Source organism: Hamadaea flava (assembly GCF_024172085.1).
GTDB classification, from domain to species: domain Bacteria; phylum Actinomycetota; class Actinomycetes; order Mycobacteriales; family Micromonosporaceae; genus Hamadaea; species Hamadaea flava.
Window position 1 is genome coordinate 5,311,738 of sequence record NZ_JAMZDZ010000001.1, and the last position, 458,543, is coordinate 5,770,280.

Sequence of the window (458,543 nt, forward strand, 5' to 3'; positions counted from 1 at the left end):
ACGACGGCGGGACGGGCAGCCGACCACCCAGCTGGCCTGCGCGCGGGCCGGGATCGCGACCCCGGAGATGGAGTTCGTCGCGCTCCGTGAGGGCGTCCCGGTCGAGTTGGTCCGCAGCGAGGTGGCGGCCGGACGTGCGGTGATCCCGGCCAACATCCACCACCCCGAACTGGAGCCGATGATCATCGGCTCGGCGTTCCTGGTGAAGGTCAACGCGAACATCGGCACGTCGGCGGTCACCTTCGACCTCGCCGAGGAGGTCGAGAAGATGCGCTGGGCCGCGAAATGGGGCGCGGACACGGTCATGGACCTCTCGACCGGGCCGCGCATCCACGAGACGCGGGAGGCGATCCTGCGCGAATCGCCGGTGCCGATCGGCACGGTCCCGATCTATCAGGCGCTGGAGAAGGTGAACGGCGATCCCACCCGGCTGAGCTGGGAGATCTTCCGGGAGACCGTGATCGAGCAGGCCGAACAGGGCGTCGACTACATGACCGTGCACGCCGGGGTGCTGCTGCGGCACGTGCCGCTGGCCGCCGACCGGGTGACCGGCATCGTGTCCCGAGGCGGCTCGCTCATGGCCGCCTGGTGCCTCGCCCACCACGAGGAGAACTTCCTGTACACGCACTTCGCGGAGCTGTGCGAGATCTTCGCGGCGTACGACATCACCTTCTCGCTCGGCGACGGACTCCGGCCGGGCAGCATCGCCGACGCCAACGACGCCGCGCAACTGGCCGAATTGAAGACCCTCGGCGAGTTGGCGCCGATCGCCTGGGCGCACGGCGTACAGGTGATGATCGAAGGGCCGGGGCACGTCCCGATGCACAAGATCAAGGAGAACGTCGAGCTGCAGCAGGAGTGGTGCCACGCCGCCCCGTTCTACACGCTCGGTCCACTCACGACGGACATCGCGCCGGCGTACGACCACATCACGAGCGCCATCGGCGCCGCCATGATCGCGATGTACGGCACGGCGATGCTCTGCTACGTCACCCCGAAGGAACACCTCGGGCTGCCCGACCGCGACGACGTCAAGGCGGGGGTGATCGCGTACAAGATCGCGGCGCACGCGGCCGACCTGGCCAAGGGCCATCCGGGCGCACAGGCCCGGGACGACGCGCTGTCCAAGGCCCGCTTCGAATTCCGGTGGGAGGACCAGTTCGAGCTGTCCCTCGACCCGGACACCGCGCGGGCGTACCACGACGAGGAACTCCCCGCGCCCGCCGCGAAGACCGCCCACTTCTGTTCCATGTGCGGGCCGAAGTTCTGCTCGATGCGAATCAGCGCCGACCTCCAAGCCGACCTGCGTGAGTACGCCCAGCAGGGCATGCAGGCCAAGTCGGCGGAGTTCGCGGCGTCCGGCGGGCGCGTCTACCTGCCCGTCGAGCCGGTCGTGCCCGTCGAGCCGGTCGTGCCCTAGGCGGTTTCAGGCTCCGGTCGCTCCGTCGACGCACTCGCGGAGGAGGTCGGCGTGGCCGTTGTGGCGGGCGTACTCCTCGATCATGTGCAGGTAGACCCAGCGCAGGTCGAAAGTCGTGCCCCGGCGATCGACGAAGGTCTCGTCGAGCGGCCGCCCGGTCACCGTCACCCGGGCCGCCTCGACCTCCTCCCGGAACGCCGCGAAATCGGCGGCGGGGTCCGAGTCGACCGATCCGTTGAAGTCGTAGTCGGGGTCTTCCTCTGTGCTGAACAGATCGCCGACGTCGGCCCCGTCGAACTGCCGCCGGAACCACCAGCGTTCGACTTCGGCCATGTGGCGTACCAGGCCGAGCAGGCTCAGCGTGGACGGCGGCACCGACTGCGCGCGCAGCTGATCGTCGGTGAGGCCGGCACATTTCATGATCAAAGTGTCGCGGTGGAAATCGAGCCAGGCGTCGAGCTGCGTACGCTCCTCGCCGTGCCGGGGTGCCTTCGTGCGGTTCACAAGGGGTGCGGTCACGTCGGAGACGCTACCGTCCGCCCGCCACCCGTTTTCGCCGTTGCGCTCGCCGCCGCCTCGCGCTGGGCCGCCCGTTCGGCGCTGCCACGTTTGGCGCTGGATCAGGGTTCTGCGTCGAATCTTGACCCAAGATTCGACGCAGAACCCTGATCCAGCTGGAAAGTTTGGGCGGGCGAGTGGTCAGCCGAGGGGGCGGGGGACGTAGCCGCCGCGTTCCTTGGCCGAACCCGACGTCGTCGCCGAGGGGGCCGGCTCGCGCGGCTCGCCCAGTGCGGAGACCCAGTTCTCGACGGCGTCGTTCGTCGGGCGGGGCTTCGTGGTGTGTTTCGCACTCGGCTTCGGCGTGGGCGCGGACGTCGTGCTCGGTGCGGACTTCGCGGTGGGCGAGGGCTTGCGCTCGCGGCGCGACAGCGGGTCGCTCTTGACGGTGAAGTCCGCGGAGCCGGCGGGGTCCGAGGGGTCCGAGGGGTCCAGCGCGGACGACGCGAACGCTCCGGCGGCCGACGTGTCGTCCTCCGCCTCCCGCCGCGGCGGCACCGCCACGATGACGGACGCGACGAGACCGGTGAGCACCGCGCTCAGCGCCGCGAACCAGGGCAGTTTCTGGAAGTCCGAGGAGCCCGGACCGGCGATGGCGTACGCCAGGGCCACAGTCGCCGGACCGGCCGCGCCGCTGAGGGCGACGGCGAGCCGGTGATGGCCACGCAGCCGGGCGGTCATCGCCACGATCACCCCGAGGACGGCCGCGATCGCGGGCAGCCCGAACAGCTGCGCGTCGTCCACCGTGGCGGGGGAGAGCCCGAGCCCGGCCAGTCCGCCGAGGCGCGGCGGCTCGTCAGCCGTCTTCCCCACCCCGCCGGCGATGAGACCCCACGTGATCAAGGCGTACGCCCCGGCGCTCCAGGCGAGCGCGCGAGCGCTGAGCATGCCGAACGCGAAGACGAGCCCGGCGGCCGCGCCGATGATCAGCGCCAGCCCGGCCTGCAACGCCGGATCCCCGTTGGGAATCTGCGCATGCCGCGCGGGGAAGAGAGCGAGGGCGGTGCCCGCCGCACCGCCGATTCCGGCCGCGGCGGCGGCGCTGACGCGTACGCCGAGCCCGTAGGTGCGGGCCCCGATGCCGGTCCCCACCGTCACGGCGATGACGGCGAACCAGGCGAGGAACACGGTCTGGGCGGTCCAGGCGTCGTTGTCGGCGTACGTGCCGTCCAGGCGCAACACGTCCAGAACGGTGGCGACACCGACCTGCCCAGCTCCCATGAGCGCCGCGAAAACGAACGCGGACGTAATCGCACGACCCCAGGTCTTCACGCGCCAGACGTTAGAGCCACCAGGCCGTTCACGCCAGTGGGGCGAGCAAATCATTCGACCGGCAGGCGATAGCCACGTTTGACGACGGTCTGGACGAAACCGGGTCCGCCCAACCCGGCGCGCAGCCGGGCGACGGCCATCTCGACGGCGTGCTCGTCCGCGCCCCGGGGGAGCGAGGGCAGCAGCGCCGCCCGAGACAGCACTCGGCCGGCCCGGGTCGCCAGCGCGCGCAGGACCGCCATCGGCGCGGGGGCGAGCGGTTTGAGCTGGCCGTCCACCACGGCGGCGTGTCCGCGCAGGGTCAGCTCGTGCCCGGCGACCTGCAGCGTGACCGCCCGTTTGGGCAGTTCGTCGCTGAGCGAGCGGACCAGCGCGCCGAGCCGGGCCCGAGTCGGCGTCACGACCGGAATGCCCAGTTCGGTCAGCGGGGCCGCGGTCACCGTGCCGACGCAGGCTGCGAGCACATCCGAGCGCATCGCCTCGACACAGTCCGCGCGCGCCGGTCCGGCCGCGTCGAGCAGGGCCTGCACGGCGGGCGCCGAGGTGAAGGTGACGGCGTCGATGAGCCGGTTGTGCACGAGGTCGACCAGGCGCTGCAACGGAGCCGGGTCGTGCGGCGGTGCCCAGCGGTAGACGGGCACCTCGATGACGTCGGCGCCGGCCGAGCGCAGCGCCGCGCAGAAGTCGGGTTGCTGGTCCCCGTGCAGCTGCACGGCGATGACCTCACCGTGCACGCCGCGTGCCAGCAGGTGAAAGAGCACCTCGTCGCAGCTCTCCGACTCCGGCGACCACTGGTCGAGGAGGCCGGCCGCCCGAGCCGCGCCCCGCGCCTTGGGTCCCCGGGCCACCAGGTACGCGTTGCCCAGCACCTGCCGGAGCGCGTCGCCCAGGCCCCAGCCCTCGGCCGCCTCCAGCCAGCCGCGCATGCCGATGCCGGTGTTGGCGACGACGATGTCTGGCGGAGCCGCCAGACATCGCCGGGTCGCCTCCCGCAGCTCGACGTCGTCGGGGAGCGGCACGATGCGGAGCGCGGGCGCGATGACCACCCGCGCTCCCCGCCGTTCGAGCAGCGCCGCCAGCTCGTCGCGCCGCCGGTCGGCGGTCACGCCGATGGTGAACCCGGCCAGCTCGCCCTGCGTCTGCGTACCGGCGGCGGCAACAGTCGTCATGCGATCACCGACCTGCGGCCGGCGTTCGCACGACTGAGCCTGTGCCGGCTGATGACCAGCCGCGAGCGGCCGGTCATGCGGGCACGCTCGCCGCGAGGGGCTCGCCGATCTCGACCACTCCATCGCGTACGCGGACCGCCCAGGCCCGGACCCGCATCGTGGGGTCGTCGAGGCAGTCCCCGGTACGCAGGTCGAAAGCCTGCTTGTGCATCGGTGAGGCGACCGTCGGGACGTCTCCCCGGGTGCCGACGATGCCCCGGGAGAGCACCGAAGCACCGCTGAACGGGTCGACGTTGTCCACGGCGTACACGTCGCCGGTGAAGGTCCGGAAGATCGCGACGGGCACGCCCTCGACGAGCGCGGCCACCCCGCGTTCGATCTCCAGGCGGCTGATCGAGCAGATCGGCGTCCAGACGGCGAGGTCGGCGAAGGCGGTGGTCATGACTTCCTCCCGGTGAGCGTGACAGGAACGGGGCGGGCGGGCACTCGTTGCCCGCGTTCGGTCTCGAAGCTGATCGAGGGATCGGGGGTCCCCGGCGCGTTGACGAACGAGACGAACCGGGCCAGGCGCTCAGGATCGTCCAAAGTGGCCTTCCACTCGTCGGCGTACGAGCCGACGTGGTGAGCCATCGCCGCGTCCAGTTCCGCGCAGAGGCCGAGGGTGTCGTGGATGATGACGTCCCGCAGGTGGTCGAGCCCGCCGTCGAGGCCCTCCAACCAGCTCGCCGTGCGCTGCAGGCGGTCGGCGGTCCGGATGTAGTACATGAGGAACCGGTCGACCGTGCGGATGAGGTCCTCGGTGGACAGGTCCGTGGCGAGCAGGTCGGCGTGCCGGGGCCGGAAGCCGCCGTTGCCGCCGACGTAGAGGTTCCAGCCGGTCTCGGTCGCGATGATCCCGAAGTCCTTGCTCCGGGCCTCGGCGCATTCCCGGGCACAGCCCGAGACAGCCGACTTGATCTTGTGCGGTGCTCGCAGGCCCCGATAGCGCAGCTCCAGATCCACCGCGAGGCCCACCGAGTCCTGTACGCCGTACCGGCACCAGGTGCTGCCGACGCACGACTTCACGGTGCGCAGCGCCTTGCCGTACGCGTGCCCGGACTCGAATCCCGCGTCGACCAGCCGGTGCCAGATCTGGGGCAGCTGCTCGACTCGGGCGCCGAACAGGTCGATCCGCTGCCCGCCGGTGATCTTCGTGTAGAGCCCGAAGTCCTTGGCGACCTCGCCGATGACGATGAGCTTCTCCGGGGTGATCTCGCCACCGGGGATGCGGGGCACCACCGAGTAGGTGCCGTCCTTCTGGATGTTCGCCAGGAAGTGGTCGTTGGTGTCCTGCAACGCCGCCTGCTCGCCGTCGAGCACGTAGCCGTTGGTCAGCGAGGCGAGGATCGAGGCCACGACCGGCTTGCAGATGTCGCAGCCCCGGCCCTGCCCGTGCGCGGTGATCAGCTCGGAGAACGTCCGGATGCCGCGTACGCGGGCGATGTCGTACAGCTCCTGGCGGCTGTGCGCGAAGTGTTCGCAGAGCGCCTTCGACTGGTGCACGCCGCACTCGCTGAGCAGGCTCTTCAGCATCGGTACGCACGAGCCGCAGGTGGTCCCGGCGCGGGTGCAGGACTTGAGTGCCGGCACGTCGGCCGCCCCGTCGCGGATGGCGTCGACGATGGCGTCCTTGGTGACGGCGTTGCACGAGCAGACCTGCGCCGTGCCCGGGAGCGACCCGGCTCCGGCCGTCCCGGCGGAGTCCCCGGCCAGCAGTGCGATCGGCGGGCCGGGCAGCGGACCGCCGAGGCTGGCCCGCAACGTCGGGTACGCCGACGCGTCCCCGACGAGGATGCCGCCGAGCAGGGTCTGAGCGTCGTCGGAGAGCAGGAGTTTGGCGTACACCCCGTTGGCGCCGTCGTGGAAGACGACGTCGAGCGGCCCGTCCGCCGCCCCGAACGAGGCGACGTCGACCCCGAGCAGCTTCAGCTTCGTCGAGGTGTCCGGCGTGGTCATGGCGGCGTCGCCGCCGACGATCCGGTCGGCCACCACCTCGGCCATCGCGTACCCGGGGGCGACGAGTCCGTAGGTGCGCCCGTCGGCGCCGTCGAGGCTCAGGGCGGCGCACTCGCCGACGGCGTACACGTCGGGGTCGGCGGTCGCGCAGCCCGCGTCCACGAGGAAGCCGCCGCGCGGTCCCAGTGCCAAGCCGGCCGTCTCGGCCAGCTCGTCCCGGGGCCGGATGCCGGCCGCGATCACCACGAGGTCGGCGTCGACGGATCCGCCGTCGCTGAAGGTCAGGCCGGTCACCGCGGCCTCGCCGAGCACGCTCGCGCAGGCTCGTCCGGTGTGGACGGTCAGGCCCAGGCCCTCGACGTGCCCCTTGAGGACGGCCCCGCCGCCGTCGTCCACCTGAAGCGGCATGAGCCGCGGGGCGAACTCGACGACGTGGGTGGTCAGCCCGAGTAGCCGCAACGCGTTGGCCGCCTCCAGACCGAGCAGGCCACCGCCGAGCACCGCGCCGACCTGACGGCCCTCGGCGTACGCCTGAAGCGCTTCGAGGTCGTCGAGCGTGCGATAGACGAAGACGCCCGGCAGGTCGGCCCCGGCGATCGGCGGCACGAACGGGCGGCTGCCGGTGGCGAGGACGAGCTTGTCGTAGGCGTACTCGCCGGCGGAGGTGGTGACCACCCGCCGGGTCCGGTCGATTCCCAGGACCGTCTCACCGAGCCGCAGCTCGACACCGTCCGGCAGGTCGCCGATGCCCAGCTCGGCCGCGCTGACCCCGTCGAAGAAGGCGGACAACCGCACCCGGTCGTACGCGGGCCGCAGCTCCTCGCCGAGGACGGTGATCTGCCACTCGCCGGTGGTGTCCCGGGCGGCAAGCGCCTCCACGAAACGCTGCCCGACCATTCCGTGGCCGACCACGACGACCTTCTTGGCAACGCTACTCATGCCTTGACACCCTCCTGCGCAGACAGCCAATCGGCGATGCCGCAGACCGCGTCGGTGCAGGTCCCGCAGCCGGTGGTGGCGCGCGTCCGGTCGGCGATCGCCGCGACGTCGCGGCAGCCGTCGCGCCACGCGCGCACGATGGATCCCTTGTTGACCGAGTTGCACTGGCAGACGGTCGCGGCGTCGGGCATCAGCGCGGGAGTGGGCGCAGCCTGGGCAGTGGCGGTGCTGCCCAGACTGCGCCCGAGAAGGAGCGCGCGGCGGTCACTGGGAACCGGCGCGCCCCGGTCGAACAGCTGGATGACCTGCCCGACGAGCGGGTTGTCGCCCAGTAGCACGGCGCCGGACACGCGGCCCTCGTGGATGCGCAGGCGGGCGTACGTGCCTCGGGCGGGGTCGGCGAAGCGCAGATCCTCGTGGTGCTCGCCGTCGAGGGTGCCCATCGAGGCGAGGTCGATGCCGTTCGCCTTGAGCCGCGTCACGATCGGCGCGGGCTGGTACGCCGCCAGCGGCTCCTCGCCGCTCAGCACCCGGGCGACCACGTTCGCCTGAGCCCACGCGGGTGCGACGAGCCCGCCGACCTGGCCGCGATGCTGGGCGCAGTCGCCGATGGCGGAGATCCGCCGGTCGCTGGTCCGGAGCCGGTCGTCCACCACGATGCCCCGTTCGACGGCCAGCCCGGCGTCCCGGGCGAGCGCCGTCTCCGGGCGTACGCCGCACGACAGGACCAGCAGGTCGGTGGTGAGTTCCCGGCCGTCGGACAGGGTGAGCGTGACGCTGTCCGGCCCGGTGGCCAGCCGCGCCCCCGACACTCCGGTGTGGACGGTGATGCCCAGCTCGGCCAGGGTGCCGGCCAGGATGGCGCTCGCGTCCGGGTCGATCTGACGTTCCATCAGATGCCCGACGGGGTGGACGACCTGCACGGCCAGGCCCCGCCCGGCCAATCCGCGGGCCGCCTCCAGGCCGAGCAGCCCACCGCCGAGCACGATGGCGGTACGCGCGCCCGCGCTGAAGTCGAGGATGCGGCGGCAGTCGTCCAGCGTCCGGAACACCGCGACGCGGTCGGGCAGCGCGTCCGGGTCGAGCCCCTCGACCGGCGGGATCCACGCGGTGGCCCCGGTGGCCAGCACGAGGTGCTCGTACTCCACGACGGTGCCATCGGCACAGGTCACCGTCCGCCGGTCCCGGTCGATCGAGACGACCGGCGCCCCCGTCCGGATGGACCCGCCGGAGTCGGGCAGCTCCACCCCGGTCTCGTCGACCTTCCCAGCAAGGAGGTTGGACAACAGGATCCGGTTGTACGCCCGATGCGGCTCGGCGCCGACGACGGTCGCCTTGACGCCACGCCGGGCCAGGTCGGCGGCGCATCGCGCGCCCGCCATCCCGTAGCCGACGATGACTACCTCGTTCACCTCGGTGCTCCTGTCCATGAGGAGACCGGCGCCATCGGCGGTCATTGGCTCGGCTCTGCTAGCTCGAGGCTGTGAGCCCGTCCGCCGTCCTCCCGGCTGTCGCCGGATCGAGCGGGGACTGGCTCGACCTTTACAGCGCACACCTTGAACTCGGGCATGCGGGAAATCGGGTCCAGGGCAGGCGACGTCAGCGAGTTGACGCGCTGCCGGCCGGCGAAGTGGAAGGGGGCGAAGACGGTGTCCGGTCGGATGCTCTCGGTCAGCCGCGCGGGGGCGGTCATCTCGCCGCGGCGGCTCGTCACGCGTACAAGTTGATCTTGAGAGATGTCGAGGCGGGCCGCGAGATCGGGATGGAGCTCGACGAACGCGGATCCGGCGACCCGCGCGAGCGGCTCGATCCGGCGCGTCTGCGCGCCGGACTGGTACTGGGCCAGCAGCCGGCCGGTGGTGAGGTAGAGGGGGTACTCGGCGTCGGGCTCCTCGACCGCGGGCCGGTGGTCGACCGCGATCAGCCGGGCCCGCCCGTCCGGGTGGGCGAACCGTTCCTCGAAGAGCCGCGGCGTGCCCGCCCGGTCCACAGACGGGCAGGGCCAGAACACGCCGTCCTCGGCGTCCACCCGCTCCCACGTGACGCCCGCGTAGTCGGCCAATCCGCCTGCGGAGGCACGCCGCAGCTCCTCGAAGACCGCGCGCGGATCGGAGTCGAACCGCGCACTCGTGGGAAGGCCGCCGTTTGCCCGAACGGCGTCCGTCCCGGGGCCGAGCCGGTGAGCCAGCTCGGCCAGCACCGCCAGATCCGTCCCTGTCCCTGGCGGTGGTTCGCGGAGGGCCTTGCGCCGCAGCACTCGGCCCTCGAGGTTGGTCATGGTGCCGTCCTCCTCGGCCCACTGGGCGGTGGGGAGGACGACGTCGGCGAGCTGTGCCGTCTCGCTCCTCACAAAGTCGCACACGACCAACAAATCCAGGTTTCGCAGACGTTTCTCTACGTGAACAGCATTCGGAGCGGAGACGACCGGATTCGAGCCGAACACGAGCAACGCCTTGACGTCCTCGCCGAGACTGTCGAGGAGTTCGTAGGCCGACCGGCCGGGGCCGGGCAGGTCAGCCGGGTCGACGCCCCAGACCGCGGCCACGTGTTCGCGCGCGGCGGGATCGTCGATCTTGCGGTAGCCAGGCAACTGGTCGGCCTTCTGCCCGTGCTCCCGGCCGCCCTGACCGTTGCCCTGCCCGGTCAGGCAGCCGTACCCGGAACCCGGGCGGCCCGGCAGGCCCAGCGCCAGCGCGAGATTGATGAAGGCGGACACCGTGTCCACGCCCTTGGCGTGCTGCTCCGCGCCGCGTGCGGTCAGGATGATCGCCGGGCCGTCGCTCAAGGCCCGCGCGGCTTGCTCCAGATCAGCGATGGGTACGCCGGTCAGCCGCTCGACTCGCGCCGGCCAGTACTCCGCGACCAGTTTGCGTACGTCGTCGAAGCCGGTCGTCCGGTCGTCGAGGTATTCGGAGTCGATCAGGCCCTCGGCGACGGCGATGTGGAGCAGGCCGTTGGCCAGCGCGAGATCGGTGCCCGGCGTCGGCTGGAGGTGCAAGGTGGCGTTCCGGGCGGTGGGGGTGGCCCGGGGGTCGATCACGATCTGCGTCGCGCCTGGCAGTTCGCGCTGCTCGGTGAGATAGCGAGCGAACGGGGGCATCGTCTCGGCGACGTTCGCGCCGACCAGCAGCAGCGTCTTGGCCTTGCCGACGTCGGCGAGCGGAAAGGGCAGGCCGCGGTCGATGCCGAAGGCGCGCATCCCGGCGGCGGCCGCGCTCGACATGCAGAAGCGCCCGTTGTAGTCGATGTTCTTGGTCCGCAGCGCGATCCGGGCGAACTTGCCCAGCGCGTACGCCTTCTCGTTGGTGAGCCCGCCACCGCCGAAGACCGCCACGGCGTCCCGCCCGTGGTCCCGCTGCACGTCGCGGATCTTGCCCACGATGAAGTCGTACGCCTCCGCCCAGGTCGCCGGCTCGCCGTGGATCAACGGCGTACGCAGCCGGTCTGGATGGTCGAGCAGTTCGGCGGCGGTCCAGCCCTTCTGGCAAAGCCCACCCCGGTTGGTGGGGAAATCGCGGGGAGCGACTTCGACCTTGCCCGAGGCGTCGGCCCGTAGGGTCATCCCGCATTGCAGAGCGCAGTACGGGCAGTGGGTGGCAACCGCCGAGGAGTGCTCGCGCGAGCCGCTGGAGGTGCGGTCAGCTGGGGGTGCCATGGAGACGAGCGTGAACGCAGGCGGTTTCGGCCCGACTTCTCATATGTTTCCGACCTGCAAAGTCGCGCTCATCTGTTCGGTGGGGGCGGTGTTGGCCGGTGGTATGACCGTGAGGACACAGATGGGGGTTTTGTCCATTGACACGACGTTCTAGCGTGATCGATAGTGACTGTCTGTGAGATCAGTTACACCTCACGTGAGCTGGGGTTTCACTCACGCGCGGAGTTCTGATTGGGGGATGACTATGGGTCATACCGGAGGTACCCTCACATGCATGACTGCGAAGGTGACTCTCTCGTTCTCGGATGACACGATCGCCGACGCGCGCCGCTATGCGGAACGCGACGGCATGTCCTTGTCGGCCTGGATGGACAAGGCCGCCAAGGAGAAGGCCCTACGCGAGCTCTTCGGTGCGCATGCCGACGTGCTCCGGAGAGCGGGCCTGGACAAACTGGAGAAGCAGGCGCTTGCGGACGAGGCCGACTATGAGACGGTCACAGACGCATTGCGCGGCGGACTGACCCAGAGCGGCGGTCGACGACCGCGCCGAAGCGGCGGAGGAAATGACAAGCGTGCTGCGTAGAGGTGAGATCTGGCGGATCGAGGGCGCTCGCGAGCGGCTCGGTCTCGTCATCAGCTCCGACGTCTACAACGGAACCGATGTGCCGATCGTGGTCGTCGCCGAGGTGGTGGACGAGGAGGAGCTGCGAGATTCGCCCTTGGCCGTGCCGATGGGCGAATTCGTGATCATGCCTGATCGCGTCTCGTCGCCGATGAAGAAGTGGTTCACCGACCTCGTCGAGGTCGCGGACACCGACACGATGCGGCGGGTCGGCCGAGCGCTCAAGATCATCCAAGACCTGTAGCCGGGGTCCACGGCTCAGGGGAGGAACAGGTCCGCGTCGCAGGTGGAGTCGTCGGCGTCGGTGCCGGCGTCGCACGACTCCGGCGCGTCGTAGCCGAGGGCCTCGGCGCAGGCCTCCGGACGCGGCTTCCGCAGCCCGGCCGCGACCTGCTCGAACGCCGCGCCCAGGACGGCGAACTGCTCCGGGGTCATCTTGTCCACGAAGATGTCGCGTACCTGGTTGACGTGGTCGACGGCGACCAGCTGGATCGTCTCCCAGCCGTGCTCGGTGAGCACCGCGAACTGGCCCCGGCGGTCGTCGGGACACGGCTGCCGCTCGATCAGGCCGGCCTTCTCCATCCGGGTGATCTGGTGCGACAGGCGGCTCTTCTCCAGCAGCGTGCGGACGGCGAGCTGGCTCATCCGGAGCCGGTGCTCGGGAGCCTCGGACAGCTGGACGAGGATCTCGTAGTCGGTGCCGGACAACCCGTGCTTCTGATGCCCTCGCTCGAGGTTGTGCATCAGCAGCCGGCTGCCCTCGAGGAACGCCCGCCAGGACCGCTGCTCGTCATCGGTGAGCCAGCGGGCTTCGGTCTTGATGTCGGCGGACATGCCAGTCACAGTACTCACTTCCCCTCTCGATCGAGTAGGTCGCGCATCACTTGGCGGCAAGCCGACAGCCGACCTCGCTGGTGCGACGCCGGCTGTGGTCCTGGAGCTGGTGAGGCGGTTCAGACCGTCGTCACGACCTCGTCGAAGTCCAGCCGCGGGTTGCGGTCGAACCAGGCGTTGTCGGCCGGCTTGCCGATGTTGACGACCGCCAGGACGCTGGCCCGGCCGTCGCCGAAGAACTCCTTGTTGAGCAGGTCGGCGTCGAACCCGCCCATCGGGCCGGCGGCCAGCCCGGCGGCGCGTACGCCCAGGATGAAGTAGCCGACCTGGAGCGCGCCGTTGAACCGGCCGGTCCGGATCCGGGCCTCTTCCTCGGCGAATCGGTCCTTCGCGTTGGGGGCGTGCGGGAAGGTCTTGTCGAGCTTCTCGTGGAAGTCGTGGGCCGCGGCGAGGATGGCGGTCAGCGGGGCGGCGGCGGTCTTGGCCTTGTTGCCCTCGGCCAGGGTGCCGACCAGGCGCTGCCGGGCCTCCGGCGTACGCACCAGCACCACGCGCAGCGGCTGCGAGTTCAGTGCGGTCGGGGCATACTTCACGAGGTCGTAGATCGCCTGGATCTGCTCGTCGCTCACCGGTTCGTCGGTGAAGGCGTTCGCGGTACGCGCCTCACGGAACAGCAGATTCTGCGCCGCCTGATCGAGAACGAGGCTCATTAGGTCTCCCAAACTGTCAGCCCTTATTACGTGAGACCCAAGTTAGATGAAGCTTCAACCAATGTGCAAGCACTAGTTGAGCGCATCACTCAAGATGCCCGTTGATCATGGAGTTTCCGGTCGCGACACACCGTCGAGACCGCGGTCAACTCCATGATCAACGGGCCGGGCAGGGAGTGAGCAGGGGGACGGCTAGACGGAGGCGTGGGCGAGGCTGGGGGCGACCGTGACCAGCACCCGGCGACGCAGGTAGCACCACCACGTTACGGCGAGGCAGACGGCGTACAGGACGGTGAACCAGGTGAACGCCGTGCCGATGCCGCCGGTCCCCGCGATGGAGTCGCTGATCGCCCGGGGCAGGTAGAAGCCGCCGAACGCGCCGACCGCCCCGGCGATGCCGAGGGTGGCCGCCGACTCCCGCTTGGCGGTCGCCGCGTCCGGCGACTTCGCCGCGAAGATCGCCGGGATCATCCGGTAGGTCGAGCCGTTGCCCGCGCCGGCCGCGGTGAACAGCACGCCGAACGAGGCCAGGAAGAGCGCCAGGTTCTTCGATCCGGCCGCCGTCACCACGCCGTACGAGCCGAGCCCCATGAGGACGAAGCAGGTGGCGGTGACCCGGGCGCCGCCGACCTTGTCCGACAGCCAGCCGCCGAACGGCCGGGCGATCGAGCCCACCAGCGGACCGGCGAAGGCCAGGGTGATCGTCGCCGCCCCCAGGTGCGCCACCGGGGCGTTCGGGAACTGGAGCTTCAGGACCAGCGGGAACGCCGCCGAGTAGCCCAGGAACGAGCCGAAGGTGCCGATGTAGAGGAACGACATGATCCAGGTGTGGGTCCGTTTGACCGTGGCGAACTGCGCCCGCAGCGGCGACCTCGCCACGGCGAGGTTGTTCATGAAGGCGTACGCGAAGATTCCGGCGGCCAGGATCAGCGGCAGCCACATGACGCCGCCGTAGACGAGCCCGAACGACAACGCGATCGGCACGACCAGCTGCATCACACTGATGCCGAGGTTGCCACCAGCGGCGTTCAGCCCCAGCGCGGCGCCCTTCTTCCGCTCGGGGAAGAAGAACGAGATGTTGGTCATCGACGACGCGAAGTTGCCGCCGCCCAGCCCGGCGGTCGCCGCGATGGTCAGCACCTCCCAGTACACCGGCCGGGCGGTCACCGCGTAGATCATCCCCGAGACCGGGATCAGCAGCAGCAGTGCGCTGATCATGGTCCAGGTACGCCCGCCGAACCGGGTCACCGCGAAGGTGTACGGGATCCGCATGATCGAGCCGATGAGGTTGGGCAGGGCGACCAGCCAGAACTTCTGGTTCACGGAGTACGCGAACAGCGCCGGTGGCAGGGCCACCACCACGACGCTCCAGAGCGTCCAGACCGAGAAGCCCAGGTGCTCGGCGAAGATCGAGAAGATCAGGTTGCGCCGGGCGACCCGGCGGCCGGTGGACTCCCAGAAGGCGGTGTCCTCGGGGTCCCAGTGCGAGATCACCCGCTGCTGCGGTGCAGCCGGTGCCGGTGTGGAGACTGTCGCGGTCATGGTCAGGAAAGTTACGAACGTGTGATTGCCGTGTTGTGCGCTGCGCGTACCCGGGGTGTGAAACCAGGCGCACCATCGCGCCAGGTACCCTGTGAGGCGAGCCATACGGCGGTAGCCGTTTTGACCCCGGCGTAAGCCAGCAGGTATCGTTGTGCGCTGTTGCGTGAAAAGGCGGCGCGGACCTGTCGGGTACGCTTGTCGTTCGTTGCCGACCATCTTGTCAAGTAGATGGCGCGGCCTGCATCGCAAGAGACATGTCCGACGACCAGACAAGGTAGACCTGTGCGTACGTACAGCCCGAAGCCGGGTGAGATCGAGCGTCAGTGGCACGTGATCGACGCTTCTGACGTCGTGCTGGGCCGGCTCGCCACCCACGCCGCCACGCTCCTGCGCGGCAAGCACAAGCCCACTTTCGCGCCGCACGTGGACACCGGTGACTTCGTGATCATCGTGAACGCGGGCAAGGTCGCGCTGACGGGCAACAAGCGCGCGACGAAGGTCGCCTACAGCCACTCGGGCTACCCGGGCGGTCTGAAGAAGGTCGGCTACGACGAGCTGCTGTCCAAGCGGCCGGAGAAGGCGATCGAACTCGCCGTCAAGGGCATGCTCCCGCACAACAAGCTGGGCCGCCAGCTGCTGGGCAAGCTCAAGGTCTACGCGGGCCCCGAGCACCCCCACGCCGCGCAGCAGCCGCAGCCGTTCGAGATCAAGCAGATCGCGCAGTGAGCGCGGGCGAAGGAATCACTATGACCGAGACTTCTGTGCCGACGCCGGCCGCGGTCGCCACGGCTGTCGACGCCGTCGCCCCGGTCGCCGTGAAGGCCCCCCGCGGGGACCGCCCCGTGCAGACCGTTGGCCGCCGCAAGGAGGCCATCGTCCGCGTACGCATCATGCCGGGCTCCGGCAAGATCACGTGCAACGGGCGTGACCTGGAGGCCTACTTCCCGAGCAAGGTTTCGCAGCAGACCGTGCGCGAGCCGCTCGTGGTGGCCGAGAAGGCCGAGGCTTTCGACATCATCGCCAACCTCCGTGGTGGCGGCATCACCGGTCAGGCCGGCGCGCTGCGTCTGGCCATCGCTCGCGCCCTGTGCGAGCTGGACCTCGAGGACCGCCCGGCGCTGAAGAAGGCCGGCTTCCTGACCCGCGACGCTCGCGTCAAGGAGAGCAAGAAGTACGGTCTCAAGAAGGCCCGCAAGGCGCCTCAGTACTCGAAGCGTTGATGCCGGCATTACTGCCAGCTTGAAGTTGGCCGGGGGGCACCGAGCCCCCCGGCCATTTTCGTCTGCCTGAGGATCTGCGAGGAGGACACATGGGTCGGCTCTTCGGCACGGACGGCGTCCGTGGCCTGGCCAACGGCGACCTCACCCCCGAATTGGCGATGTCGATCGCCGTGGCCGCCGCCCACACCCTGGCCGAAGCGGACCGCAGCCATCAGCCGGTGGCGGTCGTGGGCCGGGATCCCCGAGCGAGTGGCGAGATGCTGGAGGCCGCGGTGGTCGCCGGGCTGGCCAGTGCGGGCGCCACCGTCGTCCGGGCCGGCGTGCTGCCGACGCCCGCGGTGGCGTACCTGACGAGCGAGGTGCGTGCCGACTTCGGCGTGATGGTCTCGGCAAGCCACAACCCGATGCCGGACAACGGGATCAAGCTCTTCGCCGCCGGTGGGCACAAGCTGTCCGACGAGATCGAGGACGCCATCGAGGCCCGGATCGGTGAGGGCTGGCAGCGTCCCACCGGGGCGGGCGTCGGCCGCGTCCACGACCTGCTCGACGGGGCCGAGCACTACCTCAAGCACCTGCGTTCCGCCGTGCCGCACCAGCTCGACGGACTGACCGTCGTGGTCGACTGCGCGAACGGCGCGGCCAGCGACGTCGCGCCGGCGGCGTACCAGGAGGCCGGTGCGACCGTCATCCCGATCTTCTCCGAGCCCGACGGGGTCAACATCAACGACGAGTGCGGCGCCACTCACCTCGACGCGCTGCGGGAGGCCGTCCTCGCGCACGGGGCCGACCTCGGGCTGGCCCACGACGGCGACGCCGATCGCTGCCTCGCGGTCACCGCGACCGGCGAGGTCGTCGACGGCGACGAGATCATGGCGATCCTCGCGCTGGCCCTGAAGGAGTCCGGCACGCTCGCCGAGGACACCCTCGTCGTCACCGTGATGAGCAACCTCGGGCTCAAGATCGCCATGCGGGACGCCGGCATCAGCCTGGTCGAGACGAAGGTCGGCGACCGGTACCTGCTGGCAGAGCTGCGGGAGCACGGCTACTCGCTCGGCGGCGAGCAGAGCGGCCACATCGTCCTGCCCAGCCACGCGACCACCGGCGACGGCCTGCTCACCGGCCTGCTGCTGATGGCGCGCATGGCGCAGACCGGCAAGACCCTCGCCGACCTGGCCGCCGTCGTCACCAAGCTGCCGCAGCGCCTGATCAACGTGAAGGCCGACCGGTCCGTGGTGACTCACCCCACGGTGGTCGCGGCCGTGGACGCGGTCGCCGCGCGGCTCGGGGCCACCGGGCGCGTCCTGCTCCGTCCGTCCGGCACCGAGCCACTGGTACGCGTCATGGTGGAGGCGTCGACGCCCGAGCTGGCGTTGGAGACCGCGGAGGAGATCGCGTCGGCGGTTCGCTCCGCGGCCTGATCTGCCCGCTTCCGGCAAGGTCCGTCAAGGGCCGGATCTCTGATCCGGTCCTTTCGTTTTCCCTGCGCGTCGGGTTTTGCGCAGTTGTCATGCGCATAAGTATCCACATCGCGCATGGACTTTGAGCGAAACTCCGCTACGCTGCGAGTCATGTGTGGAATCGTGGGATACGCGGGCGCCCGACCGGCCCTGGAGATCGTCCTGGACGGACTGCGGCGGCTGGAGTACCGCGGCTACGACTCGGCCGGCGTCGCCATCCTGAGCGCGGCCGAGATCGCGGTGGCGAAGCGGGCCGGGAAGCTGGCCAACCTGGACCGCGTACTCGCCGAGGTGGAGGACGCCCGGATCGCCGCCGGGACGGTCGGCATCGGCCACACCCGCTGGGCGACCCACGGCGGCCCGACCGACCGCAACGCCCACCCGCACCTGTCGGCCGACGGCCGGGTCGCGGTCATCCACAACGGCATCATCGAAAACTTCGCCCTGCTGCGGGCCGAGCTGGAGGCGCAGGGGATCGAGTTCCAGTCCGAGACCGACACCGAATGCGTGGCGCACCTGCTCGCCTTCGAACTCGCCGTCGTGCCGGAGAAAGGCGCGGCCGCGCTGGCCGAGGCCATGCGCCGCGTCTGCCGTCGGTTGGAGGGGGCGTTCACCCTGCTCGCCGTCGACCGGGAGGCCCCGGACGCGGTCGTCGGCGCCCGGCGGAACTCACCGCTGGTGGTCGGGGTCGGCCAGGGCGAGAACTTCCTCGCGAGCGATGTGAGCGCGTTCATCGCGCACACCCGGGACGCCCTGGAACTCGGGCAGGACCAGGTGGTGCTGATCACGACCGAGGGCGTCGAGGTCACCGACTTCGAGGGCAAGCCTGCCGAGGCCCGTCCGTACCACGTGGACTGGGACGCGCGTGCCGCCGAGAAGGGCGGGCACGACTGGTTCATGGAGAAGGAGATCCTGGAGCAGCCGCAGGCGGTTCACGACACCCTGCTCGGCCGGCTCAGCGAGACGGGCAGCATCCTGCTCGACGAGGTACGCCTCACCGACCAGGACCTCCGGGACGTCGACAAGATCTTCGTGGTCGCCTGCGGGACGGCGTACCACGCCGGAATGGTCGCCAAATACGCGATCGAGCACTGGACGCGGATCCCCTGCGAGGTCGAGCTGGCCAGCGAGTTCCGCTACCGCGACCCGGTGCTCGACCGGTCGACCCTGGTCATCGCCATCTCGCAGTCCGGCGAGACGATGGACACGCTGATGGCGCTGCGCCACGCCAAGGAGCAGAAAGCGCGCGTACTGGCGATCTGCAACACCAACGGCTCGACCATCCCCCGGGAGTCCGACGCCGTCCTCTACACGCACGGCGGCCCGGAGATCGCCGTCGCCTCCACGAAGGCGTTCCTCACCCAGCTCGCCGCCTGCTACCTGGTCGGCCTCCACCTGGCCCAGGTCCGGGGGATCAAGTACGCCGACGAGGTCGCCTCGGTCGTCGAGCAGCTCCGGGCGATGCCGGAGGCGATCGCGACCGTCCTGGCCGACCTCGACGGGATGAGGACGCTGGCCCGCGACCTCAGTACGCGCAACACCGTCCTGTTCATCGGCCGCCACGTCGGTTATCCGGTGGCGTTGGAGGGCGCGCTGAAGCTCAAGGAGCTGGCCTACATGCACGCCGAGGGATTCGCCGCCGGTGAGCTGAAGCACGGCCCGATCGCGCTGATCGACGAGGGCACTCCGGTCGTCTGCGTCGTGCCGAGCCCGGCCGGGCGGGGCGTCCTGCACGACAAGATCGTCTCCAACATCCAGGAGGTGCGGGCGCGGGGCGCGCGGACCATCGTGATCGCCGAGGAGGGGGACGACGCCGTCGTGCCCTACGCCGACCACGTGATCCGCGTCCCGCGTACGCCGACGCTGCTGGCCCCGTTCGTGACGACGGTGCCGTTGCAGGTCCTCGCCTGCGAGATCGCGACCGCCCGGGGTCACGACGTCGACCAGCCGCGGAACCTGGCGAAGTCGGTGACGGTGGAGTGACCCGGTCAGGATTCCGGCGGCGGCGGTGAGCTGACCTCGGATTCCCGTCCCGCGGCGATCCGGCCGACGTTGTCCAGCGCCGGATTGCCGCGATCCCAGTACGCCAGGTGGGCCGAGATCGGGTTGGCGTTGTCGGCCGCCTCGAAGACGCGCCCGCCGAACCGGTCGTCCGCCGGGTTGTGCCCATGCCAGAGGTCCGGCATCGGATCACCCATGTAGCGCGGCCAGACCTGCTCCACCCAGAACTGCCGGATCGACGGCGCGGCCAGCCCGACGATGTCGTTGTCCGCGCTGGCCGCCCACACCATCGCCGGATCCACGTGCAGGTCGGCCGCATGCTCGACGCCGACGCCGGGTGCGCCGAGGAAGACCAGGTCGTCGGCGCGCAGGCCGAGGTCGCGTACGGTCTCGCCGACGACCAGCGCGCCGTAGGAGTGCCCCACGACGCTCTGCTCGCCGAGGTCGCCCTGGTGGGTCGCGGCCAGCCCGTCCTGGAAGTCGTGGAGGGCCGCGCGGGCGTCGTGGGCGGCGTCGGCCGAAGCCCCCTCGAACAGGGAGTTCGGCGTGTCATAGCCCAGCCACAGGATGGCCGCCGTCGACGCCGACGGGTCCGCTGTCGTCGCCGCCTCGGCCATCGCGGCCGTCCGATCGAGGGACGTGCCCAGCTGGCCGTCGAGGCGTACGCCCATGCCGGGCACGTAGGTCAGCACGTTCTTCGAACGGTCGGGGTCGCCGAGGGCCACGATTGCGCGGCCGTCGCCCGTCGTGTCCAACCCCAACAGGTACGCACCCGGGCGGGCGAGCCGGTCGGCGAGCGTGGCGAGCCCGGCGAGCGTCCGCTCGACCCGGTCGCGTTCCCGGGCGGCGTGCCGGTCGCCGGCCAGGCTCGCCAGCAGGGCGCTGAGCCGCTCCCGTTCCCGGCGCAGCACCTCCCGGTTCGCCCGGTCCCGGTCGGCCGCCGGTACGCCGTCCAACCCGCCGATCCGCTCCGGCGACTGAAGCAGCAGCAGCTCCCGTTGGGTCCTGCTGAGCCCGCGCCACCATTCGCGGACGGCCACGGGACCGGCGGGCGGGCACGGCGGGCTCATCGACGCGGTCAGCTGCGCCAACGCGGCCGCCGTACGCTCATCGGACTGCCGCGCGGCGTGCACCGCGAGCGCCGCTGCCTCCGGCGTACGCGCTGCCAGCAATGCCCGGCGAGCGGCGGCCACCCGGTCGGCGTGCTCCGCCAGCAGTCGCTCGGTTCGCTCGATCGGCACTCGGCAGGCGGCGGTCAGTTCCCGGAGATCCGCGACGGCCACGGTGGCCGCGTCGGCCGCCGTTCCGCGCCAGTCCTGCCGGAGCCCGGCCGCAGCCGTGTCGAACTCCGCGACCCGCTCCTCGACCTGCTGCGCCAGCCGCCGGAAGGCGGTCGCCCCGGCGTGCCAGGCCTCGACGTCGGCCGCGCAGAGTTGTGCGTACCCGATGATCATGAGTGATCCGCGGAGCGATAGTTGGCCGCGCAGGCCCGGACCGACTCACCGGTGTGGACGGTCCGTTCGCCGACCGCCCGCAGCACCCCGGCGAGCGTGTTCTCCCAGGTGGACAGCGCGGCCGCAGCCGACCACCCGGCTGGCGCCGTGACCGGCTGCGATCGTGTCAGCGCGGTTCCGGTGTCGGCGAGCCGGTCGGACCACTGGCCGAGCCGGTCGATGTGGACTTCGAACTCCATGGGTCACCTCCCTGAGTTAACTGCCGCCGATGCTGACCGGTGCCGGGAGCGGCCTCAAGCACCTGTGGACAACGGCCCGGGACCGATCGAAGTGGTCGTCCACAGGGCTTGTGCGGCCGGTAGGGTTTGCCCTGTGATCGTGTCGGTCGGCAATGACGTTGTGCTCGTCGAGCGCTTCCGCGCCGCACTCGAGCGCACCCCGCATCTCGCGCAGCGAGTGTTCACCGAGGCCGAGCGCATCACCCGGTCCGGCCACGAGCGGTCGGCGGAATCGCTCGCGGCCCGGTTCGCGGCGAAGGAAGCGGTCGCCAAGGCCCTCGGCGCGCCGCAGGGACTGCACTGGCACGACTGTGAGGTGGCCGTGGACGAGGCGGGCCGGCCCTGGCTGGTGGTCTCGGGCACGGTGGCGCAAGCCGCGGCCGGTCTCGGCATTCAGCGGTGGCATCTGTCGCTGTCGCACGACGGCGGCATCGCATCGGCGGTGGTCATCGCCGAACGAGACGCGTAGGGGCGGGCATGAGAGCGGCGTGGCGGGTGGCTGACGTGCGGGCGGCCGAGAAGGCCCTGATGGCGACGCTGCCCCCGGGCACCCTCATGGCGCGGGCCGCCGCCGGGCTGGCCCGGCGCTGCGCGATCACGCTGCGCTCGCGGGGCCGGCTCTACGGCTCGCGGGTCCTGTTGCTGGTCGGCACCGGCGACAACGGCGGCGACGCCTTGTACGCGGGCGCGACGCTCGCCGGTCAAGGAGTGGCGGTCTCGGCCTGGCTGACCGACGCCCGCCGGGCCCATGTCGGCGGGCTGCAGACGTTCCTCGCCGCCGGCGGCCGGGTCGTCACGGAGTGGCCGTCCGAGGTGGACCTCGTCGTCGACGGGATGCTCGGCATCGGCGCCACCGGCGCACTGCGCGGCGCGGCGCTCGACGCGGCGACCCGGCTCGCCGGCACGACCGCGCCGGTGATCGCGGTCGACGTCCCGTCCGGTGTCGCGGTGGACACCGGCGACCTGCCCGGTCCCGCCGTACGCGCGGACGTGACGGTCACCTTCGGCGTCCTCAAACCGGCGCTCGTCGTCGGACCGGCCGCCCCGCTCGCCGGGCAGGTGGAGCTGGTCGACCTCGGCCTGACCATGACCGCCGCCCCGGCGGTACGCCTGGCCGAGCAGGCGGACATCGAGAAGTGGTGGCCGCACCCTGACTCCGAGTCGGACAAATACAGCCGCGGCGTGGTCGGGCTGGCCACGGGGTCGGCGAGCTATCCGGGCGCGGCGCTGCTGTCCACCGCCGGAGCGCTCGCCGGGCCGACCGGCATGGTCCGGTACGCCGGCTCCGCCCACTCGATCGTGGCCACCCTGCACCCGTCGGTCGTCGTGGCGCCCCGCGTCTCGGACGCCGGCCGCGTCCAGGCCTGGGTCTGCGGCAGTGGGCTGTCCACCGACCAGCGGGCCCGCGAGGAACTGCGAGCGGTGCTCGCGGCTCCCCTCCCGGCGGTCCTCGACGCGGACGCGATCACGATGCTGGTCGACGGCACCCACGCGAACGAGCTGCGTGCCCGAACCGCGCCGACCGTGCTCACCCCGCACGACGGGGAGTTCAAGCGGCTGGCCGGCAGCGCGCCGGGGGAGGACCGGGTCGGCTCGGCACTCACCCTGGCCGCCTGGACGCGGTCGGTCGTGCTGCTCAAAGGCGACCGGACGATCGTCGCCAGCCCCGACGGCGAGTCCTGGGTCAACCCGACCGGCACCCCGTCCCTGGCGACGGCGGGCTCGGGCGACGTGCTCGGCGGACTGCTCGGATCACTGCTCGCCGCCGGTCTCACCCCCGTACGCGCTGCCGTCGCGGCCGCCTATCTGCACGGGCTCGCCGGGCGGGCGGCCGCCGAATCCGGCTCGGTGACCAGCGCAGACATCGCCACCGCCCTCCGCACGGTGGTGCCTCGCTGACCCCGGCAGGGTGCAGATCACGGTTGTGCATGCCATCCTGACCCAAGATCACGTGCGTATCCATGATCCGCAGGACTCGGAAGCGACCCGTACCAGCCGGTAGGGTGGAAGTATGTGGCAGGCGGAAGCGGTCGTCGATCTCGCGGCCATCCGGGCCAACGTCGAGCTGCTCAAGGCGAAGACGTCGGCCGAGGTGATGGCGGTCGTGAAGGCCGACGGCTACGGCCACGGCGCGGTGCACAGCGCGCGGGCCGCCCTCGCCGGCGGGGCCACCTGGCTGGGCGTACGCAGTCTGCCCGAGGCACTCGAACTCCGGGCGGCGGGGTTGACCGCGCCGATCCTGGCCTGGCTGCTGCCGCCGGGGACGCCACTGCGGGAGGGCGTACTGGCGGACGTGGATCTGAGCGTGTCCAGTGTCGGTCAGCTGGCTGAGCTGGCCGACGAGGTGCGCCGGATCGATCGGGTGGCCCGTGTCCACCTCAAGATCGACACGGGGCTCCATCGGAACGGCGCCCCACCTGACGTCTGGCCCAAGCTCGTCGAGGCCGCCGCGCAGGCGCAGGCGGACGGCGTACTGGAGATCGTCGGGGTGTGGAGCCATCTGGCCTGCGCCGATGAGCTGGGTGATCCGTCGATCGACCGGCAGCTCCAGGTCTTCCACGACGCGCTGGCGACCGCCGAACTCGCGGGCGTCGCGCCCCGGCTCCGGCACATCGCCAACTCGGCCGCCACGCTGACCCGCCCCGACACCCACTTCGACCTGGTCCGCCCGGGGGTCGCGGTCTACGGGCTGTCGCCCATCGCCGGCGAGACCTTCGGCCTGCGCCCCGCGATGACGGTCCGCGCGCCGATCGCGCTGGTCAAGCGGGTCCCGGCGGGCGAGGGCGTGTCGTACGGCCATACCTACGTCACGGCCCGCGAGACCACGCTCTGCCTCATTCCCATCGGGTACGCCGACGGCGTGCCCCGGCACGCGAGCAGTAGCGGGCCCGTATGGGTGAACGGACGGCGCTTCGAGATCGCCGGGCGGGTGTGCATGGACCAGTTCGTGCTGGACTGCGACGACGCCCTGGTCACCGCCGGGGACGAGGCGATCCTGTTCGGGCCGGGCGACGACGGCGAGCCGACGGCCGACGACTGGGCCGCCACCGTGGGCACGATCAACTACGAGATCGTGACCCGGTTCGGGCGGTCCGGCGTACCGCGTAGGTATCGGGGCTGACGATGGCGCGATGGGGCATCGTCGGAGCGTTGGCGGGGGTGGCGGCGGCCGGTGTGGCCGCTGGAGTGGCGGCGGAGCGTGCCTTGGTGGGCCGAACACGGAAGAACTCCGAAGACCCGTACGCCGATGAGCCGTTCGGTCCGCTGCCGTACGACGAGGCGATGACCGTGACGACGGCGGACGGGGTGGAACTGTACGTCGAGATCGTCGAGCCGGCCGACGGCGTGACGGTGGACCTCGGCGGCGACAGCGAGCCGGAGGCGACGCTGATCTTCGTCCACGGCTTCTGCCTGGACATGGGCACCTTCCACATGCAGCGCCGCTACCTCGATCCTGGCGACTATCGGATGGTCTTCTACGACCAGCCCGGACACGGCCGGTCCGGCCGCCTGGAGGACGGGGAGTACGAGCTGCCCGCCCTCGGCGAGGCGCTCCGCGACGTCATCCAGCAGACCACGCCGACCGGCCCCATTGTCCTCATCGGACATTCGATGGGCGGCATGACGATCATGGCCTGTGCCGAGCTGTTCCCGGAACTGTTCGCCGACCGGGTCGCCGGAGTCGCCCTCATCTCCACCAGCGGCGGCAAGTCCGAGAGCGGCAAGCTGGGCGGCATCCCGGAGATGATCGCCGGAGCCGGGCCGGTGCTCGGGGTGGTCTCGGGCGCGACCAGATACAGCGGGCGCATGATCGACCGCGCCCGCCATGCCTCCAGCGACCTCGCGTGGCTGCTCACCCGGCGGTACGGATTCGGCGCGAAGCGGCCCAGCCCGGCCCTTGTCTCCTATGTGGAGCAGATGAACTCCGGCACGCCGATGGACACGGTCACCCGCTACCTGCGTACGCTCTACAGCCACGCGCGCTACCCGGCGCTGGCCGCCATCCGGGACAAGCCGGTGCTGGTGATCTGTGGCGAGAAGGATCCGATCCTGCCGGTGACGCACTCGGAGGAGATCGTCCGGCACCTGCCCGACGCCGAGCTGGTCGTCGTGCCCGACTCGGGCCACGTCGTTCTGTTGGAGCACGCCGACGAGGTGAACGCGGCGTTGCAGGGCTTCCTCGATAAGGTGATCGGGTGAGTTCGGTGACATCGCCCATCAAGCTGCGGAAGGTTGAGGACACGCACGCGTACGGCGCGGAGTTGGCCCGCCTGCTGCACGCCGGCGACCTCGTGATCCTGACCGGCCCGCTCGGCGCGGGCAAGACCGCCCTGGCCCAAGGCATCGGTGCGGGACTGCGCGTCATCGGCGACGTGACCTCGCCGACCTTCGTCATCGCCCGGGTCCATCGCCCGGACGTGCACGCGGGCGGGACGGTGCCGATGGTCCACGTCGACGCGTACCGGCTGGGGATGGTCCGCGATCCGCGCGCCGAAGTGGACGACCTCGACCTCGACGCCGACATCGACGACTCGGTGACCCTCGTCGAGTGGGGCGAGGGCATGGTCGAGCAGCTGGCCGAGGCGTACCTCGAGGTGCGGATCACCCGGCACGACGACGACACCCGCGAGGTCGAGCTGATCGGCCACGACGGCGACTGGGCCGCTCGCCTCAGCTCCTAGCCCGTCCGCCCCATGGGCACCAGATCAGGGATATGCCTGCGATTTCGGCCGCCGGAAGCACGCGTAACCGTGATCCGCAGCAAACACCGTCAGCGGTCAGCGATCGACAGGTGTGAAGTCCCAGCTGTGCGCCGACCGGGCCACGAGGTCGCGCGGCGGGTCAGGCAGCGGCGTGGGCTCGCCCCGCCACCGGGACATGACGACGATCCGGCCGTCGGCCGAGGAGAAGATCTCGGTCGACACGTGCAACGGCTGGATCTCCAGTCCGGGTACGGCGATGTCGCACACCCAGCTGAGCAGTTCCGGGAAGTGGTGGGGGTACGCCCGGATCTCCCACATGCGCACGATCACGCCTGGCAACGTAGCAGTCATGCGACCACCAACGTGAGCGGCATTGCGGAATCGGCTGGAAGGTCGAGGCGGCTGGGCGCGATTCCCGAGGCCACGAGGTGTGAGCCGAGGGCGGCGACCATCGCGCCGTTGTCGGTGCACAACTTCGGCCGCGGTACGCGTACCGAGATCCCGTATGGGGCGGCCCGTTCTTCGGCGAGCACCCGAAGCCGCGAGTTGGCCGCGACGCCACCTCCGATGACCAGCGTCTCCACGCCGTTGGCCCGGCAGGCGTCGATCGCCTTGTTCGTCAGCACGTCGCAGACGGCCTCCTGGAACGAGGCCGCGACGTCGGCGACCGGCACCGGCTCGCCGGACTTCTCCCGGGCTTCGACCCAGCGGGCGACGGCCGTCTTGAGTCCGGAGAACGAGAAGTCGAAGCGGTGCGTCGCAAGGTCCTTCGCCGCCGTCAGGCCACGCGGGAAGGTGATCGACACGCCGTCGCCGTCGCGGGCGGCCTTGTCGATCCACGGTCCACCGGGGAACGGGAGCCCGAGCAGGCGGGCCACCTTGTCGAAGGCCTCACCGGCGGCGTCGTCGATGGTGGCGCCCAACGGGGTGACCCCGCGCGCCAGGTCGTTGACCATCAGCAGCGACGAGTGGCCGCCGGAGACGAGCAGGGCGATCGCGGGCTCCGGCAGCGGCCCGTGTTCCAGGGTGTCCACGGCGACGTGGGCGGCGAGGTGGTTCACGCCGTAGATCGGCTTCTCGGCGGCCAGCGCGTACCCCTTCGCGGCGGCGACGCCGACTAGGAGTGCTCCGGCCAGGCCCGGCCCGGCGGTCACCGCGATCGCGTCGACGTCGGCCAGGGTCACGCCGGCCTGGTCCAGCGCCCGTTCCATGGTGGGGATCATCGCCTCCAGGTGGGCGCGGCTGGCCACCTCGGGCACCACCCCGCCGAACCGCGCGTGTTCGTCCACACTGGACGCCAGCGCCTCGCCGAGCAGCGTATGCCCCCGGACGATGCCGACGCCGGTCTCGTCGCAGCTCGTCTCGATGCCCAGGACCAGCGGCTCTGACTTCACGGGGACCCCTCCAGGGCTGTCACGGTTCGATCCGGCGCATGACCCACGCGTCGGTGTTGCTCGGCTGGTAGTACCCCTTGCGGACGCCCACCGTCTCGAAACCGAAGTCGGTGTAGAGCGCCTGCGCGGGCTTGTTGTCGGCGGCGACCTCCAGCAGGGTCTGCTCCACCCCGGCTCGGCTCGCCACGTCGAGCAGCGCGGCGACCAAGGCCCGGCCGATCCCGCGACGCTGGGCGTCGCGACGGACGGCGACGTTGTTGATCCAAGCCTCGTCCGGTGGGCTCAACGCCAGCCCTGCATAGCCCAGGACCGCGCCGCCCTCGGTGGCGGCCAGGTAGAGGTGGCCGTTGGCAAGCTCGTTCCAGAACATGCCGGCCGTCCACGCCTCGGCTCCGAAGAGGTCCGCCTCGATCGGCAGCAGGTCGGCGATCTGCCACCAGCGCAGCCGCCCCAACACGAAAGTCACGACACCCTCTTGGGGGCTCCCGGCTCGACCGCGTCCGGACGGCGCAGGTAGAGCGGGGTAAGCCGCTCGGACGGCGCGTTCTCCCGGACGCGCGCGGCGGCGAGCCGGGCCAGCCACTCGGCCGAGGGATAGTCCGGCGCCTCCGGGCTGACGGCGAGGCCGAGCTGGTCGGCATACTTCCGGGCGCCTTCGCCGACGGCGTGGTCGGCGACCGTCTGGGCGACGTCGGCGGGCTTGGCGACGTGGGGACCGTCGATGCGCTCCCCGTCCGAGTACGCCGCCCAGTAGACCTCGCGCCGCCGGGCGTCCGTCGCGACCAGGGCGGTGCCGGAGGTCGTGGCACCCAGCCCGTCGAGGCTGCACACGGCGTACGTCGGGATGCCGAGCGCCTCGCCGATGGAGGCCGCCGTCATCAAACCCACCCGCAGCCCGGTGAACGGGCCGGGCCCGACGCCGGCCACGATCGCGGTCAGCTCCCGGGGCTTGACCCCGGACTCGGCGAGGGCGGCGTCGATCTGCGGGGCCAGGAGTTCGCCGTGCTTCTTGCCGTCGACTGTCACCCGTTCGGCTCGAATAACGACGTCCGTGGGCGTGACTTCGGCCACCGCGGCCGTGATGGCGGGGGTGGCGGTGTCGACAACGAGGACAAGCACGACGAACAGCCTATCCGGGCACCCGGTCCGAGGCGAAAACCGGTTGCCGCGCGGCGGGCCGATCTCGTAATGTCCGCGCTGTGCGCCGCCCCTTACGCAAACCCCTCCCCGAACCTGAACCCGGCCGTCCCGACAGCCGGTCGCCGGCGCACTACCTGTTCTGGCTCTGGCGCAAGCAGTGGCCGACGATGGCCGTCGGGATGTCGCTCGGCATCATCTGGATGGTCGCGATGGCCCTCGGCCCGGCCGCCATCGGCCGCGCCATCGACGCCCCGGACTTCGCCGGCCTACTGCGGTGGGCCGGCGTTTTCGTGCTGCTCAGCGCCATCACCGCGTGGGCGAACATCATGCGGCACCGGTTCGCGGTCTACAACTGGCTGCGGGCCGCGTACCGGACGATCCAGCTGACCGTCGACTCGGCCAACCGCCTCGGCGCCACGCTGCCCAAGCGCATCGCCACCGGTGAGGTCGTCAGCATCGGAAACTCCGACGTCAGCCACATCGGCGGCGCGCTCGACATCATGCTGCGGGGCTCGGGCGCGGTCGTCGCGATCGTGGTGGTCTCGATCATCCTGCTGACGACGTCGTTCCAGCTGGGGCTGGTCGTGCTGATCGGCGTACCGCTGATGATGTCGGCGGTCGCGCTGCTGATCCGGCCGCTGCACACGCGGCAGGCGGCGTACCGGGAGCAGCAGGGCAAGCTGATCAGCCGGGCCGGGGACATCGTCGCGGGCCTGCGGGTGCTGCGGGGCGTCGGCGGCGAGTCCGTGTTCGCCGCCGGCTATCGGGACCAGTCGCAGAAACTGCGGACCGAGGGCGTCCGGGTGGGCAAGGTCGACGCGCTGCTCGAAGCCGCGCAGGTGCTGCTGCCCGGTCTGTTCGTCGCGCTGGTCACCTGGCTCGGGGCCCGGTTCGCGCTCGCCGGCGACATCCAGGTGGGCCAGCTGTTCAGCTTCTACGGGTACGCCGCGTTCCTGCTGGTGCCGCTGCGGACGATCGTCGAACTGGTCGACAAGGTCACCCGGGGGCTCGTGGCCGCCCGGCGCATGGTCTACCTCCTGCAGATGCAGCCGGAGATCGAGGAGCCCAGGGCGCTCGACCGGGCCATGCCGCCGACGAGCGCCGTCGACCTCCACGATCCGGAATCGGGCGTCACGATCGAGGCCGGCCGGTTCGCCGCGATCGCCAGCGCCAAACCCGAGGACGCCGTCGTCGTCGTGGACCGCCTCGGCCGCTACGCCGACAGCTCGGTCACTGCTGACGGCGTACCACTGGAGGACATGGCCAAGCGCGCGATCCGCGAGGTCATCCTCGTGGGTGACAACGACGCGCGATTGTTCAGCGGTGAGTTGCGCGCGGAACTGGACCCGAAGGCCGGCGGCCCGCGGGCGGCGACGGACGACGAGATTCGCGCGGCGCTGACGGCGGCGAGCGCGACCGACATCGTCGACGCGCTGCCCACGGGCCTGGACAGCTTCGTGGCCGAGCGCGGCCGGGAGTTCTCCGGCGGTCAGCAGCAGCGTCTGCGGCTGGCCCGCGCGCTGCTCGCCGACCCGCCGATGCTGCTGCTGGTGGAGCCGACCAGCGCGGTCGACGCGCACACCGAGGCGCGCGTCGCCGCCCGGATCGGGCCCTATCGCGCCGGGCGTGGCCTGCGCTCGACGGTGGTCGCGAGCACCAGCCCGCTGGTCCTCGACCGCGCCGACAAGGTGATCTACCTCGAGGACGGCAAGGTCGTCGCCGAGGGTACGCATCGTGAGCTGCTGCGGACCGAACCGCGCTATCGGGCCGTCGTGACCCGGGGAGAGGACGCCTGATGAGCCGGGAGATCCTGCCGATCGCCACAGGGCCGGTCGTCCGGGCCTACGCGCTGCGCCTGTTGCGCGAGCACCGGTCGGCGTTGGGGCTGGTCGTGCTCTTGCATGCGCTGGCAGCCGTCGCCGGGTTGTTCGCGCCCGCGCTGCTCGGCTCGCTCATCGACACCGTCGCCGATCACGGCACGCGGGGACGGGTCGATCTGCTGGCCCTGGCCATCGTGCTGGCGGTGCTGGCGAACGCGGTGTTCATCCGGTTCGCCGTCTACGCCGCGGCCCGCTTCGGCGAACGCATGCTCGCCGACATCCGCGAGGAGTTCGTCGACGGGGTGCTCGGCGTACCGCTGTCGACTGTGGAGCGTGCCGGCACCGGCGACCTGATGACCCGGGCGTCTCGGGACGTCGGCTCGCTCAACCACAGCGTGCGCCGGGGCGTGCCGGAACTCTTCGTCGCCGTCGTGACCGCCGTCCTGTCCGCTGGGGCGCTCGTCCTCAACAACTGGAAACTCGCGCTGCCGTGCCTGCTCGGCGCGCCGATCCTGATCGTCATCGCGCGCTGGTACCTCGGCCGCGCCACACCCGGCTATCTGCGCGAGAACGCGGCCTACGCGGACGTCACCGACTCGCTCGCGGAAACAGTCGAGGGCGCGCGGACCAGCGAGGCGTTCGGCTTCGGGGGGCGGCGGCGGGCCGACATCGACGCCAAGATCTCCCAGTCGTACGCCGCTGAGCGGTTCACGCTGCGGTTGCGGACGATCCTGTTCCCGACGATCGACGCGGGCTTCTACATCTCGATCACGGCCACCCTGGTCCTCGGCGGCGCGTTCTACTTCCAGGGCTGGGTGTCCATCGGCGAACTCGCCGCCGCGGTGGCGTACGTGCAGCTGATGGTCCGGCCGATCGAGCACGCGCTCGAATGGCTGGACGAGATCCAGGTCGGCGGGGCGGCCCTGGCCCGTCTCGTCGGCGTCAGCCTCGCCGCCGGTGAGCCGTCCGCCACCGCGACGCAGCCCGTGGGCTCCGACCTGGTGGCGACCGGCGTCACCTACTCCTATATGGAGGGTCGCCCGGTGCTGCACGGCATCGACCTGACCCTGCGGCCGGGGGAGCGGTTGGCGATGGTCGGCCCGTCCGGCGCCGGGAAGTCGACGCTGGGCCGCCTGCTGGCCGGCATCCATCCGCCCACCGCCGGCTCGGTCACCGTCGGCGGAGCGCCGCTGGCCGACCTGCCCCTGCCGGTACGCCGAGGCGAGGTCGCCCTGGTCACCCAGGAGCACCACGTCTTCCTCGGTACGCTCCGCGACAACCTGTTGCTGGCGCGTCCGTCGGCGACCGACCCGGAGCTGTGGCGAGCCCTGTCCGCCGTGGACCTCGCCGGCTGGGTCGCCGAGCTGCCGGACGGACTGGAGACCGAGGTCGGGCAGGGCGCGTTCACGGTGCCCCCGGCCCAGGCTCAGCAGCTGGCGCTGGCCCGGCTGGTGCTGGCCGACCCGCACACCCTCGTCCTCGACGAGGCGACGTCGCTGATCGATCCGCGAGCGGCCCGGCACCTGGAACGGTCGCTGGCCGCTGTCCTCGACGGCCGGACCGTCGTGGCCATCGCGCACCGGCTGTTCTCCGCGCACGACGCCGACCGGGTGGCCGTCGTGGAGGACGGGCGGATCGCCGAACTCGGGTCGCACGACGAACTCGTGGCCGCCGACGGGTCGTACGCCGCCCTCTGGCGCTCCTGGCAGGCCTAACGCTCGCGCTCGTTTCGCGCTGGATCAGGGATCTGGGTCGAATCTTTCCTCAAGATTCGACCCAGATCCCTGATCTGTCTGCGTGCCGACTGATTGCAAAGAAGTGCTTGCAAAGAGTTCTTTGCAGAGTTATCTTTGCGGTATGACCGAGGAGAGCCGGATCCACCTGAGCGCTCAGACCCTCAAGGGCATCGCGCACCCGATCCGCGTACGCCTGCTGGGGCTGCTCCGCAGCGAGGGGCCGTCGACCGCTACGAAGCTGGCCGAGCGCATCGGGCAGTCGAGCGGCGTGACCAGCTACCACCTGCGACAGCTCGCGCAGTACGGCTTCGTCGAGGAGGCCGCCGACCTCGGCACCGGCCGGGAGCGGTGGTGGCAAGCCAGCCACCGGTCCACCACCCTCGACGCCCCCGCCGCGCGGGAGGCCCCGGTGGAGACCGAGATCTACATGCGGGCGGTCGCGACCACCAGCGCGGAGCGGGTCGATCGCTGGCTCGGCGAGGCGACCTCCATCCCGTCCGACTGGGACGACTCGATGGGTCTCAACGACTACGCGCTGCTGCTGACCCCCCAGGAGGCGGCGGAACTCCTCGCCAAGTTGAACGAGATCGTCCAGACCTACCGGGCCTACTACGAGCGGCCCGTTCCCGAGGGTGCCGAGCGCGTCGAAGTCCAGGTCAACGTCATGCCCTTCCTGAGTCGCACCTCAAACTCCAGCCCGGCCGCGCCTGCTGAGAAGACGGCCACCCCCACTGAGGAGAACTGACGATGAACCGTCGCGCACCCCTCGCCGGCCTGCTGCTCGCCAGCACCCTGTCGTTGCTCGGCAGCCGGATGTCCATGATCGCGCTGCCCTGGCTGGTGCTCGTCACCACCGGCAGCGCCGCCAAGACCGGCCTCGTCGGCGCGGCCGAACTGGTTCCCTACGTGCTGGCCTGCGCACTCGGCGGGCCGGTCATCGACAAGGTCGGCGGCCGCCGGATCTCCATCGTCGCCGACCTGCTCAGCGCCGTGGTGATCGGGGCGATCCCGCTGCTGCACCAGTCCGGCGGGCTCGGTCTGCCCCACCTGACGCTGCTCGTCGCGGTGGCCGGGCTGCTTCGCGGCTTCGGTGACACAGCCAAGCGGGGCGCGATGTTTCCGCAGGTCGTGGCGAAGTCCGGGGTCGAGATGACCCGGGCGGCCACGCTCGTCGACGGCACCAGCCGGGCCGCCGGGCTGATCGGTGGGATCCTCGCCGGGCCGCTGATCGTCTGGCTCGGCGACGCCGCCGACGTGCTGCTGCTCGACGCGGCCTCGTTCGGGCTGTGCGCGATCCTCGTCGGGCTGCTGGTACGCGTACCGGGGAAGGCAGACCGCGTGACCGAGCCCTATGGGGTGGCGTTGCGGGGTGGGCTGGCGTACCTGCGGGGAGACCGTCTCGTGCTGGGGCTGATCCTGATGCTGTTCGTGACGAACATGCTGGACCAGGGATTCAGCGCGGTGCTGGTGCCGCTGTGGGCACGGGACATCTTCGGTACGCCCATCGGCATCGGCCTGGTCGGCGGTTCATTCGGGCTGGGCGCGGTCCTCGGCAACATCGCGTTCGGCTTCCTGGCCCCGAAACTGCCCCGCTGGGCGCTGTTCGCCGGGGGTTTCCTCTTCGCCGGCGCGCCTCGCTTCTTCTTCCTGGCCTTCGGCGCGCCGGGCTGGTCGATCGTGGTCCTCGGCCTGCTCGACGGGCTCGCCATCGCCGCGGTCAACCCCATCCTCTCGGCCGTGATGTACGAGCGGGTGCCCGAACACCTGCAGGCTCGCGTACAGGGGCTGGGGTCGGCGGTCGGGTTCGCCGGGATGCCGCTCGGCGCCCTGCTGGCCGGCTGGCTCGGCGAGTACAGCGCCCAGCTCGCCCTGGTGATCTGCGGGACGGCGTACCTGGTCGCGACGCTCGCCCCGTTCATCGGGAAGTTCTGGCGGGAGATGGATCGGCGGCCCGCCCCGGCTGCCGCTTCCTCACCGGAACTCGTCACCGCATAGCGGGCTTGTCGATCTAGGCGAGAAATGGTTGCCCAGGCCGCCATTTCTCGCCTAGATCATTTCTGGCCCCGGTGGATGGGCTAGGCGGAGGCGATGGGTGCGACCGTCGCGCCGGTGAGGCGTACGAGGTCGTCGGGCGAGAGCTGCACCTGCAGGCCCCGCTTGCCGGCGCTGACGTACACGGTGGACCCGGCCAGGGCGGTCGCGTCGATCACGGTCGGCAGCCGCTTGCGCTGGCCGAGCGGGCTGATGCCACCCCGGACATATCCGGTCGCACGCTCAGCGACCGCACGGTCGGCCAGCGCGGCCCGCTTGCCGCCGGCGGCCGAGGCGAGCGCCTTGAGGTCCAGTTCGCCGGTGACCGGGACGACGGCCACCGTCAGCCCGCCGTCGACCTCGGTGACCAGCGTCTTGAAGACACGAGCCGGGTCCGCTCCGATCGCGTCGGCGACGAGCGCGCCATAGTTCGGCGCGTCGGGGGACACGTCGTACGGGTGCAACGTGTGCGCGATCTTCTGCTTGGCCAGCAGTGCGGTCGCCGGGGTCCCTTGGCTTGCCACCCCGCGAGTCTAAAGAAACGCCGCGAGTCTGAGGAAACCCCGCGACCGCCGAAAGGCGCGACGTCAGGCAACAGCGTGGGCGATCACCGCGACCGGCCGCCCGGCGACCTTGGTCAGCAGCAGGCTCGCCTCGGCGTCGCCGGACAGCCGCAGGTCGCGCCGTAGTTGTTCGACGTCGAGGGCGGATCCGCGTTTCAGGATCTCCAGCCGCCCGACGCCCCGGTCGCGTAGCGCCGCGCGCAGTCGCTTGAGCGAGAACGGCAGCACCTCGTCGACGGCGAAGCAGCGCCCGAACGGCGTCGGAAGACAGGCAGACGTCCACACGTACGCGATGTCGGGGTCGCCGAGGTTTCCGTCTACGGTCCGGGCGAACTCCGCCACGAGGTGGGAGCGCACGACCGCGCCGTCCGGGTCGTAGAGGTACGCGCCGACCGGGCCGACCGGTCCCGACAACGTGCCCGAGCCGGTCAGCTCGTGCACCGACCGATGCTTCAGGACCGACGCCCGTCGTGGTACGCGAGCCAGCGGTCCGAACCAGGCGGCGGCTTCCACGACGTCGCCGTCGACGCTGGTCAGCTCCAGTTCGCAGTCGTCGGGCAGCAGTTCGGCAGGAAAGCCGGGTGCCAGCTTCAGCACGGTGTGGGGGACTTGCGAGGGCAGCTGCGCGACCCAGTCCCAGGGCGGCGAGTAGTCCTCCGGACGGAAGACCCGGCGAGTTCGGCGTACGCCTGTGCCGGATTGCCGGCGAGCCGGGTCGCAGAAGGCCGCCCCGACGTCGTGCAGCGGCACATCGCGTACGTCGGCGCAGGTCACGACGGCGTCCAAGCCGAGCGCCGCCAGGTTGTGGGCGGCCAGGTCGGCGGTGACCGGGTCGGCGTCGACGGCGTGCACCGCGATTCCGGCTCGGGCCATCGCGATGGCGTCCGAGCCGATTCCGCAGCCGAGATCGGTCACCCGGCGTACGCCCGCCTGAGCGAGCCGCGCGGCGCGCCGGGTCGCGACGATCGGCCGGGTCGCCTGCTCCAGACCTGCTTGGGTGAAGAGCATGCGACTGGCGTCCGCGCCGAACTTGGCCACTGCTCGGGCCCGGAGGACGGCCTGGGTGAGCGCCGCGCCGGCGACCTCGGCGGCGTACCCATGGGAACGCAACGTGCTGATGGCGGCGAGCCGATCCGTGTCGATCAGCTTCTCCGCGTCGGCCAGGGCGGCGATCCCTTCGCGGGAGCGCAGCGCGGCGAGCTGTTCGGAGTCCACTCGGGGGATCGTACTGGCACTCTCCTTGACTGAGTGCTAGCCACGTCATAACCTTCGGTTTAGCACTCTCCTCCTGAGGGTGCTAAGAATGACAAGTGCCACCAGGGCACCAGCCAGCCACGGCGGCCCGGCACCCGCGACGACGGTGCCGCTGCGGAGGGTGGAGAGACAGCGATTACTGATACCCCAGGAGGGTATGCTCGTGACTACCGCGACGAAGGTTGCGATCAGGCCGCTCGAGGACCGCATCCTGGTCCAGGCGAACGAGGCTGAGACGACCACCGCGTCGGGGCTCGTTATCCCCGACACCGCCAAGGAGAAGCCGCAGGAGGGCACCGTCCTCGCCGTCGGCCCCGGCCGCTTCGACGACAAGGGCGCTCGGATCCCGGTCGACGTGCAGGTCGGCGACACCGTCGTCTACTCGAAGTACGGCGGCACCGAGATCAAGTACGCCGGCGAGGAGTACCTGGTGCTCTCCGCCCGCGACGTCCTCGCGGTCATCGAGAAGTGACCCGGCCGATGGCCCGGCGACCCTGCCTAACCAGGGGCGCCGGGCCATCGCGATGAAGGAGTGAGAATGGCGAAGATTCTGAGCTTCTCGGATGACGCCCGGCACCTGCTCGAGCACGGGGTCGACGCGCTCGCCGACGCGGTCAAGGTCACCCTCGGCCCGCGCGGACGCAACGTCGTGCTGGACAAGAAGTTCGGGGCTCCGACGATCACCAATGACGGCGTGACCATCGCCAAGGAGATCGAGCTGACCAACCCGTACGAGAACCTGGGTGCGGCACTGGTCAAGGAGGTCGCGACCAAGACGAACGACGTCGCCGGCGACGGCACGACGACCGCGACCGTCCTCGCCCAGGCCATGGTCCACGAGGGTCTGCGCAACGTCACCGCCGGGACGAACCCGTCGGGCCTCAAGCGGGGCATCGACATCGCGGCCGCGCGGGTGAGCGAGGAACTGCTCGGCAAGGCCGTGCAGGTGAACGACCGCCAGGAGATCGCCCAGGTAGCGACGATCTCGGCGCAGGACGCGACGATCGGCGATCTGATCGCCGAGGCGATGGAGCGGGTCGGCCGTGACGGTGTCATCACCGTCGAAGACGGCTCGACCATGCAGACCGAGCTTGAGGTCACCGAGGGTCTGCAATTCGACAAGGGCTTCATCTCGCCGCACTTCACGACTGATGCGGAGGCGGGCGAGGCGGTCCTGGAGGACGCCTACCTGCTGATCACCACGCAGAAGATCTCGGCCATCGAGGAACTCCTGCCGGTGCTCGAGAAGGTCGTGCAGGCCAACCGCCCGCTGCTGATCGTGGCCGAGGACGTCGACGGCCAGGCGCTGTCGACGCTCGTGGTCAACGCGATCCGCAAGACCGTCAAGGTCTGCGCGGTCAAGGCCCCGGCGTTCGGCGACCGCCGCAAGGCGATGCTGCAGGACCTGGCGATCCTCACCGGTGGCGAGCTGATCGCGCCCGAGCTGGGCTACAAGCTCGACGCGGTCGGCCTGGAGCAGCTCGGCCAGGCCCGGCGAATCGTCGTGGACAAGGACACGACCACGCTCGTCGACGGCAACGGGTCCGAGGGCGAGGTCAAGGGCCGGGTCGACCAGATCCGGGCCGAGATCGCGGCGTCCGACTCCGACTGGGACCGGGAGAAGCTGCAGGAGCGGCTGGCCAAGCTGGCCGGCGGCGTCGCGGTGATCAAGGTCGGCGCGGCCACCGAGGTCGAGCTGAAGGAGCGCAAGCACCGCATCGAGGACGCCATCTCGGCGACCCGCGCGGCGGTCGAGGAGGGCATCGTGCCCGGTGGCGGCGCCGCGCTGGCGCAGATCGCCACCGTGCTCGATGAGGGCATCGGCCTGACCGGCGACGAGGCCATCGGCGTCTCGATCGTGCGCAAGGCGCTGGACGAGCCGCTGCGCTGGATCGCCCAGAACGCCGGGCACGACGGCTACGTCGTCGTGCAGAAGGTCCGCGAGAGCGGCTGGGGCGAGGGCCTGGACGCGGCGAACGGTTCCTATGTGGACCTCGTCAAGTCCGGCATCGTCGACCCGGTGAAGGTGACCCGCAACGCGGTCGTCAACGCCGCCTCCATCGCGGGGCTGCTGCTGACCACCGAGTCGCTCGTGGTCGAGAAGCCTAAGGAGGCGGCCCCGGCCAACGGCCATGGGCACTCGCACGGGCACGGCCACCAGCACGGTCCGGGTTTCTGATCGGTTCGGTCCGAAGGGCGTCGCGGGATTCCGCGGCGCCCTTCGGCGTACCGGTTAAGGCATTTGTAAGAGACGGGGATCGGGGGTCGGAGTGAGAATGGGGGCATGACGAAGCTTCGGGCCGCCTTCGCCGGGGTGACGGCCGCCCTCGTCGCCGTCGGCCTGGCCGAACTGGTCGCCGTCTTCACCGGGCCGCGCAGCGCGCCGCTGGTCGCGGTGGACGGGTGGGTGATCGACCATGTCCCGGAGTGGCTCAAACAGTTCGCGATCAGCGTCTTCGGCACCAACGACAAGCTCGCCCTGCTGACCGGCACGGCCGTCGTACTCCTGCTCATCGCGGCGGGCATCGGCCTGCTGGCTCGCCGCTCGGTCGCCCTCGGCGTCACCGGAATCTCGCTTTTCGCGCTGGTCGGAGCGGTCGCTGCGCTCACTCGCGAGGGCGCGACGATCGCGTGGGTCCTGCCCTCGGTGGTCGGTGGCGCCGCCGCGGCGCTCACTCTCTATCTCCTGGTACGCACAGAGCAGCGGCCCGAGTCCGAGAGCAGCGATCGGCGTACCTTTCTGAAGCTGGCCGGGCTGACGGCGGCCGGTGCCGTGGTGGCGGGCCTGGCCGGGCGAGCCCTTGCGGATCGGCGCGGAGTGGCCGAAGCCCGTGCTCAGGTCGAGCTGCCCGCCCCGGCGGGTTCCCCGGCCCCCGCACCGTCCACATTGCCCGCCGATTATGCGACGAGCAACAAGGACTTCTACCGGATCGACACGTCGCTGATCGTGCCGCAGGTCGACCCGGACACCTGGAACCTGCGCATCCACGGCGCGGTCGACCACGAATTCACGATCACGTTCGCCGACCTGCTGGCGATGCCGATGATCGAGCGTTACGTGACCTTGGCCTGCGTATCCAACGAGGTCGGCGGCGACTTGATCGGCAACGCGCGGTGGCTCGGCGTACCCGTCAAGACCCTGTTGGAGCGGGCAGGCCCGCACGCGGGCGCGGACCAGGTGGTGCAGCGGGCCGTGGACGGGTGGACCTGTGGCACCCCGACGCAGGTGTTGCTCGACGGCCGGGACGCGATGCTGGCGGTGGGGATGAACGGCGAGCCGCTGCCGGTGGAGCACGGTTTCCCGGTACGCATGGTGGTGCCCGGCCTGTACGGCTACGTGAGCGCCTGCAAGTGGATCACCGAGCTGGAGGTGACCACGTTCGCCGAGTTCGACGCCTATTGGGTACGCCGTGGCTGGTCCGCGCAGGCGCCGATCAAGACGCAGTCGCGCATCGACACGCCGACCGGGTCGAAGCGCGCCGGTGAGCTGACGATCGCCGGTGTGGCCTGGGCGCAGCATCGCGGCATCGCCAAGGTCGAGGTGCAGATCAGCACCGCGGCTCAGGCCGGCCGGTGGCAGGAGGCCGAGCTGCTCGACACCGTCTCGATCGACACCTGGAAGCAGTGGCGACTGCCCTGGTCGGCGACGCCCGGTGAGTACACCTTGACTGTTCGTGCGACCGACGCGACCGGGCAGACGCAGACCGAGCAGCGCAGTTCCGTCGAGCCGGACGGCGCTACCGGCTGGCACTCCGTCCGCGTACGCGTGACGTGACGAGCCCGAGGGCGCAAGGCCCTCGGGCTGCCGAGAATGCTGCTGTTGCCGAGAATGAGATAGGGGTCAGTGGCGTTGAGCGGGGATGCCCCGCGCCAGCCTGGCTTCGAGCCGGGGGACGTCGACCTGGTGGCTGTGCCGGTCGGCGAGGTCCTTCCAGCCGATCATCTGTAGTCGGAGGCGTTCGGTCTCGGTGAAACCGCCCCAGACGCCGTAGGTCTCGTGAGTGACGAGCGCGTGGGCTGCGCATTCTGCGCGAACGGGACAATTACGGCACACCTGCTTCGCCGCGGACTCCCGGCGCCCCCGTGAGGAGCCCCGTTCGCCGTCCGGGTGGAAGAACTGCGCACTGTCTCGTCCCCGACAGGCACCCTCGTGTTGCCACTCCCAGATGTCCGCTATCGGACCTGGGAGCCTACGTACGTTGGTCATCGGTCACCTCCCGATGCTGGCCGCGTCGCGATTTTTCCGCACAGTGGTGCCATACCCATGGCTGGGCCGTGACATGCGAACCCACACGGGGGGCCGACGAAAGACGTTACTCCTCCTACACTCGTCTGTCAGGAGTCATCTGTCCCGGTCATCCTGGGTCGCCCGACCCGGCGGCGCGTGACAGAGTTTTCGACACTTTCCCCCGAAACCGCGTAATGATCAGTGTTTCTCGTGGTCTCCTCCATAGAGGAGAGGGGGATCACCGTGCAGACCGTCCTCGTATGCGTCCGCTCCGCCCAGGCGGCACAAGGCGTCGCCACCTGTGCCCAACGGCTCGGCGTCATGCCCGCCGTCCGTACCGCCGTGACCGCTCATGACGCGCTCACGCAGCTCACGACCGAGCCCGCCGAGATCATCCTGGTGGACACGGCACTCACCCGGCCGGACACGGTCGGCTTCACCCGTCGCGCGCTTCAGGTCTCGCCCCGCGCCACCCTGGTGCTCTTCGGCCTCGAAGACCCCCAGATCGCCCGGGCGGCGATAGAGGCCGGCGCGCGTGGACTCATCGGCGGAGCCGACGGCGACGTCGTCAGCGCGGCGGCCAAAGCCCTGCTGCTAGTCATCGTCCGGTACGCCACCGCACCGGCTGCCCGCCCACCCGATCCGGCGTGGGCCACCCGCCCCACCAACGGCGGGCCGGGCGTACCGGGCGGAACCATGCGCTGGCCGGCCAACGGCGCACCCGCCGCGGCGACGCGCAGCGTCGGCCTGCCGACCATGGTTCCCGCTCAGCGCTCCGACCTGCCGGACGACACGCGGCTCCCCTCACCGCTGCGCCCGACCCGCTCGACCACCCTCACCGAGCGGGAACTGCAGGTCTTACGCGGCATGGCTGACGGCCGCAGCAACGCCGAGATCGGCCGGGAGCTGTTCGTCTCGGAGGACACGGTCAAGACGCACGCCCGGCGGTTGTTCCGCAAGCTGGGCGCGCGGGACCGGGCTCATGCCGTGGCGGCCGGATTCCGGGCCGGCTTGGTCAACTAGCGCATAAGCACAGACACACGGGGACGGGCCAAGGCGTTACCCCTCACGCCTTGCCCTCAGCTCATCGCTCGCGCGCTGGATCAGGAGACCTCCTGACCCAGCGCGCTAGGCGCGTTGCGGGACGAAGGCGACAATCAGCCGTTCTCGGCGAGGTCGGCCACGGCGTCGCTGTAGCCGCGGGCGTACTCCCAGCTCACGTAGTGATCGGGGTCGGGATCGTACGCCGGCTCGTGGACACGCGGCCGGCCGGAGTCGAGCAGATGACGTAGATTGCCGCGCAGCAGGTCCCAGTCGAAGTAATGCGGTTCCTGGCAGTCCTGGCAGTCGATGACGAGCCCGCGAATGCCCCGCGGAGACAGCAGAACCTGGAAGACCTCGAGCTCGCCGAGGTCCTCCATGAGGTCTTCCCGCTCCTCCGGCGACAGTTCGTCGAACTCGTCACCGTCCGGGTCGCCGAGGTTGGCGGCCGGGTCGGCCGGATCGCCGTGGAAGGGATCGAGCGGCTCATCGTGCACACCTTCACCGTAATGCCATTCGACGGGTGATGTGGCATCGGCTGGGGCCGAGTCGCCCAGTCGATCTCCCCTATGGCGGCGGTCGATCATCACAGCCCACCGGGGTCCTGTGGAGCCGCACTGGCTGGCCCGCCCGCACGCCCCAGACAAGGCCAGCCCCAAGGGCTGGCTAGGATGGAGTATCGCTGCTTGAGGGGGTTTACGTGGAGCTGACCGGCGACGGCCCAATCGAGATTCCGCTGGGATTGACCTTCGACGACGTGCTGCTCGTGCCGGGCGAATCGGACCTTATTCCGAGCCAGGTCACGACCGTCACACAGATCACGAGAAACATCACCCTCCAGATCCCGCTGGTCTCCAGCGCGATGGACACGGTGACCGAGGCCCGGATGGCGATCGCGCTCGCGCGCCAGGGCGGCCTCGGCGTACTGCACCGCAATCTCTCGGTCGAGGAGCAGGCGGCCCAGGTCGACCTGGTGAAGCGCTCCGAGTCCGGCATGATCACCAACCCCGTCACGTGTTCGCCCGACGACACCATCCGGGACGTCGACACGCTCTGCAGCCGGTACCGGATCTCCGGCGTACCGGTAGTGGACGGCACGGGCGTGCTCGTCGGCATCGTGACCAACCGCGACATGCGTTGGGTCGCCGACAAGTCGGCCCGCGTCGTCGACGTCATGACGCGGATGCCGCTGGTCACCGCGCAGGTCGGCGTGTCCAAGGAGGAGGCGCAGCAGCTGTTGCGCCGCCACAAGGTGGAGAAGCTGCCGCTGGTCGACGAGTCCGGCCGGCTGCGGGGCCTCATCACGGTCAAGGACTTCGCCAAGAGCGAGCAGTACCCGTTGGCGACGAAGGACTCGGCGGGCCGCCTGCGGGTCGGCGCGGCGGTCGGCGTCGGCGAGGACGGCTACAAGCGGGCGAAGGCGCTGATCGAGGCCGGCGTCGACGTGCTCATGGTGGACACCGCGCACGGGCACAACCGCGCGGTTCCGGAGCTGGTCGCTCGGCTCAAGAAGGAGACCGACATCGACATCGTCGGCGGCAACGTCGCGACGTACGCCGGCGCCCGGGCGCTGGTCGAGGCGGGCGTCGACGCGGTCAAGGTCGGCGTCGGGCCGGGCGCGATCTGCACGACGCGAATCGTCGCCGGGGTGGGCGTACCGCAGATCACGGCGATCATGGAGGCCGCCCGGGCCGCTCGTCCGGCCGGCGTGCCCGTGATCGGCGACGGCGGCATCCAGTACTCGGGCGACATCGCGAAGGCGATCGTGGCCGGGGCCAGCACCGTCATGCTGGGCGGCCTGCTGGCCGGCTGCGAGGAGTCGCCGGGCGACCTCGTCTTCTCCAACGGCAAGCAGTTCAAGGCGTACCGGGGGATGGGGTCGCTGGGCGCGATGATGGCGCGGGGACCGGCGGCGCAGTCCTACTCCAAGGACCGCTACTTCCAGGCCGACGTTACCCAGACCGACAAGCTCATCCCCGAGGGCATCGAGGGCCAGGTGCCCTACCGCGGCCCGCTGGCGACCGTCGCCCACCAGCTCGTGGGCGGGCTGCGTCAGGCCATGTTCTACTGTGGCGCGGACAGCGTGGCCGAGCTGCAGAAGCGCGGTCAGCTGGTCCGGATCACCTCGGCGGGGCTCAAGGAGAGCCATCCGCACGACATCCAGATGACCGTCGAAGCCCCGAATTATCAATCCCGCTGAAGGGCCGCCAATGCGTGACACCGTCGAGATCGGACTGGGTAAGGCCGCGCAGCGCGGTTATCACCTCGACGACGTGGCCATCGTGCCGAGCCGCCGGACCCGGGACGTCGACGACGTCTCCACCGCCTGGCAGCTCGACGCGTACCGGTTCGAGATCCCGTGCGCGGCGCATCCGAGCGACGCGACGATGTCGCCCGACCGGGTGATCGAGCTGGGCCGCCTCGGCGGTCTCGGCATCCTCAACGTCGAGGGGCTCTGGACACGTTACGAGGACCCCTCGAAGCTGCTGGCCGACCTGCGGACGGTCGTCGAGGCGGAGGAGCCGGTCACCCCGCGGCTGCAGGAGATCTACGCCGAGCCGATCAAGCCGGAGCTGATCACCGAGCGCGTACGCGTGATGCGGGAAGCCGGGATCACCGTGGCGGTCCGGGTGTCGCCGCAGCACACCTTGGCGCTCGCCCCGGTGATCCTGGACGCCGGCGTCGACCTGCTGGTCATCCAGGGCACCGTCGTCTCGGCGGAGCATGTCTCCACTGTGGATGAGCCGCTGAACCTCAAGGAGTTCATCGCCGACCTCGATCTGCCCGTGATCGTCGGCGGCTGCACGAACTACCAGACCGCGCTGCACCTGATGCGTACCGGTGCGGCCGGGGTCATCGTCGGTCTCGGCGCGGACGACGACTCCACGAGCGACACCGTCCTCGGCATCCGCGTTCCGATGGCGACGGCGATCGCGGACGCGGCGGCGGCCCGCCGGGACTACCTCGACGAGACCGGTGGCCGCTACGTCCACCTGATCGCCGACGGCGACATCCACACGTCCGGCGACATCGCGCGGGCGCTGGCCTGCGGAGCGGACTCGGTCATGCTGGGCGCGCCGCTCGCCTTGGCCGAGGGCTCGCCGGCCGGCGGCCTGTGGTGGCACTCGTCGGCGAGCCACCCGAAGCTGCCCCGCAGCGCGGTCGGCTACTACGCCGAGCCGATGGGCAGCCTGGACCAGGTGCTCTACGGGCCGTCCGACGACCCGTACGGCCGGATGAACCTGTTCGGCGGGCTCAAGCGCGCGATGGCCAAGTGCGGCTACCGCGACGTCAAGGAGTTCCAGAAGGTCGGTCTGATGCTCGACCGCTGAGATAGCTTTGCTCGCATGCGGCGCAAGCTTCCCGGCGGACTGGTCGGTCCTCTCGCGGTTCTCCTCACGGTCGCCCTGGTCGGCTGCACGCCGACCGGGCGCGACCCGATCACCCTGCCGTCGATGCCGACTCCGGTCGCGCCGGAGTCGGTGACGCAGGGTGTCGGCTCGGCCGGCATCGGCGACCCGTACTTCCCGACCTACGGCAACGGCGGCTACGACGTCGAGACCTACGATCTCGCGATCAAGCTCGCCGCCGACGGCGGGATCGAGGGCGTCGCCACGCTCACCGCCAAGGCGACCGCCGCGCTTCAGCAGTTCAACCTCGACCTGCGCGGGCTTACCGTGTCCAGCGTGCAGGTAGGCGCGGACGCCGCGACCTTCCGGCGGGACGGCGACGAACTGATCGTCCAGCCCAAGGTCGCGCTCACGTCGGGGTCCGGCTTCACGGCGACCGTCCGGTACGCCGGCAAGCCGAGCGAGATCTCGTCGCTCACGTTGGGGCAGACCGGTTTCCGCCGGATCAACGGCGTCGAGTACATGGCGGGCGAGCCCGAGTCGGCGAGCACCTGGTTCCCGGTCAACGACCACCCGTCGGACAAGGCGAAGTACACGCTGGCCTTCACCGTCCCGGACGGCGAGGAGGTCATCAGCAACGGCACGCTGGCCAAGAAGGAGTCGGCCGGCGGCTGGACGACCTGGCGCTGGACGGTCGGCTCGCCGATGGCCTCCTACCTGACCACGTTCGCGGTCGGGGATCTGCGCACGGTGGAGAGCACGCACAACGGCAAGCCGGTCCGGATCGCGATCGCCAAGTCGATCACCGATCCCCAGGTCGAGGCGGCGGTGGCGAAGACGCCGGTGATCTGCGACTACTTCGAGCAATACTTCGGGGCGTACCCGTTCGAGGCGTACGGGGCGATCGTGGTCGACGACCCGGAGCTGGGCTTCTCCCTGGAGACCCAGACCCGGCCGATCTACCCGGCGTCCATGGTGGACAGAGGTGACACCGGCGGCGTGGTCGCCCACGAGCTGGCCCATCAGTGGTTCGGCGACAGCGTCTCGGTGAAGCAGTGGGCCGACATCTGGCTCAATGAGGGGTTCGCCACGTACGCCCAATGGATGTGGCAGGAGCACAGCGGCGGCCCGACGATCTCCGAGCAGTTCGAGCGCCAGTTCCGCAACGAGTCCAGCTCGATCTGGCGTACGCCGCCGGCCGAGCCGGGTGCGGCCAAGGTCTTCAGCAGCTCGGTCTACCAGCGGGGCGGCATGGCACTGCACGCGCTGCGGCTGAAGGTCGGCGACGAGAAGTTCTTCTCGATCCTGAAGACCTGGGCCGCCGAGAAGCAGTTCGGCAACGGGACGACGGCGGAGTTCCAGAAGGTCGCCGAGCGGATCAGCGGTCAGTCCTTGCAGGCGCTCTTCCAGGACTGGCTCTACGACACCGACCGGCCCGCCCACCCCTAGCCACGAACGTTACTCGGTGGTAATAATCCACCAATGAGGTTCGACGTCGTCGTCATCGGCTCCGGGTTCGGCGGGAGCGTGGCCGCGCTGCGCCTGGCCGAGAAGGGCTACAAGGTCGCGGTGTTGGAGGCGGGCCGCCGGTTCGCCGACGCGGACTTCGCCAAGACCAGCTGGCGGCTGCGGCGCTACCTGTGGGCGCCCGCGCTCGGCTGTTACGGCATCCAGCGGATCACGCTGCTGCGCCCGGCCAAGGGCCAGCCGGGCGCCGGGGTCATGGTGCTCTCCGGAGCCGGTGTCGGCGGCGGCAGCCTCGTGTACGCCAACACGCTGTACCGCCCGCTGCCCGACTTCTACGCCGACCCGCAGTGGCGGGGCATCTACGCCTGCTCGCCGAGGAGATCGGCGGGATACCCGGCGGCTCGGTGCCCGAGGCGTTCAACGTCCCGATGACCGCGCACATCCTGGGCGGGGCGGCGATCGGGGCCACCCGGGACGACGGCGTCGTCGACGCGTACCACCGGATCTTCGGCCACGACGGGCTGCACGTCGTCGACGGCGCCGCGGTGACCGCGAACCTGGGGGTGAATCCCTCGCTGACGATCACCGCGCAGGCCGAGCGGGCGTTCTCGTTCTGGCCGAACAAGGGCGAGATCGACCCCCGGCCGCCGCTGGGCGCGGCCTACGCCCGGATCGAGCCGGTCTTCCCAGCTGATCCGGCTGTCCCGGCCGGTGCTCCGGCCGCGTTGCGGGCAGTGTGACGTCGGCGTCCCGACAGCCGCCGCTGAGCAGGGGCGACCGGACCGCACGATAGGGTTGTCGCATGACGACGCCGCGCCCGGTCCTCGTGGTGGACTTCGGAGCCCAGTACGCCCAGCTGATCGCCCGCCGAGTCCGCGAGGCGAAGGTCTACTCCGAGATCGTCCCGCACTCGATGCCGGTGGCCGAGATGCTGGCCAAGGACCCGGCCGCGATCATCCTGTCGGGTGGGCCGTCGAGCGTCTACGAGCCCGGCGCGCCCCAGGTCGACGGGAAGCTCTTCGACGCCGGGGTGCCCGTCTTCGGCATCTGCTACGGCTTCCAGGCGATGGCCCAGGCGCTCGGCGGCACCGTGGCGCACACCGGCCGCCGGGAGTTCGGCGGTACGCCGCTCCGCGTCGCGGGTGAGAGCGCGCTGATGGTCGGGCTGCCGGCCGAGCAGAACGTCTGGATGAGCCACGGCGACTCCGTCTCCGAGGCGCCCCAGGGCTTCACCGTGACCGCCACCTCGGCGGGTGCGCCGGTGGCCGCGTTCGAGCACGTCGCCCAGGGCTTCGCTGGAGTGCAGTTCCACCCCGAGGTCGGGCACACGCCGCACGGTCAGAAGATGCTGGAGCGGTTCCTTTACGACATCGCCAGGATCGAGCCCACCTGGACCATGGGCAACATCATCGACGACCAGGTCGCGGCCATCCAGGCGCAGGTCGGCTCGGCCGAGGTGATCTGCGGGCTGTCCGGCGGCGTCGACTCGGCGGTGGCCGCCGCGCTCGTCCACAAGGCCGTCGGTGACCAGCTCACCTGCGTCTTCGTCGACCACGGACTGCTCCGGGCCGGCGAGGCCGAGCAGGTCGAGCGGGACTACGTCGCCGCGACCGGCATCAAGCTGAAGGTCGTCGACGCTTCGGAGCGTTTCCTGGCCGCGCTGGCCGGGGTCACCGACCCTGAGGAGAAGCGCAAGATCATCGGCCGGGAGTTCATCCGGGTCTTCGAGGCCGCCGCGCGCGAGATCGCGTCCGCCGGCGACGTCCAGTTCCTCGTGCAGGGCACGCTCTACCCGGACGTGGTCGAGTCCGGCGGCGGCACCGGCACCGCCAACATCAAGTCCCACCACAACGTCGGCGGGCTGCCGGACGACCTCCAGTTCAAGCTGGTCGAGCCGCTGCGCACGCTGTTCAAGGACGAGGTCCGCGCGCTCGGCGCCACCCTCGGCCTGCCCGAGGAGATGGTCTGGCGACACCCGTTCCCCGGCCCCGGCCTGGCCATCCGCATCATCGGCGCGGTCGACCGCGAGCGCCTCGACATCCTGCGCGCCGCCGACAAGATCGGTCGCGAGGAACTGACCGCGGCCGGGCTCGACCGCGACGTCTGGCAGTTCCCGGTGGTGTTGCTGGCCGACGTGCGGTCGGTGGGCGTACAGGGCGACGGGCGCACCTACGGCCACCCGGTGGTGCTCCGGCCGGTGTCCAGTGAGGACGCCATGACCGCCGACTGGTCCCGGCTGCCGTACGACGTCATCGCCAAGATCTCGACCCGGATCACGAACGAGGTCAGGGAAGTGAACCGAGTAGTCCTCGACGTGACGAGCAAGCCCCCAGGCACGATCGAGTGGGAGTGAGTTCTCGCGAGCCGGCGGCTACAGCTCCGCTGCCTTGAGGGCGTCCGCGGTGACTTCAGTCATGTCGTCTGGCCCCAGGGACTTCACCTTGTCGCGCTCCAGCCAGTAGGCGCCTGAGGTCGAGCCGCCCTTGTCGTGGACGGTCGGCGTGGTGGCCTGGTCGATGGTTACTCGGTAGAAGGCTCTTACGCCGTGCCAGTCGATGGGGAAGCCCTCGGGGCCGAGAGACGCCGGGTCGCGGTGGCTGGCCACGCCCAGGAGACCGCTGAGCCGACCGGCCTGCCCCGTCTCCTCCAGGAGTTCCCGGATGAGCGCGTGCGCCGGCTGCTCGCCGAAGTCCGTGCCGCCGCCGGGCAGGTGCCAGCGGCCCTCGCCGGGATAGCCCGGTGAGACGCGTGTCAGCAACACCCGGTCGAGCTGGTCGGTGGCGACCGCGTACGCCGCGAACCGCTGCGTACGGTGCAGTCCGTCGTGGCCTTCCTCGATGTGGAAGCTCGGGAAGTCGGGGACCTCGTCGGGTCGCAGGTCGACGTCGGCGGCGGGCAGGCCGAGGGCGTTTGCCGTGAACGGGCGCAGCGACAGGCTCCCCGCCTCGGCCAAGGAGACCCAGCGGACCAGATCGGTGGACTGGTCGCGCCGGTCACGGAGCGCGCCGCCGCGAACTCGGCCCGAATAGATGAGCCGATCCGTGTGAAGGGTGACCCCTCGATGAGGCAACGCCCGCAGGTCGGCGAGGACGTCGCGGAGGCCCGTCAGAGAGATCGACAGGCCCGTCTCGGCCGCCGTCTCGCGGATCGCCGTGTCGTTGGGGTGTTCGCCGTGGTCGACGGCGCCACCGGGGAGGGACCAGACGCCGGGCGTACCCGACCGGTCGGAGTTGCGGACCAGGAGGATCTCCTGCCGTCCGGGCTGGGCCGCGTCCTCGCGGCTCACCACGGCGTACGCGGCGATCCGGCGTACCGGGGAAAGCCGGTCACCGGCTCCGTCAAGGGAGAGCTCGACGTCGGTAGTCACAGAGAATCATTCTCCCGCCGAGCGAAGATCCTGACAAGATGTCCGATTCCACATGCTGAGCAGATTCGCAGCGTCCGATGGTTGGAAGCGTTTACCCTACCGCCACCTATGGCGGTCTCGGCGTGTCGCCCGCTGCCGCTACGGTGATGCGGTGGAGAAGCGTCGGAGAATCGGGGCATACGGGGTCGTACGCGACGGGCAGGGACAAGTCCTGCTCGTCTCCGGATCGTCGGCGCCCACCCCACGATGGCACCTTCCCGGCGGCGGCCTCGATCACGCCGAGGACCCCCGCGCGGCGGTGATCCGGGAGTTCCAGGAGGAGACCGGCTTCGACGTCGAGGTCGTCGGCGTACGCGACGTCTCGGCCGACCTGATCGAGTTTCCGCAGCTCGGCGTCCTCCAGCACCACGATCGCCTCGTCTTCGACGTGAAGATCGTCGGCGGGGCGTTGACGCCGGAGGAGGGGGAGCTGGCCGGCTGGATCGTCCCGGAGGACGTCGAGCTGGTTCCGTTCGCCGCCCGGGTCCTGCTCGGGGAGGACCTCGGCAACGAGATCAACCAGCGGAGCCGGCCGTTCGACGATCCGGCGGAACCGGCCAACCGTGTCCGCCGTTTCGCGGCGTACGGGCTGATCACCGACCCGGACGGGCGGGTGCTGCTCAGCCAGATCGCCCGCGGCTATCCCGGCGAAGGGCGCTGGCACCTGCCCGGCGGCGGCACCGACTTCGGCGAGCAGCCGACCGAAGCGGTCGTCCGAGAGGTCTTCGAGGAGACCGGGCAGCAAGCGGAGGTCGGCGAGTTGCTCGACGTCTCGTTCTTCCACAACCCGGCCGCGATGGGGCCGGAGGGCGTCCCGATGGACTGGTTCTCGGTCCGGTCGGTCTTCCGCGGTTCGGTGAGTTCGCCCACATCAGCGACGGTCACGGAGGAGGCCGGCGGGTCGACCGCGGCGTCCGGCTGGTTCGCCCCGGCCGAGGTCGCGGCGCTGACGATCACCGATCTCACCCGGCGGGCGATGCGTCGGCTGTGACGTCGGCGGCAGAGGGTGGTTGCCCGCCTCGGGTAGACTGATTGGCCGAAAGATACAAGCTGATCACGATTCTTAGTTGATCTACCTGCAGTTATGCCCCTTGGGACGCGAATCATCCTCGACATTCTGGCTGAACTCCCGGCTTGGACGCTCGATGGGTATCGCCAAGCCTGTCCGGATGTGCGATCGTGTAGCGCACAGCCGGGCGGCCGTCGAGGCGGCGGAGAGGAACCGTTCGGCGATGGAGGGACACGTGCCGAGAGCCATCTGGCGTCGGCGCCGTACGACGGACAGCCCGCGCCCGCAAGGGCGGCAATGGGCCGGCCGCCTGCGACAGGGCGGCAGTTTCGCCCGGCAGATGCTGCTGGTCCGGGTGGGTCGTCAACGCGGCGCGACACCGGTCATCGACGCCCCTGTGCCGAGCGCCCCGCGGCTGCCGGACCTCGACCCGAGGAGCCTGGCCCAGATCGAGGCGCTTGCCCCGGTCAGCCCCGCTCCGGTGGCGACCGTCGAGGCGTCCGTAACGCCCACCCCGCCCCCGCCGATCCCGCTGCTGCCCGGTGACCGCACCGTCAGCCGCCGGGTCAAGTTCGCGGTGGTCCAGGGCTGCACGCTCGCGAGCCTGCTGCTGGGCATGACGGCGATCATGCTGGCCGTGGCCGGAGCGGACCCGCGCCTCGGCGCGGCCTGCCTGCTGGCCTGCATCACCTTCGACGGCCTCGACGGCGCGCTCGCCCGCAAGTTCGGCGTCGCCAGCCCGTTCGGCGTCCAGATGGACTCGCTCGGCGACATGACGAGCTTCGGCATCGCCGCGCCCGTCGTCGTCTACGCCGCCCTGCGCGGCGAGGTGCCGACCGGCGTACTGATCGGCACGTGCGCGCTGGTCGCCGCGTGTGCCGCGATCCGACTCGCCCGATTCAACGTCTCGCCGAAGGACGGCCGGTTCTTCTGCGGCGTACCCACGACGATGGCGGCGGCCGTGCTCGCCCTCAGCGTCCTGCTCGGCCTGGGCCTGCCCGGTTCGGTGATGGTGGCCGGAGTCGCGCTCATCGCGATCGCGATGGTCTCCAGCTTCCCCTACGCCAAACTGGTCAAGGTCTTCCGGCTTCCGCCGTGGCTGCTCCTGCTGCCCATCTTCGGCGCGCTGCTCAACCCGCGGCTCACCTTCGGCCTGGTCGTGCTGGCCTACCTGCTGAGCGGGCCGCTGCTCTGGGCGTACCAGCGCAAGCACGCGCGAGCCTAGATCGACCGTAAGCGAACGGCGCGCCTGGACCCCAGGCGCGCCGTTCGTCTTTTGTTCTTAGAGCCAGCGGGCGATGACCGTCTCCGCACCGACCACCCGGTCTCCCGGGGCGACCAGGGCCTCCGCCGCCGACGCGGGCAGATAGACGTCGGTACGCGAGCCGAACCGGATGAGGCCGAAGCGCTCGCCCTTGGCCAGCAGCGCGCCGACCGGAGCCCGCTGCACGATGCGTCGGGCGATGAGCCCCGTACGCTGCGCGACCACGACCTTGCCGTGACCGAGCGCGTCCTCGAGCACCGTGTAGGCCGCGACGTTGTGCTCGGCCTCGGGCTTCATCGCGGCCGCGTAACCGCCGTCCTCGACGAAGTAGTCCACCACCTTGCCGGCCACCGGGGACCGGTTGACGTGCACGTCGAGCACCGAGAGGAAGACCGCGACGCGCAGGAACTCCTCGTCGGCGAACCGCTCGTCGTAGAGGCGCTCTACCGACAGCACCTTGCCGTCGCTGGCGGCGACGACAGCCGAGGGATCAGCCGGAATGTGCCGGTGCGGGTCGCGGAAGAACGCGGCCACCGGCGCGGCGGCGAGCGCCGGGAGCAGCCACGCCTTCGACTTCGGGCGGACCGTCCGGAGCACGGCGGCCAAGCCGAGCGCGATGCCGGCCGCGGCGACGCCGTTGGAGTCGATGTGCATCGTGCTGGTCACCGGCACGCTGGACGTCCGGTACGCCGGCGCCAGCCCGGCCGCCACGGTCGCGTCGGCCTCGGTGAAACGCAGCTTGTGCACGCGGACCGGCGGCGTGTTGAGCAGGACGAGGTCGGTGCCGACGCCGAACTGCGCGGAGCGGCGGTCCAGCTCGTCGGCCGCGCCACCGGCGACTCCGGGCACCGCGACGACGGCCACCACGAGGATGCCGCCCTCGGCGACCAGCTTGGTCAGGCTCTCGACGGTGAGCCGGGCGTCCTCGGCCGCGCCCACGACGGGCTCGGCGACGATGACGATCTCGGCCGGGGCGGCCTCGGTGGGCGTCACGACGACGGTGCAGGCCTCGGCGATCTCGGTGTCGAGCGACGCGATGTACGCCCGCAGCGCGGGCGCCTGGTCGCCGCCGACGATGGTCAGCTGGTCGTCGGGCTGGAGGGCGTCGAGCGCCTCACCGAGCACCAGCGAATCCGGGCCGGCCCCCACGATCAGGGCGGACTTCGGGCCGGGGTGGCGCTGCAGCTCGGCGGTGAGCGTGCGGGCGGCGCGCTCCCCGATGCGGACCTGGCCGAGGGGGCCGAGCGATGCCTGCGACATGAGTTGACTCCACCTTCGTCATCGGCGCGTACGGGGCTCAGCATATGCGGCGGGGCCGACACGCGCTCACGCCGCCGGGTCCGGCCGTGTTCGCATCGAGTTCATCTCGGGGCTATTCGGGGCTATTCAGAGCTCTTCAGGGGCATAGACGCGTGCAGGGCGCCGGAGAACCCCCTCCCGGCGCCCTGCGATCCCCCCTGGGATTCGCGGCTATCCCTGAATCGGCGGCTGGGTGTCGGCCCCGCCGTTCTCGGATTCCACCGCGGTCCGATCGCCGCGGAGCACCCCGCGGACGATCGAGCCGATGCCGAGCAGCCCGACGAGGATCAGGCCCCCGGCGACGAACCAGCCGGCCGGCGGCAGCTCGACGTCCACCGTCCGGTGCACCGTCCAGAGCCCGGCGATGAGGAGGAAGACCAGGCCGAAGATCAACGACAACAGGTCGAGCGGGTGCTTCTTCATCGGGACACCTCCGCGTCGCTCAGGCTCACGTCCAGCTCCAGGTGCAGCTTGCCGCCGCCCTCACCGTCGGCCCCGAGGTCGGTCACGGTGAAGTCGTTGATGCGTACGCCGTTGGCGTTGCGGTCGAAGATCGTCGCGCTGCCGAGGCGTACGTCGGTCACCGCGGTGACGTCGACGTTCTCGGGGAGCCGCACTTGGAGGTTGCCCGCCTGGATCTTGACGCGGACCGTGCGCTCCTGCCCGGTGAAGTCCAGATCCCGCAGGTCCAGGGTGGCGCTGCCGGCCCGGTGGTCGTAGTCGCCCTTCAGCGCGGCCAATGTCGGCGGTGCCCAGGTGATGTCGCCGCCGCCGTTGCGGTCGTCGGTCGGCCAGTCCTCCTTGTCGACCGAGGTGATGCTCAGGGCGAGCACCAGCCCGAGCCCGATGAAGATCCAGCCCCGCGCCCGGCCGAGCCAGGAGCCGAGGACGAGGCCGAGGCCCACGACGGCGAGCACGGCGGCCACGTACGCGGCGGCGCTGATGTCCACCACGTTCGCCACGTCGAGCAGGCCCATCACGCCGAGCACCACGAGGGCGAGGGAGAAGATCAGCGAACCGAGCCGGGAGTGCTCCTTCGGCGGCTTCGGCGGCTTGGGCGGCTTCACGGGAGCTGGGGCCGGCCCGGTCGCGAACGGCCCGTGCGGGGCGAACGCCGGTTGGTACCCCGGTCCGGCCGACGGAGGACCCGGCGACACGGGCGGGATCGGCTCGGTCACCGCGTTCGACGGGGCGTACGCGGGATAGCGCGCGGCGGTGGAACCAGCCGGCGGCGCAGCCGCGGGAGCGGCCGGAGCCTGCGGCGTGGGCGGCCGGCCCGAGCGATTGCGCTGCGAATACACCGCGAAGACGATCGCCGCCGCGATGAGCAGGAACCACAGGACGGGCCACGGCCGATCGTCGAGGGTGCCCAGGAAGATCAGCACGGTCACGGCCCCGGCGATCACCGTCAACGCCGAGGAGGTGCTGGATCGGCCGCGGCCGAGCACCGCCTCGACCGGCGACGCGGTGTCCCCGTCGGCGGGCGTGCCGAGCCACAGCACGATGTAGGCCAGGATGCCGAACCCGCCGAAGAAGGCGAGCACGATGAACAGGACTCGCCAGAGCACCGGATCGGTGTTGGTGGCCCGGGCCACCGCGCCGCTGACCCCGGCCAGATAACGGCCGGTACGCGGGCGGACGAGCCCGTAGCGGGCGGCGAACGCGCCCGACGGGGGAGGCTGGTAGCCGGGCGTCTCCGGGCCGGGTGTCCCGGGGCCGGGCGGCGGCGGAGGCGGCGGGGTGTTCGCGTCCGCGGCACCCGGCGGTGTCTCCGCACCGGGCGGCGGGGTGCTGGCGTCCGGAGCCTCCGGCGGAGGCGGATCGCTCTCCGTGGGCGGCTTCGGCGCTCGCTGGGCGTCGTCGAACTCGGTCATGTCACCATCCTGGGGCCGGACCAGCCCCAGAGACCTCCGGCGCCGACCCTGAGCCCACCCTGATAATCCAGCTCACAACAGAATCAGGGTCGCGTAGGGTCGTCGCCGCGCAGCAGGCATGTGACGATCGTGAGGTGACCACCACCACCGCGTACCCACCGCTGCGCCGCAGCCGCTCGGACCGCATGGTCGCCGGGGTGGCCGGCGGCATCGCCGAGCACGTCCGGGTGCCCGCGGCGGCCATCCGCGTGGCGTTCCTGGTGCTGCTCGCGGCGCACGGGCTCGGCGCGGTGCTCTACGCGGTCTACTGGGCGGTCATGCGCGACGAGGACAGCGATGTCCCAGTACGCCGCGAACCGGTCAAGATGGTCCCGTACGCGCTGCTCGGCTTCGGCATCCTCGTCGTGATGACGCTGCTCTTCGGCGGCGACGGGATCTCCCTGGCGGCCGGCTGGCTGCTGGCGCTCGTGGTGCTCGGCGGCGGCCTGATCTGGCACCAGGCCGAGCCCGGCCGGCTGACCAAGCTCACCGGCCTGCTCGGCGGCGACCGCCGCCCGGCCTTCGTGCTCAGCCTGCTCGGCGGCGGCCTGCTGGTGGCGGTCGGGATCATCGGCCTGGCCACCCTGTATTCCCCGGTCGAAGGGCCGAGCCTGTCCGTCGTCGGATTCGCCGTCGTGTTCGCCCTGATCGCGTTGACCGGCGTCGGAGTGGTCGCCGCGCCGACCTTGTGGCGGACGGCGACGGCGTTGCGAGCCGAGAAGGAAGGCCGCATCCGCGAGCAGGAGCGGGCGGAGCTGGCCGCGATGATCCACGACCAGGTGCTGCACACGCTGGCGCTGATCCAGCGCAACGCAGCCGACCAGGCCACCGTCACCCGGCTCGCCCGGGGCCAGGAGCGGTCGCTGCGGAACTGGCTCTACAAGCCGATGGGCTCGGCCGAGGAATACTTCGCGGCCGCGGTCGAGGAGGCGGCGGCCGAAGTGGAGGACACTTTCGCGATCGCCGTCGAGACCGTCGTGGTCGGCGATCGCATGGTGGACGATCGGATCCGGGCACTGGTCGCCGCGACGCGGGAGGCGCTGGTCAACGCGGCCCGGCACGCCAAGGTCGGCACCGTCTCGCTGTACGCCGAAGTGGAGCCGGACGAGATGAGCGTGTTCGTCCGCGACCGCGGCGTCGGATTCGACATGTCCACAATCGACGACAACCGGCACGGCGTGAGAGGCTCCATCGTCGGCCGGATGCAACGCCACGGCGGCCGGGCGGAGATCCGCAGCGAGCCGGGCGAGGGCACCGAGGTGCGCCTGCACCTGCCGATCGGCACCAGCAAGGAGACAGCCTGATGAGCGGCGACACCAGCCAGCCCGTACCGACCGAGTCCGAGCCGTCGCGGCTGCGGGTCTTCCTGGTCGACGACCACGCGATGTTCCGGGCGGGCGTACGCGCCGAACTCGGCGTCCACGTGGACGTCATCGGGGAGGCGGCCACCGTCCCCGAGGCGATCTCGGCCATCGCCGCCCACCAGCCGGACGTCGTGCTGCTCGACGTGCACATGCCCGAAGGCGGCGGGCGCGCCGTCCTGGAGGCCACCCGGCGGGCGTACCCGCAGGTGCGGTTCCTGGCGCTGAGCGTCTCCGACGCCGCCGAGGACGTCATCGGCCTGATCCGGGCCGGCGCCCGGGGCTACGTCACGAAGACCATCTCGCCGGAGGAGCTGGCCGCCGCGATCCGCCGGGTGGCCGACGGCGACGCCGTGTTCAGCCCGCGGCTGGCCGGCTTCGTCCTCGACGCCTTCGCCGCCCGCCCCGACGCCTCCCTGGCCGACCCCGAGCTGGACCAGCTCACCAACCGGGAACGGGAGGTGCTGCGCCTGCTGGCCCGGGGGTACGCGTACAAGGAGATCGCGAAGGAGCTGTACATCTCGATCAAGACGGTCGAGACGCACGTGAGCAACGTTCTCCGGAAGCTTCAGATGTCCAACCGGTACGAGCTGTCCCGGTGGGCCGCCGACCGGCGGCTGGTCTGATACCGGGGCGTTCGGGGACTACTCGGCGACGGCCGGTCCGCTGATCCCCAGCGGACCCCGGCCGGCGCGCAGGATCAGCAGGGCCAGCTGCGTACCGTCGGCGCCCAGCTCGTTGCGGAACCGGTCGAGGATCTCCCGCTCCCGGGAGAGCACCAGTCGCGTGCCGCCGGAGGCGACCCGGGTGGCCCCGACCCGTTGCGAGATCGCGGCGCGCTCCTGCCAGAGCGAGATCAGCGCGGCATCGATCTCGTCGATCCGCGCGCGAAGATCCATGATCTGTTCGGCGGCGCCTTCTTCGCGCGTACCGGTGCCGTTGAGGCCGTCGTTCGTGCCGGTCAGGGCCGTGGTGGTCATCGTGTTCTCCTTGGTGAGCGGTGTCCGGTCTCGGCCCAGGGGCATGCGAAAAGCCCCGGGCTCGTGGAGCCCGGGGCTTTCGTCGGTCGGTGTGCGCTCAGGCGCGACCTACGGCAGCGGGACTCCCGGAGCCGTAAAAATAAAATCGCACCTGCTGAAGCACGAGGACAACTATGCCACGGTGGCCGGGCCCGTCACCAGGCCCGACCACCATGTGAGAGTCAGGCCGCGCGGGTGATCCGGTCGGCCGCGCCCGGAGCCACCTGGCTGTGCGCCCCGAAGTACGCGACCAGGGCGTCGATGTCGAAGCCCGGGTGCACGATCTTGTCGGTGCCCACGTTCAGCCGGCTCGGGTTCTTGACCGTGCCGTCCGAGTTGTACGCGGTGAAGTCGCCGCCGCCGTCGAGGAAGCCGTTCATCGTCACCCGGAACGTGGCGGCCGGGTCGATCGCCACCCCGTTGAGGGCGAGGTTGGAGATCTTGCCGCCGAGCGCCGCGCTCGCCGAGTACGTGTAGGTGAAGCCGCTGCTCACCTGCAGGATCTTGGTCGAGCTCTGCCCCTCGAACCCGGTGAACTGCTGCTCCAGCGCCCAGCGGAGTTCGTCGCCGGTCATCGTCTTGGTGACCAGCGTGTTGTTGAACGGCTGTACGATGAAGCACTCGCCGTAGGTGATCTCACCGGCGGCCTCACCGCCGGTCGACGCCGAGTAGACCAGGTTGTCGCGGATGCCGCCCGGGTTCATCAGGGCGATCTGCGCGCCGGCCGACTGGGTGTACGCCAGCTGCGCGTCCGCGATCACGTCGCCGAGCGGGCTCTCCCCGCTGGCCACGGCGGTACGCGTGATGTCGGCGGTCACCTTGCCGACGACCCGGTTGGCGATCGGCTGGATCTTCGTGCGGTACTTGTCGGCGATCGTCTTGGCGGTCGCGTCCTTCAGCGCCTCGTTCCGCACCGGTACGCCGTTGGCGTCGATCTGCCACGAGCCGTCCGCGTTGCGTACGCCGTTCTCCACGATCACGTTGTGCGCCTCGACCGAGGTGAACTGCTCGGTCTTCTTGTCCAGCGTGAACGAGATGTCGGTGACGAGCTGGCCGTTGCTGCCCGCGCTGGTCACGGCGATCGGCGTACCGGCGGAGTTCGGCAGCGCGCAGGAGTAGTAGCGGTGGGTGTGCCCGGAGACCACGAGGCCGAACGCGGGGTCGAGACCCGCCACGATCGGGGTGATCGCCCCGGCGAACGCGGCGCAGCCGGAGATGTCCAGCGGCGCGGGCGCGTTCTGCTGGCCGCCTTCGTGGATGAGCAGGACGACCGCCTGTACGCCGGCCCGCTTCAACAGCGCCGCCTGCTTGTTGGCCGTCTCCACCTCGTTCTTGAACTCGATCGAGGAGATGCCGGCCGGGTCGACGATGCCCGCCGTGTTCTGGAGCGTCATGCCGACGAAGCCGACGCGTACGCCCTGGAAGTTCTTCACGGTGACCGACGGCAGCAGCGACTTGCCGGTGTCCTTGACGATCGCGTTGGCCGCGAGGTACTCGAAATCGGCCCCGGCGAACCCGTCGCCGTCGAGGCAGCCGTCGACCGGGTGGCAGCCGCCGTTCTGCATCCGCAGCAGCTCGTCGGTGCCCTCGTCGAACTCGTGGTTGCCGACCGAGGCGACGTCCAGCCCGAGGTTGTCCATCAGCTCGATGGTGGGCTCGTCGTGGAACCCGGCGCTGACCAGCGGGCTGGCGCCGATGAGGTCGCCGGCTGCGACGGTGAGCGAGCGCTCGCCGGAGGCCTCGGCCTCGGTACGCAGCTTCTTCACCCAGGTCGTCAGGAACTCCACGCCGCCCGCCGGGGTGCCGTTGATCAGGCCGCCGCTGCCGGTGGGCGCGTCGATCGCCCCGTGGAAGTCGTTGAACGACAGGAGGTTGCCGTGCGCCGTCCGGCCCGGCGGCACCTTCTTGTCGTAGGTGACCGAGACCGGGCTGAGCGGGGTCCAGCCGCTCGCGCCCGCCCGATCGGTACGCCCGGCGTCGGCCAGCGGCAACGCGAGCACCACCGCGAGCGCCAGCGCCGGAACGGCGGAGAGCCGGACCAGCGCGAACCGGCTGGGTCGGCGGGTTGAAGACATGAGGAGCCTCCGGAGTCGGGGGTTTGTCGCCTCATCTTCGCGGTTGTGCCACGCCGGGCACCAGAGCGCCTGATGTGAATTTCTGACAGCGCGCTGGGAATGGCTCCGGCGTGCGCCCTTTCGCCGATGTCGGTGGGCGGACATAGACTTCATCCCCGATGCACGCGCTATTCGACCTCCCAGCCCAGCCGCCCGCCGACGACGGTAAGTCGGGCGGCGGCTCCGTCGACCGACCCGCCGGCACATCCGCCGCCCAGCCGGACGACAGAGCCGCCCGGCCCGAGGAGAAGGCGCGGCGGCCGAAGCCGTCCGCCGAGGAGCTGCTCGCCGGGCTCAACCCGCCGCAGCGGGAGGCGGTCACCCATTCGGGGTCGCCGCTGCTGATCGTGGCCGGTGCGGGCTCGGGCAAGACCCGGGTGCTGACCCAGCGGATCGCGTACCTGCTGGCCGCGCGCGACGTGCATCCCGGGGAGATCCTGGCGATCACCTTCACCAACAAGGCCGCCGGCGAGCTGAAGGAACGAGTGGCGTCCGTCGTGGGCAGCCGTGCCCGGCTCATGTGGGTGAGCACGTTCCACTCCGCCTGCGTACGCATCCTGCGCGCTGAGCACGAGGCGGCCGGGCTCAAGAGCAGCTTCACCATCTACGACACCGACGACTCCCGCCGGCTGATGACGATGGTGGCCCGGGAGCTGGACCTCGACCCCAAGCGTTATCCGCCGCGGTCGCTGGTGACGCAGGTGAGCAACCTGAAGAACGAGCTGATCGATCCGGAGTCGTTCCAGCCCGCCGGTCCGCATGAGCGGGTCCTCGCCGAGGCGTACACGCTGTATCAGCGGCGGCTGGTCGAGGCGCAGGCGATGGACTTCGACGACCTCATCATGCGCACCGTCCGCTTGCTCCAGAGCAAGCCGGAGGTGACCGACAAGTACCGGCGGCGGTTCCGGCACGTCCTGGTCGACGAGTACCAGGACACCAACCACGCGCAGTACCAACTGGTCCGGGAGCTGGTGGGGGAGACCGGCGAACTCTGCGTCGTCGGCGACGCCGACCAGTCCATCTACGCCTTCCGCGGCGCGACCATCCGCAACATTCTGGAGTTCGAGCGCGACTATCCGCAGGCGCGCACGATCCTGCTGGAGCAGAACTACCGGTCCACGCAGACCATCCTGACCGCGGCCAACGCGGTGATCGACCGCAACTCGGGCCGCAAACCCAAGCGGTTGTGGTCCGACCAGGGTGAAGGCGAGAAGATCGTCGGCTACGTCGCCGACTCCGAACACGCCGAGGCCGACTGGGTGGCCCGGCAGATCGACGCGCTGACCGACAAGGACGAGGCCCGGCCGGGCGACGTCGCGGTGTTCTACCGGACCAACGCCCAGTCCCGGGTGTTCGAAGAGGTCTTCATCCGGTTCGGCCTGCCCTACAAGGTCGTCGGCGGCGTCCGGTTCTACGAGCGCAAAGAGGTCAAGGACGCGCTGGCGTACCTGCGTGCGGTGACCAATGAGGACGACACGGTCTCCGTGCGGCGGATCCTCAACACGCCGCGCCGGGGCATCGGCGACCGGGCCGAAGCGTGCGTCGAGGCCCTCGCCAACCGCGACCGCGTCTCGTTCGGCGCGGCCCTCCGGCGAGCCTCCGAAGCGCCCGGCATCTCCACCCGGGCGGCGAACTCGATCCGCGAGTTCGTCCAGCTCATGGACGACGCCCGCGAGAAGGCCCGGACCGCACCGCCGGAAGAGGTCCTCGAACTGGTGCTGACCGGTTCCGGCTACCTCACCGAGCTGGAGGGCAGCCTCGACCCGCAGGACGAGGGCCGAGTGGAGAACCTGCAGGAACTCGTCAGCGTCGCCCGGGAATACACCGAGCGCGCCGCCGACGCCGAGGAACCGGCCACTCTGGACGGATTCCTGGAGCAGGTCGCCCTGGTCGCCGACGCCGACCAGGTGCCGAGCGACGACCCCGAGCACCAAGGTGTCGTCACGCTGATGACCCTGCACACCGCGAAGGGCCTCGAATTCCCGGTGGTCTTCCTGACCGGCCTGGAAGACGGCGTCTTCCCCCACATGCGCAGCCTCAGCGAGGTCGCCGAACTGGAAGAGGAACGGCGGCTCGCGTACGTGGGGATCACGCGCGCCCGGCAGCGCCTGTTCCTGAGCCGGGCGGCGACGCGGTCGGCCTGGGGGCAGCCGCAGTACAACCCGCCGTCGCGGTTCCTGGAGGAGCTGCCGCCGGAGGTCACGCACTGGGAGCGTACCGAGAGTTCGGCCACCACGTGGGGCGGCGGTATCGGTTCAGGCTCGCGGGAGCGCGATCGTGATCGCAACTCCTCGTTCGTCGGCGGCACCGCGCGGGCGACACAGCTCGCCTCGAAGATGGGCATCGACCCGTCCCGCCTGGCGACGGCGAGCGATCTGGCCAAGGTGCCCTCGCTCGAGCCCGGCGACCGGGTCAACCACCAGCGCTACGGCATGGGCCGGGTGCTGGCCGTCGAAGGCCACGGCCCCCGCGCCCAGGTCCAGGTCGACTTCGGCGACCAGGTGATGTGGTTGGTGCTCCGCCACGCCTCGCTGGAGAAGATCTAGATCTGGCTCCCGGGTCCGCGGGGGATCAGACCGTCGCTCCCGCCGGGCACCGGCCGGTCCGCCGGCCAGGCCCGCGCGGCTCGGTCACGCCGTCGGCGGACCGGCCCGTCAGGCCTGTGCTTCCTGCTGCCAGGTCCGCTGATCACCGTCGGCCGCCGCCCGGCACGCGCCGAATCACCGTCGGCCGCCGCCGGGTCGCCGCCAAGATCGTCGGCGGCCGCCGTTCTTGGCGGTTTCCGGGTTCTTGATCGTCGGCTGCCGACGGGAAGCGCCGTAAAACGTCCATGATCGTCGGCAGCCGACGATCATGCGGCGGACTCGGCGGAGGCGGTGGGAGCGGATAGCGGTGGGAGCGGACAGCGGTGGGCTCGTCGGTCAGCCGACGAGGTGTTCGGCGCGTTCCACGACGTTGGCGAGGAGCATGGCCCGGGTCATCGGGCCGACCGCGCCCGGCATCGGGGCGAGCCAGCCGGCTACCTCCGCGACCCCGGGGGCGACGTCGCCGGTGTAGCGGCCTTTGCCGTCCGCGCCGACCACCCGGGTGATGCCGACGTCGACCACTGCCGCGCCCGGCCGGATCATGTCCGCGGTGAGCAGGCCGGGGTTGCCCGCGGCGATGATGACGATGTCGGCGCGCCGCGTATGCGCGACGAGGTCCTTCGTCCCGGTGTGGCACAGCGTCACGGTGGCGTTCTCGGTACGCCGGGTGAGCAGCAGCCCGAGGGGGCGACCCACGGTGGTGCCCCGGCCGACGACCACGACCTCGGCGCCGTTGAGCGGGACCTCGTAGCGGCGCAGCAGCTCGACGATGCCGCGCGGGGTGCAGGGGAGCGGGGCGGGGTAGCCGAGCACCAGCCGGCCGAGGTTGACCGGGTGCAGCCCGTCGGCGTCCTTGCCGGGGTCGATCAGTTCCAGGGCACGCTGCTCGGACAGGCCCTTCGGCAGCGGCAGCTGGACGATGTAGCCGTGGCAGGCCGGGTCGGCGTTCAGCTCGGTGATGGCCTGCTCGACCTGATCCTGAGTCGCGTCGGCGGGCAGGTCCTTTCGCAGGGACGCGATGCCGACCTCGGCGCAGTCACGGTGCTTGCCCGCCACGTACGCGTGGGAGCCGGGGTCGTCGCCGACCAGGACGGTGCCCAGTCCTGGGACGACGCCCTGCTCGCGTAGCACGGCGACCCGTGCCTTCAGCTCGTCTTTGATCGCCGCCGCCGTGGCCTTGCCGTCCAGGATGCTCGCCGTCACGCCGTTCATCGTGCCAGCACAAACGTTTCCTATCGCCCGGCGGGGGTAGCAGATGTGACAACCCAGCGTCACATTCACAGACCTGTGGATAACTGACCATGATCAAAGTCCCGCCGATGTTGCTATAGCGACAGCAACGGGGCGGTCATGTCTGTTAAAAGTCTCACTTCCTAGCCCCCTGACCTGCATCATTCCACTATCTGGACCACCATATGTCTACAAAACGGACACGCCTGGTTTGCGGAGTGTGACGGCCATCTTCAAGCCAGCGGGCCTGCAGATAAGGCATAATCCGGAAATATCCGCCCGTCCGGCAGGGCGGTGCTCTATATCAGAGCAAGGAGATGCTGCGCAAGTTCACAGCACTCGATCGTCACAGAAATGTGATTGATCGAGTTTGTGCGTGCGTCGAGCTTCGCCATACCTTTGCCGGACGTTGTCGCGGGTCACAGCCTGTGACGACGTAGGAGATGAGGAGGCTCAATGCAGGTTCGCAGGCTTGCTGCCTGGACTGCGATCCCGCTCAGCGCCGCACTGGCCCTCTCGGCCTGCGGTGGTGGCGGCGACAGCGGTAGCAGCTCCAGCGGCACCGTCAGGATCGGTATTGCCGAGCCGCAGTACCTGACCCCGGCGGACACCAACGAGACCAGTGGTTCGCAGGTCCTTGCCGCGCTCTATGCGCCGCTCGTGAACTACGACGCCGATAACAAGCCGGTCGAGGTTCAGGCCGATTCGATCACGTCGTCGGACAACAAGGTCTGGACGATCAAGATCAAGAGCGGCTGGACCTTCCACAACGGCGAGGCCGTCACGGCCGACAGCTACATCGACGCGTGGAACGCCGCCGCCTACAAGGGCGCGTCCCAGAACGCGTACTTCTTCTCGCAGATCGCGGGCTACAACGACGTCGCCCCGGCGGCCACGACGGCTACCCCGTCGCCGCAGCCGACCGCGCAGAAGCTGTCCGGGCTGAAGAAGGTCGACGACACGACCTTCACCGTGACGCTCTCCGCGCCGTTCAGCGACTTCAAGACGATGCTGGGCTACACGGCCTTCTACCCGCTGCCGAAGGCGGCCTTCAACTCCGACGGCACCGTGAAGTCGGACTTCAAGGACGCGCCGATCGGTGACGGACCGTTCAAGATGGACGGCACCTGGCAGCACGACCAGAAGATCTCGGTCACCAAGTACGACGACTACAAGGGTGAGCAGCCGAAGGTCACCGGCGTTCAGTTCACCATCTACCAGCAGCCCTCGGCCGAGTACGCCGACCTGCTGGCCGGGAACAACGACGTCATGCTGACGATCCCGACCGAGAACCTGTCGACCGCCGAGGGCGACCTGGGCGACCGCTACCTGCACAGCCCGGCTTCGAGCTTCCAGTTCCTGGCGTTCCCGACGTACGACAAGAACTTCTCGAACGTCAACGTCCGGAAGGCGATCTCCATGGCGATCGACCGCCAGGCGATCGTGGACCAGGTCTTCAAGGGTTCGCAGAAGGCGGCGTACTCCTTCGTCTCGCCGGTCGTCGGCGGGTACCGCGACAACACCTGTGGTGCGAACTGCGAGTTCAACGCGACCGAGGCCAAGAAGCTCTACACGGAGAACGGCGGCCCGTCGAAGCTCGAGATCTCCTACAACGCCGACGGCGGTCACAAGGACTGGGTCGACGCCACCTGCAACCAGCTGAAGAACAACCTGGGTGTGGAGTGCGTGGGCATCCCGACCGCCAAGTTCGCCGACCTGCTCAACAAGGTTGAGAAGAAGCAGGAAGTCGGCATGTTCCGGATGGGCTGGATCATGGACTACCCGTCCATGGAGAACTACCTCGGCCCGCTGTACAGCACCAACGGCTCGTCGAACTACTACGGCTACAGCAACTCCGAGTTCGACAAGCTCGTCCAGGAAGGCCGGGAGGCCAGCAGCTCGGACGCCGCCATCCAGAAGTGGCAGCAGGCCGAGGATCTCCTCGCCAAGGACATGCCGGTGCTCCCGCTCCGGTTCGGCCAGAACAACTACGGCATCTCGACCAAGGTCAAGAACGTCGAGATCGACCTCTTCAACCGGGTCGACCTGCTGAAGATCGAGTACACCGGCTGATTTCAGCCCAGTCTTGATCGGGGTGGCGTCGTCACTCTCCGCACAACGGAGGGGGCGGCGCCACCTCCCAGTGAGCCGGGCCTCAAGATCTTTCCGGGCCCGTGCGGGGGCAGTCCCGATTTGGGGGATTCGCCCCGAACCCTCCCACATCCGGAGAGACTTGACTCATGTTCCGCTACATTGTGCGCCGGCTGCTACAAGGCGTGCTCACCTTCTTCGGCGCCACGTTCATCGTGTACAGCCTGATGTTCGCCGGCGGTGGCGACCCCATCCAGGCGCTCGCTGGTGAGAAGCCGGTCACCGCGCAGCAGCGCGCGGCGCTGACCGAGCAGTTCCACCTCAACGAGAACTTCTTCACCCGCTATCTGTACTTCCTGAAGGACTTCTTCACGGGGAACCTGACGTCCTACACCGGCCGCAACGTGTTCGAGAACGTCGGCCAGGCGCTGTCGCTGACGGGCCGCATCGCCCTGATCGCGATCACCTTCACGATCGTCGTCGGCGTCACCCTCGGTATCGTGGCGGCGCTCCGCCGCGGCGGCATCTTCGACACCACCTCCCTGGTGCTCACCCTCGTCGTGATCGGCATCCCGAGCATCGTGCTGGCGCCGCTGGCCCAGTACCTGTTCGGCATCCAGTGGAAGATCTTCCCGGTCAACTACACCTTCGAGAAGCCGTTCACCTCGCTGATCCTGCCCGGCCTCGTGCTCGGCGCACTGTCGCTGGCGACGGCGATGCGGCTGACCCGCGCCTCGTTCTTCGACAACCTCCGCGCCGACTACGTCCGGACCGCCACCTCCAAGGGCCTCACCCGCTTCCGGGTGGTCGGCGTACACGTGCTGCGGAACTCCCTGATCCCGATCATCACCTTCCTCGGCGTCGAGCTGGGCAACCTGATGGGCGGCGCGATCATCACCGAGGGCGTCTTCAACATCCCCGGCATCGGCGGTCAGCTCTACAAGGCCATTCACCTGGACGACGGGCCGACCGTCATCACCTTCGTCAGCCTCCTGGTGGTCATCTACATCGTGGCCAACCTGGTCGTCGACCTGCTCTACGCCGTACTGGACCCGAGGATCCGCTATGAGTGACTTTGAGACCGAGACCGGCAGCGAGCTGAGCACCACCGATCGCAGGTCCCTGTTCCCCGCCGGCGCCGAGCAGCCGGCCGAGATCACCAAGGTCCGCAGCGCGGCCGCCGACGCGTGGCACGAGCTGCGCCGGAACGCCGTGTTCTGGGTCGGGACGGTGATCGCGCTGATCGTGCTGGTGATGGCCATCTGGCCGTCGCTGTTCACCAACGCGGACCCCAACTACTGCGTCGGCTCCCGCCAGATGCAGGGCCCGTCCGGCGCGGCCATCTTCGGCTACAACTTCCAGGGTTGCGACGTCTGGGCACACGCCGTCTACGGCGCCCGCAACTCGCTGCTCATCGGAGCCGGTGCGGCCATCCTGGCCGGTCTGCTGGCGATGGTCGTCGGCATGGTCGCCGGGTACTTCGGCGGCTGGATCGACGCGGCGGTCTCCCGCATCATCGACGTCGCCCTGGCGATCCCGCTGATCCTGGCCGCGATCGTGCTGATGAAGAACCTGCCGAACGACGACCAGAACCTCCGGCTCTTCGCCCTCATCGCCATCCTGGGCGTCTTCGGCTGGACCACCGCCGCCCGAGTCGTCCGCTCCTCGGTGATCAGCGCCAAGCAGCAGGACTACGTCGCCGCGGCGCGGATGCTGGGCGCGGGCAACGGCCGGATCATGTGGCGGCACATCATGCCGAACGTGCTGGCGCCGTTCCTGGTGATCATCACGATCGCGCTCGGGTCGTTCATCGCCGCCGAGGCGACGCTGTCCTTCCTGGGTGTCGGGCTCCAATCGCCCAGCATCTCGTGGGGTCTGGACATCTCCGACGCCCGCGTGCACATGCGTGAGGACGCCACGCCGCTGATCGTGCCGTCGGTGTTCCTGGCCCTGACCGTGCTGGCCTTCATCATGCTGGGCGACGCCATCCGCGAAGCCTTCGACCCGAAGATGCGGTGAGGCGAATGAGTGAGCACCTCCTCGAAGTAGACAACCTCTTCATCGAGTTCCACACGCGAGATGGCGTATCCAAGGTCATCAACGGCGTGTCCTACCACCTGAACCCGGGTGAGACGCTGGCCGTGCTCGGTGAGTCGGGCTCCGGCAAGTCGGTGACGGCCCAGGCCATCATGGGCATCCTCGACATGCCGCCGGGGAAGATCACCAAGGGTCGCATCCTCTACCGGGGCCGGGACCTGCTGACCATGTCCAAGGAGGAGCGCCGCAAGACTCGGGGCGAGGAGATCTCGATGGTCTTCCAGGACGCCCTGTCCTCGCTCAACCCGGTCTTCACCGTCGGCAGCCAGATCTCGGAGACCCTGCGCAAGCGCAAGGGCATGTCCAAGGCGGACGCGATGAACCGCGCCGTCGAGCTGATGGACCAGGTCAAGATCCCGGCGGCCAAGGCGCGGGTGAAGGACTACCCGCACCAGTTCTCCGGCGGCATGCGGCAGCGCGTGATGATCGCGATGTCGCTGGCGATGGACCCGAAGGTGCTCATCGCCGACGAGCCGACGACGGCGCTGGACGTCACCGTGCAGGCCCAGATCATGGACCTGCTGGCCGAGCTGCGCCGGGACCTCAACATGGCGATGATCCTGATCACCCACGACCTGGGTGTCGTCGCCGACGTGGCGGACCGCATCGCGGTCATGTACGCCGGCCGCATCGTCGAGCACGCGGACGTCCACGCGCTCTACAAGAACCCGGCCCACCCGTACACCAAGGGGCTGCTGGAATCGATCCCGCGGCTGGACGCCAAGGGCACCGAACTGGCCACCATCAAGGGCCTGCCGCCGAACCTGCTGCGCCCGCCGTCCGGCTGCGCGTTCCACCCGCGCTGCAAGTACGCGCAGGACATCTGCGTGACGAACACGCCGCCGCTGCTCGACCTCGGCGGAGGTCGGACCAGCGCCTGCCATTTCGCGAAGGAGCTGCTCGATGGCCGAATCTGAGACCATCCTCCAGGTCGAGAACCTGGTCAAGCACTTCCCGATCCGGCAGGGCATCCTCTTCAAGTCCAAGGTCGGCGAGGTCAAGGCGGTCGACGGGGTCTCCTTCGAGCTGAAGCGCGGGGAGACGCTGGGCATCGTCGGCGAGTCCGGCTGTGGCAAGTCGACGCTGGCCAAGCTGCTGATGCGGCTGGAGACGCCGACCGCCGGGCGGGCCAAGCTCAACGGCCGTGACATCTACAAGATGGGCGGCTCGGAGCTGCGCCGGCTGCGCCGCAACGTGCAGATGGTCATGCAGGACCCGTACACCTCGCTGAACCCCCGGATGACCGTCGGCGACATCATCGGCGAGCCGTACGAGATCCACCCGGAGGCCGCGCCCAAGGGCGACCGGCAGCGCCGGGTGCGGGAGCTGCTGGACCTGGTCGGGCTGAACCCGGAGCACATCAACCGCTACCCGCACCAGTTCTCCGGCGGCCAGCGTCAGCGCATCGGCATCGCCCGCGCGCTCGCGCTGCGACCCGAGGTCATCGTCTGCGACGAGCCCGTCTCGGCCCTCGACGTGTCGATCCAGGCCCAGGTCATCAACCTGCTGGAGAAGCTGCAGGACGAGTTCGGCCTGTCGTACATCTTCATCGCCCACGACCTGTCCGTGGTCCGTCACATCTCCGACCGGGTCGGCGTGATGTACCTCGGCAAGATCGTCGAGCTGGGCACTGAGGACGAGATCTACGCGCGGCCCACCCACCCGTACACCCAGGCCCTGCTCTCCGCCGTGCCGGTGCCCGACCCCGAGGCCCGCGCCCATCGCGAGGTCATCCGACTGGAGGGCGACGTGCCGTCGCCGGCCAATCCGCCGTCCGGGTGCCGGTTCCGCACGCGCTGCTGGAAGGCCCAGGAGAAGTGCGCCGTGGAGGAGCCGCTGCTCGTGCTCCGCCCGGCCGCGGACCCCCACCCGTCCGCCTGCCACTTCGCCGAACAGCGGCACGTGGTCGCTTAACTTCAGGTTGTACGCCGAAAGGGCCGCCCCGGTTTCGGGACGGCCCTTTCGCAGTTCACTCGACTATCAGTGCTCAGTGCCAGCTGAGCTGCTGCTTCTGGCACTAGTGCCAGCTGAGCTGCTGCTTCTGGCACTGAGACTGCGTCTCAATGCCAGAAGTGCCGGCTGCCGGTGAAGTACATCGTGATGCCGGCCTTCTGCGCGGCCTCGATGACCTGGTCGTCCCGGATCGACCCGCCGGGCTGGACGACGGCGGTCACCCCGGCCTCGATCAGGATCTCCAGCCCGTCCGGGAACGGGAAGTACGCGTCCGACGCGGCGACCGCGCCCGGCGTACGCTCGACGCCTTCCTCGCCCAGGGTGTTGGCCCGGGAGACGGCCAGCCGGGCGGAGTCCAGCCGGTTGACCTGGCCCATGCCGATGCCGACGGCCGCGCCGCCCTTGGCGATGAGGATCGCGTTGCTCTTGGCGAACTTGCAGGCGCCCCACGCGAACTCGAGGTCGTCGAGCTGCTCCGCGGTCGCCGGCTCGCCGGAGACCAGCCGCCAGTTGTCCACATAGTCGCCGTCGGCCTGCAACAGGTCCCGCGTCTGGGCCAGGAAGCCGCCGGAGATCTGCTTCAGCTCCACGCCCTGCGGCTGCCAGGCCGGGGCGACGAGCGTACGCAGATTCTTCTTCGCGGTGAGGACGGCGAGCGCGTCGTCGGTGTAGCCGGGGGCCACGATGACCTCGGTGAAGACCCCGTCCAGCTGGCGGGCCATCTCCTCGGTCACGACGGTGTTGGCCGCGATGACCCCGCCGTACGCCGAGACCGGGTCGCACGCGTGCGCCTTGCGATGCGCGTCGGCGACTGACTCCAGCGAGATGGCGATGCCGCACGGATTGTTGTGCTTGACGATCGCGACGCAGGCCACGCCCTCGTAGGTGTTGCACGCGGCCCAGGCGGCGTCGGCGTCCACGTAGTTGTTGTAGGACATCTCCTTGCCGCCGAGCTGCTGCGCCCGGGCCAGCCCGGCCGCGCCCCACGGGTCGATGTAGAGCGCCGCGGCCTGGTGCGGGTTCTCGCCGTACCGCAGGTTGGCCACGCGCCAGCCGGCGATGCCGCCGAACTCCGGCCAGCTGTTGGCACCCGGGGCGGTCGGCTCCAGCTCGACCAGGTTGGCCCCGGTCCACTGGGCGATCGCCAGGTCGTAGTCGGCGATCTCGGCGAACGCGCGGGCGGCCATGGCCCGCCGCTCGGTGAGCGAGAAGCCGCCGAGCTTCAGCGCGGCGTGGATGACCGTGTAGTCCTGCGGCGCGACGACGACCGCGACGCTGTTGTGGTTCTTCGCGGCCGCGCGGACCATCGCCGGCCCGCCGATGTCGATGTTCTCGACGCACTCCTCCAGCGACGCGCCGGAGGCCACCGTCTTCTGGAACGGGTAGAGGTTCGAGACCAGCAGGTCGAACGGCTCGATACCCAGCTTCTCCAGCTCGGCGACGTGCTCGGGGTTGGTGGTGTCGGCCAGCAGCCCGGCGTGGACGTTCGGGTGCAGGGTCTTGACCCGGCCGCCCAGCGCCTCCCCGAACCCGGTGAGGTCCTCGACCCGGTGGACCGGCGGACCCACGGTCTCCAGGAAGGCAGCGGTGGAACTGGTCGCGAAGATCTCCACGCCCGCCTGGCGCAGCGCCTTCACGAGGCCCTCCAGCCCCGACTTGTCCGTGACGCTGATCAGCGCCCGCTTGATCGGCTTACGCTCGGCGGCGGCCTCGATGGTCACCCGACTGTCACCTTTCGTCCAGAGATGGTCCAACCGTTGCGGGCCATGCGCCCGACGTACTCCACGAGCTGTGCCCGCTCGGCTTCCTTGATCCGCTCGGTGAGCGTCTCCTCGGTGTCGTCGTCGAGGACGGGCACCGCCACCTGCGCGATGATCTGCCCGGTGTCCACACCGTCGTCGACGACGAACAACGTGGCGCCGGAGACCTTCACGCCGTACGCCAGGGCGTCGCGCGGGCCGTGGATGCCCGGGAACGACGGCAGCAGCGCGTTGTGCGTGTTGATGTAACGGCCGCCGAACTCCGTGAGGAACGCCTTGCCGACGAGTTTCAGGAAGCCGGCACTGATCACCAGGTCCGGCTCGTACGCCCGGACGGACTGGGTGAGCGCCTGATCCCAGGCGACCCGGTCGGCATGATCGGCGACCTTGTGCACGAAGGCCGGTACGCCGGCCGTGGCGGCCCGATCGAGCCCGGCGATGCCGTCCCGGTCCGCTCCGACGGCCACGACCTCAGCCCCGTACGCCGGATCGGCGCACGCGTCGAGGAGCGCCTGGAGATTGGAGCCCGAACCGGAGATCAGCACCACGAGCCGACTGCGCTCCTGGCGGCTCGGCGCGAGCGCCTCCCCGGCGCGGGGGCTGCGAGTGGTCACCGGCAAACCCTATCCGGCCCGGTATCTGCGATTTCGCGGACCCAGGTCGATGAAGTGCCCTATGTTGGGCAAAACACCACAAAGTTAGCTAAGACCGCCAGGAGGAGGTTGCCGTGACCTCACCGGACACACCGGAGCCGGAGCGCACAACCGGTACCCCCGACACGCCCGACACTCCGACGGGTGCGGGCGCCCACGAGGCTTCGTGGGCCGTGCCGCCCGCCGCGCCCGAACCGGTCGCCGCGCCGGATCCAGTGGGGCAGTCGAGCACGCCGGACATCCCCCCGCCGCCTCCACCGGCACCGCAGACGACGCCGTCGGCCGGCGGTTACGGCCAGCCGCAGGGCGGTTACGGCCAGCCGCAGGGCGGCTATGGCCAGGGTCAGCCGCAGGGCGGCTACGCGACGCCCGGCCAGCCCACGTACGCCCCGCCGGCGTCTCCGCCCCCGGGCGATCCGAACTCGATGATGAACCGGATGGGCGGCCCGAACAACATCCTGGGCTGGCTCGCCCTGATCTTCGGCATCATCGGCACCGGCTGCTGTTGCTGCTGGTTCCTGGACGGCGCGCCGTTCCTGGGCGGCATCCCGGCCGTGGTCCTGGGCATCCTGCATCTGCAACGGGTCAAGCAGCACCGCGCCAGCATGAAATGGCTCGGCTGGGTGGGCATCGTGCTCGGTGTCATCGCGCTTCTCGGCGCGCTGTGCAATTTCACCACCCATTGGAATGACAACCTGCACGACCAGGTCGTCGACAACTACTGAGCGAGTGGCCAGGGGCGGCCGGGGATTCGTCCGATCTCCGGTCGCCCTGCCGTGTTTTCACAGCAGCCCCACAGATTTACTTGTCAAACAGGGGTCACAACTGTTGCAGGACATGATTACAATCCCGCGTGCCCCATTGATGGGGCTGACAAGCTAAGGAGAACCCCTTATGACCCAGCCCGTCGTTCCGCAGCCGGCTGCTCCGGCCGGTAAGGACAACACCACCCTCTTCGGTGTGCTCGGCATCGTCTTCGCGCTCTGCTGCGCGCCGATCGGTGTCATCTTCGGTGTGTTGTCGCACATCCAGGCGAACAAGAACGGCAAGCCGGCCACTCTCGCGATCGTGGCCTACGTGATCGCCGCGCTGAACCTCATCGCCGGCATCATCATCAACGTGAACCGCTGATCGCGTACCTGAGACAGCGGGCGGCCCTGGAGGTCGCCCGCTGTTCCTATTCCGCCGCGGTGCGTCGGCGGGCTTCGTAGAGCGGGCGCGTCCCGAGCGCACCGATGAGGCAGCCCAGGGCGGTCACCCCCGAGCCCATCAAGGCCACGCTGAGCGGCACCGGTCCGACCTGGCCGACCGCGGTGGTCAGTCGCCCGCTCGCGACGGCCGCGGCGAGCCCCAGCACCAGCCCGGCCACCGGACCGGCGAGGATCGAGCCGGTCAGCAGGTGCCCCCACCGCACCTCCGGAATGACCCCGTCGCGCGGGCGCAACCGCCGCCGGGTCAGCAGCCAGCCCGCCGCGATGCCGGCCAATAGCGGCAATCCCAGCACGGCGTTCGCCAGCCCGCCGAGGGCGCTCTCCGGCATCGCCGCGAACGCGGGCAGCGCCGGGAGGCGTACGTCGTCGAGACCGACGAAGGAGGCCCGCACCACGCCGGCCGGTCCGAAGGCGAACCCGGGTCCGAGCAGGTAGGCGGCCGCCCACACGGCCATGTTCGGGGCCAGCGCCAGGCTTACCAGGGTCACGCCGGCCTGCCCGGTCACATCCGTCCGATAGCCCGCGAGGATCGCGTTCGCGTCGCCGCCGTGCAGCGCCACCGCCACGCCGGTCACGCCCGCGCCCGCGCCGATCACCAGCAGCGCGGCCACGCCGCCGGTCCGCGTCGCGTCTCGAATCACCTTGGGTACGCGTCGAGCGACGACCGCGATGGCACCAGTGGCCCGCAGCGCACCGAGTGCGGCGAAGATCGCTCCACTGACGAGGCCGTGCAGGGCCGCGCGCAGGGGAGCGACCCCGATCGCCCCGGCGTCGACGAACCAGCCGGACAGTCCGGTGAGGACGGCGTACGCCACGCCGAGGAGCAGCCCGATCTGGCCGACCCGGCGCAGATCCCGGCTGCCGCGCGCGCCGAGCGCCCGAGTCGTGTGCACCCCGGCCCGGAAGAGCCGCCAGCACGCCAGCGCGCCGAGCGCCAGCGGCGCCAGGGTCAGCGTCCCGAGGTCGGTCCGAAGTGGCACACCGAGACTGAGCAGCCAGCCCGCCAGCCCCACCCGTACACTCGTCGCCGTGCTCACGGGCTGATTCGCGGCGAGCAGCGCACCGGCGGTCAGCAGGGTAACGGGCAGCACCGCCGTCAACGCCGCGAGCAGGGCGTTCACCACGGTTGCCGCCATCGCCCGAGGCCACGGCAACGGGCGTACGCGTCGCGTCGTCGCCATCGCCGCGCGACCGCGCGCGCTCTGCCGGGGAACCCGGATCTCGTCGGCATCGGACGGCCCGGCCGGCTGGTGGAGATCGAACGCGACGGTCTCCCGCAGCGACAGGTGCCTCGCCTCCGCCGCCGCCAGCGTCTCTTCGTCCGGGGTGCCTGCCATCAGCGCCAACCTAACCACAAGAGCAACTCGATAACCACAAAGTACTCACGCGTCCGCTGTGTCGGCTTTACGCTCTGCTCAAGGTCGATTACTGATCGCAACGAGGGAGAGCCTGGTGACTGGACCGTATGACGCGCCGCAGTCGGTGCCGCCACCCATGCCGGTACAGCCGGCCAGGCGGGACAATTCGACCCTCTTCGGGGTGCTGGGCATCATCGTCAGCATCTGCTGTGGCGGCGTGGCGGGCGGGATCATCGGCATCATCCTCGGCAAGCTCTCCCGCGATCAGGCCCGCAAAGTCGGCAAGTCCACGGGTCTCGGCACCACCGCCATGGTCATCGGCGCTGTGGTCACCGTGGCCGCGATCATCTACTGGATCGTCTATCTGGCGAGGAGGTAGGCAGGCATGACGGACCAGAACCCGACGCCCTCGCCCTACGAGCCCCCGAGCGGCTCCTCCGGCAGCGGCGGCGACACGGGCGCCACCCCGACCTCCGGCGCGGCCGGCGGTTACGAACCACCCAGCACCGGTAGCGGGTACGACCCGAACGCTGGTGGGGGAAATCAGGCGCCGACCACCGGCGGTGGATCGATCTACGAGAGTTCGGCCTACCAGCCACCCGGTACGCCGCCACCGCCGGGCGGATCGCCGTACGGGCAACCGCCGGGCGGGCAGCAGTACCCGCCGCCCTATCAGGCGCCGGTCACTCCGGTGGCCCCAGGGAAGAACAACACGATGCTCTTCGGCATCCTGGGCATCGTCCTCGGCGTGGTCTGCTGTGCCCCGCTGGGCATCCTGTTCGGCTGGCTCTCGATGAACGAGGCCAAGAAGACCAACAGCGACGCCACCCTGGGCAAGGTCGCCTTCTGGCTCGGCATCGCGCTCACCGCGGTCGCCGTGATCGGTGGTCTCATCGCGCTCTGCGCGGGCGTCTTCAGCAGCAACAACTCGAATTACTAGGCGAACGCGAGGAGCCCCTGGCGCCGGATGACGGCACCGGGGGCTCCTTCAGGCGTACCCGTTGAACTAACGACCCATGATCTCGCGCATCAGGCGGGCCGTCTCCGAGGGGGTCTTGCCGACCTTGACCCCGGCGGCCTCGAGGGCCGCCTTCTTCGCCTCGGCGGTGCCGGACGAGCCGGAGATGATCGCACCCGCGTGACCCATGGTCTTGCCGGGCGGCGCGGTGAAGCCGGCGATGTAGCCGACGACCGGCTTGGTCACGTTGGCCTTGATGAACTCGGCCGCGCGCTCTTCGGCGTCGCCGCCGATCTCGCCGATCATGACGATGGCCTCGGTCTCCGGGTCCTCCTGGAAGGCCGCGAGCGCGTCGATGTGCGTGGTCCCGATGACCGGGTCGCCGCCGATGCCGACGCAGGTGGAGAAGCCGATGTCGGCCAGCTCGAACATCATCTGGTAGGTCAGCGTGCCGGACTTGCTGACCAGGCCGATCCGGCCGGAGCCGGCGATGTCGGCCGGGATGATGCCCGCGTTGCTCGCGCCGGGCGACGCGATGCCGGGGCAGTTCGGGCCGATGATCCGGGTCTTGGCGCCCTTGGCCACGTTGTACGCCCAGAACGAGGCGCTGTCGTGGACCGGTACGCCCTCGGTGATGACGACGGCCAGCTCGATGCCGGCGTCGATCGCGTCGATGACCGCGGACTTGGTGAACGCCGGCGGCACGAAGATGACGGAGACGTCGGCGCCGGTCGCGGCCATGGCGTCGGCCACGGTCGCGAAGACCGGTACCTCGGTCCCGTCGAAGTCGACCGTCGTGCCCGCCTTGCGCGGGTTCACGCCGCCGACGATGTTCGTCCCGGCCTTCAGCATCCGGCGGGTGTGCTTCGACCCCTCGGAGCCGGTCATGCCCTGGACGATGACCTTGGAGTCCTTGGTGAGCCAGATGGCCATGTCATGCCCCCACTGCGGCGAGCTCAGCGGCGCGCTTGGCGGCGCCGTCCATGGTGTCGACCCGCTCTACCAGCGGGTTGTTCGCGCCGTCCAGAATCGCCCGGCCGGCCTCCGCGTTGTTGCCGTCCAGCCGGACGACCAGCGGCTTGGTGACGCTCTCGCCGCGCTCGCCGAGCAGGGCCAGCGCCTGCAGGATGCCGTTGGCGACCGCGTCACAGGCGGTGATGCCGCCGAAGACGTTCACGAAGACGCTCTTGACGGCCGGGTCGGACAGCACGATCTCCAGACCGTTCGCCATCACCTCGGCGCTCGCGCCGCCACCGATGTCGAGGAAGTTCGCGGGCTTGACGCCGCCGAACTCCTCACCGGCGTACGCGACCACGTCGAGGGTCGACATGACCAGACCCGCGCCGTTGCCGATGATGCCGACCTCGCCGTCGAGCTTGACGTAGTTGAGGTCCTTGGCCTTGGCGGCCTGCTCCAGCGGGTCGACCGCCGACTTGTCCTCCAGCGCCTCGTGATCGGGGTGGCGGAAGCCGGCGTTCTCGTCCATCGTCACCTTGGCGTCGAGGCAGAGCACCTTGCCCTCGGCCGTCTTGGCGAGCGGGTTGACCTCGACCAGCGTGGCGTCCTCGGCGACGAAGGTCTGCCACAGCTTCACGGCGATGTCGGCGACCTGGTCGGCCACCTCCGCCGGGAACTGCCCGGCGGTCACGATCTCGCGGGCGATCTCCGGCGTCACGCCGACGGTCGCGTCGATCGGGCGCTTGACGACCTTGTCCGGCGTCTCGTGCGCGACCTGCTCGATCTCCATGCCGCCGGCGACGCTGGCGATGCAGAGGAAGGTCCGGTTGGCCCGGTCGAGCAGGTAGGAGAAGTAGTACTCGTCGGCGATGTCGGCGGTCTCCGCCAGCATCACCTTGTGGACCGTGTGGCCCTTGATGTCCATGCCGAGGATGTCGTTCGCGCGGTCGAAGGCCTCGTCCGGCGTCGCCGCCAGCTTCACGCCACCGGCCTTGCCTCGGCCACCGACCTTCACCTGAGCCTTGACAACCACGCTCTTGCCAAGGCGCTCGGCGATCGTCCGGGCCTCTTCGGGGGTCGCCGCCACGCCGCCGCCGAGCACGGGCAACCCGTGCTTCTCGAAGACGTCGCGCCCCTGGTACTCGTACAGGTCCACGTAAGCGTCCCGTTCCGTCCGTCTGGGGAGCCCGTCGCCTGATGAGACGGGCCATCTTAAGCGGCAGCCTAGCTTCCGCCCCCCTCCCGAACGGCCGTTCGGGTACCCATATGTGCACGATCCCACAGCCGGGCGCATCGCCCCACGTCGACCGGCGTACGCCCAGCCGCCCGGCGGCGCAGCCGGGACGGAACATCCGCCGGATCTTTTTTCTCCGGCCGCGTAACCCGCCCGGTCAGACCTCGTTGAAGTGGATGTCGGAGCACTGAGGGGTGGCTCTGACAAGGTAAAACGGCCGATGCCCTGTCGGTCGAGGGGTGGCGGCGGGGCGTCGTGCATATGAGGAGCCGGACGTGTGAGGGGTGCGTCCGGCTCCTCCCTTTTCTGCTCTCCGCGCCTGGCCGAGCCGGAATCGGGAGTGACCCGCTCCGGGCGGTCAGCTCACAGTGGTGGGGACGTGGGCGCGGACCCAGTCGACGATGGACTGAGTGGTCGCGCCGGGGGTGAAGATCTTGGCGACGCCGAGCGACTCCAGCTCGGGGATGTCGGCGTCCGGGATGATGCCGCCGCCGAACACGACGATGTCCGTCGCCTGGCGTTCCTTCAGCAGTTCCACGACCCGGCGGAACAAGGTGAGGTGCGCGCCGGAGAGTACGGACAGGCCGATCGCGCCGGCGTCCTCCTGGATGGCGGTCTGCACGATCTGTTCCGGCGTCTGGTGCAGCCCGGTGTACACGACCTCCATGCCGGCGTCGCGCAGTGCCCGCGCCACCACCTTGGCTCCCCGGTCGTGCCCGTCGAGGCCCGGCTTGGCGACGACCACCCTGATGGGATCCGACATTTGCTTCCACCCTCTCGGCCTGCCCGCCGTCCATCGCGGGCCTTAACGAACGGTAACCTGCGGAAGCCTTGACTGGTAAGCCGGTCGGAAGCTACCGCAGGGTTCTCCAAATGCGACGGAGAGTAATCAACGATTTTCCTGCCTAATAGTGTCGGACTCGGACACTTCGTGTCGCACACTCGCACTGTCCGTATGTTGATCACGCATCGGAGCTTGTGTGAACCCCTAGGGGTTCGCTACGTTGTCCCGCAGTGCCTTTGACTGCGCTACCGATGCACAAGGTCAGGATCACCTGAAATTCACCGAGGTGGTCGGGTCCGGAGAACTCCACCGGGCCACATCGACGGAGGGTGTTTGCGTTGCAGTACCGGCCAGAGCCGCTACGAGAGCGCGATAAGTATCGAGGACGCCGTCGCGTCCCGACTCCTCCCCGCAGCCGATACGTCGGCGTAGTCACCACCGCCCTGGTCGGAGCCGGAATCGTCGCTCTGGGCGCCGGCGCCGCGATGCCCGACCAGAAGGCCGACGCAGGAGCACTCGACAACACCGGCAGCGCGGCCCTCGCGCAGGAGCGTAACGCCGCCGCCGATCAGACCAGCCGTAACGACCGCACCGGTGGTGCCGGGCTGGCCTCCACCACCGTCGCCGCGTCCGACGCCTGGCTGCTGCCGCTGCACGATTACGAGTTCACCTCCAACTTCGGCATGCGCTGGGGCCGCCCGCACAAGGGTGTCGACCTCGCAGCGCCGGAAGGCACGCCGTTCACCGCGGTGCACGACGGCACCGTGGTCATCGCCGAATGGCGCGGCGGATACGGGAACATGGTCATGATCGACCACGGAAACGGTCTGGCCACTGTGTACGGCCACTCCTCGCAGCTGCTGGTCAAGGCGGGCGACCACGTGAAGGCCGGTCAGGTCATCGCGCTCGTCGGCAACACCGGCCAGTCGACGGGACCGCACCTGCACCTGGAGATCCACGTCAACGGCGAAGCCGTCGAGCCGGTCGCCTGGTTCAAGCAGCACGGCGTCGATCTGAAGCTCGAGATGGAGAACATCTTCAGTTAGGCCTATCGACCACATTCGCCCACACCGTTTCGGTGTGGGCGTTTTTGCTGGTCCCCGGCTTGCCCAAGGCTGCCCGTCGAACGCCCAGATGTCCGATTCAACGTGATGATAGTCACATGCGTCACTGTGACTCAGGTCATGCCCCTGAATTGAAATAAATTCTGCGGGAATGGGCGGTTTCCCCGGATACCCGTTACCCCTAAGGGTCGCCACTAGGGCTCTGACCAGGCAATCTTGGGCCTCGTGTCAACGAGGACCGAGGGAGGCATTGGTGCCTGAGGATAATTCGAAGACCGTTCTGGACGCTGGGCGACGCCGGGTGGCGTACCTCGTCACCCGGGTTCGGGGCGGACTCGCCAGCAAGAGCCGCAAGGTCATTGTGGTCACGGCGCTTGCCGGCATCACCGGAGTGGGGCTCGCCGCGGCGAACCTCTCCACCACCCCCACAACCCCCACATCAGCTGACGCTTTGGACTCTTCCCGGAACGCCGCCGCGATGATCGCCGACCGGTCGGCGCGGGACGCCGCCGCTTCGGCATCGGCTTCTGCCTCGGCATCGGCCGACGCCGCGAAGAAGGCGGCGGACGCGAAGAAGGCCGCCGAAGCCGCCGCCGCGAAGAAGGCAGCGGAAGCCAAGAAGGCCGCCGCCTGGGTCAGCCCGCTTCCCGGAGCGCAGATCACCTCCTGCTACGGGCAGCGGTGGGGCGTACTGCACGCCGGGATCGACTTCGCCGCCGCCGAGAACACCCCAGAGCACGCGGTCGGCGCGGGCACCGTGGTCGCCGCGGGCTGGAACTACTCCGGCTACGGCATCTCGGTGCTGATCGACCACGGCAACGGGACCTACACCCACTACGCGCACATGAACAAGACCGCGGTGAAGGCCGGCCAGAAGGTCACCCCCGGCCAGGTCATCGGATACGAGGGCTCCACCGGCGACTCGACCGGTCCGCACCTGCACTTCGAGGTGTGGAAGGGCATGTGGGGCCAGATCAACCCCGCCTCGTGGCTGAAGTCGCATGGGATCGCGACCAGCTGCAGCTGACGTAACCCCCAAGGATCACCCCCCGATATCACCCCCGATATCGAAAGCCGCCGCCCACGCCGGAACCCCCTGGCGCCGGGCGGCGGCTTCGTATGCTGCGGTGGGCGTACCACTGAAGAACACACGAACCGGACCCGGACGGCCCTGGACCGGGCTGCGGGGCTATGGTGCGAGACGTCCGGCATCGCCGGTCGTGAACGTGAGGATGCGAGCCCGTGGGCCGCAGTTTTGGGAAGGTCTGAACAATGGGCAAGAAGGTCACCGTCGTCGGCGCCGGCTTCTACGGCTCGACGACCGCGCAGCGCCTGGCGGAGTACGACGTCTTCGAGACGGTGGTGCTCACCGACATCGTCGAGGGCAAGCCCGAGGGCCTCGCGCTGGACATGAACCAGTCCCGCCCGATCGAAGGCTTCGAGACCAAGATCGTCGGCGTCACGACCGGCCCGAACGGCGAGGGCTACGAGGCGATCGCCGACTCCGACATCGTCGTGATCACCGCCGGCCTGCCCCGCAAGCCCGGCATGAGCCGCATGGACCTCCTGGGCGTCAACGCCAAGATCGTCCGTGGCGTCGCCGAGCAGGTGGCCAAGCACGCCCCGAACGCCGTCGTCATCGTCGTCTCCAACCCGCTCGACGAGATGACCGCCCTCGCCCAGATCGCCACCCAGTTCCCGAAGAACCGGGTCATGGGCCAGGCCGGCATGCTCGACACCGCGCGCTTCACGAACTTCGTCGCCGAGACCCTCGACGTCCCGGTCAAGTCGGTCAAGACGCTGACCCTCGGTTCGCACGGCGACACCATGGTCCCGGTCCCGTCCCAGTGCACCGTCGACGGCAAGCCGCTCACCGACCTCCTGCCCGCGGACAAGATCGAGGAGCTGGTCGTGCGTACACGCAACGGCGGCGCCGAGGTTGTGGCGCTGCTCAAGACCGGCTCGGCGTACTACGCGCCGTCGGCGGCCGCGGCCCGCATGGCCAAGGCGGTCGCCGAGGACAGCGGCGCCGTGATGCCGGTCTGCGCCTGGGTCGACGGTGAGTACGGCATCAACGGGGTCTACCTGGGTGTCGAGGCGGCCATCGGCGCCGCCGGCATCAAGTCCGTCGTCGAGACCGCGCTGACGGACTCGGAGTTGGCCGGGCTCAAGGAGGCCGCCGAGGCCGTCCGGGCCAAGCAGGCGGACATCGTCAGCCTCTGACGTACCGTGGATGGGGGCGGGCTCTCCGCCCCCATCTGCTTGTCGGGGGTGGACGGTAGGGTGTCGGGCTATGGGACTTGACCTCGTTGAACTGCTGCCTGGTGAGTGGCGGGACGTCATGAAGCCACACCTCGATCTGGAGGCCGTGGGACGCCTGTCGTCCTTTGTGGAGTCTGAGTACGCCACCCAGACGGTGTATCCGCCCCTCGACGATCTGTTCGCGGCTTTCCGGCTGTGCGCGCCGGCGCAGACCCGGGTGCTGATTCTGGGGCAGGATCCCTATCACAAGCGGGGCCAGGCACATGGCCTCAGCTTCAGCGTCCGGCCGGGCGTCTCGGTTCCGCCGTCGCTGCGGAACGTTTACAAGGAGATCCAGGAAGACCTCGGCGTGACGCCGCCGTCGAACGGCGACCTGACCCCCTGGGCGCAGCAGGGCGTACTGCTGCTCAACGCGGTGCTGACCGTGCGGGAGGGCAAGCCCACCAGCCACGCCGACCACGGCTGGGAGTCCTTCACCGACGCCGCGATCAAGGCCGTCAACGAGTCGCCCTACCGGGTCGTCTACCTGCTCTGGGGCAGCTACGCCCGGAAGAAGGCGGCGCTGGTCCGCAACCCGAACCACGTGGTCGTCGAGGCGGGGCACCCCAGCCCGATGAATCCGCGTGGCTTCCTCGGCTCCCGCCCGTTCTCCCAGGCTAACGCCGCCCTCCAGGACGCCGGTCGGGGCGAGGTGAACTGGGGCGCCTGAGCGGGTTTCGGCCGATTTGGGGGTGTGATCCTGGCGGGGTTCCCGCCCCCGGTCGGCACCTCGGAGTCAATGGCAGTACGCTCGTACTGTTAATGCGACTTGCCAACACCTCCGAGGGGAGCGCCCGGCACCATGGCGAAGATCAAGGTGACCAACCCGGTCGTCGAGCTCGACGGCGACGAGATGACCCGGATCATCTGGAAGCAGATCCGAGAGCAGCTGATCCTGCCCTATCTCGACGTCGACCTGCACTACTACGACCTCAGCATCGAGCACCGTGACGCGACCGACGACCAGGTCACGATCGACGCGGCCAACGCCATCAAGCAGCACGGTGTCGGCGTCAAGTGCGCGACGATCACGCCCGACGAGGCGCGCGTCGAGGAGTTCGGCCTGAAGAAGATGTGGAAGTCGCCGAACGGCACGATCCGCAACATCCTCGGCGGCGTGATCTTCCGCGAGCCGATCATCATGAGCAACGTGCCGCGGCTCGTCCCGGGCTGGACCAAGCCGATCGTCGTCGGCCGTCACGCGCACGGCGACCAGTACAAGGCGACCGACTTCGTAGTCCCCGGCCCCGGCAAGGTGACCGTCACCTACACCCCGGCCGACGGCAGCCAGCCGATGGAGTTCGAGATCGCCGACTTCCCCGGCGGCGGCGTGGCCATGGGCATGTACAACTACGACGACTCGATCCGCGACTTCGCGCGCGCCTCGTTCAGCTACGGCCTGCTCCGGAACTACCCGGTCTACCTGTCGACGAAGAACACCATCCTCAAGGCGTACGACGGCCGGTTCAAGGACATCTTCGCCGAGGTCTTCGAGGCCGAGTTCAAGGCGGAGTTCGACGCCAAGGGCCTGACCTACGAGCACCGGTTGATCGACGACATGGTCGCCGCCGCGCTCAAGTGGGAAGGCGGCTACGTCTGGGCCTGCAAGAACTACGACGGTGACGTCCAGTCCGACATCGTCGCCCAGGGCTTCGGCTCGCTCGGCCTGATGACCTCCGTCCTGATGACGCCAGACGGGCGTACGGTCGAGGCCGAGGCGGCCCACGGCACCGTCACCCGGCACTACCGGCAGTGGCAGAAGGGCCAGAAGACCTCGACCAACCCGATCGCGTCGATCTTCGCCTGGACGCGGGGTCTGGCCCACCGGGGCAAGCTCGACGGCACCCCGGCGGTCACGGAGTTCGCCGACACGCTGGAGCAGGTCATCATCGACACCGTCGAAGGCGGCGCGATGACCAAGGACCTCGCCCTGCTGATCGCTCCGGACGCGCCGTGGCAGACCACCGAGGAGTTCATGAACACCCTCGACACGAACCTGGCCAAGCGACTCTCGGCCTGACCGCGTTACTCCGGTTTGGGTGATTCGTTACGAATAGTGAGGGCGGAGCCAGCCGCACTCACCCGAAGTGAATTCACCTGCTGTCCCTTCCCCGGGGCGGGCTCCGATGGGAGTCCGCCCCGTCCCTTATCCCGGGCGCGATCATGCTGTCGGGGAGTTGATCAGGGTCGCGGGGACACGACACGCCGGTTGATCACGACCGATAGTTCATGATCGCGCGGAGAGAACGGGGTCAGGTGAGGCGTTGGTCTTGGACGGTGAAGCCGGCTCCGGTCAGCGCGTCCCGGAGGGCGTCGGCCATCGCGAAGTCCCGGTTGGCCCGGGCCAGCTCGCGGGCGGCGCGTACGGAGGTCAGCAGGGCGGGGATCGCCTCGTGCGCGTCGGTCGCCAGCTGACCGAGCTGCAGGATCATGCCGCGCAGGAGGCTGCGGGCGTGCTCGTGGTCGGGGGAGACGTTGGTGTCGGCCGCCCAGTCGTCGATCGCGGTCTCCAGTTCGAGCGCGATGGCGACGCATTCCTGCACGTCTTGGGCGGCGAGTGCGGTGGCGAACCGGGCGTCGAGCGCGTCGGCGACTTCGCCGACGGAGGCGGCGCCGGGTTCGGCGAGCGGTCCCGTAGGCGACGCCGGGGCGGGGGGAGCGACAGCGGCCGCGGCCGTGGTGTCGGCGAGCGCCTCCAGCGGCAGCGTACTGCCGGTGGGGTAGACGCGGCTCTCCCCGCGTCGCCGCAAGGTCAGCCCGCCTTGGCCGACGACCTGCACCGATCCGGTCGGAAGGTCGACGAGGGCGGCGGTGTGCTCGTCGATGCCGACGATCACCGATTCCTCGGGCAGCCACTGCTCCATCCGGGCGAGCCGGCCTTCGCCGAGATAGCAGAACCGGGTGTCGTGGTGGCCGCCCTCGGCGTTGTCGTAGTGCGGGATGATCACCGCCGGTACGCCGGTCAGCTCGCGGAAGATGTCCAGCGCCGGAACCCAGTGCGGATCGAGCCCGGCCTTGTAGATCTCGTAGACCGGAATGGCGTGGGACCCGAGGGTCAGCGCTGCGGCACTGGCGAAGACGACGACCTTCGACTTCGTGATCAGACCCGGGATCGGCGTGTCCCGCCAGTGCGTCAACGCGTACGTGGGGGAGCCGGGACCGGCGAAGAGCCACTCGGCCTGCCGCATGGTGGTCAGCGCCCGTTCGGCCTCGACGGCCGGCAGGTCGCGGCGGCGCCAGGAGACGACGCCGATGTCCCGGCCGACGCTGGCCTTGAAGTACGCCACCGCCCGCGCGGAGATGTCGTCGGCGTTGGACTGGAAGCCGTAAGGAGTGTCGAGCAGGACGGCGGGAGCGTCGCCGACGCGGTCGAGGATCGCTCGATGCGGTTTGATCATGGTGGGCGTCGTCTCGCCCGATCCCATGAGGACGATCAACTCGGTCATCGGTTCACCCCGCCAGGCTCAGCAGATCGGCGGCCAGCTCCTTGGGCCGTTGGGCATGCAGGTCGTGGTCGCCGCCGGCGTACGCCTGGACCCGGGCGTCGGGCAGCGCGGTGGCGGCCCGGTCGACCCGGGCGCGCGTCCGCTCCGCCCGGACGGGGTCGTTGGGCAGTGCCGGGAGCAGCAGAGTCGGCGCCGTGATCCGGGGTAGCCAGTCCCAGACGGGGTGGTACCACATGTCCCGGACGATCTCCATGTGCCGGGGGATCGGCAACCGCCGCTCGACCGTCCCGTCCGGCAGCTCACGCAGGTTGTACGCCGTGGCCGAGACGGCGGCGTCGGACCAGTCGGGATGCGCCTTCCGCAGGTACGCCTCGAGATCGCCGGCCCGCATCCCGTCCACCGACGGCGGCCGCAGCGCCTGCTCGCAGTCGGCCCAGTCGGCGAACTCACCAGCCAGGTCGATCCAGCCGCCGTCGACCAATGCCACCGCCGACACCAGATCCGGATGCTCGGCGGCGAACCGCACGACGACGTTGCCGCCCCAGGACTGCCCGACGGCGATCACCGACTGCAGGTCGAGTGCGGCGCAGACCGCGGCGAGGTCGTTCGCGGCGGTCGCCGTGTCGAAGCCGCGGTCGGGCAGCGTCGAGTCGCCGTGCCCTCGCAGGTCCACGGCCCAGGTCGGGTGACCTGCTGCCACCAGGGCGGTCGCCGTCTCGTCCCACAGCTGCGCGTTGGAAGCCAGCCCATGGACCAGCAGGAATCCACGACCAGGCGCGCCTTCCCCGAAGTGGCGCACACTCAGGACGGCGTCGGGCAGCGTGACATGCAGCGGTCGCATGCCCCCGACACTAGCTGGGACCTACGACAAGGTCGCCTGCATTGCGGCACGGAGCGCAGCCGCGGCCTCCTCCGGCGGGATGTCGTTGACGAACGCGCCCATCGCCGACTCCGACCCGGCCAGGTACTTCAGCTTCCCCGGCCCGCGCCGGATGCTGAACAGCTGCAGGTGCAGATAGGCCAGCTCCCGGTCCTCGCGTACCGGTGCCTGATGCCAGGCCGCTATGTATGGCATGGCGCTGTGGAAGAGCGCGTCGAAACCGCGTACCAGTGAAAGCCACAGCGGGGCTGCGGCCTCGCGCTCCTCGTCGGACAGCGCGGCGAGGTCCGGGACCTGGCGGTGCGGCGCGAGATGGACCTCGAACGGCCAGCGCGCGAAGGCCGGCACGAAGGCGGTCCAGTGGTCGTTGCGCGCGAGCACGCGCGCACCGTCAGCGATCTCCGCGGCCAGGACGTCCGCGTAGAGGTTGCGGCCCGTGGCGGCGAGGTGGCGGCGCGCGGCCGCGAGATGCTGCCGGGTCCTCGGCGTCACATAGGGGTACGCATAAATCTGCCCGTGTGGATGGTGCATCGTGACACCGATCTCGACCCCGCGATTCTCGAAGCAGAAGACCTGCTCGACGCCCGGAACCTGGGACAGTTCGGCAGTACGCTGCGCCAGCGCCGCCAAGACGGTGCGCACCCGGCTCTCCGGCAGCTTGCCGAAGGACGACTCGTGGTCCGGCGTGAAGCAGACGACCTCACATCGGCCGACGCCGGGCCGGGTGCTCGGGTAGCCGTCGCTCAGGTCTGACCGCACTTCTGGCGGCTCGCCCGAGAGACTCCCCGGCTCGATCGCCGCGCTGGTGGAGAACGAGGGAAACCGGTTCTCGAAGACCGCGACGTCGTAGTCGTCGGCCGGGATCTCCGTGAAATAGTCGGGCTTCGACGGGCAGAGCGGGCACTCGCTGGTCGGGGGGAGCAGCGGGCGACCCTGGCGGCTGCTCGCGATCGCCACCCACTCCTCGGTCAACGGGTCGCGCCGCAGCTGGGTCGGCGCGGGGGGCGCGGCCAGATCCCGCTGGTCCACCGAGGCGCGTACGGCGTCGTCGGCCTCGTCGAAGTAGATCAGCTCCCGGCCGTCGGCCAAGCGGATCGAGGTGTGCTTCATCTTTTCCTTCACATGATCTCGGCGTGCGCTTCACATGGTCTCGGGGCGCGCTTCGCATGGTCTCGGCGTGCGCTTCATACGATCTCGCGTGCGCTTCACACGATCTCGGCGTGGGTGAGGGCTTCGCGAGCTTCGTCGGGCAGCTGATCATCGGTGACCAGCACGTGCGCCGCCGCGAGATCAGCGATCGTGGCGATGCCGACGACGTCCCACTTCGAGGAGTCGGCCACCACGACCGTCCGCCGGGCGGAGTCGATCAACGCCCGATCGGTCTCCGCCTCCAGCAGGTTCGGGGTGGTGAACCCGGCGCGGGCGCTCATCCCGTGTACGCCGAGGAACAACAGGTCGACGTGCAGGCTCCGGACCGCCGCGCTCGCGATCGGGCCCACCAACGCGTCCGACGGCGTACGCACACCGCCGGTCAGCACGACCGTCTGGTCCGGGCGGCCGGCGCGGTGGAAGAGATCGGCGACCGGGATCGAATTGGTCACCACCGTCAGGCCCTCGACCGCGGTCAACCGTTGGGCGAGCCGGGCGGTCGTCGTTCCGGCCGACAGCGCGATCGCCGTACCCGGCTGGACGAGCCCGGCGGCCTTCTCCGCGATCGCGTCCTTCTGCCGCTGATGCAGCTCGGCCTTGGCGGCGAACCCGGGCTCCTCGGTGGCCCCCGGCCGCAGCGCCGTCGCACCCCCATGCACCTTGAGGATCAGCCCACGATCGGACAACATCTCCAGGTCACGGCGAATCGTCATGTCCGACACGCCGAACCGGTCCACCAGGTCGGCCACGCGTACGCCCCCGGTCGAGCGGACCGCGTCGAGGATCGCGGACTGCCGCTGTGCCGCCAGCACTATCCCTTCACCCCGCTCCACACACTCGCACGTTTCCCAACACGTTCCAACATACACCCTCACGCGGCGGCACTGTCAGATGCAGATCACGGTTACGCGTGCTTCCGAGGCCCTCGGAAGCACGCGTAACCGTGATCTACAGGGAAAGCGAGCAGGGTTAGGGGCGGCGGAGGGCGGCGCCGGCCAGCAGGCGGACGGCGTACGGGGCGTCGTGCCGCAGGTAGCGTGAGGCGAGCCGCCGGGGTTCCTGGGCGAGCCGGTGCGCCCATTCCAGGCCGCTGCGCTGCATCCAGATCGGGGCGCGCTGCTGCTCGCCCGCGATGAAGTTGATCGCCGCGCCGCAGCCGAGGAACCAGGTCGACGGCAGGGCGTCGCGCAGGTCGGTGATCACCCGTTCCTGCCGGGGGAAGCCCAGGCCGACGAAGCAGACGTCCGGGCGTGCCGCGATGACGGCGTCCAGGACGGGGGCGTACTGGTCGGGGTCGGCGTCGAAGCCGAACGGTGGCGCGGCACAGCCCGCGATGATCAGGCCCGGGCAGGCGCCGGCGAGTTCGGCGGCCGCGCGGTGCGCTCCGTCGGCGCTGCGCCCGGCGACGCCCACGGCGGACGCCATGAGCAGCCAGTCGTCGCCCTCCTCCGGTTCGATCGCGGACGGCACCGGCGCGCCACCGAGGAGGTAGACCGATCCGGCGATGTCCCCGATCGCCTGCGAGACGGTCCAGATCAGGCTGGCGCCCGCGACCCGTTCGGGCAGCGGGTTTCCGGCGAGTTTGCTCGCCCACACCAGCGGCATGCCGTCGGCCACCACCAGGGTCGCATCGTCGAGGAAGCTGCGGACTTCGGCCGCGATGGGCCGGTCGCTGTCGGCGAGCCGCAGGATGTCCACGTTCGGGGTGACGATCCGGCCGCCTTCGCCCCGGCTCAGCGCCTCGACGACATGTGCGGCGACCTCTTCCTCGGTGATCGCGTCGAATTCCCGGCCGGCCAGTCTCACGCGCTCATTTCCCACGAAATTGGACAATAGCGGGTCAATCCCCGTGGATCAGTCGTTAACCGCAGTGACACACGAACCGACAAAACCGTGCAGGGGGTGCGCCGATGGCGCGGGTGATTTTCCTCGGCGGGCTGGGACGCAGCGGCACGACGCTGATCGAGCGCGTCCTCGGCGAGGTGCCGGGCATCTGCGCGGTCGGCGAGCTGGTCCATCTCTGGCAGCGCGACCTGCGTGACGACGAGAAATGCGCCTGCGGCAGCCACTTCTGGGGCTGCGACTTCTGGGAACGCGTCGGCATCGCGGCGTTCGGAGGCTGGCACCGGGTCGACGTGCATCGCGTACTCGCGCTGCGCGAGCTGGTCGAACGCACGCGCCACATCCCGCGCCTCGCGACTCGCGTGCCCGCCGGCTATGCCGATTTGGTACGCGAGTACGCCGACTACTACGTCCGCATCTACGAGGCAGCGGCCGCCGTCAGCGGAGCCGAGGTGATCGTGGATTCGTCGAAGCATTCCGCGCTCGCGCATGTGCTCCGCTATGCCACGCGGGTGGAACCAGCCCTCGATCTGCGGGTGCTGCATGTCGTGCGGGACGCGCGTGGGGTGGCGTACTCGTGGACGAAGAACGTGCTGCGGCCCGAGGCGGCCGCCGACGAGATGACCCGATACTCCCCGGCCCGCTCGGCTCTGCTGTGGACGGCGCACAACGCCGCGTTCTCGCTGCTCCGCCGCCGAGGCGTACGCGTACGCACCTTGCGCTACGAGGAGTTCCTCGCCGATCCGGAGGCCACCCTGCGACGGCTGGTCACGTTCGCCGGGCTCGACCCGTCGGCGGTGGACCTCGGCTGGCTGGAACGGGACCAGGTGACGCTGAGCGTGTCGCACAGCGCCGCGGGGAACCCGATGCGGTTCACCACCGGACTTGTTCCGCTGCAACGCGACGACGCCTGGCGTACGCACCTCGCGCCGAGACAGCGGGCCGTCGTGAACGCCGTCTGCGCGCCGATGCTGAAGGCGTACGGGTACGAGCTGGGGGTCAAGCGATGACGACCTGGCCCTCGGTGGACGTGGTGGTGCCGACCAGGGATCGGCCCGAACTGCTCACCCGTACGCTCAACGGCATTCTCGAGCAGGACTACGAAGGCCCGGTACGCATCCTCGTCGTCTACGACCAGGCCGAGCCCGACCCGTCCCGGGAATCCGCCGAGGACCGTCCGGTGACCGTGCTCTGCAATTCGCGTATTCCTGGATTGGCGGGAGCCCGGAACACCGGAATCCTGGCCTGTACCGCGGAGCTGGTTGCCTTTTGTGACGACGATGACGTGTGGGTGCCGAACAAGCTGCGGGACCAGGTGACGGCCCTGCGCCAGCACGCGGAGGCCGAGATGGTGACCTGCGCGATCGAGGTGCGGTACGCGGAGCGGCGCAGCATCCGACTGGCCGGGCGCGACCTGGTGACCGTCGACGACCTGGCGCGGTCGCGGATGGCGATGCTGCACTCCTCCGGCTTCCTGTTCCGGCGCGCGGCGCTCGTCGATCCCACCGGGCTGGGCCTGGTCGCGGAGGACGCGCCGGGCAGCCAGAACGAAGACTGGGACCTGCTGCTGCGGGCGGCGCGACGGCACCCGATCCTCCATGTCGACGAGCCACTCGTCCGGGTGCTCTGGGGCCGGAGTTCGTTCTACGCCTACGAGTACGCCACCAAGATCTCGTCGCTGCGCTGGATGATGGCCCGGCACCCCGAGATCAAAGGCTGCCCACCGGGCGCCGCCCGGGTCTACGGCCAGCTCGCCTGCTGGTCGGCGGCGGCGGGAAACCGGACCGACGCCTGGAAATGGACTCGGGAAACCGTACGCGCCAACTGGCGGGAACCGCGCGCCGCGATCGCGTTGGCGGCCCTTACCGGTGCCGTCCGCATCGAACGGGTCCTGAGCGCCCTCCACAAACACGGCCACGGCATCTGATTTTTTGGCTGCAGATCACGGTTGTGCATGCTTCCGGAGCCGTTGGAAGCATGCACAACCGTGATCTGCAGCTATCGGGGCTGGTCGGGGTTATCCACAGGGGGTGGTGGGGGAGGGCACGGCGGTGGCACCTTCGCGGGGTGCCTAGACGACCCACGATTCCGCCGGCGCTGCGCGGAGTGACGTTTCGCGGCAGCGCAGCGATGCGGGACGGCCTGCTGACGCGGGGTCAGCTCGCGAGTTCGGCCTGGCGACGGCTGTTCCGTGACGTCTACGTCCAGCGCTCGGTCGAGATCGACCATCGTGGACTCTGCGTCGCCGCTGTCGAGCACGTCCTGCCGTCTGCGGTCGTCACGGGTGCGTCGGCGGCCTATCTGCACGGCGTACGCCTGGTGGGGCCGGACGATCCCGTCGAACTGCTGACGCCGGCCCCGCACGGTCCCGTGCACGGCATCCGGCTGCATCACGGCCCACTCGATCCGGGAGATCTGGTCGAGGTCGACGGTCTTCGGGTGGCGAGCCCGACGCGTACGGTGTGGGACCTGGTTTGCCATCGCGACCTCGCGGACGCCGCGCGGTTCGTCGATCCGTTGTTGCGCCTCGGCCGGCTGACCGGCGACGACCTGGCCAAGTACGCGTGGGAGCACCGGGGCGAGCCGGGCTACCGGTTGATGGAGCAGATGGCAGAGCTAGCCGACGCCGGCTCGGAGTCACCCCAGGAATCGCGTACGTGCGTCGAACTCGTGCTCGCCGGAGTCCCGAAGCCGCGGACGCAGTACGTGATCCGGGACGGCGGACGGTTCGTGGCGCGGTCCGATCTGGCCTGGCCGGAATACCTGGTCGCGCTGGAGTACGACGGGTACGACTTTCATCATGACCGGTCGGATCTGTCACGTGACCGGGCGCGGCTCAACCGGCAGCTCATCGCCGGATGGCTGGTCATCCACGTCACCGGCGATCGGCTGCGACGAGATCTGCCGGGCGTGGTGGCGGAGGTGCTGGCCGCCCTCCGCTCCCGAGGCTGGCCCGGACCTCCTCGGCTGCCCTGACGGTCCCCCGGCGTTACGTGCAGACCACGCCTTCGGCGTTTACGTGCAGACCACGCCTTCGGCGATAGGTGCGGATCACGGTTGCGCATGCCTCCGGGGCCGTTGGAAGCATGCACAACCGTGATCCGCAGGAATCAAACGGAGGGGTCAGGGGAAGGCGGAGCGGAAGGTGGCGAACGCCGTCGCGTCGCCGGCCAGCCGGAACTGTCCTTTCTCCCCGTTGCCGTCCGGATCAGACTCGAAGTACGCCACTGCTTTGATCTGCGGCCAGCCCCGGACGAAGTCGCCGGCTTCCCGGATCCACCGCGTACGCACGGTGGGGCCCCACGTGCGGGCGACGCCGAACTCTCCGACGACGATGGGCTTGGGGTGCTGCGCCGCCCAGGTGAGGAACGGCGTGAGCAGGTCTTTCAGCGACGCGAACTTGCTCCCGGCGTACGCGTCGACGCAGACCCAGTCGACCGTGTCGTCGCCGGGGTAGTACGCGGCGGCTCGCCCGGCCGCGAAGCCTTCGGCGGTGGGGCACCACACCCAGGCGACGTTGCGTACGCCTTCTTCGGCGAACACGGCCCGGATGTGCCGCCACGCCGCGATGTAGTCTGCCGCGCTCCACATCGTGGCGGCCAGGTTCGGCCGGTCCATCTCCCAGCGGACGCGCAGCAGGACCGGGTCGCCGAAGCGGCGCAACTCCGCGGCCCGCGTACGCAGCTCCCGGTCGGTGTGGCCGAGGGTGATCGAGCGGGTGTCACCGGTGGCCCAGCTGAGCATGAGCGTGCTGCCCTTGCGGCCCAGCTGGCGGTCGCTGTAGGTGTCGAACGGCTCGTCGATCCGCCGGTACGTGTTGACGATCCGGAGGCGGCGGCCGAGCGACTCCTCGTATTGGCGTACCGCGGCGATCCGGCCGGCCTGGGTGAGCTGGGCCGGCCGGACCCACGCGCCGAGCCAGGCGCCGGTGGCGGGCGGAGTCACCGCGCCACCGGCGAACGGCCCGGGATGGGGCGCGACTTTGTCCAAGGCTGAGGGGGTCGGCGCCGGCTCGTCAGGCGGCGGTGAGCACGCCGTCAGAGCCAGCAGTCCGACCGCCACCACGGCGACGAAGCGCCTCACCAGCTCTCCGCGTCCGGGTCGCGCCGCGGCCGCTCGGACTCCTCGGCCGGCTCCGCTGCCGGCTCCACCGGGTGCGAGGACTCGGGCGAGACCGCGTGGGAAGGCTCGGGCGAGACCGCGTGGGAAGGCTCGGGCGAGACCGCGTGGGAGGACTCGGGCGAGCCCATCTGAGAGGGCTCGGGCGAGACCGCGTGGGAAGACTCGGGCGAGACCGCGTCTGACGACTCGGGCGAGACCAAGTGGGAGGACCCAGGCGAGCGCGGCTGCTCGGACGCGGACGGCGCGAGATCGCCGCTGGCCAGACTGCCCAAGGTCGGACGGGTACGCCGGGCGATGTAGAGGACGTTGACGGAGTACCGGCCGGCGAGGCCGACCCGGGTGGCCAGGTCGTCCACGAACTGGGCGATCGGGCGCAGCCAGCGGCGGCCGTACCAGCCCTGTGTGAACAGGGCGAAGCCGCGCTGCTCGACGATGGTGAAGCCGTGCCGGTCGAGGATCGTGGCCACGTCGTCGTGCGACAGCTCGGAGAACCAGGGCTTCGCACCGTGCCGGCGGTGCCGCAGGTGCCGCAGCGAGTGGGCGTTGCCGTGGTTCTCCACGACGAGGAGCCCGGCGTCGTAGTGCGGCAGGACCTGGGCCGCGAAGGCGATCGCCCGGTCGCGTACCACCTCGTCGACGTTGAGAAGCAGGCGGAACACCGTGACAAGGGCGGGAGCATCGGTCGGGACCGGGATCGGCACCGGGCCGGTCTCGTCGATCTGATGCATGACCGCGTACGCGCCGACCTCGTGCGCCTTGGTCAGCATGGCGGCGCTGGTGTCGTAGCCGTGCGCACCGCGCACCAGACCGTGCAGGATGCGGATGGCCCGGCCGGTGCCACAGGCGAAGTCGTGCTGAACCGGTCGCCGGTAGGGGAACGCCCGCCGGGCGAGGCCGCGCAGATACTCGCGCTGCCGCCGGTTGATCGCCGACCAGTAGCTGTCCGGGGCGTACACGATGTGCTCGTACTTCTCCACCGCCGCGGAGTCCTGGAAGATCTGGGTGTAATCGGTGCGCATGGTTCTCCTCGAGTGTTGTCAGACCCGCCGGCTCAATGGGGTCATAGGCAGGCGGCGGCGCAGCAGCACCACCCCCAGCAGGTACGCGACCGCCCCGGCTCCGATGGCCAGCCAAGGCGGGGACGCGTGCAGCGCGACCGGCACCGCGCCGAAGCTGACGGAGGTCAGCAGCACGGCGGCGAGGGTGTCGCCGCCGAAGGGGTGCAGCCGCATCGTGACCACGATCTGGGCGAGGGGCAGCAGGTTGTTCACGGCGACCGCGCAGGCCAGCCCGAGAGCGGCGCCGACGATCCCGAGCGCCGGGATGAGGAGAAGATCCACAGCGACCATCGCGATCAGGGCCGCGAGAACGTTGACGAGGTTCCAGACGGTTCGGCCGCCCATGGCGAGCACCATGTCGACCATCCCGCAGCCGGTGGCCAGCAGCATCACCAACGCCAGTACGCGTACCACCGGGGCGGCCTGCCGGTAGTGCGTGCCGAACAGGCCGAGGTAGTCCCCGGCGTACTGGAGGATCGTCAGGTGCAGCGGCCAGGAGGTGAGGATGAGCCAGCCGGTCGCGGTCTGATACAGCCGCCGCGCGGTGGGCAGGTCGCCGACCGCGAGTGCCTCGGCCAACCGGGGCTGCACCGCCTGCGAGATGGCGCCGTTGGCGAGCTGGCCGACGACGACGAACCGCCCCGCGACGGAGTACGCCGCCGCGGCGGCCAGCCCGGCGAGCGCGGCGACCAGCAGCACGTCGATGCGTTGCAGGGCGGTCTGGGCGACGTTGGCGAGAGCGCGGGGCGCGGTGAACCGCCAGAACCGCCACCCCATCCCGTCCGCTGCGGGTTTCCTGCGGATCAGGGATATCCAGGCGATCACGGCCGCTTTTGACATGCGTATCCGTGATCTGCTGCCCAATGGATTGGCCAGGCGCCAGAGGAGGTAGCCGGCGGCGACGCAGACCGGCAGGTACGGCCCGGCCCACGCGACGGCCCAGACGGCCACCGGTGCGCCGACGAGGAAGACCAGGCCCAGCAGGACCAGTTGCAACGCCGGCCGGGTGATCTTCTCCAGCAGCACGGTCGGGCGCATCTGCCGGTAGCCGCGGGTCGCGGCCAGCAATGCGTCGGCGAGCGCGGCGAGCGGCAGGAAGAACGCGAGCGCCCGCAGCGGTCCGGCGTACTCCGGGGTCAGCACGGGGGCCAGCCAGAAGGTGACCCCCGTGAGCACCAGTCCCGCGAGGAACACCGGTGGCAGGGCGACCCGCAGGCACGCCCCGATCAGCTCCGGTGTGGACAGTGCGCGCAGCCGGGCCGGCCAGTACACCAGCCCGGTCACCGTCCCCAGCCGGGCCACCCCACCCACCAGCGTGAACGCGGCCGTGGCCGCGAAGAACGAACCCGCCTGCTCGGCCCCCAGTCCGCGCGCGACCAGCCAGGTCACGCCGAGGCCCGCGACCCCGGCCAGGCCCGCGCCCAGCAGGTTCGCGACGCCGCCGCGCGCGGTCGAGGTCAGCGCGTCCCGGTGCGAACCAGCTCCGCGTTGCGAGGGCGCCTGGGTGCGAGTCGGGTTCTCCGTGGTCATGCTCGCCAGGCAGGCGTACGCCCAAGCCAGGCGGTCAGGGCCGCATCGTGTGGTGCGAAGTGCGCGCGGAGCTCCGCGTGGATCTCGTCGGGCAGTTCGGTCTCCCGGGGCCGAGCGTTGTGCTGCTCGAATTCGGGGAAGCCCAGGTGCGGCAGGCCGAGGAAGTTCTGCACTCGTTCGTAGACCGTCTTCGGGTCGGTGAAGAACTCTTCGGCCTCCTGGACGAGGATGCTGTCCCGGCCGAGCTGATGCGCCAACTGCTCCAGCGCGATGGCGTACTCGCCTCGGGCCCGGTACGCGTGGTGCTGATGGGCGAACGAGTACGCGAACGGGTCGGCGGTCAGCCGGGCCTGCTGGCCCCGCAGCCGGCTCGTTTCGAGGGAGAGCGCGCGGGCGAAGTCGGCCTCGAGCTCGAAGCCCCGTGCCACTTCATGTGCGTGTTGCGAGTGCGCCCGCTCGACCGGGTCGCGGACGAGCACGATCACGCGTACGCCAGGCAGGTCGCGCGCGATCCGGGCGGCCGCGTGCGGGTGGTAGAGGTAGTACGGGCTCGACTCGAAGGTCTGCCCCGGATAGCCGTGTTCGTCGAGCAGCCGCTCGGCCGCCCGGCGCAGCGGGAAGTGGGCGCGGTACCAGTCCGGCCCGCGGTGGTAGTTCGTGTCGAAGTAGTGCACTCCCTTGTGCAGCACCGCCTTGAGGATCAGCGGATGCTGCGAGAGCGCGCGGTAGAGCGACGTGGTTCCGCAGCGCTGCCCGCCGCAGATCAGGAACGAGGGCAGCATGCGGGAGCCGGCGGTGAGCCGGCCGAACGAGCGGGATCCGGCGTGGATGATGCGTTTGACGGGTTCGGGCACGGTGCTGGAGTTCACGTCAGCCTCCGGACGCGGTCGATGAGCACGGGAAGCAGCCAGGTTCCGAGGACGCCGAGGCGCGCACCCGCCTCGGCCTGGCGGTCGGCCAGATAACGGGCGGCGAGGTCCACGAGGTAGAGCAGCGCGGTGACCTCGCGCCCGTCGGGGATCACGTCGAATGGATCGAGCAGTGTGGACGCCTGGGCGACCACGTCGGCCACGCAGGCACGCGCGTCGGCGTCGGACTGGATGCGGCGTTGCAGCTCGTAGTGGAGGGCGTCGAAGCCCATCGGGACGCCCGGGGTGAACCGTTCCCAGTCCCACACCAGCACGTCGGACCCGTCGTCGCTGTCGACGCAGGCCATGTTCCAGGGCGCCCAGTCGCCGTGCCAGGCGCCGTAGGTCAGCGGTACGTCGCCGCTGCGGTCGATCAGGGTCCGTGCGGCGTCCAGCAGCGGCGCCCCGTCGGCGTGATCGGCCACCTGCACCAGGCGGTTGCGCAGGTCGGCCCAGTAAGGGCTGGTGGCCAGCCAGCCGCGGGTGGTCCCCACGGCACGGGCGACCTCCAGCATCGCGGTGGTCAGTCTTTCCGGCCCGAGTGGTACGCGATCCCGCCAGATCGGCAGCGCGGACTGCACCAGCACCTGGTGCCCGTGCCACTGCCCGGTGTGGAGGACCTGTGGAACGGAGACTTCCTTGAGGTCGATGTGGGACAACGCGGTCAGCGCCGCGGTCTCGGCCCGGACGAGCCGTCGGGTCAACGGGCCGGTCCCCAGCTTGGTGAAGCCGAAGGTACGCCCGGTCGGCGTGAGCAGTTGCAGGACCGGCTTCCGATTGGCCCGCGCCGGTCCGATGTGGATACTGATGCTGAGCGGCGCCTGCAGGTGCCGTTCCAGGTAGCTGTCGATGGAGTCGGCCCCGGGCGACGGTGCGTTGATGCGTACGCGGTCACGCAGGAGCGCCGGCCACGCCCCGGTGCGCAGCGCCGCCACGACGGCGTCCCGTTTGAGCTTGGCGAGCCGGGTCTGCGGCTCGGCGAATCGGCGTACGGCCGCGGCGGCGACCCGCCGGGACCCCATCGGGATCAACAGCTTCGGCCGCCGCGCGTGCGGCACGACGAGATACTCCGCGACTCGGTCCGGTCCGTCGCCGGTGAGCGAACAGGGCGCCGGATACAGCAGGTCGAGGACTTCGGCGAGGTACTGATGGCGTAGTTGGGCGTCGGCCGCGGTCAGCTGGGCCGGAGCGGTGGTCACCGGGCTCATGCGTCACCCCGATCAGAGTTCGTTTTCGGGAGGGTTGCGCGCCAGAGCAGCGCGTAGGCCAGGAAGGTGAAGGCCAGCGGGGTGACCAGCGAGTTGTACCAGAACATCGCGACGAAGGTCCCCACGATCGCGGCCTGGCCCGCGATCCCGATCGGCGTGCGGTCGCGGCGGAACCGCCACAGCCCGTAGCCGAAGAAGCCCAGGTATCCGACGGCACCGACGGCGCCATGAGCGAACAGCAGCTGCCACAGCTGCCCGTTGCCGCCGACGGTGAAGTTGCCGCAGCGTTCGCAGGCAGCACTCTCGCCGACCGTGATCGACTGCCGGCCGCCGAGCGTGTTGCGCGTCGACCCGAACCCGACCAGCGGGGACTGCCGGAACCCGTCCAGCGCCCGCTCAGTCAGATACATGCGTACGCCGTTGGACTTGCCGTTCTCCAGGCGTTTGGTGACGACGTCGCCCAGCGGCGTCACCGCCAGCACCCCGGCCAGCGCGGCGGCGGCGCCCGCCCCGGCCAGCAGCATGCCCGACCGGCCCGCCTGCGCCTGGCGTACCGCCACGTAGGCGAGCGTGACCCCGAGCCCGATCCACAGGCCCCGATTGAGCGAGTGGACGACCGGCACGGCCGCGACCACCAGCAGGGCGAGCGCCGCGGTCTTGACCCGCCGCGGGGCTGCCGTGCGGACCGCGACGGCGAACCAGACGACGAGCAGGCAGAAGTTGTTGCCCCAGGTGTTCGTGTAACCCCACGGCGCGGCCGGGCGGGGCTGGGGGTCGCCGACGAGGTCCATGATCTGCGCGGCGTAGGGGTGGACCAGCGACTTGATGAAGCCCTTGCCGCGCACACCCGGTGGGAGCAGCAGCTCGACCGGCGAGGTGAAGCTGAAGTGCCCGGCGAAGGTGCCGAGCAGTCCACCCGCGACGGTGACCACGAACAGCCAGGCCAGCAGTTTGACCAGGCGCGTCTGGGAGAGCGCGCCGGTCGGCAGGTTACCGGCGTAGATCAATAGGACGGTCAGCGAGACGTACTCGACCAGACGGAAGGCGACGCCGCTGACCCGCTCGGCCGCGCCCGCCTGGACCACGCCGTCCGGGTCGGCCCCGAGCACGGCCACGCCGACGATCACCGCGCCCAGGAAGAGCAGCCAGAAGGGAAAACCGGGCGGCAGCTTGACCGCCTCGCCGCGCCGGTGCTTCCGGACGAGTTGGACGACCATCGGGACGGCGAGGATCGGGAAGATCAGAACGCCGAGCCCGAGCGCCCACCACAGCGGATACAGGGCCAGCAGCGCCACCAACGGCCACGCGGACATGCTGGGCGCCTCGTCGCCGCCCCTGCCGCCCCTGTGCGCCGGATCAGGGTTCTCGGTCGAATCTTGACCCAAGATTCGACCTGGATCCCTGATCCAGTGCCCACGATCCGGGGCGACGACACTCACGCGGCGCCCTGCCCGGCGGCGGCGTCCAGCTCCGCCAGCTTCGTCTCGTCGATGCGCTCGAAGTGCTGGGTGTCCTCGACGAGAGCTGCGGACGGCGTCGGCCGGGGGGCCGGGGCGACCGCCGGCACCGAAGTGGGCACCTTGAGCCGGGGTACGACCACCGCTCCGAGCAGCACCGTCCCGACCCGCCGCAGCTGTTCGGCGGCGTCGAGGACCTGCGGGTAGCGCGTACGCCGGAGTTCGATCGCGACGATGGCCGCGTCGGCCACGCCGGCCAGGCTCTGCGCGTCCGCACTGGCCTCGGCCGACGGGGCCTCGATGATCAGGTAATCGCACTGCGTACGCAGGTGGGCGACGATGTCCCGCAGTGCCTGCGACTGCAACAGCCCGGCCGCGCTGGCGGTCGCGCCGGTGGCGAGCACCCGCAGATGAGGCGTACGCGGAGCGCGCTGCAACGCGGTGGACAGCGCGACCCGGCCGCAGATGACGTCGGACAACCCCGGGGTCGGCTGCACCCCGACCAGGCCGGCCAGTGGCGCGACGCCGACGAGCAGGTCCGGCAGGTGCGCGCCGACGAGCACGACTTCGCTGCCCGTACGCGCGAGCGCGGTCGCGAGGTTGGCCGCGACGAGGGTGGCCGACGGTCCCCGGCTGGCCCCGGTCACCACGACCGCCCGGCCGAGCGCGGTTTCGGCAGCCGGCTGCGTTCCGGACGGCTCGCGTAGGCGCTCACCGGCGGGGACGACGGCCGAGATCGCCGCGACGACCTCGTTCCGCAGCCGGTTGAAGATCCGGCCGCCGCTGCCGTACGGGGGGAAGACGTCGTCCAGCCGCGGCTTGGCGCGCCCGGTCACCTCGGCGAGCACCGGCACGTCGGCGCGACGCCAGACGTCACCCGCCCGGCGTACGCGCCGGTCGAGGCGATGCCGCAGGGCCGCGGCCAGCAACCCGAGCAACGCGCCGAGCACGGCGCCACCGGCCAGATTGATCTTCAGATCCGGCTTGCGCGGCCGGTTGGGCAGACCGGCGTCGCTGATGATCCGGCCCGCGCTCACCGCCGTCGTCGACAGCCCGTTGAGCTTGCCGTTCAGCTGGTTGATCTGGGCCTGGAGGGTGGCTCGCTGGCTGTCCAGGGTGGGCCGGTTCGGGGCGTCGCCGGACTGCTTGCCCAGCTTGACGATCACCTGGCCGAGCTGCGTCGACAGCTGCTTGAGCTTGGCGTTGAGCGCCTTGATCTGGCTGTCCAGGTCGTAGTGCGCGTTCGCGTCCCGGCTGCGCAGGTACGCCTCCGCGAACGCGTGCGAACCGGCCTGGGCCAGCTCCGGCGTACGCGCGGCGTACTTGATCTGCAGGACGGTGGTGTTCGGCGGAACCTCCACCGACACGCTGCGGGAGAGGTTCCGCGGGTCGACGTGCGTACGCAGCAGCTCGGCGGCGGTCGTGGCGACCTGGGTCGAGCGCACCAACTGCGCCTCGGTGTCGAGGTTGATCTCGCCCTTGGTCCGGCCACCGGCCGCGTTCGCGTCCCCACCCGACGGCTGGACCAGCACCGACGTGCTCGACACGTACTCGCGCGGCAGCGTACGGGTGACGGCGGCGGCGCCCGCCACCCCGACGGCGGTCAGGAGCAGGACGACCCACCAGTGCCGACGGACCAGCCCGAGGTAGTCGGAGAGGTCCATCGACCCGGGATGAGCGGCGTCCATGGGCGGCCTTTCGCGTACGGGGTCGACGGGGTCGGGGAGAAGGAGGAGAGGCCCCTGAGAGGTAAACGGCACGGGCGGGCTGACGTAACTCCGGAAAACAGGCTGTATGTCCGGATTTGCTGGGCGTGTCGCTGCACGATTTCCGCGATGGGTCCACTTTTCTGGACGTTTACCCCTTTAAGCCACCACAGGTCGCGAATAGGATCAATAGCAGCAATCAGTGCGTTTCTCTCGACTGGCGGAGGGGAGGCACCGCGATGGTCAGGTCCGGCCATGGCAGGCGGTCCGCGCGGGTGGCGCTGCTCGCCGCCGCCGCGGTGACAGCGGCGACGACGATCGGGCTGCTCGGCGGCCGGGTTTCGGACCGGCCCCGGATCGTGCCGGTCGCGGAGGACGTCGCGGTCCGGGACTTCGCGCCCGCCTCGCTCGACACCCCCGAATCGCCCGCACCGACCGCTGCGCCTGCCGAGAGCGTGGACCTCCTGGCGGCCGGCGGCTGGGCCGGCGGCGCAGCGGTCAGCTACCTCAAGTTCCGCGTCGACCTGCCGGCCGGCGCCCCGCCCGCGCACGCCGAACTCTGGCTCGCCCGGCACAGCGGCCGCCTGCCCGGAATCGTCGAACTCAGCGTCGTCCCGTGGGCGGACTGGCGGGCCGGCCAGGTCACTGCGGGGTCCGCGCCCCGGCTCGGCCAGGTGGTCGGCTCCGTGTTCCCCACGGGATTCGAGACTGCGGTCCACTTCGACGTCACGAGCGTCCTCCGCGACTCCGGCGAGTACGCGTTCGCGGTGACCGCGCCGACAAGCGACGCGATCGGCCTGTTCGACGCCCAGGAGAGCCGGGCTAAACGGCCGCCGACGCTGACCCTGCAATGGAACACGGGACCCCGTCCGTCGGCGAGCCCGCTCAACCGGCTGCCCGGCTCGATGATCGTCGCGCCGCCGAGCACCGCCCTGCGCTACCTGCAGCTCCCGGGCTGGCTGCCGGAGGAGGCCGCGCCCTACTGGGCTCCGTCCACCGACGACGGTGCGTACGCCACCGCGAGTGCGACCGAAGAGCCGTCGCCGCCCCCGCCGCCCTTGCCGACCCCGGGCGACCCGGTGGCTACTCCAGCGCCGTCTCCCTCGGATTCGGCCGCACCTTCGTCGGAACCGACGCCGTCGGGGATGCCGTCGCCGTCTGTCCTGCCGTCGCCGACGGACTCGCCCGCGCCCTTGCCGTCCAACTCTCCGTCAGCGTCGGATCGGCCCAGCCCGTCGGGCTTGGCTAGCGTGTCGGTGTCGCCGAGCGCATCGGTGGCACCCAGTCCGTCGCGGTCGCCGAGTGCGTCGGTCTCACCGAATGCGTCGGGGTCCCCGGGCGCGCCGGTCTCACCGTCGGTCTCACCGAGCGCTTCGGGCTTGCCGAGCGCGTCCGCGTCGCCGAGCGCGTCCGCTTCGCAGGGGCCGTCGCCGAGCCCGAGCAGCAGCGGGCCGTCCGAACCCGACTGCCGCCTCGGCGACCGGGGCGTACCCGAGTGCGGGGTGCTCTGGGGCGTCGCGCCGGGGGCGCACACCTCGGTCAACCGGGCCAGCGCGTTGCGTACCTTCGAGAATCTGACCCAACGGCCGCAGGCGGTCTATCACGCGTACCACCGTGGAGACCAGATGTTCCCCACCGCCGAGGAGATCGGCGTGGCCCGGGATCCGCGCAGCCCGCGGATGCTCATGCTGAACTGGAAGCCGCTGAATGCCACCTGGCGGGAGATCGCGAACGGCGACCCCTGGTCCGACGACTATCTGGACCGGCTCGCCGCGCACATCAAGGCGACCTTTCCCGAGCAGTTCTTCTTCACGATGCACCACGAACCCGAGGACGACGTACGCGCGAATCCGCTGCTCGGGATGACCGCGCGGGACTACGCCGCCGCGTTCCGGTACGTGGTGCAGCGGCTGCGGGCCGACGGCGTCACGAACCTGATCTCGGTGGTCTGCTTCATGGCGTACATCCCGTGGAACACCAAGTCGTGGTTCCCCGATCTCTACCCGGGTGACGACGTCGTCGACTGGGTCGCCTGGGACGCGTACGCCTACAGCGATCCCGGTTACGGCTACGGCGACTTCGCCGAGATGATGAACCGGCGGTCGAGCGGCCATCCGGACTGGCCCGGCTTCTACACCTGGGCCGCGAAGCGGTTCCCGAAGAAGCCGCTGATGGTCGCCGAATGGGGGCTCTGGTACTCCGCGTTCAACCGTGGTCACCAGGCCGACTTCTTCCGCAGCGTCGGGCGGCAGATCGACCTGTTCCCCCGGGTCAAGGCGCTGATCTACTTCGAGACGCCGAGCAACCAGGCCGGCCGGGACTCCCGGGTGCATGCCACCGCCGACGGGCTGGCCGCGTACCGGGATCTGGGGAAGCTGCCGGTGTTCCGGGTCGAGCCGCCGCCAGAAGTGCGGTCGGCGGACCAGCGGCCCAAGGCGCCGAGCCCACCCAGCCCGACCGCGGTCAAGCCTCCGGGAGGCTGATCCAGCTGCCGTTGACGAGGTAGTCGAGGACCTCGTCGACGGCGTCCTCGACCGAACCCTGGCTCGTGTCGATGGTCAGCTCCGCGTCGGTGGGCGCCTCGTAGGGGTCGTCGATGCCGGTCATCCCGCGGATCAAGCCCGCCCGCGCCTTGGCGTACAGGCCTTTGCGGTCGCGCTTCTCGCAGACTTCCAGCGGCGTGGCGACGTGGACGAGGATGAAGTCCGCTCCGGCGGTGCGGGCCATCGCACGGGCTACCGCGCGGGCTGCCGCGTACGGCGCGATCGGGCAGGCGATGGCCACGCCGCCGTGCCGGGCCACTTCGGCGGCGACGAACCCGATCCGCCGGATGTTCAGGTCCCGGTCCTCTTTGCCGAAGCCCAGGCCCTTGCTCAGCTCCCGGCGGACGACGTCGCCGTCGAGCATCGTGATGCTGCGTTCGCCCTCCTCCCGCAGCACCTCGGCCACCCCATGTGCCACCGTGGACTTGCCGGAGCCGGACAGGCCGGTGAAGAACAGGACGAGACCACGTTGGCGCCGCGGCGGCCGGGCCTTGGCCAGCTCGCGGGCGACGCCCGGCGGCGTGTGCCACTCCGGCAGCGTCTCGCCGTCGTCGAGCAGTTGCGCGATCTCGTCCGGAGTCAGCGGCAGCCGCGCGAACCGCGGGTTCACGTCGTTGGCGTCGCGCCACTGACCGTCCCGCGTGTCGTACGCGAGCGCGCGGGGGACCAGTACGCGAGGACCCCGGCCGGCGATGGTCTCGGCAGTGGACAGCAGATGCGTGACCCCGTACGCCTCGGCGACCCGAGCCCGCAGCGCGCCGTCGGCGAACTGGTCCTCCCGCCGATGCAGCGGGATCGCCACCACCAACGGGTCCGGCAGGCGCTCGGCCGCAGCGAGTACGCAGCGCAGCAGGGCGTGCTGCTCCAACCCGTCCGGCCCCGGCTCGGCCACCGGCACCAGCAGCACGATCTGCGCGCTGAGCTGTCGTGCGGTGTGCAGCAGCTGGGCCAGTTGGGGCCGGTGCAACGGGCGGTCGGCGTAGAAGCCGAGGACGCGGCTGGCTCCCGCTCGATCCGGCGCCTCGGTCTGGCCGGCGTGGAGATGATGGCGAGCCTCGGCGGCGGACAGCCGATAGCGGTGGAAGGGCAGCCCGCCGTCGCCGTACGCGCGTACCGCCCCGGAGAGGTAGCTGTGCCCCGGTTTCCGGGCGGGCCAGCGCTCGGCGATGTGCAACGCGCCGACCGGTGCGCCCTCGGGGTCGGTCAGCACGACCGCCTTCGCCTCGGGGCGTACCGCCACGTCCGGGATGAGCAGCGTGATCAGCGGCCACACCCCGTCGTTGGGCAGCCGCCCGTGCTGCTCCACCGCGGCGCAGTCGGCCCGGCTCATGAACCCGTCCAGCGGTGCGTACGCCCCGGCGAGCAGCATCTGGAGGTCGGCCAGCTCGACCGGTTCGGGCGTGTGGGCGGGCGCGCTGGCCAGATCCTCGTCGGTGAGGGCCCACTCGAACCGGTCCACGTCGCCTCCTGTTCGTGCTGACTGCACTTTGGCGTCTCGGGCGAGGCATCCCCTGGCTCGCGTCGAGATGACTAGTGTGCCAGCTCGACCGTGGCACTGCGATCGGGCTAGCCGGTGTTGCGAAGACCGGCGGCGATGCCGTTGACCGTGGTGAGCAGTGCCCGCTCCAGCGTCGGATCGGTGCTCGGCGCTCGGCCACCGCCGGGCGTGGCGGCCGACCTGGTCCCGGTGTCTCGATACTGCCGCAACAACGCAACCTGGAGGTGGTGCAACGGCTCCAGATAGGTGTCCCGCACCGCCAGCGTCCGCGCCAGCACCGGCTGCGCCTCCAGCACGTGCGCCTCGCCGGTGATCGCCAGGACCTCCTCGACGGTACGCGCGTACTCCGCCTCGATCTTGCCGAAGATCGGCTGGAGCCGCTCCGGAACAAGTGCGGCGACATAGTTCCGCGCGATCGTCAGGTCGGTCTTGGTCAGCATCATCTCCACATTGGAGAGGAAGGTCCGGAAGAAGTGCCAGCGGGAGTGCGCGTCGGTCAGGGTGTCGAACAGTCCTGCCTCGCGTGCGGCGCGCAGGCCGGTGCCGACGCCGTACCAGCCGGGGACGATCTGGCGTGACTGCGTCCAGCCGAACACCCAGGGGATAGCCCGCAGGCCACCGAGCCCGGCGCCCGAGTCCGGCCGCTTCGCGGGGCGGGAGCCGATGTTCAACGCGCCGAGCAGCTCGGTCGGCGTGGCCGCCCAGAAGTACTCGGGGAGCAGCGGATCCTCGACGAGATCCCGGTACGCCCCGAAGGCCGCGTCGGACACGGCGTCCATCGCCGCGTCCCAGCGAGCCAGGTCTTCCTGCGGCTGCCGGGGCGCGGTGTGCAGCAGCGTCGCCTGCAGCACGGCGGCCACGGTCAGCTCCAGGTTCTCCCGGGCCAGCGCGGGCAGCGTGTACTTGTCGGAGATGACCTCGCCCTGCTCGGTCACCTTGATCGCGCCGTCGAGCGTGCCGTAGGGCTGGGCCAGGATCGCCTCGTGGGTCGGGCCGCCGCCGCGGCCGACGGTGCCGCCGCGGCCGTGGAACAGCCGCAGGCGTACGCCGTGCCGGGCGGCGACGTCCCGCAGGTCGCGCTGTGCCCGGTGGATGCCCCACTGGCTGGTGGTGATCCCGGCCTCCTTGTTGGAGTCGGAGTAGCCGAGCATCACCTCCTGCACGTCGCCGCGAGCGCGCACGACGGCCCGGTACGCCGGCAGCCGCAGCAGCTCGTCGAGGAGCCGCCCGCCGGCGGACAGCTCGGCCGGGGTCTCCAGCAGCGGCACGAGCCCGATCCGGGCCTTGGCGTTGTGCGGGTCGATCAGACCGGCCTCGCGGGCCAGGACGGCGGCGGCGAGCACGTCGTCGACGCCCTGCGTCATCGAGATGATGTACGACTCGATGACCTCCGGCCCGAATCGCTCCTGCGCGTCCCGGATGGTGCTGAAGACGTCGAACGTCTTGCGCGACCGGTCGCTCAGCGGGGTGTCGGCGTGCGACAGCGGGCGGCGGCTGTCCAGCTCCCGAGCCAGCAGCTCGGTCCGCTCCGCGCGGGACAGCCCCGCGTAGTCGGTGACCTCGCCCACGCTGGCGTAGAGCTGGGCGAGCACGGCGTGATGAGCCTCGGCGTGCTCGCGTACGTCCATCGTGGCCAGTCGCAGCCCGAACGCGCTCACGCGGCGGATGATGCTGGCCAGGGTGCCCGTCGCGGTCAGCTGCCCGGCGTTGCGCGCCAGCGACGCCCGCAGCAGTTCCAGGTCGGCGATCAGCCCGGACGAGCCGAGGTAGTCGCGCCCGTGCACGTGCGGCGTGCCCTTGGCCAGACGCTGCCGGGTGTTGGCGAGCTTGGCCTTGATCGCGCGCGCCTTCAGGCGGTACGGCTCCTCGGCGTTGACCCGGCGGAACCGGGCGTCCACCTCCGGCAGTGCGTCCAGGTCCTGGGCGAGGCTGGCCGACAGGTCCAGCGACACCGTACGCAGCCGCCGGGACACGCTGATCTCGTTGATCAGCTCGTCCATCGCCTCCTCGGTGGCCTGGATGCCGTGCTCGTGCTGGATGATCAGCACGTCCCGGGTGACCGCCGGGGTCACGAACGGGTTGCCGTCGCGGTCGCCGCCGATCCAGGTCCCGAAGGTGAGCGGCTGCCCGTTCGGCGCGCTCTCCACCCCCAGCGACCGGAGCGTCTCGGCGAGGTCGTCGAGCACCTGCGGGGCGGCGTCGGCGTACAGGTCGCGCAGGTAGTAGACGGCGTTGCGCGCCTCGTCGGTCGGGTCGGGCCGGTCGAGCCGCAGTTCGTCGGTCTGCCACAGCAGATCCAGCAGCTCGGCCAGCCGTCGGTCGGTCTTGGCGGTGACGTCGCCGCCATAGAGCACCGCCTCGGCCGCCTCGTTGTCGAGCTGGTCGGCGATGCTGCGGAGCTTGGTCAGGATCGACCGCCGGGCCGCCTCGGTCGGATGCGCGGTGAAGACCGGGCGTACCGCCAGGCGACGGGCGGCGGCGGCGATCTCGGCGGTCGGCACCTTCCGCTCGGCGATCATGGCGCCGGCCCGGTCGAGCCACCCGCCGTGCTTGGCTCGCTCGCGGCGCAGCTCCCGAGCCCGGTGCACCTGCTCGGTGACGTTGGCGAGGTGGAAGTAGGTGGAGAAGGCACGGGCCAGCTTCGTCCCGGTCGCGACGTCGAGCGCGCCCAGCTTGGCGGCGGCCGCCTCGGGATCGGTGCGGACCAGGGCGCGGACCTCTTCGACGAGGTCGAGCAGCGCCTGGCCCTCCTGGCGGGTCAGAGTCTGGCCGAGCAGCGTGCCGAGCCGTCGGATGTCAGCGCGCAGCGCTGCGTCGTCCTCATCGATCGCATCGATCGGGTGTCGAGCTTCGCTCACCGCGGTTCCTTCCAGGGTGCTGCCGCGCTGGCGCGAGGAGATCGCTTGCCGTCCCCGCAGCGCGCGCCTGAGAAACGGACGCCGCTGTCCTGGCCCGCATGTTACCTGCCCGAGATGTGTCCGGGCGCTGTGACGCCGCTCTCGGGCCCGCCTGTCGGCCGGTGAATGTAGGCTGGTGACCGAGCGTCCACCCCCCACCCGATTCGGGCGGGGGGCTAGTCGGCGTGGCCGAAACACGGTGCCCGACCTGGGGCCGAAATCTAGGGGGAAATGTCGTGAGGCTGGTCGGTCTGCTGGAGGCGGCCCTCGCCGACCCCGCTCTCGCCCGCGCCGGTGAGCTGGCCCGGGGCGCCGAGGACGTCGACGTCACCGCGCCGTCGGCGCTGCGGCCCTTCCTGGCGGCCACCGCCGCCCGGAACAAGTCGGTCCTCGCCGTCACGGCGACCAGCCGCGAGGCCGACGATCTGGCCGAGGCGCTGTCCTCGTTCCTGTCGCCGGACCAGGTCGCGGCCTACCCGAGCTGGGAGACGCTCCCGCACGAACGTCTGTCGCCCCGGTCCGACACCGTCGGCCGCCGGCTCGCGGTGCTGCGCCGGCTGGCTCACCCGGAACTGGAAGGCCCGCTCCGCGTCGTCGTGGCACCGGTACGCAGCCTGCTCCAGCCGCAGTTGAAAGGACTCGGCGACCTCATGCCGGTGGAGTTGTCCCCGGGCACGAGCGCCGATCTGGAGGAGGTCGCGCACCGGCTCAGCGACCTGGCGTACGCCCGGGTCGACCTGGTGACCAAGCGGGGCGAGTTCGCCGTCCGCGGTGGCCTGCTCGACGTCTTCCCGCCGACCGAGGAGCACCCGCTTCGGGTGGAGTTCTGGGGCGACGACGTGGAGGAGATCCGCTCCTTCGCCGTGGCCGACCAGCGCACCATCGAACCGGTGGACCGGCTGGTCGCGGTGCCGTGCCGGGAGCTGCTGCTGACCCCGGAGGTCCGGGGCCGGGCCGAGGAGTTGCTGGCGGAGCATCCCGAGCTGGCCGAGATCCTGGAGAAGCTGGCCGAGGGCATCCCGGTCGAGGGGATGGAGTCGCTCGCCCCGGCCCTGGCCGGCGACCACAGCATGGAGCTGCTCGCCGACTGCCTGCCCAGCGAGACGGTCGTCCTGCTCTGCGATCCCGAACGCATCCGCACCCGCGCGCATGACCTTGTGCGTACAAGTGAGGAGTTCTTGCAGGCCGGCTGGGCCGCGGCCGCGAGTGGCGGGCGAGCCCCGATCGACGTGGACGCCGCCGCCTTCAAGACGCTGGCCGAGGTACGCGGAGCCGCGCTTTCCCGCGGTCAGTCGTGGTGGTCGATCGCGCCGTTCGGGCTGGACTCGGGCGAGCCGGCGGCGGTCGACCAGACGCCGTGGCTCGACGTTCCCGAGACGGTGTCGGTCAGCGACGACACGACGACGCTGCTCACCCTGGGCGGGCAGGCCGCGCCGCTGTATCACGGCGACACCGCGCGGCTGCTCGACGACCTGACCGGCTGGCTACGTGACGGCTGGAAGGTGGCGCTGGTCTTCGAGGGCCACGGACCGGCTCAGCGGGCCGCCGAGGTGCTGCGTGACGCGGGCGTCGGCGCGCACGTGTCGGACGCGGCCGGCCTCGCCGCGGGCGAGCTGCTCATCACCACAGGCCCGCTGACGAGCGGCCTGGTCGACGAGACCGCCCAGGTCGCGATCGTGACCGGGACCGACATCTCGGGCGGCCGGGGAGCGTCCACGAAGGACATGCGCAAGATGCCGTCCCGGCGGCGCAACACGATCGACCCGCTGGAGCTGCGCGCCGGCGACTTCGTGGTGCACGAGCAGCACGGCATCGGCCGCTACGTCGAGCTGGTGCAGCGGCAGGTCAACGGGGCCGAGCGGGAATACCTGGTCATCGAGTACGCCCCGGCCAAGCGCGGCCAGCCGGGCGATCGGCTGTTCGTCCCCACCGACGCCCTCGACCAACTGTCCCGGTATGTCGGCGGCGAGCAGCCGACCCTGCACAAGATGGGCGGTTCGGACTGGCAGAAGGCCAAGGCTCGCGCGCGCAAGGCGGTCCGGGAGATCGCGGCCCAGCTCATTCAGCTGTACGCGGCGCGGCAGGGCGCCAGGGGACACGCGTTCGGCCTGGACACCCCGTGGCAGCGGGAGCTGGAGGACGCGTTCCCCTACACCGAGACGCCGGACCAGCTCGCCGCGATCGAAGAGGTCAAGGGCGACATGGAGAAGGCCGTGCCGATGGACCGCCTGATCTGCGGCGACGTCGGCTACGGCAAGACCGAGATCGCCGTACGCGCGGCGTTCAAGGCGGTGCAGGACGGCAAGCAGGTCGCCATCCTCGTCCCCACGACGCTGCTCGCCCAGCAGCACTTCAACACCTTCTCCGAGCGGATGGCCCAGTTCCCGGTGCAGATCCGGCAGCTGTCGCGGTTCCAGACCCCGTCGGAGTCCACGCGCACCATCGAGATGGCGTCCGAAGGCAGCGCCGACATCGTCATCGGCACCCACCGGCTGCTTCAGCAGGCCACCCGGTTCAAGCAGCTCGGCCTCGTCGTGGTGGACGAGGAGCAGCGGTTCGGGGTGGAGCACAAGGAACACCTCAAGTCGCTGCGGACCAATGTGGACGTTCTGACCATGTCGGCCACCCCGATTCCGCGTACGCTCGAAATGGCGATCACCGGCATCCGGGAGATGTCCACCATCGCCACCCCTCCGGAGGAGCGCCATCCCGTCCTGACCTACGTCGGGGCGTACGACGACAAGCAGGTCGCCGCCGCCATCCACCGGGAGCTGCTCCGCGACGGCCAGGTGTTCTACCTGCACAACCGGGTCGAGTCGATCGACAAGGCGGCCCGGCGCCTCCGGGAACTCGTCCCCGAGGCCCGCGTCGTCACCGCGCACGGCCAGATGGGCGAGGAAGCCCTCGAGAAGGTGATGATCGGCTTCTGGGAGAAGGAGTACGACGTCCTCGTGGCCACCACGATCATCGAGTCCGGCATCGACATCCCCAACGCCAACACCCTGATCCTCGAACGGGCCGACCTGCTCGGGCTGGCCCAGTTGCACCAGATCCGGGGTCGTGTCGGCCGTGGCCGCGAGCGGGCGTACGCGTACTTCCTGTATCCGCCGGAGAAGCCGCTGACCGAACACGCCCACGAACGGCTGGCGACCATCGCGCAGCACACCGAACTCGGCGCGGGCATGTATGTCGCGATGAAGGACCTGGAGATCCGCGGCGCGGGCAACCTCCTCGGCGGCGAACAGTCCGGCCACATCGAAGGCGTCGGCTTCGACCTCTACGTCCGGATGGTCGGCGACGCCGTCAAGGCGTTCAAGGGCGACGTCGGCGGCGAGGAGGACGAGGAGGCGACCGAGGTCAAGGTCGATCTGCCGGTCGACGCCCACCTGCCGGTCGACTACATCGAGGTCGAACGGCTGCGCCTGGAGATGTACCGGAAGATCGCCAACGCCCGGTCCGGCGAGGAACTCGACGCGGTCGTCGACGAACTCACCGACCGCTACGGGGAGCCGCCGGCGCCGGTCGTCAACCTGATCGCGGTCGCCCGGTTCCGGGCGCTGGCCCGGGCGTACGGGCTCAGCGAGGTGTCGGTACAAGGCAAGCACCTGCGGTTCTCGCCGCTGGAGCTGCCCGACAGCAAGCAGCTCCGGCTCAAGCGGTACCACCCGGACGCCGTCTACAAGCCCGCCACGTCCCAGGTGTCCGTGCCGCGCCCGACCACTCGGCGGATCGGCGGGGAGCCTCTGCGCGACCAGGCCCTGCTGGAGTGGTGTGCGCAGGCGCTGTCCGACGTTCTGGGGCCGCCTGCGGTTTAGCCCCTGCGAGCCTTGATCAGGGTCATTTCCATGTCGCTATGGCACCGCGGAAATGACCCTGATCATGAAGTCAGCTGTCGGAGTGCCTCGCGAAGAGCGTCGACGGCGTCCTCGTCCCGCGACGACTGCGCCAGCGTCGCCAGCGCGCTCGCCAGCGACGTCGTCGCCCGGGGCGGATGCGCGGCCCGTTCGGCCGCCTTGACGGCGTTCCAGTTGGCGACGATCTCCTCGAGGTCGTCGGTCTCTCGGCCCGGCTCGAAGACGTGCGGGTTCCGGCGGATCATCTTCTCGACGAACTCGCCGGCCACGTCGTCGATGGTCCAACGCTCTTCGTCGGGGAGTTCCTCGGCCATCCGGGCGTGCAGCAGGACCTGCAGCAGGACGTCGCCGATCTCCCCGCGCAGCGCGTCGAGGTCGTCGGCCCGGATCGCGTCGTACGCCTCGTACGCCTCCTCCAGCAGGTAGCGGGCGAGGGTCTGATGGGTCTGCGAGCGTTTCCACGCGTCGTCGGCGTGCAGACGGTCCATGACGGCGACCGCGTCGAGGAGCCGGGCGCCGGGCGGATCCCAGGAGCCGTAGAGCAGCTCCATCTCGGCGAGTTCCGGATTGCTCGCCAGCTTGAGGCCGAGCTCCCGGGCCAGTCGCTGGTCGCCGTCGGGCCCGGCCAGCCAGACAACCGTGCCGCCGCCTTCCACGGAGGTGCCGCCGTCTTCCACGGAGGTGCCGCCGTCTTCCACGGAGGTGCCGCCGCCTTGCACGGAGGTGCCGCCGTCTTCCACGGAGGTGCCGCCGTCTTCCACGGAGGTGCCGGCGGCGGCCAGGAGCGCCGCGGCGGTCGGCGACGGCAGGATCGTGACGTCAGCCCCGTTCGCGCGCAGCGCGGTGGTCTGCGCGTTCTCGGCTCCGGCCAGCACCGGGTACGCGCGTACCAGGTCCCACGCCTGTGCGGTGAGCAGTCCAGCCGGCAGCCGAGGGGAGGTGACGAGCAGGACGATTCGCGCCGTCATCAGCTCTGGACGGCGCCGGTTCCACCAGCGGCGGTCTCGGACGGGGCCGGCGTGGGCGCGTCGACGACGCTGTCGTTGGCGGAGTCGCCGAGCTGCAGGACGACCGGCACGTTGCCGGGCGCGCCGACCGAGATGCTCAGCGCCCGGTAGCGGGGGCTGACGGAGATGTCCTGGTTGGCGGTGGCGTCGGCCCACATCCGGCGCAGCGCCAGCGTCTGCACGACCTCCTGGCTGCCGCTGAGCTCCGGCTTGACCTGCTCGAAGGTCACGTTCGGCTGGATCGCGCCGTACTTGATCGCGTCGTCGTAGAACCAGCGGAGGTCCTCGTCGGTCACCTTGACCCCGGCGTCGGGCGCGCCGTAGATGCAGCTGTGCATCTCCAGCCGCAGCCGGCCGATCTCGGTGGACTGGTCGAGCCCTTCGGTCGACAGCGCCTGAGCGCCCTGCTGCGTGTTCGGCGAGAAGCCGGCGTCGGCGGCGAACTGCTTGCAGGCGTTGGCGAGCACGAAGCTCAGCACGACGCCTTCTCGCGTGATCCGGCCCCCGGTGCTGTCGACCATGTCGGTCACCTGAGCCTCGGTGAGCCGGCTGTCGCCGACGTACGCCGCGGCGCTCGGCGCCGATCGGCAGCCGGCCAGGGCGAGCGCGGCCAGGGCGCCGGCCACGGCGGCAGTGGTCAGTCGGCGGTGTGTACGCACGGCGGCCTCCAGAAATCGACAGTCCGGCAGGCAGCTTACTCATGGTCGGGATCTCAGGGAGAGTTCGGGGACGCGGTGGATACCCAAGCGGCGTGTCGCACGGCAGAATTCCCTGAACGTTCGTGCCCCTTCTATCGAGACGAGTTGACCCAGTGACGATCTTGACGTTGCCGCCCACGGACTGGGCTCGCATCGCCATCTCCGGGCCGACCGAGGAGCAGCGCCCCGCCACGGTGCTGCTGGTCTACCGGTTGTGGCTGGTGGCGTTCATCCTCAAGATGCTGGGCTCCACCTGGGACATGTCGTGGCACTTCAAGTGGCTGCGCGACGACCTGGCCCCGCCGCATCTGCTCAACACCGTCGGCACGGTCCTCGCCGTCGCGCTCGTCATCTTCCAGGTGCGTACGGGAGTGGGGGTGGACAAGCGGGCGCGCAACCTGATCGTCCTGGGCACCGGCCTGTTCCTCATCGCCATCCCGATCGACATCGTGAACCACCGGGTCAACGGGCTCGACATCACCGCCTGGTCGCCGAGCCACGCGCTGCTCTACATCGGCACCGCCTTCATGATCCTCGGCGTGGCGCACGGCTTCGGGATCAGCACCGCGGAGGGCCGCGTACGCACGATCGGGCTGGGCCTGGCCTGGTTCTTCTTCCTGGAGAACGTGCTCTTCCCGAGCCAGCACCAGGAGTACGGCGTGCTGTCGCTGAAGGCGTACCTGGCCGGCAAGCCCTATGCGGAGCCGATCCTGCTGCAGTTCGCCGCCGACCAGATCAACCGTCCGGTCGACACGATCGCGATCACGAACTTCTCCCTGCCGGTCGGCTCGTGGGTCTACCCGGTCTGGCTCGTCGGGGCGGCGATGCTGGCCCTGGTCGCGGCGCGGATCTTCGTCGGCGCCTGCTGGACGGCGACCGTTCTCGCGGCGGCGTACGTCGCGTACCGGTGTGTCGTCTGGGGCATCCTCTACGGCACCGGCTTCCCGCCCTCGGCCGTCCCGTTCGCCCTGCTCGCCGGGGCGATCGCGGTCGACCTCGCGTTCCTGCTCGGCACGGTGAGCGGCGCTGAGCGTACGCTCCCCGGCCGGGTCGGCGTGGCCGTCCTTGGTGCGACGCTGACCGCGGCGGCCCTCGGTGCGGCTCTGTACCTCCAGGCTGAGCTGGTCGCCCCGCCTGTTCGGTACGCGGTCCTGCCGCTCGCCGCGCTCGCGCTCGCCGCCGGGTGGACCGCGTTGACGTTCCGCCGCACCCCCGCCGAAGCGGCCCCGCAGAGTTAGCCACCAGATCACGGTTACGCATGCCAAACCCGCCACGGCAGGCATGCGTAACCGTGATCTGCACCCGGGGGTGGGCGGCCGGTAGGGTCAGGGGATGGAGTTCGCGCCGCTCGCCGAGAAGATCGTCGACGCCGTCCTGGAGTCGGACCCCGTCGCCGCGAACTACGCGGGCGACCACCGGTTCGACCATCGTCTGCCCGACCTGAGCACCGAGGGCGTCGCCGCCGACGTGGCCATGCTGCGCGAGGCCGCGCACGCGTTGTCCCAGGTGGACGTGGACGAGCTGGATCCGGCCGAGCAGGTCGACCACGAGATCCTGTCGAGCATCGTCGACCGGCAGATCTTCGAGCGGTCCGATGTGCGCGAACACGAGTGGAACCCGCTCGTGCACAATCCGGGCGCGTTGCTGCACGCGCTGATGTCCCGTCCGTTCGCCCCGGTCGAGGAACGGCTGGAGTCGCTGGCCCTGCGGCTCGCCTTCGTCCCGGACGCGCTGGCCACCGCGCGTACCCTGCTCGACGGGTGCCCGCAGGTCCACTTGGAGACCGCGGTCGGCCAGTTCCAGGGCTCCGCCGAACTCATCCGCGACTCGTTGCCGCCGATGGTCGCGCAGGTCCCGGGCCTGGAGTCGGTGGTCGGCCCGGTCGCCGACCAGGCGGTCCGCGCGTTGGAGGAGTTCTCCGGCTGGCTCGGCCGGCAACGTCCGGCGCGCGATCCGCGCTTGGGCCGCAAACTCTTCGAGGCCCGCCTCTGGCACACCCTCGACACTCAGCTGTCCGCGGCCGAGGTCCTGGATCGCGCGGAGGCCAACCTCGAGCGGGTCACGGAGGAGATCCGCGAAGCGGCGTCCGGCGTCGCGGGGGGTCCCGCCTCCGACCAAGGGGTACGCGCAGCGTTGCGGTCGTTGTCCGAGCAGCGGCCGGCCAACGACACGGTCGTGGAGCTCGCCCGGGTGACGATGGACGAGACGACCGAGTTCGTCCGGGCGAACGAACTCGTCTCGCTGCTCGACGACCCGTGCGTCCTCGAGGAGATGCCCGAGTTCGCCCGCGGGGTGGCCGTGGCGTACTGCGACGCGCCGGGGCCGCTGGAGACGGCGGACGTGCCGACGTTCTACTGCATCGCGCCGACGCCCCGGGACTGGTCGCCGGAGCTGGTCGAGTCGTTCTACCGCGAGTACAACGACCACATGGTCCGGAACCTCACCGTGCACGAGGCGATGCCGGGCCATTATCTGCAGCTCGCGCACGCCCGCCGCTACCGGGGTTCGACCCGCGTACGCGCGCTGGGCTCCTCCGGCCCGTTCGTCGAGGGCTGGGCGGTGTACGCCGAGGAGATCATGGCCGATCACGGCTTCGGCGGCCTGCCCGTACGCCTGCAGCAGCTCAAGTTGCAGTTGCGGATGACGATCAACGCGATCCTGGACCAGCTCGTGCATTGCGAGGGGCTGGCCGAGGTGGACGCGATGGCGTTGATGACCGAGCGTGGGTTCCAGGAGGAGGGCGAGGCGGCCGGGAAGTGGCGGCGGGCGCTGTTGACCTCGACGCAGCTGTCGACCTACTTCGTGGGCTGGTCGGAGGTGTCGGCGATCGGCCGCGCCCGCCCGGCCGGCACGCCCGCCCGGCAGTGGCACGACGCCATGCTCGCCCACGGCTCGCCGTCGCCGCGCCACCTGCGTACGCTGCTCGGGCTGTGAGCCCGGCGGACGGGGCGGCGGGACTCAGAGGGCGGAGATCGACGGCTGGGGTTCGGTCGTGGCGAACGAGTCCTCGGCCGCGCTCGCGCTGTACTGGGTCATCGCGAACTCGATCGGCGTTCCGTCGACCGTGCCGATGAAGCTGCCGAGCACGTTGTCGGTGGTCACGCAGACCTCGAAGTCGTAGGTCTTGCCGTTCTTCTCGCCGCTCGCCTCGACGCAGCTGGCCGGGCGGCCGGCGATCGTGGTGTCGCGCTGCTGGATGTCGCTTCGCAGGTCGAGGGCGGCCGCCGTGAGCAGCGCGCTGACCTTCTGCGCCGACAGTAGGCCGTGCTTGAGCAGCTCAGTGGCATCGGCCTGCGGGGTGGCCGAAGCGGGGGCGGCGGTCATCGTGCAGACGGCCGGAGCGCCGGAGCACTTCGTGGTGGCCTGCGGGGTCAAGATCATCGATCCCCCCGTCCATTGGTACGCCGTTCGCCGGGGCTCCTTGGACTGCGTCACCGTCGCCATCGCCCCGCCGGCGAGCTGGTAGCGGGCGGTGTAATCGGCGGCAGGCGGCTGGTTGAGCCGGGCCGCGAGATCGTTGACCAGGTCGGTGCGGTCGATCGGCGGCGTACCGCCTCCGCAGCCGGTCATGGCCAGCAGACCGGCCACGATCGGGCCGGCCAGGATGAGCAGAGTGGTGTGCCGCCGTAACCGGCGCTCCCCGGGTCGCACGCTACTCACCCTTGCTCATGAGATCGATTCGCCGCAACGTGGATGTCCGATTCCCGAAACAATGCGGAGAATCTCCGTTCAGTCGGCGTACTCCTGGCCGAACGGCGTCCGGTCGGCGGGACCGCGATAGGCTGCGGGTGATTTCGCACCGCAGAGTCGCGGCGCCCAGAGCGGACATCACGAGGAGCAACACTGTGGCCACCATCGAGGGATTCGTCGCACGGGAGATTCTCGACTCGCGGGGCAACCCCACCGTCGAGGTGGAGATCGGCCTCGACGACGGCACCATCGAGCGCGCCGCCGTCCCGTCCGGCGCGTCAACCGGCGCCTTCGAGGCGCTGGAGCTGCGGGACGGTGACAAGGGCCGGTACAGCGGCAAGGGCGTGCAGAAGGCCGTCGCCAACATCACCGACAAGATCGTCGACGAGCTGATCGGCTACGAGGCGAGCGAGCAGCGCCTGATCGACGCCAAGATGCTGGAGCTGGACGGCACGCCGGACAAGGCCAACCTCGGCGCGAACGCGATGCTGGGCGTCTCGCTGGCCGTCGCCAAGGCCGCCGCCAAGAGCGCCGAGCTGTCGCTGTTCCGCTACGTCGGCGGTCCGAACGCGCACCTGCTGCCGGTGCCGATGATGAACATCCTCAACGGCGGGGCGCACGCGGACTCCAACGTGGACGTCCAGGAGTTCATGGTCGCCCCGATCGGCGCGCCGACCTTCGCCGAGGCGCTGCGCTCGGGCGCGGAGGTCTACCACGCGCTCAAGGCGGTTCTGAAGAAGAAGGGCCTGTCCACCGGCCTGGGTGACGAGGGCGGCTTCGCCCCCGACCTGCCCTCCAACGCCGCCGCCCTGGACCTGATCGCGGAGGCTGTCGCCGCCGCCGGGTACGCCCTGGGCAAGGACATCGTGCTGGCGATGGACGTCGCCGCGACCGAGTTCTACAAGGACGGCTCGTACGTCTTCGAGGGCGCTCCCAAGTCCACCGACGAGATGATCGCGTACTACGCGAAGCTGGCCGAGTCCTACCCGATCGTGTCGATCGAGGACCCGCTGGCCGAGGACGACTGGGCGGGCTGGTCGTCGATCACCGCGCAGCTCGGCTCGAAGCTGCAGATCGTCGGCGACGACCTGTTCGTCACCAACCCGCAGCGCATCGCCCGGGGCATCGCCGAGGGCGCGGCCAACGCCGTCCTGGTGAAGGTCAACCAGATCGGCACGCTGACCGAGACGCTCGACGCGGTCGAGCTGGCCCACCGCAACGGTTACCGCTGCATGATGAGCCACCGGTCCGGCGAGACCGAGGACACCACGATCGCCGACCTCGCCGTCGCGACCGGGTGCGGCCAGATCAAGACCGGCGCTCCGGCCCGGTCCGACCGGGTCGCCAAGTACAACCAGCTCCTGCGCATCGAGGAGGAGCTGGACGACGCCGCGCGCTACGCGGGCGCGGCCGCCTTCCCGCGGTACAAGGGCTGACTCGCTGACGCTCCCGGGAGCGCAGGAGACCGCCGGAGAAGAGATCGATCCGGCTAAGGTGAACGCATGACGCAGCGCCGGACGCCGAGTGGGCAAGGACCCGCACGGCGCTCCGGCGCGCGGATCACCCGAAGCGGCCGATCGGCGGCCCGGCCGGCCACCGCGCGCCGTACGGTCTCGGCCGGAGCGGCCGCGCGGACGACCGCCAAGGGCCAGCGCCGGTTGACCGGGCGCGCCGTGATCCTGCTCGTCGTGCTGGTCGCGCTGGCTTTGGCGTACGTGTATCCGCTGCGCGTGTATTTCGGCCAGCAGGACGAGATCTCGGCGCTCCAGGCGGATCAGGCGCGGCAGCGGGCCCACATCGCCGAGCTGGAGCAGACCCGGCAGAAATGGGACGACCCGGAATACGTCCGGATCCAGGCGCGGCGGCGGCTGTTCTACGTCCGCCCCGGTGAGGTGCCGCTGGTCCCGATCTGGGCGCCGGAGTGGGCCGCCCGCGAGGCCGGGGTGCAGCCCGAACCCGCCGAGAACTCGGATCGGCCCTGGTACGAGACTCTGTGGGGGAGTGTCGGCGCCGCCGGCTCGAAGACCGAATAGCGTCAAGGACCGAGCGGTGCCGCTTGTCACCGTGCCGCCGGCTCGAAGACCGAATAGCGTCAAGGACCGAGCGGTGCCGCTTGTCACCGTGCCGCCGGCTCGAAGACCGAATAGCGTCAAGGACCGAGCGGTGCCGCTTGTCACCGTGCCGCCGGCTCGGAACAGAAGTGATGGGGGAGTAAATGGACCGGGACCTCGTCCCGCTTCCGGTACGCACGCCGGCCACCGCAGAGGATCTCGACGTCGTCGGCCGTCAGCTCGGCCGCCCGCCCCGGGGGACGCGCGCCGTCGCGCATCGCTGCCCGTGCGGCAATCCTGATGTCGTGGAGACCACCCCGCGGTTGGACGACGGGACGCCGTTCCCCACGCTGTACTACCTGACCTGTCCCCGGGCGGTCGCGGCGTGCAGTCGGCTGGAGTCCGAGGGCCTGATGAAGGATCAGCAGGCGCGGCTGGCCATCGATCCCGAGCTGGCGTCGGCGTACCTGCGGGCGCACGAGGACTATCTCGCCAAGCGTGAGGCGATCATGCACGTCGACGAGATCGCGGGGGTCTCCGCGGGCGGCATGCCCAGCCGCGTGAAGTGCCTCCACGTGCAGCTCGGGCACGCGCTGGCCGCCGGGCCCGGGGTGAACCCCATGGGCGACGAGGTGATCGAGACGATCGAACCGTGGTGGAGCGGCGGCCCCTGTGTCTGAGGCGATCGTCCGGCGGGCCCGGACTGGTGACGTGCGCGGCATCCGCCGCCTCGTCGACGTCTACTCCCCGCAGCGGCGGCTGCTCAGCAAGGCGACGGTAACGCTCTACGAGGACGTCCAGGAGTTCTGGGTCGCCGAGCTGGACGGCGAGGTCGTCGGGTGCGGGGCGATCCACGTGATGTGGGAGGACCTGGCCGAGGTGCGCACCGTCGCGGTCGACCCGACCGCGCGCGGGCGCAAGATCGGCCACGCCATCGTCAGCGCCCTCCTGGATCAGGCCCGGGAGTTGGGCGTACGCCGGCTCTTCGCGCTGACCTTCGAGACGGACTTCTTCCGCTCGTTCGGCTTCGTCGAGATCGACGGCGCACCCGTTCCACCCGCCGTCTACGAGCAGCTGCTCCGGTCGTACGACGAAGGTGTGGCCGAATTCCTCGCGCTGGAACGGGTCAAGCCCAACACCCTCGGCAACACCCGCATGCTGTTGCACCTGGAGCCCCGATGACCAGGGTCGCCGCCATCGACTGCGGCACGAACTCGATTCGGCTGCTCATCGCCGACTTCGACGGCGACCGGGCGACCGACGTCAGCCGCCGGATGGAGATCGTCCGGCTCGGCCAAGGTGTGGACGCCACCGGACGGCTTGCTCCCGAGGCGATCGAACGGACCCGGGCGGCGCTCTCGGCGTACAAGTCGGAAATCGACGAGGCCGGTGTCACCGCGGTCCGCATGGTCGCGACCAGCGCGACCCGGGATGCGGCGAACGCCGCCGATTTTCACGACATGGTGCTGGCGACGCTGGGCAGCGAGCCGGAAGTGGTCAGCGGCGAGGAGGAGGCGCGGCTGTCCTTCGCGGGCGCCGTGCGTGGCCTGGACGCCGAGCCGCCGTTCCTGGTGGTGGACATCGGCGGGGGCTCGACCGAGTTCGTGCTGGGCGACAACGCCGGAGTGAGCAGCGCGATCAGCGTCGACATCGGCTGTGTCCGGATGACCGAGCGGCACCTGCACAGCGACCCGCCGGAGCTGGACGAGCTGGCAGCGGCGACCGCCGACATCGGCAAGGCCGTCGACCACGCGTTGACCGTCGTCCCCGGTACGCAGGCCCGCACGCTGGTCGGGCTGGCCGGGTCGGTGACCACGGTGACCGCGATCGCGCTGGGGCTGACCAGCTACCAGTCGGAGCGGATCCATCGGGCGCGGGTGAGCAAGGAGGAGGTCGCCCTGGTCACCGCGGGGCTGGCCGAGATGACTCACGACCAGCGGGCGGGTATCGGCGTGATGCATCCGGGCCGGGTCGACGTCATCGTGGCGGGGGCGTTGATCCTCCGGACGATCATGGAAAAGACCGGTTTGTCCACCGTGCTCGCCTCTGAACACGACATCCTCGACGGGATCGCGTTGTCGCTCCTCCGGTAGCCGGTAGGGTGAGCGATCATGAGCGCGCTCACCCCGCTGCGCCACGCCCCCTTCCGGTACCTGTTGCTCGGCCGCACTAGCAGCATGCTCGGCAACTCGGTCGCCCCGATGGCGTTGGCCTTCGCCGTCCTCGACCTCACCGGGTCGGTCCGCGACCTCGGTTTCGTGGTCGCCGCCCGATCCCTGACGAACGTCGTCTTCATCCTGTTCGGCGGCGTCCTCGCCGACCGCCTGCCCCGGCGGCTGGTCATGATCGGGTCGAACACGCTGGCCGCGCTGACCCAGGGCGTGGTCGCGATCCTGCTGTTCACCCATTCGGCGACGTTCGGGCTGCTGATGGCCCTCGCCGCGCTGAACGGACTGGTCGCGGCGTTCTCCTTCCCGGCGATGTCGGCGATCGCCGGTCAGGTCGTCCCGGACGAGATCCGCCAGCAGTCCAACGCCCTCATCCGGCTGTCGGTCAACGTCGTCGGCATCGGCGGCGCGGCCGTCGGCGGCCTGCTCGTCGCGGCGTTCGGCTCCGGCTGGAGCATCGCCATCGACGCGGCGTCCTTCGCCCTGGCCGGGGTGTTCTTCGCCTTCATCCGGGTGCCGTCGGTCCGGGCCGCCTCGACCGGAGAGCGGGCCTCCACACTGCACGAGTTGCGGGTCGGCTGGCGTGAGTTCGTCGCCCGGCCCTGGCTGTGGGCGGTGGTCGCCGGATTCTGCGTCCTCAACATGATGCTGTCCGCCGGACTGTCGGTGCTCGGCCCGTCCGTCGCCGACGAGCACTTCGGGCGTACGGCGTGGGGGCTCATCGTCGCGGCCGAACTCGCCGGGCTCGCCCTCGGCGGGCTGATCGCCCTGCGCCTCAAGGTACGCCGCTTCCTGCTGGTCGGCGTGATCGCGATGGCTCCCGTCGTCCCGGTGCTGCTGGGCCTCGGCCTCACCCCGTACGCCCCGCTGCTGATCGGGCTGAACCTGCTGGCCGGGATCGGCATCGAGATCTTCGGGGTCTCCTGGGAGACGAGCATGCAACGGCACGTCCCGGCCGACTTGCTGGCCCGGGTCTACTCGTGGGACATGCTCGGCTCGATCGTGGCCGTGCCGATCGGGCAGGCCGTCGCGGGACCGGTCGCCGCCGCGGTCGGCACGCCGGCCGCGTTGGTCGGCGCGGGGGTGCTGAGCCTGGTCGCCGTGCTCGGGATGGTGCTCGTTCCCGCCGTGCGCAACCTCGACAACACGCCCGCACCGGCTGCGGAACCGTTGGTGGAACCAGCTTCGGTGTGACGCCGTCTGCGCTCACAGCGAGTCGCCGCACGTGACACGCCGTCAGCGCCGTCGAGCGGCGGAATTCGGCACGTGAGGACCGTGACTTTTACATCTGACGCCTTCCCCTGGGTGGGTAGAGCGTGGTTGGCTACGCCCAACACGTCCTGACCCTGGGCGAACGGCCAACGACGTCTGACCGACAGGAGGACCCATCCGTGGGCGAAAAGGTGAGCTTCGGTTCGGGCAGCGAGGGCTACCTCGCGCTGCCGGACGCCGGTGACGGTCCGGCGGTTCTGGTCATCCAGGAGTGGTGGGGACTGGTCTCGCACATCACCGGGTTGGCCGATCGGTTCGCCGAGGCCGGTTTCGTCGCGCTCGCCCCGGACTTCTACCACGGTGAGAACACGACCGAACCGGATGAGGCTCGCCGGCTCCTGATGCAGTTGGCGTTGCCGCAGGCGGCGGCCGACATCGCCGGGGCGGCGGCGTACTTGCGGGAGCTGCCGCAGGTCACGGGCGGGGTCGGCGTGGTGGGTTTCTGCGCCGGGGGCAGCCTGGCGCTGTGGTCGGCGACGGTCGCTCCGGAGCAGATCGCCGCGGTGACGGCGTTCTACCCGGGTGGGTACACGGAGAAGCTCGCCCCCCGATGGTCGGCGTACGCCGACAAGCCGGTGCTGATCCATTGCGCGGCGGAGGACGGCACGTCGGCCGCGCCGCACATTCAGGCCGCGGTCAAGGGCATCGAGGAGGCGGGCGGCACCGCGACGGTGTACGACTACCCCGGCACCGACCACGCCTTCTTCAACGACGACCGGCCTGAGCACTACCATCGGGAGGCCGCGACCCTGTCGTGGGCACGAACGCTGGACTTCTTCCGCAGCACCCTGTAGGACTCCAGCAAGAGACTTGCGGCCCCCGATTCTCCTTCCCCGGGGGCCGCTTTACGTACCCGGCACCCGGGCGTTCCAGGTATGCCCGGCCTTACGTGCGGGGCGGGGCCGCTTTACGTGCGTTGGGGGCACGGCCGCAGCGCACAGACGGCTAGGCTGTGCCGGTGACCGCCGCCGACTTAGCCGTATTGGACGAGCAGGTCACCCACTGCCGAGCCTGTCCTCGGCTGGTCGAGTGGCGCGAGAAGGTGGCGCGGGAGAAACGCGCGGCGTTCCGGGACCAGACCTATTGGGGTCGTCCCGTGCCCGGCTTCGGCCCGAGCGACGCCCGCATCCTGATCTTGGGGCTCGCGCCGGCCGCACACGGGGCGAACCGTACGGGCCGCATGTTCACCGGCGACCGGAGCGGTGAGGTCCTCTACGCGGCGCTCTACCGCGCCGGACTGGCGACCAAGCCGGTCAGCCTGAGCGCCGACGACGATCTGCGGCTCGTCAAGACTCGGATCACCGCGCCGGTGAAGTGCGCCCCGCCCGCGAACAAGCCCGAGACCTCCGAACGCGACAACTGCGCGCACTGGCTCCACCGCGAGATTCGCGATCTGCCCGAACTCCGGGTCGTGGTGACGCTCGGCGCGTTCGGCTGGGCGGCGTGGTGGCAGGCGCAGGAACCGGTCTACGGCGTACGGCCCCCGTCGCCTCGGCCACGGTTCGGCCACGGCGCGGTCCATCGCACGCCCGGACAGCCGGTCGTCCTCGGTTGCTACCACGTGTCGCAACAGAACACCTTTACCGGACGTCTCACACCCGCCATGCTGGACGACGTGTTCCGGCAGGCTCGGTCGCTCGCCGGAGAGGAGTCGCGGGGGTGAACGTGCTGCGCCGCTTCTGGCCGCTGACGGCGGCGGTGGCCCTGCTGGTGATCGCGGGGTTCGCCGCGGCCACCGGCTCCCTGCCGTTGCGTCCGGCGCCGTTGCAGGGCGAGCCCGTCAACGAGCCGCCGCCTACCTGGGACCCGCATCTCGCCTCCCAGGAACCGCCGCGGACGCCCGGCACCGCCGCGCAGCGCATCGAGGTCTCCCCGGCGCTGATCCTCGCGGTCCAGGCCATCTGCCTGCTTCTGGTGGTCGCGATAGTCGTCCTGCTCGTGGTGCTCATGATCCGCGGGGTGGCTCAGCGCCGCGTCGGCTTCGACGCCCCAGGGGTACGCCCGACGCAGCGACAGACGACCGAGGAGTTGCTGGCCGCGGTGGACCAGGGACTCGTCGAGCTGGACGACGACGGGGATCCCCGGCGGGCGGTCATCGCCTGCTGGGTCCGCCTGGAACGGGCGGCCGAGGCGGCGGGCGTACCGCGCAAGCCGGGCGACACCTCGACGGACCTCGTGGTGCGGCTGCTCGACTCCCGGGCGATCAACCGGACGGTGCTCAACGACTTCGCCGCCGTCTACCGCGAGGCGCGCTACTCGCCGCACCCGGTGACGACGGCCACCCGTGACGACGCGCGGGCCGCGTTGCGGCTGCTGCGGGACGAGCTGGGAGCGGAGCGACCGGCATGAGCCAGTCCAGTATCGACGAACTTCTCGGCGGGGCGTACGAGGACGAGGAGCGCCAACAGCGATCCGGCCGGCCCGTGGCCGCGTACGCGAAGGCATTCGGGGCCGCGCTCGCGTTGACGTTCGTCGGCGTGGCCGCCCTGCGTACGGCCAAGCTCGCCGCGCCGGCGTGGTTCATCTTCCTCGTGAGCTGTGCTCTCGTTCTCGTCTACGTCGCCGTCCGCCAGGTACGCCCGCCGCTGCCGTCCCGCGGCGCCGGTCGCCGCCACCTGCCGGACAGCACCCCGGATGGGCTGCGCCACGCGGTGAAGCGGTGGGAGGCCCGGCTGGACTGGTGTCACGCCGACGCGAGTGCGTTCAACCGTAAGGTGATCCCGGCGCTCGGCGAGATCGTCGACGAACGACTGCGCCAGCGGCACGGCATCACGCGCGAGTCCGATCCGGCTCGCGCCCGGAACATCGTCGGCGAGCCACTGTGGACATTTCTGTCCGCCCCGGTACGCCGTCCGCCGGCCCCTCGGGAGCTGGCCAATCTGATCGCCTGGATGGAGCGGATATGACGAAGAACCTCACCCCGGTCGAGGTCGGCCGGGTCGCGGCGCAGGTGCTCGACCAGGTCGGCACCGTCGTGGTCGGCAAGCGCGCCGCCCTGGAGCTGGTCTTCGCGGGCATCCTCGCCGGTGGTCACGTGCTGCTGGAGGACCTGCCCGGACTGGGCAAGACGCTGACCGCGCGGATGTTCGCGCAGGCGCTCGGGCTCGACTTCCGGCGGCTGCAGTTCACTCCAGACCTGTTGCCCGCCGACGTGACCGGGTCGTTCCTCTACGACCAGCGCAGTCATGACTTCACCTTCCGGGCCGGGCCGATCTTCACGAATCTGCTGCTCGCCGACGAGATCAACCGGACGCCGCCGAAGACGCAGGCGGCGCTCCTCGAGGCGATGCAGGAGAAGCAGGTCTCGGTGGAGGGCGTGACCTATCGGCTGGAGGCGCCGTTCCACGTGCTCGCCACGGCCAACCCGATCGAGTACGAGGGCACCTACCCGCTGCCCGAGGCCCAGCTCGACCGGTTCCTGCTGCGGGTCAGCTTCGGCTACCCGGACGCCGCCGAGGAGTGGAGCGTGCTGCGCCGCCGGATGGCGCGCCAGCGTGAGGAGGCCGTCGTCGAGCCGGTGGTCGACGCGGCGACCCTGTTGCAGATGCAGGCCGCGCTGGAGACCGTCGAGGTCGAGGACTCCATCGGGCACTACATCGTCGCGCTGACCGCGGCGACCCGCTCGCACCCGTCGGTGCTGGTCGGCGCCTCGCCCCGAGGTTCGCTCGCGTTGATGCTGCTGGCGCGGGCGCGGGCGGCGATGGCCGGCCGTGACTACGTCATCCCGGAGGACGTCAAGGAGGTCGCCGTCCCGGCGCTGGCCCACCGGATCACGCTGCGGCCGGAGATGTGGCTGAAGCGGGTCGACCCCGGTTCGGTGGTCACCGACGTGCTCGCGTCGACGCCGGCCCCGGCGAGCGGAGCGCTGCCCGCGTACGGGCACGCCGGTGCGCCTGGTCCCCGGCCGAGCCCCGCCCGGCCGCAGGGCGAGGAGTGGGAGTACGCCGAGTCCGACGAGCCGGCCGAGCCCTACCGTCACCCGGCGCGAGGCTGACCTTGGCGCTACGACCGGCCGTTCCGCGTACGCCCCCGCCGGCGGCTCCCTCGGAGGAAGTGACCCAGGACTGGCACCCGACCCGGGCGCTCGGCCGTGCCCTGCTGCTCATCGGGTTGCTGCTGGTCGCGGCCGCCCTGTTCGGCCGGGTCGACCTGGTCGTCCTGGCGGTCCCGTTCGCCCTGAGCGTCGCCTGGGGGCTGTCCCGGCGGCCCACCTCCGTGCCCGGTCTACGCCTGGCGACCAGCGAGGAGTATGCGACCGAGGGCAGTTCGCTGACGACCACCCTCACGATGGCGAACCGCGACGTGGTGGCGTACGACATCGCGATCGCCCGGACCCAGCACTCGGCGTGGCTGGAGTTGACCGCGGAGGGTTCGGGCGCCAAGCCGGACCGGCCCGTGGTGGCGGCGCTGAACAGCAACGAGGCGGCGGCGGTGGTGCTGGCCGGGCCGGCGCGACGTTGGGGGCGGCACAGCATCGGCCCGGCGGCGGCGGTCGCGGCGGCCTGCGGAGGTCTGCTCGCCTGCCGCGCGGTCGTGACGGGTTCGCTCGGCTTCAAGGTGTTCCCGGTGACCGAGGCGTTCGCGGCCGACGACGCGATGCCACGGGCCGCCGGCCTGGTCGGGCAGCATCGGTCGCGACGGCCGGGCGAGGGCGGCGAACTGGCCGGCGTACGCGTCTTCGGGCCGGGCGACCGGCTGCGGCGCATCGACTGGCGGACCACACTGCGGACGCGGCAGTTGCACGTCGCGCGCACGTTGTCCGACCGGGACGCCGAGGTCGTCCTCGTGCTCGATCTGCTCGCCGAGGCCGGGGTCTCCGGTGGGGCGGGCGCCGGGGAGCCTCTTGGGCGAGCCGCCGGGAGCGCAGTCAGAAAATCCAGCGTGATGGATATCACCGTACGCGCGAGCGCCGCGATCGCGGAGCACTACCTGACGTTGGGCGACCGCGTCTCGATGATCGAGTACGGCGCCGGCGCGCGCCGGTTGCGTCCGGCGTCCGGTCGTCGGCAGTACATGATGGTGCTGGAGTGGCTCCTCGACGTCTCCCCCCGCCAGGTCGTACGCGTGCCGGGGGAGAGCCGGATGTCGACGGCGATCTCGCCGAACGCCCTGGTCGTGGTGATGACGCCGCTCCTCGACGCCCGGTCGGCCGACATGGTCGCCGGGTTGGCTCGAGCCGGCCGCTCGGTCGTCACGGTCGACACGCTGCCCCCCGGGCTGCATCCGGCGACGCCCGGACCGTGGACCCAGTCGGCGTACGGCATCTGGCGGCTCGAACGGGCCAACACCATCGGCCAGCTGCGGGAGCACGGCGTACCGGTGGTGGCGTGGGCCGGCACGGGCAGCCTCGACCTCGTGCTCCGGGACGTGGCCCGGATGGCCGGCCGAGCCCAGGGAGCACGCCGATGAACGGGTACTTCGAGCGCGTCCTGACCGCGGTGTCCCGAATCACCCCGGCGACGCTCCTGGTCCGGGGTGCGGTCTTCGTCTTCACCACGGCGTGCCTGGTCATGGCCATTCCGTCGTTCCTGTTCGGGCCGCGGCCGATCTTGGCCGCCGCCGTTTTGGCCCTGGTGGTCGCGCTGGCGCCGGGCAGCCGGATCGTCACGGTGGTGCTGCTGCTGGCCGCGGTCGGCTGGGGCGCGGCCTGGCTCGGGCGGCTGGCCGAGATCTCGCCGCTCGAACTGGTCGCCTTCGGCAGCCTGCTCTACCTGGCCCACTCGTCGGCCACGCTCGCCGCGCTCATCCCGTACGACGCGGTGGTCACGCCCGAGGTTCTCGTCCGGTGGTTCGTCCGGGCGCTCGCGATCGTCGCGGCATCGGCTGTGATCTCTCTCGCTCTGCTCGTCGGCATCTCGGCGCTCGCCGGGTTCAACGGGGCGGCGATCGCCTCGCTGCTCGGCCTCGCAGCCGCGGTCGCCCTGGTCACGGTGGGGGTCAGACTGGTACGCACACGCGGCTGACCTGCGTGTGCGTGGTCACAAGTTGCCTTGCTGAATCGGCATCGACACAAAGACGCGGGAAAATAGTTCTCGTGAAGCCTCAGCGCATCCTTGTGGTCGGTGCCGGACATGTCGGGCTCTACGCGGCCCTCCGCCTGTCTCGCAAGCTCAGTTCCCGCGAGGCTGAGGTGATCATCGTCGATCCCCAGCCACACATGACCTACCAGCCGTTCCTCCCCGAGGCGGCGGCCGGCAACATCTCCCCCCGGCACTCCGTCGTGCCCATCCGGCGGGAGCTGAAGAAGTGCAAGATCGTTGCCGGTGAGGTCACCAAGATCTCGCACGGCGCCAAGACGGCGACCGTGCAGCCCTACGTCGGCCCGGCGCTGGAGCTGGAGTACGACCACGTCATCGTGGCCCCCGGCAGCGTCTCGCGTACCCTGCCGATCCCCGGCCTGCGCGAGACCGGCGTCGGCTTCAAGACCATCGGCGAGGCCATCTGGCTGCGCAACCACGTTCTCGACCGGCTCGACGTCGGCGCCAGCACGAGCGACCCCGCCGTCCGCAGCCGGGCGCTGACCTTCGTCTTCGTCGGCGGCGGCTTCGCCGGCATCGAGGCGCTGGCCGAGATGGAGGACATGGTCCGCGACGCCATCAACCGGTACTACCCCGAGTTGTCCCCGGACGACGCCCGGTGGGTGCTGGTCGAGGCGGCCCGGCGCATCCTGCCCGAGGTCGGCCCGGAGATGGGCGCGTACACGGCGGAGCAGTTGACCAAGCGCGGCATCTCCGTCCGCCTGGACACCCGCCTGGAGTCGTGCGTCGACGGACTCGTGAAGCTGTCCGACGGCGACGAGTTCGTCACCGACACCCTGGTCTGGACGGCCGGCGTCAAGCCCAGCCCGATGCTGGAGGCGACCGACCTGCCCCGTAACCAGCGTGGCGCGGTCACCTGCCTGCCGACCCTCCAGGTCGTCGACGGCGACCGGATCATCGACGGGGCGTGGAGCGCGGGCGACTGCGCGGCTGTTCCCGACATCACCGGTACGCCGGACCAGAACGGGCAGCTTCCGTTCTGCTCGCCGAGCGCCCAGCACGCGGTACGCCAGGCCAAGCGCATGGCGGACAACATCCGGGCGTCGGTCCGGGGCAGCGGCCTCAAGCCGTACCGGCACAAGCACGTCGGCAGCGTGGCCAGCCTCGGCCTGCACAAGGGCGTCGCGCACGTCTACGGCGTGAAGCTCAAGGGCTGGCCGGCCTGGATGATGCACCGGACCTACCACATGAGCCGGATCCCCTCGGTCAACCGGAAGGTCCGCGTGATCGCCGACTGGACCCTGGCGCTCTTCCTCCGCCGGGAGGTCGTGCCGCTGGGCAGCCTGCACACGCCGCACCAGCCGTTCGACGAGGCCGCCGCGACGACCCCGCCGCGAGTCGCGACCGTGCCGGTTCCTCCCGTACGCGAAAAGGTCGGCGTCTAGCCAGCCGCTTCCGCGCTTCGGCGTGGGATGCGTTTGAGCGCTGGATCAGGGATGTGCGTCGTATCTTGGGCAAAGATTCGACATAGATCCCTGATCCAGCGCTTTTGTGTCGGTGGGGGCGGTCAGCGCTTGATGCGCCAGACGGTGGCGTCGGCGATCTGCTCACCCGGGCCGAGCAGCCGGTTCATGGTCATCAGCAGGGCTTCTTCGTGCGGGGTGGCGGTCAGCACGACACAGTCGGCCTTCCAGTACGCCAGATCGCGGCGAGCCAGCGCCCGATCGGTGTCGTTGACGTCCCGCGCCCGCCCGGTCTTGGCGACGTCCGCGATGAGCAGCGACGTCGGCCGCTTGAAGGTGCCGATCGAAGCCCGGCGGGACCGCCCGTACGGCCCGATGAAAAAGCCCTCGGGCATCCCGAAGGCCACGTTGGTGGCGACGGCGTACCGCATGGGCTCCGGCGCCGGTGGGGTGGCGATCGGCACCGGCACGATCACCCCGCCTTCCGGCGCGCACTCCCGCCAGTGGCCTTCGCTGTAGAAACGGGGAACGGCAGGGCGCTCCGTCGTAGGCAGCGTCATGGGCAGCAACGGCGCCAGCGAAGCCAGGACCAGCGCCGGTACGCCGTACCGCAGCATCGGGGTGGGCCGGGTGCGTACCTCCTCGATGAGGAGGACCAGCAGGATCGCGATGAGCGGGACGGCCGCGAGCGCGAACCGCATCGGCAGTGCGCCGTCCACGATCGGCAGGCCGTGGATGATCCGGTAGAGCCCGGGGATGCCGGTCTTCTCGCGGTCGATCACGATCTGCGGGCCGAGCGACAGCACGCACATGATCAGCGCCGCGACCGCGCAGGCGACCGCGATCGCCTGACGGCGCAGCCAGATGATCGCCACGACGGTCACGATCAGCAGCGGCCAGCCGAGGAACGTGTTCAGCTCGGTGTAGCCCGTGGACAACCGCAGGCTGTCCGGCGAACCCGCGATCGACAGCGGCGAGAAGGCCCCGAAGCTGGCCAGGTCGGCGTAGAAGTAGTCGGGGCTGAACGGGCCGTCCGGCACGCTCTGCCGCCCGGCGAACTGGGTCAGCAGCGGCCCGGCCAGCAACGCCGCGGCGACGCCGGTCGCGACGCCCAAGCCGGCCAGGAACCGCCCGATGTCGGCGCGAGCCGGTCGCCGCATCACCGCGTACACGATGGTGATGACCAGAAGCGTGAGCGCCGTGAGGAAGAGCGTCTCCTCGCCGATGAGGACCTGGAGGGTGACCAGGACCGCGAGGATGAGGCCGCTGACGACGGCGCGGTTGCGCACGCCCGCCTGCGCCGCGCGCCACATCCGCACGACCGCCCAGACCATCGCCGGCACCAGCCACTGGGCCGTGATGTGGAGGTGGGCGTTGGACTGCGAGATCATGCCCGGCGCGAACCCGCAGAGCGCCGCGCCGACCGCCGAGGCGAACCGACCGGCCCGCAACGTACGCGAGAAGAGCAGGTACCAGGCGATCGCCGTGCCGGCCAGGTTGATCGGGACCAGGAGGGCGAACGTGACGGGCGCGCCGAACAGCAGCGTGATCGGGGCGAGCACCGTCCCGAGCGCGATCACCGTCGTGTTGGCGAGTAGGTTCACGCCGTCCGGCGAGTTGAGCCGGTCGGTGACGAGACTGAAGTCGCCGGTCCAGATGTGCGTGTCGTACGCCAGGAACCACTCGTACAGCGCCTGGTCGGTCGGGTTCTGCCCGAGCGCGCGGCCGTGTGGGTCAGCGAGCAGATCGTGGACCAGCCAGAAGGCGAACCCAGCGAAGACCGCCATCACCACGACGTCACACAGCCACGACCGGCGGACCACCTTGATCAGGCGGTCGCGCAATCCCTCGGTGATGTCAGGAGCCGGAGCCTCCACCGAATCCCGGAGTGGCGTGCGGAGCGGAGCGGTGCGCGTCACGGTGCGACCCTACCGTGACTACGGGGATCCGGTAGTTCTGCGTTACGGTGATTGCGCTGCGCCCAGGTGGTGGAACGGCAGACACGGCTGGCTTAAACCCGGCTGCCGCAAGGCGTGCGGGTTCGAATCCCGCCCTGGGCACATGGAGACGGAAACTTTGGCCGGCCAGGCCGACCTGCTCGTCCGGCAGGTGACGCATTGGACCCCGGCCCGCTGGTCCGGCCGCGGCGACGCCGTGTACGCATTGGTGCAGCGACTGGCGGACGCGGCAGCCGCCGCCGAGGGTCAGCCGCGCCGGCCGGTGCCCCGCCTCGCCGACACCGTCCTCGCCGACCAGGTCCGTGTCATCGTCGCCGACCTGCTCGCCATTGCCCCCTCCGGCGCTGTCGCCGACGCGCTCGCCGCGGACATCCGCTCCACGCGCCTCGCCCTTTAGTGCTTTTTGGCAACAGATCAGGGATGTGCCTGGAATCTTGAGTCAAGATCGCATGCATATCCCTGATCTGCCGGTAAGGCCGTGCCCGGTGAAGCGGACCGGTCAGCTGAGGCGTTCGAGGATCATGGCCATGCCCTGTCCGCCGCCGACGCACATCGTCTCCAGGCCGAACTGCTTGTCGTGCCACTGAAGCGAGTTGATCAGCGTGTTGGTGATGCGGGCGCCGGTCATGCCGAACGGGTGGCCGACCGCGATCGCCCCGCCGTTGACGTTGACCTTGTCGAGGGGCAGCCCGAGTTCCCGGTAGGACGGGATGACCTGAGCCGCGAAGGCTTCGTTGATCTCGGCCAGGTCGATGTCGTCGATGGTCATCCCGGCCCGGGCGAGCGCCTGCCGGGTGGCGCCGACCGGCCCGATGCCCATGATCTCGGGGCTCATCGCCGTCACACCGGTGCTGACGATCCGGGCCAGCGGCGTGATGCCCAGTTCGCGGGCCTTGGTGTCGGACATGATCACGACAGCGGCCGCGCCGTCGTTCAGCGGGCAGCAGTTGCCGGCCGTGACCCGGCCGTCGGGCCGGAAGACCGGCTTCAGTCCGCTGACCGCCTCCAGCGTCACGCCCGGCCGGGGGCCGTCGTCGCCGCTCACGACGGTGCCGTCCGGCGTCGTCACCGGCGTGATCTCGCGCGCCCAGAAGCCGTCCGCGATCGCCTTCTCAGCCAGGTTCTGGCTGCGTACGCCGAATTCGTCCATCTCGGCGCGGGTGATGCCGTGCAGGTCGGCGAGGTTCTCCGCGGTCTGCCCCATGGCCATGTAGATGTCGGGCAGCTCGCCGTCTTCGCGGGGGTCGTGCCACGGCTCGGTGCCGCCCTGCGCCCGTTGGGCGGTGCGCTGCACGGCCGCGTCGAACTTCGGATTGCGCCACGAGCCGCCGACGAGCGCCTGTGCCTCGGGCGGCAGGCCGTCGGAGCTGCCCCGGGCGAAGCGGGAGACCATCTCGACGCCGGCGGAGACGAAGATGTCACCCTCGCCGGCCTTGATGGCGTGGAAGGCCATCCGGGTGGTCTGGAGCGACGAGGCGCAGTAGCGCGTGACCGTCGCGCCGGGCAGGAAGTCCATGCCGAGCAGGGTGGAGACCACCTTCGCCATCTGGTGGCCCTGCTCGCCGCCGGGCATGCCGCAGCCGAGGTAGAGGTCGTCGATGGAGCGCGGGTCCAGTTGGGGCACCTTGGCCAGCGCCGCCTGGATGATGGTCGTGGTGAGGTCGTCCGCACGCAGGTCGCGCAGCGAGCCCTTGACGGCCCGGCCGATGGGGGAGCGGGCGGTGGCGACGATGACGGCTTCAGTCATGGTTCCAACCCTACTGGCGAGTAACTAGCCTGCCAAGGTCAGGGGAGTGTCGGGCTGACCCCGGCCGCGTGCGCGACCGCCGGGAGCAGGGCGTACGCCCAGACCCGGTAGCCGTCGGCGGACGGGTGGTAGCGGTCTTCACAGAGCGTGGCCGGATCGGCTCGGAAGACGGGGCCGGTCTCGGCTCCGAGGTCCACGACCGCTCCGCCGGCGGCGTGCACCGCGCGTATCTGGGCGCGGGCGACCCGGCGACCCAGCCAGCCGACCACCTGCCGCAGCGGCGGGGCGATCGCGCGAGCGGCTCCCATGTCGGGGCACGTCCCGACGACCACTTCGACGCCCGCCTCGCGAAGCCGGCGTACGGCCGCGCCGAGGTGCGTCGCCGCCTCGCCCGGCGAGCGCAGTCCGATGACGTCGTTCGCGCCGACGAGGATGACCGCCACGTCCGGGCGCAGGCCCAGCAACGCCCGCGCGACCTGGGTGGCGAGATCCGACGAACGGGATCCCGAGACCCCGACGCTGGACAGCTCGACCCGGCGGCGCGGTTCGCCGCCGACCGGATTGGACAGCAGATCGGCGAGCTGACCGCCGACGGTGTCGGCGACCCGGTCGACGCCCACGCCGAGGGCGGCCGAGTCGCCCAGCATCACCAGGCGCAGGGGCGGGGCGACGTCGGCCCCGATGCTGGCCCGGACGTTGAGCCCCAGCGCGGGCTGGGCGTACGAGCGCCGGCGCGCCACGATCGCCTCGGCGGTCAGCAGCGCGGCGCCGCCGACGGTGCCGGCGACCAGGGCCACCACCGTCGCCTTCCCGACCCGCTTGAGCAGGCTCATGTCGGCTGTCCCTCCACTCCGTCGCCGCCGACCACCGCTCGATCCGGCGTCAGCCGGGAGGACGGTGGGTCGGCCCTATCAGTCCGGCCGGCCGCCAGATGCTCGGCGGCGGTGCCGCGATGGCCGTCGGCGCGGGCCGCCGCGTCCTCGCCGGGCAGCCGCAGCACCTCCCAGACTCGGTGGCGAAGCTGTGCCCATCGACCAGCCGGGCCGCGGTCCCGCCCGCCGACGGAGACCCCGCTGACCTCCGTACCGGGCAGGCGCACCGCCTCGGCAGCCGCCTCCGGCAGCGACCGTACCCCCTTACCGGCGGTCTGCGCAGCCGGGCGGGCGTCCCCACGATGCATGGCGGCGATGGCGGTGGGCAGCAGAGCGGCGCTGGCGATGGCGTACCCCTCGGCCGATGGGTGGAAGCGGTCGCTGCCGAACATGCGCTGTGGCTCGCGGGCGAACCGCGGCCCGAGCAGGTCGCCCAGCGACACCGTCCAGCCGCCCGCCTCGACGACCGCGACCGTCTGCGCCATCGCCATCTGACGGCTCCAATGCCGGGCCAGCCAGCGCAGCGGCGGCCGGATCGGCTGAACCGCGCCGAGATCGGGGCACGTCCCGACGACGACCTGGCAGCCCGCGGCCCGTAGTTCGCGTACGGCGTTGGCCAGGTAGCGAACGGCGGTGGCCCGGCTGCCGGCGTGCGTCACGTCGTTGGCGCCGATGAGGATGACCGCCAACTCGGCCCGCACCTCGAGGGCCGCCTCCACCTGCGGTCGCAACTGAGCCGAGGTCGCCCCCACGACGGCGAAGGTATGCGCGACGACCGGCCGGCTCAGCCGACGGGCCAGCCCGGTCGCGATCAGGGCAGTCGGGGTCTCCCGGGGACGGAATACGCCAAACCCGGCGGCCGAGGAGTCGCCGAGCACGACCATGGTCAATTCGGGCCCGTCGTGGCGCTGACCGTAGCGGCCGTCCGGCCGGGGCGGCGGCGCCTCCGCCAAGGGGATGATCCGCTTGGCTTGTTCCGCCTGGGCGTACATGACACCCGCCGCCACCAGACCCGCTGTGACGGCGAAACCGCCGCTGTACGCGACGGCCCGTCCGATGGTCTTGACGGCCTTCTTTCCTGCGGTGCTCATGGCGGACTCCGAGTAACGTGAGGCTCGTACCCTTCGGCGTGTGACTCAAGGTTAGCGAGATCAAATGGGACGGACCATCAGGCGTACCGCAGCCTTCACAGCCTTGTGGAAAGCGGTGACCGCGTCGCATCGCGGTGGACCTGGACTGGTCGACCGGGTGTTCAGCGTGCCCCGGCTGGCCTGGGCCTCGTTGCGCGGTCAGTATGACGGCTCCGGCCGGTTCCTGTTGATGGCATTGGCGACCTTGTACGTGGTCTCTCCCATCGATCTCGTGCCCGAGATCATCATGGGTCCGCTGGGACTGATCGACGACGGCATCGTCATCGCCTGGATCGCGGGGGCGTTCCTCTCGGAGACCGACCGGTTCCTGCAATGGGAGCGGCTGTTCCCGAAGGGTCGCCGCCGGGAGCGCCCGACGAGCGCCCGGCCCGGCGACTTCATCGACGGCCAGGTCGTCGACTGATCATCGCGAAATAAGATCATCACCGCGTAATAGGCTCTGGCCATGCGATATGTCGACAACGTTGTTGACCTGATCGGCGACACCCCGCTGGTCCGGCTGCACAGCGTGACCGAGGGTATTCCAGACGGCGGCCCACTCGTGCTCGCGAAGGTTGAGTACCTCAACCCCGGCGGCTCGGTGAAGGACCGCATCGCCACCCGGATGATCGATGCGGCCGAGCAGGAGGGCCTGCTCAAGCCGGGCGGCACCATCGTCGAGCCGACCAGTGGCAACACCGGTGTCGGGCTGGCCCTCGTGGCGCAGCGCCGCGGCTACCGCTGCGTGTTCGTCTGCCCCGACAAGGTCAGCGAGGACAAGCAGAACGTGCTCCGGGCGTACGGGGCCGAGGTCGTGGTCTGCCCGACCGCGGTCGCCCCGGAGGACCCACGCTCCTACTACTCGGTCTCCGACCGGCTCGTCCGTGAGATCCCCGGCGCTTGGAAGCCCGACCAGTACTCCAACCCCAACAATCCGCTGTCGCACTACGAGACGACCGGACCGGAGATCTGGGCCCAGACCGAGGGCCGCATCACGCACTTCGTGGCGGGCGTCGGCACCGGTGGCACCATCACCGGGGTGGGCCGCTACCTCAAGGAGGCCTCCGGCGGTCAGGTGAAGATCATCGGAGCCGACCCCGAGGGTTCGGTCTACTCCGGCGGCACCGGCCGGCCGTACCTCGTCGAGGGCGTCGGCGAAGACTTCTGGCCGACCACCTACGACAAGGGCATCTGCGACGAGATCATCGAGGTCACCGACCGCGAGTCGTTCGAGATGACCCGGCGGCTCGCCCGCGAGGAGGGCCTGCTCGTCGGCGGTTCCTGCGGCATGGCTGCGGTCGCGGCGATCAAGGTGGCGCGCTCGGCGCCGGCCGACGCGGTGATCGTGGTCCTGCTCCCGGACGGCGGCCGCGGCTACCTTTCCAAGCTCTTCAACGACGACTGGATGGCCCGCTACGGCTTCCTCGCGGCGGAGGGCCCGACCGTCGCCGACGTGCTCGCGGCCAAGGCCGGCGCGATGCCGTCGCTGGTCCACGTCCATCCGACCGAGACGGTACGCGACGCGATCGACATCATGCGCGAGTACGGGGTGTCGCAGTTGCCGGTGCTCAAGGCGGAGCCGCCGGTAGTGACCGGTGAGGTCGCGGGCTCGATCGCGGAACGCGACCTGCTGGACGCGCTGTTCGCCGGGCAGGCGCACCTGCACGACATGCTCGACAAGCACATGGCTCCGCCGCTGCCCATGGTCGGCGGTGGCCAGCAGGTCTCCGAGGCGGTCGCGTTGCTGGCCAAGGCGGACGCGGCGATGGTCCTCGTCGACGGCAAGCCGGCCGGCGTCCTGACCCGGCAGGACCTGCTCAACCATCTCGCCTAGGCGAACCGCGCTGCTGGCGGCTCGCCCGAGCGGCTTTCCGGCCCGTCACCGTTTGGAGCGACCCGCGTGCATCCTGCGCGCGGGTCGCACAGTTTGTCCGAGTGTGACGCTTGACCGAGGCGTTGACTTCCATGTCAGGAGCACACCGCTCCTCCTTGGGGGGGAAGTCGTGATCAGCGTCGCCGAACCTTCAAACCAGGCCACCACCGGTGCGTCCGAGATCCTCGATCCGCTGCTCTGGCAGGACGCGCAGGTCATGCTCGCTCGCCACGCGCCGCGAGACGGGATCGGCACGGACGACGACACCTGTGCCTGGTGCGGCCTCCAGTGGCCGTGCCCGCCGAGGCGCCTCGCCGAGCGCGCCGCGGCCGCATCGACGCGGACCTGGCAGCACGCCTGGACCGCTCGGCACGACCTCAACAGCCTCCGCGCGCTGCCCAGCGTGCGGGCGCAGTCGGGCGGCCGGAATTCCGGCAGCCTGCTCGGACTCGACGCCCCGCGCGTCGACGAGGTCGGGCGGGCCGGTGTCAACCGGGCCCTCTTCGACTAGCCGAACAACGGACGTCCATTCCCGCCGGACCCGTCCCCCGGCTATGGCGGGGTGACATGTCCGGTATAGCGGCGACGCGCCGTGCCCGCCAGCGCGCGCGTCCCGCGAACACCCGCCCGTCGCGGTAATCGGCTGCCTCCGCCGATGCGACGCCTCCGGCCAGGCGTCGCGGACCGCGGGACGGCGGGAAAGTTGGGCGGGAGTACGCGATCAACCGGTTCCCCCGCAGTCCGGTCGCGTTACTCCCGCCCAACACATGTCAGCTGTCAGCGCAGCTCAGCGCTTCTTCGCCGGTTTGGCGGGAGTCATCGCCCGGAGCCGATCGATCTGCCGCTCCTGGATGCCGATGGCCCGCTCGAAGAAGTCCAGCAGCAGCTTGAGGTCGTCCTCGGAGTAGCCGGCGATGCTGCGGGTCGAGTCCTCGATCAGCGGCAGCATGACCTGCCAGGCCTGGTCGGCGATCTCCGGCCGGGCCTGGACGACCACCTTCCGCCGGTCGCCTGGGTCGGGCGTACGCGAGATGTAGCCGCTCTTCTCCATCCGGTCGAGCATTGCCGTGACGCTGCCGGTGGTGAGCCCGAGTTCGGTGGCCAGCCGCCCTGGCGCAGTCGGACCCGCCTGCAGCAGCAGGTCGAGGCAGCGCAGGTCGGTCCGGTTCAGCCCGAGGAGCCGGGCGATCTCGTCGTCGCCCTGGTCGACCGCGCGCTGGAAGGCTCTGACCTGCTCGCCGAGGCGCTGCTCGAGATTATCTCGAGAATCACTTGACATTCGAGTATCTTGTCCTTCAAGCTATAGATGTCTTGATAGTCAAGATACCAGAACATCAAGGGAGTTGGCCATGAACACGACCGTCACCACCGAGCCCGTCCGCGTCGAGGCGTACGCCGACACCGTGAAGAAGCTGGGCGACTGGACCGACGCGAACCGCTTCGAGGTACGCGGTCGCAGTGGTTACGCGCTGCTGGACCTGCGGTCGCCGCGGATCACCGGCGATGTGGAGGTTCGGGTGCACGCCTCGCGGTCCACGATCAAGCTGCTGGTCCCCGAGGACGCCGTGATCGACCAGTGGGATCTGACGTTCCGAGGCCGGGGCACGGTGAAGGACTGGGAGCGCACCAAGGGCACCGGTGGCCGACGCGTCCGGATCGTCGGCGAGATCGAGAACGGCGAGGTGCGCATCGCCCGGGGCGGCGTCGCGATCCTGACCGCGATGTTCTCCCGCGAGTTCGTCGACGACTGCGTCCGTGCCCACCGCGACGGCGGCCGGCCGACCGTGCACGACCCGGCCGACACGCACGCCTGATCGTCCGAGACGTCAGCGGCCCCGCGAACGCGGGGCCGCTGCGGCAGAAGTTCTAGCGGCCGGAAGCGCGCAGCAAATCGCGCCAGGCGTCCGGCGCGTCGGTCGGCGACGACCATCCCGGGCTCGCCCATATCGGCCAGTCCCGGGTGTGCGCCCGCAGCCGTTCGCACAGCCCGTCCGGCGGCTTGAACGGCACACCCAGCCCCTGGCACACGTCGTGCGCATGCAGGATGAGTTCGAGCCCCGCCCGGGGCGGGAAGTCGGCCGGACCGCGTACCTCGACTTCTGGACGCCGCCAGATCACCGCTCGCGCACCGGCTTCCGCCGTGCGGACCACGCCGGCGAGAATGCGAGCCGAGGTCGCCAACGCTTCGATGAGGACGGCTGGAGCCGCGTCCGCCCCGGGAGTGCTGACCCCGTACGCCGGATAGCCGTCCAGCTTCCGCGAAGCGAGGAAGATCGCCGGGGCCAGCACGGTGTCCACGGTGTGGTCGGCCGTCCGGAGGCAACTCCAGGTGAGGCGGCCGGCCGGAGCCGACCAGTCCCGGTCGAGCCCGGTACGCCAGGCGGCGACCACGAGACCGGTCAGCTCTTCGACATCATCGATCGTGAATGCCACCCGACCAGTGTGGCCGGGTCAGCCGAGGGTCGCGACTCCGGTTTGGCAGGTCAACCCGTTCGGGCGGATGCCGCAGTAGCCGTCCGGGTTCTTGGCCAGGTACTGCTGGTGGTAGTGGTTGTGCCTAGGCCATAGAACGCTGGCACCGCTTGCGGGACCGGTGCAGGCAGGGTTAACCGCATTACTCTCCAACAGCTTGCTGCCAGCTACTGGCCACGTTCTGAATGTCTGCCACCAACTGTGTCCAGCCCTGAAGGCGCGAAATTGGTCCCCTTCGATCAATGCGTTCTAGTAACTGCCTGCGATGTTGATTAAACCGTTTTGTCATCGCTTCTCTGCGCCGACCGGTAACTTCGGCCGCTTTGAGGAGACATTCTTGCAGCTTTGCCTTCGGGTCTGCCATGGATTCGATTTCGTGGGACTTGGTAAGCGCAGATCGATTCGTCCCTTTGGATTTCCGGCGACCGTCCTAATTTCGAGCTCGTCGAGCAGTAGCCACGCCTCAGTCATTCGAATGGGAATCACCGGCACCACATATGAGGTCGGCTGGTCGCGTACGGCCCTCTCGATTTCGGCGCGCCTGACGGCGTAGCCCGCGTTATCCGCGTCGCGGTGGACTATAACGATGTCGATCGGGGCGTTCCCGAGTAACTGAATTCCGGCAGTAACACGAGAATTCACGTCTTTGCTGACTCCGCGCAACAAGCTGAAGTCGGGCTTGCTTAGGTGAACAGAAGCACCGAAATCGAGAAAGACAGCTTCGATGAGTTCCGCTAGAGGAAGATCGGAGGTCCCTTCAGAGACGAACAAGCCTGTGCGAGTCCGGTTAGTCACTTGACGAACTCCAGGGGCAGCATTAACTGCGTGTCCGGCGGGGCGACCAGGTACGCGATCACGTCCGCTTCAGTGAAGTAGGGTTCTCCACTCGCGGCCCGCCACGAACCCCTGAATGGAAGCAGGGAGAGTGCCCTAACAAAGCTGCCGTCAGGTGCTAATTGCGGTCTAACTTCCGCCAGAAGCAAATCATCGGTGCTGCACAACTGAACGACGCCAGGAGAATGTGTATTAACGATAATCTGGCGGAACGGATTCGTCTCGTCGGGTGCTTCGTCAGGCTCTACGGCTAGATCTTTCACAAGCTGTAGCATCGCTGGAAGATTGGCAGGATGAATTCCGTTCTCCGGTTCCTCCATACAAATCAGTCCGGTGAATGTCGGATCCTCAAGTAAAACGCACAGGGCCAGGAATCTCAGGGTGCCTTCAGACAATGCGCGAGCTGGCAAGCGTAGGTCACCCCTCTCCTCGAGGAAGAGAGTGAACACCTCTCGGACTTGGTCGAGCTCAACAGTTAATCCTTTGACGCCGACGCCCGACAGATCCGAAAGCCGACCGGCGACGCGAGCATAAGTGGCCTCGGGGCCGAGTTCGCCGGAGGCTTGTGTGCGATCATGGGCGATCCTATAAAGCGTCGCAGCGAGGTGTCTTCCATCAGGATTCAGCTGCCTCGGCGCCGTCAAGCCGTCGGGCGCGCGCAGAGCGGACGGTTCGAGCGCTAGGCGCCGCCAACTTTGCATTTCTCGTCGCGCAGCCAGAATTGTGGGATAGTCGTTGGTTGTCACGGTGCTCAAGACAGTTCGACCTGCGCGGGCGGCGGCGCGAGGCTGAGGTTTTCCAAAGCTGCCGCCATCACCATGAACGTTGATCACGGTTCCGCTTTCGCGGTACTCGGTCGAAAGAAAGGCCCCACCTCGACGCTCGCCTACAACGACGGCGGATCGGAAACGCTTCGCACTATGGGGGAACTTCAGAAACTTGGCGGCTTCTCCTCTGCGGATGTGCCGCAATTCCTCCGAAAGAAGACTGAGCCTGCCGACTGAACCTTCACCTGTTGGACGTTCGTAGCCGAGGGAGACTTCGTACCTAAGGAAGGTCGTAGTTGCTCGAGCTGGAGCGCCCAAGTCATCTTCGACCTCCCTCGGCACTACCATTTCCGCAGCAAGCCTGATCACTCGGTCGTGATCTCTGTAGCCATCCCAAAACAGGTCGCGTGGATCCCCGCCTCGCATACCTGAGGATCCTCGAACCCGCTGGGACGACTCGACGAGGGTGTCGGTTGCTAGGTATGAAAGAAACTCGATTACATCGAACACGTTCGACTTGCCCATACCGTTCGCACCAGCAATACAGGTGAATGGGCCGAAATCAACGCTAACGTCCAGGAGGTTCTTGAACCCCTGAACCTCCAGGCGTGTGAGCATGCTGAGAGCTTAGCTCCGGAGCCGCGAGGGTATGGTCCCGGAGCATCAGCCTTCTTCACTTGTGGCATTCAAGCTGTGGCAGGCCGAACGTGGCGCGCGTCCGTGCCCAACAGGCAGGGTGGCCAGCGCAACCGCCCGCTAGTTATTGATGCTGGTCACGCGTCGGTCTTGGCGACACCGATAGGACAGCTCATACCGTTCGGCCCGATGCCGCAGTATCCATCGGGATTCTTCGAAAGATATTGCTGGTGGTAGTCCTCGGCGAAGTAGTACTGGCCGAGCGGGGCGATCTCGGTCGTGATGTCGTCGAGGCCGGCCGCCTTGACCACCGGCGCGAACGTGTCACGCGAGGCCAGCGCCTCGTCGAGCTGCGCTGGAGTGGTGGCGTAGATCGCCGAGCGGTATTGCGTGCCGACGTCGTTGCCCTGGCGCATGCCCTGGGTCGGGTCGTGGTTCTCCCAGAAGACCTTGAGCAGCTGGGCATAGCTGATCCTGGCCGGGTCGAACACCACCTCAAGGACCTCGGTGTGCCCGGTGAACCCGGAACAGACCTCGTCATAGCTGGGGTTCGTGGTCAGCCCGCCGGCGTACCCGACGGATGTGGTGTAGACCCCGTCGAGCTTCCAGAACAGCCGCTCGGCGCCCCAGAAGCAGCCCATTCCGAAGACCGCCGTCTCCAGGCCGGCCGGGAAGGGGCCGGTCAACGGCGTACCAAGGACGAAATGGGACGAAGGCACCCGCATCGCCTCGGCGCGACCGGGCAGGGCCTGCTCGGGCGTGGGAAGGTCGAGCATCTTGCGGCGTAGGAACATGAATTACACCTCCGGTGGCATGAACGCCGGCCGGGTGAGAGAAAATCCCAGCATGTCTTACGGATTCGAGACGCTCGCCATCCACGCCGGTCAAGAGCCGGACGAGCGGACCGGTGCGGTGATCCCGCCGATCTTCCAGACCTCCACGTACGCCCAGGACGCGGTCGGAGCGCCGCGCTTGGGGTACGAGTACTCCCGCAGCGGCAACCCGACCCGGGACGCGCTCCAGGAGTGCCTGGCGGCGCTGGAAGGCGGACGCCACGGGCTGACCTTCGCCAGCGGCCTGGCCGCGGAGGACACCCTGCTCCGGTCGGCGCTACGGCCGGGTGATCACGTCGTGATCCCCGACGACGCGTACGGCGGCACCTATCGCTTGTTCGCCCGGGTCGCGCAGCCTTGGGGCGTACAGTTCACGCCCGCGCGGCTGACCGACGCGGACGCCGTGCGGGCGGCGGTGACCGCCCAGACGAAGATGATCTGGGTCGAGACCCCGACGAACCCGTTGCTGGGCGTCGCGGACATCGCCGAGATCGCCGAGATCGCCCGCGAGGTCGGTGCGATCCTGGTGGTGGACAACACCTTCGCCAGCCCGTATCTGCAGCAGCCGCTGGCGCTCGGCGCGGACGTCGTCGTCCATTCGACGACCAAGTACGTCGGCGGACACTCTGATGTGGTCGGTGGCGCGCTCGTCGTCAACGACGCCGAGCTGCATGAGAAGGCGAAGTTCCACCAGAACGCGATGGGCGCGGTGAACGGCCCGTTCGATGCGTGGCTGACCCTGCGCGGCGTGAAAACCCTCGCCGTACGCATGGAGCGCCACTGCGACAACGCGGAGCGCGTGGTCGAGTTCCTCAGTGGACACCCGGCGGTGACTCAGGTGCTCTACCCGGGGCTGCCCGAGCACGCGAACCACGACGTCGCAGCGAAGCAGATGCGCCGCTTCGGCGGCATGGTCAGCTTCCGCGTCGGCGACCTGGCGAAGGCCGAGCGGATCTGCAACAGCACCAAGGTCTTCACGCTCGCGGAGTCGCTCGGCGGCATCGAGTCGCTGATCGAGCACCCGGGCCGCATGACCCATGCCAGCGTCGCCGGGTCGGCTTTGGAGGTTCCGGCCGACCTCGTACGCCTTTCGGTCGGCATCGAGACCCTCGACGACCTGCTGGCCGATCTGGACAATGCGCTGAGTGCCTAGTGAGTCACTCCTCCCCGGTAGAGTGTGCGCCACGCACTGCTGGGGAGGAGTGGGTAGATGCCCGAGACGTGGGTCGGCGCGACCGCGAAACAGATCGCGCGCGCGGTGCGTCGCGGTGATGCCTCGGCGACGCAGGTCGTCGCAGATCACCTCGACTACATCCGGGCGAACGACGACCAGGTCCACGCCTTCCGTGCGCTGCGCGACTCGGAGGCCGCCTTCGAGGCGGCCGAGGTCGACGACCAGCCTGACCTGGGCCATCTGCCGCTTGCGGGCGTCCCGGTCGCGCTGAAGGAGAACACGCCCATCGCGGGCCTGCCGACCTGGCGTGGTTCGGCCGCGGCTCGGTCCGAGGTGGCCGACGCCGATCACGAGGTGGTCCGCCGTCTGCGCGGCGCCGGCGCCGTGATCGTCGGTGTGACCCGCATGCCGGAATTGGGACTCTGGGCGACCACCGACGACGACTCGGCAGTGACCCGGAACCCGTGGAACCTCGAGCGGACCCCGGGCGGTTCGTCCGGCGGTTCCGCGGCGGCGGTCGCGTCCGGGCTGGTCCCGATCGCGCACGGCAACGACGGGCTCGGCTCCATCCGGATTCCGGCGGCCTGCTGCGGACTCGTCGGGCTGAAGCCGGGCCGGGGCGTGGTGCCGGCGCAGCTGGGCCGGGAGGACTGGTTCGGCCTGGTCGAGCACGGCATCCTCGCCACCACGGTGGCGGACGCGGCGGTCGGTTTCTCCGTCCTGGCCGGGCGCACGCCGGGCAAGCTGGAGCATCCGCCGCGGCTGCGGGTCGCCGTCTCGCTGCGCTCGCCGGTCGCGGGCACGGCCGCCGACGCGGCCAACCGCGAAGCCGTCGCCACCGCCGCGAACCTGCTCGTCGAGGCGGGCCACGACACCGTCTCGGCCGATCCGGCGTACCCGGTGGGGTTGGGCCTGCGCGGCCTGGCGACCTGGTTCGCCGCGGCCTATCGGGACGCCGAGGACGCCGGGCTGCTGGACGCGAAGCTCCAGCCACGGTCGCGTCGCCATCTGCGGATGGGCCGCTGGGCCTGGAACCGGGGGATGATCCGCGAAGAGGACCGCGAAGGATTCCGGGAGAAGTCGATCGCCTTCTTCGGCGACGGGAACTACGACATCCTGCTGACCCCGGCGTTGGCGCGTACGCCGTTGCCGGCCCGGTCCTGGTCGTCCCGGGGTTGGCTGTCCAATGTCACGGCCTGCCTCCGCTTCGCCCCGTACGCCGCACCCTGGAACATCTCCGGGTTGCCCGCGTTGACCGTGCCGGTCGGCGTACGCCCCGACGGCCTGCCCGCCGCGGTCCAGCTCGTCGGCCCGCCCGGCAGTGAGCTGACCCTGCTGGCCATCGCCGGCCAGTTCGAACTGCTGCACGCGTGGCGCCGGCACGCCCCGGGGTTTCCGATCGCGGCCACCCCCGCACGGGCGCGGTAGGCGGTCAGAACGGCCGGATCACCATCAGCAGGGTGATCACGGCGAAGACCAGCAGCACGAGGAAGCCGGCTCCGGCGACGCGTCCGGTGATGGCGTCGAGGCGTTCCTTGAGGCGCAGGTCGTCGGTGGTCGCGGTCAGCGCCGAGACTTCCGGCTGGGTGTCGATGACGCCTTCGGAGACCATGCGGGCCGCCTTGTGCAGCGCCGGGACGGCGTAGAAGAACACGAGTCCGAGCGCCACCACGTACAGCGTCATGGAGATGATCACCCAAGGCGTGGCGAACTCGTACTTGCCGTCGCTTCCGAGGACCGTGAGTATGCCGAGCACGGCGGTGAGCACCGTGCCCGCACCGAAGGCCCGGGTCTGCGTGGCTGCCATGCGTACGCCGTCCGCGCTGCGCCGCTGGATCGCCCGGCGGCCGATGAAGGGGGCGGACATGAGCGGGCCGACCAGCATGACCGCACTGAGCACGTGCAACGCCTTCAGGAACGTCATCACATTCGCGATCATAGGCATACAAAACGCCTGATCAGCGCAAATAACCTTTCGAGCCGGGTGAGCTGGTTGAGCCGGTGGAGTACGCCACCGAGCGCGGTGCGACGATCAGGGCGTGACACCTCACCTCGTCAGCGTCGACGACATCCGGGCCGCTCAGGAGTTGCTGCGGGACATCGCCCGAGTCACCCCGATCGAGCCCTGCCGGCCGCTGTCGGCCAAGATCGGCGGCCAGGTCTGGCTCAAGTGCGAGAACCTCCAGCGGGCGGGCGCGTACAAGGTGCGGGGCGCGTACACCCGGATCGCGCGGCTGAGCGCCGAGGAGCGGGCCCGAGGCGTAGTCGCCGCGAGCGCGGGAAATCACGCCCAAGGGGTCGCGGTCGCCGCGACCGCGCTGGGTGTCGCCGCCACCGTCTTCATGCCCGTCGGCGCGCCACTGCCCAAGGTCGCCGCGACGAAGGGCTACGGCGCGTCCGTCCAGCTCGTCGGGGCGAATGTGGACGAGGCGCTGGTCGCGGCCCGGGAGTTCGCGGAGGCCACCGGCGCGATCTTCATCCACCCGTTCGACCATCCCGACGTCATCGCCGGACAGGGCACGGTCGGGCTGGAGATCTTGGCGCAGGTGCCGGACGTCAAGACGATCATCATGGGCATCGGCGGCGGCGGCCTGATCTCCGGCGTCGCGGTCGCGGTGAAGGCGTTGCGACCCGACGTGCAGATCATCGGCGTCCAGGCGGCCGGGGCCGCGGCGTTCCCGCCCTCGTTGCGCGCCGGGCACCCCGTCAAGCTCGACCAGCTCAACACGATCGCTGACGGCATCGCCGTCCTCCGGCCCGGCGACCTGACCTACCTGCACGTCAGCAAGCTCGTCGACGAGGTCGTGACGGTCACCGATGAGGAGATCTCGAGAGCGCTGCTCATGCTGCTCGAACGCGGCAAGCTCGTGGTCGAGCCAGCCGGGGGAGTCGGGGTCGCCGCGCTGCTCAGCGGGGTCGTCGAGGTCGAGACGCCGGCGGTCGCGGTCCTCTCCGGCGGCAACATCGACCCGTTGCTCATGCTCCGCGTCATCGAGCACGGCCTGTCGCTCGCGGGCCGGTTCCTGCGCTTCACCGTCCGCTGCGCCGACCGGCCGGGCCAGCTCGCGGAACTGCTCTCGCTCATCGCCCAGCACCGGGCCAACATCGTCGACGTGGCGCATCAGCGCCACGATCCGCAGCTCCGGCTCGGCGAGGTCGCCGTCGCGCTCTCGGTGGAGACGCGCGGGTCCGAACATTCGGATCGCCTGCTGTCCGCGCTCAGATCCAACGGGTACGCCGTATCGGCGTGACCTGAGCCCGGACAGGGCGAAGGCCGCCCCGGCGTACCGGAGCGGCCTTCGTCGTGGTGCGTCGGGGTCAGCGCCGCGCCAGCTTGGTCTTGCGAGCGTTCAGGGACTTCGCGAGGGCGGGAGCCTTCGCGCTGACCCCTTCCGGCGCCATGTAGTTGCCTTCGCAGGCCAGGATGCCGCACAGGTCGATGATGATTCGGGACGGCTTGAGGACCTTGATGTTGATCGTCGCGTTGTCCAGGTCGAGTGCCGTCTGAACGAAGTTCGAGATCGCCTGCGAGTTCGCCGGGGAGTTGAGGCTGCTGGTGCCGGGCCAGTTGCCGGAGTCCCAGACCGCGGTGTAGCTGGGAACGACGCTCTGCACGGTCAGGTTGAACTGGATGGCGCAGCCCATGAGGTCGCTGTTCTTGTCGAGCGCCCAGCTGAGGTCCACCACCATGTCGATTCCGGTGGCGAGGCCGCGCGGCTTGATCCGGCCCGAGCTGCCGTCGAGCGCGTAGGCCGAGCAGGCGAACCGGCCGTCGGCCGTAGCGGTGTCGACGATACGGATCGGCGTGAACACGTTGGTGAACGGGATGTAGCTGCTGTCGTAGACGCGGGCCTGCAGGCCGCCGCCGAAGGCGTAGTTCAGGTAGCCGCCCTCGTCGACGACCAGTGCGCCGTCGGGCGCGCCCGCCGGCGGGAACCCCTGCGGGGCCAGGGTCAGGGGCACGCCGGCGGCAAGAGTGTTGGCCATCTTCGTGTTGGCCAGCGTCAGCGTGGAGGACGCGTTGCTGCTGATCGACGTCGTGAGCGTGCCGGTGTTGTCGGTGCCCTGAACGATCGGCTGGCCGTCGGTCGCCGACGCCGGGCTGGCGGCCACGGCGGTCGCGACACCGGCCGCTCCGATGCCGGCCGCGACGGTGCCGGCGCGACGGAGCAGCTTGCGCCGGTCGACGGCGTTTTCTCCAGACATAAAGGGGGATCCTCCCGTGGAAGGCTCGCTTCGTACGCGAGCGGCAAGCCAGCCTGCCAGGAAGATCCCCTGAGCTTCAATGGGCCGAAGGGATGAGACGGATCATCCCTTGCCGGCGCTCAGCCTGCGAAGGGTTCGAATTTGACGATGCTCACGGTGATCGTCGCGCCACTGGGCGCCGTGTAGCTCACCGACTGACCGGTCTTAGCGCCCATGATCGCCGCGCCGAGGGCCGACTCGGGGCTGTAGACGGTCAGGTCGGTGGTGGCAGCGATCTCCCGCGAGCCGAGCAGGAAGGTCTCGGTGTCGTCGGCGTCGTCGTCGAACTGGATCGTCACCACCATGCCGGGGGAGACGGCGTCGGCCGTCGGCGCGTCGCCCACCCGGGCCGTCCGCAGCAGTTCCTGCAACTGCCGGATGCGTGCCTCCTGTTTGCCCTGCTCCTCACGGGCGGCGTGATATCCGCCGTTCTCCCGGAGGTCGCCCTCCTCGCGGCGGGCGTTGATCTCCGCCGCGACCGCGGGCCGGGCCGCGATCAGCTCGTCGAGCTCACCCTGCAGCCGGTCGAACGCTTCCTGGGACAACCAGGTGTTGGTCTCGGTCGATGGCACGGCGGACTCCTTGATTAGATCGGACAGAAGTTCAAACTTAACAGCGTACGCCCACTGCGGGTCAGCTGCTGGTTTCCGCGTCGTGGGGGTAGCAGCGCTCGACTTCGCCCGTCACCGGCCGCCCGTTAGTCGCCAAGTGGTACTCGACGACGGTCTGGCTCGGCTCGGCGCCGGCGGTCACGGCGACCGTCGCCCGGCCGACTTCGGCCCCGTCCTCGCCCCGGGCGCGCACGATGCACTCGGCCTGGCCGCCGTCGGGCAGCCGGACGACGAACTGCACGTCGACCGCGTTCTCGCCGGTGGTGAACCGGGTCACGTCGGCGCTGTAGTCCTGTTCGCCGTAGGCCCGGTACAGCCGGAACCCGACAAATGTCATGATCACCAGCAGCGCGACGACGCCGGCCGCCAGCACCGGCCGGGGTACGCGCCGCGGCGTCCGCTGCCGCCCGTAGCGGCCGGACGGGAATACTGGGTGGGTTGTCTGAGCTGTCACAGTGCGGGTCCTCGTGGCGCCAGGTCACCCGCGCCGAGGCCGGTGACCGCGTTGTCGGTGGTCGGAGTCAGAATGGCTGAGAACCATCATCGCACTGGACCGAGTGCTGAAACCGCAGAGGGAGATCTGGTGAGTGAGCAGCTTCGCCTGATGGCCGTGCACGCCCATCCCGACGACGAGTCGAGCAAGGGCGCCGCCACCATGGCCCGTTACGTCCGCGAGGGCGTCGACGTGCTGGTGGTCACGTGCACCGGCGGCGAGCGCGGCGACATTCTCAACCCGAAGCTGGCCGGAGACGCGGAGATCCTGGCCAACATGGCCGAGATCCGGCGGGCCGAGATGGCGCGGGCCCGCGAGATCCTGGGCGTACGCCAGGAGTGGCTGGGCTTCGTCGACTCGGGCTGGCTGGAGGACTACCGGCCGGAGAACGCCGACAAGCTGCCCGACGGCAGCTTCGGCCGCGAGGACGTGGCGACCGCAGCGCAGCCGCTGATCAAGCTGATGCGCGAGTTCCGCCCGCACGTCGTGATCACCTACGACGAGGAGGGCGGCTACCCGCACCCCGACCACATCCAGTGCCACCGGGTCAGCGTCGCCGCCTTCGACGTGGCCGGCGACGCGGAGGTGCACCCCGAGTTGGGCGCGCCTTGGCAGCCGCAGAAGCTCTACTACCACGTCAGCTTCACCCGTTCGCAGTTCACCGCGCTGCACGAGGCCTGCCTGGCGGCCGGCCTCGAGAGCCCGTACGCCGGGATGCTGGCCGACTGGCCGGCTGCCCGCGACAAGGGCGACCGGGTCACGACGCGAGTGGAATGCGGCGATTACTTCCCGATCCGGGACGACGCGCTGCGGGCGCACGCCACCCAGATCGATCCCGACGGCGGCTGGTTCCGGACGCCGCTGGCAATCCGCCGGCAGGGCTGGCCGACAGAGGACTACCAGCTCGCGAAGTCGCTGGTGGACAGTCCGACGCCGGAGACCGACCTGTTCGCGGGCGTCCGTAAGGAGGGGCTGGTCTGATGCTGGCCGAGTTCTTGTCCGACAACAATTTCGGGGACACCCGATCGGGCGGTCTGGCCGGGCCGATGGGCCTGCTTCTGATCGTCGTGCTCGGCATCGCGATCGTGCTGCTCATCCGCAATATGAGCAAGCGCATCAAGCGGCTCCCGGCCTCGTTCGACGGCGAGCCCGCCGAAGGATCTCCCGTTCAGGAGCTCCGGTACGAGAAGTCCTCCAGCTCTGCTGACCTGGTTGAGGAGGTCGAGCCGGGCCGGGACAATTCTCGATGATCCATGCGGTTTTTCAGCCGCGGACACTGTCGCCCGCCGAGATAACGCCGTAGCCTTCCCAGCGGGATTCGCGTCAGCGTGCCAATCAGCCGGAACCCACGAAGAGGGGGTGCGGTGTGCTGATGAACAGCGTGGTTCACCGCATTTCTGAGGGCTTTCGGTCCGCTATGGACTATTTGCGGGCCGCGCTGCGACGGGCGTACCTGGCCAGCGGCGCACCCGAACTGCCCCGGCGTGCCCGGACGTTCGCCGCCTTCGCGGTCGGTGTCGCGCTGGTCGTCTCGATCGGCGGAGTGGTCTTCTCCCCAGTGGACGACTGGGTGCGGTTCGCCATCGTGGTCGGCATGGTGGTGGTCAGCCACCTCGGTCGGCTGCGCGTTCGGATCTCCGGCTCCAACTTCGCCACCGCCTGGGGCGACGCCGCCTTCATCGTCGCGGTCTGGGTCGGGCCCGACGGCTGGCTGCCCGCCGCCATGGGCCTCGGCGTCCTGCTCGCCAATCTGTTGTTGCAGGCGTTCGCCGACGAGTGGAAGCCGTTCGTCGAGATCATCCGGCGCTCGGCCAGCCTGGCGATCGCGGCCGGTCCGGCGGCGCTGGTCGCGCATCTGCTGGTCCAGGGCGAATACAAGGAGATGGTCACCCCGGACGACGGCTTCGCCCTCGCCGCGACCGCGCTCGGCTATTCGCTGCTGACCGTCGTCATCACCTGCGTCTACACCTCGCTGCGCGACGGGCACAAGTTCAGCACGCTGATGCGGCGGGCGCTGAGCAGCATCTGGATGATGACCCTCGGCAACCTCGCGGTGGGCCTGGGGATCGTCGGCCTGCTCGGCGTGGACCTGCGCTGGCTCATCGCCCTCCCGCCGGTGCTGTGGCTGTTCCAGCAGGCGTACACGCATCGGCTGCTCGACTCGCAGGAGCGGCAGGGCTGGAACCGCTACGCCGACGCGATCCGGGCGCTGCGCCGCCACGGCGACATCGCGGGCATCGCCAACGCCGGAGCTCGCAGCGCGCTGAGTCTGTTCCGCGCCAACGAAGTCGTCGTCGAGCTGCTGAACTCGGACGGCCCCACAATGCGATACACCGCCGGCGGCGGTCCGTTGCGCCGCAACGCGGGCGTCATCGCGTCGGTGACCCGGCCGCTGGAGGTCGCGGGCGAACAGGTCGGCACGCTGACCCTGCATTTCGCCGGGACGGTCGGCCTTCGCAGCCGGGATCGGGCCGCGCTCGCGGCGTACGCGGACGCGCTCGGCGTCGCCTTGCACGACTCGGCGACGCACGCCGCGCTCCGGCACGCCACCGAACGCGCGGTCGACGAGGCCGTCCGTGACCCGCTGACCAAGCTCTTCAACCGGGAAGCGCTGCTGCGCCGCGGCGACGAGACGCTGCGTGGTCTCGACCGGTCGGCCGCGGTCGCCCTGCTGATGCTGGACGTCGACAACTTCAAGGAAATCAACAACACCCTGGGCCACGTCGCCGGTGACCAGTTGCTGCAGATCGCGGCCGGTCGGCTCAGCGATCTCGTCTCCGATGTGGAGCTGCTGGCCCGGCTCGGCGGCGACGAGTTCGGCCTGCTGTTGTTCGACCTTCCCGAAGACGGCACAGAACAGGCCATGCGTCAGGCCGAGCGGCAGGCGCTGCGCCGGGCCCGGCGGCTGGCCGCCGCGCTCGCCGAGCCGACCGAGATCGCCGGGGTCACCGTCTCGGCGGAGACCTCGGTGGGCGTCGTCGTGGCGGCTGCGGGCCGGGTCGACATGCCGGAACTGCTGCGTCGCGCGGATGTCGCGCTCTACCAGGCCAAAGACGGGCAGTCCTCGGTCGTCGCGTACGACCCGTCGCACGACGGCGCGAGCACGGATCGGCTGGCCCTGGTCGCCGAGATGCGTACCGCGCTCAGCCTGGACGACCAGCTGCTGGTCGCGCTGCAACCCGCGATCGACCTGTCGACCGGGGCGCCTACCGGTGTCGAGGCGCTCGCCCGCTGGGAGCATCCCCGTCGCGGCCGGTTGCACCCCAAGGACTTCGTCCGCGCGGTCGAGGCGAGCGAGCTGCTCGCACCGTTCACCCGGTACATCGTGGACAAGGCGCTGACGGCGGCCGCGTTGTGGCAGGCCGAGGGCATCGACGTGCCGGTCTCGGTCAACCTCTCGGCCCGCAACCTGCTCGACGCTGAACTGCCCGCCGACATCGGGAGGTTGCTGGACAAGCACCGCATCGAGCCCGCGCGGCTGGTTTTGGAGATCACCGAGACGGTCGTGATGAGCGACCTCCGGGTGATCGACGAAGTGCTCAACGACCTGCGGCAGCTGGGCGTACAGCTGTCCGTGGACGACTTCGGCACCGGCTACTCCTCGCTGACCTTCCTCACCCGCATCGCCGTCGACGAGGTCAAGGTGGACCGCAGCTTCGTCCGGGCCATGGGCGATTCGCCACAGGCCGCCGCGATCGTGCGGACCACCGTCGACCTCGGGCGGCAGCTCGGCTTGCGGGTGGTCGCCGAGGGCGTGGAGACCCACGAGCAGCGCCGGGTGCTCACCGACCTGGGCTGTACCGCCGCCCAAGGCTTCCACTTCTTCCGGCCGATGCCCAGCGAAGAGATCACCGCGGCGCTGCGGAGTCTTCCAGAGCCGCCGGCCGCGCTGGCGAAACTGGCGTGATCCGGTCCGCGCGGGCGGCCGGACCGGCGACGACCGCCCAGACTGCCGCGCTTGTCATGGCCAGCAGAACGACCGGAAGCAGGACCCGCCGGGCCGACGTGCCCAGGTGCCAGCCCAGGTCGTAGGGCGTGATCAGGTAGGTGAAGGTCAACACGAGCAGCTGGGCTGCCAGGACGATCCAGAGCCAGCCGTCGGAACCGAGGTCCAGCCGCCGTCGCGCCGGCCGGAGGAACACCGCTCCGGCGACGGCCACCACGACCGCCAGCAGCACCGTGACGCCGATCAACGGCTCGTACGCGGTGACGATGCTGCCGAGGCGGTGCCGGACCCCGAGGTCTCCGCGGAGCAGGTCGTCGAACCGGCCCTGCGACGCCAGATCGGACTGGCCGCCGAGCGCCCGGACGATCACCATCCAGCTGAGCCCGGCCGCGACGGGCCACCACAGGAGCGCGACGCGACCGAGGTGGCGCCGGCCTTCCGGCGTACGCCATCGCAGGAGTCCCCGGCCGTTCCGGAGGGTCGCCACGCCCGCCACGATCAGAACCGCGACCAGGCCCTCATTCTTGGTCAGAGCGGCGACCGTCATCAGCAGCATCGCCAGGCCAGGCCGGGCGAGCGGGTCCCGGCCGAGCAACAGCAGCACAGCGGCGGCCACGACGGAGACCGAGCAGAGCACGTCGCTGTAGCCGTCGGTGGCGCCGTAGGGAAGCAGCGCCCAGGTGGCTAGGGCGACGCCGGTGGCGGCGATCCAGGACACCACCGCGTTCCCGCGTACCGTGACCGTGCGGACCGCGTACGCCGACAGCACGATGGCGGAGAAGTTGAGCACCGCCACGATCAACTGCGCCACCCGGAAGTCGACCTGGCCGAGGATCGACCAGACCGCAGCGACCGTGCCGGAGGTGAGAGGTGGATAGTCGACGTGCGAGAAGGCGTACGCCGGATTGGCGATCGCTTGCCGGGCTGCCTCGCCTCCGTGCCGGAAGTAGCCGGCGTGCAACCACCAGATGGAATGCGAGTCCCATCCGGTGGGCTGCTTCTTGATCGTGAGGAAGGGCAGGAGCAGGACGCCGGCGACTACCGCCGACACCCACCAGGGGTCGACGAGGAAGACCGGCCGATCGCGGCGCGACAGCCCGTATGCCAGCGCCAGTTGTCCAGCGAGAGCGATACCGCACCACAGCAGCAGCGGGCCGCCGGCGAGGAGCATGAGTCCGACCGCGGCGCTCCCGGTCAGGGCCGCGGCGAGGGGGGCCAGGAGTACGGCCGGGAGAAGCTGCCGGGTCAGGGCGAACGCCAACGGCAACCCGCCCAGGAAGAGACAAACGAGGACGACCAGCGCGTTCAGCATGCCGTCACCGGGCGGCTTCGAGTACGAGGCGGACCTTCAGCGGTGCGCTGGTGTCGGCGACGACCGTCGCGATCAGATCGGCTTGGGCCGGGTCGGCGGTGACAGCGATATCGCCGATCGCCGCGAACTCCAGCAACCGCTGACCCCACAGGGTGCCCGGTCCGGGCACGTAGACGACCTCTCGGGGCGGCACCCCGGCGATCAGGTCGGCCTGAATCCGCTCGAACTGCCGCCGGGTCTGGTTCTCGCCGCGTACGTCGGCCCGGCTGGTGCCGGCGGTCACCCGATCGATGCCGTCCTTGGCGGCATCGAAGGCGCCGCGTGCGGAGAGGATCAGCAACAGCGCGGCGAGCGCCGTCACACCGACGCGGATCGGCATCATGCGGGCGCCCGCAGACCTGGCCGCAGCAGGGCGATCGGACAACTTGGCGACCCTTCCCGAGGGGACGAACGCGCTATTGTAGCGACGCGCTCGCCGGTCCCGTGGGGTCCGTCACGGCGGCTGGTCGGCGCAAGACTACCAGCAGGTCCGCGTGCTGTCGCCGCACAGCCGCGTGTACGCGAGCCCCGAAGCTGATCCGGGCCACTCCCAGGGCGGCTAGTTCCGCGACGCTCGGTGGACCGTCCAGGCGGCCGAGGATGTTGACCGCGCCACCAGCCTCACCGACGAAAGCACCGACCGTCGCCGGATCGTCGAGCAGGATCGGAAATACGCAGTCCGCGCCGGCGGCGAGGTATCGCCGCGCCCGGTCGACCGCGTCGGTCAGTGCGTCGTGCGTACCAGTTGATCTGAGGAAGACGTCGATTCGTGCGTTGACCACCAGATCGACCCCCGCGGACCGGGCCGCCGCGCGGATCGCGGACAGGAAGTCGGCCTGGCGGGCCGAATCAACCATGGCGCCGGTCGCCGGGTCCGAGTCCTCCAGATTGCAGCCCGCGACCCCGGCGGCCGCGAGGCGTTCGACCAGCTCCGCGGGGGACAGCCGGAAACCGCGTTCGACGTCTGCCGTCACCGGTACGCCCACCGCCCGCACGATCCGGGCGATGGCGTCGAGGATCTCCCCGACGGGTGCGGTCTCGCCGTCGGCGTGGCCGAGCGTCTCCGCGAGCGCGGCGCTGCTGGTGGCCACGGCGGGGAAGCCGGCCGCCTCGACGGCTCGGGCCGACGGCACGTCCCAGACGTTGGGGAGCACCACGGGATCGCCCGGCCGGTGCAGCGCCCGGAGCGTCGCCGCCCCGGTGACCAGGTCCGGCCCGGCGCCGGACCACTCGCCGGCGCCGGGGGCCCAGGAGGACGGGGGAGTCACGACAGCGACCACGGGTGGGCGGTCGCGCCGAGCCGGTTCCAGGCGTTGATCACCGTGACGGCCCAGATCAGCTCGGCCAATTCGACCTCAGTGAACTGCGCGGCGGCGCGGGCGAAGACCTCGTCGGTCACCGGTCCCTCGGTCAGCCGGGTGGCGGCCTCGGTCAGTTCGAGCGCCGCCCGCTCACGGTCGGTGAAGAACGGGGTGTCCCGCCAGACCGTGATGGCGAACAGCCGGCGCGGATCCTCGCCGCCCTTGACGGCGTCGGCGCTGTGCTGGTCGACGCAGTACTCGCAGCCGTTGAGCTGCGAGGCCCGCAACCGGACCAGCTCCAGCAGCGGAGCCTCCAGCCGGGTCTGCCGCGCGGCGGCGTCCAGGGCGTTCATCGCCTTGTTGATGTGGGGGGCCAGGGTGTCGACTGCGAGACGAGTGTTCATGTCGTTGACTTTAGGAGCGGATTGGCTCTGCGCTAAGGTCCAATACCATGGCGATTGACTGGTCCAATTTCGGTGTCGACCTGCACCTCGACCTCTCCGCGTCGGCCACCCGCCGGACCGCGCTGGAGGAGGCGCTGCGCGACGCGATCCGGTCCGGCCGGCTCGCGCCGCAGACCCGCCTGCCCGCCACGCGTACGCTCGCCGCCGAGCTGGGCCTCGCCCGGGGGACGGTCAGCGCGGCGTACGACCAGTTGGTGGCGGAGGGATATCTGACCGCCCGCCAAGGGTCGTTCACCGAGGTCGCGGCGCTTCCGCCGATCGTGCTGCCGACGGCGGTTCCGGAGATGGTCACGACACCCCGGTACGACCTGCGTCCGGGCAGTCCCGACGTGTCCACCTTCCCAGTCGCGGCCTGGACCCGCGCCGTACGCCGGTCGCTGTCCCGAGCGCCGGTGACCGCGTTCGACTACGGCGATCCCCGGGGCAGCCTGGCGCTCCGGAGCGTGCTCGCCGACTACCTCGGCCGGGCGCGCGGCGTACTGGCCAGCCCCGATCGGATCGTCATCACCTCGGGCTACGTCCAAGCGTTGGCCCTCCTCGCCACCGTCTATAGGGGACGGACGATCGGCCTCGAAGATCCCGGGCTGGACTTCCATCGCGACGTCGTCCGGGAGGCGGGCGCATCCGTCGTACCCGTCCCCGTGGACTCCCTCGGCGCGGTGCTTCCGGTCGCGTCGGCCGACGCCGTCGTGCTGACCCCGGCGCACCAGTACCCGATGGGCGTCACCCTGCATCCGGAACGACGGCGTACGGCGGTGGAATGGGCTCGGTCCGGCGATCGGCTCATCATCGAGGACGACTACGACGGGGAGTTCCGCTACGACCGGCAACCGGTCGGCGCGCTGCAGGGAACCGCGCCGGAGCACGTCGTCTACATCGGAACGGCGGCGAAGACGCTGAGCCCGGCGCTGCGACTGGCCTGGATGGTGCTTCCGGCGTACCTGGTCGAGCCGGTCGTGCGGCTCAAACGGCTCACCGACGTGCACACCGAGACCATCGGTCAGCTGGCGCTCGCGGACCTGATCGCCGAGCACGCGTACGACCGGCACATCCGCGCCTGCCGGCTGCGGTATCGCCGACGCCGGGACCAACTCGTCGACCGGTTGCCCGGGGCCGACCTCGGCGGCATCGCGGCCGGACTCCACGTCGTGCTGGGCCTGCCGGCCGGGCTGTCCGAACGCGACGTCCTGGACGCGGCGGCCGCCCGGGGATTGGCGCTCGGGGCGCTCGGCACGCACTGGCACGAACCTGGGGCGCGCCCGCAGGGACTCGTGGTCGGGTACGGGACTCCGCGCGAGGGCGCCTATCCCGCCGCCGTGGACATGCTCTCCCGGGTTCTCCGCTCCTTCTGACCTTTACCTCACGTGCCCGGCGGCCTTGCCCAGCAGCGCTTCGCGGCGGCCTACCCCGGCAGATCAGGGATATGCCTGGGATCTTGAGCCAAGATCCCAGGCATATCCCTGATCTGGTGCCTAACGGTGTGCTTACCGAGAGCGGGTCACGGCTTCCACTGCGGGTCACGGCCGAGGTGCCGCAGCAGCTGAGCGGCCGCGTCGTCGCTCTCCTGGCCGGCCAGGGCGTCGGCGTACGCGAAACCGCGCAGCGGGTCGGCGGTGGCGTGCGCGATCGGCAGGAGCGCCTGCGACAGCTCCGGCGTGAGCGGCGACGGCTGCCCGGTGGCCACCGCGATGTCCCAGGCGTGCACCGCGGCGTCCAGGGCGGCCGCCGCCACGACGTCTTCGGCCGACATCGGGGGCAGCGGGAGCGGCTTGGGCACGTCCTGCGCTCCGGGTTCGACCGCGGCGAACGCCGCCGCCGAGGCGGCCAGCGCCTGCTCGGTGAAGGCGGCGGGGTCCTCGACCGGCTCGCCGGACGGCGCGAACGGGTTGTACGCCGGCCCGGTGCCGACTCCCAGCGTGCCGGCGTAGCCGAGTTGGTCGCCCGCGGCGTGCTGGAGGACCTGGGTGACCGTCCACTGGTCGCACGGGGTGGCGAGCTGCCAGCTGTCCGGGCCGAGTCCGGCGATCGCGGTACGCAGAGCCTGGTGGGCGTTGTCGAGCAGAGTCCAGGTGGTCATCGGGTACCTCCGGTATTTTCGTGGAGCGGAACGTTCCATTCCACTATAGCTCCAGGACGAGCTTCCCCGCAACCCTTCCCGCTTCCAACGACCGGATGGCTTCGGCGGCGTCGGCGAGCGGATAGGTCCGGTCGACCGGCGCGACCAGGTCACCTGCGGCGAAGAGCGCGGCGAGGTGCTCCAGATCCTCGGTCCGGGCGATCGAGAGGGGAGCCTTGAGGCGCTGCTTCACCCATGGGTCGAGTGCCTTCGCGTGGAGGTTACGACTCAGTCCGCCGAAGACGGCGCCACCGTTCTCCGCACCGACGAGTACCAGCGTCCCCGTCGGCGTCAGCAGACCGCGCAGCAGCGGCAACGGCCGGTTTCCCGCGATGTCGAGGATCGCGTCATAGCGCCCGGACAACGGCGTACGCGTGTAGTCGATGACCGTCTCAGCGCCCAGGGAACGGACGAACTCCGCTTTGCCGCCGCTGCATACGGCGGTGACTGTCGCACCGGCGAGGCGGGCGAGCTGGACGGCGTACGCCCCGACGCCGCCACCGGCTCCGATGACGAGCACGGACTGTCCCTTCCGGACATTCGCCGTACGTGTCGCCAGGTGCGCCGTCGCTCCCGAGACCGGCAGGGCGGCCGCTTGCACCGCCGTCATCCCGGCCGGCCGCCGAGCCAGCTTGTCCGGCTTGGCCGTGGCGTACTCGGCGAAGGCGCCGGTGCCGCTGCCGAAGACCTCGTCGCCGACGGCGAACTGCGTCACCCGCGCGCCGACCGCCACGACCACCCCGGCCAGATCCATGCCCAGCGCGTACGACCTGGGTCGCCGCAAGCCGGTGACCAGCCGCATCACCCGCGGTTCGCCGGTCATCATGTGCCACGCGCCGCGATCCACCCCGGCCGCCTCGACGCGGATCAGGACCTCCTTGTCGCCGGCCACGGGCCGGTCGACCTCGCGCAGGGTGAGCACCTCGGCGGACCCATACCGCTCGCGGACGATTGCCTTCATCACTCCTCCTCGGAGCCGTCGGGGTAATGGAAGACCGAGTCGAGCGAGACCCCGAAGACCCGCGCGATCTGGAAGGCCATCTCCAGCGACGGCGAATACCGCCCCTGCTCGATGGCGATGACGGTCTGACGGGTCACGCCGATCCGGTCGGCCAGCTCCGCCTGCGTCATCTCACCGTGCGCGAACCGCAGCGCCCGGATCGAATTGGTCACCTTGGTCGGTTTCACCATGTCTGGAAGGCCTTGTGGTACGCGAAGACCTTGGCGGCCGAGCCGACTGTCGCGGAGAGGAAGAACCCCAGGTAGATCACGTTGGCGATCCAGAAGTAGTCGGCCTTGGCCAGCGCGAGCAGCATCGCCGCGAGGCCGCCGACGACGATGAACGACTGGCCGATGCGGTCGCCGAGGTAACCGATCTCGCGGTCACGCTCGTCGACGCGGTCCCGCGTACGCGGGGAGAAGATCCCGGCCACGATGCTGACCAGGATGGTCGTGGCGATGGCCGCCCCGATGGTCGCCAGCATAAGCCCGGCGTACGGGACCTCGGTGAGGGATGAGCCGGCCGAGCGGCCCAGGACCACCGCCACGTAGACGGCGTACGCGACCGCGCTGACCACGCCCATGATCCAAGCGCGCTTCTCCTCGTATGGCATGCGATCAATGTAAAGCGATCTTGACACGGTGTCAAGAATTCTTTACATGCCGCGCTGTCGGGTACGAGTCACCAGCGGCTGGGCGGCCGATACACCAGGCCGAGCCGGGCCGGTCCGTCCTTGGTCCCGCCGACCATCTCGGCGATCTCCTTCGGATCGCCGGCGATGAGCGACGCGACGACCGTCTCGGCCACCTCCGTGGGGTCGCGGTCGTCGAGGTCGATCACCAGGCCGAACTGCACCGAAGGGTCGGTCGGAGCGCTCGACCGGGCGGCCGGATGCTGGAAGGTGAGGCGTACGGTGTCGTATTCGCGCAGCCAGGCCGCGCACCACCCGGGGCGGCAGTCCCATCGGCCCAAGATCTCCGGCTCGGCCCGGAGCCGCTCGATCACCAGCCGCGCCACGCTCCGGGCGGGCCACTCCCACGACTGGTCGCGCTCGGCCCGGCTTACCTCCAGGTCGTACGCGACGGCGTCGAACCTGACCTCGGCCGGCAGATCGTCCGCAGTGGACGATGACCGCCAGTTCCGCCAGACCACCTCGGTGCCTTCCCGCACGATCGTCACAGAGAGCCCGCCACAGCAGCCCTCTGTGCAGTACGCCTCGGCGAGGCGTACCTCGTGCGGCTCCTCGGTGGCGCGCAGCCGGCCGGTCGTCAGCAGACCCTCCGGGCTGTCGGCCGGACCTTTGTCGAAGTACCGGGCGACGACGGGCATCCCGTCGACGACGATCCGAGCTTCGACTTGCCCAGAACCGGTGGGACTCGGGTCGCCGACGACCACTCGGATGGCGAAACCCTTGGCAGGCACCGGTTTCAGTCCACCCTGACGGATGACCCAAGATGCCCGCCGTGCAACGACCGGATCGGCCTCGGCGGCGTTTTCACCGAGCATGTCCCGCCATTCCGGAGCGGCGAGCACTGCTCCGATCCGGGCGACCAGTTCACCGCGCGCCTCGCCGACGACCGGCGCGGCCGACCCCGTACGCAGATTCTCGGCGACCAGCGTCAGCAGAACCGCCCGTTCGAGACTGGGCTGCCGGGTCGGTGCGAGGGCCACCCATCGCTCGTAGACGGCTTCCGTGTGGGCGTACCGGTGGATCTCGGACACGTAGTTCTCGGTGGAGGCCATCGCGAGCAGGAGGTTGGCCACCTGATCCCACGGCTCATCGTCCACTTCGGAGCTGTCCAGCAATCCCGGCAGATCCTGCCGTTCAGCGATCTTCCGGGCCAGGTCGCTCGTCAGCACGTCGCGCGGGGTCGACCGGACCCAGCGCCGGATCTCCTTGGCCCGGCGACCAGCCAGGGCGGTGACAGCCGCGGTGCGTACGCGCCGCCGGGAGCGTTCCGCGAGCCAGATCAGCTGCGGTTCAGCGCCCCGAATCCGGGCCAGCGCCTCGACGGCGAGCAGATCAGCGAAGCACAGCAGCCCGATGGTCTTGATGATCTCGGCGTCCGCGCGTTCGCCGTTGCGGATCAGCAGGCCCAGCCCGACCAGGACCGCGCCCTTGTCAGTGCCGTGGCGGATCAGCCACCTGCCCGCGTGACGGGTGCGCTCATCCACGCTGAGTCGAAGCCGACTCAGCACCTCGGAAACATCGGTCGAGCGGATCGCCAGGGCGGCACACCGATCGTGCAACTCTTGCGGCGACTGCGCGGGATCTTCGAGGAAGTCTCGGAGGAGGGCCGTCAGGGCGTCTCGACGCTCTCGGAGCGGCGCGTCACGGCGTACGCCGTCGTCGGGAGCCGGGCCGGTCGGTGTGCCGTCGAGCAGCTGTAGCGCGTAGGCGTACCAGGAGACCGGTCGGTCGAGCGCACTGCGCTCGGGGGCCGTGCTCACCGGCGGGGGAGGGACTCGATTCCGTTCGTCATGACCCGAACCCTATCCACGCCGTCAAGCGAATCCGGACAGTCGGCTAGCCCAACTGGTCGCGGCGACGGGTCAGGTACGCGATCTCGGCCGTGTTCCCCGCCAGCTCGATCGCCTGGTCGTACGCCGCCCGCGACTCCCGGCTCCGGCCCAGCCGGCGCAGCAGGTCGGCCCGAGCCGCGTGGTACGCGTGATAGCCGCCCAACGGGTCCCCGAGCCGATCGACGGCTGCCAGGGCGACCTCGGGACCGTCCAACTCGGCCACGGCGACGGCTCGGTTGAGCGCGACGATCGGGCTGGCGTCGAGGCGTACGAGCTGGTCATAGAGCGCGACAATCTGCGACCAGTCGGTATCGCGTACGTCGTGGGCGGAGGTGTGGACGGCGCCGATCGCGGCGAGGATCTGATAGCGACCGGGCGCCACCCGCGCGGCCAGCCGTTCGCGTACCAGTCGGTGGCCTTCGGCGATCAGCGCGACGTCCCAAGCCCCCCGGTCCTGCTCGCCGAGGCTGACGAGTTCGCCGCTCGCCGAGATGCGGGCGGCGCGGCGGGCCTCGGTGAGCAGCATCAGCGCGAGCAGCCCGGCCACCTCGCCATCGGCCGGCAGAAGTTCGCGGATGAGACGGGTGAGCCGGATCGCCTCAGCGGTGAGGTCGTGGCGCACGGGGTCGGTGTCGGGGCCGGTCGCCAGGTAGCCCTCGTTGAAGACGAGGAACAAGACCGAAAGTACGCCGGAGACCCGCGCCGGGAGATCTTCGGCGGCCGGGACGCGATAGGGGACGCGAGCCGCCTTGATCTTGGCTTTCGCGCGGGTGATCCGCTGCTCCATGGCGCTCTCGCGGACGAGGAAGGCGCGGGCTATCTCGGACACCGTCAGCCCGCCGAGCATCCGGAGAGTCAGCGCCACCCGGGTCTCCATCGCGAGCGCCGGGTGGCAGCACGTGAAGATCAGCCGGAGCCGGTCGTCCTCGATGGCGCCGAGAGGCTCAGGCGGTCCGTCGTCGAGCACCATCTGCGCCTCCTTGTGCTTGTCGTCGCGCTTGTTCTCCCGGCGGATCCGGTCGATGGCCTTGCGCTGGGCGGTCGTGGTCAGCCAGCCGCCCGGATTCGGCGGTACGCCGTCCACCGGCCACCGCTCGACAGCGGTCGCGAACGCCTCGGCCGCCGCCTCCTCGGCGACATCGAGATCGCCGAACCGCCGAGTCAGGGCGGCGACCACCCGAGCCCACTGCGCACGATGGGCCTGAGTGATCGCCGCCCGGACGTCGACCACGGTCACTGGTCGGAACCCTGGCCGGGGAGCGACTCCAGATCGACGCCGAGGAACGGTCGCAACTCGACCTTCCGATTGCAGTGCTTCGAGCCGTCGGCGGCGAGCTTCAGGGCCACATCGAGATCCTCGGCCTCGATGACCCAGAAACCGGCGAGGTACTCCTTCGTCTCCACGTACGGGCCGTCGGTGAAAATGGCCTGCCCGCCGCGGTTGTCGATGACGGTCGCGGTGCTGGGCGCGGCGAGCCCGCCCGCGAAGACCCAATGGCCCTCGGTCTTGAGCCGGTCGTTGAACACGTCGATGGCGGCCATCTCCTCGTCGGTCGCGAGTCCGGCGGTGTCGTCGACGACGGAAACCAGGTAGTGCATCTCAGCTCTTCTCTCTCGTTCGGTCGGTCGGGTCACTCGGCGTACTGCGGCTGCCCGGCCGGCCGATAGACCTGCAGGGTGATGCCCTTCGGGAAGTCCCGCGACTCGATCAGCTCGAGCGCGATGTCCGGACCGGCCTCCGGGAACAGTCGCATCCCCTGGCCGACGATCACCGGGACCACCATGAGGCGCATCTCGTCGACGAGATCGTTCGCCAGCAGCCACCGGACGAGTGTGCCGCTGCCGTGGACCTGCAAGTCGCCGCCCGGCTTGGCCTTCAGCTCGCGGATGGCCGCCGCGAGGTCGCCGGACAGCATGGTCGTGTCCGCCCAGTCGGCTTCGGCGAGGGTGCTCGACGCGACGTACTTCGGCTTGGTGTTCAACGCGTCGGCGATCGGGCCGCTGCCCGGCTCCATGACCCCCCAATACCCGGCGAAGAGGTCATAGGTGCGGCGGCCGAACAGGAACGCCTCGGCACTCTGGTAGACCTCGCCGATGTACCCCGCGGACTCGCTGTTGAAGTAGGGCCGCGCCCAGCCGCCCCGCTCGAACCCGCCGCTGCGGTTCTCGTTCCGCCCGCCGTTTCCCTGCACCACGCCATCGACGGTGATCTGCGTCATGGTCGTCAGCTTCATGATCATGGTTCCTTGTCCGCGGTGGCGCCCCTCGTGGGCGGCCTCTCACCCGTACCACGAACTCCACTGCCCCGATCCGACACGGCCACGCGGATTTCTTTCCAAGAACTTCGAGACCGCTTCTACTCGAGCGGCGGCGCATACAGTTGCTGAAGATCCACCAGCAGGACTCGGGGGTCCTTCGCGGCCGTGGCGAGCACCTCTGGCGTGAATCCAGCGCCCCCGTAGCACGCCAGGACCGTGTCATCGGTGAAGTAACCCTTGAGCGTCAACAACTCGCGGGCCCGGGCCAGGCGATCGAGGTGATGATTGCCGATCACCTCGCCCCATTTCGCTTCGCCGAGCGACAGAATCCGTCGTGAACCGTTCGATTCCTGTGCCGCGAGTACTGCGACATCGATCTCGATCTGGGTTCTGTTGGCCGGATCGTTGACGACGCCGGAACCCACCTCGGCGGGGAAGCCGCCGAACAGCGCCGCTCCGCTGTCGATCGCGTACGCCCGGCAGAGTGCCTCGAAATGCGGGCCGACGACCTGGGTGAGAAACGTCGGACGCATCGAGCTCCAGACCGCCTCGCCGCGGTGGATCTCCAGCTCGGACCAGCGTCTCCGCATGATCGCCTCATAGAACGTGATCAGCGGTTCGACGATGGAATAGCGCGAGCGACCGGGACGGAAGAGGTCGGGCTCCCGGCGGATGAGGGCGCAGTCCTCCAGCACGTTCAGCGGATGGGTGATCTGATCCGACTTGCGGCCGATGAAATTGGCGATGCCGCCGTTCGTGGTGTTGCCGGTGGCGATGGCGGCCAATACCGAGTGGTAGAGCGCGGGGTCGCGGATGTCCGTCTCCTCGGCCAGGAGATATCGCGCCTCGCGGAAGAGGGGAGTCTGCGGGTTCAGGACCGTCCGGATGATCCAGGGGTCGAAGTCGTCGAGGCCGGCGGGCGCATCTCCTTGAGTGAACTCGTACCGGTAGGCGGGAGTGCCGCCCAGGACCGAGTGGACCAGGACCGCCAGGCGATGATCGGTGATGCCCCAGAACTCGGCCGCGTCGCGGTAGCGGAACGGCTGGATGACAAGCTCCAGGCCGGCTCGGCCGCGCAAGGGCGACTGGCCGGACAGGAGGCCGCCCATCACCGACATCGCCGAGCCGCAGAGCACCAGGCGTACCGAACTTTCCTGCCCACTGCCACCGGGACCGAGCTCCCGCTGAATGATCGACGGCAGGGCCGGTGACACGCGGGTGATGAAGGGGAACTCGTCGATTACCACCAGAGTCGGCTGGTCGCGAATGGACTGGAACATCTGCCTGATGGCTCCGTTCCAGTCCTGGGCCGCGGAGTCCCAGCCTGCCCGCGTGAACCGGGCGAGTGCGTCACCGAAGAGCCGGAGCGTTTCGGCTTCGGTGGCCTCGGTCGCCGCGAAGTACATCCCGCCGGTGGCCTCGGTGAGCGCCTGGAGGAGGAAGCTCTTGCCTTGGCGTCGCCGGCCGCTGACGACGCCCAGCGTCGCGCCCGGGCGGGCAGGCGGTCGCGTGGCGAAGGACGACAGCCCGGCCCACTCGCGCGTGCGGTCGAATACGTGTCCTGGTTTATCCATCTCATTCCCTTCATCCGCTATAGCCGCGTGCGCTAAGCCACAGAACTATACTTCTCAGAAGTATAGTTCCGTTATTCTGATCAGCGGAAAGGACGTCCGCTGACGCCGAGTCCCGCCGGACGTGGGAGAGTTTGGGGGTGAACCGGCTCGGCAGTTCGACTTCGCCCTATCTGCGCCAGCACGCGGCCAATCCGGTGGACTGGTGGCCGTGGTCCGACGCGGCTCTCGCCGAGGCCCGGGACCGGGACGTCCCGGTGCTGATCTCGGTCGGGTACGCCGCTTGCCACTGGTGTCATGTGATGGCGCACGAGTCCTTCGAGGATCCGGTGATCGGCGCGAAGATCAACGCGAACTTCGTCGCGATCAAGGTGGACCGGGAGGAGCATCCCGACGTCGACGCCGTCTACATGGCGGCTACGCAGGCGATGACGGGGCAGGGCGGCTGGCCGATGACCGTTTTCGCCACGCCGGACGGTGAGCCGTTCCTCTGCGGGACCTACTTCCCGCGCGACAACTTCGACCGGCTGCTGGACGCGGTCGCCGAGGCGTGGCGGGATCAGCGTGACGCCGTGCTGCGGCAGGGTGCGGCGGTGGTCGAGGCGATTGCGCCGCAGCGGCTGGGCGGCGCGGGCGGTACGCCGATCACACCGGACCTGCTCGCGCAGGCGGCTCAGCGGTTGGTGGCCGCGCATGACGTCGCGTACGGGGGATTCGGGGAGGGCGGACCGAAGTTTCCGCCGCACCTGGCGCTGCTGTTCCTGCTGCGGCATTACAAGCGGACCGGTGACAAGGACGTCCTGGAGGTCGTCCAGCACACTGCCGAGGCGATGGCCCGGGGCGGGATCTATGACCAGGTCGGCGGCGGCTTCCACCGGTACGCGGTCGACGGCCACTGGGTGGTGCCGCACTTCGAGAAGATGCTTTACGACAACGCGCTGCTGCTGCGGGTCTACACCGATCTGTGGCGGCTGACCGGGGACGCGTTGGCCGGCCGGGTCGCGCGGGAGACGTACGAGTGCCTCGTCCAGGACTTCTCGACGCCCGAAGGCGGGTTCCGGTCGGCGTACGACGCGGACACCGAAGGTGTGGAGGGCCTGACCTATGTGTGGACTCCGGACCAGCTTGTCGAGGCGCTCGGCGAGGAAGACGGCCGGTTCGCCGCCGACGTCTTCGGGGTGACCGCGGCCGGCAACTTCGAACACGGGGCCACCGTGCTGACCTTGGCTCGGGACGTCGACGACGCCGACCAAGCCGTACGCGATCGGTGGCGACAGGTCAAGGCGAAGCTCTTCACCGCTCGGCAGGACCGTCCGCAACCCGCGATCGACGGCAAGGTGGTGGCGGCCTGGAACGCGCTGACGATCACCGCGATCGGCGAGTACGCCCGAGTCGCCGAGGCGCTGGGCGAAGACCCCGGCGACGCGGCCGACCGGGCCGAACGGGCGGCGACGCTGCTGGCTGAGCGGCACGTCGACGCCGACGGCCGGCTCCGGCGGGTGTCGCTCGACGGCATCGTGGGGGAGCCGGCCGGCGTACTGGAGGACTATGGCTGTGTGGCCGAGGCGTTCGCCTTGATCCATCAGCTCACCGGGGCGGCGGTCTGGCTGGAGCGCTCCGGTGCGCTCGTCGACACCGCGCTGGCGAAGTTCGTCGAGGACGGTCGGGTGTTCGACACGGCGGTGGACGCGCAGCGGCTGGTCACCCGGCCCGCCGACCCCACGGACAACGCCACGCCCAGTGGGGCTTCCGCGTTGGCCGGCGCTTTACTGGCGTACCACGCGTTGTCGGGTGAGCCGTCCTATCGCGACCGGGCCGCGGAGATCCTCGGCCAGGTCGCCGAGGTGATCGCCAAGCATCCCCGGTTCGCCGGATACAGCGCCGCCGCGGCCGAGGCGCTGCTCAGCGGCCCGGTCGAGATCGCGATCGCCACGCCCGACGCCGACCAGGCCATCGAACTCACTCGGGCGGCGATCCGGAACGCGCCGGGCGGTGCGGTCCTCGTGGTCGGCGAACCCGACCGGCCAGGGGTGCCGCTGCTCGACGGGCGTCCCCTGATCGAGGGCCGGCCGGCGGCGTACGTGTGCCGTGGGTTCGTCTGCGATCGGCCGGTCACCGACCCTGTCGGTTTGTCGACAGTACTTACCGTATAGGGGCCACTTATCCGGCTATGTCGGAATAGCCGGATAGCATCGGGCGCATGGCCGGCCTAGGCGCACTGATCTCCTGTCCTCCGAGCGCGGCCGACGCGCTCGCCGACGCGCTCGCCGCCCGTGGCTCCGACGTCGCGCGCCACCGCGCCGGCTCGGCGACCCTGATCGTCCGGGCCGCCCTGCCCATCGTCCATGAACTGGACGGATGTGTCGCGGTCGTCGACGGCGTCGCCGAACTCAGCGCGCTGCTTTCGGCGTATCGCCAGAAAGGCCCGAGCGGGCTGCTCGGCGGTCCGGACCCCTACGCGTTGATCTTGCGTGATCCGAAGCGCCATGGCCTCATGCTGGCTCGCAACGGTGACGGGCCGCCGCTCTACTACGCACAGACCGTGACCGGCATTCTGGTGGCCTCGGAGCCCGAGGCCCTGCTCGCGGCCGGCGTGCCCGCGGTCCCGGACCAGCAGGTGGTGGCCGATTTCCTCGACACCGGCGCGTGCGACGCGAGCGACCGGACCTTCTACACCGCCCTGCGTCGCGTGCTTCCCGGCCAGGTCCTCGCGTTGGACATCGAGGTCACCGACCACACGCCCGCGGTCTCGCGCAGACCGCGGGCGATGTCCGCGCGCATGGCGCTGCGGTGGGCGATCACTCCAGGACGCCTAGGGGTACGCCTGACGCAGGGCCCGGTTTCGGCGGCCGTCTATGGCGCGACCGAGGCCGCGGAGATCCCCGTGAAGGTGATCGCCGAGTCGGCGCAGGCGCCGCTGGCCGGCAAGCTCGATCTCGCCGAATATGTCGCCGACGTCGGTGAACCGCTGCCCGACCTGGAGAGCTACCTGATCTGGGACACGGCGCGGCGCGTCGCGGGGGAGATCGACGCGTTGCTGGACGCCGCCCCGCCCGGTACGCACCTGGCCCGGCTCGCCGACCGGGTGGGCAGCCGATACGGCGTCGAGCTGCGGTTTCCCCGATGCGACGCGGCCGCCGACGCCGACTGGTCCGAGCTGGCCGTGTCCATGCCGCCGGTCGCGCCGCCTCCGTCCACTGCGGACGTGCTGCGGCGGATCGGCCCGGATCTCGCGGCCTCCGTGCTGCACGGCGCGCCCTCGGTCGCGGCGGTCGGCCAGCTCGGGGCCCTGCTCGACGGTGACCCGTCGGCGGCCGAAGCGCTGTTCCGGCGGCATGTCCTGGCGTACTGGCTGGCGCGGCACGCTCCGGCGACGCCGGCCGAGCCGCCGCCCGACGACGTCGTGGCGGGCGGGCGGACCTGGCGGCGTACGCCCGTCGAGACGGACATCCTGCAACCCGGCGATCCGCTGCCGGAGAAGCTCGCCTGGTACGTCGCCGAGACCGCGTCGGGTGCGACCGAACCCTGGTACGTCCTCGTCTCGGCGAAGGCGGTCGCCGTCACGCAGGGCCGGGTGCGCCCGGTCTGGGAGATCACCCCGGGCATCGCCGCCCGCTGCGTCTCAGCGCTGACCGGCGAGCCGCCCTGGCTGGCGCAGTCGGCGATCGCGTACGGCTCCGGGAGTCGGGCGATCATGGCCGCGTTCTGCGGACGACTCCGCCTGGCCCGGTTGGCCGACCGGTTCGTCACCGCTCCGATGCGGGCCGTACGCCCACCTCGGGACGCGGCGGCCGGAGCGGGCCGGATCGGCGTCACCGGGCCGCCCCGATACGGCGACGACGTCGCCCAAGAAGTGCTCGACACCCTCGCCAAAGTCCTCACCGAAGCCGAGTACGCCCAGCTCGCGGGCTGCGCCGTCGTCGGACCCACCGGACTGTGGGGCTGGGCCGGACCGGGTACACCCGACCTCGTGAGCGCCCTCGGGACAGGTGACCCCTTCGGGGATCGGCGTACGCCGGTCGTGCTCGCCTTCGCTCAGCCCTTGCGGGCTGCGCGTACGCCCGCCGGGCGCAAGCCCTCGCGCCGCCCGCGCCGCTGACCGCTTCGAGCTGACGCCCGCCCCCTTCGAGCTGACGCCCGCCCCCTTTGGGCTGCAGATCACGGTTACGCATGCCAAATCCGGCACGGGAAGCATGCATAACCGTGCTCTGCACCTATCGGGGGTGGGCGGGGCGGAGCCCAGGCGGAGGGGTGAAGGGGCAGGTCGGTAGGCTTGCGCGCGATGGACACCCGGACTGGACTGCCGGTGGTCGGCATGATCGGCGGCGGACAGCTCGCCCGCATGACCCACCAGTCGGCGATCGCCCTCGGCCAGTCGTTGCGCGTACTGGCCACCTCACCCGACGACGGCGCCGCCCTGGTCGCGGCGGACGTGCACGTCGGCTCACACCTCGACCTGGCCGCGTTGCGCGACTTCGCCAAGGGCTGCGACGTGGTCACCTTCGATCACGAGCACGTCCCGGGGGAGCACATCCGGGCGCTGGCCGCCGACGGGGTGGCCGTCTACCCCTCCGCCGACGCGCTTCAGTACGCCCAGAACAAGCGCCTGATGCGGGAACGCCTGACCGCGATGGGCGCACCGATGCCGCGCTGGCGGCCGGTGAACCGGATCGAGGACGTGCGCGACTTCGGCGACGAGGTCGGCTGGCCGATCATCGGCAAGGCCGCGACCGGCGGTTACGACGGCAAGGGCGTCTGGGTGCTGACCGGCCCGGAGCCGGCGGCCGAGCTGCTCGCCCAAGGCGTCGAGCTGATCGTCGAGGAGAAGGTGACCCTCGATCGGGAACTCGCCGTCCAGGTCGCCCGATCGCCGTTCGGGCAGGTCGCGGCGTACCCGGTGGTCGAGACGGTGCAGGAGGACGGGATCTGCGTCGAGGTCCTCGCGCCCGCCCCCGGGCTGGGTGAGGAGCAGGCCGCCGAGATCCAGCAGCTGGGCATCCGGATCGCGACCGAGCTGGGTGTCGTCGGCATGCTCGCCGTCGAGCTGTTCGTCGACGCGGACGGCCGGTTCAGCGTCAACGAGCTGGCGATGCGCCCGCACAACTCCGGGCACTGGACCATCGAGGGCGCCCGGACCAGCCAGTTCGAGCAGCATCTGCGGGCCGTCCTGGACTACCCGATGGGCGACACCTCGGCCGCCGCGCCCGTGGTCGTGATGGCGAACGTGCTAGGCGGCCCCGACGGCGGGATGCCGATCGACGAGCGCCTGCACCACTTGTTCGCCGCCGAGCCCGGCGTCAAGGTGCACCTCTACGGCAAGCAGGTCCGGCCCGGCCGCAAGATCGGCCATGTGACCGCGCTCGGCCACGATCTCGCGCAGACTCGGGCTCGGGCCGCGCGCGCCGCCCATTGGCTGACCTACGGGGAGGAACCCAAGTGACGGTCCAGGTCGGGATCATCATGGGCAGCGACTCGGACTGGCCGACGATGCAGCCGGCGGCCGAGGCGCTCGACGAGTTCGGCGTGACCTACGAGGCGCACGTCGTCTCGGCCCACCGCACCCCGGTCAAGATGATCGAGTACGGGCAGGCCGCGGCCGGCCGGGGCATCCAGGTCATCATCGCGGGCGCGGGCGGGGCCGCCGCGCTGCCGGGCATGGTCGCCTCGGTGACGCCGTTGCCGGTGATCGGCGTACCGGTGCCGTTGAAGCACTTGGACGGCATGGACTCGCTCATGTCCATCGTGCAGATGCCGGCCGGCATTCCGGTCGCCACGGTCTCCATCGGCGGCGGCCGCAACGCCGGCCTGCTCGCCGTACGCGTGCTGGCCGCGAGCGATCCGGCCTTGCAGCGCCGCATCGAGGCGTACCAGCGGGATTTGATCGAGCTGGTGGAGCAGAAGGACGCGACGCTGCAGGACCGCCTGCGGAGCTAGTCGAGGTGGGGGGCGCGGTGCTGAGCGATCGCGCGGCGCCGGGCGAGGCGGTGTTCCCGCCGGATGATCGCCTCCTGGAAGCGCCGCTGGTCGGTGTCGCTCTCGGGCTGCACCGGCGGCACCACGCGGGGCTTGCCCTCGGCGTCGACGCCCACGAAGACCAGGTACGCCGTCGCGACCCGTTCCGGCGTGCGACCGGCTTCGTTCCAGCGCTCGGCGAGCACCGTGACGCCGATCTCCATCGACGTGACGCCGGTCCAGTTGACCTGGGCCTTGGCGTGGACGAGGTCGCCGACCCGCACAGGGACCAGGAGTTCGATCTCGTCGATCGCGACGGTGACCGCGTTGAACCCGCAGTGGCGGGCGGCGGCCGCGCCGGCCGCGTCGTCGACGAACTTCATGATGACGCCGCCGTGGACGGTGCCGTAGAGGTTGACGTCCAGGGCGGTCATGATGCGGCTCAGCGTTATCTGGGAGTACGCCGTCGGCCGGCCGGGGGCGGTGTCGTTCACGCTGCTCAGGCTAGAGCCTGAGGATTCGCTGGGTTGCGGGGCGGCCGGAAATCTATAGGGTGCCTCACATGCGTCATTTATGGAGTCTGATCGCCGGAGTAGTCATCGCTCCGCTCGCGTGGGCGGTCGTGGCCTTCGGCCAGACTGTCATGGGCGAGGTGTACACGGCGGGCGCGCCGACGGGATATTCCTCGAAGGTGCTGCTCGGTGCGGGCGTTCTGGTCGGTGCGGGCCTCATCGTGGGCCTGATCGCCTCCCTCCGGGTCTCCCCGGTGGGTCCCCTGCTTGTCGCCCTGCTGTACCTCGGCAGCTCCGCGCTGCTGATCTTTGCGCCGAAGACCGGCGTGGACGTGTTCGACCGGGTCCAGAAGGACGTCCTCGGTCATGACGTCATGACGATCACGCCGTTGAAGTCGGGAATCATCCCGGTGCTCGGCGGTGTGCTGTTGATAGCGGTGTTCAGCGGTGGGCGCTGGCGGGTCTGGCCGGGCACCGAGACGGTCGACGCGACGGCGACCACGACCACGACGACCGACTGGACGGCGACTCCGGTCCCGGCGGTCATGACCGCCGACGCCAGCGCCACCACGACGGAGTCCACCAGCTCGTTCACTCCGGTGAGCCCGGCCGGCACCACGACGGAGACGCCTGCCTCGCCGTGGGGACCGCCGCCGAGCCGCTGAGCCCCGACGCCTGAAATACCCGGGACGACCGATCGTTCCGGGTATTTCTAGGTAGTGCCGAACCCGTCGATCTCGGCCGCGAGGTGCGGTCGCCGTCCGGCGAGCAGCATCGTGGCGACGATCCCGACGACGGCGTACGCCGCGAGCACGAGCAACGGCATCAGCAGCTTCGAGTTTCCGAAGTAGACGATGGAGCGGAACGCCGACAGCCCCGCCCCGGGGGGCAGCCAGGGGCCGATGGCCCGCCAGAAGCCGGGCAGCAGCGGCCAGGCGTACGCGCCGCCGGCGCTGGGGTTGCCGAGGATGACGAACAGCAGCACGGCCAGCCCGATGCCGACGATGCTGGAGACCACCTGCAAAGCCATGGTGGCCGCACCTACCCCGAAGACGAGCAGCGCGCCCAGCGCGGCCAGCCCGACGTAGTGGTGCGGCATCCCGCCGACGATCGCGTAGCTGATCCAGGCGCCCACGATGCCCGAGACGACGGCATACGCCGCCAGTGCGCCGAGGCGGACGACCGCCCGTTGCCGGGTCGAGGGACGCGCGCCGAGGCTGACGCTCAGTGCCGACGCGACCAGGTACCCGCCGACGGTCCAGCCGACGACGAGGTAGAACCCGGACAGGCCGCGGGGATCGCCGCTGGGCAGCGGTTTGACGTCGGTGACCGTGAACTTCCGGCCGGTCTGCGCGGAGATCTGCTGGAAGATCTGCTCCAGCGTGGTCACCACGGCGACGCCGGCCGCCGAGGCGACGATCAGCTCGTCGCTCTGCTGGCCGACCACATACGCCCCGTACGCGTCCTGGTCGTCGATCCGCTGGACGGCCGCCGCCCGGTCGGCGACGACGGTTGCCTTGAGCGGGTCGCCGGACAACCCGTCGAGCTGCTGGGCGACCTGGTCGTTGGTGGTCGCCACGGCGATCTCATGCGGCTTGGGCTCGTGGAACGCGGCGAGGTAGCTCGCGATGAAGCCGGCCTGTAGCAGCAGGACGCCGATGACCAGGGCGACCGACCGGGTCGACACGCCCCGGTCGGCCAGCCACCGCACCCAGCGCCACTGGGGCCACGAATCGCGTTGGTGCCGTCCCGCCACGGCTCTGAGCGTACTGTCCTAAATGCCGGAATGATTACGAACGGCGGAGGACGACGCCGAACTCGTTCCCCTCGGGATCGGCATAGACGCCCGGCCCGACCGGACGCGCGCCGGCCGCCTCCAGCTCGTCGTACGCCGGCACGGAGATCTCCCAGCGCACCCGGTTGGGGACGGTCTTCGGCTCGGGCACCGGGTTGACGGAGATGCTTCGCATCGGCAGGTCCGGCACCTCCTCCACCGCCGACCAACCCTCGTCGCTGTGCTTGACGGGCACGCCGAACAGGTCGCCCCACCACTGGGCGGCCGTCCGGGGATCGGCGGCGTCGACCACCAGCCCGGCCACCCGGTCCTCAGGCAGCTCGTCCCGGACGAAGGCGCAGAACTCGTTGCCCTCCGGGTCGGCCATCACCGTCCAGGTACGCCCATCGCCTTGCGGCAGCAGGATGGACGCGCCCAGCACCTCCAGCCCGGCCACGCTCAGGGCGTACACGTCGAGGTGGACGCGGTTCTTGACGGTCTTCGGCTCAGCGGTACGCGTGAGCCAGATCGTGTGCCGTGGAGTCGGGCCGAAGACACCACCGGAGTCGGCGTCGTACGCCTTCCAGGTGCGGCCGAGCACGTCAGCCCAGAACGCCCCGACCCGTTCGGGATCCCGGCATTCCATCGTGACTTTCTTGAAGCGGGCGATCGCCATGGGCACACCCTAAGTGCCAGAGCGCCGTTCGATGAGGACGGCGAGCCCGTCGAGCACCCGGGCCAGCCCGAAGGCGTACGCGTGCGCGGGGTCGTAGGCGCTGCCGTGCGCTGCCCCGGCCGCCGCGCCGACCCGGGAGGCCAGTGGAAACCGCTCGGCGTCGAACATCTTCGCCAGCAGGGGCTGATTGGCGGCCCACCACTGCTCGTCGTTCATGGCCGACTCCTGGTGTGCCGTCCGGAGATCGGCCGCGGCCCGCGCGCAGGTCTGCACGAAGCCGAGCACGAAAGTCAGCGCGGCATCCAGGTCGACGTCGTCGAGCCCGACCCCGTCGAGCGCACGCAGCTCGTAGTCGTACTTCGCGATCGCGCCCGGCCCCAGCGTCGGCCGGTTCGTCGACACCGCCGCCAGCCAGGGATGCCGCTCGAACAAGTCCCGATTGTCGTCGGCCACCGCGGTCACCCGGTCACGCCACTGCGTACCCGCCGGCTCGCGGCGCGGCATCCGCGCGTACACGGTGTCGAGCATGAGATCGATCAGCTCGGCCTTGCCGGGCACATAGGTGTAGATCGACATCGGCGCCACCCTCAGCGCCTGCGCGACGCGCCGCATCGAGACGACGCCGAGCCCTTCCGCGTCGGCCAGCGCGATCGCCGCGTCGACGATCTTGTCGACACTCTGCGCGGGTCTCGGCCCCCGCTGCCCGGTCGCCGGCTCTCGGGCGTCCCGCCACAGCAACGAGAGGGTACGCGCGGGGTCGCCGCCGCTACTGCGATCCGTCGTCGCCACGGGAATATCCTCTCACCCGGCATTGTCGTACACTGTACAACGTACGCCGTACAGAGTAGGAGTCTCGTATGCGAGTGACCGCCGCAGCCATTTCCCTCAACGTCGCCGACCCCGTCGCGTCGGCCAAGTTCGCCCAGGACCACTTCGGGTTCACCGAGGACATGGCGGCCGACGGCTTCGTCTCCCTGTCCCGCCCCGACACCGGGTTCAACCTGATCTACCTGCGTACCGGACTGGAGACCTTCCGGCCGGACACCATGAAAGGCGACGTCCACGGAGTCCTCGTCGCGCTCGTCGTGGACGACATCGACGCCGAGTACGCCCGCATCCAGGCCGAGGGCGTGCCGATCGTGACGCCGCTGCAGACCGAGCCGTGGGGCGAGCGCTTCCTCCAGGTCGCCGACCCGAACGGAGTGATCATTCAGCTCGTCCAGTGGGTCTAGCAGCACTCCGGAAGTTTCGGAAATCTACGGCCGCCTGGGCACCGCATTGGCCAGGCGGCCGTGGTGATTCAGGTCGTCAGGAATCGTGTCTACTTCCGAAAGACTTCCGGAAATTATTGACAACGCGAAGAGTGGCGTCCCAAAATTCACCATCGACGAGCTTCGACGGGTGGCCGCCCAGCCACCCCCTCGCGAAAGGGACGTACGCAGTGAACGACACCCCCTCCCCAGTGGAGCTCCGCGGACGAAGTCGCTTCAAGCCGCTCATCGCGGCAGCCGGCGCGGTCCTCCTGGCCGCCGCCTCGATGATGCTGTCAGGCGTCGCCCACGCCGAGGCCGACCGGACGGTCACCTCGAACACCACCGGTACGCACAACGGCTACTTCTTCTCGTACTGGAAGGACAACGGCAATGTCACGATGACGTTGGGCGCCGGCGGCAGCTACAGCGTCCAGTGGAGCAACATGAACAACATGGTGGTCGGCAAGGGCTGGAAGCCCGGCTCCAGCCACACCGTGAACTACTCCGGCAACTTCAGCCCGAACGGCAACGGCTATCTGGCGCTCTACGGCTGGACCACCAACCCGCTCATCGAGTACTACATCGTCGAGAACTTCGGCAGCTACAACCCGAGCAGCGGGGCGACCCGGCTGGGCTCCGTCACCACTGACGGCAGCACTTATGACATCTACCGCACTCAGCGGGTCAACCAGCCGTCCATCATCGGGACCGCGACGTTCTACCAATACTGGAGCGTCCGGCAGTCGCACCGCAGCAGCGGCACCATCACCACGGCCAACCACTTCAACGCCTGGGCGAGCCTCGGCCTGAACCTGGGCAGCCACGACTACCAGATCATGGCCACCGAGGGCTACCAGAGCAGCGGCAGTTCCAGCATCACCGTCAGCGAAGGCAGCGGCCCCACGTCGCCCACGCCGACCGCCAGCTCGCCCCGGCCGACCACCTCGCCCACCTCGGGCGGCACCAGCGCCTGCAAGGTGACGCAGTCGGTGAACGCCTGGAACAACGGACTGACTGACAACATCACCATCGCCAACACGGGGACATCTGCGATCAACGGCTGGTCGCTGAAGTTCACCCTGGCCTCCGGGCAGACCATCACCTCGGGCTGGAGCGCGACCTACTCGCCCAGCAGCGGGGCGGTGACGGCGACGAATGTCAACTACAACGGGTCCATAGCGCCCGGCGGGTCGACCACGATCGGCTTCCAGGCGACCCATTCCGGCAACAGCGCGGCCCCGACCGGCTTCACGCTCAACGGCGCCGCCTGCAGCTGAGTACGCGACGGGCCGGGCGCTTCAGCGCCCGGCCCGGTTCCGTCACCAGACGTACGTTTTAGATGACGCCCTTGAGGAGTTGGCGGGCCATCACGATCCGCTGCACCTGGTTCGTGCCCTCGTAGATCTGGGTGATCTTGGCGTCCCGCATCATGCGCTCGACCGGGAAGTCCTTCGTGTAGCCGTATCCGCCGAGCAGTTGCACCGCGTTCGTCGTGATCTCCATGGCGGCGTCCGACGCGAAGCATTTCGCGGCCGCGCCGTAGTAGGTGAGGTCGGGCGCGTTCCGCTCGGAGCGTGCGGCGGCGGAGTAGGTCAGCTCCCGGGCGGCGGTGAGCTTCATGCCCATGTCGGCCAGCATGAACTGGAGTCCCTGGAACTCGGCGATCGGCTTGCCGAACTGCTTGCGCTCCTGCATGTATGCCAACGCGGCGTCGAGTGCGCCTTGGGCGATTCCCAGTGCCTGGGCGGCGATGGTGACCCGGGTGTGGTCGAGCGTACGCATCGCGGTGGCGAAGCCGGTGCCCTCTTCGCCGATGATGCGGCCGAGCGGGATGCGTACGTTGTCGAGGTAGACCTCGCGGGTCGGGGAGCCCTTGATGCCGAGTTTGCGTTCGGGTGCGCCGAAGCTGACTCCGGCGTCGGACTTCTCCACGACGAACGCCGAGATGCCGCGGGTGCCGGCCGCGGCCGAGGTCTTGGCGAAGACGGTGTAGTACTCGGAGACGCCGGCGTTGGTGATCCAGCGCTTGACCCCGTTGAGCACCCAGTGGTCGCCGTCGCGTTCGGCGCGGGTCGTCATGCCGGCCGCGTCGCTGCCCGCCTCCGGTTCGGAGAGGCAGTAGGAGAACATCGCGTCGCCTCGGGCGACGGCGGGCAGGTACTGCTGCTTCAGCTCGGCCGAGCCGGCGAGCATCACCGGGAGGCTGCCCAGCTTGTTCACCGCCGGGATGAGGGAGCTGGACGCGCAGGCTCGCGCCACCTCTTCGATCACGATCGCGGTGGCGAGCGCGTCCGCGCCGGCGCCGCCGTATTCGGCCGGGATGTGCGGGGCGTGGAAGTCGGCGGCTCGCAGCGCGTCATAGCTGGCCTGCGGGAACTCGCCGGTCTCGTCGGCGGCGGCCGCGTGCGGGGCGACCTTGTCCGCGCACAGGTCGCGCACGGCCTCGCGGATGGCGACGTGCTCCTCGGAGAGCTGGTAGAGATCGAACGACACGATGCCTCCGTGAGGTCTTCCCAAGGGGTTTGCTTCTGTTACTCGTGGGTAGCTTGGTCGCCACTAGCCTAAACGAGGACTCAGGTTTCCGGCGAACCCACCCGTCCCGTAGGCTTCCTCGGGCGTCGGGGCGGGCGTACGCTCGCAACGGCCTGGAAAACGGCAACTTTCGGCGTTCCTCGCGACGTCTAGCGATGCAGTGTGATGTTGGAGACGGGAGAATGAAGGCGTGACGAACCCAGTTCAGGGCACGTATGTGCCGACGGTCACAGTCACTCCGCCCTCGGGTGCCGCACGGCCACGGCTGACCTTCATCGGCGTCGGCTACCTCGGCGCCACGTACGCGATCTGCTACGCCGAACTCGGCTACGAGGTGCTGGCCGTCGACGTCGACCCCAAGCGGGTCGAGGACCTGTCGCGCGGGGAGATGCCGTTCCACGAGCCCGGACTGGACGAGCTGCTCAAGCGCAACCTGGCGGCCGGCCGCCTGCGCTTCACCACGTCCTACCAGGAGGCCGCCGACTTCGGCGACGTCCATTTCATCTGTGTCGGCACCCCGCAGCGCCTCGACGGGATGGGCGCGGACCTGCGTTACGTCGAGTCCGCCGTGGTGCCCCTGGCGCAGAACCTGACCCGCAAGGCGCTCATCGTCGGCAAGTCCACCGTCCCGGTCGGCACCGCCGAGTGGGTTGAGCGCCTCGTCGAGAAGCACGCCGACCCGGAGCTGGGCATCGAGGTCGCCTGGAGCCCGGAGTTCCTGCAGGAGGGCTACGCCGCCGACGACGTCATGCGGCCGAACCGCATCGTGTGGGCGGCGAAGACCGAGTGGGCGACCGCCATGCTGCACGCCGCGCACAAGGGCGTCTTCGACCTCGCCTCCACCGAGGACCGTGAGGTTCCCGTGGTGGCGACCGACTTCGCGACCGCCGAGCTGGTCAAGGTGGCGGCCAACGCCTTCCTGGCCACCAAGATCTCGTTCATCAACGCCATGGCCGAGGTCTGCGAGGTCGCCGGCGGCGACGTCACGCACCTGGCTCGCGCGCTCGGCTTCGACCCGCGTATCGGCAACCGGTTCCTCCAGTCGGGCGTCGGCTTCGGCGGCGGCTGCCTGCCGAAGGACATCCGGGCGTTCCAGGCCCGCGCGCAGGAGCTCGGCGCGGGCGAGGCGTTGCGGTTCCTGCACGAGGTCGACCTGATCAACCTGCGCCGCCGGGCCAAGGTCGTCCAGCTCTCGGCCGAGCTGCTCGGCCGCCGGCCGGGCCCGGCCGGTCCGGACCTGTCGGGCGCGCGGATCGCCGTGCTGGGCGCGACGTTCAAGTCCAACACCGACGACGTCCGGGACTCGCCGGCGCTCGCGGTCGCCGGGATGCTCGCCGAGGCCGGGGCCGACGTGCGCGTCTACGACCCGCAGGGCGCCGAGAACGCCCGCAAGGTGCACCCGGAGCTGGCGTACGAGAAGTCGCTGGCCGAGGCGGTCACCGAGGCCGAGCTGGTGTGCGTACTGACCGACTGGGCGGAGTTCCGCAACGCCGACCCGGTGTCGCTCGGCGCGCTGGCCGGTCAGCGCAAGATCATCGATGGCAAGAACTGCCTGGACGCCGCGACGTGGACGGCGGCCGGTTGGACTTATCGCGGTCTCGGCCGTCCGGCCGTCGGCTGAACGGTGCGCCACCGGTAACAGTTTGATCACTCAGCGCAGAGTCGCCCCCCAGATTGTGGGGCGGCTCTGTCGCATTCATGGCTAAAAGGGACTGTACAGCCCTCGCTAAGACCGGGCATGCTGGCTTCAACCGGCATGACCGCTTCGGAGGTGTTCCCTTGGAACAGTCCCCATGCTCGATGTGTGGCAGGCTGCGGGATCCCCTCCAGCGCTGCCCGCACTGCGGCAACACCGCCGAAGTGCTGGAGGCCGAGCTCGCCAGGGTCAACAAGGCGATCTCCGACCTGAACACGCAGGACATGGGGCTGGTCTCCCAGCGCAAGAAGCTGAGCCAGCAGCTCCAGGCCGCGATGCACCAGCGCAACCTGCTGTCGCATGCCGTCCAGAAGCAGCAGGCCAAGGCGCAGGCTCCGCGCCAGCGGCGCTTCGGGCGCAAGTCCGCGGAGCCGGCCGCCGCGCCCACTACGCCCCAGACGACCCCGACCACCTCGGCGACCCAGACGACTTCGCCAGGGCAGAAGGCTGCGCCTGGTCGCCCATCCGGTGGTACGCCCAGCCGCCCACCCGGCGCGGCGACTTCGCGCCCGGCCGGGGCCGCCGCCGGCGGCCGTCCGCCGGGTGCTCCCCGGCAGCGGGTCGCGCCGTTGCAGACCCCGCCGCCGGAGACCTCGCCGCGTACGGTGCAGAACGTTCTGCTGGTCCTGGGTGGACTGATGATCGGCGTCGCCGCCGTCGTGTACGCCGCCTTCGCCAGCGGTCTGCGCGCCGGGGGCGGCCTGCTCGTCCTCAGCCTCGTCACGGTCGCCATGCTCGTCTCGGCGTTCCTGCTCATCCGCGTACGCCTGGTGTCGACGGCGGAGACGCTGACCACGGTCGGGCTGCTGCTCCTGCCGGTGGACGGATACCTCCTGGCCCAGCTGCCCCCGATCGCCACCGCGGCGGCGTCCTGGTCGCAGATCGCCGGAGCGGTGTTCGCCGTCACCGCCCTCGTCTCTCTCGTGATCCACCGCGTCACCCTGCTCAGTTCGGCTCGGTACGGCGTCGTGCTGTTCTTCCAGCCCGTGTTGCCGCTTCTGGCGTACGACTGGATCAAAGGCCCAGCCGGCCTGGCGCTGATCTTCGCCGTCCTGGCCTTGGGCAACGCGATGGTCGCGCGGGCAGTAGAGCTGTCGCACCGCGAGCCGCTCCAGATCGGCGGCGAGCACCCGATCCGCCACCCGCAGGTGCTGGAGGGCGCGTGGTCGAGTTTCTGGCTGCGCGAGCTGGCCTGGGGCCTGCACGGCGTGGCCGTGCTGGCCGGTGTCTCCTATGGACTGGTGGCCACCTGGCAGGCGACCGACGCGCCATCGGCCGCGCGCGGTGGGGCGATGCTGCTGCTCTCGTGCGCGGTCGGGCTGCTCGGCGCGCTGATGCTGCGGACCAAGCCGTTGCCGGACGTCGCCGCCGGTGCGCTGACGCTCGCCTGGATCGTCGTGGCGGGCCGGGTGGCGGCACTGGCCGCGCCGGGGCAGACGCTGCTCGTGCTGGCGGGCGCGCTGGTGGTGACTGGACTGGCGATCCGGGTGATCCCGGCGTCGGCGCGACGCGGACCGCAGATCGCGTCCACAGTGGCCGTAGCCGCCGTCGGCGCGTTCGTTCTGGGTCAGGCGCTGCGCGCCGCGCTCGGGCCGATCCGCGCGGGTCTGCCGATCTGGAGTGGCCGTACGCCGGAGGAGTACCAGGCGATCCTGCACAGTGCCGGTTCGGGCGCGGGCCCGTCGCTGGTAGGGACGGTCGCGCTCGCCGCCGTCGCGGCCGGGCTGGCCTTGCCGCCGTCGTTCCGTCGCGAGGTCGCGGTGGGCGGAGCGGCCCTGGCCGGGCTGGCCGCGCCAGCGTCGCTGCTGCTGACCCCGTCGGCCACGCTGTGGGTGCTGACGGCCGTCGCGATCGGCATCGCGGCGGTCGGCATCGGAGTCGGATCAGTGCAGGTGTCGTCCCGGCCCGAGCGACCGCTGACATCCGATGTGGAGGAAGAGGAGCCGCCGCCGGTTCAGCCGGATCCGCGCTCCCAGAACGTGTTCACCCGGTTCCTCGCACCGCGGAGCGGGAAGTTGGCGGACCAATGGTTCGGCGCGCCCGAACCGCAGCGGGCGATTCCGGGCGGTGGGCTCGGCGCGACGACCCCACGGTCCGCTCGGGCGCACGCGATCGCAGCAGCGGCGGTCGGCCTGGTGGCGATCCTCGCCTCGCTGAACGCGCCGGGCGCGTCGGCCGGAGTGCTCGCCGCGATCACGTCTGCCGGGGTGATCCTCGCGCTCGCGCAGCGAGTCCTGCCGACCCCGGAGGCGCGGGCCGGCCGGCCGGTGCCACGCCGGCCGGTCACCCAGATCATCGGCGACACCTGCGCCGGAGCCGCGGCCTTCGCCGCGCCGTCTGCCGTCGCCGCCACCATCGTCACGCTGGCGCCGGGCGTACTGCCGTCGGTGCCGCTGATCGCGGCGGCGCTCACCGCCAGCGGCACCCTCGGCTACGTCGCGATCCGTCAGGTGGCACACCGCGAGATCGGCCTGCCGATCGCGATCGGCAGCGGCCTCGGCGCGCTGGTCATCACGCTGGCGACGTTCGGAGCCGAGGGCGCCGGGTTCGCCGACACGCTGGTCGCGACCTTACTGCTGGTCGCGGCGGTGCTGTTGATCCTGAGTTCGTCGATCGACACCGGCATCCGGGCCGACCGCATGTACGACGGGGCCGACTACGCCGCCGCCATGGTGGTCGCGGGCGCGATCGCGGCGGTCACCCGCGGGGTGTCCCTCGTCTTACCGGACAGCTGGCTGGTCGCCGCGGCATTGATGGTCCTCGCGGCGGCGGCCGGAATCCGGTCGATGCCACCGGACTGGCGGCGCGGGCCGGTGCTCGGCGCCAGCGCGGCGGGCCTGGTGGTGCTGCTGATCGCGGGGTACCCGGCGCTGATCGGCGGGCTCCAAGCCGTCACCGTCGAAGGTGGACTGTGGAGCGGTGATCTCGCCTCGACCGCGGTGACCGAGTCGGAGCTGGGCTGGCAGGGGCCGCTCGCGCTGCTCGCGCTCGCGGGCGCGGCGGCCATCGGAATGCCCCGGCCCCGCAACTACGACGCCGCGGCCGTCTGCGTCGGCCTGGCCACCGTCGGCACCCCGGCCGCATTGCACTGGCAGTGGTGGTCCCCAGTCGTCCTCGGGCTGCTCATCGCGGCCGCGTACGCGATCTCGGCGCCGGTCGCCAAGGACCCCCGAGCCGGGTACGCCCGGATCGCGGTCGCCATCGCGCTCGCGTTCTACGCCGTCGGGGCGGCGCTCGTACGCCCCTGGACGACGGCGGCGGCGTTGGGCGTACTGGGGTTGGTGAGCCTGGTCGTCCTGGCGTTGGCGGCGTATCAGAACGCGGACATGGCGCCGGGCGACCGCCGGACGTCGCACCTCGGCACGGTCGGCGGCATCGGCGCGGTCGGCGTCCTGCTCGCCGCCCCGGCGGCGGTCGCGGTCCTGGCGTACATGGTCCACGGGGGACGGTCCGACACCCGGCAGATCGTGCTGACCGCCGCCCTCGCGACCGTCTCAGTAGGACTCGCGCTGGCCGGTGCGGCCCGGAACGTCATCGCCGGTTACCTCGGCTGGGTCACCGTCGGCGTCAGCGTCGCGGGGACCGCCATCGCGATCGGCGAGGTGACCGGTCCGCGGCCCACCGGCGTCTTCGCCGCCACGGCGGTATTGCTGGCGGTTCTGTCCGAACTGTTGCGTGCGCCCACCGTCACCCGGGAACGCCCGCTGTCGAGGCTCTGGAGCCAGGCGCGCGACCGCTGGCGGCTGCCCGACTATCCGGCCGCCGGCGCGTTCGCCGCCGCGGCGCTCCCGGCCCTGCTCGCGATCGTCGCGCTCTGGCCGCTACTCGTGGCCGCGCTCACCAAACCGTTCCAGACCATCGGGCACATCTGGGAGGGCGTACCGGAGGCCACCGCGAACGCGGCGTCCGCGACCGGTCCCAGCGCCGCGCTGACCGCCCTGCTGCTCACCGCCGCCGCCGGCCTGGCCGCGATCGGCTTCGGCGGCGGGGCCAACCGTGCCGTCGCCCGGGTCACGCCGGTCTTCGCGCTGGCACTGCTCATCATCCCGTACGCCATGCGCCTGAGCTGGAATTCGGCGGTCCTCGCGGGGCTGACCGTGTTCACCGTGTGCATGCTGGGCGTAGCGCTCACCGAACCGCCCACCGAGGCGGAGAGCGACCGCTCCCTGCGTACGGCGCGCGTGGCGATCGTCCTCATGGGACTGATCGGCGGGAATGCCGGGCTCGCCGGTGCGCTGGCGACCCCGGAGATGACGATCTTCACCTTCGGCGGCGCGGTCGCCGTCGGTGCGACCGCCGCGCTCGGCGGGAAGACGCAGCTGGCCCGCATCCTGGGCTGGCTCGGTGCGGCCGTCGCGGGCGAGCTGTTCATGATGTCGATCAGCCTGCACCTGGGACTCACCCGGTTCTGGACGGCGCTCGGCGTACTCGCCGTCGGTGCGGTCCTCATCATCGGCGCGGCGCTGCTGCCCCGGTTCGCCAAGCGGGAAGCCCGGCCCGAGGCCGCCGCGGTCGAATGGGCGGGCCAGTTCGCGGCGCTCATCGCGCTCGCGCTCGCCCTGGAGTCACCCGTCACCGTCGGAGTCCTCCTCGCGGCGTGGAGCGCCGTCCTCGGCATCGCCGCGGGCCGCCCGACACACACCGAGAACCAGCGGCGGGCGTACTTCTGGGCCAGCGCGGGTTCGGCGATCGCCGCGTGGTGGTTGTTCGCACAGAACGCTCAGGTGGCGCAGCCAGAGGCGTACACGTTGCCGTTCGCCCTGGTCGTGCTGCTCGTGGGGGCGATCGAGCTGCGGCGGCGGCCGGACCTGGGCTCGCGGGCGGCCTTCACCCCGGGGCTGGTCGCGGCCTTCGGGCCGACCCTCGTCCTGGTGCTGGTGAAGACCGACCCCGTCCGGGAGGGCATCCTCCTGGTGGCGGCGGTGGCGACCGTCATCTACGGCTCGATGAAACGCGAACGGGCCCCGATCGAGGTCGGCACGATCGTCGCGATCATCACCGCCCTGCATGCGCTGACGCTGGCCTTCAGCGCCTGGGTCATCATGATCCCGCTCGGCATCCTCGCCCTGGTGCTGGGCGCCAACAGCGAGCGCCGCCGACGCCTCAGCGAAGGCCTCCAAAAGATGCGCTAGCCCGCTCCTATTGGTTGCAGATCACGGATACGCAGGCCAAAACGGCCCGGCGACGCCTGCGTATCCGTGATCTGCACCGAACCGGGGTCAGTGGGGGCGGTCGCGGGCGAGCTTCTCGAACGCGCTCAGCGACTCGGGGTTGGCCAACGCACCCTTCGCCGCCGCGCGGTCGACCGGCGTACCAGTGAGGATGCGTTTGACCGGGACCTCGAGCTTCTTCCCGGACAGGGTGCGCGGCGCGGCTGTGACCTGGTAGATCGCGTCCGGAATGTGTCGGGGCGAGAGCGCGGTACGCAGCTCGCGCGCGATCTTGGCGCGCAGCGCGTCGTCCAGCTCCAAGCCGTCCGAGAGCACGACGAAGAGCAGCAGTTCGCCCGCACCGCCCTCGGTGTCCTCGAGATGGACCACGACCGAGTCGACGACCTCGTCCAGCGCCTCGACCACGGAGTAGAACTCGGCCGTGCCGAGCCGGACCCCGCCGCGGTTGAGGGTGGCGTCGGAGCGCCCCGTGATGACGCAACTGCCGTGGTCGGTGATGGTGACCCAGTCGCCGTGCCGCCACACGCCGGGGAAGACGTCGAAGTACGCCTCCCGGTAGCGGCTGCCGTCGTCGTCACCCCAGAACCCGACCGGCATGCTCGGCATCGGCGCGGAGATCACCAGTTCACCCAGCTCGCCGAGCACCGGATGCCCCGTCGGGTCGTACGCCTCGACCCGCGACCCGAGGCAGCGCGCCGCGATCTCGCCCTCGTAGACCGGGTTGAGCGGCGTGCTGCCGACGAAGCCGGTGCAGACGTCGGTGCCTCCGGACAACGACTGCAACTGGAGCGTGTCGGACACGTCGGAGTAGACCCAGCGGAAGCCCTCAGGCGGGAGCGGGGCGCCGGTCGAGCCGAGTCCCTTGAGCCGGCTCAGGTCCGCTTCGTCCTTCGGCGACAGCCCGGCCTTGCGGCAGGCCAGCAGGAACGGGGCGGACGTGCCGAAGAACGTCGTCTGAGTCTGCTCCGCCATGCGCCAGAGCGCGCCGAGATCGGGCCAGCCGGGGTTGCCGTCGAACATCACGATGGCGGAGCCGACCGCCGGGGCGGAGACCAGGTAGTTCCACATCATCCAGCCGGTCGTGCTGAACCAGAACATCCGGTCGCCTGGACCGAGATCGTGGTGCAGCGCCAGCATCTTGAGATGCTCCAGCAGGATGCCGCCGTGCCCGTGGACGATCGGCTTCGGCAGCCCGGTCGTGCCGGACGAGTAGAGGATGTAGAGCGGCTCGTCGAACGCGACCGGGGTGAAGCTCAGCGGCTCGTCGGTGTCGGCGGTCAGCTCGGCCCAGCTCAGATCGGCGTTCAGGCCCTGGCCGGCGTAGTCGAGCCCGACGGTGGCGCGTACCGACGGGAGGGCGGCGCGAATCCCGGCCACCTCGGCCCGGCGATCCACGAGCTTGTCGCCATAGCGGTAGCCGTCCACCGCCACGAGCACCACCGGCGAGATCTGGGTCCATCGATCGGTCACGCTCCGCGTGCCGAACTCCGGCGCACACGAGGTGAAGATCGCCCCCAGACTCGCGGTCGCCAACAGCAGGACGAGCGCCTCCGGCACATTCGGCAGGTACGCGGCCACGCGGTCACCGGGTTCGACGCCCAGTCGGCGCAACCCGGCGGCGGCCCGGCGGACCTGGTCACGGAGCTGGTCGGCGGTGTATTCGATCGGCTCGCGGCTCTGGGACCGCCCCAGGACGATCGGGGCGTCGCCGGCCACACCCGGCATCCGCAGGACGTTCTCCGCATAGTTCAGCCGGGCGCCCGGGAACCACGTCCCGGTCGGGCCGAACGGCGTACCGGGGCCGAAGGGAGCGCCCATGGTGTAGCCGCCCGACAGGATCTCGGTGGGTTCGCTGTGGGCCACGACGTCGAAGTAGTCCCAGATCGACCGCCAGAACCCGGGCAGATCGTCGACAGACCACTGCCACACATCCGCGTACGCCTCGAACTCCCAGGCCTGCCCGGCCGACAGCCACCGCAGATAGTCGCCGATCCGGGACGTCTGCCGGACGTCCGCAGGCGGCCGCCACAGGATCGTGGTCATGATCTACTCCTCCCGCCCGAGGTCATCGTTGACCTGGCCCGCCCATCTTGCCGCATCCTTCCACCCAGCCGCACGGTGGTGAGATGGCTCCGCCATACATCGCCATGGGCCGACTTATGTGGGATGTTCGGCGCTCGAACGCGCGAGTAGCCTGCGCGCATGCGTCACGTCTGGAGCCTCCTCGCCGGGTTGATCGTCGCGCCCATGCTGGTCGAGCTGGCCTCGATCCACTTCCACGTCGAGGTCTGGGCTGACACGACCGGGGTCCAGACTGGGATCTACTGCGCGATGGGACTCCTGCTCGGTGCGCTGGCCTGCCTGCAGACCTCTCCCGTCGGTCCGATCGTCGCCGGGCTCCTGCTCGTCGCACCCCGCCTCCTGGCCACCCTCTTCGGCGTCGGAGTACCTCTGGACTCGCTCGGATTCCGGTTGGCCGAAGGCGTGACCGTCGTGCCCTGGGTCGGCGTCTACTCACCCGTCCTGTTCATCAGCGGAGTCGCACTGCTCCTGGCGGCGGCGAGCCCGAGCCGGTGGCGTGGACGCCCGAAATTCCCTCCAGCGGCGTCTCCCGTTGAACCAGTCGTCGACACTGGACGTATCGACGCGGTCGCGGCCTGGCGGCCGTTCCCCGCCGACACCCCGGCCACGGCCGTCCCGGCCGCGTCGCCGACGACGCCCGAACCTCCGGGCTCGCCGCCGCTGACGGGACCGTGGGCGCCGCCGCCGATCCGCTGACCACACCCGACCTGGAGGCCCGAGCATGCGTCATCTCGGTTCGTTCCTGCTCGCCCTGATCCTCGCGCCGATCGTGTATCTGCTGACCGGCCTGGGACTCAGCGCTTTCGGGCAGGCGACCCAGCGCGGCGTGGACGCGCGACCGCTGGCCATCGTGCTGGCCCTGGCCACCCTGGTCGTCGGCGGCATCGTGTACGCCGTCCTCGTGATGGCCCGGCTGTCCCCGGTCGGCCCGGCGCTGGCTGGATTCTTCTTCCTGGGCATGCCGGCCTGGCCGCTGGTGGACCCGGTCAGCTACCAGCGGGTCCTCGACGACATCGGAGCCCGGTTCAACCTGCTCGGTGTGGAGATCCTCGGCATCGACGTGATCGGCAGCTCCGGGCTCGGCGTACTGCTGGCCGTCCCATTGCTCGCGACGTTGGCCAGCCCCCGGCGCTGGAGCCGTTACGACATCCGGCCCGCTGCGCAGGTGGCGTACCAGGCGTATCCGCCCCAGCAACCGCCGTCCGCGTACGCCCCGACCCGGTACGCCACGCAACCCGAGCCGGTGACCGAACAGATGCCGGACGTGTCCCCGCCGACGCTCCACTACCCCCGGTACGCCGCCCCAGTCGCGGTGCCACAGCCGCCCGTGGCTTCTCCGCCGCCCGTGGCTTCTCCGCAGTCGGTGATGCCGACACCGCCCGTTTTGCCGACGGCGTCCGCCGCCGCGACCGTCGTGATTCCGGCCGCCGCGGCTACTCAGCCCGTGCCCCCGGGCCCGGTGGCGCCACCCGCCGCACCGTCTGCTGCGCCCGCCGCCGCGACCGTCGTGATTCCGTCCGCCGCGGCTACTCAGCCCGTGCCCCCGGGCCCGGTGGCGCCACCCGCCGCACCGTCTGCTGCGCCCGCCGCCGCACCGTCCGCCCAGTCCGCTCAGTCCGCTCGGTCCACGCCGTCTGCCGTGCCCGTCGCACCCGCTGCGGCGATGCCTCCTGCGGCACCCGCCAGGCCCGACGCGCCATCCGTATCCGTCGCGCCAACACCTGCGATGCCTGCCGCCTCGACACCTGTTGCGCCTGTCGTCGTGCCGCCGGTCCTGGCTACGCCGATGTCGCCCGCGCCCGCCGCGCCAGACGGGTTAGCTGCAGCCGCCGCTCCGACGGCCCCCGCTGCCGTTGCGCCGACGCCGGCCGCCGCAGCCGTTGCGCCGTCGGCTCAGCCCGCATCGACGCCCGCCGCGTCGCCGTCTGTGTCTGCTGGGCCGGTCGCGGCTACGCCCGCCGCGTCGCCGTCTGTGCCGCCTGCTCAGTCCGCGCCGACGTCTCCAACGCCGCCTGCCGTTGCGTTGACCACGCCGCCGGTGCCGACGCGGGATCGGGCCGCCGACCAGGAGATCTCGATTCCGCGCCTTGAGGAGGAGCTCACGGAGTCCGCGCCGACCCCGGAGCCTCCGAAGGCTGAATCGCCCAAGGCTGAGTCGCCCAAATCGGCGACTCCGCAACCTGGGCTGCCGGAGGCTGAGTCGGCGAAGCCGGGCGAGGAGCCGACCGTGCTGATCGACCCGGACACGCTGAAGCCGCTCTGAGGCGACTGCAAGATCGTCGGCAGCCGACGATTACCGCACGAATACACCCACGAACGTCGGCCACCGACGATCTTGGACGTTGGAACGCCCACGAACGTCGGCCACCGACGATCTTGGACGTCGGGACACCCAAGAATGTCGGCCACCGATGATCTTGGGCGTGCAGCGGCGAGGCGCGGCGAGCGCGGGGTGACTGCCGGCGCGGCGAGGCGAGCGTGGGTGAGCGGAGCGGCGCGAAGCAAGGTAACGGGGCGAAGCCCGGCGGAGCTGCAAAAAAAACATGAGCTAAGGCCGCGAAACGAGGACCGCTCGTTCCACCACCGCCCGCTTCTCCAAAGTGGATGACTCGGTGTGGGCGGACAGCACGAGGGTGCAGCCGGCGACGAGCGGGGCCACGAGCCAGTCGACCACGTCGGGGTGGTCGTCGATGGCCAGCAGCACGCGGGATCCGGCGGTGAGTCCCATTGCTGCGGCCCGGGTGGACGCGAATGAGACGAGTGAGTCGTGCGTGAATGTGCCGAGGGCGAGATCCGTGCCGGCCGGGCGTGGTCCGCTGTAGTGGTCGCCGTGGACACGCGCGGACGACACCCAGTCTTGTACGCCCGGGGCCAGGTCGCGTACGGGCAGGGCGAAGGGGTGCAGCCCGACGGCGAAGACGTCTGGCGCGTCGGCGGTCTCACCTGGGCCGACGAAGGCGACGTCCAGTGGCGACTCGGCCGAGATGGAGAGTCCAGCCGTCCACACGCTCAGGTAGAGCGCCGCGGTCTGCCAGTGCGGGGGCAGCTCGATCGCCGCATTCGCCCCGGGGCCGAGGCCGCAGCCGTCGACCAGCAGGTTCGCGGTCTTGGACACCCAGTTGGCGAGGGTCGCACCGGAGAGTTCCGTCCGTTCGCCGGTGGCGTCGTCGTACCACGTGAGCAGGGGACGCGCCGGATCGGCGGAAACGGCTGCCAGGAAGGCGGAGGACATCGTCGACACATGGTCACGCTAACTCACGCACTTCAGCCAGGTGTCGCGTCGCGGACCCGCAACCGTCGACGTGCGGGCGTAAGGTAGAGCCGACATCTGTGATGCGGCGCACAGCGATTGCCAACACAGCGATTTCATAGCGCCGCGGCGAAGGAGTGACAGTGGCCCGCGTGCTCGTCGACGCCACCAGCGTTCCAGCCGACCGGGGCGGGGTGGGGCGCTACCTGGACGGTCTGCTCGGCGCCCTGGTCGACACCGAGGGCATCAGCGTCGTCGCCCAGCGCACCGACGTGGAGCGATACCAGCGGATGTTGCCGCTCGCCGACGTCGTCGGCGCGCCGGCGGCGGTCGCGCATCGCCCGGCCCGGCTGGCCTGGGAGCAGACCGGCCTCCCGCTGCTGGCTCAGCAGCTCGGCGCCGACGTCCTGCACTCACCGTTCTACACCTGCCCGTTGCGCGCGACCTGCCCGGTCACGGTGACGGTGCACGATGCGACCTTCTTCACCGAGCCGGAGCACTACGACGCCGCGAAGCGGACCTTCTTCCGCAGCGCGATCAAGACGTCGCTGCGCCGAGCGGCCCGGGTCATCGTGCCGAGCAAGGCCACCCGGGACGAGTTGATCCGGCTGCTCGACGCCGATCCCACCCGCATCGACGTGGCGTACCACGGGGTCGACCCGGAGGCGTTCCACGTGCCGTCGGAGTCCGAGAAGGCTCGCGTACGCGCCCGTCTGGGGCTCGGCGCGGGTGACTATCTCGCCTTCCTCGGCGCGAAGGAGCCGCGGAAGAACGTGCCGAACCTGATCCGCGGCTGGGTGCTGGCGGTGAAGGAGCTGCCGAACCCGCCCGCGTTGGTGATCGCCGGCGGTTCCGGGCACGACGACGAGATCGATCGGGCCGTTGCCGAGGTGCCGGCCCACCTGCGCCTGCTGCGTCCCGGCTATCTCCGGTACGCCGACCTCCCCGGTTTCCTGGGTGGGGCGGCGGTGGCGGCGTACCCGAGTCATGGTGAGGGCTTCGGCCTGCCCGTGCTGGAGGCGATGGCCTGCGGGACGCCGGTGCTGACCACGCCGCGGCTCTCCCTGCCCGAGGTCGGCGGCGACGCGGTGGCGTACACCGGTGAGGATCCGGATCGGATCGCCAAGGATCTGCTCGCGTTGCTGGAGGACCAAGCTCGCCGCGTTACCCTGGCGCAGGCCGGGCTCGCCCGGGCCAAGGAGTTCACCTGGGCGGCGAGCGCCGAGGCGCATCTGGCCGCTTGGTCCCGAGCTGCGAGATAGGGCAAAACCGCGTAAATTGTGGGCCACGACGCGAATGCCGTCTCGCGCCGAGCGCTGTGCAGCGGCCGCGAGCTGGTGAACGCGCCGGTGGGGGAGGCCGTTCGGCGCTGCCCACCGTGAGGCGAAGATTACTGCCCTGGAGGGAGCCGCATGGCGGATGGTCGAACCACGGAGAATGGCGCGATGTTGCATGCCGTCATCCCCGCCGGGGGCAGTGGAACTCGGTTGTGGCCCCTGTCGCGGGCGGCGAACCCCAAGTTCCTGCACCCGCTGACCGGGACGGCCGCGACGTTGTTGCAGGCCACCGTGTCGCGGCTCGCGCCGTTGTCGCCGCCCGCGGACACCCTGGTCGTCACCGGGGCCGCGCACGCCACATCGGTCGCCCGCCAGCTCCCGGACGTGCCCGAGGCCAACATCCTCGTGGAACCGTCGCCACGCGACTCGTGCGCGGCGATCGGGCTGGCCGCCGCGGTGATCCAGCTCCGCGCGCCCGGTGCAGTGATGGGTTCCTTCGCCGCCGACCATCTGGTACGCGATGAGGCGGTCTTCGTCGACGTCGTGCGGCAGGCAGTGGCCGGGGCTGAGCAGGGTCTGCTGATGACGGTCGGCATCCAGCCGACCCATCCCGAGACCGGCTACGGCTACCTGCACTGTGGCGAGGTCGTCTCCGGTTCGATCAGCCGAGTCGTCGAGTTCAAGGAGAAGCCCTCACAGGAAGTGGCCGAGGAGTACGTCGCCTCCGGCCGCTACTTCTGGAACGCGAGCATGTTCGTCTGGCGTACCGACGTGTTCCTGGCGGAGCTGAGCCGGCAGCAGCCGCAGCTGCACGCGGGCCTGACGAAGATCGCCGCCGCTTGGGACACCGACGACCGGGAGCGGGCGCTGCTCGAGATCTGGCCGGAGCTGCCGAAGATCTCGGTGGATTACGCGGTGATGGAGGGCGCGGCGGCGCAGGGCCTGGTCGGCACGGTGCCGGGCGACTTCGGCTGGCATGACGTCGGCGACTTCCACACCTTGTGCGAGGTGCTGCCGCCGGACGGGGACGGCAACGTGATCCTGGGTGAGCGCAGCGACGCCGACGACGACGTGACGGTCAAGGAAGGCGTGATCCTGCACGATGTGGCGGACAGCCTGATCATCCCGACCACTGGCCGGATCGTCGCCGCGCTCGGCGTACGCGACATGATCATCGTCGACACCCCGGACGCCGTCCTGGTGTGCCCCCGGGATCGGGCGCAGGAGGTCAAGAAGCTGGTGGACTCCCTCAAGGAGCGTGGCTCCGAGGTGCTCTGACGCCAGCGTCGCGGGCAGGTTCACGAGCGAGCGGTGTTCCCCCGAATCACCGATCGCCCGTGTCCCCGCCGTCCCGACATCCTGCCGTAAGGGTTCCTGTCAGATCACCGTCTTTCAGTCCTGGCCGAAACACCCTGGTCGGGTGGGTGGGTAGAGTCTTTCTTCAACGCCCCCGTCCGGCTGGTGGAAGATGCTGCGAATCCACTTCACCGGCGCCGACCTCGCGCGTACGCGGCTTGCCTCGGCGCCGGACCCGCTGTGGGAGCTCAGTCTGAGCATCCACTTGCTGCGATCGCGCCGTCCGGACCTTACTCTGGGTGATTGGCGACGAACTGTTGGTGATCGTCTGGTGATGGGTGGACAGGATCGAGCCGAAGTCGATCTGCTGCTCGAACTGAACCCACCGGTCGGCTACTTCCCCGACTTCCTCACCCCGGCCGAGGGCCGGACCGGGTTCTCCGCCGGCGTCGACGCCCTGCTCCGTACGTCCCGTCGGCTGGTCCGGCGCGACCTCGACCTGCTCGCCCGGCACGCCCGGCCGTCACCGGCGGCGACCGACCTGGTCGGAGCCGGTGGGATGAGCGGGCTGCGCCGGTCGCTCGTCCGCTATCGGGAGGTCGCCCTCGACCCCATCTGGTCCCGCGTACGCACAGCGGTCGAATCCGACCTCGTCCAGCGTCGCCGACTGTTGGCCCACGAGGGGGTCGACGGGCTCCTGGCCGGGCTGAGCGCGGGCGCCCGCTGGACCGGCGACGCGATCGAGATCGAGTCCTACCGGGGTGAGCGCGAGCTGCATCTGAACGGCCGCGGCCTGACGTTGGTCCCGTCGTTCTTCAAGGCGCCGGGTCGCCCGATCACCCTCGTCGACGAAGCCCTGCCGCCCGTGCTCGTCTACCCGATCGACCGGGCGGGCGGCGAGCTGGGCCGGCCGAAGGCGCTGAGCGAGCTGATCGGGCGTACGCGAGCCGCCGTGCTCGAGGCGATCGCGCACGGCTCGACGACCGGCGAGGTCGCCAAGAAGCTGGCCATCTCGCCCGCCTCGGCCAGCCAGCACCTCACCGTGCTGCGGGACTCCGGCCTGGTGATGAGCGTCCGGGAGGGCAACCGCGTCCGGCATCTGCCGACCGTGCTCGGCCGCAGCCTCCTCGAAGCCTGACGGACATTCCGCGTCGCCCTCCGCGCCCGTTTTGTCCGCGCTGGATCAGGGTTCCGGGTCGGATCCTGGACCAAGATTCGACCGAGATCCGTGATCCAGCGCCGAAGGCGACCGTCAGGGGAGCGGGGTGGTGCGGCCGAGTTCGATCGCCTCGGCGGTGCCGAGCGAGAAGAGGTCGTTGGCCGCGTCCCGGACGAGCGTCGGCACCACCGGTGCGGCGTCCGCCGTAGTGGCGGTCAGGTAGCCCCGGATCACCGCCACCGGCACCTGGTCGATCTTGCCCTTGACCAGCTCGGCCGCGGCCGCCAGCTCGTCCACCACCGCCATCTGGGTGATGTGCAGCTGGTTGCCGTGCGGATCGGTCTCGCCCCGGTGGTCGCGCAGCGGCTCCAGCCCGGCCGAGCCGAGGGCGACGTCCGTGAGGCCGTTCCGCCACGGGCGGCCCATCGTGTCGGAGACGATCACGGCGACGTCGAGCCCGCGTTCGAGCAGGTCGGACCGCAGTGAGCGGGCGGACGCGTCCGGGTCCTTGGGTAGCAGCACCAACTGTGAGCGCTCCACATTGGAGGCATCGATACCGGCGCTGGCCATGACGAAGCCGTGGTGGGTCTGCACGATCCGGGTATGCCCACGGGTGGCGACGACCCGCGCCGTCTGCGATTGCAGCGCCGCCTCCCGGGCGGCTTCCCGGTCGGGCCCCTCGGTCGGGACGGGGACGAGCGCACCCTCGGCCTTCGACACGATCTTGCTCGTGACCACCAGCACGTCGTTGTCCTGCAACCAGGGCGCGGCCCGCATGATCAGCGCGGCGAGGTCGTCACCGGGGCGTACCTCGGGAATGCCGCGAATCGGGAGAACGGCGTAACCGCCGTCGGGGAGGGTCACGCGACACCTCCGGCGGTCAGGGCGGCGCGGACCATGGCGGCGGTGGCGTCCTCGTCGGTCATCCATAGCGGAGCCGATCGGACCGTCACGCCGGGGACGACGATCCCGGCGTCGCTGGTGTCGACCAGCCAGGCGTCGAGGATGCCGCCCGAACCCCGGGCGCCGTACGCCCCGCCCACGGCCTGGGCCGTGCAGTCGACCCCGATCGCGGCGAGGCACTTGTCGGCCATGCCCCGGACGGGCGCCCCGGCGATGATGGGGGACACCCCGACCACCGGACCCCGGGCGGCCAGCAGCGCCGCGCGTACGCCGGGGATGGCGAGCACCGGTGCGACGGAGACCACCGGGTTGGACGGCGCTATCAGGACGACGTCGGCGTCGGTCAGCGCGTCGACCACGCCGGGCGCGGGCGCGGCCTGCTCGGAACCCACGAAGACGAACTTCTTCGCCGGGATGCCGGCCCGATAGCGGACCCACCACTCCTGGAAATGCATGGCGTACTCGCCGCCCTCCAGCGCGGCGGTGGCCGTCCCCGAGGTCACCAGCCCCTGGTCGGCGGCGTCGGCGGCGGAGATCACGACATGCGTCTCGACCTTGTCGTCGGTCGCCGGGATCATCCGAACGCCGGGCTGCCAGCGCCGGTTGAGCGCCTCGGTGACCTGGGACAACGGGTAGCCCGCCGTGAGCATGACGCTCCGGGTCAGGTGGGTGGCGATGTCCCGGTCGCCGAGCCCGAACCACTCCGGGCCCAGCCCGTACGCGGCCAGCTCCTCCTTGACCGTCCAGGTCTCCTTCGCCCGGCCCCAGCCGCGTTCGGCGTCGTTGCCGCCGCCCAGGGTGTACATCACCGAGTCGAGGTCGGGGCAGATCCGCAGGCCGTGCAGGGTCACATCGTCGCCGACGTTGACGATCGCGGTCACCTCGCCGCCGATCGTCCGGGCGTACGCCCGGACGCCCTGAAGGAAACGAGCTCCGCCGATGCCACCGGCGATCACCGTCATGCGCATGGTGCCATCCTCTCTCACGTCACCGAATCGGTCGGCCGGGCCTGCACCGGTAGGGGTGCCGAGTGTCCAACGGCAGTAGGCTGCTGCTCGTGGCGCAATCTTCAGGGGGATCCTCAGGCATACGGCGCGCGCTCCATCGGGCGCGCGAGGGGAGGCAGCTCGATCGGACCGAGGCCGAAGTCCTGCTCGGCGCTCGGGGCGAGGACTTGGACGCCTTGCTGGCCGTCGCCGGGGGCGTACGCGACGCCGGGCTGGCCGAGGCCGGCCGGCCGGGGGTCGTCACGTTCTCCAAGAAGGTGTTCATCCCGCTGACCCGGCTCTGCCGTGATCGTTGCCACTACTGCACCTTCGCCACCGTCCCGCATCGCGTGCCGAGCCCGTTCCTGGAGCGCGACGAGGTCCTCGAGATCGCCCGGCAGGGGGCCGAACAGGGCTGCAAGGAGGCATTGTTCACGCTCGGCGACCGGCCCGAGGACCGGTGGGAGGCCGCCCGGGACTGGCTGCACGAGCGCGGCTACGACTCCACACTGGACTACGTACGCGCGTCGGCGATCGCGGTGCTGGAGGAGACCGGGCTGCTGCCGCACCTCAATCCGGGCGTACTGAGCTGGGCGGATCTGCAACGGCTCAAGCCGGTCGCGCCGAGCATGGGGATGATGCTGGAGACCACCGCGACGCGATTGTGGTCCGAGCCGGGCGGCCCGCACTACGGCTCGCCCGACAAGGAGCCGGCCGTCCGGCTGCGCGTCCTGGAGGACGCCGGTCGGGTCGGTGTGCCGTTCACCACGGGCATCCTCATCGGGATCGGCGAGACGCGGGAAGAGCGCGTCGACGCGATCTTCGCCATGCGCCGCGTCGCCCGCGAGTACGGCCACATCCAGGAACTCATCATCCAGAACTTCCGCGCCAAGCCGGACACCGCCATGCGGTCCGCGCCGGACGCCGAGATGCTCGACCTCGCCGCCACCATCGCGGTCACGCGGCTGGTCTGCGGCCCCAAGACGCGCATCCAGGCCCCGCCCAACCTGGTCGAGGCGGCGGGCGACTTCGAGCTGCTGCTGCGGGCCGGCATCGACGACTGGGGCGGCGTCTCACCCGTCACCGCCGACCACGTCAACCCGGAACGCCCGTGGCCGCTCATCGACACACTCGCGCGGCACACGGCCGCGGCCGGCTTCCAGCTCCGCGAGCGCCTGACCATCTACCCCGGGTACGCACAACGAGGGTTGGCCGGCGAACCGTGGCTGGATCCGCGCCTGCACGGTCACGTGGCCGCGTTGGCTGATCCGGCGACCGGGCTCGCCCGGGAGGAAGCCCTCCCGATCGGGCGGCCGTGGCAGGAGCCGGAGGAGGTCTTCTCGGCCGGCCGCACCGACCTGTACGCGGCGGTCGACGACGAGGGGCGCACCGGCGACCGTCGGTCCGACTTCGACAGCGTGTACGGCGACTGGACTGTGCTGCAAGAAACGGTGCTGCGCGACGGTCCCCAGCCCGTGCCACTGCTTTCGGCGTACCCGAAGTTGGCGGCGGGACTGAAACGGGCCGCGAGCGACCCCGCGAGCCTGCTGGACCCGCGGAATCAGAGCGAGGCCCTGGCCTTGTTCGCCGCGGAGGGTGAGCGGCTGGACGAGCTGGCCGCGATCGCGGACGGCTGGCGGCGCGAGGCCGTCGGCGACGACGTGACCTATGTGGTCAACCGGAACATCAATTTCTCCAACGTCTGCTACGTCGGCTGCCGGTTCTGCGCGTTCGCGCAACGGGAGCGCGACGCCGACGCCTACCGGCTCAGCGTGGACGAGGTCGCGGACCGCGCCGAGGAAGCGGCCCGGCTCGGCGCGACCGAAGTCTGCCTGCAAGGCGGAATCGACCCGAGACTTCCGGTGGAGATCTACCCGAACCTGATTCGAATGATCAAGGAACGGGTACCAGGGTTGCATGTCCACGCCTTCTCCCCGATGGAGATCGTCACCGGTGCCGCCAAGGCCGGCGTGTCCGTCCACGACTGGCTGGCGCGGTTGCGCGAGGCTGGGCTCGACACCATTCCCGGCACAGCCGCCGAGATCCTCGACGACGAGGTCCGATGGGTCCTGACCAAGGGCAAGCTGCCCGCGGCGGCCTGGATCGACGTCGTCTCCACCGCGCACCGGCTGGGCATCCGCAGCTCGGCCACGATGATGTACGGGCATGTCGACCACCCTGGACACTGGCTGGGCCATTTCCGTGTGCTGGCCGGGATCCAGGACGACACCGGCGGCTTCACGGAGTTCGTGGCGCTGCCGTTCGTCCACACCAACGCCCCCATCTACCTCGCCGGCATCGCCCGCGCCGGAGCGTCCTGGCGGGAGAATCGCGCGGTCCACGCGATGGCCCGGATCCTCTTGCACGGTCGGATACCCAACATTCAGTGTTCGTGGGTCAAGCTCGGCGACGAGGGCACCGCGGCGATGCTTCAGGGCGGCTGCAACGACCTCGGCGGAACGCTGATGGAGGAGACCATTTCGCGAATGGCCGGGTCTGAGCACGGCTCCGCGCGTACGGTCGAGCAACTGCACGCCATCGCGGCCGCAATCGGACGTCCCGCGCGTCAACGGAACACCACTTATTCGTTGACTCCTATGTAAGGTGCGCCAGTTTGCGCCGCCGGATCAGAATTTCTTGGTACGACACGCCGAGAGGGCGTAACCAATCGGGTCGGCGAACCGATAGGGCAGTGGCGGGATGCCCCGGTACGAACGGCCCTGAACGGACCGTTGTCCTTGACGATGCCGACGCGAACTGCGTGTAATTCTCAGGGGTTGTTCTGGGGCGACCACCAGACCACGGCTTCCAGTTCGTGGTACGAGTGGATCACCGCAACAGGGCAAGAGGGGGGATGCGCCGGCCGGTCCGGCGCAGGTGAAGGAGGCTGGTGCGATGGACGGCCGACCCGTCGTCGCCGATCTGCTCGGCAATGCGCCGGAGTGGCAGGAGCGTGCACTGTGCTCGCAGACCGATCCGGAGGCTTTCTTCCCGGAGAAGGGCGGGTCGACGCGCGAGGCGAAGAGGATCTGCTCACGCTGTGAGGTCAAATCGGAGTGCCTGGAGTACGCACTGGGCCACGACGAGCGTTTCGGTATCTGGGGTGGACTGTCCGAACGCGAGCGTCGGAAGCTGAAGCGCCGCGCAGCTTGATAATCGTCCGGGCCGGGCGTCCTCGTCATGGGGGCGCCCGGTTCGCGTTTCGGTTAAGCGGTCTCGTCAGCGTTTCGGTTAAGCGTTCTCGTCAGCCGGGCAGGTTCCGCCAGTCGGGCAGGTCCTGTCAGGCGTGCGGCTTCGTCAGGCTTTGTCAGTTCGGCGGCTTCGTGATTTCGTCGGTTCCGTCGATTCGGCGGTTTCGTCAGTTCGGTGGTGGGACGGCGCGGAGGTGTCCGCGACGACCCGGGGTGGGGGGCAGGGGAGTGCCGTCTTCGGCGATCCGCGTGGCCGGCCGGGCCGCCTCGCGTACCGCCTCGGCTAGGGCGACCAGGTCATCCGTCGTCGGTGGCGGCGTCTCGAACTCGCCGTCGTGCCGGACGAGTTGCCAGCCGCGAGGTGCCGTCAAGTTCCGCGCGTGCGTCTCACAGAGGTCGTACGTGTGCGGTTCCGGATTTATCGCAAGAGGCCCGACAACTGCCGTAGAGTCCGAATAGACATAGGTCAGCGTCGCAACTGCCTGTCTGGGGCATCCGTTGCGAGAACAGCGTCGCGGTGACCTCACGGCCGCTGACGTTAGCGCTTCTCGCACTCCGTCATGGCCCCGACACGCGGAGAACGCTGTGGGTGAACTCGCTCTCGGTCAGCCGACCGGTCAAGCTAGGGTAGCTGCGTGACCGATCCCCGCCATCCCCGCGCCCGCCGCTCGCGTGCGCGACGCGATCGGCACGGCCGCGGCCTCCGGGGCCGACTGGTCCCGGCCAGCGTGCCGATGTCCCGGACGAAGGCCGAAATCTTCGACGACCTGGTGCTCGACACGGTCGAAGGTCTCGAACGGCAGTACAGCAAAGAGCTGGCCGGCGTCGAGTTCGCCGTCGAGGACGTGCCGCCAGACCTCAACGTCTACGACTCCGACGTGCTCGAAGACGGCTCGGTGCCGCTGGCCCGGCTGCTGCCCGGCCGGCCGGGGCGACACGGCGTACCGCCCCGGATCGTCGTCTATCGGCGTCCGCTGGAGTTCCGGGCGGGCGACCGGGACGACCTCGCAGAGCTGGTCCGCGACGTGGTCGTCGAGCAGGTCGCCAACCTGCTCGGGATGAGCCCCGACGACATCCAGTAACCCCGGCTCGTCCTGGCACCCTTTCCGCGCGTGCCCGCCGACCCCACCCGGTCGGTCCCGGTCGCCCGCCCGGAACTCGCGTGCCCGCCGACCCCACCCGGTCGATCATGAACTATCGGCCATGATCGACCGGCGTGTCGCGCACCGGACACCATGATCGATTCCTTAGCGGGCTGATCAACTCGCACGATTGTCGATCATGGTCGGCGGGGAATGATCAGGCTGCCCGGGACATGACACGCCGGTCGATCACGCACGTAAGTTCATGATCGCGCGGAAACAACGGGGCGGAAAGAACGGGACGGGCTAGAGGAGGGTCCAGGCGTCGGTCAGGACGCTGCGGAGGATCTGCTCCATCTCGTCGAACTGCTGCTGCTCCGCGATGAGCGGCGGGGACAGCTGCACCACCGGGTCGCCTCGGTCGTCGGCCCGGCAGTAGAGCCCGGCGTCGTACAGCGCGTGGGACAGGAATCCGCGCAGGATCCGTTCCGACTCCGCGTCGCTGAAGGTCTCCCGGGTCGTCTTGTCCTTGACCAGCTCGATGCCGAAGAAGTAGCCGTCGCCGCGTACGTCGCCGACGATCGGCAGGTCGTGCAGCCGGCTCAGGGTGGCCCGGAACGCGTCGCTGGTCGCGGCGACGTGGCCGACGAGGTCCTCCCGCTCGAAGAGGTCCAGGTTGGCGAGGGCGACCGCGCAGCTGACCGGGTGCCCGCCGAAGGTGATCCCGTGGGCGAACATCTGCTTGTCGCCCAGGAACGGCTCGATCAGCCGGTCTGCCGCGATCATCGCGCCGAGCGGGGAGTACCCCGAGGTCAGGCCCTTCGCCGTGGTGATGATGTCCGGCTGGTACGCGTACCGCTGGGCGCCGAAGTAGCTGCCGAGCCGGCCCCAGGCGCAGATGACCTCGTCCGAGACCAGCAGTACGCCGTACCGGTCGCAGATCTCGCGTACGCGTTGGAAGTATCCGGCCGGCGGGGGAAGGCAGCCACCGGCGTTCTGGACGGGCTCCAGGAACACCGCGCACACCGTCTCGGGCCCTTCCCGGAGGATGGCCCGTTCGATCTCGTCGGCCGCCCAGCGCCCGAACTCCTCCTCGTCGTCGCGGCAGAATTCGGGGGCGCGGTAGAAGTTGGCGTTGGGCACCTTGATCGCGCCCGGCACCAGCGGCTCGAAGTCCACCTTGAAGGGCGGTACCCCGGTGAGGCTCAGCGCGCCCATGGACGTCCCGTGGTACGCGACGTAGCGGCTGATCACCTTGTGCCGGAGCGGCTGCCCGACGCGCTTGAAGTACGCCCGCGCGAGCTTCCAGGCGCTCTCCACCGCCTCGGAGCCGCCGGTCGTGAAGAAGACCCGGTTCAGGTCGCCCGGGGCGAGGCCGGCGATCCGCTCGGCCAGCTCGACCGCCTTGGGATGGGCGTACGACCAGAGGGGGAAGTAGGCCAGTTCGCTCGCCTGCTTGGCTGCGGCCTCGGCCAGCTCCTGACGGCCGTGCCCGGCGTTGACCACGAAGAGCCCGGCCAGCCCGTCGAGGTAGCGCTTGCCGTCAGTGTCCCAGACGTAGCAGCCGTCGCCGCGGACGATCGTCGGCACGGCCGATTCGGCGTACGCCCCCATGCGGGTGAAGTGCATCCAAAGGTGGTCGGTCGGGTTTCCCATGCGACGGTTATCGCATACCGTTGCCGGTTATGGCAACTGAAACCGTGGCAACACACAAAGATCGCCACGAAATCCGAAGGGATCACGCGCCCCAGGTGTAGGTCTGCTTGCGCAGCTTGAGGTAGACGAAGATCTCCGCGCTGCTGACCCCGTCGACCGCGCGTACGCGCTGCATGATGGCCAGGAGGTGGTCATCGTCCCCCGCCACGACCTCCAGCAGGATGTCGAACGAGCCGCCGGTGACCACCACGTAGTCCACCTCGTCGATGGCCGCGATCTGGTCGGCGATCGCCTCCAGGTCGCCGGTCGTCTTCACGCCGACCATGGCCTGCCGGCCCAGCCCCAGCTGGAGCGGGTCGGTGACGGCGACGATCTGCATCACGCCCGCGTCGATCAGGCGCTGGACGCGCTGGCGGACGGCTGCCTCGGAGAGCCCGACGGCGCGCCCGATCGTCGCGTACGGACGGCGGCCGTCCTCCTGCAACTGGGCGATGATCTGCTTGGCGACGTCGTCAAGCAGCGCGTGGTGGGCGTTGTCGAGGTGTTGCCGAACCGCCATCGAACCTCCAGGGCCGAGTCGAACGAAGAAACCGCAATCCCGAACCGAGATTCTCGCGTAATCCGTTGTGGAAGTCGAGAACGACGACGGAATCCCGAGGCGGCTTCCGTGCAGGTCAAGCACGTGATGTTGGACATTCGCCGGAGTTACCACCGGGCTGGGGGAGGGCACTATATTTCGTGAGCCCCCGCACTGCCGTAGAGAAGGAACCTCAGATGCGCTCGTCTTCCCGTAAGCCTCTGTCCCCGGAGGCGAAAGCGCTGCTCGACGTCATGCCGACCCGGCGCGGGTTGCTGCGTGGCGTGGCCGCCGGCGGTGCCTTGGCCCTGACCGGTGGAGCCCTGGCCGCCTGTGGCACCAAGGCCAAGAACCCGACCTCCTCGGCGAGCAGCGCCGCCCCGGCCTGCACGGTCACCGATGTGTCGGCGCAGGAGCGCAAGCTGGTCTTCTCGAACTGGGTCGAGTACCTGGACCTCGACGAGAAGACGGGCAAGCACCCCACGCTGGACGCGTTCAAGGCCAAGACCGGCATCGACGTGACCTACCGCGAGGACATCAACGACAACGACGAGTTCTACGGCAAGATCCGCGCGCAGCTGGCCGACTGCAAGCCGATCGAGCCCGACCTCATCGTCTTCACCGACTGGCTGTCGGCCCGGATGATCAAGGCGAAGCAGGTCGCGAAGTTCGAGCCGACCAAGGTGGCGACGTTCCAGAAGAACCTCCTGCCGTCGCTGAAGGGCCGCAGCTACGACCCCGACAACGTGTACGCCGCGCCGTGGCAGTCCGGCTTCACCGGCATCGGCTACAACACCAAGGTCGTCAAGACCCCGGTCAAGAGCGTCGAGGAGCTGCTGACCCGGTCCGACCTCAAGGGCAAGGTCGCGGTGATGACCGAGCTGAACGACACCATGGGCCTGATCCTGCTGTCGCTCGGCAAGGACCCGGCAAACTTCACCTCGGCCGACTACGACGCCGCGCTCGAGAAGCTGAAGAAGGCCGTCGACTCCGGGCACATCCGCCGCGTGGCCGGCAACGACTACCTGCAGGACTTGGCCAAGGGCGACATCGCCGCCTGCATCGGCTGGTCCGGCGACGTGCTCGCGACCGAGGGAAACGTCGAGTACGTCATCCCCGAGGAGGGCCAGCTGTACTGGTCGGACAACATGCTCATCCCGATCAGCTCGACCCACGCCAGCAACGCGATGTCGTTGATCGACTACTACTACGACCCGAAGGTGGCGGCCGAGGTCGCGGCGTGGGTGAGCTACATCTGCCCGGTCGCCGGCGCCCAGGAGGCCATGAAGGCCGTCGACGCCGAGCTGGTCGAGGACAACTTCATCTTCCCGACGGACGCCGAGCTGGCCAAAGCGCACCCGTTCATGACGGTCGACGACGACGTCCGCAAGGACTACGAGCGTAAGTTCCGCGCCGTGATCGGGGCCTGAGACCGGATGACCGCCCCCGCCACCGGTGGACTCACCCTGACCGCGGTGACCAAGCGCTTCGGCGCGGTCACCGCGGTCGACGACGTCAGCCTCCAGATCCCGGAGGGGTCCTTCTTCGCCCTGCTCGGGGCGTCCGGCTGCGGCAAGACCACCACACTGCGGATGGTGGCGGGGTTGGACGAGCCGACCGCGGGTGCGATCACCTTGGGCGGGCGGGACATCACCCGGCTGCGGCCTTATCAGCGGCCGGTCAACACCGTCTTCCAGAGCTACGCGCTCTTCCCGCACATGACGGTCGAGCAGAACGTGGCCTTCGGGCTCCAGCAGCGCAAGGTCAAGCGGGCCGAGATCAAGCCGGCCGTCCAGGCGATGCTCGAGCTGGTGCAGCTCGCCGACTACGGCCACCGCCGGCCGGCCCAGCTCTCCGGTGGGCAACAGCAGCGGGTCGCGCTGGCTCGCGCGCTCGTCAACCACCCGCAGGTGCTGCTGCTCGACGAGCCGCTCGGCGCGCTCGACCTGAAGCTGCGCCGCCAGATGCAGATCGAGCTGAAGCGGATCCAGACCGAGGTCGGCCTGACCTTCGTGCACGTCACGCACGACCAGGAGGAGGCCATGACGATGGCCGACACCGTGGCCGTGATGAACGCCGGGCGGATCGAGCAGCTCGGCACGCCCACCGAGATCTACGAGTTCCCGGGCAGCGCGTTCGTCGCCAACTTCCTCGGACAGTCCAACCTGCTCACCGCGCGGGCGCACGGCCCTTCGGGGGAGGACGTCGCGGTCGAGGCGCACGGCTCGCGGTTCGCGGTTCCCGCGGCCCGGTCGCGTCTCACCTCTGGTCCCGCTCTCCTAGGGGTACGCCCAGAGAAGCTGCACTTGACCGTCGACGGCGTACCAGAAGGTCACAACGCGGTGCCCGGGATCATCACGGACTCCTCCTACGTCGGGGTGTCGACGCAGTACCTCGTGCGTGCGCCGTGGGGCGACGAGCTGGCCGTCTTCGCCCCGAACTCCGGGACGGGCGGCCCGCTGGCGCCGGGCTCCGAGGTGACCCTGCACTGGCATCCGGCGCACTCGTTCCTGCTCGCACCCGACACCACGCCGGAACCGGCGTGACCGCCGTCATCACCACCACTTCGGAGGGCGGCCCGACCTACAAGCCTGCGGCCGAACCGGTGGCGGGCGCGAAACGGCGCTGGTGGGTGCCCTACCTCCAGCTCTTCCCGGGCGGCCTCTGGCTGGTGATCTTCTTCGCCATCCCGATCGCGATGCTCGCCCAGTCGACCCTGTGGGACCCGGCCGGCAGCCTGGAGAACGGCTACGAGCTGACCTGGCGCTGGCAGAACTTCACCGACGGCATCAGCACCTACTCCGACCAGTTCGTCCGGTCGCTGGCGTACTCGCTGATCGCGACGGTCGCCTGCTTGGTGATCGGCTATCCGCTGGCGTACGCGATCGCGCTGAAGGCGGGCCGCTGGCGGAATCTGATGCTCATCGCCGTCATCGCGCCGTTCTTCACGAGCTTCCTCGTGCGTACGCTCGCCTGGAAGACGATCCTGTCCGATCAGGGCTGGGTGATGGACGCGCTCCGGCTGACTCCGTTCTTCGGCCCGGACGACCGGCTGCTGGCCACCCCGTTCGCGGTGATCGCCGGGCTGACCTACAACTTCCTGCCGTTCATGGTCCTGCCGCTCTACGCCTCCCTCGGCAAGCTCGATCCCCGGCTGCTCGAAGCGGCCGGCGACCTGTACGCCCACCCGATCAAGTCCTTCTTCCGGGTGACCCTGCCGCTGTCGATGCCGGGCGTCGTCGCCGGGACCCTGATGACCTTCATCCCGGCGGCCGGCGACTACATCAACGCCGAGCTGCTCGGCAGCCCGTCGACGACGATGATCGGCAACGTGATCCAGTCGCAGTACCTGCGGGTCGGCGACATCCCGGTCGCGGCGGCGCTGTCGTTCACCCTGATGGCGGGCATCCTCGTGCTGGTCGGCCTCTACGTCGCGATCTCGGGGACGGACGAGGTGGTGTGATGCGCCGCTTCCGTCGCTGGGTCGCCGACCGCTGGGTCATGGGCGTCGGGCTGGTCGTCCTGGCGTACCTGGCGTTGCCGATCGCCGTCATCGCGTTGCTGTCGTTCAACCAGCCGTCGTCCAACAAGACGACCTACCTGCTCGACGACTCCGGCGTGCACTGGACGCTGAACAACTGGGCGAACATCTGCAGCGGGGCCGACGACATGTGCGGCTCGCTCGGGGTCAGCCTCCGGATCGGGGCCATCGCCACGGTCATCGCGACGATCCTCGGTACGCTCATCGCCTTCGCGCTCGTGCGCCACCGCTTCCTCGGGCGCTCCGCGGTGAACGTGTTGATCTTCCTCCCGATGGCCACGCCTGAGATCGTCATGGGGTCCTCGCTGCTGACACTCTTCCTGGGTACTGGCGTCGACCCCGGGCTGCCGACTATCGTGATCGCACACGTGATGTTCTGTGTGTCGTTCGTGGTGGTGACGGTGAAGGCGCGGTTGGCGGGGCTCGATCCCCGGCTGCAGGAGGCGGCGATGGACCTCTACGCCGGCCCCTGGGCCACCTTCCGCCGTGTCACGTTACCGCTGGTCATGCCCGGCATCGTCAGCGCAGCTCTGCTGAGCTTCTCGCTCTCCTTCGACGACTACATCATCACGACCTTCAACAGCGGCCCGGTTCGCACCTTCCCGCTGTTCGTCTGGGGCGCCAACCAGCGGGGCATTCCGCCGCAGGTCAACGCGATCGCCACGGCGATGTTCGCGGTCGCCTTCGTCATCGTCGCCGTCGGGCAACTGCGCAACGCCCGCCGTTCGCGGCGCGCCGCCACCAGCTAGTCCACTCGTCAGCCCGTCCGGCCCTCGCCTGCCACATCCGCGGCGTGGGGCCGGACGGGCTTACCCATATCCGGGTGCTGCTTTCGGCGTACCCATAGAAGACTTCGCGGCCCCTGCGCCGAACGCCCGAGGGCGCGCCGCCGGGGAGCCACCGCGAAACCGCAGGTAGCCGCACTGCGGGACCCGCCGATCGAGGGGCTCGACCGGCTGACAAAAGAACCACACGCGCGGGCGTGTGCGAGAGAAGGAGAAGGTGATCGGCTCATGCGAGCCAAAGGATCAAATCTGTGGGCGTCGGCCCTGCGCGAAGCAGCACCGACGCCGCACTCGATGCGAGTACTGCTGGTGGGCGCGGGTGGCGTGGGTAGCGCCGCCGCAGCCATCGCGGCCCGCCGCGATTTCTTCGACCACCTGGTCGTCGCCGACTACTCCGTGGAGCGGGCTCAACGGGCCGTGTCCGGCCTGGACCGGCGGTTCACCGCCGCGCAGGTGGACGCCTCGTCGGCCGCCGCGATCGCCGAGCTCTGCCGGGAAAATCGCATCACCCACGTGCTGAACGCCGTGGACCCCCGGTTCGTCCTGCCGATCTTCGAGGGGGCGTACGCCGCCGGGGCCGACTATCTGGACATGGCGATGTCCTTGTCGCGGCCGCATCCGTCGGCCCCGTTCGAGAAGACGTGGGTGAAACTGGGCGACGACCAGTTCGCCGCCGATCCACGCTGGGCCGCCGCGGGCCGGCTCGCGCTCGTCGGCATCGGTGTCGAGCCCGGGCTCTCCGACGTCTTCGCCCGGTACGCCGCCGATCAGCTGTTCGCCGAGATCGACGAGATCGGCGTACGCGACGGGTCGAACATCACCGTCGACGGCTACGAGTTCGCCCCCAGCTTCTCGATCTGGACCACCATCGAGGAGTGCCTGAACCCGCCGGTGGTCTGGGAGAAGGACCGGGGGTGGTACACCACCGAGCCGTTCTCCGATCCGGAGGTCTTCGACTTCCCCGAGGGCATCGGCCCGGTCGAGTGCGTCAACGTCGAACACGAGGAGGTCCTGCTGATCCCGCGCTGGGTGGACGCCCGGCGGGTCACCTTCAAGTACGGGCTGGGCGCCGAGTTCATCGACGTGCTGAAGACGATCCACAAGCTCGGCCTGGACTCCACCAACCCCGTACGCGTCGGCGGCGTCGACGTCTCACCCCGGGACGTGCTGGCCGCCGGGCTGCCCGATCCGGCGACGCTCGGCGACCGGATGCGTGGCAAGACCTGCGCCGGCACCCTCGTCACCGGCGTCGGCCTCGACGGCGAGCCGCTGGAGGTCTACCTCTACCACGTCGTCGACAACGAGTGGTCGATGCGGGAGTACGGCCACCAGGCGGTGGTCTGGCAGACCGCGGTCAACCCGGTCATCGCGCTCGAACTGCTCGCGTCGGGCGACTGGCGGGCCACCGGCGTACTCGGGCCGGAGGCCCTCGATCCCGTGCCGTTCCTCGACAAGCTCAAGGAGTACGGGACGCCGTGGGGTCTGCGTGTCGGCAGCTCCCAGCTCGCCGCGTACTGAGTCCGCTGTTTGTTGCGGATCAGGGATGTGCAGGCTTCCGAAGCCCTGGGAAGCCTGCACATCCCTGATCCGGTGCCTACTTGGAGACCGACTGGAGGGCGGTGGTGAGGATGTCGAGTCCCCGGTCGAGGACGTCGTCCGGCATCACCAGGGGCGGCAGGAAGCGCAGCACGTTGCCGTAGGTGCCGCAGGTCAGCACGAGCAGCCCGTTCGCGTGGCAGTCGCGTACGACGAGCGCGGTGACGTCGGCGTCGGGCAGTTCGACGGCGATCATCGCGCCGCGGCCGCGTACCTCGGCGATCGCGGGGTGATTCAGCGCGGACAACCGCGTGGTGATCCGCGAGCCGATGTGCAAAGCGGCGGCGGCGAGGTCCAGCTCCCGCATGGTTTCGATGGTGGCGAGCGCGGCGGCACAGGCGATCGGGTTGCCGCCGTAGGTGCCGCCCAGTCCGCCGAGGTGCACACTGTCCATGATGGATGTCCGGCCGGTGACCCCGGCCAGCGGCAGTCCACCGGCGATGCCCTTCGCGGTGGTGACGAGGTCCGGCTCGACCCCCTCGTGCGAGCTGGCGAACCAGTCCCCGGTCCGGCAGAAGCCGGTCTGGATCTCGTCGGCGATGAACACCGCCCCGGCGTCCCGCGTCCACGCGGCCAGCGCGGGCAGGAATCCGGGCGCGGGGACGACGAAGCCGCCTTCGCCCTGGATCGGCTCGATCAGCACGGCCGCCACATTGGACGCGCCGACCTGCTTCTCGATCATGTCGATCGCCCGCGCCGCGGCGGCCGGCCCGTCGAGCCCGTCCCGCAGCGGATACGACATCGGCGCGCGGTAGATCTCCGGGGCGAACGGGCCGAACCCGTTCTTGTACGGCATGTTCTTCGCGGTCAACGCCATCGTGAGGTTGGTGCGCCCGTGGTAGCCGTGGTCGAAGACGACGATCGCGGGGCGCCTCGTGTGATAGCGGGCGATCTTGACGGCGTTTTCGACCGCCTCCGCGCCCGAGTTGAACAGCGCCGACCGCTTCTCGAAGCCGCCCGGCGTCAGCTCGTTGAGCTGCTCGCAGACGGCCACGTACGCCTCGTAGGGGGCGACCATGAAGCAGGTGTGGGTGAAGCGCTCGACCTGCCGCCGAACCGCTTCGACCACCCGGGGAGCGCTGTTGCCGACGCTGGTCACGGCGATCCCGGCGGCGAAGTCGATCCAGTCCCGGCCGTCGACGTCGGTCAGGGTGCCCCCGCTCGCGTGGTCGATGTACGCCGAGAGCGTCGAGCCGACGCCCCGGGCGACCGCGGCCACACGGCGCTGGTGAATCTCCTCGGATCTCACGTCAGCTCCCGAGGTTGTGCATGACGTGCTTGATCCGGGTGTAGTCCTCCAGGCCGTACATCGACAGGTCCTTGCCGTGCCCGGAGTGCTTGAACCCGCCGTGCGGCATCTCGGCCACGAGCGGGATGTGCGTGTTCACCCAGACGCAGCCGAAGTCCAGCCCGCGCGACACCCGCATGGCCCGGCCGTGGTCCCTCGTCCAGACACTGGAGGCGAGCCCGTAGCGGACGCCGTTGGCGAGCGCCACCGCCTCGGCCTCGTCGGCGACCCGCTGCACGGTGATGACCGGCCCGAAGACCTCCTCCTGGACGATCTCGTCGGTCTGCCGCAGCTCGCCGACGACGGTCGGGGCGAAGAAGTAGCCGCGGTCGCCGACGCGAGCGCCGCCGGCGGTCACCGTGGCGTGCCCCGGGAGCCGCTCCAGGAAGCCCTGCACCCGGGCCAGCTGGTTCGCGTTGTTGACCGGCCCGTACAGCACGTCGGGGTCCTCGGGCGCGCCGGTGCGCGTACTCCTGGCCTGATCGGTGAGCGCGGCCAGGAAGTCGTCGTGGACCCCCGGCGTGACCAGCACGCGGGTGGCCGCGGTGCAGTCCTGGCCCGCGTTGAAGTAGCCCGCGACCGCGATGGCCTCGGCCGCCGCCGCGACGTCCGCGTCGTCGAAGACCAGCACCGGCGCCTTGCCGCCCAGTTCCAGGTGGGTCCGCTTGAGGTCGGGCGCGGCCGCCGCCGCCACCTCCATGCCCGCGCGGGTCGAGCCCGTGATCGAGACGAACTGGGGCGTGCGGTGCGCGACGAGCTCGCGACCCGTGTCGCGATCTCCGGTCACCACATTGAGTACGCCGTCCGGCAGGAACTCGGCGGCGATCTCGGCCAGCCGCAGCGTGGACACGGGCGTGGTGTCGGAGGGTTTGAGCACGACGGTGTTGCCGGCGGCGATCGCCGGGGCGAACTTCCAGACCGCCATCATCAGCGGGTAGTTCCACGGGGTGACCTGGGCGCAGACGCCGATCGGCTCGCGCCGCACATAGCTGGTGTGCCCGGCGAGGTACTCCCCGGCGGACCGTCCTTCGAGGACCCGCGCTGCACCGGCGAAGAATCGCAGCTGGTCGACGGCGGGCGGGAGTTCTTCGCTCATCGTCAGGGCGACGGGCTTGCCGGTGTTCTGGCATTCGAGGGAGACCAGTTCCTCGGCGGCGGCCTCGACCGCGTCGGCGATCTTCAGCAGGGCGCGCTGGCGTTCCGACGGCGTGGTGTCCCGCCACGTTTCGAAGGCCGCGGCGGCCGCCCGCATCGCGCGGTCGACGTCCGCCGCGCCGGAGACCGGCGCGCTCGCGAAGACCTCCCCGGTGCTCGGGTCGATCAGGTCGGCGTGTCGGCCGTCGGCCGGAGCCACCCACTCCCCGTTGATGAAGTTGCGCATAACTCGGTCCATGGGCCATCTTCACCACTGATTTCGTCGTACGCAAGACGCCGGGCCACCGTTTCCGCAATGCACTAGGCTCGAAATCATGGCTGAGCCCTTCTGGATCGCCGGCGCGCCGGAGCACGGGACCGACGATCTCGTCGTCACGCATCCCTATGACGGGAGCGAGGTGGGCCGGACCACGCTGGCCACCGCGGAGCAGGTCGACCGTGCGGTGCAGGCGGCGGCCGACGTCGCCGCCGAGGCGGCCGCGTTGCCCGCGGCGACTCGGTCGGCCGCGCTGGACCACGTCAGCCGTACGCTCGCCGGCCGGGCTGAAGAGGTGGCCCGCCTGATCACGGCCGAGAACGGCAAGCCGCTGATCTGGTCCCGCGCCGAGGTCGGCCGGGCGGTCTCCACCTTCCGCTGGGCCGCCGAGGAGGCGCGCCGGTTCTCCGGGGAGCTGCAACGGCTGGACACCGACGCCGCCGCGGCCGGCCGGATGGCGGTCGTACGCCGTTTCCCGAAAGGCCCGGTCCTCGGCATCACCCCGTTCAACTTCCCGCTGAACCTGGTGGCGCACAAGGTCGCCCCGGCGATCGCGGTCGGCGCGCCGATCGTGGTCAAGCCCGCGCCCGCCACTCCGCTGTCGGCGCTGCTGCTCGGCGGCATCCTGGCCGAGACCGAGCTGCCCGCCGGGATGTTCTCGGTCCTGCCGATCGCCAACGACGCCGCGCCCGCGCTGGTCGCCGACCCGAGGCTCCCGGTCGTCTCGTTCACCGGGTCCGGCCCGGTCGGCGCCCAGATCCGGCGGTCGGTCCCGGACAAGCACGTCACCCTGGAGCTGGGTGGTAACGCCGCGGCGGTGCTGTGCGAGGACTGGTCGAGCGAGGCCGACCTGGACTGGGCCGCGCAGCGGATCGCCCTGTTCAGCAACTATCAGGCGGGGCAGAGCTGTATCGCGGTGCAACGCGTGATCGTGCCGGTCGCCTCGGCGGATCGATTCCGCGAGAAGCTGGTGGCCGCCGTCGAGGCGCTCAAGGTCGGCGACCCGTTCGGGGACGGCGTACAGGTCGGGCCGGTGATCTCGGAGGCGGCGGCCGAGCGGATCGAGCAGTGGGTCGGCGAGGCGGTCGCGTCCGGCGCCCAGCTGCTCACCGGCGGCAAGCGCGACGGCTCCTCGGTCGCCCCGACCGTGCTCGCCGACGTCCCGGCGGATGCGAAGGCCAGCTGCGAGGAGGTCTTCGGCCCGGTTCTCGTGCTGTCGAGCGTGGCGGACGACGCCTCGGGATTCGCCGCGGTCAACGACTCGGCGTACGGGTTGCAGGCGGGTGTGTTCACGCACAATCTGCAGACCGCCTTCCGCGCGCATCGGGAACTCCAGGTCGGCGGGATCATCGTCGGCGACGTTCCGTCGTTCCGGGCCGACCAGATGCCCTACGGCGGGCTCAAGGGCAGCGGCGTGGGCCGGGAAGGGCTGCGCAGCGCGATGGAGGACTACACCGACGTCAAGGTCATGGTCCTGACCGGCCTCGACCTCTAGCACTTCCGGGCCCCGATCCGCGCTGGATCAGTTTCTCCTATGTCAAGGGGCTGATCGTGGCGTCGGCTTTGAGGCATCGATAGACGACGTCGGATAGGCGTCGTTTGAGCACCCGCAGGGCTTCCCTGCGGGTGTTTCCGTTGGCGAGGCGGCGCTCGTAGAGCTGCCGGCCGGGTGGGTAGTCGACAGCTGGGTGATGGCGATGGTGTGCAGGCAGGAGTTGAGCTGGCGGTTGCCGATGCGCGAGAGCCGGTGGCGCTGTTGGTTGCCCGACCAGACCGGGACCGGTGCGCTGCCGTTGTGCCGGGCGTAGGCGTGTTGCGAGCGGAACCGGGTGATGTCGGCGGTCTGGGCCACGATCCTGGCCGCGGTCAAGGATCCGCAGCCGGGCAACGCCAGCAGAGTGGGCGCCAGGACCGCGATGTGCTCGCTGATCTGCCGGTCGAGCTCGCCAATACGCACGGTCAGCTGAGCACATCGCTGGGCCAGCTCACCGGCGAGTTCGGCGACCAGGCCAGTGGCGTCGGCCAGCCGACCACGCAACAGGGTGAGGTGTTTAGGCCGGTGAGCGCTGCGGGCGGGTGGTTGCCAGTCGGGGTTGATCTCGTGAATGTGCCAGCGCAGCTGGTTGATCACCCGAGTGCGTTCGGCGACCAGACCGGCACGGTGATCGACCAGAAGACGCAGCTGCCGTGGCGGGCCGTCCAGGACCGCGGTGGGCAGATCCGGTTCCCGCAGCGCGGCCCGGGCCACCGCCAGCGCATCGATCGGATCGGACTTGCCATAACTACGGGCACTGTCACGGGCCTTGGCCATCAGCTTGGGCGGCACCCGCGCGATGCGTTCCCCCACCGCCAGCAGATCGGCCTCCAGCCGCCGCGACAACGGCCGGCAATCCTCCACCGCGAACCGCCGCTCACCGAACTGACCAGCCCACCGCACCAACAACAGATGACCGGCGGCATCAGCCGAGACCGTCTTGGTGGCCAGCAGCCGACCCGCCGCGTCCACCGCCGCCACCGTATGACTGCGCTTGTGCGCATCGATTCCCAGGACCACCATGAGAAGCGTTCCTCTCACCAGTCGAAGCAGGGGAACCCCGCATCCGACCCGGAGGCACACCTCAGCTGGGGCGCAGCCACGCTCCTATCAAGCCACCCGGGACGGACCAGGGCACCCGGCGGGCCGCACTACTGACCAACGCCACGCAGGCAGGGTTCCGGAGAGCGAACCCGCCGGGCATGCCCCAACAATGACACTGAGGGTTCCGGGTCGAATCTTGACCGACCGCACTCCTGGCGGCTCGCCCAAGAGGCTCCCCGGCGAGATTCGACCGAGATCCCTGATCCAGCCGCCTCGCCACCGTGGGTCGAGGCGGGGATGATCCGGGCGACTGACTAGGCTGACGTGTCGTGACGGACCTTTCCGCGATCATCAAGGCCTATGACGTCCGGGGCACCGTCCCCGACCAGCTGAACGAGGACGTGGCGCGGGCCGTCGGCATAGCGTTCGCCCGGGTGCTGGCCGAACAGGGCACCGGAGCCACCGCGGTCGTGGTCGCCCACGACATGCGCGAATCGGGCCCCGGCCTGGTCGCCGCGTACGCCGAGGGCCTCCGGTCGGAACGGCTCGACGTCGTCAACGTCGGCCTGTGCTCGACCGACGAGCTGTACTACGCCTCGGGCATCCTCGGCCTGCCGGGCGCGATGTTCACGGCGAGTCACAATCCGGCGCAGTACAACGGCATCAAACACTGCTACGCCGGGGCGAAGCCGGTCGGGCAGGAGTCGGGTCTGGCCCGGATCCGGGAGATCGCCCAGGGGCTGCTCGACGACGGCGTCACGATCGGCTCGATCGCGGGCGGCTACACCGAGCGTGACATGCTTCCGGCGTACGCCGAGCACCTGCGCGGCCTCGTCGACCTGTCCGGCATCCGCCCGCTGAAGGTGGTCGTCGACGCCGGCAACGGCATGGGCGGCCACACCGTCCCGGCGGTGCTCGGCGACGCTGTGCTGCCCGCGCTGCCGCTGGACATCATCCCGATGTACTTCGAGCTGGACGGGTCCTTCCCGAACCACGAGGCGAACCCGCTGGAGCCGAAGAACATCGTGGACCTCCAGGCGGCGGTCGTGAAGCACGGCGCGGACCTCGGCCTGGCCTTCGACGGCGACGCCGACCGCTGCTTCGTCGTGGACGCCGACGGCGACCCGGTGTCGCCGAGCGCGATCACGGCCCTGGTCGCGACGCGGGAACTCGTCAAGCACCCGGGCGGCACGGTCATCCATAACCTGATCACCTCCCGGGCGGTGCCCGAGATCGTGACCGAGAACGGCGGGGTCCCCGTGCGTACGCGGGTGGGTCACTCCTTCATCAAGGCGGAGATGGCCAAGACCGACGCGATCTTCGGCGGCGAGCACTCCGCGCACTACTACTTCCGCGACTTCTGGGGTGCCGACACCGGCATGCTGGCCGCGATGCACGTGCTGGCCGCGCTGGGGGAGCAGGACAAGCCGCTGAAGGAGCTGGCCGCCCGGTTCGAGCGGTACGCCGCCTCGGGGGAGATCAACTCCACCGTGACCGACCAGCAGGCCAAGCTCGACGAGGTCAAGCAGGCATTCGCCGCCGAGGACCAGGACGAGCTGGACGGGCTGACGGTGACCTTCGCCGACGGCAGCTGGATCAATCTGCGCCCGTCGAACACCGAGCCGTTGCTGCGGCTGAACGTCGAGGCGCCGTCCGCCGAGCGCGTCGCACAGCTCCGCGACGACGTGCTGGCGATCGTGCGCGGGTAGGCTCTGGCCATGTCTGAGAACCCGGCAGCGACGAACGCGGCGACGCTCGATCCGCAGCTTCTTGAGGTGCTGGCCTGCCCGGCGCCCGATCACGCCCCGCTCGGTTACGACGCGGCGGCGCAGACGTTGACGTGCACGTCGTGCGGCCGGGTGTTCCCGGTCCGCGACGGTCTTCCGGTGTTGCTGCTCGACGAGGTGATCTGAGGGATGGGCGCTCCGATAGACGGTTCGGCCGGCGTACGCGGGCATCGGCACCTCGACGAGGCGCTGCTGGACGACGTCGCCGCGCTCGCGTCGAACGACCCGGGCGGGATGATGCGCGCGACGGCCGGAGCCGGTGCGCAGGTACGCGAGGCGACCGCGCTGACGGCTGAGGTCAATCTCAGTCAGCTGGCCGACGAGGGACGCCCCCGGGCGATCGTCATCGCCGGGGCCGGCACGGCTGCCCGCAGCGGCGACGTCCTCGCGACCGTCGCCGGGCCGCGCTGCCCGGTGCCGGTGCTGGCGCATCGCAGTTCGGGCGTACCGGGCTGGGTCGGCGCGGCCGATGTCGTGATCGCCGTGTCGGCCAGTGGCCGGTCCCCGGAAGCCCTGGCGGCGGCCGAGGCGGCCACTCGGCGGGGTGCGCGGCTCGTCGCGATCGGTGCACCCGACTCGCCCTTGCAGTCGGTGGCCGAGCGGGGCCGGTCGCCGTTCGTGCCGGTGCCCCGGCGGGCGCCGGCGCGCGCCAGCCTGTGGGCGCTGACCGTCCCGGTGCTGCTCGCGGCACGGGCGCTCGGCCTGGTGAAGGTCACGGAGGCGGACCTCGCCGAGACGGCGTCGCGGTTGGACGCCGACGCCGACCGGTGCCGCCCGACGGCGGAGAGCTTCGTGAACCCGGCCAAGACGATGGCGTTGTCCCTGGCCGGGTCGGTGCCCGTGGTCTGGGGTTCGTCCCCGCTGGCCACGATGGCCGCGCGCCGGTTCGGCGACACGTTGTCGGCGAACGCCCGTTATCCCGTGGTCACCGGGGAACTCGGTGAGGCCGGCCGGGGCCGGGTCGGTCTGCTCGACGGCTACTTCGGCGCGCTCGCAGAGTCGCAGCGCGACATCTTCGCCGACCCCGACGAGGAGGAGGAGGCGAGCAGCCGCCTCTCCGTGACGCTGTTGCAGGACGGCGGTCTGGCCGATGACGAGATCAGCGCGCCGGCCGGCGTCGAGGAGCGCCGGATCGAGGCCGTTCAGGAGATCTGCGAACGCCGGGGGATTCGCTGGACTCTGCTCACCGCGGAGGGCGGTTCGGTGTTGGAGCGGTTCGCCTCACTGGTGGCGGTACCCGATTTCGCGTCGATCTATTTGAGCCTGGCGCACGGGCTCGACCCGATGGCGGTGCCGGCCGTCACGGAACTGAAGGAAAAGCTGCGCGGCTGAGAAAGCGCCGGTTCAGGGTTCAGTGTCTTGACGCAAGATCAGACACTGAACCCTGTTCTGCCGCCGGGGGGAGCCGGAGGCACGTGATCAGAGAGGGAATGAAGCAAGCGTGAGCGCTGGTGGAGGCACCAAAGCGGTCGTGGCGGCACTGGCCGCCAACTTGGGCATCGCGACCACGAAGTTCATCGCGGCGGCGCTGAGCGGCTCGTCGTCGATGCTGGCGGAGGCGATCCACTCGGTCGCCGACTCCGGGAATCAGGTGCTGCTGCTGTTCGGCGGGAAACGCGCCCAGCGCGCGGCGACTCCCCAGCACCCGTTCGGGTACGGACGGGAGCGGTACATCTACAGCTTCATCGTCTCGATCGTGCTGTTCAGCGTCGGTGGTCTGTTCGCCCTGTACGAGGCGTACCACAAGTGGCACGACCCGCACCCGATCACGGCGTGGGCGTGGCTGCCGATCGCCGTCCTGGTCGTCTCGATCATCTTGGAAGGCTTGTCGTTCCGGACCGCCATCAAGGAGTCCAACCTCATCCGCGGCCGGGTGAGCTGGGTGCAGTTCATCCGCCGCGCCAAGGCGCCGGAGCTGCCGGTGGTCCTGCTGGAGGACCTGGGCGCGCTGATCGGCCTGGTCTTCGCCCTGTTCGGCGTCTCGATGACGCTGCTGACCGACGACGGTCGCTGGGACGCGGCCGGCACGGCGATGATCGGCGTACTGCTGGTGGCGATCGCAGTCGTGCTCGCCGTCGAGACCAAGAGCCTGCTGCTCGGCGAGTCGGCGACGGACACCGACGTCGCCGCCATCGAGCGCGCCATCCTGGCCGGCGACGAGGCCGAGCGGATCATCCACATGCGTACGCTGCACCTCGGTCCCGAGGAGTTGCTGGTCGCCGCGAAGATCGCGATCCGGCACGAGGACTCGGCCGACCACATCGCGCATGGCATCGACACCATCGAGCAGCGCATCCGTGCAGCGGTGCCGATCGCCCGGGTCATCTACCTGGAGCCGGACATCTACGAGGCGGGCCGCCAGCCGAAGCCGGCCGTCGAGGAACACTGAGAAGCACAACCGAGCAAGAAGCACAGCCAAGCACCGCCAAGCACAGAGGAAACACTGCGCATGCGACCCCTCGCCAGCCCGATTCAGCCCTACGCCTGGGGTTCCCGGACCGCCCTCGCCACGTTGCAGGGGCGGTCCGTGCCCAGTGCCGGCCCGGAAGCCGAACTGTGGATCGGGGCGCATCCCAGCGCTCCGGCCCGGCTGCCGGACGGGCGCGGGCTGGACGAGGCGATCGCCGCCGACCCGCGCCCGGCGCTGGGCCCGGCTCTCGACCGCTTCGGCCCGCGGCTGCCGTACCTGCTCAAGGTGCTCGCCGCGGAACAGCCGCTGTCCTTGCAGGCCCACCCCGACCTGCCGACCGCCCAAGCGGCGTTCGCGGCCGGGCATCCGAGCTATGTGGACGCCAATCACAAGCCGGAACTGCTGGTGGCGGCCACGGAGTTCGACGCCCTGTGCGGCTTCCAGCCGGCCTCCGTGGGCGCGGCCAGGCTCGCGGGACTCCAGCTCGCCAAGCTCGACCCAGTGGTACGCGCACTGGCGGCCGGTGATCTGCGGTCAGCGGTCGAGCAGTTGCTGACGTGGCCGGACCCCGACCGGGCGGGGTTGGTGGCCGACGTCGTCGCGGCGGCCGGCGAGCACCCCGAGTACGCGGTGGCCCGGCGGCTGGCCGCGTACTACCCGGGTGACGTCGGCGTCGTGGTCGCGTTGCTGCTCAACTTCGTCACACTCCAACCGGGCGAGGGCATCTGGATGCCGGCCGGCAACCTCCACGCGTACCTGCGGGGGACCGGTGTGGAGATCATGGCGGCCAGCGACAACGTCCTGCGGGGCGGTCTGACGCCCAAGCACGTCGACGTCCCCGAACTGTTGCGGGTGCTGGTCTTCGAGCCGCTGCCCGACCCGGTGCTACGGCCCGTCCGGCTGGCCGGGGGCGAAGGGTGGTCCGTCGACACCTGGCCGGTGCCGATCGAGGACTTCGCGCTGCGCCGGGTCACCTTGACCGGAGCAGCGGTGCGACTCGATCCGGTCGGCCCGCGTACCCTTCTGTGCCTGAGTGGCGAGGTAGTGGTCGCGGACCGCGCGGGCAGTGTGGACTTGAAGCCGGGTTTCGCGGCCTTCGGAAACGCCGACGCCGGTCAGCTGGAGCTGACCGGCGCCGGAGAGGTGTTTCTGGCTGAGGTGTCTCAGCCGCGGGGCTGACTGAGCCGATTGTTCCGATCGAGCCCGGTCCTCGCGGCTCCTGAGCGCCGCGTCGAGCCGGGCCGATCGGCTAGTAGCGGTAGTGGTCCGCCTTGTACGGGCCCTCGACCGGGATGCCCAGGTAGTCCGCCTGGTCCTTGGTGAGCTGGGTGAGCTTGACGCCCAGCGCGTCCAGGTGCAGGCGGGCGACCTTCTCGTCCAGGTGCTTCGGCAGCACGTAGACGCCGATCGGGTACTGGTCCGTCTTCGTGAACAGCTCGATCTGGGCGATGGTCTGGTTCGTGAAGCTGTTGCTCATCACGAAGCTCGGGTGACCGGTCGCGTTGCCGAGGTTCAGCAGGCGGCCCTCGGACAGCACGATGATCGAGTGGCCGTCCGGGAACACCCACTCGTCGACCTGCGGCTTGATGTTGACCTTGTGTACGCCCGGCAGCTTCGCGAGGCCGGCCATGTCGATCTCGTTGTCGAAGTGGCCGATGTTGCCGACGATCGCGTTGTGCTTCATCTGCGCCATGTGGTCGGCGGTGATGACGTCCTTGCAGCCGGTCGAGGTGACGAAGATGTCCGCAGTGGACACGACGTCCTCCAGCGTGGCGACCTGGTAGCCGTCCATCGCGGCCTGCAGCGCGCAGATCGGGTCGACCTCGGTGACGATGACCCGGGCACCCTGGCCGCGCAGCGACTCGGCGCAGCCCTTGCCCACGTCGCCGTAGCCCGCGATGACCGCGACCTTGCCGCCGATCAGCACGTCGGTGGCGCGGTTGATGCCGTCGATCAGCGAGTGGCGGCAGCCGTACTTGTTGTCGAACTTGCTCTTGGTGACCGAGTCGTTGACGTTGATCGCCGGGAAGAGCAGCGAGCCGGCGGCCTGCATCTCGTAGAGCCGGTGCACGCCGGTCGTGGTCTCCTCGGTGACGCCCTTGATCTGCCCGGCGACCGTGGTCCAGCGCTTCGCGTCCTCGGTGAGCGACCGCTGCAGCACCTTGAGGATGATCGCGTATTCCTCGGAGTCGGCGGTGTCGGGCGACGGGACGGCGCCGGCCGCCTCGAACTGCGCGCCCTTGTGGACGAGCAGGGTGGCGTCGCCGCCGTCGTCGAGGATCATGTTCGGGCCTTCACCGCCCGGCCAGAGCAGAATCTGCTCTGTGCACCACCAGTACTCCTCCAGCGTCTCGCCCTTCCAAGCGAAGACCGGCACACCCGAGGGCTGCTCGACGGTGCCCTCCGGGCCGACGACGACCGCGGCCGCGGCGTGGTCCTGCGTGGAGAAGATGTTGCAGCTGGCCCAGCGCACCTCGGCGCCGAGCGCCACGAGCGTCTCGATGAGGACGGCCGTCTGGATCGTCATGTGCAGCGAGCCGGTGATCCGAGCGCCGCGCAGCGGCTTCGTCTCGCCGAACTCACGGCGCATGGCCATCAGACCGGGCATCTCATGCTCGGCGAGCTGGATCTCCTTACGCCCGAAGGCGGCCAGAGAGAGATCGGCGACCTTGTAGTCACCGGTGGTCAGGATGCGGGTCATGTACAGAACTCCTGTCGGTCGGCTGACCAGTGCCGGGCTTCCCGGCGGTGCTTCCGAGTTGAGCGTACCGGCCGGTCCCCGGCCGCCTCGTCTCGGCAGGTACTGACGTCAGTTCCTCGACAGACATGCGTACGCCGGTGGTCAGCCGCTCGTGGACCTTCCACGATCGGGCGACCACCGGCGTACATCCCCCCGGTTTGGTTCCCCGCGCGTACCGCCGGGATCGCTCCCGGGTTAACGCTGCGTGGTTACAGCCTCACACCACGTAAGGGACATGTCAAGCAAAACGGAGAAATCGCCGCCGTGTCCGGTGTGGTGCGGTTCATGTGCCGTTCCTCAACGGCAGCTTGACGTCCCCCCGGCCTTTGGCCTTAAGGTATGGCTGCCCTAACTTAGGTTCAGCTAACGTCCCTCGATCCTCCGGAGTGCGCCATGTCCGGCAACGTCTTCCTCCCGGCGTACCTCACCGGTCTCCGTGAGGGGCTGGAGGCCGCGCTGGTCGTCACGATCCTCGTCGGCTTCCTCGTCAAATCCGACCGCCGCCGTCAGCTCCCGCTCGTCTGGGCCGGAGTCGGGGTGGCGGCCGGGCTCTCGATCGGCGTCGTCCTCGCCCTCGGCTACGCCTCCGAGGTGCTGACCGGGCCGGGCCGGGAGCTGTTCGAGGCGATCACCTCGGTCGTCGCCGTGGTCTTCGTGACCTGGATGATCTTCTGGATGCGCAAGGCCGCCCGGTCGATCGCCGGTCAGCTGCGCGCCAAGCTCACCGACGCGATCAACCTCGGCCCCATCGCCGTCGTCGTGGTCGCCTTCCTCGCGGTCGCCCGGGAAGGCGTGGAGACGGCCGTCATCTTCATGGGCATCGTCCAGCAGTCCCCGACCGTGTGGCCGGTCCTCGGCATCACCGGCGGCCTGCTCACCGCGGCGGCGCTCGGCTTCGGCCTCTACGCCAGCATCCTGCGGATCAACCTGACCAAGTTCTTCACCTGGACCGGTCTGCTGCTGATCCTGGTGGCCGCCGGGATCTTCAAGTACGGCGTACACGACTTCCAGGAGGCCGGGGTGCTGCCGGGGCTGTCGACGAAGGCGTTCGACATCAGCGGCGTGCTCGACCCCACCACCTGGTACGCCTCGTTGCTCTCCGGGATGTTCAACATCACCCCCGAGCCGACCGTGCTCGAAGTCGTCGCCTGGGTCGCCTACGTGATCCCGGTCCTGATCCTGTTCCTGTTGCCCGCCAAGGCCAAGCGGCCCGCCCCCACCGGGCAGCCCGCCGGAGCCGCCCCCACGTCCGCTCGCTGAGCTCTGGAGACCCCGATCATGCGTAAGCACCTTCTCGTACCGGCCGCGCTGCTGGGCCTGACCGCGTTCGGCCTGACCGGCTGCGGCACGGACGAGCCCACCTCGACCGGCGAGGCAGGCGGTCCGATCGCGGTCACCGCCAGCGACTCCGCGTGTGAGGTCGCGCGGGCCGAGAGCGCCGCCGGCACGGTCAGCTTCAAGATCAGCAACACCGGCTCGAAGGTCAACGAGTTCTACATCTACGCCTCGGGCGACCGGGTCATGGGCGAGAAGGAGAACATCCTGCCCGGCGTACCGGTGGAGCTGCACGTCGAGCTGCCGGCCGGGACGTATGAGGCGGCCTGCAAGCCGGGCATGGTCGGCGACGGCATCCGCAGCAAGTTCACGGTGACCGGGTCGGCCGCGCCGTTGACCTCCGACCAGAAGCTCGCCGACGCCACCACGAGCTACCAGCGTTACGTGAAGAGCCAGACCGACGCCCTGCTGGTGAAGACCGAGGAGTTCGTCAACGCCGTCAAAGCGGGCGACGTCGCGAAGGCCAAGGCGCTGTTCCCGGTCGCCCGTACCTATTGGGAGCGCATCGAGCCGGTCGCGGAGATCTTCGGCGACCTCGACCCGAAGATCGACGGCCGCGAGGACGTCGTCACCGAGGGCATGGCCTTCACCGGATTCCACCGGATCGAGAAGGACCTGTGGACGAGCGGGGACATCAGCAAGGACGGCCCGATCGCCGACCAGCTGCTGACCGACGTCAAGGAGATCGTCACCAAGGCCAACGCGGAGAAGCTGTCCCCGCTCCAGCTCGCCAACGGCGCGAAGGAGCTGCTGGACGAGGTCGCCACCGGGAAGATCACCGGCGAGGAGGACCGCTACTCGCACACCGACCTGTGGGACTTCGCCGCCAACGTCGAGGGCTCGAAGGCGGCCGTCGCCGCTCTGCGCCCGGCGCTGGAGGAGCGCAGCCCCGACCTGGTCACCAAGCTCGACGCCGCGTTCAAGACGGTGGAGACCACGCTGGCCAAGCACCGCGCGGGAGACGGCTGGAAGCTGCACAACCAGCTGAGCCAGGCCGAGTTGAAGGAACTGTCCGACGTGATCAACGCCCTGGCCGAGCCGATCAGCCAGGTCGCGGGCGCGATCAAGTAGGGGGCGGGGCATGGTTTCTCGGCGCAAGGCGCTGACGCTGGCCGGAGTCGGCGTGGCAGGCGCGGCCGGCGTCGCCGCCGCCGCGTCGGTGCTCAGTGGCGGCGGCGAGTCCGCGACCGCGTCCGGCACGGCGGCGGACGCCATCACGTTCTACGGCGAGCACCAGGCCGGCATCGTCACCCCCGCGCAGGACCGTCTGCACTTCGTGGCGTTCGATGTGATCACCAAGGATCGCGCCGACCTCATCGAGTTGCTGCAGAAGTGGACCGCGGCGGCGGCCCGGATGACCGCCGGGCACGACGCCGGCGTGATCGGCGCCGTCAGCGGGATCGCCGAGGCGCCACCGGACGACACCGGCGAGGCGCTCGGCCTGCCGCCCAGCGGGCTCACGTTGACCATCGGCTTCGGCCCGAGCTTGTTCCGGACGGCCGACGGCGTGGACCGCTTCGGCCTCGCCGCCCGGCGTCCGGCCGCCCTCGACGAGCTGCCCGCCTTCCGCGGCGACGCGCTCAAGCCGGAGATCTCCGGCGGCGACCTGTGCATCCAGGCCTGCGCCAACGACCCCCAGGTCGCCGTGCATGCCATCCGAAACCTCGCCCGGATCGGGTTCGGCAAGGTGACCATGCGCTACTCGCAGCTGGGTTTCGGGCGTACCTCGTCGACGTCGCGCGCCCAGGCGACCCCGCGCAACCTCATGGGCTTCAAGGACGGCACGAACAACCTCAAGGCCGAGGACGGCGACCTGCTCACCGAGCACCTCTGGGCCGCGCCCGCCGACGGGACACAGTGGATGGCCGGCGGCAGCTACCTGGTCACCCGCAAGATCCGGATGGTCATCGAGACCTGGGACCGCACCTCGCTCGGCGAGCAGGAGGCGATCATCGGCCGGAACAAGGGCGAAGGCGCACCGCTCGGCCACGCCAAGGAGTTCGACCAGATCGACTTCGCCCGCAAGGGAGCCGACGGCGGACCGGCGATCGCGATGGATGCCCACGTCCGGCTCGCGCACCCCGAACAGAACGGCGGCGTACGCCTCCTCCGGCGCGGCTACAACTTCGTGGACGGTTCGGACGCCCTCGGCCGGTTGGACGCGGGGCTGTTCTTCATCGCGTACCAGCGGGATCCGCGGAAGCAGTTCGTCCCGGTGCAGCGCGGGCTGGCCAAGTCGGACACGCTCAACGAGTACATCCGCCACGAGTCCAGCGCGGTGTGGGCGTGCCCGCCCGGCGTCACCGGACCGCAGGACTTCTGGGGCCGCGCCCTCTTCGCCTGACCCGGCTTGCCCCGTCGCCAGGCCGGCGTCGGCGCTGGATCACGGATCTCGGTCGAATCTTGGCCCAAGGTTCGACACAGAACCCTGATCCAGCGCGAAGGCAACCCGCGCGGCTAGGAGTGGGGGGCGGCTCTGCGGGGCGCGGGTACGCCCGCCGCCGGAGCGGGCGTACCGCCGGTCGGGTAGGCCGTCGGCCAGGGGGCCGGGGCGGTCCACGGTTGCTGCGTCAACGGCGGAAGCTGAGGGAACAGTTCGGGCCACAGGGTCGCGTGGGCGGCGCGTGCGGCCGACAGCCGCGCAGCGGTCCGGCGATGCCGTTCGCCCAGCACCGCGGCCAGGTACGCCCAACCTGGAGTGTTCGGTGGGGGCGGCGGGTTCGTCTTGGCGAGCACCTCTCCGGCCAGCCGCATGCCGAGCCTGGTCCGGAACGGTTCCTTCAGTTGCCGGCTGCGGGCCAGGAAATGGCGTACCGACAGGGCCAGCTCGTCGTCGAGGCCGGTCAGGTCGAGGGTCGCCGCCCACGCCGCCAGCGGCGGTGGGGTGACCGGGATCCAGCCCCAGGTCGCCGGGGAGCGCTCGTGGATGACCAGCGTCCCGGCGGCCAGGTCGCCGAGGCGTTTGCTCTGTGGATTCGTGGCCATCGTGATGAGGCTGGCGGCCCAGGTGACCAGCGGCATCAACAGGCCGGGCCATTCGACCGCCGCGCCGATCAGCGCCCGGACGACCGCGTGCCGGAACCTGATCGGGCCCCCGTCGTCCCGCACGACGCGCAGCCCCATCACGAACTTGCCGGGCGTGCGGCCCTGCGTCACCGTCTCCCACACCGCCTGGTGCCCGACGAACACCGTCACGATGATGAGCACCCAGGCGGTCCCGCCCAGGGCGGCGTCCGCCAGCCCGGTCGCGGCCAGCCCGATCAGCGCGACGAGCGCCAGCACCACGAACGTCGCGAACTGCGAGATCATGTCGATGAGCAGGGCCAGCACGCGCGACCCGGCGCGTGCCACCCGGATGTCCAGGTGCACCGCCTCGCCGCTGACCAAGCCGTCCGTGGGCGGCTCGGCGATCGCCGTGGTCATCTGTCTCCCCATGTCGTACGCGGAACGCTCCCCATGTCGTACGCGGACAGCGCGAGGGTCTGCCGAGCGAGCAGCCGCAGTCTACGCTGTGGCTGCCGCCGGGGAGTGCTCGCGCGAGCCGCCAGGAGTGCAGTCGGCCGGGGAGGACAAGTGGATCTTGACGCGTTCGTCGCGGAGCACACGGCCGAGTGGCGGCGGCTGGAGGTGCTCAGCCGGCGGCGTCGGCTGACCGCCCGGGAGGCCGACGAACTCGTGGTGCTCTACCAGCGCGCGGCCACCCATTTGTCGGTCGTCCGCAGCCGCCTGCCCGACCCGTCGCTCGTCGCGCGGCTGTCCCGCCTGGTGCTCACCGCGCGGGCGGCGGTGACCGGCGGCTCGGCGTTCTCCTGGCGCTCGGTCGGCCGGTTCTTCACCCACGGCTTTCCGCTGGTCGTCTACCGGGCCCGGCGTTGGTGGATCAGCGTCGCCCTGATCTTCGTCGCGGTCGCCGGGTTCTTCGGCTTCTGGTTCGGCACTCATCCCGAGGCGCTGGCCGTCCTGATGTCGGACGACGCCGCGCAGGCCATCGTGGACGACGAGTTCGAGAGCTACTACAGCACGTACGCCGCGCCCAGCTTCGCGGCGCAGGTGTGGAGCAACAACGCCTGGGTCGGCGCGCAGTCGTTCGCCGGCGGCATCCTGTTGCTGCCGGCGGCATACGTGCTGTTCCAGAACGCCTTGAATCTCGGGCTGATGGGCGGGCTCATGGTCAGCCGAGGGCGCGGCGATCTCTTCTTCGGGCTCATCGCGCCGCACGGCCTCCTGGAGATGACCGCCATCTTCGTCGCGGCCGGACTGGGCCTGCGGATCGGCTGGTCGGCGATCGCACCGGGACCGGAGTTGAGCCGGGCCGCCGCGGTCGCCCGCTCGGCCCGGACCGGGATGGTCGGCGTACTGGGATTGGTGGCGGTGTTCGCCGTCGCCGCGTCGCTGGAAGCCTTCGTCACTCCGTCGCCGCTGCCGCTGGTGGTCAAGGACGCGATCGGCGTACTGGTGCTGATCGGCTTCTTCGCGTACGTCACGATCCGGGGCCGGGCGGCCGAGGCGGAGTCCTTCGAGGCGGACGTTCCCGACGCCTAGCCCGGCCACCAGCGCGTCTGTGACCGGCGCGGCCGTGATAGGAAGCTCGCATGCTGACAGGTAGCAAGGTCGGGCTCCGGGCCCGGCACGACGACGACCTCCCGATCCTGCGGACCGAGCTGTTCAACGACGTGGTCAACGCCGCACGAGCGGACGGTTCGCCCTGGCGGCCGATGGCTCCCGGCTCGACGGATCCGCGGCTCGTGGTGGACGACAAGAACCAGAGCGTCGTCCCGTTCTCGGTGGTGGAGCTGGCCGGCGGGATGCTGGTCGGCACGGCGACCCTGTGGGGCATCGACAACCACCACCGGTCGGCGCACATCGGCCTGGGACTGCTGCCGGCCACCCGGGGGAAGGGTTACGGCACCGATGTGGTCTCGGTGCTGTGCTACTACGGCTTCGCCGTCCGCGGCCTCCACCGGTTGCAGATCGAGACACTGGTGGACAACGCCGGGATGCTGCGTGCCGCCGAGCGCAACGGCTTCGTCCGCGAGGGTGTGCTGCGATCCTCCGCCTGGGTGCTGGGCGAGTTCCTGGACGAGGTGCTGCTCGGTCTCCTCGTCGAGGACTGGCAGCCGGACGAGCGGGACTGACTAGCGACTCAGAGTTTGCCGGTCGCCTTCAGTTCCAGGTAGACGTCGGTGACCCGGGAGGGGAAGACGTCCGCCGCGGCGTCGAGGACGCGTACGCCGTGCCGTGTGAGCGAGCGGACCACGCGGTCGCGATCCTCCCTCGCCCGCAGTCCGGCGACCCGGCGGTACACGGCGGTGGCGTCGGCCGGAGCCGTGCCGACCAGCTCGCCGATGACCGGGTCGTGCAGCGCCGCGACCAGGACGGTGTGCCGAGCGGCCAGCCGGGGCAGCACCGGCAGCAGACCCTCGCCGAGCGCACCCGGTTCCAACGCCGTGAACAGCACGATGAGGCTGCGCTTGCGTTCGGTCCGCAGCACCTCGCTGATCACCAGCTCGAAGTCCGTCTCGGCGGTCGCCGGATGCAGCGGCGCCAGCGCGTCGACCAACCGGGGCAGCAGCGTACGCCCAGTCGACCGGGTCACCTGAGCGCGTACGCGTTCGTCGGCGGCGATCAGGTCCACCTGGTCCCCGGCGTGCTGGGCGACCGTGGCGAGCAGCAGCGCCGCCTCGATGGCGTGCTCGATCCGGGGCTCGTCGCCGATCCGGACCGCGCTGGTACGCCCGGTGTCGAGCACGCAGACGACTCGGCGGGACCGTTCCGGCCGCCACGTACGCACGACGACGTCGTTGCGGCGCGCGGTGGCGCGCCAGTCGATCGACCGGACGTCGTCGCCGACCACGTACTCCCGCAGGGCGTCGAACTCGGTGCCCTGGCCGCGCCCGCGAATGGTGGTCGCCCCGTCGAGCGTACGCAGCTTGGCCAGCTTCTCCGGCAGGTGCTTGCGCGACTCGAACCGGGGCAGGACGCGTACCGTCCAAGGTGGAGTCATCGCGTCCGCCCGCGCGTGGCGTACCTGTCGGAAGGCGAAGCCCAAGGGACCGTAAGCCCGCAGCGTGACGCGCACCGCCGGGCGGTCACCGCGGCGCGTGGGCGTGATCGCGGTCGTGACCACAGCGGTGGCCTCCGCGGTCAGCTCGATCCGATGCGAGTAGGGCGTGGCGCCGGCGGACGGGGTCCACGCGTCGCGGACGTCGAGCCGGTACGCGTCCCCGGTCGGGTTGCCCAGGACGAGCTGGACCTCGCCGGTCTCGCCGAGGCGTAGCACCGTGGTACCGGCGCGGCTGAGCCGGATCGCGCCGGGGTCGGCCGTGAGCAGCAGGTCCAGCAGGCACACGCCGGCCACCACGACGACGACGCCGAGCAGGGCGAGCCACGGCCAGGGCCAGATCCACACGGTGGACAGGCCCAGCCCGAACAACAGCGCCGGCCGCCAGGTGATCATCGGGGCGTCGGCACTCCGGCGAGGACGGTGTCCAGCACCGCGTCCGGGGTGACGCCTTCCAGCTCGGCTTCGGGCCGCAGCCGCAGTCGGTGCCGCAGCGTCGGCCGGGCCATGATCTTGACGTCGTCCGGGGTGACGTGGTCCCGGCCGGACAGCCAGGCCCAGGCCTTGGCCGTGTTCAGCAGGCTGGTCGCACCGCGCGGCGACGCGCCCAGTTCGACGCTGGGCGTCACTCGCGTGGCGCGGCACAGGTCCACCAGATACGCCAGTACGCCGTCGGCCACGGTCACCTTGCGGACGGCGTCCCGGGCCCCGGCCAGGTCGGCCGCGCCCGCCACGGCGGTGAGCCCGGCGCCGTCGAGGTCGCGCGGGTCGAAGCCGAGGTGATGGTTCCGGACGACGCCCAGTTCCTCGTCGCGAGTGGGCAGCGGCACGGTCAGCTTGAGCAGGAACCGGTCGAGCTGCGCCTCCGGCAGGGGATAGGTGCCCTCGTGCTCGATCGGGTTCTGGGTCGCCGCGACGAGGAAGGGGTCAGGCAGCTTCCGGGCGACGCCGTCGACCGAGACCTGCCGCTCCTCCATCACTTCCATCATCGCGGCCTGCGTCTTCGGCGGCGTGCGGTTGATCTCGTCGGCGAGCAGCAGGTTGGTGAAGACCGGCCCCTCACGGAACTGGAAGTTCGCGCCGCGCGGGTCGTAGATCAGCGAACCCGTGACGTCGCCCGGCATCAGGTCGGGGGTGAACTGCACCCGCTTGAAGTCCAGCGACAGCGCGGCCGAGAACGATCGCACCAGCAGCGTCTTGGCCACCCCGGGCGGGCCCTCCAGCAGCACGTGCCCACCGCAGAGCAGCGCGATCGCCAGACCCGCGACAGTGCCGTCCTGCCCGACGACGGCCTTGCCGACCTCGCCACGCAGCCGCGCGAAGGCCGCGCGGGCCGCGTCGGCGTGCACCGGGGCGGTGACCGGTTCGGCGGTGTTCAGCTCAACCACGGTTCTCTCCTTGGGGTGGTGCGGTCACCAGGGCCAGCAGGGCGTCCAGCCGGGCGGCCAGCGCCACCAGCTCGGCGTCCTTCTTCGGCAGATCGTCGGCCAGAACGGCCAGGTAGTCGGCGGGATCGCCACCGTGCCGGGCGGCGATCGCGGTGGCGACCGCTTCGGCCTCCGCCGTCGGCGGCAGTCCCACCGCGACCGCGATCTGCGGCCCGACGGTACGCCGCATGGTCTGCGCGCCGCTCAGCATGGCGCCGGCGCGTTGGTAGAGCCGGGCTCGGCCGAGCACCGTCTCGGCACCGCGTACGCGGAACGGCAGGGGTTCGGCGACGGGCGGCCCGAGCCGCCGGGCGGCCGCCACGGCGAGCAACACGACGAGGAGCGCCAAGCCGGCCAGGGTCGCCCAGAACCACGGCGGAAGCGCGTCGAACAGCGTCGGCGGATCGGGCGGCGACGCACTGTCCTCTTCGGGTTGACCGGATGCCTCGCCGGAGCCCTGCTCGGTCTGGCCCGTGCCCGATCCGGAGCCCGAACCCTGACCGTCGCCGGAGCCTTCACCGGTTCCGTCACCTGTGCCGCCGCCGCCCGGCGCCAGCGACGGCGGTACGCCGTCCGAACCGGGCGAGGCGTTCGGGTCGACCTTCGGGCCGGGCTCGGTCTGGTGCACGTCCAGCCAGACGAGCTTCGCCTGTTGACCGAGCAACCCGAGGGCGAACCCGAGGTTGTCGTTCTCGTCGAGCCGGTCGTTGCGGAACGGGTCGGCCGAGCCGACCGCGATCAGCTCGGTCAGCTGCCAGCGGACCGCCACGACGCCCTGCTCGTAGCAGTAGCGTCCGTCGTCGAAGGCGGCGTACGCCGAATGCCGGACGGCGGCCGGACCGGCCTGCGTCAGACCGGTGACGACGCAGCCGCCAGGCGGCACGACCGCGGTGGCCCACCGGCGGTCGACCTGCTCGATCGGGGCGTCGGACCGGGTGAGCACCCCATTGTCCGGCTCGACCAGGACGACGCGCGTCGACGGGGGCATCGAGCGCAGCATCCGCAGATAGTCGCGATGCATCAACGCGGGCGCGGGGATCAGCAGCGTCGCGTCCCCCTGGTACGCCGACAGCAGCGCGTCGGACGTGCGAGTCTGCCGCTCCACGTGGACGCCCCGCTCGATGAGGCGGTCGGCGAGGGTCGCCGAGCCCAGCGCGGCCGAGCTGACCGGGGACAGGAAGTCCGGGTCGTCGACCTCCGGCTCGTTGAGCGCGTGGAGGACGAGGGTCGCCACGATCAGCGCCAGGACGACGCCGAACGGGATCGCGATCCGGTGCCACCGGCGCTTGGGCTTGGCGACCGGCTTCGCCGCTACCAGAACGGGCTTCTCCAGGACGGTCATCGCGGCACCACCAATGTTTGGTGGACTTCATCGGCGAGCGTACGCATCTGGTCGTCGTGGCCGGCGGTGGCCGGGTGTTCGGCGTACCAGACCTCGCTGAACAGCGCGCTCGCCGAGCGCAACGACCCGTCGACCTGCGGACGTGCCGAGCCGGCCGCCCGCGCCAGTTCGGTCACCGTCCACCCCGGACGGTTGTCGATCACGCCGTGCTGCACGAGGTCGCGGATGGCCGACCGATACCGCTCGCGCAGCGCCTCGGCGTACCGGCCTTCGGCGGCGAGCCGGTCGGCCAGCGTCTGGTAGACGGCGGGCGGCACCTCGGGCAGCTCCTCCTCCGACGCGATCAGCTCCTCGATCTGCTGCTCGACGGTCACGCTCTTGGTCTTGGCCTTGCGCTTCCACGGCCAGCGGAACCTGGGTCGCCGCCACCGCCAGCGCCACTTGGGCCAGCGCAGCCGCCACTTGCGCTTCTCGCCCCGGCGGCGGCGTGGCAGCCAAGCCGGGAAGTAGTACCAGAGCAGCGCCACCGCGGTCGCCAGCAGCAGGAGGATCAGCAGGATCAGGGGCAGCGAAAGGAGGTCGCTCAAGAGGGCGACGAACTCGCTCCAGGTGCGGCTCATCGGGACACCACCAGGTGCCCGGGAGTCAGTGCGCCGGGCAGCCGGGTCAGCGCGATGTCCAGGCCCTCGGTCCGGATCCGCGTCTCCAGGTGCAGGACCGCGTCCAGACTCGCGAGGTTCGCGTACGCCATGGTGTTGACCAGTGCGAAGCAGGCCGCGGTCGCCCACGGTCCGCTGACCCCCACGAGGTCGAGCGCGCTCGCGGCCCCGAACCCGAAGCCTAGGCGTAGCAACAGCCAGGCGAAATACCCCAGCAGGCGGATCGCGGCCGCCCGGGCGCCCGACCGCAGGACCATCTTGACGCCCCGCCCGATGGCCCGCAGTGGTCCGACGCCGTCGATCACGAGCGCGGCCACCGTCAGTCCCATCAACGGGTACGCCGGAAGCCATCCCAGGGGCAGCAACGTGAGCGTGAAGGTGACCAGGAACGTCACGAGCACCAGGAGGGCCGCCGAGCCGATGCCGCGTGGCCGGAGCAGGTCACGTGCCCGGAACGGGACGCCGACGGCGGTCGCCGCGACCGCCCGGGCCGACGGTACGCCGACGAGCGCGATCACGGCCGACTCCATTCCGGTGCCGAGGGCGACGCCCAGCCAGGCCGGGCCGACGATCTCGCCGATCCAGGGGAAGACCGAGCCGTCGAAGAAGTTCTCCCGGATCCACACCATCGCCAGCTGCTCCAGGACGGCCAGCCCGAAGGCGACCGGCAGCAGCACCCGGCCGGCGCCGCGGGTCACCTCCATGGCGGCGTCCAGAAGCTCGCCCACCGTCAGCGGGCGAAGGGGGAGGGAGGGGGAGCGCACGGCGGACATCGTGGCACGATGGCGCCAGCCGTGGGGGTCGGCACAGGTCTTCTGGGCGAAATGCCGGAAATATCGATCGGCCGATGGGGAAGATCCGCCCGGCGGCTGCGGGAATCGCCCGCCAGGGTGCAATATTGGACGCCATGAGACCCCGGGTCCTGGTAGTCGACGATGATCCCGCGCTGGCCGAGATGCTCGGCATCGTGCTGCGCAGTGAGGGATTCCTGCCCGCCTTCGTTGCCGACGGCGAGCGGGCGCTCGCCGCGTTCCGTGAGGCCAGGCCCGACATCGTCCTGTTGGACCTGATGCTGCCAGGGATGAGCGGCATCGACGTCTGTCGCGCGATCCGGGCCGAATCGGGGATCCCGATCGTGATGCTGACGGCCAAGAGCGACACCGTCGACGTGGTGCTGGGCCTGGAGTCCGGCGCCGACGACTACGTGGTGAAGCCGTTCAAGCCCAAGGAGCTGGTCGCGCGGGTCCGGGCGCGGCTGCGCCGCGGCGAGGACTCCGCGCCCGAGCTGCTCACCATCGGCCCGCCCGGCAACCAGATCACCATCGACGTCCCGGCGCACACCGTCACCCGGGACGGCGAAGAGGTCAAGCTGACCCCGCTGGAGTTCGACCTGCTGGTCGCGCTGGCCCGCAAGCCCCGTCAGGTCTTCACCCGCGAGGTGCTGCTGGAGCAGGTCTGGGGCTACCGGCACGCCGCCGACACCCGTCTGGTCAATGTGCACGTCCAGCGGCTGCGGGCCAAGATCGAGCCCGATCCGGAGCGGCCGGAGATCATCCTCACCGTCCGAGGTGTGGGGTACAAGGCTGGAACGAGCTGAGCGTCCGCTCCGCCACCGGTCCTCCGCCAGCTACGCGAAGATTCACCCAAATGTCCAGGTGGCTCGACGCGGAATCGGAATTAGGCTGGGTGCCCCATGGACAACCCCTCGACCACCCCCGAGTCCAGCCCGGCCCAGCAGGTGCGCCGGGCTGTCGTCGTGGCCGTCAAACGGACCCTGCGCGCGGCCGGACCCGCCGGTCGGCGTACGGCGAGAGCACTGACCTCGGCTCATCGAGCCTGGCGGCGGTCGCTCCAGCTGCGGATGGGGTTGATCACGCTCGTCCTGTCCGGGTCGCTGGTGGCCGGATTCGGGCTGCTCGTCGCCGAGCGGAACACCACCGCGCAGATCGACGGCGTCCGCCAGGCCACCCGGGAGCAGCTTCGGCTCGGCGCGGAGTACGCCCGCGACCAGCTCTCCAACTACTCGCCGGGGACCGCGGCGAACCGGCAGATCACCGCGATCGTCAACCAGCTCAAGATCACCCCTGAGCAGGGCGGTGGCGTGGTCATCGCGCTGCTCGACGAGGGCGGCCAGGCGACCGACGCGGTCTATCCGGACAAGGCGACGGTTCAGAACGCCATCACTTCCGGGCTGCGTCGTGAGGTCGTGACCAACCACAAGGTCGCCAGCCAGATCGTGTCGGCCGACATCGGCCAGAACGGCACCCGGACCTATCTCGTCTACGGCACCCCGGTGCCGACCCGCTGGGGATATCTCCAGCTCTACTACTTCCAGCCCATGGACAACGCCGAGAGCATCACCAGCGACTTCCGAACGTCGATGGCGCTGCTCGGCATCCTGCTGGTGGCGTTGCTCGTCCTCGTGGTGATGCTGGTGACGCGGCTCGTGGTGAACCCGATCCGGATCGCCGCCCGCACCGCGCAGCGCCTGTCGGCCGGCCTGCTCGATCAGCGCATGGAAGTCCGCGGCGAAGACGACCTGGCGATGCTCGCCGCCTCGTTCAACCAGATGGCGGCCAGCCTCCAGCGGCAGATCGTGCGCTTGGAGGAGATGTCGCGGCTCCAGCGCCGGTTCACCTCCGACGTCTCCCACGAGCTGCGTACGCCGTTGACCACCGTCCGGATGGCCGCCGACCTGCTCTACAGCGAACGCGACACGTTCGACCCGGGCATCGCCCGCAGCGCCGAACTGCTTCAGCACGAACTGGACCGGTTCGAGAACCTGCTCAGCGACCTGCTGGAGATCAGCCGGTTCGACGCCGGGTTCGCCATGCTCGACGCCGAGCCGACCGACCTCGGGCCGATCGTCCTGCGGGTGGTGGACCGGCTCGAATCGGTCGCCGAGCGGGCCGGGGTCGAGGTGGAGATCGCCGTGCCGGAGACGCCGGTCATCGCCGAGGTCGATCCGCGCCGGATCGAGCGCGTGCTGCGCAACCTCATCGGCAACGCGGTCGAGCACGCCGAGGGCCGCCCGGTCGTGGTCACCCTGGGCGTCGACGAGCACGCCGCCGCGGTGACCGTGCGCGACCACGGCATCGGGCTCAAGGACGGCGAGGAGAAGCTCGTCTTCAACCGCTTCTGGCGAGCCGATCCCTCGCGAGCGCGGCAGACCGGCGGCACCGGCCTCGGCCTGTCCATCGCGCTGGAGGACGCCCGGCTGCACGGCGGCTGGCTGGAGGCCTGGGGCGAGCCCGGCAACGGCGCGCAGTTCCGCCTGACCGTCCCGGTACGCGCGGGCGACCGGCTGGCCTCGTCGCCGCTGCAGCTCATGCCATCGGCTGACGCGCCGGTCGCCGACCTGCTCGACGCCGTCCCCAGACAGCCGTCCGAGCCGCCCACCCCCGCCCACCCCGCCGGAGTCGCCTGATGGATCGCCGTACGCTGCTGCGCCTCGCCGGAGCGGGCGCGACCGTCGGCGGACTGAGCGCGTGCGGCATCGCCTCGCACGACGGGATCGTCGTCGACGGCACCGGCCCGGTCCCGATCGGCGGTGCGAGCGGTACGCCTGCGCGTCGCCCCACCTGGGGCGTCGGACTCGAGGCGAAGGCGCTCATCCGGGACTTCCTCTATCAGCCGGCCGGCGACGACGGACCGGAGCAGGCCCGCGCCCGCTGCCGGGCGTACCTGGGCGGCGAGATCGCGCCGAACTGGAAGCCGGGGAACGAGATCATCGTCATCTGGCTGGATCAGGAGCAGTTCGACGTCGCGATCCCGACGAGCACCGGCGACTCGACCGTGGTCCGGATCGAGTTCTACCCGCTCGGGAAGCTGACCGCCAAGGGCCTCGTGCCGCTGGCGACGACCAAGCTGATCACGGCCGACGTCTGGGTGACGCCGCGTACGCCGAACGGCACCGACAACGTCATCACGAAGATCGATTACCAGGCAGGGAACCCCGCCGACGTCAAGAGCAGCATGCTGTTGTCCTCCGTCAAGAACACCATGCTGTTGTCCTCGTTCGCGCTCTCGCAGCTCTACGACTACCGGGCGTTGTACTTCTTCTCCGCGACCGCGACCAAGGAACTGGTCCCAGACGCGCGCTACGTCTACAAGTCGCCGGACACCCCGTCCCATCGGAAGGCGATCGAGCTGCTGGCGGCGGGCCCCTCGGACTGGCTGGCCGGCATCGTCGCACAGCCGCTGGAGATGAAGCTCAAGGACACCCCGACCACCGACAGCGGGAAGATCGTCGTCAACCTCAGCCAGTTCGACGTCAAGGAGCCCGACCTCTTCGACCCCTTGGTCGCACAGCTGAGCTGGACGCTGCTGCCCGAGGTCAAGACGATCACCACGCGCGACACCTCGCCAATCCAGATCAAGGTGGAGAGCGTCGTCAAGGCGGAGGCGGGCAAGCCGTACAAGTCCTACAACGCCGCAGCGGCAAGGCATCCGGCCAATCGGCTGTTCGCCGTGGCCGACGGCAAGGTGCGCCGGATCCGGATCGGGGAGGCGCTCGACGCCAAGGTCACCTTCCTGGACGAGACCACCCCGAACCAGAACCAGGGCATCGAATGGGCCGCCTGCCTGGCGTCCAAGACCGCGCCGGAGGACATCGGCGCGCTCGCGGTCGTGCGGATCGAGGGCAACCGGCCGAAGCTCATCATCTATCCACGGACGGATTCCTCCTCCGAGCCGCGGCAGATCAGGTTCGACAAGACCCCCGACAAGATCCTCCGGCCGGTCTTCGTCGATCGCGAGAACCTGCTCGCCGTCGCGGACGGCCGTCTGTACCACGTCCGGACGACGATCGACGCCGCTCCACAGTGGATCCCTATCCAAGGCATCACCGATCCGATCACCGCGTACGCGTTGTCGCCGGAGCGCCGACGGCTGGCGGTGGTCACCTCGGACGGACTGTTCGTGGTCGCGCTGGGCCGGGAACTCGAAGGCGACAAGATCAGTGCGGCGGGCGTACGCCGAGTCCCGACCGTCCCGAGCAACCTGACGGGCGTCGGGTTCACCGGCGAGTCCTGGCTGGCCGTCGCGGGCTTCCACCGGGGCAACGCGGGGATCATGGAGATCTCTTTGGACGGCGGCGTCATCGGCCGCTCCGGTGGGCAGACCTGGTTGAAGTACCAGGGATTCCTGTCGATCACCTCGCTCATGGCGTACCCGGACAACCCGGATCCCGAGCGGGGCGCCGGGATCGGCCGCGTCGTCTACACCGCGAACAACAGCGCGTATGAGACGCAGACGATCTCCCTCTCGGCGGACGTGATCGGCCCGAAGCCCGAGGGCAGAGTGATCAACCCGTTCTTCTTGGAGTGACGCATGCGGGCGTACGAGGCACTGGCGGATCTGCTCCTTCCGACCTCCTGCGCCGGCTGTGACGCCGCCGGAGTCTCGTTGCGCGGCGGGGTGTGCGGCGACTGCGTCGCGACCGTGACCGCGATGCGACCGCACGAGACCAGGCCCACGCCCGCCCCACCCGGATTGCCGGTGTGTGTCAGCCTCGGCCAGTACGCCGACCCGCTGCGCTCGATGATCGTGAACTACAAGGACCGGGGCCGCCACCGGCTGGCCAAGCCGCTCGGCACGCTGCTCGGGGCGGTGGTGGCCGAGGTCGCCGCCGGACGCCCGGTGCTGCTGATCCCGGTGCCCGACACGCCGGGCGCGGCCCGGGAACGACACGGCGACCACATGGCCCGGCTGACCCGGGCGGCTGCCCGGCACCTGCGCGCTGCGGGGACGGCCGCCCTGGTCGCGTACCCCTTGGCGGCGATGCCCCGCGCGGACTCGGCGCATCTGAGCGCCGCGGACCGGGCGGTGACCGCGCAGAGCGCGTTCGTGATCCGCGACACGCGGGTAAACAGTTTGCGAGCGGCGGCGCGCGGCCGGTTGATCTTCCTGCTGGACGATGTGCTCACGACCGGATCGACGCTCGCCGTGGTCTCCGAACGCCTAGCCGAGGTGGATGTCGAGGTGGCGGCGGGGGTGACATTGGCGGCTACCGAACTACGCCGGGACCGTGCCGATTCACGGGGTATGGGGGCTGCCGGCCCGAACGGGCGAATCCCAGTAAAACGGTCTTGAGACAAGGGATGACGAGAAGGCGACGAACAGCTAGCGTCAGAGGCCAGAGCAGTTCCACCCGAGAGGGTGAGGGACCAGCGGGAGGGGTTTAGAGCACATCGCCCCGAGCGCGGACGCCGGGGCGCCACCACAGGTAGACCGTGGGAGGTCAGGCGTGGACATCGTCGTCAAGGGACGCAACGTCGAGGTGCCCGATCACTACCGGGTGCATGTCGCCGACAAGCTGAGCAAGGTCGAGCGATATGACCAGAAGATCCAGCGAATCGATGTCGAACTATTCCACGAGCGCAATCCGCGGCAGGCGGAGCGCTGCCAGCATGTCGAGATCACGTGTGTGAGCCGGGGGCCGGTCGTGCGGGCCGAGGCGATCTCCGGGGACTTCTACAGCGCGCTGGACCTCGCGAGCACCAAGCTGGAGCAACGTCTGCGCCGGGCGGCCGACCGCCGCCGCGTGCATCGCGGGCGTCGTGCGCCGGTATCGGTCGCGGCCGCGACCGCCGGACTCGCCTTCGTCGAGCCGGAGCCGCTGGAGTCCGCCGTCCTCGACGACGCCGCCGAGCAGAGCGACGAGCCCTGGCACATCGTGCGCGAGAAGGAGTTCTCGTCCGAGCCCATGACGATCGACGACGCCCTGTACCAGATGGAACTGGTCGGGCACGACTTCTTCCTGTTCAACGACAAGGAATCGGGCCGTCCGAGCGTCGTCTACCGACGCAAGGCCTACGACTACGGCGTGATCACCCTCGCGCCTTAGCTCTTCTTCCATCGCCCGCCGTGCCGCCGGCCCGCGCCGCGCGCCTCCGCCCGCCCGGCGGCCCGCCCCGCCGGTCGGCCTGCCGCGTTGATCATGGGGTTAACCGTGGTCTCGACGGTGTGTCGTGACCGGAAACCCCATGATCAACGCGCGCAGTAAGGCCGGGTAGGGCGGGTTAGGGCAAGCGGACCCATTGGATGTCGTCGAGCCGAGTGCCGTCCGGGCCGGGCAGGCGGTGGCGCATGTGCGCCTCACGCTCGAACCCGGCCCGTTCGAGCACCTTCTGCGACGCGATGTTGCGCGGATCCGTGCCGGCGATGACGCGGGCCACCCCGGCCTCCTCGAACGCCCAGCGGGCGACCAGATCGGCGGCCCGGGACGCGAAACCGCGACCCCGGAACTCGCGGCGCAGGCTGTAGCCGATCATGCCCTCCTGGAGCCCGCGCATGAAGTAGTAGAAGCCGATGTCCCCGGCGAACTCCCCGGTGGCGGCGTCGAGAATGATCATGTCGGCCCGGTCGCCGGCCAGCCACAGGGAGCCCACTCGGGCCGCCTTGGCCGTCATGTTCGCCAGCGTCACCTCGGTGTCGCCGAAGTTGGTCTCGGCCACCTCGGGCAGGGTGAACAGCGCCAGCAGGTCGGCGGCGTCCTGCGTACGCTGCGGCCGCAGGGTCACCACCCCGTCGGTGAGCTGCCCGCCCGGCAGCGGGGGCAGTCCCGGCGGGACCGGGTCGCCGCTGTCGGACGCGAGGCGGACGAAGGTGATCAGGTCGTGCCGGGTGTCGCCGTCCCGCGAGAGCGCGGCCGATCGGCGTACGCCCTCCCGCCGGAAGCCCGCCGCCAGCGCGACCTTCTGCGACCCGACGTTCTCCCATTCGGCGCACAGTTCGATCCGGGCCAGCCCGGCCTCGAAACCAGCCGCCGCGACGGCGCTCACGGCGGCGGTGCCGACGCCTTTGCCGCGTGCCCAGGGCGCCACCCAATAGCCGGTCTCGGCCTGCGCCCGGTCGGCCTGAGCCCGCTGCAGGCTCACCGCGCCGAGCAGGTCCCCGGTACGCCGATCGGTGGCGACGAACCGCACCCCACCGGCCGCCTCCAACTGGGCGTTGCTGTCCGGGCTCGCCCAGTCCTCGGCGAACGCGGCGGTCATCGGGATCGGCACGTTGGGCAGGAAACGGACGGCCTCGGGGTCGTCGAGCGCCCGCGCGACCTCCGGGGCGTCCGTCGCCCGGGGACGGCGCAGGAGGAGGTCACCGGCTTCGATGACGTCTCGGTAGACGTAGCTCACCCGAGCACCTCCACGGCGGCGTCGGCCGGCAGGTCGGCCGGGAGGAACGAGGCGATCCACTCGTCGACCCGGCGACCGTCCTTGCTCCCGTACGCCCGCAGTGTCCCCTCGAAGGTGAAGCCGGCCTTCTCGGCGACCCGGCGGCTGGCGACGTTGCCGACGTGCGCCTTCCATTCGACGCGCTCCAACCCCAGGTGGAGCAGCCCGTACGCGGTCGCCGCCCGGAGCGCGGCGGTCATGTAGCCCTTGCCGCGGGCGGCCGGCCCGGTGAGGAAGCCGACGTCGGCGATCTTCGGATCGGCCAGCACCCGGAGGTCGAGCTGGGCGGCGTACGTGCCGTCGGCGTCCGCGATCACCCAGGCGGCGCCCTGTCCACGGGCCCACCAGCCGGGCGCGTAGTCGGTGACGAAGCCGACCGCGCGGTCACGGTCGTAGCCCGGAGAGAGGGTGGTCCACCGCTGGCTCTCGGGGTCGGTGCAGGCGGTGAGAATGGCGTCCACATCGCGCATCTCGGCCGGCCGAAGCATGATCTTCTCGCCGCGGTCGGTGATCGCGCCGAGCACCGGTTGCGGCTGGTCATAGGGGCTGCTCATGGGTCGAGTCTGCCAGCTAGGGCAAGCCGATAAGTGTGTGCCCAGACGCGAGGTTTATGCCGCTTTAGGGGCACCCGGCCGGGCGGGGGTGGGTGAACGGCGAAACTCCGCCTAGGATGGGTCGGCAGACCATCTAGGGGAGCGCTGACCCGTGTCGATTTTTGAGAAGATCCTCCGCGCCGGCGAGGGTCGCATGGTGCGCCGCCTTCAGGCGATCGCGACCGCCGTCAACTCGATCGAGGAGAACTACACCGACCTCACCGACGACGAGCTGCGCGAGCTGACGGTTCAGTACCGGGAGCGACTGGCCGACGGCGAAACCCTCGACGACCTGCTGCCCGAGGCGTTCGCCACGGTCCGCGAGGCCGCTCGCCGGGTCCTGCACAAGCGCCACTACGACGTGCAGATCATGGGCGGGGCCGCCCTGCACTTCGGCAACATCGCCGAGATGAAGACCGGTGAGGGCAAGACGCAGACCGCGCTGCTGCCGGCGTACCTGAACGCGCTGTCGGGCAAGGGCGTCCACATCATCACCGTCAACGACTACCTCGCCCAGCGCGACGCCGAGTGGATGGGCCGGGTGCACCGCTTCCTCGGCCTGACCGTCGGCGTGATCCTGCCGAACCGCCCGGCCGCCGAGCACCGCGCGGCGTACGAGTGCGACATCACCTACGGCACGAACAACGAGTTCGGGTTCGACTACCTGCGCGACAACATGTCCTGGTCGCACGAGGAACTGGTGCAGCGCGGCCACAACTTCGCGATCGTGGACGAGGTCGACTCGATTCTGATCGACGAGGCGCGGACGCCGCTGATCATCTCCGGCCCGGCCGAGCAGTCGGCCCGGTGGTACCAGGAGTTCTCCAAGGTCGTCTCGCGGCTGGAGCGCGGCCTCGACGGCGAGGGCGACTACGAGGTCGACGAGTCCAAGCGCACGGTCGCGATCACCGAGCGCGGCATCGGCCGCGTCGAGGACCGCCTCGGCATCGACAACCTCTACGAGTCGGTGAACACCCCGCTGGTCGGCTACCTGAACAACGCGATCAAGGCCAAGGAGCTCTACAAGCGGGACAAGGACTACATCGTCAACGACGGCGAGGTCCTGATCGTCGACGAGTTCACCGGTCGCATCCTGCACGGCCGCCGGTACAACGAGGGCATGCACCAGGCGATCGAGGCGAAGGAAAACGTCGAGATCAAGCAGGAGAACCAGACTCTCGCGACGATCACCCTCCAGAACTACTTCCGCCTCTACGAGAAGCTCTCCGGCATGACCGGTACGGCGCAGACCGAGGCTGCCGAGTTCAACAAGGTCTACAACGTCGGCGTCGTCTCGATCCCCACTCACCGCGCGATGATCCGCAAGGACCAGTCCGACGTCATCTACAAGTCGGAGAAGGCGAAGTTCGAGGCGGTCGTCGAGGACATCGCCGAGCGTCACGACAAGGGCCAGCCGGTCCTGGTCGGCACGGTGTCCGTCGAGAACTCCGAGATCCTCTCCCAGATGCTGCGCCGGCGCGGCGTCCCGCACTCGGTCCTGAACGCGAAGTATCACGCGAAGGAAGCCGAGATCGTGGCGCAGGCAGGCCGTCGGGGCGCGGTCACCGTCGCCACGAACATGGCCGGTCGAGGCACCGACGTCCTGCTGGGCGGCAACCCCGAGTTCCTCGCCGCGGCCGAGCTGCGCCAGCGTGGCCTGACCGAGGAGGAACACGGCGACGAGTACCTGAAGGCTCTGGAGGAGATCCTCCCGACCTGGGAGGAAGCCTGCGCCAGCGAGGCCGAGGAGGTCACCGACGCCGGTGGTCTCTACGTCCTCGGCACCGAGCGGCACGAGTCCCGCCGCATCGACAACCAGCTGCGCGGCCGCTCCGGCCGGCAGGGCGACCCGGGCGAGTCCCGGTTCTACCTGTCGCTGCAGGACGAGCTGATGCGCCGGTTCCGGTCGGGCGCGGTCGAGGCGGTCATGGACCGGCTGGGCCTGCCGGACGACGTGCCGATCGAGTCCAAGATGGTCAGTCGTCAGATCAAGGGTGCGCAGACGCAGATCGAGGCGCAGAACGCCGAGATCCGCAAGAACGTCCTCAAGTACGACGAGGTCATGAACAAGCAGCGCCAGGTGGTGTACGCCGAGCGCAAGCGCGTACTCGACGGCGAGGATCTGAACGACCAGGTCCGCAACATGCTCGATGACGTGGTGACCGGCTACGTGCAGGGCGCCACCGCCGAGGGCTACGCCGACGACTGGGACCTCGACCAGCTGTGGTCCAGCCTCAAGCAGCTGTACCCGGTCGGGATGACCGTCGACGAGCTCATCGCGGAGTCGGGCGGCGAGAAGTCCAGCCTGGACCCCGACTTCATGCTGGAGCAGCTGAAGAACGACGTCAACGAGGCGTACGACAACCGCGAGGAGCAGCTCGGCACGGAGGCGCTGCGGGAGCTGGAGCGCCAGGTCCTGCTGGCCGTCATCGACCGGAAGTGGCGCGAGCACCTCTACGAGATGGACTACCTCCAGGAAGGTGTCGGCCTGCGGGCGTACGCCCAGCGCGATCCGCTGGTCGAGTACCAGCGCGAGGGCTTCGACATGTTCGCCCAGATGATGGAGGGCATCAAGGAGGAGGCGGTCGGCTTCCTCTTCAACCTCGAAGTCCAGGTGCAGGAGGAGCAGCCGGCGCCGGTCGAGGTCGCGCAGCCCGGCCTCGCGGTGCCGAACTTCGAGTCGAACGTGGAGATCAAGGCCAAGGGCCTCGGCGGCAGCTCGCAGCCGCGGAACCTCAGCTACACCTCCCCGTCCGAAGGTGGCGGAACCAAGGTGGAGCAGGCTCCGGCGCTCGGCCTCGGCACCGCCGCGGCCCAGGGCCGCAAACCCTCTCCGCGGGGCGGCGCGCGTACGAACGGCGCCGCGTCGGGCGAGTCGGTGGTCGCCACGTCGCGCAACGCGCCCTGCCCCTGCGGCAGCGGCAAGAAGTACAAGCGCTGCCACGGCGCCGCTTCCTGATCGAATCGGCCGACGGCCCCTCTCCAGTGCGGAGAGGGGCCGTCGTCGTTCACAGCTCCAGGACGTCGGCCAGCTCGCTGGGGGCGTACCAGAGCAGCTCGTGATCCTCCGCGCCGTCCACAGTGAACTGAGCGTCCGGATCGCCGGCGGCCGCCTGGTCGACCACCTCGGCCGCCGCCGCCACGGCGGATTCGGCGTCGGCGTCGTCCACGTGGATCGCGGCCACGTCGGCGAGGCTCACCGCCGCCGCCACCTGGACCGTGCTCGACCCCAGGTCGGCGTCCTGCTGCCGGACCGTGCGCCCGGCCACGTCGGCGGAGACCACCACCCGGCGCCGGGGCGCCCCCGCGTCCGCGTGCAGCAGCCGGAGCGCGTCCTGCGCCGCCCGGGTGAACGCGACGTACTCCAACTCCTCCTCGTCGCCCTCGACGTACCACTCCCGCAGCGCGGGCGTGACCGCGTGCGCGGCCACCGCCGCCACCTCGCCGGCCGTGCGCGCCTCGGCGAGCATCGGCAGCGTCGCGGCCAGGTAGACCCGGACCTTGTCCTCGGCCACCCTTCCTCCTCCTACGTCGTTTCCCGCACTTTGTGCGGTGGTGCACGTTCTTCCTACACCCCGCCGCCGAGCGCCGGGGGGCGACTGGCTTGCATCCTTACCGTCACATGGCAAACTGAAGCAAACGCAGGCTGGTGAGGTCTTCCGGATGGAACAACGCCGTTTCCTCGAACTCAACGACGTGGCCGAGGAGCTGAACATCTCCTTCGCCCAGGTCTACGCGCTCGTGCGGCGAGGGGATCTGCCCGCGATCAAGATCGGTGGGCGCGGTCAGTGGCGCGTGGAGCGCGCCAAGCTCGAAGACTTCATCTCCAGGATGTATGCCGAGACCGCCGATTTCATCCGCGACAATCCATTTGTCGGCGGCGATCTACCGGAGCTTGACAAAGGGCGCTAGTCTGTCAACACCACATTCTTGCAAAGGCAAACTGACGCAAACTGAGGGAACGCCGACAGCGGAACTCGGTAGGCGACTGAGGCGAAACGGAGGGTCTGCGATGACTCCCGTGCACCGGCTGCTCCCGGCACCGGCCCACGAGCCGCCCTGCGCGGACGAGATCGCACCGGTGGCTGCGGCGGTCGCCGTAACCACCCCCGAGGAAGCGCTGCCGCTCGCCGCGCTCGTCGGCGCCTCTGGAGTCTGCCAGACCGCCGCGCGCCGTTTCCTGATGCTCTGCCTTGAGGTGTGCCAGGGCTTCCGGCCCAGCGCCCAGCTGGCGCGGATCTGCCGCCCGGCCGAGGCCGTCCAGATCACCGAGGAGATCTCCCGCCTGGCCAAGCGCGTCGGCGAGCTGCGCCCGCGGAACGCCGCGCGTGGTGCCGCCGTCAAGCCCCGCCGCCTGCGCGTCTGCGAGCCGCGTCCGGGCATCGGCGAGGCTGCCGTCGTGCTGAACGCGCACGGCACGGTGATCGCGTTCGCCTTCCGCATCGAGCGGCAGGACGACGGAGCCTGGCTGGCTACCGCCGCCGTCCTGCTCTGATTCCGCAACCGTCCAGCCGTCGAGCCCGTGGCCTCAGGCCGCGGGCTTCTTGATGGTGCGGCCGTAGAGGATCAGCGACGCCAGCGCGCCGACGAAGAACACGACCAGCGCCTGGTTCGCCCGGTTCCCGTTGCCCCAGCCGAAGAGGACCTGGTCGTACTTGCTGAACGTGGTCGTCATGTCGATCAGCCAGGCGGCGCCGCCCCGGGTGAGGACCTCGCTGAGCCCGATGATCAGTCCGGGCAGCGCCCCGGCGAAGGCGTACGCCACGAAGACGATCCGGTTGTCCTTGATCGGGAGCGGGCCGCCCCGGCGTAGCAGGACGAAGGCCACGATGCCGGCGATGAGTCCCTGAACCAGTGCTTCTGTGACGCCGATGTAGCCCGAAGCGCTGTAGCGGGAGGCGACCGTCCCGTTGTCGCCGAAGAGCTTGAGCAACGGCTCGGAGAAGTGGCCGACGACGTAGCCGAGGACGATCACCGGCAACGTCACGATCAGCCCGGTCTGGAGCATGCGGACCGGTCGCAGTGCGCCGATGCCGCCACCGAGGAGCGCGGCGACCCCGATCGCGGCGGCGACCGCCGTCTCCAGACCGCGTTCGAGCCCGTAGCCGAGCAGGACCGTGCCGAACGCGAGTACGCCGACTGCCAGTCCGGTCCCGAAGCCCGCGAGGACTCGCGTACGCGTCCGGGCGATCCCGATGGTCGTCGCGAAGCCGGCGGCGATCCCGGCGAACACCGCCGCCTGCACCAGGGCGGGGAGCGAGAGCGCGGCCGTGCTCAGGGCCACGTCACCGGAGCTGCCGTGCAGCGTCCCGCGGGCGACCGCGAGGGTGACCGCGAGCCAGACCAGGCCGACGGCCGCGAGCGCCGTGGGTACGCCGGTCTTGATCGCGGTGGTGTCCTGCGCGCTCTTGGCGGGGGCACGGTCGGCGATGCCGGTCTTGGTCATGGAATCTCCTTGATGAGGGGCGGCCCAAGCGTATCGACCCGGGCTAAGGGAGACGGATGGCGGTTGTCACACGGGCGTCCGGGACCCGATGTAAGGAACGAACGGGCATGCGAGGATGTATGCGAGACCTTGCCACCGCAGCCAACGTCTGGGAGCACACCATGGATGCCCTGTTCGTCACGCCGGAACCCCGGAACGAACCAGTGCGCGACTACGCGCCCGGCAGCCCCGAACGGGCCGCCCTCGAGAGCCGGCTGACCGAGCTGGCCGCCGAGCGGGTGGATCTGACGATGACCGTCGACGGGCAGCAGCGTATGGCGGGCGGAGAGGCGATCGATGTCGTCCAGCCGCACAAGCATGCGCACGTGCTGGGAGTCACCCACAATGCGACTAACGCCGACGCGGTGGCGGCGGTGACGGCGGCGAAGAAGGCCGCCCCGATGTGGCGTGAACTCTCCTTCGAAGACCGCGCCGGGATCTTCCTGAAGGCGGCGGAGCTGCTGGCCGGACCCTGGCGCAGCACGCTCAACGCCGCCACGATGCTCGGCCAGTCGAAGACGGCGTACCAGGCCGAGATCGACGCGGCCTGTGAGCTGATCGACTTCCTCCGGTTCAACGTCCACTTCGGCCACAAACTCCTCGGTGAGCAGCCGAACTCGTCGGCCGGGATCTGGAACCGCTTCGACCACCGCCCGCTCGAGGGCTTCGTCTACGCCGTGACGCCGTTCAACTTCACCGCGATCGCGGGCAACCTGCCGATGTCGCCGGCGCTGATGGGCAACACCGTGGTGTGGAAGCCGGCGCACACCCAGCAGTTCGCGGCCCACTACATCATGCGCCTGTTCGAGGCCGCCGGCCTGCCGCCCGGCGTGATCAACATGGTGACCGGCGACGGGATCGCCGTCTCCGACGTGACGCTCAGCGACCCGGACCTGGCCGGCATCCACTTCACCGGATCCACCCGGGTGTTCCAGCACCTGTGGCGGACCGTCGGCGAGAACATCGAGAAGTACCGGTCCTACCCGCGGATCGTCGGCGAGACCGGCGGTAAGGACTTCGTCGTCGCTCACCCGAGCGCCGACCCGAAGGCATTGGCCACCGCCCTCGTCCGGGGCGCGTTCGAGTACCAGGGGCAGAAGTGCTCGGCGGCCTCGCGGGCGTACGTGCCGCGATCGCTCTGGGACGGGGGCGTACGCGACGAGCTGGCCGCCACGACCGACGCCCTGACCTATGGCGACGTCACCGATCTGAGCAACTTCGGCGGCGCGGTGATCGACGCCCGGGCCTTCGCCAAGCACAAGAACGTGCTGGAGCTGGTGGCCAAGGACGACGCCTGCACCGTCATCGCCGGTGGCACCTGCGACGACAGCGTCGGCTACTTCGTCCGGCCGACCGTCGTGGCATGCTCCGACCCGACCCACGAGATCTTCACGACCGAGTACTTCGGCCCGATCCTGGCCGTCTACGTCTACGACGACGCCGACTTCGAGGCGACCGTACGCCAGGCCGAGAGCGTCGCGCCGTACGCGCTGACGGGTTCGATCTTCGCGACCGACCGGCGGGTCATCGAGTGGGCGTCGAAGGAGCTGCGCTTCGCCGCCGGCAACTTCTACATCAACGACAAGCCGACCGGCGCGGTCGTCGGCCAGCAGCCGTTCGGCGGAGCCCGGGCGTCGGGCACCAACGACAAGGCGGGCTCCTGGCAGAACCTCGTGCGGTGGATGTCGCCGCGAACGATCAAGGAGACGTTCGTCCCGCCGACGGATTACCGCTATCCCCACATGGGGTGACCTCTTCCGTCACCTCCTCGGGGCTACGCTGCGCGATCACGCAGGTCCGCCGGGGTGACGTCACCCCCGATGTTGTCCACAGCCCTCGCCGGGCGATTGACCGGCGAGGGCTGTGCCGTGAAAGTGGGCGACGTGACCGATGACGTTCTGCTGCACTGGCTCGCCGAGATGGACCGCGACCGGCTGGCCGGTCTGCTGCGACTGCGGCCGGGTCTGCTCGGGCTGGATCCGTCCGGTGCGGTGGACTCGTTGGCGGAGTTGGCCGGCCGGCTGGCCGAGCCCGAGTCGGCGAGCGAGGCGCTCTCCGGCATGCCGACGCCGGTGTTGCAGGTCGCCGAGGCGGCCGCGGTGCTCGGGCCTGGCCCCGTGCCCCGGGACGGGCTGGCCGCCCTGCTCGGGTTGGCCGACGACGATCCCAGCCTGGCGACGGCGTTGGAGCGGCTGGAGCAGATCGGCGTACTGGTGCCGTGTGGTGGGCTGCTGGTAGCCCCGGCCGACCTCCGGCTGGTGTTCCGGGAGCCGCTCCGGCTCGGCCCACCCGCCGCCGAGGTGCTGCATCCGTTGACCGCACCGCAGTTGACAGCCATCGCGCACGCCCTGGGGCTGCCGGCCGCCCGGCGTACGCGGGCCGACACGATGGCGTCGTTGCTGGACTTCTTCGCCGATGCCGACCGCGTCCGGCAGCTCGTCGCGCAGGCTCCCGAGGCGACGAAGGCGTTGCTGGAAGGCATCGCCGTCCGAGGTGTGCAGCCGCCCTACGGCGTGCTGCTGGACGCGTACGCCTCCGCGGCGCGCGAGGTGATCTGGGCGGAGGAGCGGGGACTGCTGACCAGGTTGCACGGCTGGGGCTACGCGCTGCAGATGCCGTCGGAGGTCGGATTGGCCGTGCGCGGCCCGGCGTACCGGGCGCCGTTCTCCGCCGAACCGCCGGCAGTGCCCACTGTAGAGATTCCGAGTGGGCTGCCGGAGCGGGAGGCAACCGCCGCGCTGACCGCCGCGATCGACCACGTCATCGGGGTGGTCGACGCCTGCGATCAGCACCCGGTGGCGCTCCTCAAAGCGGGCGGCGTCGGCGTACGCGAGGTCCGGCGGCTGGCCAAGCGGCTGGACGTCGCGGAGCAGGAGACCCGGTTGTGGCTGGAGATCGCGGGTGAGCTGGGCCTGATCCTCGCCATGGACGCCGCTGAGGCCGCCGTGCTCGTGACCGAGGAGTTCGACACGTTTCGCCGGCTGTCCCCGGCCGAGCAGGCCGATCGGATCGTGCACGCCTGGCTGACCGTCGGCGCGTTGCCGACCTGGCTGCCGCCGGAGGGCCGGCAGGAGCCGCCGTTGTCCTATTTCGCCGGTGGGCCGCTGCCCGCGTTGCGGCTGACCGTGCTCGGGGTCGCCGGGCAGACCCTCATCGACGTCGACGGCGAACCCCGTGGTCTGTCCGACTTCGCGGACCTGGCGGCGGCGGTGCGATGGTTCGCGCCCGTGCTGTCGGCCGATCTGGCCGACGGCGTACTGGAGTCGCTGTGGTCGGAGGCCCGGTCGCTCGGGCTCGTCGCGCACAACGCCCCGACGAGGGTGGGACTGGCCGTGTTGGCGACGGCCGATCCCGAGTGCCCCGTCCGAACCGCGGCCGAACAGCTGCTCAGCCCGGCCAGCGCGGCCGGGATCTTCCAGGCCGACCTGACCGTGGTCGTCCCGGGCAGCCCCTCGGCGGAACTCGCCGATCTGCTCGACGCCACCGCCGATCGGGAGGGCCGGGGCGCGGCCTCGGTGTGGCGGTTCAGCGCCGCCTCGGTCCGCCGGGCGCTGGACGACGGGATGAGCCCGGAGGAACTGGAGAAGGCGTTGACGGGGGTGTCGCAGTCCGGCGAACTGCCGCAACCGTTGCGCTACCTGATCGGCGACCTCGCGCGGCAGCACGGTGCCGTTCGCGTACGCGCGGCCGGCTGTGTCATCCGGTCGGCCGACGACGCCTTGCTGGCCGAGGTGGCGGCGACGAGCCGGCTGCGGGACCTGGGATTGTGGCAGCCCGCCGCGGGGGTGCTGATCTCCTCGGCGGCGGCCGACGAAACGCTGCGGCGATTGCGTGAGGCCGGGTTCGCCCCGGTGGAGGAGGGAGACCACGGGGAGGTGAAGGTGAGCCACCGGCCGGTCCGCCGCGTCACCGCGCCCGAGCGGATGGCCGCCGCCGCGCTGGAGCTGCCGGAGGTGTCGAACTGGAGTCTGGCCGACCCGGAGGAGCTGGCGGACCGGTTGCTGACCCAACCGTCCGCCGGCTCCGCCGAGGGCCACCGGCACCAGTCGCGCCGCCCCGAGGCGGACGATCTCGAAGAGATCGCCTACCTGGAGCGGCTGTTCAAAATGGAGTGACGGGCCGCCGCCTTCGCCGCCGGGGACGCTCCGAGCGCGTCCAGCCCCAGCAGGACAGCGCCCGTCACCGGGGCCGCGTCCAGCACCGTCGGCCGGGCGCGCGGCACCTCCACGGCCAGTCCGGCCACAACGGCCTCGTGCAGCATCGGGTGCCGTGCGCGCAGGACCCCGCCGCCGAGGACGACGTCCACCGGCCGGTTGCGCAGCCCGAGCCGACCCGCCGCCACCGAAGCCAGGGACACGATCTCCTCGGCTTGACGCTGCACGACGCAGGCCGCGACGCCGTCGCCGCCGGCCGCCACCTCGAACAGGATCGGGGTCAGCTCGGTCAGCCGGTCGCCGGGGATGTCCCCGAAGTGCAGGGCGATCCCGACGTCCTCCACTGTCGGCAAGCCGAAGTGCCGCGCGACGGCGTCCACCAACGCCGTACCCGGGCCGCGCCCGTCCTCGCCGCGTACGGCGTGCCATAGGGCCAGCTGCGCAAGGTGGTGGCCGCCGCCCCAGTCGCCGGAGACCGGGCCGAGCGCCGGGAAGCGGGCGTACGCCCCGGCTTCGGTGCGGCCTAGGCAGTTGATGCCGGCCCCGCAGACCACGGCGATGGCGTCGGGATGATCCGTGCCCGCCCGCAGCAGCGCGAACAGGTCGTTGTCGACGCGGTGCTCGACCGCCCAGCCCGCCTCGCCGACCGCCGCCATCAAGGTGGCGACCTCCACCGGCAGGTCTGCCCCGGCGAGGTAGATCTCGGCGCGGTCGAGCGGAACGTCCGGGGCCAGTCCGGCCTCCTTGCGTACGCGCTGGACCAGGTCGCCCAGCAGCGCGATCGTCCCCGGTACGCCGATGTTGTGCGGGGACGAGGTCGGGCCGCGTACCGCCGCCAGCACGGTGCCGTCGCCGTCGGCGAGGATCACGTCGGTCTTGGAGTTGCCGCCGTCGACCGCGACCAGGAGCGGGGCGCTCACGCGTCGGCCCAGTTCAGGTACGCGTGGTTGGCCGCGAGCAGTCGGTCGGTGAGCTTCTCGGCGAGGTCGTGCTGCCCGACGAGCGGATGGGCGAGCAGCGCGTGGTAGACGCGGTGGCGTCCACCTTGGATGGCCGCTGCGACGGCCAACTCCTCGTACGCGCTGACGTGCGAGATGAGCCCGCGCTGGGACGGTTCGAGCCACCCCCGTGGTTCGGGTGCGGGGCCGTCCGGCGTCACCGGCGCGGTCACCTCGACGACGGTCTCGTCCGGCAGGAACGGCAGGGTGCCCCGGTTGCGGACGTTGACCGAATGGAACCCCCGTACGCCGTGCAGTGACTGCAACAGTCCCAGGGCTGCCTCGGAGTAGAACGCCCCGCCCCGTTTGGCGAGCAGCTCCGGTTTCGTCACGAGCTTCGGGTCGGCGTACATGGCGAGCAGGTCGCGTTCGATCTCGGCGACTGCCTGACCCCGGGTCTGCGTACCGCGTGCCGCCGCGACTTCTTCGTCGTGGTGGTAGAAGTACCGCAGGTAGTACGAGGGGATCGCACGCTGGGCGGCGACGAGATCGGCTGGGAAGCCGATGTCCTCGGCCAGCCGATCGAGCTTGTCGTCGAGGACTTCGGGCAGTACATCCACCCCGTTGACGTGTGCGGCCCGCACCCAGGTCAAGTGGTTCAGCCCGAAGTGGTCCAGGCGTACCGTCTCGGGGTCGACGGCGTAGTGGGCGGCGATCCGGCGCTGGACGCCGATGGCGACGTTGCACAGGCCCACCGCGCGATGGCCGGCGTCCAGCAGCGCCCGGGTCATGATGCCCACCGGGTTGGTGAAGTTGACGATCCAGGCGTGCGGCCGGGCCAATCGCCGGGCCTGCTCCGCGATGTCGAGAACCACTGGCACCGTGCGCAACGCCTTCGCCAGCCCGCCCGCGCCGGTGGTCTCCTGCCCCACGCAGCCGCATTCCAGCGGGAAGGTCTCGTCGCTGGTCCGGGCGGCCTGCCCGCCGACGCGGAGCTGGATGAGCACCGCGTCGGCGTCGCTGAGCCCGGCGACGGGATCGCTCGTCCAGGTCACCCGGCCCGGGTGACCGAGATGGGCGAAGATGCGCGCCGCGAAGGCGCCCACCACGCCGAGCCGGTCCGCGGCTGGGTCGATCAGCGCCAGTTCGGTGACGGGCAGCCCGATCCGGGCCACCCCGTCCACCAGCTCCGGGGTATAGGTCGACCCTCCGCCGACCACTGCGATCTTCATGTCAACCTTTCACTCCGGTGAGCGTCACGCCTTGCACGAACGCCTTCTGCGCGAAGAAGAACAGCACGATGACCGGAACCATCGTGATGAGCGTCGCGGCGCTGACGAGGTGCCATTCCACGTGGTGCAGCGTCCGGAAGGAGGCCAGCGCCAGCGAGATGGTCCAGTTGTCGGCGTTCTCGTTGGTGTAGAGCAACGGGCCGTAGTAGTCGTTCCAGGCATAGAAGAACTGGAACATCGCGGCGGCGGCGATGCCCGGCCGGGCCATCGGCAGCACCACCTTCAGCAGGGTCCGCCACTCGCCGCAGCCGTCGATCCGGGCCGCGTCCAGGTACTCGTCCGGAATGGTCACGAGGAACTGGCGCAATAGGAAGATCGAGAAGGCGTCGCCCAGCAGCATCGGCAGGATCAGCGGCCACAGCGTGCCGGTCAGATGGCCGTTCGCCCAGAGCATGTACACCGGAACCGTGGTCACCTGCGGCGGCAGCATCATCATGCAGATGATCAGGGTCATCATCAGGTTGCGGCCGCGCCAGCGCAGCTTCGCCAAGGCGTACGCGGCCGGGACGCTCGACAGCAGCATCGCACCGGTGGCGAGCCCGGCGTACATCGCCGTGTTCCCGAGGTATTTCAGCAGCGGCGTCTTCGAGAAGACCTCCGCGTAGTTCTCGGGATGCCAGGAATGCGGCCACAGATCGGAGGTGAAGGTCTGGTTGCTGGTCATCAGCGAGGTGAGGGCCAGGAAGAGCACCGGCGCGAGGAACATCGCCGACAAGGCGAGCGCGATGCTGTGCTTGGCCACGAAGATCAGCGCCCGGTTCATCGATCTCCTCCGGTACTGAGACTCATGACTCACCTCTGGTGAAAGCTTTGAACCGGCGGATGAGGATGACCGTGATGCTCATCGACACGGCGAACAGCAACAGGGCCAGCACGTTGGCGTACCCGAAGAGGTTGTAGCGGAAGCCCTCGGTGTAGAGCCACATCGGGTAGGTGAGCATGGAGTTCTGCGGGTAGCCGAAGGTGCCCGAGACGCCGCCTCCGCCGGTGACCTGGTTGGACGCGACGCTCGCGGCTACCGCGGCCTGAGTGAAGTACTGGGCGCAGCCGATGATGCCGGTGATCGTCGCGAAGACCAGCACGGGCCGAATGGTCGGCAGGGTCACGTAACGGAACTTCTGCCAGGCGTTCGCGCCGTCCAGCGAGGCCGCCTCGTAGAGGTCGACCGGCACGTCCAGCAGCGCGGCGACGAAGATGATCATCAGGTCGCCGACCGCCCACAGGCTCAGCAGCACCAGCGCGGGCTTGGCCCACGCCGGGTCGTTGAACCAGCGCGGTCCGTCGATCCCGAGCCACCGCAGCATGGTGTCCAGCGGCCCGGTCTGCGGCTTCAGCAGCAGGACGAAGGCGATCGTCGCGGTCACCGGCGGCGCGAGGGCCGGCAGATAGAACAGCGTCCGGTACGCGCTGCGCGACCGCTTCATCGCGTTGAGCAGCATGGCGGTGAGCAGTGCTCCGACGATGCGAGCCGGGACCATGGCGGCGGTCAGCCACAACGTGTTCCGGGCGGCGATCCCGACGAGGGGGTCCTGGAAGAGATACCGCCAGTTGGCCAGGCCGACCCACTCCGGCGGGTTGATCAGGGTGAACCGGGTGAACGAGAAGTACACGGCGGCGACGAGCGGATAGCCCAGGAAGACGATGAGACCGAGCAGGGCCGGTCCGATGAAGGTGAGCACGACCAGACGGGGGCGGCGCGACCCGCGCGCACCCCGCCGGAGGGCCGAAGTCTTCCGGCCCTCCGTCAGAGTGACTGTGGCCATGGTCAGCCGGCCAGCTTGATGACGTCGTTGATCTGTTTGTCCACTTCCGACAGACCGGCGGGCAGATCCTTCTTCTGCCCGGACTGCCAGGCGTCCACGAAGGTCCCGAAGGTCTCCTGGTACGCCGGCCCGACCGCGCTCGGCGGAGTGGTGCCGCTCTGGGCGTGGGCGAAGATGCTCAGGAAGACCTTGAAGTTGTCGTCCACCTGAAGGTCGGGCGCGGTCAGCGCGGACGTCAGGGTGGGCACGTTGCGGATGCCGTTGCTGAGCTTGACCTGCGCGCCCTGGTCGAGCGTGAGGTACTTGACCAGCGCCCAGGCGGCTTCCGGGTTCTTCGCGGTACGCGAGACGCCGATGACGTTGCCGGAGATGTATCCCGAGCCGTACCGGCTCGCGTCGGCGGTAGGCAGCGGGCTGACGCCGTACTCGACGTTCGGGGCCTGGTCCTTCAGGAACGCCAGCCGCCATTCGCCGTCGACGGCCATCGCGATCTGGCCCTTCTGGAAGGCGTTGTCGGCCGACCACTCGTCACCGAGGCTCGCCCGGAACTTCTCCAGCTTGTCGTAGCCGTACCAGTCGACGAGGTCCTTCTGCCACTTGAGCAGCGCCTGCCATTGCGGGTCCCCGCCGATGGCGGAGGTGCCGTCCGGCTTGAGCCACTGCGCGCCGACCATCGGGCCGAGGTGCGACGGCGAGTTCTCGTAGAACCCGAACAGGGGAAGGAAACCGGCGCGCTCGATCGTGCCGTCCGGCTTGCGTACCGTCAGCTTCTTCGCGGCCTCGGTGAGTTCGTCGAGCGTCTTGGGCGGGTTGGCGATGCCCGCGTCGGCGAGCATCTTCTTGTTGAAGTAGAAGCCGTACGCGTCGGCGAGGAACGGCATCGCGCACCGCTTGCCGCGGAACTCGGTGTAGGACCGCACGACCTCGGGCATGACCTTGAGGTCCACGCCGTCGCGCTGGACGTAGGGGGTCAGGTCGACCCAGCCGCCGGTGGCGCAGAACTTGCCGACGATGTCGGTGGAATAGCTGATCGCGACGTCCGGGCCGGTGCCGGCGCCGATCGCCTGGACCACCTTGCTGTCGTCCTGCCCGCCCTTGACGGTCACCTTGACCTTCGGGTATTTGGCCTGGAAGTCGGCGATGATCCCGTCGATCGCCTTGGCCTCACGGTCGGTGAAGAAGTGCCACAGCTCGATCTCGCCGGACGGTTCGACGCCCGGGGTGGCGATCGGCTTCGGCTCGGGCGCCGGCGTGCAGGCCGCGGTGACGGCCAGCAGCGCGGCGAGCCCGGCCAGTATCCGGGTACGACGCATCGAAGGTGCTCCTCTCGGAAGAACCCTGAAGAAGGTATGGGGGAACGCGGCGACGGCCCGATGGCCTCGCCGGATGTGGTGCGGTGCTGGGGTGGTCGGCCGGTCAGCCGACTGGAACGTTGGCGCGCAGTGCGTTGATCAGCGAGTCCCGCACGGTACGCAGCCCGGCGTCGACGGCCCCGAGCAGGACCGCGTCGTCGGCGATGCCGGTGACCGCGATGGTGATGTCGAGGGGGATGGTGCTGGAGATGGCGGCGCGGACCCGGCGCGCCAGTTCTTCGCCGCCCGCCTGGGCGACCTCGCCGGCTAGCACGATCAACGGCGGATCGAGTACGCCGGCTACCGCGCCGACGCACTGGCCCATGCGGCAGGCCAGCTCGTCGAGGAACTTCTCCGCTTCGGCCTGGCCACCGGCGCCGGTGGCGGGGTGCGCAGCGGCGTCGACCGCGGCGGCGACGGCGTCGGCCGCCCCGGACGCGGTCAGCCCGTGGGCCGCGGCCAGCTCGACGACGGCCGGGCCGCCGACGAGTTCCTGCATGTCCCGCGGACCCTGGCCGGGCAGTCCTACCGGGACGTAGCCGATCTCGCCCGCTCCGCCGCGTGCGCCGCGAAGCAGGCTGCCGCCCAGGTCGATGGCCAGACCCAGGCCTTCGCCGAACCACAGCAGGGCGAAGCTGCTCGCCGGGTCGCCGCCGGCCCGCTCCGGCGTACGCAGCCCGGCGGCCACGCCGCGGCCTCGTTCGGCGATGGCGGCGAGGTTGACGTCGTTCTCCACCGCGACCGAGGCGCTTAGTCGTTCGCCGAGCTGGGCGACGAGCCCGGCCCGGTCGAACCCGGCGATGTCGATGTGCCGGATCACTCCGCCGTCGGCGTCGTAGGAACCGGGCACTCCGAGGTGGACGTGCGAGATGCCGGTCCGGTCGAGACCGGCCAGCGCGGTCAGCCGGCCGACGATCTCCTCGATCGCGACCAGCGGATCCGCCTTCACCAGGTCGACCCGGTCATGTACGCGCGCGTGCACGGTACCGGCGAGGTCGACAAGGGCTGCGGTGAATTCAGGACGGGCCAGATCGGTCGTCTCTTTGACGGAGACGGCCACCGCGTACGCCGCGGCGGGGTTAGCCGCATAGATCTCGGCGTTCGGACCTGGACCGCCACGGGTATGACCCACCACGATGGCCAGACCGGCATCGGTGAGCCGGCGGAGGACATCGGAGGTGGTCGGCTTGGACAGGCCGGTGAGCTCGCGCAGGTCACCCCGGGTCAGGGTGCCTCGATCGAGCAGGTGGGCGAGCGTGGCGCTCTCGTTCATGGCGCGCAGGAGCTTCGACGAACCGGCCAATCGCCCCGCGGACTCCGTCCGCGGCTGGTGGCGCAGCATCTTCAGCTCCCTCGCTCTCGCCTCGCGCAGTGGCATGCGTGCTACGGCTTGTTGTGCGCGATCCTAGTGGGTCTGAACTGTTAGGCAAACTGACTAACTATAGCGGCAGAGTAAACGAGCAGGATGACACCGTCAAGAGGATAAATCGGACACCGTGACAAGCGGATCGTCCGGACGTCTGGTCCGTCCTGGACTGTCTCCGCAAGACAGTGCACAGTGGAATGAGCGGAAATAGTGGACAGAGGACCGACAAAGTGGCAGCGTAGAGGCATGGCGGAAGCAGGAATCAACGCAACCGCAGCAGCCGTTCTCGGCTTGCTGCATGAGGGACCCATGACAGGCGGCCAGCTCATGGCCGCCGCGGACCGGCGCCTCGGCGCATACTGGTCGATGACTCGCAGCCAGGTCTATCGCGAGCTGCCGGCTCTGGCCGAGCTGGGCTACGTCAAGCTGGGCAAGCCCGGTCCCCGGGCCAGCCAGCCCTACGCGATCACCGCGGCCGGCAAGCGGGCGTTCACCCGCTGGCTCGCCGAGCCGCCCGGGCGCGATCTGCTGCGCAACCCCACCGCCCTGCGGGTGGCTTTCGGGTCGCAGCACACCGCCGGTCAGCTCAAGGAGCTGATGGCGGGGGCCAACGAGTACCACACCGAGGCATTGGCGACCGCTAAGGAACAGGCCAAGGAGGCGAAGAAGGAGGGGGACGAATACGGCGCCGCTGCGCTGGACTTCGCCGTCGCCTATCACAAGGCCGCCCTCACCTGGTTGAAGACGGCCCCTACCAAGTAGGGATTCGATCCGGTAAAACCAGGTAAACATGGTTAATTCGGTGTGGGCGGTTGCGGACTGCCCACACCGAGGTATTTCTGATTGCGAGTCCGCGTAGTCTTGTTTGACGTGACAGTCGCGGACTACGCCGATCAGTTCAAGCAGCTCGATGCCACGCTGCGCAATGTCGAGCGAGTACTCGACCTCGACCGGCTGCGCCGGGACAAGGCGGGACTGGAGGAGCAGGCGTCCGCCCCGGACCTGTGGGACGACCAGGCCCGAGCGCAGCAGGTGACCTCCCAGCTCTCCTATGTCAACAGCGAGATCGCCCGGATGGAGGGCCTGCGCCGTCGGCTCGACGACGCCCAGGTGCTGCTGGAGCTGGCCGAGGCCGAGTCCGACCCGTCGGCGGTCGCCGAGGTCGGCACCGAGCTGGCCGGGCTCGCCAAGGCGATCGAGGAGGTCGAGGTCCGGACCCTGCTGTCCGGGGAGTACGACTCCCGGGAGGCCCTGGTCAACATCCGGGCCGGCGCGGGTGGGGTCGACGCCGCCGACTTCGCCGAGATGCTCCTGCGGATGTATCTGCGGTGGTCTGAGCGCCACGGCTACGCCACCGAGGTCTACGACACGTCATACGCCGAAGAAGCTGGCCTGAAATCGGCCACGTTCGCCGTGAAGGCCCCGTACGCGTACGGGACGCTCAGTGTCGAGGCAGGCACGCACCGGCTGGTCCGGATCAGCCCGTTCGACAACCAGGGACGTCGCCAGACCAGCTTCGCCGGCGTCGAGGTGCTGCCGGTAGTGGAGCAGACCGACCACATCGACATCCCCGAGAACGAGATGCGGATCGACGTCTACCGGTCCTCCGGCCCGGGTGGCCAGTCGGTCAACACCACCGACTCGGCGGTACGCATCACGCACATCCCGACGGGGATCGTCGTCACCTGTCAGAACGAGAAGTCGCAGCTCCAGAACAAGGCCGCGGCGATGCGCGTACTCCAGGCCCGGCTGCTCGAACGCAAGCGGCAGGAGGAGCAGGCGAAGCTGCAGGGCCTGAAGACGGACGCCGCCGGCTCCTGGGGCGACCAGATGCGCAACTACGTCCTGCACCCGTACCAGCTGGTCAAGGATCTGCGGACGGAGCAGGAGACGGGCAACCCGACCGCGGTCTTCGACGGCGACCTCGACGAGTTCATCGAGGCGGGCATTCGCTGGCGCAAACAGCAGCAAATGGAGGCGGCCACCAGCTGATCGGACAGCGAGGTCTGTTCGAAAGGGTGAAGGTTTGTCCTCGGCAGGGTGGCCGCGGCGGTTCACAGCCGAGCAGGACCGGCTAGACTCTCGTCCCGTGATTCGGCTCGAGCATGTGACCAAGACCTATCCGAAGGCGTCCCGGCCCTCACTGGACGACGTGTCGGTCTCGATCGAGAAGGGCGAGTTCGTCTTCTTCATCGGTCCGTCCGGCTCAGGCAAGTCGTCCATCATCAAGATGTTGTTGCACGAGATCGCCCCGAATCGGGGCAAGGTCCACGTGAACAACAAGGACGTGACCTCCATCCGGGGCTGGAGCATCTCCAAGTTCCGTCGTTCCATCGGCTGTGTGTTCCAAGACTTCCGACTGCTGCCCAACCGCACGGCGTACGAGAACGTCGCGTTCGCCCTCGAGGTGATCGGCAAGTCGAAGGCCGTCGCCCGGCGCGTCGTGCCCGAGGTGCTGGAGCTGGTCGGCCTGGGCGGCAAGGAGCACCGGTACCCCCACGAGCTGTCCGGTGGTGAGCAGCAGCGCGTCGCCGTGGCGCGGGCGTTCGTCAACCGGCCGCTGATCCTGCTGGCCGACGAGCCCACCGGTAACCTGGACCCGGACACGTCGATCGAGATCATGCGGTTGCTCGATCGCATCAACCGGACTGGGACCACCGTGGTGATGGTGACCCACGACTCCAACATCGTGAACCAGATGCGCCGCCGAGTGATCGAGATCGAGGGCGGCCGGATCGTTCGTGACCAGGCAAGAGGCGTTTACGGCTGACCTGGCTGACCGACCGATCCGAACCCCCTACCTGGCGGAGGAATATCCCCGATGCGCGCGAAATACGTCCTGACCGAGGTCTTCGTCGGTCTGTGGCGCAACGTGACGATGACGATCGCCATGATCATCACGATGGCGGTGTCGCTGACGATGCTCGGCGCCAGCCTGATGCTCTACTTGCAGGTCGGCGAGATGAAGGACTGGTACTACGCCCGGGTCCAGGTCTCCGTCTTCCTCACCACTGACATCACCGAGCAGCAGCGGGCCGATCTGAAGACCCGGCTGGAGCAGGACCCGGCGGTCGAGAAGGTCTTCTACGAAGACCAGGAGACGGCGTACAACCGCTTCAAGCAGCAGTTCAAGGACCTGCCCGATCTGGTCAAGTCGGTGGAGCCGACGTCGCTGCCGGCGTCGTTCCGGGTCACTCTCAAGGACCCCGAGAAGTCGGCCCAGTTCGCGGCGGCCATCGAACAGGCCGCCGGACTCAACCAGGGCGAGGCCGACGGCACCGGGGCGACTCCGTCCCCGTCGGCCAGCGCATCGGCCGGTGCCTCCGCCGGCACGACCGCGGGCACGACCGAGAACTCGACCACCGCGGCCGGCGCGGCAGACCAGCCGATAGCCGGGATCAAACAGGTGGTCGACCAGAAAAAGCTGCTCGAGAAGATCTTCGGAATCATCAGTTCGATCCAGAGCATGTCGCTGATCGTCTCGATCGCCATGGGCGTCGCCGCGCTGTTGCTCGTCGCGAACACGATTCAGGTCGCGGCGTACAGCAAGCGGCGAGAAGTCGCCGTCATGAAACTCGTCGGCGCGTCGAACTGGTTCATCCAAGCGCCGTTCGTCCTGGAAGCGGTCTTCGCCGCCGTCCTCGGTTCGCTGCTGGCCTTCCTGGCGCTGATAGCCGGCAAGGTCTTCCTCATGGACGGCTCACTCAAGAGTCTCCAAGAGATCATCACTCCGATCCAATGGGGCACGGTGTTGCTGATGCTGCCGGTCCTGGCCGGCATCGGTGCCCTGATCAGCGCGGTCACCGGCTGGGTCACGCTCCGGGCGTACATCAAGAAGTAGCTCCCTTTTAGGGGTATTTCGCCACTGCGGCGTCGTATATCGGTAAGCTGCCGATATGCGACGCCGCAAGCGGTTTCAGCGGTCGGTCATCCTGCTCGTGGCCATGGCAGTCGCGCTGCAGATCGGCGTGCCGTCCGCGTACGCGAGACCGGACGATCCGCGCGGGGACTACAACCGGATCCAGGCCGAACTCAAGCGGACCGGGGCAGCGCTGGAGGGGGCCACTCAACGGGCCGCCGACGCCGTGGCCCGCTATCAGGCGGCTGTGGCGGCGCTCCCGGCAGCCGAAGACCGGATCGCGGTTGCCAAGGGTTCGGTGACGGCCGCGACGGTCCAGTCGGCGACCGCCGAGCGGAAGGCGGCCGAGGCCGCGCAGACTCACCAGGCCGCCGAAGCGGGCGTGCAGACGAAGACGCAGGCGGTGACGGCCGCCCGGGAGCGGCTGAGCGCGTTCGCCGTGGCGGCGTATACCGGGAGCGCGGTGGCCGAGTTCAACATGCTCCTGGAGGTCCGGTCGCCCGAGGAGATGATTCAACGGGTCGGCTACCTCCAGCGGATCGCCGAGCACGAGCAGGCCGCGATCGGGCAGGCACGAGCGGCGCGCTTGGCCGCCCGCGCCGCCGCCAACGAAGCCGAGCTGGCCCGGCGGGCGGCCGCCGACGCCGAGCAGCTCGCCCATGATCGGCTCGTCGGGGCACGGGCGGCCGAGCAGGAGGCGGCCGACGCCCAGACCGATCTGGTCAAGCTGGTCGCCGAGCGGAAGTCCGCCAGCGACGTCGCCGACTCCGAGCGCGCCACCGTCCTGCGGCAGTACCGGGAGCAGCAGGAGGAGTCCGATCGGATCTCGGATCGGCTGCGCGCCTGGGAGGCCGCGCAGAGGAACCGGGGACCGGTGCTGCGGCCGGGCGCGCGGCTGCTCACCCCTGTCCGCAACGCCTGGAAGTCCAGCGACTTCGGCAATCGCTACGACCCGTACTACCACGTCTGGCAGCTGCACGCCGGGGTCGACCTGGCCGCCGACGGCGGTACGCCGATCTACGCGGCCGCCGACGGGGTGGTCTCCTACGCCGGATGGGCCGGTGGCTACGGCAACTACACCTGCGTACGCCATGGGCAGGCGCGGGGGAAGACGATGAGCACCTGTTACGGCCACCAGTCCCGCATCCTCGTGTCGGACGGGCAGCGCGTACGCCAGGGGCAGCTGATCGGCCGGGTCGGCACCACCGGCGCCTCCACCGGCAACCACCTTCACTTCGAGGTACGCCTCGACGGCCGCCCGGTGAACCCCCTGCCGTATTTGCCTGGGTGTCTTTGCTAGCGCCCGAGTAGACTCGCACGGTTGATTAAGCACCAGGAGGATGAGCAGCCGTGCCACGGGAGAAGGGCCGCAAGGTCGTCGCGACGAACCGCAAGGCCCGCCACGACTACGCCATCCTCGACACGTACGAGGCCGGGATCGTGCTGACCGGTACCGAGGTCAAGTCGCTGCGGATGGGCCGGGCGTCGCTGGTCGACGCGTTCGGCCAGGAGCGCGACGGCGAGATCTACCTGCATCAGCTGCACATCCCGGAGTACACGCAGGGCACGTGGACCAACCACGACCCGCGGCGTACGCGGAAGCTGCTGATGCACCGCACCGAGATCCAGAAGCTCCTCGGGAAGCTGACCGAGTCGGGACTGACCCTGATCCCGCTCAGCCTCTACTTCTCCGACGGCTGGGCCAAGGTGGAACTCGGGCTCGCGCGCGGTAAGAAGTCCTACGACAAGCGGCAGGATCTCGCCACCCGGGACGCCAACCGCGAGATCCAGCGGGCCCTGGGCCGCCGGAACAAGGGAATCGAATAGCCGACCGGGCAAGGGTTCGCGGCGCGCGCAGACGGTAATCTCCGCTGAGGTTTCATCCCCTCGGCCTTGGGAGGACGTGCGCAGTGGCTAGGCACCGGCGTGACCACGAGCAGTTCGCCGCGGCGGATCCGACGGTGGTATTGCCGGCGGTTACCGCGGCGGCGGGACCGTCCGACGAGGACGCCGCGCCGGCCGAGAGCACCAGGGACGCCGATCATGCCGGGCACGCCGAGGACTTCGCCGACGAGCCCGCCACCGAGCGGCGGCGCCGGGGTGGCCGTACGGTCAGTCCGCTGCTGATCGGCGCCGGCGGCGTCGCCTTGACACTGATCATGGTCGTCGGGGGCTGGGCGCTCGCCGGTGGCCACGGTGGCGGCGATCCGCTGGTCTACCCGTGGAGTTCGGACACTCCGGGCCCGATCGACGTCTCGATCAGCCTGGAACCCACGGTGCTGCCGTCGCCCAGCGTCGACCCGACGGCGAGCCTGAGCTCCAGCCCGGCCGCGCCCCGTCCGACCCGGAGCCGGTCGGCGAGCCCGAGCCTGTCGGCGTCGGTCAGCCCGTCGGCCGAGTCCATGACCGCCACGACCACCGCCGAGGTGATGTCCAGCCAGGTGTGGTCGGACGGTTTCGTGGTTCACTACAAGATCGCCAACAAGGGCTCGTCGGCGGCCGGCTGGAAGGTGAAGATCGTCTTCTCGAAGGCCGTCCGCCTCGACTCGCCGTGGAACGCCACTGCCGATACGCTCAGCGGGTCCGAGATGACGTTCACGGCCAAGCAGGCGCTGGCCGCCGGCACATCCGTCGACTTCGGATTCGTGGCGTATCGCACTCGGGGTGCGACCCTCGGCCTTCCGGTCACCTGCACCATCGACGGAAAGCAGTTTCCCTGCGCTTTGTCGTGACTTGGCATCCGGCGAATGCCGGACAGCGTTCCCGGCCGAAGACGGAATATATTTCAGCTCGTGAGCGAGATAAACGTTGATGTCGATCTCCCGCACCCGCCGCACCGCGTGTGGCGGGCGCTGACGGATCGCCGGGTGCTCGCCACGTGGTTCATGGAGACCGACCTGGAGCCACTGCCTGGTGCGGTCGGCCGGGCCTTCCCGAGCGGCATCCCGGGATTCACCGGGCCGTTCGACATCGAGGTCGTCTCGGTCGGCCCGGAGCGGCTGCTCGTGATGCGGTGGCGCGGCGACCAGCTGCACGCCGAGGTGCGCTGGGAGCTGGAGGAACTGACCGGCGGCACGCGGTTGCGGGTCAGCCAGACCGGCTTCCTCGGGGTGAACGGCACGCTCCGGCGGCGGGAACTGCGTCGCGCGTACCAGCAGCTCTTCGGGGAGGAACTGCTCGCGGTCCTGGGGCGGGCGGGCGAGCCCTCCGCGATCCCGCGGCAGCGCGTGCAGCAACCGGTGGTCGCGGCTGTGGGCATCGAGAACGAGCTGCCGTCGGCCGCGCCGCCCCGCGCGGACCTGGGCGACCCGTCCGATCCGTGGGCGCTCAGCGACCCGTCGGTCCTGGCCGGGGTGCGCGACCACCCGGTACCTACCGACGAGGACAGCGCCGAGATCACCCCGCCGCCGCACGGCCCCGCGGGCCGGCTCGCCGCCGCGTTTCCCCTTCAGGAGCGGGTACGCGCAACGGCGATCACGGTGACGGTGGCCATGATCGTGGTGACCGTGGGCTGGCTGTGGCTCACCCGGCCGATGCATGTGGACGGACCGCCCGCCTCATATCCGGTGGCGACCCACGACCCGGCGTTCGCCCTGCCCGAGCAGTCGCCGTTCGTGCTGCCCAGCGGCGGTCCCACCGGACCGGGCACGATCTCGCCGAGCGGCACCCCGTCGCCCGGGGCGTCCGGCCGCCCGTCGGGTTCGCCGAGCCTGGGGGCGTCGGCCAGCGGTTCCGCCACCGGGGCGCCCGCCCTCACCGCCGAGTACGCGACCCAGAGTTCCACCGGTCTGCTGGGCTACCAGGTCGCGGTGACGGTGACCGTGCACAACCCGGGTACCTCGCCGCACAGCGGCTGGACCGTCGTCCTCAAAGTCCCGTCAGCCGCCAGCGTCGACTCGAACTCGGGGTCGGTGCAGGTCTCGAAGTCGGGCGAGCAGGTCACGATCACGCCGAAGGACGCGAGCAAGGTCGTGAACTCGGGCAGCGACGTCGCCTTCATCGTGACCTTCAGCGGCGGGGCGCTGCTCGGCATCGGCAGCGGGGGAGTGACCGGCTGCGAGGTCGACGGCACCACCTGCACCAAAGCCTGACGCTCGCTGCTTTCCTCGCAGATCACGGTTACGCATGTGATCTTGGCGCGGCGAAGCCTGCGTATCCGTGATCTGCACGCTCCTCGACGGGGCATGAGAAAGGCCCCGGACCGGGTGGTCCGGGGCCTTCGCCAAGTGGAGGTGCGGGGAATCGAACCCCGGTCCCTCGCCGCATTGGCAGGGCTTCTCCGAGCGCAGCTCGCTATGCCTTTCTCGGCCCCACCGATCACACGAGCGAGTCGGTGTGACGGGCCCAGTCGCGATTGATCTCGCCGCCCCAGCCCCGCGACAGGACCGGATTGGCCAGCCTACTTACTGATGCCGGTGAACTAGGGCGTAGGCACCCCTAGACCGACAGACCTGCTACTCGCCTCAGGCGGCGAGAGCGAGGTCAGCGCGATTAACCTTGGCGCTTATAGGTTTTCGACGTCGATTAACGAGACGGCGTCGACTTCCTCGGCTCGCTTCTCCTACCGCAACGTACGCGGTCGAAACCTGTCACCCCCCTGGAGGGAGCCGCCCTGGATGAACGACTGCATTAATCCTAACGTCTCCACCCCACCGAGTCATCCCGTTATCCCCGTCACACCGGTCAAATCGGTGAATAATGCTCTCATTGGTCAACCGGTGAGTTGACGCCCAGGAAACAGCAAGGCGACTAACTTACCGTGACGTCGGTTCCTGACCAGGCCCTTTGACGGAGTCAGACGTGACGCTCAGTGACCCCGCCGAGGCGGGCAAGGAAACCACCGCCGCAGCCGGGCAAGGCGGGCCGGCGCGGGCGGCGATGAGGAAGAACCGGACGCGGTGGCTGCCCGCGCTCGCGCTGCTGCCCGCCCTGCTGCTGACCCTGTGGCTGCCGCTCAACGGCGACGTCGCGTACGTGCTCGGTGGGCTCGAAACGGCTGGCCGGGGCGGGGTGAGCGTCTGGGACGTCTTCGTCGCGCGGCCCATCGCGTACCGGCTGTTCCTGGCCGGCCTCGACGGCTTCCGAGGTCTCCTGCCGGGTGCCGACTCGTTCGCCGCGCGGAACGCGATCGTCCGGCTGGAAGCCGACCTCGTGATCATCCTGGTCGGGATCGTGCTGTACCTCGGGCTGCGACGGTTCTGCCGCCCGGCGGTCGCCGCGGTGAGTGCCCTCGCGACCACGGCCGCGCTGCTGATCTCGCCGCCCTGGCACTACCTGCAGCCGGACTGGGTCGCGGTGGTGGCCGGGGTGCTGGCGGTCGGGGCGGCGTGTGCGCCTCGCCGTTGGTGGCTCGGTGCGCTGCTGGGCGGCTTCGCCACGTTCCTGACCATCGCCGTGAAGCTCGCGACCGCTCCCATCGCGGTGATCGCGCTGCTGCTGATCGCGGCGTTGTGCGTACGCCGGGCGCTGTGGACGGCCGCGGCGGCGATCGCCTTCACCGGAATCTGGTACGTCCTGACGAAGCAGTTCCTGCCCTGGGAGTGGACCTGGTTCAACGACCAGGCCGCGTTGGTGCACAACTCGCCGATCCACCACGCGCCCAACCTGACCGACTTCCGGCGCTTCCGGATGGCGGCGTACGACGTCATGATCGTGAGCCCGATCGTGGTGCTCGCCCCGGCGGCGGTGGTCGTACTGGCTCGCCGCCGACTCCGGTACTACGCCCTGGCCGCGGTGATCGCCGGGCTGTCGGTCTCGTCGGCGTACGCCCAAGGCGAGTGGTTCATGTACCACTTCGCGGTGGTGCCCGTGCTCGCGGCCGGCGTCTGGGGAGCGGCCTTCGGCGCGAATCGGCGAGCCCGGCTGCCGCTGGGGATCGGGCTGCTCGCCGCTTCGCTCGCGAGCGCCGTCCTGCTGCGGCAACCCGTCGACTGGCGGTTGACGCAGCTCGGCCTGGTCTCGAAGGCGTACCTGCTGGGAGCTGTGCTGATCGCCGGCTGGGCCGGTCTCGCCGCCCGAGGTGCTCGCACGGATCAGCCCAGCCGGTGGACGGCGGTCGCCGGGACTGCCGCAGCGACCCTGGCCATGCTGCCGGCCTGCCTCCCAGCCAGCGCGTACGCCTTCAGCGGCTACAACGCCAACGCCTGGAACGTCCTCGGGGTCGACAACTCGGCGTTCGACGACTTGAGCAAACGGCTCGGCCGGGACACGCCCGTGCTGTACCTGGCTTTCGGCAGCGTCGCGTACAAGATGGGAAATCCGACAGCCTGCCGCTATCCCTCGCCGCAGTGGTTGCAGCGCAGCACCTATCTGCCCCAGGTCCGCGACTATCCCAGCTACAGCGACAACCTGCGCTGCCTGACCGACGACAAGACCGCGCGCTATGTGGTCATCAGCTCCTCGTGGTTCCGCGTCACCGGGGCCGACGCGGAGGTCCAGGGGCTGATAGCGGCGCGCTTCGACTGCTCCGACCAGGCCCGTGTGCCGGCCCCTGGCGATCTGGTGGTCTGCCCCGCGCGGTCTTGACGCGGATCGCGCCGGCCGGTAGGAACTGGCTGGTGCGCCCGGCCGACGTTCCCATGCCCGCCGCCGTCGCGGCCCGCCCCCGCGACGATCGCGGCTACCCGGTCCTCGCGATCACCCCCTGGGCCGACGGGCAGCCACGCTTCGCGGCCACCGGCACCGCGCGCAGCTATCTCTGCGCGGTGGAACGGCGTTGCTCCATTTGTGGTACGCCGATGGCGGCCGGACCGGTCTGGCGAGTGGTCGGCGGGGCCGAGGCGGAGGCCATCGCGGCGGCGACGGCGGCCGGGCGGGCGTACCGGAACGAGGCGGCCACTGTGGAGGCTCCGGGGCATCGCGACTGCATGCTGTACGCCGCCGTCGTCTGCCCCTACCTCGCCCAGCCGACCGCCCGGCGCGGCCAGGACGGCACCCACGCCGGCATGGTGCGCGGCGAACGCAAGAGCGCGGGCGGGGCCGTCGTCGGCTTCGCGACCCTCGAATTCCGGTACGCCGACGTCATGATGTTCCGGTTCGCCGACGTCGTCGAGTTCCTGCCGCACGACAGTGGCGAGGAACAGTTGCCGGTGCTGGTGTCGGCTATCTCGCAATCCACCGCGGCAACGCCCGAGTGCCCGGACTATCTCCTGTCGGATGAGGAATCGGCGACCCGCCGCTTCACCACCTATCTGGACGTTCGCTGATACCGTTCCGCTCGGCATCCGCCGTGAGTTCGGGGATGCGGTGCCCCTCAGCCAGGAGAATCAATGCGTACTCTGCTCACCCGTCAGCGAGCCGCCACCGCCGCGGTCCTCATCGCCTCGGTCGCCGTCCTCGCCGCCTGCGGCGAGAAGAAGGACCCCGGGGCCGACCCCAGCGCTTCCGCCACCTCGGCCATCTCGGCCGGTGCTGTGCTCATCTCGGACGGCACCGCCGTCGTGCGGATCGGCGACCGCAAGGTCACCTTCCCGACGACGGTCAAGGACGCCGCCTGGTCGCCCGACGGCAGCCGGATCGCGTTCGTCGACGGGGACGGCAACATCTCGACCAGCCGGCCCGACGGCAGCAACCGCGTCGCGATCACCAAGGCGAAGGCGGGAGCCACCCGGTCGGAGCCGACCTGGTTCGGCTACCGGATCCTGTTCACCGAGACCGATGCCAAGGGCGTCTCCCGGCTGATGCAGGTCGGCTCCAACGGTTCCGTCGTCACGACTCGGAAGGAGACGGTCACCGAGGCGTACCTCGGCCCGGACCTGCCCGAGACCGGGGCGGCCGAGGCCAACGCCGTGATCGGCGCCGAATTCGTGTCCGAGCTCGGCGAGGTGGCGTACACGGCGACGACCTCGAAGGGCAGCGACGTCTGGGTCATCGACGTCAACCAGCGGGAGCCGTACGGCACCAAGATCGCCGCCGGTAAGGACCCGGCGCTGTCGCCCGACGGCAAGCAGGTCGCGTACGTGGCCAAGGACGGTCAGGTGGCCGTCGCGGCCGTGGAGTTCGGCCAGAAGAAGACCTCGAAGCCCCGCACGATCACCACCGGCGCGCAGTCGCCCAGCCACCTCGTCTGGTCCGCCGACGGCAAGCGGGTGGCGTACTCGACCTCGACGGGCATCGAGAGCGTGGCCGCGGCCGGCGGCGACAAGCAAGAGGTGTCCGCGACTCCGGGCGTGGCCGCCTACCTGCCGGTGGCCCGCGACAAGGTGACCCGGGTGACCGGCGGGGACCCGGTGGCGATGTCCATCGCCGCGTCCAAGCTGCGCTACCCGACGATGAAGCAGTACATGCCGACCGAGGACGTGCACCCGGCGAACGGGGCGGTCCTCACGTCGGCCGCGAAGCCCGAGTTTGCCCTGCTCGCGGCGCAGATGTCCTGGGCGGCGCACGGTCCGACGCTGTTCACCTCCGGCCCGAACCTGGACGCGCCGGTCCAGGAGGAGCTGACCCGGATCTTCGGCAAGATCGACAAGTCGTACGACAACGGACCGACCGTGTACCTGGTCGGCGGGACGGACGTGGTGTCGGCCGCGACCGAGTCGGCCCTCAAGAAGGCGGGCTACCGCACCCAGCGCATCACCGGCGCGGACCCGATCGCCCTCGCCGCGGCCGCCGCCAAGGAAGTGCGTTACATCGACAACGTCTACGTCGTGGACAGCAAGGACGCCAAGCTGACGGCCGCCGTCGCCGGTGTGGCCAACACGGGCGGCATCCTCTTCACCGACGGCTCCACGCTGCCCGCCGCCACGAAGACGGCGCTCCAGGGCCTCTACGAGGGCTCCGAGGTGTACGCGATCGGCAGCGCCGCGCAGCAGGCGCTCGCGGGCGGCTGGCCCGGCAAGTCCTCGAAGACCGAGGTCATCCCGGTCGCCGCCGAGGGCGACTCCGCGGTGGCCACACTGGCCGACCTGCTGTCGGGCGGCCCGCGGGTGGCGGTCGCAGCCGACCCCGCCTCCCCGATCGAGACCGCGCTCGCGATCGCGCTCGCCCACACGTTCGGCGGGCAGGTGCTCCTGACGGGCCCGTCCGGTGTGGACGACGCGACCAAGCAGTGGCTGGTCAAGACCTCCGGTTCGATCGACACGGTGTACGTCGTCGGAGCCGGGGTGCCGGCCGACGCCGAAGCCGCGATCGCCACCGCCGTCAGCGGCCCCCTCGGCTACACCCAGTCCTAACCCACCCACCCCTATGCGTTGATCATGAACTAACGGTCGTTGTCGACGGTGTGTCGGAGTCCGAAAGTTCATGATCAACGCCCTAATGGCCTGTTCGCACCCTGGACAGCGCGGCCGGAGCGCGGGACCATCGAAGTTCCAGCCCCGCTGTTCCGGGGAGGTGCGGGATGTCGTACGAACTTCCACTCGCCGTTGGATGCCTGGCCAAGACGGTGGCGATGCCACCCGCCGGGGACGGCTGGACCCATCGGGTCGTCGCCGGAGTACAAGCCCTCCGCGAAGAACTGCTCGCCCACGTACGCGACACCGAAGGTCCCGGCGGTGCGTACGCGAAAGTGCTGCGGGACGCGCCACGGTTGGCACCGGGCGTACAAGCCCTCGTCGAGGACCATCGAGCGATCCTGGCCGCATTGGACGCCTCACCGCCGACCGAGCCGGTGGACGTCGACCGGTTACGGGACTGGGCCCGCGACATCGTCGAGGACGTCAGTTCCCATCGCCAGCGCGGCGCGAATCTGCTCTACGAGGCATACTGCACGGACCTCGGAGAGCCGGGCTGACTCTTCCCGGCTGTCTGCTCTCCCGGCCGGGTGTTCGCCGGCCGGGCCGCGAGCGTCCGGTCAGGGCAGCTCGAACGGAAGCGTCAGGCCGTCCAGGGTGGACGGGCACGGGCACGTGCGCTCCGCCGGCAGCTGCGCGAGCGTGGCGAGCAGCAGATCACGCAGCCGTTCGGTGTTCTCCCGGAAGACTCGGAAGACCTCTTCCTGTGTGACGCCGTGGTCGCCCTCGACCCCCGCGTCCAGATCCGTCACGAGCGCGATCGAGGTGTAGCAGAGCCCCAGCTCCCGGGCGAGGGTCGCCTCGGGCTCGCCAGTCATGTTGATCACACTGCCGCCCGCGGCGGTGCACGAGCGCGACTCGGCCCGGGTCGAGAACCGCGGTCCCTCGATGACGAACATCGTGCCGCCGTCGACGATCGCGTGATCCCGTTCCGCCGCCGTACGCAGCACCGCCGACCGCCCCGCCGGACAGTACGGGTCGGCGTAGTTCACATGCACCGCCCCGACGTCGAAGAAGGTGCGTACGCGAGACGAGGTGCGGTCGATCACCTGGTCCGGCAGGACGAACGTGCCTGGCCCCAACTCCGGCCGCAGCCCGCCGACCGCACACGGGGCCAGGATCTGGCGTACGCCCAGCGACCGCAGCGCCCACAGGTTCGCGCGGTAGTTGATCCGATGCGGCGGCAGCCGATGATCACGCCCGTGCCGTGGCAGGAAAGCGACGTTCCGGCCGCCCACATCGGCGATCGTGATCACGTCGGACGGGTCGCCGTAAGGAGTGTCGACTTTCTGCTCGACCGCGTCGGCGAGCAGTGCATATAGTCCTGATCCGCCGATCACTGCGAGGTCTGCGCTCCGGCTCATGGAGCATGACCTTATCCGCAACCGGGGCGGACGGATATGGTGCAAGCCATGACATCGGGCGTGGAGCGCATGGAGCTGACGGGTCATCTGCTGGTCGCTACGCCCGGCCTGCGCGATCCCAACTTCGAGCGCAGCGTCGTCCTGATCCTCGGTCACGAGCAGTCAGGCGCCCTCGGTGTCGTCCTCAACCGCGCGACCGGTACGTCCGTCCGCGAAGTCCTGCCCGGTTGGGAGAGCCTCACCCCCGATCCGGCGGTCCTGTTCGAGGGCGGCCCGGTCCAGCCCGACTCGGCGATCTGCGTCGCCCGCGCACGCTCCGGGGTCGCCGGGTTTCTCGGCTTCAGCCGGGTCGTCGGCCAGATAGGGACGGTCGACCTGTCCCGCGATCCGGCCGGCATGCGCGAGCGCCTCGACACCGTCCGGGTCTTCGCCGGATACGCCGGCTGGGAGCCCGGCCAACTGGAGGGGGAGATCGCGACCGGCTCCTGGCACGTCTGCCAGTCGCTGCCCTCCGACGCCTTCTCGGCCCGGCCGGATGATCTCTGGGGGATGGTGTGGCGGCGCCAGGGCGGCCTGCTCGCGGCGGTCGCCCACTACCCGTCCGACCCGTCGCTGAACTAGTCATACCCGATTTCGCCGTTGGTCGGCGGCCGTGTAATATCGTGCGAGTGCTCGGGCGACCGAGCGACCTGCGGGGACGTGGCGCAGCTGGTAGCGCACCACACTGGCAGTGTGGGGGTCAGGGGTTCGAGTCCCCTCGTCTCCACCCGCACATCGGTAATGTCCGATGAGAGAAAGCCCAGCTCATTCGTGAGCTGGGCTTTCGTTGTGTCGGGGCGGACCGTCGGTATGCGCCCATCTTGAGAACCGCTGGCGTGATCGGCTCGCCATGACTAACTGTAACAGCACTTATATAAGTGCTGTTACAGTTAGCCCATGAGTGAAGAAGGGGATCTTCTCGAAGGCAGCATCTGGCGGCGGCCGATCGTGCTCGACGGCGGTGGGCCGCTGACGATCCAGGAGCTGGCCGACCGGGTGAAGGTCGCACACTCGGCGATGAGCCAGACCGTCACGGCGATGCGTCTCCATGACCACCTGCGGCTGGAACGATGAAAGCGCTGGTCGATATCGGACCGCTCCGCGAACAGCGGGCCTTCCGCCGACTGTGGCTTGGCGCCACCGCGTCCGGCTTCGGCAGCAACCTCACGACGTTCGCCGTCGCCTTCAGCGTCTGGGACTCCACGCACAACTCGTTCTATGTCGGTTTGATCGGCCTCTTCGCGGCGATCCCGCTGATCACGCTCGCACTCGTCGGCAGCGCCTTCATTGATCATCTTGACCGAGTGCGGCTCGCCCGGAGTACCACTCTCGGGCAGATCGCGACCAGCGTGCTCTTCGCCGCAGCGGCCGCCTTCGGGCAGGTCTGGGCGATGTTCGCGCTCACCGCCGTCGCTGCCGGGCTCTCCGCTGTCGGGTCACCGGCGCGCCGCGCCATCGTCACGCAGATGCTGCCCGCCGATCGGCTCGCGGCCGGCCTCGCCCTCAACCACCTGTCCTTCCAGCTGTCGATGCTGCTCGGTCCGGCCCTGGCCGGTGTGATCACGGCCGCGTGGGGGAGCGAGGTCTGCTTTCTCCTCGACGCGGCCACGTTTGTGGCGGCGCTGCTGGGGCTGCGTGGCCTGCCGCCGGCGGCGACGGCCCCCGATGGCCGGCCGGGGATGTCGGCCGTCTGGGAGGGGCTGCGATTCACGATCCGCACCCCGCTCGTACGGGGTGCGTTGCTGGCCGATCTGAGCGCGACTGTCCTGGCGATGCCCGTCGCCCTTTTCCCCGCCATCAACGAGGAGAAGTTCGGGGGTTCGCCGCGTGTGCTCGGACTCTTCCTGACCTCGGTCGCCGTGGGCGGCCTGATCGCGTCCATGCTCTCCGGCCTCGCAACGCGCGGTGCGCGTCCGGGAGCGATATTGCTTGTGTGTGGAGCGGTCTGGGGTGGCGCGCTCGCGCTGGTGGGAGTGGCCGATCACCTGGTGGTGGTACTCGCGTTGCTTGCGTTGGCCGGCGGCGCGGACACCTGGGCTGTGGTCTCGCGGGGAACCGTAGTCCAGGCATCCACTCCGGACGCTTATCGTGGTCGTGTCGCCTCGCTGGAGCACATCGTCGGCGTGGCCGGCCCCGAGTTGGGCGGCGTACGCGCGGGCGCGGTCGCGGCGCTCACCTCGGGTGGTGCGTCGCTACTGCTCGGCGGCCTTGCCTGCCTGGTCGGCATCGGCCTCATCGCACGGCTCAACCCGCAGTTGCGCACAGGTGTGCTTCCGCCGCCGCAGTCGGCCAACGCCGAGCGCCTTTCCTCCGCCGGTACGGCCGCAGCCCCATGATTTCCAGCTCTATGATCAGCACGTGCCGCTGCGACTTGTTCAGGTGAACTTCAAGGCTTGGGATGATTCGGCGCTTGGCCGGTTCTGGGCGGAAGCGTTCGGCTGGGGCCTTTCCAGCGAGGGACCGAGTGTGACCAACGTCGAACCCACAGGCTTCGTCTACCCGGACCCCGCCGGCATCGGCATCGATGTCGTCAGCGTTCCGGACCCCGAGAGCGTGAAGTACCGCGCGCACCTCGACCTCGCCACCACCTCGGCGGCCCAGCAGGCGGAGTTGGTCGCGCGGTTGACGGATCTCGGTGCGACGCCCGCCGATGTCGGCCAGGGTGATGTGCCATGGACGGTCCTGGCCGATCCGGAGGGCAACGTCTTCTGTGTGCTCGAGCCTCGGGAGATCTACCGGGACACCGGGCCGATCGCCGCGGTGGTCGTCCACTGCGCGAACCCACCGGCCTTGGCTCGGTTCTGGGGCGAGGCGATGGACTGGACCGTGCACGAGGTGACCGACGATTTCGCGCGGCTGCGTTCGGCCAAGGGTGTCGGCCCGTACCTGGAGTTCATCCGCGCACAGGGGCCGGAGGCCGTATGGAACCGCATGCACCTCGACCTGGCGCCGTACCCGGATGATGATCAAGCGGCCGAGGTGGCCCGGCTGCAGACCCTCGGCGCGACCTTCGCCGACGTCGGCCAGGGCGACGTCGTGTGGAACGTCCTCGCCGACCCGGAGGGCAACCAGTTCTGCGTCCTTACGGCGCGCTGACAGCGGGTGCTCCACGCCGCGGCCAGGCCGGTCAGGGGCTGACCTCGCGGCCGTTCTCGTCGAGCAGGTGATCCTGCCAGTACCGGTCCCACTCGTCGTCGACGTGCTTGGGCACCTTGCCCTCGGGGAACCGGACGTAGCCGGCCGGCGGCGATTGGCCGTCCTTCACGCAGGTCCGCCCGGTGGTGCTGTGCACTGCCGCGACCGCGTACTCGTCGGAGGGGCAGATCGCCTCTCGGAACGCACAGCCGCTCACCAGGAAGATTCCCGCCATGCTCGCCGCCGTCAGCGCGGCCGTGGATCGCTTACCCAAGATCTGGCGCCTCCCTCTCCGGTCCGGTCAGTCTCGTCGCCCCGACCACAGCACGCAAACGTCCGCGTACGCGGCGGCCGGCGCGTCGGATCGAGGTCGGCGTGCGATGCTGGACGGGTGAACCGGGAGGACCTCGTCCGGCTCCGGCGGGCGCGCGACCGGATGGACCGTGACTTCGCCGAGGCGCTCGACGTGCCCGCGCTCGCCCGGCAGGCGCTGATGTCGCCGGGTCATTTCGCGCGGAGCTTCCGGGCGGCGTTCGGGGAGACGCCCTACAGCTATCTGATGACCCGTCGGATCGAGCGGGCCAAGGCTTTGCTGCGGCGCGGGGATCTGAGCGTCACCGACGTCTGCTTCGCGGTCGGCTGTACCTCGCTCGGGTCGTTCAGCTCCCGGTTCACCGAGCTGGTCGGTGAGACGCCGAGCGCCTACCGGGCGCGGAAACACGAGGCGGTGGCGGCTATTCCGGCCTGCTTCACCAAGATGCGTACGCGGCCGAGCCGCACCGCCCGGACGGGGTCGTCAGCGTAACGTGACGGCCATGGACATCAAGGTTTCGCACTGCTTCATTCTGGTGGACGACCATGAGAAGGCCCTGGGCTTCTATCGTGACGTGCTCGGCTTCGAGGTCCGCAACGACGTCAGCTTCGAGGGCATGCGCTGGGTGACGGTCGTCCCGCCGAGTCAGCCGGAGCTGCAGATCACGATCGAGACCGTCGACTCCAATCCGGAGGCCTCGCCGGAGGACAAGGACAAGCAGGCGGACCTGCTCGCCAAGGGCATGCTGCGCGGGCTGGTCTTCACGACCGACGACGTCGACGCCGCCTTCGAGCACATCCGGGCGTCCGGTGCCGAGGTGCTGGAGGAGCCGACCGACCAGCCTTACGGCGTACGCGACTGTGCGTTCCGCGACCCGGCCGGGAACATGATCCGGCTGAACCAGCCTAAAAGGGCCGATCGGCTCAAGTAGGCCCGACCGGCCCGCGAAGAAGGCGTAGGCCCGTCGGCCCACGCCTTCCGTTCGTTCGACGATCAGCTCGGCTTGGCGTACGTCGCGATCTCGCCGAAGTCCAGGGCGATGCACGCCTCGTTGCCGATCACCTCGGCGTCATGGCCGGGCAGGACGAAAGCCACCTCACCCGGTGTCAGCTCCTGCTCGGAACCGTCCTTCATATGGACGACCATCCGGCCCTGCAACAGGTAGATGAGGTGCTGTACCTCGCATAACTCGGTACCAGCGAGCGGCTTGACGTTCTTCGACCACTTCCAGCCGGGTTCGAACGTCCCCCGTGCGACCGGCTTGCCCCCGAGCATCACGATGTCGGCCATCCCGTTGCCCTGGAAGGGCCGGGTCTCGTCGGGCTTCTCGAACGACTTCACTTCGATGGTGTTCATGCAGGTCACCCCCGTTCGATTTCTTCCAGCGTACGGCGGATTCCGGGGCGAAATCCGGCGATTGCCGGAGGCAACCGTTTTCCCGATTCGACCCCGTCACGGGGTGACGGTGGGTCCCGCGGAGGGGCTGCGGCTCGGGCTCTTCGAGACCTTCGGCGACGGCGACGAGCTGGGGCTGACCGACTGCGACGGCGAGGTCGTGACCGTCGGTCCCTCCCACAGGGTGAAATCGGTGAACATCACCGAGTACGCCGATTTGGCCGTCCCGAGCTGGTAGATCCCCATCGCCACCGAACCGGAGTCCAATTGTGACAGTGGCCGGGCGCCTTGCGGGCGGCCGTTGAGGGTCAGCGAGACGCGATCGGCGTCGACGACCATCTCGACGTTGATCGGCACGTTCACGGCCAGCGACGTCCCGGCCGGCTGCGGCCAGTCGTTGACCTTCACCGAGGTCCACTTCCCGCCCGGCTTGGCGGGCGGCCGGTAGTCGTACAGGGTCACCGAATCCGGGCACAACCTGATCGCGTACCCGCCGGTCTTGGGAGAGAAGCGGAACCACAACGCGGCGCAGGTCTTCGGCGTGCCCAGGGTGAGGCGGACGCCGACCGCGACGTCACGGGCGTCGCGGGGCGGATTGATGTGGCATTGCGCGACGCCGGTGTTCGTGGCGGCGGTGTAGCCCTCAGAGCTGAACTTGCACGCGGTGCTTTCCTGCCAGTACTGCGGGGCCGTGAGCGCGCTCGGCGGAATGATCTCGTACCAGCCGAGGGGTGCCTTGAGCTGGGGAAGCGGGTCGGCGGTGGGGGAGACGGTGGGCAACGGAGAATCCGCCACCGACACGACGGCCGACGGGGAGGGCGTGGGCGTGCTCGGGGTGTTGGCGTTCGCGTCGGTCTTCTTGAGCAGATAGCTGGAGAAGAACACGCCGCCGGCGGCGAGCAGCGCGACCGAGGCGAGCCCGGCGACGAGCACGAGCGACCGGCGTCGCCGCGTCGAGACGACCATCGGACCGGTGTCCTCGCCGTCGCCGAGGAGGCCGAGCGAGGTGGGCTCCATGGCCTGGGCGGCGGCGGCCGGACGGAGGACGTCCTTGGAGACGTGCGAGGTCGCGCCGAGCGAGACCAGTCGATCCAGCAGCTCACGAGCGGTCGGCCGGGCGGCCGGATCCTTCTGGAGGGTCTGCGCCACGACGTCGCGCAACGCCGCGCCCACGCCGTCGAGGTTCGGCTCCTCGGACAAGATCCGCACGGCGGTGGCGGCCGGGGTGTCACCGCCGAACGGGGTGTGCCCGGTCGCGGCGTAGACCATGACCGCGCCCCAGGCGAAGACGTCGGCGGCGGGGGAGATCGGCCGGTCCGTCGGCCCCAGCCGCTCCGGCGCGATGTACGGGATGGTGCCCATGACCTGGTCGGTCTGGGTGAGCTGGGTCCCGTCGGTGCTGGTCCGCGCCAGGCCGAAGTCGATCACCTTGACGCCGCCGCGAGGCAGCAGCACGTTGGCCGGTTTGAGGTCGCGGTGGATGACGCCGGAGTTGTGGATGGCGGTCAGCGCGGTCGCCATGCCGATGCCCAGCGAGTGCAGGGCGGCCCCGGACACCGGGCCGGACTCGCGGACGATCTCGGACAACGTCGGACCGTCGACGTACTCGACGACCAGGTAGGGCGGCTCGTGCTCGGGGTCGGCGTCGAGCACCTCGGCAGTGCAGAACGGCGGGACGTTCTTCGCCCGCTCCACTTCCCCACTGAACCGCGCCCGGAACTCGGGCTGATCGAGCAGGTGATCCTGGATGACCTTGAGCGCGACCTTCTGCCCGGTCGTCGACTCAGCCAGGAAGACCGTGCCCATCCCACCCTGGCCCAGACGCCCCAGCAGCTTGTATCCGGCGATTTCCACCACATCGCCCGGACGTAGCGCCTGAACGCCTGACATGTTCTTTCCTCCCCGCGAGACTGCGACAGCATGCCACTTGCGGCGGTCGGCGTAAATCACCCTTCAGGCACAGCCGACACATATTGTGTGCCGTGACACACTCGGGACTATGACATCGACGGCCGCCAACCCTCACGAAACCCTCGCCCACCTGCGGCAATCCAGTCCAGCCCACCAGATTCCCATCGGACCCACCGCAGTCGGCTGGCTGATCACGCGGTACGCCGACGTGAAGCGCGCGCTGAACGACCCACGACTGTCCAAGCAGGCATTGTCCCAGCGCACCAACGGCGGCTCCCCGTTCCCAGTCGACGTACGCAAGGCGATGAGCGAGCACATGCTCAACTTCGACCCGCCCGAGCACACCCGGCTGCGCCGCCTGGTCTCAGCGTCCTTCACCGCCCGCCGCGTGGAAGCGCTGCGACCGCGGATCGAACAGCTCACCGACGACCTGCTCGCCGGGCTCGACGGCCGCGACACCGTGGACCTCATCGACGACTTCGCTTTCCCGTTGCCGTTCACCGTCATCTGCGAGCTGATCGGCGTACCGGAGATCGACCGGGAGGCGTTCCGCGGCTGGTCGAACACCATGGTGGCCGGACCGGCGGCGCCGCCGGAACAGATGTATCAGGCGGTCGCGGCCACGGCGGACTACGTGGCGGACCTCATCGGCCGCAAGCGCGCCGAACCCGACGACGCGCTGCTCAGCAGCCTGATCCAGGCCAGCGACGCGGGTGCGGGACTGACCGCCGACGAGCTGAGCTCGGTGGTGTTCCTGCTCCTGCTGGCCGGGCACGAGACCACCGTCAACCTGATCGGCAACGCGGTCTACGTGCTGCTCCAGCGCCCGTCAATGGCCGCGGACCTGCGAGCGGACCCCACGCTGGTGCCGGACGCGATCGAAGAGATCCTGCGATACGAAAGCCCGGTGAAGTCCTCGACACTCCGGCTGACCACCGAACCCGTCACCTACGGCGACATCACGATCCCCGCCGACGAGATCGTCATCATCTCGCTGCTGTCGGCGAACCGCGACGGTGACGCGTTCATCGCCGCCGACGAATTCGACCCCACCCGGACCGACGCCGGCGGCCACGTCGCCTTCGGCCACGGCATCCACTACTGCCTCGGCGCCCCGCTCGCCCGGCTCGAAAGCCAGATCGCGGTGTCCGCGCTGCTCCGACGCTATCCCGAATTGCGTTCGGCGGTTCCGCTCGACGAGCTCGACTGGCGGCCGGGGATCCTCATGCACGGGGTCACTCGGTTGCCGGTAACGCTCCGCTGACCCCGCCGCCCCTCCCACCCTGCCACCGCCGCGCGGCGGGCGGCGGGTGGGCGAGGGGCAGGGGGCAACGGATCGGGGGGTCTGGGGCGTTCCCCTGGCATGGAGCTGCGTCTGTCTGCGGCGGATCTCGGCCGCGTCACCGTCGCGCAAGGGGCCGATCCCGAGCTGGAGTACCAGCTCAGCCTGAGGATGTTGCGCCGCCCGTCGTTGCCGTGCTTCGTCGACTGGCATGGCGAGATGGCGCAGCGGTTCCGGTATCGGGAGTTGACCGACCGCGCGGGGTATGAGCGCACCGCGATCGAGCCGTATTGGGATCGCATCGAGAAGTTCGTCGCGGCGGAGCGGGTTCGGCTCGGCCGCACGGTGCTCGACGGCGGCTTGGACGGCCTGCTCAGCACGCTGCATCCGGAGGTTCGCTGGGCACCGCCGTCGTTGCGGGTCACCGGGCCCGACGAAGTGGTGGCCGGCGAGGGCGGGTTGCTGGTGCAGCCGTCGGTCTTCGTCGGGCACCATCCGATGCTCGTGCGCCGCAAAGGACAGGCCGTCCTGGTCCAACCGGTGAGCTGTGAGCTGGAGGATCAGGCGGATGAGCAGCTCGGCGCGCTCATGGGGCGTACCCGGGCGAAGTTGGTCAAAATCCTGATGCTCGCGGGTGGTGCGACGACCACGCAGCTCGCGCGCCGCGCGGATCTGTCGCTGGCCGCGGTCAGCCAGCACGTCGCCGTGCTGCGGGCGGTCGGGCTCGTGGTCACCCAGAACGCCGGCCGCGAGCGGTGCCATCTACTCACGCCGGCGGGCGCGCGACTCGTCGAGCGTCCCGCCTGTTCCTGACTTGTACGCCGAGAGCAGGGCCCGGATATCCTCGCCGTCATGACCTTGGTGTGCCTGCGGGCGAACGACTCGGCGCTGGTGCTGGACGTGTCCGGCCCGAAGCTGCCGCGCGTGCTGCATTGGGGGGCCGACCCGGGATCGCTGGAGGGTTTCGCGCTCGCGACGCAGCCGTTCGCGTTGCAGGTCGACGAGCCGATGCCGATCACGTTGCTGCCCGCGCAGGCCGACGGCTGGCTGGGGCGGCCGGGGCTGGCCGGGCACCGCGACGGCACGTGGCCGTTCCAGCGGTTGACGCTGACCGGTGACCCTCAGGTCGAGGTCGACCCGGCCGGTGGCGGCCGGATCGTGGTCGAGTCCGCCGACGCGGCAGCCGGGATCCAAGTCGTCAGCGAGCTGTTGCTGAGCCCGCAAGGCGTTGTGCGAGTCCGGCATACGGTGACGAATTCGGGCGACGGCGTCTGGACACTCGACCGGCTCGAAGCACTGCTTCCGGTGCCGGGGCAGGCCCGGGAGCTGCTCGACTTCAGCGGCCGCTGGCCACGGGAGAAGCAGCCGCAGCGGTCGGAGTTCCAGCACGGCTCCCACGTACGTGAGAACCGCCGGGGGCATACCGGGCACGACGCGACGGGCCTGCTCATCGCGGGCACACCGGGCTTCGGCTTCCGGAGCGGCGAAGTCTGGGGCGTCCACATCGGATGGAGCGGCGACCACGTCCACGCCGCCGAACGGTTCGCCGAAGGCGTGAGCCTGCTCGGCGGCGGTGAACTGCTCCTGCCCGGGGAGGCACGTCTCGCGCCGGGAGAGGTGTACGCGAGTCCTTGGGCGTACTTCGTCTATTCGGCGGCCGGACTCGACGGGTTGAGCAGTGCTCTCCATCGGGAACTGCGCGCCCGGCCGAGCCATCCGCACAGTGCTCGTCCGGTCGTGTTGAACACCTGGGAGGCCGTCTACTTCGACCACCGGCTCGACCGGCTGACGGCGTTGGCCGACGTCGCGGCCCGGATCGGGGTGGAACGTTTCGTCCTGGACGACGGCTGGTTCCTCGGCCGCCGGGACGACAAAGCCGGCCTGGGCGACTGGTATGTCGACCCCGAGGTCTGGCCGAACGGTCTGCACCCTCTCGTCGACCACGTACGCGGGCTGGGGCTGCAAGTCGGGCTGTGGTTCGAGCCGGAGATGGTGAACCCGCGGTCCCGGCTGGCCGAGGAGCACCCCGACTGGGTCCTCGCCACCCCGGGTCGCTGGCCGGTGCTCGCCCGGAACCAGGTCGTCCTCGACGTCGCCCACCCCGACGCGTACGCGTACCTGCTCGACCGCATCTCGTCGCTGGTGACCGAGTACGGCATCGACTACATCAAGTGGGATCACAACCGGGACCTCGTCGAGGCCGTGCACGCCGGGCGAGCGGGCGTACGCGCTCAGACGCTGGCCGTCTACAGCCTGCTCGCCGAGGTACGCCGACGCCACCCGAAGCTGGAGATCGAGTCCTGCTCGGGCGGGGGCGCGCGGATCGACTTCGGGATCCTGGAGCACACCGACCGGGTCTGGACCTCCGACACCAACGACGCCCTGGAGCGCCAGGCGATCCAGCGCTGGACCGGTCTTCTGCTGCCGCCGGAGCTGATGGGGGCGCACATCGGCCCGCCGCACGCGCACACCACCGGCCGGTACGCCGACCTGCCGTTCCGGGCGGCCACCGCCCTCTTCGGCCACGCCGGCCTGGAGTGGGACCTGACCTCGCTCAGCGAGGCCGAGCTGGCGCAGCTGACCGCGTGGATCACGCTCTACAAGCGACTGCGGCCGCTGCTGCACACCGGCGACGTCGTCCGGGCCGACCATCCCGATCCGGCCGCCTGGCTGCACGGCGTCGTCGCGGCCGACGGCGCGCACGCGGTCTATTGCTACGCCCAGCTCACCGCGCCGCTCGACCTCGCGCCTCCGGCGCTGCGGCTGCCGGGCCTCGACCCCGCGCGGACGTACGAGGTCCGGGTACTACCCGAAGTCAGCGTGGAACTGGGCGGATCCGCCCGTAACCCGGCCTGGCGCGACGGCGTCACCGCCTCCGGAGCGATGCTCTCGACGGTCGGCCTGCGGGCTCCCCGCCTGAACCCCGCCGAGTCCCTAGTCCTAGAACTCCACCCCGTTGTTTCCCGCCGATCATGAACTAACGGTCGTGATCAACCGGTGTGTCGCGTCCGCAGCACCATGATCGACTCCCGGGCGTACTGATCGTCCTGCGGCGGGAGTGCGCGGGCGAGGGTGGCCCAGGGGGTGAGGGCGGTCGGGGTGGGAGAGTGGACGTATGCGGTACGACCTGGTCGAAGGTGACATCACCGAGCAGCATGTCGACGTGATCGTGAACGCCGCGAACTCCTCCCTCCTCGGTGGGGGAGGAGTGGATGGGGCGATCCATCGCAAGGGCGGGCCGGAGATCCTCGCCGAATGCCGGGCCCTGCGCGCCTCGAAGTACGGCCGCGGGCTGCCGACCGGGCAGGCGGTCGCGACCATCGCCGGGAGGTTGCCCGCCCGCTGGGTCGTCCACACGGTCGGGCCGGTCTACAGCTCTACGGAGGATAGGTCTGCCCTGTTGACCGCCTGCTACACGAACTCCCTGACGGTGGCGGACGGACTGGGCGCTCAAAGCATCGCGTTCCCGCTGATCTCGTCGGGCATCTACGGCTGGCCGCTGGAGGACGCCTTCCGCCGGGCGACCGCCGCCATCGAGGCCTTCGAGTCGCGGTCGCTCACCGCGGCGAGCCTGGTTCTCTTCGGCCCGGCCGCCCGCCTCCGCACCACCTAAGCCGACGCGCCCCCGCCTGAGCGCAGACCCGCCGAGCGCAGACCCGCCGAGCGCAGACCCGCCTGAGCGCAGACCCGCCTGAGCGCAGACCCGCCTGAGCGCAGACCCGCCGAGCGCAGACCCGCCGAGCGCAGAACTACCTGAGTCGTTGAAGAGAACCGCCTGAGCTGCAAACAAGGTGTCCGGCACGGTTCGGGCTATTGACATATGTCTTCGTAGGGACTTTTCTATCTCCATTCCATGACAACGTTGTCTGAAAGGAGTGGATCATGTCCCGCGGACCTCTCCCACGGCTCGGGCGTGCGTTCACAGCTTTCCTCGTCATCGCGGCCGGTGTCGCGTACGCGCCGACGTCGGCGCACGCGGCCGTCCTCAACCTCACGCAGTACGTCAACCCGTTCATCGGGACCGACGACAGCAACTCGCCCAACCCCGTCCCCGGCGGCGCCGGTGGCAGCACGGTCCCCGGCCCGGTGGCCCCGTTCGGGATGGTGCAGTTCAGCCCGGACACGCCTACCGCGTCCCCCTCCGGCTACCGGTTCTCCGACACCCAGATCCAGGAGTACGCCCTGACCCATTTCAACGGGGCGGGCTGCTCGAACAACGAGGACATCGGGATTCTCCCGATCACCGGCGCGATCGGCTCGTCGCCGGGGACCAACTGGACGGCGTACCAGGCGACTCAGGTCAAGGGTAGTGAGGTCGCGCAGGCCGGCTACTACAAGTCGGTGCTGTCCACCTACGGGAACACGCAGGTCGAGCTGTCCGCGACGAAGCGTACGGCGCTCATGCGGCTCACCTATCCGGCCACGACGTCGGCGCGCGTACTGCTGAACACGAGCAAGAGCGCGACCGGCAGCCGCAGCGGGTCGATCTCGATCAGCGGCGCGACCGTGAGCGGTTCGGTCACCGGCGGCGGCTTCTGCGGCTCGTCGAAGACCTACCAGATCTACTACTACGGTCAGTTCGACCGTACGCCCACGGCGGTGGGCACGTGGCTGGGCGGGACGGTGAGCGCGGGCTCCACCAGCACGAGCGGCACCAACTCGGGCGGCTACGTCACCTTCGACACGAGTACGAACGCCGCCGTGAACTTCAAGATCGGCATCTCCTTCGTCAGCGTCGCCAACGCGCAGGCCAACTTGACCGCGGAGCAGAGCGGCTTCGCCTTCGACACCGTACGCGCCAACGCCGACACCGAGTGGAACACGATCCTGAACCGGGTGCAGGCGACCGGTGGCAGCGCGACCGATCTGCAGAAGTTCTACACCGCCCTCTACCACGTGCTGATCAACCCGAACATCGCCAGCGACGTCAACGGGCAGTACCGCGGGTTCGACCAGGCGGTGCACACCTCCAGCCGCACGATCTACCAGAACTACTCGGGCTGGGACATCTACCGGTCGTGGGCCGCGTTGGTGGCGCTGATAGCGCCGGACGAGGCGGCCGACATCGCGAACTCGATGGTGATCGACGGCCAGCAGGGCGGGCTCATTCCGAAGTGGTCGCACAACAGCAACGAGCACTTCGTCATGACCGGCGACCCGGGGCCGGTGATCGTCTCCAGCCTGAACGCGTTCGGCGTGACGAACTTCGACACCGCGGCCGCGCTGACTCTGATGAACAGCAGCTCGAACGGTGGAACCATCCAGGGCGGCGCCATTCGCGGACGCCAGTCCGAGTACGCCAGCCAGCACTTCATCGACGAGGACTCCTCCGACTCCCTGGAGTACTCCGCGTCGGATTTCGCCGTGGCGCAGTTCGCCCAGCGGCAGGGCAACACCAGCCTCTACAACACCTACATCGCACGGGCGCAGTGGTGGGCCAACGTGTTCTCCACCGAGTCCGGCTACGTCCAGCGGCGCGATCCCGACGGCACCTGGACCTGGCCGCTCGACCCAGCCAGCAGCAGCAACTACACCGAGGGCAACGCCTCGCAGTACACCTGGATGGTCACCTACAACTTCGGCAGCCTGATCAACCTCATGGGCGGGCCGCAGACCGCGCGGCAGCGGCTCGACCACCACTTCACCCAGCTCAACGGCGGGCTGACCCAGCCGTACTTCTACATCGGCAACGAGCCTGAGCATGGTGTGCCGTGGGCGTACAACTGGGCGCAGTGGCCGGCCGGCGCCTCGTCGGTTGTCCGCCGTGTGATGAACGAGTCGTACACCACCGGCGCGGGTGGGCTGCCCGGCAACGAGGACCTCGGGGCCACCTCGGCCTGGTACGTGTGGGGCGCGCTCGGCATGTACCCGGCGACGCCGGGTGCGGACACGCTGGCGTTGCACGGGCCGCTGTTCCCGTCGATCCTCATCGACCGGCCGGTCGGCGACATCCAGATCAACGCCACGGGAGCGGGTCAGGGCTCGCCGTACGTGCAGAGCTTCAGTCGCAACGGCACCGCCCAGACCCGGAACTACCTGCGTTACCCGGACCTCGCGAGCGGCGCCACGCTCGCGTACACGATGGGAAGCAGTGCGAGTAGCTGGGGCACCGGTGCGGGTGACGTGCCGCCGAGCTTCAACGACGGCTGGGCCCCGCCCGCCGCGGCGCCGAGCCTGGGCACGAACCTGGCCCAGGGCAAGGTCGCGAGCGGTTCGACGAGCTGCAACTCCACCGAGACCGCGGACAAGGCGTTCGACGGGCAGCTCTCGGCGGCGAGCAAGTGGTGCTCCAGCGTGAGTGGTACGAAGACGCTCCAGGTCGACCTGGGGTCCGCGCAGAACGTCGGCGCGTTCGTGGTCAAGCACGCGGGTCTCGGCGGCGAGAACACCGGCTGGAACACCGGCGCGTTCACCATCTCGACCAGCACCGACAACAGCACTTGGACCCAGCGGGTCGCGGTCTCGGGTAACCGCTCCAGCCGCACCTACCACCCGATCGGCACCGTTTCCGCGCGATACGTGCGGCTCGACATCACCACACCCACGAACAACGGCAATGCGGCTGCGCGCATCGCTGAATTCGAGGTGTACGCCGGAAGTGGCGGACCGGTCAACCTAGCCCTCGGCAAGGCCGCGACCGCCGATTCGTCGTGTGCCACGACAGAGGGGCCGGAGAAGGCCGTCAACGGCTCGTGGACCGGCGGGAACAGTGACAAGTGGTGCTCGCTGGGCAGCAGCAAGTGGTGGCAGGTGGACCTGGGTTCGGCCCAGACCGTCTTGTCGTTGACGCTGCGGCACGCGGGCGCGGGCGGGGAGTCGGCGACGTGGAACACGCGTGACTTCACGATCCAGACGTCGACCGACGGGACGACCTGGACCACGCGGGCGACGGTCACCGGCAACACCGCCAACGTCAGCACTCATCCGATCACGCCGGTGTCGGCGAGGTACGTCCGGATCACCGTCCAGACCCCGGCCCAAGACACCAACACCGCAGCCCGCATCTACGAAATCGAGGTCTACTAACCCCCACCCCACCTCCCGTTGATCATGGAGTCAACCGTGGTCTCGACGGTGTGTCGGGACGGGACACTCCATGATCGACGGCGAGGGAGCGGGGCTAAGCGAGGCGGAGGGTGGAGGGGTAGCGCTCCGGATCGAAGGCGAGCGCGGCCGCGCCCACGAGGCCGGCCGCGTTCCCCAATTCCGCCGGGGCGACCGCGAGATCCCGCAGGAAACCGAGTTTGGCGTGTTCGGCGATGGCCTGGCGCAGCGGCGGGAGCAGCACGTCGGCGGCCCGGGACACGCCGCCGCCGACGACGGCCAGCGACAGGTCGGCGATGGCGGCAGCGGAGACGATCCCCGCCGCGACGGCGCGTCCGGCGCGCTCGAACGCCTGCGTCGCGACCTTGTCGCCGTCCCGGGCGGCGGCCGCGAGGTCCACAGCGGACTCCCCGGCCCAGCCCTGGCGGCGCGCCCAGGCGACCATGCTCGGCCCGCTGGCGATGCCCTCCACGCAGCCGCGGCCGCCACAGGGGCACGGGTCGCCGTCGAGGTCGACCACGGTGTGGCCGATGTGCCCGGCGTTGCCCGTACGCCCGCTGATCAGCCGGCCGTGCTGGATCAGCCCGCCGCCGACGCCGGTCGACACGACCAGGACGATCACGTCGTCCACCGATCGGGCGGCACCGCGCCAGTGCTCCCCGACGGCGGCGCACATCCCGTCGCCGGCCATGCGTACGGGGATGCCGGGGGCCAGTTCGGCGATGCGCGGGGCGAGCGGGAAGTCCCGCCAGCCGAGGATGTTGACCGGGCTCACGGTGGCCTCGACGAGGTCGAGCGGGCCGGCGGTGCCGATGCCGATGCCGACGACCGGCCGCCCCGACGCCTCGGCCAGCGTCTCGCGGATGAGCCCGGCGAGCGGCGCGAACACCGTTTCGGCGTCTCCCGGCAGGGTCGGTACGCTCCGCGCACCGAGCACCGTCCCGTCCGCGCTCACGAGCGAGGCCGCCATTTTGGTGCCGCCGATGTCGACGGCGAGGGCAAGAGCAGCACGGTCCATGGCGGGCAGGATAGCCCGAGCGACGTATGACAACGTTGTCAGCCCCGCGCACCGTTGTCGTGACGTAACCTCCTCACCGTGGCGGGGAGTCAGCGGGAGAAGCAGCGCGACGGGCGGCCCACGATGGTGGACGTGGCCAAACGCGCCGGGGTCAGCCTGAAGACCGTCTCCCGGGTGGTGAACGGGTCCCCGCAGGTGCAGCCGGAGCTGGCCGCGCGGGTCCAGGAGGCGATCGCCGAGCTGGGCTTCCGGCGTAACCACTTGGCGAGCGCGTTGCGTTCCGGGCAGCAGACCGCGACCGTCGGCCTGCTCATCGAGGAGATCGCCAATCCGTTCTACGCCACCATCGCGGGCGTCGTCGCCGAGACCGCCCGTGCGCACGACACCCTTCTGTTCACGGCCAGCTCCGAGGAAGACCCCGTACGCGAAGAGCTGCTGCTCCGCGATCTCTGCGCGCGCCGGGTCGACGGGCTGATCGTCGTGCCGGCCGGATACGACCACGGCTTCCTGCGGTCGGAGGCCGAACGGGGTCTCCCGGTGGTGTTCCTCGACCGGCCCGGGGGCGGTCTGGTCGCCGACACCGTCCTGCTGGACAACCGGGGCGGCACCCGGGCCGGGGTGGAGCGGCTCCTCGCCGGCGGCCACCGGCGAATCGCCGTGCTGCTGGACTCGGTCGGCGTCTACACCATGCGGGAACGCCTGGCCGGGGCGCAGGAGGCGCTGGCCGCTGCCGGTCTGCCCTACGATCCGGCGCTGGTTCGCGAAGGCGTCAAGGACCCGGACAGTGCGGCGGCGGTCGTGGCCGAACTGTCTGATGTGGATGCGTACGTGTGCCTCAACAACCGGATCACGGTCGGCGCGCTGCAAGAACTCGTACGCCGCGGCAGCGACGCCGAACTGCTCGGCTTCGACGACTTCGAACTGTCCTACCTGATGCCGCGCCGCTTCACCGTGATCGCGTACGACACTCGGGAGCTGGCCCGGCGGGCGGCGGAACTGCTGTTCGCCCGGATCGCCGGGGACAAGACGTGGCCGCGTACGGAGGTGCTGCCGACGCACCTCATCGAGCGCGGCCTCCGCTGAGGCCGCGCGGCGGATCATGGTTCCCGGTCGGATCTTGACCCAAGATTCGACCGCAGAACCCTGATCCAGCGCGAAGGGCTCTACGCCGGTGGGGCGTCCGCCAGGAGGGATTCGAGGATGACGGCCACGCCGTCGTCGTCGTTGGCCGGGGCGCGCAGTGACGTCGCGGCGAGCACCGCCGGATGGGCGTTGGCGACCGCGTACGCGGTCCCGGCCCAGGCCAGCATCGGCAGGTCGTTCGGCGCGTCGCCGAACGCGACCACCTCGTCGGCGGTGACGCCCCAGGTCTCGCAGAGGACCGCTAGCGTGGCGGCCTTCGAGACGCCTGCCGCTCCGATCTCCAGCGGCGCACGCTCGGCCGACCAGGTGCATTCGATCAGCTCGCCGATCGCCGGGCGCAGCCGCTCCCACGCGCGGTCGGGGTCCGAGTCGGGTAGCCACACCATCAGCTTCACGAACGGCTCGGTCAGCAGGTCGGCGACGCTTTCGACGGTTTCGCGCCGATAGTCGAGCGCCGGCTTGTACTGGTAGCCCGGCTCGAACAACACGCGCTCCCCGGTTTCCACGGCGAAGCCGGAGCCCGGGACGATCGTCGTGATCTCCTCGATCACCTTCCGCGCGATGTCCAGCGGGAGCGGGTGCAGGATCTCCGGCTCCTCACCCACCCGGTAGAGGTTCGAGCCGTTGCCGCAGATCGCCAGGTCGATCAGCGGCTCGCCGCCGAACAGCTCGTCGATCACGCGGGCCGGGCGGGCGGTCGCGGCCACCACGCGCGTTCCGGCCGCTCGGACTGCTCTCAGCGCCGCTTTGGTACGCGGAGAGAGCGTGACGTCGCTCCGCAGGAGCGTTCCGTCGAGATCGGTGGCGACGACCTTCGGCATGATCACGTCTTTCACCCTACTGGGTCTCCATCAGCATTCTTACATTGCGATGAATCGAATTCATCCGCGATGCTCGCTGGGCCTGTCACAGAGTGTGACGCTTCGACGCCGTACAGGGAGGGGGTGGCCATGCCACATCGCTGGCTGGTCACAGGATGTTCGAGCGGGGTGGGCCGGGCGTTGGCCGAGCGGCTCGTCGACGAGGGCGAGCAGGTGCTCGTCACCGCCAGGCGAACCGAGACCGTCGCGCGGTTCGAGGGCCGGCCCAACGCCGTCGTCGCGCCCTTGGACGTCCGCGACGAGGAGCAGTGCCGCGCCGCGATCGACCTGGCGGTCGACCGCTTCGGCGGACTGGACGTCCTGGTCAACAATGCCGGGTACGGCCAGTTCGGCGCGGTCGAGGAAGTCTCGGCCGAGCAGGTGCTGGCCCAGTTCGAGACCAACCTGTTCGGGCCGTGGCGGCTGCTGCGCCTGGCCCTGCCCCAGTGGCGGGCCCAGGGCGGCGGGCACGCCCTGTTCGTCTCCTCGACCGCCGGGTTCACGCCCTATCCGGGGCTGTCGGCGTACACGGCGAGCAAGTTCGCCTTGGAGGGCCTGGCCGAGTCGCTCGCCCAGGAAGCCACTCACCTGGGCGTACGCGTGACGATCCTGCAGCTGGGCGCGTTCGCCACCGGATACGGCCGGGCCATGATCCAGCCTTCGCTGCCGGTCGCGGCCTACGTTCCCGTCTACGGCGAGATGCGTACCGCCTTCGAACACTTCGAGCAGCTGCCGGGCCTGAACGATCCGACTCTGTTCGCCGAGACGGTGGTACGCGTCGTCCGCGAGCCGAATCCGCCGTTGCGCGTACCAGTGGGTCCTGATGCCCAGGCGCACCTGACCGCGGCGCTGGAGCAGCGAGCGAAGCAGCTGGCCGCGGCCGGTGAGGATTTCTTCTAGCCCACCGCGGAAATGGGGTGGCCCCGCGTCGCTTCGAGCGCAGCGACACGGGGCCGGGGGATAAGGTCAGCCGTTCGGGAACAGCGCGGCGTAGTCGGCGTATGCCATGGCGATGTCGCTCTGTGCCCAGAATCGGTGGTAGGTGAAGGTCGGCGCGGACCCGCCGTTCAGGTAGGACTGCACCGACGACCAGTTCGGGTCGTTCTTGTACCAGGAGCGGATGTCCAGGAACGACTTGCCCGACGCGATCGGGTCACCGTTGGCCATCGTCCCGGTCCAGCCGGACGGGATGTAGAGGCCCTGGTGGGTGGACGCGTTGTAGACGTCGTCGAACCGGTTGTAGTCCGACCGGGTCTCCGGTACGCCCACGCCCTTGCTGTCGCTGTTGGCGTACAGCGCGTCGATCAGCGCCTTGGCGGTGGTCTTCGCCGAGGCGTTGCCCGACTTGGCTGCGTAGTACATCAGCAGACGGGCGTAAGCGGCGGCCACACCCGCGTCCGAGCCACGCGAGGTGATCGTGACGTGGAGGTTGGTGTTCGCCGCCGGCGACGTCGGGTTCCACGTGTTGGGCGCGCCCGTCCACGACATGTCGGACGGGATCAGGAAGCTCGATCCGCTGACCGTCGTGTTCGCGATCGCCCACGTCGTCCACTTGTCCAGGATGGACTTCGCGGTCGCGTTGTTCGTCACGTAGTAGTACTCCGCCAGCCGCTCGAGCGACCAGGCCTGCATGCCGAACCACTGGTTCGACGGCGGGTCGTGGTAGACGGGCTGCTGGTCGTAGAACATGCCGTAGAACGTCGGGGTGCCGCTCGGCGGGGTGCCGTAGTTGCCGCCCCAGCTGTTCGTGGCGCCACCGGCGATCGCGCCCTCCGACGACTGGAGCCACTGGTAGAACTCCAGCTGCCGGGTGAGGCTGGTGGTCCAGTCCGCGTTCGCGGTCGGCGAGGTGGGCTTGAGGCCCGTGACGTTCGCCAGCGCGTACGCGGCCAGGGGGTTCTGGTAGCCGAAGTGGTTGAAGCTGGAGCCGATGCGCCACGACCACTGGTCGCTCATGCCGCCGCCCCAGGCGTAGTACCAGGAGAGCAGGTAGTGCTCGGAGTCCCGGCCGGTGCCCGCGGCACAGGTCGAGGCGCCGACGCAGTTCCCGATCTTCTTGAAGTACTTGTCGAACAGGGCGTACCGGAGGTAGTCGCCCATCTTGGCGGCCTTGGCCACCGTCGTGGCGACGTCCGCCTGCTTGCCCTGGGCGGTCGACCACTGCAGAGCCCAGTACGCCGCCTCGACGGCGCGGGCGTCCGCGTCCGGCGCGTTGGTGTACTTCCACTGCTTGGCCGGGGTGCCGCCGTTCTCCTTGATGAACAGGTCGAGGTAGCCATAGGTGCCACCCGCCGTGAAGTTCTCGCAGCTGGGCTGCGGAACCGTCTCCCAGACCGACTCCTGCGGTCCACGCTGGAAGGTGTTGATGTACGCCACCCGCGTGGTCTTGTCGCCGCAGCGCCCGTAGCCGTACTTGTTGTCGACGTCCAGCAGCCAGTGCATGCCGTAGATGTCAGACGTGCCGTAGGTGCTGGTCAGCTCGGACTTGAGCGGGTCGGTGCCGACCGGGACGCTGGGCTCCAGCGTCGATGGGTACTGGTCCGGGTAGTCGTGCTCCGCGGCGTACTGCGGGGTGCCGGAAGCGCCGGAGGTGGGCTGGTCGGCGTGGGACGGGATGATGTACTTCTCCATCGTCGCCCAGGCCTGGTTGAACGGGGTCCAGTTCTGCGACACCCGGCCGTACTGCGCCTCGAGCCAGAGCCAGAAGCTGAACGCCTCGGACGTGGTCTCGTGGCCGTAGTCCGGCGCCTCGACGATCAGCGTCTCGATCGAGTGGTAAGGCACACCCTCGGGCGAGAAGTAGCCGTTCGCGGAGTTCTTGATCTTGTTGTACTGCTCCAGGAACCGCTGGACGTAGACCGGCTGGTCGTTGTCCGACTCGGTCACGGCGACGGTCGCCGCGGTGTACCCGGTGGCGGTGGCGGAGATCGTCGCGGTGCCGTTGGCGTTGTCCGCGTCCTCGGCCGCCGCGATGGTGATGTTCTGGTTCGTCGACCAGTTCGACGTGGTGAACGTCAGGGTCGCGGGGGTGACCGTGACGTCGGTGTCGCCGGCGCTCCGGGCCACGGCGACCGTGACGCTGGACGTCGGCGCTGCCGACAGCTTCAGGCCGACCGTCGTCGAGGAGCCCTCGGTCACGGTGGCTGAGGCCGCGCTCGCCACGATCGAGGGGCCGGTGGCGGCGTCCACGATCACCGTGATCTGGGCCGTGGCCGTTCCGCCCTGGTTGTCGTACGCCTTCGCTTGGAAGGTGTAGGTGCCGACGGGTAGCGCCGTCACCGACCACGAGTACGGCGCGGTGGCGTCCGAGCCGAGCAGGCTGCCGTCCCGGTAGAACTCGACGTTGGCGACCGTGCCGGGCGAGGTGTCGCTCGCCGAGGCCGCGATCGTGAACGCCGCCGGGGCGGTGAAGTGCGTGTTGTTGGCCGGGCTGGTGATGCTCACCGTCGGCGGGGTGTTCGCCCCGGTGCAGGCCACGCCGTTGATCTTGAAGTCGGTCGGCTTGCCGTTCGTGCCGTACCAGTTGGCGTTGAACCCGATCGAGGTGGTGCCGTTGGTGGCGATGGCGCCGTTCCACGACAGGTTCGTCGCGGTGACCACCGAACCGGACTGCGACCAGTTGGCCGACCAGCCCTGGATGTTGTTCTGTCCGTTCGGGAAGGTGAACTGCAACGACCAGGAACTCCAGGCGTCGCCGAGGTTGCGCAGGGTCACGCTGGCGGTGAACCCGCCCTGGTTGTTGCCACCGTTCCAGTCGCTGGTCGAGTAGTCGACCTGACAGGAGACGGCGGCGTGGGCGGGTGCCGCGCCGGCGACGATGCCGGCGGCGGCCAGGACGGCCGACACGGCGAGCGCCAGGATGCGCCTGAGCCGGGTGCGGCGGGGGGTGAGCTTCATGCGTACTCCTCGCGGGGGATGTGGCGTGCAGACCGCCGGGATGATGCAGGGGCCGGCGCTGGGCGGCGCCGGCCCCTTGGGCGGAATGCGTCTTATCCGGTGGAGCGGGTGGAGCCGGGTTCGGTGAAACGGGCGGATCCGTGGTGGCCGGACAGGCAAAAATCGGCCGCGATGTGAGATGCCCGGTCAGGGCTTCGCAGAATGTGGTTCTCGGGCATTACGATGTCTCCTGTCCGTGGAGCCGTGCGGCATGCGTCGTGCGGGGGACACCGGGGCGGATGTGGGCGCATCCGCCCCGCCGCATGTTCGCAGGCAGGCACGGTGTATTCACTTCTGGGAGCGCTCCCATATCGGCATAGGGAACTCCGTTGTGTTAGAGATTTAACCCTCTGGTCGGCCAGTTGTGAAGACCCTGTTACCCCAGGTCCACAATGGACTTAAAAGTTGGCACACTCCACTGACGAAGCTGACGCAGTAGATCAGTGAGTAATCGCGCCGGTCGACGAGCGTACGGTCAGGTTCGGCGCCAGCAGTGTCACGTTAGGAACGACCACACCGTCCAACTTGGCCATCAGAAGCTCGACCGCCCGCCGGCCCACCTCGGAGGCCGGGATCGGAACCGACGTCAATGCCGGGGTGGCCCGCTCGGCGATCTCGTCGGGGCAGATGGCGACGACCGAGACGTCGTCGGGAACGCGCCGGTCGAGTTCCCGCAGCGCGGTCAGGACATGATCGACGGCCGCCTCGTTGTGCACGATCAGGCCGGTCGCGTGGGGCACCGAGCGCAGCGCTTCCAGGGCGGCGGCGTACGTCGGCTCGCAGGGACGGGCGACGGCAGTGACCCCTGCGGTCTTGGCCGCCTCCATCACGCCGTCGCGCGTACGCCGGGCGAAGCCGGTGTCGCGGTCGTAGACCACCTGCGGTGCGCCGAGCAGGGCGATCTCCCGATGGCCGAGGGCGGCCAGGTGCTGCACGCACGCCGCCCCGGCCGCGGAGAAGTCGAGGTCGACACAGGTCAGCCCCTCGGCCGAGGCCGGCAACCCGATGAGCACGCTGGGGCGGTCGAGTTCGAGCAGGGTCGGCACCCGGGGATCGTGCGTCTCGACGTCCATCAGGATCAGCCCGTCGACGAGGGCGCTGCCCGCGATCCGGCGTACGCCCGCCGCGCCTTCGTCGGCGGTCAGCAGCAGCACGTCGTGCTCGACGGAGCGAGCGCCGGTCAGCACCGACATCGCGAACTGCATCAGGATCGGCAGGTGCATGCCCGGCCGCAGCGGCAGGGCCAGGGCGATGACGTTGGCCTTGTTGCTGGCCAGTGACCGGGCTCCGGCATGGGGATGGAAGCCCAGCGTACGGATGCTGGCCATGACCCGGGCGCGGGTGGTGGCCGAGATCGTGCGCTTGCCGCTGAGCACATAGGACACCGTGCTCGCCGCGACTCCGGCGTGCTTGGCGACGTCGGTGATGGTCACGACGTTGCCACGGGTACGCCCGGAGGAGGTGGTGGTCATCGGGCGAACACCAGTTCCTCGACGGTCGTGCCGACCGAGCCGTAGACGAGATAGAGGTCGTGCACGCCGTCCACGCTAGCGCTCGGCACCCGCTGCCCGGGAACCACCTTCGCCAACTCCGGCCCGGAGAACGGATCGTCGACGCGCACCGACACCGCACCGCCGTGACCGCGGATCTGCGTCGTGCGTACCCCGGAGAGATCGACGCCCTGGAAGCACAGCCAGGCGCCGTCCTCAACGGACTTGACCCCGTCGGCCGCGAGCGCGATGCCGCTGTACTCGTCGTTGTCGGCGGCCCGAACCGGCTGGTCCACGGCGCGGCGCGTGCCGATGACCGTGCCCCGGACGGCGAGCGTCGCGGTGAGCCGGATGTCGGAGCTGGAGCGGCCCACCATGAGCTTGTGCCGGGCGGCCTCGACAACGAGGCGGCCGGTGGTGACGTCCCAGAAGGCCAGGTCGTCGATGCTGACCGGCAGGCTGACCTCGCGCGACTCTCCAGGGTGGAGGGTGAACTTGGTGAACGCCCGGAGCTGTCGAAGCGGCTGCTTGACCCGGGACCGCTGCTGGTGCGAGTAGAGCTGGACGACCTCGGTGCCGGGCCGCGAACCGGTGTTGGTGACGGTGAACGTGGCGGTCACCGTCTCCCCGGCGGCGGCGCCGACTGACTGCACACCGAACGCACTCCCGGCCGCTCGCGCAAGCGCTCCCGGCAGCGGCTCGGTCGAGCCCTCCCCGGCGGATAGCCGCAGGCCCGTGTATTCGAAGGTGGTGTACGACAGACCGTGGCCGAACGGGTACAGCGGGGTGCCCCGGTAGTAGAGGTAGGTCGCGTCGTTGGCGACGATGTCGTAGTCGAAGATGTCCGGCAGCTCGCAGGCGCTGCGGTACCAGGTCTGCGGCAGCCGGCCGCCCGGGTCGGCCGCGCCGGTCAGCACGTCGGCGACGGCCCGGCCCAGCTCCTGCCCGCCATGCGAGCTCCACAGCACCGCCGGGAGGTGCACCTCGGCCCAGCCGACCGCGTACGGGTAGCTGCTGACGAGCAGCAGCGCGGTCGAGGCGTTGGCCGCGTACACCTCGCGCAGCAGGTTCTCCTGCGCCGGGGGCAGCGCCAGGTCCGCGCGGTCCTCGGTCTCCCGGCCGTTGATCAGCGGGTGGTTGCCCAGCACGACGACCGCGGCGTCGGCGCTCGCGGCCGCGGCGGCGGCTTGGGCCGCGCCGTCGACCAGCAGCTCGACCTCGAATGGCACCGGCTGCGCGCCGAGGGTCAGGTCGGCCTGCAGACCGCCCAGTTCCTCGTTGCCCGGCGACGCATGATGACGGATCAGGACTGTGCCGTCGACCTGCTCGTCGAGCCGGAACATCTCCCGCACCGTCCACTCCGACGGGCCGTCCGAACTCGCGTCCAGCGTGCCCTTCGCGCCGCTACGCGCGATGTCCGCGGTCGGCCCGCCCACCGGGCCGTCGGCCTCCGCGCTGGTGTTGACCCGCACGAACCGCCCGGTCGCGGTCGAGCGCAAGGTCACGACTCCCTGGCCCCAGTCGAAGATGTCGTACGCACAAGGCACGTCGTCGAGGCGCGCCCCGGATTCGTCGACGTGCAGGTAACGGCCGTCCTTCTTGAGCGCGATGCGGTCGACGCCTTCCGCGAAGACGACCGTCGGGAACGCGTCGGCCAGCCCGGTCCGGACGGTCACGGCGTAGGGGAGCGTGCCGCTGTACCAGTCGGTGTGGTTGCGGTCGGCCAGCGGCCCGATGACGGCCACCGTCTTGTGCCGGGCCGGGTCGAGCGGCAGCAGCTTGCACTCCGACTTCAGCAGCACGATCGACTGCCGGGCGGTCTCCAGCGCCAGTTCCTGGTGCTCGGCGGAGTTGATGACGTCGGCGGTGATCTGGGCATACGGGTTGTCCGCGGGCTCGTCGAACTCGCCGAGGCGGAACCGGACGGTCAGCGCGCGCTTGACCGCCTGGTCGACGTCGGACTCGTCGAGCAGCCCGCGCCGCATCGCCTCCCGCAGCCGGTCGATCGTGATGTGCGATTCGGCGTTCTGGTCGGTGAAGCTGTCGATGCCGGCCCGGACGGCCGCCCCGTGGCTCGTCGGATGATCCGGGAAGTACGCCTGCTGCGCCGGGTCGGCGAGGTTGTTCGGCGCGTACGCGTCCGACACGACGAAGACCTCGTCGGAGGTCCAGGTACGCAGGTCGTCGTTGATGTGCGGGGTGACGTGCGCCGGGATGCCGTTCACGAGGTTGTAGGAGGCCATCACCGCGACGGCCGCCCCCGACGCGATCGCGCGCCGGTACGCCGGCAGCTCGTACTCCCGCAGCACGCGCGGGGTCAGGTTGCTGGAACTGAGGCAGCGGTCGGTCTCGTTGTTGTAGCCGAGGAAGTGCTTCAACGTCGGGGCCGTCTTCAGGAACCGGGGATGGTCGCCGCGCAACCCCCAGGCGTACGCCTCACCCAGCACCGCTGTCAGGAACGCGTCCTCGCTGTAGCCCTCCTCGTTGCGCCCCCAACGCGGGTCGCGCAGCGGATTGACGACCGGCGCCCACACGTTGAGGCCGCACCGGGTCGGGTCCTTGTGGTGCAGACCGCGTACCTCGTCCCCGGTCGCGTCGCCCACCTTGGTGACCAGCTCGGGGTCCCAGGTCGCGCCGAGGCCGACCGCCTGGGGGAAGACCGTCGCCTCACCGAGCCAGGCCAGGCCGTGCAGCGCCTCGGTGCCGGTGGTGAACCGCCCGACGCCCAGCCGCTCGATCGCGGGCTGGTGCTGGTGGAGCAGGGCCAGCTTCTCTTCCAGCGTGAGCTGCCCGAGCAGGCTTTCGACGCGGCGCCGCAGCGGGACCGTGGGATCGCGGAAGTCGGTCATCGGGGGTCACCCTCCGTCGTGTGGGCGGGTTGTCGAAGCGCTTCAACAGAACGCGTTGTTTACGGTCGAAGCGCTTCGACGACTACGCCGAGGGGTTGATGTCAGATGTGTTTCGGGGACTTGTCCAGAAGGTCTACCGGAACCGCTCCCACGCCGTCAAGAGGCTGGTCGCCGTGCCGCTTCGTGCGCGGCTCCCGCCGCACTGGATCAGGGATCTCGGTCGAATCCTGAAGCATGATTCGACCCGGATCCCTGATCCGGCGCGGAAGGACTGCTGGAGGACTAGGGGGTGGGGAGGCGGCCGGAGTCGATGGTGTCGAGGACTCGGGCCGCGCCGCCGGTCGCCGCCGCGCCGAGCTCGAGCGTGGACGCGACGAGACGCGTACCGCCGGCTTCGGGCGCGATAGACCGGGCGCGCAGCTCGGCTTCGGCCGCCGGGATCAGCCAGGGCGCCAGCTGCACGAAGTAGCCGCCGAGCACCACGACTTCGGGGTTGAGCAGGTTGGCCACCGTGGCGACCCCGTGCCCGAGGTGCTTGCCGGTCTCGGCCAGCGCGTCGAGGACTTTCGGGTCACCGGCCTTGGCCCGGCGGACGACTTCCTCGACCTCGGGTTCGAGCTCGGTGGGGGAGGAGGTGGCCGCGTCCGGCAGCGTACGCGCGACGAGCGCGCCGACACCGGCGAGCGCTTCGAGGCAGCCGCGCCGGCCGCAGCCGCAGACCGGTCCGCTCGGGTCGACGAGCAGGTGGCCGAATTCTCCGGCGAAGCCGCGTTCGCCCCGCATGAGCCGGCCCTCGCTGATGATGCCCGCGCCGATGCCGATCTCACCGGTGAGGTAGATCAGGTTTCCGGTCTCGGCGAAGCCGCCGTAGCGCTGTTCGGCGAGGACGGCGAGGTTGGCGTCGTTCTCCACCTCGATCGGGTACGGCGGGTCGCCGAGCGCCTTGCGCAACGCCGAGCGCAGGTCGACGTCGTGCCAGCGCAGGTTGGGGGCGAGCCGGACGATGCCGTCGGCACCCACCAACCCCGGTACGCCCACCGTCAGCCCGAGGGTGCGGCGGCCTTCCTTCTCGACCTTGCCGACGGCCCGTTTGGCCAGGGCGGCGATCGAGGCGGCGGCCTGTCCGGGGTTGGCCGACGAGCCGGCGAACGCCCGCCGCCAGGACAGCAGCTTGCGACCGGCCAAGTCGACGGCGACGACCGTCATGTAGTCCGCGTTGACCTCCATGCCGACCGCCGCGTACGGCGAGCCGTCGAGCACGAGCATGGTGGCCGGGCGGCCGATCCGGCGCTCGGTCATCCCGGTTTCGCGGACCAGCCGGCGCTCGATGAGGTCGGCGACGAGGCTGGAGACGGTGGCTTTGTTGAGGCCGGTCGCTGCGGCGATGTCGGCGCGGGAGCAGGGCGCGTTCATCCGCAGGTGACGGAGGACGACGGCCAGATTCGTAGCCCGCACGTCGGCGAAGTCGGCCGGTTGCGGCCCGGTCTGCATGGTGATCACCGTCGGCTCCACAACGTGACTTCGTCGCTCCTGACCGCACTCCTGGCGGCTCGCCCGAGAGGCTCCCCGGCGACCGCGTTTCTGGCGGCTCGCCGGAGGGGTTCCCCGGCGACTGCACTCGGACTGAACGCACAGCGTGCCCCATCATGCCGTATCGCGGCACGTCGAGTCATCATCCAGCTCCTTGCGCTAGGGTTCCCCCGCCGCCCGGGACGACCGGGCCGTCGTGAACCGCCCGGCGGCTTGAAGTAACAGCCTGGAAACGGCGCTTGTGGCAGTGGTCACCCGTCGGCTAATTTGTTTAGTCGGTAGACCAACTAACTGTACCGCACAACCCCCGCCTCCCATACCCTCTACCCCCTCCACATGAAGGGAGTGTGCCGTGCAAGACCCCCTCAAGGGCGCGGCCACGAACCGCCGTCAGTTCCTGTCGCTCGCGGGTCTCGGCGCGTTGTCCGCCGCCGGCGTCGGCGGGCTCGCCGGATGCAGCGACAACAAGGCCAACGGGCCTGGCACCACCAGCCAGAGTGAGCTCAGCAAGATCGTCCCGAACTACATCCCGAACACGGCGGTCAAGCCGGACATGCCGGCCGTCGTCGGCGCCAACGGCGCGGTCTCCGACCCGGTCTTCCTGAAGTACCCGGACTCGCCCGTGAAGACTGTCGCGGCCATTCCCGGCAAGGGCGGCAGCTACACCACGATGACCCCGCTCTGGGGCGCGATCCCGCCGTCGGACGGCAACTCGTACTACGAGGCCGTCAACAAGGCGCTCGGCGTGACCCTGAAGATCCAACCGTCGGACGGCACGAACTACGGCAACGCGCTGCCCGCGCTCTTCGCCGCGGACAAGCTGCCCGACTGGATCCAGATCCCGGGCTGGAACACCTCGACGCTCAACTTCGGCCAGGGCGTCAGCAAGTTCGTCGACCTCACGCCGTACCTCGCGGGCGACAAGATCAAGGACTACCCGAACCTCGCCAACATCCCCACCGGCGCGTGGCAGGCGGGCGTGTGGAACGGCAAGCTCTACGGCCTGCCGGTCTATCCGGGCGGTGCGATCATCTCCGGCACGTACTTCTACCGCCGCGACATCTTCGAGAAGCTGAACATCAGCCCCGACAGCATCAAGACCCCGGACGACCTGGCCGCCCTCGGCGCGCAGCTGACCAGCGCGTCGGCCGGCCAGTGGGCGTTCGACGACCTGTTCGGCGACGACGCGAACTACGTGTCGCAGCTGTTCCACTTCCCGCAGAAGTGGGGCATCGACTCCGGCGGCAAGATCTTCCACAAGTACGAGAGCCAGGAGATCCTCGAGGCGCTCAACTGGTTCCAGAAGATCGTCAAGGCCGGCCACGTCCACCCGGACGCGATCGCGGGCAACAACCAGAACGGCAAGCAGCGGTTCTGGAGCGGCAAGGTCGTCGTCAACGCCGACGGCACCGGCGCGTGGAACGGTGACGACGCCAAGTCGGGCACCGCCGCGAACCCGAGCTACCGCCGGGCCGCGTTCAAGCTGATGTCGTCGAAGGGCAACCCGACGGTCGAGATCGGGCCGGGCGCGGGCATGTTCGGCTACCTCAACGCCAAGCTCAAGGACGACCAGATCAAGGAGCTGCTGAAGGTCGCCGACTACATCGCCGCGCCGTACGGCTCGGCCGAGTGGCTGACGGTCAACTTCGGCACCGAGGGCGACACCTACTCGATGAAGGACGGCAACCCGTCCCTCACCGAGAAGGGGGCCAAGGAGGTCGCCACGACCTTCCAGTTCCTGGTGACCCCGTCGAACCAGACGACCGTGCAGCAGGGCTTCCCCGACGTCGCCAAGGACTACGGCGCGTGGCAGGCCGAGATGGTCAAGTACGCCGTCAAGCCGGCGTTCTACGCCATGAACGTCACCGAGCCGTCGCAGTACTCCTCGATCGGCAAGGCCGTCACCGACATGATCCAGGACGTCAAGTTCGGCCGTAAGTCGGTCGCCGACTACCAGGAAGTCGTCAAGTCGTGGAAGTCGCAGGGCGGCGACGCGCTGCGGTCGTTCTACGACGACATCCGGAACAAGTACGGCACCGGTCAGTGATCGGCCGCCCGGGTTCCGCCGACAGCGGCGGGGCCCGGGCCTTCGGCTGAACAACGCTGAACAACCCAGGATCGAAGGAGTACGACGGTGGCAGCGATCGACGACGGTGTGGCGGCGCCGCCCGCCCTGCCCTCGCAGCCGAGCGCCAAGGCGGCGCGCGGCAGTAAGGGGATGAACTGGTGGGGGAGGCTCAAACGCGACCGAACCCTGGTCATCATGACGTTGCCGGCCGTCATCCTGCTCGCCGTCTTCAGCTACGGCCCGATGTTCGGCCTGTTCACGGCGTTCCAGGCGTACGACATCTACAACGGATTCACCGGTAGCCCGTTCATCGGTCTCGACCAGTTCCAGCGCCTGTTCGGCGATCCGCTCTTCTGGCACTCCATGGAGAACACCCTGGTGCTGAGCGCGGTCCAGCTGGTGCTCTACTTCCCCATCCCGATCCTGCTGGCGCTGCTGCTCAACTCCATCATGAGCACCAAGATCCGCTCGTTCGTGCAGGCCATCGTCTACCTGCCGCACTTCTTCGGCTGGGTGCTGGTCGTCACGATCTTCCAGGAGATGCTGGGCGGCGCGGGAATGCTCAACACGTTCCTGCGCCAGCACGACATGGCGACCTGGGACATCATGACCAACCCGGATACCTTCAAGTACCTGGTCACCGCGCAGGCCGTCTGGAAGGAGGCGGGCTGGGGCATCGTCATCTTCCTCGCCGCCCTGGCCGCCATCGACACGAGCCTCTACGAGGCGGCGGCGGCCGACGGCGCGAACCGGTGGCGGCGGCTGTGGCACATCACCCTGCCCGGTATGCGCAGCGTCATCATCCTGCTGCTGGTGCTCCGGCTCGGCAACGCGCTCTCGATCGGTTTCGAGCAGTTCATCCTGCAACGTCAAGCGGTCGGCCGCGACGCGGCCGAAGTGCTCGACACCTTCTCGTACTACTACGGCGTGGTTGGCAACAACTTCAGCTACGGCACGGCGGCCGGGCTCTTCAAGGGCATCATCTCGGTCGTCCTCCTCATCGCGGCCAACAAGGTCGCGCACATGTTCGGCGAGGATGGGTTCTACCGGCGATGACTACCTCGACACTGCCCCGCAAACGGCGTACCTCCAACCGGCCGTCCTGGGAGGAGAAGCCGTCCCCGGTCGGCCAAGGCGCGAAGTCGCTGGTCGTCCTGATCGTGCTGGCCGTCATCGCGGTGCCGATCTACTCGGTCGTGCTGACCAGCTTCTCCACCCAGGCGTCCATCAACAAGGCCGGCGGCCTCGTGATGGTGCCGGGTGAGCTGACGCTGGAGGCGTACAAGCAGATCTTCAGCAACCAGCTGATCGTGCACTCCCTGTTCGTCAGCCTCGCGATCACCCTCCTCGGCACCGCGCTGTCCATGGTGGTCAGCGTGCTCGCGGCGTACGGGTTGTCGCGGGCGCGCTCGTTCGCGCACCGGCCGATCCTCATGTTCATGATCGTCACGATGTTCTTCGGCGGCGGCCTGATCCCGACCTTTCTCGTCGTCTCGGCCCTCGGCGGCTACGACGCGTACTGGTCGCAGATCCTGCCTGGCGCGGTGGCGGTCTTCAACATCCTCGTGCTGCGGTCGTTCTTCAGCAGCACGTCGCCGGAGCTGATCGACGCGGCGAAGATCGACGGCGCGGGGGACTGGCGCATCCTGTGGTCCATCGTGCTGCCCACCTCCAAGGCCGTGCTCGCGGTGATCACGCTGTTCTACGCGGTCGGCTACTGGAACAACTTCTTCGCCGCCCAGCTCTACCTGCCCGACAACGGGATGTGGCCGCTGCCGCAGGTGGTGAACACCTACGTCCTGCAGGGCAACTCGATGCCGGGCTCCGGGATCACCAACACCGGGCAGTACTTCGGGCACCAGCAGGTGGCCCCGCTGACGATCCAGATGGCGGTGGTGACGCTGACGCTGCTGCCGATCCTCGTGGTCTACCCGTTCGTCCAGAAGCACTTCACAAAGGGCGTCATGGTCGGGGCCGTCAAGGGCTGACAAGCGCGGGGTCAGAACGACGCCGTACTCCGTTGACATTTTGTTTAGTCGAAAGAGAAACTAATTCCATGCCTTTCCGTCCGCCCTTGGTGGCACACGAATACTTCAGCGCCGACCCGCCGGAGCTGCCGCGCCGCCGGCACGGGGAGGGCGGGCCGCAAGAGATCACCCACGCCGAGCTGATGGCGACCGACCCCAACGGCATCAGCGTCAAAGCCCACGCGACCTCGGGCGACCTGCTCACCGCACAGGTCACCGCGGCCGGCGAGGGCATCATCCGGGTACGCCTGTCCACCGACCCGGCAGCGCGTACGCGCAGCGCCCGAGTGCTGCCGCTGACCCGGCCGGAGCTGGGCTACCAGGCCGACGTCCAGGTGGCCGACGGGGTGATCCGGATCGTGGCCGGCTCGATCACCGCCGAGGTGACGCTGGAGCCGTGGGGCCTCCGCTTCGTCGAGACCGGCACCGGGCGGCTGCTCACCCGGACCGCGCCCGGCGTCGTCGACATCTCCGGGCGGATGCGTACCGCGCCGTTCGGTTTGTCGGCTGTAGACGGCAGCGTGGTGGCGTATCACGAGACCTTCGTGCTGCCGGCCGACGAGGTGCTCGCCGGCACCGGCGAGCGGTTCCTGCCGCTCAACCTGCGCGGGCAGCGGCCGGTGATCTGGAACTTCGACGCGTTCGGCAGCGAAGGCGACCGCGCGTACAAGAACGTGCCGTTCTACCAGTCCAGCCGAGGTTACGGCGTGGTCGTCGACTCGGGCATGCCGATCGAGTTCGACTTCGGCGCCAGTACGCAGAGCGTCGTGCAGATCGTGGTCCCCGACGACCTGATCGACTACTACGTGCTCGCCGGTCCGACGCCGACCGAGGTGCTCACCCGGTACGACCGGCTGACCTGCCGCCCGGTGACGCCGCCGAAGTGGGCGTTCGGCTCCTGGATCTCCTCGGGGTTCTTCGTGGACACCCAGGAGCACGTCCTGCAGCGCGCGCGGACGATCCGGGAGCACGGCATCCCCTGCGACGTCCTGCACCTGGACACCTACTGGCAGCCCGACGGGAAGTGGTCGGAGCTGCGCTGGGACCCGGTGACCTTCCCAGACCCGGACGCGATGCTCGCCGAGCTGACCGCCCAGGGCTTCAAGGTCTGCCTCTGGATGAACTCCTATCTGAGCGTCAACTCCGACCGGTTCACCGAGGCTGCCGAGAAGGGCTACCTGCTCAAGCGGGCCGACGGGACGGCGTACGTGGCGGACTCGTGGCACGGTTCGTTCCCCGAGTGCGGCATCGTCGACTTCACCAACCCCGACGCCACCAGCTGGTTCCAGGATCTGCTGCGGCCGCTGGCCCGGCAGGGCGTACAGGTCTTCAAGACGGACTTCGCCGAAGGCGTACCGGCCGACGCGATCGCCTTCAACGGGATGACCGGCACCGAGCTGCACAACGTGTACTCGCTGCTGTTCAACGACGCCGTCAGCGCGGTGACCCGGGAGGTGCATGGGCACTCGATGATCTGGGGTCGCTCGTCGTACCTCGGCGGGCAGCGGCACGCGGCCCAATGGGGCGGCGACACGATGTGCTCCTACCCGGCGCTGGCCAGCTCCATGAACGGCGGGCTCGCACACGGCCTGTCCGGGGTGCCGTTCTGGTCGCACGACACGGGCGGTTTCTCCGGTACGCCCACCGACGACCTGTTCCTGCGCTGGGCCCAGTTCGGCGCGCTGTCGCCGCTGCTGCGCTTCCACGGCACCACGACGCGGGAGCCGTGGCGGTTCCCCGCGGTCGAGGCGCAGGTCATCGAGGCGCTCAAGCTGCGGTACCGGCTGCTGCCGTACCTCTACTCGCAGGCGCTGCTCTCCGGCGAGACCGGTGAGCCGATCATGCGCGCCCTGATGGTGGACTCGCCGGAGGACCCGCTGGCCTGGCGGGCCGAGCACGAGTACCGGCTGGGCTCGGATCTCCTGGTCGCCCCGGTCATCAGCGAGGAGCAGGAGCGGTACGTCTACGTCCCGGCCGGCCAGTGGGCCGACTGGTGGACCGGCGAGGTTCAGGAAGGCCCGGCCACGGTGCACGTGAGCCCGGCCCCGGACCAGCTCCCGCTGTACGCCCGCGTCGGCGCGCTGCTCCCGACGACCGCCGCTGAGCAGTCGATTCCCGACGGCCCGTGGAAGTCGATCACGTTGGTGAGCGTGGGAGGGTTGAGCGGAACCACCGAGATCCGCGACGATGACGGGGTCACTTTGGTCACCGCGGTACGTGAGGACGCCACGTTCACGGTCACCACGAGCGGACCCGCCCGGCTCGACCGGGTCGAGTTCGCCCAGGTGGCCGGCTGCGCCGTGCCCGGCGTAGTCGTCCTCAACGGCAAAGTGCAGGAGTAACGCATGTCCCAGATCCAGTTCACCTTCGGCCTCTGGACCGTCGGCTGGCCGGCCCGCGACCCGTTCGGCGACGCCACCCGGCCGGACCTCGACCCGATCGAGAGCGTGCACAAGCTCGCCGAACTCGGCGCGGCCGGAGTCAGCTTCCACGACGACGACGTGATCCCATTCGGCAGCTCCGCGGCCGAGCGCGAGCGGCACATCGAGCGGCTGCGCAAGGCGCTCGCGGAGACCGGGATGTTCGTCTCGCACGCGACCACGAACCTGTTCACCCACCCGGTGTTCAAGGAGGGCGGCCTGACCGCCAACGACCGGTCGGTACGCCGCTTCGCGCTGCGCAAGGTGATCCGCAACGTCGACCTCGCGGCGTCGCTCGGCGCGCGTACCTATGTCCTGTGGGGTGGCCGGGAAGGAGCGGAGTCGGACGCGGCCAAGGACATCCGCGCCGCCCTCGACCGCTACAAGGAGGGCATGGACCTGCTCACGTCGTACGTGATCGAGCAGGGCTACGACATCCGGTTCGCCATCGAGCCCAAGCCGAACGAGCCTCGGGGCGACATCCTGCTGCCGACGCTCGGGCATGCGCTGGCCTTTATCAACGACCTCGAGCACCCCGAGCGGGTCGGTGTGAACCCCGAGACCGGACACGAGCAGATGGCCGGGCTCAACTTCACCCACGGCATCGCCCAGGCGCTGTGGCACGGCAAGCTGTTCCACATCGACCTCAACGGCCAGCGGGGGATCAAGTACGACCAGGACCTGATCTTCGGCCACGGCGATCTGCTCAACGCCTTCTCGCTGGTGGACCTGTTGGAGTTCGGGGGCCCCGACGGCTCCCCGGCCTGGGACGGCCCGCGGCACTTCGACTACAAGCCCGCGCGTACCGAGGACGTCGAGGGCGTGTGGGCGAGCGCGGCGGCCAACATGAAGACCTACACCCTGCTGCGGGATCGGGCGGCCGCGTTCCGTGCCGACCCCCAGGTTCAGGAGGCGCTGGCCAACGCCCGGGTCAACGAGCTCAACACGCCGACCCTGGGCGCGGGGGAGACGGTCGCCGACCTCATGGCCAGCGACGCGGACTTCGACCCGGACGCGGCCGGCGCCCGGGGTGCGAACTTCGTGCAGCTGACCCAGCTCATGGTCGAACACGTCCTGGGTGCCCGATGACCTTGGTCGCCGGCGTCGACTCGTCGACGCAATCGGTCAAGGTCGTCGTTCGCGACGCCGACACCGGTGTGCTCGTCCGGGAGGGCCGCGCGGCTCACCCGGACGGCACGGAGGTCCACCCGTCGGCCTGGTTCGACGCGCTCACCAGCGCGATCGGCCAGGCCGGCGGCCTCGACGACGTCGACGCGGTCAGCATCGCCGGGCAGCAGCACGGCATGGTCTGCCTCGACGAGTCCGGCGAGGTGGTCCGCCCGGCGCTGCTCTGGAACGACACCCGATCGGCTGCGGCCGCGACGGACCTGGTCGCCGAGCTGGGGGCCAAGACGTGGGCGGAGGCGACCGGCTCGGTGCCGGTCGCCTCCTTCACCATCACCAAGCTGCGGTGGCTCGCCACGCACGAGCCGGAGAACGCGGCCCGGGTGGCCGCCGTGTGCCTGCCGCACGACTGGCTGACCTGGAAACTGTCCGGCTCCACGGACCTGGCGGAGCTGGTCACCGACCGGTCCGACGCCTCGGGTACCGGGTACTGGTCACCCCGGCTCAACGCGTACCAGCTGGAATTGCTGGAACATGGCTTCGGACGGAGCGTGACCGTCCCGCGGGTGCTGGAGCCCGCGGAGCGTGTCGGCCGGTTCGGCGCGGGCGCGGGCGACAACGCCGGGGCCGCGCTGGGGCTGGACGCGCAGCCGGGCGACGTGGTGGTGTCGATCGGCACGTCGGGCACGGTCTTCGGAGTGTCCACTGTGGCTGCCGCAGATGAGTCCGGGATCGTGGCGGGTTTCGCCGACGCGACCGGGCATTACCTGCCGCTGGTCTGCACGCTCAACGCCGCGCGCGTGCTCGACGCGACCGCGGCGCTGCTGGGCGTCTCGCACGAGGCGCTCGCCGAGCTGGCCCTGTCCACCCGGTCGGACGGGCTCGTGCTGGTGCCCTACCTGGAAGGCGAGCGGACCCCCAACCGTCCGGACGCGACCGGCTCGCTGCACGGGCTCACCCTGGGCACATCGACCTCCGCGCATCTCGCGCGCGCCGCGGTGGAGGGCCTGCTCTGCGGGCTCGCCGACGGCCTCGACGCGCTTGTCGCGCAAGGCCTTTCGGTGCAGCGCGTGCTGTTGATCGGTGGTGCCGCTCGCAATCAGGCGGTACGCGAGATCGCACCGGCCGTCTTCGGTCGGCCGGTAGCGGTGCCCCCGGCCGGCGAATACGTGGCCGACGGTGCGGCGCGGCAGGCGGCCTGGGCCCTGACCGGGCAGCGGCCCACCTGGTCGTTGTCCGGAGTGGACGTCTACGAAGCCGACCCCGACCCCGCCGTCCGGGCGCGGTACGCCGCCGCCCGGGACCTCACCCTGGAGCGCATGTAGTGGCCTTCTTCGACCTACCTCTCGAAACCCTGCGGGACTACCGTCCCGACGTCGCCGAGCCCGCCGACTTCGACGAGTTCTGGGCGGCGACCCTGAAGGAGGCGCGCGCCTTCGACCTGGATCCGGTGTTCGAGCCGGTCGAGACGGGCCTGACCATGGTCACCTCGTACGACGTGACCTTCCGCGGCTGGGGCGGCCACCCCGTCAAGGCGTGGCTGACGGTGCCCAAGTACGGCGACGGCCCGTTCCCGATCGTCGTGCAGTACCAGGGGTACAACGGCGGCCGGGGCATCCCGCAGCAGCAGATCGGCTGGCCCAACTACGGGTACGCCCACCTCATGATGGACACGCGCGGGCAGGGCAGCGGCTGGCTGATCGGGCACACCCCGGACCCGGTGGGGTCGGGGCCGCAGCACGCCGGATTCATGACGCGGGGCATCACGGACCCGGCGGAGTACTACTACCGCCGGGTCTACACCGACGCCGTCCGCGCGGTCGAGACGGCCAGGGTGGCGCCTGGCGTCGATGGCACTCGCGTGGCGGTCGGCGGGGGCAGCCAGGGCGGCGGCCTCACCATCGCGGCCGCCGGGCTGTGCGGCGACCTGGTCGGCGCGCTGCCCGACGTTCCGTTCCTATGCCAGTTCGAGCGGGCGATCGGGCTCACCGACGCCGACCCGTACGCCGAGATCGCGCGCTATCTGACGGTGCATCGTCAGCAGGAGGAGCAGGTCTACCGGACACTGTCCTACTTCGACGGAGTGAACCTCGCCCGACGGGCCACCGCGCCGGCGTTGTTCTCCACCGCGCTGATGGACCAGGTCTGCCCGCCGTCGACCGTCTTCGCGGCGTACAACGCGTGGAACTCGGCCGACAAGGACATCCGGGTCTATCGCTTCAACGGGCACGAGGGCGGCAGTTACGACCAGTCCGTCGAGCACGCTACCTGGCTGCGCTCCCGTGTCTGATCGGTTGTTCTTCGGGGGTGACTACAACCCGGAGCAGTGGCCGTCGTCGGTCTGGGCCTCGGACGTCGAGTTGATGCGGCAGGCGTCGGTCAACCTCGTGACGGTCGGGGTGTTCTCGTGGTCGCGCCTGCAACCCACGCCGGACACGTTCGACTTCGGCTGGCTGGACACGGTTCTGGACGGGCTGCACGAGGCGGGGATCGGGGTGTGCCTGGCCACCCCGACCGCCTCACCCCCGCCCTGGTTCACCCGCCGTTACCCGGACTCGATGCCGGTCACGCGGGACGGCGTACGCCTCACGCACGGGTCGCGGGACACCTATTGCGTCAACGCCCCGGCGTACCGGGCGGCCAGTGTGCGCATCGCGTCGGAGCTGGCCACCCGCTACGGTACGCACCCGGCGCTGCAACTCTGGCACGTGCACAACGAGTACGGCACCTGGTGCTTCTGTTCGCACTGCGCCGTGGAGTTCCGGGCCTGGCTAGAGACCCGGTACTCCACTGTGGAGGCGCTCAATGACGCGTGGAGCACCGACTTCTGGTCGCAGCGGTACGCCGGCTGGGACGAGATCGAGCCGCCGCGGGCCACCCAGTATCTGCGCAACCCGGCGCAGGAACTCGACTATCGCCGGTTCATGTCCGACTCGCTGCTGCGGGGATACCTGGAGCAGAAGACTGTGCTGTCCGGGCGCGTACCGGTGACGACGAACTTCGTCCTCGGCGACTGGGTGCCGGTCGACCACGCCCGCTGGTCCGCGCACGTGGACCTGGTGGCGATCGACGACTACCCGCCGGACCTCGCCGGTCGCGCCTTCTCCGCCGACCGGGCCCGAGGCTGGGCGCGCGCGGCCGGGCATCCGGACGGCCGGTGGCTCCTGATGGAACACGCCCCCGGCTATACGCACACCTCATCCGGCTCTTCTTCCGGCCTGCGCCGATTGGCCGACTCGCTGTCGACGGTCGCCTCGGTATACCTGGACCGGGGCGCGACCGGGATCATGTACTTCCAGTGGCGAGCCTCCCAGGGTGGGGCAGAGCAATGGCATCCGGCCCTGGTCGGGTACTCGTCCGCCGTCTTCTCCGAAGCGGTCGAACTGGGCGCGTCGCTGGCCACCCGTACGCCTTCCGTCGCCTCCGCGGACGTCGCCGTGGTGTACGACGAGGAGAGCATGTGGGCGTGGCAGAGCCCGCATCTGCCCACTCGGGTGGACTACACCTCGCTCGTGCAGTCCTGGCACGCTGCGCTCTCCTCCCCTGCTGGGTCCGGCTCTTCGGGCGGTCAGCTGGTTGATGTCATCCCGGTGGGGGCGTCGTTGGAGGGGTATCGGCTGGTCGTGGTGCCCGCGCTGTACCTGATGTCCGCGGCGGCCCACGAGTGGTTGCGGACCTTCACCGGGCACCTGGTGATCACGGCCGGGACCGGGCTCGTGGACGAACACGCTCGGACGACCCCCGACTCGCTGGCCGACCTGATCGGCGCGACCATCGCCGAACGGAACTTCTCGCCCTGGCACGACACCGTCGTGCCTACCGAGGCCGGGCCACGCCCCAACGTCACCTACCTCCCCTCCCTCGACGTCGTCCCCCTCGACGACATCTGGTGATCTTGAACAGAAACTGCTGCCATAGCGACGGTTTCTGTTCAAGACCAACCAGCGGCCCGCAAGGCGGCGACCACTTGGCGTACGACCTCGTCGGGATTTATCAGGATGAGGAACGCCGGGATGCGCAGGACTCGATCGCCGGCGATCCAGACGTCGTTCTGGCGTTGCATGTCGGCGGCCCACGCTCGGGCGTCCAGGTGCTGAGCCCCGTCGATCTCCACGTGCACCCGGAACTCCGTGAAGTACGCGTCCAGGTAGCGTGTACGGCCGCTCGCGTCCCGCCGCTTCACCTGGAGCTGCGGTTCGGGCAGGCGGTGCCGGCGGCATAGTTTGACGAACCCGATCTCGGCCGGGCTGGTCGCACCCAGCTCGGCCAGCTCCAGCGTCCCGGTGATCAGGGCGTGTCGGCGGCAGTGCGGGAACCGGTCGGCGACTGCGCGTACCTCACTGGGCAGGACGAGGCGTTGCTGGCATCCGGCGGCCAGGATCGAGACCGCGTCCTCGTCACTGAGCGACCACACCGCCGCGTCCAGCAGCGACCGGGCCATGCTGGTCCGGTGGGGCCGGCCGACCTGGCGGTCGCTGATCGGCAATGCAGTCGTGCGGTGAACTTTGACGGCGGGCACTTCCAACGGCATCCGGCGTAGCAGGGCGGGCGCAGCCCGGGACGCCGGCCGAAGAACGTCGATGACCTCTCGCTTCGGCCAGCGGCCGGAGAGCCCGCCGGCCTGTGCGGCGGCGAGCCCGGCCAAGACGGCCGAAGGCCCGGCGGCGAGGACGGCGATCCACCATTGCGCCTCCCGGGTCAGCAGGCCGTCGCCAGTCGCCAGTACGCCCCGGCAGATCCGCCGCCAGCGTTTGCTGGCGATGAGATGGCGCACGCGGCCAGGGGAGAGAAGCCGCTGGGCCTGGCGGGTGGAGATCACTCCGCTCTGCTCGAAGAGCAGCCACTCCAGCTGGGTGTCCTCGTCGCGTGGCATCCGCACCGCGACACTGTGCGCGTTGGGCACGGTCGGCGGTAGGGGCTGTGGACAACGCCTGTCGATCTTGAATAGAAAACGTCGGTATAGCGACGCCAACCATTCAAGATCAGCTATCGGCAAGAAGGATTAGCGGCCGGAGGTTTCGGAGAGCGCCGGGTATTCCCGCGTCGGGAGGTCCATGAGCGGCGTGTGCCCGTTCACGACGGGCCGAACCGGCCGAGTGTTGGCGGCGGGCCGCCGGTGCGAGACGACGTCCGACGGCGCGGCGGGAGCGGCGTCTTCGGCTGCGAGGTCGGGAGCGGAGTCCGTGCGCGCTTGGGGTTCGGCGTACCGCGTGAGGGCGATCACGGAGCCGAGGGTCACGAGGAAGCCCAGGGCGGCCAGCCAGGTCAGGCCGGGCCGGATGCGGTCGCCGAGCAGGAGCAGGCCGACCACCGCGGCGGGGACCGCCCCGGCGGCGTCCATGGCGGCGACGGCGGCGTTGGTGGAGCCGCGCTGCATCGCCAGGCCGAGGAGCAGCTGAGCGCTCAGGGAGTGGGCGATCACGAGGTAGAGCAGCGGGCTGCTGACGAATTCGAAGATCGAGTGCGAGGAGGCCAGCGGCCGGGCGGCGACGGCGGCGCAGGCGAAGCCGAGGCCGGAGAGGGCGCCGAGGACGACGCTGCCGGGTGCGCCCTTGATGCGTACGGCGAAGAAGCCGAGGCCCGCGATGATCAGGAGGGCCAGGACGAGACTGATCTTGCCGATCAGGTCGAGTGGCCGGGAGGGCGCCGGTTCGGCCGCCATGACCAGGCCGCCGATGCCGAGCACGAGCGCCGCCAGCAGCAGGATCTCGCTCTTGGGGAGCTGCCATTTCAGCACGACCACGCCGAGGACGGCGGTCACGCCGAGGCCGGCGGCGACGCTCGCCTGCACGAGGAACAGGGGCAGATCGCGCCGCGCGACCAGGGCCAGAAAGAAGCCTAGGACTTGGCAGCCGATGCCGTAGAGGTAGATCCGGTGCCCGAGAAGCCGGACGAGCAGGCCCGGGTCGAGCGTGTGATGCATGGTCGTCCGGGAGGCGGCGATCGATTGGAGCAGGTTGGCCACGCCGTACGCGACGATCATCGCCGCGAGGAACCACCACCCTGAGGACATCACTAAGCGATGGTAAACCCCTAGGGGTCGACTCCGCCCTACTGCGCCTCGGGGATGATTCGAATCGCGGAGACCCTGCTCACGAGGGTGACAGCGCGATCACAGCGCGCGCAGGCCGCCGGGCGTCAGCTTGCCGAGGACGTCGGTGTGGAGCTTGCCGTTGGTTGCGATCGCACTGCCGCCGCCTGGGCCGGAACGGCCGGTGAGATCGGTGAACGTCCCGCCCGCCTCGGTCACGATGGGGATGAGCGCGGCGATGTCCCACAGCGAAAGCTCAGGTTCGACCATGATGTCCAGCGCACCCTCGGCCAGGAGCATGTAGCCGTAGAAGTCGCCGTACGCCCGGGAACGCCAGCACTTGCGCATGATGTCCAGCATCGAGGCGAGCCGTCCGGTCTGCTCCCATGATTCGAGCGAGGAGTAGCAGAAGCTGGCGTCGGCGAGCCGGCTGACCCCGGAGACCTTGATCGAGGTGGCCGCGGCCTGGTGGCGCCCGGCGAACGCGCCGAGCCCGCGGGCGGCCCACCAGCGCCGGCCCAGGGCGGGCGCGCTGACCAGGCCGACGACCGGCTCGTCGCCTTCCATCAGGGAGATCAGCGTGGCCCAGATCGGCACCCCCCGGATGTAGTTCTTGGTGCCGTCGATCGGGTCGATGACCCACTGCCGAGCGCCGGTCGCCCCGGTCGAGCCGTACTCCTCGCCGAGGACGCCGTCCCGGGGCCGCGTCCGCGCGAGGGTGGATCGCAGGGCTTTCTCCACCGCCGTGTCGGCGTCGCTGACCGGAGTCAGGTCCGGCTTGCTCGTCACGTGCAGGTCGAGCGCCCGGAATCGGGACATAGCCAGCGAATCAGCCGTATCGGCCAACACGTGGGCGAGAGCGAGATCGTCGGCGTACCGGGCCATGCGCAGAACCTATCCGATCACCGCCGTCCACGGTGCTTTAGTCTCGCGTCCTATGCGACGCCAGTGGCTCACCGACGTCGGGCTCACCCTCGGCGTGCTGCTCGCGCAGTCCGCTCCGTTCCTGTTCGCGACCCATCCAGCCGGTGAGAAGTGGATCTACTGGCCGGTTCTGATCACCTCGCTACCGGCCCTGACCAGGCGCTGGCAGCCCGGCGGGAGCCTCGCGGTCGCGGCCGTGGGCATCGCGGCCTACGCGGCCGTCGACGCGGGACCGGCCCAGCCCATCTGGTACGGCCCGCTGGTCATCTTCTACACGGTCGCCTATCAAGCGGGGCGAGTCGAGCGTGTCCTGTGCGTCGTCGGAACGGCGGTGGGTGCGCTCAGCGTCATCGGCTCGGTCAACACGGCCGTTCGCGAGCTCGCCTTGTGGTCGGCCGCCTACGCGATCGGCACCCTTGGGCGTACCCGTAAAGAAATGGCCGCGCAGGCCGAGCGGACCCGGATAGCCCGGGATCTCCACGACATCCTGGGCCACTCGCTCAGCGTGATGATCGTCCAGGCGGAGGGCGGCGCGGCCGTGGCGCGGACCGATCCGGGCCGCGCGGAGGCCGCGTTCGACGCGATCTCCGCGAGCGGGCGCGAGGCCATGGGCCAACTCCGTGCCGCGGTGGGCGCGCTCCGCGAGCCGCTCCCGCAGCTGGCCGATCTGGATCAACTGATACGCACAACGCAGCGCACGGGTCTGTCGGTCCGATTGACCGAGCGCGGTCGGCCCCGCGCGCTGTCCTCGGACGTGCAGGTGGCCGCCTACCGGCTCGTGCAGGAAGGGCTGACGAACGTCGTGAAGCACGCGGAGGCGACGTCGGCGGAAGTCGTCCTGGACTGGACCAGCGGGCTGCGCGTGAGCGTCACCGACGACGGCCGGGGCGCGCCCTCGCAAGGTGCGCGACCGGCCGGGCACGGGCTGATCGGGTTGCGTGAACGGGTCGGCGCCGTCGGCGGGCAGGTCTTCGTGGGGCCAGACGAACAGGGGAAGGGATTCTCAGTGGCGGCGGTGTTCTCATGCTGAGCCGGCCGACGATCCGCGTCGTGATCGCGGACGACCAGGAGCTGGTACGCGCGGGGTTCGCGATGATCCTGTCGGCCCAGCCGGACATCGAGGTGGTGGCCGAGGCGCCGGACGGTGCGGCGGCGGTGCAGGCGGTCGCCGAGCACGCGCCGGACGTGGCCCTGCTCGACATCCGGATGCCGTTGCTGGACGGCATCGAGGCCGCCCGGCGGATCTGCGCCGCGTCGGCCACTCGGGTGATCATGCTGACGACGTTCAACTCCGATGAGTACGTCTACGACGCGCTGCGGGCCGGGGCGAGCGGGTTCCTGCTCAAGGACGTACGCCGAGACGACCTGGTGCATGCGGTGCGGGTCGTGGTGGCCGGGCAGTCCCTGCTCGCGCCGGCCGTCACGCGTACGCTCATCGACGATGTCCTCCGCCGAGGGGTGTCCCGGCCGGTTCCGGGGTTGGTGGATCGGCTCACCGAGCGGGAACGCGAGACGCTCGTCCAGCTCGGCCGGGGACTGTCCAATGCGGAGATCGCCGCGGCCATGTTCGTCAGCGAGCACACGGTGAAGACCCACGTCAGCAATGTGCTGAGCAAACTGGGGCTGCGGGACCGGGTGCAGGCCGTGATCGCGGCGTACGAGTCGGGTCTCATCACTGCGGGGGAGTAGCGCTCTCCCTCTCGTCGGCGATGTCCGGACCCGGCGTTCCCGGGAGGCTTCTCCGCATGCGAAAGCCTCTGATCGCCTTGGCCGCCGTGGTCGCGGCGCTGCTGCCCGGCGTCGGCGCGTACGCCGGCCCGTCGGGTGACATCCCGCCGTATTCGGCCCCGGCTGGCCTGACCGCCACCGAAGTCGCCTTCACCAACGGCGACACCATCCTGCACGGTTCCGTCGTACGCCTCGCCGCGGACAAGGCCGGTGCGGACCCCACGGTGAAGCGTCCGGGGATCGTGCTCGTGCACGGCTCGGGCAACGCCGTCCGGCCGCAACTGGCCCAGGAGGCGGAGGTGTTCGCCCGCGCCGGGATCGTGACCCTGATCTACGACAAGCGGTCCGACTACAACCGCAGCCATCGGGACTACGGCGACCTCGCGGACGACGCCCTCGCCGGGGTCGCGCTGCTGCGCGGGCTGCCCGACGTCGATCCCGGCAAGGTCGGGCTCTGGGGACTCAGCGAGGGCGGCTGGGTGGCCCCGTTGGCGGCGTCCCGATCCAGCGACGTCGCCTTCCTCATCACCATCGGCGGCTCCGGGCTCAGCCCCGCGCGTACGCAGGCGTGGAATCTGAACAACCGGCTGGCCGGCAACGGCGTCGCGGAGGGCACCGCGCGGGACTTGGTCGCCACGGGCATGGGCCTGGCCGTCGCCCTGGACCAGTTCCCCGAGGCCAAGCACGATCCGGTCGAGGTGTTGCACGAGATCCGGCAGCCGGTCCTGGCGATCTGGGGCGAACGGGACCTGCTCGTCCCGCCGGCCGAGAGCGCCGAGATCTTCCGGCGCGAGCTGATCGCCAGCCCCAGCGTCAGCGTCCGCATCCTGCCCGGCAGCAGCCACGCGGCCCGGGTGACGACCGACGGCTTCGACCGCGTCGGCGGGCCGACCGTCGGCGGCTTCGTGATGGGCGAACTGAGCCCCGGGTACGCGACCCTGATGACCTCGTGGATCGCGGCCGGTTTCCCGGCTGCCACTTCCTCGGGCGCGACTTCCTCGGGCACGGCTTTCCCGGCCACCTCGGATGCGCTGCCGACGCAGCGGACCAGGTCGTCGGCGATCGAACCGGTGGGCGTCCTGGGCTTCGGGCTGTTCGCGTTGCTGCTCGTGGTGCTGCTCAGCTGGCCGGTGACGGCGGTGGTCCGGCGGTTGCGCGGTCGCCGGGGCCGTCCGGCGGCGGCGTTGCCCGCCCGGTTGCTGGTGCTGGCCGGGCTGGCGGCGACCCTGCTGGGGACGGCGTACGCGATCTATGTGGTCGCCTCGGGCGGCACCTCGGTACACGCCGCCTTCCTCGGCCAGCCGCTGGTGTGGCTGCTGGCCCGGGTCTGCCTCGCGATCGCGCTGACCTGCGGCGTGCTCGTCGCGCTGGCGTTCCGGTCGGCGCCGTCGGTCCGGCTGGGCGCAGTGCTCGCCGGCGGCGTCCTGCTCATCCCGTACGCCCTCGGCCTCGGCCTCCTCCTCCCCTGACCCCCCGCCCGGGGCCGGTGGCGAGCGCGCGGGAAACCTGCGCGACTCCGTCACCGGGCCCGGGTAGGTTCGGAAGGATGACGGAGCAGGTTGACGGGGAGAAGCGGCGGGAGGCCGTGTTGCGTACCTTCTTCGGTCCGGACGGCCGCCTGGTCAGCATGCCGGCCCGGATGGGCAAACGCCGGTTCGTCCTCGAACAGATCGCGTACGCGTTCGAGCCGGGGGTGCGGTACACCGAGGTCGAGGTCAACGCCATCCTGCGGGCGTTCTGGGACGACTACGTGTCGGTGCGGCGGTATCTGATCGACGCCGGGCTGCTCGGCCGCGAGCAGGGGCTGTACTGGCGTACCGGGGGTCATGTCGACATCTAGCGCCGGCTAGCCGTCCAGATCGCTGCTGGTACGCGAGGCCAGCAGCCGCCGGAACGAGGCCAGCCGCCGTTCGTCGGCGTGGCCCGCCGCGACCCAGGCGTCCAGCGCGCACTCGGCCCCGGGCAGATGGTCGCAGTTGGGCGGGCAGTCGACGGTCCCCTCGACGAGGTCGGGGAAGCCGTGCAGCACGCTGTCGGCGCTGACCAGGGCCAGCCCGAAACTGCGTACGCCGGGGGTGTCGATGATCCAGCCCGGATCCTTGCGGGACTTGCCGATGGGGGGCAGCCGTAGGGCGACCGCGCTGGTCGAGGTGTGCCGCCCCTTGCCGATGGCGCTGACCTCGCCGACCGCCCGCCCGGTCCCGGGGATGAGCCGGTTGACCAGGGTCGACTTGCCCACCCCGGAGTGTCCGACGAGGACCGACACGTGCCCGGCCAGCTCCTTGCGGATCGGGGCCAGGTCGGCGCCCGGCCCGGTGAGCAGGTGCGGCAGGTCGAGGGCGGCGTAGTAGTCGAGGATCTCGTTCGGCGTCGCCAGGTCGGACTTGGTGAGCAGCAGGATCGGCTCGATGTCGGCGTCGTACGCCGCGACGAGGCACCGGTCGATGAACCCGGTCCGGGGCGGCGGGTCGGACAGCGAGCTGACGATGACGAGCTGGTCGGCGTTGGCCACGACGACCCGTTCGATCCGGCCCTCGGTCGTGGTGTCGTCGTCGTCCGCCGTACGCCGCAGCACGCTTTCGCGGTCGGCGATCCGCACGATCCGGGCGAGCGCCCCGGCGCCGCCGCTGACGTCGCCGACGAGGGCCACCCGGTCGCCGACGACGACCGACTTGCGGCCCAGTTCGCGGGCGCGCATCGCGGTGAGTGTCGTCCCGTCGGGCCCGTCCACGGTGTACCGGCCCCGGTCGACCGCGACGACGAAGCCCTCGATCGCGTCGTCGTGCTTGGGCCGCGTACGCGTCCGGGGCCGGGACCCACGGGTCGCCCGGACGCGGACGTCGTCCTCGTCGTACTCGCGCCGTTTCGCCGTCAAGAGCCTGCACCCGCCATCGCACTCCATAGTGCCGGGAAACCGGGGAGCGTCTTGGCTGTACACGCCACATCGCTCAGGACTACGCCGGGGACCTTCAAGCCGAGGAGCGCGGCAGCATGCGCCATCCGATGATCGTCGTAGGTCTCGAAGACGGTGCCGGTCAGCGGGCGGGGTTCGATGACGAGCCCGTCCTCGTGCTCGACGACCCCGGCGCCGAGCGCGGCCAGCTCCCGGGCGAGCGCGGCCACCTGATCGTTCTCCTGCGTACGCAGGTGGGCGAGCCCGTGCAGGGTGGACGGCGCGTCGGCCAGGGCGGCCAGCGCCGCGACGACCGGGCTCAGCTCGGCCTGGTCGCGCAGGTCGACGTCGATCCCGCGGATCTGCGGCCCGCCGCGGACGGTCATGCCCTTCTCGGTGAGCCGGAACGAGCCGCCCATCCGGGTCAGCACCGAGCGCAGCCGGTCGCCGGCCTGCAGGGTGCTGCGCGGCCAGCCGGGCACCGTGACGCGCCCGCCGACGACCAGGGCGGCCGCGAGGAACGGGGCGATCGTGGCGAGGTCGGGTTCGATCAGCCAGCTGCGTCCGGCGAGCCGGGCCGGTTCCACCCGCCAGCTGTCGGGGGTCGTGTCGTCGACCGCCGCGCCGGCCGCCCGCAGCATCTCGACCGTCAGCCGCAGGTGCGGGGCACGGGGCAGGGCCGGTCCGGTGTGGGTCAGGGTCAGCCCGCGGTCGAAATCGGGCGCCGCCAGGAGCAGGCCCGACAGCAGCTGGCTGGACGGGGAGGCGTCGACGGCCACCTCGCCACCGCGTACGCGGCCCTTGCCGTAGACCGTCAGGGGCAGTCCGTCGGCGGCGCTGGCGTCCAGGCGTACGCCGAGCCCGCGCAGCCCGGTGACCAGCGGACCCAGTGGTCGCTGCCGGCCTCGGGCGGTGCCGTCGAAAGTGACCGTGCCGCTGGCCAGCCCGGCGAGCGGCGGCAGGAAGCGCATGACCGAACCGGCCGCGCCGACCTCGACTTGGGCGGATCCGGTCAGCGGGCGGGGGCGGACCACCCAGCGGTCGTCGTCGACGGTCGAGATGCTGACGCCCATCGCGCGGAGTCCGCTCGCCATCAGTTCGGTGTCGCGGGCGCGCAGCGGATTGTCCAGTGTGGATGTCCCGGTGGAGATCGCCGCCAGGACGAGCGCGCGGGCCGTCATGGACTTCGATCCCGGTAGCCGGACGACGGAGTTCAGCGGATCGATGGCGGTCGGTGCGGTCCAGGGCACTGCGCGCTTCGTCACCCGCCCATTCTTACCGTTCCGGCGGCTTGTCGGACCATGCGGGTAGGTTCAATTTCATGTGCGGGCGTTATGCGACAACGCGCTCCTCGGCCGATCTCAGCCGCCTCTTCGAGGCGTTCGACGAGACCGAGGGTGCCGTCACGGCGGACTACAACGTGGCTCCGACCGACCGGGTGCCGATCGTGCGCGTCTCGGCCAGTCGTGAGGCGCGTGTGCTGACGGTCGCCCGGTGGGGGCTGATTCCGCCGTGGGCCACGGATCCCCGCATCGGCTCCCGCATGCCGAGCAAGCCGGTCAAGCCGCAGCGCGCCTTGATCAACGCGCGCGCGGAGACCGTCGCCACGTCTCGGGCATTCGCGTCGGCTTTCGAGCGTCGCCGGTGCCTGGTCCCGGCCGACGGCTGGTACGAGTGGACCAGGTCGCCCACCGGCAAGCAGGCGTACTACATGACCCCTCGGGTCAGGGAGCATGAGCGCAGCATGAACGGAAGTGACCTCACGCTCGGCGGGATCTGGGGCGTGAAGGGCGACCTGCTGACCTTCAGTGTCATCACGCTGCCCGCACGGGGCGAGTTGGCGAAGGTGCACGACCGCATGCCGCTGCTGCTGCCCCCGGAGCGGTGGGCCGACTGGCTTTCTGCTACGCCGAGTGAGGACCTGCTCACCGCGGCCGGAGACGACTATTTGTCCACAATCGAAATCCGGGCGGTGGGATCCGCAGTTGGGAACGTCCGCAACGACGGCCCCGGGTTGATCGACCCCATCGAAGCAGGTCTACTTTTCTGATCGGCGCGCATCGCCATCCGGTGACACCCGGTAATCGATGCAGGGACACACACCACGCCTGATTAGGACGGATTGACGATGGAATGTCGGCAGGAAATTTTGCCGATGTCCAGACGAACTCTTGTCTCCGTACGCGTTTGTGCGATAGAACACAGCGCCGGTGCAGGTTCTCACACCCGTACCGGAATGGTTTGCACCGTGCAGCTTAAAGCGCGGTGAGGCACCGGACCCACGGGGGAGGTGGGTGGATTTGACCCGGGCGCGTGTTCCACGCCCACATGAAGTCGCGGCTGCGCGCCGTGACCCGAGACTGTTGCGGGCTGCCACCGAGCAGCAGGCCGACACCGCCTGGCGGACCAGGGGAGTCTGTCAATCCGTCGACCCGGAGACGTTCTTTCCGGCGCCGACCGATCCACCCGACGCGGCCATGGCGCTGTGCGGCACCTGTTCAGTACAGGGCGCCTGCCTCGCCTGGGCCTTGGAAGCCGGCGACTGCCACGGCGTCTGGGGCGGCACCACCGCCCGGGAGCGCCGGGCCATGGTGGTCGCCTGGCGAACCTTGGAGCAGCCCGAGGAGCGGCCTTACGCGGAGCAGGCGGACGCGACCCGTCCGGTCGTCGGGGGAACCGTCCCCGCGCCCGGCTGGGCCTCGGCAGTCGCCCGCGCCGCCGAGGCGGCCCGGATCGAGGCGGCGCAGGCTTCGGGCGTACGCCCGGCGAAGCGGTCCGGCCCGGCTCGTCGCCGGGGCGCGCCCGTCGTCACCGAGTTGGCGCTGGAGATCCACGAGCGCAAGCCGGAGATCCGGGAGCTTCGTGAGCCTCAGGTGCTGATCCCGCTGCAGCGTCTGGCCGACTCCGCACCCGCCCTGGAGGCGCTGCTCGCGTGACCTGCATCACCGCTGTGGTGGCGTGGCATGGAATGCGCGACGGTCGCGGAGCGTTGTCCCGGCCGGAGGACCTGAATGGGTTTCCTCCGCGAAGGGGTGATTCAGTGCGCACTGCGACGAAGACGAGGCCTGACGACCAGCTCAAGATCCGGATCGGGTCGACTGAGTGGTCGGCGGAGACGGCTGCGGACGAGATGACCCGCCTGCCTGCTTCGGTTGTTGCGACGGCCATGCCCGCCACCCGCGTATCCTCAGCGGGACGGGCCGTGACGTCACGGCCCCGGAAGGGCGAGGCCAGGGTGACCACGGAGTCGACGGAAGACCGGCGTGCACGGTTCGAGCGGGACGCCATGCCGTTCCTCGACCAGCTGTACCCGGCCGCCCTGCGGATGACCCGCAACCCCGCCGACGCGGAGGATCTCGTCCAGGAGACCTACCTCAAGGCGTACGCGGCATTCCACCAGTTCGAAGAGGGCACCAACCTCAAGGCGTGGCTCTACCGCATCTTGACGAACACCTTCATCAACTCGTACCGCCGCAAGCAGCGGCAGCCCGTGCAGGCTCCCACCGAGGAGATCACGGACTGGCAGTTGGCCGAGGCAGAGTCGCACACCTCGTCGGGGCTGAAGTCGGCCGAGACCGAGGCACTCGACCGGCTGCCCGACAGCGACGTCAAGTCGGCCCTCCAGGCCCTGCCCGAGGACTTCCGCCTGGCGGTCTATCTCGCTGACGTCGAGGGCTTCTCCTACAAGGAGATCGCCGACATCATGGGCACACCGCTCGGCACGGTCATGTCGCGGCTGCACCGCGGCCGCCGGGCCCTGCGCGGGATGCTGGAAAGCTACGCGGCCGAGCGCGGCATCATCAACGCGCCGGCCGATCACGACGAGGTGACGGCATCATGAGCGACGAGTGCAAGGACGTGCTCGACGAGGTATATCTCTACCTCGACCTCGAGTGCCCCGACGAGCGTCGTGACCTGATCAAGCAGCATCTTGACGAGTGCTCGCCGTGTCTGCGGGAGTACGGGATCGAGACCGAGGTGAAGGCGCTGGTGGCCCGCTGCTGCGGGGCGGAGAACGCGCCCGACGACCTCAAGCGCCGGCTTCGGGCGAAGCTCGCCGAGCTGGTGGTCGTGGACGACCGCATCACCTCCTGACCCTCCGGCATGGTTGGATGACCATCAGAGGTCCGCAGTGCGGCGGACCACTGCTGGGAGGGGCGCGATGGCCGACGAGATCCGTGCGGAGATGGTGGCGAACGTCTGGAAGGTCGTGGCCGCCGAGGGCGACCAGGTCGCCGACGGCGACACGCTCGTCATCCTCGAATCCATGAAGATGGAGATCCCCGTGATGGCGGAGTCCGACGGCAAACTGACCCGGCTCGCCGTGAACGAGGGCGACGTGGTGCAGGAGGGCGACCTGATCGCCGTCATCGGCTAAGGGTCAGCCCTCGATCAGCTCGTAGGCCATCTCCAGGGCGGTCTTCATCCGCTCCTCGTCGCTGATCTTGTCGGGGTCCAGGACGAACCAGCAGGCGTGCAGCGTGAACAGCGCCATCGAGGCGCGCAGCCGCCGCCCTGGGGTGGCGTCGGCGTCCACCAGAAAGTCGATCATGCCCTGCATCCGCCCGCGGAAGTCCTTCGTCGGGCGGCGGTCCTTCATCGTGGCCTGGTTGCGCTCGAAGAACCGCATGATCTTGTGGTGCTGGACCTCCATCATGCTGTCCGCGTAGCGGCGCAGGAACTCCTTGCGCGCCGCCAGGGTGCGGGGCTGCTCGGTGGTCCACTCGATGAGCTTCTCGATCCGGGCGGTCTGGTCGCCCATGAAGCTCTCGACGATCTCTTCCTTGCTCTTGAAGTGGTAGTACAGTGCGGCCTTCGTCACACCGAGCCGCTCGGCGATCTCCCGCAGGGACGTCTTGTCGTAGCCCTGCTCAGTGAAGAGCTCCAGCGCAACGGCCTGAATACGCGACCGCGTGTCCCGGCCTTCGACCTGCTGTTCGCTCATGTTCTGCTCCCGCGGAGATCCGATATTCCATTGCACTTGACGCGCGGCTGGTAATCAACTTACCGTACGGCTAGTAAGTTCGCTAGCCGGTCGGCAAGTAAGCTGATCCGACGCCAAGTCTGATCGAGGGAGCACCGCTCGTGTCCACCATCCCCGAACCGTCCATCGCGAAGCCGAATCTGCGGCTCGTGTTGCCGGGAATCATGCTGGCGATGATGCTGGCCATGCTCGACAACATGGTCGTCGGGACCGCCATGCCGAAGATCGTCGGCGAACTCGGCGGTCTGTCGAAGCTCTCCTGGGTCGTCACCGCGTACGTGCTGGGCACCTCGGTGTCCACCCCGATCTGGGGCAAGCTCGGCGACCTGTACGGGCGCAAGAAGGTCTTCCTGACCTCGGTCGTGTTGTTCATGATCGGCTCGATGCTCTCCGGCGCGGCCGGCGAGTTCGGCTGGCTCAACGACGCGGTCAACCCGATGACCCAGCTCATCGCGTTCCGGGCCTTCCAGGGCCTCGGCGCCGGTGGTCTGATGGTCGGCGCGTTCGCCCTCATCGGCGACCTCGTGCCGCCCCGCGAACGGGGCAAGTACCAGGGCCTCATGGGCGGCATCATGGCCATCGCGATGATCGCCGGCCCGCTGGTCGGCGGTCTGATCACCGACCACGCCTCGTGGCGCTGGATCTTCTACATGAACCTGCCGATCGGCGCGATCGGCTTCGTCATGCTGCTGCTCTTCCTGCACCTGCCGGTGCGCAAGACCGAGCACAAGATCGACTGGCTGGGCGCGGCCCTGCTCGGGATCAGCATCACCGCGATCGTGCTCATCACCACCTGGGGCGGCGGCGAGTACGAGTGGGCCTCGCCGCAGATCTTCGGCCTGGGCGCGCTGGCGCTCGTGAGCTTCGGCGTCTTCCTGCTCGTCGAGCGGCGTCACCCGGAGCCCGTCCTGCCGCTGCACATCTTCAAGAACCGCAACTTCAGCGTGGTCAGCGGCATGGGTTTCCTGGTCGGCTTCGCCCTCTTCGGCGTCGTCTCCTTCCTGCCGCTCTACCAGCAGACCGTCCAGAACGCCTCGGCGACCAACAGCGGCCTGCTGCTGCTGCCGATGATGATGGGCGTACTGGTCACCTCGTTCGCCATCGGCCGGATCATCACCAACACCGGCAAGTACCGCATCTTCCCGATCATCGGCGGCGCGATCATGGCCGTGGCGATGCTGCTGCTGACCCGGCTCGCCGACGACACCAGCCGGCTCGAGTCGTCGGTCTACATGGTGCTGCTCGGCCTCGGCATGGGCTTCCTCATGCAGACCACGCTGCTCATCGCGCAGAACAGCGTGGAGATGAAGGACCTCGGCGTGGCCAGCTCCACCGCCACCTTCGTCCGGTCCATCGGCGGCTCGTTCGGGGTGTCGATCTTCGGTGCCGTGTTCAACTCACGCCTCCGGGACAGCATGACCGAGACCGCCGGCCCGAAGGCCGCGGCGATGGTCGACCAGTTCGGCGGCAACCTGGGCAGCGAGGGCATGGCCCAGCTCGCCAAGCTCCTGCCGGCCGATCAGGTCGAGCCGATGGTCAAGGCCATCAAGCACGCCATCGCGTACGCGACGTCGGGGCTGTTCTGGTGGGCGCTGGCGTTCGCCGTGCTGGTCCCGGTGCTGGCCTGGTTCATCAAGGAGGTCCCGCTGCGGGGCGCCGGTCCGCAGAAGGCCGGCGAGGACTCGCCGGAGGCGGCGTTCGCCCTCGCCAGCGTGGAGTGACCGTCCGGTACGGATCCCGCAAGACCCGATAAGACTCGATGCCCCCGGAGATTTCCTCCTCCGGGGGCATCGCACTGTCCGCAGGCTTGGGGGGAGGTGAGATCCGGCGTGCCCCTGCGTGATCCTGCTCGTCCGAGTTGAGTCAGGCGCGATTTCGTGCAAGACTGCGCACAGATCGAGCATCAATCAAGCATATTTGAGCACGCATAGTCAGGAGTGAGCATGAGCGAGCGCGGCGCAGGGATGGCGACGGACATCGCGGAGCAGCCCGGGGTCTACGGCGCGCTGCTGGAGCCGGCGAGCGTACGCGAGATCGAGCGGGTCGCCCGGGCCATCGCCGAGCGCCGCCCGAAGCACGTCGTGTTCACCGCCCGGGGCACCTCCGACCACGCCGCCCTGTACGCCGCGTACCTCACCGAGATCCGGCTCGGCATCCCGGCCGGGCTCGCCTCGCCCAGCGCGATGACCGTGTACGGGGCCCGCCCGGACTTCTCCGAGGCGCTCGTCGTCGGGGTCTCCCAGTCCGGCGGTTCGCCCGACCTGACCGAGGTGCTCAAGATCGCCCGAGAGCAGGGCGCGCTGACGCTGGCCGTGACGAACAACCCGAAGTCGATCCTGAACGAGACCGCCGAGCTGACCGTCGACGTGGCCGCCGGGCACGAACGGGCCGTCGCGGCGACCAAGACCTACACCGCCGAGCTGCTCGCCCTGCTGCTGCTCGTCGAGGCGATCCGAGGTGAGGGCCAGGTGCCCGCCGAGGAACTCGCGCAGCTCGCCAAGCTGCCCGAGCTGGCCGAGCAGACGCTGCGCGACGAGACCCCGGCTCAGCTCGCCGGGCGCTACCGGTTCGCCGGGCGAGTCGTGACCACCGGTCGTGGGTACGCGTACCCGACCGCCCGGGAGGCGGCGCTCAAGCTCATGGAGACCTCGTACCTCGCCGCGCTGGCCTTCTCCGGAGCCGACCTGCTGCACGGGCCGCTCGCGATGGCCGACCCCGACGTCCCGGTGCTCGCCGTGGTGGGCTCCGGTCCCGGCGGGGTGGCGATGTCGGACGTGCTCACCCGGCTCGGCGAGCGGCGGGCCGACGTGGTCACGATCGGCTCCGGCGAGGTGGCCGACGCGTCGGCCCGGCTGGCCGTGCCCGAGGTCGACGAGCGCTACTCGGCGCTGCTGGACATCCTGCCGCTCCAGCGGCTCGCGCTGCACATCGCGCTGAGCCGGGGCGAGAACCCGGACGCGCCCCGCGGACTCAAGAAGGTCACCGAGACCCTGTAGCCGCCGAGGGGCGGCCGGGTGGACGAAGACGGCGGCGATCTCCTCGGGCCAGCGCAACTAGCTACTGTGGGGGCGTGTCCACACTTCGCGATCTGGTCGAGGAGCACACCTCGCTCGGCCCGGCCGACATCGACCACCTGACCCGGCTCGCCGGAGACTGGCAGTTGATCTCCGACCTCTCCTTCGCCGACCTGCTGCTCTGGGTGCCGGTCAGCACGGGAGAGGCGGTCGCGAGCGCGCCTTCGTTCCTCTGCGTCGCCCAGGTACGCCCGACGACCGCTCCCACGGCGTACCAAGATGATCAAGTGGGCCGGATCGTCGGCGGGCCGGAGGTGGCCCACTTGGCCATCGCCCGCCAGCAGGGCCGGATCTGGCGGGAGGGCGACCCGGTCTGGTACGGCGACACGCCCGCGCGCCATGAGGCGGTGCCGGTCCGCCGGCGGCGCGCGGACGGCGAGGCGAGCGAGGTGATCGCGGTCGTGGGCCGCGACACGAACCTGTCCACCGCGCGAACTCCGAGCCAGCTGGAGCTGAACTACCTCACCAGCGCCGACGACCTGGCTCAGATGGTCGCCGACGGCACCTTCCCGCCGCCTCGGCATCCGGGCGAGACGACCAGCGCGCCGCGTGTCGGCGACGGGTTGATCCGGCTGGACGGCTCGGGCAAGGTCACCTACGCCTCCCCGAACGCGCAGTCGGCGTTCCGTCGGTTGGGACACGCCTCCCACCTCGTGGGCGAGGACCTGGCTGCCCTGTTCAGCCGGCTCGCCGACGACCCGCTGGAGGGTTCGGAGGCGTCGGCGCGGGTGCTGGCCGCGCTGCACGGCGACTCCCCGGCCCGCAAGGAGATCGAGGTACGCGGCGCGACCGTGCTGACGCGCGCGCTGCCGCTGATCCCCGCCGGGGTGCCGATCGGTGCGCTGATCCTGGCCCGAGACGTCACCGAGGTACGCCGCCGCGACCGGGCGCTGATCACCAAGGACGCGACGATCCGGGAGATCCACCATCGGGTCAAGAACAACCTGCAGACGGTGGCCGCACTACTTCGGCTGCAGGCGCGACGGGTCGACGCGCCCGAAGCGCGCGCCGCGTTGGAGGAGTCCGTACGCCGAGTCGCCTCGATCGCGTTGGTGCACGAGACGCTGGCGATGTCGGCCGACGAGGCGGTCGAGTTCGACGGGATCGTGGACCGGGTGGCGACGGCTGCGGCCGAGGTCGCGGGCGGCTTCTCCGGCAGTGGCATCTCGGTGCGCATGCGCCGGGAGGGCAGCTTCGGCGTACTGCCGGCCGAGATCGCCACGCCGCTCGTCATGGTCCTCAACGAGCTGCTGCTCAACGCGGTCGAGCACGCGTTCTCCGACGACACCCCGGACGCCGAGGTGGTGATCTCCGCGCACCGGTTCCGCAAGCAGTTGCAGGTGGCGGTGGCCGACAACGGGCGCGGTCTGCCCGAGGACTTCAATCCGGCGACCGCGAAGCGGCTCGGTCTGCAGATCATCCGTACGCTCACCACCGGGGAACTCCGGGGCAGCATCGAGATGCGCAACCGCCCGGAGGGCGGCGCGGAGGCGTTGCTCGAGGTGCCCCTGACCAAACGCTGACCCGCACCATTTCACGATCAGCGCTGGATCAGGGTTCCCGGTCGAATCATCGTGCATGATTCGGCCCAGAACCGTGATCCAGCGCCAAACCACCCCCGGAGGAAGCGCATGACGGCGAGGCTGACCAGGTGGCTGCCGCCTGTCGTGGCCTTCCTCGCGGTGGTCGCGCTGGTGCTCGCCGCGGGCACGCCGGTCGTCGAGCTGGCCCGCTATTGCGCGTACGCGGTCTGGGCGGTGCTCCTGCCGGGAACGCTCGTCTACCGCGCGCTGCGGGCGACGCCGCGAACACTGGTGGAAGACGTCGCGATGGGCGCCGCCGTCGGGCTGACCCTCGAACTGGCGGCCTGGGCCGCCTTCTCCGCCCTCGATCTGCGCTTCCTGCTGCCGGGCTGGCCGCTCGTCGTCGTGGCGGTCTTCCTGACGAGGCGGCTGCGGCGACACTGGCGGCCCGCGTACCCGGATCGGCCGTCGGCCGCCTGGTCCTGGTCGCTCGCCGCGATCGTGGTCTTCTGGACGCTCTACCTCTACGTGGTCTTCCTCGCGCGGAACCCGGTGGTGCCGACGTCCGAGCAGACCATGCAATACCTCGATCTGTCGTATCAGCTCTCGCTCGCGGGCGAGGCGAAGAACCATCTCCCGCTGCACGTCCCTCAGGTCGCGGGCGAGCCGCTCAACTACCACTGGTTCGCCTACGCGCACATGGCGATGGCGTCCCTCGTCGGCGGGGCGGATCTCGCCGCGGTGTCGTTGCGCTTCGCGATTCCGGCGCTCTGCGCGCTCACCATCGTGCTCACCGCCGTCGTGGGCGCGCGGGTCAGCCGCAAGCCGTGGGTCGGCGTGGTCGCGGCCGCGCTCTTCTTCACCGTGGGGGAGTTCAACTTCACCGACCCGGTCACGATGCCGTTCGGCACCCAGGCCACCTTCGTGATCTGGCACGGCATGTCCATGATCTACAGCTGGGCGCTGCTGGTCGCGCTGATCGGCGTACTCGTCCCGATCATCACGGGCGAGTGGCGATCGTGGCGCGGCTATCTGCTCGCGGCCCTGCTCATCGCCGCGTCGAGCGGAGCCAAGGCCAGCTCGCTGCCGGTGGTCCTGGCCGCGCTGCTCCTGGTCGCGGTGGCCCAACTGGTACGCACGAAGCGGATCCCGTGGCCGGTCGTCCTGCTCGGGCTGCTGGCCGCGGCGGGCCAGTTCTTCGCGACCGCCGTGCTCTACCGGTTCCAGACCTATGCCACCGACGTGAACGTCTTCGGCAGCCTGGCGGTCTTCGCCGGGCCACCGGCGGGGGAGCAGCGCGGCTGGTGGGAGCAGGCGACGATCGCCGTCGGCGTGTTCGTCGCGTTCCTGCTGAACATGCAACTCCGGCAGGCCGGGATCATCCCGTTGCTCTGGCGGCAGCGGCTGCGACTCGAGCCGGCGCAGTGGCTGCTGCTGGGCGGCGCGCTCGGCGGGGTGGCGGCGTACCTGCTGGTCCGGCAGCTCAGCGACGGCCAGCAGTACTTCGCTCGCGCCGGATTCGCGTTCGGTGTGCTCCTGTCCGCCTGGGGCTTCGTCGACGTCTTCGAACGCGCTCGCCTGTCGGCGCGCGCCCGGTGGTACCTCGGCGCGTTCGCGGCTTTCCTGGCGGTGGCGACCGTCCTGGCGCAGCTCGCCGACGCCGGACGGCAGACCGGGTCGAGCCCGTTCGCCCCGGTGACGCCGATCCTGAAGTGGTCGTTCTTCCTGCTGCTGTGCGGGGTGGCCGGTGCGCTCGGCTGGTACGCCGCCCGCGGCAGCCGTCCCGAAATGCGAGGCAGGGGCGGTCTGGTGGTCCTCACGGCGATCCTGGTGGTCGGGGCGCCCGGGTTGGTCATGGACATGGTCAAGTCGGCTCGGTCGCCGAACGGCGGCGCGTACTACAACACGGCGATGCCCCGGTCCCGGGTGCTCGCCGCCCGCTGGGTACGCGACCACAGCAGTCCCGGCGACGTGCTCGCCACCAACGTGCACTGCCTGCCGGTGAAGTACGTCGGGCAGTGCGATCCGCGCACGTTCTGGCTGTCGGCGTACGCCGAGCGGCGGGTGCTGGTCGAAGGCTGGACGTTCGCGCCCCGGATCGCCGGGGACGCGCTGAAGCCGTTCTGGGATCAGGAGTTGCTGGCGCGCAACGACCGGGCCTTCACCGAGCCGACGCACGACGACCTCGCCGCCCTGAAGGCGGACGGGGTGCGGTGGCTCGTCGCCGACTCCCGGTCAGGTCAGGTCTCGCCGGAGTTGGCGGAGTACGCCGATCTACGGCACACCGAGGGCCAGATCTCGGTCTACGAACTGCGCTGAGGTCAACCCGCGCTGAGCCGGAGTGCTCAGCGCACTCGCCAGTACCAGACGCCGCCACCGGTCTGCGCCGGCTGCTGGACGATCGTCGTGATCGTGTCGCGCATGGCGTCGGCCGTCTGGCCGCCCTGCTGGAGCACGACGCACTGCGCCCGCCAGTACACGAGGTCCGCCCGGGCGACGGCGAGCTGCCGCGGTGTCAGCTCAGCCGGGTGGCCGGTCTCCCGGGCGGTCATCACGGCGACGTCCATCGTCCGCAGTGAACGGCCCAATCGGCCGCCGCCGTCGCGATCCCGGCTGAAGTAGTACCCGTTGGGTGAGGCGTAGCCCAGCTTGGCGGCCAGCTGCCAGCGCATCTGGAGGTGGAGTACGCCCTCCCGCGTCGTGTCCCCATAGGCGATCAGCGTGCTGCGGCCGTCGGCGCAGGACTGCCACTCGCCTGAGCTGATGAACTCCGGGGCGGGTTTGGCGACGACCGTGCCGAGGCCGCGCGGCAGAGTCGGAATCAGCGCCACGAGCACCATCGCCGGCCACGCCCAGCGCAGCGTGCCGAGCCGGGCGGCGTGGTCCCAGCTCACCGCGATCAGCAGGCCGATCACCGGGATGGCGATGAGCGCCAGGCGTACGACGACGACGTCGCGGAACACCGGCAGATCAGCGACGAGCGTCCACGACCCTGGTACGCCGATCGCCCGGCCGTGCCACTTGGGCACCACGCCCAACGAGGCGACGCAGGCGAGGACCGCCGTGAAGACGGCGCTGCGGACCCAGACGATCCGCCAGAGCCACACCGTCGCCACCACGGCGACGATGATCAGCGGTACGCCGAAGAACGCGGCCTGCTCGCTCGGGTTGGACGAGACCTCGACAGTGCCCGCTGGACTGCCCGCGATCGAGGCGTCGGCGTACGCCGTGAACGATCCGAGGTCGGCGACATAGCGGCCGCTGGGCAACCCGTGGTACGCGTCCGGCCCCAGGAACTGCACCCACAGCGGGTAGCCCGCGACCAGCAGGGTGCAGCCCGCGGCGACGCCGAGGCTGAGCATCGCCGGTTTCCACCGCGCGAGAATGATCTGCGGCCGCTGGATCCCGTAGAAGATGATGAATCCGCCGAGGCCGAGCGCGGTGAGCAGCAGGGTCTCCTCGCCCAGGAGGATCTGCGCGGCGGCCAGCAGGCCGAGTTCGGCCCCGCGCAGCGGATGCGACCACGACGGGCCCGGCAGGCCGAGGTTCAAGGTCAGCGCCACGAGCAGCGGCACGAAGAATTGGGCGGCGATATGTGGATGCCCGTTCGCCTGCGACACCATGCCTGGCGCGAAACCGCAGAACAGTGCGCCGGCGAAGGCGGCGGGAACGGCCGCCCTGAGACGGCGGCGGAACAAGGCGTACCAAGCGATCGCGGTGCCGGCCAGCGACGCGGTCGCGAGGATCGTGAAGCTCGCACCCGGGCTGAACAGCCAGGTGACCGGGGCCAGCAGGACGCCGGCCAGCACCACCGACGTGTTGCCCGCCAGGTTCGCCACGGTCGGCGTGCCCAGGATGGGCGCCAGGAACGGATCACCGGCGTGCGAAATGGACAGGGCGGTGTGCTGGAGCATCCACTCGAAGAGGATCTGGTCCTGCGGGTTGGTCGCGAGGAGCCGCCCGCCCGGGTCGGCCCACAGGCCACGCAGGACGAGAACCGCCGCGAGGACGAATAACGCGGCTGCCGTCAAATCCGGCCAAAACCTCCGCACGACTGCCAGCATATTGTGATCCCCGCCGCCTCGGTTCCGAGTGCTGAGATGGCGGCCACGGCATCTTGGCCATCGGCGTCCGGACATGGCATTGTGAACGGTATGAGTCCCGCCACGCTCCGTTCCGTGCTGCTGACCGCTCGGCGGCACGTTGACTACGGGCGTGTGCGCAGCGCTATCTGTCGCCACGGCTGAGCGTCGCCCGAGGACTCCGTCCAGGAGTCACTTCTTGTCCGGGCGCGCAGGCGCCGGAAGCAATGATGCTTGATCGCGGTCATGCCGCGATATCGGCGTAAAGCGCGCAATCCAAGCATCAGGAGGACGCCGCGATGGCGACCGATACTGACCGCACTTCTGGCGGCTCGCGCGAGCACTCCCCGGCGGCGACTGCCAAACCCGCCGTCCGGCGGAAGCGTGGCGAGGGGCAGTGGGCGCTGGGGCACCGTGAGCCGCTGAACCCGAACGAGCGGACGAAGAAGGACGACAACCCGCTCAACGTCCGGGCCCGGATCGAGTCGATCTACGCCCACCACGGCTTCGCCAGCATCGACCCGGCCGACCTGCGGGGCCGGTTCCGCTGGTGGGGCCTGTACACCCAGCGCAAGCCCGGCATCGACGGCGGTCGCACGGCGATCCTGGAGCCGCACGAGCTGGACGACGAATACTTCATGCTCCGCGTACGCATCGACGGCGGCCAGCTGAGCCTGGAACAGCTGCGGGTGGTCGCCGACATCTCCACCCGGTACGCCCGGGACACCGCCGACATCACGGATCGCCAGAACATCCAGTACCACTGGATCCGGATCGAGGACATGCCCGCGATCTGGCAGCAGCTGGAAGCGGTCGGCCTGTCCACCACCGAAGCCTGCGGCGACACGCCCCGCGTCGTGCTCGGCAGCCCGGTCGCCGGGGTCAGCGCGGACGAGCTGGTCGACGCGACGCCCGCCATCGACGAGATCGTGGCCAAGTACGTCGGCGACCCGGCGCTGTCCAACCTGCCGCGCAAGTTCAAGACGGTCGTCTCCTGGCTGGCCGACGTTCCGTACGAGGCCAACGACGTCTCGTTCCTCGGCGTCGTGCACCCCGAGCACGGTCCGGGCTTCGACCTCTGGGTCGGCGGCGGCCTGTCCACCAACCCGATGCTCGCTCAGCGCCTCGGCGTCTGGGTGCCGCTCGCCGAGATCCCCGAGGTCTGGAAGGGCGTCGTCGAGGTCTTCCGCGACTACGGCTACCGGCGGCTGCGCAACCGCGCGCGGCTGAAGTTCCTCGTCGCCGACTGGGGCGTGGCCAAGTTCCGCCAGGTGCTCGAGGACGAGTTCCTCGGTCGCAAGCTGATCGATGGTCCGGCTCCCGACCTGCCCGCCCGCCCGATCGACCACATGGGCGCGCACCCGCAGCGCGACGGCTCCTGCTACGTCGGCGCCTCGCCGATCGTGGGTCGCGTCTCCGGCCCGATGCTCCACTCGCTCGCCGACGTGGCCGAGGCACATGGTTCCCAGCGGGTACGCCTGACGCCGCACCAGAAGCTGCTGGTCCTCGACGTGGCGCCCGAGCAGGTCGAGGCGCTCTCCGACGCCCTGGAAGGCATCGGGCTGCAAGCCCGGCCCTCGCAGATCCGGCGGTCGACCATGGCGTGCACCGGCATCGAGTACTGCAAGCTCGCCATCGTCGAGACCAAGGCGACCGCGGCGGCCGTCATCCACCACATCGAGTCCACCGGCCTCGACCTGCCGATCAGCGTCAACGTCAACGGCTGCCCCAACGCCTGCGCGCGTACGCAGGTCGCCGACATCGGGCTGAAGGGCCAGTTGGTCCCCGGTCCGGACGGTGAGCTGGTCGAGGGCTTCCAGGTGCACCTGGGCGGCGGCCTGACCATGGCCCAGGGGCAGCAGTCCGGCTTCGGCCGCAAACTGCGCGGCCTCAAGACCACCACCGCCGAGCTTCCGTCCTACGTGGAGCGACTGAGCCGGGCGTACCTGGACGGGCGCAAGGACGAGGACGAGGCGTTCGCCGAATGGGTCCAGCGGGCGGACGAAGATGTCCTCCGGTGATCGGGCCTTCCCCAGCTATTGCCCGTATTGCGGGGACGAGGACCTGCGCCCCCATTCCGACGCCCACGGCACCTGGGAGTGCCGTTCCTGCACCAGAGTCTTCTCGCTGAAGTTCCTCGGCCTACTCAACCCCTCGGAGGCACAGAGTGAGCAGCACCCGAACCGTTGACGAACTGGTTGAACTGTCCGTCCGCGCCGGCAAGGCGCTCGAAGGCAAGCCCGCCGAAGAGATCATCGCCTGGGCGGTGGAGACCTTCGGCGGCCGCTTCGCGGTGACCAGCTCGATGGCCGACGCCGTCGTGGCCCACCTGGCCTCCCGGGTCGCGCCCGGCATCGACGTCGTCTTCCTCGACACCGGCCTGCACTTCGCCGAGACGCTGCGCGTACGGGACACGGTGGCGCGCACGATCCCGGTGACGATCCGGTCGGTGCGGCCGGAGTTGACGCTGGCCGAGCAGGACGCCGAATACGGCCCCCGCCTGTACGCCCGCGACCCGGACCAGTGCTGCTCGCTGCGCAAGGTGCAGCCGCTGGAGAAGGTGCTCGCGGAGTACGACGCCTGGGCCGCCGGGCTCCGCCGCGACGAGTCGCCGACCCGGGCCAAGACGCCGGTCGTGCACTTCGAGTACGCCCGCAACAAGGTCAAGGTGAACCCGATCGCGGCGTGGACGCAGGACGAGGTCGACGCATACATCGAGCGCTATGACATTCCGGTCAACCAGCTGCTCAGCAACGGCTACGGCTCGGTCGGCTGCTGGCCGTGCACTCGGCGTACGGCGGCGGGGGAGGACCCCCGGGCCGGGCGCTGGGCGATGTTCGACAAGACCGAATGCGGTCTGCATTCGTCGGGGAGCCTCTTGGGCGAGACGCCAGAAGTGCAGTCAGTGGCCTGATGACGCCGCTGCTCCTCGTCGCGCACGGGTCCAGAGACCCCCGTGCCAACGCCACGACCCGAGCCCTGGCGAGGGTCGTGGCGGCGGCGCGGCCCGGCCTCGACGTCCGGGTCTGTTTTCTGGAACTCGCCCTGCCCAGCCCGGCAACCGTGCTCTCGGCGCTGGGCGAGCCGACTATCGTCGTGCCGCTGCTGCTGACCAACGCGTACCACGGGCGGATCGACCTGCCGGCCCAGGTCGCCGGGTTCGACGTCGCGGTCGCCGCGCCGCTGGGCGGTCCGTCCGAGCACCTGCTCGCCGGGCTGCGCAAACGGCTCGACGCGGCGATCGGGCGGGACGCGTACGACGGGCTGGTCCTCGCGGCCGCGGGCACCCGCATGGCCGACGCCCGGGTGGTGGTCGAGCAGGCCGGAGCGAACCTGGGCGCTGCTCTCGGCGTACCAGTGGAAGTCGCTTATGCCGCCGGCGCGACTCCCACGGGCGGTGAGGCTGTCGCGGCCTTGCGGGCGCGGGGCGCGCGGCGAGTGGCCGTGGCGAGTTACTTCCTGGCCTGCGGACGCCTTTTCGACCTGGTCACGAACAGTGCGGTCGACGCCGGTGCGGTGGCGGTGGCCGAACCGCTGGGCGCGTCGTGGGATCTGGCGCGGCTGATCCTGGAGCGCTACGAGTGGGCGAGCACGAGCTTGCCGAACACGTCGCCGGTGGCGAGCTTCTCGAACGCCTGACGCGCGTCGGCGAAGGCGAAGACCTCGTCGATCACCGGCCGGACGCCCTGGGTCGCCACCAGGTCGATCAATGCGCGCAGCTCGTCGGCGGTGCCCATGCTGGAGCCGAGGATCTGAAGCTCCATCATGAACACCCTGGCCAGCAGTATCTCGGCGCTGCGGCCGGAGGTGGAGCCGGAGACCACGATGCGCGCGCCGGGCGCGGCGCACTTGAGCGAGTGGTCGAAGGTGGCCGGGCCGACCGTCTCGATCACGACGTCGACCCGCTCGGGCAGCCGCGCGCCGGGCTCGACGGCGATCGCGCCCAGCGCGGCGATCTTCTCCCGCTTGGCGGCGTCGCGGCTGGTGGCGTAGACGCGCTTGCCCATCGCGTGGGCGAGGACGACGGCCGCCGTCGCCACGCCGCCGCCGGCGCCCTGGACGAGGACGGCGTCGGCGTCCTGAATCCGGCCCTTGGTCGTCAGCATCCGGTACGCCGTGAGCCACGCCGTCGGCAGCGCCACCGCGTCCTGAGTGGACATCTGGCCGGGCAGCGGCAGCAGGTTCTCCGCCGGAACGGTGACGTAGTCGGCGAGGGTGCCCTGATGCTTCTCGCTCAGCAGCGAGAAGCCGCGGGGATCCTTGGCCTCCGGGATCACCGCGTGCACCAGTACGCGCGACCCGTCGTCCGTCTCGGCGACGGCGTCGCAGCCGAGGATCATCGGCAGCTGTGCCTCGGACAAGCCGACTCCGCGCAGCGACCAGATGTCGTGATGGTTGAGCGCGCTGGCCAGTACGCGCACGACCGCCCAGCCGGGTTGGGCCTCCGGTTCCGGACGCTCCCCGACTGCGAGCCCGCTCAGCGGGTCCTCCGGATTGATCGCCTCTGCATACACCGCGCGCATGGCCCTACCTTACGTGCCGCGTTATCGGGTGCAGATCACGGTTATGCATGCCTCGAAGCGCCTAGGAGGCATGCATAACCGTGATCTGCAGGGAGGTCCGGTGACTAGGTGGCGGCGATGACGGCGGCGGCGACCGCCGGAGCGACTCGCGGGTCCAGCGGGCTAGGCACGATCTGGTCCGCGCGCAGGTCCCCGGCGACGATTCCGGCGATGGCGTCGGCCGCGGCCAGCTTCATGGCCTCGGTGATCCGCTGCGCTCCGGCGTCCAGCGCGCCCCGGAAGATCCCCGGGAACGCCAGTACGTTGTTGATCTGGTTCGGGAAGTCGCTGCGGCCGGTGGCGACGACGGCGGCGTACTTGCCCGCGATGGCGGGCGGCACCTCCGGAGTCGGGTTGGCCAGGGCGAAGATCATCGAGTTCGGAGCCATCGCGGCGACGGCCGACTCGGCGATCTGCCCGCCCGAGACCCCGATCAGCACGTCCGCTCCGACCAGGGCGGCCTCGATGCCGTTCGCGACGCGGCCCGCGTTCGTGATCGCGGCCAGCCCGGCCTTCTCCGAGCCGGGCGCGAAGTCGGGGCGTTCGGCGTACAGGGTGCCCTTGGAGTCGCAGACGATCACCCGGCCGGCGTCGACGCCGCCCGCGATCAGCATCTTCGTGACCGCGATGCCGGCCGCGCCCGCGCCGGAGACGACGACGCGAAGGTCGCCCAGGTCGCGGCCGAGCAGGCGGGCCGCGTTGCGCAGCGCCGCCAGCACCACGATGGCGGTGCCGTGCTGGTCGTCGTGGAACACCGGGATCGGCAGCTCGGCGTCCAGCCGGCGCTCGATCTCGAAGCAGCGCGGGGCGGCGATGTCCTCCAGGTTGATCCCGCCGAACGAGGGCGCGAGCGCCTTGACGACCGCGATGATCTGCTCGGTGTCCTGGGTGTCGAGGCACACCGGTACCGCGTCGACTCCGCCGAACTGCTTGAACAGGACGGCCTTGCCCTCCATGACGGGCATCGCGGCCCGGGGGCCGATGTTGCCGAGGCCGAGCACGGCCGACCCGTCGGTCACCACCGCGACGGTGTGACCGACCCAGGTCAGCTCCCGGGTCAGGGCCGGGTCGGCGGCGATCGCCTCGCACACCTGGGCTACCCCCGGCGTGTACGCCAGGGAGAGGTCCTCCCGGCTCGTCAGGGGGACGGTGCTGGCCACGGCCATTTTGCCGCCGCGGTGCCGGGCGAAGACGGCGTCTTCCACGATTGGGCTCCCAGAGAGAACTTCACTGGCGTGCCGTGCGGTCGTCAACAGGTGTGTTGACCCGGCTCGGCGGGCTACGAACGGGAAGGTTACCCGAGGAGATGGCGATCGGGGATGACCCGCGCGCGTCGCGAACTGGGCAGTTCCGAGGTGCCGGACAGGCCCGAGTGGTGCCCGTCAGCGTACCGCACCGGTCGGCCGGGTTTGCCGCGACCAGGGTGGAGATCTTGTCGTTAACGCGGCATGACGGCTGTCCTGGAGCAGACCACGACCCCGACTCCGCTGCCGCCGCGGCGTACGCCCGGCGCCTGGCTGGCCGCGTGGGCCCCGGCTCCGCTGGCGCTCGCCGCGCTGTCGGCGTTCGTGGTGTCCCACGGAGTCTCCGTCCGCGACCTGCTGGCGTTCGTGGCGTACCTGGCGTTGGGGATCACCCTGCCGGGCGCGCTCTGGTGGCGGGCAGCCCGCCGGGGCTCGAGCACGCTCGCGGAAGACCTCGCCGCGGGCACCACCCTCGGGTACGCCCTCGAAGTGCTGACCTACCTTCCGGCGCGGGCGGCCGGCGTACCGCTGGCGGTGCTGGCTTGGCCGATCGCGACGTATCTGCTGTTCGGGCTGGTCCCGGGGCTGCGTCGGGTCTGGCGGATGCGCCCGGCCGACCGGCTGCCGATCTGGTTCTCCTGGGTGCTGACCGGGTTGGCCTGCTATCCGGCGATCTGGTCGGCGGTCCCGTTCTACGCGAGCCACGGCCTGTCCTATCCGGCGTCCGCCTCGCCTTATGTCGACCTGCCGTACTACCTGTCGCTGATCGGCGAGCTGAAGCACCACCTCCCGGCCCAGTTCCCGTTCGAGGCCGGGCAGCCGCTCACACACCACTGGTTCCTGCATCCGGAGATCGCCGCCACCAGCTGGGTCACCGGGATCGAGCCGATGACACTGCTGTTCCGGCTCTCGATCCTGCCGATGATCCTCGCGCTGGGCGTCCTGCTGGCGTTGCTGGCGCGGCGGATCATCGGCGCGTGGTGGGCCGGCGCGCTGACCGTGGCGGCCACCTGGACGCTGGTCGGACCGGCGTTGACCGGCTGGGCCGGCGGCCTCTCGCCGGGCACCTCGGGGTTGTCGCTGCTTTGGATCTGTCCGACCCAGACGTTCGGGGCGGTGCTCTTCGCCGCGCTCATGCTCACCGTCCACTCCCTGCTGAACCGGACCCGGGACGGCCGCCGCTGGGGGGAATGGGCGGTCTTCACGGTGCTCTGCGCGGTCGTCATGGGAGCAAAAGGCACCTTCGGGGCGTTGCTGCTGGCCGGGGTGGGTCTCGCGACCGTCCTCGGCTTCGTGCTCGCCCGCCGGATCGATCGGACGCTGCTCGGGCTCGGCGCCGTGACGGGTGTCCTGTTCCTCGTCACGCGGCAACTGGTGTACGAGGGGGAGAGCTTCGGCCTCCGGACGATGTTCCCGGCGCCGTCGGTGATCAACCGCATGAACGCCGCCGGACTGACCGGAGACCGTCCGCTGTGGGCGTACGCGGTGCTGGGAGCGCTCATCCTCGTCGGGTGGCTGTGCCTCGGCGGCCTGATCCTGCGGCTGGGCCGCGCCGGACTGGCCGATCCCGTGCACGGCGTGCTCCTGGGCGTCGGGGTGGCGGCGCTCCTGCTCGTTCTAGTGCTGGCGCACCCGGCCGCCAGCGAGAACTACTTCGTCTACTCCGCCTGGCCGTACGTCTGCCTGCTGGTCGTCGCCGGACTGGCGGCCGTCGTCCGGAGCCGCGAGGCGGCGTGGTGGCGGTACGCCGTTGCCGTCGCCGGGGGAGCGCTGGCGGCGTACCTGACGGTCAAGCTCGGTCCGGCGCACCGGCCGGCGGACGGTCGCCTGCTCGCCCTGACCCTCCCGTACGCCCTGGCGGTCCTGACGGCGTTCGCGGTGGCCGCCGGGCTGGCGTGGCGTACGGGTGGTGGCCGGCGGCTCCTGACGAGCCTGCTCGCTTTGGGGATGCTCGGGTTCGCCGTCCAGTCCAGCGTGCACATCTGGCGTTTGCCGGCCACCCCGCACCCCGCCCAGTTCATCCCGGCCGGAGCCTTGGAAACCGGCCGCTGGCTGCGAGATCACTCCACCCCGGACGATCTCGTCGCGACCAACGCCCACTGCTGGCCGCCGGTGAAGACGGGCTGCGACAGCCGCCACTTCTGGATCTCGGCGTACGCCGAACGCCGGGTCCTGGTGGAGAGCTGGGGCTACACCGCGTGGGCGCACGCGGCGTGGATCCCGTTCCAGCTGAAGCCCGTGCGGATGCCGTTCCACGACCAGGCGCTGCTGGCCGCCAACGACGCCGCGTTCGCACAGCCCACCGCCGCCAGCGTCGGCAGGCTGCGGGACGCGTACAAGGTGAAGTGGCTTTTCGTGGATCTGACGCAGAACGAGCCGGCCGACGGACTGGACCGCGTGGCGATCCTGCGGTACGCGGCCGGCTCGTGTCGGGTCTACGAGATCGCGGCGTCCTGAGGCTGTGCCTCGCGGTCCTGGCTGGGCAGCACGGGCGCGGCCCGGCCGGTGCCGTGGTCGCCGGCCTTCTGCTCGTGGTACTCGTCCTCGACGTTGACCGCCCAGATGTCGTGGCCGGCGCCGGTGAGGATGTTCTCGGCGCTGAGCATGGCGGTCATCATCGAGTGATCCTGGTTGTTGTACCGGTGCATTCCGTTGCGGCCCACCGGATGCACGTTCGGCACGGCCCCGGCCAGCCAGTCCCGGATCGTCTCCACATTGCGCTGATAGCGCTCGTCATAAACCGGGTACGCCTTGGGCATGCGCACGACGTAGCCCTGTTCGACCGCGCCCGGCCGGACCAGGCCGAGTCGCTCCAGTTCGGCGGTGGCCAGGACGACGAGGTCGGAGTCGGCGGCGTCCCACAGGTCGTCGCCGACGGTGACGAAGTACTCCAGGCCCAGGCAGGTACGGCCGTCCTGCACGAGGTACGGCGACCAGGACCCGAAGTTCTGGATGCGGCCGACCCGGACGCCCGGCGTGTGGATGTAGATCCAGTTGTCCGGGAAGCTGTACTCCTCCGGCACCACCAGCGCGACCGTGAGGAAGTCTCGGTAGCGCAGGTCGTCGGCGGCTGCCTGGACCTCGGCAGGCGCGGCGGGTTCCATGGCGCGGACGAGCGCGGACAACGGCATCGAGGAGATCACGTCGGTCGCCGGTACGCGTCGCTCACCGTCGCAGTCGCGAACGGACACCGCGGTCACCCCGGAGTCGTCCCGATGCAGTGCGGTGACCGCCGTCGACAGTGCGACCGTGCCGCCCTGCTTCGCCACGAGCTCGGCACACCGCTCCCACATCATTCCGGGACCGAGCTTCGGGTACTGGAACTGTTCGATGAGGCTCGTGATGTCCGTCTGATTGCGCTTGGGCAGCAACGCGTTCAGCACCGCGCCGGCCAGCGACAGGTTCTTGATGCGCTGGGCCGCCCAGTCCGCCTGCAACTCGGTGGCGGGCATGCCCCACACCTTCTCGGTGTAGGTCTTGAAGAAGATCGAGTAGAGCCGCCAGCCGAACCGCGCGGACACCCAGCCCTCGAAGTGCGACTGGTCCTTCGGCGGCCGGACCTGCGCCCAGGCGTACGAGCCGACACAGCGGACGGCCTCGGCGAGGCCGAGCCCACGGAGCGCGTTCATCGCCTTGAGCGGGTAGTCGAACAGCGCGCCGTTGTAGTAGATCCGGCTCATCCGCGGGCGCAGCAGGAAGTCGCCGTCGGGCAGGATCTCGTGCCACAGCTTCTCGACCGCCGCGACCTTGGTGAAGAACCGGTGCCCGCCGATGTCGAAGCGCCACCCGTCGCGTTCCGCGGTGCGGCTGATGCCGCCGACCACGTCGTCCGCCTCGAAGACGGTGACCGCACGAGCGGACTTGGTCAATTGGTATGCCGCGGTGAGGCCGGCGGGACCGCCGCCGATCACCACGATGGAGGAATCGTCCATGGCCTGCATTCGGGTCGGGCGATCCGGAGGGGACAGACCGACATTCTGCCTAGAACATGGACATGTTAGTTCATTCGGGCATTTCATCCCTCGATGGGCGGCCGTGGACCCATCCCGGGCGAGGCCAATACCGGGCGAACACCCGGGCCTCGACCAGGGCGATCCCGTACGCGCGCGAGTCGTCGGCCACGAAGTCGTTGTCCCCCTGGATCCACCAGCCGTCGCCCTGGCGGCGTACGGCCCGTTTGACGACGAGGCCGATGTCGGGGCGCGCCGGGAAGCGGGCGATCACCACGTCGCCGGGGCGTACGCCGCGCCCGCCGCGCCGGGCCAGAACGGCGTCGCCGGACCGAAGCGTGGGGGTCATCGAGGGGCCGAATACCCGTACCGGCCACCAGCCGAACACGCCACCCACCGCCTTCCGTCGTGTTTGAATCCGAGAGTAGGGTCAGGATTGCTAAGGATTGCTACGCAAGCTGCACAGACCTATCTGGAGGATCTCATGCGTTTCCGCATGCCGCGTTTCCTCACGCCGGCCACCGTCGCCAGTGCGCACTGCGACCTGCCGTGCGGCGTGTACGACCCGGCCCAGGCCCGCATCGAGGCGGAGTCCGTCAAGGCGATCTGCGAGAAGTACCAGGCCAACACCGATCCGGAGTTCCGGACCCGGGCGCTGATCATCAAGGAGCAGCGCGCCGAACTGGTGAAGCACCACCTGTGGGTGCTGTGGACCGACTACTTCAAGGCTCCGCACTTCGAGAAGTACCCGCAGCTGCACCAGCTCTTCAACGAGGCCACCAAGCTGGCCGGGGCGAGCGGCGCGAAGGGCTCGGCCGACCCGGCCACCGCCGAGCAGCTCCTGGCGAAGATCGAGGAGATCTCGAAGATCTTCTGGGAGACCAAGCAGGCCTGATCGACAGCGGAAGCGGGTGGCCGTGGGATACACGGCCACCCGCTTTCGGCTAAAGTCCCTCCCCGGGGGGAGGCTCCTTGTCATCGAGCGACTCATTCGACGAGGCGAACGTCGAAGACGACGACATCGTCACCCTTGTGGTGCCCGCCGACGGCGGCTACCTGAGCGTGTTGCGCACGGCTACGGCCGGTCTCGCCGCGCGCCTGCACTACACCCTGGAGCGCATCGAAGACCTGCGGATCGCGGTCGACGAAGCGTGCGCGATGCTGCTGGTCATCACCCCGCCCGACGCCGAACTGCGCTGCCGGTTCGAGATCGGGCCGGAGCAGCTGACCATCTCGATCGCCGCGCCGGTCAAGGACGGTGCGCGGCTGCCGAGCCCGACGAGCTGGCCCTGGCACGTGCTGACCTCGCTGACCTCTCAGGCGTCCGCCGAGCTGACGGCGAACGAGGCCGTCATCCGGATGGTCAGCCAGCGCCCGCGCGGCTGAGTCAGAGGGAGAAGCCGGCTTCGCCGACGGCCCGGTTGGTCGGCGGCGCCACCAGCATCGCGATCGTCGCCAGGCAGATCAGCCCGACGATCACCCCGAGCCAGGCGAGCTCGCCGACGATCATGTAGTACGCCGGGGCGAGGAAGGTCAGGTTCAGCGCCACGGCGATGTCCCGGGCCCAGCGGCGGTACCGGGCGACCGACCGGGCCAGCAGCACCAGCAGCGCCCCGATCACGACGGCGGTGCCGGTGACGGCCCACGCCAGGCGCTGGCTCGCCCCGCCCACGGTGAGGTCCTCGTAGACCAGGAAGATCGTGATCGCGGCGGCGGCGACCGCTTGTGCCGACAGCAGCACGACCGCGCCCCGCACGGTCGGCGGCGTCGCGGTGGGCGTACCCATGTCTGTGACGGCCGGTGTGGTCATGGCCTCAAGCGTAGGCCCGGTAGATTGCGCCCCATGCGGGCCCTCCTCATCGTGAACCCGAAGGCGACGACCACCAGCGCGCGCAGCCGCGACGTGCTGGCCGGTGCGCTGCGCAGCGAGCTGGACCTCGAGCTGGGCTACACCCGGCGGCGGGGGCACGCCGGGCACCTGGCGCGGCAGGCTGCCGAGGACGGCCTGGAGCTGGTCGTGGCGCTCGGCGGCGACGGCACGGTGAACGAGGTGGTCAACGGCCTGATGGCCGGGCCCGCCGAGACCCGGCCGGCGCTCGCGGTGGTGCCCGGCGGGTCCACCAACGTCTTCGTACGCGCTCTGGGGCTGCCGAAGGAATGGTCCGAGGCGACTGGCGTACTGCTGCAAGCGCTCCGAGAGGGCCGCAGCCGGACGATCGGGCTCGGGCTGGCCGATGATCGGTACTTCACCTTCTGCGCCGGTCTGGGGCTCGATGCGGCGGTCACCCGACGGGTGGAACGTGCGCGGCGCAAGGGGCGCCGTTCGACGCCGGGGCTGTACCTGCGGTCGACGCTCGGGGAGTACTTCTTCGAGCGGCATCCGGCCGAGCTGACCTTGGAGCTGCCGGACGATCCGGACGAAGAGCGGCTCGCCTCGATCATCGTGCAGAACACCGCGCCGTGGACGTTCCTGGGGGACCGGCCGGTGCATCCCAGTCCCGACGCCTCGTTCGATCTCGGCTTGGACGTGATGGCGCTGCGAGTGCTGCACGTTCCGTCGACCATGCGTACCGTGGCACAGATACTCGCCACCGACGGCGAGCCGCGCGGCCGTCAGGTCCTCCGTCATCACGACCTTGCCGCGTTCACCGTCACTTCCAGTACGCCACAGGCGTTTCAACTTGACGGGGACTACCTCGGGGAACGTGAGCAAGTTCGGTTCGCCGCGGTGCCGGAAGCACTTCGCGTGATCTGCTGACGGACACAACGGCCCAAATGAACATTCGTGTCAGTCCACACATATGACACGAGTCGGAAATACTAGTAATGCGACGCGGAGAGTACTACATTCACAGATGACTGTCGTGCGCGGGGGGTCAGGGTAACTCCCGGTGATCCGGACAAATGGGTCGTGAGCTTGCTCACCCGACCGGTTTTTTTCGCATCACCCCCCTTGACATGGCGGGAGTTCGTGAAAGTATTCACAAGCGTACGAGTCAAGCGCTCGCTGCCTGCTCACCGCTCACGGATTCGGTAACTGACCGTCACTGACTGTCATGTTTAACCACCCCGTGTCTGCGGGACGCAAACAGGGATACACACACCCACTTCAGGAACAAGGAGTGTTGCCGCCATGGACTGGCGCCACCGTGCGATCTGCCGCGACGAGGACCCCGAGCTGTTCTTCCCCATTGGGACGTCTGGCCCGGCAGTGCTTCAAGTCGAGCAGGCGAAGGCGGTCTGCCGGCGGTGTCCCGTGACCGACCAGTGCCTCTCCTGGGCAATGGACTCGGGCCAGGACGCCGGCGTCTGGGGCGGGATGAGCGAAGAGGAGCGGCGCGCTCTGAAGCGCCGCGGTGGGCTGCGCGTACGCGCCAGCGCCCTCTGAGCGGAGCACCCGCCGAAACCGCGAACTGACGACGCCCCGGGAACTCTCCCGGGGCGTTCGCCTGTCCTGGGTCTGGCCGCACTCCCTGCGGAAGGCGGGCACGCATTCCCTGCGGAAGGCGGGCGCGCATTCCCTGCGGATCACGGTTACGCAGGCCAAACCGGCCGGCTGACGCATGCACAACCGTGATCTGCACGTCTTACGCGAAAGGGCCCGGCGGAATGCCGGACCCTTTCGTATCAAGATCGCTCAGAGCGAGTCGTCGTCCTCGTCGTACCGCGCCAGGTAGGTCGCCAGCCGCTCGACGGCGGTCTCGAACTCCGGGTTGGCGTCGACGAAGTCCCGCAGCCGCTCGGCGAGCCACTCGACGCTCACCTGCTCGTCGCCTCGCCGTTCGACCAGTTCTTCGATGCCGCGGTCGGTGAAGTACATCAGGCCGCCTTCGGCAGCGCCGCTTCCAGCAGCGCGGCCTGCTCGACGTCGTGCATCTTCGTGGAGCCCACCGCCGGGGCGGCCGCCGCCGGACGCGAGATCCGCCGCAGGCTCACCCCGTCGAGGTGCTCCAGCAGGTTCAGCGCGACGAACGACCAGGCGCCCTGGTTGGCCGGCTCCTCCTGGACCCAGGCGAAGTCGACCGCGCTCGGGTACTTGGCCAGTTCCGCCTTGACCTCGTCGACGGGCAGCGGGTAGAGCTGCTCCAGCCGGACGATCGCGGTGTCGGTGATGCCGCGCTCGGCCCGCGCCTGGATCAGGTCGTAGTAGACCTTGCCCGAGCAGAACAACACCCGCCGCACCGCCTCCGGCCGGATGTCTCCGGTCTCGCCGATGACGGGCTGGAACGTGCCGGTGGTGAAGTCGGCGACCTGCGAGACGCAGAGCTTGTTGCGCAGCAGCGACTTCGGCGTGAAGGCGACCAGCGGCTTGCGCTTGGGCGACAGCGCCTGGCGGCGCAACGCGTGGAAGTAGTTCGCCGGAGTCGAGGCGATGACCACTCGCATGTTGTCCTCGGCGCACATCTGGAGGAACCGCTCGGGACGGCCCGAGGTGTGGTCCGGCCCCTGGCCCTCGTGGCCGTGCGGCAGCAGCAGCGCGACCGAGGACTTCTGGCCCCACTTGGCCTCGCCCGAGGAGACGAACTCGTCGATCACCGACTGGGCGCCGTTGACGAAGTCGCCGAACTGCGCCTCCCACATGACCAGCGCGTCCGGGTTCTCCACCGAGTAGCCGTACTCGAAGCCCATGGCCGCGTACTCGGAGAGGAGAGAGTCGTGGACGTAGAGCTTCGCGTCTTCCTGTGCGACCCGGGTGATCGGCAGGTAGTCCTCGCCGCCGTGCGAGTCCACCACCGCGGCGTGGCGCTGCACGAAGGTGCCCCGGCGGGAGTCCTGCCCGGCCAGGCGTACGGTGACGCCCTGGTTCAGCAGCGAGCCGAAGGCCAGGATCTCGCCGAACGCCCAGTCGATGTCGCCGGCGACCGACATCTTCGCCCGCCGCTCCAGCAGTTGCTGCACCCGCTTGTGCGGCACCAGTCCCTCGGGGAGGGTGGTGTGCGCCTCGCCGATCGCCGCGACGACCTCGGCGCTGACCGCGGTCGCCACCAGCGGCTCCGGCTGCACCTCCCGGGAGCGGCTGGGCCGGGCCGACGAGGTGGTCTGCGCGTCGCGGGTGGCCTTGAAGACCGTCTCCAGCTGGTTCTGGTAGTCCCGCAGGGCCTCCTCGGCCTCGTCGACGGTGATGTCGCCGCGGCCGATCAGCTCCTCGGTGTACAGCTTCCGGACCGAGCGCTTCGCGTCGATGATCTGGTACATCAGCGGGTTGGTCATCGACGGGTCGTCGCCCTCGTTGTGCCCGCGACGGCGGTAGCACACGAGATCGATGACGACGTCCTTGCGGAACGCCTCGCGATATTCGAAGGCGAGCCGGGCCACCCGGACGACGGCCTCGGGGTCGTCGCCGTTCACGTGGAAGATCGGAGCCTGGATCATCCGGGCGACGTCGGTGCTGTAGAGCGAGGACCGGCTGTACTCCGGGGCGGTGGTGAAGCCGACCTGGTTGTTGACGACGATGTGGACGGTCCCGCCGGTGCGGTAGCCCCGCAGCTGCGACAGGTTCAGCGTCTCGGCCACCACGCCCTGACCGGCGAACGCGGCGTCGCCGTGCACCAGGACCGGCAGCACGGTGAAGCCCTCGTTGCCCAGGTCGAGGCGGTCCTGCTTGGCCCGGACGATGCCCTCCAGCACCGGGTCGACCGTCTCCAGGTGCGACGGGTTGGCCGTCACCGAGACGGTGATCCCGTGCTGGCCGTCGGGCGACGTGAACTTCCCGGTCATGCCCAGGTGGTACTTCACGTCGCCGGAGCCTTGCGTGGTCTTCGGGTCGATGAAGCCCTCGAACTCGTTGAAGATCTTCTCGTACGGCTTGCCGACGATGTTGGCGAGCACGTTCAACCGGCCACGGTGGGCCATGCCGATGACGACCTCGTCCAGGCCGCCCTCGGAGGACGCCTGCAGGATCTCGTCGAGCAGCGGGATCAGCGACTCGCCGCCCTCCAGCGAGAACCGCTTCTGGCCGACGTACTTGGTGGCCAGGAAGGTCTCGAAGGCCTCGGCGGCGTTCAGCCGGTTGAGGACATGCGCCTGCTCTTCCTTGCTCGGCTTGGCGTACTTGCGCTCGACCCGGGCGGCGATCCAGTTGCGCTCCTCGGGACTCTGGATGTGCATGTACTCCACGCCGGTGCGCCGGCAGTAGGAGTCCCGCAGCACACCCAGGACGTCGCGCAGCTTCAACTTGTCCTTGCCGGCGAAGCCGCCGACGGCGAACGTCCGGTCCAGGTCCCACAGGGTCAGGCCGTGCTCGCGGATGTCGAGGTCCGGGTGACGGCGGATCTCGTACTCCAGCGGGTTGGTGTCGGCCATCAGGTGACCGCGTACGCGGTACTCCCGGATCAGCTCGATGACCCGGGCGGCCTTGTCGATCTGGCCCTCGGAGGTGTGCGCGATGTCCCGGACCCAACGGACCGGCTCGTACGGGATGCGCAGCGAGGTGAAGATCTCGTTGTAGAAGTCGTCGCCGATCAGCAGCTCGTGCATGACCTTGAGGAACTCGCCGGACTGCGCGCCCTGGATGATCCGGTGGTCATAGGTGCTGGTCAAGGTGATGATCTTGCTGACTGCCAGGTCGGCCAGCTGAGCGTCGCTCATCCCGGAGAACGGGGCCGGGTACTCCATCGCGCCGACGCCGATGATGGTGCCCTGCCCGGCCATCAGCCGGGGCTGCGAGTGGACGGTGCCGATGCCGCCCGGATTGGTCAGCGAGATCGTGGTGCCGGCGTAGTCCTCCATGGTCAGTTCGTTGCGGCGGGCCCGGCGGACGATGTCCTCGTAGGCCTGCCAGAACTGCCGGAAGTCCAGCCGCTCACAACCCTTGATGCTCGGCACGACCAGGTTCCGCGAGCCGTCCGGCTTCTGCAGGTCGATCGCGATGCCCAGGTTCACCTGCGGCGGCACGACCATCGTCGGCTTGCCGTTCGTCTCGGCGTACGAGTTGTTCATCTCGGGGTGCGTGGCCAGTGCCTTGATCAGCGCGTACCCGATGAGATGCGTGAAGGAGACCTTGCCGCCACGGCCGCGGGCGAGCGCGTTGTTGATGACGATGCGGTTGTCCGCGAGGAGCTTGGCCGGTACCGCGCGCACGCTGGTCGCGGTCGGCACGGTCAGCGACTGGTCCATGTTCTGGACGATCTTCGCGGCCACGCCCCGCAGCGGGACCACCGTGGCTTCCTTCTTCTCCGCTACGCCGGGAGCCGCGACCGGCGCGGGGGCGGCCGGCTTCGCCGCCGGAGCGGGGCTGGCCGCCTTCGGCGCTGCCGGAGCCGGCTTGGCCGCGGCTGGCGCCGCGGCCGGAGGTGCCGCCGGAGCAGGCGCGGCCTTCTTCTCCACAGACGAGGTGGCAGCGGGCGCACCTGGCTTGTAGTCGGCGAAGAAGTCGTGCCAAGCGGGATCCACGCTCGCCGGATCGGTCAAATACCGCTGGTACATGTCCTCGACGATCCACTCGTTGGGACCGAAGTCTGCCAGTGGGTTTTCCTGCGAGCTGTGTTGCGTCGACACGGTCGCTCTCGCCCTCTTCCACGCGGGTTGGTAGGGAAATCAGAAGTCGGCTTACAAGGCTACGCGCTGCCCTAGCGGACGTTCACCCGGAGGTCAACGGGTGTCGCGGTTCACACGGTGAGCCAGGTCGCCTCGGTCGGGGTTCACACAGTGAGCCAGGTCGCCTCGGCCGAGGCGAGCAGGGTCCGGTCCGGCGCGAACAGTCCGGTACGCACGAATCCCTTCCGGCCGGTTGTGCCAGTGCATTCGCCGACGATCACACAGTGGTCACCTGGTTCCGGCAGCGCATCGATCGCGACGGTGATCCGGCCGAGCACGTACGGGCGGCCCGGGGCGATGATCGCCCAGCCGCCGGGGCAGTCGAGGGCGGCCCAGACTGTCGGAACCTCGACGGCGTCCGGAACGGACCACCGAGCAGCCGTACGCCCATCGGGCAGGCGGCCGGGGAAGATCCGCAACCCGTCCGCGTTCTCCGGTCCACAGACATAGCAGCCGGGGAACGGATGATCCTCGAAACCCGCGTACGCCCCGGCTTCGGCGGGATCGCCCCACTCGGGGGCGGACGGTGGCGTGCCCGGCGTCGCCGTGGCGATCAGGCGATCGCCGTCCAGCAGCGATCCGTCCGGGCTGACTTCGAGGGGCGTGTCCAGCGGCGGCGGCTGCCGCAGGGTCACCGTCACAGGTCCGCTGATCCCCAGACTGGCGGCAAGCATTCCGGCGGTGTATCCGCCGTTGCCGGAGGTGGGCGGGCCGTTGAAGCGCGCTGCGACGATCACCGCCTGAGCCTGCCACACCCGCACACCCGCCGCGTGGGTTGGCGCGTGGTCAGCGCTGGATCACGGCTCCAAGTCGAATCTCGGCCCATGATTCGACCCACATCCCTGATCCAGTCCCAGAGCGACGGCAGTGCCCCCGCGTACAGGGCGCGTTCAGCGTTCATCCGGATGTCACGCCGGCGGGGTCACATCGAAACGTCTGCGCAGTTCCCGGCCCTTACACAGAGGTCATGACACAGATCCTCACCGTCGCGCCGACCGGATATTCGGCGCTGATCGCGACCGACGCCGCGACCGTCGAGGCCGCGCAGCGGTTGCGGTACCGGGTGTTCGCCGAGGAGTGCGGTGCGACCCTCCACTCCACGACGCCCGGTCTCGACGTCGACGAGTTCGACGCGTACTGCGATCACCTCGTGGTGCGGCACGACCGCAGCGGCGAGGTGGTCGGCACCTACCGGCTGCTCCCGCCGCAGCGCGCGGTCTGGCTCGGCCGCCGGTACAGCGAGACCGAGTTCGACATGAGCCGGCTGATCGTCCTGCGCGACCGTCTGGTCGAGGCGGGCCGGTCGTGTGTCGACCCCCAGCACCGCACCGGCGCGGTGATCAACCTGATGTGGGCGGGGATCGCCCGATACCTCACCGCCAACAAGTACACCTGGCTCGGCGGCTGCGCCTCCGTCCCGATCGCCGACGCCCCGGCCGTCCGCGAGGCGGTCCAGAAGCACCTGTCCCCGCCGCAGCTGCGGGTCGAGCCGCGCGTACCGATTCCGGCCGCCGAGGTTCCCGTCGGCCGTGCGAACATCCCGCCGCTGCTCAAGGGCTACCTCCGGCTGGGCGCCTGGGTCTGCGGCGAGCCCGCGTACGACCCGGACTTCGAGGTCGCCGATTTCTACGTGCTGCTCAGCCTGGACCGCGTCGACCCGCGGTACCTCAAGCGTACCTCAAGCACTTCCTCGGCGGAGCCGAGGACCAGCGGCTCAGCCTCGGCGGAGCCGGGGACCAGCGGCTCAGCCTCGGCGGAGCCGAGGACCAGCGGCTCAGCCTCGGCGCAGCCGAGGACCAGCGGCTCAGCCTCGGCGCAGCCGGGGACCAGCGGCTCAGTTTGGGGGAATGATGAGCTTCTGGCGTCCTGAGGCCGACTGTGGGCCGCATTGCCTGCCTTCGGGCACCCCGCAAGTGAGCTTCTTCCGCTACGCCGGTCGACTGGTGGGCGCGGCCGGCGTACTGGCCTTCGCGGCGGTGGCCCCGGCCCGGCCCGCGGTGGTCCAGGCAGTGGCCCGGGCACTGCTCAAGGTCCTCGGTCTCGATCTGCGCGTACGCGGAAAGCACCGCCCAGGTCTGCTGGTCGCGAACCATGTGTCCTGGGTGGACATCGTCGTCCTGATGGCGCTGAACGGCGGGACGCGCCTGGTCGCCAAGAAGGAGGTCGGCGGCTGGCCGGTCATCGGGCGGCTCGCCCGGCGGCAGCGGGCCGTTTTCGTCGACCGGGCGCAGCCGCGCGGGCTGCCGGCGACGGTCGCCGAGGCGGCCGAAGGGCTGCGGGAGGGCGCGACTGTCGCCGTGTTCCCGGAGGCGACCACGACCTGCGGAGCCTGCCGGGTGCCGATGCGGTCGGCGTTCTTCCAGGCGGCGATCGACGCCGGCACGCCGGTGACCCCGCTGACCTTGACCTTCGCCGTCGCGGGGAAGCGCAGCACGGCAGCGGCCTTCGTCGGCGACGACACCCTGATCGCCTCGGTACGCCGCCTCGCCCGCACAAAGGGCCTGACGCTCACCGTCTCGGCCGCCGCGCCGCTGTTCCCGGAGCCGGGAGCGGACCGCCGGGCGCTGGCCCGAGCCGCCGCCGCGACGATCGCCGCCACCCCGATCCTCACCCGCCTCCCCCGCCCCACCCCCTCTCCCCGCCCCACCTCCTCCCCCCGCCCCACCTCCTCCCCCCGCCCCACCCCACTCTTTCCGCGCGATCATGAACTAACGGTCGTGATCGACCGGCGTGTCGTGTCCGCAGCGCCCTGATCGATCCCGCAATTTCATGATCAACGCGGGCGGGGTGATGGCCCTGCCGTGCCGGCGTACGCCGTGAGGCTGCGCCGGCCGCATCCATGATCAAGTGCCCGTGGTCAGAGATCGCTGAGCACTTCTGAAGATCAAGTGCTGCCGGTATGCGAAATCCGGGCCTCCAGCGCAAACCACGGGAACTTGATCGCCGAATCGGGCCGCGAATCGCAGATGCAGGGCACTTGATCCAACCTCGGTCCGAGCCGGATGCGCGGCCCCACGGCGGCGGCTGCGCAGTCCCTTTGTGGCTTCTGAAAGCTCCTGGGGTTGTGCAGTGCCTCGCGGTGCCGTCGCGTTCCGTCTGCGCGGTGCGTCCGCGTCTTGTGTCTGCGCCACGCCTCCATGCGTGGCCTCGGCGCGGAGCCTCCGTGCGTTGCACTGCCTCTGTGCGGGCACCTTTGCGGCCCTCCTCGGTGCCTCGTTGATCATGAAGCTGGGGGATCGATCAGGGCGCCGGGGACACGACGCGCCGGTCGATCACGACCGATAGTTCATGATCGCGCGGAAAGGGCGGGGGCGGGGCGGGGGCGGGGCGGGGGAGGGGCGGGGAGGTGGCAGGGAGAGTCGCGATATATCGCGAGTTGGGTTAGGGTGGCCGTGGGTGCGGCGAAGGGTGGCCAGGGTGGCGCAGTGGACGGTGCAGGATCCACAACGGATTCAGCTGGACGGCGAGGTCGACCGCATCGACGTCAACCTCGTCATGGGCAAGATCAGCATCGTCGGCGTACCGGGTGCGGCGCGGATGGAGGTCAAGTCCGTCGGCAAGAAGCCGGTGGATGTCGTGCACGACGGCCGTCGGCTCAAGATCTCGCACGGCTGGCGGAAGCGGTGGCCGTTCTACTGGTGGCTGTTCCATCGTCAGTACAACTGTGAAATCACCGTGGCGGTGCCGCCCGAGGTGGTCGCCTCGGTGACCGTCGTGTCCGGCCGCGTGTCGGTGGCGGGCCTGTTGACCAGCACCGACGTCGACGTCACGTCGGGCCGGGTGAGCCTGCTGGGGCTGGCCGGGCGGACGCAGGCCAAGCTGGTCTCCGGTCCGGTCGAGGCGCTCGGCGTGGCGGGTGAACTGGTGATGGAGGCCGTGTCGGGCTCGCTGACGCTTGCCCAGTCGGGGGCGGATCGCGTACAGGCGACGACGGTTTCCGGGTCGATCACCTGTGACCTTGATTCGACGACGCCGGCCGACGTCCGGCTGAACACGACGTCGGGGTCGATCACCATTCGCATTCCCGCCGAGGCGGATCTCGACGTCCGGCTGGATACGACGGCGGGCTCGATCACCACGGTGTTCCCGCTGGACCGGCAGGGCAAGCATTGGGCGGGCAGCGCCCGGGGGCGGCTCGGCACCGGCAGCGGGCGGCTGAGCGCCACGACGACGAGCGGCAGCATCGCCCTCCTGGCGGGGGAGTGACGGATGCCGCCGATCTTCTCGCACGGCCGGCTGCGGCTCTACCTGCTCAAGCTGCTCGAGGACGGGCCGAAGCACGGCTACGAGCTGATGCGCCTGCTGCAGGAACGATTCCAGGGCCTGTACGCACCCAGCGCCGGGTCCATCTATCCCCGGCTGGCGAAGCTGGAGGAGGAGGGCCTGGTCAGCCGGGTCGCCGAGGGCAACCGGATGGCGTACACGCTGACCGGGGCCGGCCGGGCCGAGCTGGACCAGCGGGCCGGCGAGATCGCGGTGATCGACCGGGAGATCCAGTCGTCGGTGGACGACCTGTCCGGGCTGGCAGATCAGATCCAAGCCCAGATCAGCGGCGGGCTGAAGGACATCCGGCGGCAGTTGCAGGAGCAGACCCGGCAGGTGAAGTCGGGCGTACGCGTGACGCCGAAGCGGGAGTCCGCGCCGGAGAACGAGGCGCTGCTGCGCAAGCTTGACGAGTTCGCCGCCGAGGCGCGTACGCTCATCACCCGGGCGCGGCCGGTGACCGCTCAGGCGAAGGCGGTGACGGCCACCCTCGACGCGACCCTGCGAACCCTCCGCGAGCTGCTGCGATAACGGCGTACAGCGGGTTCTCAGATTCTTACAGATTCCTCTCAGCCAAAGCGCAGGCACCGCGCAGCGTTCCTGGGTTCAATGGGGTCATGAACTCCGCCCAGGTCGAGGCCAAGCTGCTCGTCGTCGAGGATGACCCCAACATCGTGGAACTGCTCAGCGCGAGCCTGCGGTTCGCCGGGTTCGAGGTGCGTACGGCCACCAGCGGCAGCGCCGGCGTCACGGCGTTCAAGGAGGCGCGACCGGACCTGGTGGTGCTCGACGTCATGCTGCCCGACCTCGACGGGTTCGAGGTGATCCGGCAGATGCGCTCGGACGGCGTGCGTACGCCGGTGGTGTTCCTGACCGCCCGCGACGCGACGGAGGACAAGGTACGCGGTCTGACCCTGGGCGGCGACGACTACGTGACCAAGCCGTTCAGCCTGGAGGAGTTGACCGCGCGCATCCGTGCCGTGCTCCGGCGTACGGCGGGCGAGCCGGCATCGCCGAAGCTGACCTTCGCCGACCTCTCCCTTGACGAGGAGACGCACGAGGTCTACCGGGGCGGCAAGCTCATCCAGCTCTCGCCGACCGAGTTCAAGCTGCTGCGTTACCTGATGCTCAACCCGAACCGCGTGCTGTCCAAGGCGCAGATTCTCGACCACGTCTGGAACTACGACTTCCGGGGCGACGACAACATCGTCGAGTCCTACATCTCGTACCTGCGGCGCAAGATCGACACGGTGCAGCCGCGGCTCATCCAGACGTTGCGGGGCGTCGGTTACGTCCTGCGTAAGCCCGCGATGTGATCGGGCCCGTGACCCTTCCATGAAATTCGCCGCCGGGCTGCGCCACCCCATCCGCACCAAGCCGTTGCGCGTCAAGCTCATGGCGACGGTGCTCGCCTTGCTCGTCGTCGCGATGTCGCTGATCGCGGTGGCCAGCGTGACGGCGTTGCGCCGCTATCTCATGGCCGATCTGGACAACGGGCTGGTCACACAGTCCGACGCCGCCGCCGAGCGGTTCAACAAGCAGGGTGGCAAGCAGAGCCTGCCGCCGTCGCTGTACGGCACGACGTCGTCCCCCAGTGGCGGCTGGTTGCCGCCGGACAATATCTCCGACTACTACAGCGACGCCGACCTGCCGATGCTGCCCAGCGTGAGCGAGGTCCAGAAGAAGGAGATGCGCGAGCCGTTCACGGTCAGCTCGAAGGGCACGGCCAAGCGCTGGCGGGTGGTCGCGACGAAGCTCGACAACGGGCAGATCCAGCTGATCGCGCAGTCGCAGTACGACATCGATCACGCGGTGCAGCGGTTGATCACGATCAACCTCTTCGGCGGGATCTCCGTCCTGCTGTTCGCCGCCACGATCGGGGCGGAGCTGATCCGGCGGAGTATGCGGCCGCTGTCGCAGATCGAGAAGACGGCCAGCGCCATCGCCGCCGGCGACCTGTCGCAGCGCGTACCAGATCCAGAGCCGGAGAATCCGCGGCCGGTGACCGAGGTGGGCTCGTTGGCCCGCTCCCTGAACACCATGCTCGCGCAGATCGAGACCGCGTTCACCGCGCAGGCCGCGTCCGAGGCGGCCGCGCGGGCGGCCGAGCAGAGCGCGCGGCATTCCGAGGAGCGGATGCGGCGGTTCGTCGCGGACGCCTCGCATGAGCTGCGCACGCCGCTGACCACGATCCGGGGCTTCGCGGAGCTGTACCGCCAGGGCGCGGTGAGCACGCGGGAGCAGACCGCCGAGGTGGTGCAGCGGATCGAGAACGAGGCCTCGCGGATGGGCCTGCTCGTGGAGGATCTGCTGCTGCTCGCGCGGCTCGATCGCGAGCGGCCCCTCAAGCTCACGCCGGTCGAGCTGCGCGTCCTCGCCGCCGAGGCGGTCGAGGCCGCGCGGGTGGTCGCGCCCGATCGTCAGGTGACGCTGTCCACGGCGCCCGATTCCGGGCATCTAGTGGTACGCGGAGACGACGCGCGGTTGCGGCAGGTGATCGGAAATCTGCTGAGCAATGCTTTGACCCACACTCCGGCGGGTACGCCGGTGATCGTGCGGCTGGCCAGCGACCCGACCGATGGGCCGACCGGGACGGCGATCGTGGAGATCCACGACCGTGGTCCGGGCCTGACGCCTGAGCAGCAGGACCGGGTCTTCGAGCGGTTCTACCGAGCCGATCCGGCCCGGACCCGCCGCGCGGACGGGACGGTCAGCACCGGCCTGGGCCTCGCCATCGTGGCTGCCCTGGTCGCCGCGCACGAGGGTGTCGTGGAGGTGGTGTCGCAGCCCGGCGTCGGGGCGACGTTCCGCGTACGCCTTCCGCTAGTCGAAACCGACGACACGGGGCATGAAGAGGATGAAACCGAACAAGACTCGTAAAGTGCATCAGACAGGTTCACAGTTGAGTTTCAGCTTCGGCCAAGATGAACGTAAGAAATATCCGGAAGAATCATTGACATGAGCGACCCGCAGAGCAACTCCGAGCCGGCTGACCGGCAGAACCCGAACCCGTTCGCCGCCGACGCGTCGGCTGAGCGCCCGGCGCAGCCGGGGAGCCTCTTGGGCGAGCCGCAGGAAGTGCGGTCAGCCGAGCAGCCCTCTGCGGACCAGGCCGCGTCGGTCCCACCGGCCGCCGCGCCCGCAGGGCAACCGGCTTACCCGCCACCTACGTACGGCAACTACCAGACCGCGCCGCAGCCGGCTGTCGTCGGCGCGCCGCCGGTCTCCGGTACGCCGGCCGGCTCGTACGGCCCCGACCCGCTGCGACGGGAGGGCGCGCCGACGAGTGGTCCGATGTGGATGCCGCCCGGCTCGAACCTGCCGCCGGGCTCGCCGTTCAGCGCCTCGCCGCCGCCGTCGAAGTCGCGCCCGTTCCTGAAGGTCGTGGCCGGCTTGGCCGCGGCCGGGGTGATCGCGGTCTGCTCGGCGGTCGCCGGTGGCGTCGTCGGCGCGGCCGTGGTCGACAAGAACCCGGTCAGCACCACGACGGTCAACGCCGCGCCGGCGATCGACCGCTCCTCGCTGGCCGACATCGCGGCGAACGTGACGCCGAGCGTGGTCGCCATCAAGACCAGCTCCGGCGAGGGTTCCGGCGTGGTGTTCACCGCCGACGGCTACATCGTGACGAACAACCACGTCGTCGCGACCGCCTCCGGGAACACCGTGACGGTCAGCTTCTCCGACGGCACCAAGACCACCGGCACCATCGTCGGCACCGACGCCCGGTACGACCTGGCCGTGGTCAAGGTGAACAAGACCGGCCTGACGGCGGCGAAGTTCGGCAAGTCCGGCGACGTCCGGGTGGGCGACACCGTGCTGGCCATCGGCAGCCCACTGGGCCTGGAGGGCTCGGTCACCGAGGGCATCATCAGCGCCAAGGACCGCACCATCACGGTGCAGAACTCGACGATGTCCGGTCTGCTGCAGACCGACGCCCCCATCAACCCGGGCAACTCGGGCGGTGCGCTGGTCAACACCAACGGCGAGGTCGTCGGGATCAACTCGTCGATCGCGACCGACGGTTCCAGCGAGGGCAACATCGGCATCGGCTTCGCGATCTCCAGCGACCGGGTGTCGGCGGTGGCCAACCAGCTCATCAAGGGCGAGAAGGTCAACCACCCGTACCTGGGCGTGAAGGCTTCCGACAACGAGTCGGGCGGAGCCAAGCTGACCGAGGTCGTCGCTGGCGGCGCGGCCGAGAAGGCCGGGCTGAAGGCGGGCGACGTGGTCACCAAGTTCGGTGAGTCCGTCGTGAACGACGCCGACGATCTGGTGAACGCCGTCGGTTCGCACAACCCGGGCGAGCAGATCACTGTGGCCTACACACGGGACGGAGCCACTAAGACGACAACCGTGACGCTGGGTTCGACGTCTTAACATCAAGCGCCGCGTCACGAGCGCGGTTCGCACAGCGCGTTACTCCTCCTCCCCATGTGGCGGCGGGTGACGGCAGGGCCGAGGGGGTTGGCCCGCCGTCACCCGCCGCTCTCTCTTGTCCATATCTGAGAACGTCTCTTGCGTGACCGGGGCCACAGCGTGTCTACTCTTAGCAAAGTTTGCTAACAGTTAATCGCTGCTGGCTCCCCAGGAGGCCTCCTCATGCGTAGAAGACCCCTGTTCCACCTGCTCACGGCGCTGGCGACGGGGGTGGCCGCGACCGGCCTCGCCCTCGCGGCCGTGGGCACCGCGCACTCCGCCACCGACCACGCCGCCTGTCGTCCGGACGGCCTCTACACCACGCCCGGGGTGGCCGTGCCGTACTGCGCGGCGTACGACACCAACGGGCGCGAAGCGATGGGCACCGACCACCCACGCCGCATCATCGGCTACTTCACCGGCTGGCGGACGGGCAAGGACGGGACGCCGGCGTACCTGGTCAACCAGATCCCGTGGACGAAGATCACCCACATCAACTACGCCTTCGCGCACGTCGACGGGACGAACAAGATCTCTGTCGGCACGCCGACCGCGGCCAACAACGCCGCGACCAACATGACCTGGCCGGGTGTGGCCGGAGCCGAGATGGACTCCAGCTACTCCTACACCGGTCACTTCAACCTGCTGAACAAGTACAAGAAGGCCAACCCGAACGTGAAGACGCTGATCAGCGTCGGGGGTTGGGCCGAGACCGGCGGGTACTTCGACGACAACGGCAACCGCGTCGACTCCGGCGGCTTCTACCGGATGACGACCAACGCGGACGGGTCGATCAACACCGCCGGCATCACGACCTTCGCCGACTCGGTCGTCACCTTCCTGCGGGCTTACGGCTTCAACGGCGTCGACATCGACTACGAGTACCCGACGTCCAACAACGACGCGGGCAACCCGCTCGACTTCTCGCAGGCCAACGCGCGGCGAGCCGGGCTGAACAAGTCGTACCAGACGCTGATGAAGACGCTGCGGGAGAAGCTCGACAACGCGGCGGCGGCCGACGGCAAGTACTACATGCTCACCGTCGCGGCGCCCGCCTCGGGCTGGCTGCTGCGCGGCGAGGAGGCGTACCAGACCACGCAGTACCTGGACTACATCAACATCATGTCCTACGACCTGCACGGCGCGTGGAACAAGTTCGTCGGCCCGAACGCGGCGCTCTACGACAACGGCGACGACGGCGAGCTGGCGGCGGCCGGGGTCTACGGGGCCTACCAGAACATCGGGTATCTCAACACCGACTGGGCGTACCACTACTTCCGCGGAGCGGTCCAATCAGGACGGATCAACATCGGCGTCCCGTACTACACCCGGGGCTTCCGAAACGTCACCGGGGGCACCAACGGACTGTGGGGAACGGCGGCGAAGACGGCCAACTGCCCGGCCGGCACGCAGAGCCCCTGCGGTGACGGCGCGGTCGGCATCGACAATCTCTGGCACGACCTCGACACCAGCGGCAACGAGGAACCGGCCGGCTCCAACCCGATGTGGCACGCGAAGAATCTGGAGCACGGGATCACCGGGGATTACCTCACGGCGTACGGGCTGACCCCGGCGACCGACCCCGACGACACCATCACCGGCACCTACGCCCGCAACTACTCGACGGCTCTCGTCGCGCCCTGGCTGTGGAACAACACGAAGAAGGTCTTCCTGTCGACCGAGGACGAGCAGTCCATCGGCACCAAGGCGGACTACATCGTGAACAAGGGCATCGGCGGCATGATGATCTGGGAACTCGCCGGCGACTACGCGTACGACTCGGCCAAGGGCGAGTACTTCATGGGCAACACCCTGACCAACCTCGCCTACGACAAGTTCAAGACGGCGTCGGCGTACGGGGCGGCCCGGGCCACCTCCGCGATGCCGACGACCACGCTGGACGTCGACGTGTCGCTGACCGGGTTCGCCCTCGGCGACGCGAACTACCCGATCAACCCCGAGGTCGTCCTCAAGAACAACTCGACGGTGACCATCGCGGGCGGTTCGAAGCTGGAGTTCGACTACGGCACCTCCGCGCCGGGCAACATGTCGCAGCAGTCCGGCTGGAGCATGTCGGTGACAGCCGGGCATACCGGCAGCAACATCGGCGGACTGAAGGGCGACTTCCACCACGCCACCGTGACGATCCCGAGTTACCTCTCGATCGCACCGGGCGCGTCGGCGGAGTTCACCTTGAACTACGTCTTGCCGATCGCGTCGCCGTCGAACTACAAGCTGACGATCGGCACCACCACGTACGCCCTGAGCGTCGACCGGGCCCGGGGCGGGACGACCGCCTCGCCGACGGCCACCACCTCGGTCAGCCCGACGACGAGCACGAGCGCCAGTGCCAGCCCGTCGACCTCGACCGGCACGTGCACCGCACCGGCGTGGGTCGCGACGCAGGCGTACAACGGCGGGGCGGTGGTCTCCTACAACGGCCACAAGTACACCGCCAAGTGGTGGACGCAGGGCAACCAGCCGGACCTGAACACCGGGGACGGCAAGCCGTGGACGGACAACGGGGCCTGCTCAGGCGGTACCACGTCGCCGTCCCCGTCGGTGTCCGTGTCGCCTTCGGCGTCGGTGTCACCGTCCACTTCGCCGTCCACGTCGCCCAGCGCGTCGGCGTCGGCCTCGCCCAGCGCGAGCGTCTCGCCGACGGCGACCGGCAGCTACCCGGCCTGGACGGCGGGAACGCTCTACACCGCGGGCGCCCGGGTGACCTACGGTGGCAAGACCTATCAATGCCGGCAGACGCACACCGCGCTCGTCGGCTGGGAGCCGCCCAACGTCCCGGCGCTCTGGCAGGCCGTCTAGTCACGGTCGGCGAACAGTTGCGGCCCGGGTGCGAAGTCCACTTGCACCCGGGCCGTCGCCGGTTCACGATGTTGCTGCGTTAATAGTCCGGCAATCAGACGGTGAGCGGGCTGTGATCGAGACTCGGGAGCTGACCAAGGCCTACGGGCGCCGCGTCGTGGTGGACGCGGTGTCGATGGCGGTCGGCCCCGGGGAGTTCATGGTCGTGTTAGGACCGTCGGGTTGCGGCAAGTCGACCATTCTGCGGATGATCGCCGGGCTGGAGGACCCCACCAGCGGTGAGGTCGTCCTCGACAACCGCGTCGCCAACCAGCTGTCCGCCCGTGATCGCGGCGTGGCCATGGTCTTCCAGGACTTCGCGCTCTACCCGCACCTGACCGCCCGCGAGAACATCGCGATGCCGCTGCGGATCGCGCACGCGGGCGCCCGGTCGCTGGCCGACGACATGCGCCGGGTGGAGCAGGTCGCGGGCTACTTCGGGGTGGCCGACCTGCTCGACCGCAAGCCGGGTCAGCTCTCGGGCGGCCAGCGGCAGCGCGTCGCGGTGGCTCGGGCCATCGTCCGAGACCCCCGGGCCTTCCTCCTCGACGAGCCGCTGTCGCAAGTGGATGCTCACCTGCGCCAGCAGCTGCGGCGGGAGATCGCCCGGCTGGCCCGCCGGCTGCGGGTCACCACCCTCTACGTCACGCACGACCAGCAGGAGGCGCTGGCCCTCGCCGACCGGATCGTGGTGCTCGAAAGCGGCCGCGTACGCCAGATCGGCACGCCGCAGGAGATCAGCTCCGATCCCGCCGACGTCTTCGTGGCCGGGTTCGTCGGGGCGGCCCGGACGACCCTGGTGCAGGGCGCGGTCTACACCGATCGCCGGGGCAGCTCCGTGCTGGATCTCGGGGAGCAGGCGCTGAACTCCGATCGCGTACTCCCGGGGCGTCACACGGACCGGGTCGTCGTCGCGCTGCGGACGGACGCGTTGCGGCCGGTGCCGGTGGACGCCGAAGGTCCGGTGCTTCGAGGCACGGTGTCGTTCGTCGAGGATCTCGGCGCCGAGTTGCTCGTCCACGTCGCGACCGGTCTGGTCGGCGTGCCCGCCGCGTACGCCTCGCCCGACGCCCAGCGCTCGGGCGGCCGGGTGGCGCCGCACCAGCGTAGGCCGCTGGACGATCTCGAAGAGCCCTTCGGTGAGCTGGTCGTCCGCGCTCCGGCCGGAACCCGGCCACGAGTGGGCGAGGCGTTCGCGGTGGAGGTCGACCTCGACCGCGTCTTCCTCTTCGACCGCAGCGGCGGCCGCATCCGCGTCGAGGCCGAAGCCTAGGGCCGCCGACCGGGTCAGGACTGGGTGAAGCCGAGGTCGGTGAACTGCGTACGCCCCTCGGCGCCGGTGAGCAGGTCGACGAAGGCGGTGGCGCCGGCCGGATTCGGGCTGCCGGACAGCGTGGTGGCCTGGAACTCCTGGGCCGTCTCGGCGGCTTCGGGGAAGTCGACGGAGTCGACCTGGCCGATGGCTGCGAGCGCGTCGGTCCGGTAGACCAGCGCCGCGTCGACATCGCCGAGGGTCAGCCGGTCCAGGGCCTCCTTGATGTCGGCGACCTCGACCGGCTTGGCCAGCTTCACCGAGGCCTGGCTGAGCGCCTGCTGGGACGCCGTCCCGCAGGGCACCGCCGCCTGGCACACGGCCACCTTCACGGCGGCGAGGTCGGCCAGCTTCGCGATCTTCAGCGGGTTGGCCGGGCCGACCGCGATGACGAGCTGCGTACGCCCCAGCGACTTCGGCGTGACCTTGGGGACGGTGGCGACGGTGGCGGCCGGGGCGACCAGCACGTCGACCGCGGACAGCTGCGACGTGGCGCGTTTACCGGCGGCGTACCCGATCACCACGTCGGTGCCGGGATGGGCCCGCTCGAAGGTGGTTTCCAGGGACTGCAGGATCGGCGCGAGCGCGGGATCGGCGACGACCGTGATCTTGCCGCCGTTGTCCCGGTCCGGCGTGGGCGGCTTACCGCATCCGACGACCAGGCCCGCAGTGGCCAGGAGCGCGGTGATCACCGCGACCGCCCGCCTCATGCGCGTTCCACCACGACGGTCGTCGACTTGACCACGGCGACCGCCAGCGAACCGACCTCGAGGCCCAGTTCGTCGACGGCCTCCCGGCTCATCAAGGAGACCACCCGGAACGGGCCGGCCTGGATGTCCACCTGCGCCATCACCGAGTCCTTCACGATCGACGTCACGATGCCCCGCAAGCGGTTGCGGGCTGACGACTGTCCCGCGCGTTCGTCCGGGTCGCCGCCGAGCGACCGGGCGAACTCCGCCAGGCTCCGGCCGGGGATCATCCGGTGCCCCTGGGGGTCGCGAGTCGCCGGGAGGCGACCGCCGTCGACCCAGCGGCGTACCGTGTCAGCGCTCACGCCGAGCAGCTCGGCCGCCTCGCCGATGCGGAAGTCGGTCACGTCGGGCGACTCTACCGGGCTCACCTTTGTGCCGCTCACCTGCGTGTACGGTGATCTTTATGGGATGCACGGCGTTCGTCCTGGGCGGTGGTGGGGTGCTGGGCGCGGTCGAGGTCGGCATGCTGCGCGCCCTGGCCCGCGCCGGGATCGCGCCGGACCTGATCGTCGCCACCTCCATCGGCGCGATCAACGGCGCGATGGTGGCGGCCGATCCCACTCCCACGGTCACAGACCAACTGGTACGCCTCTGGGCGGCGCCCGAGATGGGCGAGGTGTACGGGGAGTCCATTCCCCGGCAACTTCGCCGGTTCGCCACGCGTACGCATCTGCACTCGCCGCTGCCGTTGCGGCGGCTGCTGGAGAAGGCGTTGCCGGGCAAGTTCGGGGAGTTGCGCGTACCGCTGCATCTGGGCGCGGTGAGCATCGAACGGGCCGCCGAGTCCTGGTTCTCGACGGGTCCGCTGCTGCCGGCCGTGATGGCGGCGGCGGCCGTTCCGGGCCTGCTGCCTCCGGTGGACCTCGACGGCGAGCATTACGTCGACGGCGGGATCGTGAACTCGCTGCCGATCGCGCAGGCGGTCGAACTGGGCGCACAGGACATCTACGCCCTGCATGTGGGCCGGCTGGACAAGCGGCTCTCGCCGCCGCAGCGGCCGTGGGAGGTCGCGCAGACGGCGATGGAGATCGGCCGGCGTGCTCGGCTCGCCCGGGATCTCGCGTCCGTGCCGGAGGGGGTCTCGGTGCACGTCCTGCCGGTGGGGGAGGGCAACGACCGGGACGACAACCCGTGGGCGTACCGAGACGCGGCGGGGCTGCGCCGGCGGGTCAGCGCCGCGTACGCGGCCAGCCGGGACTACCTCGCCGAGCTCAGAAACCCTCCTCGATGACGTGGTACGCCGGGTCGTTGTCGGCCGCCTTGGCCGCCTTGCCGGCCTGCCAGGCGATGTAGAGCTGCACGAAGCCGATCACGATCAGCCAGATCGCGGTGATCCAGACCAGCACGATCAGGGTGATGCCCGGCCAGAACAGCACGACGACACCGAGGGCCACGTTGATCAGGCCGAGCAGGATCGCGCCGAGCTTGGCGCCGCGTCCGCGTACGCGGGTGAAGCCGGAGACGATTTCGGAGATCCCGCTGAAGATCCAGATCAGGCCGATGAGCAACGCGATGAACTTCAGCGACGCGTGCAGGTTGGCCAGCACCACGATGCCCGCGATGACGTAGATGACGCCGGCGAGGGCGCTGAAACCCCGGCTGGCCCCGCCGAGTTCCCGGCCGGTGGCCGCGTCGGCGAGCCGGACGATGCCGAGGACGACGAGCCATATGCCGAGCAGCGCGGCCAGCACGAGCAGGGTGCGGTCCGGCCAGATGAGCAGCACGATGCCCAGCAGGATGGCGACGACTCCGCCGATGAGGCTCAGCTGCCGCCAGGTGGACAGGACGGCGCTGCGTTCGTTCATAAGGCGAAGATATATCGCTGAATTCCCGCTAAGCGGACAATCCGCAGTATTTACCATTTCGGGATGGAGTCGGTCGAGTTCGTGGTCCTCGAGTTCACCGATCCCCAGCCGGGCGTGGACTTCGCCGCCCGGCTGCGCCGGATCGCCTCCGAGCAGGGTTTCCAGGTCGTGGACGTGCTCGTCGTGGCCAAGGCGCTCACCGGCGAGGTCACTCTGCTCGAAGAGCCCGGCGCCGAATTGATCCGCGACGTCGACGTCGACGACGTGGTCGCCGAGGTGGTGCCCGGCACCAGCGCCGCCCTGCTGCTGCTCGCCCACTCCTGGCGCGTCGGTACGCGTACCGCTCTGCGCGAGGCGGGTGGCCGCGTGGTGCTCGCCGAACGGCTGCCCGCGTCCGCCGCCGACCACCTCGTCAGCGGCGCGTGAAGGCCCGCCGGTACGCCGACGGCGACGTCCGCATGGAGCGCCCGAAGTGGTGTCGGAAGGTCACCGGGCTGTCGAACCCCACCGCCGCCGAGACCTGCTCGATCGGGGCGTCGCCGATCTCCAGCAACGGCAGGCTGGCCTGCACGCGGCGATCGATCAGCCACCGGATCGGGGTGGTGCCCGTCTGCCGGGAGAAGTTGCGCAGGAAACTGCGCTCGGACATGCGCGCCCGCTGCGCCATCACGCCGACCGTGATCGGCTCGGCGAGGTGGTCCAGCGACCAGGCCATCGCGCGGGCGATCCCGTCGTCGTCGGTCACGTCACGGACGCCGACCTCGATGAACTGGGCCTGCCCGCCGTCGCGGTGCGGGGGCAGCACCAGCCGCCGGGCGACCGTGTTGGCCACGGCGGCCCCATGATCGCGGCGGACGATGTGCAGCAGGAGATCCAGTCCGGCCGCGCTGCCGGCGCTGGTCAGCACCGGGCCGTTGTCCACATAGAGCACATCCGGGGTGACCTCGATCTCCGGATATCGCTGCGCCAATAGTCCGGCGTACCGCCAGTGGGTGGTGGCTCGCCGTCCATCTAGGACACCGGCACCGGCGAGGGCGAAGGCGCCCGAGCAGATCGACACGAGCCGGGCGCCCCGTGCGTACGCCGAGCGCAGGGCGGCGGTGAGTGCCGGCGACGGCTCTGTGCGTACGTCTGGGACACCCGGAATGATCACGGTGTCGGCGGCGGCCAGCGTGTCGAGACCATGCGCGGCGAGGATGCTGAAACCCCCCACGACCGGGAGCGGGGCCGCCTGCTCGGCGCAGACGGCGAGCTCGTACCAGTCGATGTCGAGTTCGGGCCGCGGCAGGCCGAAGACCTCGACCACGCAGCTCAGCTCGAACGGCGCCATCCCCGCGAAAGCCAAGACGGCGACCTGGTGCCGGGGCCGGTCGTCAGGTGGGGCCAGCTCGATCAGCATGGCGTAATGTTATCGCACAGCGGCGATACCGCCACTTCTGCGCGCGGAAGATCATCGGCAGGATTCACGGCATGAGTGCAGTGCTGAACACCCCGCCCGCCGCCCCCGACGTTGCCGCCGCCCACTTCGCCGCCCGGCTGACGTTCGAGGCCGACGTCTCCGACGTCCACACCGACCTGCCGCTCGGCACCTTCGTGCTGGTGGACTCGCGCTCGATCGACGCCTGGGAGCAGGGCCACATTCCCGGCGCGGTGCACCTGCCGACCGCCGCCATCGCGACCGAGGCGGCCGGGCTGATCGACCGGGACAAGGTCGTGGTGACCTACTGCTGGGGGCCGGGCTGCAACGGCGCCACCCGCGCCGCGCTCGCCTTCGCCCGGCTCGGCTACCGGGTCAAGGAGATGATCGGCGGCTATGAGTACTGGGTACGTGAGGGCTTCGACACCGAGTCGCTGCTCGGCAAGCGGAGCAACGAGATCGACCCGCTGACCGCGCCGGTGACCGGGGTTTCCTGCGCCTGCTGAGTACCTCGGGAAAAGCTGAAAGCGCATCGCGAATGAGCTGTTTCGCTCAAGACCCGAGTACGCCCAAGTTGCGACCATCGCTGGCATGACGTCCTATCCGTGCCCGGCCTGCCTGACCGAAGCCTCGCTCGAGTCCGGCTGCCCCGGCTGCGGCCGCCCACCGGACCCGATCGCGGCCGAGGTCATCCAGCTCGACACGCAGATCGTGGAGCTGACCGCACAGGCCGAGCGCGCCCGGTTGGCGTACGCCGACGTTTCGACGCAGCTCCAGGTGGCCCGGCAGCGGCGGGCCCGGCTCGCGGCCCAGGTCTGGGCGCAGGCCCGGCCCGCCACGCCCGTTGCGCCGGTCGGCCCGGGGTTTTCGGTCCAGTCTTCGGGCCGGCCGCCGGTCGGCGCGGCTGTTCCCGGTGTTCCGGCCGCGCCGTCCGTCCCGGCTGGGCAGCCGGTTCCGAGTCGACAGCCGTCGGCGGCTCGGCCGGAGGCCACGACGCAGACGGTCAAGAACATCCTGTTCGTCCTGGGCGGCATCCTGATCGGCATCGCGGCGATCGTGTTCACCGCGTTCGCCTGGGGCACCTTCGGGATGGCGGGCAAGGCGGCGATCCTGGCCGTCTTCACCGGCGTCGCGCTGACCGTGCCGCTGCTCGCCCAGCGCCGCGGCCTGCGCGGCACAGCCGAGACGTTCGCCGCGATCGGGCTGCTGCTGGTCATCCTCGACGGCTACTCGGTCTGGAACGTCAACCTGCTCCGCGTCCATGACTTCTTCTCCAGCTGGACCTACACCGGCCTGGTCGCCGCGGCGACGGCCTCGATCTCGCTCGGCTACGCCTGGCTCACCCGCCTGTCCGGCCCGGCCGTCGGCGGCTTCCTATTGGCTCAGCCCGCGCTGCCACTGCTCTTCGTCGACGTGGCCGACGGGCGTACCGGGGGATTCGCGCTGGTCTTCGCGACTGTCGCAGTAGGCAACCTGCTCGCCGTGTTCAGCCTGCGCCGGTTCGCGGGCCGCTCGCTCGCCGTGGTGCTCCAGATCCTCGCCTGGCTCGGGTACGCCGTAAGCCTGCTGGCCGCGCAGACCCTCGCGTTCGTCCGGCTGGCCGTCGCCGCCCCGATCGGTTCGGTCCTCGCCGGAGCGGCGTTGCTGCTCCTCGTCGGGGCCGTCGCGGTGGCCGCCGGTCCGGTGGCGCGCCTGCGCCCGCTGACCGTCACCGGGGTGGCCTGGTTCGTCGTGCTCGCCCTGATCGCCCAGGCGCGGATCGCTCGAGTGGTCGACGGCCACATACTGCTGTGGACGTCGGTATGCGTACTGGTGTTGGCGGCGCTCGGCCACCTCGTCCGGTTGGTGTCCCGGGCGGCCGCACTGGGCGTGGTCATCGGGACCGCGATCGGCGGCGGTGTGGCGGCGATGTTCGCCGGCACCTTCGCGGCGTGGACCGGGCTGGTGTCGCTCGGCGTCGACGCCCGGACGGCCCCCTACGACTGGGCGCTGCCGGTGTCGATCGCGCTGCTCACGGTGACCGCGGTCGTGTCGGTCCTGCCCCGGCCCTCGGTCGCGACCGCAGTCGCGGCGGCCGGCCTGGTGCCCCTGGCCCTCGCCGTCCCGGGACGTCCGCCGGTCACCGACTGGCTGCCGGCCGTCGCCGACCTCACCGCCGTCGCCGTGCTGCTCACCGCCGTCCTCATGCAGCGGCACGTCGCCGTCCGGCTCGTCGCCGGGATCGGCGCGATCGGGCTGTCGGCGCACGCCGTGCTCAGCTCGTTGGCGTACCCGCCGCAGGCGGCCTGGACGCTGGGCGCCGTCCTCGTCCTGGCGCTCGCCACGGCGGTCGCGGCCCGGCCGGGGGACCGTACGCCGGGAGCCGTGAGCCTCGCGGCGGCTCCGCCGCTGCTCGTCCTGCTCGCCGCCGCGACCGCGAACGCGTCCGGCGTCTCCGACGCCGCCGTGCTCCACACGGCCGCGCTCACCGCGCTGATCCTGCCCGCCTTCGTGTGGCTGCTCCGCCGAGTCGACGCGTACGCCGTCGTGCTGTCCTGGGCCGTCTTCGGCACGGTGCTCGCGACCGTCTTCGGCGCGGTCCTCGCCGTTCCCGGGGACGGCTGGAGCAAGTCGCTGTACGTCGCCTTCGGGCTACTGGCGCTCGCCTTCCTCCCCACCGCCGTCGCTTCCCCCGCCGCTCCCGCGGGCTCGCCCTCGCCTGCTGCCGGCTCGCCCTCGCCCGCCGCCGGCTCGCCCTCGCCGGCCGCCGGCTCGGGTTCCGAGCAGATCACGGATATGCCTGCTTCCGAGGCCCAAGATTCGATGCAGATCCCTGATCCGCCGCTAATGGGCGGCCCGAGCGCGGCGGGGGTGGCGAGTGCGGCGAGGGTGGCGAGTGCGGCGAGGGTGGCGGGGGTCGCGAGTGCGGCGGGGGTGACTGCGGAGCGCATCGTCGGCTGGGCACTGCTGGCGGTCGCTCTGCTGCTGGCCCGGCCGCCGCTCGGCGTACTCGTCGAGTCGTATCGCTGGCTCGGTGAGGGTTGGGCGTCGGCGCCCGCCGGCTCCGGTCTCGCGCCCGGCGACGGAACCGTCGTCGTCGGTGGTGACGTGCTCGCGTTCGCGGTGCTCGCGCTCGCTCTCGGCGTACAGCTCGGGTGGCGGGCGGCGGTCTCGGTCGCACCGATCCCGGCCGTTCTCGCGCTCGTCTGGCTCGACGTACGCTGGCCGGGCGTGCCGCTGATCATGCTGCTCGCCGGGCTGGCCCGGCTCGTCCGCACCGGCCTGACGAAGCGGCCGACCGCCGTCGACGCCCTCATCGCGGCGTACGCGGCCGTCATCGCGGGTTCGGGGCTGGCCGCGTTGTCCGCCACGAGCTGGTCGTCGATTCTCGGCCTCTCCCTGGCGACGGCGGCGTTCGTCGTGCTCGGCGGTTGGGGCGGAACCGCCGGGGTTCGCTGGGTGGCCTGGCCGCTGGCCGGGATCGCCTGGACCGGGCTCGCCGCCGTCAGTGCGAACGCGGCCCACCTGCCGCCTCGTCCGACCGGTCTGGTCGTTCTCGCCGCCGCAGCGGTCCTCGTCGCGGTCAGCTTCCTCCCAACCTCTCCCGAAGCCCGGCCGGGCCGGGAGGTGCGGGCGCTGGAGCCGCTGGCCCACCTCGTCGCTGCGCTGCTGCTGCTCTCGGCGTACGCCATCCCGAGTCCGGCGATCCACGTCGCGAAGGTCTATCTCGGCTGGGGGCTCGTCGTCGGGGCCACCGTGCTGACCCGGCGGCTCCCCGTTCTCCGGGCCGCCGTGGCCGCTGCGCTCGAACTTCTCGCGCTCTGGTCGCTGCTCTGGGCGTACGACATCAAGGCGATCGAGGCCTATTCGCTCCCGCTCGCGCTGATCGCGGTGCTGGTGGGCCTGCTGGCGATGCGCCGTGACCCGAGCCTGTCGAGCTGGCTGGGCTACGGCCCGGCGCTGGCGGCGGGGTTCGGGCCGACGCTGCTCGCGGTGCTGCCGGGGGAGGGTGACCCGGTGCGGCGGGTGGCGCTCGGCGTGGCTGGGCTGGCCGTGGTGCTCGCGGGGGCGATGCGGCGCCGGCAGGCGCCGGTCGTGATCGGCGGGAGTGTGCTGGTGTTGCTCGCGCTCCACGAGCTGACCCTGTATTGGACCCGCCTGCCGCTCTGGCTGCCGATCGGCGTCGGTGGTGCGATTCTGCTCGCCCTGGCGATCACCTATGAGCGACGACTTCGGGATCTTCGGGTGCTTCGCACAAAGCTGGCATCTTTCCGATGAAAAGTCGGCAAAATGAATGCCATGGACTTCTGGGATACGTTTTGGCTTTTGCTGATCTTCATCCCGCTCCTGCTGGTCTGGGGCTTCGCGCTGGTGGACATCTTCCGGCGCGACGACCTGGCGGGCTGGCTGAAGGCGCTCTGGGTGGTCGTCGTGGTGATCGCGCCGTTCTTCGGCACCCTGGTCTACCTGATCTTCCGCCCGCCCGGCGCGACGCCCGACGAGCGCAAGGCGATGGACGAGGCGAGCCGGGACTTCGTGGAGAAGTACGCCCCGACCGATTCGGCCCAGCAGCTCGCCCTGCTGTCGGACCTGCACGACCGGGGCAAACTCAGCGACGACGAGTTCACCGCGGAGAAGAGCCGAGTCCTGGCGCACGACCCGAAATACCAAGGGCAGCACCAGTCGGCCTCTTCTTGACAAGTACCGCATCTGGCCGCTGCTGGCGCTGGCCAGTAGGGTTCCAGCATGCGGTTTGAGGTAAGCCATGTCCTGGATGCGATCGAGCGCCGCCTCACCACTGAGCCGGCGCTCGCCCGCGGTGTGCTGGACCTGGCAGAAGTCGTCCGCTACGTGGACCTCGACGGCGGCCGCCCGGCTACCCTGCTCCGCCTGGGCATGGTGGTCGACGCGCTCGCCCGCCACCTCGCCGAGGAAGGCATCCAGGTCTACTGCGTGGTCGACAAGCAGCTGCTCTCCGACCTCGACCAACCCTCCAGCGAGCGGATGGTCATCCGGCGCTGGGCCGACGACGGGCACGTGGAGGTCGTACAGGGCTCCGGGATGCGCGTACGGGAGTTGAACGAGATCGCCGGGCTGCCGATCATCTCGCGCAACCTGCCCGGACTCGCGGCGCTGCCCGGAGCGGGCGGCGCCGTCATCACGGTCCGCGGCCCGGTTCCGACCGCCCCGTCCGATCTCGGCCGTCGCCTGATGTCGCGGCGGTGGCGCTGCCCCGACCCGGAATGCGCGCTGTTCGCGGGCATGCGCGTGGCCGTGGGCCAGCCGCTGCCCAAGCTCCGGGGCAACCCCCTCTGCCCGCGCCACGACCTGCCGCTGGCCGACACCGGCCCCGCGCCGGCTCAGGACGTCCTGGCGGTACGCGTCAACGGCGTGATCAAGCAGCGTTTCCTGGTGACCGGGGCCGGACCGGTGACGGTCGGGCGCGCCCCCGAAGGCAACTGGGACAGCGACAGCCGGTCGATCGTCCTGGGCCCCTGGCTGGACGAAGGCGGCGTCAAGGCGGTCAGCCGCAACCACGTCGTAGTGGCGTTCGACCACTCCGGGCTGTCGGTCAAAGACGTCAGCATGAACGGGGCCTGGATCTACCCGGGCGGCGACAAGATCACGCCACGGCAGCCCCGGACGCTCGGGCCGGCCGAATACATCGAGCTGTACCCGGGTGTGGAGATCGGGCGGCCGGGCAGCCTCGCCGCCGGCACCGGAACCGTCGGTTCCGTCCTGGTGGACGCCCCGACGATGTCCTTCCGCCTCCCGCCCGCCTAGCCCCCCGCTCGCTCCCCCGGGGGCTTTCCGCGCGATCATGAACTTATCGTCGTGATCGACCGGTGTGTCGTGTCCGCAGCGCCCTGATCAACTCCCTAACGGCATGATCGACGTAGCGGACGTAGCAGACGTAGCGGACGTAGCGGATGCAGCGGACGCTTCGGACCAAGCGCACGCAGCGGACTTGGCGGTGACCGAAAGAGCGCGCCGGACCTGTCCGGCGCGCTCTTGGCTTGTGGAACGTCAGGCGATGACGGAGTGGAACTGCTCCAGTGCCCAGTCGACCTCATCGGCCGTAATGGTCAGCGGCGGCGCGAGCCGGATGGTCGAGCCGTGCGTGTCCTTGGCGAGTACGCCGCGCTCCATCAGCTGAACGGAGGCGTCCCGCCCGGACATGCGCGCGGGGTCGATGTCGACACCGGCCCACAGGCCGCGGCCGCGTACTTCGGTGACGCCGTCGCCGATGAGCTTGGCGAGCCCGGTGTGCAGCCGCTCACCCAGTTCGCGGCTGCGCTCCTGGAACTCCCCGGTACGCAGCAGGTCGATCACGGCGATGCCGACCGCGCAGGCGAGCGGGTTTCCGCCGAAGGTGGATCCGTGTTCGCCCGGCTTGAGGACGCCGAGGACGTTCTGGTCGGCGGCGACCGCGCTCACGGGGACGATGCCGCCGCCGAGCGCCTTGCCCATGATGTACATGTCGGGTACGACGGCTTCGTCGTCGCAGGCGAAGGTGTCCCCGGTACGCCCCAGGCCGCTCTGGATCTCGTCGGCGAGCATCAGGACGTTGTTGCGCGTACACAGGTCCCGGACGCCGGGCAGGAATCCGGCCGGGGGCACGAGGACACCGGCTTCGCCCTGGATCGGCTCGACGAGGACGCCGACGGTGTTCTCGTCGATCGCCGCTTCGAGGGCCGCGAGGTCGCCGTACGGCACGAGCTGGAAACCGGGCGTGTAGGGCCCGAAGTCGTCGCGTGCGTCGGGGTCGGTCGAGAACGACACGATCGTCGTCGTCCGCCCGTGGAAGTTGCCCTCCATCGCGATGATCTTCGCCTGCCCCGGGCGTACGCCCTTGACCAGGTAGCCCCACTTGCGGGCCACCTTGATCGCGGTCTCCACCGCCTCCGCGCCGGTGTTCATCGGCAGGATCAGGTCCTTGCCGGTGAGGTCGGTGAGCTTCTGGCAGAACTCCGCGAACTGGTCGTGGATGAACGCCCGGCTGGTCAGGGTGACCCGGTCGAGCTGGGCGTGCGCGGCGGCGATCAGCGCCGGATGCCGGTGGCCGAAGTTCAGCGCGGAGTAGCCCGCGAGGCAGTCGAGGTAGCGCTTGCCGTCGACGTCGGTCACCCAGGCGCCCTCGGCGTCGGCGATCACGACGGGCAGCGGGTGGTAATTGTGCGCGGTCCAGCGCTCGGCGGCGGCGACGGCTTCCGGGGTCTTGCTCATGAACGCAGCTCCAGGGTGCAGCACTTGGGGCCGCCGCCGGCGAGCCGCAGCTCGCTGACGTCGACTCCGATGGTCTGGTATCCAGCCTGCTCCAGGGCGGCGGCGAGCGCCACCGCCTGCACCGGCAGGACGACGGTTTCGCCGTCGCTGACCGCGTTGAGGCCGAGCACCTCGGCGTCGGCGACGGTCGCGATGACGGCGTTCGGGAACAGCTGGCGGAGCACGGCCTGGCTGCCCGGCGAGAACGCCTCGGGCAGGTACGCCACGTTCACCGGCTTGACTGACTGCACTCCTGGCTCTTCACGCGAGCGCTCATCACGATCGCCATGCGACAGCACCGCGAGAGCGGTGTCGAGGTGGTAGAACCGCGGGTCGACGAGCTGCAGGGTGATGACCGGGCGGCCGAACAGCTCCTGGACCTCCGCGTGGGCGGCGTGCGAGGTGCGGAATCCGGTTCCGGCCAGGATGTAGTCGCCGGCGAGCAGGATGTCGCCTTCGCCCTCGTTGATCGCCTTCGCCTCGGTGACCTCGAAGCCAGCGCCCCGGAACCATTCGGCGTACGCCGGACCCTCGTCGGCGCGCTCGGCGTCGCGGAACTGCACGGCCAGCGCCTTGCCGTCGACGACGGTTCCGCCGTTGGCGGCGAACACCATGTCGGGCAGTCCGGGCAGCGGGTCGATCTCCTCGATCTGGTGGCCGAGGCTCTCGTAGACCCGCTTCAGCTCGGTCCACTGCGAAATGGCCAGGGCGGTGTCGTACGGGGCGGCGGGATCCATCCAGGGATTGATCCGGTAGGTGACCGCGAAGTGGGTCGGTCGGCACATCAGGTAACGGCGTGTCGGCATGCGAACCAAGTTAGGCCGGTTGAGCAGCGCGAACCAGGCGCGAAGGTTGCGTACGACGCAATAACGTTGCGCAGTTCGCACGACTCGCGGCGATTCGTAAACAGCGGTTCTCCGGCAGGTTTCGTAGGCGGCTAGAGCGAGTCCTGCCGGGGATGGACCACCTGCCGGATGATCAGCTGGATCGCGGCGTACCCGGGGACGGAGATGAACACGCCCATCACGCCGAACATGGCGAATCCGATGAGCACCGAGACGATCGCCGCCAGGTTGGAGATCTGCACCGCCTGCCGCATCACCCTGGGATAGATCAGCCAGTTTTCGAGCTGCTGGTAGACCACGAAGAAGATGATCGTGGCGATCGCGACGCCGAGGCCCCGGGCGCCGAAGGCCACCAGAGTCACGATCGTCGCGCCGAGGGTGGCCCCGATCTGGGGGATGAGGTCGCAGACCGCCACGACCAGGGCGAGCAGGAGGGCGTACGGGACGCTGACGATCCACAGGTAGATCAGCGCGACGGTGCCGGCGACGAACGCGATGCTCAGCGAGCCGACGAGGTAGCCGCCGACCTTGTCGAGGATCTGGTCGGCGATCCCCGCGACGCGGTCGCGCCGGCTCAACGGGATCAGCTGGTACGCGCCGTCCCGGAGCCGGTCGAAGCCGGCCAGGATGAAGAACATCAGGATGAACGCGGTCACGAAGTTGAAGATCCCGGCCGCGACAGTGGTGGCCCCGCCGAGCAGCCCGCCCAGGACGTTGCTGATGTTCGCCGGCGTGATCAGCTGTTCCACCTTCGCCACGACGTCCTCGCTGCTGGTCAGCTCCTGGACCCGGGGATCGTTGAGGACCTGCTGGATCCAGCCCGGGATCGCGTCGATGACCGAGCCGAGCTGGCTGACCGCGACCGGGATGAGCAGCGCGAGGAAGCCGCAGGCCAGCAACAGGAACCCGATGAACAGCAGCAGGACGGCCAGGCCCCGGGACATGCCGCGGCGCATCATCCACTTCACGACCGGGTTGAAGCCGATGGCGAAGAACCCGGCCGCGGCCACGATGGTGAGCACGGTGCCGGCCGCCTGAACCAGGTTGGCCGCCACCACGACCAGGAGCAGCGCGAGTCCTATCCAGAGCCCGATCTTGAACGGATGACCTGTCGCCTCGGCGGCCAGCGGTCGGGTCCGGTGCGGGGGCGGAGTCTCCGGCATACCCGTTCAACGACCAGTCGATCTCCACGATCTGCCGAGCTGCCACGCAGACGAGTAGGCACTGTTAACCATATTTACTGTTAAGACTTTTTCCTTTAAGGTTCATCTGCGTTCGTAGTTCCATCGATCTCTGTGTGCCGGCTGCCGGGGGAGACGGCGCGCGGAACTGATCTAGGAGAATCCCATGTACCGACGCATCTTGGCGGTCGCCGGCGCCGCGCTGCTGGCCGGCGCCGCCGTGCTCGTCGCATCCACCTCCGCCTCGGCCGCGAACATCCTGTCCAACCCCGGCCTCGAGAGCGGAACCCTGAGCCCGTGGTCGTGCTCGGGAAATCTCGGTTCGGTCGTCACCACCCCTGTCCACAGTGGCAGCCGAGCCCTCCAGGGCGCGGCGTCCGCGGCGGACAACGCCAAGTGCACGCAAACGGTCGCCGTCCAGGCCAACACCGCGTACACGCTGACCGCCTGGGTCCGGGGTGGCAGTGGCTACGTCTACCTCGGCGTCACCGGCGGCAACCAGGTCTGGAACCCGTCCGCCGCGAGCAACTGGGTCCAGCTGTCCGTCGCGTACACCACCGGCGCTTCGCAGACCTCGCTGCAGATCTTCGTGCAGGGCTGGTACGGCACCGGCACGTACTACGCCGACGACTTCTCGCTCGACGGCCCCGGCGGCAACCCGTCGCCGAGCCCCACGACGTCGGCTCCGCCCGGCGTACCGGGGACTCCGGGCACCCCGTCGGTGACCGGCACCACCGCGTCGAGCATCTCGCTGTCGTGGAGCGCCTCGTCCGGCACCGTCACCGGCTACCGGGTCTACGAGGGCACCACCGTACGCGCGACGGTCACCGGCACCACGGCGACCATCTCCGGTCTCGGGGCCTGCGCCAGCCACACCTACACCGTGGCGGCGTACAACAACTCCGGTGAGTCGGCGAAGTCCGGCGCGACGACCGGCAGCACCACCGGTTGCACGAGCACGGGTGCGATGGCGGCGCCGTACTACTACAACGGCTGGGGCAGCCCGCCGTCGATCACGACCGTCATGTCGGCGACCGGTATCAAGCAGTTCACCATGGCGTTCATGCTCTCCGGTGGCGGCTGCACCCCGGCCTGGGACAGCTCCCGTCCGCTGACCGGCGGCGTCGACCAGCAGACCATCAACGCGGTCCGCGCGGCCGGCGGCGACGTCGAGATCTCCTTCGGCGGCTGGTCGGGCAACAAGCTCGGCCCGAACTGCTCCAGCGCGACCGCCCTGGCGGCGGCGTACCAGCAGGTCATCTCGGCGTACAACCTGAAGTACATCGACATCGACATCGAGAACACCGACGAGTTCGAGAACGAGGCCGTGCAGGACCGGATCCTCGGCGCGCTGAAGATCGTCAAGGCGAACAACCCGGGCATCAAGACGATCGTCACCTTCGGCACTTCGACGACCGGCCCGACGTACTACGGCACGCGGCTGATCAACCAGGCGGCGGCGCTGGGCGCGAACATCGACGTCTTCACCATCATGCCGTTCGACTTCGGTGGCGGGGCCGACATGTACAACAACACCGTCAACGCGGCCAACGGCCTGAAGAACGCGCTGAAGACGGCGTTCGGCTGGACCGACGCGCAGGCGTACGCGCACCTCGGCATCTCCGGCATGAACGGCTACTCGGACCAGTCCGAGATCACCACCACCGCCATCTGGACCAACATCCGGAACTGGGCCAACACCAACCACATCGCGCGGCTGGCGTTCTGGTCGGTCAACCGGGACCGGGGTTGCGCCGGCGGCGGCGTACAGGAGTCCTGCTCCGGCATCGCGCAGTCGGACTGGGCGTTCACCAGCATCACGGCCGGGTTCACCGGCTGACACCCGAGCGGGCTCGTTGTCGCCCGTCCGGGCGGCAGCGGATCGGCTCACCGGGTGAAATCTGAGTGAGTGAAAGGCGACGGCGGATGCGGAACCAGACGATGGGACCGTTTCCGCCGTCGCCCTTTCGGTCTCCATAGGACGGAGCAAGTGGACGCAATCGCAGCTCGCGCAACGCATCTGCGCTGGTGACCGATAGGCAACGGTCCGATCGGGCAGACCCGGATCATGCGTCCGTCGGCAACTGACAGGTTCCCGTCTCACCGCCCGTAACGGGTGGGCGGCAGGCGACGATGATGCCCTTACCGGACAGGCATCGAGGGGGTGCGATGACCACGGCTTCCGTATCCGCCGCGCTGAGTGACGCGTCCGCGTCCACAGCCGCGGATGAGGTGCGCCGGCTCGCCGAACGGCGCCGCATCTATGTGCGTACCCTTGTCGCCTGCGACGCGGTGGTGATCGCAGCCGCGATCTTCGGCGGCTACCTGGCCCGGTTCTCCACCGCGAGTCCGCCGCGTATCGACGTCCCGTATGGACTGATCGGCGTGACGCTGGGCTTGGCCTGGCTGATCTGGTTGCGGACCGCGCGGTGCTACGACGAGCGGGTGCTCGGCTACGGCACCGACGAGTACCGCCGGGTCGCGGGCGCCAGCGCGCGGCTCGCGGGCACCGTGGCCATCCTCGGCTACATCATCAACATCGGCGTCTCGCGCAGCTTCCTCGCCATCGCGTTCCTGATGGGCACCGTCGGGCTCATCACCGCGCGCTGGGTGGCGCGCAAGCGCCTGCACCGCGCGCGCTCCCGCGGCACCGGCTGGTCGCATCGGGTCCTGGTGGTGGGTGACGCGGCCCATGTCCTTGAGCTGGTACGCCAATTGCGACGCGAGCCCTACACGGGCTACCGGGTGGTCGGCGCGTGCATCCCGGACGGCCTGCTCGTGCCCCGGACGGTCGGAGCGCCGCAGCAGCGCCTCGGCGACGTGCCCGTGGTCGGCTCGTTCCGCAACATCGTGGAGGCGGCGACTGGGGCCCGCGCCGACACCATCGCCGTCACCGGGTCGAACGAGCTGACCGCCTCGCGGCTGCGCCGCCTGGGCTGGCAGCTGGAGGGCTCCGGGATGGATCTCGTCGTGGCGCCCGCCCTGGTCGACGTGGCGGGGCCGCGCATCCACACGCGCCCGGTCGCCGGTCTGCCGCTGATCCACGTCGAGCAGCCCGACTTCGCCGGCGGCACCAAGATCGTGAAGAACGTGGTGGAGCGCATTCTCGCGATCGGCGGGCTGCTGGTCGCCTTGCCGGTCCTGGTTCTCGTGGCGATCGCCGTGAAGCTGGACAGCCGGGGACCGATCCTGTTCCGGCAGCGCCGGGTGGGCCAGCACGGCATCGAGTTCGACGTCTTCAAGTTCCGCACCATGGTCGTCGACGCCGACCAGCTGGTGGAGACCATGTCGGGGCTCAACGAGACCAACGGCCTGATGTTCAAGATGCGTCAGGATCCGCGGGTCACCCGGGTCGGCCGGATCCTGCGCAAGTACTCGCTGGACGAGCTGCCGCAGCTGGTCAACGTCGTCCGCGGAGACATGAGCCTGGTCGGGCCGCGGCCGCCGCTGCCCAAGGAGGTCGCCAAGTACGACGGGGATGTGGCGCGGCGGTTGCTGGTCAAGCCGGGCATCACCGGGCTGTGGCAGGTCAGCGGACGGTCCGACCTGTCCTGGGAGGACGGGATCCGGCTCGACCTCTACTACGTCGAGAACTGGTCGCTGACCTCGGATCTGTCGATCCTCTGGAAGACGGTCGGCGCGGTCGTCCGCTCGCGGGGCGCGTACTGATCTCCTCCCGATAGTTAAACTACCGCCGGTAGTTAAGTTGGCTACCGGCCGGTAATGTCGCGGGCAGCGTTGCTGGCGACGAGGGAGGCATACATGCGAGTGGCGATCGTGACCGGGGCGGCCCGGGGGATCGGTGCGGTGACGGCTCAGCGGCTGGCCGCCGACGGGATGAAGGTCGCGGTCGTCGACCTGGACGAGCAGTCGTGCCAGGCGACCGTCGACGAGATTCGCAAGAACGGCGGCGAAGCCGTGGCGGTCGGTGCGGACGTCAGTGACACCGACGCCGTGGCGGCGGCGGTCGACCGGGTGGCCGAGCAGCTCGGCGCGCCCACGGTGCTGGTGAACAACGCCGGGGTCATCCGCGACAACCTGCTGTTCAAGATGACCGACTCGGACTGGGACAGCGTGATCTCCGTGCACCTGCGGGGCGCGTTCCTGATGACCCGGGCGGCGCAGGCGCACATGACGCAGGCGAAGTACGGCCGGATCGTGAACCTGTCGAGCACGTCCGCACTGGGCAACCGGGGTCAGGCGAACTACGCCGCCGCGAAGGCCGGCCTCCAGGGCTTCACCAAGACGCTGGCGATCGAACTCGGCCCGTTCGGCGTCACCGCCAACGCGGTCGCGCCGGGCTTCATCGTCACCGAGATGACCGCCGCGACCGCTGCCCGGGTCGGGGTGGACTTCGAGCAGTTCCAGGCGGCTCGCGCGGCCGAGACCCCGGTACGCCGCGTCGGCTATCCGGCCGACATCGCGCACACGATCTCGTTCCTCGTCAGCGAGGGCGCGGGGTTCGTCACCGGCCAGGTCGTCTACGTCGCAGGCGGCCCGCGCGGCTGACGAGGAAAGCAAAGAACGCGGCCCCCGACCTCATTGTCGGGGGCCGCGTTCGCCGGTGGGGACTTAGACCACCGCGGGACGGATGTCGACGTCGGCCAGGTTCACGAACATGATCCGGTGGCCGAACTGGATCTGGACGTACTTCGTCTCGCCTCGGACGACTGTCCAGTCACCGGGGCTCGACCCGTCGAAGGTCACCGCGCGGTAGTACTCGCTGGGCAGGATGTTGCCCACGACGTACTTCTGCCCGGCGGCCAGGGTGTATCCGGTCAACGGCGCGATCGCCTGCACCGGTACGCCGGCCGGGTACGCCGCCGCCTCCGGGTACGCCCGGCCGTAGACCGGGATGGTGGCCTTGCCCGCCTTGGGGGTGATGACGAAACCGGTCGACCACACGGCGGCCGGGTTCGACGGCGGGTTGTAGAACCAGCCCTTCTGGCCCAGGTACCAGATCGCGACCCAGTCGCCCTGCCGGTCGGCGATGGCGTACTGCTGGCCGGTCTCGACGCGGGCTCCGTGGTCGGAGATGTGCATCGTGGCGGGCTTGGTGCCGTTCAGGTAGAAGTCGGTCAGCAGCGGCGCGTTGGCGTCCGGCGCCGTACGCAGCACGACCGAGCCGGAGCCGTGGGCGGCGCACAGCACGCCCTTCTTGACGCAGCCGGTGAAGGCCGGCTGGTTGGTGGCGTAGTCCGGCTTGATGGTCACCATGCCGCCGTGGGCGGTGCCGATGCCGCGGATCGGAGCCTTCAGCAGCTCCATGTAGCGCGCCCAGTCCCAGTAGGGGCCCGGGTCCCAGTGCATGCCGCCGACGTTGGCCGGGGTGATGCCGGGGACGTTGTCGTGGCCGATGATGTGCTGGCGGTCCAGCGGGATGCCCAGTCGCAGGGCCAGGTACCGGACCAGCTTCGACGACGTGCGGTACATCGCCTCGGTGTACCAGGCGCCGTTGGCGGCGAAGCCCTCGTGCTCGAGGCCGATCGACTTCGAGTTGACGTACCAGTTGCCGGCGTGCCAGGCCACGTCCTTGGCCTTGACGTGCTGCGCGATGTGGCCGTCGACCGAGCGGAGCGTGTAGTTCCAGCTCACGTAGGTCGGGTCCTGCACCATGTTGATGACACCCGGGTAGTAACCCTCGGTGTCGTGGATGACGATGTACTCGATCTTCTGCTGCGCCGGGCGGTTGCCCAGGTCGTGGTTGCCGTAGTCGTCGCCGGGCAGCACCTGGTAGGGTGCCGGAATCCACTCGCAGTCCAGGTTGACCGGGCACTCCAGGCCGTCGGGCCGCTGCAGGTGCCGCAGGCCCAGGCCGTTCAGCCACTGCCGGTTCGGCGTGGTGGCGCGGGCGGTGAGGGCCAGCGCCTGGCCGTCGTCGGTGGTCCGGGCTGCGCCTTCGGCCAGCGTCGCGTACACCTCGTCCGCGAAGGCGGCCGCGGCGGCGTCGTCGGTCGCGCCGCTGTAGCGGGCCACCGCGCCGTACCACTCGGCCACGTCGCTGTTCGCGCCGGTCGGTGCGGTCAATTCCTGCTGGTACGCCGAAAGCAGCGCCGCGCCGCCACGGATGTTGGCCGTGACGTCGGTCCGCAGCTCCTCCTTGGACAGGCCGGTCGCCGTGGCGGCCGCGTCCAGCGTCTGCAGGGCGGCGGGGTCGGCGCCGGTCCCGGCCGGCTGCTCGATCGGAGCCTTGACCGTCGTCCGCGAGTCGTCGCCTCGGGAGTCCTCGGCCGGCGCGTCGGTCGCCTCCTCCTCCCGGGGGAGCGACGTCACGTACGCCGCGTCGGTCAGGTGCATCGGGCCGAACCCGGCGCTGGTGCTGGGCAGGCCGCCGTTGACGTCCCAGCGGGACTCCAGATAGGAGACGGCGAGCAGGATGTCCGCCGGTACGCCGAACTCGGCGGCGGCGTCGGTGTAGGCCTGTTGTCTGGATGAGGCCGTGGTCTCGGCGGCGGCACCCGGGGTCGCGGCGAGTCCGCTCGCGACGAAGGTGAGTGCGCTCAATGAGGCCAGCAGCCGGAAACGGCGCTGTGGGGGTTGCATCGTGCCTCCGGCGGAAGATGGAGTGATCCTCTTCGGGCCAATCTGGACCGGCCGGAGGGGAGAGTCAATCGTTTAGGGGTGCCGTGTTGTTAAATCTTTACGTAGACGGCTCCCTTGGCGAGAAATCCTCACGGAGCGTACTCATTCAAGGAGGTCGAATCCTCGTTCGGCGAGGGTGACGGCCTCCGGGTAGACGGCGTCCGGCTTGTCGCCGGCGAGGACACGGGCCACGTTGTGTTCGACGAGTGCGCTGATCACGCCCATGATCTGGCGGGCGCGTACGTGGTCGAACGGGGTGGTCGGGCCGGGCTCGGCCAGGGCGTCGGCCAACGTGTTCGCCCGGGTCAGCTCGTAGTGCAGGGCGCGGGCCAGCAGGGACGGCGTACTGCGGGCGAGCCGTTGCATCAGCATGACCGGTTCGCTGTCGCTCAGTCCAGTGGCGGGATCTCGTGCGGCCAGCGCCCCCAGGAACTGCGTCCGCAGCGCCTCGACCGGGGACTGCCCGTCGGGGCGGGCGCGGACGACCCGGGCCGGCTCGTCGATGTGGTCCTCGACCGGCATGAGGATCAGGTCCTCCTTGGTCGGGAAGTAGTTGAACAAGGTCATCTTCGAGACATCGGCGGCGGCCGCGATCTCGGCCGTGGACACGGCGTCGAAGCCCCGCTCGGCGAACAGATCCAGCGCCGCGCGCCAGAGCCGTGCGGAGGTCTCCTTCTTCTTGCGCTCGCGCAGCCCCAGCTCTCCCATGAGCCGGAAATATACCAGATACAAAAACTGACTCAGCAAAAGTATTGACTGAGTAAAAGTTTGGCGGGCATGCTGAATCGCATGACGGAACGACAGAAGAAGATCGCGATGCTGCTCTGCGTCTTCACGATCGTGATGGCCGTGATCGACAACAACATCGTCTCGGCGGCGGTCGTCCCGATCGTCCGGGAGCTGGACCCGGTGCACGGTGTCGATCGGCTGCCGTGGCTCGTCAGCGCCTTCGCGCTGGCCGCGACGGCGATGCTGCCGCTGTACGGGAAACTGTGCGACGTCTTCGGCCCCAAGCTGGTCTACCTGGGCGCGATCGCGACCTTCCTCGCCGGTTCGGCGCTCTGCGGCGCGGCTCAGAGCATGGGGCAGCTCATCGCCTTCCGGGCACTCCAAGGCGCCGGCGCCGGTGGGCTGATGAGCGTCACGATGGTGGTGCTGGCGCACCTCGCCGGCGGTCCGGGCAGCGGCAGCACGCGCGGCGGCAACTTCGGTGGCGTCGTGGCCGGCGCGGGCATGGCGCTCGGGCCGTTCCTCGGCGGCATCCTGGCCGACCACGGCCAGTGGCGCTGGATCTTCTACCTCAACCTCCCGGTCGGGCTGCTCATCCTGATCGTTTCGGCCCGGCTGCTGCGGCTGCCCGAGAGCGAGCGCACGCACCGCATCGACTTCCTCGGCGCGGGCCTGGCCGCGGCGTTCGCCGTCGGGCTGCTGCTGATCAGCGAGTGGGGCGGCAGGGAGTACGCCTGGGACTCGCCGACGATCCTCGGTCTCGTGGTCGCCACGCTCGCACTGCTGGGCGCGTTCCTCTGGCGGCAGGCGGTCGCGGCCGAGCCGATCCTGCCGCTGAGCCTGTTCCGCAACGCCACGATCAGCCTCGGGTTCGCCATCCAGGGCCTGATGGGGCTGACCATGATGGGCTCGATGGTCTACGTCATGGTCTACCTGCAGGTGGTCCGGGGTGTACCGGCCGCGCAGGCGGGCCTCTACCTGATCCCGATGGCGGCCGGGCTGACGGTCGTCGGGATGGTCGCGGGCAAGCTCAGCGAGTCCGGAGTCTCGCGTAAGGGGCTGCTCGTCTCGGGCACGGCGATCGGGACGCTCGCCATCGGCACGCTCACCTTCGTCGGGGCGGACACCGACCTCTGGTACGTCCGGGGTTCGCTGTTCGTCCTTGGCATCGGCTTCGGGCAGCTGCTCGGGCTGCTCATCGCGGTCGTGCAGCAGGCCGCTCCGCGTACGCAGTTGGGCGTCGCCACGACCGCGATCCGGTTCTTCCAGAACCTCGGCGGCGCGTTGGGAGCCGCCGTCCTCGGGACGATCCTCAGCCGCGCCTTCACCGCCCGGATGCCGGGGATGTCCACCTCGGCGGTCGCCACTCTGACCGGCGACGTACGCACCGCCGCCGTGAACGCCCTCGTCCACAGCATGGATCTGGTCTTCATGGTGGCGACGGGTGCGATGGCGGTGAGCGTGGTCCTCGCCCTGATGCTGCGGATGCCCGTCGCGACGCCGGAACCGGCGGCGCAGCCGACGCTCGCCCCGGAGCCGGCGAAGGTCTGAGCTACAGGTCGACGATGACCGTGTTCGGGCCGACGTTCACACTCTCCACCAGCATGTGGGTCCGGAAGCGTCCAGTCTCGACAGTCGCACCCCGCGCCCGCAGCGCCTCGACGAACGCCGTGAAGAGCGGCTCGGCGACGGCGGCGGGTGCGGCGGCGCTCCAGCCCGGGCGGCGGCCCCGGCTCGTGTCGGCGTACAGGGTGAACTGGCTCACCACCAACAGTGGCGCGCCCAGGTCGGACGCGGACTTCTCCGCCGGCAGGATCCGCAGCTCGTGCACCTTGCGAGCCATCGTGGCGGCGGTCGCCTCGGTATCACCGTGGGTCACTCCCACCAGGACCAGGAGACCGTCGGAGACCTTGCCGACGACTTCGCCGTCGACGGTCACGCTCGCCCGGGAGACCGTCTGCACCACAGCACGCATCGCCCCAGCCTGCCATGGCGCATGCCGGGACGATGCGTGAGGTTCAGACGATGCGTGAGGTTCAGCGGACCGCGGACCTCCGGACGAGACGGGCGCCGCCGAGCAGGGCCACCCCGATCGCGAGCAGGATCGCCCCGAAGAGGGCGAAGCTGCCCGTACGCGAGCCCGTGGTGGGCAAGGTGGAGACGGTCGGCGAGACCTCGGTGGGCGAGGCTTCGGTGGGCGAGGCTGACGTAGGCGAAGCTGTCGGCGACGCCGAGGTCGGCGTCGGAGATGGCGAATGGGACTTGGATCGGGTCGGCGACGGGGAGACCGACGTCGGCGAGGACGATGGCGATTTGGACTTGGTGCCAGTGGGGTACGGCGAATGGGAGTAATCCCCGTTGCCGTGCCCCCCGCTGTAGCCGGCTTGAACAACGGCCGGCTCCGCGCCGGCGGTGCCGGCGGCGAGCGCCGCGATGCCGCTGACGAGAGCCGCCACGGCGAATGCGGCCATAGTCGCGCCGAGAGCGCGTCGGATACGCGTGGTCGATTCCTGCATGCACCTGAAACAGGGCCGTGCGGCTGTCCGTGACGCCCTATATCGGCGAGTCTCCATATTCTGTCAGGCATCTGACAAAATGGTCCCGAAAGGGGTAATAGGGCGGATATGCAGGGGTTTCTTGGTTTGCCCGGCAGTCAGGCGAGGGCTGCCGGATCGATGCCCACCTCTTTGGCGGTGGCCGTACGCACCCAGTCCGTGGCCTGCTTCTGGGACAGCACCTTGTCGTGCACGGTCAGCTGCACCGCCAGCCCGTCCACCATCGCGTTGATCCGCCACGCGGCGCCGGCCGGGTCGTCACAGGTGAACGAGCCGTCGTCGGCGCCGGCGGTGATGACCGCGGTCAGCGCCTCCTTCCAGCGCAGATCCATGCGTCGGGAGACCTTCTCCAACTCCGGTACGCGCATGGCCTCGGACCAGCCGTCGATCCAGATCGCCCAGGACTTCGACCGGCCGCTCGGCGCGAGGTGGCGCAGCAGCTTGGCGAGCTTCTCCGGCGGGCTGGCCTTGGACTCGATCACCGCCTGCATCCGGGCCAGATCCTGCTCCGCGACGTACGCGAAGGCTTGGGTGAGCATCGCGTCCTTGCTCGGGAAGTGGTAGTAGACCAGCGACGGGCTGACGCCGGCGGCCGCCGCGACGTCGGCCGTACGCGTCCGGGCGAAGCCGCGTTCCACGATGACGTCCGCCGCGATGCGCAGCAGGGCGTCAAGCCGGAGTTCGGCGGAACGGCGAGTCACCTTGCCTACGGTATGGCATCCGGGGTGGACGTGGGGGTCACCGCGTTCGCCGCATCATCGTCGCAGCCAGCACGGTCGCGGCAGCGACCAGCGAGGTGGCGGTGAGCGCGGCCGCGATCAGCCCGCCGCCCCGCGCGGCGACCAGCCCGGCGAGGGCGGCTCCGGCGGAGTAGCCGACGAAGACCGCGGTCCCCGTCCAGGTGAACGCCTCGGTCTGGCGAGCGAGCGGAGCGAGCGACGTGACCAGCCCCAGCTCCACCGCGGTCATGGGCGCGATCACGAGTCCGCCCAGCGCCAGGATCGCGCCCAGACTCGGCAGCCCGGCGCTGAGGCAGATCAGCGCGAATCCGGTCGTGTTCAGGGCGGCGAGCAGGAACAGCAGCCGCCATCGGGACATCGTCGGGTTCGCCCCGGCGAACCACAGGCCACCCAGGATGGATCCGGCGCTCCACGCGGCGATCACCGCGCCCGCTCCGGCCGGGCTGCCCTGCGCGGCGGCGTACGCCGGGATCGCGACCTCCATGAGGCCGTAGGCCGCCGCCTCCAACCCCGCGACGGCGAGCAGGATCGTGAGCGCGACGGTCAGCAGCCGCGGCCGTTCGCTGACTCGCGATTCAGCGTCGGACACGGCGACGCGATAGCGGGCGGCGGGCGCGACGGCGAGTCCGACCGCACCGGCGGCCGACATCGACGCCGTCAGGGCGACGGCCGCGTACGGTCCGGCCACCGCGCTGATCACGGCGATCAGGGCAGGTCCGACCACATACGTCAACTCCGAGCAGACGGCGTCGAGGGCGTACGCCGTGCTCGCGTGGCCGGGTGCGAGCCGGGGCAGCACCACCCGGGTCACGGCCGACACCGGCGGGTTGGCCGCACCGGCGGCGGCCATGACGGCGAGGAGCACGCCGACCGGCGCGTGCCCGGCCAGCACGGTGATCAACGCGGTGAGCAGCAACGCGTTGACGATCCCGGTGGCGGCCAGCACCGTCGGGGCATGCCCGCGGTCGGCCAACCGGCCGAGCCAGGGCGCGCTCAGCGCGGTCGCCGCCGAGTTGACCGCGGTGGCCAGCCCGGCGATGGCGTACGAACCGGTGCCGTGGTGCACCGCGAGCACGAACACCAGCGTCGACATTCCGTAGGGCAACCGGCCCACCAGGGACGGAACCGTGACGCGGGTGACGCCCGGTACGCCGAAGAGCGCACGGTACCGCCGGGCGGCGGTGACCACGGCGAGACCAGACATCCGGCCAGCCTACACTGACTGAACCGTCAGTCAGTTTTCTCGGTCAGCTCGCCAGATGGATCGCCTTCAGGGCGAGATGAAGCTGCAGGCGCTGGAGGCCGTCCCGGAGATCGACGCCGCACAGCTCGGCCGCCCGGGACAGCCGGTAGTACAACGTCGTGCGATGAATGCGCAGGTGCGCCGCGGTCGCAGCGGCGTCCCCCGCAAGATCGAGGTACGCCTCCACCGTCGCGGCCAAGTCCGGCGGCAACCGGTCGACGCCCGGATACAGCTCGGGTGCGGTCAGCCCGGCCGCCGAGAGCACCCGGTAGACGCCCAACTGCGACCACATCGCCACCCGCTGCGCCGCTGGATCAGGGATCCGAGTCGAATCTTGCCCCTTGATTCGACCCAGATCCCTGATCCGCTGGGAACCGGCGGTCCCGGGGACGGCGGCCCCCGGGATGGCGGTGGCGGGCCGGGCGGCGGCGGGCAGGGCGATCGCGGGTAGGGCGAGCGCTTGGGTGGCTTGCGCGACGGACTGATGGACGTCGGCCAGCCGGGCCACGGGGTCGCCGACGCCGACCCCGGAATCGGCCTGCTCGGCGAGGTGGGCCGCGGCGTCGGCCGGGGCGACCGAGCCCGACCGCAGCAACAGCAGGCCCTGCGTCGGGCGTACGAGGTGGACCGCGTAGCGGTGGCCGCAGTAGCGGCGGGTCGCGACGAGCGCCTGTTCGACGACCGCGGCCTCGCCGACCGAGACGACCAGAGCCGTGCACGGCCCGTCCGACTCCAGCATCTCCGCGCCGACGATCTTGGTGGCGGCATCTGCCCGGACCGCCGGATCATCGGCCAGCAGTCCGCGTACGGCGTCGGCCTCCCGCCGGGCGGTCAGCTCGCCGAGCAGGTTCACCCGGTACAGGGCCAGCGCGAGGTCCTCGGCCAGCCCGACCGCGCGGTTCACGTCGGCGGCGGACAACTCCGGGGAGTCGACGAACCAGACGAAGCCCAGCAACAGGTCGCTGTGCCACACCGGAACGCACACCCGAGGCAGCAGCCCGAGGGCAGGCTCGGCCGGAGTGCGTACGGGGTGGCGGGCGCGCGTGATCTCGAAGCGCGCGAAGAACGAGATCACCTCGGCGGTGGTGCTCCGGCGCAGGATCGAGTCACGGCGTACGACGTCGAGCGGTTCGGCCTGCGCGGAGTAGCAGACGACTCGTTGCCGCCGGTCCTCGACCAGGACGGGCCGGCCCATCCGGTCGGCGATCCGGTCCACCAGCAGCTGTAGTTCATCGCGCACTCGACAAGTGTAGGAACCCTGGCTCGACAGATCCGACACATGATGGAAGACCCAGGGCACGGCCGAGCATAGGGTCATAGGCGTGAGAGTGACGGTGATCGGGGCTGGCGTCGTGGGCGCCGCCTGCGCGTACGCCTGCGCCCAGCGCGGGCTGAAAGTCACCGTCCTCGATCGCGGCGGGCTCGTCGCCGGCACGACCGGTTCCGGCGAGGGCAACATCCTCGTCTCCGACAAGGAACCCGGTCCCGAACTGGATCTCGCGCTGCGGTCCAACGCCCTGTGGCGGGACTGGGAAGCAGAACTCAACCGTCAGGTCGGCTACGACACAGCCGGCGGCATTCAGCTCGAACGCAAAGGCGGACTCATCGTCACGCGTACCAGTCGGGGAATGCGAGCCCTGGCCGCGACGACGGGCGAGCTGGTCGACGAGCGAGCGGTCCGTGAGCTGGAGCCGCTTTTGGCCGCGGACATCCTGGGCGGCGCGTTCTTCCCGCAGGACATGCAGGTGCAGCCGGCGCGCGCGGCGGCCGCGATGCTGGCCGGGGCGCGCGAGCACGGCGCGGAGGTCCGCCTGCGCACCGAGGTACGCGACCTGCCCGCCGACGCCGACGCCGTGATCAACGCGACCGGGGCCTGGGCGGCCCAGTTCGGGATCGCGCTGCCGGTCGAACCGCGCCGCGGGTTCATCCTGGTCACCGAGCCGCTGCCGCTGCTGATCCGGCACAAGGTGTATTCGGCGGAGTACCTGGAGAACGTGGCGAGCGGGGACGCCGACCTGCAGACCTCGACCGTCGTCGAAAGCACCCCCGGCGGCCCGGTGCTGATCGGGGCGACCCGGGAACGCGTCGGCTTCGACGCCACCCCGAACCGGGAAGCGCTGCGGAAGCTGGCGGCCGGCGCGGCGGCGCTGTTCCCGTTCCTGACCGACGTGCGGATCATGCGCACCTATCACGGCTTCCGCCCATATGCCGCAGACCATCTGCCGGTCATCGGGCCGGATCCGCTGACGCCCCGGCTGTGGCATGCCCACGGACACGAAGGGGCCGGCATCGGGCTCGCCCCGGCCACCGGCGAGCTGATCGCCGACCTGCTCACCGGATCGGCACCCGCGCTCGATCCCGCACCGTTCTCGCCCGCGCGATTCCCGGAGGTGGCGGCGTGAGTGTGTTCTGCGGCATCGGGGTGTGCCAGGCGTGCGTCGCACCCGACGGCACGCGCCCCTGCCTCACTCCGTCTGTCGATTCCCAGCAGATCACGGACACGCAGGCTGAAACCGCGCCGGGAAGCACGCATAACCGTGATCCGCAGCAAGAAGAAGAGCTGGTGGTGGTGGGGGCGGGGCCGGCCGGCCTGAGCGCCGCGCTGGCGGCGGCGGACGCGGGCGTCCGCGTCCTCGTGGTGGATCGGGGTGGCAAGCCGGGTGGGCAGTATCTGCGTCAGTCCACTGTGCGCGAGAACACTCCGCCCGCGCTCATCCAGCGCGCCCAGGCGCATGAGCGCATCCGATTCCTGCTGGGGCACGAGATCTGGCGCGCGACCAGGGATCAGTTGGAGATCGCCGACGTCGAAGGGCGTACCACCCGGGTCGTCCGGGCGGCGGCGATCGTGCTGGCCACCGGGGCGTACGACCGGGTCGTGCCGTTCCCCGGCTGGGAGCTGCCCGGCGTCGTCACCGTCGGCGGGGCGCAGGCGCAACTCAAAGGGCTCGGCGTCAAGGTCGGTCAACGCGTACTCGTGACGGGCACCGGTCCACTGCTGCTGTCGCTCGCCGTCTCGCTCGCGGAGGCAGGCGTCGAGGTGGTCGCGGTCGCCGATCCCGTCCGGTCCCGAGCCTGGTTCCGCCACGTCACCACGGTGGTACGCGCACCGCGCAAGCTGCTGCAGGCGGCGGCGTACCGGGGCCGGCTGCTGCGGCACCGGGTGCCGGTGTGGGCCGGCTGGGAAGTGCGAGAGATCACTCCCGACCGGGATGTCATGATCGCGAAACTGCGATGTGGCACAAAGGAACGTGCGGAGATCGTTGACGCGATCGCCGTCGGCCACGGCTTCACCCCACAGGTGGAGCTGGCGAGCGCGTTGGGCTGCGCACTCCTCGTCGACCCGAGGGATGGCAGCCCGATCGCGCAGGTGGACGCCGACCTGCGGACCTCGCAGGCGGGCGTCTTCGCGGCGGGTGAGCTCGCCGGGGTGGGCGGCGCGGACTCCGCGTACGCCACCGGCACCCTGGCTGGGCTCGCCGCCGCACGCCACCTGGGGCGCCTCGACGAATCGGCGTACCAGGTGGCCTCGAAACCCTGGCGACGGCGGGCGGCTGCGGCCCGCCGGTTCGCCGACGCCCTGCACAAGGTGCACGGCTTCGCCCCCGGCTGGAGCGCACGGGTCTCCGACGAGACCGTCCTGTGCCGCTGTGAGGGCGTCACCTTCGGCGCGGTCCGGGCCGCTCAGGCGCTCGGCGCCGACGACCCCCGCGCCGTCAAACTGCTGACCCGGGCCGGCATGGGCCGCTGCCAGGGCCGGCTCTGCGGGTTGTCCGCCGCCGACGTGCTCGGCTGCGCCCCGCTCCCGTACGCGAACCGTCCGATCGCGACACCAGTCCCGATGCGTCTGTTGATGGAGGAAGACACATGAATAAGCCGTGGAACGGAGTGCTGGTGGCGATCGCCACACCCTTCCGGGAAGACCTGTCGATCGACTACGACCGGCTGCAGGAACATGTCGCCTGGCTCGGCGCGAACGGCTGCCACGGCATCGTGCCGAACGGGTCGCTGGGGGAGTATCAGACGCTCACCGAGGAGGAGCGGGCGCGCGTCGTCACCGCCGTCGTCGAGGCGGTCCCGGACGACGTCACCGTGGTGCCCGGCGTCGGGGCGTACGGGGGTCATCAGGCGCGCCGGTGGGCCGAGCAGGCCGCCGAGGTGGGCGCCGACGCGGTCATGTCGCTGCCGCCCAACGCGTACGCCGCTTCCCCGGCCGAGGTGGTCGCGCACTACGAGCAGGTCGCCGCGGCCGGGCTGCCGGTGGTGGCGTACAACAACCCGTTCGACACCAAGGTCGACCTGACCCCGGAGTTGCTCGCCGAATTGCACGGCCAGGGGCTGATCCAGGCGGTCAAGGAGTTCTCCGGCGACGTACGCCGAGTGCACCGCATCCACGAGCTGGCGCCCGGGCTCGACGTGCTCGCCGGGGCCGACGACGTGCTGCTGGAGCTGGTGTCGCAGGGTGCGGTCGGCTGGATCGCCGGGTTCCCCAACGCCCTGCCCGAGCAGTCCGTACGCCTCTACAACCTCTGTGTCGACGGCAACCTCGCCGAGGCGCTCCCGTTGTACCGGCAGGTGCACGCGGCGTACCGGTGGGACTCCCGGCCGTTGTTCGTCCAGGCGATCAAGCTCGGCATGGAGCTGGCCGGGCGCTACGGCGGCCCGTGCCGTCCACCGCGCCTACCCCTCGCGCCGGAGCTGCACGCACAGGTGACAGCCGACATGAAGAAGGCCCTGGGAGAGCCGGATGTTCAGTAAGAAGGTCTTTCACGCGGTCGACTCGCATACCGAGGGCATGCCGACCCGGGTCATCACCGGCGGCGTCGGCGTCTTCCCCGGCGCGACGATGGCCGAACGCCGCCTGTTCGGCATCAAGGAACGCGACGATCTGCGGAAATTGCTCATGTGCGAGCCGCGTGGGCATTCCGCGATGTCCGGCGCCATCCTGCAGCCGCCGGCCCGGCCGGACGCCGACTGGGGTGTCCTCTATATAGAGGTGTCCGGATGGCTGCCGATGTGTGGCCACGGCACCATCGGCGTCGCGACCGTCCTGGTCGAAACCGGAATGGTCGAGGTGGTCGAGCCGGTCACCACCATCCGGCTCGACACCCCCGCCGGCCTGGTGGTGGCCCAGGTCGAGGTCCGCGCGGGTCGCGCGGTGGGGGTCACCATCCGCAACGTCCCCTCCTTCCTGCATTCCCAAGATGTCCGCCTGGAGGTGCCGGGCCTGGGAGAGGTGGTCGTCGACATCGCCTTCGGCGGCAACTTCTACGCGTTGCTGCCGGCCGAACAGTTGGGTCTGCCGGTGACCCGGGAGAACATCCCGGAGCTGCTCGGCAAGGGGCTGAAGATCATGGACGCCGTCATGGAACAGGCGCCACCGACGCACCCCGTCGACTCCGCGATCGACGACTGCCGCCACGTCATCGCGTACCAGTCGGGAGAAGACGGCGCCGACGCGCGGGCCGCGACGCTGATCCACCCGGGCTGGGTGGACCGCTCGCCGTGCGGGACCGGGACGAGCGCGCGGATGGCGCAGCTGTACGCCCGCGGCGAGCTGGCGCTGGACCAGCCGTTCGTGAACGAGTCGCCGCTGGGCACGCGGTTCACCGGCCGGCTGGTGGAGCAGACCACGGTCGGCGACCTGACCGCGGTCGTGCCCACCGTGACCGGCCGGGCCTGGATCACCGGGACCGCCCAGTACCTGCTGGACCCGACCGATCCGTTCCCTGCGGGGTTCGAGCTCTGACGGGTTCAGCCGAGCGGCGGGCGCGGTACGACGGGAGGGTCGGCCGCGCCCGCTTCCTTTACCCTGTCCTTCATTTGCGCGGGGGACTCTTTTGGGGAGGGAGAAGTCTCGATGAACTCGATGGCGGATTGGATCGGTTTCACCATGGCGCTGCTCGGCGCCGTGCTCGTGCTCGCCGGCGCGACCCTGATCTTCCTGCACGCCCGGGGCCAGCTGCGGCCCACCAGCACCTTCGGCGCCGACACGACGGTCACTTCGGCGGCCGCGCCGGAGGCCAGCGGCTTCGGCTTCGTCCGGCGGGTCTTCAAGGCCGTCCGGTCGCTGCCCGACGCCGACCACCTCATCGCCTGGGGCCTGGTCCTGCTGATCCTCGGCGCCCTGGCAGCCGGTGCCATCAAGTTCGGCATCGCGTTTGAGCTGGGCACATTCAATACGAACGTTATTCGGTGATGCGTTCCCCGCACCTGCTCACAGGTGCGGGACCGGCGCGTCCAAGGCACCCCACGCGTCCTGGTGACGCGTGGGGGACTATTCTGCGTCCGTGGTACGCCCCGCCGATGATCCGCTCACCCTCGCGGATGGTGGGACGCCCGAACAACACCAGCTGGTGAACAGCACAGGAGGCCGCTCGTGACAACCGTCGCACCGAAGCCGATCGAGACCAGGCAGTGGCCGGTCCGACCGAACGTCAAGGGCTCGGCGATCGCACGGATCATCCGAACGACCGACGCGAAGCAGATCGGGATCATGTACCTGATCACGGCCTTCGCCTTCTTCATGATCGGTGGCCTGATGGCCCTGCTCATGCGGACCGAGTTGGCCCGCCCGGGGCTGCAGTTCCTCTCCCCGGAGCAGTTCAACCAGCTGTTCACCATGCACGGCACGATCATGCTGCTGTTCTTCGCGACGCCGATCGTCTTCGCGTTCGCGAACTTCATCGTCCCGATTCAGATCGGCGCGCCGGACGTCAGCTTCCCGCGGCTGAACGCGTTCGCGTACTGGCTGTATCTGTTCGGCGGAACGCTGGCCGTGGCGGGCTTCATCACGCCGGGCGGCGCCGCCGACTTCGGCTGGTTCGCGTACGCCCCGCTGAACGACGCCATCAACTCGCCCGGCCCGGGCGGTGACATGTGGATCGTCGGTCTGGCGATCTCCGGTCTGGGCACGATCCTCGGCGCCGTGAACATGGTCACCACGATCCTGACCCTGCGCGCGCCCGGCATGACGATGTTCCGGCTCTCGATCTTCACCTGGAACATCCTGGTGACCTCGCTGCTGGTGCTGATGGTCTTCCCGCTGCTGGCCGCCGCGCTGTTCGCACTGCTGGCCGACCGCCGGCTCGGGGCGCACGTGTTCGACGCCTCCACCAACGGCCCGATGCTCTGGCAGCACCTGTTCTGGTTCTTCGGCCACCCCGAGGTGTACATCGTCGCGCTGCCGTTCTTCGGCATCATCAGCGAGGTCATCCCGGTGTTCAGCCGCAAGCCGCTGTTCGGCTACAAGGGCATGGTGCTGGCGACGCTGTCCATCGCGGCGCTGTCGATGAGCGTGTGGGCGCACCACATGTTCGTCACCGGCCAGGTCCTGCTGCCGTTCTTCTCGTTCCTGAGCTTCATGATCGCGGTGCCGACCGGTATGAAGTTCTTCAACTGGATCGGGTCGATGTGGCGAGGCCAGGTCACCTTCGAGTCACCGATGCTGTTCGCCATCGGCTTCCTCGTGACCTTCCTCTTCGGTGGTCTGTCGGGTGTGCTGCTGGCGAGCCCGCCGCTGGACTTCCAGGTGTCCGACTCGTACTTCGTCGTCGCGCACTTCCACTACGTGCTGTTCGGCACGATCGTCTTCGCCGTCTACGCCGGGATCTACTTCTGGTTCCCGAAGATGTTCGGCCGGATGCTCGACGAGCGGTTGGGCAAGCTGCACTTCTGGCTGACGACGATCGGCTTCCACGGCACGTTCCTCGTGCAGCACTGGCTTGGCGCGGAGGGCTTCCCCCGCCGATACGCCGACTACCTGCCGTCGGACGGGTTCACCACGCTGAACACGATCTCCACCATCGGCGCGTACGTGCTGGGCATCTCCACGCTGCCGTTCCTCTACAACGTGTGGAAGTCCTACCGGGCCGGTGAGCGGGTGACGGTGAACGACCCGTGGGGCCACGGCAACTCGCTGGAGTGGGCGACCTCGTCCCCGCCGCCGCTGCGCAACTTCGACACGATGCCGCGCATCCGCTCGGAGCGGCCCGCCTTCGACGCGAAGTTCCCGCACCTGGCGCTCAACACGACGGTCACGACGCCGAAGGCGTTGCAGCCCGAGGAGTGACCTGCTTCACGCTTCACGCACGAGCCCCGCTTCGGCGGGGCTCTTCGCGTTCTGGGGGGCGTTCCCGGCTGGGGCTTAGCGGGGCCGGATCAGGGATGTGGGTCGAATTCATGCGCCGAGTTGCGGCCCACATCCCTGATCCGACGGGTACGGACTCAGGCCGGGAGACCTTTCCGAGTCCGGTCGGCAAAGCGCCGCGCACTTGGGAGGGTGCGCGGCGCTTGTTGTGCCCCCATGGCGCTCTACCCGCCCTGCTCAGGCGCTAAACCCGGTGGCGCTGAACCCGGTCAGGAGCTGTACGCGGAGGCGGGCTCCGTGACGGGCTCAGTGACCTGCGACACGGTGACCGGCTCTCCGGCGGTGTCCGGGGTCGCCAGCGGCTCCAGAGCGGGCGTCGGACGGCGGTAGAGCGGCAGGCTCGCCAGCACGACGAGGATGCCGGCCGCACCCACGGCGGCGAAGGCCCAGCCCGGCCCCGCGAAGTCCACGACGAACCCCGCGAACGGCGCGCCCAGGCTGACCCCGGCCGTCATCGCCGAGCCCTGGAGGCCCATCGCCTCGCCCCGGGAGGTCGCGGGGACGAGCCGGGTGATCGCCTCGTTGCCCGCCGTGATCGACGGCGCGCAGAGCAGCCCGGCCGGGATGAGCAGAACGCACAGCCACAGCCAGTTGGGCGAGAGTCCGATCGGGATGGTGAGCAGACCCATGACGGCCACCAGCGCCAGCGGCGAGAACGGCCGGTGCAGTGCGCCGTAGATCAGCGCGCCGAGCAGCGAGTACGCGCACCACAGGGCGATCACGAGCCCGGTGGACGAGGTCGCGTCGGCTTCACGGAGGATGCCGACGACGGCCATGTCGGTGCCACTGAGGATGACGGTCATGCCGGTCGCGGTGGCGAGCACAGCGAGCACCGGCCCCCGCAACCACTGCCGCCGCGGGATCCTGACCTGTTCCGCGGCCGCCTCTTCGGCTTCGGACCGCATCGGCGGGTTGAGCCAGTAGACCCCGACGGCCGCCAGCACCATCGCCGCACCGAGGACGTACATGGTGAGCGTGGAGGACAGCGCGGTCGCTCCGGCCACCGCCACCGCCGGACCGACCATGAAGGACAGTTCCACGCCCATCGAGTCCAGGGCGAACGCCGGTCGCCGCTGGTCGTCCGGGACGAGCGCGGAGATCGACTGCCGGACCAGGCCGAAGATCGGGATGGCGAAGAGCCCGGCGAAGGCCGCCGCCACCAGGAGCCCGGCGTATCCGAGGGTCGGGGCGAACAACCAGATGACCAGCTGCGCCCCACCGGTGATGGCCATCACTCGGCGTACGCCGCCGCGGTCGAGCATCCGGCCCATCAGCGGGGACGAGACGGCGGCCGCGATCGTGTAGACCGTCGTCACCAGACCGGCCGCACCGTAACTGTGGTGCAGGGTCAGCACGGTGTGCAGGGTGAACGAGATGCCGATCGCCGTCATCGGGATACGGGCGATCAGCCCGAGCAGCAGGATCGGGCGTACGCCGGGCAGGGCGAGGACGTGGCGGTAAGGTGTGAGGCTCATAGCGCTCCTATCATGCCCGGCGAGTGTGACAAGACCGCAAGCCGAATACCATCCGGGTCATGGCTGATTTCGGTGTCCGCTCCTCCGTCTCCGACCTGCGCCGGGCTGCGCTGCGACGGCCCGCCACGACCGGCGACTTCGCCGGGGCGGGCTGGCGGATCCCCGACCCCGACCTCCTCGTCCGCCAGCACGACGGGTTCGCCCAGCTGCTCACCGACCTGGGTGTGCGGGTGGATCTGTTGCCTGCGGCGCCCGAGCAGGTCGACGCGGTGTTCGCCTACGATCCGGCGTTCGTCATCGGCTCCGGCGTCGTCGAGTTCCGTTCGGCCAAACCGGTACGCCGGAACGAAGGCGCGGAACTGGTCGCGGCGTTGGGCGTACCAGTGGTGGGAAAGCTGGCCGAAGACTCCGTGATGGACGGCGGCGACGTGTGCTGGGTCGCCCGTGACCTGGTCGTCGCGGCGCGGGGCTATCGCACGAACCAGCGGGCCCACGATCAGCTGCGCGCGTGGCTGGCGGCCGAGGGGCAGGAGCTGGTGTCCGTCGACCTGCCGCACGACCGCGGGCCGGCGCACGTGTTGCACCTGATGTCGGGCATCTCACCGATCGCCGACGACCTGGCCGTGGTGTATCCGAAGATCATGCCGGTGCCGCTGCTCCAGCTGCTGGCCGAGCGGGGGATCGCGACCGTCGAGGTGGACGACGCGGAGTACGAGACGCTGGGCTGCAACATCCTCGCCGTCCGGCCGGGCGTCGTGGTGATCTTCGCGGGTAACCCGCGGACCACGGCAGCCCTGCGTGCACGGGGCGTCGAGGTGCACGAGGCCGACGCGAGCGAGCTGGCCAAGGGCGACGGCGGCCCGACCTGCCTGACACGTCCGCTGCTGCGCGCCTGATAGTGCGATCATTGGGTGATGAGCCGTGCGCTGATCATCGTGGACGTGCAGAACGACTTCTGCGAAGGCGGTTCGCTGGCCGTCACCGGCGGCGAGCAGGTCGCCCGCGACATCTCCGCGACGCTGGCCGGACCGAACGACTACGACCACGTCGTGGCGACGAAGGACTACCACGTCGACCCGGGCGCCCACTTCGAGGAGTGGCCGGCGCACTGCGTGGCCGGGACGTTCGGCGCCGAGTTCCACCCCGAGCTGGAGACGGAGAAGGTCGAGGCCGTCTTCCTGAAAGGCCAGGAGGCGGCGGCGTACTCGGGCTTCGAGGGGGTCGCCAACGGCATCGGGCTCGCCGCCTGGCTACGGATGCGGAACGTGACAGAAGTGGACGTCGTCGGCATCGCCACCGACTACTGCGTACGCGCGACGGCGTTGGACGCGGTGCGGGAAGGCTTCGACACGACCGTGCTGCTGGGGCTTACCGCTGCCGTCGCTTCTTCCTCGCGCGAGACCGCACTCGCGGATCTGTCGCAGGCTGGAGTCGCCGTCTCATGATCATGGTCACTTCCGTGTCGCCATGGCTCGCCATGGCGACGTGGAAATGACCCTGATCATGGCGGGTCCTGCGGCTCTTTCGGCCGTTCAGGCAGTTACGAAGGTGACCGGGATGGCCGGGTCGCCGGCCGACAGCTTCAGCCCCTCCCAGGGGATCGAGACGAGGTTCTGCCGCAGGTGCTCGCGCGACTCGTCCAGGGTCGGCGACTCGGCGATCTTGCCGCCCACGACGTACGCCCGCTGGAGGAGCCGATCGTTCGGCTGGGCCTCGGGAGCGCCCTGCGAGCAGACGATCTCCTCGGTCGCCGTGCCGGTCGGCTTGTGGCGGCGTACGACGGTTTTGCGGCCGCCGACGGTCGCCTTGTTCTCCGACCGCTTCACGACCGGGCGACCGGCCACCTCGACCAGCTTGTAGACCAGCCCGGCGGTGGGCGCGCCGGAGCCGACGACGACGGCCGTGCCCGCGCCGTACGCGTCGACCGGCTCGGCCGCGAGGGCGGCGATGGCGTACTCGTCGAGGTCGCCGCTGACGATGATCTTCACATCGGGTGCGCCCAGCTCGTCCAGCAGTTGCCGGGACTGGTGAGCCAGCACCGACAGGTCGCCGGAGTCGATGCGGATCGCCCGCAGCGTCGGGCCGGCCACCGCGACCGCGTTGCGGATGCCCTGCGCGATGTCATAGGTGTCGACCAGCAGCGTCGTCTCGGTGCCCAGCGCGGCGACCTGGGACGCGAAGGCGGTCGTCTCGTCGTCGTGGAGCAGCGTGAACGCGTGCGCGGCCGTGCCCGCCGTCGGCACGCCGTACCGCAGGCCGGCGGCGAGATTCGAGGTCGACGCGAACCCCGCCAGGTACGCCGCCCGTGCGGACGCCACGGCCGCCTCTTCGTGCGTACGCCGAGAGCCCATCTCGATGATCGGGCGACCGCGGGCGGCGGTCACCATCCGGGCGGCGGCGGCCGCGATCGCGCTGTCGTGGTTGAGCACGCTCAGGATCAGCGTCTCCAGCACGACGCATTCGGCGAAGGTGCCGCTGACGGTCAGGATCGGCGAACCCGGGAAGAACAGCTCGCCTTCGGCGTACCCGTCGATGTCGCCGGTGAACTTGTAGTCGGCGAGCCAGTCGCCGGTGGCCCGGTCGACGATGCCCCGGTCGACCAGGTAGGCGATCTCGTCCGGATCGAACGTGAACCGGGCGATCAGTTCCATCAGCCGGCCGGTCCCGGCGACCACGCCGTAGCGGCGGCCGTTGGGCAGCCGGCGGCCGAATGCCTCGAAGACGCACGGCCGTTCGGCCGTCCCGTCCCGCAGCGCGGCGCTGACCATGGTGAGTTCGTACTGGTCGGTGAGGAGCCCGGGTGATCCACGCACGCTCACAGCGTACGGGCACACACCCGGTCGCCGCCGGGACGGTGAGATTCCGCGATCCCGTGGCAGGATGGGGGTCATGACCACGCCCCAGATCCTGCCGGTGGAGCGGCCGGAGACTGCCGAAGAGCCGGAGTCATCCCGGCCGTGGGTCACGATCGTCCACGACGATCCTGTCAATCTCATGACATATGTCGTGTTTGTCTTTCAGAAGCTCTTCGGGTTCTCCCGCGAGACGGCGGAGACGCTGATGATGGATGTGCACACGAAGGGCAGGGCCATCGTGTCCAGTGGCGCGCGCGAGCGCATGGAGTACGACGCCGCCCGGCTGCACAGCTACGGTCTCTGGGCGACGGTTGACAAGCGGTGAGTCTGTTCCGCCGGGATGGCGAGGAATGCGTCGCCACGCTCTCGCTCGATGAGGTGCGCGTCCTGCGCAGGGTCGCGTCCGAGGTCGTCGGCCTGCTGACCGAGGGTTTCGATCACTCCGACCCCGTGGTCGTACGCCTGTTCCCGACGGTCTATCCGGAGGATCCGGAGGAGGCCGCCGATTTCCGCCGGTTCACCGAGGGCGACCTCAAGACGAGCAAGATCGACCAGGCCGGTGCGGTGCTGGCGGCCCTGCCCGGCGAGGAAGAGCTGGAGCCGTCCGGTGCCGAGGTGCGGCTGGACTCCGAGGCGTCCGAGGCATGGCTGCGCGCCATCAACGACGTACGCCTCGCGATGGGCGTCCGCCTCGGGATCACCGACGAGACCGACCTCGACGAGGAGCTGACCGAGGAGATCGAGCGCGACGTGCAGTCGGCTCGGGCCTTCCAGCTCTCCGTGTACGCGTACCTGGGGTATCTCCAGGAGTCGCTGCTCGACGCGATCATGAGGTAGCTCACGGTCCATCCGGAGGCCGTCGCCGGATACGCTTGGCGGTGTGCTGACCATCGACAAGGCGATCCTCGACGCGATCGTCGCCCACGCTCGCCGGGACCACCCGGACGAGGCCTGCGGCGTGGTCACCGGCCCGATCGGCTCGGACACGCCGACCCGGCACCTGGCCATGGAGAACGTGGAGCGCTCGCAGACGTTCTACCGGTTCGACCCGATGGAGCAGTTGCGGGTCTGGCGGGAGATGGACGACCTCGACGAGGAGCCGGTGGTCATCTACCACTCGCACACCGCGACCGAGGCGTACCCGTCCCGGACGGACGTGTCGCTCGCCGGTGAACCGGGGGCGCACTACCTGCTCGTCTCGACACGTGAGCCAGAGGTGACCGAGGTCCGCTCCTTCCGTATCCTGGACGGCGTGGTGACTGAGGAACCAGTGAAGCTGGTGGGGAGCGGTGTGGACGAGCACGCCGTGCAGTCCTACATGTTCGGCCAGACTCCGACGACGGTCGACTACGAGTGTCGCGGCTGAGTGACCGCCTTCCTCGCCCGTCCCGCGTTCGCAACCCTTCCCAAGGAGTCTTGACAGTCATGGCCATCGAAGTTCGCATTCCCACGATCCTGCGCAGCTACACCGGCAACCAGAAGGCCGTCGAAGGCGCCGGCGACACCCTCGCCGAGCTGCTCGCCGACCTCGACGCCCGGCACGCCGGCCTCAAGGGCCGCCTGATCACCGACGAGGGCGCGCTGCACCGGTTCGTCAACATCTACGTCAACGACGAGGACGTCCGCTTCCTCGGCTCGCTGGATGCGAAGGTCAGCGACGGCGACACCGTGACGATCCTGCCGGCCGTCGCCGGTGGCGCGCTCGGTCTGCTCGCCGCCGCGGCGTACCTGGGCCGCTGACCCGTCTCTCCGCCGCCGGTCGCGGGCTTCGGCCCGGGACCGGCGTGCGGTGCTGAAGGAGGCTGGAAGTGCGGTACGACTCGATCCTCGACTTCTGCGGCGACACTCCGCTCGTCGGCCTGCCCCGCCTGTCGCCCAGTGACGACGTGCGCATCTGGGCCAAGCTGGAGGACCGCAACCCGACCGGCAGCGTGAAGGACCGCGCCGCGCTGTACATGGTGCGCGCGGCCGAGGCCGACGGCACGCTGCGCCCGGGGGCGACGATTCTGGAGCCCACCAGCGGCAACACCGGCATCGCCCTGGCCATGGTCGCCAAGCTGCGCGGCTACCGGCTGGTCTGCGTCATGCCGGAGAACGTCTCGACCGAACGCGTCCAACTGCTCCGCATGTACGGCGCGGAGATCATCTTCTCGCCGGCGGCGGGCGGCTCCAACCAGGCCGTCGCCACGGCGAAGCAGATCGCCGAGGAGCACCCCGACTGGGTCATGCTCTTCCAGTACGGCAATGAGGCCAACGCCCGCGCGCACTACGAGACCACCGGTCCCGAGCTGCTGCGCGACCTGCCGACCATCACGCATTTCGTCGCCGGCCTCGGCACCACCGGCACCCTCATGGGCACCGGGCGCTACCTGCGCGAGAAGAACCCCGACATCCAGATCATCGCGGCCGAGCCGCGCTACGGCGAACTGGTCTACGGGCTGCGCAACATCGACGAGGGTTACGTGCCCGAGCTCTACGACGCCACCGTCCTGTCCCGCCGGTTCTCCGTCGGTACGCGAGACGCGGTGCTGCGTACGCGTCAACTGGTCGAAGTGGAGGGTCTGTTCGTCGGATTCTCCACGGGCGCGGTGTTCCACGCCGCCCTCTCGGTCGCACACGCGGCCGCGAAGGCGGGGCAGAAGGCCGACGTCGCCTTCCTCGTCGCCGACGGCGGCTGGAAGTACTTGTCGACCGGGGCGTACACCGGGACGCTGGCCGACGCCGAAGAGGCGCTCGAAGGCCAGCTCTGGGCCTGAGTTCGGCGCCGGATCAGGGTTCCCGGTCGAATCTTGCCGGGGAGCCTCTCGGGCGAGCCGCCAGGAGTGCGGTCAGCCAAGATTCGACACAGAACCCTGATCCAGCGCGGAAAACGCCGACGGCGTCAGAGCTGGGTGATCACCAGCAGGAGGTTGCCGCCGAGGAGCAGCGAGGCCACCCCGAGCAGCTCCCACGGCAGCCACCGGTGGTGCACCGTGGCGAAGGCGAGCCCGCCGCAGACGGTCCCGGCGATGCCGACCGACATCACCGTCGGCACCAGCCAGCTCGGTCCGGGCTCGAAGACGATCGCGACGAAGACCCGGATCGCGACCACCATGCCGACGAAGACCAGCAGCGCCGCCCAGGCGCTCAGGCCGAGCATGCGTGTGCTCCCGGGCACGGGGTCGTCCTGCTCCGGTAGCCGCAAGGCGCGCATCGGGTTTCGGCGTACCGTCTCGGCTGCCGCGGGCACCACGGTCAGCGAGCCGACCCGGGCCCGGACGAACTTCGCGGCCGGGCTTTCACCCTGGGTCTGGGCGGGGGTTTCGGTAAGGGTGTCGATGCGCGTCTCCACGTCTGGCACAACGGAGCCGGATGTGATGCGTAACGCGTGGATGTTGAGTCGTGCCTGGTCAGCCTGTCACCTTGGCGACATGTTCGAGCAGACCTTACTTAAGGCTGGCGCGCGCGGCGTAGGCTCCGAGCCGTGACGGATACACCGATCGGGATCTTCGACTCGGGAGTCGGTGGCCTGACGGTAGCCCGAGCGATCCTGGACCAGTTGCCACACGAGCGCCTGCTCTATCTGGGGGACACGGCGCACGTGCCCTACGGTCCGAAGCCGCTGGCCGACATCCGGCGTTATGTCCTGGAATGCCTGGATGATCTGGTCGCCGCCGACGTCAAGATGCTGGTGATCGCCTGCAACTCGGCCGTGTCCGCGTGCCTGGCCGATGTTCGGGAGCGCTACGACATTCCAGTGGTGGAGGTGATCCGTCCGGCCGTCCGCCGGGCGGTGGCAGCGACCCGCAACGGCCGCGTCGGCGTGATCGGCACCTCGGCCACCATCACGAGCCGGGCCTATCAGGACGCCTTCGCCGCCGCGCCGCACGTGACCGTCACCGCGGCCGCCTGCCCGCAGTTCGTCGACTTCGTCGAACGCGGGATCACCTCCGGCCGGGCGCTGCTCGGCCTGGCCAGCGCGTACCTCGAACCCCTTCAGCAGGCCGGCGTCGACACCCTCGTCCTGGGCTGCACCCACTATCCGCTCCTGTCCGGCATGCTGAGCCTCGTGATGGGCGAACAGGTGACCCTGGTGTCCAGCGCCGAGGAGACAGCCAAAGACGTCTATCGGGTGCTGGTCGAAAACGACATGCTGCGCCCTGACGACGCCCCGCCCCCGCGCCACGAGCTGCGGGTCACCGGTGACGACGAACCCTTCCAGCGGCTCGCGCGGCGCTTCCTCGGCGACTTCCCAGCGGCCCTACCGGACTCCAATCACGCGGGAGCGGCTCGATGAGACTGACGGTGTTGGGCTGTGCGGGCAGCTTCCCGGGCCCCGAGTCTCCGTGTTCGGCGTACCTGGTGGAGGCCGACGGATTCCGGCTGCTCATCGACTTCGGCTCGGGCTCCCTGTCCTCCCTCCAGCGGTACGCCGGACTGAACGCGGTCGATGCGATCGTGCTCAGCCACCTGCACTGCGACCACATGATGGATGCCGCGCTGTACGTCGTGGTCCGTCGATACGCTCCGGACGGCCCGTACCCGCCGTTGCCGGTGTACGCCCCAGCCGGTGCCCCGGAACGGCTCGCGGGGGCGTACAGCGCCGACGAGGGACCGCTCGACGACGTCTACACCTTCTACAGCCTGCAATCGGGCAGCTTCCCGATCGGCCCGTTCACCGTCACGGTGGACCGCGTGAACCACCCCATCGAGACCTACGGCGTACGCCTGGAGCACAACGGGCGGGTGCTCGCGTACTCCGGGGACACCGCCGTGTGCGACGCCGTCCTGCGGCTGGCCCAGGGCGCCGACCTGTTCCTGTGCGAGGCGAGCTACCTCGACGGCGTGGACAACCCGCCGGGCCTGCATCTGACCGGCCGGGAGGCCGGCGAAGTGGCCACCAAGGCCGGCGTCGGCCGCCTGCTGCTGACGCATCTGGTGACGGCCTGGGGGAGCGAGGCGGAGACGCTGGAGGCGGCGGTCGCGGCGTTCCAGGGTCCGGTGGAGATCGCCCGGCCCGGCGCCCGCTTCGACGTCTGATCCGACTTTGCACGGCGTGCGCTCCGAGGTCTCGTTCCGGACGCTGAAGACGCGCGGTCCGGCGTCCAAAGGGGGCCGCTTCGGCGGATAAGGCGCGACTGTAGGGTTACGGGCATGACCCGACCCGATGGCCGCGCCGCCGACGAACTCCGTCCGGTGAAGTTGACCCGCGGCTGGAGCATGCACCCGGAGGGCTCGGTTCTCGTCGAGTTCGGCAACACCCGGGTGCTCTGCACGGCGAGCGTGACCGAAGGCGTGCCGCGCTGGCGCAAGGGCACCGGCCTGGGCTGGGTGACCAGCGAGTACGCGATGCTCCCGCGCGCGACGACGACCCGGTCCGACCGCGAGAGCGTCAAGGGCAAGATCGGCGGGCGTACGCACGAGATCTCCCGCCTGATCGGGCGAAGTCTGCGGGCCTGCATCGAGCTCAAGGCGCTGGGCGAGAACTCCATCGTCATCGACTGCGACGTGCTGCAAGCCGACGGCGGTACGCGTACCGCCGCGATCACGGGCTCCTACGTCGCCCTCCACGACGCGGTGACCTGGCTGGCGAACAAGGGCGCGCTGGCGAAGAAGCAGACCGTCGAGTCCACGTTGCACCGCTCGGTGGCGGCGGTCAGCGTCGGCGTCATCAAGGGCGAGGCGCGGCTGGACCTCTGCTACGACGAGGACGTCAGCGCCGAGGTCGACATGAACATCGTCTGCACCGGGACCGGCGACTTCGTCGAGGTGCAGGGCACCGGCGAAGACGGCGTCTTCGACCGTAAGCAGCTCAACCAGCTGCTCGACCTCGGTGTGGCCGGCTGTTCGCAACTGGCCGACCTCCAGCGCGAGGTGTTGGGCCTGCCGTCGCTATCGCCGTCCAGCCTGCTGGCGAAGTTCGGAGGGGACGTCCGCCGATGAGGCTGCTACTCGCGACCCGCAACCTGAAGAAGCTCGACGAGCTGCGGCGCATCCTCGCGACGTCGCCCGCGCTGGTCGGCGTCGAACTGATCGGGCTCAACGACGTCCCTGAATATCCGGAGGCTCCGGAGACCGGGCTCACCTTCGCCGAGAACGCGCTGCTCAAGGCGCGCGAAGGGGTCAAGTACACCGGCCTGCCGACGGTGGCCGACGACTCCGGCCTCGCCGTCGACGCGCTCAGCGGCATGCCGGGCGTGTTCAGCGCGCGCTGGTCGGGCCGGTTCGGCAACGACTATCCACACGGCAAGGACGTCGCCAACCTGGAACTGGTCCTGGACCAGACCCACGACGTGGCCGACGACAAGCGCGGCGCGGCCTTCATCTGCGCGGCCGCCCTCGTCCTGCCCGGCGGTGACGGCAACCGAGAACACCTGGTCAGCGGCCAGATGCGCGGCCGGCTGCTGCGCGCGCCCCGTGGTCTCGGCGGCTTCGGCTACGACCCGATCTTCCAGGCCGAGGGCCACACCCGCTCCACCGCCGAACTGACGGCCGAGGAGAAGGACGCGATCAGCCACCGGGGCCAGGCATTCCGGGCGCTGGCCGCGGTGATCGCCAAGCAGCTCAAGCCCTGACGGGTACGCCCACCGCACCGCCCTTTCCCCGCACGCTGTGTTCCCGCGCGCTCCGTTCCCGCTGGCGCTCCGTTTTCGGCTGGATCAGGGATCTGGGTCGAATCTTGGTCCAAGATTCGACCTAGATCCCTGATCTGCTGCTGTCGGGGGAGAGGCGGGTGTGGAGGCGGCGTATCGAGTTGCCGACCCAGACCACGATGAACACGAATCCGATGATGCCGATCGCGATGGCGAAACAGGCCTTGACGACGTGGCCCCACCCGTCGGGGCGCGGATCGACGAACGGGTACGGATACCAGCCCACGATGCCGCCCCGGATCAGGGTGTAGCCGAGCCAGGCGATCGGGTACGCCAGCCAGCTCCACGCGTCCGGCAGCAGGATCTGGTGCCGGGGCGGTTGGATGAGCCAGTCGAGGAAGAGCACGACCGGCGAGATCTGGTGGACGACGGTGTTGACCCAGGGCAGCGTCGTGCCCAGTTGGGCGGTCAGGTCCGACAGCAGCAGCGCGAAGACCACACCTGTGGTGAACAGGTAGCTGGTCGCCGCTCCGCGTACGAGGTCCCAGCGCAGGTTGTTCCAGGCCGGCCGGGCCGCGCCGATGAGGAGGACGGCCGCGCCGATGAGGTTGCTCTGGATCGTGAAGAAGCTGAAGAAGTTCCCCGCGTCGGCGGCGCGCTGGAACTGGGCGACGACCGCGGCCAGGATCGCGATCGCGGTCGCCGCCCGATAAAACCGGACAAAGATCTCCACGCAGGGAGAACGAGTCAGGCGAGGGGGCCGAGGTCGGCTTCGATGGTTTCGAGCAGGACGCGGCCCGAGATCGTCGCGCGGGCGGCTTCGAGCACCGGGGCGAGGAACACGTCCGGCCCGGGAGTGCCGGCGAAGGCGGTGACGGCGGCCAGTGCGGCCCGGCCGGCGGGCGACGGCGTCAACGGCGTACGCAGCTGCAATCCCCGGCAGGCGGCCAGCAGTTCGACGGCCAGCAGCGACGTGAGGTTGTCGAGCACGGTACGCAGCTTCTTCGCGGCGGCCCAGCCCATCGAGACGTGGTCTTCCTGCATTCCGCTGGTGGGGATGGAGTCGACCGAGGCCGGGGCGGCGAGGCGGCGGTTGTCGGCGACGATGCCGGCCGCGGTGTACTGCGCGATCATCAGGCCCGAGTTGACGCCCGGGTCCGGGGTGAGGAACGCGGGCAGTTCGCGGGACCGCGTCACGTCGAGCAGCCGGTCTACTCGGCGTTCGGAGATCGAGCCGACCTCGGCGGCGGCGATGGCGAGGAAGTCGGCGGCGAAACCGAGCGGCGCGCCGTGGAAGTTGCCGGTGGACTCGACCCGGCCGTCCGGCAGGACGACGGGGTTGTCGGCCACGCTGATCAGCTCCCGGGCGGCCACCGTGCGCGCGAACTCCAAGGTGTCGCGGGCGGCCCCGGCGACCTGCGGCGCGCAGCGCATCGAGTACGCGTCCTGCACCGCGTGGACCAGGTCGTCGCGGTGCGAGTCCATGATCTCGGAGCCCTGGAGGAGCCGGTGGATGTTGGCGGCGCTGATCCCCTGGCCGGGATGCGGCCGGATCTCGTGGATCGAGGGGTGGAAGGGCCGGTCGGTGCCGAGCATCGCCTCGATGGACAGGGCGGCCGTCACGTCGGCCATGGTGAGCAGGTGCCCGAGGTCGTCGCAGGCCATCAGCAGCATGCCCAGCATGCCGTCGGTGCCGTTGATGAGGGCCAGGCCCTCCTTCGAGGACAGCTCGATCGGGGCGAGCCCGGCGGCGTGGAGCGCGTCGGCTCCGGTGATCCGCGTACCGTCCTTGCCGAGCACCCAGCCCTCGCCGAGCAGCACGAGCGCGCAGTGCGCCAGCGGGGCAAGATCGCCGGAGGCGCCCAGCGACCCGTGTTCGGGCACCCACGGGGTGATGTCGTGGTTCAGGAGGTTCACCAGCGCGTCGGCCACCAGTGGGCGTACGCCGGACCGGCCGAGCGCCAGCGACCGCACCCGCAGCAGCATCATCGCGCGGACGACTTCCCGGGGCATGGGCGCACCGATGCCGGCCGCGTGCGAGCGGATGAGGGCGTGCTGAAGTTCAGCCCGGCGTTCGGGGGCGATGAAGGTGTTGGCGAGCGCGCCGAAGCCCGTCGAGACGCCGTAGACCGGGCGGCCGTCGCGCTCGATGTCGTCCACGATGGACCGGCTGGCCGCCATCGCCTCCACGGCGGCCGGGCTGACCACGACCTGGGCGGTGCCCCGGGCGACGGCCAGAACGCCGGCGGCGCTGACGCCGTCCGGTTCGACAGTGACGATCATCGAACCCACACTCCTTTGTGCAGTACTTCTTTTACGAGGGGCACACCCGGCCGGTAGGCCAGATGCACGGAACTCGGCGCGTCGAGCACCATGAGGTCTGCGTACGCGCCGATGCCGAGGTGGCCGACGTCCGATCGGCGCAGCGCACGGGCTCCGCCCGCGGTCGCCGCCCAGATCGCCTCGGCCGGGGTCATCCGCATGTCGCGGACGGCCAGGGCGACGCAGAACGGCATGGACGAGGTGTAGGAGGAGCCCGGGTTGCAGTCGGTCGCCAGGGCCACCGTGGCCCCGGCGTCCAGCAGCCGCCGCGCGTCCGGGTAGGGCGATCGGGTGCTGAACTCCGCTCCCGGCAGCAGCGTGGCGACCGTCTGCGAGCCGGCCAGGGCCGCCACGTCGCCCGCCGAGAGATGTGTGCAGTGGTCGGCGCTGGCCGCGCCCAGTTCGACCGCCAGGCGTACGCCGTCGCCCTCGGTGAGCTGATTGGCGTGGATGCGCGGCAGCAGTCCCTCGGCCATGCCGGCGGCGAGCACGGTCCGGGCCTCGTCGACGTCGAACGCGCCTCGTTCGCAGAAGACGTCCACCCACTTCGCGTGGGGCGCGCAGGCGCGCAGCATCGGGCCGGTGACCAGTTCCACGTAGGAGTCGCGCGGCACGTCCGGCGGGACGACGTGTGCGCCCAGGAACGTCGTCTCGGTGGTGAACTCCGAGGCGAGCCGCAGCGACCGGGCTTCGTCGGGCACGTTGAGCCCGTACCCGCTCTTGATCTCGACGGTGGTGGTGCCCTGCCGCCGCATCTCGTCGACCAGGCGCTCGACGTTCGATCGCAGGTCCGCGTCGGACGCGGCGCGGGTGGCGGCCATCGTCGTGCGGATGCCGCCGCCGGTGTAGGGCTCGCCCGCCATCCGCGCGGCGAACTCGGCCGCCCGGTCGCCGGCGAAGACCAGGTGCGCATGACTGTCCACGAAGCCGGGCAGCACGGCCGCACCCTGCGCGTCGAAGATCTCGTCGGCGGCGTGCGGGCTGGTGGCCGGGCCGATCCACTCGACACGGTCGGTCACGATCATCGCGGCGTCGGTCCGGGTGCCCTCGTCGGAGTGCGTGGTCAGCTCGCCGATGTTGGTGATCAGAAGAGAGCGCACACGGCCTCCTGAAGTTCCCGGGCCACGTCGATCGAGACGTGCCGGCCGTCGGCCACGATCACGCGGCCGTCGGCGACGACGTGGGTGATGTCGGCCGCGCCGGCCGCCATGAGCACCCCAGCCGGATCGATCCCGGCTGTACGCACGGTGGCGAGGCTGATCGTGACCAGGTCGGCTCGTGCGCCGACGGCCAGCCGCCCGGCGGACGGCCAGCCCAGCGAGGCGTGCCCGGTCGTGGTCGCCGCGCTGAGCAGCTCCTCCTGGGTGAAGTGGCCCCGGGCCTGGGCGGAGAGGCGTTCGTGCAACTCCACGGCGCGGGTCTCTTCGAGCAGGTCGATGACGGCATGCGAGTCGCTGCCCAGGGTCAGGCGTACGCCGGAGTCGGCGAGGACCCGGGCGGGGCCGATGCCGTCGCCCAGATCCCGTTCGGTCGTCGGGCAGAAGCAGGCGAACGTGTCGGCCATCAGGTCGATGTCGCCCCTGGTCAGGTGGGTCGCATGCACGGAGGTGAAGGTCTCCTCCAGCACGCCGTGGCGGTCGAGCAGCTCGGTCGGCGTACAGCCGTAGGCGGCCCGGCAGGCGGCCACCTCGTCCACCTGCTCGGCGACGTGCGCATGCACCGGCAGGCCGCTGGTCAGCTCGGTGAACTCGGACATCACCGTGGCGGGCACCGCGCGTACCGAGTGCAGGGCCGCACCGACCATCGAGTGCGGCTGGGCGGCCAGCGCGTCGAACCGATCCCACCAGGCGTCGAGCGAGCCGTCGCCGAAGCGCAACTGCGGCCCGGCGAGCGGCTTGCCGTCTACCGAGGACTGGAGGTACAGCGTGTCCAGCAGCGTGATCCGGACGCCCGCGTCGGCGGCGGCGACGACGAGCGCCTCACCCATGGCGTTCGGGTCCGCGTAAGGCTTTCCGCCCGGCTGGTGGTGCAGATAGTGGAACTCGCCCACGCAGGTCACGCCCGCGAGCGCCATCTCCGCGTACACGGCGCGCGCCAGCCGGTGGTAGCTGTCCGGGTCCAGCCGGTCCGCGACCTGATACATCTGCTCACGCCACGTCCAGAAACTGCCCTTACCCATGTGGGTACGCCCACGCAGCGCCCGATGAAACGCATGCGAATGGGCATTGGCGAATCCGGGTATCGTCAAGCCCGCCAATTTGGGGACATGATCCTCCGTCCACCCGGTCGGCTCGGCGCGGACGATCTTGCCGTTCTCGATCGCGATCAGGACGTCGGCCTGAATCCCGTCGGGCAGCCAGGCGTACTCGCAGAGGTAGTGACTCATCGGCATGACAGCTCCTCCAGCACATCCGCGAGCGCGCGTACGCCCGCCGCGCAGTCGGCGTCGGCGGCGAATTCGGCGGGGGAGTGGGAGACGCCGGTGGGATTGCGGACGAACAGCATCGCCGTCGGCAGGTACGCACTGAGCACCCCGGCGTCGTGCCCGGCGCCCGTCGGCAACACCGGCGCGCCCTGCAGGAGGGCCGCGATCCGGTCGCGTAACGCGACGTCGAACTGCGTCTCGCCGCTGACCGATTCGGCGGTCAGGCTCACTCGCGTACCATCGCGGGCTGCCCGTTCGGACGCTCGGGCCGAGACCGCCGCGACGAGTTCGTCCACGGCGGACGTCGTGGCCGCCCGCGCGTCCAGCCAGGCGCTGACGCGGGCCGGGATCGCGTTGGTGGCGTTGGGTTCGACGGCGACCCGGCCGATCGTGGCGTGACAGCCGCGCAGCCGGGCCTCCTTGTTCGCCGCGAGTACGGTGTACGCGAACGTCAGCATCGGGTCGTGCCGGTCGGCCATGAGGGTGGTGCCGGCGTGGTTGGCCTCGCCCGTGAAGTCCAGCCGCCAGCGTCCGTGCGGCCAGATGGCGCTGGCGACGCCGACGGCGCGCTCGGATTCCACAAGGGAGCGTCCCTGTTCGACGTGCAGTTCGACGAAGCAGCCGAATCGGGCCAGCAGGTCGGGCCGGTGGCCCTTCGGCGTCGCGCCCATCGCCTCGGCGAGCGTCACCCCGTCGCGGTCCCGTAGCGCGGCCGCGGCCTCGGCGTCGACCGCGCCGGTGAGGAGCCGAGAACCGAGGCAGGCCAGGCCGAACCGAGAGCCCTCCTCCTCGGCGAAGACGCCGATCGCGATGGGCTTGACCGGGGTGACTCCGCGCGCCCGAAGTTCGTCGACCGCGAGCAGCGCGCTGACCACCCCCAGCGGCCCGTCGTACGCCCCACCGTGCGGCACCGAGTCGAAGTGACTTCCCGTGAGGACAGCGTCGTCACCGGCCCCCCACCAGGCGAAGAGGTTTCCGTTGCCGTCTTCCTCCAGGATCAGGTGACGTTGGGCGGCCTGTTCTCTGAACCAGGCGCGGAGATGAGCCTCTGGTTGGGTGAAGGCGTAACGCAGGTAGCCCAAGGAGTCGGGGTCGCGCCCGATCGGCGCGATCTCGTCCCAGAGGTCCCGGAAACCCATCACTGCTCCCGCATCGGCACGCGCACGCCGCGCTCCTCGGCGACCGTCTCGGCCAGGTCGTAGCCGGCGTCGACGTGCCGGATGACGCCCATCCCCGGGTCGTTGGACAGGACCCGCTCGATCTTCTGCCCGGCCAGCGCGGTGCCGTCGGCGACGCAGACCTGCCCGGCGTGGATGGACCGGCCGATGCCGACGCCGCCGCCGTGGTGAATGCTCACCCAGGACGCGCCGCTGGCCGTGTTGACCAGCGCGTTCAGCAGCGGCCAGTCGGCGATCGCGTCCGATCCGTCCAGCATGGACTCGGTCTCCCGGTAGGGCGAGGCGACGCTGCCGCAGTCCAGGTGGTCGCGGCCGATCACGACGGGCGCCTTGAGGGTGCCGTCGGCGACCATCTCGTTGAACCGGACGCCGGCCCGATCGCGTTCGCCATAGCCGAGCCAGCAGATGCGGGCGGGCAGGCCCTGGAACGCGACTCGTTCCCCGGCCATGGTGATCCAGCGGCGCAGCGACTCGTTCTCCGGGAACAGATCCAGCACCGCCCGGTCGGTGGCGGCGATGTCGGCCGGGTCGCCGGACAGCGCCGCCCAGCGGAACGGGCCCTTGCCCTCGCAGAACAGCGGCCGGATGTACGCCGGCACGAACCCGGGGAAGGCGAAGGCGTTCTTGAACCCGCCCAGCTGGGCCTCACCGCGGATGGAGTTGCCGTAGTCGAACACCTCGGCGCCGGCGTCCTGGAAGCCGACCATCGCCTCGACGTGCTTGGCCATGCTCTGACGGGCCCGGTCGGTGAACTCCTCCGGCTTCTTGGCCGCGTAGTCCGGCCCGTCGGCGAGGTCGATCCCCTCCGGCAGGTACGCCAGCGGGTCGTGCGCGCTGGTCTGGTCGGTCACGATGTCGATCTCGACGCCCCGGCGCAGCAGCTCGGGGAAGACGGTGGCGGCGTTGCCGACGACGCCGACGCTCAGCGCCCGCTGCTCGCGCTTGGCCTTCGTGACCCGCTCGATCGCGTCGTCCAGGTCGTCGGCGACCTCGTCGAGATACCTGGTTTCGACACGTCGGCGTAGACGGCGAGCATCCACGTCGACGATGAGGCAGACACCGCCGTTCATCGTCACGGCGAGGGGCTGTGCGCCGCCCATGCCGCCACACCCGGCGGTCAGCGTCAACGTGCCGCTGAGACTCCCACCGAACCGCTTCTCGGCGACGGCGGCGAACGTCTCGTAGGTGCCCTGGAGGATGCCCTGGGTGCCGATGTAGATCCACGAACCGGCGGTCATCTGGCCGTACATGGTCAGGCCGAGCTTCTCCAGTCGGCGGAACTCCGGCCAGGTCGCCCAGTCGCCGACGAGGTTCGAGTTCGCTAGCAGTACGCGCGGCGCCCACTCGTGCGTACGGAACACGCCGACGGGACGGCCCGACTGGACGAGCATCGTCTCGTCGTCCTTGAGCGTGTCGAGCGTACGCACCAAGGCGTGGAAGCTCGGCCAGTCTCGCGCGGCCTTGCCGGTGCCGCCATAGACGACCAGGTCAGCCGGGTTCTCCGCGACCTCGGGGTCGAGGTTGTTCATCAGCATCCGCTTGGCGGCCTCCTGGCCCCACCCCAACGCGGTCCGCTGCGCCCCCCGCGCCGCCCTGACGTCCATCTAGACACCCTCCCTCTCCGCGCTGTGCCTTCTCTGCGCGATCATGAACTTGTGGTCGTGATCGACCGGTGTGTCGTGTCCGCAGCGCCTTGATCGACTCCGCGGCTCACTGATCAATCCACGAAGACGCCGCGCCGGGCGGCGGTGGTCTCGAACTCCTCCAGCCGTCGCTGGGTCTGCGCCGGGTCGGCGTCGGTCATCGCCTGCAACACCACCATCGTCAACACCATCGGGGCCGTGTGCAGGTCGAACACCAGATCCGAGCCGACTGCGGCCGGCAACGTGAGGTCGGCGACCTCACCGACCGGGCTCAGTTTCGAGTCGGTGATCACGACGGTGGTCAGCCCGAGGTCGCGCGCGAATCGCAGCGCTTCCACCGATTCCCGGGGATATCTCGGCAGCACCACCGCGAGGAGCGCGGTCGCGCCTGCCTCCTTGGCCTGTTCCAGCCGGTCGGCGAGCAGGCTGCCGCCCTCGGTGAGCGCCCGGACGTCGGGGTGGATCTTGGCGGCGAAGTACCCGAAGTAGCTCGCGATCGGGGCGGCGGCTCGCAGGCCGAGGACCGGGAGCGGGCGGGAGCCCGTCAGCACCTGCGCGGCCTGGGTGATGGGCGACGGGTCCAGCAACTGGTCGGCCAGCCGGGTCAGGTTCGCGATCTCACCGCGTACGGCGAGCTGGAGGTCGTTGGCGGCCGGTTCGACCGCGTCGGCGGAGTCCGCGGTCAGCTCTCGCAGCCGGCGTCGCAGCGCCGGGTAGCCGTCGTAGCCGAGCGCCATCGCGAACCGCGTCACCGACGGCTGGCTCACCTGGGCCAGCTCGGCCACCTCGGAGGCGGTCAGGTGCGCCGCGTGCGCGCCCTGGTCGACGAGGGATCGGGCGATGCGGCGCTGGGTCGGCGTCAGGCGTACGCCGTGCACGAGATCCGCAACATTCACGGCCGGACTGTATGCATACTTTCATTCAGCCCGCAAGCGCGGCTGCGGGTTTTGCGAAATTTGCTCCGCTTTGGTGGCCGGGTCCCTAGTCTTCGGTCATGGCGAAATTCGAGATCTTCAAGGACGTACGCGGCGAATACCGCTGGCGGCTGCGCTCGGCCAACGGCCAGATCTTCGCGATCGGCGGCGAGGGGTTCAAGCAGAAGTCGGGCGCCGAGAACGGCATCGCGGCGGTCAAGCGGGACGCCGTGGCGGCCGAGGTCATGGATCTCAGCGACAGCCCGCTGACCACTGCCGTCAGCTCGAAGATGGAGCCGGGGATGGCGAAGAAGAAGCTCCCGCCGGCCCTGTAGTCTCCCCGGCGTGGCAGACCTCAGCATGGCGGGCACCCTGGGCGAGCGGATGGGCATCCAGCTTCTCGAGGCGTCCCCGCAGCGGATCGTGGCGACCATGCCGGTCGACGGCAACACCCAGCCCTTCGGGCTGCTGCACGGCGGGGCGTCGTGTGTGCTGGCCGAGACGCTGGGGTCGATCGGAGCCACCCTGCACGCGCACGAGGTCGGCCAGGCGTACGCGGTCGGCGTCGACATCAACGCCACGCACCACAAGGCGGCGCGGGACGGAATCATGACCGGGGTCGCGACGCCGCTGCGGCTGGGCAGGAACGTCGCGACCTACGAGATCGTCATCAGCGACGAGTCCGGCGACCGCGTCTGCACCGCCCGGCTGACCTGCCTGCTCCGCGACCGCTGACCAGCCGCTGAAGAACCGCTGACCGGCCGTGGCCGGGAAGGCCGGGACGCTAGGAGACGCCGGCCGCGCTGATCGCGTGGGCTTTGCCGAGGTTCCCGCTCACGACGGTGAAGACGAACGTCGGTCCGGCGCCCGCCGGCAACTGCTCGATCCGGACAGTCGAACCGCTGACCGACGTCGTGTAGCCGCTCGGCACGGTCTTGCCCTTGAGCGCGCTGGTCACCGAGGACGATCCCAGCCGGGCCATGCGCTGCTGGTTGCCGTTCTGCCAGGCGGACAGGAACGCACCCACGTACGCGCCCGCGTCCGACGGGTACGTCGTGCGCGACAGCAGCGCCTGGGTCGCCGCGGTCGGATGCCCGAGCTGGGTGTTCACGAGGGAGACCAGGACCTCGTCGCCGTGGGCGTTGCGGAAGACGCACTCACTCGTCTCGCCGCTGGCCGTGCAGTCGATGTAGGTCCAGTCGGCGTTCGGATAGCCGTTGTCCTTGATCTGCTGCACCGTCGCCTGGTTGGCCAGCAGGTCCAGGCGGCTGCTGTTCTTGTTGCCCCACGCCGACAGCAGCGCTTGTGCGTACCCCTTGGCTGTGGTGGGGATGGTGAACGTCGAACCGCCGGGCTTCGACGAGCCTGGCGTGGGGGTGGTGGTCGTCGCACCGGACGGTGACTCGGTCGCGGACGGCGAGTCCGACGGGCCGACCGTGGTCGTGACCGACGGGGCCTGGCTGGACGGCGTGCCGCCGGAGCAACCGGCGAGGGCGACTGCGGCGAGCACGGCGGCGAGGCGGAGGGGGAGGCCCGTCATGGCGGTCAGGATAAGAGCCAGGTCGACGTTGTTGATCGATCCGTCCGAAACCTGTCAGACCCGTACGCGACGATGACCGGGTGAAGGTGGTCGACGTCGACGCGGCCCGCTGGGCCGACCTTGCGACCCTGTTCGGCGCGAACGGCGCTTACTCGGGCTGTTGGTGCATGTGGTGGCGGCTGTCGGGCAAGGAGTTCAGCGCGAACGGCAATGCCGGCAATCGTGCGGCGCTGACAGCATTGGCCGAGACGAACGAGCCGCTCGGCCTGCTCGCTTACGCCGGTGGTGAGCCGGTGGGCTGGGCGAGCCTGGCGCCCCGGCGCGACTTCCCGCGTCTGCTGCGCTCGCCTGTGCTCAAGCTGGATGAGCCGGCTGACGACTCGGTCTGGTCCGTGCCCTGCTTCTTCATCGCCCGCGATCGCCGCGGGACCGGTGTCGCCAGCGCGCTCCTGCAGGCCGCCGTCGCGCAGGCGCGTGAGCACGGGGCGGGATCCCTGGAGGGCTATCCCACGCAGGTCGACGGGCGCGCCCCCAACGCCGAGCTGTTCACGGGGACGCCGTCGTTGTTCGAGAAGGCCGGTTTCGCCGTCCACAAGCGACCGGCGACCGGCCGCCGGCTGGTGGTACGCCGCGCGCTCTAGTCCACCGCCTGCCAGTAGGCCATGGCGACCGGCCCGATCGCTGAGCGCATCTGCTGGCGGATCTTCGGCGGCAGCCCTTCGAGCCGGTCGGAGAGCAGCTTGGTGAGCGCGTCGTGGAACTCGCTCGCGGCTTGGCGGCCGGCCGGGGTGAGGTCGACCTTGACGACGCGCCGGTCGCAACTGTCCGGCGTACGCCGCACGTAGCCGCGCCGCTCGACCCGGTCGACCAGGCCGGTCAGCGTCGACTTCTCGATGTGCAGGTGGTCGGTGAGCCCGGCCATGCCGAGCGGCTCGTCGATGAGGGCGCACATCAGCAGCGCCTGTTGCGCGGTCAGGTCGTGAGCGCGGCTGACGTCGGTGAAGACGTGCTGCACGGCCAACGACAGCCGGATCAGCGCGCCCGCGAAGTCCTCATTATCACCGCTCACGGCGCAAGTCTATCCGCGTGTAGTTCGCATCACCAACTATTGGAGTGGTTCGCATTGCCAACTAATCTCGTTCGTACTACAAACAGTTTGTAGTGCGAACCAGGAGGTTTCCCATGCGCCAGACCGTGGCCGTCGTCGGCGGTGGATACGGCGGCATCGAGGTCGCGCGGGCGCTCGACGAGGTTGCCGACGTCGTGCTCATCGAGCCCCGCGAAGACTTCCATCACAACGCGGCCGCCCTGCGTGCCGCCGTACGCCCCGACTTCGCGCACCAGACCTTCATCCCCTACGACAAACTGCTGGTACACGGCCGGATCGAGCGCGACGCCGCCCAGCAGATCGCGCCGGGCCAGGTGACCCTGGCGTCCGGACGGACGATCGCCGCCGACTACGTCGTGCTCGCCACCGGCGCCCGGCATCCGTTCCCCGGCAAGCCCGCCGAGCTGGACACGGCGTCGGCGATCGCGTCCTACGTGGAGCTGCAGACTCGGATCGCGGCGGCCGACCGGATCGTGCTCGCCGGAGCCGGCCCGGTCGGCCTCGAACTGGCCGGCGAGATCAAGGCCGAGTGGCCCGGCAAGGAGGTCATCCTGGTCGACCCCGCGCCGGCCATCCTGCCCGAACGGTCCGCCGAACTGCGTACCGAGATCGAACGTCAGCTCGCGGACCTGGGGGTCACTCTGGTCCTCGGGGCGGCGCTGCCCGCGTCGTTCAAGGTCGCGCCCGGCGACGTCGCGCCGTTCACGGTCGAGCTCACCGACGGCCGGTCGCTGTCCGCGGACCTCTGGCTCCGGTGCTACGGAGCCGACCCCGTCTCGGACTATCTCGCCGGTTCGCTCCAGACCGCGCGTCTTTCCAACGGACGGGTACGCGTAGAGGACAGCCTGCGTGTGCATGGTCATGACCGGGTCTACGCCGTCGGCGACATCACCGACATCGAGGAGCCGAAGCAGGCCGTCGCCGCGATGGCCCACGCGGCCGTCGTCGCCGCGAACATCAAGGCCGACCTCGGCCTCGGTGAGCCCACGGTCTACGAGCCGCCGGGCAGCAGCATCCTGATCCCGCTCGGCCCGTCGGGCGGGGCGGGCGAGCACCCCGGCATGGGAGTGCTCGGCGCGGAGCCGACTGCTCAGTACAAGGGGGCCGATCTGCTGCTCGGCCACTACGCCCAGGTGTTCAACCGCTGACGAGGCTCACGTGAACGGCCGATTTGTTGATCTTGGCGAGCTGTGATCGTCCAGGCGACCTTTGCTCGCCAAGATCAACGCTAGGCGGCGGGCCGCCCGAGGGTCAGGTACGCGAACCCGAAAGCCCCCCGATATCCGTGCAGCCACCGGCGCCGATGGTCCTCGGTCCCCGCGCGTACGTTCGCCGCGCCCGGGTGACCCGGATGGCGCAGCAGCCATTCCGCCCCGTCGGCGAGGTAGCGCGACTCGAAGTCGTCCAGTTCGTCGGGTGAGGCGGTCTCGGTGAACAGCGGAAGGTAGCCGGTAGCGACCGCCAGGTCGACCAGCCCGGCCAGATCGGGCAGGTCGAAGAAGTCCGCCCAGACGAGTTCGGGCTTCTTCGGGGTGACCGTCGGATCCCACAGCCCGTCGCCGTAGAACAACCGCCCGCCGGGGCGTACGTGCTGCAGCAGGGTGGTCAGCGCGGCCGCGTGGCCACCGAAGGCGTGGCTGGCGCCGACGCAGATCACCAGGTCGGCCTGCTGGCCCACGGAAACCCCGGGCGTGTTGATGAACGTGACACGCTCGTCCAAGCCTCGTTGCGCCGCCGCCGCGCTGCCCCGGGCGAGCAACTCCTCGTCGGTGTCGACGCCCATCCCGACGGCCCGCGGCGTCCGGTCGAGCACCCGCAGCATCAGTTCGCCCCAGCCGCATCCGATGTCGAGCACGTCCGCCGGGCGCGCGTACGCCAGCCGTGCCGCGATGGCGTCCGCGTGCGCCTCCGAGAGCGGGGCGTTGAAGGACATGTACTGGTAGCGGCCAGGCCCGTCAAGATCATTCATTGTCGGCGACGGTAACACGCGCCTAGCTGGGACTGGATCTTTCGTGCGCGGTCGCGAGTCGTCCGGCGAGGACGGCGAGTTCGTCGATCAGCTCCGGCGGTTCGACCACGGTGAAGTCGTGCCCGAGCAGCACGAGGTGCATCGCGATGATCGCGGTGGAGTCCGCCCCCGTCATCAACAGACAACTCGTCGAGTCGACCGCTTCGACGACTCCGGTGCCGGCTGGGACTCGCTCGGCGACCGCGTTCGCCGGGGCATCGACGCGTACGCGGGCCTGGTAGCGGTAGGGGGCCGTGGACACCGCGTCGGCGACGAACGCGGCCGCGTCCGGCGGATCGAGCGGTCGGAACCGGATCCCGGTGGTCTTCGGCTGGTCGATGCGATCGGCCCGGAACGTACGCCACGCGTCCCGGTCCACGTCGCGGGCGACGAGATACCACCGCCGGCCGGTGTGCACGAGCCGATGCGGTTCGACCGTACGCGTCGTGGGGGACCCGTCCCGGTCGCGATAGCCGAAGGTCAACCGGTGCAGAGACTGGCACGCCTCGGCGATCAGCGTCAACGCACCCGGATCGACCGTGGGCGGCGAGCCGGTCAGCGCGACCGTGGTCGACCGCAGCGCCGCGGCCCGCTGCCGCAGCCGGGCCGGCAGGATGCGCTCGATCTTGGCCAGCGCCCGCGTCGAGGTGTCGGCGATCCCGGTGACGGTGTGGCTGGTCGCCGTGCTCAGGCTGAGCACCACCGCCACCGCCTCGTCGTCCTCCAGCAGCAGCGGGGGCAACGTCGACCCGGCCGTCAGGCGGTAGCCGCCCGCGACCCCGGGCGTCGCCACCACCGGATAGCCCAGGTCACGCAGCTTGGTCATGTCCCGCCGCAGGGTGCGTACGGTGACGTCGAGGCGCTCGGCCAGCTCCGTCCCGGTCCAGGCCGGACGACTGGGCAGAATCGTCAGCAGGCGCAGCAGACGGGCGGAGGTTTCCAGCACCCGACCAGCGTCGCACACATCGCGGACCGAACCTGTCCGCAATTGGTTCTACCGTGGGCGGCATGACCACCCAGTGGACGAACGAGCTGGTCGAACAACTGGACTGGCATTGGCAGAACCACGTCCGGCCCCGGCTGGACGGCCTGACCGACGACGAGTACTTCTGGCAACCGGTCGCCGGCTGCTGGACGCTCCGCCCCGAGCCCACCACCGGCCGGCTCGCGATCGACTGGGCGTACCCCGAGCCCAGTCCGCCACCGGTCACCACGATCGCCTGGCGGGCCGCCCACCTCATCGTCGGCATCTTCGGCGCCCGGACGGCGTCCCACTTCGGCGGGCCGGCGATCGACTACGACCACCACCCGTTCGCCGAGACCGCCGCCGACGCGCTCCAGCAACTCGACGACACGTACGCGGCGTGGGCGACCGGCGTACGCGGCCTCGACGAGGCAGGCTTGGCCAAGCCGTGCGGCCCGGCCGAAGGCCCCTACGCGGCACTCCCGATGGCCGCGCTGGTGCTGCACATCAATCGGGAAGCGATCCATCACGCGGCCGAAATCCTTCTGCTGCGCGACCTCTATCGGAATCGAGGCTGACCTCATGGCGTACAACTTCCAAGTAGTAGTGGACAGCGCGGACCCGCATCAGCAGGCGGACTGGTGGGCCGAGACGCTGGGCTGGGAAGTCGAGCCGTCCGACGAGGCATTCATCCGCAAAATGGTGGCCGAGGGGTACGCGACCGAGAGCGACACGCGGGAGTACAACGGCACCCTGGTCTGGGCTGCGGGCCAGGCGATCCGGCACCCGGAGGGCCTGGAACGCGCACCGCGAGTGCTGTTCCAGACGGTGCCGGAGTCGAAGACCGTGAAGAACCGCCTGCATCTGGACGTACGCGTCGGCGAGCAGAACCACGCGGAAGTCGTCGCGAAGCTGATCGAGCGCGGAGCTACGAAGCTGTGGGACGGGCGTCAGGGGCCGTCGACGTGGGTGACGATGGCCGATCCGGAGGGTAACGAGTTCTGCGTCGCCTGAGTCGCGGCAGCTCGCCATGGAGCTGATGGCGAGCGCCGCTGCGACGGTCAGCTGATCGGGTTGACCGGCCAGGTCTGTGGGTCGCCGGGGTCGCCGGTCGGGATCAAACCCGCGATCACCTGTACCGCGTCCGCCCGCCCGTACTGCCCGGTCGTCGTCAGCTCGACGTCGAACGGGCCGATCAGCTGGAAGGCAGACGTGTAGTAGTCGTTGGAGTGTTCGGCGTAGCTGAAGCCGTGAGACGTCGTGGCGACGGCCGAGGCCGACGGCAGGACTTCGGAGTGCAGGTCGGATCGAGTCGTCAGGGCTAGTTCCGTGCCAGCGCGGCCGAGGACCACCTCCGCGCTTGTCGTGTTGTCCGTCCCGCCGAAATGCGTGAAGGCGCAGCCTCGTACCTGGGCGTCGGGCGGCAGGGCGGTGATCTTCAGCGGGATGGCGCACCGGTGGTTCGTCAGGCGCAGCCCGGCCGCCATCGCGATGAGGTCCTGCGCGCCAGTGCTTTCGCTCGTGAGCGTCGCGTACACGCCGGTCGTCGGTTGCCAGGTGAGCCGCACGAGCGACCGCGGCGGTTGGACGGCCGAGTCCGGGGCGCCCTCCCAGAGTGTCGCGGGCCGGTCTTGGACCAGCACCGAACTGGTCACCATCGGCGTCGGGTCGGTCGGCTGCGCAGTCGGCGACACGGTTGGACCGGGGCGCTGCCCGAGCTGGAGTTCGAAACCGCCGCCGTACCCCTCGGCCGTCGGCATCTCGGCGTACAGCGTCTCCACGCCGTCGCCGATCCGCCACCGCACCTCGCCCGGCGGATAGGGCACGGAGTCGAGGTCGAAGTGGAAGGTGAACGGGTCGGCGCCGACCGACGACGGATCCTGATCCGCCGTCTTGCCGCCCGTACGCGGCGGCGTGAGCACTGCGTACGCACCACGCGGGGGCGGGCTCACGTCCGGCAACGGCTGCCCGTCGTCCCCCGGTGTCAGCCGTGCGCCGCTGATGAGCAGCACGGGAACGGCTGCCGCTGCGGCGGCGAAGGCGGCGATCGCGGCGGCGATGGCCGAGCGGCGTACGCCCTGCCGCCGTCGGGCGGTGCGGGCCGCGTTCTGGGCGAGCCGTCCGGGGTCGAAGCCGTCCTCAGGATGCATCTGGATGTCCCTCTCGCTGGGTCGAAGGCGATCACGCATCGCCGCCAAGCCACGCATGGCGTGCGTACGCACGGTCGCCGGGGAGCAGCCGAGGATCTCCGAGATGCGCTGGTCGTCGAGGTCTTCGTAGTAGCGCAGGGCGACCACCGCCCGCTGCCGGGCGGGTAACGCCGCCACTTCCGCCCACAGCGCCACCCGCTGCGTCGCCTGGTCGCCGACGTCGCGATGGTCGGACCGCTCGGCGGGCTGCGGGACGCGTACCTCGCGGTTGGTCCGCCGCCGCCACCACGAGGCGTTCAGGTTCACCATCATCCGCCGCAGGTACAGCTCGGGGCGGTCGGCGTCGGCGATACGCTGCCAGCGCGGGTAGGCGCGGGCGAGGACGTCTTGCACGAGGTCCTCGGCCCGGTGGGGGTCGCCGGTCAGCAGCCCGGCCAGCCGGACCAGGGCAGCGCCGTGCGCGGTGACGTACTCCTCGAAGCCGGAAATCTCAGCCACGTTCCATCAGACGACCCAGCGCCACTTCGTTGTTGACACGAACCCCCACGCGATCCTTCACGACGTCGATCGTGCCGCCTCAGAAGACCAGGCCGTGCCGGGCGATGACCGGGAACGTCGCTTCCAGGTCGATGTCGCAGTGGAACTCGGCGGCCATCTCGGCCAGATGCTGGGGGTCCGGTGGTCCCGTCAGCGAGCCGAAGGACTTGAACAGATCCTCCAGCCCTCCGGGCGAGATGATCTCCAGCACGGTGGCCGGCTCGTCACCCGCGTTCCAGAACGTGTGCCACTGACCGCGCGGCTTGAAGATCAGGTCTCCCGGACCGCCGATCACCTCCTCGCCGTCGAGGACGGCCCCGATGCGCCCGGCGAGCACGAACGAGTATTCGTCCTCGTCGTGGTGCCGGTGCATGGGTGCGGCAAGTGCGTTCGGCTCGAAGAGATGCTGCAGGAGGGTGAAACGGCCCTCGGTCTCCGCGCCGTCGATCATGAATCGGTTCATCACGTGCCCCACGCTCGGCATGACCTGCCCCTGCTGAGCGCCCAGCAGTAGTGTCCGCAGCTGTCCGGTCATCACGTCCTCCGGTCACCATCGTGTTGGATGTTCCAACCACCCACGCTAGGGACCGCCCGAGCGAACCGATATTCCAGATTTCTGGTATTCGTGGCCCTCCTACCAGGTCTTACAGTCGAAGGATGAGGTCGGAGGCCGAGCGAGGCGTCGACAAGATCGCCAGGCTGGCGCGACAGCCGGTGGACGTCGTACGCCTGTGGCAGGAGTGCACGGCCGTGATCGGTGACTACGTCCCGTACTACCAGGCTCCGTGCTGGTACACCCTTGATCCGGCGTCCCTGCTCATCACCAGCCACTACCACGACGGGCTGCCGGAGTTCCCGAGCGAATGGCTCGCCAGCGAGTATTACGAGGACGGCGCCAACCGGCTTGCCGATGTGGTCCGGTCGGAGTCGGGCATCAGCACGCTCCATGACGTGACGGCAGGCCACCCGTCGGACGATCCCCGCTGGCATCGCAACATGATCCTGGGTGGCGATCAGGAGATCGTGGTACGCCTCCGAGCCAAGTCGGGTCAGGTGTGGGGAGCCCTCGCGCTGTACCGGGAACCCGGTCGTGCGCTGTTCGACGCCGCCGAGAAGAGTTTCCTGAGCGCGGTGTCGCCGCACCTGGCCGAGGGAGCTCGGCGGGCGCTGCTGGTCGGCGAGGCCGCCGATCCCGAAGGCGTCGACGCACCCGGATTGCTGATCCTCAACGACAAGTGGGAAGTCGAGTCAGCCACCCCGGGTGTCGAGCGTTGGATCAGCGAGCTGCCGGACGGCGACTGGTCACACCAGAGGTTGCCCTCCTCGGTGCTCGCCGTCGCCGGCCGCGCGCTCAGGAGCGCCAATCTGCCCGGCGACGCCGGCGAGGTCGCGGTGGCCCGAGTCCTGACGCGGCGCGGCACCTGGGTGGTGCTGCACGGCGCGAGTCTCGTCTCGGGCGTCGAGCGACGGGTCGCGATCATCGTCGAGCCAGGTCATCCAGCGCGCATCCATCCGCTGCTCATGTCCGCGTACGGGTTGACCGAGCGCGAGCAGGAGGTGACCCGCATGGTCCTGCAGGGTGATGCCACCGCCGACATCGCCGCCGAGCTGCATGTCTCGCCCCACACCGTCCAGCAGCACCTGAAGAGCATCTTCGGCAAGACGGGCGTACGCAGTCGGCGGGATCTCGTCGGCAAGGTCTTCTTCGCCTATTACGAGCCTCGCCTGCGCGACAACGAACGGCGTACGCGCGTGGATCTGCCTATGCGAGGCGGACCGGTCGACCCCGGCTCACCCGATTATTCGCCGTAGCGTCGTGCCGAACCTCTGCGGCGGGCAAGGCGTTCGCCTTCGGCGTGCCACCCCCCGGCTAGCCACCGGTCGGCGGCTATTGGTCGGGGAGCCGGGAGCCTCTACCGTAGGCGCGTGCCGTATTTCGATGGAGCAATGCGATGAGCAGCGGTCTCGCGGTGGCCGTACGCGAACTGCGGCACCTGCCGCCGGTTTGGCGGGCGCCCCGGCGTGATCCGGAGGTCACTCGGCGGCTGGCCCTCGACGGGATCAACGAGATGCTGGCCTACTGCCGAGCGAACGTCGCGTACTTCGAAGCCTATCCGGCCACGCTGACCAGCCTGGATGAGCTGGCCGACCTGCCGACGCTGACGAAACGGCAGGTGCTCGACGCCGGGGTGGAGGCGTTCTACGCGCCGGTGGGGGAGTATCGGACCGACGTCACGAGCGGGACGACCGGTACGCGGCTGAGCATCCGTCACGACGTCAGCGCGTACGGGTATCACGGGGCGACGGTGTTGCGCCGGTTCCTGCGCTCGGGCTACCGGCCGTGGTGGCGGATCGCCCACATCAAGCCGTTTCCCCGCCCGGTGCGATGGTTCCAGCGGCTCGGGTTGTTCCCGCGGACGGTCGTCGGCGCGGGGCAGGCCGAGGCCGAGATCGCCCGCCAGGTGCTGGCCGTGCGGCCCAACCTCATCATGGGCTACCCGGTCGTGCTGCGGGCGATCCTGCGCAACCTCGACGACGACCAGCTGGCCCGGCTGCGCCGGTCGCTGCGGATGGTGATGACCGACTCCGAGCTGCTGACCGACGAGGTGGCTCAGGTGCTGACCGACCGGTTCGGCGTACCGGTGTTCGACGAGTACTCGGCGTACGAGGTGCTGACGGTGTCCACCGGCTGCGCGGCCGGCGCCATGCACGTGGACGAGGATCGGGTGTGGCTGGAGATCCTCGGCGACGACGGGCGGCCCGCATCGGACGGGACCGTCGGGACGGTGGTGGTGACGCACTTCCGGGAGCGGGCCATGCCGTTGCCGCGCTACCAGCTCGGTGATCGCGCGATGATCCTGCCGGGCGAATGCCCGTGTGGCAACCGTTTCCGCCGGATGAAGCTGGCCGATGGGCGTACCAACGCCTTCATCACGCTGCCCGGCGGTCGCCGGATCTACAGCGGGGTGTTCCTCTCGCTGGCGATGTACGCCCCTGGCGTGGCCGAGTGCATGATCCGTCAGGACGCGGCCGGGGTCATCACCGTGCACCTGGTGCCGGAGGAGCCGACCGACGCCGGGTACGCCGCCGCGATGCGCTCCTTCGAGGCCAAGTTCGCCGAGCTGGTCGGGGCGTCGGTGGAGCTGCGGTTCGCGCGTACGGATCGGATCGAGCTGACTCCCGGCGGCAAGGGCCGGTTCGTCGAGTCGGAGTTCAGCCCGGCTGTTCCGGAGCCGGCCGACGTCGCGGAGACGCGGGGATGAGCACCTGCCACTGACGCGTCGTCTCGTGCCCGAGACGCTGCTTCTCGGCCAGGCTGCCCTGGCCGCTGAGGAAACCGCGACGGCCGGTCTCGATGCACCAGCGGGACAGCTCGGCGTTGCTGTGGAACCACAGGTCCTTGCGGCCGCCGTCGGCCAGGTCGAGGCTGCCCCACGCGCTGGAGACCGGCAGGTCGGGATGGTCGAGGACGGTGTGCACGGCCAGCAGCCGCCCGGCCAGGTCCCGATAGGTCCGCAGGTGTACGCCGGGCGTGCCGACCTGGGCGGCGGCCACCGCCTCGGACAGGTAGCGCTTGCGCAGCCAGCGCCGGGTGTGGTGCCGGTCGACCACCAGGTTGACCAGGCGACGCAGGTCCGCCGCGGTGACCGGAATGCTCAGGTCTCCGTCCATCGTGGATTCGACGACGAGATCGGTGTCACGGCCGAGCCGGTTGTACACCGGGCGCAGCGGACCCCGGCGGCGGCCGAGGGAGTGGGCGTACGCGTCGAAGTCGGCGAACCGGTTGGCGAAGTGCGCCATCGGCACGCCTTCCCGGACGACGGCCGGCCGACGCAGAACCGCTGGGAGGGTCTCGGCGACGATCTGCCGGAGCAGCACGCCCTGAATCCCGCGTACTTCGGTCAGGACGGCGTCGACGGCGTCGCCGAACGCCTCGGGTCGTTCGGTGACGATGCCCGGAAAGCAGCTGGTCGTCAAGCTGTCGATGTCCAGGATCCCGGCGATCGGTTGCCGTCCGCGGCTGACTCGGGGGCCGATGAAGCGCCCGGTCACGAGCCCGGCGACGTCAGGTCCATCGTGGAGCGTAGCGATGAGCGCGGTCTGCCGGCCGCCGGCCGCTGCCGCGCGTACCAGCGGCCAGGCCCAGGCGACGCCGAGCCGGTTCTTGTCGGCGAAGTCGGCCCAGCCGTCGGGTTCGACATCACGCTGTGGATCGTGGCGGCGCACTGTGAGACCCTGATGCACAGCCATATCTTTGCATGTGTGGCTCGAACCCGTGTATGGCTCGAACCCAGGGACAATGATGACCCGCCTGCCCCACCGTATTCCGATTCTGCCCGTTCTGGCCAATGTGGCGACCGCTCGTTCGCGCGACCGTGCCCGGCCCGAGCGGATCGCCGAGCTTCAGGCCCGTCTGCTGACCCAGCTGGTACGCCACGCGGCGGCCACCGTCCCGCACTACCGGGAGGTCTACGACCCGGCCATCGTGGCGGAATTCCAGGGACCGCAGGATCTGTCGAGGCTGCCGTTGCTGGACCGGGCGACCGTCAACGCTCTCGGCCCGTCGGGCGGCCTGCTCGCGGCCGGGCACACGGCGGACTCGACCCGGATGGCGAGCACGAGCGGGTCGACCGGGCATCCGGCGACGTTCTACTACTCGGAGCAGGACCTCAGCTACCTGCGGGCCACCTTCCTCTGGGACCTGCTCGCCTGCGGGATGCGCCCGTGGGACCGAGTCGGCTACTTCCGCGTGTACGGCTTCCGCAAGCATCGGCTGGAACGGCTCGGCCTGGCGGGCAACGTCCACGTGGACACCAGCAAGTCCATCGCGGAGCAGGCGGACGCGGTGCTGGCCGGTCGGCCGACGATCCTGTGGGGCTTCCCGTCGATGATCGCGGCGGTCGGCGCGGAGCTGCGACGCCGGGGCGTCCGTTACCCGCACGCCCGGGTGATCGTCTTCGCCGGTGAGTCGACGCTGATCGGCGGGCGTACGGAAGCACTGGAGTACTTCGGAGCCACGGCCCACGAGACGTACGCGTCGGTGGAGGCGTACACGATCGCCCGGACCTGCTCGCGGGGCAACATGCACCTGCGTTCGGGCGACGTGGTGGTGGAGGTGATCCGGGACGACGGCTCGGTGGCGCTGGCCGACGGAGTCGGCGAGATCGTGGTGACGCGGCTGCACGCCGAGGCGAATCCGCTGATCCGCTACCGGCTCGGCGACCGGGTCGAGATCACCCCGAACGACTGCGACTGCGGCACGTCGCACATGCCCATCCTGCGGTCGGTGCTGGGCCGGGTCGAGGACCGCATCGTGACCTTGGACGGCGTACTGCGCAACGGCAACTTCATCGCCTCGCTGATCTATCCGCTGAGCCGCGAAGGGAAGCTGCTGCGTATCCAGATGGTCCAGGAACGGCCCGGCGAGCTGCGCCTGCTCGCGGTCGCCACCGACGGCGCGGAGGCCGAGGTGGAGCGGCAGTTGCGGGCTGCGATCGAGCCGGCGGCGAGCCAGTTCGACCTCGACGTGGCGATGGTGGACACGATCGCGCCCGAGCCCAACGGCAAGATCCGCCTCGTGAAGCGGCTCTGACATGACCATTCGCGTGATCGGCGCCGGCCTGGCCGGGGCGACTGTCGCACATCTGCTGCACCAGGCCGGGCGACGCGTCGAGGTGCTGGAGGGCGACCCGACGTGGGGCGGCCAGCTGCGTACGGCCAGCGCGGGCGGGATCCTCTACGAACCGGCCGGGGCGCACATCTTCCACACCTCCGACACGGCGGTGTGGCAATTGGTGACCGGCCTCGTCGAGATGCTGCCGTATCGGCACGCCGTGCGTACCGAGGCGTTCGATCGGGTGCTGAGCTGGCCGCCGCAGCTGTCGGAACTGCGAGAACTGCCGCAGTGGGCCACCGTGGAACGAGAACTCGCGAGCCGTCCGGCGGTGCCTCGGGCGGACAACTTCGAGTCGTGGTGCGTCGGGCTCATGGGCGAGACGCTTTACCACGAGTTCATCGAGGGCTACACCCGCAAACAATGGGGTGAGGACCCGAAGAACCTGACGGCGGCGTGGGCGCCCAAACGCATCGAACTCCGCGAGGACGGCTATCGCGACCTGTTCCGCGACCCGCATCAGGGCTGGCCGAGCGGCGGCTATCCCAAGCTTCTGGACGCCTTGCTGCGTGAGGTGCCGGTGGTCATGGGTCAGCGGGTGACGATCGACGACTGGGAAGACGTCTGCGCCGGGGCCGACGCGATCGTGGTCACCTGCGCGCTCGACGAGTTCTTCGCCTCGCACCTCGGCGCGCTGCCGTGGCGCGGTGTACGGCTGGTCAACCACTATCTGCCCGGCGTGGACCACGTGCTGCCGTGCGGCGTGCTCAACACGCCGAGCCCGCTCAAACCGCATACCCGCGCCATCGAGACGAAGTGGATGAGCGGCCAGACCGAGCCCGGAACCGTGGTCAGCTACGAGTATCCGGGCGCGCCCGCCCGCCACTACCCGATCGACGACGTCGCGGGGGCGAACCGGGCGCTGGCCCGGCGCTACCTCGACGAGCTGGCGGCGCTGCCCGGCCCGCCCCGGTTCGTCGCGGGCCGGCTGGCCACCTACACCTACATCGACATGGATCAGGTGATCCGGCAGGGGATCAATACTGCTCGGCGGGTACTGGAGGCGCTGGGATGACGGCCGGCGCAGCAGCGTCGAACCGGTCGACCCAGCGACCCAGCGGGGCGACGAGCACGACGATCGCGAGCACCAGGTGCACTGCGCAGAACACGATCGCGACGGTCGCGCTCGGCGGCCCGCCCACGAACACCGCGATGTGCGACGCCCACTTCAGGCGCTCCGGTCGCGGCCCGTCCCAGTCCGCCGTGAAGTAATAGGTCAGGTCGTTCAAGCCCGAGATCAGGACCAGGATGCCCGCCAGTCCCGCGCGCAGCGTGCGCCCTGCAGTCGCGCCGCCCAGACGGTACGCGAAGAGCACCGCCAGTACGGTGAACGCGTTGACGAAGATCGTCCACTGGTACAGCTCTGGGAACGCGGCGTCCTGGTTCGGTGATTCGGCGTACCCGAAGATGTTATGGACGTTGAGCGTGTCCACGACGCCCATGTAGCCCAGGAGCAGCGCCCCGACGAGGGCCAGGCTGAGCCCGGGGCGCTGCGGGAAGAACGCGATGGCGACCACCGCGCAGAGCAGGGGTGCTGTTTTGAACAGCACCTCGCCCACGTTGTCGATGGTGCGGTCGGCGGGCAGCACCACCATGATCGCGTAAGCCAGCGCGGCGCCGGCCACCGCGGGCACGAGCCAGAACCAGCGCCGCGTCACTTCTGCGTCCAGAAGGGACCAAGCGCGAGCGCGTCCATGTCGGTACGCAGGTAGCACGAGACGGCCTCGGCCGGCGTGCAGACGATCGGCTCCTCGTTGTCGTTGAAGGACGTGTTCACGACCATCGGTACGCCCGTCAGCTCCTCGAAGCGTGTGATCATCCGGTGGTAGAGGGGATTGTCCTCGGCAGAGACGGTCTGTACCCGCGCGGTGCCGTCGGCGTGGGTGATCGCCGGGACGCGGTCGCGCTGGTGCTCCAGGACATCGAAGACGAGCAGCATGACCGGGGACGGATAGCCCGACGCGAAGTATTCGCCGGCCCGTTCGACGAGGCAGGACGGGGCGAACGGGCGGAACGGCTCGCGGTGCTTGACCTTCTCGTTCAGCCGGTCCTTGGTGTCCTTGCCCCGCGGGTCGGCCAGGATCGAGCGGTTGCCCAGGGCACGGGGGCCGCATTCCATGCGGTCCTGGAACCAGCCGACGATCTTCCCGTCGGCCAGGCCTCGGGCGGTCGCCACGGCGATGTCGTCCGTGCGCTCGTACGCCAGCCCGGCGTCGGCGAGCGCCTTCTCCATCTCGGCCTCGGAATAGCTCGGGCCGAGGAAGATGTAGTTGCCGGTCGGCCGGGGCGCGCCCTGCGTGACGGCCACCTGGACGGCCGCGCCGAGCGCCGAGCCGTCGTCGGCGGCAGCGGGCTGGGCGAAGAACTCCTCGAACGGCGTCTCCAGGAAGATGCGCCCGTTCATGACGCTGTTGAGGGCGACGCCACCGGCCGTGACCAGGTTCGTCTCCCCGGTGTGCTGCTGAAGCCAGCGGGCGACGTGCAGCCCCGCCTCCTCCAGCGTCGCCTGGAGCCCGTATGCGATGTCGGCGTAGTGCTGCGGGACGGCGTCGCGCGTACGCGGCCGGGGCGGTCCGAACCGCTCGAGGAACTTCGGCGCCATCTGATGCTTGCCCGTGGCGTGGTGGCGGAACCAGCTCAGGTCCAGCTCGTACCGGCCGTCGGGCAGCAGGCGCACCAGTTCCTTCATCGCCTCGACCTGGGTCGGCTCGCCGTACGCGGCCAGCCCCATGACCTTGCCCTCGTCCCGGGTCGGGTGGAAGCCGAGGTAGCTGGTGACGCAGGCGTACAGGGCGCCGAGGGAGTGCGGGAACTTGACCCGTCGTACGTCGCGGATGCGGTCACCCTCGCCGACGGCCAGGTAGGTCGACGTCCCGTCGCTGCCGATGCCGTCCCACGTGATGATCGCCGACCGGTCGAACGGCGACAACAGGTACGCGCTGGCGGCGTGGGACAGGTGGTGGTCCACGAGGTGCACCTGGAACTTGACCGGGCCGGTGTAGCCGACCGCGTCGCAGACGACCTGCTTCATCGTCAGCGACCGCTTCAGGTGCAGCAGGAGCGCGCCGCCGACGTTGTAGTCGTCCGAGTGCTGCTGAATGCCGCCCGACCGCATGGTCGCGGTGAGCCCGCTGGCCCGCCCGTCATAGGTGCCGGCGTCGTTGCGGAACACGGCGAGGGTGGCCGGCAGGTGCCGGACGAAGTGACCCAGCGCGTGCTGGACCTCCTTGCGGGCCTGCCAGAAGTACGCCACATGATCCACGTCGCCGAGGGTGATGCCCTCCATCGCCAGGCACTCCTGGATGGCCTTCGCCGGGAAGGTGCCGTCGTGCTTGACGCGGGATATCCGTTCCTCCTCGACAAAAGCCACGATGCGACCGTCGCGGACGAGCGCCGCCGCCGAGTCGTGGTGCTGGTTGATGCCGAGAACGTACATGGCGGCGTACCCCGATCTTCGTCGATAGGTCGATTGAGTGTGCCAAGCCGCCGCGAGATCGACAACCCTCCGATGTGACGCATTGGTATGTACGACTGGAAAGCCGACACGTTGTTGCCAAAGCGCTGGAGGCCGTGGCAAGGTGTCGACACAGGCCGATTCGTCGACTTAGACATCCACATGGCGCGATGCTGTAGTCGACCGGGATGGCGCGACGCGGCGCCAGAAGGGTGGCCCGCTGTGCGGGGACGAGATCGACCGGAAGACTTCGCCGTGACCGTCGTGGTTCCCTGCCTCAACGAGGCCGACAACGTGGACGCCGTCTATCAGGAGATCGTCGAGGAGCTGTCCGGGTACGCCGGCCTGGAGGTCCTGTTCGTCGACGATGGCAGCACCGACGCCACGCTCGACCGGTTCCGGACCCTCGCCGAACGCGATCCAGCGGTGTCCTACCTGTCCTTCACCCGCAACTACGGCCTGGAAGCGGCCTTCTCCGCCGGTTACCGGTACGCCCGCCACCCCTGGCTGCTGCACCTGGACGCGGATCTGCAGTTCCCGCCGGCCGAGGCGCACAAGCTGATCGCCAAGGCGATGGAGGGCTACGACGCGGTCTTCGGCATCCGCGTCGACCGCCAGGATCGGCTGCTCCGGCGGCTCGCCAGCGGGCTGCACGAGGTCATCTCCCGGCGGCTGCTGCGCATCGACATCCCGTCCGGCGGCACGAGCTTCCGGCTGGTCCGCACCGAACTGGCTCGCCGGGTCGTCGACCTGCGCCTGGGTACGCCCTACTTCATGGCCGCCCTGCCCCGGCTGACCCGCAACTGGACGACGACGCCGACCGCCCATCGCGCCCGCCGCGGCGGCGAACCCAAGGTGACCGTACGCGGACTGGCCCGGCACGCCGTCGAGCTGTTCATGTCGTACTCGGTCCGGCCGATCACCTTCGCGGGCGTACTCGCCCTGTTCACCAGCCTCTGCGCGCTGATCGGGGCGATTCTGGCGGTGCTCAGCCACCCGTCGGCCGCCGTCCTGACCGGGATAGCGCTGTCCGGCGGGCTGCTGAGCCTGGCGGTCATCGCGCGCTATCTCGTGCACATCGCCCGAGGTCATCCCGGCACGCCGCAGTTCCTCATCCAGGAGGCGAACATCCCGGTCCGCGACGAGGACCGCCTGTACGCCGCCGCCCCGCTGACCGGCCAGGTCTCGATCATGGAGCACGCGTCATGACCACCCTCGCCGTGCTCGGCGGCGCCGACGGAGCGATCACCACGCTCGTCACCGCGCGCAGATTGGGCCTAACCACTGTCTGCGTCGACGCCCGGACCGACGCCCCCGCCGTCGGGTACGCCGACGAGTTCCTCAACGTCAGCACGCGCGACGTCGACGAGCTGGCGAGGCAGCTGGGCCGCCGGGCCGACCTGGCCGGAGTCGTGTCGCCGGCCAGCGACGTCAACCTGCCCGCGCAGTACCGGCTGGCTGAGCGCCTCGGACTGCCGAGCGGCCTGTCGCCGCGGGCCTTGCGAGCCTCGGTCGACAAGGGTTACTTCCGCGACGTCTGCGACGGGCTCGGCCTGCCCGGACCGCGCTTCGCCCAAGGCTCCGCAGCCGCGGTACGCGCAGCGGCGCGGGATCTCCGGTTCCCCGTCATCGTCAAGCCGACGGACTCCAGCGGCGGTCGCGGCATCAGCCTGTGCACGGCACCGTCCGATCTCGACGAGGCGATCAGCGCGGCGGTCGCGTACTCGGCGTCGTCGGTCGTCATCGTCGAGGAGTTCCTGGAAGGCGATCACTACGCCGTCGAGGCGGTCGTCGCCGACGGCCGAGTCGTCCTGTTCGGACTCGGCGCGCGCAGGTTGACCGAACCGCCGCACTTCGTGACCATGGAACACACCATGCCGGGTGGCGATCCCGTGCTGGTCGCGCGCTGCCGGGCGATCGTCGAGCAGATCGTCGCCACCCTCGGCTACGCCTGGGGTTCACTCAACGCCGACCTGCTCATCGACGCCGACGGGCAGATCGTCGTCATCGAGATGGGCGCCCGGCTGGGCGGCAACGGTTCCGCCGAACTGCTCGGCCTCATCCACGGTGTCGACGTCACCGCTGCGTACGTGACCGCCGCCGTCGGGCAGCGACCCGACCTGACGGCGACTGCGAACGGCTGCGCCGCGATGCGGGTTCTGCGAACCGCCGAGGCAGGCAAGCTCGTCGCTGTGCACGGGCTCACCGAGGTACGCGCACTGCCCGGCGTCGTCGACCTCATCCTGGCGGCCCGGCCCGGCGACCACGTCGAACCGTACGCCCGCGCCGGGGCCAAACTCGGCTACCTGCTCGCCCGCGCCGACGATCAGCCCAGTCTGGAGCGCGTCCTCGCCGACGTGGACGCCCTCCTTCGTATCGAGGTCGAGCCGGTGGCGTGACAGCCGTGCTGCCGCGGCCACGCATCGTCGCCGCACTGCTCGCCGGACGCGGGGCCTACCGGATCGCCACGTACGCCGGTGGCCTCGCCCTGCTCCAACTCTGGGGACCGGACGACTTCGCGGCGTACGCCACCGCCGTCGGAGCGCTGGCCTGGCTGACCCAACTCGTGTCCAGCGGACCGGAGAAGGCCGCGCTGAACCTGGTCCCGCTGCGCGGCGGAGCCGGGCTCGCGCGGTTCTTCCGAGCCCTCGTCGTGAGCGCGCTCTGCCTTGCTCTCGTCGCCGGCCTCTTGTCCGGTGCCGGCCTCTACGGGGCCGCCGGGGTGGTCGCGGTCGGCGTCGGCAGCGCGACCGTGCTGGTCGCGCTCTACCGGCTCAGCGGGCAGCCGATCGCCGACAGCCTCGGCTTCTTCGGCCTCGCCACGACCCACGCGCTCGCCGTCTTCGCCGCGTACCTCGGGGCTGGTCCGCACGGCGTCCTGCTTCTGCTCGGTGCCGGAACCCTCGCGGTCAACGCGGTCCTGCTCGCCCGGCTCCGCCTCTCCGTCGCCCCGCCGTCGCGCGCTTCCGCGTCCGACGCTGCCGCTCCAGACTCGGCGGCCGGGGCGCCGGCTTCCGCGCCACCAGACGCTTCGGCTCCCGCTGCGATCTCCGGGACTGTGGCGCCGGATTCCACGCCGCCGGAGACATCGCGGACTGCGGCCTTCCGGGCCGTCGCCGTCCTCGGCACCGCCGACATCGTGGGCGTCCTCGGCGTCTCGGTGCTCTACCTCGCGTTCGCCGCCGCCGACCGGCCCGCCGAGACGAGCCTCTTCTACCTGCTGGTGGTCGTCTCGGCGGCGGTGTCGACCGGCTGGGGCTACCTGCTCCGCCTCGCCCAGCCCACCGTCGCGCTCCGCATCGAGCGCGCCGGCGAATCCGCCGCCTGGTCCGCGACCCGCCGCAGTCTGATTTGGACGATCGGCCTCGGCCTTCCCACCGCGATCACGGTGGGCGTCCTGGGCCGTTCGGCGGTCTGGGCCTACGTCGCACTCACCATCGAGATCCTGTTGTACGCCGCGAACGCCGTTTCTGCCCTCCTCCTGGAAGCCAGCGGTGCCCGAGGCCGCCGCTGGTCGGCCGCCGCCTCGATCGGTCAGCTCGCCGCGGTCGCCGGGACCGGCGGGCTCCTGGTCCCGCTCGCCGGCGCCACCGGCGGCATCGCCGCGCTCATCGCCGGCGAGCTGGCCCGGGCACTGCTCATGCTGGCGCTGACTCGGCGATCCGGAGAACCCGCGACCCTTCCATCGGCGTGATCGAACGGCGGTTCAGGGCTTCGGTGCCGCCTTCGCGCGTTCGAGCACCTCCTCGGAGGTCAGCGGTCCGCTCGGGTGGTGGCTCAGGCACATCGGCACCGAGACCTGCTGGCAGGGCACCCCTTCGCCCATCGCATAGAAGTGCCCGGTACGCAGCAGCCCGACATCGCTTACGCGTCCGCCTTTCGCCTGAGCCAGCTCCTTGGCGGCGCTGATCTGGACCGGGCTGTTGAGGAACCCGTAGAAGTGGGTGGCCGCGTTGCCCACGATGCGGTTGTGGAGTCCGCGTGGGGCCTGCGTCGCGAAGATGAGGCCCAGCCCGTACTTGCGCGCCTGGCTCGCCAAAGCCAAGCTGCTTTCGGTGCACGCGGTCACCGCGCCGGCGGGAGCGAAGATCTGCGCTTCATCCATGACGAACAACCCGCCGAGCGGGCGATCGTTTGCGGGGTTGCGCTTGATCCAGCTGAACAGGGCCATCTGCAACTGATTGACGAAACTCTGTCGCTGTTCGTCACTGGGCAGGCCGATCAGGCTGATGAGGGAGATCCGCGCACGTTTGCCCTTCGCCGGAGTCAGCAGGGCCGCCGGGTCCAAGGACACGCCTGATCCACCGAACAACGGATCGTTGATCTTCGCGGCGGTGAGCGTCTGCGCCATCTCGTATGCGAGCTCGCGCGCCTTCCCCAAGGTCGTGACACCGTCGGGAAGGTCGTTGAGGATGTCCACGAGCCCGTCGAGATGGTTCCCGCCGCTTTTGGCGAAGTGGGCGAGCGCCTCCCGCAGGACTGCGCGTCCCCGGTCCATCTTGGCCGTGTTGCCGCCCATCCGGGCACGCGGGGCCAACGCGGAGACTGCGCTGTCGAGCGCGAGCCCGAACTCATCCGGGTCGTCGATGATCGCCCCGAAATCCGGCAGCGGCTGAAGGCTCAGCGGTCGCCCGGCTTCGCGACGCGGGGTCCAGACCACCACGTCCGTGGTGTCGAGATACCTGCGTGCGCGTTCCTCGTCGTCGGGTGCCCAGCCCTCCGGCGGGTGCGGCCATGGATCACCGAGCCGGGCCAGGTCGTTGTTGGGGTCCAAGGCGATCGTCGACACGCCCTGCAGGGCGCATTCCTCGATGAGCCGGCGGATCAGGACGGTCTTGCCCGACCCGGACCCGGCGAAGATGGCGACGTGCTTGCGCAGGTCGCGAAGGTTGACCGCGACCTGCTGCCCGCCGTCGACTGCCGAGCCGACGGCAATCGCCGCGTCGTCGTCGACGGCTACGGTGGCGTCGCTGATCGTCTGGCGGGCAGGTGGGGCGGAGTTCGTGTCCGGAACGTCCTCAGGGCTGGCTGCCGACCCAGGACGGCCACTCGGTCCGTGCGGCTCCGGCGGCTGAGCCAGAACGATGCCGGTATCCGGCGGCGAACCGAAGATCTCCGTGAAGATGCCGGTTCGGCTGGCGGGCCGGCGATCGGCCAGCCACTGGTCGAAGCCCGGCTCGTCCTCCGCCAGCATCTTGCCGAGGGCGTGGAAGGTTTTGAGGTCGTCCTCGGCGATCTTCGTCAGCATGCCGCCGTCCGTCTCGAATCGCTCGCGCCGCTTGCGGCACACCGGTCCGTTGGGCCAAGGCACGTTTCGCAGGAGGACCGCCCGTCGTTGGGGCACCTGCGGATCGAGTGCCGCCGACAGCGTCAGCCGCGCCAATCGGGGGAGGACGGCAGCGTGATGCTTCTTCGCGAGCCCGCGGAAGGACCAGACGCCGAAGTCCTCGGCCTCCTCGTCGAACGATTCACGGAGCGTGGCGTGGGTCGCCGTGTTGGCCCCACCGTCGACGGCGACGGTGAACCGGCGTTGTTCGCTCTCGCTCTTCTCGCGGATCCAGGCCTGCAGTCCTGAGCCCAGCAACTGGGGCATCTCTCGGTCTTCCAGCTCCGCGTCGAGGGCTCGTTCGATCGACGCGTGCTTACGATGAGCGGCGAACTGCTGATCAAAGTAGGCCATGCGCTGGGAATCGGCCCCGGTTGCATCGACAACAGCCGGGTCGGTCGAGCGCTTGAGAGCGTGCTCGAAGTCCGCCAGCGGGATGACTCGGCCAAGCCGGACGCATTCTCGGACGTGCGCGTCGATTCGTTGCAGCAGCTGCCTCGGGGTGTAGTCCGGGGCCGACTCGAACGCGGACGGCAGCACCGGCCACGTGGGTTGTGGCGGCTCAAAGCCCGCCACTTCGAACTTGCGCTTGAAGTGTGCGCTCACGAGTTCACGACCGAGTTCAGCCGACGGAATGCGGCTCAGCGGTGATTCGCGGTGGAAGCGGTCGGCGATCGACCCGAGTGTGTTCTTGCAGATCAAATCCCAGGTCGTGGTGAGACAGGAGACCAGGAGAACCGTTCGCCGCAGCTTCTCGCGCGCGTCCATGAGTCCCTGGCCCACGTCTTCCAGCAGCTGAGTCACCTCGGTGGGTTCGCCCTCGGCGAGGTCGACGTGCTTTTGCAGCGAAGCTCGTCGCACTTGGGCCATGGTGGCGTCGACCTGGTCCAGCGCGAAGACCGTCGGTCCGCTCAACGCCACCAGCAGCGAGAGCTCTTCGACGACGTCGCGGGGAGGCTTGGGCTTGGAAGGCAGACGCCAGCGGGTGCGCTCTTCGGCATCAGCATCCTCGACGTTGCAGCGCAGATGGCCCTCACCCAGATCCTGCAGGTTGTTGTCCCAAGCGTTTCGCAAGATCATGGCCCGGAGCGTCTGATGGCAGCGTCGCCCCAGCTCCGGGTGTGCGTACCGAAATCTGTCGATGAAGTCGTCCAGGCCGTCGCGGGTCAACGGCCGACGCCCCAGGATCTGGTCGCGAACGTCGATGGACACCAGCGCCTGATCGCAGAAGGCGTCGAGGAGTCTGCTCAGCTGGTTCGGATGCCCGACGGTCGGCCGCGCGAAACCGTCGATGAATGCCTGGATCAGGCAATCCCAGAAGTCCCCCTGGGGGACCCCCAGAAGGAAGAAGTAGCCGCCGTCGGCCTGGACCTGGCGCCGGATGGAACTGAGGAGATGGGTCTTCCCGGCCCCGGGTCGGCCTTCCAGGACGATTCCCAGCGGGTTCGCCCCCGGGCTGAGTTTGGCCGCGGCGAAGGCGGTCAGGATCCCGTCGGCCGCTTGCCGGTTGAGGCCGGCGACGTGGACGTCGGGCCCGGTCCAGACGTCCTCCTGCATGGGGGCCCACTCGAACCGGAGTTGTTGCAGCGCTCGTAGTTCATGCCCGTTCATCGATGCCCCACCGTGATGAAGTGCATGTCCTCACCGCCGATGCTCAAGGCCGCCGTACGGACTTCGGGAGTGAGTGCCTTGCGGTTCGGATCCGGCTCGAGCTGGATCGAACGCCGCCGGTCCAGCAACTTCAACGCCTTGTCGAGATCGGCACGATCGACATGCGACAGCGCGCCACGTAGCCGAACGAGGCTGACGAGATCGCCATGTTGACGGCTGAGGTTCGCGTACGCCGCCATGATCTCGGCCTCCACGCCGTCCGCCTGCTGAACCGGCACGGCCGGCCGCGGTTCGCCGGCATCCTCGGGATGAAACACCCGCTCCTCGTCGAGGCCGTAGTCGCGGATGACGCGATCCAAGAGCTTTCCGATCGCGTAGAGCAGGCGCACATCGGCGACCGAGCCCTTCGCATCGGCCGGAGCCGGCTCGGCGAGGAGGGCCCGTGCGTGGCGGCGGCCCTCCGGCGTCAGCTGATGGAAGTAGGTTCCGCCCGCCTTCGTGACCTCGCCCTTGGCGTTCCTGCGTACGACCTCGACGAGGCCCGCCGCCCCGAGGACGTCGCGGCCGGCCTTCGCGACCCGCACCCGGAACCGCTCGTAAAGCATGGGGTCCGTGATCTCTTTCTCCGGCATCAGGAGCAATGCGATGAGGGCGAGGCGAATGGACGGTTTCAGCTCAGCGTTCGGCATGGAATGTCTTCTCTCGGCGAGGGGGAGGAACGGTGCTGATTCGGCGAAGTCGCCCGTGTGACGTTACGGGGTGTGGACCGTCTGGGAACTGGCCGCGCGTACGCCGAAAAATCGCCGACCGTCCTTTGGCGACGTAGGCGACTTGGTGGAACGCGACCGAGTCGAATAGCCGCTGACTGTTGATCGATCCGGTATGGATCGACTACGTCGTCGATTGCCAAGGGGTTATCTCCTTGCGTCGATCTGCAAAGCCCTTCAACGTACAGCAGATGCACGGCGCTGAATTGTCAGATCTTGAACAGTTGACGACTGGCACTTGTGGACAGCAAGCGCCTCGTTGACGGTTGACGCGACCGACCGTGAAGGTGCAGATTGAGGATCCTCGCGACGGCGACCGTCGGCGGGCGGGGGACGTAAAGAGGCCCCGGGGACATAACCGCAAGGGTCATCGGTCGCTCCGGGGCTTTGATGCGAACCATACACCTACGCCGGGGAAGGGTGCAATGACGATCAACGACGGCTGGTACGAGTCATACCTGGGCAGCGACCGTCTCGCTCGGTTCCTGGCCGGGGTGCGCCAAGATCGGGGGCGAGTCGGGGCACTCGTCGACTGGGATCGGGAAATGCGCGGGGAATTGCAGAAGATGCTCGGTGAATGGGAGATTGCCTTGCGCAATGCCTACGACCGGGCCATCAGCGGTTGGTGGACCGGCGAACAGCATTGGCTGTTGGATCCGGCCAGTCCGGTGAACCGCGAGATAATGCACCGCTCGGAAGACCTCAACCGGATCTCTCGCAACTCCATTAAGAAGGCGGTGCAGCGCACCAGGCCCGGCGATCCGATCGGGCGGGTCATCGCCAATCTTTCGCTGGACTTCTGGCGCTATCTGTCGGTCACGGCCCGGGAGAAGACGCTGTGGGTGCCGGCTTTGCATCGGGCCTTCCCCAAAGGCAGCGACCGGGCCCAGATCGACCGGCAGATCGACAGCCTGTATCGGCTCCGCAATCGCGTCGCCCATCACGAGCCGATCTTTCATAAGCCGATCGTTCCGTTGACCACCAGCCTCGTCCACAACTGCGAGCTGGTACGCCCGGAACTGGCTGACACGATCGTGGGTCGGGGAACCGTCAAGCAATTGTGGGGCGACCGCCCGATCGAACTGCGATGAACGGATTCCTCTCGTGCTGAAGAGCGTTCGCTTCGCCAATTATCGATGCTTCCGGGATCGGCAGGGTCTGGACATCCGGCCGGTGACCGTCGTGCTGGGCAAGAACAACTCCGGAAAGAGCGCGTTCACTCGGGCCGCCATCGTCCTGCAGACCGGGTTTCCCGGCGGCGGGGGCGAGCCTGCTGCCACGCCGTTGGACCTCGATCGGCTCGGTGACACGATGCCGGTCTTCACCGATCTGGTGCACCGGCACGATGAGCGGGGCACCATCGAGGTGGGGCTGGCTTTCGACGACAATCGCGTGCAGTCGATCGAGGCACACGTCCGGAATCTGGACGACGCGTGTCTCCAGGTGGTCTCGTATCTGCGCCTCAGCATGAGCCACGGCACGTGGACGCTCACCTGGACCGGATCTTCGGACGTCTATGAGCAGCTCTGGGTCGCGAACGGTGGGGGTCAACGGTCGACCACCGGGCCGATCTCGTTCCAGGGCCTCGTGCCACGGTATCTACCTCGCGAGATCCTCGACCGTGACGATGGCTTCGACCTCGCCCGGCACTGCGCTGAGGCGTATGGGCGGATCCGCTATATGTCCCCGTTTCGTGAGGCCCTGCGGCGCGAGCACTACCTGCCCGTCGGCGTACCCCGGAGTGTCGGCGACCGGGGTCAGCACTTCGCCGCGGTCCTGGCGCACGACCAGGTCCGGGGCAACGGCGAGATCCGCCGGCGCGTCAACGAGATGATGCGAGAGGTCCTCCCGGACTGGACCCTGGACGAGGTTCCGGACGGCCGGCTCTTCACAACCGTTCTGCGGTCCAGGCGCGACGGCGAACTCGTGGTCAATGTCGCGGACGCCGGATCCGGTGTCGTCCAGCTCTTGCCGATCTTGGTACAGCAAGCGCTCGACAGCGTCACCGGCAGACCGGAGCGGACCCTGTACATCGTTGAGGAACCCGAGTTGCACCTGCATCCCGCCGCGCACGCTCAGCTGGCGGACCAGTACCTGAACGCGGCGAGGCTGACGGGCAACCGGTTCCTCATCGAGACGCACAGCGAGGCGCTGCTCCTTCGGCTGCGCCGGAGAATCGCCGAGGGCACGAGTACGCCCGACGACGTGGGGATCTATTTCGTCCACCACGACGGGCGCGCGTCCTCCGCGCAGCAGATCGTCATCGATGAGCTGGGGCAGCTGAGTTTCTGGCCGGACGGCATCTTCACCGAGGACTTCGAGGAAGTTCGCGCCCTCGCGGCCGCGCAGATGCGGAGGTCGGGCCTCAATGTTGCTTGAACTCGACGCCGAGGTCTTCGCAAGTCACGAAGATCCGAATCAACGATTGATCTTCACCTTGATCGGCTTCATGGTGGACGGCCGCCACCGGTGGTTCCCGCGTCCGGAGGTCGCCAAGATCGCCGAGGTCTACCTGGAGAAGCACTTCCCGACGATGACGATCTGGCACGAGTACCTGCGGAACGCGTCCACGGCCTCGGCTTGGCAGACGCCCAGCTCGCGGCCGGTAGTGCAGGTCACCGTCGGCTCCCTTGAACCGGTGACGAAGGACCTCGGTAGGCCCGCGATCGTCCTCGTGGAGAACGGGCGAAACGACGGCAGCTTCCTCAAAGCCGTATTCGCCGCGTATGACCCGTCGCTCGCCGAGGCGGAACGCTTGGAGTGGCTCCACATCGACCACTCAGGTGGGACCGGTGATCAGCGCTATCTGGCCGATGAGCATGCGAGGCGGTTCACCGAGATCTGCCGAGTCATCGTGGTCAAGGACAACGACGAGGGCGTCACGGGGTCTGCCTTCGAAGACGAGTCCGCGGACTGGCCGCCGCAGCAGCCGCGCATACACATGTGGCATCGGCTGGAGGTCGAGAACTACCTGCCAGACAAGGTTCTGATCGAGTCGACTCATCCAGACGCGCAAGCCATGATCAGCCATCTACGGAGGATGAACAGCGAGCAGCAGCGCCTCATGGACATGAAAGGCGGCCTGAACAAGGCGACCAAGGCGGCCCAGAAGGAGGCGTTCAAGAGCCTCAGCCCGGACCTCCGCCGGGCCTGGCGTACCGGCTTCGCCAAGCAGTTCCCCAGTCCGCTCGTCCCGGAATCCATCACGCTGACCGTCGACGACTTCGCTCGGCTAGGCCCGGATGTCCACTACGAGCTGACGGAACTCCTGGCGAGAATTCGCAACCTGACCTAGCCGAACGGACGCGTTCGACCAGGTGGATACGCCGTCTCGGTCAGAAGTGATCCACGGCGGCGACCCGCAGGACCCGTGATCCCTCCAGCGTCGTGATCGCACACGACGGCACGCCCTGCTCCAGTAACACTCGCGGGACCTGGTCGTCGCCGAGGAGCGTACGCAGCATGTCGGTCGTCACGCCGCCATGGCTCACCGCGACCACCGGACCCGGCATGTCCACAACGGACTGCACGAACGCGATCAGCCGCGCGGCCGCCCGATGCGACGAATCACCGGTGCGCGGCGCGAAATCGCGTACGCGAGTCGCCCGATCCCAGTCCGCCAGAAACTCCGCGAGCGGCTGCCGGCCGTCCCAGTTCATCCGCTCCGCCAGCCGCCGATCCTCGACCACCTCGACACCGAGGGCGTCAGCGATCGGCCGAGCAGTCTGCAGCGCACGCCGCAACGGGCTGCTGAACACCGCGCGTACGCCATGATGGCTGAGCATCTCAGCAGTACGCGACGCCTGTTCGCGGCCTAATTCGGTCAGCTCGGGATCGCCCGGCTCGGATTGCCTCTCGGCATGCTGGACGAGATACACGACAGCCACCCTGGCAGCCTTTCGCACCAGGGGCGCCGTTGCGACCGAATTCTGTTGGTACCTTTCGTGAACGTGGCCTCCGACGAGCCCGTCAGGCGACGGCGTCGGGCGTCAACGCGCGACTGGGTTCGGCGATCATGCGAGCCCGCTCCTCGGCCACGGCACATGCGGTCTCGAGGTTGTCGACCGGCACCGGCCGGGCGATTCCGAACCCCTGCGCCTGGTCGCATCCGTAGTCGCGGAGGACAGCCAACGTTCGCAGGTCCTCCACGCCCTCGGCGGTGACGAAGAGACCCAGGTTGTGCGCCAGATCGATCGCGCTGCGTACCAGCACGGCGTTGCCGGGATCGGTCGCCACGCGACGGGTGAGTGTCTGATCGACCTTGAGTTCGTCGGCGTTCAGTTGCCGGAGCTGGTGGAGCGAGCTGAAGCCGGTGCCGAAGTCGTCGATCGAGACCTGTACGCCGTCCCCCTGGACCTGGCGCAGCATGGCGAGCGCCTTGTCGGGGTCGGTCATCATGCTGCTCTCGGTGACCTCCAGCCGCAGCAGTGACGGCCGGAGTCCGGATTCGGCCAGCGCAGACCGCACCTGGTGCGCGAACTCCTCGTCGAGCAGACACTTGGGCGAGACGTTCACGGCGACTGTCACCGGGTTGTGCTCCTGCCAGGCCGCGGCGTCCCGGACGGCCAGCCGGAGCAGGTGGTAGGTGAGCGGTATCTCCAGGCGTCCGGACTCCGATATCGCGAGGAACGCCCCGGGCAGCAGCAGGCCGAGCCGAGGGTGCCGCCAGCGGACCAGAGCCTCGACCGCCGTGACCGAGGCGGTCGAGAGGCACACCTGAGGCTGGTAGTACAAGACGAGCTGGTCGTCGGGGTCACCGCCGTCCAGCAGGGCGCGCAGCTCCCCGAAGAGCGCCATCCGTTCGGGCCGTTCGGCGTCGAGCTGCGGGTCGTAGACGGCCACCGTCGAGCCGTCGGCCTTCGCTCGGTACATCGCCGCGTCGGCGCGACGTAGCAACGTCTCGGCGGTGGATGACTCGTCCGCGATGGCGAGGCCGATGCTGCCGCTCACCGCGGCCGGGCCGGCGGTCAGCCGGAAGTCCTGTCGCAGCGCGTCACCCACCTGCCGGGCGATGCCGGTCGCGGCTGCGACGCCGGCGACCGCGGGGAGGAGCACGGCGAACTCGTCGCCGCCGAGACGGGAGACGGTGTCGCCGGCCCGGAGCAGTACCTGCAGGCGTCGGCTGATCGCGGTGAGCAGTTCGTCGCCGGCGTGATGGCCGAGCGTGTCGTTCACGGACTTGAATTCGTTCAGGTCCACGATCATGACGGCGGGCTGCGTGTCCTGCCGGCCGCGAAGCGCTGCTTCGAGCCGGCGCTGGAACAGCGCACGATTCGGCAGCCCGGTGAGCGGATCATGGAGGGCCAGGTGCTCGCTGGCGTCGGCCTCGACGACGAGCCGCCGCTGGTAGCCCAGCACCACGCGCCAGATGATGGCCACCAAGCCGAGCCCGATCGCGAATCCGGCCACCATCGTGATCAGGATCCGGGACTGGATGTGCTGTAGCTCGGAAGTGATGCGCTGGGCATCGCTGTGGTAGCCGTTCGCCACGTCGTCGATGTCGCGCTGCAGCGTGTAGTAGAGGGGCTGGACTTCCAGGCGATCGAATTGCCGGGAGGCCGGATCCTGATTGGCGACCTGGTTGATCAGTCGATCGGCGGAGTCGCGGAACGCGGCCTGTTCTTGACCCAACCGCGTGGCGTCGGCGGCGGCCGGCGGGAACCCCGACACCGCTGCCTTCTGCAGAACGGCCGCGGTCGCGTTGACCGACTTCAGGTAGCGGGTGCGAGCGGCGTTGGAGGGCTCCAGCTGGTAACTGCGAATCTGGGCGGCCTCCAGCGCCACTGCCGCGCGGGCGTCGCTGAACAGCGCGTCGAATGTCTGTGCCTGGCTCTGCCGAGCGGTCGCCTTGCTGGTCTGGAGACTGCCCCACAGGGTGAATCCGACCAGAGCCACCAGGACCATGGCCAGTGCGCCGGTGGTGAGCAGGCTTCGCGACCGACGGGCGCGGGCGTCCGTGCGAGAGCCATCCGTTGCCCGCACGACGAAGCGATCAACGGCCGCATCAGATTTACGTCTATCTCTTGTCATTCCCGCCGCGTTCTCCTCCTGCAGCAGCTATGACCTGCGAAAACTTGCCTATGCGAAGGTTCGGGATCCGCGTCAAGGTGTGCAACACTACAGGACTGCCGGCGAAAGGTGAAAGCATGCGTAGCGGACGAATCAGGCGCAGGATGCTGGCGGTTGCCGTCGTCCTCACCCTGGGCGTCACCGCTTGCGGCAGCGGTGGCCGAAGCAGTACGCCGACCACGTCGCCGGACGTCATCAGGCTCGGCGCGCTCATGCCGATGACCGGCGACAACGCGCCCTCGGCGGCGAACATCATTCCCGCTCTCACCATGGCGGCCGACCAGATCAACGCCGCGGGCGGCGTACTCGGGCGGCGGGTCGAGATCGTGACCGCGGACGACGCGTGTGATCCAGAGACGGCCGTGAACCAGGCCAACGAAATGATCAAAAAGGACATCACCGTGTCCGTCGGCGGCTACTGCAGCAGCGCGACCGTGCCGACCCTCAGGATCTTCCACAACGCCGGCATCCCGATGGTCATCCCGGCGGCCAACTCCACGGACCTGATCTCCCCGCGGTACGACAACGTCTTCCTGCTGTCAGGTACGACGACGATCGAGGCGCAACGGGCGGTGGAGTGGATGCCCCACCTCGGCGGGCACAAGGTCGTCCTGGTCCATGACGGGACCAGCTTCTCGGAATCGGTCGCACAGGGCACCCGGGAGGCGGCCCGGAAGCCCGGCAGCGAGATCGAGGTGATCAGCGAGGCGCAGATCAGCCAGGGCGCCGACCACTACGACGCGGTCGCCGCCCGGATCAAGGCGGCGCACGGCGACCTGGTCTTCTTCACCGGCTACTACGCCGAGGCGGGCAAGCTGATACGCGACCTGCGCGCGGCGGGCTACCAGGGCAAGGTCATGCTCTCGGACGGTGGCGTCAATCCGGCGGTGTTCCGTGGGGTCGACGCGTCGGCGTTCAACGGCACGTACGGCGTGGCCCTGCCGATGCCGGAGTTCCTGCCCGACCTTGCCGCCTGGTCGGCGAAGTATCGCGCAGTCGCCGGGCACGACGCGGGGCCGTTCACGCTTCAGGCGTACGACGCGGTCCAGCTCGCGGTCAACGCGATCAAGCGGGCCGGCAGCCTCGATCGATCCGCGATCGGCACGGCGCTGGCCGAGACGCAGCCCGGCGACGTCGACCTGCTCACCGGGTCGGCCGGCTTCAACCCGGAAGGCACGCAGAAGAACGTGCGGTTCATGCTTCTCCGGCTCCAGGACGGCACCTTCGTCCAGGACCCGCTGTCCCGCTGACGGCCTCCGTCCCGGCCATTCGGCTCAGCGATCAAGGCTTTCCGTAGCCAAGGCTTGGAGTTGGGCACGTACCAGCTTTCCCACCGTGCTCCGCGGAAGATGGTCGACGAAGGTGACGGACGAGGGCGCCTGGTGGGACGCGAGGCGTTGCCGGCCGAAGGCGAGCAGTTCCTCCTCGGTCGCCGTCGACCCGGCCACCGGTACGACGACGGCGACCACCAGCTGGCGGCCGTCTCCGCTGACCACCTGCGTGACACCGGCGTCGGCGATCGACGGATGACCGATCAGCACCCGTTCCACCTCTGCTGGATAGACAGGTTCGCCGACGGAGAAGAACTGGTCGGCGATTCGGTCGACGATCCAGACGTACCCCTGCTCATCGACGCGCGCCGCGTCGCCGGTACGCAGCCAGCCCGTCGGAGTGATGGCCTCGCGGGTGGCCTCAGGTCGATTCCAGTACCCGGCCATCACGTTCGGACCGCGTACAAGCAGCTCCCCGATCTCGCCCGCACCCACCACAGTCCCGTCGGCTGCCGCGATCTGGATGTCGACCAGCAGGGGTGGTTTCCCGGCCGAACCGATCTTGGTGAGCGAGCTGGCCGGATCGAGCAGGAGCGCGAGCGGTGCCGCCTCGGACAGTCCGTAGCCCTGCAACAGGGTCACCCCGCGGTCCAAGTATTGCCTGATGAGGCGTTCGGGCACGGGAGCGCCGCCGGTGAGCATGAAGCGAACGCTGGACAAGTCGACCAATGGCCAGGCCGTCGCCCGGGTCAGCGCGTCTAGGAGGTCGGGATTGCCGAAGCCCACGGTCACCTGGTGACGCTGCATCGCCAGCAGGATCGCCTCGGGACTCGTGCCTTCCGGAACGACCACCGTTCCGCCCAGGAAGAGGACGGGCAGGACGTTCACGCCGGTACCGCCGACGCGGAAGAACGGAGCGATCGCCACCGTCACGTCGTCGCCGCGAAGATCCGCGCAGGTGAGCAGGTTGACCACGTTCCACGTCACGTTCGCGTGGGTGAGTGCGATCGCCTTGGGCGATCCGGTCGTGCCGGAGGTATGCGGAAGCAGGCAGATGTCGTCCATCTCGACCGGTACGTCCAGGGCAGCGTCGGGCGACTCGGCCATGAGCGTCTCGAAGTCGAGCGCCGTGTCGGCGGAGCCCGCTAACGCGATCCGATGGCGGACCGAAGCCGGCGTCGAGACGGCATCAGCCGCGTCATGCTGAATCAGAACCGTCGGAGCCGTCTCATCCAGGGCTGCACGGACTTGACTCGCCGCGAACTGGTGATTGACCGGGGCCAGCGCCGCGCCCACCAGTCCACAGGAGAACAGCGACTCGAGGTACGCCGGATGATTCGGTCCTATCCACCCGACCCGATCGCCGCGTTCCACGCCCAGGCGCAGCAGACCGTTGGCCAGCCGTCGAATCCGACCGGCCAGCTCAGCGTAGGTCAGCGACCGGCCGTTCCCGATCAACGCGACGCGATCCGGCGACACCCTCGCCCGGCGTTCGATCCACGAACCGACCCCGACGTTGGCGGCAGGTGTAGCGGCCATGGCCCAGCGTATCCACGGCCGGAACCGGTCCGAGCCAAAACACCGATGCCTGCCTGCCGGCAGTTCGAGCAAGGGAACTTGTGGTGCGGAAGGGGGGACTCGAACCCCCACGCCCGAAGGCACCGGTACCTAAAACCGGGGCGTCTGCCAATTCCGCCACTCCCGCGCAACCCCCGCAGTGTAGACGTTCGCCGACCCGGGGTCATCGCGCCGCCCGCACCGTCCCCCGTTCGCGAAGTCGATCAGTCCGTCGGGGGAACGATCAGGGTCGCCGGGGCACGACACGCCGGTCGATCACGACCGTTAGTTCATGATCGCGCGGACAGAGCGAGGGGAGAGCGAGCGCCGCGTGGCGCGAGCGTCACGAGCGGGAAGCGGCGAGCAGATCGCGAAGCAGATCCGCGAGCTGCTGACGCGCGGAAGGAGCGAGGTGCGAAAGCACCGAGCGCTGAACCTCGAGCCCGGCGGCGACAGCGTCGTCGATGAGGGCGCGCCCGCGTTCGGTGAGCTGGGCGCGGAGCGACCGGCGATCGGTCGGGTCCGGCGTACGCGTGATCAGGCCGGCCTTCTCGAGTTTGTCGAGCCGCCCGGTCATCCCCCCGGTGGTGAGCATGAGGGTGTCGGAGAGCTGCTTGGGGGACAGGTCGTAGGGTGCGCCGGCTCGTCGCAGGGTCGCCAGCACATCGAATTCGCCGCGGCCGATGCCGAACCGGTTGTACACCTTTTCCATCTGGTCGCCCATGGTCCCGGCGATCCGGTAGATCCGGCCGAAGACCTCCATCGGGAGCAGGTCGTCGAGGTCGCTGCGTTCGGTGCGCCACTGCTCGATGATCGCGTCCACGCCGTCCTGTCGCATGCCTCAGGCTAGCACGAAGCTAGCACGGAAGATACTAGCTTGACAGTAACTAGCTTAGTGCTAAGTTACTGGCATGCTAAATGAGTCGAGCGCGTCCAACGGGCAAGCGCTGAGCAAGCGGGCCGAGCGCGGGTTGATCGCCGGGATGCTGGTCGACGCCATCGGATCGGGGATGTACGTCCCGTTCAGCCTGATCTTCTTCCAGCGGGTGACCGGCCTGTCCCTGGCTGCGATCGGCGCGGTGCTGACCGTCACCGGGTTCGTCGGGATGGCCGCACTACCGCTGGCGGGCACGCTCGTCGACCGGTTCGGCGCCCACCGCACCCGCCAGGCCGTCTACCTGCTACGCGGGCTCGGCTTCCTCGCGTACCCGTTGGGAACGAGCCTCGGCGCCTTCGCCGCCATCGCGACCGTGAGCGCCGCGGGGGAGCGCGCCTTTCCCGCGATCCAGCAGGCGCTGATCGGCGAGGTCGCGACGGGCGAGCAGCGTGACCGGCTGATGGCGCTGACGCGCAGCGTCCGCAACGGCGGGCTGGGGGCGGGTGGCCTGCTCGCGGCCGCGGTGATCGCGCTCGCGGGCGACACCGGATTCGTGATCGCCGCGTGGCTCAACGGCGCGAGTTTCTTCCTCGCCGCGCTGCTCGCGGTGGGGATCAAGACCGTCAAAGCTCCAGTCGTACGCGAGAAGGCAAGCTATCGAGCAGTGCTCCGCGACGGCCCGTTCGCCGCGTTGACGGGCGCGAACTTCCTGATCGCCTTGGGCTACGCCGCGCTGACGATGCTGCTGCCAGCCTATGTGGTCAGTGAGTTCGGGCTGTCGGCGTCGGTCGCCGGACCGCTGTTCGCGGTGAACACGGCGCTGTGCGCGTTCGCCGGGGTGCCGGTCGGCCGATTCACCCGCAGGTACGCCCGCCACACGAGGGTCGCGGCCGTCGGCTCGCTGCTGTTCGCCGGCGCCTTCATCGGGTACGCCCTGCTCGGCTCGCTGCCCCGGCAGGTGCTGATGGTCAGCCTGATCCTGTTGCTGGTGCTGTACACGGCCGGTGAACTGGTGCACAGCCCGAGCGCTGGGGCGCTGTCGGTGAGCGCCGCGCCGGACAATGCACGGGGTCGGTACCTGGCGACGTACCAGCTGTCGTGGGCGCTGTCGTCGACCGTCGCGCCGGGGTTGTTCACCGCGTTGCTGGCGATCGACGGGCGGCTGCCGTGGTTGGCGCTGGCGGTCAGCTCGGCCGCCGGGGCGGCGATCCTGATCGGACTGGAACGCCGGTTGCCCGCCGACGCCGTCTACACCCGTCCGGTCGTGTCGACGCCGCGTGACCTGGCGGTGGCCCGATGAGACTGCTGCTGACCGCGCTCGCCCCGCTCGCCTGGGGCTCAACGTACGCCGTCACGACCCAACTGCTCCCGGCCGACCGGCCGCTGCTGGCGGGAATGCTGCGGGCGCTGCCGGCCGGGCTGCTTCTGCTGCTGCTCACCCGGAAACTGCCCAGCGGACGCTGGTGGGGCAAGGCGTTCGTGCTCGGGGTGCTCAACATCGGGGCGTTCTTCCCGCTGCTCTTCCTGGCGGCGTACCGGTTGCCGGGCGGCGTCGCCGCGGTGCTCGGCTCGGTGCAGCCGCTGATCGTCATCGGGCTCTCCGCTTTCCTGCTGAACCAGCGACCGCTCCTGCGGGCCGTCGCCGCTGGGGCGATCGGCGTACTCGGGGTCGCGCTGGTGGTCCTGCGTCCGGGTGCCTCGTTCGACGCCGTCGGTCTCGCCGCGGGACTGGTCGGGGCGGCCGCGATGGCGGCGGGAACGGTGTTGTCCAAGCGATGGGGCCGGCCCGACGGAGTGAACGCCCTGACGACGACGGCGTGGCAGCTCACCGCGGGCGGACTCGTGATCGTCCCGTTGGCGCTGCTCATCGAGGGCGCCCCGCCAGCCCTGTCGCTGACCAACATCGCCGGGTACGCCTACCTCGCGACGGTGAACACGGCGGTGGCGTACTGGCTCTGGTTCCGGGGACTGGCAGCGCTGCCGGCGAGTTCGGCCGGCTTCCTCGGGCTGCTCAGCCCGGTCGCCGCGATGATCATCGGGTGGGCTGCGCTGGGACAGGCGCTGGCGCCGGTGCAGGTCGTCGGGGCGGTCGTCGCCCTCGGCGCTACCGTCGCCGGCGCGCTCGTCGCCGCGCGTCCCACTCCCGCCCCGCTGCCGTCGCCGTCGCTCGCCGCTCCGCGCTGACCCGGCGTGCAGTGGGGACCCACGACTGTGACGTTGCGCAGGCATCGCTGGCTCGGGATACCTGCGCACCGTCACAGTCGTGCCGTGCCTCCCGAGTGCCCCGGACTCGAGGCGCTCACCGAGCATCGGGCAGTGGCTCACGACGAGTTGATCATGCTCGCGCGGGAACGATCAGGGTCGCGCGGACACGACACGCCGGTCGATCACGACCGATAGTTCATGATCGCGCGGAAAGCATGGAAAGCACGGAAAGCGCGGAAAGCGCGGAAAGAGAGGGCTAGTCGATGGCTAGGTCGCGGCGGAGTTTGGCGACGTGGCCGGTGGCTTTGACGTTGTAGAACGCCTTCTCGATCTTGCCGTCCGGGTCGATGACGAAGGTCGACCGGATCACGCCCATCATCTTCTTGCCGTAGTTCATCTTCTCCCCGAAGGCCCCGTACGCCGAGAGCACAGCCTTGTCGGGGTCGGAGACCAGCGGGAAGGTCAGCGCGTCCCGGTCGACGAACTTCGTGAGTTTGTCCGGGCCGTCGGGGGAGATGCCGACGACGTTGTACCCGTGCGCGGTCAGCGAGGCCAGGTTGTCCCGGAAGTCGCAGGCCTGCGTGGTGCAGCCGGGCGTCATCGCGGCCGGGTAGGCGTACAGGATGACCTTTTTGCCCTGCTTCAGCAGGTCGCTGAGGGCCAGCTGGTCGCCGGTCGCGGTGGTCAGCGTGAAGTCGGGTGCGGTGTCGCCGGGTTCCAGTCGCATGATTTCACCCTATGCCCCGGCGCATCCGCAGGGCCGCCGCACCGCACACGCCGATGCCGATCGCCAGGACGGCCAGCACCATCAGCCGCGCGGCGAGGTCGGGCCAGGGGATCGGGGCGACCGAGCGGAAGAACACCGCGGCGTTGACCAGGCCGCCGAACAGTGCCAGGCCCGCGCCGGCCAGGGCCACCGCGAACGGCCCCGACGGACGGTTGCGCAGCGCGTACCCGCCGGCGAGCAGCGCGGTCAGCCCGGCCACGGCAGGCCACAGCTCGCTCGCGAAGGCGCCCGCGACGATCTCCCACGCTCCGCGCGCCCCGGCGTCGATCTCCCGCGCGGTCTCGTAGGTCAGGGCGGTCAGGCCGCCGACGATCAAGATCATTCCCAGCGCTTGTACGCGGAGAGCAGCGACCAGGCCCAGTGCCGCGAGGGCGGCAGCGACCACGACGGTCAGCGTCCACCACAAGGCAGCCGACGGCGGGGGCACCCAGTCGAGCGTACCGTTCAGCTCCAGTGTGGACAGATCGTCGGCCATCCGCAGGGGCACGCTCCAGTCGGCGATGCGGTGCCCGACGCCGGGGTCGGCGGCCACGGCGGGTGGCGGCTGCAGCGCGGTCCAGCGGGCGCGTTTGTCGTGCCACCGCGCTACGGGCTCGTCCGAGGTCTTGCGCCATTGCGGCGGGGCGGCCGGATCGGCGTTGGCCGGGGGCACGACCCCACCCTGCAAGGTCGTGTTGAGGTAAGTCGCGGGGGAGTTGACGTTCTCGAAGACGCCGTCCGGCCGGATCTCCAGGTACGCCTCGTTGCTGTAGCCGAGAACCTCCACCACCCGGTCGGAGTGGCTGGTCAGCTCCAGCCGGGCGCCGGCCTCGATCGCGCGTACGCTCACCCCGGGCAGCGCCGGAGTGATGCCGGTGATGGTCGTCCGATAGTTCGTGGCATCCGGCGCGTCCGCCGCGTGGGCCGCCGCCGGGGTGGCGACGGCCCAGCTCAGCAGGGCGGTCCAGGCGACGGCCGCGCCCAGGAGCGCGGCCGTCTTGCGAAGGGGTAGCACATTCCCTCCGGTGGGGGTGAGTGGTGAGAGCGGGTCAGCTGGCGGACGGGGTCGGCGCCACCGACGCGTCACCTCCGGCGGCGGTGATGGCGGCGGTGATCGAGTCCAGCGACGCGGTGACCTTCTTACCGTTGACGAACACCGTCGGAGTGCCGCTCACCCCGTTTTCGCTCGCCGCGTCCGTGGTGTGCTGGGGCCAGGTCATATAGGTGCCACCGGTCACGCAGCTCGCGAAGGACGTGTCGGTCAGCCCGACACCCTGCCCGGTCGTGATCAGCTCCTCGTTCGTCGGCCCGGCGCCGCCCTCCGCGGGCTGATTGGCGTACAAGGCGTCGTTGAAGGCGAGGAACTTGCCGCCGTCAGCCGCGCAACCGGAAGCCGCCGCGGATCTGGTCGAGTACTGGTTGGTCGACGACTGGTCGAGGATCGCGATCGGGTGGATGTTCAGCGTGATCTTGTTCTGCTCGGCGAGCGCGGCCAGCGTCGGCCCGGCGCTGTCGTGCAGCTGCTTGCAGTACGGGCACAGGTAGTCCTGGTAGACGTCGACCGACACCTTGCCCGACCCGGTCACGATGGCGGTGCCCTCGGCGTTCGCGTGAGCCGGTGTGTTGAAGCTCGTCGGCTTCTGGCTCGCGTAGATCGCGTATCCGATCATGCCGCCGATCACCAGGACGGCGACCACGCCGATCGTGATCCACAGGGTGCGCTTGCGACGCTGCTCGCGGGCGAGCTGCTCACGAACGATCCGAGCCGCTTCGCGCTTCTCCTGCACGCGCTTGCTCATCGATGGTTTCCTCCATATCCAGTGGTGGGCCGAACAGCTGGGCGTCCACCGAGAACCTGCTGGAGGGGTACAGGATCAGGAAGACGGCCAGGGCCAGGAAGGCGACGTCGCGGACGATGTCCCAGGTGTAGTTGGGGGCGACCCCGACCGGCAGCTGGCCGCCCTTGCTGAAGCAGCCGCAGTCGATCGACAGTCCGCGCGCCCAGGCGGAGACGATGCCGGAGATGAAGGCGACCAGCGCGATGGCCGACAGCCAGGCCGCGAACCGGGTCAGCAGGCCCACCAGCAGAAGCAGGCCGATGCCGACCTCCAGGAACGGCTGGATCGCCCCGACGACCTGGGCGACGTCCCACGACATCAACTGGTACGCGTTGACCGCCCGGGCGTTGCCGGGCAGGTCGAAGATCTTGGGCAGGCCCGCCCCGATGAACACGGCGGCCAGCGCCAGCCTTACGACCAGCGACACCCAGGGCTGGGCTCGGATCCACCCGCTCACCGACATGGTCATTAGTCGTCGTCCTGCCTCGTCCGGTTCCCTGTGAATTCGCTTCAGGCCGCCATGGCCCGCGTCACGTCGGCGGCCAGCTCGGTCCGGGCGCGGGCCACCCGGGAGCGGATCGTTCCCACCGGCACCCCCTCGACCTCGGCCGCTTCGGCGTACGACAGCCCTAGGAGCTGGGTGAGGACGAAAGCGCTGCGGCGTTCGTCGCCGAGCGCCGAGACCAGATCGCCCGAGCCGTGCCGGTCGGCGGGATCGCCGCCGGGCAGCTGCGTCGCGGCTTCCATCGCCAGCCGTTGTTCCAGCCTACGGCGGCGGACGACCTGCCGGAGGTGGTCGGCGCAGGCACGCCGGGCGATGCCCAGCAGCCACGTACGCGCGGACGACCGTCCTTCGAAGGCGGGCAGCGCCCGGAACGCCCGGAGATAGGTCTCCTGCGTGAGGTCGTCGGCCGTCCCGGGATCGAGCAGTGCCGCGCAGAGCCGCCAGACCTCGACCTGGGTGGTGCGGACGAACGCCGCTTCCGCCACCGGATCGCCCTCCCTCGCACGCAACGCCCAGTTCGTCACCTCGTCGAGGCTGCCGGACTGACCGGGTTGCGGGAAGGGCACGAGGACCCAGGTTAGCGGCCGAAGGGCCCATGGGAACCACGGCTTGCCGACAGACGACTATTGGCACATGAGCACCACCCGCTGCGACGCCGTACGCCTGGATCTGTCCGCCCGCCTCGACGGCGAGACCACCGAGCTGCCGGCCGACCGGCTCGACACGCACGTCGCCGGGTGCGACGGCTGCCGATCCTGGCTGACCGAGGCCGAGCGGGTGACCCGGCTGGCCCGCGTACGCGCGGTGGGCGTACCGGATCTGACCGGCCAGATCCTGGCCGCCGTCGCGCAGGAGCGCCAGACCCTCCGCGTACGCCGCGAGGGCGACCGGCAGGTGCTGCGGATCGCGGTCGCGATCGCCGCCGCGGTGCAGCTGGTGCTGGCGTTGCCCGTGTTGCTGGGCGTCGGGGTGGACCCTCATGCCTCGCGGGAGATGGCCTCGTTCGACATCGCGATGGCGGTCGGGTTCGCGCTGGCGGCGTGGAAGCCGGACCGCGCGCGGGCGTTCGTCCCCGTCGCGTTCGTCCTCGCCGGCTGCCTCGCCGCGACCAGCTTCCTCGACCTGGCCGGCGGCGCGACCCACTTGGCCCATGAGGTGGGTCACGTGGTGGCGTTGGCGCAGGCCGGACTGCTCTGGGCACTCGGCCGGAAGTCCGGCGTGGGCACGGCCACCGTGCCGGGCGCGCGGACGCCCGCCTCCGGCGGCATCGGGTAGCGTCGTTGCGCCACCTAACCCCTCATGATCAACAGGAGAGCGAATGAGACGGCTCGCGGTGATGTTCGCGGCGTTGCTGGTGGTGCTGGTCGGGGTCGCGAGCCCCGCGCAGGCGCACGCCGTGGTGGTCTCGACGAACCCGCCCCAGGGCGGCACGGTCGCGTCCGCGCCGAGCGAGGTCACCATGACGTTCTCGGAGTCGATCAGCCCGGTCAAGGACAAGATCCGGGTCACCGCCCCGGACGGCAGCCGTGCGGACAAGGGCGAGACCAGCGTGGACGGCGCGGTCCTGCGCATCCCGCTGCGCGATGACCTGCCGATCGGCACGTACCTGGTCAGCTATCGCGTCATCTCGGCCGACTCGCACCCGGTTCCCGGCGGCTTCACCTTCAACATCGGCGCGCCGTCGGCCACCGTGCCCACGCCGACCACCGACGACAGCTCCACGAGCCGCCCGATCGCCGTCTCGATCGGGGTCGCCAAATACGTCGGGTACGCCGGGCTGCTGCTGGCCGTCGGGGCGGCCATGGTCCTGCTGCTGCTCTGGCCGGCGCGGATGTCCCGGCGTGGCCCGCGACGGGCGCTGGCGGCCGGATTCGGGCTGGTGGTCCTGTCGACGCTCGGGCAGTTCGTGCTCCAGGCGCCCTACGTCAACGGCGTACCGCTCAATCGCACGACCGCCGACGACCTGGCGGGCGTACTGGACTCGCAGTTCGGCGCCGTGATGCTCGCCCGGATCGGCCTGCTCGCCGTCGCCGCGATCGTCCTGTCCGGCGCGTTGCGGCGCATCGTCAGCCACGGCGAACCGGCGCGCAGCGACCTGGTGATCCTCGGCATCCTCTTCGCCGGCGCCGCGTCGACCTGGCCGCTGGCCGGGCACTCCGCGGCCTCCCCGGTCCCGGCGGTCACGGTCGTCATCGACACCGTGCACATCGCCGCGATGGCGGTCTGGCTCGGCGGGCTCGCCATGCTGACGCTGTTCCTACTGCGGCCGAAGACAGCCACCGAACGGGAGCTGACGGCGATCATGCCGGTCTGGTCCCGCTGGGCGACCCTGTCCGTCAGCGCACTGTTGCTGGCCGGCGTTGTGCAGGCGCTCATCGAGATCGGCACGCTGAAGGCGCTCGTCACCACGACCTACGGCTGGCTCATCCTGGCCAAGGTGGCGCTCGTCGTCGTCATCCTCGGATTCGCGTACCTGGCGCGGTCATACGTCTACAACGCTCCGGCGGGCAACGTCCTGCGCTGGGCGGTACGCGTGGAGCTGGGCATCGCCGCGGTCATCATCGGCGTCTCGGCCACCCTGACGCAGACCACTCCCGCCCGGGTGGCCGCCGACCAGCCCAGCACCGTCCAACAGACCCAGAACTATTTCACGACGTCGGTGAAGGCCGGGCTGTACACGTTGCAGGTCGACGTGGACCCCGCGAAGACCGGCCAGAACGTGGTGCACCTTTACGCGTACACGCCGGAAGGAAAGCCGTTGAAGGTCGTGGAGTGGGCGGCCAGCGCGGCCCTGCCCACCGCGGGAATCGAGCCGGTGACCATGCCTTTGCTGCCGCTGACCGACAACCACGCGTCGGGGTCCATCAACCTGCCGACGCCGGGCGACTGGCAGATGAAGTTCACCCTGCGGACGACCGAGGTGGACCAGGAGTCGGTCACCGTGACCGTGCCCGTCGGGTAGCAGACCGCATCGAAGCGCCCGCCCACCCGTTGTCCTTGATGGACGACGATGGGAGAGACGAGTCATGCGTGTCTTTCGCGTGCTGGTCGGAATGGTTCTGCTGACGGTCGCGGCGCCCGCGTTGCTGGCTGGGGC

General features: G+C 69.9%; 404 protein-coding genes, 3 tRNA genes, 1 other RNA gene and 5 pseudogenes (2 of these 413 only partly in view). 236 read left to right on the forward strand and 177 right to left on the reverse strand.

Annotated elements, in window-relative coordinates:
* On the forward strand, window positions 1-1,420 hold the 3' portion of the coding sequence (thiC, locus tag HDA40_RS25065) for a phosphomethylpyrimidine synthase ThiC (RefSeq protein WP_253759984.1). 161 nt of this gene lie to the left of the window's left edge; only the last 1,420 of its 1,581 coding nucleotides appear in the window; the start codon falls outside the window, past its left edge; its stop codon occupies window positions 1,418-1,420.
* A 6-nt stretch (window positions 1,421-1,426) separates the two neighbouring features.
* Here the strand turns inward: thiC and HDA40_RS25070 are convergent, their stop codons facing one another.
* The 7 genes from HDA40_RS25070 to HDA40_RS25100 form a co-directional block, all read right to left on the reverse strand.
* Window positions 1,427-1,939, reverse strand: a complete 513-nt coding sequence (locus HDA40_RS25070; protein WP_372502950.1) for a DinB family protein — start codon at window positions 1,937-1,939, stop codon at window positions 1,427-1,429.
* Between the two features lie 180 nt (window positions 1,940-2,119).
* Complete coding sequence (locus HDA40_RS25075) at window positions 2,120-3,250, reverse strand: hypothetical protein (RefSeq protein ID WP_253759985.1); 1,131 nt, start codon at window positions 3,248-3,250, stop codon at window positions 2,120-2,122.
* A gap of 50 nt (window positions 3,251-3,300) precedes the next feature.
* Entirely contained in the window at window positions 3,301-4,419 is a 1,119-nt protein-coding gene (locus tag HDA40_RS25080) for a uroporphyrinogen-III synthase (protein ID WP_253759988.1), read from the reverse strand.
* Between the two features lie 73 nt (window positions 4,420-4,492).
* Window positions 4,493-4,861 carry a nitrite reductase small subunit NirD gene (gene nirD / locus HDA40_RS25085; protein WP_253759990.1) on the reverse strand — a complete coding sequence of 123 codons (369 nt, stop codon included), beginning with the start codon at window positions 4,859-4,861 and terminating at the stop codon, window positions 4,493-4,495.
* Entirely contained in the window at window positions 4,858-7,353 is a 2,496-nt protein-coding gene (nirB, locus tag HDA40_RS25090; protein WP_253759992.1) for a nitrite reductase large subunit NirB, read from the reverse strand. Before nirB ends, nirD begins: the two co-directional genes overlap by 4 nt.
* On the reverse strand, window positions 7,350-8,783 hold the full coding sequence (locus HDA40_RS25095) for an FAD-dependent oxidoreductase (protein WP_372502951.1): 1,434 nt from the start codon (window positions 8,781-8,783) through the stop codon (window positions 7,350-7,352). The genes nirB and HDA40_RS25095 overlap by 4 nt, the downstream gene beginning before the upstream one ends.
* Before the next feature lie 23 nt (window positions 8,784-8,806).
* On the reverse strand, window positions 8,807-11,008 hold the full coding sequence (locus tag HDA40_RS25100) for a molybdopterin oxidoreductase family protein (RefSeq protein WP_253759994.1): 2,202 nt from the start codon (window positions 11,006-11,008) through the stop codon (window positions 8,807-8,809).
* A 274-nt stretch (window positions 11,009-11,282) separates the two neighbouring features.
* On the opposite strand from HDA40_RS25100, the gene HDA40_RS25105 reads away from it, so the two are divergent.
* Window positions 11,283-11,591 carry a DUF6364 family protein gene (locus tag HDA40_RS25105; protein WP_253759996.1) on the forward strand — a complete coding sequence of 103 codons (309 nt, stop codon included), beginning with the start codon at window positions 11,283-11,285 and terminating at the stop codon, window positions 11,589-11,591.
* Window positions 11,572-11,874, forward strand: coding sequence for a type II toxin-antitoxin system PemK/MazF family toxin (locus tag HDA40_RS25110; protein WP_253759998.1), 303 nt, complete (start codon window positions 11,572-11,574; stop codon window positions 11,872-11,874). The genes HDA40_RS25105 and HDA40_RS25110 overlap by 20 nt, the downstream gene beginning before the upstream one ends.
* Before the next feature lie 14 nt (window positions 11,875-11,888).
* On the opposite strand, the gene HDA40_RS25115 is transcribed toward HDA40_RS25110, so the two are convergent.
* The 3 genes from HDA40_RS25115 to HDA40_RS25125 all read right to left on the reverse strand — a co-directional run bounded on the left by HDA40_RS25115 (window position 11,889) and on the right by HDA40_RS25125 (window position 14,716).
* The gene (locus HDA40_RS25115) at window positions 11,889-12,464 is read right to left on the reverse strand and encodes a MarR family winged helix-turn-helix transcriptional regulator (protein WP_253760000.1); all 576 of its coding nucleotides are present in this window, start codon (window positions 12,462-12,464) and stop codon (window positions 11,889-11,891) included.
* Window positions 12,465-12,583: 119 nt separating this feature from the next.
* Window positions 12,584-13,174, reverse strand: a complete 591-nt coding sequence (locus HDA40_RS25120; protein WP_253760002.1) for a malonic semialdehyde reductase — start codon at window positions 13,172-13,174, stop codon at window positions 12,584-12,586.
* A 192-nt stretch (window positions 13,175-13,366) separates the two neighbouring features.
* A complete protein-coding gene (locus HDA40_RS25125; protein ID WP_253760004.1) occupies window positions 13,367-14,716 on the reverse strand; it encodes an MFS transporter in 1,350 nt (449 codons plus the stop codon).
* A gap of 282 nt (window positions 14,717-14,998) precedes the next feature.
* Here HDA40_RS25125 and rplM point away from each other — a divergent pair, with 282 nt between their 5' ends.
* From rplM to glmS, 4 genes are all read left to right on the forward strand, one after another.
* A complete protein-coding gene (gene rplM / locus HDA40_RS25130; protein WP_253760006.1) occupies window positions 14,999-15,442 on the forward strand; it encodes a 50S ribosomal protein L13 in 444 nt (147 codons plus the stop codon).
* A gap of 20 nt (window positions 15,443-15,462) precedes the next feature.
* Window positions 15,463-15,936, forward strand: coding sequence for a 30S ribosomal protein S9 (rpsI, locus tag HDA40_RS25135; protein ID WP_253760009.1), 474 nt, complete (start codon window positions 15,463-15,465; stop codon window positions 15,934-15,936).
* 89 nt (window positions 15,937-16,025) lie between these two features.
* Window positions 16,026-17,354 (forward strand): phosphoglucosamine mutase, encoded by a 1,329-nt coding sequence (glmM, locus tag HDA40_RS25140; RefSeq protein WP_253760011.1) that lies wholly within the window; start codon window positions 16,026-16,028, stop codon window positions 17,352-17,354.
* Between the two features lie 150 nt (window positions 17,355-17,504).
* Window positions 17,505-19,376, forward strand: coding sequence for a glutamine--fructose-6-phosphate transaminase (isomerizing) (gene glmS, locus HDA40_RS25145; protein WP_253760013.1), 1,872 nt, complete (start codon window positions 17,505-17,507; stop codon window positions 19,374-19,376).
* Between the two features lie 5 nt (window positions 19,377-19,381).
* Here glmS and HDA40_RS25150 read toward each other — a convergent pair whose 3' ends face one another.
* Window positions 19,382-20,848, reverse strand: a complete 1,467-nt coding sequence (locus HDA40_RS25150) for an alpha/beta hydrolase (protein WP_253760015.1) — start codon at window positions 20,846-20,848, stop codon at window positions 19,382-19,384.
* Window positions 20,845-21,087, reverse strand: a complete 243-nt coding sequence (locus HDA40_RS25155) for a hypothetical protein (RefSeq protein WP_253760017.1) — start codon at window positions 21,085-21,087, stop codon at window positions 20,845-20,847. Before HDA40_RS25155 ends, HDA40_RS25150 begins: the two co-directional genes overlap by 4 nt.
* A 133-nt stretch (window positions 21,088-21,220) precedes the next feature.
* Between HDA40_RS25155 and HDA40_RS25160 the strand changes: the two genes are divergently transcribed.
* The 5 genes from HDA40_RS25160 (at window position 21,221) to tsaE (ending at window position 25,808) form a co-directional block, all read left to right on the forward strand.
* Complete coding sequence (locus HDA40_RS25160) at window positions 21,221-21,595, forward strand: holo-ACP synthase (protein ID WP_253760019.1); 375 nt, start codon at window positions 21,221-21,223, stop codon at window positions 21,593-21,595.
* Between the two features lie 8 nt (window positions 21,596-21,603).
* Window positions 21,604-23,025 carry an NAD(P)H-hydrate dehydratase gene (locus tag HDA40_RS25165; protein ID WP_253760021.1) on the forward strand — a complete coding sequence of 474 codons (1,422 nt, stop codon included), beginning with the start codon at window positions 21,604-21,606 and terminating at the stop codon, window positions 23,023-23,025.
* 112 nt (window positions 23,026-23,137) lie between these two features.
* A complete protein-coding gene (gene alr, locus HDA40_RS25170) occupies window positions 23,138-24,247 on the forward strand; it encodes an alanine racemase (RefSeq protein WP_253760024.1) in 1,110 nt (369 codons plus the stop codon).
* A gap of 2 nt (window positions 24,248-24,249) precedes the next feature.
* Entirely contained in the window at window positions 24,250-25,326 is a 1,077-nt protein-coding gene (locus tag HDA40_RS25175) for an alpha/beta fold hydrolase (protein ID WP_253760026.1), read from the forward strand.
* Entirely contained in the window at window positions 25,323-25,808 is a 486-nt protein-coding gene (tsaE, locus tag HDA40_RS25180; protein WP_372502953.1) for a tRNA (adenosine(37)-N6)-threonylcarbamoyltransferase complex ATPase subunit type 1 TsaE, read from the forward strand. The genes HDA40_RS25175 and tsaE overlap by 4 nt, the downstream gene beginning before the upstream one ends.
* A 96-nt stretch (window positions 25,809-25,904) precedes the next feature.
* Here tsaE and HDA40_RS25185 read toward each other — a convergent pair whose 3' ends face one another.
* The 4 genes from HDA40_RS25185 to tsaB are packed head-to-tail and all read right to left on the reverse strand — an operon-like array spanning window position 25,905 to window position 28,342.
* On the reverse strand, window positions 25,905-26,159 hold the full coding sequence (locus HDA40_RS25185; protein WP_253760027.1) for a hypothetical protein: 255 nt from the start codon (window positions 26,157-26,159) through the stop codon (window positions 25,905-25,907).
* A gap of 17 nt (window positions 26,160-26,176) precedes the next feature.
* A complete protein-coding gene (gene tsaD, locus HDA40_RS25190) occupies window positions 26,177-27,223 on the reverse strand; it encodes a tRNA (adenosine(37)-N6)-threonylcarbamoyltransferase complex transferase subunit TsaD (RefSeq protein ID WP_253760028.1) in 1,047 nt (348 codons plus the stop codon).
* Window positions 27,224-27,242: 19 nt separating this feature from the next.
* Window positions 27,243-27,689: a ribosomal protein S18-alanine N-acetyltransferase gene (gene rimI / locus HDA40_RS25195; protein ID WP_253760029.1), complete on the reverse strand. Its 447-nt coding sequence runs from the start codon at window positions 27,687-27,689 to the stop codon at window positions 27,243-27,245.
* Complete coding sequence (gene tsaB / locus HDA40_RS25200) at window positions 27,686-28,342, reverse strand: tRNA (adenosine(37)-N6)-threonylcarbamoyltransferase complex dimerization subunit type 1 TsaB (RefSeq protein WP_253760030.1); 657 nt, start codon at window positions 28,340-28,342, stop codon at window positions 27,686-27,688. The genes rimI and tsaB overlap by 4 nt, the downstream gene beginning before the upstream one ends.
* Before the next feature lie 80 nt (window positions 28,343-28,422).
* Here tsaB and HDA40_RS25205 point away from each other — a divergent pair, with 80 nt between their 5' ends.
* The 4 genes from HDA40_RS25205 to HDA40_RS25220 all read left to right on the forward strand — a co-directional run bounded on the left by HDA40_RS25205 (window position 28,423) and on the right by HDA40_RS25220 (window position 33,914).
* On the forward strand, window positions 28,423-30,159 hold the full coding sequence (locus tag HDA40_RS25205) for an ABC transporter transmembrane domain-containing protein (RefSeq protein WP_308197759.1): 1,737 nt from the start codon (window positions 28,423-28,425) through the stop codon (window positions 30,157-30,159).
* The gene (locus HDA40_RS25210) at window positions 30,159-31,898 is read left to right on the forward strand and encodes an ABC transporter ATP-binding protein (protein WP_253760031.1); all 1,740 of its coding nucleotides are present in this window, start codon (window positions 30,159-30,161) and stop codon (window positions 31,896-31,898) included. The genes HDA40_RS25205 and HDA40_RS25210 overlap by 1 nt, the downstream gene beginning before the upstream one ends.
* A 142-nt stretch (window positions 31,899-32,040) precedes the next feature.
* Window positions 32,041-32,664: an ArsR/SmtB family transcription factor gene (locus HDA40_RS25215; RefSeq protein ID WP_253760032.1), complete on the forward strand. Its 624-nt coding sequence runs from the start codon at window positions 32,041-32,043 to the stop codon at window positions 32,662-32,664.
* 2 nt (window positions 32,665-32,666) lie between these two features.
* Window positions 32,667-33,914: an MFS transporter gene (locus HDA40_RS25220; protein WP_253760033.1), complete on the forward strand. Its 1,248-nt coding sequence runs from the start codon at window positions 32,667-32,669 to the stop codon at window positions 33,912-33,914.
* Window positions 33,915-33,994: 80 nt separating this feature from the next.
* On the opposite strand, the gene ybaK is transcribed toward HDA40_RS25220, so the two are convergent.
* Window positions 33,995-34,474 carry a Cys-tRNA(Pro) deacylase gene (gene ybaK, locus HDA40_RS25225; protein ID WP_253760034.1) on the reverse strand — a complete coding sequence of 160 codons (480 nt, stop codon included), beginning with the start codon at window positions 34,472-34,474 and terminating at the stop codon, window positions 33,995-33,997.
* A gap of 63 nt (window positions 34,475-34,537) precedes the next feature.
* Window positions 34,538-35,728 (reverse strand): class I SAM-dependent methyltransferase, encoded by a 1,191-nt coding sequence (locus tag HDA40_RS25230; protein ID WP_253760035.1) that lies wholly within the window; start codon window positions 35,726-35,728, stop codon window positions 34,538-34,540.
* A 202-nt stretch (window positions 35,729-35,930) separates the two neighbouring features.
* Between HDA40_RS25230 and groES the strand changes: the two genes are divergently transcribed.
* The 3 genes from groES (at window position 35,931) to HDA40_RS25245 (ending at window position 39,542) form a co-directional block, all read left to right on the forward strand.
* On the forward strand, window positions 35,931-36,239 hold the full coding sequence (gene groES, locus HDA40_RS25235) for a co-chaperone GroES (protein ID WP_504928321.1): 309 nt from the start codon (window positions 35,931-35,933) through the stop codon (window positions 36,237-36,239).
* 66 nt (window positions 36,240-36,305) lie between these two features.
* Window positions 36,306-37,946 (forward strand): chaperonin GroEL, encoded by a 1,641-nt coding sequence (gene groL / locus HDA40_RS25240; protein WP_253760037.1) that lies wholly within the window; start codon window positions 36,306-36,308, stop codon window positions 37,944-37,946.
* 105 nt (window positions 37,947-38,051) lie between these two features.
* Window positions 38,052-39,542: a molybdopterin-dependent oxidoreductase gene (locus HDA40_RS25245; protein WP_253760038.1), complete on the forward strand. Its 1,491-nt coding sequence runs from the start codon at window positions 38,052-38,054 to the stop codon at window positions 39,540-39,542.
* Window positions 39,543-39,608: 66 nt separating this feature from the next.
* On the opposite strand, the gene HDA40_RS25250 is transcribed toward HDA40_RS25245, so the two are convergent.
* A complete protein-coding gene (locus HDA40_RS25250; RefSeq protein WP_253760039.1) occupies window positions 39,609-39,974 on the reverse strand; it encodes a WhiB family transcriptional regulator in 366 nt (121 codons plus the stop codon).
* Between the two features lie 264 nt (window positions 39,975-40,238).
* Here HDA40_RS25250 and HDA40_RS25255 point away from each other — a divergent pair, with 264 nt between their 5' ends.
* Window positions 40,239-41,018 carry a response regulator transcription factor gene (locus HDA40_RS25255; RefSeq protein ID WP_253760040.1) on the forward strand — a complete coding sequence of 260 codons (780 nt, stop codon included), beginning with the start codon at window positions 40,239-40,241 and terminating at the stop codon, window positions 41,016-41,018.
* Window positions 41,019-41,152: 134 nt separating this feature from the next.
* On the opposite strand, the gene HDA40_RS25260 is transcribed toward HDA40_RS25255, so the two are convergent.
* Window positions 41,153-41,533 (reverse strand): DUF5319 domain-containing protein, encoded by a 381-nt coding sequence (locus tag HDA40_RS25260; RefSeq protein WP_253760041.1) that lies wholly within the window; start codon window positions 41,531-41,533, stop codon window positions 41,153-41,155.
* Between the two features lie 203 nt (window positions 41,534-41,736).
* Here HDA40_RS25260 and guaB point away from each other — a divergent pair, with 203 nt between their 5' ends.
* The 5 genes and pseudogenes from guaB (at window position 41,737) to guaA (ending at window position 48,206) form a co-directional block, all read left to right on the forward strand.
* Window positions 41,737-43,236, forward strand: coding sequence for an IMP dehydrogenase (guaB, locus tag HDA40_RS25265; RefSeq protein WP_253760042.1), 1,500 nt, complete (start codon window positions 41,737-41,739; stop codon window positions 43,234-43,236).
* A gap of 10 nt (window positions 43,237-43,246) precedes the next feature.
* Window positions 43,247-44,368: a GuaB3 family IMP dehydrogenase-related protein gene (locus tag HDA40_RS25270; RefSeq protein WP_253760043.1), complete on the forward strand. Its 1,122-nt coding sequence runs from the start codon at window positions 43,247-43,249 to the stop codon at window positions 44,366-44,368.
* Between the two features lie 15 nt (window positions 44,369-44,383).
* Complete coding sequence (locus HDA40_RS25275; RefSeq protein ID WP_253760044.1) at window positions 44,384-45,835, forward strand: M1 family metallopeptidase; 1,452 nt, start codon at window positions 44,384-44,386, stop codon at window positions 45,833-45,835.
* 33 nt (window positions 45,836-45,868) lie between these two features.
* A pseudogene (locus HDA40_RS25280) lies at window positions 45,869-46,593 on the forward strand (FAD-dependent oxidoreductase).
* Window positions 46,594-46,655: 62 nt separating this feature from the next.
* Window positions 46,656-48,206 (forward strand): glutamine-hydrolyzing GMP synthase, encoded by a 1,551-nt coding sequence (gene guaA / locus HDA40_RS25285; RefSeq protein ID WP_253760045.1) that lies wholly within the window; start codon window positions 46,656-46,658, stop codon window positions 48,204-48,206.
* Window positions 48,207-48,224: 18 nt separating this feature from the next.
* Here the strand turns inward: guaA and HDA40_RS25290 are convergent, their stop codons facing one another.
* On the reverse strand, window positions 48,225-49,220 hold the full coding sequence (locus HDA40_RS25290; RefSeq protein WP_253760046.1) for an NUDIX hydrolase: 996 nt from the start codon (window positions 49,218-49,220) through the stop codon (window positions 48,225-48,227).
* A 151-nt stretch (window positions 49,221-49,371) separates the two neighbouring features.
* On the opposite strand from HDA40_RS25290, the gene HDA40_RS25295 reads away from it, so the two are divergent.
* Window positions 49,372-50,250: an NUDIX hydrolase gene (locus tag HDA40_RS25295; protein WP_253760047.1), complete on the forward strand. Its 879-nt coding sequence runs from the start codon at window positions 49,372-49,374 to the stop codon at window positions 50,248-50,250.
* Between the two features lie 328 nt (window positions 50,251-50,578).
* A complete protein-coding gene (locus tag HDA40_RS25300) occupies window positions 50,579-51,493 on the forward strand; it encodes a CDP-alcohol phosphatidyltransferase family protein (RefSeq protein ID WP_253763802.1) in 915 nt (304 codons plus the stop codon).
* Between the two features lie 57 nt (window positions 51,494-51,550).
* Here the strand turns inward: HDA40_RS25300 and HDA40_RS25305 are convergent, their stop codons facing one another.
* From HDA40_RS25305 to HDA40_RS25315, 3 genes are all read right to left on the reverse strand, one after another.
* Window positions 51,551-52,792, reverse strand: coding sequence for a phosphatidylserine decarboxylase (locus HDA40_RS25305; RefSeq protein WP_253760048.1), 1,242 nt, complete (start codon window positions 52,790-52,792; stop codon window positions 51,551-51,553).
* Window positions 52,793-53,002: 210 nt separating this feature from the next.
* A complete protein-coding gene (locus tag HDA40_RS25310; RefSeq protein ID WP_253760049.1) occupies window positions 53,003-53,254 on the reverse strand; it encodes a hypothetical protein in 252 nt (83 codons plus the stop codon).
* Window positions 53,251-54,705 carry a PspC domain-containing protein gene (locus HDA40_RS25315; RefSeq protein ID WP_253760050.1) on the reverse strand — a complete coding sequence of 485 codons (1,455 nt, stop codon included), beginning with the start codon at window positions 54,703-54,705 and terminating at the stop codon, window positions 53,251-53,253. Before HDA40_RS25315 ends, HDA40_RS25310 begins: the two co-directional genes overlap by 4 nt.
* 134 nt (window positions 54,706-54,839) lie before the next feature.
* Between HDA40_RS25315 and HDA40_RS25320 the strand changes: the two genes are divergently transcribed.
* Window positions 54,840-56,048, forward strand: a complete 1,209-nt coding sequence (locus tag HDA40_RS25320; RefSeq protein ID WP_308197760.1) for an ATP-binding protein — start codon at window positions 54,840-54,842, stop codon at window positions 56,046-56,048.
* Window positions 56,048-56,731, forward strand: a complete 684-nt coding sequence (locus tag HDA40_RS25325; RefSeq protein ID WP_253760051.1) for a response regulator — start codon at window positions 56,048-56,050, stop codon at window positions 56,729-56,731. The genes HDA40_RS25320 and HDA40_RS25325 overlap by 1 nt, the downstream gene beginning before the upstream one ends.
* A gap of 18 nt (window positions 56,732-56,749) precedes the next feature.
* Here the strand turns inward: HDA40_RS25325 and HDA40_RS25330 are convergent, their stop codons facing one another.
* Together HDA40_RS25330 and HDA40_RS25335 are read right to left on the reverse strand one after the other, a co-directional pair.
* On the reverse strand, window positions 56,750-57,085 hold the full coding sequence (locus tag HDA40_RS25330) for a chorismate mutase (RefSeq protein ID WP_253760052.1): 336 nt from the start codon (window positions 57,083-57,085) through the stop codon (window positions 56,750-56,752).
* Between the two features lie 221 nt (window positions 57,086-57,306).
* Complete coding sequence (locus HDA40_RS25335) at window positions 57,307-59,199, reverse strand: bifunctional metallophosphatase/5'-nucleotidase (protein ID WP_253760053.1); 1,893 nt, start codon at window positions 59,197-59,199, stop codon at window positions 57,307-57,309.
* Between the two features lie 158 nt (window positions 59,200-59,357).
* Between HDA40_RS25335 and pcrA the strand changes: the two genes are divergently transcribed.
* Complete coding sequence (pcrA, locus tag HDA40_RS25340; protein WP_253760054.1) at window positions 59,358-61,784, forward strand: DNA helicase PcrA; 2,427 nt, start codon at window positions 59,358-59,360, stop codon at window positions 61,782-61,784.
* A gap of 375 nt (window positions 61,785-62,159) precedes the next feature.
* On the opposite strand, the gene HDA40_RS25345 is transcribed toward pcrA, so the two are convergent.
* A complete protein-coding gene (locus HDA40_RS25345; RefSeq protein WP_253760055.1) occupies window positions 62,160-63,026 on the reverse strand; it encodes a bifunctional methylenetetrahydrofolate dehydrogenase/methenyltetrahydrofolate cyclohydrolase in 867 nt (288 codons plus the stop codon).
* A 483-nt stretch (window positions 63,027-63,509) separates the two neighbouring features.
* On the opposite strand from HDA40_RS25345, the gene HDA40_RS25350 reads away from it, so the two are divergent.
* The 5 genes from HDA40_RS25350 to HDA40_RS25370 all read left to right on the forward strand — a co-directional run bounded on the left by HDA40_RS25350 (window position 63,510) and on the right by HDA40_RS25370 (window position 69,155).
* Complete coding sequence (locus HDA40_RS25350) at window positions 63,510-65,126, forward strand: peptide ABC transporter substrate-binding protein (protein WP_253760056.1); 1,617 nt, start codon at window positions 63,510-63,512, stop codon at window positions 65,124-65,126.
* Between the two features lie 167 nt (window positions 65,127-65,293).
* Complete coding sequence (locus HDA40_RS25355) at window positions 65,294-66,217, forward strand: ABC transporter permease (RefSeq protein WP_253760057.1); 924 nt, start codon at window positions 65,294-65,296, stop codon at window positions 66,215-66,217.
* On the forward strand, window positions 66,210-67,163 hold the full coding sequence (locus tag HDA40_RS25360) for an ABC transporter permease (protein WP_308197762.1): 954 nt from the start codon (window positions 66,210-66,212) through the stop codon (window positions 67,161-67,163). The genes HDA40_RS25355 and HDA40_RS25360 overlap by 8 nt, the downstream gene beginning before the upstream one ends.
* Before the next feature lie 5 nt (window positions 67,164-67,168).
* The gene (locus tag HDA40_RS25365) at window positions 67,169-68,158 is read left to right on the forward strand and encodes an ABC transporter ATP-binding protein (protein ID WP_253760058.1); all 990 of its coding nucleotides are present in this window, start codon (window positions 67,169-67,171) and stop codon (window positions 68,156-68,158) included.
* The gene (locus tag HDA40_RS25370; RefSeq protein ID WP_253760059.1) at window positions 68,145-69,155 is read left to right on the forward strand and encodes an ABC transporter ATP-binding protein; all 1,011 of its coding nucleotides are present in this window, start codon (window positions 68,145-68,147) and stop codon (window positions 69,153-69,155) included. The genes HDA40_RS25365 and HDA40_RS25370 overlap by 14 nt, the downstream gene beginning before the upstream one ends.
* 146 nt (window positions 69,156-69,301) lie before the next feature.
* Here the strand turns inward: HDA40_RS25370 and purH are convergent, their stop codons facing one another.
* Together purH and purN are read right to left on the reverse strand one after the other, a co-directional pair.
* Complete coding sequence (gene purH, locus HDA40_RS25375; RefSeq protein WP_253760060.1) at window positions 69,302-70,915, reverse strand: bifunctional phosphoribosylaminoimidazolecarboxamide formyltransferase/IMP cyclohydrolase; 1,614 nt, start codon at window positions 70,913-70,915, stop codon at window positions 69,302-69,304.
* Window positions 70,912-71,568 (reverse strand): phosphoribosylglycinamide formyltransferase, encoded by a 657-nt coding sequence (gene purN, locus HDA40_RS25380; protein ID WP_253760061.1) that lies wholly within the window; start codon window positions 71,566-71,568, stop codon window positions 70,912-70,914. The genes purH and purN overlap by 4 nt, the downstream gene beginning before the upstream one ends.
* Window positions 71,569-71,681: 113 nt before the next feature.
* On the opposite strand from purN, the gene HDA40_RS25385 reads away from it, so the two are divergent.
* Window positions 71,682-72,332 (forward strand): DUF4190 domain-containing protein, encoded by a 651-nt coding sequence (locus HDA40_RS25385; RefSeq protein ID WP_253760062.1) that lies wholly within the window; start codon window positions 71,682-71,684, stop codon window positions 72,330-72,332.
* Between the two features lie 169 nt (window positions 72,333-72,501).
* A complete protein-coding gene (locus tag HDA40_RS25390; RefSeq protein WP_253760063.1) occupies window positions 72,502-72,738 on the forward strand; it encodes a hypothetical protein in 237 nt (78 codons plus the stop codon).
* 46 nt (window positions 72,739-72,784) lie between these two features.
* Here HDA40_RS25390 and HDA40_RS25395 read toward each other — a convergent pair whose 3' ends face one another.
* The gene (locus HDA40_RS25395; RefSeq protein WP_253760064.1) at window positions 72,785-74,155 is read right to left on the reverse strand and encodes a cell division protein PerM; all 1,371 of its coding nucleotides are present in this window, start codon (window positions 74,153-74,155) and stop codon (window positions 72,785-72,787) included.
* A gap of 115 nt (window positions 74,156-74,270) precedes the next feature.
* On the opposite strand from HDA40_RS25395, the gene HDA40_RS25400 reads away from it, so the two are divergent.
* Window positions 74,271-74,555, forward strand: coding sequence for a DUF4190 domain-containing protein (locus tag HDA40_RS25400; protein ID WP_253760065.1), 285 nt, complete (start codon window positions 74,271-74,273; stop codon window positions 74,553-74,555).
* Between the two features lie 6 nt (window positions 74,556-74,561).
* On the forward strand, window positions 74,562-75,116 hold the full coding sequence (locus HDA40_RS25405) for a hypothetical protein (RefSeq protein WP_253760066.1): 555 nt from the start codon (window positions 74,562-74,564) through the stop codon (window positions 75,114-75,116).
* Between the two features lie 66 nt (window positions 75,117-75,182).
* Here the strand turns inward: HDA40_RS25405 and sucD are convergent, their stop codons facing one another.
* The 3 genes from sucD to icmB form a co-directional block, all read right to left on the reverse strand.
* Window positions 75,183-76,067: a succinate--CoA ligase subunit alpha gene (gene sucD, locus HDA40_RS25410; RefSeq protein WP_253760067.1), complete on the reverse strand. Its 885-nt coding sequence runs from the start codon at window positions 76,065-76,067 to the stop codon at window positions 75,183-75,185.
* A gap of 1 nt (window position 76,068) precedes the next feature.
* Complete coding sequence (sucC, locus tag HDA40_RS25415; protein WP_253760068.1) at window positions 76,069-77,247, reverse strand: ADP-forming succinate--CoA ligase subunit beta; 1,179 nt, start codon at window positions 77,245-77,247, stop codon at window positions 76,069-76,071.
* A 436-nt stretch (window positions 77,248-77,683) separates the two neighbouring features.
* Window positions 77,684-78,088, reverse strand: coding sequence for a coenzyme B12-dependent isobutyryl CoA mutase small subunit (gene icmB / locus HDA40_RS25420; protein WP_253760069.1), 405 nt, complete (start codon window positions 78,086-78,088; stop codon window positions 77,684-77,686).
* A 506-nt stretch (window positions 78,089-78,594) separates the two neighbouring features.
* Between icmB and HDA40_RS25425 the strand changes: the two genes are divergently transcribed.
* The 5 genes from HDA40_RS25425 to HDA40_RS25445 all read left to right on the forward strand — a co-directional run bounded on the left by HDA40_RS25425 (window position 78,595) and on the right by HDA40_RS25445 (window position 83,494).
* A complete protein-coding gene (locus HDA40_RS25425) occupies window positions 78,595-79,155 on the forward strand; it encodes a M23 family metallopeptidase (protein ID WP_308197764.1) in 561 nt (186 codons plus the stop codon).
* Window positions 79,156-79,426: 271 nt separating this feature from the next.
* Window positions 79,427-80,200, forward strand: a complete 774-nt coding sequence (locus HDA40_RS25430; protein ID WP_253760071.1) for a M23 family metallopeptidase — start codon at window positions 79,427-79,429, stop codon at window positions 80,198-80,200.
* A gap of 245 nt (window positions 80,201-80,445) precedes the next feature.
* Window positions 80,446-81,396, forward strand: a complete 951-nt coding sequence (gene mdh / locus HDA40_RS25435; protein ID WP_253760072.1) for a malate dehydrogenase — start codon at window positions 80,446-80,448, stop codon at window positions 81,394-81,396.
* A gap of 70 nt (window positions 81,397-81,466) precedes the next feature.
* Window positions 81,467-82,144: a uracil-DNA glycosylase gene (locus tag HDA40_RS25440; RefSeq protein ID WP_275978305.1), complete on the forward strand. Its 678-nt coding sequence runs from the start codon at window positions 81,467-81,469 to the stop codon at window positions 82,142-82,144.
* Between the two features lie 132 nt (window positions 82,145-82,276).
* Entirely contained in the window at window positions 82,277-83,494 is a 1,218-nt protein-coding gene (locus tag HDA40_RS25445) for an NADP-dependent isocitrate dehydrogenase (RefSeq protein ID WP_253760073.1), read from the forward strand.
* 232 nt (window positions 83,495-83,726) lie between these two features.
* Here HDA40_RS25445 and HDA40_RS25450 read toward each other — a convergent pair whose 3' ends face one another.
* The 5 genes from HDA40_RS25450 to HDA40_RS25470 form a co-directional block, all read right to left on the reverse strand.
* The gene (locus tag HDA40_RS25450) at window positions 83,727-84,920 is read right to left on the reverse strand and encodes a hypothetical protein (protein WP_253760074.1); all 1,194 of its coding nucleotides are present in this window, start codon (window positions 84,918-84,920) and stop codon (window positions 83,727-83,729) included.
* A gap of 4 nt (window positions 84,921-84,924) precedes the next feature.
* Window positions 84,925-85,761 (reverse strand): alpha/beta fold hydrolase, encoded by an 837-nt coding sequence (locus HDA40_RS25455; RefSeq protein ID WP_253760075.1) that lies wholly within the window; start codon window positions 85,759-85,761, stop codon window positions 84,925-84,927.
* A gap of 21 nt (window positions 85,762-85,782) precedes the next feature.
* Window positions 85,783-86,910 carry a galactose-1-phosphate uridylyltransferase gene (gene galT, locus HDA40_RS25460; RefSeq protein ID WP_253760076.1) on the reverse strand — a complete coding sequence of 376 codons (1,128 nt, stop codon included), beginning with the start codon at window positions 86,908-86,910 and terminating at the stop codon, window positions 85,783-85,785.
* Window positions 86,911-87,005: 95 nt separating this feature from the next.
* Window positions 87,006-87,761, reverse strand: coding sequence for a DeoR/GlpR family DNA-binding transcription regulator (locus HDA40_RS25465; RefSeq protein WP_253763805.1), 756 nt, complete (start codon window positions 87,759-87,761; stop codon window positions 87,006-87,008).
* Between the two features lie 157 nt (window positions 87,762-87,918).
* A complete protein-coding gene (locus HDA40_RS25470) occupies window positions 87,919-88,770 on the reverse strand; it encodes a WecB/TagA/CpsF family glycosyltransferase (RefSeq protein WP_253760077.1) in 852 nt (283 codons plus the stop codon).
* Between the two features lie 89 nt (window positions 88,771-88,859).
* On the opposite strand from HDA40_RS25470, the gene HDA40_RS25475 reads away from it, so the two are divergent.
* The 3 genes from HDA40_RS25475 (at window position 88,860) to HDA40_RS25485 (ending at window position 91,767) form a co-directional block, all read left to right on the forward strand.
* The gene (locus HDA40_RS25475) at window positions 88,860-89,801 is read left to right on the forward strand and encodes a sulfotransferase (protein WP_253760078.1); all 942 of its coding nucleotides are present in this window, start codon (window positions 88,860-88,862) and stop codon (window positions 89,799-89,801) included.
* Window positions 89,798-90,718 (forward strand): glycosyltransferase family 2 protein, encoded by a 921-nt coding sequence (locus tag HDA40_RS25480; protein ID WP_253760079.1) that lies wholly within the window; start codon window positions 89,798-89,800, stop codon window positions 90,716-90,718. Before HDA40_RS25475 ends, HDA40_RS25480 begins: the two co-directional genes overlap by 4 nt.
* A gap of 140 nt (window positions 90,719-90,858) precedes the next feature.
* Entirely contained in the window at window positions 90,859-91,767 is a 909-nt protein-coding gene (locus HDA40_RS25485) for a hypothetical protein (protein WP_253760080.1), read from the forward strand.
* A gap of 147 nt (window positions 91,768-91,914) precedes the next feature.
* On the opposite strand, the gene HDA40_RS25490 is transcribed toward HDA40_RS25485, so the two are convergent.
* The 7 genes from HDA40_RS25490 to HDA40_RS25520 all read right to left on the reverse strand — a co-directional run bounded on the left by HDA40_RS25490 (window position 91,915) and on the right by HDA40_RS25520 (window position 100,762).
* Complete coding sequence (locus HDA40_RS25490) at window positions 91,915-92,874, reverse strand: glycoside hydrolase family 26 protein (RefSeq protein WP_253760081.1); 960 nt, start codon at window positions 92,872-92,874, stop codon at window positions 91,915-91,917.
* Entirely contained in the window at window positions 92,871-93,932 is a 1,062-nt protein-coding gene (locus HDA40_RS25495; RefSeq protein ID WP_253760082.1) for a hypothetical protein, read from the reverse strand. Before HDA40_RS25495 ends, HDA40_RS25490 begins: the two co-directional genes overlap by 4 nt.
* A gap of 18 nt (window positions 93,933-93,950) precedes the next feature.
* Window positions 93,951-95,501, reverse strand: coding sequence for a lipopolysaccharide biosynthesis protein (locus HDA40_RS25500; RefSeq protein WP_253760083.1), 1,551 nt, complete (start codon window positions 95,499-95,501; stop codon window positions 93,951-93,953).
* Window positions 95,498-96,370 (reverse strand): sulfotransferase domain-containing protein, encoded by an 873-nt coding sequence (locus tag HDA40_RS25505; RefSeq protein ID WP_253760084.1) that lies wholly within the window; start codon window positions 96,368-96,370, stop codon window positions 95,498-95,500. Before HDA40_RS25505 ends, HDA40_RS25500 begins: the two co-directional genes overlap by 4 nt.
* The gene (locus HDA40_RS25510; protein WP_253760085.1) at window positions 96,367-97,617 is read right to left on the reverse strand and encodes an aminoglycoside phosphotransferase family protein; all 1,251 of its coding nucleotides are present in this window, start codon (window positions 97,615-97,617) and stop codon (window positions 96,367-96,369) included. The genes HDA40_RS25505 and HDA40_RS25510 overlap by 4 nt, the downstream gene beginning before the upstream one ends.
* On the reverse strand, window positions 97,614-98,930 hold the full coding sequence (locus tag HDA40_RS25515) for a hypothetical protein (protein WP_253760086.1): 1,317 nt from the start codon (window positions 98,928-98,930) through the stop codon (window positions 97,614-97,616). The genes HDA40_RS25510 and HDA40_RS25515 overlap by 4 nt, the downstream gene beginning before the upstream one ends.
* Window positions 98,931-99,052: 122 nt before the next feature.
* Entirely contained in the window at window positions 99,053-100,762 is a 1,710-nt protein-coding gene (locus HDA40_RS25520; protein WP_253760087.1) for a Wzz/FepE/Etk N-terminal domain-containing protein, read from the reverse strand.
* Window positions 100,763-101,019: 257 nt separating this feature from the next.
* Between HDA40_RS25520 and HDA40_RS25525 the strand changes: the two genes are divergently transcribed.
* The gene (locus HDA40_RS25525; RefSeq protein WP_253760088.1) at window positions 101,020-103,263 is read left to right on the forward strand and encodes a glycoside hydrolase family 26 protein; all 2,244 of its coding nucleotides are present in this window, start codon (window positions 101,020-101,022) and stop codon (window positions 103,261-103,263) included.
* Here HDA40_RS25525 and cysC read toward each other — a convergent pair.
* Together cysC and ppc are read right to left on the reverse strand one after the other, a co-directional pair.
* Window positions 103,244-104,782 (reverse strand): adenylyl-sulfate kinase, encoded by a 1,539-nt coding sequence (cysC, locus tag HDA40_RS25530; protein WP_253760089.1) that lies wholly within the window; start codon window positions 104,780-104,782, stop codon window positions 103,244-103,246. The two genes, HDA40_RS25525 and cysC, sit on opposite strands and share 20 nt — an antisense overlap.
* Before the next feature lie 107 nt (window positions 104,783-104,889).
* Complete coding sequence (gene ppc / locus HDA40_RS25535) at window positions 104,890-107,679, reverse strand: phosphoenolpyruvate carboxylase (RefSeq protein ID WP_372502957.1); 2,790 nt, start codon at window positions 107,677-107,679, stop codon at window positions 104,890-104,892.
* Between the two features lie 275 nt (window positions 107,680-107,954).
* On the opposite strand from ppc, the gene mfd reads away from it, so the two are divergent.
* Window positions 107,955-111,533: a transcription-repair coupling factor gene (gene mfd, locus HDA40_RS25540; RefSeq protein WP_253760090.1), complete on the forward strand. Its 3,579-nt coding sequence runs from the start codon at window positions 107,955-107,957 to the stop codon at window positions 111,531-111,533.
* A 62-nt stretch (window positions 111,534-111,595) separates the two neighbouring features.
* On the opposite strand, the gene HDA40_RS25545 is transcribed toward mfd, so the two are convergent.
* Complete coding sequence (locus HDA40_RS25545) at window positions 111,596-112,540, reverse strand: MazG nucleotide pyrophosphohydrolase domain-containing protein (protein WP_253760091.1); 945 nt, start codon at window positions 112,538-112,540, stop codon at window positions 111,596-111,598.
* Window positions 112,540-113,238 carry a hypothetical protein gene (locus tag HDA40_RS25550; RefSeq protein WP_253760092.1) on the reverse strand — a complete coding sequence of 233 codons (699 nt, stop codon included), beginning with the start codon at window positions 113,236-113,238 and terminating at the stop codon, window positions 112,540-112,542. The genes HDA40_RS25545 and HDA40_RS25550 overlap by 1 nt, the downstream gene beginning before the upstream one ends.
* 152 nt (window positions 113,239-113,390) lie before the next feature.
* On the opposite strand from HDA40_RS25550, the gene HDA40_RS25555 reads away from it, so the two are divergent.
* Complete coding sequence (locus tag HDA40_RS25555; protein ID WP_253760093.1) at window positions 113,391-114,515, forward strand: hypothetical protein; 1,125 nt, start codon at window positions 113,391-113,393, stop codon at window positions 114,513-114,515.
* Window positions 114,516-114,609: 94 nt separating this feature from the next.
* Window positions 114,610-116,211: a DUF885 domain-containing protein gene (locus HDA40_RS25560; RefSeq protein ID WP_253760094.1), complete on the forward strand. Its 1,602-nt coding sequence runs from the start codon at window positions 114,610-114,612 to the stop codon at window positions 116,209-116,211.
* 24 nt (window positions 116,212-116,235) lie between these two features.
* Here HDA40_RS25560 and HDA40_RS25565 read toward each other — a convergent pair whose 3' ends face one another.
* Window positions 116,236-116,928: a hypothetical protein gene (locus HDA40_RS25565; protein ID WP_253760095.1), complete on the reverse strand. Its 693-nt coding sequence runs from the start codon at window positions 116,926-116,928 to the stop codon at window positions 116,236-116,238.
* Between the two features lie 194 nt (window positions 116,929-117,122).
* On the opposite strand from HDA40_RS25565, the gene eno reads away from it, so the two are divergent.
* From eno to HDA40_RS25635, 14 genes are all read left to right on the forward strand, one after another.
* Window positions 117,123-118,403 carry a phosphopyruvate hydratase gene (gene eno / locus HDA40_RS25570; protein WP_253760096.1) on the forward strand — a complete coding sequence of 427 codons (1,281 nt, stop codon included), beginning with the start codon at window positions 117,123-117,125 and terminating at the stop codon, window positions 118,401-118,403.
* 66 nt (window positions 118,404-118,469) lie between these two features.
* Window positions 118,470-119,000, forward strand: a complete 531-nt coding sequence (locus HDA40_RS25575) for an FtsB family cell division protein (protein ID WP_253760097.1) — start codon at window positions 118,470-118,472, stop codon at window positions 118,998-119,000.
* 182 nt (window positions 119,001-119,182) lie between these two features.
* On the forward strand, window positions 119,183-119,698 hold the full coding sequence (locus tag HDA40_RS25580) for a DUF501 domain-containing protein (protein ID WP_253760098.1): 516 nt from the start codon (window positions 119,183-119,185) through the stop codon (window positions 119,696-119,698).
* The gene (locus HDA40_RS25585) at window positions 119,691-120,200 is read left to right on the forward strand and encodes an amino-acid N-acetyltransferase (RefSeq protein WP_253760099.1); all 510 of its coding nucleotides are present in this window, start codon (window positions 119,691-119,693) and stop codon (window positions 120,198-120,200) included. The genes HDA40_RS25580 and HDA40_RS25585 overlap by 8 nt, the downstream gene beginning before the upstream one ends.
* Window positions 120,197-121,111, forward strand: coding sequence for a Ppx/GppA phosphatase family protein (locus HDA40_RS25590; protein ID WP_253760100.1), 915 nt, complete (start codon window positions 120,197-120,199; stop codon window positions 121,109-121,111). The genes HDA40_RS25585 and HDA40_RS25590 overlap by 4 nt, the downstream gene beginning before the upstream one ends.
* 18 nt (window positions 121,112-121,129) lie before the next feature.
* A complete protein-coding gene (locus tag HDA40_RS25595; RefSeq protein ID WP_253760101.1) occupies window positions 121,130-122,380 on the forward strand; it encodes an MFS transporter in 1,251 nt (416 codons plus the stop codon).
* Window positions 122,381-122,577: 197 nt separating this feature from the next.
* Window positions 122,578-123,252, forward strand: a complete 675-nt coding sequence (locus HDA40_RS25600) for a dienelactone hydrolase family protein (RefSeq protein WP_253760102.1) — start codon at window positions 122,578-122,580, stop codon at window positions 123,250-123,252.
* A 164-nt stretch (window positions 123,253-123,416) separates the two neighbouring features.
* Window positions 123,417-124,121, forward strand: a complete 705-nt coding sequence (locus HDA40_RS25605; protein WP_253760103.1) for a uracil-DNA glycosylase — start codon at window positions 123,417-123,419, stop codon at window positions 124,119-124,121.
* Complete coding sequence (locus tag HDA40_RS25610) at window positions 124,118-124,807, forward strand: DUF4129 domain-containing protein (protein ID WP_253760104.1); 690 nt, start codon at window positions 124,118-124,120, stop codon at window positions 124,805-124,807. The genes HDA40_RS25605 and HDA40_RS25610 overlap by 4 nt, the downstream gene beginning before the upstream one ends.
* The gene (locus HDA40_RS25615; protein ID WP_253760105.1) at window positions 124,804-125,364 is read left to right on the forward strand and encodes a hypothetical protein; all 561 of its coding nucleotides are present in this window, start codon (window positions 124,804-124,806) and stop codon (window positions 125,362-125,364) included. Before HDA40_RS25610 ends, HDA40_RS25615 begins: the two co-directional genes overlap by 4 nt.
* Entirely contained in the window at window positions 125,361-126,452 is a 1,092-nt protein-coding gene (locus HDA40_RS25620; protein WP_253760106.1) for an AAA family ATPase, read from the forward strand. Before HDA40_RS25615 ends, HDA40_RS25620 begins: the two co-directional genes overlap by 4 nt.
* Window positions 126,453-126,511: 59 nt before the next feature.
* Window positions 126,512-127,867: a DUF58 domain-containing protein gene (locus HDA40_RS25625; protein ID WP_253760107.1), complete on the forward strand. Its 1,356-nt coding sequence runs from the start codon at window positions 126,512-126,514 to the stop codon at window positions 127,865-127,867.
* Window positions 127,864-128,421, forward strand: coding sequence for a hypothetical protein (locus HDA40_RS25630; RefSeq protein ID WP_253760108.1), 558 nt, complete (start codon window positions 127,864-127,866; stop codon window positions 128,419-128,421). Before HDA40_RS25625 ends, HDA40_RS25630 begins: the two co-directional genes overlap by 4 nt.
* Before the next feature lie 71 nt (window positions 128,422-128,492).
* A complete protein-coding gene (locus HDA40_RS25635; protein ID WP_253760109.1) occupies window positions 128,493-129,881 on the forward strand; it encodes an NAD(P)/FAD-dependent oxidoreductase in 1,389 nt (462 codons plus the stop codon).
* A 122-nt stretch (window positions 129,882-130,003) separates the two neighbouring features.
* On the opposite strand, the gene HDA40_RS25640 is transcribed toward HDA40_RS25635, so the two are convergent.
* The gene (locus tag HDA40_RS25640) at window positions 130,004-131,818 is read right to left on the reverse strand and encodes a DUF6311 domain-containing protein (RefSeq protein ID WP_253760110.1); all 1,815 of its coding nucleotides are present in this window, start codon (window positions 131,816-131,818) and stop codon (window positions 130,004-130,006) included.
* A gap of 60 nt (window positions 131,819-131,878) precedes the next feature.
* Here HDA40_RS25640 and HDA40_RS25645 point away from each other — a divergent pair.
* Window positions 131,879-131,959, forward strand: a tRNA-Leu gene (locus tag HDA40_RS25645).
* A 1-nt stretch (window position 131,960) separates the two neighbouring features.
* Window positions 131,961-132,254, forward strand: a complete 294-nt coding sequence (locus HDA40_RS25650) for a hypothetical protein (RefSeq protein WP_253760111.1) — start codon at window positions 131,961-131,963, stop codon at window positions 132,252-132,254.
* 102 nt (window positions 132,255-132,356) lie between these two features.
* Here the strand turns inward: HDA40_RS25650 and HDA40_RS25655 are convergent, their stop codons facing one another.
* From HDA40_RS25655 to HDA40_RS25665, 3 genes are read right to left on the reverse strand one after another with little or no spacing between them, the layout of a single operon-like run.
* The gene (locus tag HDA40_RS25655; RefSeq protein ID WP_253760112.1) at window positions 132,357-133,604 is read right to left on the reverse strand and encodes an acetyl-CoA C-acetyltransferase; all 1,248 of its coding nucleotides are present in this window, start codon (window positions 133,602-133,604) and stop codon (window positions 132,357-132,359) included.
* Window positions 133,605-133,642: 38 nt separating this feature from the next.
* Window positions 133,643-134,437, reverse strand: coding sequence for an SGNH/GDSL hydrolase family protein (locus HDA40_RS25660; RefSeq protein WP_253760113.1), 795 nt, complete (start codon window positions 134,435-134,437; stop codon window positions 133,643-133,645).
* Window positions 134,434-135,567: an SGNH/GDSL hydrolase family protein gene (locus HDA40_RS25665; protein WP_253760114.1), complete on the reverse strand. Its 1,134-nt coding sequence runs from the start codon at window positions 135,565-135,567 to the stop codon at window positions 134,434-134,436. Before HDA40_RS25665 ends, HDA40_RS25660 begins: the two co-directional genes overlap by 4 nt.
* Before the next feature lie 64 nt (window positions 135,568-135,631).
* On the opposite strand from HDA40_RS25665, the gene HDA40_RS25670 reads away from it, so the two are divergent.
* From HDA40_RS25670 to HDA40_RS25680, 3 genes are all read left to right on the forward strand, one after another.
* Window positions 135,632-136,030, forward strand: a complete 399-nt coding sequence (locus HDA40_RS25670; RefSeq protein ID WP_253760115.1) for a YkvA family protein — start codon at window positions 135,632-135,634, stop codon at window positions 136,028-136,030.
* A gap of 42 nt (window positions 136,031-136,072) precedes the next feature.
* Window positions 136,073-137,440: a cystathionine beta-synthase gene (locus HDA40_RS25675; RefSeq protein ID WP_253760116.1), complete on the forward strand. Its 1,368-nt coding sequence runs from the start codon at window positions 136,073-136,075 to the stop codon at window positions 137,438-137,440.
* A gap of 169 nt (window positions 137,441-137,609) precedes the next feature.
* Window positions 137,610-137,990 (forward strand): hypothetical protein, encoded by a 381-nt coding sequence (locus tag HDA40_RS25680; RefSeq protein WP_253760117.1) that lies wholly within the window; start codon window positions 137,610-137,612, stop codon window positions 137,988-137,990.
* Between the two features lie 276 nt (window positions 137,991-138,266).
* Here HDA40_RS25680 and HDA40_RS25685 read toward each other — a convergent pair whose 3' ends face one another.
* Complete coding sequence (locus tag HDA40_RS25685; RefSeq protein WP_253760118.1) at window positions 138,267-138,758, reverse strand: MarR family winged helix-turn-helix transcriptional regulator; 492 nt, start codon at window positions 138,756-138,758, stop codon at window positions 138,267-138,269.
* 70 nt (window positions 138,759-138,828) lie between these two features.
* Here HDA40_RS25685 and HDA40_RS25690 point away from each other — a divergent pair, with 70 nt between their 5' ends.
* Window positions 138,829-139,293: a hypothetical protein gene (locus HDA40_RS25690; RefSeq protein WP_253760119.1), complete on the forward strand. Its 465-nt coding sequence runs from the start codon at window positions 138,829-138,831 to the stop codon at window positions 139,291-139,293.
* 52 nt (window positions 139,294-139,345) lie between these two features.
* Here the strand turns inward: HDA40_RS25690 and HDA40_RS25695 are convergent, their stop codons facing one another.
* The 3 genes from HDA40_RS25695 to msrA form a co-directional block, all read right to left on the reverse strand.
* A complete protein-coding gene (locus tag HDA40_RS25695; protein ID WP_253760120.1) occupies window positions 139,346-139,912 on the reverse strand; it encodes a hypothetical protein in 567 nt (188 codons plus the stop codon).
* 830 nt (window positions 139,913-140,742) lie between these two features.
* Entirely contained in the window at window positions 140,743-142,170 is a 1,428-nt protein-coding gene (locus tag HDA40_RS25705) for an AAA family ATPase (protein WP_253760121.1), read from the reverse strand.
* Between the two features lie 155 nt (window positions 142,171-142,325).
* Window positions 142,326-142,982, reverse strand: a complete 657-nt coding sequence (msrA, locus tag HDA40_RS25710; protein WP_253760122.1) for a peptide-methionine (S)-S-oxide reductase MsrA — start codon at window positions 142,980-142,982, stop codon at window positions 142,326-142,328.
* 52 nt (window positions 142,983-143,034) lie between these two features.
* Between msrA and HDA40_RS25715 the strand changes: the two genes are divergently transcribed.
* Window positions 143,035-144,174 carry a cystathionine gamma-synthase gene (locus tag HDA40_RS25715; protein ID WP_253760123.1) on the forward strand — a complete coding sequence of 380 codons (1,140 nt, stop codon included), beginning with the start codon at window positions 143,035-143,037 and terminating at the stop codon, window positions 144,172-144,174.
* A 57-nt stretch (window positions 144,175-144,231) separates the two neighbouring features.
* Entirely contained in the window at window positions 144,232-145,623 is a 1,392-nt protein-coding gene (locus tag HDA40_RS25720; protein ID WP_253760124.1) for an amidase, read from the forward strand.
* 4 nt (window positions 145,624-145,627) lie between these two features.
* Here HDA40_RS25720 and HDA40_RS25725 read toward each other — a convergent pair whose 3' ends face one another.
* On the reverse strand, window positions 145,628-146,119 hold the full coding sequence (locus HDA40_RS25725) for a DUF2269 family protein (RefSeq protein WP_253763807.1): 492 nt from the start codon (window positions 146,117-146,119) through the stop codon (window positions 145,628-145,630).
* Window positions 146,120-146,234: 115 nt separating this feature from the next.
* Between HDA40_RS25725 and ilvA the strand changes: the two genes are divergently transcribed.
* Window positions 146,235-147,446 carry a threonine ammonia-lyase gene (gene ilvA, locus HDA40_RS25730; protein ID WP_253760125.1) on the forward strand — a complete coding sequence of 404 codons (1,212 nt, stop codon included), beginning with the start codon at window positions 146,235-146,237 and terminating at the stop codon, window positions 147,444-147,446.
* A 67-nt stretch (window positions 147,447-147,513) separates the two neighbouring features.
* Here the strand turns inward: ilvA and HDA40_RS25735 are convergent, their stop codons facing one another.
* The 3 genes from HDA40_RS25735 to HDA40_RS25745 all read right to left on the reverse strand — a co-directional run bounded on the left by HDA40_RS25735 (window position 147,514) and on the right by HDA40_RS25745 (window position 149,505).
* Window positions 147,514-148,401: a hypothetical protein gene (locus tag HDA40_RS25735; protein ID WP_253760126.1), complete on the reverse strand. Its 888-nt coding sequence runs from the start codon at window positions 148,399-148,401 to the stop codon at window positions 147,514-147,516.
* A 119-nt stretch (window positions 148,402-148,520) separates the two neighbouring features.
* Window positions 148,521-149,012, reverse strand: a complete 492-nt coding sequence (gene greA / locus HDA40_RS25740) for a transcription elongation factor GreA (RefSeq protein WP_253760127.1) — start codon at window positions 149,010-149,012, stop codon at window positions 148,521-148,523.
* Between the two features lie 61 nt (window positions 149,013-149,073).
* A complete protein-coding gene (locus tag HDA40_RS25745) occupies window positions 149,074-149,505 on the reverse strand; it encodes a DUF4307 domain-containing protein (protein ID WP_253760128.1) in 432 nt (143 codons plus the stop codon).
* Between the two features lie 150 nt (window positions 149,506-149,655).
* Between HDA40_RS25745 and mca the strand changes: the two genes are divergently transcribed.
* The 3 genes from mca to HDA40_RS25760 all read left to right on the forward strand — a co-directional run bounded on the left by mca (window position 149,656) and on the right by HDA40_RS25760 (window position 153,451).
* Window positions 149,656-150,525: a mycothiol conjugate amidase Mca gene (mca, locus tag HDA40_RS25750; RefSeq protein WP_253763808.1), complete on the forward strand. Its 870-nt coding sequence runs from the start codon at window positions 149,656-149,658 to the stop codon at window positions 150,523-150,525.
* The gene (locus HDA40_RS25755; RefSeq protein ID WP_253760129.1) at window positions 150,525-150,794 is read left to right on the forward strand and encodes a hypothetical protein; all 270 of its coding nucleotides are present in this window, start codon (window positions 150,525-150,527) and stop codon (window positions 150,792-150,794) included. Before mca ends, HDA40_RS25755 begins: the two co-directional genes overlap by 1 nt.
* 167 nt (window positions 150,795-150,961) lie before the next feature.
* Complete coding sequence (locus HDA40_RS25760; protein WP_253760130.1) at window positions 150,962-153,451, forward strand: putative bifunctional diguanylate cyclase/phosphodiesterase; 2,490 nt, start codon at window positions 150,962-150,964, stop codon at window positions 153,449-153,451.
* Here HDA40_RS25760 and HDA40_RS25765 read toward each other — a convergent pair.
* From HDA40_RS25765 to HDA40_RS25780, 4 genes are all read right to left on the reverse strand, one after another.
* Entirely contained in the window at window positions 153,393-154,802 is a 1,410-nt protein-coding gene (locus HDA40_RS25765) for a hypothetical protein (RefSeq protein WP_253760131.1), read from the reverse strand. The genes HDA40_RS25760 and HDA40_RS25765 overlap by 59 nt on opposite strands.
* A gap of 4 nt (window positions 154,803-154,806) precedes the next feature.
* The gene (locus HDA40_RS25770) at window positions 154,807-155,184 is read right to left on the reverse strand and encodes a hypothetical protein (protein WP_253760132.1); all 378 of its coding nucleotides are present in this window, start codon (window positions 155,182-155,184) and stop codon (window positions 154,807-154,809) included.
* Window positions 155,185-155,257: 73 nt separating this feature from the next.
* The gene (locus tag HDA40_RS25775) at window positions 155,258-156,109 is read right to left on the reverse strand and encodes an isocitrate lyase/PEP mutase family protein (RefSeq protein WP_253760133.1); all 852 of its coding nucleotides are present in this window, start codon (window positions 156,107-156,109) and stop codon (window positions 155,258-155,260) included.
* The gene (locus HDA40_RS25780) at window positions 156,106-156,546 is read right to left on the reverse strand and encodes a carboxymuconolactone decarboxylase family protein (protein ID WP_253760134.1); all 441 of its coding nucleotides are present in this window, start codon (window positions 156,544-156,546) and stop codon (window positions 156,106-156,108) included. The genes HDA40_RS25775 and HDA40_RS25780 overlap by 4 nt, the downstream gene beginning before the upstream one ends.
* Before the next feature lie 47 nt (window positions 156,547-156,593).
* On the opposite strand from HDA40_RS25780, the gene pdxR reads away from it, so the two are divergent.
* Window positions 156,594-157,958: a MocR-like pyridoxine biosynthesis transcription factor PdxR gene (gene pdxR, locus HDA40_RS25785; RefSeq protein ID WP_253760135.1), complete on the forward strand. Its 1,365-nt coding sequence runs from the start codon at window positions 156,594-156,596 to the stop codon at window positions 157,956-157,958.
* A 146-nt stretch (window positions 157,959-158,104) separates the two neighbouring features.
* On the opposite strand, the gene HDA40_RS25790 is transcribed toward pdxR, so the two are convergent.
* The 9 genes from HDA40_RS25790 to HDA40_RS25830 all read right to left on the reverse strand — a co-directional run bounded on the left by HDA40_RS25790 (window position 158,105) and on the right by HDA40_RS25830 (window position 166,077).
* Window positions 158,105-158,683: a TIGR03086 family metal-binding protein gene (locus tag HDA40_RS25790; protein WP_253760136.1), complete on the reverse strand. Its 579-nt coding sequence runs from the start codon at window positions 158,681-158,683 to the stop codon at window positions 158,105-158,107.
* A 43-nt stretch (window positions 158,684-158,726) separates the two neighbouring features.
* Window positions 158,727-159,683 carry an NAD(P)-dependent alcohol dehydrogenase gene (locus HDA40_RS25795; protein WP_253760137.1) on the reverse strand — a complete coding sequence of 319 codons (957 nt, stop codon included), beginning with the start codon at window positions 159,681-159,683 and terminating at the stop codon, window positions 158,727-158,729.
* Window positions 159,683-159,913, reverse strand: coding sequence for a helix-turn-helix transcriptional regulator (locus HDA40_RS25800; protein WP_253760138.1), 231 nt, complete (start codon window positions 159,911-159,913; stop codon window positions 159,683-159,685). The genes HDA40_RS25795 and HDA40_RS25800 overlap by 1 nt, the downstream gene beginning before the upstream one ends.
* Complete coding sequence (locus tag HDA40_RS25805; protein ID WP_253760139.1) at window positions 159,907-160,335, reverse strand: hypothetical protein; 429 nt, start codon at window positions 160,333-160,335, stop codon at window positions 159,907-159,909. Before HDA40_RS25805 ends, HDA40_RS25800 begins: the two co-directional genes overlap by 7 nt.
* A 68-nt stretch (window positions 160,336-160,403) precedes the next feature.
* Window positions 160,404-162,173: a hypothetical protein gene (locus HDA40_RS25810; protein WP_253760140.1), complete on the reverse strand. Its 1,770-nt coding sequence runs from the start codon at window positions 162,171-162,173 to the stop codon at window positions 160,404-160,406.
* Window positions 162,174-162,249: 76 nt separating this feature from the next.
* The gene (locus HDA40_RS25815; RefSeq protein ID WP_253763809.1) at window positions 162,250-163,476 is read right to left on the reverse strand and encodes an RNA polymerase sigma factor; all 1,227 of its coding nucleotides are present in this window, start codon (window positions 163,474-163,476) and stop codon (window positions 162,250-162,252) included.
* A 2-nt stretch (window positions 163,477-163,478) separates the two neighbouring features.
* Entirely contained in the window at window positions 163,479-163,844 is a 366-nt protein-coding gene (locus tag HDA40_RS25820; RefSeq protein ID WP_253760141.1) for a YciI family protein, read from the reverse strand.
* 32 nt (window positions 163,845-163,876) lie between these two features.
* Entirely contained in the window at window positions 163,877-164,479 is a 603-nt protein-coding gene (locus HDA40_RS25825) for a dihydrofolate reductase family protein (RefSeq protein WP_253760142.1), read from the reverse strand.
* 122 nt (window positions 164,480-164,601) lie between these two features.
* Window positions 164,602-166,077, reverse strand: a complete 1,476-nt coding sequence (locus tag HDA40_RS25830; protein ID WP_253760143.1) for an AAA family ATPase — start codon at window positions 166,075-166,077, stop codon at window positions 164,602-164,604.
* A gap of 137 nt (window positions 166,078-166,214) precedes the next feature.
* On the opposite strand from HDA40_RS25830, the gene HDA40_RS25835 reads away from it, so the two are divergent.
* The 4 genes from HDA40_RS25835 (at window position 166,215) to purE (ending at window position 172,008) form a co-directional block, all read left to right on the forward strand.
* Window positions 166,215-168,227, forward strand: a complete 2,013-nt coding sequence (locus HDA40_RS25835) for a thioredoxin domain-containing protein (protein WP_253760144.1) — start codon at window positions 166,215-166,217, stop codon at window positions 168,225-168,227.
* Between the two features lie 47 nt (window positions 168,228-168,274).
* Window positions 168,275-170,173, forward strand: coding sequence for a class II glutamine amidotransferase domain-containing protein (locus HDA40_RS25840; RefSeq protein ID WP_253760145.1), 1,899 nt, complete (start codon window positions 168,275-168,277; stop codon window positions 170,171-170,173).
* Window positions 170,174-170,356: 183 nt separating this feature from the next.
* Window positions 170,357-171,514 (forward strand): 5-(carboxyamino)imidazole ribonucleotide synthase, encoded by a 1,158-nt coding sequence (locus HDA40_RS25845; protein WP_253760146.1) that lies wholly within the window; start codon window positions 170,357-170,359, stop codon window positions 171,512-171,514.
* The gene (purE, locus tag HDA40_RS25850; protein WP_308197766.1) at window positions 171,511-172,008 is read left to right on the forward strand and encodes a 5-(carboxyamino)imidazole ribonucleotide mutase; all 498 of its coding nucleotides are present in this window, start codon (window positions 171,511-171,513) and stop codon (window positions 172,006-172,008) included. The genes HDA40_RS25845 and purE overlap by 4 nt, the downstream gene beginning before the upstream one ends.
* On the opposite strand, the gene HDA40_RS25855 is transcribed toward purE, so the two are convergent.
* Window positions 172,005-172,460 (reverse strand): acyl-CoA thioesterase, encoded by a 456-nt coding sequence (locus HDA40_RS25855; protein WP_253763811.1) that lies wholly within the window; start codon window positions 172,458-172,460, stop codon window positions 172,005-172,007. The genes purE and HDA40_RS25855 overlap by 4 nt on opposite strands.
* A gap of 128 nt (window positions 172,461-172,588) precedes the next feature.
* On the opposite strand from HDA40_RS25855, the gene HDA40_RS25860 reads away from it, so the two are divergent.
* A complete protein-coding gene (locus HDA40_RS25860) occupies window positions 172,589-173,203 on the forward strand; it encodes a hypothetical protein (RefSeq protein ID WP_253760147.1) in 615 nt (204 codons plus the stop codon).
* A 47-nt stretch (window positions 173,204-173,250) separates the two neighbouring features.
* Here the strand turns inward: HDA40_RS25860 and HDA40_RS25865 are convergent, their stop codons facing one another.
* From HDA40_RS25865 to HDA40_RS25875, 3 genes are read right to left on the reverse strand one after another with little or no spacing between them, the layout of a single operon-like run.
* Window positions 173,251-174,294, reverse strand: coding sequence for an ABC-2 transporter permease (locus HDA40_RS25865; protein WP_253760148.1), 1,044 nt, complete (start codon window positions 174,292-174,294; stop codon window positions 173,251-173,253).
* Window positions 174,295-174,328: 34 nt separating this feature from the next.
* Window positions 174,329-174,988: a VOC family protein gene (locus tag HDA40_RS25870; RefSeq protein WP_253760149.1), complete on the reverse strand. Its 660-nt coding sequence runs from the start codon at window positions 174,986-174,988 to the stop codon at window positions 174,329-174,331.
* Window positions 174,989-174,997: 9 nt separating this feature from the next.
* Entirely contained in the window at window positions 174,998-175,777 is a 780-nt protein-coding gene (locus HDA40_RS25875; RefSeq protein WP_253760150.1) for a TetR/AcrR family transcriptional regulator, read from the reverse strand.
* A gap of 68 nt (window positions 175,778-175,845) precedes the next feature.
* Here HDA40_RS25875 and HDA40_RS25880 point away from each other — a divergent pair, with 68 nt between their 5' ends.
* Together HDA40_RS25880 and HDA40_RS25885 are read left to right on the forward strand one after the other, a co-directional pair.
* Window positions 175,846-176,220 carry a VOC family protein gene (locus HDA40_RS25880; protein WP_253760151.1) on the forward strand — a complete coding sequence of 125 codons (375 nt, stop codon included), beginning with the start codon at window positions 175,846-175,848 and terminating at the stop codon, window positions 176,218-176,220.
* Window positions 176,221-176,429: 209 nt separating this feature from the next.
* Entirely contained in the window at window positions 176,430-177,518 is a 1,089-nt protein-coding gene (locus HDA40_RS25885; protein ID WP_372502963.1) for a glycoside hydrolase family 11 protein, read from the forward strand.
* 58 nt (window positions 177,519-177,576) lie between these two features.
* Here the strand turns inward: HDA40_RS25885 and HDA40_RS25890 are convergent, their stop codons facing one another.
* A complete protein-coding gene (locus HDA40_RS25890; RefSeq protein WP_253763813.1) occupies window positions 177,577-178,737 on the reverse strand; it encodes an acyl-CoA dehydrogenase family protein in 1,161 nt (386 codons plus the stop codon).
* Between the two features lie 301 nt (window positions 178,738-179,038).
* On the opposite strand from HDA40_RS25890, the gene HDA40_RS25895 reads away from it, so the two are divergent.
* Window positions 179,039-180,394, forward strand: a complete 1,356-nt coding sequence (locus tag HDA40_RS25895; protein ID WP_253763814.1) for a UDP-glucose dehydrogenase family protein — start codon at window positions 179,039-179,041, stop codon at window positions 180,392-180,394.
* A 158-nt stretch (window positions 180,395-180,552) separates the two neighbouring features.
* Complete coding sequence (locus tag HDA40_RS25900; protein ID WP_253760152.1) at window positions 180,553-185,601, forward strand: SCO7613 C-terminal domain-containing membrane protein; 5,049 nt, start codon at window positions 180,553-180,555, stop codon at window positions 185,599-185,601.
* 87 nt (window positions 185,602-185,688) lie between these two features.
* Here the strand turns inward: HDA40_RS25900 and HDA40_RS25905 are convergent, their stop codons facing one another.
* The gene (locus HDA40_RS25905) at window positions 185,689-187,683 is read right to left on the reverse strand and encodes an acetoacetate--CoA ligase (protein WP_253760153.1); all 1,995 of its coding nucleotides are present in this window, start codon (window positions 187,681-187,683) and stop codon (window positions 185,689-185,691) included.
* A gap of 159 nt (window positions 187,684-187,842) precedes the next feature.
* Between HDA40_RS25905 and HDA40_RS25910 the strand changes: the two genes are divergently transcribed.
* Together HDA40_RS25910 and HDA40_RS25915 are read left to right on the forward strand one after the other, a co-directional pair.
* Entirely contained in the window at window positions 187,843-188,418 is a 576-nt protein-coding gene (locus HDA40_RS25910; protein ID WP_253760154.1) for a hypothetical protein, read from the forward strand.
* A gap of 25 nt (window positions 188,419-188,443) precedes the next feature.
* Window positions 188,444-189,985, forward strand: a complete 1,542-nt coding sequence (locus HDA40_RS25915; protein ID WP_253760155.1) for a hypothetical protein — start codon at window positions 188,444-188,446, stop codon at window positions 189,983-189,985.
* A 285-nt stretch (window positions 189,986-190,270) separates the two neighbouring features.
* Here the strand turns inward: HDA40_RS25915 and HDA40_RS25920 are convergent, their stop codons facing one another.
* Window positions 190,271-190,954 carry a TIGR03089 family protein gene (locus tag HDA40_RS25920; RefSeq protein WP_253763815.1) on the reverse strand — a complete coding sequence of 228 codons (684 nt, stop codon included), beginning with the start codon at window positions 190,952-190,954 and terminating at the stop codon, window positions 190,271-190,273.
* A 170-nt stretch (window positions 190,955-191,124) separates the two neighbouring features.
* Here HDA40_RS25920 and HDA40_RS25925 point away from each other — a divergent pair, with 170 nt between their 5' ends.
* The 3 genes from HDA40_RS25925 to HDA40_RS25935 all read left to right on the forward strand — a co-directional run bounded on the left by HDA40_RS25925 (window position 191,125) and on the right by HDA40_RS25935 (window position 194,683).
* Window positions 191,125-192,234 carry a glycosyltransferase family 4 protein gene (locus HDA40_RS25925; RefSeq protein WP_253763816.1) on the forward strand — a complete coding sequence of 370 codons (1,110 nt, stop codon included), beginning with the start codon at window positions 191,125-191,127 and terminating at the stop codon, window positions 192,232-192,234.
* Window positions 192,235-192,417: 183 nt separating this feature from the next.
* Window positions 192,418-193,527, forward strand: a complete 1,110-nt coding sequence (locus HDA40_RS25930; RefSeq protein ID WP_253760156.1) for a mannose-1-phosphate guanylyltransferase — start codon at window positions 192,418-192,420, stop codon at window positions 193,525-193,527.
* Between the two features lie 352 nt (window positions 193,528-193,879).
* A complete protein-coding gene (locus tag HDA40_RS25935; protein ID WP_253760157.1) occupies window positions 193,880-194,683 on the forward strand; it encodes an ArsR/SmtB family transcription factor in 804 nt (267 codons plus the stop codon).
* A 129-nt stretch (window positions 194,684-194,812) separates the two neighbouring features.
* Here HDA40_RS25935 and HDA40_RS25940 read toward each other — a convergent pair.
* Together HDA40_RS25940 and cofD are read right to left on the reverse strand one after the other, a co-directional pair.
* Window positions 194,813-195,634, reverse strand: a pseudogene (locus tag HDA40_RS25940) (coenzyme F420-0:L-glutamate ligase); the annotation flags it as partial.
* Window positions 195,565-196,575, reverse strand: a complete 1,011-nt coding sequence (gene cofD / locus HDA40_RS25945) for a 2-phospho-L-lactate transferase (protein ID WP_253760158.1) — start codon at window positions 196,573-196,575, stop codon at window positions 195,565-195,567. The pseudogene HDA40_RS25940 and the gene cofD, both read right to left, overlap by 70 nt.
* Before the next feature lie 62 nt (window positions 196,576-196,637).
* Between cofD and HDA40_RS25950 the strand changes: the two genes are divergently transcribed.
* Window positions 196,638-199,196: a bifunctional FO biosynthesis protein CofGH gene (locus HDA40_RS25950; RefSeq protein ID WP_372502965.1), complete on the forward strand. Its 2,559-nt coding sequence runs from the start codon at window positions 196,638-196,640 to the stop codon at window positions 199,194-199,196.
* Between the two features lie 292 nt (window positions 199,197-199,488).
* Complete coding sequence (locus HDA40_RS25955; RefSeq protein ID WP_253760159.1) at window positions 199,489-199,746, forward strand: WhiB family transcriptional regulator; 258 nt, start codon at window positions 199,489-199,491, stop codon at window positions 199,744-199,746.
* A 205-nt stretch (window positions 199,747-199,951) separates the two neighbouring features.
* Here the strand turns inward: HDA40_RS25955 and HDA40_RS25960 are convergent, their stop codons facing one another.
* Window positions 199,952-200,311 carry a DUF3499 domain-containing protein gene (locus HDA40_RS25960; protein WP_253760160.1) on the reverse strand — a complete coding sequence of 120 codons (360 nt, stop codon included), beginning with the start codon at window positions 200,309-200,311 and terminating at the stop codon, window positions 199,952-199,954.
* Window positions 200,312-200,419: 108 nt separating this feature from the next.
* On the opposite strand from HDA40_RS25960, the gene HDA40_RS25965 reads away from it, so the two are divergent.
* Complete coding sequence (locus HDA40_RS25965; protein WP_372502966.1) at window positions 200,420-200,866, forward strand: metallopeptidase family protein; 447 nt, start codon at window positions 200,420-200,422, stop codon at window positions 200,864-200,866.
* Window positions 200,867-201,172: 306 nt separating this feature from the next.
* Here the strand turns inward: HDA40_RS25965 and HDA40_RS25970 are convergent, their stop codons facing one another.
* Both HDA40_RS25970 and HDA40_RS25975 read right to left on the reverse strand, forming a co-directional pair.
* Window positions 201,173-202,522 carry an aspartate aminotransferase family protein gene (locus HDA40_RS25970; protein ID WP_253760161.1) on the reverse strand — a complete coding sequence of 450 codons (1,350 nt, stop codon included), beginning with the start codon at window positions 202,520-202,522 and terminating at the stop codon, window positions 201,173-201,175.
* A gap of 82 nt (window positions 202,523-202,604) precedes the next feature.
* Window positions 202,605-203,081, reverse strand: a complete 477-nt coding sequence (locus HDA40_RS25975) for an Lrp/AsnC family transcriptional regulator (RefSeq protein ID WP_253760162.1) — start codon at window positions 203,079-203,081, stop codon at window positions 202,605-202,607.
* Between the two features lie 215 nt (window positions 203,082-203,296).
* Here HDA40_RS25975 and HDA40_RS25980 point away from each other — a divergent pair, with 215 nt between their 5' ends.
* From HDA40_RS25980 to HDA40_RS26000, 5 genes are all read left to right on the forward strand, one after another.
* Window positions 203,297-204,529 carry an ABC transporter substrate-binding protein gene (locus HDA40_RS25980; protein WP_253760163.1) on the forward strand — a complete coding sequence of 411 codons (1,233 nt, stop codon included), beginning with the start codon at window positions 203,297-203,299 and terminating at the stop codon, window positions 204,527-204,529.
* A gap of 6 nt (window positions 204,530-204,535) precedes the next feature.
* Window positions 204,536-205,645: an ABC transporter ATP-binding protein gene (locus tag HDA40_RS25985; protein ID WP_253760164.1), complete on the forward strand. Its 1,110-nt coding sequence runs from the start codon at window positions 204,536-204,538 to the stop codon at window positions 205,643-205,645.
* Window positions 205,642-206,562 (forward strand): ABC transporter permease, encoded by a 921-nt coding sequence (locus HDA40_RS25990; RefSeq protein ID WP_308197767.1) that lies wholly within the window; start codon window positions 205,642-205,644, stop codon window positions 206,560-206,562. Before HDA40_RS25985 ends, HDA40_RS25990 begins: the two co-directional genes overlap by 4 nt.
* Complete coding sequence (locus HDA40_RS25995; RefSeq protein ID WP_253760165.1) at window positions 206,562-207,389, forward strand: ABC transporter permease; 828 nt, start codon at window positions 206,562-206,564, stop codon at window positions 207,387-207,389. The genes HDA40_RS25990 and HDA40_RS25995 overlap by 1 nt, the downstream gene beginning before the upstream one ends.
* A 330-nt stretch (window positions 207,390-207,719) precedes the next feature.
* Window positions 207,720-208,943: a saccharopine dehydrogenase family protein gene (locus HDA40_RS26000; RefSeq protein ID WP_253763820.1), complete on the forward strand. Its 1,224-nt coding sequence runs from the start codon at window positions 207,720-207,722 to the stop codon at window positions 208,941-208,943.
* Between the two features lie 76 nt (window positions 208,944-209,019).
* Here HDA40_RS26000 and gabT read toward each other — a convergent pair whose 3' ends face one another.
* Window positions 209,020-210,270, reverse strand: a complete 1,251-nt coding sequence (gene gabT, locus HDA40_RS26005) for a 4-aminobutyrate--2-oxoglutarate transaminase (protein WP_253760166.1) — start codon at window positions 210,268-210,270, stop codon at window positions 209,020-209,022.
* Between the two features lies 1 nt (window position 210,271).
* On the reverse strand, window positions 210,272-211,702 hold the full coding sequence (locus HDA40_RS26010) for an aminobutyraldehyde dehydrogenase (protein WP_253760167.1): 1,431 nt from the start codon (window positions 211,700-211,702) through the stop codon (window positions 210,272-210,274).
* 73 nt (window positions 211,703-211,775) lie between these two features.
* On the opposite strand from HDA40_RS26010, the gene HDA40_RS26015 reads away from it, so the two are divergent.
* Window positions 211,776-213,215 carry an aldehyde dehydrogenase family protein gene (locus HDA40_RS26015; RefSeq protein ID WP_372503188.1) on the forward strand — a complete coding sequence of 480 codons (1,440 nt, stop codon included), beginning with the start codon at window positions 211,776-211,778 and terminating at the stop codon, window positions 213,213-213,215.
* Window positions 213,216-213,257: 42 nt separating this feature from the next.
* Here HDA40_RS26015 and HDA40_RS26020 read toward each other — a convergent pair whose 3' ends face one another.
* Entirely contained in the window at window positions 213,258-214,277 is a 1,020-nt protein-coding gene (locus tag HDA40_RS26020) for an IS110 family RNA-guided transposase (RefSeq protein ID WP_275979391.1), read from the reverse strand.
* A 350-nt stretch (window positions 214,278-214,627) separates the two neighbouring features.
* Between HDA40_RS26020 and HDA40_RS26025 the strand changes: the two genes are divergently transcribed.
* The 5 genes from HDA40_RS26025 (at window position 214,628) to manA (ending at window position 219,674) form a co-directional block, all read left to right on the forward strand.
* On the forward strand, window positions 214,628-216,007 hold the full coding sequence (locus tag HDA40_RS26025) for a phosphomannomutase/phosphoglucomutase (RefSeq protein ID WP_253760170.1): 1,380 nt from the start codon (window positions 214,628-214,630) through the stop codon (window positions 216,005-216,007).
* A 9-nt stretch (window positions 216,008-216,016) separates the two neighbouring features.
* Entirely contained in the window at window positions 216,017-216,211 is a 195-nt protein-coding gene (locus HDA40_RS26030) for a Trm112 family protein (protein ID WP_253760171.1), read from the forward strand.
* 3 nt (window positions 216,212-216,214) lie between these two features.
* On the forward strand, window positions 216,215-217,417 hold the full coding sequence (locus tag HDA40_RS26035) for an SIS domain-containing protein (RefSeq protein ID WP_253760172.1): 1,203 nt from the start codon (window positions 216,215-216,217) through the stop codon (window positions 217,415-217,417).
* Between the two features lie 109 nt (window positions 217,418-217,526).
* Window positions 217,527-218,474 carry a cation diffusion facilitator family transporter gene (locus HDA40_RS26040; RefSeq protein WP_253760173.1) on the forward strand — a complete coding sequence of 316 codons (948 nt, stop codon included), beginning with the start codon at window positions 217,527-217,529 and terminating at the stop codon, window positions 218,472-218,474.
* A gap of 60 nt (window positions 218,475-218,534) precedes the next feature.
* Window positions 218,535-219,674 (forward strand): mannose-6-phosphate isomerase, class I, encoded by a 1,140-nt coding sequence (gene manA / locus HDA40_RS26045; protein ID WP_253760174.1) that lies wholly within the window; start codon window positions 218,535-218,537, stop codon window positions 219,672-219,674.
* A 70-nt stretch (window positions 219,675-219,744) separates the two neighbouring features.
* Here the strand turns inward: manA and ahcY are convergent, their stop codons facing one another.
* Entirely contained in the window at window positions 219,745-221,196 is a 1,452-nt protein-coding gene (ahcY, locus tag HDA40_RS26050) for an adenosylhomocysteinase (protein ID WP_253760175.1), read from the reverse strand.
* A gap of 432 nt (window positions 221,197-221,628) precedes the next feature.
* Between ahcY and efeU the strand changes: the two genes are divergently transcribed.
* From efeU to efeB, 3 genes are read left to right on the forward strand one after another with little or no spacing between them, the layout of a single operon-like run.
* Complete coding sequence (gene efeU, locus HDA40_RS26055) at window positions 221,629-222,495, forward strand: iron uptake transporter permease EfeU (RefSeq protein WP_253760177.1); 867 nt, start codon at window positions 221,629-221,631, stop codon at window positions 222,493-222,495.
* 18 nt (window positions 222,496-222,513) lie between these two features.
* Complete coding sequence (gene efeO / locus HDA40_RS26060) at window positions 222,514-223,641, forward strand: iron uptake system protein EfeO (protein WP_253760179.1); 1,128 nt, start codon at window positions 222,514-222,516, stop codon at window positions 223,639-223,641.
* Between the two features lie 10 nt (window positions 223,642-223,651).
* Entirely contained in the window at window positions 223,652-224,914 is a 1,263-nt protein-coding gene (gene efeB, locus HDA40_RS26065; protein ID WP_253760181.1) for an iron uptake transporter deferrochelatase/peroxidase subunit, read from the forward strand.
* Window positions 224,915-225,027: 113 nt separating this feature from the next.
* Here the strand turns inward: efeB and HDA40_RS26070 are convergent, their stop codons facing one another.
* Complete coding sequence (locus HDA40_RS26070; RefSeq protein ID WP_253760184.1) at window positions 225,028-225,993, reverse strand: RDD family protein; 966 nt, start codon at window positions 225,991-225,993, stop codon at window positions 225,028-225,030.
* Window positions 225,994-226,143: 150 nt separating this feature from the next.
* Between HDA40_RS26070 and HDA40_RS26075 the strand changes: the two genes are divergently transcribed.
* Both HDA40_RS26075 and HDA40_RS26080 read left to right on the forward strand, forming a co-directional pair.
* The gene (locus HDA40_RS26075; RefSeq protein WP_253760186.1) at window positions 226,144-227,112 is read left to right on the forward strand and encodes a stage II sporulation protein M; all 969 of its coding nucleotides are present in this window, start codon (window positions 226,144-226,146) and stop codon (window positions 227,110-227,112) included.
* Between the two features lie 50 nt (window positions 227,113-227,162).
* The gene (locus tag HDA40_RS26080; protein WP_253760188.1) at window positions 227,163-227,705 is read left to right on the forward strand and encodes a GNAT family N-acetyltransferase; all 543 of its coding nucleotides are present in this window, start codon (window positions 227,163-227,165) and stop codon (window positions 227,703-227,705) included.
* Window positions 227,706-227,713: 8 nt separating this feature from the next.
* Here HDA40_RS26080 and HDA40_RS26085 read toward each other — a convergent pair whose 3' ends face one another.
* The 5 genes from HDA40_RS26085 to HDA40_RS26105 are packed head-to-tail and all read right to left on the reverse strand — an operon-like array spanning window position 227,714 to window position 232,823.
* A complete protein-coding gene (locus HDA40_RS26085) occupies window positions 227,714-229,027 on the reverse strand; it encodes a DUF58 domain-containing protein (protein WP_253760190.1) in 1,314 nt (437 codons plus the stop codon).
* Window positions 229,024-230,010, reverse strand: coding sequence for an AAA family ATPase (locus HDA40_RS26090; RefSeq protein ID WP_275979393.1), 987 nt, complete (start codon window positions 230,008-230,010; stop codon window positions 229,024-229,026). The genes HDA40_RS26085 and HDA40_RS26090 overlap by 4 nt, the downstream gene beginning before the upstream one ends.
* Before the next feature lies 1 nt (window position 230,011).
* Entirely contained in the window at window positions 230,012-231,400 is a 1,389-nt protein-coding gene (locus tag HDA40_RS26095) for a DUF4350 domain-containing protein (RefSeq protein WP_253760194.1), read from the reverse strand.
* Window positions 231,397-232,020: a DUF4129 domain-containing protein gene (locus HDA40_RS26100; protein WP_253760196.1), complete on the reverse strand. Its 624-nt coding sequence runs from the start codon at window positions 232,018-232,020 to the stop codon at window positions 231,397-231,399. The genes HDA40_RS26095 and HDA40_RS26100 overlap by 4 nt, the downstream gene beginning before the upstream one ends.
* Window positions 232,017-232,823, reverse strand: a complete 807-nt coding sequence (locus HDA40_RS26105; RefSeq protein ID WP_253760198.1) for a hypothetical protein — start codon at window positions 232,821-232,823, stop codon at window positions 232,017-232,019. Before HDA40_RS26105 ends, HDA40_RS26100 begins: the two co-directional genes overlap by 4 nt.
* Before the next feature lie 143 nt (window positions 232,824-232,966).
* On the opposite strand from HDA40_RS26105, the gene mtrA reads away from it, so the two are divergent.
* The 5 genes from mtrA (at window position 232,967) to hpf (ending at window position 238,906) form a co-directional block, all read left to right on the forward strand.
* Window positions 232,967-233,656, forward strand: coding sequence for an MtrAB system response regulator MtrA (mtrA, locus tag HDA40_RS26110; protein WP_253760207.1), 690 nt, complete (start codon window positions 232,967-232,969; stop codon window positions 233,654-233,656).
* A 96-nt stretch (window positions 233,657-233,752) separates the two neighbouring features.
* Complete coding sequence (gene mtrB / locus HDA40_RS26115; protein WP_275978307.1) at window positions 233,753-235,486, forward strand: MtrAB system histidine kinase MtrB; 1,734 nt, start codon at window positions 233,753-233,755, stop codon at window positions 235,484-235,486.
* A complete protein-coding gene (locus HDA40_RS26120) occupies window positions 235,486-237,387 on the forward strand; it encodes a GerMN domain-containing protein (RefSeq protein ID WP_253760209.1) in 1,902 nt (633 codons plus the stop codon). The genes mtrB and HDA40_RS26120 overlap by 1 nt, the downstream gene beginning before the upstream one ends.
* Before the next feature lie 3 nt (window positions 237,388-237,390).
* Window positions 237,391-238,152 (forward strand): ComF family protein, encoded by a 762-nt coding sequence (locus HDA40_RS26125; protein ID WP_253760210.1) that lies wholly within the window; start codon window positions 237,391-237,393, stop codon window positions 238,150-238,152.
* A gap of 154 nt (window positions 238,153-238,306) precedes the next feature.
* On the forward strand, window positions 238,307-238,906 hold the full coding sequence (gene hpf, locus HDA40_RS26130) for a ribosome hibernation-promoting factor, HPF/YfiA family (protein ID WP_253760212.1): 600 nt from the start codon (window positions 238,307-238,309) through the stop codon (window positions 238,904-238,906).
* A gap of 175 nt (window positions 238,907-239,081) precedes the next feature.
* On the opposite strand, the gene HDA40_RS26135 is transcribed toward hpf, so the two are convergent.
* Both HDA40_RS26135 and HDA40_RS26140 read right to left on the reverse strand, forming a co-directional pair.
* The gene (locus HDA40_RS26135) at window positions 239,082-240,194 is read right to left on the reverse strand and encodes a GNAT family N-acetyltransferase (RefSeq protein ID WP_253760214.1); all 1,113 of its coding nucleotides are present in this window, start codon (window positions 240,192-240,194) and stop codon (window positions 239,082-239,084) included.
* Window positions 240,191-240,787 (reverse strand): GNAT family N-acetyltransferase, encoded by a 597-nt coding sequence (locus HDA40_RS26140; protein WP_253760216.1) that lies wholly within the window; start codon window positions 240,785-240,787, stop codon window positions 240,191-240,193. Before HDA40_RS26140 ends, HDA40_RS26135 begins: the two co-directional genes overlap by 4 nt.
* Before the next feature lie 151 nt (window positions 240,788-240,938).
* On the opposite strand from HDA40_RS26140, the gene secA reads away from it, so the two are divergent.
* A complete protein-coding gene (gene secA / locus HDA40_RS26145) occupies window positions 240,939-243,785 on the forward strand; it encodes a preprotein translocase subunit SecA (RefSeq protein ID WP_253760218.1) in 2,847 nt (948 codons plus the stop codon).
* Between the two features lie 49 nt (window positions 243,786-243,834).
* Here the strand turns inward: secA and HDA40_RS26150 are convergent, their stop codons facing one another.
* Entirely contained in the window at window positions 243,835-244,341 is a 507-nt protein-coding gene (locus HDA40_RS26150; RefSeq protein ID WP_253760221.1) for a DUF6912 family protein, read from the reverse strand.
* A gap of 148 nt (window positions 244,342-244,489) precedes the next feature.
* Between HDA40_RS26150 and HDA40_RS26155 the strand changes: the two genes are divergently transcribed.
* Window positions 244,490-244,738, forward strand: coding sequence for a helix-turn-helix domain-containing protein (locus HDA40_RS26155; protein WP_253760223.1), 249 nt, complete (start codon window positions 244,490-244,492; stop codon window positions 244,736-244,738).
* A gap of 100 nt (window positions 244,739-244,838) precedes the next feature.
* Window positions 244,839-245,321 carry an Rv3235 family protein gene (locus HDA40_RS26160; protein ID WP_253760225.1) on the forward strand — a complete coding sequence of 161 codons (483 nt, stop codon included), beginning with the start codon at window positions 244,839-244,841 and terminating at the stop codon, window positions 245,319-245,321.
* Window positions 245,322-245,354: 33 nt separating this feature from the next.
* Here HDA40_RS26160 and HDA40_RS26165 read toward each other — a convergent pair whose 3' ends face one another.
* Entirely contained in the window at window positions 245,355-246,272 is a 918-nt protein-coding gene (locus tag HDA40_RS26165; protein WP_253760227.1) for a hypothetical protein, read from the reverse strand.
* 161 nt (window positions 246,273-246,433) lie between these two features.
* Here HDA40_RS26165 and pruA point away from each other — a divergent pair, with 161 nt between their 5' ends.
* Window positions 246,434-248,062: an L-glutamate gamma-semialdehyde dehydrogenase gene (gene pruA, locus HDA40_RS26170; RefSeq protein WP_253763822.1), complete on the forward strand. Its 1,629-nt coding sequence runs from the start codon at window positions 246,434-246,436 to the stop codon at window positions 248,060-248,062.
* Window positions 248,063-248,194: 132 nt separating this feature from the next.
* A complete protein-coding gene (locus tag HDA40_RS42205; RefSeq protein ID WP_253760229.1) occupies window positions 248,195-250,426 on the forward strand; it encodes a helicase-associated domain-containing protein in 2,232 nt (743 codons plus the stop codon).
* On the opposite strand, the gene HDA40_RS26180 is transcribed toward HDA40_RS42205, so the two are convergent.
* The 6 genes from HDA40_RS26180 to HDA40_RS26205 all read right to left on the reverse strand — a co-directional run bounded on the left by HDA40_RS26180 (window position 250,396) and on the right by HDA40_RS26205 (window position 257,152).
* Window positions 250,396-251,385 (reverse strand): N-acetylglucosamine kinase, encoded by a 990-nt coding sequence (locus tag HDA40_RS26180; protein WP_253760231.1) that lies wholly within the window; start codon window positions 251,383-251,385, stop codon window positions 250,396-250,398. The genes HDA40_RS42205 and HDA40_RS26180 overlap by 31 nt on opposite strands.
* Window positions 251,382-252,635, reverse strand: a complete 1,254-nt coding sequence (locus HDA40_RS26185) for a 6-phospho-beta-glucosidase (RefSeq protein ID WP_253760235.1) — start codon at window positions 252,633-252,635, stop codon at window positions 251,382-251,384. Before HDA40_RS26185 ends, HDA40_RS26180 begins: the two co-directional genes overlap by 4 nt.
* Window position 252,636: 1 nt before the next feature.
* Window positions 252,637-253,458: a carbohydrate ABC transporter permease gene (locus tag HDA40_RS26190; protein WP_253760238.1), complete on the reverse strand. Its 822-nt coding sequence runs from the start codon at window positions 253,456-253,458 to the stop codon at window positions 252,637-252,639.
* A gap of 22 nt (window positions 253,459-253,480) precedes the next feature.
* Window positions 253,481-254,458, reverse strand: coding sequence for a carbohydrate ABC transporter permease (locus HDA40_RS26195; RefSeq protein ID WP_253760241.1), 978 nt, complete (start codon window positions 254,456-254,458; stop codon window positions 253,481-253,483).
* Between the two features lie 2 nt (window positions 254,459-254,460).
* Window positions 254,461-255,771, reverse strand: coding sequence for an ABC transporter substrate-binding protein (locus HDA40_RS26200; protein WP_253760243.1), 1,311 nt, complete (start codon window positions 255,769-255,771; stop codon window positions 254,461-254,463).
* A 103-nt stretch (window positions 255,772-255,874) separates the two neighbouring features.
* Entirely contained in the window at window positions 255,875-257,152 is a 1,278-nt protein-coding gene (locus HDA40_RS26205) for an ROK family transcriptional regulator (protein ID WP_253760245.1), read from the reverse strand.
* A gap of 270 nt (window positions 257,153-257,422) precedes the next feature.
* Between HDA40_RS26205 and HDA40_RS26210 the strand changes: the two genes are divergently transcribed.
* The 8 genes from HDA40_RS26210 (at window position 257,423) to HDA40_RS26245 (ending at window position 265,126) form a co-directional block, all read left to right on the forward strand.
* Window positions 257,423-257,938, forward strand: a complete 516-nt coding sequence (locus tag HDA40_RS26210) for a PadR family transcriptional regulator (RefSeq protein ID WP_253760247.1) — start codon at window positions 257,423-257,425, stop codon at window positions 257,936-257,938.
* A 108-nt stretch (window positions 257,939-258,046) separates the two neighbouring features.
* Entirely contained in the window at window positions 258,047-259,168 is a 1,122-nt protein-coding gene (gene prfB, locus HDA40_RS26215) for a peptide chain release factor 2 (protein WP_253760249.1), read from the forward strand.
* Between the two features lie 97 nt (window positions 259,169-259,265).
* Window positions 259,266-259,946, forward strand: coding sequence for a cell division ATP-binding protein FtsE (gene ftsE / locus HDA40_RS26220; protein WP_253760252.1), 681 nt, complete (start codon window positions 259,266-259,268; stop codon window positions 259,944-259,946).
* 51 nt (window positions 259,947-259,997) lie between these two features.
* Window positions 259,998-261,017 carry a permease-like cell division protein FtsX gene (locus tag HDA40_RS26225; RefSeq protein WP_253760255.1) on the forward strand — a complete coding sequence of 340 codons (1,020 nt, stop codon included), beginning with the start codon at window positions 259,998-260,000 and terminating at the stop codon, window positions 261,015-261,017.
* A 55-nt stretch (window positions 261,018-261,072) separates the two neighbouring features.
* Window positions 261,073-262,335, forward strand: coding sequence for a M23 family metallopeptidase (locus HDA40_RS26230; protein WP_253760258.1), 1,263 nt, complete (start codon window positions 261,073-261,075; stop codon window positions 262,333-262,335).
* Between the two features lie 50 nt (window positions 262,336-262,385).
* Window positions 262,386-262,862, forward strand: a complete 477-nt coding sequence (gene smpB, locus HDA40_RS26235) for an SsrA-binding protein SmpB (RefSeq protein ID WP_253760261.1) — start codon at window positions 262,386-262,388, stop codon at window positions 262,860-262,862.
* An 83-nt stretch (window positions 262,863-262,945) separates the two neighbouring features.
* Window positions 262,946-263,767, forward strand: a complete 822-nt coding sequence (locus HDA40_RS42210; protein ID WP_253760264.1) for a cellulose binding domain-containing protein — start codon at window positions 262,946-262,948, stop codon at window positions 263,765-263,767.
* A gap of 60 nt (window positions 263,768-263,827) precedes the next feature.
* Entirely contained in the window at window positions 263,828-265,126 is a 1,299-nt protein-coding gene (locus HDA40_RS26245) for an SRPBCC domain-containing protein (protein WP_253760266.1), read from the forward strand.
* 133 nt (window positions 265,127-265,259) lie between these two features.
* Here the strand turns inward: HDA40_RS26245 and ssrA are convergent.
* Window positions 265,260-265,632: a transfer-messenger RNA gene (gene ssrA, locus HDA40_RS26250) on the reverse strand.
* A gap of 203 nt (window positions 265,633-265,835) precedes the next feature.
* Here ssrA and HDA40_RS26255 point away from each other — a divergent pair.
* From HDA40_RS26255 to HDA40_RS26270, 4 genes are all read left to right on the forward strand, one after another.
* On the forward strand, window positions 265,836-267,560 hold the full coding sequence (locus tag HDA40_RS26255; protein WP_253760268.1) for a hypothetical protein: 1,725 nt from the start codon (window positions 265,836-265,838) through the stop codon (window positions 267,558-267,560).
* Between the two features lie 32 nt (window positions 267,561-267,592).
* Window positions 267,593-268,240, forward strand: a complete 648-nt coding sequence (locus HDA40_RS26260; protein WP_253760270.1) for a hypothetical protein — start codon at window positions 267,593-267,595, stop codon at window positions 268,238-268,240.
* Window positions 268,241-268,303: 63 nt separating this feature from the next.
* The gene (locus HDA40_RS26265; RefSeq protein ID WP_253760272.1) at window positions 268,304-270,205 is read left to right on the forward strand and encodes a hypothetical protein; all 1,902 of its coding nucleotides are present in this window, start codon (window positions 268,304-268,306) and stop codon (window positions 270,203-270,205) included.
* Between the two features lie 167 nt (window positions 270,206-270,372).
* Window positions 270,373-270,765, forward strand: a complete 393-nt coding sequence (locus HDA40_RS26270; RefSeq protein WP_253760275.1) for a hypothetical protein — start codon at window positions 270,373-270,375, stop codon at window positions 270,763-270,765.
* A 60-nt stretch (window positions 270,766-270,825) separates the two neighbouring features.
* Here HDA40_RS26270 and HDA40_RS26275 read toward each other — a convergent pair whose 3' ends face one another.
* Window positions 270,826-271,629, reverse strand: coding sequence for an S-methyl-5'-thioadenosine phosphorylase (locus HDA40_RS26275; RefSeq protein ID WP_253760279.1), 804 nt, complete (start codon window positions 271,627-271,629; stop codon window positions 270,826-270,828).
* Window positions 271,630-271,677: 48 nt separating this feature from the next.
* Here HDA40_RS26275 and HDA40_RS26280 point away from each other — a divergent pair, with 48 nt between their 5' ends.
* The 5 genes from HDA40_RS26280 to HDA40_RS26300 all read left to right on the forward strand — a co-directional run bounded on the left by HDA40_RS26280 (window position 271,678) and on the right by HDA40_RS26300 (window position 274,764).
* Window positions 271,678-272,250: a YqgE/AlgH family protein gene (locus tag HDA40_RS26280; protein ID WP_253760282.1), complete on the forward strand. Its 573-nt coding sequence runs from the start codon at window positions 271,678-271,680 to the stop codon at window positions 272,248-272,250.
* 72 nt (window positions 272,251-272,322) lie between these two features.
* Window positions 272,323-272,395 (forward strand) — tRNA-Ala (locus HDA40_RS26285).
* A gap of 170 nt (window positions 272,396-272,565) precedes the next feature.
* Window positions 272,566-272,742: a MarR family transcriptional regulator gene (locus HDA40_RS26290; protein ID WP_253760284.1), complete on the forward strand. Its 177-nt coding sequence runs from the start codon at window positions 272,566-272,568 to the stop codon at window positions 272,740-272,742.
* Window positions 272,739-274,004 carry an MFS transporter gene (locus HDA40_RS26295; protein WP_253760286.1) on the forward strand — a complete coding sequence of 422 codons (1,266 nt, stop codon included), beginning with the start codon at window positions 272,739-272,741 and terminating at the stop codon, window positions 274,002-274,004. The genes HDA40_RS26290 and HDA40_RS26295 overlap by 4 nt, the downstream gene beginning before the upstream one ends.
* A gap of 22 nt (window positions 274,005-274,026) precedes the next feature.
* Complete coding sequence (locus tag HDA40_RS26300) at window positions 274,027-274,764, forward strand: VOC family protein (RefSeq protein ID WP_253760288.1); 738 nt, start codon at window positions 274,027-274,029, stop codon at window positions 274,762-274,764.
* Window positions 274,765-274,795: 31 nt separating this feature from the next.
* On the opposite strand, the gene HDA40_RS26305 is transcribed toward HDA40_RS26300, so the two are convergent.
* Complete coding sequence (locus HDA40_RS26305) at window positions 274,796-275,077, reverse strand: SCO0607 family lipoprotein (protein ID WP_253760291.1); 282 nt, start codon at window positions 275,075-275,077, stop codon at window positions 274,796-274,798.
* Window positions 275,078-275,239: 162 nt separating this feature from the next.
* On the opposite strand from HDA40_RS26305, the gene HDA40_RS26310 reads away from it, so the two are divergent.
* Complete coding sequence (locus tag HDA40_RS26310; RefSeq protein ID WP_253763823.1) at window positions 275,240-275,608, forward strand: helix-turn-helix transcriptional regulator; 369 nt, start codon at window positions 275,240-275,242, stop codon at window positions 275,606-275,608.
* A 10-nt stretch (window positions 275,609-275,618) separates the two neighbouring features.
* Entirely contained in the window at window positions 275,619-276,047 is a 429-nt protein-coding gene (locus HDA40_RS26315) for a VOC family protein (RefSeq protein ID WP_253760292.1), read from the forward strand.
* A 62-nt stretch (window positions 276,048-276,109) separates the two neighbouring features.
* Here HDA40_RS26315 and HDA40_RS26320 read toward each other — a convergent pair whose 3' ends face one another.
* Window positions 276,110-276,472, reverse strand: coding sequence for a cupin domain-containing protein (locus HDA40_RS26320; RefSeq protein ID WP_253760294.1), 363 nt, complete (start codon window positions 276,470-276,472; stop codon window positions 276,110-276,112).
* A 96-nt stretch (window positions 276,473-276,568) separates the two neighbouring features.
* On the reverse strand, window positions 276,569-278,401 hold the full coding sequence (locus tag HDA40_RS26325; protein ID WP_253760296.1) for a serine/threonine protein kinase: 1,833 nt from the start codon (window positions 278,399-278,401) through the stop codon (window positions 276,569-276,571).
* A gap of 109 nt (window positions 278,402-278,510) precedes the next feature.
* On the opposite strand from HDA40_RS26325, the gene HDA40_RS26330 reads away from it, so the two are divergent.
* The 5 genes from HDA40_RS26330 (at window position 278,511) to HDA40_RS26350 (ending at window position 286,730) form a co-directional block, all read left to right on the forward strand.
* Window positions 278,511-279,686, forward strand: coding sequence for a cytochrome P450 family protein (locus HDA40_RS26330; RefSeq protein WP_253760299.1), 1,176 nt, complete (start codon window positions 278,511-278,513; stop codon window positions 279,684-279,686).
* 99 nt (window positions 279,687-279,785) lie between these two features.
* Window positions 279,786-280,517: an ArsR/SmtB family transcription factor gene (locus HDA40_RS26335; protein WP_253760301.1), complete on the forward strand. Its 732-nt coding sequence runs from the start codon at window positions 279,786-279,788 to the stop codon at window positions 280,515-280,517.
* Window positions 280,518-280,556: 39 nt separating this feature from the next.
* Window positions 280,557-282,680: an alpha-galactosidase gene (locus HDA40_RS26340; protein ID WP_253760303.1), complete on the forward strand. Its 2,124-nt coding sequence runs from the start codon at window positions 280,557-280,559 to the stop codon at window positions 282,678-282,680.
* Between the two features lie 139 nt (window positions 282,681-282,819).
* Entirely contained in the window at window positions 282,820-283,317 is a 498-nt protein-coding gene (locus HDA40_RS26345; protein WP_253760306.1) for an O-acetyl-ADP-ribose deacetylase, read from the forward strand.
* A 269-nt stretch (window positions 283,318-283,586) separates the two neighbouring features.
* A complete protein-coding gene (locus tag HDA40_RS26350; RefSeq protein WP_253760308.1) occupies window positions 283,587-286,730 on the forward strand; it encodes a GH92 family glycosyl hydrolase in 3,144 nt (1,047 codons plus the stop codon).
* A 94-nt stretch (window positions 286,731-286,824) separates the two neighbouring features.
* Here HDA40_RS26350 and HDA40_RS26355 read toward each other — a convergent pair whose 3' ends face one another.
* Window positions 286,825-287,766, reverse strand: coding sequence for an ROK family protein (locus HDA40_RS26355; protein WP_253760310.1), 942 nt, complete (start codon window positions 287,764-287,766; stop codon window positions 286,825-286,827).
* A gap of 123 nt (window positions 287,767-287,889) precedes the next feature.
* Between HDA40_RS26355 and HDA40_RS26360 the strand changes: the two genes are divergently transcribed.
* Complete coding sequence (locus HDA40_RS26360) at window positions 287,890-288,849, forward strand: LacI family DNA-binding transcriptional regulator (protein WP_253763824.1); 960 nt, start codon at window positions 287,890-287,892, stop codon at window positions 288,847-288,849.
* A gap of 80 nt (window positions 288,850-288,929) precedes the next feature.
* Here the strand turns inward: HDA40_RS26360 and HDA40_RS26365 are convergent, their stop codons facing one another.
* Window positions 288,930-289,730 (reverse strand): HAD family hydrolase, encoded by an 801-nt coding sequence (locus tag HDA40_RS26365; RefSeq protein ID WP_253763825.1) that lies wholly within the window; start codon window positions 289,728-289,730, stop codon window positions 288,930-288,932.
* A 129-nt stretch (window positions 289,731-289,859) separates the two neighbouring features.
* Between HDA40_RS26365 and HDA40_RS26370 the strand changes: the two genes are divergently transcribed.
* Window positions 289,860-290,669 carry an SDR family oxidoreductase gene (locus HDA40_RS26370; protein ID WP_253760313.1) on the forward strand — a complete coding sequence of 270 codons (810 nt, stop codon included), beginning with the start codon at window positions 289,860-289,862 and terminating at the stop codon, window positions 290,667-290,669.
* Window positions 290,670-290,735: 66 nt separating this feature from the next.
* Here HDA40_RS26370 and HDA40_RS26375 read toward each other — a convergent pair whose 3' ends face one another.
* The 4 genes from HDA40_RS26375 to HDA40_RS26390 all read right to left on the reverse strand — a co-directional run bounded on the left by HDA40_RS26375 (window position 290,736) and on the right by HDA40_RS26390 (window position 299,535).
* Entirely contained in the window at window positions 290,736-293,666 is a 2,931-nt protein-coding gene (locus HDA40_RS26375) for a glycoside hydrolase family 48 protein (RefSeq protein WP_253760315.1), read from the reverse strand.
* Between the two features lie 479 nt (window positions 293,667-294,145).
* Window positions 294,146-295,177 carry a LacI family DNA-binding transcriptional regulator gene (locus HDA40_RS26380; protein ID WP_253760318.1) on the reverse strand — a complete coding sequence of 344 codons (1,032 nt, stop codon included), beginning with the start codon at window positions 295,175-295,177 and terminating at the stop codon, window positions 294,146-294,148.
* Window positions 295,174-298,044: a glycoside hydrolase family 3 protein gene (locus tag HDA40_RS26385; RefSeq protein WP_253760320.1), complete on the reverse strand. Its 2,871-nt coding sequence runs from the start codon at window positions 298,042-298,044 to the stop codon at window positions 295,174-295,176. Before HDA40_RS26385 ends, HDA40_RS26380 begins: the two co-directional genes overlap by 4 nt.
* A gap of 282 nt (window positions 298,045-298,326) precedes the next feature.
* On the reverse strand, window positions 298,327-299,535 hold the full coding sequence (locus tag HDA40_RS26390) for an ROK family transcriptional regulator (protein ID WP_253763826.1): 1,209 nt from the start codon (window positions 299,533-299,535) through the stop codon (window positions 298,327-298,329).
* 391 nt (window positions 299,536-299,926) lie between these two features.
* Here HDA40_RS26390 and HDA40_RS26395 point away from each other — a divergent pair, with 391 nt between their 5' ends.
* From HDA40_RS26395 to HDA40_RS26430, 8 genes are all read left to right on the forward strand, one after another.
* Window positions 299,927-301,621 carry an ABC transporter substrate-binding protein gene (locus HDA40_RS26395; RefSeq protein ID WP_253760323.1) on the forward strand — a complete coding sequence of 565 codons (1,695 nt, stop codon included), beginning with the start codon at window positions 299,927-299,929 and terminating at the stop codon, window positions 301,619-301,621.
* 87 nt (window positions 301,622-301,708) lie between these two features.
* Complete coding sequence (locus HDA40_RS26400; RefSeq protein ID WP_253760326.1) at window positions 301,709-302,698, forward strand: ABC transporter permease; 990 nt, start codon at window positions 301,709-301,711, stop codon at window positions 302,696-302,698.
* Window positions 302,695-303,630 (forward strand): carbohydrate ABC transporter permease, encoded by a 936-nt coding sequence (locus tag HDA40_RS26405; RefSeq protein ID WP_253760329.1) that lies wholly within the window; start codon window positions 302,695-302,697, stop codon window positions 303,628-303,630. Before HDA40_RS26400 ends, HDA40_RS26405 begins: the two co-directional genes overlap by 4 nt.
* A gap of 68 nt (window positions 303,631-303,698) precedes the next feature.
* Complete coding sequence (locus tag HDA40_RS26410; RefSeq protein ID WP_253760331.1) at window positions 303,699-306,011, forward strand: TIM-barrel domain-containing protein; 2,313 nt, start codon at window positions 303,699-303,701, stop codon at window positions 306,009-306,011.
* A 3-nt stretch (window positions 306,012-306,014) separates the two neighbouring features.
* Window positions 306,015-307,178, forward strand: coding sequence for a xylose isomerase (gene xylA / locus HDA40_RS26415; RefSeq protein ID WP_253760334.1), 1,164 nt, complete (start codon window positions 306,015-306,017; stop codon window positions 307,176-307,178).
* Complete coding sequence (gene xylB / locus HDA40_RS26420; RefSeq protein ID WP_253760336.1) at window positions 307,175-308,539, forward strand: xylulokinase; 1,365 nt, start codon at window positions 307,175-307,177, stop codon at window positions 308,537-308,539. Before xylA ends, xylB begins: the two co-directional genes overlap by 4 nt.
* A complete protein-coding gene (locus tag HDA40_RS26425) occupies window positions 308,539-309,504 on the forward strand; it encodes an acetylxylan esterase (protein ID WP_253760337.1) in 966 nt (321 codons plus the stop codon). The genes xylB and HDA40_RS26425 overlap by 1 nt, the downstream gene beginning before the upstream one ends.
* Window positions 309,497-311,107, forward strand: a complete 1,611-nt coding sequence (locus HDA40_RS26430; RefSeq protein WP_253760340.1) for a beta-galactosidase — start codon at window positions 309,497-309,499, stop codon at window positions 311,105-311,107. Before HDA40_RS26425 ends, HDA40_RS26430 begins: the two co-directional genes overlap by 8 nt.
* Window positions 311,108-311,145: 38 nt before the next feature.
* Here HDA40_RS26430 and HDA40_RS26435 read toward each other — a convergent pair whose 3' ends face one another.
* The 3 genes from HDA40_RS26435 to hisN form a co-directional block, all read right to left on the reverse strand.
* A complete protein-coding gene (locus HDA40_RS26435; RefSeq protein ID WP_253763827.1) occupies window positions 311,146-312,087 on the reverse strand; it encodes an endonuclease domain-containing protein in 942 nt (313 codons plus the stop codon).
* Between the two features lie 129 nt (window positions 312,088-312,216).
* Window positions 312,217-313,197 (reverse strand): hypothetical protein, encoded by a 981-nt coding sequence (locus HDA40_RS26440; RefSeq protein WP_253763828.1) that lies wholly within the window; start codon window positions 313,195-313,197, stop codon window positions 312,217-312,219.
* A 129-nt stretch (window positions 313,198-313,326) separates the two neighbouring features.
* A complete protein-coding gene (hisN, locus tag HDA40_RS26445) occupies window positions 313,327-314,130 on the reverse strand; it encodes a histidinol-phosphatase (protein WP_253760375.1) in 804 nt (267 codons plus the stop codon).
* A 52-nt stretch (window positions 314,131-314,182) separates the two neighbouring features.
* On the opposite strand from hisN, the gene HDA40_RS26450 reads away from it, so the two are divergent.
* The 4 genes from HDA40_RS26450 to HDA40_RS26465 all read left to right on the forward strand — a co-directional run bounded on the left by HDA40_RS26450 (window position 314,183) and on the right by HDA40_RS26465 (window position 317,737).
* The gene (locus HDA40_RS26450; protein WP_253760378.1) at window positions 314,183-315,199 is read left to right on the forward strand and encodes a sensor histidine kinase; all 1,017 of its coding nucleotides are present in this window, start codon (window positions 314,183-314,185) and stop codon (window positions 315,197-315,199) included.
* The gene (locus HDA40_RS26455) at window positions 315,193-315,858 is read left to right on the forward strand and encodes a response regulator (RefSeq protein ID WP_253760380.1); all 666 of its coding nucleotides are present in this window, start codon (window positions 315,193-315,195) and stop codon (window positions 315,856-315,858) included. Before HDA40_RS26450 ends, HDA40_RS26455 begins: the two co-directional genes overlap by 7 nt.
* Before the next feature lie 56 nt (window positions 315,859-315,914).
* Window positions 315,915-317,366, forward strand: coding sequence for an alpha/beta hydrolase family protein (locus tag HDA40_RS26460; protein WP_253760382.1), 1,452 nt, complete (start codon window positions 315,915-315,917; stop codon window positions 317,364-317,366).
* Between the two features lie 77 nt (window positions 317,367-317,443).
* Entirely contained in the window at window positions 317,444-317,737 is a 294-nt protein-coding gene (locus HDA40_RS26465; protein ID WP_253760385.1) for a DUF2087 domain-containing protein, read from the forward strand.
* Window positions 317,738-317,743: 6 nt separating this feature from the next.
* Here the strand turns inward: HDA40_RS26465 and rsgA are convergent, their stop codons facing one another.
* Both rsgA and aroA read right to left on the reverse strand, forming a co-directional pair.
* Entirely contained in the window at window positions 317,744-318,799 is a 1,056-nt protein-coding gene (rsgA, locus tag HDA40_RS26470; protein ID WP_253760388.1) for a ribosome small subunit-dependent GTPase A, read from the reverse strand.
* Window positions 318,769-320,055, reverse strand: a complete 1,287-nt coding sequence (gene aroA / locus HDA40_RS26475) for a 3-phosphoshikimate 1-carboxyvinyltransferase (RefSeq protein WP_253760390.1) — start codon at window positions 320,053-320,055, stop codon at window positions 318,769-318,771. Before aroA ends, rsgA begins: the two co-directional genes overlap by 31 nt.
* 56 nt (window positions 320,056-320,111) lie before the next feature.
* Between aroA and HDA40_RS26480 the strand changes: the two genes are divergently transcribed.
* The 5 genes and pseudogenes from HDA40_RS26480 to HDA40_RS26500 all read left to right on the forward strand — a co-directional run bounded on the left by HDA40_RS26480 (window position 320,112) and on the right by HDA40_RS26500 (window position 323,168).
* Window positions 320,112-320,840, forward strand: coding sequence for an SOS response-associated peptidase (locus HDA40_RS26480; RefSeq protein WP_253760393.1), 729 nt, complete (start codon window positions 320,112-320,114; stop codon window positions 320,838-320,840).
* 250 nt (window positions 320,841-321,090) lie between these two features.
* Window positions 321,091-321,450: pseudogene (locus HDA40_RS26485) on the forward strand (WhiB family transcriptional regulator); the annotation flags it as partial.
* Between the two features lie 380 nt (window positions 321,451-321,830).
* The gene (locus HDA40_RS26490) at window positions 321,831-322,631 is read left to right on the forward strand and encodes a sigma-70 family RNA polymerase sigma factor (protein WP_363419113.1); all 801 of its coding nucleotides are present in this window, start codon (window positions 321,831-321,833) and stop codon (window positions 322,629-322,631) included.
* Entirely contained in the window at window positions 322,628-322,885 is a 258-nt protein-coding gene (gene rsrA / locus HDA40_RS26495) for a mycothiol system anti-sigma-R factor (protein ID WP_253760395.1), read from the forward strand. The genes HDA40_RS26490 and rsrA overlap by 4 nt, the downstream gene beginning before the upstream one ends.
* Window positions 322,886-322,952: 67 nt before the next feature.
* On the forward strand, window positions 322,953-323,168 hold the full coding sequence (locus HDA40_RS26500; RefSeq protein WP_253760405.1) for a biotin/lipoyl-binding carrier protein: 216 nt from the start codon (window positions 322,953-322,955) through the stop codon (window positions 323,166-323,168).
* A gap of 3 nt (window positions 323,169-323,171) precedes the next feature.
* On the opposite strand, the gene HDA40_RS26505 is transcribed toward HDA40_RS26500, so the two are convergent.
* Window positions 323,172-323,735: a TetR/AcrR family transcriptional regulator gene (locus HDA40_RS26505; RefSeq protein ID WP_253760408.1), complete on the reverse strand. Its 564-nt coding sequence runs from the start codon at window positions 323,733-323,735 to the stop codon at window positions 323,172-323,174.
* A 203-nt stretch (window positions 323,736-323,938) separates the two neighbouring features.
* On the opposite strand from HDA40_RS26505, the gene HDA40_RS26510 reads away from it, so the two are divergent.
* From HDA40_RS26510 to HDA40_RS26525, 4 genes are all read left to right on the forward strand, one after another.
* Window positions 323,939-325,495, forward strand: coding sequence for an MDR family MFS transporter (locus tag HDA40_RS26510; protein ID WP_253763830.1), 1,557 nt, complete (start codon window positions 323,939-323,941; stop codon window positions 325,493-325,495).
* 243 nt (window positions 325,496-325,738) lie between these two features.
* Window positions 325,739-326,770, forward strand: coding sequence for an SIS domain-containing protein (locus tag HDA40_RS26515; protein ID WP_253763831.1), 1,032 nt, complete (start codon window positions 325,739-325,741; stop codon window positions 326,768-326,770).
* Window positions 326,771-326,844: 74 nt separating this feature from the next.
* On the forward strand, window positions 326,845-328,371 hold the full coding sequence (locus tag HDA40_RS26520; protein WP_253760410.1) for a sensor histidine kinase: 1,527 nt from the start codon (window positions 326,845-326,847) through the stop codon (window positions 328,369-328,371).
* Between the two features lie 108 nt (window positions 328,372-328,479).
* Window positions 328,480-330,690 (forward strand): hypothetical protein, encoded by a 2,211-nt coding sequence (locus tag HDA40_RS26525; protein WP_253760413.1) that lies wholly within the window; start codon window positions 328,480-328,482, stop codon window positions 330,688-330,690.
* Window positions 330,691-330,716: 26 nt separating this feature from the next.
* Here HDA40_RS26525 and HDA40_RS26530 read toward each other — a convergent pair whose 3' ends face one another.
* The gene (locus tag HDA40_RS26530; RefSeq protein ID WP_253760416.1) at window positions 330,717-332,423 is read right to left on the reverse strand and encodes a hypothetical protein; all 1,707 of its coding nucleotides are present in this window, start codon (window positions 332,421-332,423) and stop codon (window positions 330,717-330,719) included.
* Between the two features lie 329 nt (window positions 332,424-332,752).
* Here HDA40_RS26530 and HDA40_RS26535 point away from each other — a divergent pair, with 329 nt between their 5' ends.
* From HDA40_RS26535 to HDA40_RS26550, 4 genes are read left to right on the forward strand one after another with little or no spacing between them, the layout of a single operon-like run.
* Window positions 332,753-334,474: a nitrite/sulfite reductase gene (locus HDA40_RS26535; protein ID WP_253760419.1), complete on the forward strand. Its 1,722-nt coding sequence runs from the start codon at window positions 332,753-332,755 to the stop codon at window positions 334,472-334,474.
* Complete coding sequence (locus HDA40_RS26540) at window positions 334,461-334,643, forward strand: eL43 family ribosomal protein (RefSeq protein ID WP_253760422.1); 183 nt, start codon at window positions 334,461-334,463, stop codon at window positions 334,641-334,643. Before HDA40_RS26535 ends, HDA40_RS26540 begins: the two co-directional genes overlap by 14 nt.
* Entirely contained in the window at window positions 334,621-335,367 is a 747-nt protein-coding gene (locus HDA40_RS26545; RefSeq protein ID WP_253760424.1) for a phosphoadenylyl-sulfate reductase, read from the forward strand. The genes HDA40_RS26540 and HDA40_RS26545 overlap by 23 nt, the downstream gene beginning before the upstream one ends.
* Window positions 335,367-336,092, forward strand: a complete 726-nt coding sequence (locus tag HDA40_RS26550) for a sirohydrochlorin chelatase (protein WP_253760427.1) — start codon at window positions 335,367-335,369, stop codon at window positions 336,090-336,092. Before HDA40_RS26545 ends, HDA40_RS26550 begins: the two co-directional genes overlap by 1 nt.
* Here the strand turns inward: HDA40_RS26550 and HDA40_RS26555 are convergent.
* Window positions 336,029-336,976, reverse strand: a complete 948-nt coding sequence (locus tag HDA40_RS26555) for a zinc-binding dehydrogenase (protein ID WP_253760429.1) — start codon at window positions 336,974-336,976, stop codon at window positions 336,029-336,031. The genes HDA40_RS26550 and HDA40_RS26555 overlap by 64 nt on opposite strands.
* A gap of 104 nt (window positions 336,977-337,080) precedes the next feature.
* On the reverse strand, window positions 337,081-338,181 hold the full coding sequence (locus HDA40_RS26560) for an NAD(P)-dependent malic enzyme (protein ID WP_253763832.1): 1,101 nt from the start codon (window positions 338,179-338,181) through the stop codon (window positions 337,081-337,083).
* 282 nt (window positions 338,182-338,463) lie between these two features.
* Here HDA40_RS26560 and HDA40_RS26565 point away from each other — a divergent pair, with 282 nt between their 5' ends.
* The gene (locus HDA40_RS26565; RefSeq protein ID WP_253760432.1) at window positions 338,464-340,716 is read left to right on the forward strand and encodes a hypothetical protein; all 2,253 of its coding nucleotides are present in this window, start codon (window positions 338,464-338,466) and stop codon (window positions 340,714-340,716) included.
* Here HDA40_RS26565 and HDA40_RS26570 read toward each other — a convergent pair.
* Window positions 340,695-342,191 carry an NAD(P)/FAD-dependent oxidoreductase gene (locus HDA40_RS26570; protein WP_253760434.1) on the reverse strand — a complete coding sequence of 499 codons (1,497 nt, stop codon included), beginning with the start codon at window positions 342,189-342,191 and terminating at the stop codon, window positions 340,695-340,697. The genes HDA40_RS26565 and HDA40_RS26570 overlap by 22 nt on opposite strands.
* Window positions 342,192-342,261: 70 nt before the next feature.
* Window positions 342,262-342,627, reverse strand: coding sequence for a S24/S26 family peptidase (locus tag HDA40_RS26575; RefSeq protein ID WP_308197838.1), 366 nt, complete (start codon window positions 342,625-342,627; stop codon window positions 342,262-342,264).
* 66 nt (window positions 342,628-342,693) lie between these two features.
* On the opposite strand from HDA40_RS26575, the gene sodN reads away from it, so the two are divergent.
* Window positions 342,694-343,104: a superoxide dismutase, Ni gene (gene sodN, locus HDA40_RS26580; protein WP_253760438.1), complete on the forward strand. Its 411-nt coding sequence runs from the start codon at window positions 342,694-342,696 to the stop codon at window positions 343,102-343,104.
* Window positions 343,105-343,181: 77 nt separating this feature from the next.
* Window positions 343,182-343,595 (forward strand): ATP-binding protein, encoded by a 414-nt coding sequence (locus tag HDA40_RS26585; RefSeq protein WP_253760441.1) that lies wholly within the window; start codon window positions 343,182-343,184, stop codon window positions 343,593-343,595.
* A 1-nt stretch (window position 343,596) separates the two neighbouring features.
* Here the strand turns inward: HDA40_RS26585 and HDA40_RS26590 are convergent, their stop codons facing one another.
* Complete coding sequence (locus tag HDA40_RS26590; protein WP_253760444.1) at window positions 343,597-344,019, reverse strand: hypothetical protein; 423 nt, start codon at window positions 344,017-344,019, stop codon at window positions 343,597-343,599.
* Window positions 344,020-344,052: 33 nt separating this feature from the next.
* On the opposite strand from HDA40_RS26590, the gene HDA40_RS26595 reads away from it, so the two are divergent.
* Both HDA40_RS26595 and HDA40_RS26600 read left to right on the forward strand, forming a co-directional pair.
* Entirely contained in the window at window positions 344,053-344,967 is a 915-nt protein-coding gene (locus HDA40_RS26595; protein WP_253760447.1) for a diacylglycerol/lipid kinase family protein, read from the forward strand.
* 375 nt (window positions 344,968-345,342) lie between these two features.
* Window positions 345,343-345,597 carry a WhiB family transcriptional regulator gene (locus tag HDA40_RS26600; RefSeq protein ID WP_253760449.1) on the forward strand — a complete coding sequence of 85 codons (255 nt, stop codon included), beginning with the start codon at window positions 345,343-345,345 and terminating at the stop codon, window positions 345,595-345,597.
* Between the two features lie 249 nt (window positions 345,598-345,846).
* Here the strand turns inward: HDA40_RS26600 and HDA40_RS26605 are convergent, their stop codons facing one another.
* From HDA40_RS26605 to HDA40_RS26615, 3 genes are all read right to left on the reverse strand, one after another.
* A complete protein-coding gene (locus HDA40_RS26605) occupies window positions 345,847-346,029 on the reverse strand; it encodes a DUF6104 family protein (protein ID WP_253760453.1) in 183 nt (60 codons plus the stop codon).
* On the reverse strand, window positions 346,029-349,706 hold the full coding sequence (locus HDA40_RS26610; protein WP_253760456.1) for a multifunctional oxoglutarate decarboxylase/oxoglutarate dehydrogenase thiamine pyrophosphate-binding subunit/dihydrolipoyllysine-residue succinyltransferase subunit: 3,678 nt from the start codon (window positions 349,704-349,706) through the stop codon (window positions 346,029-346,031). Before HDA40_RS26610 ends, HDA40_RS26605 begins: the two co-directional genes overlap by 1 nt.
* 143 nt (window positions 349,707-349,849) lie before the next feature.
* A complete protein-coding gene (locus HDA40_RS26615; RefSeq protein ID WP_253760459.1) occupies window positions 349,850-350,482 on the reverse strand; it encodes a hotdog fold domain-containing protein in 633 nt (210 codons plus the stop codon).
* 230 nt (window positions 350,483-350,712) lie between these two features.
* On the opposite strand from HDA40_RS26615, the pseudogene HDA40_RS26620 reads away from it, so the two are divergent.
* The 9 genes and pseudogenes from HDA40_RS26620 to HDA40_RS26660 form a co-directional block, all read left to right on the forward strand.
* A pseudogene (locus HDA40_RS26620) lies at window positions 350,713-351,417 on the forward strand (GNAT family N-acetyltransferase); the annotation flags it as partial.
* Between the two features lie 241 nt (window positions 351,418-351,658).
* Window positions 351,659-352,498: a lysophospholipid acyltransferase family protein gene (locus tag HDA40_RS26625; RefSeq protein WP_253760460.1), complete on the forward strand. Its 840-nt coding sequence runs from the start codon at window positions 351,659-351,661 to the stop codon at window positions 352,496-352,498.
* 664 nt (window positions 352,499-353,162) lie between these two features.
* Window positions 353,163-353,951, forward strand: coding sequence for a DUF4097 family beta strand repeat-containing protein (locus HDA40_RS26630; protein WP_253760462.1), 789 nt, complete (start codon window positions 353,163-353,165; stop codon window positions 353,949-353,951).
* A gap of 3 nt (window positions 353,952-353,954) precedes the next feature.
* Complete coding sequence (locus HDA40_RS26635; RefSeq protein ID WP_253760464.1) at window positions 353,955-354,539, forward strand: PadR family transcriptional regulator; 585 nt, start codon at window positions 353,955-353,957, stop codon at window positions 354,537-354,539.
* Window positions 354,540-354,625: 86 nt separating this feature from the next.
* Window positions 354,626-355,324, forward strand: coding sequence for a response regulator transcription factor (locus tag HDA40_RS26640; protein WP_253760466.1), 699 nt, complete (start codon window positions 354,626-354,628; stop codon window positions 355,322-355,324).
* 19 nt (window positions 355,325-355,343) lie between these two features.
* Window positions 355,344-356,888 carry a sensor histidine kinase gene (locus tag HDA40_RS26645; protein WP_253760467.1) on the forward strand — a complete coding sequence of 515 codons (1,545 nt, stop codon included), beginning with the start codon at window positions 355,344-355,346 and terminating at the stop codon, window positions 356,886-356,888.
* A 78-nt stretch (window positions 356,889-356,966) separates the two neighbouring features.
* On the forward strand, window positions 356,967-358,385 hold the full coding sequence (locus tag HDA40_RS26650) for a S1C family serine protease (protein ID WP_253760469.1): 1,419 nt from the start codon (window positions 356,967-356,969) through the stop codon (window positions 358,383-358,385).
* 222 nt (window positions 358,386-358,607) lie between these two features.
* Complete coding sequence (locus HDA40_RS26655) at window positions 358,608-361,244, forward strand: chitinase C-terminal domain-containing protein (protein WP_253760470.1); 2,637 nt, start codon at window positions 358,608-358,610, stop codon at window positions 361,242-361,244.
* Window positions 361,245-361,356: 112 nt separating this feature from the next.
* Window positions 361,357-362,556 carry an ABC transporter ATP-binding protein gene (locus HDA40_RS26660; protein ID WP_253760472.1) on the forward strand — a complete coding sequence of 400 codons (1,200 nt, stop codon included), beginning with the start codon at window positions 361,357-361,359 and terminating at the stop codon, window positions 362,554-362,556.
* Window positions 362,557-362,570: 14 nt separating this feature from the next.
* On the opposite strand, the gene HDA40_RS26665 is transcribed toward HDA40_RS26660, so the two are convergent.
* Both HDA40_RS26665 and HDA40_RS26670 read right to left on the reverse strand, forming a co-directional pair.
* The gene (locus tag HDA40_RS26665; RefSeq protein ID WP_253760474.1) at window positions 362,571-363,305 is read right to left on the reverse strand and encodes a molybdate ABC transporter substrate-binding protein; all 735 of its coding nucleotides are present in this window, start codon (window positions 363,303-363,305) and stop codon (window positions 362,571-362,573) included.
* Window positions 363,302-363,691: a TOBE domain-containing protein gene (locus HDA40_RS26670; RefSeq protein WP_253760475.1), complete on the reverse strand. Its 390-nt coding sequence runs from the start codon at window positions 363,689-363,691 to the stop codon at window positions 363,302-363,304. The genes HDA40_RS26665 and HDA40_RS26670 overlap by 4 nt, the downstream gene beginning before the upstream one ends.
* A 59-nt stretch (window positions 363,692-363,750) precedes the next feature.
* On the opposite strand from HDA40_RS26670, the gene HDA40_RS26675 reads away from it, so the two are divergent.
* Window positions 363,751-364,578, forward strand: a complete 828-nt coding sequence (locus HDA40_RS26675) for a patatin-like phospholipase family protein (RefSeq protein ID WP_253760477.1) — start codon at window positions 363,751-363,753, stop codon at window positions 364,576-364,578.
* Here HDA40_RS26675 and HDA40_RS26680 read toward each other — a convergent pair.
* Window positions 364,559-365,152: an HdeD family acid-resistance protein gene (locus HDA40_RS26680; RefSeq protein ID WP_253760479.1), complete on the reverse strand. Its 594-nt coding sequence runs from the start codon at window positions 365,150-365,152 to the stop codon at window positions 364,559-364,561. The two genes, HDA40_RS26675 and HDA40_RS26680, sit on opposite strands and share 20 nt — an antisense overlap.
* Before the next feature lie 63 nt (window positions 365,153-365,215).
* On the opposite strand from HDA40_RS26680, the gene HDA40_RS26685 reads away from it, so the two are divergent.
* On the forward strand, window positions 365,216-365,578 hold the full coding sequence (locus HDA40_RS26685) for a hypothetical protein (RefSeq protein ID WP_253760482.1): 363 nt from the start codon (window positions 365,216-365,218) through the stop codon (window positions 365,576-365,578).
* On the opposite strand, the gene HDA40_RS26690 is transcribed toward HDA40_RS26685, so the two are convergent.
* Complete coding sequence (locus HDA40_RS26690; protein ID WP_253760485.1) at window positions 365,565-366,551, reverse strand: helix-turn-helix domain-containing protein; 987 nt, start codon at window positions 366,549-366,551, stop codon at window positions 365,565-365,567. The two genes, HDA40_RS26685 and HDA40_RS26690, sit on opposite strands and share 14 nt — an antisense overlap.
* Window positions 366,552-366,622: 71 nt before the next feature.
* Between HDA40_RS26690 and HDA40_RS26695 the strand changes: the two genes are divergently transcribed.
* The 4 genes from HDA40_RS26695 (at window position 366,623) to HDA40_RS26710 (ending at window position 372,332) form a co-directional block, all read left to right on the forward strand.
* Entirely contained in the window at window positions 366,623-367,075 is a 453-nt protein-coding gene (locus tag HDA40_RS26695) for a rhodanese-like domain-containing protein (protein ID WP_253760488.1), read from the forward strand.
* An 85-nt stretch (window positions 367,076-367,160) separates the two neighbouring features.
* Window positions 367,161-370,826: an SCO7613 C-terminal domain-containing membrane protein gene (locus HDA40_RS26700; RefSeq protein WP_253760491.1), complete on the forward strand. Its 3,666-nt coding sequence runs from the start codon at window positions 367,161-367,163 to the stop codon at window positions 370,824-370,826.
* Window positions 370,827-370,847: 21 nt separating this feature from the next.
* On the forward strand, window positions 370,848-371,246 hold the full coding sequence (locus HDA40_RS26705) for an SHOCT domain-containing protein (protein WP_253760493.1): 399 nt from the start codon (window positions 370,848-370,850) through the stop codon (window positions 371,244-371,246).
* Between the two features lie 48 nt (window positions 371,247-371,294).
* A complete protein-coding gene (locus tag HDA40_RS26710) occupies window positions 371,295-372,332 on the forward strand; it encodes an FHA domain-containing protein (RefSeq protein ID WP_253760494.1) in 1,038 nt (345 codons plus the stop codon).
* Window positions 372,333-372,575: 243 nt separating this feature from the next.
* Here the strand turns inward: HDA40_RS26710 and rocD are convergent, their stop codons facing one another.
* The 3 genes from rocD to HDA40_RS26725 all read right to left on the reverse strand — a co-directional run bounded on the left by rocD (window position 372,576) and on the right by HDA40_RS26725 (window position 375,822).
* A complete protein-coding gene (gene rocD / locus HDA40_RS26715; protein ID WP_253760496.1) occupies window positions 372,576-373,775 on the reverse strand; it encodes an ornithine--oxo-acid transaminase in 1,200 nt (399 codons plus the stop codon).
* Window positions 373,772-374,620, reverse strand: coding sequence for a dimethylargininase (ddaH, locus tag HDA40_RS26720; protein ID WP_253760498.1), 849 nt, complete (start codon window positions 374,618-374,620; stop codon window positions 373,772-373,774). Before ddaH ends, rocD begins: the two co-directional genes overlap by 4 nt.
* 131 nt (window positions 374,621-374,751) lie before the next feature.
* Window positions 374,752-375,822, reverse strand: coding sequence for an AI-2E family transporter (locus HDA40_RS26725; RefSeq protein ID WP_253760499.1), 1,071 nt, complete (start codon window positions 375,820-375,822; stop codon window positions 374,752-374,754).
* 184 nt (window positions 375,823-376,006) lie between these two features.
* Here HDA40_RS26725 and HDA40_RS26730 point away from each other — a divergent pair, with 184 nt between their 5' ends.
* The 3 genes from HDA40_RS26730 to HDA40_RS26740 all read left to right on the forward strand — a co-directional run bounded on the left by HDA40_RS26730 (window position 376,007) and on the right by HDA40_RS26740 (window position 380,349).
* A complete protein-coding gene (locus HDA40_RS26730) occupies window positions 376,007-377,680 on the forward strand; it encodes a carbohydrate binding domain-containing protein (protein WP_253760501.1) in 1,674 nt (557 codons plus the stop codon).
* Between the two features lie 329 nt (window positions 377,681-378,009).
* Complete coding sequence (locus HDA40_RS26735) at window positions 378,010-379,509, forward strand: sugar transferase (RefSeq protein ID WP_253760503.1); 1,500 nt, start codon at window positions 378,010-378,012, stop codon at window positions 379,507-379,509.
* Window positions 379,510-379,602: 93 nt separating this feature from the next.
* Entirely contained in the window at window positions 379,603-380,349 is a 747-nt protein-coding gene (locus tag HDA40_RS26740) for an SDR family oxidoreductase (protein WP_253760504.1), read from the forward strand.
* Between the two features lie 63 nt (window positions 380,350-380,412).
* Here HDA40_RS26740 and HDA40_RS26745 read toward each other — a convergent pair whose 3' ends face one another.
* Both HDA40_RS26745 and HDA40_RS26750 read right to left on the reverse strand, forming a co-directional pair.
* Window positions 380,413-382,383 (reverse strand): N-acetylmuramoyl-L-alanine amidase, encoded by a 1,971-nt coding sequence (locus HDA40_RS26745; RefSeq protein WP_253760507.1) that lies wholly within the window; start codon window positions 382,381-382,383, stop codon window positions 380,413-380,415.
* Between the two features lie 141 nt (window positions 382,384-382,524).
* Window positions 382,525-383,130 (reverse strand): TetR/AcrR family transcriptional regulator, encoded by a 606-nt coding sequence (locus tag HDA40_RS26750; protein WP_253760509.1) that lies wholly within the window; start codon window positions 383,128-383,130, stop codon window positions 382,525-382,527.
* A gap of 81 nt (window positions 383,131-383,211) precedes the next feature.
* Here HDA40_RS26750 and HDA40_RS26755 point away from each other — a divergent pair, with 81 nt between their 5' ends.
* On the forward strand, window positions 383,212-384,702 hold the full coding sequence (locus HDA40_RS26755) for an MFS transporter (RefSeq protein ID WP_253760510.1): 1,491 nt from the start codon (window positions 383,212-383,214) through the stop codon (window positions 384,700-384,702).
* Window position 384,703: 1 nt separating this feature from the next.
* Here HDA40_RS26755 and dtd read toward each other — a convergent pair whose 3' ends face one another.
* Window positions 384,704-385,126: a D-aminoacyl-tRNA deacylase gene (gene dtd / locus HDA40_RS26760; protein ID WP_253760512.1), complete on the reverse strand. Its 423-nt coding sequence runs from the start codon at window positions 385,124-385,126 to the stop codon at window positions 384,704-384,706.
* A 50-nt stretch (window positions 385,127-385,176) separates the two neighbouring features.
* Between dtd and HDA40_RS26765 the strand changes: the two genes are divergently transcribed.
* Window positions 385,177-385,503, forward strand: coding sequence for a hypothetical protein (locus HDA40_RS26765; protein ID WP_253760514.1), 327 nt, complete (start codon window positions 385,177-385,179; stop codon window positions 385,501-385,503).
* A 301-nt stretch (window positions 385,504-385,804) separates the two neighbouring features.
* On the opposite strand, the gene HDA40_RS26770 is transcribed toward HDA40_RS26765, so the two are convergent.
* The 3 genes from HDA40_RS26770 to HDA40_RS42215 are packed head-to-tail and all read right to left on the reverse strand — an operon-like array spanning window position 385,805 to window position 388,929.
* Entirely contained in the window at window positions 385,805-386,407 is a 603-nt protein-coding gene (locus HDA40_RS26770; protein WP_253760515.1) for a TetR/AcrR family transcriptional regulator, read from the reverse strand.
* A 37-nt stretch (window positions 386,408-386,444) separates the two neighbouring features.
* Window positions 386,445-387,650 carry an MFS transporter gene (locus HDA40_RS26775; RefSeq protein WP_253760517.1) on the reverse strand — a complete coding sequence of 402 codons (1,206 nt, stop codon included), beginning with the start codon at window positions 387,648-387,650 and terminating at the stop codon, window positions 386,445-386,447.
* A 43-nt stretch (window positions 387,651-387,693) separates the two neighbouring features.
* The gene (locus HDA40_RS42215) at window positions 387,694-388,929 is read right to left on the reverse strand and encodes a PucR family transcriptional regulator (protein ID WP_253760519.1); all 1,236 of its coding nucleotides are present in this window, start codon (window positions 388,927-388,929) and stop codon (window positions 387,694-387,696) included.
* 82 nt (window positions 388,930-389,011) lie between these two features.
* On the opposite strand from HDA40_RS42215, the gene HDA40_RS26785 reads away from it, so the two are divergent.
* From HDA40_RS26785 to ctaD, 6 genes are all read left to right on the forward strand, one after another.
* Entirely contained in the window at window positions 389,012-390,091 is a 1,080-nt protein-coding gene (locus HDA40_RS26785) for an NAD(P)/FAD-dependent oxidoreductase (protein ID WP_253760521.1), read from the forward strand.
* Between the two features lie 161 nt (window positions 390,092-390,252).
* Window positions 390,253-391,557: an NAD(P)/FAD-dependent oxidoreductase gene (locus HDA40_RS26790; RefSeq protein ID WP_253760523.1), complete on the forward strand. Its 1,305-nt coding sequence runs from the start codon at window positions 390,253-390,255 to the stop codon at window positions 391,555-391,557.
* Window positions 391,554-392,444 carry a dihydrodipicolinate synthase family protein gene (locus tag HDA40_RS26795; RefSeq protein WP_253760525.1) on the forward strand — a complete coding sequence of 297 codons (891 nt, stop codon included), beginning with the start codon at window positions 391,554-391,556 and terminating at the stop codon, window positions 392,442-392,444. The genes HDA40_RS26790 and HDA40_RS26795 overlap by 4 nt, the downstream gene beginning before the upstream one ends.
* Window positions 392,434-393,435, forward strand: coding sequence for a proline racemase family protein (locus HDA40_RS26800; protein ID WP_253760527.1), 1,002 nt, complete (start codon window positions 392,434-392,436; stop codon window positions 393,433-393,435). Before HDA40_RS26795 ends, HDA40_RS26800 begins: the two co-directional genes overlap by 11 nt.
* Before the next feature lie 120 nt (window positions 393,436-393,555).
* Complete coding sequence (locus tag HDA40_RS26805) at window positions 393,556-393,885, forward strand: hypothetical protein (RefSeq protein ID WP_253760528.1); 330 nt, start codon at window positions 393,556-393,558, stop codon at window positions 393,883-393,885.
* 180 nt (window positions 393,886-394,065) lie between these two features.
* Entirely contained in the window at window positions 394,066-395,757 is a 1,692-nt protein-coding gene (ctaD, locus tag HDA40_RS26810; protein ID WP_308197770.1) for an aa3-type cytochrome oxidase subunit I, read from the forward strand.
* Window positions 395,758-396,044: 287 nt separating this feature from the next.
* Here ctaD and HDA40_RS26815 read toward each other — a convergent pair whose 3' ends face one another.
* Window positions 396,045-397,310, reverse strand: a complete 1,266-nt coding sequence (locus HDA40_RS26815; protein WP_253760530.1) for an MFS transporter — start codon at window positions 397,308-397,310, stop codon at window positions 396,045-396,047.
* A gap of 59 nt (window positions 397,311-397,369) precedes the next feature.
* On the opposite strand from HDA40_RS26815, the gene HDA40_RS26820 reads away from it, so the two are divergent.
* Window positions 397,370-398,206: a dimethylarginine dimethylaminohydrolase family protein gene (locus HDA40_RS26820; protein ID WP_253760532.1), complete on the forward strand. Its 837-nt coding sequence runs from the start codon at window positions 397,370-397,372 to the stop codon at window positions 398,204-398,206.
* 18 nt (window positions 398,207-398,224) lie between these two features.
* Window positions 398,225-398,755, forward strand: a complete 531-nt coding sequence (locus HDA40_RS26825) for an isochorismatase family protein (protein WP_253760534.1) — start codon at window positions 398,225-398,227, stop codon at window positions 398,753-398,755.
* 87 nt (window positions 398,756-398,842) lie between these two features.
* On the opposite strand, the gene HDA40_RS26830 is transcribed toward HDA40_RS26825, so the two are convergent.
* The gene (locus HDA40_RS26830) at window positions 398,843-400,129 is read right to left on the reverse strand and encodes a nicotinate phosphoribosyltransferase (protein ID WP_253760536.1); all 1,287 of its coding nucleotides are present in this window, start codon (window positions 400,127-400,129) and stop codon (window positions 398,843-398,845) included.
* 70 nt (window positions 400,130-400,199) lie between these two features.
* Here HDA40_RS26830 and clpS point away from each other — a divergent pair, with 70 nt between their 5' ends.
* From clpS to HDA40_RS26855, 5 genes are all read left to right on the forward strand, one after another.
* On the forward strand, window positions 400,200-400,490 hold the full coding sequence (clpS, locus tag HDA40_RS26835) for an ATP-dependent Clp protease adapter ClpS (protein ID WP_253760538.1): 291 nt from the start codon (window positions 400,200-400,202) through the stop codon (window positions 400,488-400,490).
* The gene (locus tag HDA40_RS26840) at window positions 400,487-401,002 is read left to right on the forward strand and encodes a DUF2017 domain-containing protein (RefSeq protein WP_253760540.1); all 516 of its coding nucleotides are present in this window, start codon (window positions 400,487-400,489) and stop codon (window positions 401,000-401,002) included. The genes clpS and HDA40_RS26840 overlap by 4 nt, the downstream gene beginning before the upstream one ends.
* A gap of 43 nt (window positions 401,003-401,045) precedes the next feature.
* The gene (locus tag HDA40_RS26845) at window positions 401,046-401,531 is read left to right on the forward strand and encodes a M67 family metallopeptidase (RefSeq protein ID WP_253760542.1); all 486 of its coding nucleotides are present in this window, start codon (window positions 401,046-401,048) and stop codon (window positions 401,529-401,531) included.
* Window positions 401,532-401,590: 59 nt separating this feature from the next.
* Window positions 401,591-401,905, forward strand: coding sequence for a MoaD family protein (locus HDA40_RS26850; RefSeq protein WP_253760544.1), 315 nt, complete (start codon window positions 401,591-401,593; stop codon window positions 401,903-401,905).
* 62 nt (window positions 401,906-401,967) lie between these two features.
* On the forward strand, window positions 401,968-402,921 hold the full coding sequence (locus HDA40_RS26855) for a PLP-dependent cysteine synthase family protein (protein ID WP_275979414.1): 954 nt from the start codon (window positions 401,968-401,970) through the stop codon (window positions 402,919-402,921).
* Window positions 402,922-403,046: 125 nt separating this feature from the next.
* Here HDA40_RS26855 and HDA40_RS26860 read toward each other — a convergent pair whose 3' ends face one another.
* Window positions 403,047-403,496, reverse strand: coding sequence for a hypothetical protein (locus HDA40_RS26860; protein WP_253760547.1), 450 nt, complete (start codon window positions 403,494-403,496; stop codon window positions 403,047-403,049).
* Between the two features lie 132 nt (window positions 403,497-403,628).
* Between HDA40_RS26860 and murI the strand changes: the two genes are divergently transcribed.
* The 4 genes from murI (at window position 403,629) to rdgB (ending at window position 406,719) form a co-directional block, all read left to right on the forward strand.
* The gene (gene murI / locus HDA40_RS26865; protein WP_253760549.1) at window positions 403,629-404,441 is read left to right on the forward strand and encodes a glutamate racemase; all 813 of its coding nucleotides are present in this window, start codon (window positions 403,629-403,631) and stop codon (window positions 404,439-404,441) included.
* Window positions 404,438-405,184 carry an MBL fold metallo-hydrolase gene (locus HDA40_RS26870; RefSeq protein ID WP_253760551.1) on the forward strand — a complete coding sequence of 249 codons (747 nt, stop codon included), beginning with the start codon at window positions 404,438-404,440 and terminating at the stop codon, window positions 405,182-405,184. Before murI ends, HDA40_RS26870 begins: the two co-directional genes overlap by 4 nt.
* A gap of 114 nt (window positions 405,185-405,298) precedes the next feature.
* On the forward strand, window positions 405,299-406,087 hold the full coding sequence (gene rph, locus HDA40_RS26875; protein ID WP_253760553.1) for a ribonuclease PH: 789 nt from the start codon (window positions 405,299-405,301) through the stop codon (window positions 406,085-406,087).
* Window positions 406,084-406,719 carry an RdgB/HAM1 family non-canonical purine NTP pyrophosphatase gene (gene rdgB, locus HDA40_RS26880; protein ID WP_253760554.1) on the forward strand — a complete coding sequence of 212 codons (636 nt, stop codon included), beginning with the start codon at window positions 406,084-406,086 and terminating at the stop codon, window positions 406,717-406,719. Before rph ends, rdgB begins: the two co-directional genes overlap by 4 nt.
* Window positions 406,720-406,840: 121 nt before the next feature.
* Here rdgB and HDA40_RS26885 read toward each other — a convergent pair whose 3' ends face one another.
* The 7 genes from HDA40_RS26885 to HDA40_RS26915 all read right to left on the reverse strand — a co-directional run bounded on the left by HDA40_RS26885 (window position 406,841) and on the right by HDA40_RS26915 (window position 415,201).
* Window positions 406,841-407,470 (reverse strand): Pr6Pr family membrane protein, encoded by a 630-nt coding sequence (locus HDA40_RS26885; RefSeq protein ID WP_253760555.1) that lies wholly within the window; start codon window positions 407,468-407,470, stop codon window positions 406,841-406,843.
* A 14-nt stretch (window positions 407,471-407,484) separates the two neighbouring features.
* Window positions 407,485-409,020 carry a histidine ammonia-lyase gene (gene hutH, locus HDA40_RS26890; protein ID WP_253760557.1) on the reverse strand — a complete coding sequence of 512 codons (1,536 nt, stop codon included), beginning with the start codon at window positions 409,018-409,020 and terminating at the stop codon, window positions 407,485-407,487.
* Entirely contained in the window at window positions 409,017-410,159 is a 1,143-nt protein-coding gene (gene hutI, locus HDA40_RS26895) for an imidazolonepropionase (RefSeq protein WP_253760559.1), read from the reverse strand. Before hutI ends, hutH begins: the two co-directional genes overlap by 4 nt.
* Window positions 410,144-411,445: a formimidoylglutamate deiminase gene (locus tag HDA40_RS26900; RefSeq protein WP_253763833.1), complete on the reverse strand. Its 1,302-nt coding sequence runs from the start codon at window positions 411,443-411,445 to the stop codon at window positions 410,144-410,146. Before HDA40_RS26900 ends, hutI begins: the two co-directional genes overlap by 16 nt.
* Window positions 411,442-412,623 (reverse strand): allantoate amidohydrolase, encoded by a 1,182-nt coding sequence (locus HDA40_RS26905; RefSeq protein ID WP_253760560.1) that lies wholly within the window; start codon window positions 412,621-412,623, stop codon window positions 411,442-411,444. The genes HDA40_RS26900 and HDA40_RS26905 overlap by 4 nt, the downstream gene beginning before the upstream one ends.
* Window positions 412,623-414,266, reverse strand: a complete 1,644-nt coding sequence (gene hutU, locus HDA40_RS26910; protein ID WP_253760562.1) for a urocanate hydratase — start codon at window positions 414,264-414,266, stop codon at window positions 412,623-412,625. The genes HDA40_RS26905 and hutU overlap by 1 nt, the downstream gene beginning before the upstream one ends.
* Window positions 414,267-414,379: 113 nt before the next feature.
* A complete protein-coding gene (locus tag HDA40_RS26915; RefSeq protein ID WP_253760564.1) occupies window positions 414,380-415,201 on the reverse strand; it encodes a MurR/RpiR family transcriptional regulator in 822 nt (273 codons plus the stop codon).
* Between the two features lie 98 nt (window positions 415,202-415,299).
* On the opposite strand from HDA40_RS26915, the gene HDA40_RS26920 reads away from it, so the two are divergent.
* Together HDA40_RS26920 and HDA40_RS26925 are read left to right on the forward strand one after the other, a co-directional pair.
* The gene (locus HDA40_RS26920; protein WP_253760565.1) at window positions 415,300-415,554 is read left to right on the forward strand and encodes a YegP family protein; all 255 of its coding nucleotides are present in this window, start codon (window positions 415,300-415,302) and stop codon (window positions 415,552-415,554) included.
* 25 nt (window positions 415,555-415,579) lie between these two features.
* Entirely contained in the window at window positions 415,580-415,954 is a 375-nt protein-coding gene (locus HDA40_RS26925) for a hotdog fold thioesterase (RefSeq protein WP_253763834.1), read from the forward strand.
* Window positions 415,955-416,003: 49 nt separating this feature from the next.
* On the opposite strand, the gene HDA40_RS26930 is transcribed toward HDA40_RS26925, so the two are convergent.
* Entirely contained in the window at window positions 416,004-416,759 is a 756-nt protein-coding gene (locus tag HDA40_RS26930; RefSeq protein ID WP_253760567.1) for a hypothetical protein, read from the reverse strand.
* Between the two features lie 80 nt (window positions 416,760-416,839).
* Between HDA40_RS26930 and HDA40_RS26935 the strand changes: the two genes are divergently transcribed.
* Window positions 416,840-417,400 carry a GNAT family N-acetyltransferase gene (locus tag HDA40_RS26935; RefSeq protein ID WP_253760569.1) on the forward strand — a complete coding sequence of 187 codons (561 nt, stop codon included), beginning with the start codon at window positions 416,840-416,842 and terminating at the stop codon, window positions 417,398-417,400.
* Here HDA40_RS26935 and HDA40_RS26940 read toward each other — a convergent pair.
* Window positions 417,397-417,828, reverse strand: a complete 432-nt coding sequence (locus HDA40_RS26940; RefSeq protein ID WP_253760571.1) for a MarR family winged helix-turn-helix transcriptional regulator — start codon at window positions 417,826-417,828, stop codon at window positions 417,397-417,399. The two genes, HDA40_RS26935 and HDA40_RS26940, sit on opposite strands and share 4 nt — an antisense overlap.
* Before the next feature lie 113 nt (window positions 417,829-417,941).
* Between HDA40_RS26940 and HDA40_RS26945 the strand changes: the two genes are divergently transcribed.
* Window positions 417,942-419,015 carry an FAD-dependent oxidoreductase gene (locus HDA40_RS26945; protein WP_253760573.1) on the forward strand — a complete coding sequence of 358 codons (1,074 nt, stop codon included), beginning with the start codon at window positions 417,942-417,944 and terminating at the stop codon, window positions 419,013-419,015.
* An 80-nt stretch (window positions 419,016-419,095) separates the two neighbouring features.
* On the opposite strand, the gene HDA40_RS26950 is transcribed toward HDA40_RS26945, so the two are convergent.
* Both HDA40_RS26950 and HDA40_RS26955 read right to left on the reverse strand, forming a co-directional pair.
* A complete protein-coding gene (locus tag HDA40_RS26950; protein WP_253760574.1) occupies window positions 419,096-419,836 on the reverse strand; it encodes an SAM-dependent methyltransferase in 741 nt (246 codons plus the stop codon).
* 22 nt (window positions 419,837-419,858) lie between these two features.
* Window positions 419,859-420,821 carry a helix-turn-helix transcriptional regulator gene (locus tag HDA40_RS26955; protein WP_253760575.1) on the reverse strand — a complete coding sequence of 321 codons (963 nt, stop codon included), beginning with the start codon at window positions 420,819-420,821 and terminating at the stop codon, window positions 419,859-419,861.
* A gap of 62 nt (window positions 420,822-420,883) precedes the next feature.
* Here HDA40_RS26955 and HDA40_RS26960 point away from each other — a divergent pair, with 62 nt between their 5' ends.
* The gene (locus tag HDA40_RS26960) at window positions 420,884-421,417 is read left to right on the forward strand and encodes a DinB family protein (RefSeq protein ID WP_253760577.1); all 534 of its coding nucleotides are present in this window, start codon (window positions 420,884-420,886) and stop codon (window positions 421,415-421,417) included.
* A 4-nt stretch (window positions 421,418-421,421) separates the two neighbouring features.
* Window positions 421,422-421,853 (forward strand): VOC family protein, encoded by a 432-nt coding sequence (locus HDA40_RS26965; protein ID WP_253760578.1) that lies wholly within the window; start codon window positions 421,422-421,424, stop codon window positions 421,851-421,853.
* Window positions 421,854-423,016: 1,163 nt separating this feature from the next.
* Here HDA40_RS26965 and HDA40_RS42585 read toward each other — a convergent pair.
* Both HDA40_RS42585 and HDA40_RS26975 read right to left on the reverse strand, forming a co-directional pair.
* A pseudogene (locus HDA40_RS42585) lies at window positions 423,017-423,478 on the reverse strand (SigE family RNA polymerase sigma factor); the annotation flags it as partial.
* Window positions 423,479-423,566: 88 nt separating this feature from the next.
* Window positions 423,567-424,061 carry a cupin domain-containing protein gene (locus tag HDA40_RS26975; RefSeq protein ID WP_253760580.1) on the reverse strand — a complete coding sequence of 165 codons (495 nt, stop codon included), beginning with the start codon at window positions 424,059-424,061 and terminating at the stop codon, window positions 423,567-423,569.
* Window positions 424,062-424,183: 122 nt separating this feature from the next.
* Between HDA40_RS26975 and HDA40_RS26980 the strand changes: the two genes are divergently transcribed.
* On the forward strand, window positions 424,184-425,338 hold the full coding sequence (locus HDA40_RS26980; RefSeq protein WP_253760581.1) for a helix-turn-helix transcriptional regulator: 1,155 nt from the start codon (window positions 424,184-424,186) through the stop codon (window positions 425,336-425,338).
* Between the two features lie 140 nt (window positions 425,339-425,478).
* Window positions 425,479-426,789 (forward strand): phenylacetate--CoA ligase family protein, encoded by a 1,311-nt coding sequence (locus HDA40_RS26985; RefSeq protein ID WP_253760582.1) that lies wholly within the window; start codon window positions 425,479-425,481, stop codon window positions 426,787-426,789.
* Here HDA40_RS26985 and HDA40_RS26990 read toward each other — a convergent pair.
* Window positions 426,740-427,771: a hypothetical protein gene (locus HDA40_RS26990; RefSeq protein ID WP_253760584.1), complete on the reverse strand. Its 1,032-nt coding sequence runs from the start codon at window positions 427,769-427,771 to the stop codon at window positions 426,740-426,742. The genes HDA40_RS26985 and HDA40_RS26990 overlap by 50 nt on opposite strands.
* A gap of 58 nt (window positions 427,772-427,829) precedes the next feature.
* On the opposite strand from HDA40_RS26990, the gene HDA40_RS26995 reads away from it, so the two are divergent.
* Entirely contained in the window at window positions 427,830-429,119 is a 1,290-nt protein-coding gene (locus HDA40_RS26995) for a phenylacetate--CoA ligase family protein (protein WP_253760586.1), read from the forward strand.
* A 1-nt stretch (window position 429,120) separates the two neighbouring features.
* A complete protein-coding gene (locus HDA40_RS27000; RefSeq protein ID WP_253760588.1) occupies window positions 429,121-430,215 on the forward strand; it encodes a UDP-galactopyranose mutase in 1,095 nt (364 codons plus the stop codon).
* On the opposite strand, the gene HDA40_RS27005 is transcribed toward HDA40_RS27000, so the two are convergent.
* Entirely contained in the window at window positions 430,178-430,858 is a 681-nt protein-coding gene (locus HDA40_RS27005) for a hypothetical protein (RefSeq protein ID WP_253760589.1), read from the reverse strand. The genes HDA40_RS27000 and HDA40_RS27005 overlap by 38 nt on opposite strands.
* Entirely contained in the window at window positions 430,855-432,636 is a 1,782-nt protein-coding gene (locus HDA40_RS27010) for a carbamoyltransferase family protein (protein ID WP_253760591.1), read from the reverse strand. The genes HDA40_RS27005 and HDA40_RS27010 overlap by 4 nt, the downstream gene beginning before the upstream one ends.
* Before the next feature lie 273 nt (window positions 432,637-432,909).
* Between HDA40_RS27010 and HDA40_RS27015 the strand changes: the two genes are divergently transcribed.
* The 3 genes from HDA40_RS27015 to HDA40_RS27025 are packed head-to-tail and all read left to right on the forward strand — an operon-like array spanning window position 432,910 to window position 436,348.
* A complete protein-coding gene (locus HDA40_RS27015) occupies window positions 432,910-433,863 on the forward strand; it encodes a glycosyltransferase family 2 protein (protein WP_253760592.1) in 954 nt (317 codons plus the stop codon).
* Window positions 433,860-435,053 (forward strand): ATP-grasp domain-containing protein, encoded by a 1,194-nt coding sequence (locus HDA40_RS27020; protein ID WP_253760593.1) that lies wholly within the window; start codon window positions 433,860-433,862, stop codon window positions 435,051-435,053. Before HDA40_RS27015 ends, HDA40_RS27020 begins: the two co-directional genes overlap by 4 nt.
* Window positions 435,050-436,348, forward strand: a complete 1,299-nt coding sequence (locus HDA40_RS27025) for a hypothetical protein (RefSeq protein WP_253760595.1) — start codon at window positions 435,050-435,052, stop codon at window positions 436,346-436,348. The genes HDA40_RS27020 and HDA40_RS27025 overlap by 4 nt, the downstream gene beginning before the upstream one ends.
* 12 nt (window positions 436,349-436,360) lie before the next feature.
* Here the strand turns inward: HDA40_RS27025 and HDA40_RS27030 are convergent, their stop codons facing one another.
* Window positions 436,361-439,537, reverse strand: a complete 3,177-nt coding sequence (locus HDA40_RS27030) for an ATP-binding protein (RefSeq protein ID WP_253760597.1) — start codon at window positions 439,535-439,537, stop codon at window positions 436,361-436,363.
* Between the two features lie 50 nt (window positions 439,538-439,587).
* Window positions 439,588-440,280 (reverse strand): hypothetical protein, encoded by a 693-nt coding sequence (locus HDA40_RS27035; protein WP_253760599.1) that lies wholly within the window; start codon window positions 440,278-440,280, stop codon window positions 439,588-439,590.
* Between the two features lie 503 nt (window positions 440,281-440,783).
* On the opposite strand from HDA40_RS27035, the gene HDA40_RS27040 reads away from it, so the two are divergent.
* The 3 genes from HDA40_RS27040 to HDA40_RS27050 are packed head-to-tail and all read left to right on the forward strand — an operon-like array spanning window position 440,784 to window position 443,653.
* A complete protein-coding gene (locus HDA40_RS27040) occupies window positions 440,784-441,449 on the forward strand; it encodes an Abi family protein (RefSeq protein WP_253760601.1) in 666 nt (221 codons plus the stop codon).
* 13 nt (window positions 441,450-441,462) lie between these two features.
* On the forward strand, window positions 441,463-442,737 hold the full coding sequence (locus HDA40_RS27045) for an AAA family ATPase (protein ID WP_253760603.1): 1,275 nt from the start codon (window positions 441,463-441,465) through the stop codon (window positions 442,735-442,737).
* A 46-nt stretch (window positions 442,738-442,783) separates the two neighbouring features.
* On the forward strand, window positions 442,784-443,653 hold the full coding sequence (locus HDA40_RS27050) for a hypothetical protein (RefSeq protein WP_253760605.1): 870 nt from the start codon (window positions 442,784-442,786) through the stop codon (window positions 443,651-443,653).
* Between the two features lie 40 nt (window positions 443,654-443,693).
* Here the strand turns inward: HDA40_RS27050 and HDA40_RS27055 are convergent, their stop codons facing one another.
* Both HDA40_RS27055 and HDA40_RS27060 read right to left on the reverse strand, forming a co-directional pair.
* Window positions 443,694-444,245, reverse strand: coding sequence for a histidine phosphatase family protein (locus HDA40_RS27055; protein ID WP_253760607.1), 552 nt, complete (start codon window positions 444,243-444,245; stop codon window positions 443,694-443,696).
* 82 nt (window positions 444,246-444,327) lie between these two features.
* A complete protein-coding gene (locus HDA40_RS27060) occupies window positions 444,328-446,253 on the reverse strand; it encodes a putative bifunctional diguanylate cyclase/phosphodiesterase (protein WP_253760608.1) in 1,926 nt (641 codons plus the stop codon).
* Between the two features lie 278 nt (window positions 446,254-446,531).
* Here HDA40_RS27060 and HDA40_RS27065 point away from each other — a divergent pair, with 278 nt between their 5' ends.
* A complete protein-coding gene (locus HDA40_RS27065; protein WP_253760609.1) occupies window positions 446,532-447,677 on the forward strand; it encodes a branched-chain amino acid ABC transporter substrate-binding protein in 1,146 nt (381 codons plus the stop codon).
* A gap of 24 nt (window positions 447,678-447,701) precedes the next feature.
* On the opposite strand, the gene HDA40_RS27070 is transcribed toward HDA40_RS27065, so the two are convergent.
* From HDA40_RS27070 to HDA40_RS27080, 3 genes are all read right to left on the reverse strand, one after another.
* Window positions 447,702-449,237: an AMP-binding protein gene (locus tag HDA40_RS27070; protein ID WP_253760610.1), complete on the reverse strand. Its 1,536-nt coding sequence runs from the start codon at window positions 449,235-449,237 to the stop codon at window positions 447,702-447,704.
* Between the two features lie 81 nt (window positions 449,238-449,318).
* A tRNA-Leu gene (locus HDA40_RS27075) sits at window positions 449,319-449,403 on the reverse strand.
* 195 nt (window positions 449,404-449,598) lie between these two features.
* Window positions 449,599-450,093 (reverse strand): MarR family winged helix-turn-helix transcriptional regulator, encoded by a 495-nt coding sequence (locus tag HDA40_RS27080; protein ID WP_253760612.1) that lies wholly within the window; start codon window positions 450,091-450,093, stop codon window positions 449,599-449,601.
* A gap of 73 nt (window positions 450,094-450,166) precedes the next feature.
* Between HDA40_RS27080 and HDA40_RS27085 the strand changes: the two genes are divergently transcribed.
* The gene (locus tag HDA40_RS27085; protein WP_253760614.1) at window positions 450,167-451,432 is read left to right on the forward strand and encodes an MFS transporter; all 1,266 of its coding nucleotides are present in this window, start codon (window positions 450,167-450,169) and stop codon (window positions 451,430-451,432) included.
* Window positions 451,429-452,316 (forward strand): EamA family transporter, encoded by an 888-nt coding sequence (locus tag HDA40_RS27090; protein ID WP_253760616.1) that lies wholly within the window; start codon window positions 451,429-451,431, stop codon window positions 452,314-452,316. Before HDA40_RS27085 ends, HDA40_RS27090 begins: the two co-directional genes overlap by 4 nt.
* A gap of 277 nt (window positions 452,317-452,593) precedes the next feature.
* On the opposite strand, the gene bcp is transcribed toward HDA40_RS27090, so the two are convergent.
* The 5 genes from bcp to HDA40_RS27115 are packed head-to-tail and all read right to left on the reverse strand — an operon-like array spanning window position 452,594 to window position 456,012.
* Complete coding sequence (gene bcp, locus HDA40_RS27095) at window positions 452,594-453,064, reverse strand: thioredoxin-dependent thiol peroxidase (RefSeq protein ID WP_253760618.1); 471 nt, start codon at window positions 453,062-453,064, stop codon at window positions 452,594-452,596.
* A gap of 4 nt (window positions 453,065-453,068) precedes the next feature.
* On the reverse strand, window positions 453,069-454,118 hold the full coding sequence (locus tag HDA40_RS27100; RefSeq protein WP_253760620.1) for a hypothetical protein: 1,050 nt from the start codon (window positions 454,116-454,118) through the stop codon (window positions 453,069-453,071).
* Window positions 454,119-454,152: 34 nt separating this feature from the next.
* Window positions 454,153-454,902, reverse strand: coding sequence for a DsbA family protein (locus tag HDA40_RS27105; protein WP_253760621.1), 750 nt, complete (start codon window positions 454,900-454,902; stop codon window positions 454,153-454,155).
* Entirely contained in the window at window positions 454,853-455,404 is a 552-nt protein-coding gene (locus HDA40_RS27110; protein WP_253763835.1) for a MauE/DoxX family redox-associated membrane protein, read from the reverse strand. The genes HDA40_RS27105 and HDA40_RS27110 overlap by 50 nt, the downstream gene beginning before the upstream one ends.
* A gap of 47 nt (window positions 455,405-455,451) precedes the next feature.
* Window positions 455,452-456,012: a sigma-70 family RNA polymerase sigma factor gene (locus tag HDA40_RS27115; protein ID WP_253760622.1), complete on the reverse strand. Its 561-nt coding sequence runs from the start codon at window positions 456,010-456,012 to the stop codon at window positions 455,452-455,454.
* A gap of 67 nt (window positions 456,013-456,079) precedes the next feature.
* Here HDA40_RS27115 and HDA40_RS27120 point away from each other — a divergent pair, with 67 nt between their 5' ends.
* The 3 genes from HDA40_RS27120 to HDA40_RS27130 form a co-directional block, all read left to right on the forward strand.
* Complete coding sequence (locus HDA40_RS27120) at window positions 456,080-456,721, forward strand: zf-HC2 domain-containing protein (RefSeq protein WP_253760624.1); 642 nt, start codon at window positions 456,080-456,082, stop codon at window positions 456,719-456,721.
* Between the two features lie 43 nt (window positions 456,722-456,764).
* Window positions 456,765-458,408 (forward strand): copper resistance CopC/CopD family protein, encoded by a 1,644-nt coding sequence (locus tag HDA40_RS27125; RefSeq protein ID WP_253760625.1) that lies wholly within the window; start codon window positions 456,765-456,767, stop codon window positions 458,406-458,408.
* Between the two features lie 64 nt (window positions 458,409-458,472).
* On the forward strand, window positions 458,473-458,543 hold the 5' portion of the coding sequence (locus HDA40_RS27130) for a hypothetical protein (RefSeq protein ID WP_253760627.1). It continues 1,132 nt past the right edge of the window; the window shows 71 of its 1,203 coding nt (coding positions 1-71); the start codon lies at window positions 458,473-458,475; its stop codon lies off the right edge, out of view.

What these genes read in the sequence shown, in the direction of transcription:
- HDA40_RS25080 (WP_253759988.1), bottom strand. Translation starts at nt 4,419, where the DNA reads ATGACGACTGTTGCCGCCGCCGGTACGCAGACGCAGGGCGAGCTGGCC.
- nirD (WP_253759990.1), bottom strand. Translation starts at nt 4,861, where the DNA reads ATGACCACCGCCTTCGCCGACCTCGCCGTCTGGACGCCGATCTGCTCG.
- nirB (WP_253759992.1), bottom strand. Translation starts at nt 7,353, where the DNA reads ATGAGTAGCGTTGCCAAGAAGGTCGTCGTGGTCGGCCACGGAATGGTC.
- HDA40_RS25095 (WP_372502951.1), bottom strand. Translation starts at nt 8,783, where the DNA reads ATGGACAGGAGCACCGAGGTGAACGAGGTAGTCATCGTCGGCTACGGG.
- HDA40_RS25100 (WP_253759994.1), bottom strand. Translation starts at nt 11,008, where the DNA reads ATGGCACCCCCAGCTGACCGCACCTCCAGCGGCTCGCGCGAGCACTCC.
- HDA40_RS25105 (WP_253759996.1), top strand. Translation starts at nt 11,283, where the DNA reads ATGACTGCGAAGGTGACTCTCTCGTTCTCGGATGACACGATCGCCGAC.
- HDA40_RS25110 (WP_253759998.1), top strand. Translation starts at nt 11,572, where the DNA reads ATGACAAGCGTGCTGCGTAGAGGTGAGATCTGGCGGATCGAGGGCGCT.
- HDA40_RS25115 (WP_253760000.1), bottom strand. Translation starts at nt 12,464, where the DNA reads ATGTCCGCCGACATCAAGACCGAAGCCCGCTGGCTCACCGATGACGAG.
- HDA40_RS25120 (WP_253760002.1), bottom strand. Translation starts at nt 13,174, where the DNA reads ATGAGCCTCGTTCTCGATCAGGCGGCGCAGAATCTGCTGTTCCGTGAG.
- HDA40_RS25125 (WP_253760004.1), bottom strand. Translation starts at nt 14,716, where the DNA reads ATGACCGCGACAGTCTCCACACCGGCACCGGCTGCACCGCAGCAGCGG.
- rpsI (WP_253760009.1), top strand. Translation starts at nt 15,463, where the DNA reads ATGACCGAGACTTCTGTGCCGACGCCGGCCGCGGTCGCCACGGCTGTC.
- glmM (WP_253760011.1), top strand. Translation starts at nt 16,026, where the DNA reads ATGGGTCGGCTCTTCGGCACGGACGGCGTCCGTGGCCTGGCCAACGGC.
- glmS (WP_253760013.1), top strand. Translation starts at nt 17,505, where the DNA reads ATGTGTGGAATCGTGGGATACGCGGGCGCCCGACCGGCCCTGGAGATC.
- HDA40_RS25150 (WP_253760015.1), bottom strand. Translation starts at nt 20,848, where the DNA reads ATGATCATCGGGTACGCACAACTCTGCGCGGCCGACGTCGAGGCCTGG.
- HDA40_RS25155 (WP_253760017.1), bottom strand. Translation starts at nt 21,087, where the DNA reads ATGGAGTTCGAAGTCCACATCGACCGGCTCGGCCAGTGGTCCGACCGG.
- HDA40_RS25165 (WP_253760021.1), top strand. Translation starts at nt 21,604, where the DNA reads ATGAGAGCGGCGTGGCGGGTGGCTGACGTGCGGGCGGCCGAGAAGGCC.
- alr (WP_253760024.1), top strand. Translation starts at nt 23,138, where the DNA reads ATGTGGCAGGCGGAAGCGGTCGTCGATCTCGCGGCCATCCGGGCCAAC.
- HDA40_RS25175 (WP_253760026.1), top strand. Translation starts at nt 24,250, where the DNA reads ATGGCGCGATGGGGCATCGTCGGAGCGTTGGCGGGGGTGGCGGCGGCC.
- HDA40_RS25210 (WP_253760031.1), top strand. Translation starts at nt 30,159, where the DNA reads ATGAGCCGGGAGATCCTGCCGATCGCCACAGGGCCGGTCGTCCGGGCC.
- HDA40_RS25215 (WP_253760032.1), top strand. Translation starts at nt 32,041, where the DNA reads ATGACCGAGGAGAGCCGGATCCACCTGAGCGCTCAGACCCTCAAGGGC.
- HDA40_RS25220 (WP_253760033.1), top strand. Translation starts at nt 32,667, where the DNA reads ATGAACCGTCGCGCACCCCTCGCCGGCCTGCTGCTCGCCAGCACCCTG.
- groL (WP_253760037.1), top strand. Translation starts at nt 36,306, where the DNA reads ATGGCGAAGATTCTGAGCTTCTCGGATGACGCCCGGCACCTGCTCGAG.
- HDA40_RS25245 (WP_253760038.1), top strand. Translation starts at nt 38,052, where the DNA reads ATGACGAAGCTTCGGGCCGCCTTCGCCGGGGTGACGGCCGCCCTCGTC.
- HDA40_RS25250 (WP_253760039.1), bottom strand. Translation starts at nt 39,974, where the DNA reads ATGACCAACGTACGTAGGCTCCCAGGTCCGATAGCGGACATCTGGGAG.
- HDA40_RS25270 (WP_253760043.1), top strand. Translation starts at nt 43,247, where the DNA reads ATGCGTGACACCGTCGAGATCGGACTGGGTAAGGCCGCGCAGCGCGGT.
- HDA40_RS25275 (WP_253760044.1), top strand. Translation starts at nt 44,384, where the DNA reads ATGCGGCGCAAGCTTCCCGGCGGACTGGTCGGTCCTCTCGCGGTTCTC.
- guaA (WP_253760045.1), top strand. Translation starts at nt 46,656, where the DNA reads ATGACGACGCCGCGCCCGGTCCTCGTGGTGGACTTCGGAGCCCAGTAC.
- HDA40_RS25305 (WP_253760048.1), bottom strand. Translation starts at nt 52,792, where the DNA reads ATGTCGCAGGCATCGCTCGGCCCCCTCGGCCAGGTCCGCATCGGGGAG.
- HDA40_RS25310 (WP_253760049.1), bottom strand. Translation starts at nt 53,254, where the DNA reads ATGAAGAAGCACCCGCTCGACCTGTTGTCGTTGATCTTCGGCCTGGTC.
- HDA40_RS25315 (WP_253760050.1), bottom strand. Translation starts at nt 54,705, where the DNA reads ATGACCGAGTTCGACGACGCCCAGCGAGCGCCGAAGCCGCCCACGGAG.
- HDA40_RS25325 (WP_253760051.1), top strand. Translation starts at nt 56,048, where the DNA reads ATGAGCGGCGACACCAGCCAGCCCGTACCGACCGAGTCCGAGCCGTCG.
- HDA40_RS25330 (WP_253760052.1), bottom strand. Translation starts at nt 57,085, where the DNA reads ATGACCACCACGGCCCTGACCGGCACGAACGACGGCCTCAACGGCACC.
- HDA40_RS25335 (WP_253760053.1), bottom strand. Translation starts at nt 59,199, where the DNA reads ATGTCTTCAACCCGCCGACCCAGCCGGTTCGCGCTGGTCCGGCTCTCC.
- pcrA (WP_253760054.1), top strand. Translation starts at nt 59,358, where the DNA reads ATGCACGCGCTATTCGACCTCCCAGCCCAGCCGCCCGCCGACGACGGT.
- HDA40_RS25350 (WP_253760056.1), top strand. Translation starts at nt 63,510, where the DNA reads ATGCAGGTTCGCAGGCTTGCTGCCTGGACTGCGATCCCGCTCAGCGCC.
- HDA40_RS25355 (WP_253760057.1), top strand. Translation starts at nt 65,294, where the DNA reads ATGTTCCGCTACATTGTGCGCCGGCTGCTACAAGGCGTGCTCACCTTC.
- HDA40_RS25360 (WP_308197762.1), top strand. Translation starts at nt 66,210, where the DNA reads ATGAGTGACTTTGAGACCGAGACCGGCAGCGAGCTGAGCACCACCGAT.
- HDA40_RS25365 (WP_253760058.1), top strand. Translation starts at nt 67,169, where the DNA reads ATGAGTGAGCACCTCCTCGAAGTAGACAACCTCTTCATCGAGTTCCAC.
- HDA40_RS25370 (WP_253760059.1), top strand. Translation starts at nt 68,145, where the DNA reads ATGGCCGAATCTGAGACCATCCTCCAGGTCGAGAACCTGGTCAAGCAC.
- HDA40_RS25390 (WP_253760063.1), top strand. Translation starts at nt 72,502, where the DNA reads ATGACCCAGCCCGTCGTTCCGCAGCCGGCTGCTCCGGCCGGTAAGGAC.
- HDA40_RS25395 (WP_253760064.1), bottom strand. Translation starts at nt 74,155, where the DNA reads ATGGCAGGCACCCCGGACGAAGAGACGCTGGCGGCGGCGGAGGCGAGG.
- HDA40_RS25405 (WP_253760066.1), top strand. Translation starts at nt 74,562, where the DNA reads ATGACGGACCAGAACCCGACGCCCTCGCCCTACGAGCCCCCGAGCGGC.
- sucD (WP_253760067.1), bottom strand. Translation starts at nt 76,067, where the DNA reads ATGGCCATCTGGCTCACCAAGGACTCCAAGGTCATCGTCCAGGGCATG.
- icmB (WP_253760069.1), bottom strand. Translation starts at nt 78,088, where the DNA reads ATGTCGGATCCCATCAGGGTGGTCGTCGCCAAGCCGGGCCTCGACGGG.
- HDA40_RS25425 (WP_308197764.1), top strand. Translation starts at nt 78,595, where the DNA reads ATGCCCGACCAGAAGGCCGACGCAGGAGCACTCGACAACACCGGCAGC.
- mdh (WP_253760072.1), top strand. Translation starts at nt 80,446, where the DNA reads ATGGGCAAGAAGGTCACCGTCGTCGGCGCCGGCTTCTACGGCTCGACG.
- HDA40_RS25440 (WP_275978305.1), top strand. Translation starts at nt 81,467, where the DNA reads ATGGGACTTGACCTCGTTGAACTGCTGCCTGGTGAGTGGCGGGACGTC.
- HDA40_RS25445 (WP_253760073.1), top strand. Translation starts at nt 82,277, where the DNA reads ATGGCGAAGATCAAGGTGACCAACCCGGTCGTCGAGCTCGACGGCGAC.
- HDA40_RS25450 (WP_253760074.1), bottom strand. Translation starts at nt 84,920, where the DNA reads ATGACCGAGTTGATCGTCCTCATGGGATCGGGCGAGACGACGCCCACC.
- HDA40_RS25455 (WP_253760075.1), bottom strand. Translation starts at nt 85,761, where the DNA reads ATGCGACCGCTGCATGTCACGCTGCCCGACGCCGTCCTGAGTGTGCGC.
- galT (WP_253760076.1), bottom strand. Translation starts at nt 86,910, where the DNA reads ATGAAGCACACCTCGATCCGCTTGGCCGACGGCCGGGAGCTGATCTAC.
- HDA40_RS25475 (WP_253760078.1), top strand. Translation starts at nt 88,860, where the DNA reads ATGGCGCGGGTGATTTTCCTCGGCGGGCTGGGACGCAGCGGCACGACG.
- HDA40_RS25480 (WP_253760079.1), top strand. Translation starts at nt 89,798, where the DNA reads ATGACGACCTGGCCCTCGGTGGACGTGGTGGTGCCGACCAGGGATCGG.
- HDA40_RS25495 (WP_253760082.1), bottom strand. Translation starts at nt 93,932, where the DNA reads ATGCGCACCGATTACACCCAGATCTTCCAGGACTCCGCGGCGGTGGAG.
- HDA40_RS25500 (WP_253760083.1), bottom strand. Translation starts at nt 95,501, where the DNA reads ATGACCACGGAGAACCCGACTCGCACCCAGGCGCCCTCGCAACGCGGA.
- HDA40_RS25510 (WP_253760085.1), bottom strand. Translation starts at nt 97,617, where the DNA reads ATGAGCCCGGTGACCACCGCTCCGGCCCAGCTGACCGCGGCCGACGCC.
- HDA40_RS25515 (WP_253760086.1), bottom strand. Translation starts at nt 98,930, where the DNA reads ATGTCCGCGTGGCCGTTGGTGGCGCTGCTGGCCCTGTATCCGCTGTGG.
- HDA40_RS25520 (WP_253760087.1), bottom strand. Translation starts at nt 100,762, where the DNA reads ATGGACGCCGCTCATCCCGGGTCGATGGACCTCTCCGACTACCTCGGG.
- HDA40_RS25525 (WP_253760088.1), top strand. Translation starts at nt 101,020, where the DNA reads ATGGTCAGGTCCGGCCATGGCAGGCGGTCCGCGCGGGTGGCGCTGCTC.
- HDA40_RS25545 (WP_253760091.1), bottom strand. Translation starts at nt 112,540, where the DNA reads ATGACGGCGCGAATCGTCCTGCTCGTCACCTCCCCTCGGCTGCCGGCT.
- HDA40_RS25560 (WP_253760094.1), top strand. Translation starts at nt 114,610, where the DNA reads ATGGAGTTCGCGCCGCTCGCCGAGAAGATCGTCGACGCCGTCCTGGAG.
- HDA40_RS25575 (WP_253760097.1), top strand. Translation starts at nt 118,470, where the DNA reads ATGACGCAGCGCCGGACGCCGAGTGGGCAAGGACCCGCACGGCGCTCC.
- HDA40_RS25580 (WP_253760098.1), top strand. Translation starts at nt 119,183, where the DNA reads ATGGACCGGGACCTCGTCCCGCTTCCGGTACGCACGCCGGCCACCGCA.
- HDA40_RS25590 (WP_253760100.1), top strand. Translation starts at nt 120,197, where the DNA reads ATGACCAGGGTCGCCGCCATCGACTGCGGCACGAACTCGATTCGGCTG.
- HDA40_RS25595 (WP_253760101.1), top strand. Translation starts at nt 121,130, where the DNA reads ATGAGCGCGCTCACCCCGCTGCGCCACGCCCCCTTCCGGTACCTGTTG.
- HDA40_RS25615 (WP_253760105.1), top strand. Translation starts at nt 124,804, where the DNA reads ATGAGCCAGTCCAGTATCGACGAACTTCTCGGCGGGGCGTACGAGGAC.
- HDA40_RS25620 (WP_253760106.1), top strand. Translation starts at nt 125,361, where the DNA reads ATGACGAAGAACCTCACCCCGGTCGAGGTCGGCCGGGTCGCGGCGCAG.
- HDA40_RS25630 (WP_253760108.1), top strand. Translation starts at nt 127,864, where the DNA reads ATGAACGGGTACTTCGAGCGCGTCCTGACCGCGGTGTCCCGAATCACC.
- HDA40_RS25650 (WP_253760111.1), top strand. Translation starts at nt 131,961, where the DNA reads ATGGAGACGGAAACTTTGGCCGGCCAGGCCGACCTGCTCGTCCGGCAG.
- HDA40_RS25655 (WP_253760112.1), bottom strand. Translation starts at nt 133,604, where the DNA reads ATGACTGAAGCCGTCATCGTCGCCACCGCCCGCTCCCCCATCGGCCGG.
- HDA40_RS25660 (WP_253760113.1), bottom strand. Translation starts at nt 134,437, where the DNA reads ATGAGCCTGCTCAAGCGGGTCGGGAAGGCGACGGTGGTGGCCCTGGTC.
- HDA40_RS25665 (WP_253760114.1), bottom strand. Translation starts at nt 135,567, where the DNA reads ATGAGCACCGCAGGAAAGAAGGCCGTCAAGACCATCGGACGGGCCGTC.
- HDA40_RS25670 (WP_253760115.1), top strand. Translation starts at nt 135,632, where the DNA reads ATGGGACGGACCATCAGGCGTACCGCAGCCTTCACAGCCTTGTGGAAA.
- HDA40_RS25675 (WP_253760116.1), top strand. Translation starts at nt 136,073, where the DNA reads ATGCGATATGTCGACAACGTTGTTGACCTGATCGGCGACACCCCGCTG.
- HDA40_RS25685 (WP_253760118.1), bottom strand. Translation starts at nt 138,758, where the DNA reads ATGTCAAGTGATTCTCGAGATAATCTCGAGCAGCGCCTCGGCGAGCAG.
- HDA40_RS25690 (WP_253760119.1), top strand. Translation starts at nt 138,829, where the DNA reads ATGAACACGACCGTCACCACCGAGCCCGTCCGCGTCGAGGCGTACGCC.
- HDA40_RS25705 (WP_253760121.1), bottom strand. Translation starts at nt 142,170, where the DNA reads ATGCTCACACGCCTGGAGGTTCAGGGGTTCAAGAACCTCCTGGACGTT.
- msrA (WP_253760122.1), bottom strand. Translation starts at nt 142,982, where the DNA reads ATGTTCCTACGCCGCAAGATGCTCGACCTTCCCACGCCCGAGCAGGCC.
- HDA40_RS25715 (WP_253760123.1), top strand. Translation starts at nt 143,035, where the DNA reads ATGTCTTACGGATTCGAGACGCTCGCCATCCACGCCGGTCAAGAGCCG.
- HDA40_RS25720 (WP_253760124.1), top strand. Translation starts at nt 144,232, where the DNA reads ATGCCCGAGACGTGGGTCGGCGCGACCGCGAAACAGATCGCGCGCGCG.
- HDA40_RS25725 (WP_253763807.1), bottom strand. Translation starts at nt 146,119, where the DNA reads ATGACGTTCCTGAAGGCGTTGCACGTGCTCAGTGCGGTCATGCTGGTC.
- HDA40_RS25735 (WP_253760126.1), bottom strand. Translation starts at nt 148,401, where the DNA reads ATGTCTGGAGAAAACGCCGTCGACCGGCGCAAGCTGCTCCGTCGCGCC.
- mca (WP_253763808.1), top strand. Translation starts at nt 149,656, where the DNA reads ATGGCCGTGCACGCCCATCCCGACGACGAGTCGAGCAAGGGCGCCGCC.
- HDA40_RS25755 (WP_253760129.1), top strand. Translation starts at nt 150,525, where the DNA reads ATGCTGGCCGAGTTCTTGTCCGACAACAATTTCGGGGACACCCGATCG.
- HDA40_RS25760 (WP_253760130.1), top strand. Translation starts at nt 150,962, where the DNA reads ATGGACTATTTGCGGGCCGCGCTGCGACGGGCGTACCTGGCCAGCGGC.
- HDA40_RS25765 (WP_253760131.1), bottom strand. Translation starts at nt 154,802, where the DNA reads ATGCTGAACGCGCTGGTCGTCCTCGTTTGTCTCTTCCTGGGCGGGTTG.
- HDA40_RS25770 (WP_253760132.1), bottom strand. Translation starts at nt 155,184, where the DNA reads ATGATGCCGATCCGCGTCGGTGTGACGGCGCTCGCCGCGCTGTTGCTG.
- HDA40_RS25780 (WP_253760134.1), bottom strand. Translation starts at nt 156,546, where the DNA reads ATGAACACTCGTCTCGCAGTCGACACCCTGGCCCCCCACATCAACAAG.
- pdxR (WP_253760135.1), top strand. Translation starts at nt 156,594, where the DNA reads ATGGCGATTGACTGGTCCAATTTCGGTGTCGACCTGCACCTCGACCTC.
- HDA40_RS25790 (WP_253760136.1), bottom strand. Translation starts at nt 158,683, where the DNA reads ATGACCACCTGGACTCTGCTCGACAACGCCCACCAGGCTCTGCGTACC.
- HDA40_RS25795 (WP_253760137.1), bottom strand. Translation starts at nt 159,683, where the DNA reads ATGAAGGCAATCGTCCGCGAGCGGTATGGGTCCGCCGAGGTGCTCACC.
- HDA40_RS25800 (WP_253760138.1), bottom strand. Translation starts at nt 159,913, where the DNA reads ATGGTGAAACCGACCAAGGTGACCAATTCGATCCGGGCGCTGCGGTTC.
- HDA40_RS25805 (WP_253760139.1), bottom strand. Translation starts at nt 160,335, where the DNA reads ATGCCATACGAGGAGAAGCGCGCTTGGATCATGGGCGTGGTCAGCGCG.
- HDA40_RS25820 (WP_253760141.1), bottom strand. Translation starts at nt 163,844, where the DNA reads ATGCACTACCTGGTTTCCGTCGTCGACGACACCGCCGGACTCGCGACC.
- HDA40_RS25825 (WP_253760142.1), bottom strand. Translation starts at nt 164,479, where the DNA reads ATGAAGCTGACGACCATGACGCAGATCACCGTCGATGGCGTGGTGCAG.
- HDA40_RS25830 (WP_253760143.1), bottom strand. Translation starts at nt 166,077, where the DNA reads ATGGATAAACCAGGACACGTATTCGACCGCACGCGCGAGTGGGCCGGG.
- HDA40_RS25840 (WP_253760145.1), top strand. Translation starts at nt 168,275, where the DNA reads ATGGCCGGCCTAGGCGCACTGATCTCCTGTCCTCCGAGCGCGGCCGAC.
- HDA40_RS25845 (WP_253760146.1), top strand. Translation starts at nt 170,357, where the DNA reads ATGGACACCCGGACTGGACTGCCGGTGGTCGGCATGATCGGCGGCGGA.
- HDA40_RS25855 (WP_253763811.1), bottom strand. Translation starts at nt 172,460, where the DNA reads ATGACCGCCCTGGACGTCAACCTCTACGGCACCGTCCACGGCGGCGTC.
- HDA40_RS25860 (WP_253760147.1), top strand. Translation starts at nt 172,589, where the DNA reads ATGCGTCATTTATGGAGTCTGATCGCCGGAGTAGTCATCGCTCCGCTC.
- HDA40_RS25870 (WP_253760149.1), bottom strand. Translation starts at nt 174,988, where the DNA reads ATGGCGATCGCCCGCTTCAAGAAAGTCACGATGGAATGCCGGGATCCC.
- HDA40_RS25880 (WP_253760151.1), top strand. Translation starts at nt 175,846, where the DNA reads ATGCGAGTGACCGCCGCAGCCATTTCCCTCAACGTCGCCGACCCCGTC.
- HDA40_RS25905 (WP_253760153.1), bottom strand. Translation starts at nt 187,683, where the DNA reads ATGACCACGATCCTGTGGCGGCCGCCTGCGGACGTCCGGCAGACGTCC.
- HDA40_RS25910 (WP_253760154.1), top strand. Translation starts at nt 187,843, where the DNA reads ATGCGTCACGTCTGGAGCCTCCTCGCCGGGTTGATCGTCGCGCCCATG.
- HDA40_RS25915 (WP_253760155.1), top strand. Translation starts at nt 188,444, where the DNA reads ATGCGTCATCTCGGTTCGTTCCTGCTCGCCCTGATCCTCGCGCCGATC.
- HDA40_RS25920 (WP_253763815.1), bottom strand. Translation starts at nt 190,954, where the DNA reads ATGTCCTCCGCCTTCCTGGCAGCCGTTTCCGCCGATCCGGCGCGTCCC.
- HDA40_RS25930 (WP_253760156.1), top strand. Translation starts at nt 192,418, where the DNA reads ATGTTGCATGCCGTCATCCCCGCCGGGGGCAGTGGAACTCGGTTGTGG.
- HDA40_RS25935 (WP_253760157.1), top strand. Translation starts at nt 193,880, where the DNA reads ATGGGTGGACAGGATCGAGCCGAAGTCGATCTGCTGCTCGAACTGAAC.
- cofD (WP_253760158.1), bottom strand. Translation starts at nt 196,575, where the DNA reads ATGCGCATGACGGTGATCGCCGGTGGCATCGGCGGAGCTCGTTTCCTT.
- HDA40_RS25955 (WP_253760159.1), top strand. Translation starts at nt 199,489, where the DNA reads ATGGACGGCCGACCCGTCGTCGCCGATCTGCTCGGCAATGCGCCGGAG.
- HDA40_RS25970 (WP_253760161.1), bottom strand. Translation starts at nt 202,522, where the DNA reads ATGGGAAACCCGACCGACCACCTTTGGATGCACTTCACCCGCATGGGG.
- HDA40_RS25975 (WP_253760162.1), bottom strand. Translation starts at nt 203,081, where the DNA reads ATGGCGGTTCGGCAACACCTCGACAACGCCCACCACGCGCTGCTTGAC.
- HDA40_RS25980 (WP_253760163.1), top strand. Translation starts at nt 203,297, where the DNA reads ATGCGCTCGTCTTCCCGTAAGCCTCTGTCCCCGGAGGCGAAAGCGCTG.
- HDA40_RS25985 (WP_253760164.1), top strand. Translation starts at nt 204,536, where the DNA reads ATGACCGCCCCCGCCACCGGTGGACTCACCCTGACCGCGGTGACCAAG.
- HDA40_RS25995 (WP_253760165.1), top strand. Translation starts at nt 206,562, where the DNA reads ATGCGCCGCTTCCGTCGCTGGGTCGCCGACCGCTGGGTCATGGGCGTC.
- HDA40_RS26000 (WP_253763820.1), top strand. Translation starts at nt 207,720, where the DNA reads ATGCGAGTACTGCTGGTGGGCGCGGGTGGCGTGGGTAGCGCCGCCGCA.
- HDA40_RS26010 (WP_253760167.1), bottom strand. Translation starts at nt 211,702, where the DNA reads ATGGACCGAGTTATGCGCAACTTCATCAACGGGGAGTGGGTGGCTCCG.
- HDA40_RS26020 (WP_275979391.1), bottom strand. Translation starts at nt 214,277, where the DNA reads ATGGTGGTCCTGGGAATCGATGCGCACAAGCGCAGTCATACGGTGGCG.
- HDA40_RS26030 (WP_253760171.1), top strand. Translation starts at nt 216,017, where the DNA reads ATGTCTGAGAACCCGGCAGCGACGAACGCGGCGACGCTCGATCCGCAG.
- HDA40_RS26035 (WP_253760172.1), top strand. Translation starts at nt 216,215, where the DNA reads ATGGGCGCTCCGATAGACGGTTCGGCCGGCGTACGCGGGCATCGGCAC.
- manA (WP_253760174.1), top strand. Translation starts at nt 218,535, where the DNA reads ATGCGACCCCTCGCCAGCCCGATTCAGCCCTACGCCTGGGGTTCCCGG.
- ahcY (WP_253760175.1), bottom strand. Translation starts at nt 221,196, where the DNA reads ATGACCCGCATCCTGACCACCGGTGACTACAAGGTCGCCGATCTCTCT.
- efeU (WP_253760177.1), top strand. Translation starts at nt 221,629, where the DNA reads ATGTCCGGCAACGTCTTCCTCCCGGCGTACCTCACCGGTCTCCGTGAG.
- efeO (WP_253760179.1), top strand. Translation starts at nt 222,514, where the DNA reads ATGCGTAAGCACCTTCTCGTACCGGCCGCGCTGCTGGGCCTGACCGCG.
- efeB (WP_253760181.1), top strand. Translation starts at nt 223,652, where the DNA reads ATGGTTTCTCGGCGCAAGGCGCTGACGCTGGCCGGAGTCGGCGTGGCA.
- HDA40_RS26070 (WP_253760184.1), bottom strand. Translation starts at nt 225,993, where the DNA reads ATGACCACGGCGATCGCCGAGCCGCCCACGGACGGCTTGGTCAGCGGC.
- HDA40_RS26080 (WP_253760188.1), top strand. Translation starts at nt 227,163, where the DNA reads ATGCTGACAGGTAGCAAGGTCGGGCTCCGGGCCCGGCACGACGACGAC.
- HDA40_RS26085 (WP_253760190.1), bottom strand. Translation starts at nt 229,027, where the DNA reads ATGATCACCTGGCGGCCGGCGCTGTTGTTCGGGCTGGGCCTGTCCACC.
- HDA40_RS26095 (WP_253760194.1), bottom strand. Translation starts at nt 231,400, where the DNA reads ATGACCGTCCTGGAGAAGCCCGTTCTGGTAGCGGCGAAGCCGGTCGCC.
- HDA40_RS26100 (WP_253760196.1), bottom strand. Translation starts at nt 232,020, where the DNA reads ATGAGCCGCACCTGGAGCGAGTTCGTCGCCCTCTTGAGCGACCTCCTT.
- mtrA (WP_253760207.1), top strand. Translation starts at nt 232,967, where the DNA reads ATGAGACCCCGGGTCCTGGTAGTCGACGATGATCCCGCGCTGGCCGAG.
- mtrB (WP_275978307.1), top strand. Translation starts at nt 233,753, where the DNA reads ATGGACAACCCCTCGACCACCCCCGAGTCCAGCCCGGCCCAGCAGGTG.
- HDA40_RS26120 (WP_253760209.1), top strand. Translation starts at nt 235,486, where the DNA reads ATGGATCGCCGTACGCTGCTGCGCCTCGCCGGAGCGGGCGCGACCGTC.
- HDA40_RS26125 (WP_253760210.1), top strand. Translation starts at nt 237,391, where the DNA reads ATGCGGGCGTACGAGGCACTGGCGGATCTGCTCCTTCCGACCTCCTGC.
- HDA40_RS26140 (WP_253760216.1), bottom strand. Translation starts at nt 240,787, where the DNA reads ATGAGCAGCCCCTATGACCAGCCGCAACCGGTGCTCGGCGCGATCACC.
- HDA40_RS26155 (WP_253760223.1), top strand. Translation starts at nt 244,490, where the DNA reads ATGGAACAACGCCGTTTCCTCGAACTCAACGACGTGGCCGAGGAGCTG.
- HDA40_RS26160 (WP_253760225.1), top strand. Translation starts at nt 244,839, where the DNA reads ATGACTCCCGTGCACCGGCTGCTCCCGGCACCGGCCCACGAGCCGCCC.
- HDA40_RS26165 (WP_253760227.1), bottom strand. Translation starts at nt 246,272, where the DNA reads ATGACCAAGACCGGCATCGCCGACCGTGCCCCCGCCAAGAGCGCGCAG.
- pruA (WP_253763822.1), top strand. Translation starts at nt 246,434, where the DNA reads ATGGATGCCCTGTTCGTCACGCCGGAACCCCGGAACGAACCAGTGCGC.
- HDA40_RS26185 (WP_253760235.1), bottom strand. Translation starts at nt 252,635, where the DNA reads ATGAAGATCGCAGTGGTCGGCGGAGGGTCGACCTATACCCCGGAGCTG.
- HDA40_RS26190 (WP_253760238.1), bottom strand. Translation starts at nt 253,458, where the DNA reads ATGAACCGGGCGCTGATCTTCGTGGCCAAGCACAGCATCGCGCTCGCC.
- HDA40_RS26195 (WP_253760241.1), bottom strand. Translation starts at nt 254,458, where the DNA reads ATGGCCACAGTCACTCTGACGGAGGGCCGGAAGACTTCGGCCCTCCGG.
- HDA40_RS26200 (WP_253760243.1), bottom strand. Translation starts at nt 255,771, where the DNA reads ATGCGTCGTACCCGGATACTGGCCGGGCTCGCCGCGCTGCTGGCCGTC.
- HDA40_RS26205 (WP_253760245.1), bottom strand. Translation starts at nt 257,152, where the DNA reads ATGCTGCGCCACCAGCCGCGGACGGAGTCCGCGGGGCGATTGGCCGGT.
- HDA40_RS26210 (WP_253760247.1), top strand. Translation starts at nt 257,423, where the DNA reads ATGGCGGAAGCAGGAATCAACGCAACCGCAGCAGCCGTTCTCGGCTTG.
- HDA40_RS26225 (WP_253760255.1), top strand. Translation starts at nt 259,998, where the DNA reads ATGCGCGCGAAATACGTCCTGACCGAGGTCTTCGTCGGTCTGTGGCGC.
- HDA40_RS26230 (WP_253760258.1), top strand. Translation starts at nt 261,073, where the DNA reads ATGCGACGCCGCAAGCGGTTTCAGCGGTCGGTCATCCTGCTCGTGGCC.
- HDA40_RS26265 (WP_253760272.1), top strand. Translation starts at nt 268,304, where the DNA reads ATGCGTACTCTGCTCACCCGTCAGCGAGCCGCCACCGCCGCGGTCCTC.
- HDA40_RS26270 (WP_253760275.1), top strand. Translation starts at nt 270,373, where the DNA reads ATGTCGTACGAACTTCCACTCGCCGTTGGATGCCTGGCCAAGACGGTG.
- HDA40_RS26275 (WP_253760279.1), bottom strand. Translation starts at nt 271,629, where the DNA reads ATGAGCCGGAGCGCAGACCTCGCAGTGATCGGCGGATCAGGACTATAT.
- HDA40_RS26280 (WP_253760282.1), top strand. Translation starts at nt 271,678, where the DNA reads ATGACATCGGGCGTGGAGCGCATGGAGCTGACGGGTCATCTGCTGGTC.
- HDA40_RS26290 (WP_253760284.1), top strand. Translation starts at nt 272,566, where the DNA reads ATGAGTGAAGAAGGGGATCTTCTCGAAGGCAGCATCTGGCGGCGGCCG.
- HDA40_RS26295 (WP_253760286.1), top strand. Translation starts at nt 272,739, where the DNA reads ATGAAAGCGCTGGTCGATATCGGACCGCTCCGCGAACAGCGGGCCTTC.
- HDA40_RS26310 (WP_253763823.1), top strand. Translation starts at nt 275,240, where the DNA reads ATGGACCGTGACTTCGCCGAGGCGCTCGACGTGCCCGCGCTCGCCCGG.
- HDA40_RS26315 (WP_253760292.1), top strand. Translation starts at nt 275,619, where the DNA reads ATGGACATCAAGGTTTCGCACTGCTTCATTCTGGTGGACGACCATGAG.
- HDA40_RS26320 (WP_253760294.1), bottom strand. Translation starts at nt 276,472, where the DNA reads ATGAACACCATCGAAGTGAAGTCGTTCGAGAAGCCCGACGAGACCCGG.
- HDA40_RS26325 (WP_253760296.1), bottom strand. Translation starts at nt 278,401, where the DNA reads ATGTCAGGCGTTCAGGCGCTACGTCCGGGCGATGTGGTGGAAATCGCC.
- HDA40_RS26330 (WP_253760299.1), top strand. Translation starts at nt 278,511, where the DNA reads ATGACATCGACGGCCGCCAACCCTCACGAAACCCTCGCCCACCTGCGG.
- HDA40_RS26335 (WP_253760301.1), top strand. Translation starts at nt 279,786, where the DNA reads ATGGAGCTGCGTCTGTCTGCGGCGGATCTCGGCCGCGTCACCGTCGCG.
- HDA40_RS26340 (WP_253760303.1), top strand. Translation starts at nt 280,557, where the DNA reads ATGACCTTGGTGTGCCTGCGGGCGAACGACTCGGCGCTGGTGCTGGAC.
- HDA40_RS26345 (WP_253760306.1), top strand. Translation starts at nt 282,820, where the DNA reads ATGCGGTACGACCTGGTCGAAGGTGACATCACCGAGCAGCATGTCGAC.
- HDA40_RS26350 (WP_253760308.1), top strand. Translation starts at nt 283,587, where the DNA reads ATGTCCCGCGGACCTCTCCCACGGCTCGGGCGTGCGTTCACAGCTTTC.
- HDA40_RS26355 (WP_253760310.1), bottom strand. Translation starts at nt 287,766, where the DNA reads ATGGACCGTGCTGCTCTTGCCCTCGCCGTCGACATCGGCGGCACCAAA.
- HDA40_RS26360 (WP_253763824.1), top strand. Translation starts at nt 287,890, where the DNA reads ATGGTGGACGTGGCCAAACGCGCCGGGGTCAGCCTGAAGACCGTCTCC.
- HDA40_RS26365 (WP_253763825.1), bottom strand. Translation starts at nt 289,730, where the DNA reads ATGCCGAAGGTCGTCGCCACCGATCTCGACGGAACGCTCCTGCGGAGC.
- HDA40_RS26370 (WP_253760313.1), top strand. Translation starts at nt 289,860, where the DNA reads ATGCCACATCGCTGGCTGGTCACAGGATGTTCGAGCGGGGTGGGCCGG.
- HDA40_RS26375 (WP_253760315.1), bottom strand. Translation starts at nt 293,666, where the DNA reads ATGAAGCTCACCCCCCGCCGCACCCGGCTCAGGCGCATCCTGGCGCTC.
- HDA40_RS26380 (WP_253760318.1), bottom strand. Translation starts at nt 295,177, where the DNA reads ATGACCACCACCTCCTCCGGGCGTACCCGTGGCAACGTCGTGACCATC.
- HDA40_RS26385 (WP_253760320.1), bottom strand. Translation starts at nt 298,044, where the DNA reads ATGACCGACTTCCGCGATCCCACGGTCCCGCTGCGGCGCCGCGTCGAA.
- HDA40_RS26390 (WP_253763826.1), bottom strand. Translation starts at nt 299,535, where the DNA reads ATGCAGACCGGGCCGCAACCGGCCGACTTCGCCGACGTGCGGGCTACG.
- HDA40_RS26405 (WP_253760329.1), top strand. Translation starts at nt 302,695, where the DNA reads ATGACTACCTCGACACTGCCCCGCAAACGGCGTACCTCCAACCGGCCG.
- HDA40_RS26410 (WP_253760331.1), top strand. Translation starts at nt 303,699, where the DNA reads ATGCCTTTCCGTCCGCCCTTGGTGGCACACGAATACTTCAGCGCCGAC.
- xylA (WP_253760334.1), top strand. Translation starts at nt 306,015, where the DNA reads ATGTCCCAGATCCAGTTCACCTTCGGCCTCTGGACCGTCGGCTGGCCG.
- xylB (WP_253760336.1), top strand. Translation starts at nt 307,175, where the DNA reads ATGACCTTGGTCGCCGGCGTCGACTCGTCGACGCAATCGGTCAAGGTC.
- HDA40_RS26435 (WP_253763827.1), bottom strand. Translation starts at nt 312,087, where the DNA reads ATGCCACGCGACGAGGACACCCAGCTGGAGTGGCTGCTCTTCGAGCAG.
- HDA40_RS26440 (WP_253763828.1), bottom strand. Translation starts at nt 313,197, where the DNA reads ATGATCGTCGCGTACGGCGTGGCCAACCTGCTCCAATCGATCGCCGCC.
- hisN (WP_253760375.1), bottom strand. Translation starts at nt 314,130, where the DNA reads ATGGCCCGGTACGCCGACGATCTCGCTCTCGCCCACGTGTTGGCCGAT.
- HDA40_RS26450 (WP_253760378.1), top strand. Translation starts at nt 314,183, where the DNA reads ATGCGACGCCAGTGGCTCACCGACGTCGGGCTCACCCTCGGCGTGCTG.
- HDA40_RS26455 (WP_253760380.1), top strand. Translation starts at nt 315,193, where the DNA reads ATGCTGAGCCGGCCGACGATCCGCGTCGTGATCGCGGACGACCAGGAG.
- HDA40_RS26460 (WP_253760382.1), top strand. Translation starts at nt 315,915, where the DNA reads ATGCGAAAGCCTCTGATCGCCTTGGCCGCCGTGGTCGCGGCGCTGCTG.
- HDA40_RS26465 (WP_253760385.1), top strand. Translation starts at nt 317,444, where the DNA reads ATGACGGAGCAGGTTGACGGGGAGAAGCGGCGGGAGGCCGTGTTGCGT.
- rsgA (WP_253760388.1), bottom strand. Translation starts at nt 318,799, where the DNA reads ATGGAGTGCGATGGCGGGTGCAGGCTCTTGACGGCGAAACGGCGCGAG.
- HDA40_RS26480 (WP_253760393.1), top strand. Translation starts at nt 320,112, where the DNA reads ATGTGCGGGCGTTATGCGACAACGCGCTCCTCGGCCGATCTCAGCCGC.
- rsrA (WP_253760395.1), top strand. Translation starts at nt 322,628, where the DNA reads ATGAGCGACGAGTGCAAGGACGTGCTCGACGAGGTATATCTCTACCTC.
- HDA40_RS26500 (WP_253760405.1), top strand. Translation starts at nt 322,953, where the DNA reads ATGGCCGACGAGATCCGTGCGGAGATGGTGGCGAACGTCTGGAAGGTC.
- HDA40_RS26505 (WP_253760408.1), bottom strand. Translation starts at nt 323,735, where the DNA reads ATGAGCGAACAGCAGGTCGAAGGCCGGGACACGCGGTCGCGTATTCAG.
- HDA40_RS26510 (WP_253763830.1), top strand. Translation starts at nt 323,939, where the DNA reads ATGCTGGCGATGATGCTGGCCATGCTCGACAACATGGTCGTCGGGACC.
- HDA40_RS26515 (WP_253763831.1), top strand. Translation starts at nt 325,739, where the DNA reads ATGGCGACGGACATCGCGGAGCAGCCCGGGGTCTACGGCGCGCTGCTG.
- HDA40_RS26525 (WP_253760413.1), top strand. Translation starts at nt 328,480, where the DNA reads ATGACGGCGAGGCTGACCAGGTGGCTGCCGCCTGTCGTGGCCTTCCTC.
- HDA40_RS26535 (WP_253760419.1), top strand. Translation starts at nt 332,753, where the DNA reads ATGGCGACCGATACTGACCGCACTTCTGGCGGCTCGCGCGAGCACTCC.
- HDA40_RS26540 (WP_253760422.1), top strand. Translation starts at nt 334,461, where the DNA reads ATGTCCTCCGGTGATCGGGCCTTCCCCAGCTATTGCCCGTATTGCGGG.
- HDA40_RS26550 (WP_253760427.1), top strand. Translation starts at nt 335,367, where the DNA reads ATGACGCCGCTGCTCCTCGTCGCGCACGGGTCCAGAGACCCCCGTGCC.
- HDA40_RS26555 (WP_253760429.1), bottom strand. Translation starts at nt 336,976, where the DNA reads ATGCGCGCGGTGTATGCAGAGGCGATCAATCCGGAGGACCCGCTGAGC.
- HDA40_RS26560 (WP_253763832.1), bottom strand. Translation starts at nt 338,181, where the DNA reads ATGGCCGTGGCCAGCACCGTCCCCCTGACGAGCCGGGAGGACCTCTCC.
- HDA40_RS26565 (WP_253760432.1), top strand. Translation starts at nt 338,464, where the DNA reads ATGACGGCTGTCCTGGAGCAGACCACGACCCCGACTCCGCTGCCGCCG.
- HDA40_RS26570 (WP_253760434.1), bottom strand. Translation starts at nt 342,191, where the DNA reads ATGGACGATTCCTCCATCGTGGTGATCGGCGGCGGTCCCGCCGGCCTC.
- sodN (WP_253760438.1), top strand. Translation starts at nt 342,694, where the DNA reads ATGCGTTTCCGCATGCCGCGTTTCCTCACGCCGGCCACCGTCGCCAGT.
- HDA40_RS26590 (WP_253760444.1), bottom strand. Translation starts at nt 344,019, where the DNA reads ATGACCACACCGGCCGTCACAGACATGGGTACGCCCACCGCGACGCCG.
- HDA40_RS26595 (WP_253760447.1), top strand. Translation starts at nt 344,053, where the DNA reads ATGCGGGCCCTCCTCATCGTGAACCCGAAGGCGACGACCACCAGCGCG.
- HDA40_RS26600 (WP_253760449.1), top strand. Translation starts at nt 345,343, where the DNA reads ATGGACTGGCGCCACCGTGCGATCTGCCGCGACGAGGACCCCGAGCTG.
- HDA40_RS26605 (WP_253760453.1), bottom strand. Translation starts at nt 346,029, where the DNA reads ATGTACTTCACCGACCGCGGCATCGAAGAACTGGTCGAACGGCGAGGC.
- HDA40_RS26635 (WP_253760464.1), top strand. Translation starts at nt 353,955, where the DNA reads ATGCCGCCGATCTTCTCGCACGGCCGGCTGCGGCTCTACCTGCTCAAG.
- HDA40_RS26640 (WP_253760466.1), top strand. Translation starts at nt 354,626, where the DNA reads ATGAACTCCGCCCAGGTCGAGGCCAAGCTGCTCGTCGTCGAGGATGAC.
- HDA40_RS26645 (WP_253760467.1), top strand. Translation starts at nt 355,344, where the DNA reads ATGAAATTCGCCGCCGGGCTGCGCCACCCCATCCGCACCAAGCCGTTG.
- HDA40_RS26650 (WP_253760469.1), top strand. Translation starts at nt 356,967, where the DNA reads ATGAGCGACCCGCAGAGCAACTCCGAGCCGGCTGACCGGCAGAACCCG.
- HDA40_RS26655 (WP_253760470.1), top strand. Translation starts at nt 358,608, where the DNA reads ATGCGTAGAAGACCCCTGTTCCACCTGCTCACGGCGCTGGCGACGGGG.
- HDA40_RS26665 (WP_253760474.1), bottom strand. Translation starts at nt 363,305, where the DNA reads ATGAGGCGGGCGGTCGCGGTGATCACCGCGCTCCTGGCCACTGCGGGC.
- HDA40_RS26675 (WP_253760477.1), top strand. Translation starts at nt 363,751, where the DNA reads ATGGGATGCACGGCGTTCGTCCTGGGCGGTGGTGGGGTGCTGGGCGCG.
- HDA40_RS26680 (WP_253760479.1), bottom strand. Translation starts at nt 365,152, where the DNA reads ATGAACGAACGCAGCGCCGTCCTGTCCACCTGGCGGCAGCTGAGCCTC.
- HDA40_RS26685 (WP_253760482.1), top strand. Translation starts at nt 365,216, where the DNA reads ATGGAGTCGGTCGAGTTCGTGGTCCTCGAGTTCACCGATCCCCAGCCG.
- HDA40_RS26690 (WP_253760485.1), bottom strand. Translation starts at nt 366,551, where the DNA reads ATGCTGATCGAGCTGGCCCCACCTGACGACCGGCCCCGGCACCAGGTC.
- HDA40_RS26695 (WP_253760488.1), top strand. Translation starts at nt 366,623, where the DNA reads ATGAGTGCAGTGCTGAACACCCCGCCCGCCGCCCCCGACGTTGCCGCC.
- HDA40_RS26700 (WP_253760491.1), top strand. Translation starts at nt 367,161, where the DNA reads ATGACGTCCTATCCGTGCCCGGCCTGCCTGACCGAAGCCTCGCTCGAG.
- HDA40_RS26705 (WP_253760493.1), top strand. Translation starts at nt 370,848, where the DNA reads ATGGACTTCTGGGATACGTTTTGGCTTTTGCTGATCTTCATCCCGCTC.
- HDA40_RS26710 (WP_253760494.1), top strand. Translation starts at nt 371,295, where the DNA reads ATGCGGTTTGAGGTAAGCCATGTCCTGGATGCGATCGAGCGCCGCCTC.
- rocD (WP_253760496.1), bottom strand. Translation starts at nt 373,775, where the DNA reads ATGAGCAAGACCCCGGAAGCCGTCGCCGCCGCCGAGCGCTGGACCGCG.
- ddaH (WP_253760498.1), bottom strand. Translation starts at nt 374,620, where the DNA reads ATGCCGACACGCCGTTACCTGATGTGCCGACCGACCCACTTCGCGGTC.
- HDA40_RS26725 (WP_253760499.1), bottom strand. Translation starts at nt 375,822, where the DNA reads ATGCCGGAGACTCCGCCCCCGCACCGGACCCGACCGCTGGCCGCCGAG.
- HDA40_RS26730 (WP_253760501.1), top strand. Translation starts at nt 376,007, where the DNA reads ATGTACCGACGCATCTTGGCGGTCGCCGGCGCCGCGCTGCTGGCCGGC.
- HDA40_RS26735 (WP_253760503.1), top strand. Translation starts at nt 378,010, where the DNA reads ATGACCACGGCTTCCGTATCCGCCGCGCTGAGTGACGCGTCCGCGTCC.
- HDA40_RS26740 (WP_253760504.1), top strand. Translation starts at nt 379,603, where the DNA reads ATGCGAGTGGCGATCGTGACCGGGGCGGCCCGGGGGATCGGTGCGGTG.
- HDA40_RS26745 (WP_253760507.1), bottom strand. Translation starts at nt 382,383, where the DNA reads ATGCAACCCCCACAGCGCCGTTTCCGGCTGCTGGCCTCATTGAGCGCA.
- HDA40_RS26750 (WP_253760509.1), bottom strand. Translation starts at nt 383,130, where the DNA reads ATGGGAGAGCTGGGGCTGCGCGAGCGCAAGAAGAAGGAGACCTCCGCA.
- HDA40_RS26755 (WP_253760510.1), top strand. Translation starts at nt 383,212, where the DNA reads ATGACGGAACGACAGAAGAAGATCGCGATGCTGCTCTGCGTCTTCACG.
- dtd (WP_253760512.1), bottom strand. Translation starts at nt 385,126, where the DNA reads ATGCGTGCTGTGGTGCAGACGGTCTCCCGGGCGAGCGTGACCGTCGAC.
- HDA40_RS26765 (WP_253760514.1), top strand. Translation starts at nt 385,177, where the DNA reads ATGCGTGAGGTTCAGCGGACCGCGGACCTCCGGACGAGACGGGCGCCG.
- HDA40_RS26775 (WP_253760517.1), bottom strand. Translation starts at nt 387,650, where the DNA reads ATGTCTGGTCTCGCCGTGGTCACCGCCGCCCGGCGGTACCGTGCGCTC.
- HDA40_RS26795 (WP_253760525.1), top strand. Translation starts at nt 391,554, where the DNA reads ATGAATAAGCCGTGGAACGGAGTGCTGGTGGCGATCGCCACACCCTTC.
- HDA40_RS26800 (WP_253760527.1), top strand. Translation starts at nt 392,434, where the DNA reads ATGTTCAGTAAGAAGGTCTTTCACGCGGTCGACTCGCATACCGAGGGC.
- HDA40_RS26805 (WP_253760528.1), top strand. Translation starts at nt 393,556, where the DNA reads ATGGCGGATTGGATCGGTTTCACCATGGCGCTGCTCGGCGCCGTGCTC.
- HDA40_RS26815 (WP_253760530.1), bottom strand. Translation starts at nt 397,310, where the DNA reads ATGAGCCTCACACCTTACCGCCACGTCCTCGCCCTGCCCGGCGTACGC.
- HDA40_RS26820 (WP_253760532.1), top strand. Translation starts at nt 397,370, where the DNA reads ATGGCTGATTTCGGTGTCCGCTCCTCCGTCTCCGACCTGCGCCGGGCT.
- HDA40_RS26825 (WP_253760534.1), top strand. Translation starts at nt 398,225, where the DNA reads ATGAGCCGTGCGCTGATCATCGTGGACGTGCAGAACGACTTCTGCGAA.
- clpS (WP_253760538.1), top strand. Translation starts at nt 400,200, where the DNA reads ATGACCACGCCCCAGATCCTGCCGGTGGAGCGGCCGGAGACTGCCGAA.
- HDA40_RS26850 (WP_253760544.1), top strand. Translation starts at nt 401,591, where the DNA reads ATGGCCATCGAAGTTCGCATTCCCACGATCCTGCGCAGCTACACCGGC.
- HDA40_RS26870 (WP_253760551.1), top strand. Translation starts at nt 404,438, where the DNA reads ATGAGACTGACGGTGTTGGGCTGTGCGGGCAGCTTCCCGGGCCCCGAG.
- rph (WP_253760553.1), top strand. Translation starts at nt 405,299, where the DNA reads ATGACCCGACCCGATGGCCGCGCCGCCGACGAACTCCGTCCGGTGAAG.
- rdgB (WP_253760554.1), top strand. Translation starts at nt 406,084, where the DNA reads ATGAGGCTGCTACTCGCGACCCGCAACCTGAAGAAGCTCGACGAGCTG.
- hutH (WP_253760557.1), bottom strand. Translation starts at nt 409,020, where the DNA reads ATGATCGTCACTGTCGAACCGGACGGCGTCAGCGCCGCCGGCGTTCTG.
- HDA40_RS26900 (WP_253763833.1), bottom strand. Translation starts at nt 411,445, where the DNA reads ATGAGTCACTACCTCTGCGAGTACGCCTGGCTGCCCGACGGGATTCAG.
- HDA40_RS26905 (WP_253760560.1), bottom strand. Translation starts at nt 412,623, where the DNA reads ATGGGTTTCCGGGACCTCTGGGACGAGATCGCGCCGATCGGGCGCGAC.
- hutU (WP_253760562.1), bottom strand. Translation starts at nt 414,266, where the DNA reads ATGGACGTCAGGGCGGCGCGGGGGGCGCAGCGGACCGCGTTGGGGTGG.
- HDA40_RS26920 (WP_253760565.1), top strand. Translation starts at nt 415,300, where the DNA reads ATGGCGAAATTCGAGATCTTCAAGGACGTACGCGGCGAATACCGCTGG.
- HDA40_RS26925 (WP_253763834.1), top strand. Translation starts at nt 415,580, where the DNA reads ATGGCGGGCACCCTGGGCGAGCGGATGGGCATCCAGCTTCTCGAGGCG.
- HDA40_RS26930 (WP_253760567.1), bottom strand. Translation starts at nt 416,759, where the DNA reads ATGACGGGCCTCCCCCTCCGCCTCGCCGCCGTGCTCGCCGCAGTCGCC.
- HDA40_RS26945 (WP_253760573.1), top strand. Translation starts at nt 417,942, where the DNA reads ATGCGCCAGACCGTGGCCGTCGTCGGCGGTGGATACGGCGGCATCGAG.
- HDA40_RS26950 (WP_253760574.1), bottom strand. Translation starts at nt 419,836, where the DNA reads ATGAATGATCTTGACGGGCCTGGCCGCTACCAGTACATGTCCTTCAAC.
- HDA40_RS26960 (WP_253760577.1), top strand. Translation starts at nt 420,884, where the DNA reads ATGACCACCCAGTGGACGAACGAGCTGGTCGAACAACTGGACTGGCAT.
- HDA40_RS26965 (WP_253760578.1), top strand. Translation starts at nt 421,422, where the DNA reads ATGGCGTACAACTTCCAAGTAGTAGTGGACAGCGCGGACCCGCATCAG.
- HDA40_RS26975 (WP_253760580.1), bottom strand. Translation starts at nt 424,061, where the DNA reads ATGACCGGACAGCTGCGGACACTACTGCTGGGCGCTCAGCAGGGGCAG.
- HDA40_RS26980 (WP_253760581.1), top strand. Translation starts at nt 424,184, where the DNA reads ATGAGGTCGGAGGCCGAGCGAGGCGTCGACAAGATCGCCAGGCTGGCG.
- HDA40_RS26985 (WP_253760582.1), top strand. Translation starts at nt 425,479, where the DNA reads ATGAGCAGCGGTCTCGCGGTGGCCGTACGCGAACTGCGGCACCTGCCG.
- HDA40_RS26995 (WP_253760586.1), top strand. Translation starts at nt 427,830, where the DNA reads ATGACCCGCCTGCCCCACCGTATTCCGATTCTGCCCGTTCTGGCCAAT.
- HDA40_RS27000 (WP_253760588.1), top strand. Translation starts at nt 429,121, where the DNA reads ATGACCATTCGCGTGATCGGCGCCGGCCTGGCCGGGGCGACTGTCGCA.
- HDA40_RS27010 (WP_253760591.1), bottom strand. Translation starts at nt 432,636, where the DNA reads ATGTACGTTCTCGGCATCAACCAGCACCACGACTCGGCGGCGGCGCTC.
- HDA40_RS27020 (WP_253760593.1), top strand. Translation starts at nt 433,860, where the DNA reads ATGACCACCCTCGCCGTGCTCGGCGGCGCCGACGGAGCGATCACCACG.
- HDA40_RS27030 (WP_253760597.1), bottom strand. Translation starts at nt 439,537, where the DNA reads ATGCAGGAGGACGTCTGGACCGGGCCCGACGTCCACGTCGCCGGCCTC.
- HDA40_RS27035 (WP_253760599.1), bottom strand. Translation starts at nt 440,280, where the DNA reads ATGCCGAACGCTGAGCTGAAACCGTCCATTCGCCTCGCCCTCATCGCA.
- HDA40_RS27040 (WP_253760601.1), top strand. Translation starts at nt 440,784, where the DNA reads ATGACGATCAACGACGGCTGGTACGAGTCATACCTGGGCAGCGACCGT.
- HDA40_RS27065 (WP_253760609.1), top strand. Translation starts at nt 446,532, where the DNA reads ATGCTGGCGGTTGCCGTCGTCCTCACCCTGGGCGTCACCGCTTGCGGC.
- HDA40_RS27070 (WP_253760610.1), bottom strand. Translation starts at nt 449,237, where the DNA reads ATGGCCGCTACACCTGCCGCCAACGTCGGGGTCGGTTCGTGGATCGAA.
- HDA40_RS27080 (WP_253760612.1), bottom strand. Translation starts at nt 450,093, where the DNA reads ATGCGACAGGACGGCGTGGACGCGATCATCGAGCAGTGGCGCACCGAA.
- HDA40_RS27085 (WP_253760614.1), top strand. Translation starts at nt 450,167, where the DNA reads ATGCTAAATGAGTCGAGCGCGTCCAACGGGCAAGCGCTGAGCAAGCGG.
- HDA40_RS27090 (WP_253760616.1), top strand. Translation starts at nt 451,429, where the DNA reads ATGAGACTGCTGCTGACCGCGCTCGCCCCGCTCGCCTGGGGCTCAACG.
- bcp (WP_253760618.1), bottom strand. Translation starts at nt 453,064, where the DNA reads ATGCGACTGGAACCCGGCGACACCGCACCCGACTTCACGCTGACCACC.
- HDA40_RS27105 (WP_253760621.1), bottom strand. Translation starts at nt 454,902, where the DNA reads ATGAGCAAGCGCGTGCAGGAGAAGCGCGAAGCGGCTCGGATCGTTCGT.
- HDA40_RS27110 (WP_253763835.1), bottom strand. Translation starts at nt 455,404, where the DNA reads ATGTCGGTGAGCGGGTGGATCCGAGCCCAGCCCTGGGTGTCGCTGGTC.
- HDA40_RS27120 (WP_253760624.1), top strand. Translation starts at nt 456,080, where the DNA reads ATGAGCACCACCCGCTGCGACGCCGTACGCCTGGATCTGTCCGCCCGC.
- HDA40_RS27125 (WP_253760625.1), top strand. Translation starts at nt 456,765, where the DNA reads ATGAGACGGCTCGCGGTGATGTTCGCGGCGTTGCTGGTGGTGCTGGTC.